Annotated in this window: 369 protein-coding genes, 4 tRNA genes, 1 rRNA gene, 2 pseudogenes and 1 riboswitch; of the genes and pseudogenes, 120 read left to right on the top strand and 256 right to left on the bottom strand. The window is 71.5% G+C overall.

Annotation, left to right across the window (positions count from 1 at the left end):
- The 6 genes from ACZ5GP_RS24580 to ACZ5GP_RS24605 form a co-directional block, all read left to right on the top strand.
- Positions 1–5,698, top strand: a 5,698-nt coding sequence (locus ACZ5GP_RS24580) for a serine hydrolase domain-containing protein (protein ID WP_468752884.1), incomplete at its 5' end; no start/stop codon positions are given.
- Positions 5,691–6,947, top strand: a complete 1,257-nt coding sequence (locus tag ACZ5GP_RS24585) for an MFS transporter (protein WP_468752885.1) — start codon at positions 5,691–5,693, stop codon at positions 6,945–6,947. The genes ACZ5GP_RS24580 and ACZ5GP_RS24585, both read left to right, overlap by 8 nt.
- 38 nt (positions 6,948–6,985) lie before the next feature.
- The gene (locus tag ACZ5GP_RS24590; protein WP_468752886.1) at positions 6,986–8,245 is read left to right on the top strand and encodes a MalY/PatB family protein; all 1,260 of its coding nucleotides are present in this window, start codon (positions 6,986–6,988) and stop codon (positions 8,243–8,245) included.
- A gap of 104 nt (positions 8,246–8,349) precedes the next feature.
- On the top strand, positions 8,350–8,568 hold the full coding sequence (locus ACZ5GP_RS24595; RefSeq protein WP_468752887.1) for an MbtH family protein: 219 nt from the start codon (positions 8,350–8,352) through the stop codon (positions 8,566–8,568).
- Between the two features lie 91 nt (positions 8,569–8,659).
- Complete coding sequence (locus ACZ5GP_RS24600; RefSeq protein ID WP_468752888.1) at positions 8,660–9,778, top strand: hypothetical protein; 1,119 nt, start codon at positions 8,660–8,662, stop codon at positions 9,776–9,778.
- Between the two features lies 1 nt (position 9,779).
- Positions 9,780–10,361 (top strand): hypothetical protein, encoded by a 582-nt coding sequence (locus ACZ5GP_RS24605; RefSeq protein WP_468752889.1) that lies wholly within the window; start codon positions 9,780–9,782, stop codon positions 10,359–10,361.
- 8 nt (positions 10,362–10,369) lie between these two features.
- Here ACZ5GP_RS24605 and ACZ5GP_RS24610 read toward each other — a convergent pair whose 3' ends face one another.
- The gene (locus ACZ5GP_RS24610; protein ID WP_468752890.1) at positions 10,370–10,864 is read right to left on the bottom strand and encodes a hypothetical protein; all 495 of its coding nucleotides are present in this window, start codon (positions 10,862–10,864) and stop codon (positions 10,370–10,372) included.
- Between the two features lie 161 nt (positions 10,865–11,025).
- On the opposite strand from ACZ5GP_RS24610, the gene ACZ5GP_RS24615 reads away from it, so the two are divergent.
- From ACZ5GP_RS24615 to ACZ5GP_RS24670, 12 genes are all read left to right on the top strand, one after another.
- Positions 11,026–12,330, top strand: a complete 1,305-nt coding sequence (locus tag ACZ5GP_RS24615) for a sensor histidine kinase (RefSeq protein WP_468752891.1) — start codon at positions 11,026–11,028, stop codon at positions 12,328–12,330.
- On the top strand, positions 12,318–13,037 hold the full coding sequence (locus ACZ5GP_RS24620; protein ID WP_468752892.1) for a LuxR C-terminal-related transcriptional regulator: 720 nt from the start codon (positions 12,318–12,320) through the stop codon (positions 13,035–13,037). The genes ACZ5GP_RS24615 and ACZ5GP_RS24620 overlap by 13 nt, the downstream gene beginning before the upstream one ends.
- The gene (locus tag ACZ5GP_RS24625) at positions 13,034–13,798 is read left to right on the top strand and encodes a DUF4097 family beta strand repeat-containing protein (RefSeq protein ID WP_468752893.1); all 765 of its coding nucleotides are present in this window, start codon (positions 13,034–13,036) and stop codon (positions 13,796–13,798) included. Before ACZ5GP_RS24620 ends, ACZ5GP_RS24625 begins: the two co-directional genes overlap by 4 nt.
- A gap of 153 nt (positions 13,799–13,951) precedes the next feature.
- On the top strand, positions 13,952–15,346 hold the full coding sequence (locus ACZ5GP_RS24630; RefSeq protein ID WP_468752894.1) for a hypothetical protein: 1,395 nt from the start codon (positions 13,952–13,954) through the stop codon (positions 15,344–15,346).
- Positions 15,343–15,777 (top strand): FixH family protein, encoded by a 435-nt coding sequence (locus ACZ5GP_RS24635; protein WP_468752895.1) that lies wholly within the window; start codon positions 15,343–15,345, stop codon positions 15,775–15,777. Before ACZ5GP_RS24630 ends, ACZ5GP_RS24635 begins: the two co-directional genes overlap by 4 nt.
- 170 nt (positions 15,778–15,947) lie before the next feature.
- Positions 15,948–16,121 carry a hypothetical protein gene (locus ACZ5GP_RS24640; protein ID WP_468752896.1) on the top strand — a complete coding sequence of 58 codons (174 nt, stop codon included), beginning with the start codon at positions 15,948–15,950 and terminating at the stop codon, positions 16,119–16,121.
- A gap of 206 nt (positions 16,122–16,327) precedes the next feature.
- Positions 16,328–17,056, top strand: a complete 729-nt coding sequence (locus ACZ5GP_RS24645) for a thioesterase II family protein (RefSeq protein ID WP_468752897.1) — start codon at positions 16,328–16,330, stop codon at positions 17,054–17,056.
- Positions 17,049–18,479, top strand: a complete 1,431-nt coding sequence (locus tag ACZ5GP_RS24650; protein WP_468752898.1) for a condensation domain-containing protein — start codon at positions 17,049–17,051, stop codon at positions 18,477–18,479. The genes ACZ5GP_RS24645 and ACZ5GP_RS24650 overlap by 8 nt, the downstream gene beginning before the upstream one ends.
- Positions 18,464–20,212, top strand: coding sequence for a fatty acyl-AMP ligase (locus ACZ5GP_RS24655; RefSeq protein WP_468752899.1), 1,749 nt, complete (start codon positions 18,464–18,466; stop codon positions 20,210–20,212). Before ACZ5GP_RS24650 ends, ACZ5GP_RS24655 begins: the two co-directional genes overlap by 16 nt.
- Complete coding sequence (locus ACZ5GP_RS24660) at positions 20,209–21,933, top strand: acyl-CoA dehydrogenase family protein (RefSeq protein WP_468752900.1); 1,725 nt, start codon at positions 20,209–20,211, stop codon at positions 21,931–21,933. Before ACZ5GP_RS24655 ends, ACZ5GP_RS24660 begins: the two co-directional genes overlap by 4 nt.
- Positions 21,930–23,660 (top strand): acyl-CoA dehydrogenase, encoded by a 1,731-nt coding sequence (locus ACZ5GP_RS24665; protein ID WP_468752901.1) that lies wholly within the window; start codon positions 21,930–21,932, stop codon positions 23,658–23,660. The genes ACZ5GP_RS24660 and ACZ5GP_RS24665 overlap by 4 nt, the downstream gene beginning before the upstream one ends.
- Before the next feature lie 36 nt (positions 23,661–23,696).
- Positions 23,697–23,975 (top strand): acyl carrier protein, encoded by a 279-nt coding sequence (locus ACZ5GP_RS24670; RefSeq protein ID WP_468752902.1) that lies wholly within the window; start codon positions 23,697–23,699, stop codon positions 23,973–23,975.
- 55 nt (positions 23,976–24,030) lie between these two features.
- Here the strand turns inward: ACZ5GP_RS24670 and ACZ5GP_RS24675 are convergent, their stop codons facing one another.
- From ACZ5GP_RS24675 to ACZ5GP_RS24690, 4 genes are all read right to left on the bottom strand, one after another.
- Positions 24,031–25,041: a LuxR C-terminal-related transcriptional regulator gene (locus ACZ5GP_RS24675; RefSeq protein ID WP_468752903.1), complete on the bottom strand. Its 1,011-nt coding sequence runs from the start codon at positions 25,039–25,041 to the stop codon at positions 24,031–24,033.
- Positions 25,042–25,187: 146 nt separating this feature from the next.
- Positions 25,188–26,033, bottom strand: coding sequence for a hypothetical protein (locus ACZ5GP_RS24680; RefSeq protein ID WP_468752904.1), 846 nt, complete (start codon positions 26,031–26,033; stop codon positions 25,188–25,190).
- Positions 26,030–26,656 (bottom strand): RNA polymerase sigma factor, encoded by a 627-nt coding sequence (locus ACZ5GP_RS24685; protein WP_468752905.1) that lies wholly within the window; start codon positions 26,654–26,656, stop codon positions 26,030–26,032. Before ACZ5GP_RS24685 ends, ACZ5GP_RS24680 begins: the two co-directional genes overlap by 4 nt.
- Positions 26,657–26,801: 145 nt before the next feature.
- A complete protein-coding gene (locus ACZ5GP_RS24690) occupies positions 26,802–27,719 on the bottom strand; it encodes a hypothetical protein (RefSeq protein ID WP_468752906.1) in 918 nt (305 codons plus the stop codon).
- A gap of 361 nt (positions 27,720–28,080) precedes the next feature.
- Here ACZ5GP_RS24690 and ACZ5GP_RS24695 point away from each other — a divergent pair, with 361 nt between their 5' ends.
- Positions 28,081–30,777 carry an FG-GAP-like repeat-containing protein gene (locus tag ACZ5GP_RS24695; protein WP_468752907.1) on the top strand — a complete coding sequence of 899 codons (2,697 nt, stop codon included), beginning with the start codon at positions 28,081–28,083 and terminating at the stop codon, positions 30,775–30,777.
- 42 nt (positions 30,778–30,819) lie between these two features.
- On the opposite strand, the gene ACZ5GP_RS24700 is transcribed toward ACZ5GP_RS24695, so the two are convergent.
- The 6 genes from ACZ5GP_RS24700 to ACZ5GP_RS24725 all read right to left on the bottom strand — a co-directional run bounded on the left by ACZ5GP_RS24700 (position 30,820) and on the right by ACZ5GP_RS24725 (position 38,707).
- Positions 30,820–32,418 (bottom strand): amino acid ABC transporter substrate-binding protein, encoded by a 1,599-nt coding sequence (locus tag ACZ5GP_RS24700; protein ID WP_468752908.1) that lies wholly within the window; start codon positions 32,416–32,418, stop codon positions 30,820–30,822.
- 33 nt (positions 32,419–32,451) lie between these two features.
- Complete coding sequence (locus ACZ5GP_RS24705; protein WP_468752909.1) at positions 32,452–34,662, bottom strand: hypothetical protein; 2,211 nt, start codon at positions 34,660–34,662, stop codon at positions 32,452–32,454.
- Between the two features lie 258 nt (positions 34,663–34,920).
- The gene (locus ACZ5GP_RS24710) at positions 34,921–35,487 is read right to left on the bottom strand and encodes a hypothetical protein (protein WP_468753158.1); all 567 of its coding nucleotides are present in this window, start codon (positions 35,485–35,487) and stop codon (positions 34,921–34,923) included.
- Positions 35,488–35,560: 73 nt separating this feature from the next.
- Entirely contained in the window at positions 35,561–36,073 is a 513-nt protein-coding gene (locus tag ACZ5GP_RS24715; protein WP_468752910.1) for a hypothetical protein, read from the bottom strand.
- 67 nt (positions 36,074–36,140) lie between these two features.
- Positions 36,141–37,016, bottom strand: a complete 876-nt coding sequence (locus ACZ5GP_RS24720; RefSeq protein ID WP_468752911.1) for a DUF4328 domain-containing protein — start codon at positions 37,014–37,016, stop codon at positions 36,141–36,143.
- 56 nt (positions 37,017–37,072) lie between these two features.
- Positions 37,073–38,707: a beta-N-acetylhexosaminidase gene (locus tag ACZ5GP_RS24725; RefSeq protein WP_468752912.1), complete on the bottom strand. Its 1,635-nt coding sequence runs from the start codon at positions 38,705–38,707 to the stop codon at positions 37,073–37,075.
- Between the two features lie 348 nt (positions 38,708–39,055).
- Between ACZ5GP_RS24725 and ACZ5GP_RS24730 the strand changes: the two genes are divergently transcribed.
- The 6 genes from ACZ5GP_RS24730 (at position 39,056) to ACZ5GP_RS24755 (ending at position 43,878) form a co-directional block, all read left to right on the top strand.
- Positions 39,056–39,703, top strand: a complete 648-nt coding sequence (locus tag ACZ5GP_RS24730; protein ID WP_468753159.1) for a 2-oxo-4-hydroxy-4-carboxy-5-ureidoimidazoline decarboxylase — start codon at positions 39,056–39,058, stop codon at positions 39,701–39,703.
- Positions 39,704–39,849: 146 nt separating this feature from the next.
- A complete protein-coding gene (gene sdhC / locus ACZ5GP_RS24735; protein WP_358588605.1) occupies positions 39,850–40,230 on the top strand; it encodes a succinate dehydrogenase, cytochrome b556 subunit in 381 nt (126 codons plus the stop codon).
- Between the two features lie 8 nt (positions 40,231–40,238).
- A complete protein-coding gene (locus ACZ5GP_RS24740; protein WP_468752913.1) occupies positions 40,239–40,733 on the top strand; it encodes a succinate dehydrogenase hydrophobic membrane anchor subunit in 495 nt (164 codons plus the stop codon).
- A gap of 16 nt (positions 40,734–40,749) precedes the next feature.
- On the top strand, positions 40,750–42,510 hold the full coding sequence (sdhA, locus tag ACZ5GP_RS24745) for a succinate dehydrogenase flavoprotein subunit (RefSeq protein WP_468752914.1): 1,761 nt from the start codon (positions 40,750–40,752) through the stop codon (positions 42,508–42,510).
- Positions 42,510–43,280, top strand: coding sequence for a succinate dehydrogenase iron-sulfur subunit (locus ACZ5GP_RS24750; protein ID WP_468752915.1), 771 nt, complete (start codon positions 42,510–42,512; stop codon positions 43,278–43,280). Before sdhA ends, ACZ5GP_RS24750 begins: the two co-directional genes overlap by 1 nt.
- Positions 43,281–43,431: 151 nt before the next feature.
- A complete protein-coding gene (locus ACZ5GP_RS24755) occupies positions 43,432–43,878 on the top strand; it encodes a VOC family protein (protein ID WP_468752916.1) in 447 nt (148 codons plus the stop codon).
- 204 nt (positions 43,879–44,082) lie between these two features.
- Here the strand turns inward: ACZ5GP_RS24755 and ACZ5GP_RS24760 are convergent, their stop codons facing one another.
- The gene (locus ACZ5GP_RS24760; RefSeq protein ID WP_468752917.1) at positions 44,083–44,631 is read right to left on the bottom strand and encodes a MarR family winged helix-turn-helix transcriptional regulator; all 549 of its coding nucleotides are present in this window, start codon (positions 44,629–44,631) and stop codon (positions 44,083–44,085) included.
- A gap of 78 nt (positions 44,632–44,709) precedes the next feature.
- Here ACZ5GP_RS24760 and ACZ5GP_RS24765 point away from each other — a divergent pair, with 78 nt between their 5' ends.
- Complete coding sequence (locus tag ACZ5GP_RS24765) at positions 44,710–45,978, top strand: MFS transporter (RefSeq protein ID WP_468752918.1); 1,269 nt, start codon at positions 44,710–44,712, stop codon at positions 45,976–45,978.
- On the opposite strand, the gene ACZ5GP_RS24770 is transcribed toward ACZ5GP_RS24765, so the two are convergent.
- Entirely contained in the window at positions 45,944–47,197 is a 1,254-nt protein-coding gene (locus tag ACZ5GP_RS24770; protein WP_468752919.1) for a metallophosphoesterase, read from the bottom strand. The genes ACZ5GP_RS24765 and ACZ5GP_RS24770 overlap by 35 nt on opposite strands.
- 138 nt (positions 47,198–47,335) lie before the next feature.
- On the opposite strand from ACZ5GP_RS24770, the gene ACZ5GP_RS24775 reads away from it, so the two are divergent.
- Entirely contained in the window at positions 47,336–47,590 is a 255-nt protein-coding gene (locus tag ACZ5GP_RS24775; protein ID WP_468752920.1) for an SCO4848 family membrane protein, read from the top strand.
- Here the strand turns inward: ACZ5GP_RS24775 and ACZ5GP_RS24780 are convergent.
- The gene (locus ACZ5GP_RS24780) at positions 47,557–49,275 is read right to left on the bottom strand and encodes a recombinase family protein (protein ID WP_468752921.1); all 1,719 of its coding nucleotides are present in this window, start codon (positions 49,273–49,275) and stop codon (positions 47,557–47,559) included. The two genes, ACZ5GP_RS24775 and ACZ5GP_RS24780, sit on opposite strands and share 34 nt — an antisense overlap.
- Positions 49,272–49,511: a hypothetical protein gene (locus ACZ5GP_RS24785; RefSeq protein ID WP_468752922.1), complete on the bottom strand. Its 240-nt coding sequence runs from the start codon at positions 49,509–49,511 to the stop codon at positions 49,272–49,274. Before ACZ5GP_RS24785 ends, ACZ5GP_RS24780 begins: the two co-directional genes overlap by 4 nt.
- Between ACZ5GP_RS24785 and ACZ5GP_RS24790 the strand changes: the two genes are divergently transcribed.
- The gene (locus ACZ5GP_RS24790) at positions 49,444–50,706 is read left to right on the top strand and encodes a D-alanyl-D-alanine carboxypeptidase family protein (RefSeq protein WP_468752923.1); all 1,263 of its coding nucleotides are present in this window, start codon (positions 49,444–49,446) and stop codon (positions 50,704–50,706) included. The two genes, ACZ5GP_RS24785 and ACZ5GP_RS24790, sit on opposite strands and share 68 nt — an antisense overlap.
- Here ACZ5GP_RS24790 and ACZ5GP_RS24795 read toward each other — a convergent pair.
- From ACZ5GP_RS24795 to ACZ5GP_RS24810, 4 genes are read right to left on the bottom strand one after another with little or no spacing between them, the layout of a single operon-like run.
- Positions 50,651–51,592: a YihY/virulence factor BrkB family protein gene (locus ACZ5GP_RS24795; RefSeq protein ID WP_468752924.1), complete on the bottom strand. Its 942-nt coding sequence runs from the start codon at positions 51,590–51,592 to the stop codon at positions 50,651–50,653. The genes ACZ5GP_RS24790 and ACZ5GP_RS24795 overlap by 56 nt on opposite strands.
- Positions 51,580–52,074, bottom strand: a complete 495-nt coding sequence (locus tag ACZ5GP_RS24800) for a GtrA family protein (protein ID WP_468752925.1) — start codon at positions 52,072–52,074, stop codon at positions 51,580–51,582. Before ACZ5GP_RS24800 ends, ACZ5GP_RS24795 begins: the two co-directional genes overlap by 13 nt.
- Entirely contained in the window at positions 52,071–53,030 is a 960-nt protein-coding gene (locus ACZ5GP_RS24805; protein ID WP_468752926.1) for a decaprenyl-phosphate phosphoribosyltransferase, read from the bottom strand. The genes ACZ5GP_RS24800 and ACZ5GP_RS24805 overlap by 4 nt, the downstream gene beginning before the upstream one ends.
- On the bottom strand, positions 53,023–53,544 hold the full coding sequence (locus ACZ5GP_RS24810) for a phosphatase PAP2 family protein (protein ID WP_468752927.1): 522 nt from the start codon (positions 53,542–53,544) through the stop codon (positions 53,023–53,025). The genes ACZ5GP_RS24805 and ACZ5GP_RS24810 overlap by 8 nt, the downstream gene beginning before the upstream one ends.
- Before the next feature lie 192 nt (positions 53,545–53,736).
- Between ACZ5GP_RS24810 and ACZ5GP_RS24815 the strand changes: the two genes are divergently transcribed.
- The gene (locus tag ACZ5GP_RS24815; RefSeq protein ID WP_468752928.1) at positions 53,737–55,116 is read left to right on the top strand and encodes an FAD-binding protein; all 1,380 of its coding nucleotides are present in this window, start codon (positions 53,737–53,739) and stop codon (positions 55,114–55,116) included.
- 13 nt (positions 55,117–55,129) lie between these two features.
- Entirely contained in the window at positions 55,130–55,885 is a 756-nt protein-coding gene (locus tag ACZ5GP_RS24820; RefSeq protein ID WP_361085704.1) for a decaprenylphospho-beta-D-erythro-pentofuranosid-2-ulose 2-reductase, read from the top strand.
- An 82-nt stretch (positions 55,886–55,967) separates the two neighbouring features.
- Here the strand turns inward: ACZ5GP_RS24820 and ACZ5GP_RS24825 are convergent, their stop codons facing one another.
- Both ACZ5GP_RS24825 and trpS read right to left on the bottom strand, forming a co-directional pair.
- Positions 55,968–56,549 carry a 2'-5' RNA ligase family protein gene (locus ACZ5GP_RS24825; RefSeq protein WP_468752929.1) on the bottom strand — a complete coding sequence of 194 codons (582 nt, stop codon included), beginning with the start codon at positions 56,547–56,549 and terminating at the stop codon, positions 55,968–55,970.
- A gap of 79 nt (positions 56,550–56,628) precedes the next feature.
- The gene (gene trpS, locus ACZ5GP_RS24830) at positions 56,629–57,642 is read right to left on the bottom strand and encodes a tryptophan--tRNA ligase (RefSeq protein ID WP_468752930.1); all 1,014 of its coding nucleotides are present in this window, start codon (positions 57,640–57,642) and stop codon (positions 56,629–56,631) included.
- 292 nt (positions 57,643–57,934) lie between these two features.
- Here trpS and rocD point away from each other — a divergent pair, with 292 nt between their 5' ends.
- Positions 57,935–59,173 (top strand): ornithine--oxo-acid transaminase, encoded by a 1,239-nt coding sequence (gene rocD, locus ACZ5GP_RS24835; protein ID WP_468752931.1) that lies wholly within the window; start codon positions 57,935–57,937, stop codon positions 59,171–59,173.
- Here rocD and ACZ5GP_RS24840 read toward each other — a convergent pair.
- Positions 59,166–62,462 carry a BTAD domain-containing putative transcriptional regulator gene (locus ACZ5GP_RS24840; protein WP_468752932.1) on the bottom strand — a complete coding sequence of 1,099 codons (3,297 nt, stop codon included), beginning with the start codon at positions 62,460–62,462 and terminating at the stop codon, positions 59,166–59,168. The genes rocD and ACZ5GP_RS24840 overlap by 8 nt on opposite strands.
- Before the next feature lie 209 nt (positions 62,463–62,671).
- On the opposite strand from ACZ5GP_RS24840, the gene ACZ5GP_RS24845 reads away from it, so the two are divergent.
- Positions 62,672–63,700 carry an NADP-dependent oxidoreductase gene (locus ACZ5GP_RS24845; RefSeq protein ID WP_468752933.1) on the top strand — a complete coding sequence of 343 codons (1,029 nt, stop codon included), beginning with the start codon at positions 62,672–62,674 and terminating at the stop codon, positions 63,698–63,700.
- A 39-nt stretch (positions 63,701–63,739) separates the two neighbouring features.
- Here ACZ5GP_RS24845 and ACZ5GP_RS24850 read toward each other — a convergent pair whose 3' ends face one another.
- Positions 63,740–64,924: a glutathionylspermidine synthase family protein gene (locus ACZ5GP_RS24850; RefSeq protein WP_468752934.1), complete on the bottom strand. Its 1,185-nt coding sequence runs from the start codon at positions 64,922–64,924 to the stop codon at positions 63,740–63,742.
- 27 nt (positions 64,925–64,951) lie between these two features.
- Positions 64,952–65,278, bottom strand: a complete 327-nt coding sequence (locus ACZ5GP_RS24855) for a hypothetical protein (RefSeq protein WP_468753160.1) — start codon at positions 65,276–65,278, stop codon at positions 64,952–64,954.
- A 316-nt stretch (positions 65,279–65,594) separates the two neighbouring features.
- Here ACZ5GP_RS24855 and ACZ5GP_RS24860 point away from each other — a divergent pair, with 316 nt between their 5' ends.
- The gene (locus ACZ5GP_RS24860) at positions 65,595–66,455 is read left to right on the top strand and encodes a DMT family protein (protein WP_468753161.1); all 861 of its coding nucleotides are present in this window, start codon (positions 65,595–65,597) and stop codon (positions 66,453–66,455) included.
- 500 nt (positions 66,456–66,955) lie between these two features.
- Here ACZ5GP_RS24860 and pdxR read toward each other — a convergent pair whose 3' ends face one another.
- Positions 66,956–68,362, bottom strand: a complete 1,407-nt coding sequence (pdxR, locus tag ACZ5GP_RS24865; RefSeq protein ID WP_468752935.1) for a MocR-like pyridoxine biosynthesis transcription factor PdxR — start codon at positions 68,360–68,362, stop codon at positions 66,956–66,958.
- 46 nt (positions 68,363–68,408) lie between these two features.
- Between pdxR and ACZ5GP_RS24870 the strand changes: the two genes are divergently transcribed.
- Genes ACZ5GP_RS24870 through ACZ5GP_RS24880 form a run of 3 tightly spaced genes read left to right on the top strand, consistent with a single transcriptional unit; the run spans position 68,409 to position 70,116 of the window.
- Positions 68,409–68,939: a carboxymuconolactone decarboxylase family protein gene (locus ACZ5GP_RS24870; RefSeq protein WP_468752936.1), complete on the top strand. Its 531-nt coding sequence runs from the start codon at positions 68,409–68,411 to the stop codon at positions 68,937–68,939.
- Entirely contained in the window at positions 68,936–69,382 is a 447-nt protein-coding gene (locus ACZ5GP_RS24875; RefSeq protein ID WP_468752937.1) for a carboxymuconolactone decarboxylase family protein, read from the top strand. The genes ACZ5GP_RS24870 and ACZ5GP_RS24875 overlap by 4 nt, the downstream gene beginning before the upstream one ends.
- On the top strand, positions 69,379–70,116 hold the full coding sequence (locus ACZ5GP_RS24880; RefSeq protein ID WP_468752938.1) for an isocitrate lyase/PEP mutase family protein: 738 nt from the start codon (positions 69,379–69,381) through the stop codon (positions 70,114–70,116). The genes ACZ5GP_RS24875 and ACZ5GP_RS24880 overlap by 4 nt, the downstream gene beginning before the upstream one ends.
- A gap of 66 nt (positions 70,117–70,182) precedes the next feature.
- Here the strand turns inward: ACZ5GP_RS24880 and ACZ5GP_RS24885 are convergent, their stop codons facing one another.
- The 8 genes from ACZ5GP_RS24885 to ACZ5GP_RS24920 form a co-directional block, all read right to left on the bottom strand.
- A complete protein-coding gene (locus ACZ5GP_RS24885) occupies positions 70,183–71,148 on the bottom strand; it encodes an ABC transporter substrate-binding protein (RefSeq protein ID WP_468752939.1) in 966 nt (321 codons plus the stop codon).
- 1 nt (position 71,149) lies between these two features.
- Positions 71,150–73,141, bottom strand: coding sequence for an ABC transporter permease subunit (locus ACZ5GP_RS24890; RefSeq protein WP_468752940.1), 1,992 nt, complete (start codon positions 73,139–73,141; stop codon positions 71,150–71,152).
- The gene (locus ACZ5GP_RS24895; RefSeq protein WP_468752941.1) at positions 73,141–74,286 is read right to left on the bottom strand and encodes a quaternary amine ABC transporter ATP-binding protein; all 1,146 of its coding nucleotides are present in this window, start codon (positions 74,284–74,286) and stop codon (positions 73,141–73,143) included. The genes ACZ5GP_RS24890 and ACZ5GP_RS24895 overlap by 1 nt, the downstream gene beginning before the upstream one ends.
- A complete protein-coding gene (locus ACZ5GP_RS24900) occupies positions 74,283–75,830 on the bottom strand; it encodes a GMC family oxidoreductase (RefSeq protein WP_468752942.1) in 1,548 nt (515 codons plus the stop codon). The genes ACZ5GP_RS24895 and ACZ5GP_RS24900 overlap by 4 nt, the downstream gene beginning before the upstream one ends.
- A 64-nt stretch (positions 75,831–75,894) precedes the next feature.
- Positions 75,895–77,397, bottom strand: a complete 1,503-nt coding sequence (locus ACZ5GP_RS24905; RefSeq protein WP_468752943.1) for an aldehyde dehydrogenase family protein — start codon at positions 77,395–77,397, stop codon at positions 75,895–75,897.
- A gap of 113 nt (positions 77,398–77,510) precedes the next feature.
- A complete protein-coding gene (locus ACZ5GP_RS24910; protein WP_468752944.1) occupies positions 77,511–78,053 on the bottom strand; it encodes a hypothetical protein in 543 nt (180 codons plus the stop codon).
- Positions 78,053–78,298, bottom strand: coding sequence for a helix-turn-helix transcriptional regulator (locus ACZ5GP_RS24915; RefSeq protein ID WP_468752945.1), 246 nt, complete (start codon positions 78,296–78,298; stop codon positions 78,053–78,055). Before ACZ5GP_RS24915 ends, ACZ5GP_RS24910 begins: the two co-directional genes overlap by 1 nt.
- Before the next feature lie 85 nt (positions 78,299–78,383).
- Positions 78,384–79,307: a LysR family transcriptional regulator gene (locus tag ACZ5GP_RS24920; protein ID WP_468752946.1), complete on the bottom strand. Its 924-nt coding sequence runs from the start codon at positions 79,305–79,307 to the stop codon at positions 78,384–78,386.
- A gap of 92 nt (positions 79,308–79,399) precedes the next feature.
- Between ACZ5GP_RS24920 and ACZ5GP_RS24925 the strand changes: the two genes are divergently transcribed.
- Entirely contained in the window at positions 79,400–80,812 is a 1,413-nt protein-coding gene (locus ACZ5GP_RS24925) for an MFS transporter (RefSeq protein WP_468752947.1), read from the top strand.
- A 273-nt stretch (positions 80,813–81,085) separates the two neighbouring features.
- Positions 81,086–82,030, top strand: coding sequence for a ribosome-inactivating family protein (locus tag ACZ5GP_RS24930; protein WP_468752948.1), 945 nt, complete (start codon positions 81,086–81,088; stop codon positions 82,028–82,030).
- A gap of 180 nt (positions 82,031–82,210) precedes the next feature.
- Here ACZ5GP_RS24930 and ACZ5GP_RS24935 read toward each other — a convergent pair whose 3' ends face one another.
- The gene (locus ACZ5GP_RS24935) at positions 82,211–83,200 is read right to left on the bottom strand and encodes a malate dehydrogenase (RefSeq protein ID WP_358587169.1); all 990 of its coding nucleotides are present in this window, start codon (positions 83,198–83,200) and stop codon (positions 82,211–82,213) included.
- A gap of 446 nt (positions 83,201–83,646) precedes the next feature.
- Complete coding sequence (locus tag ACZ5GP_RS24940; RefSeq protein ID WP_468752949.1) at positions 83,647–84,822, bottom strand: XRE family transcriptional regulator; 1,176 nt, start codon at positions 84,820–84,822, stop codon at positions 83,647–83,649.
- Between the two features lie 457 nt (positions 84,823–85,279).
- Between ACZ5GP_RS24940 and ACZ5GP_RS24945 the strand changes: the two genes are divergently transcribed.
- Positions 85,280–85,615, top strand: a complete 336-nt coding sequence (locus tag ACZ5GP_RS24945) for a hypothetical protein (RefSeq protein ID WP_468752950.1) — start codon at positions 85,280–85,282, stop codon at positions 85,613–85,615.
- A gap of 16 nt (positions 85,616–85,631) precedes the next feature.
- Here the strand turns inward: ACZ5GP_RS24945 and ACZ5GP_RS24950 are convergent, their stop codons facing one another.
- The 4 genes from ACZ5GP_RS24950 to ACZ5GP_RS24965 all read right to left on the bottom strand — a co-directional run bounded on the left by ACZ5GP_RS24950 (position 85,632) and on the right by ACZ5GP_RS24965 (position 89,177).
- A complete protein-coding gene (locus ACZ5GP_RS24950) occupies positions 85,632–86,330 on the bottom strand; it encodes a response regulator (protein WP_468752951.1) in 699 nt (232 codons plus the stop codon).
- A gap of 4 nt (positions 86,331–86,334) precedes the next feature.
- Positions 86,335–87,495 (bottom strand): sensor histidine kinase, encoded by a 1,161-nt coding sequence (locus ACZ5GP_RS24955; RefSeq protein ID WP_468752952.1) that lies wholly within the window; start codon positions 87,493–87,495, stop codon positions 86,335–86,337.
- Positions 87,496–87,728: 233 nt separating this feature from the next.
- The gene (locus tag ACZ5GP_RS24960; RefSeq protein WP_468752953.1) at positions 87,729–88,295 is read right to left on the bottom strand and encodes a DUF3017 domain-containing protein; all 567 of its coding nucleotides are present in this window, start codon (positions 88,293–88,295) and stop codon (positions 87,729–87,731) included.
- A 21-nt stretch (positions 88,296–88,316) separates the two neighbouring features.
- On the bottom strand, positions 88,317–89,177 hold the full coding sequence (locus ACZ5GP_RS24965; RefSeq protein ID WP_468752954.1) for a bifunctional methylenetetrahydrofolate dehydrogenase/methenyltetrahydrofolate cyclohydrolase: 861 nt from the start codon (positions 89,175–89,177) through the stop codon (positions 88,317–88,319).
- 219 nt (positions 89,178–89,396) lie between these two features.
- Between ACZ5GP_RS24965 and ACZ5GP_RS24970 the strand changes: the two genes are divergently transcribed.
- Entirely contained in the window at positions 89,397–90,050 is a 654-nt protein-coding gene (locus tag ACZ5GP_RS24970; RefSeq protein ID WP_468752955.1) for a hypothetical protein, read from the top strand.
- A 90-nt stretch (positions 90,051–90,140) separates the two neighbouring features.
- Here ACZ5GP_RS24970 and purH read toward each other — a convergent pair whose 3' ends face one another.
- Together purH and purN are read right to left on the bottom strand one after the other, a co-directional pair.
- Positions 90,141–91,721 (bottom strand): bifunctional phosphoribosylaminoimidazolecarboxamide formyltransferase/IMP cyclohydrolase, encoded by a 1,581-nt coding sequence (gene purH, locus ACZ5GP_RS24975; protein ID WP_468753162.1) that lies wholly within the window; start codon positions 91,719–91,721, stop codon positions 90,141–90,143.
- A gap of 11 nt (positions 91,722–91,732) precedes the next feature.
- Positions 91,733–92,371, bottom strand: a complete 639-nt coding sequence (gene purN / locus ACZ5GP_RS24980; protein WP_468752956.1) for a phosphoribosylglycinamide formyltransferase — start codon at positions 92,369–92,371, stop codon at positions 91,733–91,735.
- A 259-nt stretch (positions 92,372–92,630) separates the two neighbouring features.
- Here purN and ACZ5GP_RS24985 point away from each other — a divergent pair, with 259 nt between their 5' ends.
- Positions 92,631–93,545 (top strand): hypothetical protein, encoded by a 915-nt coding sequence (locus tag ACZ5GP_RS24985; protein ID WP_468752957.1) that lies wholly within the window; start codon positions 92,631–92,633, stop codon positions 93,543–93,545.
- Here ACZ5GP_RS24985 and ACZ5GP_RS24990 read toward each other — a convergent pair.
- On the bottom strand, positions 93,542–96,163 hold the full coding sequence (locus tag ACZ5GP_RS24990) for a cell division protein PerM (protein ID WP_468752958.1): 2,622 nt from the start codon (positions 96,161–96,163) through the stop codon (positions 93,542–93,544). The genes ACZ5GP_RS24985 and ACZ5GP_RS24990 overlap by 4 nt on opposite strands.
- A gap of 151 nt (positions 96,164–96,314) precedes the next feature.
- On the opposite strand from ACZ5GP_RS24990, the gene ACZ5GP_RS24995 reads away from it, so the two are divergent.
- Positions 96,315–98,003: a helix-turn-helix domain-containing protein gene (locus tag ACZ5GP_RS24995; RefSeq protein WP_468752959.1), complete on the top strand. Its 1,689-nt coding sequence runs from the start codon at positions 96,315–96,317 to the stop codon at positions 98,001–98,003.
- Positions 98,004–98,075: 72 nt separating this feature from the next.
- On the opposite strand, the gene sucD is transcribed toward ACZ5GP_RS24995, so the two are convergent.
- The 5 genes from sucD to ACZ5GP_RS25020 all read right to left on the bottom strand — a co-directional run bounded on the left by sucD (position 98,076) and on the right by ACZ5GP_RS25020 (position 105,274).
- Positions 98,076–98,960 (bottom strand): succinate--CoA ligase subunit alpha, encoded by an 885-nt coding sequence (gene sucD, locus ACZ5GP_RS25000; RefSeq protein ID WP_468752960.1) that lies wholly within the window; start codon positions 98,958–98,960, stop codon positions 98,076–98,078.
- A 21-nt stretch (positions 98,961–98,981) separates the two neighbouring features.
- A complete protein-coding gene (gene sucC, locus ACZ5GP_RS25005) occupies positions 98,982–100,160 on the bottom strand; it encodes an ADP-forming succinate--CoA ligase subunit beta (RefSeq protein ID WP_468752961.1) in 1,179 nt (392 codons plus the stop codon).
- Positions 100,161–100,542: 382 nt separating this feature from the next.
- Positions 100,543–101,694 carry a VWA domain-containing protein gene (locus ACZ5GP_RS25010; RefSeq protein ID WP_468752962.1) on the bottom strand — a complete coding sequence of 384 codons (1,152 nt, stop codon included), beginning with the start codon at positions 101,692–101,694 and terminating at the stop codon, positions 100,543–100,545.
- A complete protein-coding gene (locus tag ACZ5GP_RS25015) occupies positions 101,691–104,153 on the bottom strand; it encodes a DUF5682 family protein (RefSeq protein ID WP_468752963.1) in 2,463 nt (820 codons plus the stop codon). The genes ACZ5GP_RS25010 and ACZ5GP_RS25015 overlap by 4 nt, the downstream gene beginning before the upstream one ends.
- Positions 104,150–105,274, bottom strand: coding sequence for an ATP-binding protein (locus tag ACZ5GP_RS25020; protein WP_358914014.1), 1,125 nt, complete (start codon positions 105,272–105,274; stop codon positions 104,150–104,152). Before ACZ5GP_RS25020 ends, ACZ5GP_RS25015 begins: the two co-directional genes overlap by 4 nt.
- 152 nt (positions 105,275–105,426) lie before the next feature.
- Between ACZ5GP_RS25020 and ACZ5GP_RS25025 the strand changes: the two genes are divergently transcribed.
- Both ACZ5GP_RS25025 and ACZ5GP_RS25030 read left to right on the top strand, forming a co-directional pair.
- On the top strand, positions 105,427–106,797 hold the full coding sequence (locus ACZ5GP_RS25025; RefSeq protein WP_468752964.1) for an SWIM zinc finger family protein: 1,371 nt from the start codon (positions 105,427–105,429) through the stop codon (positions 106,795–106,797).
- A 100-nt stretch (positions 106,798–106,897) separates the two neighbouring features.
- Positions 106,898–108,667: a DUF5691 domain-containing protein gene (locus ACZ5GP_RS25030; protein ID WP_468752965.1), complete on the top strand. Its 1,770-nt coding sequence runs from the start codon at positions 106,898–106,900 to the stop codon at positions 108,665–108,667.
- 48 nt (positions 108,668–108,715) lie between these two features.
- Here ACZ5GP_RS25030 and ACZ5GP_RS25035 read toward each other — a convergent pair whose 3' ends face one another.
- Complete coding sequence (locus ACZ5GP_RS25035) at positions 108,716–109,132, bottom strand: cobalamin B12-binding domain-containing protein (RefSeq protein WP_358589627.1); 417 nt, start codon at positions 109,130–109,132, stop codon at positions 108,716–108,718.
- Positions 109,133–109,802: 670 nt separating this feature from the next.
- Between ACZ5GP_RS25035 and ACZ5GP_RS25040 the strand changes: the two genes are divergently transcribed.
- Both ACZ5GP_RS25040 and ACZ5GP_RS25045 read left to right on the top strand, forming a co-directional pair.
- Positions 109,803–110,699: a lipase family alpha/beta hydrolase gene (locus ACZ5GP_RS25040; RefSeq protein WP_468753163.1), complete on the top strand. Its 897-nt coding sequence runs from the start codon at positions 109,803–109,805 to the stop codon at positions 110,697–110,699.
- Positions 110,700–110,924: 225 nt separating this feature from the next.
- Positions 110,925–112,487, top strand: coding sequence for a M23 family metallopeptidase (locus ACZ5GP_RS25045; RefSeq protein WP_468752966.1), 1,563 nt, complete (start codon positions 110,925–110,927; stop codon positions 112,485–112,487).
- A gap of 81 nt (positions 112,488–112,568) precedes the next feature.
- Here ACZ5GP_RS25045 and pcrA read toward each other — a convergent pair whose 3' ends face one another.
- Positions 112,569–115,058 carry a DNA helicase PcrA gene (pcrA, locus tag ACZ5GP_RS25050; RefSeq protein WP_468752967.1) on the bottom strand — a complete coding sequence of 830 codons (2,490 nt, stop codon included), beginning with the start codon at positions 115,056–115,058 and terminating at the stop codon, positions 112,569–112,571.
- Positions 115,059–115,360: 302 nt separating this feature from the next.
- Positions 115,361–115,516: riboswitch (cyclic di-AMP (ydaO/yuaA leader) on the top strand.
- A gap of 8 nt (positions 115,517–115,524) precedes the next feature.
- Here pcrA and ACZ5GP_RS25055 point away from each other — a divergent pair.
- Complete coding sequence (locus ACZ5GP_RS25055) at positions 115,525–116,811, top strand: C40 family peptidase (RefSeq protein ID WP_468752968.1); 1,287 nt, start codon at positions 115,525–115,527, stop codon at positions 116,809–116,811.
- A 115-nt stretch (positions 116,812–116,926) separates the two neighbouring features.
- On the opposite strand, the gene ACZ5GP_RS25060 is transcribed toward ACZ5GP_RS25055, so the two are convergent.
- Positions 116,927–117,280, bottom strand: coding sequence for a hypothetical protein (locus tag ACZ5GP_RS25060; RefSeq protein ID WP_468752969.1), 354 nt, complete (start codon positions 117,278–117,280; stop codon positions 116,927–116,929).
- Positions 117,281–117,624: 344 nt separating this feature from the next.
- Here ACZ5GP_RS25060 and ACZ5GP_RS25065 point away from each other — a divergent pair, with 344 nt between their 5' ends.
- Both ACZ5GP_RS25065 and ACZ5GP_RS25070 read left to right on the top strand, forming a co-directional pair.
- Positions 117,625–118,701: a C40 family peptidase gene (locus ACZ5GP_RS25065; RefSeq protein ID WP_468752970.1), complete on the top strand. Its 1,077-nt coding sequence runs from the start codon at positions 117,625–117,627 to the stop codon at positions 118,699–118,701.
- A 33-nt stretch (positions 118,702–118,734) separates the two neighbouring features.
- Entirely contained in the window at positions 118,735–119,373 is a 639-nt protein-coding gene (locus ACZ5GP_RS25070) for a hypothetical protein (protein ID WP_468752971.1), read from the top strand.
- A gap of 489 nt (positions 119,374–119,862) precedes the next feature.
- Here the strand turns inward: ACZ5GP_RS25070 and ACZ5GP_RS25075 are convergent, their stop codons facing one another.
- Both ACZ5GP_RS25075 and ACZ5GP_RS25080 read right to left on the bottom strand, forming a co-directional pair.
- Positions 119,863–120,591, bottom strand: a complete 729-nt coding sequence (locus ACZ5GP_RS25075; RefSeq protein ID WP_468752972.1) for a LuxR C-terminal-related transcriptional regulator — start codon at positions 120,589–120,591, stop codon at positions 119,863–119,865.
- The gene (locus tag ACZ5GP_RS25080; protein ID WP_468752973.1) at positions 120,588–121,877 is read right to left on the bottom strand and encodes a PspC domain-containing protein; all 1,290 of its coding nucleotides are present in this window, start codon (positions 121,875–121,877) and stop codon (positions 120,588–120,590) included. The genes ACZ5GP_RS25075 and ACZ5GP_RS25080 overlap by 4 nt, the downstream gene beginning before the upstream one ends.
- Positions 121,878–122,060: 183 nt before the next feature.
- Between ACZ5GP_RS25080 and ACZ5GP_RS25085 the strand changes: the two genes are divergently transcribed.
- Together ACZ5GP_RS25085 and ACZ5GP_RS25090 are read left to right on the top strand one after the other, a co-directional pair.
- Entirely contained in the window at positions 122,061–123,437 is a 1,377-nt protein-coding gene (locus ACZ5GP_RS25085; protein WP_468752974.1) for a PspC domain-containing protein, read from the top strand.
- Positions 123,424–123,660: a hypothetical protein gene (locus ACZ5GP_RS25090; protein WP_468752975.1), complete on the top strand. Its 237-nt coding sequence runs from the start codon at positions 123,424–123,426 to the stop codon at positions 123,658–123,660. The genes ACZ5GP_RS25085 and ACZ5GP_RS25090 overlap by 14 nt, the downstream gene beginning before the upstream one ends.
- Before the next feature lie 178 nt (positions 123,661–123,838).
- On the opposite strand, the gene ACZ5GP_RS25095 is transcribed toward ACZ5GP_RS25090, so the two are convergent.
- Positions 123,839–124,792, bottom strand: coding sequence for a helix-turn-helix domain-containing protein (locus ACZ5GP_RS25095; RefSeq protein ID WP_468752976.1), 954 nt, complete (start codon positions 124,790–124,792; stop codon positions 123,839–123,841).
- Between the two features lie 183 nt (positions 124,793–124,975).
- Between ACZ5GP_RS25095 and ACZ5GP_RS25100 the strand changes: the two genes are divergently transcribed.
- The gene (locus ACZ5GP_RS25100; protein WP_468752977.1) at positions 124,976–125,782 is read left to right on the top strand and encodes an SDR family oxidoreductase; all 807 of its coding nucleotides are present in this window, start codon (positions 124,976–124,978) and stop codon (positions 125,780–125,782) included.
- 7 nt (positions 125,783–125,789) lie between these two features.
- On the opposite strand, the pseudogene ACZ5GP_RS25105 reads toward ACZ5GP_RS25100, so the two are convergent.
- From ACZ5GP_RS25105 to ACZ5GP_RS25115, 3 genes and pseudogenes are all read right to left on the bottom strand, one after another.
- Positions 125,790–125,888: pseudogene (locus ACZ5GP_RS25105) on the bottom strand (IS5/IS1182 family transposase); the annotation flags it as partial.
- A gap of 19 nt (positions 125,889–125,907) precedes the next feature.
- Complete coding sequence (locus tag ACZ5GP_RS25110) at positions 125,908–126,420, bottom strand: DoxX family protein (protein ID WP_468753164.1); 513 nt, start codon at positions 126,418–126,420, stop codon at positions 125,908–125,910.
- A gap of 238 nt (positions 126,421–126,658) precedes the next feature.
- Positions 126,659–127,924, bottom strand: coding sequence for a hypothetical protein (locus ACZ5GP_RS25115; RefSeq protein WP_468753165.1), 1,266 nt, complete (start codon positions 127,922–127,924; stop codon positions 126,659–126,661).
- A gap of 348 nt (positions 127,925–128,272) precedes the next feature.
- Here ACZ5GP_RS25115 and ACZ5GP_RS25120 point away from each other — a divergent pair, with 348 nt between their 5' ends.
- A complete protein-coding gene (locus tag ACZ5GP_RS25120) occupies positions 128,273–128,752 on the top strand; it encodes a pyridoxamine 5'-phosphate oxidase family protein (protein WP_468752978.1) in 480 nt (159 codons plus the stop codon).
- 137 nt (positions 128,753–128,889) lie between these two features.
- On the opposite strand, the gene guaA is transcribed toward ACZ5GP_RS25120, so the two are convergent.
- A complete protein-coding gene (guaA, locus tag ACZ5GP_RS25125) occupies positions 128,890–130,476 on the bottom strand; it encodes a glutamine-hydrolyzing GMP synthase (protein WP_468752979.1) in 1,587 nt (528 codons plus the stop codon).
- A 500-nt stretch (positions 130,477–130,976) separates the two neighbouring features.
- On the opposite strand from guaA, the gene ACZ5GP_RS25130 reads away from it, so the two are divergent.
- The gene (locus ACZ5GP_RS25130; protein WP_468752980.1) at positions 130,977–131,297 is read left to right on the top strand and encodes a chorismate mutase; all 321 of its coding nucleotides are present in this window, start codon (positions 130,977–130,979) and stop codon (positions 131,295–131,297) included.
- A gap of 340 nt (positions 131,298–131,637) precedes the next feature.
- Here the strand turns inward: ACZ5GP_RS25130 and ACZ5GP_RS25135 are convergent, their stop codons facing one another.
- The 3 genes from ACZ5GP_RS25135 to ACZ5GP_RS25145 form a co-directional block, all read right to left on the bottom strand.
- Complete coding sequence (locus ACZ5GP_RS25135; protein ID WP_468752981.1) at positions 131,638–132,450, bottom strand: hypothetical protein; 813 nt, start codon at positions 132,448–132,450, stop codon at positions 131,638–131,640.
- Positions 132,451–132,600: 150 nt separating this feature from the next.
- Entirely contained in the window at positions 132,601–133,410 is an 810-nt protein-coding gene (locus ACZ5GP_RS25140; protein WP_468752982.1) for a hypothetical protein, read from the bottom strand.
- Between the two features lie 187 nt (positions 133,411–133,597).
- Positions 133,598–133,960 carry a hypothetical protein gene (locus ACZ5GP_RS25145; protein ID WP_468752983.1) on the bottom strand — a complete coding sequence of 121 codons (363 nt, stop codon included), beginning with the start codon at positions 133,958–133,960 and terminating at the stop codon, positions 133,598–133,600.
- Between the two features lie 253 nt (positions 133,961–134,213).
- Here ACZ5GP_RS25145 and ACZ5GP_RS25150 point away from each other — a divergent pair, with 253 nt between their 5' ends.
- Positions 134,214–135,299 (top strand): LAETG motif-containing sortase-dependent surface protein, encoded by a 1,086-nt coding sequence (locus tag ACZ5GP_RS25150; protein WP_468752984.1) that lies wholly within the window; start codon positions 134,214–134,216, stop codon positions 135,297–135,299.
- A 142-nt stretch (positions 135,300–135,441) separates the two neighbouring features.
- Here the strand turns inward: ACZ5GP_RS25150 and ACZ5GP_RS25155 are convergent, their stop codons facing one another.
- The 8 genes from ACZ5GP_RS25155 to ACZ5GP_RS25190 all read right to left on the bottom strand — a co-directional run bounded on the left by ACZ5GP_RS25155 (position 135,442) and on the right by ACZ5GP_RS25190 (position 151,553).
- Complete coding sequence (locus ACZ5GP_RS25155) at positions 135,442–137,304, bottom strand: GMC oxidoreductase (protein WP_468752985.1); 1,863 nt, start codon at positions 137,302–137,304, stop codon at positions 135,442–135,444.
- Positions 137,305–137,335: 31 nt separating this feature from the next.
- On the bottom strand, positions 137,336–138,952 hold the full coding sequence (locus tag ACZ5GP_RS25160; protein ID WP_468752986.1) for a succinic semialdehyde dehydrogenase: 1,617 nt from the start codon (positions 138,950–138,952) through the stop codon (positions 137,336–137,338).
- Between the two features lie 180 nt (positions 138,953–139,132).
- Positions 139,133–140,833, bottom strand: a complete 1,701-nt coding sequence (locus ACZ5GP_RS25165) for a serine/threonine-protein kinase (protein WP_468752987.1) — start codon at positions 140,831–140,833, stop codon at positions 139,133–139,135.
- Positions 140,834–140,956: 123 nt separating this feature from the next.
- Entirely contained in the window at positions 140,957–142,528 is a 1,572-nt protein-coding gene (locus ACZ5GP_RS25170; RefSeq protein WP_468752988.1) for a serine/threonine-protein kinase, read from the bottom strand.
- A gap of 84 nt (positions 142,529–142,612) precedes the next feature.
- Positions 142,613–144,175 (bottom strand): serine/threonine-protein kinase, encoded by a 1,563-nt coding sequence (locus ACZ5GP_RS25175; protein ID WP_468753166.1) that lies wholly within the window; start codon positions 144,173–144,175, stop codon positions 142,613–142,615.
- 225 nt (positions 144,176–144,400) lie between these two features.
- Positions 144,401–147,301 carry a protein kinase gene (locus ACZ5GP_RS25180; RefSeq protein WP_468752989.1) on the bottom strand — a complete coding sequence of 967 codons (2,901 nt, stop codon included), beginning with the start codon at positions 147,299–147,301 and terminating at the stop codon, positions 144,401–144,403.
- A gap of 143 nt (positions 147,302–147,444) precedes the next feature.
- Positions 147,445–149,448, bottom strand: coding sequence for a serine/threonine-protein kinase (locus ACZ5GP_RS25185; RefSeq protein ID WP_468752990.1), 2,004 nt, complete (start codon positions 149,446–149,448; stop codon positions 147,445–147,447).
- A 395-nt stretch (positions 149,449–149,843) separates the two neighbouring features.
- The gene (locus tag ACZ5GP_RS25190; RefSeq protein ID WP_468752991.1) at positions 149,844–151,553 is read right to left on the bottom strand and encodes a glycerol-3-phosphate dehydrogenase/oxidase; all 1,710 of its coding nucleotides are present in this window, start codon (positions 151,551–151,553) and stop codon (positions 149,844–149,846) included.
- A 228-nt stretch (positions 151,554–151,781) separates the two neighbouring features.
- Between ACZ5GP_RS25190 and ACZ5GP_RS25195 the strand changes: the two genes are divergently transcribed.
- Positions 151,782–153,035 carry a nucleotide sugar dehydrogenase gene (locus ACZ5GP_RS25195; protein WP_468752992.1) on the top strand — a complete coding sequence of 418 codons (1,254 nt, stop codon included), beginning with the start codon at positions 151,782–151,784 and terminating at the stop codon, positions 153,033–153,035.
- Positions 153,036–153,109: 74 nt separating this feature from the next.
- Here the strand turns inward: ACZ5GP_RS25195 and ACZ5GP_RS25200 are convergent, their stop codons facing one another.
- The 4 genes from ACZ5GP_RS25200 to ACZ5GP_RS25215 form a co-directional block, all read right to left on the bottom strand.
- Positions 153,110–154,234: a GuaB3 family IMP dehydrogenase-related protein gene (locus tag ACZ5GP_RS25200; RefSeq protein WP_468752993.1), complete on the bottom strand. Its 1,125-nt coding sequence runs from the start codon at positions 154,232–154,234 to the stop codon at positions 153,110–153,112.
- Between the two features lie 111 nt (positions 154,235–154,345).
- Complete coding sequence (guaB, locus tag ACZ5GP_RS25205) at positions 154,346–155,863, bottom strand: IMP dehydrogenase (RefSeq protein ID WP_468752994.1); 1,518 nt, start codon at positions 155,861–155,863, stop codon at positions 154,346–154,348.
- Between the two features lie 128 nt (positions 155,864–155,991).
- A complete protein-coding gene (locus tag ACZ5GP_RS25210) occupies positions 155,992–156,567 on the bottom strand; it encodes a sigma-70 family RNA polymerase sigma factor (protein ID WP_358589992.1) in 576 nt (191 codons plus the stop codon).
- 266 nt (positions 156,568–156,833) lie between these two features.
- Positions 156,834–157,445, bottom strand: a complete 612-nt coding sequence (locus ACZ5GP_RS25215) for a response regulator transcription factor (protein ID WP_003948568.1) — start codon at positions 157,443–157,445, stop codon at positions 156,834–156,836.
- 389 nt (positions 157,446–157,834) lie between these two features.
- On the opposite strand from ACZ5GP_RS25215, the gene ACZ5GP_RS25220 reads away from it, so the two are divergent.
- Entirely contained in the window at positions 157,835–158,161 is a 327-nt protein-coding gene (locus ACZ5GP_RS25220) for a WhiB family transcriptional regulator (RefSeq protein WP_358589990.1), read from the top strand.
- Positions 158,162–158,269: 108 nt separating this feature from the next.
- Here ACZ5GP_RS25220 and ACZ5GP_RS25225 read toward each other — a convergent pair whose 3' ends face one another.
- On the bottom strand, positions 158,270–159,199 hold the full coding sequence (locus tag ACZ5GP_RS25225) for a LysR family transcriptional regulator (RefSeq protein WP_468752995.1): 930 nt from the start codon (positions 159,197–159,199) through the stop codon (positions 158,270–158,272).
- Between the two features lie 82 nt (positions 159,200–159,281).
- Here ACZ5GP_RS25225 and ACZ5GP_RS25230 point away from each other — a divergent pair, with 82 nt between their 5' ends.
- Positions 159,282–159,959 carry an MOSC domain-containing protein gene (locus ACZ5GP_RS25230; protein ID WP_468752996.1) on the top strand — a complete coding sequence of 226 codons (678 nt, stop codon included), beginning with the start codon at positions 159,282–159,284 and terminating at the stop codon, positions 159,957–159,959.
- 58 nt (positions 159,960–160,017) lie between these two features.
- Complete coding sequence (locus ACZ5GP_RS25235) at positions 160,018–160,791, top strand: SDR family NAD(P)-dependent oxidoreductase (RefSeq protein WP_468752997.1); 774 nt, start codon at positions 160,018–160,020, stop codon at positions 160,789–160,791.
- Between the two features lie 269 nt (positions 160,792–161,060).
- On the opposite strand, the gene groL is transcribed toward ACZ5GP_RS25235, so the two are convergent.
- The 3 genes from groL to ACZ5GP_RS25250 all read right to left on the bottom strand — a co-directional run bounded on the left by groL (position 161,061) and on the right by ACZ5GP_RS25250 (position 164,732).
- Positions 161,061–162,689: a chaperonin GroEL gene (gene groL / locus ACZ5GP_RS25240; RefSeq protein ID WP_358577442.1), complete on the bottom strand. Its 1,629-nt coding sequence runs from the start codon at positions 162,687–162,689 to the stop codon at positions 161,061–161,063.
- Between the two features lie 127 nt (positions 162,690–162,816).
- The gene (groES, locus tag ACZ5GP_RS25245; RefSeq protein ID WP_017239619.1) at positions 162,817–163,125 is read right to left on the bottom strand and encodes a co-chaperone GroES; all 309 of its coding nucleotides are present in this window, start codon (positions 163,123–163,125) and stop codon (positions 162,817–162,819) included.
- 680 nt (positions 163,126–163,805) lie between these two features.
- Positions 163,806–164,732 (bottom strand): polysaccharide deacetylase family protein, encoded by a 927-nt coding sequence (locus ACZ5GP_RS25250; RefSeq protein WP_468752998.1) that lies wholly within the window; start codon positions 164,730–164,732, stop codon positions 163,806–163,808.
- An 82-nt stretch (positions 164,733–164,814) separates the two neighbouring features.
- On the opposite strand from ACZ5GP_RS25250, the gene ACZ5GP_RS25255 reads away from it, so the two are divergent.
- Together ACZ5GP_RS25255 and ACZ5GP_RS25260 are read left to right on the top strand one after the other, a co-directional pair.
- Positions 164,815–166,086 carry a class I SAM-dependent methyltransferase gene (locus ACZ5GP_RS25255; protein WP_468752999.1) on the top strand — a complete coding sequence of 424 codons (1,272 nt, stop codon included), beginning with the start codon at positions 164,815–164,817 and terminating at the stop codon, positions 166,084–166,086.
- Positions 166,087–166,162: 76 nt separating this feature from the next.
- The gene (locus ACZ5GP_RS25260; protein WP_468753000.1) at positions 166,163–166,750 is read left to right on the top strand and encodes a class I SAM-dependent methyltransferase; all 588 of its coding nucleotides are present in this window, start codon (positions 166,163–166,165) and stop codon (positions 166,748–166,750) included.
- Positions 166,751–166,767: 17 nt separating this feature from the next.
- On the opposite strand, the gene ACZ5GP_RS25265 is transcribed toward ACZ5GP_RS25260, so the two are convergent.
- The 4 genes from ACZ5GP_RS25265 to tsaB are packed head-to-tail and all read right to left on the bottom strand — an operon-like array spanning position 166,768 to position 169,292.
- Positions 166,768–167,025, bottom strand: coding sequence for a hypothetical protein (locus tag ACZ5GP_RS25265; RefSeq protein ID WP_468753001.1), 258 nt, complete (start codon positions 167,023–167,025; stop codon positions 166,768–166,770).
- Complete coding sequence (gene tsaD, locus ACZ5GP_RS25270; RefSeq protein WP_358577429.1) at positions 167,022–168,128, bottom strand: tRNA (adenosine(37)-N6)-threonylcarbamoyltransferase complex transferase subunit TsaD; 1,107 nt, start codon at positions 168,126–168,128, stop codon at positions 167,022–167,024. The genes ACZ5GP_RS25265 and tsaD overlap by 4 nt, the downstream gene beginning before the upstream one ends.
- Positions 168,121–168,603, bottom strand: a complete 483-nt coding sequence (gene rimI / locus ACZ5GP_RS25275) for a ribosomal protein S18-alanine N-acetyltransferase (RefSeq protein ID WP_358577471.1) — start codon at positions 168,601–168,603, stop codon at positions 168,121–168,123. The genes tsaD and rimI overlap by 8 nt, the downstream gene beginning before the upstream one ends.
- A gap of 32 nt (positions 168,604–168,635) precedes the next feature.
- A complete protein-coding gene (tsaB, locus tag ACZ5GP_RS25280; protein WP_468753002.1) occupies positions 168,636–169,292 on the bottom strand; it encodes a tRNA (adenosine(37)-N6)-threonylcarbamoyltransferase complex dimerization subunit type 1 TsaB in 657 nt (218 codons plus the stop codon).
- 112 nt (positions 169,293–169,404) lie between these two features.
- On the opposite strand from tsaB, the gene ACZ5GP_RS25285 reads away from it, so the two are divergent.
- Positions 169,405–169,953, top strand: a complete 549-nt coding sequence (locus ACZ5GP_RS25285) for a hypothetical protein (protein WP_468753003.1) — start codon at positions 169,405–169,407, stop codon at positions 169,951–169,953.
- Here ACZ5GP_RS25285 and ACZ5GP_RS25290 read toward each other — a convergent pair.
- The 6 genes from ACZ5GP_RS25290 to ACZ5GP_RS25315 form a co-directional block, all read right to left on the bottom strand.
- On the bottom strand, positions 169,943–170,143 hold the full coding sequence (locus ACZ5GP_RS25290; protein ID WP_468753004.1) for a hypothetical protein: 201 nt from the start codon (positions 170,141–170,143) through the stop codon (positions 169,943–169,945). The two genes, ACZ5GP_RS25285 and ACZ5GP_RS25290, sit on opposite strands and share 11 nt — an antisense overlap.
- 174 nt (positions 170,144–170,317) lie before the next feature.
- Entirely contained in the window at positions 170,318–170,830 is a 513-nt protein-coding gene (gene tsaE, locus ACZ5GP_RS25295; RefSeq protein ID WP_468753005.1) for a tRNA (adenosine(37)-N6)-threonylcarbamoyltransferase complex ATPase subunit type 1 TsaE, read from the bottom strand.
- Positions 170,831–170,840: 10 nt separating this feature from the next.
- The gene (locus ACZ5GP_RS25300) at positions 170,841–172,067 is read right to left on the bottom strand and encodes an alpha/beta fold hydrolase (protein WP_468753006.1); all 1,227 of its coding nucleotides are present in this window, start codon (positions 172,065–172,067) and stop codon (positions 170,841–170,843) included.
- 9 nt (positions 172,068–172,076) lie between these two features.
- Positions 172,077–173,261, bottom strand: coding sequence for an alanine racemase (alr, locus tag ACZ5GP_RS25305; RefSeq protein WP_468753007.1), 1,185 nt, complete (start codon positions 173,259–173,261; stop codon positions 172,077–172,079).
- A gap of 792 nt (positions 173,262–174,053) precedes the next feature.
- On the bottom strand, positions 174,054–175,493 hold the full coding sequence (locus ACZ5GP_RS25310) for an NAD(P)H-hydrate dehydratase (protein WP_468753008.1): 1,440 nt from the start codon (positions 175,491–175,493) through the stop codon (positions 174,054–174,056).
- 98 nt (positions 175,494–175,591) lie between these two features.
- Complete coding sequence (locus ACZ5GP_RS25315; protein WP_468753009.1) at positions 175,592–175,960, bottom strand: holo-ACP synthase; 369 nt, start codon at positions 175,958–175,960, stop codon at positions 175,592–175,594.
- Between the two features lie 106 nt (positions 175,961–176,066).
- On the opposite strand from ACZ5GP_RS25315, the gene coaA reads away from it, so the two are divergent.
- Both coaA and ACZ5GP_RS25325 read left to right on the top strand, forming a co-directional pair.
- The gene (gene coaA, locus ACZ5GP_RS25320) at positions 176,067–177,062 is read left to right on the top strand and encodes a type I pantothenate kinase (protein WP_468753167.1); all 996 of its coding nucleotides are present in this window, start codon (positions 176,067–176,069) and stop codon (positions 177,060–177,062) included.
- 38 nt (positions 177,063–177,100) lie between these two features.
- On the top strand, positions 177,101–178,048 hold the full coding sequence (locus ACZ5GP_RS25325; RefSeq protein ID WP_468753010.1) for a DUF389 domain-containing protein: 948 nt from the start codon (positions 177,101–177,103) through the stop codon (positions 178,046–178,048).
- Here the strand turns inward: ACZ5GP_RS25325 and glmM are convergent.
- The 4 genes from glmM to ACZ5GP_RS25345 form a co-directional block, all read right to left on the bottom strand.
- Positions 178,045–179,403: a phosphoglucosamine mutase gene (gene glmM, locus ACZ5GP_RS25330; protein ID WP_361082888.1), complete on the bottom strand. Its 1,359-nt coding sequence runs from the start codon at positions 179,401–179,403 to the stop codon at positions 178,045–178,047. The two genes, ACZ5GP_RS25325 and glmM, sit on opposite strands and share 4 nt — an antisense overlap.
- Before the next feature lie 93 nt (positions 179,404–179,496).
- Entirely contained in the window at positions 179,497–180,018 is a 522-nt protein-coding gene (gene rpsI, locus ACZ5GP_RS25335) for a 30S ribosomal protein S9 (RefSeq protein ID WP_358577405.1), read from the bottom strand.
- 42 nt (positions 180,019–180,060) lie between these two features.
- Positions 180,061–180,504: a 50S ribosomal protein L13 gene (rplM, locus tag ACZ5GP_RS25340; RefSeq protein WP_468753011.1), complete on the bottom strand. Its 444-nt coding sequence runs from the start codon at positions 180,502–180,504 to the stop codon at positions 180,061–180,063.
- 244 nt (positions 180,505–180,748) lie between these two features.
- A complete protein-coding gene (locus tag ACZ5GP_RS25345; protein WP_468753012.1) occupies positions 180,749–181,954 on the bottom strand; it encodes a glycosyltransferase family 87 protein in 1,206 nt (401 codons plus the stop codon).
- Between the two features lie 74 nt (positions 181,955–182,028).
- On the opposite strand from ACZ5GP_RS25345, the gene ACZ5GP_RS25350 reads away from it, so the two are divergent.
- Complete coding sequence (locus ACZ5GP_RS25350; RefSeq protein WP_468753013.1) at positions 182,029–182,895, top strand: hypothetical protein; 867 nt, start codon at positions 182,029–182,031, stop codon at positions 182,893–182,895.
- 16 nt (positions 182,896–182,911) lie between these two features.
- Here the strand turns inward: ACZ5GP_RS25350 and truA are convergent, their stop codons facing one another.
- The 31 genes from truA to rpsJ all read right to left on the bottom strand — a co-directional run bounded on the left by truA (position 182,912) and on the right by rpsJ (position 200,117).
- Positions 182,912–183,766 carry a tRNA pseudouridine(38-40) synthase TruA gene (gene truA, locus ACZ5GP_RS25355; protein ID WP_468753014.1) on the bottom strand — a complete coding sequence of 285 codons (855 nt, stop codon included), beginning with the start codon at positions 183,764–183,766 and terminating at the stop codon, positions 182,912–182,914.
- 80 nt (positions 183,767–183,846) lie between these two features.
- Complete coding sequence (gene rplQ / locus ACZ5GP_RS25360) at positions 183,847–184,347, bottom strand: 50S ribosomal protein L17 (protein WP_468753015.1); 501 nt, start codon at positions 184,345–184,347, stop codon at positions 183,847–183,849.
- An 80-nt stretch (positions 184,348–184,427) separates the two neighbouring features.
- Positions 184,428–185,450: a DNA-directed RNA polymerase subunit alpha gene (locus ACZ5GP_RS25365; RefSeq protein WP_016645160.1), complete on the bottom strand. Its 1,023-nt coding sequence runs from the start codon at positions 185,448–185,450 to the stop codon at positions 184,428–184,430.
- Positions 185,451–185,566: 116 nt separating this feature from the next.
- Complete coding sequence (rpsK, locus tag ACZ5GP_RS25370) at positions 185,567–185,971, bottom strand: 30S ribosomal protein S11 (protein ID WP_003956432.1); 405 nt, start codon at positions 185,969–185,971, stop codon at positions 185,567–185,569.
- Positions 185,972–186,036: 65 nt separating this feature from the next.
- Complete coding sequence (rpsM, locus tag ACZ5GP_RS25375) at positions 186,037–186,417, bottom strand: 30S ribosomal protein S13 (RefSeq protein ID WP_127912744.1); 381 nt, start codon at positions 186,415–186,417, stop codon at positions 186,037–186,039.
- Between the two features lie 207 nt (positions 186,418–186,624).
- Complete coding sequence (gene rpmJ / locus ACZ5GP_RS25380) at positions 186,625–186,738, bottom strand: 50S ribosomal protein L36 (RefSeq protein WP_003974245.1); 114 nt, start codon at positions 186,736–186,738, stop codon at positions 186,625–186,627.
- Between the two features lie 58 nt (positions 186,739–186,796).
- Complete coding sequence (gene infA, locus ACZ5GP_RS25385; protein WP_003948620.1) at positions 186,797–187,018, bottom strand: translation initiation factor IF-1; 222 nt, start codon at positions 187,016–187,018, stop codon at positions 186,797–186,799.
- A 153-nt stretch (positions 187,019–187,171) separates the two neighbouring features.
- A complete protein-coding gene (gene map / locus ACZ5GP_RS25390) occupies positions 187,172–188,011 on the bottom strand; it encodes a type I methionyl aminopeptidase (protein WP_358577395.1) in 840 nt (279 codons plus the stop codon).
- A 120-nt stretch (positions 188,012–188,131) separates the two neighbouring features.
- Positions 188,132–188,785 carry an adenylate kinase gene (locus ACZ5GP_RS25395; RefSeq protein WP_468753016.1) on the bottom strand — a complete coding sequence of 218 codons (654 nt, stop codon included), beginning with the start codon at positions 188,783–188,785 and terminating at the stop codon, positions 188,132–188,134.
- Complete coding sequence (gene secY, locus ACZ5GP_RS25400; protein ID WP_468753017.1) at positions 188,785–190,098, bottom strand: preprotein translocase subunit SecY; 1,314 nt, start codon at positions 190,096–190,098, stop codon at positions 188,785–188,787. The genes ACZ5GP_RS25395 and secY overlap by 1 nt, the downstream gene beginning before the upstream one ends.
- Positions 190,099–190,325: 227 nt before the next feature.
- A complete protein-coding gene (gene rplO / locus ACZ5GP_RS25405) occupies positions 190,326–190,781 on the bottom strand; it encodes a 50S ribosomal protein L15 (RefSeq protein ID WP_468753018.1) in 456 nt (151 codons plus the stop codon).
- 1 nt (position 190,782) lies between these two features.
- On the bottom strand, positions 190,783–190,965 hold the full coding sequence (gene rpmD / locus ACZ5GP_RS25410) for a 50S ribosomal protein L30 (protein ID WP_005481207.1): 183 nt from the start codon (positions 190,963–190,965) through the stop codon (positions 190,783–190,785).
- Positions 190,965–191,573, bottom strand: coding sequence for a 30S ribosomal protein S5 (rpsE, locus tag ACZ5GP_RS25415; protein ID WP_007384078.1), 609 nt, complete (start codon positions 191,571–191,573; stop codon positions 190,965–190,967). Before rpsE ends, rpmD begins: the two co-directional genes overlap by 1 nt.
- A 41-nt stretch (positions 191,574–191,614) precedes the next feature.
- Positions 191,615–191,998 (bottom strand): 50S ribosomal protein L18, encoded by a 384-nt coding sequence (rplR, locus tag ACZ5GP_RS25420; RefSeq protein WP_127912613.1) that lies wholly within the window; start codon positions 191,996–191,998, stop codon positions 191,615–191,617.
- Between the two features lie 3 nt (positions 191,999–192,001).
- The gene (gene rplF / locus ACZ5GP_RS25425) at positions 192,002–192,541 is read right to left on the bottom strand and encodes a 50S ribosomal protein L6 (protein WP_055527119.1); all 540 of its coding nucleotides are present in this window, start codon (positions 192,539–192,541) and stop codon (positions 192,002–192,004) included.
- A gap of 21 nt (positions 192,542–192,562) precedes the next feature.
- On the bottom strand, positions 192,563–192,961 hold the full coding sequence (rpsH, locus tag ACZ5GP_RS25430) for a 30S ribosomal protein S8 (protein ID WP_018528360.1): 399 nt from the start codon (positions 192,959–192,961) through the stop codon (positions 192,563–192,565).
- Positions 192,962–193,181: 220 nt separating this feature from the next.
- On the bottom strand, positions 193,182–193,367 hold the full coding sequence (locus ACZ5GP_RS25435; protein WP_003956452.1) for a type Z 30S ribosomal protein S14: 186 nt from the start codon (positions 193,365–193,367) through the stop codon (positions 193,182–193,184).
- A gap of 5 nt (positions 193,368–193,372) precedes the next feature.
- A complete protein-coding gene (rplE, locus tag ACZ5GP_RS25440) occupies positions 193,373–193,930 on the bottom strand; it encodes a 50S ribosomal protein L5 (RefSeq protein ID WP_125514478.1) in 558 nt (185 codons plus the stop codon).
- Positions 193,930–194,253, bottom strand: a complete 324-nt coding sequence (gene rplX / locus ACZ5GP_RS25445) for a 50S ribosomal protein L24 (protein WP_358577388.1) — start codon at positions 194,251–194,253, stop codon at positions 193,930–193,932. Before rplX ends, rplE begins: the two co-directional genes overlap by 1 nt.
- Positions 194,254–194,255: 2 nt before the next feature.
- Positions 194,256–194,624 carry a 50S ribosomal protein L14 gene (gene rplN / locus ACZ5GP_RS25450; RefSeq protein ID WP_003974257.1) on the bottom strand — a complete coding sequence of 123 codons (369 nt, stop codon included), beginning with the start codon at positions 194,622–194,624 and terminating at the stop codon, positions 194,256–194,258.
- Between the two features lie 103 nt (positions 194,625–194,727).
- Entirely contained in the window at positions 194,728–195,012 is a 285-nt protein-coding gene (rpsQ, locus tag ACZ5GP_RS25455; protein WP_125514477.1) for a 30S ribosomal protein S17, read from the bottom strand.
- On the bottom strand, positions 195,012–195,236 hold the full coding sequence (gene rpmC / locus ACZ5GP_RS25460) for a 50S ribosomal protein L29 (RefSeq protein WP_005481220.1): 225 nt from the start codon (positions 195,234–195,236) through the stop codon (positions 195,012–195,014). The genes rpsQ and rpmC overlap by 1 nt, the downstream gene beginning before the upstream one ends.
- Positions 195,236–195,655, bottom strand: a complete 420-nt coding sequence (gene rplP / locus ACZ5GP_RS25465) for a 50S ribosomal protein L16 (protein WP_030782563.1) — start codon at positions 195,653–195,655, stop codon at positions 195,236–195,238. Before rplP ends, rpmC begins: the two co-directional genes overlap by 1 nt.
- 5 nt (positions 195,656–195,660) lie before the next feature.
- On the bottom strand, positions 195,661–196,500 hold the full coding sequence (gene rpsC, locus ACZ5GP_RS25470; RefSeq protein ID WP_358577385.1) for a 30S ribosomal protein S3: 840 nt from the start codon (positions 196,498–196,500) through the stop codon (positions 195,661–195,663).
- A complete protein-coding gene (rplV, locus tag ACZ5GP_RS25475) occupies positions 196,500–196,847 on the bottom strand; it encodes a 50S ribosomal protein L22 (protein WP_004571827.1) in 348 nt (115 codons plus the stop codon). The genes rpsC and rplV overlap by 1 nt, the downstream gene beginning before the upstream one ends.
- A gap of 42 nt (positions 196,848–196,889) precedes the next feature.
- Complete coding sequence (gene rpsS / locus ACZ5GP_RS25480; RefSeq protein ID WP_125514475.1) at positions 196,890–197,171, bottom strand: 30S ribosomal protein S19; 282 nt, start codon at positions 197,169–197,171, stop codon at positions 196,890–196,892.
- A 12-nt stretch (positions 197,172–197,183) separates the two neighbouring features.
- Positions 197,184–198,020 carry a 50S ribosomal protein L2 gene (rplB, locus tag ACZ5GP_RS25485; protein WP_055698225.1) on the bottom strand — a complete coding sequence of 279 codons (837 nt, stop codon included), beginning with the start codon at positions 198,018–198,020 and terminating at the stop codon, positions 197,184–197,186.
- A 39-nt stretch (positions 198,021–198,059) separates the two neighbouring features.
- Entirely contained in the window at positions 198,060–198,479 is a 420-nt protein-coding gene (gene rplW, locus ACZ5GP_RS25490; RefSeq protein ID WP_030782579.1) for a 50S ribosomal protein L23, read from the bottom strand.
- Positions 198,479–199,141, bottom strand: coding sequence for a 50S ribosomal protein L4 (gene rplD, locus ACZ5GP_RS25495; RefSeq protein ID WP_358577383.1), 663 nt, complete (start codon positions 199,139–199,141; stop codon positions 198,479–198,481). The genes rplW and rplD overlap by 1 nt, the downstream gene beginning before the upstream one ends.
- An 8-nt stretch (positions 199,142–199,149) precedes the next feature.
- A complete protein-coding gene (gene rplC / locus ACZ5GP_RS25500) occupies positions 199,150–199,794 on the bottom strand; it encodes a 50S ribosomal protein L3 (protein ID WP_030782583.1) in 645 nt (214 codons plus the stop codon).
- A gap of 14 nt (positions 199,795–199,808) precedes the next feature.
- Positions 199,809–200,117: a 30S ribosomal protein S10 gene (rpsJ, locus tag ACZ5GP_RS25505; RefSeq protein ID WP_003948644.1), complete on the bottom strand. Its 309-nt coding sequence runs from the start codon at positions 200,115–200,117 to the stop codon at positions 199,809–199,811.
- An 823-nt stretch (positions 200,118–200,940) separates the two neighbouring features.
- On the opposite strand from rpsJ, the gene ACZ5GP_RS25510 reads away from it, so the two are divergent.
- Positions 200,941–201,894, top strand: coding sequence for a helix-turn-helix domain-containing protein (locus ACZ5GP_RS25510; protein WP_468753019.1), 954 nt, complete (start codon positions 200,941–200,943; stop codon positions 201,892–201,894).
- Positions 201,895–201,943: 49 nt separating this feature from the next.
- Entirely contained in the window at positions 201,944–202,531 is a 588-nt protein-coding gene (locus ACZ5GP_RS25515; RefSeq protein ID WP_468753020.1) for a Uma2 family endonuclease, read from the top strand.
- Positions 202,532–202,656: 125 nt separating this feature from the next.
- Here ACZ5GP_RS25515 and tuf read toward each other — a convergent pair whose 3' ends face one another.
- From tuf to ACZ5GP_RS25590, 15 genes are all read right to left on the bottom strand, one after another.
- Positions 202,657–203,850: an elongation factor Tu gene (gene tuf, locus ACZ5GP_RS25520; RefSeq protein ID WP_358577467.1), complete on the bottom strand. Its 1,194-nt coding sequence runs from the start codon at positions 203,848–203,850 to the stop codon at positions 202,657–202,659.
- A gap of 143 nt (positions 203,851–203,993) precedes the next feature.
- Positions 203,994–206,120 carry an elongation factor G gene (fusA, locus tag ACZ5GP_RS25525; protein ID WP_358577379.1) on the bottom strand — a complete coding sequence of 709 codons (2,127 nt, stop codon included), beginning with the start codon at positions 206,118–206,120 and terminating at the stop codon, positions 203,994–203,996.
- Positions 206,121–206,159: 39 nt separating this feature from the next.
- Positions 206,160–206,630: a 30S ribosomal protein S7 gene (gene rpsG / locus ACZ5GP_RS25530; RefSeq protein WP_003974303.1), complete on the bottom strand. Its 471-nt coding sequence runs from the start codon at positions 206,628–206,630 to the stop codon at positions 206,160–206,162.
- Between the two features lie 2 nt (positions 206,631–206,632).
- The gene (gene rpsL, locus ACZ5GP_RS25535; protein WP_003948652.1) at positions 206,633–207,004 is read right to left on the bottom strand and encodes a 30S ribosomal protein S12; all 372 of its coding nucleotides are present in this window, start codon (positions 207,002–207,004) and stop codon (positions 206,633–206,635) included.
- A gap of 526 nt (positions 207,005–207,530) precedes the next feature.
- The gene (locus tag ACZ5GP_RS25540) at positions 207,531–211,445 is read right to left on the bottom strand and encodes a DNA-directed RNA polymerase subunit beta' (protein WP_468753021.1); all 3,915 of its coding nucleotides are present in this window, start codon (positions 211,443–211,445) and stop codon (positions 207,531–207,533) included.
- Positions 211,446–211,539: 94 nt separating this feature from the next.
- On the bottom strand, positions 211,540–215,025 hold the full coding sequence (gene rpoB, locus ACZ5GP_RS25545; protein WP_358577375.1) for a DNA-directed RNA polymerase subunit beta: 3,486 nt from the start codon (positions 215,023–215,025) through the stop codon (positions 211,540–211,542).
- Between the two features lie 575 nt (positions 215,026–215,600).
- Positions 215,601–215,984, bottom strand: a complete 384-nt coding sequence (rplL, locus tag ACZ5GP_RS25550) for a 50S ribosomal protein L7/L12 (RefSeq protein ID WP_005313624.1) — start codon at positions 215,982–215,984, stop codon at positions 215,601–215,603.
- Between the two features lie 108 nt (positions 215,985–216,092).
- Positions 216,093–216,623 (bottom strand): 50S ribosomal protein L10, encoded by a 531-nt coding sequence (gene rplJ, locus ACZ5GP_RS25555; RefSeq protein WP_030782600.1) that lies wholly within the window; start codon positions 216,621–216,623, stop codon positions 216,093–216,095.
- Between the two features lie 262 nt (positions 216,624–216,885).
- Positions 216,886–217,884 (bottom strand): SCO4651 family lipoprotein, encoded by a 999-nt coding sequence (locus ACZ5GP_RS25560; RefSeq protein WP_468753022.1) that lies wholly within the window; start codon positions 217,882–217,884, stop codon positions 216,886–216,888.
- Between the two features lie 82 nt (positions 217,885–217,966).
- A complete protein-coding gene (locus ACZ5GP_RS25565) occupies positions 217,967–218,869 on the bottom strand; it encodes an SCO4651 family lipoprotein (protein ID WP_468753023.1) in 903 nt (300 codons plus the stop codon).
- A 159-nt stretch (positions 218,870–219,028) separates the two neighbouring features.
- Positions 219,029–219,751, bottom strand: coding sequence for a 50S ribosomal protein L1 (gene rplA / locus ACZ5GP_RS25570; RefSeq protein WP_468753024.1), 723 nt, complete (start codon positions 219,749–219,751; stop codon positions 219,029–219,031).
- 88 nt (positions 219,752–219,839) lie between these two features.
- A complete protein-coding gene (rplK, locus tag ACZ5GP_RS25575; protein WP_358577367.1) occupies positions 219,840–220,274 on the bottom strand; it encodes a 50S ribosomal protein L11 in 435 nt (144 codons plus the stop codon).
- Positions 220,275–220,465: 191 nt separating this feature from the next.
- The gene (nusG, locus tag ACZ5GP_RS25580; RefSeq protein WP_468753025.1) at positions 220,466–221,407 is read right to left on the bottom strand and encodes a transcription termination/antitermination protein NusG; all 942 of its coding nucleotides are present in this window, start codon (positions 221,405–221,407) and stop codon (positions 220,466–220,468) included.
- Between the two features lie 77 nt (positions 221,408–221,484).
- Positions 221,485–221,769: a preprotein translocase subunit SecE gene (gene secE, locus ACZ5GP_RS25585; protein ID WP_358577363.1), complete on the bottom strand. Its 285-nt coding sequence runs from the start codon at positions 221,767–221,769 to the stop codon at positions 221,485–221,487.
- Positions 221,770–221,876: 107 nt separating this feature from the next.
- A tRNA-Trp gene (locus ACZ5GP_RS25590) sits at positions 221,877–221,949 on the bottom strand.
- Between the two features lie 180 nt (positions 221,950–222,129).
- Between ACZ5GP_RS25590 and ACZ5GP_RS25595 the strand changes: the two genes are divergently transcribed.
- Both ACZ5GP_RS25595 and ACZ5GP_RS25600 read left to right on the top strand, forming a co-directional pair.
- A complete protein-coding gene (locus ACZ5GP_RS25595) occupies positions 222,130–223,356 on the top strand; it encodes a pyridoxal phosphate-dependent aminotransferase (protein ID WP_358577361.1) in 1,227 nt (408 codons plus the stop codon).
- 136 nt (positions 223,357–223,492) lie between these two features.
- Positions 223,493–224,512, top strand: a complete 1,020-nt coding sequence (locus ACZ5GP_RS25600; RefSeq protein WP_468753026.1) for an adenosine deaminase — start codon at positions 223,493–223,495, stop codon at positions 224,510–224,512.
- On the opposite strand, the gene ACZ5GP_RS25605 is transcribed toward ACZ5GP_RS25600, so the two are convergent.
- Positions 224,502–225,095: a TetR/AcrR family transcriptional regulator gene (locus ACZ5GP_RS25605; RefSeq protein ID WP_468753027.1), complete on the bottom strand. Its 594-nt coding sequence runs from the start codon at positions 225,093–225,095 to the stop codon at positions 224,502–224,504. The genes ACZ5GP_RS25600 and ACZ5GP_RS25605 overlap by 11 nt on opposite strands.
- A gap of 93 nt (positions 225,096–225,188) precedes the next feature.
- Here ACZ5GP_RS25605 and ACZ5GP_RS25610 point away from each other — a divergent pair, with 93 nt between their 5' ends.
- Positions 225,189–225,821, top strand: a complete 633-nt coding sequence (locus ACZ5GP_RS25610) for an NAD(P)-dependent oxidoreductase (RefSeq protein ID WP_468753168.1) — start codon at positions 225,189–225,191, stop codon at positions 225,819–225,821.
- 100 nt (positions 225,822–225,921) lie between these two features.
- Here ACZ5GP_RS25610 and ACZ5GP_RS25615 read toward each other — a convergent pair whose 3' ends face one another.
- From ACZ5GP_RS25615 to ACZ5GP_RS25640, 6 genes are all read right to left on the bottom strand, one after another.
- On the bottom strand, positions 225,922–226,977 hold the full coding sequence (locus ACZ5GP_RS25615) for a UDP-N-acetylmuramate dehydrogenase (protein ID WP_468753028.1): 1,056 nt from the start codon (positions 226,975–226,977) through the stop codon (positions 225,922–225,924).
- Positions 226,978–227,055: 78 nt separating this feature from the next.
- The gene (locus tag ACZ5GP_RS25620; RefSeq protein WP_468753029.1) at positions 227,056–227,484 is read right to left on the bottom strand and encodes a MaoC family dehydratase; all 429 of its coding nucleotides are present in this window, start codon (positions 227,482–227,484) and stop codon (positions 227,056–227,058) included.
- 4 nt (positions 227,485–227,488) lie between these two features.
- Positions 227,489–227,953 carry a MaoC family dehydratase N-terminal domain-containing protein gene (locus ACZ5GP_RS25625; protein ID WP_358577350.1) on the bottom strand — a complete coding sequence of 155 codons (465 nt, stop codon included), beginning with the start codon at positions 227,951–227,953 and terminating at the stop codon, positions 227,489–227,491.
- 90 nt (positions 227,954–228,043) lie between these two features.
- Entirely contained in the window at positions 228,044–228,208 is a 165-nt protein-coding gene (rpmG, locus tag ACZ5GP_RS25630) for a 50S ribosomal protein L33 (protein WP_004571794.1), read from the bottom strand.
- Positions 228,209–228,296: 88 nt separating this feature from the next.
- Positions 228,297–228,369 (bottom strand) — tRNA-Met (locus ACZ5GP_RS25635).
- Between the two features lie 47 nt (positions 228,370–228,416).
- Positions 228,417–228,489 (bottom strand) — tRNA-Thr (locus ACZ5GP_RS25640).
- A 285-nt stretch (positions 228,490–228,774) separates the two neighbouring features.
- On the opposite strand from ACZ5GP_RS25640, the gene ACZ5GP_RS25645 reads away from it, so the two are divergent.
- Positions 228,775–230,061 (top strand): amidohydrolase family protein, encoded by a 1,287-nt coding sequence (locus tag ACZ5GP_RS25645; RefSeq protein ID WP_468753030.1) that lies wholly within the window; start codon positions 228,775–228,777, stop codon positions 230,059–230,061.
- Positions 230,062–230,428: 367 nt separating this feature from the next.
- On the top strand, positions 230,429–231,085 hold the full coding sequence (locus ACZ5GP_RS25650; RefSeq protein WP_468753031.1) for an SDR family oxidoreductase: 657 nt from the start codon (positions 230,429–230,431) through the stop codon (positions 231,083–231,085).
- A gap of 61 nt (positions 231,086–231,146) precedes the next feature.
- Here ACZ5GP_RS25650 and ACZ5GP_RS25655 read toward each other — a convergent pair whose 3' ends face one another.
- Positions 231,147–231,359, bottom strand: a complete 213-nt coding sequence (locus ACZ5GP_RS25655) for a hypothetical protein (RefSeq protein ID WP_468753032.1) — start codon at positions 231,357–231,359, stop codon at positions 231,147–231,149.
- A gap of 126 nt (positions 231,360–231,485) precedes the next feature.
- Positions 231,486–231,567, bottom strand: a tRNA-Tyr gene (locus ACZ5GP_RS25660).
- A gap of 196 nt (positions 231,568–231,763) precedes the next feature.
- Between ACZ5GP_RS25660 and ACZ5GP_RS25665 the strand changes: the two genes are divergently transcribed.
- On the top strand, positions 231,764–232,252 hold the full coding sequence (locus ACZ5GP_RS25665) for a YajQ family cyclic di-GMP-binding protein (protein ID WP_358577341.1): 489 nt from the start codon (positions 231,764–231,766) through the stop codon (positions 232,250–232,252).
- A gap of 163 nt (positions 232,253–232,415) precedes the next feature.
- Here ACZ5GP_RS25665 and ACZ5GP_RS25670 read toward each other — a convergent pair whose 3' ends face one another.
- Entirely contained in the window at positions 232,416–232,682 is a 267-nt protein-coding gene (locus ACZ5GP_RS25670) for a GlsB/YeaQ/YmgE family stress response membrane protein (RefSeq protein ID WP_361082853.1), read from the bottom strand.
- A gap of 103 nt (positions 232,683–232,785) precedes the next feature.
- Here ACZ5GP_RS25670 and ACZ5GP_RS25675 point away from each other — a divergent pair, with 103 nt between their 5' ends.
- Positions 232,786–234,018 carry an APC family permease gene (locus ACZ5GP_RS25675; protein ID WP_468753033.1) on the top strand — a complete coding sequence of 411 codons (1,233 nt, stop codon included), beginning with the start codon at positions 232,786–232,788 and terminating at the stop codon, positions 234,016–234,018.
- Between the two features lie 83 nt (positions 234,019–234,101).
- On the opposite strand, the gene ACZ5GP_RS25680 is transcribed toward ACZ5GP_RS25675, so the two are convergent.
- The 13 genes from ACZ5GP_RS25680 to ACZ5GP_RS25740 form a co-directional block, all read right to left on the bottom strand.
- Complete coding sequence (locus ACZ5GP_RS25680; protein ID WP_468753034.1) at positions 234,102–234,656, bottom strand: SMI1/KNR4 family protein; 555 nt, start codon at positions 234,654–234,656, stop codon at positions 234,102–234,104.
- A 44-nt stretch (positions 234,657–234,700) separates the two neighbouring features.
- Positions 234,701–235,096 carry a YccF domain-containing protein gene (locus ACZ5GP_RS25685; protein ID WP_468753035.1) on the bottom strand — a complete coding sequence of 132 codons (396 nt, stop codon included), beginning with the start codon at positions 235,094–235,096 and terminating at the stop codon, positions 234,701–234,703.
- Positions 235,093–235,956 (bottom strand): zinc metalloprotease HtpX, encoded by an 864-nt coding sequence (gene htpX / locus ACZ5GP_RS25690; RefSeq protein WP_468753036.1) that lies wholly within the window; start codon positions 235,954–235,956, stop codon positions 235,093–235,095. The genes ACZ5GP_RS25685 and htpX overlap by 4 nt, the downstream gene beginning before the upstream one ends.
- Positions 235,957–236,127: 171 nt before the next feature.
- Positions 236,128–237,678, bottom strand: a complete 1,551-nt coding sequence (locus ACZ5GP_RS25695) for an NADH-quinone oxidoreductase subunit N (RefSeq protein WP_468753037.1) — start codon at positions 237,676–237,678, stop codon at positions 236,128–236,130.
- On the bottom strand, positions 237,675–239,264 hold the full coding sequence (locus tag ACZ5GP_RS25700) for a complex I subunit 4 family protein (RefSeq protein WP_468753038.1): 1,590 nt from the start codon (positions 239,262–239,264) through the stop codon (positions 237,675–237,677). Before ACZ5GP_RS25700 ends, ACZ5GP_RS25695 begins: the two co-directional genes overlap by 4 nt.
- 6 nt (positions 239,265–239,270) lie before the next feature.
- Positions 239,271–241,265 (bottom strand): NADH-quinone oxidoreductase subunit 5 family protein, encoded by a 1,995-nt coding sequence (locus tag ACZ5GP_RS25705; RefSeq protein ID WP_468753039.1) that lies wholly within the window; start codon positions 241,263–241,265, stop codon positions 239,271–239,273.
- Positions 241,262–241,678, bottom strand: a complete 417-nt coding sequence (gene nuoK / locus ACZ5GP_RS25710) for an NADH-quinone oxidoreductase subunit NuoK (protein ID WP_468753040.1) — start codon at positions 241,676–241,678, stop codon at positions 241,262–241,264. Before nuoK (ACZ5GP_RS25710) ends, ACZ5GP_RS25705 begins: the two co-directional genes overlap by 4 nt.
- A complete protein-coding gene (locus ACZ5GP_RS25715) occupies positions 241,678–242,253 on the bottom strand; it encodes an NADH-quinone oxidoreductase subunit J family protein (RefSeq protein ID WP_468753041.1) in 576 nt (191 codons plus the stop codon). The genes nuoK (ACZ5GP_RS25710) and ACZ5GP_RS25715 overlap by 1 nt, the downstream gene beginning before the upstream one ends.
- Positions 242,250–242,900, bottom strand: coding sequence for a NuoI/complex I 23 kDa subunit family protein (locus ACZ5GP_RS25720; protein ID WP_468753042.1), 651 nt, complete (start codon positions 242,898–242,900; stop codon positions 242,250–242,252). The genes ACZ5GP_RS25715 and ACZ5GP_RS25720 overlap by 4 nt, the downstream gene beginning before the upstream one ends.
- 2 nt (positions 242,901–242,902) lie before the next feature.
- A complete protein-coding gene (locus ACZ5GP_RS25725; RefSeq protein ID WP_468753043.1) occupies positions 242,903–243,871 on the bottom strand; it encodes a complex I subunit 1/NuoH family protein in 969 nt (322 codons plus the stop codon).
- Positions 243,868–245,175, bottom strand: coding sequence for an NADH-quinone oxidoreductase subunit C (locus tag ACZ5GP_RS25730; RefSeq protein ID WP_468753044.1), 1,308 nt, complete (start codon positions 245,173–245,175; stop codon positions 243,868–243,870). The genes ACZ5GP_RS25725 and ACZ5GP_RS25730 overlap by 4 nt, the downstream gene beginning before the upstream one ends.
- On the bottom strand, positions 245,172–245,888 hold the full coding sequence (locus ACZ5GP_RS25735) for an NADH-quinone oxidoreductase subunit B (RefSeq protein WP_468753045.1): 717 nt from the start codon (positions 245,886–245,888) through the stop codon (positions 245,172–245,174). The genes ACZ5GP_RS25730 and ACZ5GP_RS25735 overlap by 4 nt, the downstream gene beginning before the upstream one ends.
- A complete protein-coding gene (locus ACZ5GP_RS25740) occupies positions 245,879–246,268 on the bottom strand; it encodes an NADH-quinone oxidoreductase subunit A (protein WP_468753046.1) in 390 nt (129 codons plus the stop codon). Before ACZ5GP_RS25740 ends, ACZ5GP_RS25735 begins: the two co-directional genes overlap by 10 nt.
- 231 nt (positions 246,269–246,499) lie before the next feature.
- Here ACZ5GP_RS25740 and ACZ5GP_RS25745 point away from each other — a divergent pair, with 231 nt between their 5' ends.
- The 5 genes from ACZ5GP_RS25745 to ACZ5GP_RS25765 all read left to right on the top strand — a co-directional run bounded on the left by ACZ5GP_RS25745 (position 246,500) and on the right by ACZ5GP_RS25765 (position 253,364).
- Positions 246,500–247,726, top strand: a complete 1,227-nt coding sequence (locus tag ACZ5GP_RS25745) for a sensor histidine kinase (protein WP_468753047.1) — start codon at positions 246,500–246,502, stop codon at positions 247,724–247,726.
- 117 nt (positions 247,727–247,843) lie between these two features.
- Entirely contained in the window at positions 247,844–249,202 is a 1,359-nt protein-coding gene (locus tag ACZ5GP_RS25750; RefSeq protein WP_468753048.1) for a sensor histidine kinase, read from the top strand.
- Positions 249,203–249,437: 235 nt separating this feature from the next.
- Positions 249,438–250,097, top strand: a complete 660-nt coding sequence (locus ACZ5GP_RS25755) for a LuxR C-terminal-related transcriptional regulator (protein ID WP_468753169.1) — start codon at positions 249,438–249,440, stop codon at positions 250,095–250,097.
- Positions 250,098–250,378: 281 nt separating this feature from the next.
- The gene (locus tag ACZ5GP_RS25760; RefSeq protein ID WP_468753049.1) at positions 250,379–252,310 is read left to right on the top strand and encodes a 2-oxoacid:acceptor oxidoreductase subunit alpha; all 1,932 of its coding nucleotides are present in this window, start codon (positions 250,379–250,381) and stop codon (positions 252,308–252,310) included.
- Complete coding sequence (locus ACZ5GP_RS25765; protein ID WP_468753050.1) at positions 252,303–253,364, top strand: 2-oxoacid:ferredoxin oxidoreductase subunit beta; 1,062 nt, start codon at positions 252,303–252,305, stop codon at positions 253,362–253,364. The genes ACZ5GP_RS25760 and ACZ5GP_RS25765 overlap by 8 nt, the downstream gene beginning before the upstream one ends.
- 78 nt (positions 253,365–253,442) lie before the next feature.
- On the opposite strand, the gene ACZ5GP_RS25770 is transcribed toward ACZ5GP_RS25765, so the two are convergent.
- Positions 253,443–253,841, bottom strand: a complete 399-nt coding sequence (locus tag ACZ5GP_RS25770) for a winged helix-turn-helix transcriptional regulator (RefSeq protein WP_468753051.1) — start codon at positions 253,839–253,841, stop codon at positions 253,443–253,445.
- A 92-nt stretch (positions 253,842–253,933) separates the two neighbouring features.
- Here ACZ5GP_RS25770 and ACZ5GP_RS25775 point away from each other — a divergent pair, with 92 nt between their 5' ends.
- Entirely contained in the window at positions 253,934–254,794 is an 861-nt protein-coding gene (locus ACZ5GP_RS25775) for an SDR family oxidoreductase (RefSeq protein ID WP_468753052.1), read from the top strand.
- Between the two features lie 208 nt (positions 254,795–255,002).
- A complete protein-coding gene (gene rarD, locus ACZ5GP_RS25780) occupies positions 255,003–255,992 on the top strand; it encodes an EamA family transporter RarD (protein WP_468753170.1) in 990 nt (329 codons plus the stop codon).
- Between the two features lie 27 nt (positions 255,993–256,019).
- Here the strand turns inward: rarD and ACZ5GP_RS25785 are convergent, their stop codons facing one another.
- Positions 256,020–256,208 carry a hypothetical protein gene (locus tag ACZ5GP_RS25785; RefSeq protein WP_468753053.1) on the bottom strand — a complete coding sequence of 63 codons (189 nt, stop codon included), beginning with the start codon at positions 256,206–256,208 and terminating at the stop codon, positions 256,020–256,022.
- A gap of 308 nt (positions 256,209–256,516) precedes the next feature.
- On the opposite strand from ACZ5GP_RS25785, the gene ACZ5GP_RS25790 reads away from it, so the two are divergent.
- Positions 256,517–257,176 carry a flavodoxin family protein gene (locus ACZ5GP_RS25790; protein WP_468753054.1) on the top strand — a complete coding sequence of 220 codons (660 nt, stop codon included), beginning with the start codon at positions 256,517–256,519 and terminating at the stop codon, positions 257,174–257,176.
- Here the strand turns inward: ACZ5GP_RS25790 and ACZ5GP_RS25795 are convergent.
- The 5 genes from ACZ5GP_RS25795 to ACZ5GP_RS25815 form a co-directional block, all read right to left on the bottom strand.
- Positions 257,166–258,131: an ABC transporter permease gene (locus tag ACZ5GP_RS25795; protein ID WP_468753055.1), complete on the bottom strand. Its 966-nt coding sequence runs from the start codon at positions 258,129–258,131 to the stop codon at positions 257,166–257,168. The two genes, ACZ5GP_RS25790 and ACZ5GP_RS25795, sit on opposite strands and share 11 nt — an antisense overlap.
- Positions 258,118–259,113 (bottom strand): ABC transporter ATP-binding protein, encoded by a 996-nt coding sequence (locus tag ACZ5GP_RS25800; protein WP_468753171.1) that lies wholly within the window; start codon positions 259,111–259,113, stop codon positions 258,118–258,120. Before ACZ5GP_RS25800 ends, ACZ5GP_RS25795 begins: the two co-directional genes overlap by 14 nt.
- Before the next feature lie 445 nt (positions 259,114–259,558).
- On the bottom strand, positions 259,559–260,887 hold the full coding sequence (locus ACZ5GP_RS25805) for a LolA family protein (protein ID WP_468753056.1): 1,329 nt from the start codon (positions 260,885–260,887) through the stop codon (positions 259,559–259,561).
- Positions 260,888–261,176: 289 nt separating this feature from the next.
- The gene (locus ACZ5GP_RS25810; RefSeq protein ID WP_468753057.1) at positions 261,177–262,187 is read right to left on the bottom strand and encodes a polyprenyl synthetase family protein; all 1,011 of its coding nucleotides are present in this window, start codon (positions 262,185–262,187) and stop codon (positions 261,177–261,179) included.
- Positions 262,184–262,441, bottom strand: a complete 258-nt coding sequence (locus tag ACZ5GP_RS25815) for a hypothetical protein (RefSeq protein ID WP_358698209.1) — start codon at positions 262,439–262,441, stop codon at positions 262,184–262,186. The genes ACZ5GP_RS25810 and ACZ5GP_RS25815 overlap by 4 nt, the downstream gene beginning before the upstream one ends.
- Positions 262,442–262,526: 85 nt before the next feature.
- Between ACZ5GP_RS25815 and ACZ5GP_RS25820 the strand changes: the two genes are divergently transcribed.
- Positions 262,527–264,542 (top strand): CocE/NonD family hydrolase, encoded by a 2,016-nt coding sequence (locus ACZ5GP_RS25820; protein WP_468753058.1) that lies wholly within the window; start codon positions 262,527–262,529, stop codon positions 264,540–264,542.
- A gap of 79 nt (positions 264,543–264,621) precedes the next feature.
- On the opposite strand, the gene ACZ5GP_RS25825 is transcribed toward ACZ5GP_RS25820, so the two are convergent.
- Positions 264,622–265,434 (bottom strand): HAD family hydrolase, encoded by an 813-nt coding sequence (locus ACZ5GP_RS25825; protein ID WP_468753059.1) that lies wholly within the window; start codon positions 265,432–265,434, stop codon positions 264,622–264,624.
- A gap of 366 nt (positions 265,435–265,800) precedes the next feature.
- Between ACZ5GP_RS25825 and fahA the strand changes: the two genes are divergently transcribed.
- Positions 265,801–267,138 (top strand): fumarylacetoacetase, encoded by a 1,338-nt coding sequence (fahA, locus tag ACZ5GP_RS25830; protein ID WP_468753060.1) that lies wholly within the window; start codon positions 265,801–265,803, stop codon positions 267,136–267,138.
- Positions 267,139–267,327: 189 nt separating this feature from the next.
- On the opposite strand, the gene recQ is transcribed toward fahA, so the two are convergent.
- From recQ to ACZ5GP_RS25905, 15 genes are all read right to left on the bottom strand, one after another.
- Positions 267,328–269,349 carry a DNA helicase RecQ gene (recQ, locus tag ACZ5GP_RS25835; RefSeq protein WP_468753172.1) on the bottom strand — a complete coding sequence of 674 codons (2,022 nt, stop codon included), beginning with the start codon at positions 269,347–269,349 and terminating at the stop codon, positions 267,328–267,330.
- A gap of 213 nt (positions 269,350–269,562) precedes the next feature.
- Positions 269,563–271,212: an NADH-quinone oxidoreductase subunit NuoN gene (gene nuoN / locus ACZ5GP_RS25840; RefSeq protein ID WP_468753061.1), complete on the bottom strand. Its 1,650-nt coding sequence runs from the start codon at positions 271,210–271,212 to the stop codon at positions 269,563–269,565.
- Positions 271,209–272,780: an NADH-quinone oxidoreductase subunit M gene (locus tag ACZ5GP_RS25845; RefSeq protein WP_468753062.1), complete on the bottom strand. Its 1,572-nt coding sequence runs from the start codon at positions 272,778–272,780 to the stop codon at positions 271,209–271,211. Before ACZ5GP_RS25845 ends, nuoN begins: the two co-directional genes overlap by 4 nt.
- 5 nt (positions 272,781–272,785) lie before the next feature.
- Positions 272,786–274,732 (bottom strand): NADH-quinone oxidoreductase subunit L, encoded by a 1,947-nt coding sequence (gene nuoL, locus ACZ5GP_RS25850; protein WP_468753063.1) that lies wholly within the window; start codon positions 274,730–274,732, stop codon positions 272,786–272,788.
- Between the two features lie 10 nt (positions 274,733–274,742).
- Positions 274,743–275,042 carry an NADH-quinone oxidoreductase subunit NuoK gene (gene nuoK / locus ACZ5GP_RS25855; protein ID WP_468753064.1) on the bottom strand — a complete coding sequence of 100 codons (300 nt, stop codon included), beginning with the start codon at positions 275,040–275,042 and terminating at the stop codon, positions 274,743–274,745.
- On the bottom strand, positions 275,039–275,878 hold the full coding sequence (locus tag ACZ5GP_RS25860; protein ID WP_468753065.1) for an NADH-quinone oxidoreductase subunit J: 840 nt from the start codon (positions 275,876–275,878) through the stop codon (positions 275,039–275,041). The genes nuoK (ACZ5GP_RS25855) and ACZ5GP_RS25860 overlap by 4 nt, the downstream gene beginning before the upstream one ends.
- Positions 275,875–276,609: an NADH-quinone oxidoreductase subunit NuoI gene (gene nuoI, locus ACZ5GP_RS25865; protein ID WP_468753066.1), complete on the bottom strand. Its 735-nt coding sequence runs from the start codon at positions 276,607–276,609 to the stop codon at positions 275,875–275,877. The genes ACZ5GP_RS25860 and nuoI overlap by 4 nt, the downstream gene beginning before the upstream one ends.
- The gene (nuoH, locus tag ACZ5GP_RS25870) at positions 276,602–277,957 is read right to left on the bottom strand and encodes an NADH-quinone oxidoreductase subunit NuoH (protein ID WP_468753173.1); all 1,356 of its coding nucleotides are present in this window, start codon (positions 277,955–277,957) and stop codon (positions 276,602–276,604) included. Before nuoH ends, nuoI begins: the two co-directional genes overlap by 8 nt.
- 38 nt (positions 277,958–277,995) lie before the next feature.
- Entirely contained in the window at positions 277,996–280,506 is a 2,511-nt protein-coding gene (locus ACZ5GP_RS25875; protein WP_468753067.1) for an NADH-quinone oxidoreductase subunit G, read from the bottom strand.
- A complete protein-coding gene (nuoF, locus tag ACZ5GP_RS25880; RefSeq protein ID WP_468753068.1) occupies positions 280,503–281,864 on the bottom strand; it encodes an NADH-quinone oxidoreductase subunit NuoF in 1,362 nt (453 codons plus the stop codon). Before nuoF ends, ACZ5GP_RS25875 begins: the two co-directional genes overlap by 4 nt.
- Positions 281,864–282,715, bottom strand: a complete 852-nt coding sequence (gene nuoE / locus ACZ5GP_RS25885; RefSeq protein ID WP_468753069.1) for an NADH-quinone oxidoreductase subunit NuoE — start codon at positions 282,713–282,715, stop codon at positions 281,864–281,866. The genes nuoF and nuoE overlap by 1 nt, the downstream gene beginning before the upstream one ends.
- Positions 282,712–284,034: an NADH-quinone oxidoreductase subunit D gene (locus ACZ5GP_RS25890; protein ID WP_468753070.1), complete on the bottom strand. Its 1,323-nt coding sequence runs from the start codon at positions 284,032–284,034 to the stop codon at positions 282,712–282,714. Before ACZ5GP_RS25890 ends, nuoE begins: the two co-directional genes overlap by 4 nt.
- A complete protein-coding gene (locus tag ACZ5GP_RS25895) occupies positions 284,034–284,732 on the bottom strand; it encodes an NADH-quinone oxidoreductase subunit C (protein WP_468753174.1) in 699 nt (232 codons plus the stop codon). Before ACZ5GP_RS25895 ends, ACZ5GP_RS25890 begins: the two co-directional genes overlap by 1 nt.
- A gap of 68 nt (positions 284,733–284,800) precedes the next feature.
- On the bottom strand, positions 284,801–285,355 hold the full coding sequence (locus ACZ5GP_RS25900) for a NuoB/complex I 20 kDa subunit family protein (protein WP_127911059.1): 555 nt from the start codon (positions 285,353–285,355) through the stop codon (positions 284,801–284,803).
- Positions 285,356–285,376: 21 nt separating this feature from the next.
- Positions 285,377–285,736: an NADH-quinone oxidoreductase subunit A gene (locus ACZ5GP_RS25905; RefSeq protein WP_358577239.1), complete on the bottom strand. Its 360-nt coding sequence runs from the start codon at positions 285,734–285,736 to the stop codon at positions 285,377–285,379.
- A gap of 828 nt (positions 285,737–286,564) precedes the next feature.
- On the opposite strand from ACZ5GP_RS25905, the gene ACZ5GP_RS25910 reads away from it, so the two are divergent.
- Positions 286,565–287,401 (top strand): C40 family peptidase, encoded by an 837-nt coding sequence (locus ACZ5GP_RS25910; RefSeq protein WP_468753071.1) that lies wholly within the window; start codon positions 286,565–286,567, stop codon positions 287,399–287,401.
- 101 nt (positions 287,402–287,502) lie between these two features.
- Here the strand turns inward: ACZ5GP_RS25910 and ACZ5GP_RS25915 are convergent, their stop codons facing one another.
- Genes ACZ5GP_RS25915 through ACZ5GP_RS25925 form a run of 3 tightly spaced genes read right to left on the bottom strand, consistent with a single transcriptional unit; the run spans position 287,503 to position 289,910 of the window.
- The gene (locus ACZ5GP_RS25915) at positions 287,503–287,832 is read right to left on the bottom strand and encodes a putative quinol monooxygenase (protein ID WP_468753072.1); all 330 of its coding nucleotides are present in this window, start codon (positions 287,830–287,832) and stop codon (positions 287,503–287,505) included.
- Positions 287,833–287,880: 48 nt separating this feature from the next.
- Positions 287,881–288,627: an IclR family transcriptional regulator gene (locus tag ACZ5GP_RS25920; protein ID WP_468753073.1), complete on the bottom strand. Its 747-nt coding sequence runs from the start codon at positions 288,625–288,627 to the stop codon at positions 287,881–287,883.
- Positions 288,624–289,910, bottom strand: a complete 1,287-nt coding sequence (locus ACZ5GP_RS25925) for a geranylgeranyl reductase family protein (protein ID WP_468753074.1) — start codon at positions 289,908–289,910, stop codon at positions 288,624–288,626. Before ACZ5GP_RS25925 ends, ACZ5GP_RS25920 begins: the two co-directional genes overlap by 4 nt.
- A 118-nt stretch (positions 289,911–290,028) precedes the next feature.
- On the opposite strand from ACZ5GP_RS25925, the gene ACZ5GP_RS25930 reads away from it, so the two are divergent.
- Positions 290,029–290,586 carry a GNAT family N-acetyltransferase gene (locus ACZ5GP_RS25930; protein WP_468753175.1) on the top strand — a complete coding sequence of 186 codons (558 nt, stop codon included), beginning with the start codon at positions 290,029–290,031 and terminating at the stop codon, positions 290,584–290,586.
- A 27-nt stretch (positions 290,587–290,613) separates the two neighbouring features.
- Here ACZ5GP_RS25930 and ACZ5GP_RS25935 read toward each other — a convergent pair whose 3' ends face one another.
- The 6 genes from ACZ5GP_RS25935 to ACZ5GP_RS25960 form a co-directional block, all read right to left on the bottom strand.
- Positions 290,614–293,475, bottom strand: coding sequence for a zinc-ribbon domain-containing protein (locus ACZ5GP_RS25935; RefSeq protein ID WP_468753075.1), 2,862 nt, complete (start codon positions 293,473–293,475; stop codon positions 290,614–290,616).
- A 142-nt stretch (positions 293,476–293,617) separates the two neighbouring features.
- Entirely contained in the window at positions 293,618–294,313 is a 696-nt protein-coding gene (locus ACZ5GP_RS25940; protein WP_358577226.1) for a demethylmenaquinone methyltransferase, read from the bottom strand.
- Between the two features lie 264 nt (positions 294,314–294,577).
- Positions 294,578–295,177, bottom strand: a complete 600-nt coding sequence (locus ACZ5GP_RS25945) for an imidazolonepropionase-like domain-containing protein (RefSeq protein WP_468753076.1) — start codon at positions 295,175–295,177, stop codon at positions 294,578–294,580.
- A gap of 7 nt (positions 295,178–295,184) precedes the next feature.
- Complete coding sequence (gene mqnC / locus ACZ5GP_RS25950) at positions 295,185–296,384, bottom strand: cyclic dehypoxanthinyl futalosine synthase (protein WP_358577221.1); 1,200 nt, start codon at positions 296,382–296,384, stop codon at positions 295,185–295,187.
- Positions 296,385–296,457: 73 nt separating this feature from the next.
- A complete protein-coding gene (locus ACZ5GP_RS25955; protein WP_468753077.1) occupies positions 296,458–297,183 on the bottom strand; it encodes a prepilin peptidase in 726 nt (241 codons plus the stop codon).
- A gap of 76 nt (positions 297,184–297,259) precedes the next feature.
- Entirely contained in the window at positions 297,260–300,343 is a 3,084-nt protein-coding gene (locus ACZ5GP_RS25960) for a BTAD domain-containing putative transcriptional regulator (RefSeq protein WP_468753078.1), read from the bottom strand.
- Positions 300,344–300,685: 342 nt separating this feature from the next.
- On the opposite strand from ACZ5GP_RS25960, the gene ACZ5GP_RS25965 reads away from it, so the two are divergent.
- Positions 300,686–301,045 (top strand): hypothetical protein, encoded by a 360-nt coding sequence (locus tag ACZ5GP_RS25965; protein WP_468753176.1) that lies wholly within the window; start codon positions 300,686–300,688, stop codon positions 301,043–301,045.
- A gap of 29 nt (positions 301,046–301,074) precedes the next feature.
- On the opposite strand, the gene ACZ5GP_RS25970 is transcribed toward ACZ5GP_RS25965, so the two are convergent.
- The 13 genes from ACZ5GP_RS25970 to ACZ5GP_RS26030 all read right to left on the bottom strand — a co-directional run bounded on the left by ACZ5GP_RS25970 (position 301,075) and on the right by ACZ5GP_RS26030 (position 311,015).
- Positions 301,075–301,749: a hypothetical protein gene (locus tag ACZ5GP_RS25970; protein WP_468753079.1), complete on the bottom strand. Its 675-nt coding sequence runs from the start codon at positions 301,747–301,749 to the stop codon at positions 301,075–301,077.
- Between the two features lie 24 nt (positions 301,750–301,773).
- The gene (locus ACZ5GP_RS25975; RefSeq protein ID WP_468753080.1) at positions 301,774–302,451 is read right to left on the bottom strand and encodes a hypothetical protein; all 678 of its coding nucleotides are present in this window, start codon (positions 302,449–302,451) and stop codon (positions 301,774–301,776) included.
- 23 nt (positions 302,452–302,474) lie between these two features.
- The gene (locus tag ACZ5GP_RS25980; RefSeq protein WP_468753081.1) at positions 302,475–303,827 is read right to left on the bottom strand and encodes a putative T7SS-secreted protein; all 1,353 of its coding nucleotides are present in this window, start codon (positions 303,825–303,827) and stop codon (positions 302,475–302,477) included.
- Complete coding sequence (locus tag ACZ5GP_RS25985; RefSeq protein ID WP_468753082.1) at positions 303,824–304,243, bottom strand: hypothetical protein; 420 nt, start codon at positions 304,241–304,243, stop codon at positions 303,824–303,826. Before ACZ5GP_RS25985 ends, ACZ5GP_RS25980 begins: the two co-directional genes overlap by 4 nt.
- A gap of 113 nt (positions 304,244–304,356) precedes the next feature.
- Complete coding sequence (locus ACZ5GP_RS25990; RefSeq protein WP_468753083.1) at positions 304,357–304,815, bottom strand: TadE/TadG family type IV pilus assembly protein; 459 nt, start codon at positions 304,813–304,815, stop codon at positions 304,357–304,359.
- A gap of 11 nt (positions 304,816–304,826) precedes the next feature.
- Positions 304,827–305,252 carry a TadE/TadG family type IV pilus assembly protein gene (locus ACZ5GP_RS25995; protein ID WP_468753084.1) on the bottom strand — a complete coding sequence of 142 codons (426 nt, stop codon included), beginning with the start codon at positions 305,250–305,252 and terminating at the stop codon, positions 304,827–304,829.
- On the bottom strand, positions 305,252–305,698 hold the full coding sequence (locus ACZ5GP_RS26000; RefSeq protein WP_468753085.1) for a TadE family protein: 447 nt from the start codon (positions 305,696–305,698) through the stop codon (positions 305,252–305,254). Before ACZ5GP_RS26000 ends, ACZ5GP_RS25995 begins: the two co-directional genes overlap by 1 nt.
- 34 nt (positions 305,699–305,732) lie before the next feature.
- Positions 305,733–306,011, bottom strand: coding sequence for a hypothetical protein (locus ACZ5GP_RS26005; RefSeq protein ID WP_468753086.1), 279 nt, complete (start codon positions 306,009–306,011; stop codon positions 305,733–305,735).
- 77 nt (positions 306,012–306,088) lie between these two features.
- On the bottom strand, positions 306,089–307,018 hold the full coding sequence (locus tag ACZ5GP_RS26010; RefSeq protein ID WP_358577195.1) for a type II secretion system F family protein: 930 nt from the start codon (positions 307,016–307,018) through the stop codon (positions 306,089–306,091).
- Complete coding sequence (locus ACZ5GP_RS26015; protein WP_468753087.1) at positions 307,015–308,115, bottom strand: type II secretion system F family protein; 1,101 nt, start codon at positions 308,113–308,115, stop codon at positions 307,015–307,017. The genes ACZ5GP_RS26010 and ACZ5GP_RS26015 overlap by 4 nt, the downstream gene beginning before the upstream one ends.
- A gap of 7 nt (positions 308,116–308,122) precedes the next feature.
- Complete coding sequence (locus ACZ5GP_RS26020; RefSeq protein WP_358577190.1) at positions 308,123–309,433, bottom strand: CpaF family protein; 1,311 nt, start codon at positions 309,431–309,433, stop codon at positions 308,123–308,125.
- On the bottom strand, positions 309,430–310,275 hold the full coding sequence (locus ACZ5GP_RS26025) for a hypothetical protein (protein ID WP_468753088.1): 846 nt from the start codon (positions 310,273–310,275) through the stop codon (positions 309,430–309,432). The genes ACZ5GP_RS26020 and ACZ5GP_RS26025 overlap by 4 nt, the downstream gene beginning before the upstream one ends.
- A 17-nt stretch (positions 310,276–310,292) precedes the next feature.
- Positions 310,293–311,015 (bottom strand): hypothetical protein, encoded by a 723-nt coding sequence (locus ACZ5GP_RS26030; RefSeq protein WP_468753089.1) that lies wholly within the window; start codon positions 311,013–311,015, stop codon positions 310,293–310,295.
- A gap of 644 nt (positions 311,016–311,659) precedes the next feature.
- On the opposite strand from ACZ5GP_RS26030, the gene ACZ5GP_RS26035 reads away from it, so the two are divergent.
- On the top strand, positions 311,660–312,544 hold the full coding sequence (locus ACZ5GP_RS26035; protein WP_468753090.1) for a S1 family peptidase: 885 nt from the start codon (positions 311,660–311,662) through the stop codon (positions 312,542–312,544).
- A gap of 133 nt (positions 312,545–312,677) precedes the next feature.
- Here the strand turns inward: ACZ5GP_RS26035 and ACZ5GP_RS26040 are convergent, their stop codons facing one another.
- Together ACZ5GP_RS26040 and ACZ5GP_RS26045 are read right to left on the bottom strand one after the other, a co-directional pair.
- The gene (locus ACZ5GP_RS26040; RefSeq protein ID WP_468753091.1) at positions 312,678–313,319 is read right to left on the bottom strand and encodes a hypothetical protein; all 642 of its coding nucleotides are present in this window, start codon (positions 313,317–313,319) and stop codon (positions 312,678–312,680) included.
- 83 nt (positions 313,320–313,402) lie between these two features.
- Positions 313,403–313,552, bottom strand: a pseudogene (locus tag ACZ5GP_RS26045) (mycothiol transferase); the annotation flags it as partial.
- 165 nt (positions 313,553–313,717) lie between these two features.
- On the opposite strand from ACZ5GP_RS26045, the gene ACZ5GP_RS26050 reads away from it, so the two are divergent.
- The 7 genes from ACZ5GP_RS26050 (at position 313,718) to ACZ5GP_RS26080 (ending at position 318,867) form a co-directional block, all read left to right on the top strand.
- Positions 313,718–314,389, top strand: coding sequence for a hypothetical protein (locus ACZ5GP_RS26050; protein ID WP_468753092.1), 672 nt, complete (start codon positions 313,718–313,720; stop codon positions 314,387–314,389).
- Positions 314,386–315,465 (top strand): hypothetical protein, encoded by a 1,080-nt coding sequence (locus ACZ5GP_RS26055; protein ID WP_468753093.1) that lies wholly within the window; start codon positions 314,386–314,388, stop codon positions 315,463–315,465. The genes ACZ5GP_RS26050 and ACZ5GP_RS26055 overlap by 4 nt, the downstream gene beginning before the upstream one ends.
- Positions 315,466–315,540: 75 nt before the next feature.
- Positions 315,541–315,831, top strand: a complete 291-nt coding sequence (locus tag ACZ5GP_RS26060; protein WP_468753094.1) for a hypothetical protein — start codon at positions 315,541–315,543, stop codon at positions 315,829–315,831.
- 78 nt (positions 315,832–315,909) lie between these two features.
- Positions 315,910–317,175: a hypothetical protein gene (locus ACZ5GP_RS26065; protein WP_468753095.1), complete on the top strand. Its 1,266-nt coding sequence runs from the start codon at positions 315,910–315,912 to the stop codon at positions 317,173–317,175.
- Between the two features lie 48 nt (positions 317,176–317,223).
- Positions 317,224–317,652, top strand: a complete 429-nt coding sequence (locus ACZ5GP_RS26070; RefSeq protein WP_468753096.1) for a hypothetical protein — start codon at positions 317,224–317,226, stop codon at positions 317,650–317,652.
- Positions 317,639–318,265 carry a hypothetical protein gene (locus ACZ5GP_RS26075; protein WP_468753097.1) on the top strand — a complete coding sequence of 209 codons (627 nt, stop codon included), beginning with the start codon at positions 317,639–317,641 and terminating at the stop codon, positions 318,263–318,265. The genes ACZ5GP_RS26070 and ACZ5GP_RS26075 overlap by 14 nt, the downstream gene beginning before the upstream one ends.
- Positions 318,262–318,867: a hypothetical protein gene (locus tag ACZ5GP_RS26080; RefSeq protein ID WP_468753098.1), complete on the top strand. Its 606-nt coding sequence runs from the start codon at positions 318,262–318,264 to the stop codon at positions 318,865–318,867. The genes ACZ5GP_RS26075 and ACZ5GP_RS26080 overlap by 4 nt, the downstream gene beginning before the upstream one ends.
- Before the next feature lie 6 nt (positions 318,868–318,873).
- On the opposite strand, the gene ACZ5GP_RS26085 is transcribed toward ACZ5GP_RS26080, so the two are convergent.
- The 5 genes from ACZ5GP_RS26085 to ACZ5GP_RS26105 form a co-directional block, all read right to left on the bottom strand.
- Entirely contained in the window at positions 318,874–319,470 is a 597-nt protein-coding gene (locus tag ACZ5GP_RS26085) for a hypothetical protein (protein ID WP_468753099.1), read from the bottom strand.
- A gap of 1 nt (position 319,471) precedes the next feature.
- Complete coding sequence (locus ACZ5GP_RS26090) at positions 319,472–320,155, bottom strand: hypothetical protein (protein ID WP_468753100.1); 684 nt, start codon at positions 320,153–320,155, stop codon at positions 319,472–319,474.
- Entirely contained in the window at positions 320,155–321,525 is a 1,371-nt protein-coding gene (locus ACZ5GP_RS26095) for a hypothetical protein (RefSeq protein ID WP_468753101.1), read from the bottom strand. Before ACZ5GP_RS26095 ends, ACZ5GP_RS26090 begins: the two co-directional genes overlap by 1 nt.
- Positions 321,525–321,833: a hypothetical protein gene (locus ACZ5GP_RS26100; protein ID WP_468753102.1), complete on the bottom strand. Its 309-nt coding sequence runs from the start codon at positions 321,831–321,833 to the stop codon at positions 321,525–321,527. The genes ACZ5GP_RS26095 and ACZ5GP_RS26100 overlap by 1 nt, the downstream gene beginning before the upstream one ends.
- 109 nt (positions 321,834–321,942) lie before the next feature.
- Positions 321,943–322,242 carry a WXG100 family type VII secretion target gene (locus tag ACZ5GP_RS26105; protein WP_358577163.1) on the bottom strand — a complete coding sequence of 100 codons (300 nt, stop codon included), beginning with the start codon at positions 322,240–322,242 and terminating at the stop codon, positions 321,943–321,945.
- 247 nt (positions 322,243–322,489) lie between these two features.
- Between ACZ5GP_RS26105 and ACZ5GP_RS26110 the strand changes: the two genes are divergently transcribed.
- Positions 322,490–327,250, top strand: a complete 4,761-nt coding sequence (locus ACZ5GP_RS26110) for an FtsK/SpoIIIE domain-containing protein (protein ID WP_468753103.1) — start codon at positions 322,490–322,492, stop codon at positions 327,248–327,250.
- 31 nt (positions 327,251–327,281) lie between these two features.
- On the opposite strand, the gene ACZ5GP_RS26115 is transcribed toward ACZ5GP_RS26110, so the two are convergent.
- A complete protein-coding gene (locus ACZ5GP_RS26115) occupies positions 327,282–328,919 on the bottom strand; it encodes a serine/threonine-protein kinase (protein ID WP_468753104.1) in 1,638 nt (545 codons plus the stop codon).
- A gap of 385 nt (positions 328,920–329,304) precedes the next feature.
- Positions 329,305–330,159 (bottom strand): menaquinone biosynthetic enzyme MqnA/MqnD family protein, encoded by an 855-nt coding sequence (locus tag ACZ5GP_RS26120; RefSeq protein ID WP_358581118.1) that lies wholly within the window; start codon positions 330,157–330,159, stop codon positions 329,305–329,307.
- Positions 330,160–330,531: 372 nt separating this feature from the next.
- Between ACZ5GP_RS26120 and ACZ5GP_RS26125 the strand changes: the two genes are divergently transcribed.
- Positions 330,532–330,735 carry a cold-shock protein gene (locus tag ACZ5GP_RS26125; protein WP_006138897.1) on the top strand — a complete coding sequence of 68 codons (204 nt, stop codon included), beginning with the start codon at positions 330,532–330,534 and terminating at the stop codon, positions 330,733–330,735.
- A 165-nt stretch (positions 330,736–330,900) separates the two neighbouring features.
- On the opposite strand, the gene ACZ5GP_RS26130 is transcribed toward ACZ5GP_RS26125, so the two are convergent.
- Positions 330,901–331,503 (bottom strand): helix-turn-helix domain-containing protein, encoded by a 603-nt coding sequence (locus ACZ5GP_RS26130; RefSeq protein WP_468753105.1) that lies wholly within the window; start codon positions 331,501–331,503, stop codon positions 330,901–330,903.
- 110 nt (positions 331,504–331,613) lie between these two features.
- On the opposite strand from ACZ5GP_RS26130, the gene ACZ5GP_RS26135 reads away from it, so the two are divergent.
- Both ACZ5GP_RS26135 and ACZ5GP_RS26140 read left to right on the top strand, forming a co-directional pair.
- Complete coding sequence (locus ACZ5GP_RS26135; RefSeq protein ID WP_468753106.1) at positions 331,614–332,396, top strand: AzlC family ABC transporter permease; 783 nt, start codon at positions 331,614–331,616, stop codon at positions 332,394–332,396.
- The gene (locus tag ACZ5GP_RS26140) at positions 332,393–332,707 is read left to right on the top strand and encodes an AzlD domain-containing protein (RefSeq protein ID WP_468753107.1); all 315 of its coding nucleotides are present in this window, start codon (positions 332,393–332,395) and stop codon (positions 332,705–332,707) included. Before ACZ5GP_RS26135 ends, ACZ5GP_RS26140 begins: the two co-directional genes overlap by 4 nt.
- Here ACZ5GP_RS26140 and ACZ5GP_RS26145 read toward each other — a convergent pair.
- Positions 332,684–334,582 (bottom strand): AMP-dependent synthetase/ligase, encoded by a 1,899-nt coding sequence (locus ACZ5GP_RS26145; protein ID WP_468753108.1) that lies wholly within the window; start codon positions 334,580–334,582, stop codon positions 332,684–332,686. The two genes, ACZ5GP_RS26140 and ACZ5GP_RS26145, sit on opposite strands and share 24 nt — an antisense overlap.
- Positions 334,583–334,676: 94 nt before the next feature.
- Between ACZ5GP_RS26145 and ACZ5GP_RS26150 the strand changes: the two genes are divergently transcribed.
- The 3 genes from ACZ5GP_RS26150 (at position 334,677) to ACZ5GP_RS26160 (ending at position 338,237) form a co-directional block, all read left to right on the top strand.
- A complete protein-coding gene (locus tag ACZ5GP_RS26150) occupies positions 334,677–335,753 on the top strand; it encodes an AraC family transcriptional regulator (RefSeq protein ID WP_468753109.1) in 1,077 nt (358 codons plus the stop codon).
- A gap of 86 nt (positions 335,754–335,839) precedes the next feature.
- Positions 335,840–336,994 carry a lipase family protein gene (locus ACZ5GP_RS26155; RefSeq protein ID WP_468753110.1) on the top strand — a complete coding sequence of 385 codons (1,155 nt, stop codon included), beginning with the start codon at positions 335,840–335,842 and terminating at the stop codon, positions 336,992–336,994.
- Between the two features lie 232 nt (positions 336,995–337,226).
- The gene (locus ACZ5GP_RS26160) at positions 337,227–338,237 is read left to right on the top strand and encodes a molybdopterin-dependent oxidoreductase (RefSeq protein ID WP_468753111.1); all 1,011 of its coding nucleotides are present in this window, start codon (positions 337,227–337,229) and stop codon (positions 338,235–338,237) included.
- Between the two features lie 42 nt (positions 338,238–338,279).
- Here ACZ5GP_RS26160 and ACZ5GP_RS26165 read toward each other — a convergent pair whose 3' ends face one another.
- A complete protein-coding gene (locus tag ACZ5GP_RS26165) occupies positions 338,280–339,683 on the bottom strand; it encodes an MFS transporter (RefSeq protein WP_468753112.1) in 1,404 nt (467 codons plus the stop codon).
- A 180-nt stretch (positions 339,684–339,863) separates the two neighbouring features.
- Between ACZ5GP_RS26165 and ACZ5GP_RS26170 the strand changes: the two genes are divergently transcribed.
- On the top strand, positions 339,864–340,751 hold the full coding sequence (locus ACZ5GP_RS26170) for a helix-turn-helix transcriptional regulator (protein WP_468753113.1): 888 nt from the start codon (positions 339,864–339,866) through the stop codon (positions 340,749–340,751).
- A 46-nt stretch (positions 340,752–340,797) separates the two neighbouring features.
- Here the strand turns inward: ACZ5GP_RS26170 and ACZ5GP_RS26175 are convergent, their stop codons facing one another.
- From ACZ5GP_RS26175 to ACZ5GP_RS26195, 5 genes are all read right to left on the bottom strand, one after another.
- Positions 340,798–342,366, bottom strand: a complete 1,569-nt coding sequence (locus ACZ5GP_RS26175) for an alpha/beta hydrolase (RefSeq protein ID WP_468753114.1) — start codon at positions 342,364–342,366, stop codon at positions 340,798–340,800.
- A gap of 161 nt (positions 342,367–342,527) precedes the next feature.
- Entirely contained in the window at positions 342,528–343,895 is a 1,368-nt protein-coding gene (locus tag ACZ5GP_RS26180; RefSeq protein ID WP_468753115.1) for a dicarboxylate/amino acid:cation symporter, read from the bottom strand.
- Positions 343,896–344,232: 337 nt separating this feature from the next.
- Entirely contained in the window at positions 344,233–344,526 is a 294-nt protein-coding gene (locus ACZ5GP_RS26185) for a DUF4229 domain-containing protein (RefSeq protein ID WP_358581083.1), read from the bottom strand.
- A gap of 87 nt (positions 344,527–344,613) precedes the next feature.
- Positions 344,614–345,777 (bottom strand): aminofutalosine synthase MqnE, encoded by a 1,164-nt coding sequence (gene mqnE / locus ACZ5GP_RS26190; RefSeq protein WP_468604263.1) that lies wholly within the window; start codon positions 345,775–345,777, stop codon positions 344,614–344,616.
- Positions 345,778–345,865: 88 nt separating this feature from the next.
- Positions 345,866–346,321, bottom strand: coding sequence for an Lrp/AsnC family transcriptional regulator (locus tag ACZ5GP_RS26195; RefSeq protein WP_030791839.1), 456 nt, complete (start codon positions 346,319–346,321; stop codon positions 345,866–345,868).
- A gap of 122 nt (positions 346,322–346,443) precedes the next feature.
- On the opposite strand from ACZ5GP_RS26195, the gene ACZ5GP_RS26200 reads away from it, so the two are divergent.
- Entirely contained in the window at positions 346,444–346,581 is a 138-nt protein-coding gene (locus ACZ5GP_RS26200) for a hypothetical protein (RefSeq protein ID WP_468753178.1), read from the top strand.
- 85 nt (positions 346,582–346,666) lie between these two features.
- Here the strand turns inward: ACZ5GP_RS26200 and ACZ5GP_RS26205 are convergent, their stop codons facing one another.
- The 3 genes from ACZ5GP_RS26205 to ACZ5GP_RS26215 are packed head-to-tail and all read right to left on the bottom strand — an operon-like array spanning position 346,667 to position 349,732.
- Entirely contained in the window at positions 346,667–347,350 is a 684-nt protein-coding gene (locus ACZ5GP_RS26205; protein ID WP_468753116.1) for a UbiX family flavin prenyltransferase, read from the bottom strand.
- 25 nt (positions 347,351–347,375) lie between these two features.
- Positions 347,376–348,281, bottom strand: a complete 906-nt coding sequence (mqnP, locus tag ACZ5GP_RS26210) for a menaquinone biosynthesis prenyltransferase MqnP (RefSeq protein ID WP_468753117.1) — start codon at positions 348,279–348,281, stop codon at positions 347,376–347,378.
- Positions 348,278–349,732, bottom strand: coding sequence for a menaquinone biosynthesis decarboxylase (locus ACZ5GP_RS26215; protein ID WP_468753118.1), 1,455 nt, complete (start codon positions 349,730–349,732; stop codon positions 348,278–348,280). The genes mqnP and ACZ5GP_RS26215 overlap by 4 nt, the downstream gene beginning before the upstream one ends.
- Positions 349,733–349,821: 89 nt before the next feature.
- On the opposite strand from ACZ5GP_RS26215, the gene ACZ5GP_RS26220 reads away from it, so the two are divergent.
- Both ACZ5GP_RS26220 and ACZ5GP_RS26225 read left to right on the top strand, forming a co-directional pair.
- Positions 349,822–350,148: a PLD nuclease N-terminal domain-containing protein gene (locus ACZ5GP_RS26220; protein WP_468753119.1), complete on the top strand. Its 327-nt coding sequence runs from the start codon at positions 349,822–349,824 to the stop codon at positions 350,146–350,148.
- 4 nt (positions 350,149–350,152) lie between these two features.
- On the top strand, positions 350,153–351,055 hold the full coding sequence (locus tag ACZ5GP_RS26225; protein WP_468753120.1) for a LysR family transcriptional regulator: 903 nt from the start codon (positions 350,153–350,155) through the stop codon (positions 351,053–351,055).
- Here ACZ5GP_RS26225 and ACZ5GP_RS26230 read toward each other — a convergent pair.
- From ACZ5GP_RS26230 to hemL, 8 genes are all read right to left on the bottom strand, one after another.
- Complete coding sequence (locus tag ACZ5GP_RS26230; RefSeq protein WP_468753121.1) at positions 350,946–351,893, bottom strand: DMT family transporter; 948 nt, start codon at positions 351,891–351,893, stop codon at positions 350,946–350,948. The two genes, ACZ5GP_RS26225 and ACZ5GP_RS26230, sit on opposite strands and share 110 nt — an antisense overlap.
- Positions 351,894–351,988: 95 nt before the next feature.
- Positions 351,989–353,080, bottom strand: coding sequence for a c-type cytochrome biogenesis protein CcsB (gene ccsB, locus ACZ5GP_RS26235; RefSeq protein WP_468753122.1), 1,092 nt, complete (start codon positions 353,078–353,080; stop codon positions 351,989–351,991).
- A complete protein-coding gene (gene resB, locus ACZ5GP_RS26240) occupies positions 353,077–354,789 on the bottom strand; it encodes a cytochrome c biogenesis protein ResB (RefSeq protein WP_468753123.1) in 1,713 nt (570 codons plus the stop codon). The genes ccsB and resB overlap by 4 nt, the downstream gene beginning before the upstream one ends.
- 3 nt (positions 354,790–354,792) lie before the next feature.
- Positions 354,793–355,557, bottom strand: coding sequence for a cytochrome c biogenesis CcdA family protein (locus tag ACZ5GP_RS26245; RefSeq protein ID WP_468753124.1), 765 nt, complete (start codon positions 355,555–355,557; stop codon positions 354,793–354,795).
- Positions 355,557–356,207: a TlpA family protein disulfide reductase gene (locus ACZ5GP_RS26250; protein WP_468753125.1), complete on the bottom strand. Its 651-nt coding sequence runs from the start codon at positions 356,205–356,207 to the stop codon at positions 355,557–355,559. Before ACZ5GP_RS26250 ends, ACZ5GP_RS26245 begins: the two co-directional genes overlap by 1 nt.
- 66 nt (positions 356,208–356,273) lie before the next feature.
- Positions 356,274–357,506 (bottom strand): polysaccharide deacetylase family protein, encoded by a 1,233-nt coding sequence (locus tag ACZ5GP_RS26255; protein WP_468753126.1) that lies wholly within the window; start codon positions 357,504–357,506, stop codon positions 356,274–356,276.
- Positions 357,507–357,710: 204 nt separating this feature from the next.
- Positions 357,711–358,358 carry a histidine phosphatase family protein gene (locus ACZ5GP_RS26260; RefSeq protein ID WP_358581114.1) on the bottom strand — a complete coding sequence of 216 codons (648 nt, stop codon included), beginning with the start codon at positions 358,356–358,358 and terminating at the stop codon, positions 357,711–357,713.
- A gap of 41 nt (positions 358,359–358,399) precedes the next feature.
- Positions 358,400–359,725: a glutamate-1-semialdehyde 2,1-aminomutase gene (gene hemL / locus ACZ5GP_RS26265; protein ID WP_468753127.1), complete on the bottom strand. Its 1,326-nt coding sequence runs from the start codon at positions 359,723–359,725 to the stop codon at positions 358,400–358,402.
- A 334-nt stretch (positions 359,726–360,059) separates the two neighbouring features.
- Here hemL and ACZ5GP_RS26270 point away from each other — a divergent pair, with 334 nt between their 5' ends.
- Positions 360,060–360,497 carry a hypothetical protein gene (locus ACZ5GP_RS26270; RefSeq protein ID WP_358581112.1) on the top strand — a complete coding sequence of 146 codons (438 nt, stop codon included), beginning with the start codon at positions 360,060–360,062 and terminating at the stop codon, positions 360,495–360,497.
- 32 nt (positions 360,498–360,529) lie between these two features.
- Here ACZ5GP_RS26270 and ACZ5GP_RS26275 read toward each other — a convergent pair whose 3' ends face one another.
- Positions 360,530–361,192 carry a CE1759 family FMN reductase gene (locus ACZ5GP_RS26275; protein ID WP_468753128.1) on the bottom strand — a complete coding sequence of 221 codons (663 nt, stop codon included), beginning with the start codon at positions 361,190–361,192 and terminating at the stop codon, positions 360,530–360,532.
- On the bottom strand, positions 361,189–362,289 hold the full coding sequence (locus ACZ5GP_RS26280; RefSeq protein ID WP_468753129.1) for an LLM class flavin-dependent oxidoreductase: 1,101 nt from the start codon (positions 362,287–362,289) through the stop codon (positions 361,189–361,191). Before ACZ5GP_RS26280 ends, ACZ5GP_RS26275 begins: the two co-directional genes overlap by 4 nt.
- 129 nt (positions 362,290–362,418) lie before the next feature.
- Between ACZ5GP_RS26280 and ACZ5GP_RS26285 the strand changes: the two genes are divergently transcribed.
- The 4 genes from ACZ5GP_RS26285 (at position 362,419) to ACZ5GP_RS26300 (ending at position 364,883) form a co-directional block, all read left to right on the top strand.
- Complete coding sequence (locus ACZ5GP_RS26285; protein WP_468753130.1) at positions 362,419–362,937, top strand: GNAT family N-acetyltransferase; 519 nt, start codon at positions 362,419–362,421, stop codon at positions 362,935–362,937.
- A gap of 536 nt (positions 362,938–363,473) precedes the next feature.
- Positions 363,474–363,809, top strand: coding sequence for a YnfA family protein (locus ACZ5GP_RS26290; RefSeq protein ID WP_468753131.1), 336 nt, complete (start codon positions 363,474–363,476; stop codon positions 363,807–363,809).
- A gap of 85 nt (positions 363,810–363,894) precedes the next feature.
- Complete coding sequence (locus ACZ5GP_RS26295; protein WP_468753132.1) at positions 363,895–364,659, top strand: SDR family NAD(P)-dependent oxidoreductase; 765 nt, start codon at positions 363,895–363,897, stop codon at positions 364,657–364,659.
- The gene (locus tag ACZ5GP_RS26300) at positions 364,659–364,883 is read left to right on the top strand and encodes a hypothetical protein (protein ID WP_468753133.1); all 225 of its coding nucleotides are present in this window, start codon (positions 364,659–364,661) and stop codon (positions 364,881–364,883) included. The genes ACZ5GP_RS26295 and ACZ5GP_RS26300 overlap by 1 nt, the downstream gene beginning before the upstream one ends.
- Before the next feature lie 71 nt (positions 364,884–364,954).
- On the opposite strand, the gene ACZ5GP_RS26305 is transcribed toward ACZ5GP_RS26300, so the two are convergent.
- On the bottom strand, positions 364,955–366,148 hold the full coding sequence (locus ACZ5GP_RS26305) for an RtcB family protein (RefSeq protein ID WP_468753134.1): 1,194 nt from the start codon (positions 366,146–366,148) through the stop codon (positions 364,955–364,957).
- A 181-nt stretch (positions 366,149–366,329) separates the two neighbouring features.
- On the opposite strand from ACZ5GP_RS26305, the gene ACZ5GP_RS26310 reads away from it, so the two are divergent.
- The 3 genes from ACZ5GP_RS26310 (at position 366,330) to ACZ5GP_RS26320 (ending at position 369,776) form a co-directional block, all read left to right on the top strand.
- Positions 366,330–367,247: a DUF3558 domain-containing protein gene (locus ACZ5GP_RS26310; protein WP_468753135.1), complete on the top strand. Its 918-nt coding sequence runs from the start codon at positions 366,330–366,332 to the stop codon at positions 367,245–367,247.
- Between the two features lie 143 nt (positions 367,248–367,390).
- Entirely contained in the window at positions 367,391–368,281 is an 891-nt protein-coding gene (locus ACZ5GP_RS26315; RefSeq protein ID WP_468753136.1) for a DUF3558 domain-containing protein, read from the top strand.
- Positions 368,282–368,426: 145 nt separating this feature from the next.
- Positions 368,427–369,776, top strand: a complete 1,350-nt coding sequence (locus ACZ5GP_RS26320) for a DUF2637 domain-containing protein (RefSeq protein WP_468753137.1) — start codon at positions 368,427–368,429, stop codon at positions 369,774–369,776.
- A gap of 12 nt (positions 369,777–369,788) precedes the next feature.
- Here the strand turns inward: ACZ5GP_RS26320 and ACZ5GP_RS26325 are convergent, their stop codons facing one another.
- On the bottom strand, positions 369,789–371,693 hold the full coding sequence (locus ACZ5GP_RS26325) for a trypsin-like serine peptidase (RefSeq protein WP_468753138.1): 1,905 nt from the start codon (positions 371,691–371,693) through the stop codon (positions 369,789–369,791).
- 125 nt (positions 371,694–371,818) lie between these two features.
- Between ACZ5GP_RS26325 and ACZ5GP_RS26330 the strand changes: the two genes are divergently transcribed.
- Positions 371,819–372,340, top strand: a complete 522-nt coding sequence (locus ACZ5GP_RS26330) for a hypothetical protein (protein WP_468753139.1) — start codon at positions 371,819–371,821, stop codon at positions 372,338–372,340.
- Here the strand turns inward: ACZ5GP_RS26330 and ACZ5GP_RS26335 are convergent.
- Positions 372,312–372,539: a hypothetical protein gene (locus ACZ5GP_RS26335; protein WP_468753140.1), complete on the bottom strand. Its 228-nt coding sequence runs from the start codon at positions 372,537–372,539 to the stop codon at positions 372,312–372,314. The genes ACZ5GP_RS26330 and ACZ5GP_RS26335 overlap by 29 nt on opposite strands.
- A 132-nt stretch (positions 372,540–372,671) precedes the next feature.
- Entirely contained in the window at positions 372,672–374,450 is a 1,779-nt protein-coding gene (gene lysS, locus ACZ5GP_RS26340) for a lysine--tRNA ligase (RefSeq protein WP_468753141.1), read from the bottom strand.
- 146 nt (positions 374,451–374,596) lie between these two features.
- Between lysS and argS the strand changes: the two genes are divergently transcribed.
- Positions 374,597–376,357, top strand: a complete 1,761-nt coding sequence (gene argS, locus ACZ5GP_RS26345) for an arginine--tRNA ligase (RefSeq protein ID WP_468753142.1) — start codon at positions 374,597–374,599, stop codon at positions 376,355–376,357.
- Between the two features lie 18 nt (positions 376,358–376,375).
- Here argS and ACZ5GP_RS26350 read toward each other — a convergent pair whose 3' ends face one another.
- Positions 376,376–377,584 carry an aminotransferase-like domain-containing protein gene (locus ACZ5GP_RS26350; protein ID WP_468753143.1) on the bottom strand — a complete coding sequence of 403 codons (1,209 nt, stop codon included), beginning with the start codon at positions 377,582–377,584 and terminating at the stop codon, positions 376,376–376,378.
- A 104-nt stretch (positions 377,585–377,688) separates the two neighbouring features.
- Positions 377,689–379,044 (bottom strand): helix-turn-helix domain-containing protein, encoded by a 1,356-nt coding sequence (locus ACZ5GP_RS26355; protein WP_468753144.1) that lies wholly within the window; start codon positions 379,042–379,044, stop codon positions 377,689–377,691.
- A 317-nt stretch (positions 379,045–379,361) separates the two neighbouring features.
- Here ACZ5GP_RS26355 and ACZ5GP_RS26360 point away from each other — a divergent pair, with 317 nt between their 5' ends.
- On the top strand, positions 379,362–380,270 hold the full coding sequence (locus ACZ5GP_RS26360) for an NAD(P)-dependent oxidoreductase (RefSeq protein WP_468753145.1): 909 nt from the start codon (positions 379,362–379,364) through the stop codon (positions 380,268–380,270).
- A gap of 215 nt (positions 380,271–380,485) precedes the next feature.
- Here the strand turns inward: ACZ5GP_RS26360 and hemB are convergent, their stop codons facing one another.
- From hemB to ACZ5GP_RS26390, 6 genes are all read right to left on the bottom strand, one after another.
- The gene (hemB, locus tag ACZ5GP_RS26365; RefSeq protein ID WP_468753146.1) at positions 380,486–381,475 is read right to left on the bottom strand and encodes a porphobilinogen synthase; all 990 of its coding nucleotides are present in this window, start codon (positions 381,473–381,475) and stop codon (positions 380,486–380,488) included.
- A 62-nt stretch (positions 381,476–381,537) separates the two neighbouring features.
- Positions 381,538–383,196: a bifunctional uroporphyrinogen-III C-methyltransferase/uroporphyrinogen-III synthase gene (locus tag ACZ5GP_RS26370; RefSeq protein WP_468753147.1), complete on the bottom strand. Its 1,659-nt coding sequence runs from the start codon at positions 383,194–383,196 to the stop codon at positions 381,538–381,540.
- Positions 383,193–384,191: a hydroxymethylbilane synthase gene (gene hemC / locus ACZ5GP_RS26375; RefSeq protein ID WP_468753148.1), complete on the bottom strand. Its 999-nt coding sequence runs from the start codon at positions 384,189–384,191 to the stop codon at positions 383,193–383,195. The genes ACZ5GP_RS26370 and hemC overlap by 4 nt, the downstream gene beginning before the upstream one ends.
- A complete protein-coding gene (locus tag ACZ5GP_RS26380) occupies positions 384,188–385,888 on the bottom strand; it encodes a glutamyl-tRNA reductase (protein WP_468753149.1) in 1,701 nt (566 codons plus the stop codon). The genes hemC and ACZ5GP_RS26380 overlap by 4 nt, the downstream gene beginning before the upstream one ends.
- Positions 385,885–386,640 carry a redox-sensing transcriptional repressor Rex gene (locus ACZ5GP_RS26385; RefSeq protein WP_358590024.1) on the bottom strand — a complete coding sequence of 252 codons (756 nt, stop codon included), beginning with the start codon at positions 386,638–386,640 and terminating at the stop codon, positions 385,885–385,887. Before ACZ5GP_RS26385 ends, ACZ5GP_RS26380 begins: the two co-directional genes overlap by 4 nt.
- A gap of 307 nt (positions 386,641–386,947) precedes the next feature.
- Positions 386,948–387,226 carry a glutaredoxin family protein gene (locus ACZ5GP_RS26390; protein ID WP_361082663.1) on the bottom strand — a complete coding sequence of 93 codons (279 nt, stop codon included), beginning with the start codon at positions 387,224–387,226 and terminating at the stop codon, positions 386,948–386,950.
- 137 nt (positions 387,227–387,363) lie between these two features.
- Here ACZ5GP_RS26390 and ACZ5GP_RS26395 point away from each other — a divergent pair, with 137 nt between their 5' ends.
- From ACZ5GP_RS26395 to ACZ5GP_RS26405, 3 genes are all read left to right on the top strand, one after another.
- The gene (locus ACZ5GP_RS26395) at positions 387,364–388,305 is read left to right on the top strand and encodes an HAD family hydrolase (RefSeq protein ID WP_468753150.1); all 942 of its coding nucleotides are present in this window, start codon (positions 387,364–387,366) and stop codon (positions 388,303–388,305) included.
- 341 nt (positions 388,306–388,646) lie between these two features.
- Positions 388,647–389,441, top strand: coding sequence for an ECF subfamily RNA polymerase sigma factor, BldN family (locus ACZ5GP_RS26400; RefSeq protein ID WP_358590018.1), 795 nt, complete (start codon positions 388,647–388,649; stop codon positions 389,439–389,441).
- Positions 389,442–389,698: 257 nt separating this feature from the next.
- Entirely contained in the window at positions 389,699–390,964 is a 1,266-nt protein-coding gene (locus ACZ5GP_RS26405) for a DUF5667 domain-containing protein (RefSeq protein WP_468753151.1), read from the top strand.
- 75 nt (positions 390,965–391,039) lie between these two features.
- Here the strand turns inward: ACZ5GP_RS26405 and ACZ5GP_RS26410 are convergent, their stop codons facing one another.
- The 10 genes from ACZ5GP_RS26410 to rrf all read right to left on the bottom strand — a co-directional run.
- Entirely contained in the window at positions 391,040–392,101 is a 1,062-nt protein-coding gene (locus tag ACZ5GP_RS26410; protein ID WP_468753152.1) for a lysophospholipid acyltransferase family protein, read from the bottom strand.
- A gap of 14 nt (positions 392,102–392,115) precedes the next feature.
- Entirely contained in the window at positions 392,116–393,165 is a 1,050-nt protein-coding gene (locus ACZ5GP_RS26415) for an NAD-dependent epimerase/dehydratase family protein (RefSeq protein ID WP_468753177.1), read from the bottom strand.
- Between the two features lie 234 nt (positions 393,166–393,399).
- Positions 393,400–393,498 (bottom strand): 30S ribosomal protein bS22, encoded by a 99-nt coding sequence (locus ACZ5GP_RS26420; protein ID WP_003948845.1) that lies wholly within the window; start codon positions 393,496–393,498, stop codon positions 393,400–393,402.
- A gap of 157 nt (positions 393,499–393,655) precedes the next feature.
- Positions 393,656–393,865 carry a helix-turn-helix domain-containing protein gene (locus tag ACZ5GP_RS26425; RefSeq protein ID WP_062770509.1) on the bottom strand — a complete coding sequence of 70 codons (210 nt, stop codon included), beginning with the start codon at positions 393,863–393,865 and terminating at the stop codon, positions 393,656–393,658.
- Positions 393,866–393,997: 132 nt separating this feature from the next.
- A complete protein-coding gene (locus ACZ5GP_RS26430) occupies positions 393,998–394,813 on the bottom strand; it encodes a phosphatase (RefSeq protein WP_468753153.1) in 816 nt (271 codons plus the stop codon).
- 107 nt (positions 394,814–394,920) lie between these two features.
- Positions 394,921–396,096 (bottom strand): acetoin utilization protein AcuC, encoded by a 1,176-nt coding sequence (locus ACZ5GP_RS26435; RefSeq protein ID WP_468753154.1) that lies wholly within the window; start codon positions 396,094–396,096, stop codon positions 394,921–394,923.
- Positions 396,047–397,267, bottom strand: coding sequence for an MFS transporter (locus tag ACZ5GP_RS26440; protein WP_468753155.1), 1,221 nt, complete (start codon positions 397,265–397,267; stop codon positions 396,047–396,049). The genes ACZ5GP_RS26435 and ACZ5GP_RS26440 overlap by 50 nt, the downstream gene beginning before the upstream one ends.
- Before the next feature lie 47 nt (positions 397,268–397,314).
- Entirely contained in the window at positions 397,315–398,055 is a 741-nt protein-coding gene (locus ACZ5GP_RS26445) for a VC0807 family protein (protein WP_468753156.1), read from the bottom strand.
- Positions 398,056–398,192: 137 nt separating this feature from the next.
- Entirely contained in the window at positions 398,193–398,837 is a 645-nt protein-coding gene (locus tag ACZ5GP_RS26450; protein WP_468753157.1) for an HAD family hydrolase, read from the bottom strand.
- A gap of 65 nt (positions 398,838–398,902) precedes the next feature.
- Positions 398,903–398,988: ribosomal RNA gene (gene rrf, locus ACZ5GP_RS26455) — 5S ribosomal RNA — on the bottom strand; the annotation flags it as partial.

A 398,988-nucleotide genomic window follows, 5' to 3' on the forward strand; every position in this document is an offset into this window, starting at 1 on the left:
CTTCGAACACCGCACCATCCACCACCTCGCCACACACACCACACCCACCACCGAAGAAACCGGCTTCACCCCCGTCACACCCTTCGCACTGATCACCGAAACCGACCGGGCCACCCTCCCCACCGACGCCGTCGACGCCTACCCGCTCTCCCAAATCCAGACCGGCATGCTCGTCGAAATGCTGGCCGACCCGGACCGGAACACGTACCACAGCGTCAACTCCTTCGGGATCCCGGACGACCGGGAGTTCGACGGTGCCGCTCTGCGCCGTGCGGTCGACGTCGTCGCCGCTCGGCACGAGACACTGCGCACCTCGATCCACCTGACCGGTTACAGCCAGCCCCTCCAGATCGTCCACGCCACCGCGGAGATCCCACTCGCCATGCACGACCTGCGCGGGCAGGACACCGAGCAGACGGCCGCGGCCGGGCTGGCGTTCGTGGAGGACGAGAGGGAGCGGCTGTTCGAGCTGGCCGAGGCGCCGTTGGTGCGGATCAACGTGCATCTCGAGGCGGCCGCCTGGCGGCTGACGTTCACGCACTGCAACGCGATCACCGAGGGGTGGAGCTACCACTCCCTCCTGATGGAGATCCTCGTCGCCTACCGCGCCCTCCGCGACGGAGAGGCGCTACCGGCCTACGAGATACCGGAGGTCCGCTACGCCGACTACATCGCCGCCGAGCTGGACTCCCTGAACGATCCCGAGGAGCAGCGGTACTGGCAGGACGTCACCGACACCCACGTCCCGATGGCCATCCCGGAGAGCTGGGGCGACCCGGACGGTCCGGTGGAGCGCTACCGGCGCCGAGTGCAATTCGGTGATCTGGAGGAGCCGCTGCGGCGGCTGGCCGGGCAGGCCGGTGCCTCGCTGAAGAGCGTGCTGCTGGCCGCGCATCTGAAGGTGATGAGCGCGCTCACCACCGAGGACGCCTTCCACGCCGGGCTGGTCTGCCACGGCCGGCTGGAGGAACCGGGTGCGGACCGGGTGCTGGGCATGCACCTCAACACGCTGCCGTTCCCGCACAGCGGTACGCCCGCGACGTGGGTGGAACTGGTCGGGCAGACCTATGCGCGGGAAACGGAGGTCTGGGCCCATCGACGCCATCCGTTGCCCGCCATCCAGAGCGCCGCGGGCGTCACCGGGCGGCTGGTCTCGGTGATGATCGAGTTCCACGACTTCCACCAGATGGACGGGGAACTGGTCGACGCCACCGCCGAACGCAACTCGGTGGCCACCGACTTCGCCTTCCATGTGATCGCCACCAAGGACTCCTTCAACATCCTCAGCGGCACGGACACGGTGAGCCACTACCACGCCGAGCGGCTGTGCGGCATGTACCGGCGGGTCCTGGAGGACATGGCGGCCGACCCGGACGGTTCGGCCCGGCGCGGGGTGCTGCCGGAGGCCGAGGAGGCTCGGGTGCTGGCGGCCGGGCACGGCGGCCAGGTGCCCGAACCCGTCACCCGGACGGTGCACGGGGCCTTCGCCGAGCGGGTGGCGCGGCACCCGGACAAGCTCGCGGTGGTCGCGGGCGCCGAGCGGCTCTCGTACCGTGAACTGAACGAGCGGGCCAACCGGATCGCCCACCATCTGCGGTCGCTCGGTGCCGGACCCGACTCGCTGGTGGGACTGTGCCTGGAGCGCGGGCCGATGCTCCTGCCCGCGCTGCTGGGCATCCTCAAGTCCGGGGCGGCGTACGTCTCGCTGGATCCGGCCAATCCCATGGGGCGGCTGACCCGGATTCTCGCCGACACCGAGGCGCCCCTGGTGGTCACCTCGTCGGCCTACGCGGACGCGCTCGCCGCCGGGCGCGACGGTGAGGGGGACGGCGGGTACGGCGGGGAACTGGTCGTGCTGGACCGGGCGTCGGACCGCGCGGCGATCGCGTCACGGCCGGTCGCGGACCCGGTGGAGCGCACCTCGCCCGACAACCTGGCGTACGTGCTGTACACCTCGGGGTCCACGGGCGTGCCGAAGGGCGTCGGGCTGACCCATGCCAACGTGTTGCGGCTGTTCCGCACCGACGAGCGGGAGTTCTCCTTCCTGGAGTCGGACGTGTGGGCGATGTTCCACTCGTACGCCTTCGACACCTCGGTGTGGGAGATGTGGGGCGCGCTGCTGCACGGTGGTCGTCTGGTGGTGGTGCCCCCGGAGACGGCCCGCTCGCCCGAGGACCTGCTGGACCTGTTGGTGGCCGAGCGGATCGGTGTGCTGTGCCAGACGCCGACCGCGTTCCGCGGGCTGGCCGCGCTGGCCGGTGACGACCGGGTGGGACGCCTGGCGCTGCGGGCCGTGGTGTTCGCCGGGGAGCGGCTGGACATGTCCGAACTTCTGCCCTGGGCCGAGCGGTTGGGCCTGGAGCGTCCCGCGCTGGTCAACATGTACGGGATCACCGAGACCAGCGTGTACTCGGTCCGGCACCAGCTGGGCGAGCAGGACCTGGGCCGGCCGACGCTGAGCGTCATCGGCACGCCGCTGGGCGACCAGCGCGTGCACGTGCTGGACCGGTACGGCAACCCGGTGCCGGTCGGCGTGCCCGGCGAGATCCATGTCGGCGGTCCGGCGGTGGCCCGCGGCTACCGGGGGCGTGCGGAGCTGACCGCCGAGCGGTTCGTACCGGACCCGTTCGGTCCGGCGGGCGCCCGGCTGTACCGGTCCGGCGACCTGGCCCGGCTACTGCCGGACGGGACACTGGAGTTCCTCGGCCGCATCGACACCCAGGTCAAGATCCGCGGCTACCGCATCGAACCGGGCGAGATCCAGGCCCGGTTGCGCCGGCAGCCGGAGGTGCGGGACGCGGTGGTGCTGGCCCGGGAGGACGTGCCCGGCGACAAGGTCCTGGTCGCCTATGTGGCGGCCGTGGACGGGGTGACTCTGGACCCGGCCCGGCTGCGCGCCGCACTGGCGGCCGAGCTCCCGGCGTACATGCTGCCCAGTGCCTTCGTGCCGATCGACGCGGTGCCGCTGACCCCCAACGGCAAGCTGGACCACCGTGCGCTTCCGGCGCCGGACCGCACCGCCCTGGCGGGTGCGCGCCGGGTCGCGCCACGGACCGACACCGAACGCCGACTGGCCGGGGTGTGGGCCGACGTGCTGCGGCTCGATCCGGGCCTGGTGGGCGCCGACGACAACTTCTTCGAGTTGGGAGGCGACTCGATCCGCGCGGTACGGCTGCTGACGGCGGCCCGCCAAGCGGGTCTGGATCTGTCGCTGTGGATGCTGTACCGGACACGGACGTTGGCCGAGCTGGCCGGCGTGGTCTCCTCCGACGCCCCGACGACCGACGGCCTGCCGCTGGCCCCGGCGCAGCTGACGGCCCTCGAAGGCACCCCGACGACCGAGTCGGTGCGGTTGCCGTTGAGCCGCCGGCCGGACACCGCTCTGTTGGAGCGGGCACTGCACGCGGTGGTCGCCCGCCATCAGGCGCTGCGGCTGCGACTGCCGCAGGACGGCGGTGTGACGGCGGCGGTCGCCGCGGCCGAGTCCGCCGTGCTGCTGCGAGTGGTGGAGTTGGACGAGGTCCCGGCAGATGACCGGTCGGCGGCGGTCGCGGCGGCCGTCGCCGCGGACGCGGCCGCGGTCGACCCGGTGCACGGGCCGGTGCTGCGGGCCTCGCTGTGCGACTTCGGCGGGGCGAGCCTGCTGAACGCCGAGTTGCTGCCGGAGCTGTGGATCAGTGTGCACGAGCTGGCCGTGGACGAGGCGTCCTGGGCCATCCTGGTGGACGACCTGAACCTGGCGTACCAGCAGCTGAGCGCCGGCGAGCCGGTGGAGTTGCCGCCCGTCGCACTCGAACTGTCGGTGTTGACCGCCGAGTTGGCCGAGATGGCCACCTCGGAGGCGCCGGCCGCGCAGGCGCAGGCCTGGCTCGGCCGGCAGCCCGGCCGACCGCTGCCGGTGGACCACGCGGACGGCGACAACACCTTCGGTTCCGCGCGTACGGCCACGCTGGCGCTGCCCGCCCGGCTCACCGAGGCGCTGCTGGACGCGGCCGAGCCGGAGGCACTGTTGCTGACCGCGCTGGGCCGGGCCCTCGCCGACTGGAGCGGTGACGACCGGATCGGCGTGGAACTCACGGCGGACCCCCGGGAGTCGGCGGACGGCTCGCAGACGATGGGACTGCTGACCGACCGGTGCCCGGTGGTTCTGTGGCTGCCGGAGAACCGGCCCGGGCCGGCCCGGCTCCGCTCGGTGGTGCGCCAGTTGAGCGCGCTGCCCGAGCCCCGGTACGGCTACGGCCTGCTGCGCCACGGCGCCGACGAGGAGCTGGCACAAGACCTCGCCTTGTTGCCGCGCCCCGAGACCGGTTTCACCTGCCGTCTCACGGAGGCGGCCGCGGACACCCGGGCGACGCCCCTCGTCTTCGTACCGCAGTTCGTGGAGCCGGTCCGGCCGGCCGCGGCCAGGCGGCCCCGGTTGTTCGACGTGGACGCCCGGGTGCACGACGGGCAGCTGTACCTCCGCTGGACGTACAGCACCGCGGTGCACGACGCAGACACTGTCGACGCTCTCGCCGCCCGGCAGCTCGCGGAACTCTCCGCGCTGCTGGAGCTGCCCGCCACCGCGTCCGGCCCGGCGCGCCCGGCCCGTGCCGCCCAGTCGGCGAAGCTGGCCGAGGAGATGTCCCGGCACGCCGTCCCGGGGGCCGCGCTGGCGTTGATCCGGGACGGTGAACTCGCCGAGGTCCACACCCACGGCACCCTCACCGCGGGCGGCACCGAGCCGGTCACCGCGGACACGCTGTTCGCGGCCGGTTCGATCAGCAAGCACGTGACCACGATCGGCGTGCTGAAGCTGGTCGAGCAGGGGGTGCTCGACCTCGACGTGGACGTGGCGCGGTACCTGACCTCCTGGCGACTGCCCGGCGAGCCCGCGCCGCGGGTCACTCTGCGGCACCTGCTGTCGCACTCCGCCGGCTTCGCGGTACAGCCGCCGTTCGCGCGGTACGCGCCGGACCAACCGGTCCCGTCCGTACTGGACATCCTGCACGGCCGCCCGCCGGCCTCCCCGGCCACCTTCGCCCACCCGCCGGGCGAGGTGTTCGCGATGACGGCGCTGAACTTCTCGGTGATCCAGCAGGTGATGTGCGACGTCACCGGAGAGGAGTTCCCGGCGCTGATGCGGCGCCTGGTGCTGGAGCCGCTGGGCATGACGGGCAGCGACTACGATCCTGCCTTCGTGCGTGGCTCGGGCCACCCATACGCCCGGGGGCACGAGGCCGGGGCCGTTCCCGTGCCGGGCGGATACCGGGTGATGCCGGAGCTCGCGGCCGGGTCCCTGTGGAGCACGGCCCCCGACCTGGCCCGGCTGACGGTGGCCGTGCGGCGCTCGTACCTGGGTCTGCCGGACGCCTTCCTGCCACGAGCGCTGGCCCGCGAGATGCTCACCCCGCGGCCGGACCGGCCCTACGGCTGGAGCGTCATCGTCGACGACTCCCGCGCCGATCTGGAGATCGGGCACGGGGGTCAGGCGACCGGCTTCCAGGCCATGTTCGGTCTGCGGGTGCACGCGGGTACGGGTGCGGTACTGCTCACCAACGCCACCGCCGGGCGCGAACTGGTCAGCAGGGTGCTGGCCCGGCTCTGGCCGGCCCCGACCCGGTTCTCGGTCCTGTGGGGCCAGGCCACCGACGCCGCCCGGTCACGGGAGCGGCAGGGCACCGCGGACCCGCGCGCCGGTGAGGTCGACGGTGAGTGAGGTCCACGCGGACCGGCCGGCCGGCCTCGACGAGGGGCCGCCCGCGGCCCCCGAGGTGCCGCTGCGCCGCAACGTCGCGTTCATCCAGCTGTGGGTGGGCGCGGGGATCTCCCGGTTCGCCGCGACCGTCGGGATGACGGCGTATCCGCTGCTGGCCCTGTGGCACACGAACTCCGCCACTCTGACCGGCCTGGTGACCTTCGCAGGGGCGCTGCCGAACTTCCTCGTGCAGCTGCCCGCGGGGGCTCTGGTCGACCGCTGGGACCGCCGCAAGCTGATGCTGTGGTGCGACATCGCGGGAGCGCTGTCCATCGCGGGGGTGGCGGTGGCCGTCCTGTGCGGCCGGGTGTGGATCCCGCAGCTGATGGCCGCCGCGTTCATCGAGGTGACCCGGGGCATCTTCTACGACCTGGCGGAACGGGCCACGGTGCGGGCCGTGGTCCCCGCCGGGCAACTGTCGACGGCGTTGGCGCACAACGAGGCGCGCGGGGCGGCGATCGGGCTGGTGGGCCAGCCCGGCAGCGGTCTGCTGTTCATGGTCGCGCGGTGGCTGCCGTTCGCGTTCACGGCGGTCGCCGACCTGGTGGCGGTGGTGTTCCTGCTGTTCCTGCGCGGCCGTTTCCGGCCGGAGCGGTCCGGGCCGCCGCAGCGCATCGGCACGGAGATCCGGGAGGGTGTCCGCTGGCTGTGGCGGCACCGGGTGGCCCGGCTGCTGGTGGGCACCTTCGCCGGCAGCAACCTGATCTTCCAGATGCTGATGCTGACCGTGATGGTGATCCTGCGCCGGCACGGGGAGTCCACGGCGACGGCCGGTCTGGTCACCGCGGTCGGTGGCACCGGCGGGCTGGTCGGGGCGCTGCTGGCGCCCCGCTGGGCCAAGCGGTTCAGTCTGCGGACCACCTTCGTGGCGGGCCTGACGGCCTGGACGCTGCTGCTGCCGTCTCTGGTGGTGATCCGCCAGCCCGTCGCCCTGGCGGCCGTGCTCGCCGCGATCGGCGTGGTCTCCGGGCTGTTCAACGTGACGGCCTGGACCTACCAAATCCAGCACACCCCCGACGAGCTCCAGGGGCGGGTGAACGGAACAGGCCGCTTCCTCGCCTCGGGCGCCAACTCGCTCGGCGCGCTGCTCGCCGGACGGCTGCTGGACTCGGTGGGCATCACCTGGACCGCGGTCGTCATCAGCGCCCTGATGCTGACGCTCACCACCGCCGTCATCACCCGCTCGGCATGGGCCGAGGCCCATGACTGACGTCGCCAACCGATGCTGCTGCCAAAGGAATTCGGGCCGTGAAACCAGGTAGACCGACCACCGTCAGCCCCCTCGACTCCGTCGCCGGCCCCGGCCCGGCCCTGGCCGCCCTGCGCCGCAGGACCAGCGAGAAGTGGCGCCGTCACGCGCCCGGCGTGCAGCCGGCCCACATCGCGGAGATGGACTTCCCGGTGGCCGAGGAGATCGGCCGGGCGATCGGTCGGCTGGCCGTCGAGGGGGACATGGGCTACGCGTTCTCGTACACCGACGACAGTCCGGCGCAGGCCGCGCTGGCCGGCTGGCTGCTGCGCCGGCACGGCTGGTGGGTGCCGCGCTCGCGGATCCTGTACTACGCCGATGTGATGCGGGTGATGGAGGCCGGCCTGGAGGCCTTCTCCGCGCCCGGTGACGCGGTGGTGGTCGACGTTCCGGCGTACCCGGCGTTCTTCGAGTCGGTGGCCGAGCGGGGGCGGGAGCTGGTGCCCAACCCGATGCTGCTGCGCGAGGGCCGGTGGCGGCTGGACCTGGCGGGCCTGGAGCGGGCGTTCCGCGACGGCGCCCGGGTCTACCTGCTGTGCAATCCGCACAACCCCACCGGAATGGTCTGCACGCCCGCCGAACTGACCGCCGTGGCGCGGCTGGCCAAGGCCCACGGGGTGACCGTGCTCTGCGACGAGGTGCACGGCCCGCTGGTGTTCCCCGGTCGCACCCATACGCCGTTCGCCTCGCTGCCGGCCGCCCAGCAGGTCCGCAGCGTGACCGGCCTGTCGGCCAGCAAGGGCTGGAACATCGCCGGCCTCAAGTGTGCCTTCGGCATTCCGACCGGCCCGGGGACGGCGCAGGCGCTGTTGGCCCAGCCGCCCCGGATGCGGGACGGGGTGGGCGTGTTCGGCGCGGCGGCCAGTGAGGCGGCGTTCACCGCCGGCGGCCGCTGGCTGGAGGAGACGCTGCGCTATTTGGACGGCAACCGCCGATTGCTGACCGAGCTGCTGCGGACCCATGGCCTCGGCGAGGTCGGCTTCCGGCTGCCCGAGGCGACGTACCTCGCCTGGCTGGACTGCCGTCGTACGGCTGACCGACTCGGCGAGGACGATCTGGCACGGCGTGTCCTGCACACCGCCGGGCTGGCCGTCAGCGACGGCCGGGACTACGGCTGTCCCGGCTTCTTGCGGCTCAATCTCGCCACCCCCCGGCTGCTGGTCGAGGAGATGGTGCGGCGGCTGGCGCTCGGCCTGGACGCGCCGGGGCCGTCGGCCGGTCGCGGCTCCGACCTGCTGATCGATATAGGGGCGGTATAGCAGTCCGTCGCACGGTGATCGTGTTCCTCTGCCCGGCCGCACCGTCCCGGCCGCTCGGCCCACCCCTTCCCCACCTTTGCCCTGACCCTTTCCGAGGAGAACAAATGTCTGACACCGCATCGCACGAGCCCGCGTACGTCGTGGTGGTCAACCACGAGGAGCAGTACTCGATCTGGTGGGCCGACCGCGACCTCCCGGACGGCTGGCGCGCCGAGGGCACCCGTGGCACCCGCGAGGAGTGCCTGGCGCACATCCGCGAGGCGTGGACCGACATGCGGCCGCTGAGCCTGCGTACCTGGATGGAGCAGAACGCCGCCGTCTGATCTCTCTCCCCCCACACGCAGGGCCGCTCCCCCCAGCGGCCCTGCGGCGGTTCACCGCCCGCCCACCCGCCAACCCCCGAGGAAGGGACACATGGCCGTGACCACCGAAGCCACCGGGAACGCGCCGCCGGCGCCCGATCGCCCCGGCCCCCCGGCGACCGGTGACACCACCGGGCCCGCCGGCGGCCGCCGTGCCGAACAGATCGGCGGCGTACTGCTGTTGATCAGCATGCTCTCCCAGGGCTTCGGCGTGGTCTGGGACGTGCAGTGGCACAACAACGTCGGCCCGGACACCTTCTTGACCCTGCCGCATCTGCTGATCTATGCCGGTCCCTCGCTCGCCGGGGTGACCAGCGCGGTGGTGGTGTTGCTGCGCACCGGGGCCGAACGCAAAGGGCGGGGCGCCGCGGAAGGCACCTCGGTACGGGTGTTCGGCACCTTCGAGGCCCCTGTCGGGTTCCTGATCGCCGGCGTCGGCGGCGCGATCGACCTGTTCTACGGCATGGCCGACCTGTGGTGGCACACCGAATACGGCTTCGACGTCACCCTCAACTCGCCGCCCCACGTGGGCCTGGCGCTCGGCGGCGTGGCGATCTGCGTCGGCACGATCGTCGCGTTCGCCGACCAGTACCGGGACCTTCCCGGCCGCTGGGGCCTGGTGGTCAGCTCGGCGCTCAGCGTGATCACCGTGGTGTTCGCGCTGTTCTGGGCCCAGCCGTTCGAGGTGTCGCTGACCTTCGTGGCCCTGCTGGTGCTGACCCTGGTCGGCTGCGTGGTCCGGCGGCCCTGGTGGGTCAGCGCGACCGGCCTGGTCTTCCTGGCCATCGTCGGCCTCCAATGGCTGTTCGTGCCGCTCGCCACCCGGTGGTACGCCGACAGCCTCGGCCTGCCGTTCCGGGAAGGGGTGTCCACGGTGCCGCAGATGCCGGCCCTCGACCCGCTGATCCTGCCGGTCATCGCCGTCCTGCTCGACCTGTTCCTGCTGCGTCACCGCCGTGCCGGCACCTCCCCCAAGCGCACCCTGCCCCTGGCGACCGGAGTGCTCGGCGTCCTGATGGCCGCCTGCTACGGCCCGCAGATCCACGACCCGCTCACCCCGAAAGTACTGATCCTGGCCGGGCTGCTGGGTGCGGGCGCGGGCTGGCTCGGCTACCGCTTCTCGTTCCCGCTCCGCAAGCCGGCCGCGGCCCCGACTCCCCCGGAGAGTTGAGATGCCCACCTCCCGCGTCCGCGGCCTCTTCCGCGCTCTCGCCGTCGTCGCCCTGGGCGCCGTGACGGTGCTGGGCACCGTACCCGCCGCGCAGGCGGCCGACTCCCCGGTCCCCGTGGTGCACTCCGAGTACGTCACCGCGGGCCCCTACCGGCTCCAGGTGTCGTTCTCCCAATGGCCGATCGCCGCCGACCGCGGCCTGGACTTCACCTTCCGGCCCACCGACGGAATCACCCGCCACTCCGCGAAACTGGTCATGACCGGCCCGGACGGCGAGGAGTTCTGGCACCGCCGCCCCGAGGACCGCTCACTGAAGACCTACATCCACCAGCGCGACCGCTGGGGCCTGGACACCTACCTCCTGCCCACGCAAGGATCCTGGCGCTTCCACTTCACCGTCGACGGGCCGCGCGGCAGGGGCAAGGGCGACCTGTCCCTCGCCGTCGGCCCGCGCCCCGGCCCGCCCCTGTCGCTGAGCTGGGCGGTCGCGCTGCTGCCGCTGATGGTGGCGGTCCCGCTGTGTGTCTTCCTGTGGTTCCGCGGCCGCCGCAAGCGGCACACCTATCAGTGGGCCTGGGACTGACGTGACGGTCACCGCACGGGCCGGGGAAAGGCCCGTACCGCCAGCACCGCGCAGGACGCCGCGAGAGGCAGTTCGGCGCACACGGCCATCAGCACCGCGGAGATGAGGTCGGCGCCCGGAGCGGCCGTCATGGTGTCGAACCAGGCGTCGACCAGCAGCAGTGTCGCGGTGGCCGCCGCGGTGAGGCCGGCGCGCGGGTCGGCGCGGCGCAGCAGCAGGCCGGTGGAGAGCAGCCCGGCCGCCTGGAGAAGGTCCAGGCCGGTCCAGGCCCAGGCCCAGCGGGCGGACTCGGCGGTGCCCGGCAGCCACGTGTGCAGGACGATCAGCCAGGGCACCATGGCGAGTCCGAGCACGATGAGGCCTGCGGCCGCCCGGTTCCGGGGGGTCGCCGGGGCGGCCGCAGCACCCGGAAGGCGGCGCGGTGTGACACGGGGCGACCCGGCCGTCGCCCGGGCGGAGCCGCATCCGGTCTGCCCGATCGCGGTCGACGGTACGCGCACCATGTCGCCGTGCTCCCTTCCGTGCCCGTCCTTCGAGCACGGAACCAGCATGTCGGGCGGGCGGGCGCGGAACAGTAACGCCCGATGCCGACTTCGGGGTGGTGCCAGCTACACCCCGGCCGTGCGGGCCGGGGCAGCCCGTGCGGCCCACTAGACTCAAGGTCATGTCCGCCACGCCGCCTGCCTCGTCGCGTGCGCGATGGCCGGCTGGCTCTCTTCCCTGGTCGGCCGGGGCCCGGCAGGACGCCGTGTTCGTCGTCGCCGGCATCCCGGTGCACGCGCTCGGTCTGATCATCACGGTGGCACCGCTCGAACTCGGTCTGGCCGCGGTGCCGCTCTCGGTGAGCCTGACGGTGATGCTGCTGCTGACCCTGGTCTTCGGGGCGTTGTGCGCCGTCTCGCTGACCGTCGTCACTCCCCTGCTGACCGGGCTCCAGCGCAGCCGCCTCGGCGCGCTGCCCGGTGTGGAGATCGCGCCGGTGCGGCTGCCGCCCGGTGCGGGCCTGCGGGCCCGGGGCCGCACGATCCGGTCCGAGGCCCTGTGGCGGCAGGTGGCGTACCACGCGCTGGCCGGTCCTGCTGTCTGCCTCGGTGCGCTGGCGGCGTTCGCGGCGTGGGTGCTGGGAGGTGCGCTGACCGTCCTGCCCGCGTTCTGCTGGGTCCTTCCCGTGACGAGTCCGCTGAGTCCCGGCGCGCACCTGGGAGCGCTCGCCACCGCCTGGCTGCTCGGCCTGGTGCTGCTGTTCGCCGCGCCACCGCTGACCCGGCTGGTCGCCCGGGCCGACACCGCCGCCGCCGCGGCGCTGCTCGGGCCCAGCCGGGCGGGGGAATTGCAGCGCCGGGTGGATCGCCTGGCGGTGAGCCGGGCCGCCCTGCTGGACGCGGCCGACGCCGAGCGTCGGCGAATCGAGCGGGATCTGCACGACGGTGTACAGCAGCGCCTGGTCTCCCTCGCGATGAAGCTCGGCCTGGCCCGGGCGACCTTGCCCGGACTCACGCCGCAGGCACAGGAGTTGCTGACCACGGTGCACGCCGAGGCCAAGGAGGCCCTGACCGAGCTGCGTGATCTGGTCCGCGGTCTGCACCCGGCGGTCCTCGACGAGGAGGGTCTGGACGCGGCGCTCTCCGGGATCGCGGCCCGGGCCCCCTTTCCGGTCCGGCTGCGGGTGTCCGCCGAGGGCCGGGCTGCGCCGCCGATCGAGGCGGTGGCGTACTTCGTCGTCTCGGAGGCCCTGACCAACATCGCCAAGCACGCCCGGGCCACCCAGGCGGAGATCCGCCTGGAGCGGGACGCCGAGCGGCTGCGGGTGACCGTGACGGACGACGGGGTGGGCGGCGCGGACCCGGCCGCCGGCACGGGCCTGGCCGGACTCACGAACCGGGTCTCCTCGGTCGACGGAACTCTTGCTGTCCGCAGCCCCTGCGGAGGGGGCACCGAAATCACCGTGGAGCTGCCGTGCGCGCTGTGATCGCCGAGGATTCCGTCCTGCTGCGGGCCGGGGTGGTGCAACTGCTGCAGGCCGCCGGGATGGAGGTGGTGGCCGAGGTGGGAGACGCGGAGAGCCTGCTCGCGTTTCTCACCGAGCAGTCCGAGCGGATCGAGCGATCGGAGCGGTCCGGCCCGTCCGAGCCGTCGGTGCGGTCCGACGCACCCGGGCAGCCGGTGGACCTGGTGATCACCGACGTCCGCATGCCGCCCTCGCACACCGACGAGGGCATGCGCGCCGCGCTGACGATCCGGCAGAAGTGGCCGCGGGTCGCGGTGTTGCTGCTGTCGCAGTACGTCGAGGAACGGCACGCGGCGAAGCTGCTGTCCGGCAACACCCGCGGCGTGGGCTACCTCCTCAAGGACCGGGTCGCGGACGTCACGGAGTTCATCGAGGCCGTCCAGCGGGTGGCGGCCGGGGGTGCCGCGCTGGATCCGGAGGTGGTCGCGCAGCTCCTCGTCCGCCGGGAGAGCGACCCGCTGGAACGGCTCACCCCGCGTGAGCGCGAGGTGCTCGCGCTGATGGCCGAGGGCCGCTCCAACGCGGGGATCGGCCAGGCGCTCGTGGTGAGCGAGAGCGCGGTCGCCAAGCACATCAACAACATCTTCGCCAAGCTCGACCTGCCGCCCGCCGATCTGAGCCACCGGCGGGTGCTCGCGGTACTGCGGTTCCTCGGGGTCCCCGGATGAGGCCCCGCACCACCTGGACCGCCCTGGCCGCCGCGACGGCCGTGGTGCTGCTGGTGCCGGGCGCCGTATACGGATGGGGCTGGCTGGGCCGGACCGGGCGCGGTGGTGAGGTACGGCTGCGACATCCGGTCACCGCCGTACGGCTCGACGCCCCCGACGCCTCGGTACGCGTCCGCCCGGGGCCGGGCGGCCAGGTCCGGCTGCGGTCGGAGCTGGCCTGGACCCTGCGGGAGCCGCGGGTGGAGAAGTCCTGGCGCGGAGAGACCCTGACGATCCGGGTCACCCGGCCGGGCCCCCGGCTGGACGGTCTGGCCCCGAGCGTCTCCCTGGACCTGGAGATCCCGGCCGGGGCCTCGGTGGACGCCCGGGTCGGATCCGGTTCGCTCGACGTCGCGCACATCGGGGGTGATCTCGACCTGGCAGGCACCTCCGGCGCACTGCGCGTGACGGACACACTCGGCGCCCTACGGCTGCGCACCACGTCCGGGGAGATCCGGGCCGACGCGCTTGCTTCCGCGCGAGTCGTGACCCGGTCCGACTCCGGCTCGACGCGCCTGGAGTTCGGCTCGGCTCCGCGCCGGGTCCGCGCGGAGACCGGCTCCGGCGCCCTGTCCGTCACCCTGCCGCCGAACAGCCGCTACCGGGTCGATCCCAGCACACCCACGCGCGGGCTGCGCACCGCGGAAGGACTGCGGGACCCCGGGGCCGACCGGGAGATCGGGATCCGGCTCGGCAGCGGGTCGGCGTCCATCGGCTACTGACGGGCCGCCGTACGACGACGCGACTCCGCCACGGCGCCGCGATCCGGCTCCGAAGCGATATCGACGGAATATAGCCGCCTCGTACAGCGTGGTGGAGTGATCCCCCCTCGCGCCGCCCGAAGACGCGCCGGTGCCCCAGCCGTTCGCCGGGCCGTGGCACTGTGGCTGGTCGCCCTGCTCGGCCTGATGAGTCTGGCCGGGGCGGGACCGGCCGCCGCGCACGGCATCAGCCAGAGCACGGACCTGGAGCTGGCCGCGACGTTCGGCGGCAACGAACTGACCTTCGCACTGCGCCAGGTGCCCGAGGTGCCCGGGCCGTTCCGGGTCGACGTGATCGCCCACGACCCGGTGCGGCCCGCCACGTTGAAGCTCTCCCTGGTCCCGTTGGAGGGCGCGCCGCCGAGCCGTCCCTCCCGGGCGGTGGTGCGGCTGACCGCCGGGCGGCCCGGTACCGTCGCCGCGACCCTGACCGCCGACCGGACCGGCCCGTGGGAACTCGACGTCTCCGACGGCACGGACACCGCGAAGCTGCCCTTCCGGGTGCTGACCCCGCGGGCGGCACCGTGGGAGAAGATCGTCTACCCGGCGTTCCTGGTGGCCGGGGTACTGCTGCTCGGCGTGCTCTCGGCCGCGGTCCTCCACCGGCGCGGGCCGGCCCTGTTGCTGTCCGGGGCAGCGGTGATCACCCTGACGGTCGCCCTGACCGCCGCGCTGCTCTCGCCGCAGTTCTCCGCGGTCCTCCCCCACGGGTCCCCCGACGAGAAGCGGCTGACCAACGTCGACGGCACCGCGGCCAACGGCCGTTCCTTCACCGAGCTGGCGCTGCACACCGTCCCGGCGAAACCGGCCGCCGGCCGCCCCTTCGCCCTGCGCCTCGGCCTCACCGACGGTTCGAACGGCGTGCCCGTCGACGATCTGGCCGTCCACCACGGCGCGCTGGCCCACACCGTGGTGACCGGCGAGGACCCGAAGTACTTCGCCCACCTGCACCCGGTGCCGGCCGGTCCCGGCGACCTGCTGCTCAGACTGTCCGTGCCGCGCCCCGGCCGTTACCTCGTCCAGACCGAGATCGAACGGGTGGACAGCGGCGGCCAGTTGCTCACCGCCACGATCGACGTCATCGCCGGCACCGGCCGTCCGGCGCGTCGAGCCGCCCCCCTGAAGATCGACACCCCCGAGGAGTCACAGGTCTCCCTCGCTCCGGCGCGCCCGACGGCGGGCGTGCCCACCCAGGTCACCTTGCACGCCGGTACCGCCGACGCCCCGGCGCGCGACCTCCAGAGCTGGCTCGGCATGGCCGGACACATGATCGTCCGCAGGTCGGGCGACGAGTTCTTCGGGCACGCCCACGAGACCGCCTCGATGGCCGCCCTTTCCGTGCCGGGCGCCGTCGTGCCGGACGAGACGGTCGGCCGGTACGGGCCACGGCTGCAGTTCGTCTTCGCCTTCCCCGAGCCCGGCCGCTACCGGGTGTGGATCCAGTACGAGCGGAACTTCCGCATCCACACCGCCGCCCTCACCGTCGATGTCACCGGAGACGCCCCATGAGCCTCCCGTCCCTCCGCTCGCGGACCGTGCTCGGCGCCGCGGGCCTCGCCCTGGTCGTCCTCGTCCTGTCCCTGGTGTGGTGGTGGCCGCGCTCGGACGACGATTCCGGCGTCACCGTGGAGGGCTCGTCCTCGACCTACACCGTGCGGGTTCGCCTGCCGCACCCGAGCCCGGGCGCCGGGACGGCCGACATCACCGTGGCCCGGCGCGACCACGGGGCCGTCGACCTGGACCAGGTCACGGTGGAGGCCGTCATGCCGAGCATGGGCCATGCGACGGCGGCGCTGACCGCGCGGCCGAAGGGGACGGGCCGGTACCGGGCGGACGGCCGCCTCTTCGCGATGGCGGGCACCTGGCAGCTGTCGGTGCGGCTCCACGGCACCGGCGGCTCCGACGTGGTGACCGTGCCGGTGACCGTCCCGGCCGCCTGACATGAGGGAAATACCCCATCCGTCCCCGACCGTCCCCTGACAATGCCCTGCAATGACAGCCCCTTGCCAGGGCGGGGCCCACACGCGGCCGAATCCCCGGTACAGAATGAGAAACACAGGTGGCCGCACCACGGACCGGCCCACGGACCCGAACACGGGAGATTTCTCAGATGCGTACGGATGCAGTTGCCAAGGGCCTGAGCGGGCGCACGGTCGGTATCGCGCTGCTCGCCGTCCTCATCCTCGGCGCCGTCCTCGTCGGCAGAGCGGACCCGGCCGTCGAGTCCCAGGACCCGCATGCCGCGACCACGAACGTCCAGCACGCGACCACGGCCTGGGAGTGAGCGGGCAGCACCCGGCCCGGCCAAGCGGAACCGCGTCGGCCGACCGACCGCCCGCCGACGATATGGCGAGAATATAGACGCTCTCCATAATCTCTTCGGCATCGCACCGGAAATGTTTCGGTGAATGGTCGATGGCGGGGAAGGAATTCATGACCGTCGCATCCGCGGATTCGTTTGTCAGGTCCGGCGTGAATCACAGTCCCGAAATGCGTCTGGTGTGTTTTCCGCACGCGGGTGGCACGCCCGGCTCCTTCCGGGGCTGGGCCCCGCGGCTCCCGGCCGGCATGGAGCTGCTGACCGCCTGCTACCCCGGGCGCCACAACCGCTTCACGGAGCCACACCTGACGCGGATGGAGCCGCTGGCCGACCAACTGGCGCAGGCCCTGCGGCCGTTCGGGGACACACCGCTGGCCCTTTTCGGCCACAGCATGGGCGCCGCCGTGGCCTACGAGGTGGCCCACCGGCTGGAGCGCCACGGCATCCGGCCGGTGCGTCTGTTCGTCTCCGGCCACCCGGCACCGCGGCTGGGCCGGTCCCCCGGGTTCGACCACACCGACACCGACGCGCTGCTCGCCCAGGTCGCCCGCCTCGGCAGCGCCCAGGCCGCGCTGCTCGACGAACCCGAGCTGCGGGAGATCGCCGCGGCCACCCTGAAGGCCGACTACGAGCTGATCGGGACCTACCGCCCCGCCGCCCCCGTCTCGCTGTCGTGCCCGGTGACGGGTTACGTCGGGGACCGGGACCCCGACTGCTCTGCGGACGACGTGCGCGCCTGGGCGGACGTGACCACGGACAGCTTCTCGTTCCGGTCCTTCCCGGGTGGCCACTTCTACCTGGAACCGCTCGAGGCCGACCTGGTCCACCAGGTGCTCGGCCGGCTGCGCCAGGAACCGCGCACCGCTCCCGGCGGCCCCCGCGGCGGCGGCCGTGTCTGACGGCCGGGCGCTCTCCCGCAACCAGAACGCCCAGTGGTTCCTGCACCAGTTGGCACCGCGGGCCGGCGCTTACCACACCGGCATAGCCGTGCGCGTCCGGTCCGCCGTCGACCCGGTGGCCCTGGAGGCCGCCGTACGCGCTCTGGCGCCGCGGCACGAGATGCTGCGCTCGGTCTTCGTCGAACGGGACGGTCATCCGGTGCGGCTGGTGCGCCCGGCCGGCCTGGTCGAGCTGGAAAAGCACCGGGTCGAGGGCGACTTCGCCGCCGCCGTCCGGCGAACCCTGCACCGGCCGTTCGACCTGGGCCGCACCGGCGCGTTCCGGTTTGCCCTGCACAGCCGTACGCCGAAGGACGCGGTCCTGCTGGTCGCCGGTCACCACATCGCGACGGACGCCACGTCGGACGCCATCCTGCTGGCCGAGCTCCTCGCCCTGTACGGACGGTCGACGGGCGAGCGGCAGACCCTGCCGGAGCCGCCCCCGGACAGCCACGACGAGTATGTGGCGAAGGAGCGCGAACTGCTCTCCGCACCGCTCGGTTCGACGCTGGAGAGCCGCTGGGCCGATGTGTGCCGGGGATCGGCGGCGGTCCGGCTGCCCACCGACCGGCCGCGCCCGGCCCGCCAGTCGTTCACCGGCGGCACCTGCCGGATCACGGTCCCGGCCGACGACGCCGACCGGATCAGGCAGACCGCCCGGCGGCTGGAGGTCTCCCCCTTCGCCTTCCTGCTCTCGGTGTTCCAGGGCGTCCTGCACCGCTACACCCGGCAGGCCGACTTCCTGGTCGGCTGCCCCGTCACCACGCGGCTGAGCCCGCGCTCCCGCCGGGCGGTCGGCGACTACATCAACACCGTCGTCTTCCGCGCCCGGTTCACCCCGTCCACCACCTTCCGGGACGCGGCGGCGGAGGCCGACCGGCAGCTCAGGCAGGGCATGGCGGGGCTGCGCTACCCGTTCGCCGAGCTGGCCCGGGTGCTCGCGGACAACCGGGAGGGCGGGCAGTCCACCGTCTACCGGACCACCTTCAACATGCTGTCGACCGCGCACGCCCCGGCCGAGCTGAGGCCCCTCCTCGACACCACACGGCCCGAGCGGGTCATCTCGTACGCGGGCCTGGAGCTGTCCGCCTTCCCGCTGCCGCAGCAGGAGGGGCAGGTGGACCTCGGGGTGGACGTGCTGGAGACCGAAGACGTGATCGCGGTGGACTTCCGCTACGACAGCGGTCTGTTCGACCGGGAGACCGTCGAGCAGTTCGCCGCGCACTTCGACCGAGCCGTCGTGCTGGCAGCCGAACGGCCGGACGGCACCGTCGCCCGGGCCCGGATCTGGGGCCCGGCGCCTCGCCCCCGCCCCGAGCCCGCCACCGGGACCATCACCCGGACCGTCGCCGAGAGGAGGACACCCGCGTGTCCGAAACCATAGTGGACCTGCTCGTACGCCACGCCGCCGAGTCGCCCGACAAGGACGCCGTGGTCTTCGCCCGGACCACGGTCGACGGGCCGACCACCGAGCACCTGACCTACGGTGAACTCGACCGGCGGGCCCGCGCCCTCGCCCAGTACCTGCGCGGCCGGTGCGCCGAGGGCGAGCGCGTGCTGCTGCTCTACCCCTCCGGGCCGGCCTTCGTCACGGCGCTGATCGGCTGCCAGTACGCGAGTCTGGTGGCGGTACCGGCCCCCGTACCGGACAGCAACAGCCGACGCGACACCCGGACCGGGAGCGTCGTGCGGGACGCGGGCGCCTCGCTCGTGCTCACCACGGCCCGGGAGGCCGGGGAGATCACCGAGTTCCTGCGGGCGGAGGACCTGTCCGAGCTGCCGGTGGTGGCGACCGACGGGCTCGATGTCGACGGACTGGAAGTGGACTGGGTCCCACCCGCCCTGGCCGCCGACACCCCGGCCATCCTCCAGTACACCTCGGGCTCGACCAGCGACCCCAAGGGCGTGACGGTCACCCACGGCTCACTGGCACACAACCTCCGCATGATCCAGCGCACGCTCGGCGTCTTCCCGGACACCCGAGTGTGCAGTTGGCTTCCGCACTACCACGACATGGGTCTGATCGGCACCACCCTGACGCCGCTGTTCACCGGCGCCATGCTGATGCTGTTGTCGCCGACCGACTTCCTGCGCCGCCCCCGTCTGTGGCTGCAACTGATCCAGCAGCACCGCCTGGACTTCACCACCGCGCCGAACTTCGCCTACGACCTGGTCACCCGCACCGTCACCGACGAGCAGCTGGCCGAACTCGACCTGTCCGGGCTGCGGGTCGCGCTCAACGGCGCGGAACCGGTCAGCGCCACCACCCTGCTTGCCTTCACCGAGCGCTTCCGGGCCGCCGGGCTCCGCCCGGACGTCCTCAAGCCCTGCTACGGGATGGCCGAGAGCACGCTGCTGATCACCGGCACCCCGCACCAGCGCGGCGCGGTGATGACCCGGTTCGACGCCACCGCGCTCGAGGCCAACCTGCTGCGGCCGGACGAGGGCGGCCGGCTGCTGGTCAGCAGCGGCCCGGCCGAGTCCGAGCTGGAGATCCTGATCGTCGACCCGGACACCCGCGAGGTGGTGCCGGCCGGCCGGATCGGCGAGATCTGGATCCGCGGCGAGAGCGTCGCCGCCGGCTACTGGCAGCGCCCGGAGGAGAACCGGCGCCTGTTCGACGCCCGCACCGCGGACGACCGTACCGGCTACCTGCGCACCGGGGACCTGGGCGCGGTACACGACGGGGAGCTCTACGTCACCGGCAGGCTCAAGGACATGCTGATCGTGCATGGCCGCAACCTCTACCCGCACGACATCGAGCGCCTGGTCGCCGGACTCCACCCGGGCTTCCAGGGGCTGCAGGGCACGGTCTGCTCGGTGCCGGTGGCACAGCAGGAGGAGATCGTGGTGCTCCAGGAGGTCCGGTTGCGCCACATCGAGCAGGCGGAGCTGCCCGAGCTGTCCCGCCGGATCCGCGCCGAGATCGCCGAACGGTTCGGCCTGCGGGTCACCAACCTGGTGTTCCTGCGTCCCGGCCAGGTCCGCCGCACCACCAGCGGCAAGGTCCGTCGCGCGGTGATGCGCGACCTGTTCACCTCCGACGGGCTGAAGACCCTGTACGAGGACCTGGACCCGCGGCTGATACGCCTGCACCGGACGGAGCCGGCGGCATGAGATACGCCCCCCAGCTCGCCGCCGCCCGGCTCGACCGGCGGCTCGGCGACCCGGAGGACGACGGCCGGCTGTTCTCGTACGCCCGCTGTGCCGCGCTGGACGAGCGGGAGGAGTTCCCGCTGGAGATCTGCCGCGAACTGGACTTCCTCGGTCTGCCCCGGCACTACGTCCCGGCCGAGTACGGCGGTGAACTGCGGGGCTACGACGAGGCGTTGCAGCTGACGCGGACCATCGCCCGGCGCGACCTGACGGTGGCGGTCGGGCACGGCAAGACCTTCCTCGGCGCGGTCTCGGTGTGGGTCGGCGGCAGCCCGGAACAGGCCCGTCGGCTCGGCGCCGCGATCGCCGACGGCGCCGTGGTCTCCTGGGCACTCACCGAGCGCGACCACGGCAGCGACCTGCTGGCCGGCGAGGTCCGGGCGCTGCCCGACCCGGCCGACGGGAACGGCGGTTACCTCCTCAGCGGTGAGAAGTGGCTCATCAACAACGCCACCCGCGGCCGCCGGCTCTGCGTCCTTGCCCGGACCGACCCGACGGGCGGGCCGCGCGGCTTCAGCGTGCTGCTGGTCGACCGCCACGCCCTGGCCCCGGGAAGTCACCGCCCCCTGCCCGCTCCCCTCCTGCACGGCATCCGGGGCGCCGACATCAGCGGCATCGCCTTCACCGACGCCACCGTGCCCTCCTCGGCTCTGGTCGGGCCGGAGGGGGGCGGCCTGGAGATCGTCCTGAAGAGCCTCCAGCTCACCCGGACCCTGTGCGCCTCGCTCTCCCTCGGCGCAGCCGACCAGGCCCTGGACCTGGCTCTGCGGTACGCCCACGAACGCCACAACTTCGGCCGGCCACTGGTCGAACTTCCGCAGACCCGGCGGCTGCTGACCGAGTCCTGTGCGGATCTGCTGCTGGCCGAGGCCGTCGGCCTGGTCGCCGCACGGTCCATCCACACCCTGCCGGGCGAGCTGTCGGTCGGTTCCGCGGTCACCAAGTACCTGGTGCCCACCGTGGTGGAGCGGATGCTGACCCGGCTGGCCCGGGTGCTGGGCTCGCGCTCGCTGCTGACCGGAGCGACCTACCGTCACGGGCGCTTCCAGAAGGTGCGGCGCGACCACCGGATCGTCGGGATCTTCGACGGCTCCACCGTGGTCAACCTGCACGCGCTGGTGAACCAGTTCCCCTCGCTGGCGCGCGCCCACCGGCGCGGCCGGACCGACCTGGACGGGGTGTACGGCGCCGCCGGCCTGGAGCAGCCGCTGCCCGCCTTCACGCCCGAACGGCTTGAACTGGTCTCGGCGCGGGGCTCCAGCCTGGTCCAGTCGCTCCCGGACGCCCTCGCCCAGGTCCCGCTCGGCGCTCTGGGCGACCGGCTGCGGACAGCCGTGGAACAGGTCGTCGAGGAGACGGCGGAGCACCGGCCGACGGCACTCGACGTGCCCGCGTCGGCCTTCGCGCTCGCCGAACGCTATGCCGCCTGCTTCGCCGCGGCGGCCGCCGTCCAACTGTGGCTGCACAACCACAAGAGCCTGCGGGGCACCGAGGCCGCGGAGCTGTGGGAGTCCGGCCTGTGGCTGGAGGCCGCCCTGACCCGTCTTCTGCCCCTGATCGACCCGACGGCACGGCCCGACGGCGAGGTCTTCGACCGGCTGGCCGGGCCGCTGCTCACCGAGTACGCGGCGGGACGGCCCCTCTCCCTGCTGCCCCCGCCGCCCGAGGACGACCGCCCATGACCACCACGCCGACATCCGCCCCGAACCGCCTGCCCGACGGCGGCAAGGACACCGCACACCCTCTGGAACTCCGGTTCGGCGACCCGGACGACCCGGACAACCCGGTCGGTTTCGCGGCCTTCCTGCGCGCGGACGAGCGGGGCGAACTGCTGCCGGCCGGACGGAGCCTGCTGGACGCCCATGGGCTGGGCGCCGAGTTCGTGCCCCCCGAGCACGGCGGCCGGCTCCACCGCGCGGACGAACTGGCCCGGACGCTGCGGACGGTGTTCCGGCGCGACGCGGCGCTCGGACTCGGCCACGGTGCCATCAACCTGATCGCCTCCACGACCGTCTGGTCGGCCGGCCCGGCGGAGCAACGGCAGTGGCTGGCCGACGTGCTGCTGGGCGGCGGCCAGAGTGCGGGCGCCTACACCGAACTGGCCTCCGGTCACGACCTGCCCAGGTCCGCGGTCCGGGCCGTGCGCGAGGGCCGGCGGTTCCTGCTCGGCGGACGCAAGGAGGTCATCAGCAACGTCCACCGGGCCGACGCCGTCACCGTGCTCGCCCGCACCGGCTCCGGGTCCGGCAGCCGGGACCACTCCCTGCTGCTGCTCGACATGCGCCGCGTCGACCGGGACCGGCTGCGCTTCCTGCCCCGCTTCGGCACCTCCGGACTGCGGGCCGCCCACCTGGCCGGGGTGGACTTCCTCGACTGCCCGGTGCCCGACTCGACCGTGGTCGGGGAGGAGGGCGGCGCGCTGGAGACCGTGCTCCGCGCCTTCCAGGTCACGAAGGCAGTGCTGTCCGGCGCCACGGTCGGCTGCTTCGACACCCAGCTGCGCGTCACCACCCGGTTCGCCCTGGAACGTCGGCTCTACGGGCGCCGGGTCGCCGACCTGCCCCACGCGCGGGCCGTATTGGCGGGCGCCTTCGCGGACCTGCTGATCGCCGACTGCCTCAGCACCGTGGTGTGCCGGGCCCTGCACCTGCTGCCGGGGCAGACCGCGGTGCTGGCCCCCGCCGCCAAGTACCTGGTACCCCTGCTGCTCGAGGAGGGGGCGGACGCGCTCGCGGTCGTCCTGGGCGCCCGGTCCTTCCTGCGGGAGGGCCCGTACGGCATCTTCCAGAAGCATCTGCGCGACCTGCCGGTGGCCTCCCTCGCGCACTCGGGTGCCACCGTGTGCCAGGCGACCCTCGTCCCCCAGCTGCCGCGGCTGGCCCGGCGCTCCTGGCTGAGCGACGCCCCCGCACCCGCCACCCTGTTCCGTCTTCAGGACCCTCTCCCCGCGCTGGACTTCCGTGCGCTGCGGATCACCGCCGGTGCCGAGGACGGCGTGCTCGCGCAGCTTCCGGCCGCGTACGACCTGCTGGGCGAGGACCCCGAGCTGGGCGCGCTGTGCGCCGGGCTGCTGGACGAGCTGCGGCACCTCACGGCGGAGTGCGGACAACTGGCCCCGCGCAACCGCACCCCGCTCGCCGAGCCGGTCGGCTTCGAACTCGCCGAGCGGTACAGCGTTCTGCTCGCCGCCGCCGCCTGCCTGGGCGTCTGGCTGCACCAGCGGGACGGTGCCGGGCCGTTCGCCCGTGACAGTGCCTGGCTCGCCCTGGCGCTGCGCCGGCTCACCGCCCGGCTCGGGCGCCCCGTACCGCCCGGCGGCGACGGGCCCGAAGGGGTCGTCTTCCGCGAACTGATGCGCAGGGAGCGGGAGAACCGCTCCTTCGACCTCAGTGCTCGGCCGCTCGCCTGAACCGGCCGTACCGATCCTTCCGAAGGGACCGACACCATGACCACGCCCACTGTCTCCACCGACGAGCTGCGCACCTGGCTGATCGACCGGGTGGCGTTCTACCTGGAACGACCGGCCGCGGAGATCGAGGGCGGCGCCAAGCTGGCCGAGTACGGGCTGGACTCGCTGTACGCGCTCACCCTCTGCGGTGACATCGAGGACGAGTTCGGCATCCCGGTGTCGCCGACCCTGGCCTGGGACCATCCGACCGCGGACGCCATCGCCGAGGTGCTGCACCAGGAGATCACCGCGCAGCAGACCGACGGAGCGGGGTGACACGAGCCCCGCGCCGGTGGTGACGCGACGAGGGGCTCGTGTCACGGCCGGGGCGTCACACGAGCATGTCCGGGGCGATCCAGCCGTGCGCGGCGGCCATCGCGCCGGCCTGGAAACGGCTGGCCGCCGCCAGCCGCCCCATCAGGTTCGCGGTGATCCGCCGCCCGGTCCTGACCGACACGCCGAGCCGTCGGGCCACCGCCTCGTCGGCCAGCCCCTTGGCCAGCAGGGCGAGGACGGCCTGCTCCTGGCTGGTCAGGCCGTGCTCGTTCGGCTCGGGTCGGCAACCGAGCGGCGCCGCGTCGCCCCAGACCCGCTCGAACAGCGAGCACATGGCGCCCACCACGCCCGGGCTGCGCAGCAGCAGTGCCCCCGCGTCGGTCGCCTCCGGATCCACCGGCACCATGGCGATCCGGCGGTCGTAGATCGTCAGCCGGACCGGCTGGGTCGGCGCCACCCTGATCTCCGCCCCGAGGTCGGTCAGCCAGCGGGCGTACTCCAGCGTGGAGGCGTCGTTGGCGATGCTCTCCAGGAAGACGGTCCGCATCTGCACACCCCGGTCGAGCAGGTCCTGGTCGAGCGGGCCGCTGGCCCGCTGAGCGGCCGGGGACAGGGCCCCGCCGGGGACCAGGCTCAGTATCTCCGTGGAGGAGTTCGCCGCCAGCGTCTGGATCCTGAGGCGGATCGTGTCGAGGTCGGTCAGCACCTCGACAGGCGGCTCCTGCAAGGAGCGGTGGTACTGGGTGTACTCGGAGACGAGGTTCTGTATGGCCAGCCGGCCGATCTCCAGCTCGTCGTGGCGCCGGCGCAGCTCCTCCTCGCGCTGGGTGAGCAGCGCCACCAGACCGAACTCCGGCTCGACCGCGCGCAACGCGCCCGGCTCCTGCCACGACTGCCGTACCAGCCCCAGCCCGTCCAACTCGTCCAGAGCGGATCGCACTTGCTCCTCGGTACGCCTCAGCCGCCTCGCCAGCTCGCCGACCCTGGCCGTGGAGTCCTTGAGCATCTCCCGGTAGACGTCGACCGTGTCGGCCGCGAGTCCCAGGGCATCAAAATCGAGGCCCACCCGTTCCCCCTCATCGCACACTCCATCCACATCAACCGGACAGCCGATTCTCACCCCTGAGTGATCGCAATCGGAAGCGTGTTTGGCAGCATTCGGCAAAGCCTTGGCCGGGCGGTGCGGAGGCTCTCTCCGAACTGCGCAGTGGTTCACTCGGATCTGGTCAAAGGTGGCGTTGTTCCAGCCAAATGCCCTCCATGGCTCCTGGTCGGCCACCGCTCGGCGGCGTTCCGACCGTGCCCCTCGCCCCGGCTTTTTCCTTTGCTCTGGCTCTGGCCCCGGCCCTTGTCTTCACCACGGTGACCAGTGTCCGGCTTTCCGTGCGGGTTCCCGTGCGGGTTCCCGTGCGGGTTCCCGTGCGGGTTCCCGTGCGGGTTCCCGTGCGGGTTCCCGTGCTCGGCCGCCTCGGGCTTGCCCTTGCCCTTGCCCTTGCCCCCGCCCTTGTCGTTCTTGCGCTTCGGCTCCGTCGGGCCGGGGGTCGGGCCCTGCTTCGGCGTCGGAGCCTGGGTCGGGGTCGGCGGCGCGGTCGGCGACGACGTCGACTTGCGGGGCCTCTCCCGTTCCGTCGGGGACGTCGACGCGGCGTGTCCGGGCACCCCCTCCGGGGAGGACTGCGGTCCCGGGGTCGACGGTGACGTCGACGCGGGGCGCGGGTGGTTTGTCGGGGGCGGGTCGTCGGACATCGTGCCCGCGGCCGCCAGCGCCACTCCGCCCAGGAGGCCACCGGCAAGGACCATGCCCCCGGCCGCCCGCAGGGAGAGCCGCCCGCGGCGCCGCTCGCGCGGGCGCCAGTCGTCGCGGCGCCGGGTCCGCGCCCGGTGCGCGCCCGCGTCCCGTGCCGTGCGGAACGCCGCGACCGCCTCGCGCTGCGCGGCCGCGTCCACCTCCGCGCCGGCGTCGGCCCGCACGGCCTCGGTGAGCTGCGCGAGGAGGGTTTCGGGGTCGGCGGGGCGGCCGGGCCCGCCCCCGGACCCCCGGGACCTGTCTGCGTTCATGTCGACTCCCCCAGCGTGCCGGGACCGTCATCCGCCGTGCCGTCGAGCCCGAGCCGCTCGGCCAGCTTCCGCAGGCCTCGGTGCGCGGCCGTCCGTACCGCCCCGGGGCGCTTGCCGAGGACGCGCGCGGCGGCCGGGCCGTCGAGGCCGACGACCACCCGCAGCAGCACCGCTTCCGCCTGCTCGCGCGGCAGCGTCGCGACCAGGGCGAGCACCCGCTCGGTGGAGACGGCCTCCAGGGCCGCCGCCGAGGTGTTGTGCGGTCCCGGCAGGTCGAGCAGGTCCTGCTCCTGGCCGCCGGCGCGCGGGCGCACCTTCTGGCGGCGCAGGTGGTCCAGGGCCCGGTGCCGCGCGATGGTCGCGGTCCAGCCCCGGAAGCCCGCCCCGTCCCCCCGGAACCGTCCGAGGTCCCTGGCGATCTCCAACCAGGCCTCGGCGGCGACGTCCTCGGCGGCCTCGCCGTCGGTGCCCACCAGGCCGCGCAGATAACCGACGAGACCCGGCTGGACCATCCGGTACGCCACCGCGAAGGCGGCCTCGTCGCCTTTCTGGGCCGCCTCGACGGCCCTGCCGAGCTCCTCGTCGCGCGCCCGCGCGCGACGGGTCTCCCCACCCTGGCCCAACGTTCTCCCATCCGGCCGAACGCGGCACGCCCACCGTGCCCATGCCCCCACGCACACCAGCGTCGCCGGGTGCGGTTGTGTCACAGTCGGAGAGCGTACGGCCACCGGCCCCGGGGGCGCACGGGGGGCCGGGGCTCCGGTGCGCTCAGACCTCGAAGAGCCCGCCCGAGCCGCCGGGGCGGATCCGCGAGATGTCGAGCGTCTGCGCGGGGGGCGGGGCGATGGCGGCCACCGGCTCGTCGTAGTCGGACATCCGCATCGTCATGGTCCGGGCACCACCGGAGAACACGCCGCCGCCCTGGGCGGCCTCGACGCCGAGGATGTACGGCTTGCCGGACGCGGCCACGTACACCTTCGTCTTCTGGCCGTCCTTCGTCTCGACGAGCGGGGTGACCGCCTCGCCGTAGCGCCGGATCACGGGTCCCGCGGTGATGACCCCGTCCAGTTCGGGGCTGCCGATCTTGTCGGTGATCTTGTCGAGGTCGCAGCCGGCCATCGGCACGGCCGAGCCGCCCGCCCCCGTGCCCGCCGGGATCTTCAGGTACTTGCCGCGGGCCAGCGCCGTCCGCTCGCGGACCCGCTCCGCCGTCTGCGGGCCGCGCCTCACGCCCATCTCGACGATCGCGTCGAGCGCGGCGTCGGTGAAGCGTATGTACGTCGTGCCGCCCGCGACCACGATGAGGTCGCCCCGCTGCGTCGGGCCGGCGTCGAAGGCACCCGTGCAGTTGTTCCGACGGTCCATGTGCAGCGAGACCTTCTGGTGGCCCTTGGCGGTCTCCATGTCGACGCCGACGCGTACCGTGTCGGCCGTCTTGAGCAGCCTCATACCCTCCAGGGCGAGTTCCCTGCCGCGCGCCTCGTCGCGGGACGCCGGCCGGGCATCGTCCCCGGCCGTGGAACCGGAGCGGTCCACCTCTTCGAGCCTGCCGCCGGAGTACGTCACCGAGCCGTCCGAGCCGCAGGACGCCAGCGTGCCGACCGCCGCACCCATCGCCAGGGTGAGCGCGGACGCCCGTATCCACCGTCTGCGCGTCTGCGCCCGGCCGTTCACCCGACGTGCCATCTTTTCCCCCACCCGAGTCACCCGAGCCCCCGCCCGCTCCACACCACTTCGCACCCTGCGCCGTCGCGCCGGCATGCCGTCCTTACTGTCACACGGGCCTGCGCGGCCACGGGTCGCGGTGTCCCCACCACGGCGTGCGGGATAGATCACGCGTAAAAAATCATCCGTCGGCACAACCCTTTGCCCGCCACACAAGTCCTACGAACTCGCTTGCTTATCTGAAACTCGCTAAGGGGTGGGGCACTTGAGCCCGCGCAAACCGCGTGAAAAGGCGCGTACCACGCATGCGTACCGGCCGCTGAGTCTCCGGCGCAGGGCGTGGCTGACGATCGGGGCCGTCGTGCTGGGAGGCGCGGGGGCGGTGACGTACGCGATGGCCGACCCGAGCGGGGACCGTACCGGCGCCGACCCGCGTGCCGCGCGGCCGGCGAGCGTGCGCGACCTGGAGCTCAAGGGCGACGACGGCGCCGAGCGGAGGCTGCCGCGCACGTCGACCGAGCAGTTCTCGCTGCTCGGCGTCTCGTGGCGCGGGGCCGCCCAGGAGCTGACGGGCACCGCGCGGGTGCGCACGCGCGCCCTCGCCACCGGCCGGTGGAGCGACTGGCGGACCCTGCGCCCGGAGCCGGGCCCCTCGAAGGCGGCGGAAGCGGGCCCGCGCGCCGCCTCCGCGCCGCTGTGGGTGGGCCCCTCGGACGGCGTGGAGGTCCGCGTCCTCGCGACCGACGGCACGTCGGGCGCGGCGCTGCCCGACGGACTCGCCGTCGCCCTCGTGGACCCCGGCGTGCCGAACGCGGAGGCGCGCAGTGCCTCGCTCGACGGCGGCCCGAACGCCCGCCCGGGCACCACCGCCGGTACGGCGATGGCCCCCGCCGCCCACGCCGCCGACGCCGCCGACGCCGCCGACGCAGAGAAGCCGGGCGACGCGGAGACGCCCGCTGACGGTAAGAAGCCCACTGACGGCGTAAAGCCGGGCGACGACCAGAAGCCCGCCGACGGCGAGCAGCCCGGTGCCGACCGAAGGCCCGCCGACAGCCAGAAGCCCGCTGACCGCCAGGAGCCCGGCGCCCAGGCCCCCCGCGTCACCTCGGCCCGCCCGGCCCCGCCGACGTCCACGGTCACCCGGCCCCCGGTCATCGCCCGCGCCGCCTGGGGCGCCGACGAGAAGCTGGTCCAGGAACCACCGCGGTACCTCGACGAGGTCAAGGCGGCCTTCGTCCACCAGGCGATCGACACCAACGACTACAGCTGCGCCCAGTCCCCCGCCCTCGTCCGCGCCCTGATGACGTACCAGGTGAAGACGGAGGGCAGGAGCGACCTCGGCCCCAACTTCCTCGTGGACAAGTGCGGCCGCGTCTTCGAGGGCCGCGGCGGCGGTGTCGACGTGCCCGTGCGCGGCGCGCACACCACCGGCTTCGACGACGAGTCGGTGGGCATCGCCGTCCTCGGCGACTTCCGGGGCGAGGGCCGGACCGGAGCCGCGGGCAGGCCGACCCGCGCCGCCCGGGAGTCGGTGGCCCGCGTGGCGGCCTGGAAGCTCGGCCAGTACGGCGCGAGCCCGACCGGCAAGGCCACGCTGACCGCCACCGCCGACACGGGCGGGTGGAAGAAGGGCGAGCAGGCCTCGCTGGCCACGATCTCCGGCCCCCGTGACGCCGTCGCACCCGAGGCCCCCAGCGGGACCCTCGACGCCGAGCTGGGCGAGATCCGCCGCTACGCGGGCAGCCCGGGCGTGAACTCCGCCGTCCCGACCGGGGACTATAACCGCGACGGCATCGCCGACCTGGTCGCGGGCACCCCGAAGGCGTCGGGCGGCCGCGGGCGCCTCACCGTCGTGCCCGGTGGCCTCGGCGGGCCGGTGGCCGGGTCGAAGATCTCCCTGACGCAGACGAGCACCGGCGTCCCCGGCGTCTCCGAGGCCGGCGACGAATGGGCGGCCGCCACCGCGTGGGGCGACCTGAACGCCGACGGGTACGCGGACCTCGTCATCGGCGCGCCCGGCGAGGACGACGGTTCGGGCCACGCCGACCGCGGCGCGGTCACCGTGCTGTACGGCCCGTCCTTCACCTCCGGCACGGACATGCAGCTGTCGGACGACTTCAACTACGCCAAGGCCAGGTTCGGCTCGGCGGTCGCGTCCGGCGACTTCAACGCCGACGGCAAGGCGGACGTCTTCGCGGCGGCGACGGGCACGGGCGGCTCCTGGGCCGCGCGGATCGACGCGGAGCGCGCGTCGGGCGGCAGCCTCACCTCGGGCGACACCGCGATAGCGGAGCCGGACGCCGCGTCCGGCGACTTCAACCGCGACGGCTACGCGGACGTCGCGCTCACCTACCGCGACCAGGCGGGCAAGGCCAAGGTCGCCTGGTTCCGGGGCGGCCGCTCCGGGCTGAGCCGGGTCGGTGTCCTGTCCGTGCCGGGCGGCCACTCGGTCGCCGTGGGCGACGTCGACGGCAACGGCTACGACGACCTCGTCGTCGGCCAGCCCTACACCGCCGAGTCGGGCGCGCACGCGGGCGGCCAGGTGACGGTGGTGCCCGGCACCTCGACGGGCTTCACCACGACGGGCCTGCGGACGGTCCACCAGGCGACGGACGGCGTGATCGGCGCCGCCGAGGCGGGTGACGCGATGGGCTGGTCGGTCGCGGCGGGCGACTACGACGCCGACGGCTACGCGGACGTCCTGACCGGCGCCCCCGGCGAGGACATCACCCGCGAGGGCACCAGCCGCAAGGACGCGGGCACGTCCCTGCTCCTGAACGGCTCCTCGTCCGGCCTCACCGGCGCCGGGGCGAAGGCCTTCTCGCAGGACGAGCCCGACGTGCCCGGCTCCACGGAGAGCGGCGACCGCCTCGGCTCCTCGGTGACGCTCGCGGACCTGTCCGGCTCCGGCCGCGCGGACCTGGCGATCGGCGTCGACGGCGAGGACGCGGGCGACGGCACGATCCTCCAGCTGGACAGCGGCCCTTCGGGCGTGCCGGGCTCCAGCGGCGTCTACTACGGGCGTACGACGCTGGGGACCCCGGCGGGTGCCCGCCTCGGCCAGACGCTGACGCCGTAACGGCCCTGACGTGCCGCCCCCCGTGCGCCGGGGGGCGGCACGTCAGGTGTCGCTGGGCACCCGGCAGCCCGCTGGCTGGGACTTGTTCTTCGGCCAGCCGATGCCGACGAACCGCAGGCCCTTGGTGCGCGGGTCCAGTTCGACCACGGCCACCGGCTTGTCGTAGGCGTTGCCCGCGTTGGTCAGACAGATCCAGCCACTGGTGCCCCGGACCCGGTTGACCGCCTCGAGGCGCTGCCACATCGCGGAGACCCGCTTCAGGGGCGGTATCGGCCCCTCGGCCTGGGCGTTGGCGAGCAGCACGGCCTGGGCGACGGTGCGCACGCCGTCGTACACCAGCATCGCGCGGGAGTCCGTGAGGCGGACCTCCCCGATGTCCCCGGCGGTGCCCTTCCTGATCAGTTCTTTCAGCTCGTTCAGTTCCTGTTGCGGCTCGGTGAGGTGGGCCGGCCGCCCCTTGGCGCCTTTCTTGCCGCTCAGCACGCGGTCCCAGGCGTCGGGGTGGCCCGGAGCCGCGTACTGCACCGTGACGAGGGGCTCCTTCCCGCCGCCGCGCAGACTCTCCCAGTCGTCGGGCCGCATGTAGCGGTTGAGGGTGGCCGCGCCCGAACCGCTGATGACCGTGTACTTCTTCCCGCTGCACTGCGTGTCGGCCAGCTTCAGGGCGAAGAGCCGCAGATGGACGGGGCGACCCGCGAAGTAGACGTAGCGCGCGGTGGACTGGCAGATGTTCTGGGCGATGAGCGTGAAGTCGTTGCCGGTGTCCCCCGGCTCGGTGATCGAGGGGGACTCGAAGGGCTGCTCCTTGGGGCCGGGCGGCCCCTTCTCGTCGCGGCTGAAGGCCTTGGCGAGCGAGTCGTTGTAGATGTCGTGCGGCCGCTTGTCCCTGACCAGGACGGTCTGCTCGTCCGTCAGCTCACCGTGGTAGCCGGCCAGCGCGTCCGCCTGCTGGCGGTTGGTCGGGATGATGCGGGCGAGGCCCGGATAGGGGGGCGTGACGTCGCCGCCCTCGGGGTTGGCGAGTTCGTCGGCGCTGACGCGGGAGGCGAGGACGGGGATGTGCAGGTCCTTGGTGAGGCGCGCGATGGCCTTCCGCGTGGCGTCCAGGCTGAGGTTGAAGCCCGTGACGGCGCGGAGGTTGTGGTGCTTGTCCCGGGACATGGCCGCCAACTGGTCGACGACGGCGGCCTGTTGCCGGTAGGCGTCGCCGGGGTTGGCGAGGACCAGGCGCAGCAGCGGTGTGCTCTCCTCGCGGTTCGCGCGGTACTGGGCGAGGTAGGCGCCCTGGACCTCGCTGAGCAGCTGCTCGCGCTCGGCGGGCAGGTCGGGCTGGAGGGGCAGCATCAGCGCGACGGTGACGTGCGGCTTGTCGCCGACGAATTTCTCGTTCTCGCGGGCGATGGCGCGGGCGACCCGGGCGAGCTGCGGGGTGCCGAAGTCGTAGCCGCTGCCGTTGACGCCTATGCACTCGCCCTCGCTCTCGACCACACCGGCGGCGCAGTCCTTCGGCTCGGACTCCCAGGGGCGCGGCGCGAAGAGGACGACGAGCGCGAGGACGACCACGACGCCGGTCACGGTGAGCAGCGCGCGCCGCAGCGTCGCCCAGAACGTGTTGTACAGCCAGTCCACGAACCCTCTCAACGCCGCCGCCTCTCCGTGTCGCCGGTCATGGGCTCAGCCGAACCCGATGTGTTCCGTGCATCTGCACCGCTTCAGCGGCTGCCGGTCGTCCGCGCGGTCGCCCCAGTCCCGGGCCATGTGGACGAGGAGGGCGGCGCCGTCGGCCGCCCTGGCCGCGTCGGGCCCTTCGGGGCCCTGGTCGCGCACCGCCTCGTCGGCGACCCGCGCCAGCTCCTCGCTCAGCTCCCGCAGCGGGCCGCGCAGGGCGCCGGGCACCGTCTCGTCGAGCGGCCGGGTCCGCTCCTCGCTGAGCCAGGCCGCGTGCAGCAGCCGGTCCACCTTGCGGCGCCGGCTGTCACCGCGCACCTGCGTCTCGCCGAGCGCGTGGGCGAGCCGGTCGTCGGGCGCCCCGATGAGCGGCGCGTCGGCGATGGCGAGCAGTTCCTCGCACCACTCGCGGGTGGGGCGGGCCGGGAAGGTGTCGGTGAGGTAGCGCGTGACGAGGTGCGCGCCGTCGGAGGCGAGGAGGTGGTGCATGCGGTGCGCGGCGGCGGTCACGAACAGGTCGTCGGGGTGGTGGTCGCCGAGGTCGCGGTAGTGCCCTTGCAGCAGCGCGTGGTCGGTGTGCCAGGCGGCGCCCGCGGCGCGCATCCGGTGGAGCCTGCGCATCAGCAGGCGGCGCAGGCCGAGGTCCCCGATGAAGTGGCGGGGGCAGTGCGGCCAGCCGCTGTCCTCCAGGAGTTCGGCGATGCGGTAGGCGGACAGTCGCTCGTCGCGGTCGCCCTGCACCGCCCGCATCAGGGTCTGGGCGCACTCCGCGTCGTGGGCGACCGAGAGGTGGCTGAGCAGATCGAGCCAGTGGCCCCGGTGCTCGGGGGGCAGTTCCTCGGGGTACTGCCGGACGACGAGTTCTTCGAGGAGTACGTCGGCCACCGGCCGGTCGGCGACCGGGCGGCCCTCGTCGTCCTCGGCGGCGGGCACCCGGGCGTCCAGCAGCGCCCAGTCGGTGTACGCGGCCGGGTCGTCGAACGTCAACGACGCGGTGGCCTGTCCGAGCCGGGTGACGAACAGCGGGCGGCCCGCGCTCAGCCGGTGGACGCCGCTGTCGATCCGCAGCCGGGCGGTGTTGGCCACGCCCTCCTGGCGGGTGCGCAGCCGGCCGGTCTCGGCCTTCTGCTGCTCGCGGGTGAGCCGGGGCATGCGGATGAGCAGCACACCGCGCCACAGCGGCGCGTGGTCCGGCACGCCCGCCACCGGGCGGTCCCAGGCGGGCAGCCCGCCGAGGGCCGGGTCCCACACGGCCGGGGCGGCCGGGGCGGTGCCGGCGTGCCGCAGGAAGCGGCCGCCGTCCTCGCGGCGCGCGGTGGCGAAGATCATCAGCCGGTCGTGGCGCCCGAGTTCGCGGTCCTCCAGGGTCGGCTTCACCAGCTTTCTGCCGAGCGGGTTGTCCGCGTGGTCGAGCAGCAGGGCGGGCCGCCCGACGCGGGAGAGCCTGCCGTGCACCGAGCGGTAGGCGGCGTCGACGTCCTGTCGCAGGGCCCTCAGCAGAAAGCTTTCGGCGACGCGGCGTGCCTCGGCGCCCTGCTGGAAGTCGGCGGCGAGCCCGCGCAGTCCGGCGCGGGGCTGGCCGCCGGCCCCAGGGTAGTCGCCGTAGGTCTCGGCGAGCGCCGCGCGCCCCTCGGCCGAGGTCCGCGCGAACAGCGCCTCGATCAGGGCGTTGACGAAGGGCCCGACGAGCGGATCGGTGATCAGCCCGGCGAGGTGGCCCAGGTAGTTCTGCGCCGCCCCTCTGAGCACGCCGCGCCAGAAGGAGCGCGGCGGCAGGAGTTCGTCGAAGCGGCGCACCTCGTCCACCAGCGTGGCGGCACCGGCCAGGCCGTCGCTGCCGGCGGCCGCGGTGAGCCCGGCGTACAGCCGCGGCACGGGAATCGCGCCGCCGTCGCCGCCCCAGTCGCCGTACTGCAGGGCGATGGCGCGCAGCACCTCGGTCACCTCGGAGCGGCTGCCGGGCCGCTGTTCGGCCAGTTCGCGGCATTCGGTGCGGGCGCAGTCGACGTACGCGGTGGGCACGCGCGGCCCGAAGTGCCGCCGTACGCAGCGCAGGAACCGCCCCTTGCCCATGCCGGGCCCGCCGACGAGCAGGACCACCGGCAGATCGGGGCCGAAAAGCGCTTCTCTTCTGCGCCCGGCCGCGGTCTTCCCGAGCAGCCGGGCGACCGGACCGCCGTCGGCCAGCAGCTCGTCGAATCCGAGTTCATCAGGCACGGGCCTCTCCATGACCGGGAAGATCAGGCCGTCGTTCGGCGGCTCGTCAGGTTAGCCAAGAGCGCCCGAACTCCGGGAGGGTTTTCGAATGCCGGTGCAATTCGGCCGGATCACGCCGTCGCGGCCCCGCGGGGCGCCGAGCCCAAGGCGTGGGGGTCCAAGGCGTGGGGGCCAGGGCGGGGACGCTCGACCGGACGTGCCGGCAGACGCGGGAGCGTGTGGCCGGGACCGTGCCGCGGGCGGGTGAGCGGCGGGCCGTCAGCCCTTGCCGCGCGCCTTGCGCGAGACGACCGCCCGCAGCACCCTGCGCCCCTCCTGTGACACGTCCAGGGCCTGGCGCAGCCCGCCGGGGCCCGGGTCCTTGGTGGAGAGCAGCTCCAGGATGCGGATCTGGCGGCGGAGTTCGGCGGCGACCAGGGGGGACATGCCGTCCGTGCGGCCCTCGCGGCGTGCGGACACCGGGCGCGAGCCGCCCCACGGCGCGGCGTCCAGGAGGCGGTGCACCTGGAGGGCCGCGACGGAGCAGCCGTCGGCCCACTCCCGCACCGCCGCTCCGGTGGGCGCCGCCGGGGCGGCGTCGAGCATGCGCCGGGCGAGCGCGGCGGCCTCACCGGACGCCCCCGGGGTGTCCTTGGCGGCGGCGAGCGCCGCGCGTGCCTCGGCCAGCGGCCCCTGCCAGTCCTCGCCCTCCGCGAGCCGCGCCCACAGGGGCCGCAGCAGGTCGTCCCCGCCGCCGAGCACCGGCACGCAGCGGTCGAGGCAGGCGAGCCCGCTCGCCGCGAGGCCCCGCTCGTCGGCCTGCGCGATCAGCTCCACCAGGCTCATGCTGTACGTCTCCCGTTCCAGGACCCTGCGCTTCACCCTTACTGCGTGCGCTGCCCCGGGAACGTCACTGCCGTCACTGCGGCACGACACCGAGCCGGTCGAGGAAACGGAAGAAGAGCTGCTCGGCCGAGGGTTCGGCGTCGGCGTTCAGCACGTCGAGCAGGGGTGCCTCCCGCGCCGTCCGGCCCGACTCCGCGGCCCAGGCGACCGCGCGCCCGGCGGCGTCGCGCGGCTCCAGGAAGTAGTCCTCGACGGTCAGCCCGCTGTCGCCGAGGTAGGCGGCCATCGCGCGCCGCGCCAGGCAGGTCGTCCACGCCCCGCTCTCGGGCGCCGCCGCCTCGACGATCACGCAGTCGCTGTCCAGCACGTATCCGAAGAGGGCGGGCGCGCCCGTCTCCAGGGCCAGCGTGTTCATGTTCCCGATGTCGCGCGCGTCGTCACCGCCCTTGCCCGGCACCTCCCACACCTGCCAGCCGTCGGCCCGCCGGTCGAGGAGGGCGAGGTCGTGGCGTACGCCCGCGAGCGCCGCGCACGAAGCGAGCGGCCGCTCGCTCCTGCCCACGACGTAATACCCCCAGTAGCCCATGAAGCGTCCCCCCGCTGTGCTCCGTACCCGTGTGCCAGGCGTTCTGCCCGCTCGAAAGGCGGCGAAATCACGGTGCGACGGGGGGCTCCGGCGCCGGCCCGGGCAGGGTCGGACCCGGCTCGGCCGGGGGCGGGCCCAGCGCGGCCTTGCGGTCCTGCATGCCCGTCAGGCGCAGGACGAAGACGATGGCGAGCACGGCGGCCGCGAGGTCCAGGGTGTCGGCGACCATCATCTTGCCGACGGCCGACTTGATCTCCGTGGCCTCCTCGGCGTCCTCGTACGAGCGGGACGCCCACCGTCCGACGAGCAGGCTCGCGACCCACAGCGTCCACCAGGCGTTGACGACCGGGTGCGGGCCGCGCTCGGCGGACGGGTCGAGGGTGAGCGTGCGGTCGAGCGCCACGGAGCGGGGGCGGCTCGCGTCCCAGATGTCGACGGCGATGCGCCGCGGGAACCAGAGGCTGACGACCGGCACGAACCAGCCCCACACCGTCCAGCCGCGCGTCTTGCGGTGGATGTGCGGCGCGAACACCTCGGCGTTCACCCGGACCCGGTGGAACCAGACGAGGAAGACCACGCAGGTCGCGACCATCAGGGCGACCTGCGCCAGGCCCGCGTCGCCGTACAGCGTGTCGGCGTGGTCCGCCTCCCGCTGGATGTCCGCGCCCCAGTCCCCGGTGACCAGGTCGTCCAGCACGTCGAGCATGACCGTGCCCGTCCACAGCGCGTACAGGTCGGCGGCGGCGACCAGGCCGAGCAGCGCGGCGACCGCCCGGCCGAGCCCGACCGGCGAGCGCAGCCAGGCGGAGTGCTTGCCCGGGGCGGCGGGAGGCGGCGGCGCGCCCGCGGCGGCCGCCTGGACGCAGATCTCGCACAGGCCCTGCGAGTTCTGTGCGGTACGGAGTTGACATGACGTGCACAGCATCGCTGGGCGACCCCCCACGGGTTCCTGGTCGTACGAGGAGCCGCCCGCGTCCCTCCCCAGGGCGCGACCGGCGGCTACCGGACGGTATCAGCGAGCCTGACGAAGTCCCGCCACGGGAGCGAAGGCTTCCGCGGGTCCCACAGCTTCTGGACGGTCGCCCGCAGGGGCAGGCGGATGCCCTCGGCGACCTGCTCCTGGGTCTGCGACCGGGCGAGGTCGCACCAGACCGCGAACGAGGCGCCGAGGATCTGGTCGTCGTACCGCGCACCCACCGGCCGGGTGCCGCGGAGCACCAGCGGGGTCCAGCTCTCGTAGATCCGCTGCCCGGTGGGGTAGCGGAAGTCGTTGGGCTGGCCGAGGACGTAGTAGAGGTACTCGTCGTTGTAGTTGACGAGCCTGCGGCCGGCCTTCAGGTACTCCAGCGGCTCGCGGGCGCCGATCTCCTTGCCCGTCCAGTAGGCGACCTCCAGGTCGTCGGCGGTCCGTGCCCGCCCGCCGGAGAAGAACCCGTCGTTCCACGCCATGAGCTTCTTCTCGTACGCGCGTACGGTCTCGGCGCGGTCGTTGAGCCAGTCCGTCGCCAGGTCCCGCACCCGGCCGCTCGGCCCGTACCGCTCGCGGGCGGCCGCGGCGAGGCGGGGGTAGGACGCCTCGGGGTCCTTGACCGTGAGGGCGAGGTACTCGTCCGCGCCGAGGTGCCAGTGGCCGCCGGGGAAGAGCTGCGCGAACTCCTTCAGGAGGTCGTCGACGATCTTCGCCGCCCCCGGCTCGGAGATGTCGACGGCGCCGCGCGTGGCCTTGCCCCGGGCGTCACGGAGCTGGAGCGAGGGGTGCTCGGCGATGACCGCGCCGAGGTGGCCCGGGGAGTCGATCTCCGGCACGACGGTGATGTGGCGGCTCGCGGCCAGCTTCAGGATGCGGCGCACCTGCGCCTTGGTGAGGTGGTCGGGCGAGACGATCTCGGGGTGCGAGTCCGACTCGACGCGAAAGGCCTGGTCGTCGGAGAAGTGCAGACCCAGCTCGTTGTACTTCAGGTCGCCCAGCTCGCGGATCCTGTCCTCTATCCACGAGGCGTCGAAGTGCTTGCGGGCGATGTCCAGCATGAAGCCGCGGCGCGGTTTGGCGGGCCGGTCCCTTATGACGCCTTCGGGGGCGGCCCTGTCCCCCTTCACCTCCTGCTTGAGGGTGCGGGTGCCGTAGAAGACACCGGCCTCGGCGGGGGCGGTGATGCGGACCCGGCGGTCCCGCACGGAGAGGGTGTACGACTCCGGGCCCCCGGCCTTGTCCGCGTCCGTGTCCGTGTCCGTGCTCTTGTCCTCGTCCCCGTCCGGGGTGAGCGCCAGTTCCACGTCCCCCTTGCGGGGGCGGTCCCGACCGGCGTACTTCAGTCGCAGCTCGCCCGCGAGCAGGCGCCCCTCGTCGGCGAGGTCCTCGTCGCGGACGACCACCCGGCCCGTCCGCGTGTCCGGCCGCCAGCCGGGACCGGACGCGGCGGTGTGCTCCCGCACGGCGGGGATGGTGGCGGGGGGCTTCGACAGGAGGTGGCTCTCGCTGGGCCGCGGCGCCCGCGAGGACGCGGAAGGCTTCCTGGCGGCCTCGGACGGATACGCGGGGGCGGGCCCGTCACCGCCGGGCCACAGCGCCACGGTCAGCGCGACGGCCCCGGCGGCGACCGCTCCGCCCGCCGCGACGAATCGCCCGCGCGTCATCGGAACCCCCCGGCTCCGCAGCCGCCCCTGCCGCCGCGCGGCGGTATCTCCAGGGCGGCCCGCGGGCCGGTGGCGCGGGGCCGTCGGGGAGCGGGGCGACGGACCTGCGCGGGGCCTCGTCGGCACACGGCAGCAGTCACAGCCATGGCGCCACGCTACGACGCGTTCCCGAGAGCCACCTGTCCAGATCCTGGAGCGAAACTCTCCCGTTCGGGTGATATTCGCTCATGCATCGGACACTTCGTCCTACTTCTCGCTAGCGTTACGAGTCCCCCACACCCGCATGACCTGCACCTCTGCACCACCTGCACGATCCGTACCGCGCGCACCACCCGCACGGTGCGCAACATCTGCGACCTGCCTGTCCCCCCTGTCCCCAGGCCCCCTGCCCAGGAGTGTCCGCTGTCCCCGCACCGTTCCCCCGGACCCCCCGGTGGCGCCGCGCCCACCGCCGCCCCCGACGCCACGCCGGAACAGCTGAACTCCGCCCCGCCCCGCGAGGCCGAGGCCGCCCTGCTCACCTGCTGCGGCAGCCTCCGCTGGGCCCGCCGCGTGGCCGCCCACCGGCCCTACCCCGACCTGGACGCGCTGCTCGCCGCCTCGGACGAAGCCGCCTACGACCTCTCCCCCGGCGACCTCGCCGAGGCCCTGGCCCGCGAGCCCCTGGACCAGGCCGTCCCCCACCAGGGGACACCCGGCGCCACGTACACCGCCGCCCACACCGCCCTGCGCGCCGCCCACGCCGCGTACGAGAGCCGCTTCGGGCACAGCTTCGTGGTCTGCCTCGACCACGTCCCCGCCGACGAGGCCCTCGACCATCTGCTGTGCGCCCTGCGGTCACGCCTTGGCAACGATCCCGAGGAGGAGCGCGCCCTCGCCGCCGAGGAGCTGCGCCGCCTGGCCCGGGGCCGCCTCGCCCGCCTCGCCGCACGTCACGCCACCGCCGGCACCGCGCGTCCGGCAGCGCGCCCCGATAGCCCGTACGTGCCTGTTTGACTGCCTGTTTGATCACACCTGCGGACCCGGGGCGAAGACACCGACAACACGTCGATACGATGACGAGCGGCCGGTGGACCGTACCCGGCCGGGCTCGTCCGACAAGAAGCCGGCCGGCCCCAATCCCCGCTCCCGGAGGGTCTTCCGTGCCGGCTGGAACGCTGTACCGCGGCCGGGAAGGAATGTGGTCCTGGGTGGCTCATCGAGTCACCGGCGTCCTCATCTTCTTCTTCCTGTTCGTGCATGTGCTGGACACCGCTCTCGTCCGCGTCTCCCCGGAGGCGTACGACGATGTCGTCAGCACCTACAAGACGCCCCTCGTCGCACTCCTCGAGTACGGCCTGGTCGCCGCCATCCTCTTCCACGCACTCAACGGCCTGCGCGTCATCGCCGTCGACTTCTGGTCGAAGGGCCCCCGCTACCAGAAGCAGATGCTCTGGACCGTCGTCGGCATCTGGCTCGTCCTGATGGTCGGTGCGCTCTACCCGGTCCTCGGCCACGCCGTCCGCGAACTCTTCGGGAGCTGACGCCAGACATGTCTGCTGACACCACGCTCGACAAGTCCGCAACGTCCGGGGTGGGCCCCGTCGAAGGCGCCTCGCTCTACGACGTGGACAACCCGGCCCCGTTCATCGAGGCCCCCCGCAAGCGCACCTCCAAGACCCCGCGCTCGACCCGCGGCAACTTCGAGATGGCCGCATGGCTCTTCATGCGCCTGTCCGGTGTCGTCCTGGTCGTCCTCGTCCTCGGCCACCTGCTGATCCAGCTGGTGCTCGACGGCGGCGTCTCGAAGATCGGCTTCGCGTTCGTCGCCGGCCGCTGGGCCTCGCCGTTCTGGCAGGTCTGGGACCTGCTGATGCTGTGGCTCGCGATGCTGCACGGCGCCAACGGTCTGCGGACGGTCATCAACGACTACGCCGAGCGCCCGAACACGCGTCTGTGGCTCAAGGGCCTGCTGTACACCGCCACGGTGTTCACCATCCTTCTGGGCACGCTGGTGATCTTCACCTTCGACCCGAACATCCGCTAAAGCCGAGGCGACCCCAGTGAAGATTCACAAGTACGACACCGTCATCGTCGGCGCGGGCGGCGCCGGCATGCGCGCCGCCATCGAGGCGACGAAGCGCAGCCGCACCGCCGTGCTCACCAAGCTCTACCCCACCCGCTCCCACACGGGCGCCGCGCAGGGCGGCATGGCCGCCGCGCTCGCCAACGTGGAGGAGGACAACTGGGAGTGGCACACCTTCGACACGATCAAGGGCGGCGACTACCTGGTCGACCAGGACGCCGCCGAGATCCTCGCGAAGGAGGCCATCGACGCGGTCCTCGACCTGGAGAAGATGGGCCTGCCGTTCAACCGCACCCCGGACGGCACCATCGACCAGCGTCGCTTCGGCGGTCACACCCGCAACCACGGCGAGGCCGCCGTGCGCCGCTCCTGCTACGCCGCGGACCGCACCGGCCACATGATCCTCCAGACCCTCTACCAGAACTGCGTCAAGGAGGGTGTGGAGTTCTTCAACGAGTTCTACGTCCTCGACCAGCTCATCGTCGAGGACCCCGTGACCGGGGTGAAGAAGAGCGCGGGCGTCGTCGCGTACGAGCTGGCGACCGGCGAGATCCACGTCTTCCAGGCGAAGTCCGTGATCTACGCGTCCGGCGGCACCGGCAAGTTCTTCAAGGTGACCTCCAACGCGCACACGCTCACCGGTGACGGCCAGGCGGCCTGCTACCGGCGCGGGATCCCGCTGGAGGACATGGAGTTCTTCCAGTTCCACCCGACCGGCATCTGGCGCATGGGCATCCTGCTCACCGAGGGCGCCCGCGGTGAGGGCGGCATCCTGCGCAACAAGGACGGCGAGCGCTTCATGGAGAAGTACGCGCCGGTCATGAAGGACCTCGCGTCCCGTGACGTCGTCTCGCGCTCCATCTACACGGAGATCCGTGAGGGCCGCGGCTGCGGCCCCGAGGGCGACCACGTCTACCTCGACCTCACGCACCTGCCGCCGGAGCAGCTGGACGCCAAGCTCCCGGACATCACGGAGTTCGCGCGCACCTACCTCGGCATCGAGCCCTACACGGACCCGATCCCGATCCAGCCCACCGCGCACTACGCCATGGGCGGCATCCCGACGAACGTCGAGGGTGAGGTCCTGGCGGACAACACCACCGTCGTCCCGGGCCTGTACGCGGCCGGCGAGGTGGCCTGCGTGTCCGTGCACGGCGCCAACCGCCTCGGCACCAACTCGCTCCTCGACATCAACGTCTTCGGCAAGCGCGCGGGCATCGCCGCCGCCGAGTACGCGGCGAAGAACGACTTCGTCGAGCTGCCGGAGAACCCGGAGGAGCTGGTCGTCTCCCAGGTCGAGCGCCTGCGCGACGCCACCGGCACCGAGCGGGTCGCCGAGCTGCGCAAGGAGCTGCAGGAGACCATGGACGCCAACGTCATGGTCTTCCGCACCGAGCAGACGATCAAGACGGCGGTCGAGAAGATCGCGGAGCTGCGCGAGCGCTACCTCAACGTCTCGATCCAGGACAAGGGCAAGCGGTTCAACACCGACCTCCTGGAGGCCATCGAGCTGGGCAACCTGCTCGACCTGGCCGAGGTCATGGCGCAGTCCGCGCTCGCCCGCAAGGAGTCGCGCGGCGGTCACTACCGCGAGGACTACCCGAACCGCGACGACGTCAACTTCATGCGCCACACCATGGCGTACCGCGAGGTCGGCGACGACGGCACGGAGACGATCCGTCTCGACTACAAGCCGGTCGTCCAGACCCGCTACCAGCCGATGGAGCGTAAGTACTGATGGCAACCCCGACCCTCGACAAGGAAGCCGCCAAGCCCGAGGCGGGCTTCGCCGACTCCCCGTACATCACGATCACCCTGCGCGTGCGCCGCTTCAACCCCGAGGTCTCGGCGGACGCCACGTGGCAGGACTTCGAGCTGGAGATCGACCCCAAGGAGCGTGTCCTCGACGCCCTCCACAAGGTCAAGTGGGACATGGACGGCACGCTGACGTTCCGCCGCTCCTGCGCGCACGGCATCTGCGGCTCGGACGCCATGCGGATCAACGGCAAGAACCGCCTCGCCTGCAAGACCCTGATCAAGGACATCAACCCGGGCAAGCCGATCACGGTCGAGCCCATCAAGGGTCTGACGGTCCTGAAGGACCTGGTCGTCGACATGGACCCGTTCTTCCAGGCGTACCGCGACGTAATGCCCTTCCTCGTCACGAAGGGCAACGAGCCGACCCGTGAGCGGCTGCAGTCCGCCGAGGACCGCGAGCGCTTCGACGACACGACGAAGTGCATCCTGTGCGCCGCGTGCACGTCCTCGTGCCCGGTGTTCTGGAACGACGGCCAGTACTTCGGCCCGGCCGCGATCGTCAACGCGCACCGCTTCATCTTCGACTCGCGTGACGAGGCGGGCGAGCAGCGCCTGGAGATCCTCAACGACAAGGACGGCGTGTGGCGTTGCCGCACGACGTTCAACTGCACGGACGCGTGCCCGCGTGGCATCGAGGTCACCAAGGCGATCCAGGAGGTCAAGCGCGCGCTGATCACGCGGCGCTTCTGATCCGCCCTTCGCCCGTACGTCACCGTGGGCCCCGCTCCTTTCGAGGAGCGGGGCCCACGGTGCGTCCCGGGTGCGGGCCAGATGGGGGCGGTCGCGGCGTCGTTCTCGCGCGTCTGCGTCCCTACCGCGGGCACCGTCCTACGCTGACGGAATGTCAGACAACCAGTCGGTCGGCCTGTCCGTTGACCAGTTCACCGACCCCGCCGCGGAGCTGCTCGGCTTCGACAACGTCCTGCTGCCCGTCGGCGACCTCGGGGAGGCCGTCGGGTTCTACGAGCGCGCCGGGTTCCCGGTCTCCTTCCGGCTCGACGAGATCGGGCTCGCCATCCTGAAGGTGGGCAAGGAGACGCCGGGTGTGCTGCTGCGGGTGGAGGACGGCATCGTGCCGCGCACGCCCGCGTGGCCCTCGCCCCGCGTGTGGCTGGAGGTGCCGGACGCGCGCGCCAAGGGGCGGGCCCTCGCGGAGGCGGGGGTGGTGCTGCTCGCCGAGCCGTTCTCCGTCGCCACCGGGTGGACCGTGGAGATCGCCGACCCGTGGGGCAACGTCATCGGTTTCACGGACTACCTCAAGCGCCCGGAGCTGGCCCGCAGCTCCTGACGGACCCGGCCCGGGGCGGGCGCGTCCGCAGCTCCCGCACACGTCGCGGGGCGCGCGGCCGCAGTTCCTGGACGCACCCGACGCGGGACGGGTGCGTCCGCGGCTCGTGCCCGACCCGGGGCGCGCCGCAGTAACTGGACGCACCCGGCGCGGGGCGGGCGCGGCCGCGGCTCTTGGCGCACCCGGCCCGGCACGGGCGCGCGGTCAGCACCAGTCGGGGCCGCCGTCCGCCTCCGCCACGACCATGACGCGGCGCAGCATGTCCGACAACCGCGCCCGCTCCGCCGCCGACAGCACGCCGAGGAGCCGCTCCTCCTCGTGGCCGAGGACGGCCATCGCCTCGTGCCAGCGCGCCCGGCCGGCCTCCGTCAGCTCCACGTCGACCCGGCGGCGGTCCTGCCGGGACGGCGTGCGCCGGATGAGGCCGCGGCGCTCCAGGCCGTCCAGCCGGCCCGTGACGGACGCCGGGGCGAGATCGAGGTCCGCCGCGAGCCGGGAGGGGCTCGCCGAACCGCCGCGGCCCGCCAGTTTGTGCAGGGTGTCGAACTCCGGGCGGTCCAGCTCGGCGTCGGCCAGGGACCGCTCGCGGACGCGGCGCAGATGGACGGTCAGCTTGCTCATGCGGGTGACCGCGCCCTCGATGTCCGGGTCGAGTCGGGGCAGCACGGGAAGCCACCGCTCCACGTGCCCGTCGGTCCAGTCCCGTGCCCGGCCGCCCGTCTGACCGGCCGTCCGGTCGTTCTCCTCCGTCATGCCCCGGACCCTACCCCCGACGCTTCGGCGCCAGATATTTCGTTGACGAATAGTTCGGCACCGAAATATCGTCCGGCCATGCCGCTGCCTCGTCTCCGTGCGCATCCGCTGCTGCGCAACCGCCCCTTCCGGCTGCTCTTCCTCGGCCGGACCCTGTCCCTCGCCGGTGACGCCGTCGTCCCCGCGGCCCTGACCCTCGCCGTGCTCCGCGCCACCGGTTCCACCTCCGCGCTCGCCCTGGTGCTCGGCTGCGCGATGGGGCCCCGGCTGCTCCTGCTGCCGCTCGGCGGGGTCGTCGCCGACCGCTTCGACGCCCGTACCGTCGCCCTGCTCACCGACCTGGTGCGCGCCGCCACCCAGCTCTTCGTGGGCGTCGAACTGCTCGGCGGCGAACCCCGCCTGTGGCACATCGCGGCGGCCGAGGCCATCGGCGGCGCCGCCTCCGCCTTCGCCATGCCGACCCTGCCGCGGCTGCTCACCGGAACCGTCGCCGAGAAGGACCGCCACGGCGCCAACTCCCTGATCGGCGTGGTCAGGAGCGGCACCGCCCTCGCGGGGCCCGCCCTCGCCGGCCTGCTCATCGCCACGGCCGGCCCCGGCTGGGCCTTCGTCGTCGACGCCGCCTCCTTCACCGTCAGCGCCTGCCTCCTCGCGGCCGTCCGCGTCACCTGCGCGACCCCGGTGGGCCCGCGCCACTCCCTCGCCAAGGACCTGGTCGAGGGCTGGCAGGAGGTACGGCGCCGCGACTGGTACTGGACGAGCCTGGTCGCCCACGCCGCCTGGAACGGCGCCGCCGCCGTGCTGATGACCCTCGGCCCGGCCCTCGCCGTCGCCGAACTGGGCGGCGAGGAGGTCTGGATCGGCATCCTCCAGGCGGGCGCGGTCGGACTGCTGCTCGGCTCGCTGCTCGCGGGGCGGGCCCGGCCCCGGCGGCCGATCCTGACGGCCAACCTCGGCCTCGCGACCTACGCCCTGCCGCTCGCCCTGCTCGCCGCCGAGGCGCCCGCGCCCGCCGTCATCGCCGCCTACGGCCTGGCGCTGGCCGGACTCGGCTTCCTCAGCCCTGTGTGGGACACCTCGGTGCAGGCGGTGATACCGGCCGCGGTGCTGGCCCGCGTCACCTCGTACGACTGGCTGCTCTCGATGGCCGCGATGCCGCTCGGTTATGTCCTCGCGCCGCTCATGGCGGGCGCCTGGGGCACCGGGCCCCCGCTGTGGACCGCGGCGGCGGTCGTGGCGGTGGCCTGCGCGGGGACGGCGGCGGTGCCGGGCGTGCGCCGGTTCGCCCTGCCCACCGTGCCGCCCCACCCCCTCACGCGTGGCGCGACGCCAGTTCCACCACCGTGATGTCGGACGGCGCCCCGACCCGCACCGGCGGCCCCCACGCGCCGGCGCCCCGCGACACGTACAGCTGGGTGTCGCCGTAGCGCTCCAGGCCCGCGAGCGTCGGATTGGCCAGGTCCGCCACGAGGTTGCCGGGCCAGAGCTGGCCGCCGTGGGTGTGGCCGGAGAGCTGGAGGTCCACGCCGTGCTCGACGGCGTCGTGGATGACGACCGGCTGGTGGGCCAGGAGCACCGAGGCCCGTGCACGGTCCCGGTCACCGAGCGCCCGGGCGAAGTCGGGCCCCTCGCCCTCGCTCTCCCCGGCCACGTCGTCGACGCCGGCGAGGTCGAACCACGGCAGTTCCGTACGGGCGTTGCGCAGCGGGCGCAGGCCCAACTCGCGGAAGTGGTCGACCCACTGGTCGGCGCCGGAGAAGTACTCGTGGTTGCCGGTGACGAAGTACGTGCCGTGCCGCGCCCGCAGCCCGGCGAGCGGCGCGGCGGCCGGGCCGAGGTCCTGGACGCTGCCGTCCACCAGGTCGCCGACCACGGCGATCAGGTCGGGCTGGGTGGCGTTGACGGTGTCGACCACACGGCGGGTGAAGTCGCGCCCGAGGATCGGTCCCAGGTGGACGTCGCTGACCACGGCGATCCGGAACCCGTGCGCCGCGCGCGGCAGTTTGGCCAGCGGCACGGTGACCCGCTGCACGCCGGGCCCGCGCAGCACGCCGTACGTCCCGTGGCCGACGGTCCCCACGGCGGCGGCCGCGACGGCGCCCCCGACGACACGGGAGACGAAGAGACGGCGGGAGGCCGCCTGTTCGGAGCGGCCCGGTCCGTCCCTGTCGGAGCGCTCCGGAACGTCTTTCTCGCTGAGGTCTCGTACGCCTTCCCCGGAGAGGCCGCGTACGGCTTCCGGACGCGGGCGTTCCACCCACCGCCGCGCCAGGGGGCGCAGCAACTCGGCCGCGAGCAGGGCGAGCAGCAGGTAGAGGGAGAGCGCCAGCCACAGGTAGCCGGGCCAGGCCAGCACCCGCTGGAGCGGGAAGGGCGCCCCGGCCCGCCCGCTGACGAGCGCGGCGAACATCAGCAGCGGGCCGGCGACGAAGACGACCGTGCCCGCGCGGCGGGCGGGGCCGGGCCCGGCCGTCGTGTCCCGCACCAGGCGGCGCCACGCGTACCGGTGGAAGCCGGCGACGGCCGCGAGGACGGCGAGACCGATGAGCACCCCCACCACGGCCACGGCTATGAGGCGCGGCGCAGAGCGCGGACGCCACGCAACCCGATGGTCCCCACCACCGGCACCCCCGATGCCAGGGCGCCGAGCCGCGAGTAGGACACTTGCGGGGCACGGCTCCCCCGCACCAGAGGACACCACTCCATGAAGCTCAGCCGTCCCGTCTCTTGGTTCCTGCTCGCCTTCGGCGTGTGGTCTTGGGTGGTCTGGACGACCTTCGTGAAGAACTTGGCCAAGGATGCGAGCGGGCTCGCCTTCGACAACGGCAGTCCCACGGCCTACTTCTGGGTCCACCTCGCCTTGGCCATCACGTCGTTCATCCTAGGCACGGGCGTTGGTGTGATCGGCTTTCGGGGTCTTCGCGCTCACGCGAGGGCATCCCGCTCCGGTTCGAGCTGACGCCAGTGCACCGTGATCCGTTCCTCGATCGGGATGAGCTTCCTCGTCTCCGGGTCGCGCCCCCGCCCGATCCGGACGCCTGACAGGAAGCAGCCGAGAAACTCTCGTCGCTCGAATACGTCCCATGAGCCCCATGGCGATTTGGGCCCCACCGGGTCTTCCCCGGGTTCGAACCATGCAGCGGGTACCTCGATCGCAGCTTGGATCTTGCCGTCAAGTTCAGCGATCTTGGTCGTGCACTCGCCCTCGTAGGCCCGGTATTGCTCCATGGTGGCCCGCCACGTGGCCAATTCGTCCCGCCCTCGGTAGAACCCGCCTTTGCGGTCCGCCTGCAACTCCGCGATGGACCGCTGCACATGGTGCAAACGAGCCACCACTTCGCGGCGTTCCTCCCGTACTCCGGCCAATTCTTTCTGCCCCGCGTGGCGCAGTGCGGCCGCAGCGACCCAACCGCGGTCAGTTTCATCTTCCATGTCGGCAGCGATCAACCGTGCCCAGACCTTGTCGGCAACGTAATTGTCCGCCTCTTCGCGCTTGACGGACAGTCCGCCGTGCCCCTTGGGATTCGCGCACATGTAATAGTCCTGCCCACCGTTGTTTTTGGCCTGCCCAATGGACCCGGTACAGATACCGCATGTCGAGAAACGCCACCCGGAAAGCAGTCGTGGCGTGGTTTCCTCGTTCCCTGGTTTCCGGTTGGCGTTGCGTTTCTTGCGGCGCTCTTGCAGCTCAAGCCACTTCGCGCCTGTAACGATCCCCCTGTGCGGCGCCAGGGGCTTGCCGGCAGCATCCTGAGCGACGACGTTTTCGTACGCCTTCCCCCGCTTCACCCGCTCGCTTGCGAAGCCACCAATGGCCGGGTGATTGATGATCCATCGCACAGTCTGGGCACGCCACCGGACAGGGCTGTCCTCATCCGACACGCGGCGCTTCTTGATGGACGCGATTCGCTTCTCAGTGGCGCGCCGCTCGGCGTTCCCGGGTGCGGGAATCTCTTCGTCCTCAAACGTGGTCGCAATCTTGTTGTCCGCGATCCCGTTCCAGCTCATCTCAAGCATGCGCTCGACGATGGCGACATGTTCCGGGTTGTCCTCGTCGGGCTCAAGCACGGAGACGACGAGGTTGCCGATCTTCTCGCGGACGGCGCGCATGCCATAGGGAGGAGAGCTCGAGTGCCGCCCGCCAACGGCCTTGATCTCGTCCTTCGCACCCTTGAGCCGCTCGGCCTTGATGTCGCTGTCCTGTTTGGCGAGTGCCGCGATCAGGGTGAAGATCGCGACGCCGATCGCGTTGGACGTGTCGAGGAACGGCTCAAGCACGGACACGAAGCGCACCCCGTGTTTCTTGAACTCACTGTCGATCTCCAACGCGTCATGCGCGCCCTTGCGGGTCAGCCGACTCAACTCGTTGACGACCACCGCGTCGACCTCCCCCGCGCGGACAGCGACCATGAGTTCTTCGAACCCCGGGCGTACGGCGTTGGAGTCCCATCCGGAGCGACCGACGTCCTTGAACCGATGGACGACCTGCCAACCACGACCATCCGCCAGTGCCGCTCCGGCGGCAAGCTGCGCTTCGGGGGATGCCTCGGACGAGTCGGGACGGGCTTTGGACTGTCGGGCGTAGACCGCAACCCTCACGGTGTCCAAACGCTCTTCTGAAGGGAGGGCGACGAATGGCGTCATGCGCTGTGACCTGTGCCTTCTCCGGGCTCCGGTGTCCTGATGGTTAGTTGCTTGTGAAAGGTAGTCCAGATGAACCAGCTCCACGCCCCGAATGCGAGCAGGAACCAAGCGAGCAGGAACCAGGAGTCGGCGGTGGGGCCCGTGAACCCGCCCTGTACGTTCTCGTCCGTGCCCGTGTCGAAAAAAGCCGCCCTGTTGCTCGCCTCCGCGACCCTGTTGACGATGTCCGCGACCACCCCCGCCCTCGCGGACGAGGAGCCCGGCGACAAGGATCAGCCGAAGCCGCCCGCGGCGATGTCGAGCGTCGGCGGCGCCTTGCTCGGCAAGCCCGGCACCCAGGTGAAGCTCAAGGCGGGCGCCCCGGTGCTGCCCAAGGAGCTGTCGGCGCGCTCCTGGATCGTCTCCGACGCGGAGTCGGGCGAGGTCCTCGCCGCGCACAACGCGCACTGGCGGCTGCCCCCCGCGAGCACCCTGAAGATGCTGTTCGCGGACACGGTGCTGCCGAAGTTCCCCAAGTCGCAGCAGCACAAGGTGACCCTCGCCGACCTGGAGGGCATCGGCGAGGGCAGCAGCATGGTGGGCATCAAGGAGAACGAGACGTACTCCGTCCACGACCTGTGGCTCGGCGTCTTCCTGCGGTCGGGCAACGACGCGGTGCACGTCCTGTCGGCGATGAACGACGGCGTCGCCAAGACCGTCCAGGACATGCAGAAGCACGCCGAGGACCTCCAGGCACTCGACACCCACGTGGTCTCGCCCGACGGGTACGACGCCAAGGGGCAGGTCTCCTCGGCGTACGACCTGTCGCTGTTCGCCCGCTCCGGGCTGCAGAAGAAGGACTTCAGGGAGTACTGCTCGACGGCCACCGCCCAGTTCCCCGGTGAGACCAAGAAGATCACCAAGGGCAAGGACAAGGGGAAGACGAAGCGCGAGTCCTTCGGCATCCAGAACACCAACCGGCTGCTCACCGGGGCCATCGGCATCAGCCCCTACAAGGGCATCGCCGGCGTGAAGAACGGCAGCACCACCAACGCGGGCAACACCTTCACCGGTGTCGCCGAGCGCGACGGCAAGGTGCTGCTCGTCACCGTCATGAACCCCTCCTCCGGAGAGGCCCACGCCGTCTACAAGGAGACCGCGCGGCTCTTCGACTGGGGCTTCGCGGCCGCGGGCAAGGTCGACCCGGTGGGCGAGCTGGTCGCCCCCAAGGGTGCCGCGGGGTCCGGCAACGGCGCTCCGGGCAGCGGCGGCGACGGCAAGAACGGCGCCGCCGCGAACATGGCGCACGGCTCCGACGGTGGGTCGAGCGGCATGGGCGTCGCCCTGGGGGTGGCGGGCGGTCTGGTCGTGGTGCTGGGCGCGGGCGTCTTCCTCGTCAGGCGCCGGATGCCGCTTCCGGGCCAGGCCGGGCGTCCCCCGCGCCGGAACTGACGGCGGAGGTCTCCTCGTCCGTCGCGGCACCCGTCCGCGCCGCTCTCCGCGTCGCCGTCCAGGCGGCGCAGAACAGCAGCAGCTTCGCGGTGAAGTTGATCCACAGGAGCAGCGCGACGGGCACGCCGAAGGCGCCGTACATGCTCTTGGCGGCGACGCCCTTCATGTAGCCGCCGAGGAGCAGTTTGAGCAGCTCGAAACCGGCGGCGCCGATCAGTCCCGCGATGACGAGGTCGCGCCGGTGCGGCTGGACGCCGGGCAGCAGCGTCAGGACGTAGAGCAGCAGCAGGAAGTCGGCGAGGACGGCGATCGCGAAGGCGACGGCCTGGAGCAGGACCGTGCCCCAGCCCGTCTCGTCCACGCCAAGGAGGTCGGCGGTCCAGCCGACGGCGGTCGAGGCGAGCGCGGAGGCGGCGAAGGAGGCGAGGCCCGCGCCGCCGAGCCCGATGAGCACCCCGGCGTCCTTGACCTTGCGCAGGACGGGGTTCTCCTCCTCGTCCTCCAGTTCCCAGACGGCCCGCAGGCACTCCCTCATCGAGCCGACCCAGCCGATGCCGGTGAAGAGCAGCAGGGCGCCGGCGACGAGGCCGACGGTGCCGGCGTTGGCGACCAGGCCGTCGAGGTCCAGTTGGTCGGAGATGCCGGGGACCTGCTCGGTGAGCTTGTTCTCCAGGGTGTGCTGCTGCTTGGTGGTGAGGGTGGCCGCGGCGATCGCGGCGGCCACGGTGAGCAGCGGGAAGAGCGCCAGGAAGCTGATGAACGTCATGGCGGCCGCGAGGCGGCTCCAGTGGACCGTGTCGAGCCGTTCGTACGAGCGCCACGCGTGCGTGCGCATGCCCTTCTCGGCGATCGGCCCGATGCCGGGCAGTTTCTTCAGCCAGTCCATGTCGCCTCCGTGCCTGCTGTCCTGTCCGAAGTCGTGCCCGAAGTCCCGCCCGCCACGCGGAACACGAGGGTCCGGGTTCCCCAGAACCGCAGCACGGTGGCGAGGGCCATGCCGATCCCGGCGCCCGAGACGGTGTCGGCCCGCTGCGAGGTGAGGCCGAGCCCGTAGTGGGAGACGGCGATGCACAGCAGCTGGACGAGGGCGCCGGCGATGTTGACGGCGAAGAACACCGCGTACTGGCGCAGCCGCGGCACCCCGGCGGCCCTGCGCCGGTAGGTGCCCAGCGCGTTGCCCGCGTACGCCACCGAGCAGCCCGCCACGAAGGAGAGCGCCTTGGCGCTCAGCGGGTCGAGGCCCGCGGGCCCGCGCAGCCAGACGAACAGGGCGAGGTCGGCCGCGTACGCGCAGATCCCGGCGGCGGCGAAGCCCAGCAGTTCGGGTCCGAGCGCCCGCAGCCGCCCGCGCGGGGAGTGCGCGTTCACCAGTCCGCGACCGCGAGCCCGTACATCGCCAGCCACACCAGGCCGATCACGGCGAGTGCCCTGTCGCGCAGGACGACGTCCTCGGGCTCGCCGGCGGTGCCCCGGTCGGCGAAGACGGCGTAGCGCAGGATCGCGAGGATGAAGGCGGTCACGGACAGCTGCCGCCAGGGCAGCAGGCTGCCGCCGGTGGTGCTGCCGCCCTCCTCCATGGCCCACAGGCAGTACGCGAGGACGGCGACCCCGGCGGCGAGCTGCCACACGAAGCGCAGGTAGCCGGTGGTGTATTCGGTGAGCAGCGCGCGTGTGGCGCCCGGTCTCCCGGTGGTGGCGGCCATCTGGACGGCCTCGGAGTAGCGCTTGGCGGAGACCATGAAGAGGGCCCCGAAGCCGGTGGTGATCAGGAACCAGCGCGAGAGCGGGATGTCGAGGGCGAGGCCGCCGATCATGGCCCGCATCAGGAAGCCGGTCGTGACGATGGTGAGGTCGACGACGAGGACGTGCTTGAGGCTGACGCAGTAGGCGAGTTGCATGCCGACGTAGGCGGCGAGGAGCGCGGCGGTCAGCGGGGTGCACAGCAGGGCGGCGGTCACGGGTGCGAGGACCGCGAGGCACCCGCCGACGGCGTAGGCGACGGGCACCGGCACCTGCCCGGCGGCGACCGGCCTGCGGCACTTGGTGGGGTGGGCGCGGTCGGCGTCGGCGTCCCGTGCGTCGTTGATGAGGTAGACGGCGGACGCGGCGGCCGTGAACAGCACGAAGACGAGGGAGAGCCGGGTCAGGGATTGGCGCGAGAAGAGTTCGCCCGCCGCGGCGGGGGCCGCGACGACCAGGATGTTCTTGACCCACTGGCGGGGCCGTGCGGTCTTCAGGAGGCCGAGGGGCAGGGCGAGGGGGCCCGGGCGCGCGGGCCGGTGTGGGCGAGGGTGCTCCAGGACGGTGGAGATACGTTCAGGCATCGCGGCGGCCCCCGTTCATCCAGCCGGTCCCGGCGCGGGCGGTGAGCGCGCCGAGCACGGCGCCCGCGGCCACGTCCGAGGGGTAGTGGACGCCGACGACCATGCGGGAGACGCACATCGCGGCGGCCAGCGGGGGCACGAGGCGGGCTCCGGCGGGGCGCAGCGCGCCGTAGGCGACGGTGGCCGCGGCCGCCGAGGTGGCGTGCGAGCTGGGGAAGGAGTGCCGGCCCGCGGTGCGCACCAGGGGTTCGGTGCCGGGCCGCCCCGCAGGGCGCGGGCGGCGCACGATCCGCTTGAGGCCCATGCTGGCCAGGTGGGCGGCGGCGGTCAGGGCCGCGCCGCGCAGCCAGGCGGCGCGCCGCTCACGGTCCACGGCGGCGCCCGCGAGCCCGGCGGCGATCCAGAGCGCGCCGTGCTCGCCGCTCCAGGAGAGGGCGCGCGCGGCGGTGGCCACGCGCGGGTCGGTGCCGCAGTCGCGCAGGGCCGACAGCAGCCTGTGGTCCATGTCGTGCATGTGGCCTCTTTCGAAGACATCCGAAGAGATGCGGGGGCCGGGCGGGTTCGGGGGCCGGGCGTCTCGACTCTTGTAGCCAACCTTCAAATAATTCCGGCAATGTTGTGATGACACTCCCTCAATCACCCATTTCGGTGAGAGAGCGGATGATTTATGCCGAACTATCCTCAATCGGACGCTACGGTCGGTGCCATGGCTGCCGACTCCCCCGCCCTGACGCCCTTCGAGGCCGTGTCCGTCTCCGGCTGGGGCCGCACAGCCCCGACCACCGCCCGGCTGGTCAGGCCCCGCACCCCCGAGGAGGCCGCGGCCGCCGTGCGCGACTGCGGCGAGCGCGGCGGCATCGCCAGGGGCCTGGGCCGGGCGTACGGCGACGCGGCACAGAACGCGGGCGGCGACGTCTTCGACATGACGGGCCTGGACCGGGTGCGCGCCATCGACGCCGACGCGGGCACGGTCGTGTGCGACGCGGGGGTCTCGCTGCACCGCCTGATGGAGGTGCTGCTGCCCCTCGGCTGGTTCGTGCCGGTCACCCCGGGGACCCGCTATGTGACGGTCGGCGGGGCCATCGGCGCCGACATCCACGGCAAGAACCACCACGTCTCGGGCTCGTTCTCGCGCCACGTCCTGTCGATGGACCTGCTCACCGCGGACGGCACGGTCCACACCCTCGCGCCCGGCACCCCCCTGTTCGACGCCACCGCGGGCGGCATGGGCCTGACCGGCGTGATCCTGTCGGCGACGGTCCGGCTCCAGCCCGTCGAGACGTCCCTGATGAGCGTGGACACCGAACGCGCCACCGACCTCGACGACCTGATGGCCCGCCTCACCGCCGGCGACCACCGCTACCGCTACTCGGTGGCGTGGATCGACCTCCTCGCGCGCGGCAGCGCCATGGGCCGCTCGGTGCTGACCCGCGGCGACCACGCCCCGCTGGCCGCCCTGCCCGCCCGGGCCCGCGCGCGCAGGGCCCCGCTGGCCTTCCGCCCGGGGCAGCTGCCCGCCGCCCCCTCCTTCCTGCCGGAGGGGCTGCTGGGCAAGGCCTCGGTGGGCCTGTTCAACGAACTCTGGTACCGCAGGGCGCCCCGCTCCCGCATCGGCGAGCTGCAGAAGATCTCCACCTTCTTCCACCCGCTGGACGGCGTCCCGCACTGGAACCGCGTCTACGGCCGCAGCGGCTTCGTGCAGTACCAGTTCGTCGTCGGATACGGCAAGGAGGAGGCCCTGTGCCGCGTCGTGCGGCGCATCTCGGAGCGCGGCTGCCCCTCCTTCCTCGCCGTGCTGAAGCGCTTCGGCGAGGGCGATCCGGGCTGGCTGTCCTTCCCGATGCCCGGCTGGACGCTCGCGCTGGACATCCCCGCGGGCCTGCCCGGCCTCGGCGCCTTCCTCGACGAGCTGGACGAGGAGGTGGCCGCCGCCGACGGGCGCGTCTACCTCGCCAAGGACGCGCGACTGCGGCCCGAGATGCTCGCCGCGATGTACCCCCGGCTCGACGACTTCCGCGCCCTGCGGGCCGGTCTCGACCCGCGCGGCGTGTTCCGCTCGGACCTCTCGCGCCGCCTCGACCTCTAGGAGATCGGTACTCATGAAAGACGCCTTCGGCACCCCCCAGTCCCTGCTCGTCCTCGGCGGCACCTCCGAGATCGGCCTGGCCACCGCCCGGCGTCTGATCGCGCGCCGCACCCGCACGGTATGGCTGGCCGGCCGTCCCTCACCGGCCCTGGAGCAGGCCGCCGCCGGGCTGCGCGACCTGGGCGCGGACGTGCGGACCGTCGCCTTCGACGCACTCGACCCCGAGTCCCACGAGGAGCACCTCGGCAAGGTCTTCACCGAGGGCGACATCGACATGGTGCTGCTCGCCTTCGGTGTCCTCGGCGACCAGGCCCGCGACGAGGACGACCCGCTCTCCGCGGTGCGGGTCGCGCGGACCAACTACACCGGGGCGGTCTCCGCGGGCCTGGTGTGCGCGCGGGCCCTGCAGTCCCAGGGGCACGGCTCCCTGGTGGTGCTCTCCTCGGTCGCGGGCGAGCGGGCCCGCCGCTCGAACTTCATCTACGGCTCCAGCAAGGCGGGTCTGGACGCCTTCACCCAGGGCCTCGGCGACGCGCTGCACGGCACGGGGGTGCATGTGATGGTCGTCCGGCCCGGCTTCGTGCGCTCGAAGATGACGCGGGGCCTGGAGGAGGCTCCCATGGCGACCACTCCGGAGGCGGTGGCGCTGGCCATCGAGACCGGTCTGCGGCGGCGTTCGGAGACGGTGTGGGTGCCCGGGGCCCTGCGGGTGGTCATGTCGGCGCTGCGGCACCTGCCGAGGCCGATCTTCCGACGGCTGCCGCTCTGAGCGGACGGGCCGGCACGGCCGCGCGGGGCGCGGCCGCCCGGAATGCGACTGCTCGGCGCGCGTACGCCCGGCGCGCGTCCGCTCAGCGTGCGGGCAGTGAGCCGCGGGCGGCCGGGTAGGGCGACTGGGGCGGCACCACGGGACCGCCGAAGGCGAACTCGCGCAGCTTGCGCCAGATGCCGTCGGAGCCCTGCTCGTACAGCGCGAACCCGGTGCACGGCCACGCGGCCTCGTACTCCGAGAGCTCCGCGTACGCCCGGTCCATGGCCTCTTCGGCGATGCCGTGCGCCACTGTGACATGCGGGTGATAGGGGAACTGCAGTTCGCGCGCCATCGGGCCCGACGCGTCCCGCACCCGCTCCTGGAGCCAGGAGCAGGCCGCGCCACCCTCCACCACCTGGACGTAGACGACAGGGGACAGCGGACGGAAGGTGCCCGTACCGCAGAGGCGCATCGGGAAGGGGCGGCCCGCCGCGGCGACCGACATGAGGTGCGCCTCGACCGCGGGCAGCGCGGAGGCCTCCACCTCGGTCGGCGGCAGCAGGGTCACGTGCGTGGGGATGCCGTGCGCCGCGGGGTCCCCGAAGCCCGCGCGCCGCTCCTGGAGCAGGCTGCCGTGTGGCTCCGGGACCGCGATCGAGACGCCGATCGTTACGGTCCCCACGTCGTACTCCTGTCGTCCTGTCGTCGTGTTCGTCGTGTTCGTCGTGTTCGTCGTGTTCGTCGTGTCGGCGGGGCGGGGCTCAGTGCTTGGCGGGCAGGAAGCCCACCTTGTCGTACGCCTGCGCGAGGGTCTCGGCGGCGACGGCACGGGCCTTCTCCGCGCCCTTGGCCAGGATCGAGTCGAGTGTCTCCGGGTCGTCCAGGTACTGCTGGGTGCGGTCCCGGAACGGGGTGACGAACTCGACCATGACCTCGGCGAGGTCGGTCTTCAGCGCACCGTAGCCCTTGCCGGTGTACTTCTGCTCCAGTTCCGCGATACCGGTTCCGGTGAGCGTGGAGTAGATGCTCAGGAGGTTGCTGACGCCCGGCTTCTCCGCCACGTCGTAGCGGATCACGGTGTCGGTGTCCGTCACGGCGCTCTTGACCTTCTTGGCGGTGACCTTGGGCTCGTCGAGGAGGTTGATCAGGCCCTTGGGGGTGGACGCCGACTTGCTCATCTTGATCGACGGGTCCTGGAGGTCGTAGATCTTCGCCGTCTCCTTGAGGATGTACGCCGACGGCACGGTGAACGTCTGCCCGAAGCGGCCGTTGAACCGCTCGGCGAGGTCCCGGGTCAGCTCGATGTGCTGGCGCTGGTCCTCGCCGACCGGGACCTGGTGGGCCTGGTACAGCAGGATGTCCGCGACCTGGAGGACCGGGTAGGTGAACAGGCCGACCGAGGCGCGCTCGGCGCCCTGCTTGGCGGACTTGTCCTTGAACTGCGTCATGCGGGAGGCCTCGCCGAAGCCGGTGAGGCAGTTCATCACCCACGCCAGCTGGGCGTGCTCGGGGACGTGGCTCTGGACGAAGAGCGTGCAGCGCTCGGGGTCGAGGCCGGCGGCGAGCAGCTGGGCGGCGGCGAGGCGGGTGTTGGCGCGCAGCTCGGCGGGGTCCTGCGGCACGGTGATCGCGTGCAGGTCCACCACCATGTAGAAGGCGTCGTGGGACTCCTGCAGCGCCACCCACTGGCGCACCGCGCCGAGGTAGTTGCCGAGGTGGAACGAGCCGGCGGTGGGCTGGATCCCGGAGAGCACACGAGGACGTTCAGAGGCCATGCGGCCCATTCTCTCAGGTGACCCTCATTGCTCGGAAACAGGTTGGGGCGGAAGTCCGCGCGCCGGGGTGGCGGCGGGTGGCGGGGCGGCGACGGCCCGCCTCTGATCTTCCCCCGCGGAAGATCGGCTTAGGGGTCGCTTCCCCGTGCGCCAGTCACCGTGCTGTCCGGGCCGCCCCGGCCGGCGCACCGATCCGGCAGGTTTCCCCCTCCGCGATGCGAGCGACGATAGAACGGGAACCACCCGGCAGAACGCGAACCATCCGGCCGCCATCATCGGCCCACGCCGCAGGATGAACGGAGACCCCGTGTCGAGTACGCCCTCTCCCCGCACGACCAGCGAGCGGTTCATCGCCTCGGCCGAGGCGCACAGCGCGCACAACTACCATCCGCTGCCCATCGTGGTCGCCTCCGCCGAGGGCGCGTGGATGACCGACGTCGAGGGGCGCCGCTACCTCGACATGCTCGCCGGGTACTCCGCGCTCAACTTCGGGCACGGCAACCGTCGGCTGATCGACGCGGCCAAGGCCCAGCTGGACCGTGTGACGCTGACCTCGCGGGCCTTCCACCACGACCGGTTCGCCGAGTTCTGCACGCGCCTGGCCGCGCTGTGCGGCAAGGAGATGGTGCTGCCCATGAACACCGGCGCGGAGGCCGTGGAGACGGCCGTCAAGACCGCGCGGAAGTGGGGGTACAAGGTCAAGGGCGTGCCGGACGGCCGGGCGAGGATCGTCGTGGCCGCCGACAACTTCCACGGCCGGACCACGACCATCGTCAGCTTCTCCACGGACGCCGAGGCGCGGGCGGACTACGGGCCGTACACGCCGGGGTTCGACATCGTGCCGTACGGGGACCTGGCGGCGCTGCGGGCCGCGGTGACCGAGGACACCGTGGCGGTGCTGCTGGAGCCGATCCAGGGCGAGGCCGGAGTCCTCGTGCCGCCCGCCGGATATCTGGCGGGGGTCAGGGAGCTGACCCGGGAGCGCGGGGTGCTCTTCATGGCCGACGAGATCCAGTCGGGGCTCGGCCGGACGGGACGTACGTTCGCGTGCGAGCACGAGGGCGTGGTGCCGGACGTGTACGTGCTGGGCAAGGCGCTCGGGGGCGGAGTCGTGCCGGTCTCCGCGGTGGTCGCCGACGCCGACGTGCTCGGGGTGTTCAGGCCGGGCGAACACGGGTCGACGTTCGGCGGCAACCCCCTCGCCTGCGCCGTGGGCCTGGAGGTGCTCGCCATGCTGGAGACGGGCGAGTACCAGGCGCGCGCCACGGAGCTGGGCGAGCATCTGCACGCCGAGCTGGGGCTGTTGACCGGCACCGGCAAGGTGAGCGAGGTGCGCGGGCGCGGGCTGTGGGCGGGCGTCGACATCGCCCCGGCGTACGGCACGGGCCGCGCGGTCTCCGAGAAGCTGATGGACCGCGGGGTGCTGGTGAAGGACACCCACGGCGCGACGATCCGCATCGCTCCCCCGCTGGTGATCAGCAAGGAGGATCTCGACTGGGGGCTGGACCAGCTGCGGGCCGTGCTCAGCTAGCGGTTTCCTGGGCGGGGGTGGCCCGGTCGTACGCCGCCCAGTCGTGCGCGTCCCGGTCGTACGCGGCCCGGAAGGCGGGGTCGCCCAGGGCGGTGCGGGTGCGGTGGGTGGTGCGGGTGACGTCGGTGCGTTCCGCGGGTGGCAGGGGCGCGCCCTGTGCCGCGCGGATGCGGGCGGCCGTGCCGAGGAGGGCGGCGGCCCGGGTGTGGTCGCCGGCCAGGGAGCGGGCTCCCGCGAGGCCCTCCAGGGCGAGGGCCACGGCGCGCTCGTCCCCCGTCGCGCGGGCCGCGGCCAGCCCCTCCCGGTGCAGCTCCTCGGCGCGCTGCGCGTCCCCGCGCTGTTCGGCCACGTAGCCGAGCTGGGCCAGGATCAGGGCCGTACCGGAGGCGACGGCGAAGCGGCGGTTGAAGTCCAGCCAGGGCAGCAGGAGTTCCTCGGCGGCGTCCAGGTCGCCCCGGTGTCGGGCGCCGAGGGCGAGGCCGGTCTCGGCGAACTGCTGGGCGGGGCGGTGCGACTGCTGGGCCGCGAGGCGGGCGGCACGCTCGTGGTGGGCGGTGGCGGCGGAATCGTCCCCGGTCAGAAGGGCGAGCCGGCCGAGGCGGGAGAGGCGGAAGGAGAGGTCGGTCCACAGCTCCAGTTCCTCGGCGCCGCGTGCGCCCTCGCGCTGGAGCAGGGCCGCCTCGTCGTAGTCGGCGGCGATCTCGGCGAGCACGCCGAGTTGTTCGGAGGAGCGCAACTGGCCCCACCGGTCGCCGAGTTCGCCGAAGAGGCCGGCGGCTCGGGTGGCGTCGCGGCGTACGGCGGCCAGGTCGCCCCGGTACAGGGCGCGGGTGGCCCGGGTGGAGAGGGCGGCGGCCTCGCCCCAGCGGTCGCCCGCCGCCCGGAACTCCGCGAGCAGCGCGTCGACCCGGGCGGTCTCGCGGGGCGTGTCGTCGAACCCGCACCGCGCGAAGGCGAGCAGCCAGCGGGAGCGGGCGTCCGCGGGCGTGGCGGTCCCGGGTCCGTACGTGCCCTCGTCCGGGCGGGCGGTCTCGCCGGTCAGCAGGGCGAAGGCGGCGTGCGCGCAGGCGGCGGCGGTGCGGGCCGGGCCGAGGTCCGCGGGCTCCTCGTCCGGGTGGTTTGCCCCGGGCAGGTTCAGGGCCTGGTCCAGGGAGCGGAGGGCTTCGCGGAGGCGGCCGCGGAGGAACCAGTACCAGGTCAGGGAGTTGACGAGACGCAGGGCGGTCGGGGCGTCCGAGGCCGTGATCGCCCAGCTCAGCGCGGTACGGAGGTTGGCCGTCTCGTGGTCGAGGCGGCGAAGCCACGCCCGCTGGTCGGGGCCGTGCAGGGCGGCGGCGCGTTCGGCGAACGCGGCGAAGTGGGTGGCGTGGCGGCGGCGGGTCGCCGTCGTCTCGGCCGCGTCGTCGAGGCGTTCGAGGCTGTACGCGGTGACGGATTCGAGCATGCGGTAGCGCGGTTCGAGGGCGTCGGGCGCCGGCGGGGCGAGCAGGGAGCGGTCCACCAGGCGGGTCACCAGCTCCAGCACGTCGTCCACCGGAACCGTCCCCGTCGGGTCCGCTGCCTCCCGCGCTCCTCCCAGTACGGACTCCGCGCCGGTCAGGGTGAATCCGCCGCTGAACACGGCGAGGCGGCGCAGGGCCCGGCGCTCGGGCGCCGTCAGGAGTTCCCAGCTCCAGTCGATCATCGCGCGCAGCGTGCGCTGGCGGGCCGGGGCGTCGCGGCGCACCTGGTTCAGGAGGCGGAAGCGGTCGTGCAGGCGGTCGGCGAGTGCGTGCACGCCGAGGGTCCGTACGCGGGTGGCGGCGAGTTCCACGGCGAGCGGGATGCCGTCCAGGCGGCGGCAGATGAGGGAGGCGGCCTCGCGGTTGCCGTCGTCCAGGGCGAAGCCGGGTGCGGTGGCCGCGGCGCGGGCGGCGAACAGCCGCAGCGCGTCCTGCTCGCCGAGCGGGGCGACGGCCTCCAGGGTCTCGCCGGTCAGGGCGAGGGGTTCCTGGCTGGTGGCGAGGACGTGCAGGCGCGGGGCACGGCGCAGGAGGTGGGCGGTCAGGTCGGCGACGGGGCCGAGGACGTGTTCGCAGTTGTCGAGGACGAGCAGCAGCCGGCGTCCGCCGATCGCGCGCCCGATCCGCTCGACCGCCGCCGTCCCGGCTTCGCCCCGGCGAACGACGCCCTCCGTCACCGGCTGCCCGGGCGTCCGTTCGTCCGGGGCGTCGTCGCGGATGCCGAGGGCCGCCGCCACCGTGGCCGTGACCTCGGCGGGGCCGGCCTCGCCGCCGGCTCCGGCGAGCTCGGCCAGGTGGATGCCGTCGGGGAAGGACCGCGTGAGGCCTGCCGCCGCCGCCAGGGCCAGGCGGGTCTTGCCCACGCCGCCCGGGCCGGTGAGGGTGACCAGGCGGGCGGCGCCGAGGAGGTCACGTATGCGGGCGACGGCCCGGTCGCGGCCTATGAGGTCGGTGACCTGCGCGGGCAGGTGGGTGGGCGGCCGCCCGGGGGCCGGTGCCGCCGTCGCGGTCGCGCCGACCGGTCCCCGCGTGCCGCCCGGTTCCGGCTCTTGGCGCAGCATCGCCTCGTGCAGCGCGACCAGTTCGGGGCCCGGGTCGATGCCGAGTTCCTCGCTGAGACGCAGCCGCAGGTCGCGGTAGGAGTCCAGGGCCTCGGCCACGCGGCCGGAGCCGTACAGGGCGCGCAGGTGGGCGGCCCGCAGGCGTTCGCGGAGCGGCTCGCGGGCGACCAGGGGGGCGAGATCGTCGGCCAGCAGCGCGTGCTCGCCGCGCGCCAGGCGCAGTTCGGCCAGCGTCTCCCGGGCGGTGAGGCGCTGCTCCTCCAGGTGGGAGACCGCCGCACGCGCGAAGTGGGCGTCGCGGAAGTCGGCGTACGCGGGGCCGCGCCACAGCGCCAGCGCGTCGGTGAGGAGGGCCGCCTGCGCCGCCGGGTCCGTGTCCGCCGCGTAGGCGCGGGCGGCCAGCGTCTCGAACCGGGCGGCGTCCACGTCCTCGGGCGGCACGCGCAGCTCGTACCCGGCGGGCCCGTACGCGACGAGCCCGCGGCCGCCCGGCTCGGCCGCCTCCAGCGCGCGGCGCAGCTGGGAGACCTTCGTCTGGAGGGAGTTGAGGGGCGAGGCCGGCGGCCGCTCGCCCCACAGGTCGTCGACCAGGGTGTCCGCCGGAACCGGACGCCCCGCCCGCACGAGCAACGCGGCGAGCAGCGCACGCACCTTGGGCTCCGGCGCGGGCACCACCGCCCCGCCCCGCGTCCGCACCGTCAGCGGGCCAAGCACCTCGAATCGCATGCGGTCACGTTAAACGGCGTGTCGAGCAGGGAGCGCGCCGCGCAGGAAACGGGCCTCGTACGGCGCTGACGGGTCGCCGTGCGTGGGTCGTCGGTGGTTCGTGCGTGGGGTCCGGCACCTTGGTGTCCGTGAACGCGGCCCGCGATCACGGAGCACGGAGAGCTCAGGCCGGGGCGGTACGCCCGGTCCCTGTCACCCCAGGAGCCACCATGAACGTCACCACGACCTCCTCCCGCGAGATCCGGCTCGCCGCCCGGCCGGTGGGCGAGCCCGTCGCCGCGGACTTCGAGCTCGCCACCGTCGAGGTTCCCGAGCGGCTCGACGCGGGGCGGATACTCGTCCGCAACACCTGGATGTCGGTCGACCCGTACATGCGGGGCCGCATGGACGACGCGCCCTCCTACATCGAGCCGTTCCGGATCGGGGCCCCGCTGGAGGGCAGCGCGGTCGGCGAGGTCGTCGCGTCGAACGCCCCCGGGATCCCGGTCGGCGCCACCGTCACGCACTTCCTGGGCTGGCGGGAGTACTCCGTGCTCGACGCGGCGGCCGTCACCGTCATCGACACCGCACTCGCCCCGGCCTCCGCCCACCTCGGGCCGCTCGGCACGACGGGCCTGACGGCGTACGCCGCGCTGACCCGTACCGCCCCGGTGCGCGAGGGCGACGTCGTGTTCGTGTCCGCCGCGGCCGGGGCGGTCGGCAGCGTCGCCGGGCAGATCGCCCGTGAGCTGGGCGCCTCCCGGGTGATCGGGTCGGCCGGCGGTCCGGCGAAGACGAAGAAACTCCTCGACGTCTTCGGGTACGACGCCGCCATCGACTACCGCGAGGGCGCCCTGGCCGAGCAGCTCGCGCAGGCCGCTCCCGACGGCGTGGACGTCTACCTCGACTCGGTCGGCGGCGACCACCTCCAGGCCGCGATCGGCGCGATCCGCCCGGGTGGCCGCATCGCCCTGGTCGGCGCCATCAGCACGTACAACGCCACCACACCGCCGCCCGGCCCGGACAACCTCTTCCGTGCCGCCCGGCAGGAGGCGAGCCTGCGGGGCATGCTCGTCACCAGCCACTTCGACCTGTTCCCCGAGTGGATCGGCCGGGCGGCGCCGCTGCTCGCCGACGGCACCCTGCGCACCGAGCAGACCGTCGTCGACGGCATCGAGCGGGCGCCCGAGGCGTTCCTCGGGGTGCTGCGCGGGGCGAACACCGGGAAGATGCTGGTCCGGTTGGGCGCCGACGCCTGAGCGAGGTGCGCCGGCCACGGGGCGGGCGGGGGCAGGCGGTCAGAGGATCACGTGCGGGATGAATCGGGCGTACTCGTCCGTGACCAGACCGGACGACTCCCTGATGCCGAGCCCCGCCGCCTCGTCCCGCACGACCCACGCGCCGAGGACGACGCGGTTGCCGTCGAAGTTCGGCAGTGGCGCCAACTCCTGGTAGCAGCAAGGATCCTCGCGCAGGGCGGCGGTCGTGCCCGGCTCGTGCACCGTGACGCCGGCGCCCTCCCGGCCCAGCAGCGGCTTGGCGACGTAGCCGCGGTCCCGGGCCAGTTCGCGCGGGCCGTCCAGGTAGGCGGGGAGCAGGTTCGGGTGGCCCGGGTACAGCTCCCACAGGACGGCCAGGAGCGCCTTGTTGGACAGGAGCATCTTCCAGGCCGGCTCGATCCACAGGGTGGAGCCGGTGCCGCCACCGTTGTCGAGGGTCTCCAGGACGTGCGGCGCGAAGCGGTCCGTGGTCAGCCACTCCCACGGGTAGAGCTTGAAGCAGGACCGCAGGAAACGGAGCCTCTTGTCCACGAAGCGGCGCGAGAGGCGGTCCCAGCCGATGTCCTCCATGGCGATGGAGTCCGTGGCGAGGCCCGCCTGTTCCGCCGTCTCCCGCAGATAGGCGACCGTCATCAGGTCCTCGCCCAGCTCGTCGGCGGCGGAGTGCGCGAAGTAGAGCGGGCCGCCGGGCGGCAACAGCGCGGCCTGCTGGCGCCAGGCGTCCACGAGGCGCTCGTGGAGGGAGTTCCACTGGTCGGCGCCGGGGAAGCGCTCCTCCATCCAGAACCACTGCGGGCTCGCGGCCTCCACCAGGGAAGTGGGGGTGTCGGCGTTGTACTCCAGCATCTTCGCCGGGCCCGTGCCGTCGTACCGCAGGTCGAAACGGCCGTAGAGGGACGGGAGTTCGGCCCGGCGGTGCCAGGCCTCGGTGACGGCGGCGGCCACCCGTGGGTCCGTGATGCCGAGGTCGGCGAGGCGGTCGTGCGCCACGAGGTGCGCGGCGGCGGCCAGGCACATCGCGTGCAGTTCCTCGACCACCTCCTCCAGCGCCTCGACCTCGGGCAGCGAGAAGACGTAGTAGGCGCTCTCGTCCCAGTAGGGGCGCAGGGTGTCGTCGGGGTAGCGGGTCAGGGGGTAGATCAGTCCCTGGTCCTCGACGGTCCGCTGCCAGTCGGGGCGGGGGGTGATCGTGCGGCGTTCCATGGCGTACGTGTCTCGTCCCGGCCGCGGTCAGCCGCCGCCGCTGCCGCCGCCCGAGCAGCCGAAGCCGTCGCGGTCCACGGCCTCGCTGCGGCTGAACGTGCCGTCGTCGGCGTAACGGCCGTCGACGTCGGCGTCGTAGTACCAGGCGGCGTCCGTGCGGCCCGACGTCCTGCCGCCGTGCGAGCCCGCGTCCGCCTTGCGGCCCTTGCCCGCGGAGGAGCCCTGGGAGCCGGACCTGCAGTTCTTGTCGGCGAGGATCCGGTAGCCCCGGAAGCCGTCGTAGCTGTCCCGGTCCACGCAGCGCCGGTCCGGGTCCGAGCCGCAGGACGTGAGGGTCGCCGCGAGGACGCCCATGCCGCCGAGCACGACGGTGCTGGAGCGGAGGCGCCGGGGCTTTTTGCGGGCCTCCTGGGCCTTGGGGCGGTCCTGGGCGGGAGTCTCGGCCTGGGCTTGGGCGGCGGCCTGGGCGGGGGCCTGGGCTTGGGTCTGGGCCTCGGTTCGGGCCTGGGCTTCGGGTGACGTTTTCGTCGGCTGCTGTATTCGCGCCATCCGTGCAGCGCCTCCCCCGTCGGTGCGTGTGATAGGCGGTCAGCCTAGTGGCCCGCCCGGCCGTCGCCCCTCGGGTCTCCCTCGACTTGCCGTCGTCTACAGTCACTTCGTGTCTCTTGGGATGTTTTGCGCACTCGGCTCAGCGGTCTGCTTCGGTACGGCCTCGGTTCTCCAGGCGGTCGCCACCCGCGCCACCGCGCCCGGCACCGGCTCCGGCGTCGACCCGGCGCTGCTGATGCGCGCCCTGCGCCAGTGGCGCTACCTCGCGGGCCTCGCGCTCGACGGACTCGGCTTCCTGCTGCAGATCGTGGCCCTGCGGTCCATCCCCATCTACGCGGTGGGCGCGGCGCTCGCCGCGAGCCTCGCCGTCACCGCGGTGGTCGCCGCCCGGCTGCTGCGGGTGCGGCTCAGCGGCGCCGAGTGGGGTGCCGTCGCCGTGGTCTGCGCGGGGCTCGCGATGCTCGGGCTCGCCTCCGGCGACGAGGGGGAGCACGGGGGTTCCACCACCCTGCGGTACGTGATGCTCGGCGTCGCGGTGGCCGTGCCCGCGCTCGGAGCGCTGGCCGGGCGGCTGCCCGACCGGGGACGGGCCCTGGCGCTGGGGCTCGGCGCGGGGTGCGGTTTCGGGGTGGTCGAGGTGACCGTACGGCTCGTGGACTCCGTCCGGCCCGGGGCGCTGCTGGCCAACCCCGCGGCGTACGCCCTGCTGGTGGGGGGCGGGGCGGCCTTCTTGCTGCTGACGTCGGCGTTGCAGCGGGGGTCGGTGACGGCCGCCACCGCCGGGCTGGTGATCGGGGAGACGATCGGGCCCGCGCTGGTGGGCGTGGTGTGGCTGGGTGACCGCACCAGGGAAGGGCTGGGGTGGCTGGCGGTCCTGGGGTTCGCGGTGGCGGTCGCGGGGGCGTTGGCGCTGGCGCGGTTCGGCGAGGCGGAGGTTGCGGCGGGCGCGGGGGTTGCGGCGGGCGCGGGGGCGGGGCAGTGACTGGCGGGGGCGCCTCGCCGTTCCCGTGCCGGGGGCTTGGCTGTTGGTGGGGGTGACTTGTCTGAGTGCGGTGGTCTTTCTGCGGGAGCGTTGTGGTTGCTCGCGCCGTTCCCCGCGCCCCTTTCTCGGGGTTTCGCCGGGGGGCCGTCGTGTTTCCTGGGTCCCTTGGCGCGGGGCGCCCGGGCCGGGGGTGGTCTTTCTGCGGGAGCGTTGTGGTTGCTCGCGCCGTTCCTCGCGCCCCTTTCTCGGGGTTTCGCCGGGGGGCCGTCGTGTTTCCTGGGTCCCTTGGCGCGGGGCGCCCGGGCCGGGGGTGGTCTTTCTGCGGGAGCGTTGTGGTTGCTCGCGCCGTTCCCCGCGCCCCTTTCCCCGGGTTTCGCCGGGGGGCCGTCGTGTTCCTCGGCCCCTTGCGTGGGGCGCCCGGACCGGGGGGTTTCCTGCTGCGGGAGCGTTGTCGTTGCTCGCGCCGTTCCCCGCGCCCCTTTCCCGGGGGTTCGCGGGGGTCAGGGGAGGGTTCGGCATAGGGAGGTCAGGGCTGCCGGCCAGGCGTGGTCCGGTGGGGTTCCGTAGCCCACCACCAGGGCGTCCCGGGGGTGCGCCGTCGCGAGGGGGTGGCGGAAGCGGGAGAGGCCCTGGACCGCCAGGCGCTCCCAGTTGGCGGCCTGGACGACGGACTGTTCCGTGCCCGGGGGGAGTTCGAGGACCGCGTGGAGGCCCGCCGCGATGCCCGTGGCGCGGGTCTCCGGCGCGTGTTCGGCGAGGGCGGCCACCAGGCGGTCCCGGCGGCGCCGGTAGCGCAGCCGCGCGCCCCGCACATGACGGTCGTACGCCCCGGAGGTCAGGAACTCCGCGAGCGTCAGCTGGTCGAGCGTGCCGCAGGACCACCCGGCGGCGTCCTTCTCGCCGAGGACCTCGTCGCGCAGCCCGGACGGCAGCACCATCCAGCCGAGGCGCAGCCCGGGCGCCAGGGACTTGCTGGCCGTGCCGAGGTAGACCACGTGCTCGGGGTCGAGGCCCTGGAGCGCGCCGACGGACTGGCGGTCGTAGCGGAACTCCCCGTCGTAGTCGTCCTCCAGGATCAGCCCGCCCTCGCGCCGCGCCCACTCGACGGCCGCCGCCCGCCGGTCGGGGTGCAGCGGTACGCCCATCGGGAACTGGTGCGCGGGCGTGAGCAGCACCGCCTTCGCGGCGCCCGCGCCGAGCCCGGCCGTGTCCGTGCCGAGGCCGTCGAAGCCGAGCGGCGCGGTCCGCAGGCCCGCGCGGTGCAGCAGGTGCCAGTGGATGTCCAGGCCGTACGACTCCACGGTGACCTCCCGCAGCCCGCGCCGGCGCAGCACCCGGCCGAGGATCGACAGGCCGTGCACGAACCCGGCGGTGATGACGACGCGGTCGGGGTCGGCGCGCACGCCGCGCGCCCGCGCGAGGTAGCCGGCCAGGGCCTCGCGCAGTTCGACGCGGCCGCGCGGATCGCCGTACCCGAACGCCTCGTTGGGCGCCGCCACCAGCGCGCGCCGGGCCGCCTTGAGCCACTCGGCGCGCGGGAAGGAGGCGAGGTCGGGGGTGCCGGGGCTGAGGTCGTACGTCGGCGCGCCCGCGGGCCTGCGGGCCGGGGTGGGCCGCACCGGCGGCGCGACCGGGCGTTCGGCGACCCGCGTCCCCGACCCCTGGCGGGCGGTGAGCCAGCCCTCGGCGACGAGGTCCCCGTACGCGTCGGCGACCGTGTTGCGCGCGACGCCGAGGTCGACGGCGAGGGACCGGGACGAGGGCAGCCGGGTGCCGGGGGCGAGCCGGCCGCCGCGCACGGCCTCGCGCAGGGCGTCGGTCAGGCCCTTGCGGACGCCGTGGCGCGTGGCGTCGCCGCCCGTCTCCAGGTGCAGGTCGACGCCGAGAGTGGCCCACGATTCTCCCATGGAAATGGACCATACCGGTGGGCTACCGCGACCGTAGGGTCGAGGCATGACGACGAACGAGGACACCGCTCGGAACACCGCGGAGAACACCGCCGCCAAGGAGTACGGCCACGAGCACAGCCCCCGCCTCGCCTGGGCCCAGCACGCCCCCGAGGTCTTCAAGGCCATGATCAAGCTCGACGCGGCGGCCCGTAAGGGCCTCGACCCGGTGATCTTCGAGCTGGTCAAGATCCGCGCCTCGCAGATCAACCGCTGCGCGCTCTGCCTGGACATGCACACCAAGGACGCGCTCGCGGCCGGCGAGAGCGTCGAGCGGATCGTCCAGCTCAGCGCCTGGGAGGAGTCGCGGCACTTCTACACGGCCAAGGAGGTCGCCGCGATCGAGCTGACCGAGGCGATCACCGTGCTCACCGACGGCTTCGTGCCCGACGAGGTGTACGAGAGGGCCGCGGCGCACTTCGACGAGGCGGAGCTGACGCAGCTCATCGCCGCGATCACGGTGATCAACGCGTGGAACCGCTTCGGTGTCTCCACCCGCCAGGTGCCGGGCCACTACAAGGCCGGGGACCACAAGTGACGCCTCGTACCGACCACTTGGACAAGCGGGTCGCCGGCGCCCTGAGCGAGCTGAGCGCCGCCGCCAAGCGCGGCCTCGGCGACCCGGTGCTCGCGGAGCTGGTGATGGTGCGGGCCTCGCAGATCAACGCGTGCGCGTTCTGCCTGGACATGCACGTGGAGATCGCCCTGAAGAACGGTGAGACGCCGAAGCGCCTCGCTCTGCTGAACGCCTGGGAGGAGGCTGGGGAGCTGTTCGGCGAGCGCGAACGCGCGGCCCTCGCCCTGACCGAGGCCGTCACCCTCCTCACCGACCGGTTCGTGCCGGACGAGGTCTACGAGCGGGCCGCGGCGCACTTCGACGAGTCCGCGCTGGCCCATCTCATCGGCCTGATCACCGCCATCAACAGCTGGAACCGGCTGATGGTGAGCCGCCGTATCGAGCCCGGCGGGTACGCCCCGTGAGCGCCCCGAGCCCCGTCGACACGCTGCGCGCGCTGCACCACGGGCGGGCGCCCGGCGACCCGCTGGTCCTGCCGGGCCCCTGGGACGCGGTGAGCGCCCGGACGCTGGCGGAGGCGGGCAGTCCGGCGCTGGCCACGCCCAGCGCGGGGATCGCGCTGTCGCTCGGGTACGAGGACGGGCAGGTGCCGCCCGGGGAGATGTTCGCGGCGATCGCCCGTATCACCCGGTCCGTCTCCGTGCCCGTGAGCGCGGACGTGGAGGGCGGCTACGGCCTCGCGCCGAAGGAGCTGGTCGAACGGCTCCTGGCGGCCGGGGCGGTCGGCTGCAATCTGGAGGACTCCGTGGGCGGCGCGGGTGCGGGCTCGGCGAGTCCTCTCAGGGACCCCGCCGCGCAGGCCGACTTCCTCGCGGAGGTACGGGCGGCGGCGGGTGACCGCCTGTTCGTCAACGCGCGCGTGGACACGTTCCTCAGGGGCGAGCCGGACCCCGGGGCCGCGATCGCGCGGGCCCGCCTGTACGTGGCGGCGGGCGCGGACTGCGTGTACCCGATCCTGGCGCCGCCAGAGACGATTCCCGCGCTGCGGGCGGGCATCGAGGGCCCGCTCAACGTCCTCGCCCGCCCGGACGGCCCGTCCCCGCGCGAGCTGGGGCACCTGGGCGCGACGCGCGTCACGTTCGGACCGGGCCTGCTGCACAAGGCGATGCGGGCACTGGCGGAGCCGATCGGACAGTAACGGGTGAGTGGGTGGGAGACATCCGCCGTGAAGCGGCGGCCCAGTCCCCCGCCCACCCCCGGAGGGTCACTTCGGCAGCCACCCCCGCCACTTGCCCTCGTGCTCGTCGACCCACGCCTTCGCCGCGTCCTCGGGCGACATCTTCTTGTCGGCGATCATCAGGGAGACCTCGTTCTGGTCCTCCTCCGACCACCTGAAGTTCTTCAGGAACTCCGCCGCGTCGCCGCCGTTCTTCGCGAAGTCCGCGTTGAGGTACTTCTGCAGCGGCGTATGCGGATAGGCGCACTTGATCTTCGCCGGGTCGGCGTCGCAGCCCTCCTTGTACGCGGGCAGCTTCACCTCCGTCATCGGCACCTTCTCGAACAGCCACTGCGGCTTGTACCAGTAGGTGAGGAACGGCTTCTTCTGCTTGGCGAACTGCTCGATCTGGGTGATCTGCGCCGCCTCGGAGCCCGCGAAGACGACCTGGTAGTCCAGGTCCAGGTTCTCCACGAGCGCCTTGTCGTTCGTCACGTACGACGGGGAGCCGTCCATGAGCTGGCCCTTGTTGCCGCTCTCGGACGTGCGGAGCCGGTCGGCGTACTTGTCGAGGTTCTTCCAGTGCGTGACGTCCGGGTGCTGCTTGGCGAAGTACGTCGGGACGTACCAGCCGATGTGCCCGGTCACGCCGACCTCGCCGCCGGGGACGATCGTCTTCTTGTCCTTGACGTATCGCTGTTCCTGCTCGGGGTGGCCCCAGTCCTCCATGATCGCGTCGACGCGGCCCTGACTGAGGGCGTCCCAGGCGGGGACCTCGTCGATCTGGACCTTGTCGACGCGGTAGCCCAGCTTGTTCTTGAGCAGGTACTCGGCGACGGCGACGTCCGCCTGCGCGCCGACCCAGGACTGGACCGAGAGGGTCACGGTCCTGGCCCCGGCGGCGTTGGCGTAGGGCGAGGACTGCTGGGTCATGTCGGCGGCGCCGCAGCCGGTCAGGGCGAGCAGCGCCGCACCGGCGGTCGCCGCGCTCAGTGCACGCGTACGTACGCGCATGTCAGGCTCCCTTCTTGGCGCTGTGTTCCCGGCGGGCCGTCGGCTGTGTGACACGGTCGAGCATCAGGCCGAGGCAGACGATGGCCACACCGGCCACCAGGCCCGTCGCCAGGTCGCCCTGGGCGATGCCGAACACCACGTCGTAGCCGAGCGAGCCACCGCCGACCAGGCCGCCGATGACGACGACGGCGAGGACCAGGACGACGCCCTGGTTGAGGGCGAGCAGCAGCGCCGGGCGGGCCAGCGGCAGCTGGACCTGGAGCAGTTGCTGGCGGCCGGTGGCGCCGAGCGAGCGGGAGGACTCCATGGCGGCGGCGTCGACCTGGCGCAGGCCCTGGGTGGTGATGCGCACGACGGCGGGCAGCGCGTAGACGACGGCCGCGGCGACGGCGGGGGCGCGGCCGACGCCGAAGAGCGCGACGACCGGGATCAGATAGACGAACTGCGGCATGGTCTGGAAGATGTCGAGCACCGGGCGGAGCAGGCGTTCCAGGCGCTCGCTGCGGGAGGCCGCGACGCCGATCGCGAAGCCGAGGACCAGGGTCACGGCGACACCGGCGAGGACCTGCGAGAGCGTGTCGAGGGACTTGTTCCACACGCCGAGCACCCCGATCGCGCCCATGGCGGCGACGGCGGTGAGCGCGGTCTGCCAGGTGCCGATCACCCAGGCGAGGGCAGCGACGATCAGCAGCACCGACCACCAGGGCAGGCCCTGGAGGCCGTCGCGGACCGGGTCGAGGATCCAGGTGGTGAAGTGCCCGGCCCAGTCGGCGGTGCCGCCGACGACGGGAACGTCGGTGTAGAGGTGGTCGACCATCCAGTCCTTGGCGGTGTTGACCGTCGGGGCGATGTTGACGACCCAGCTCGTCGGCCAGTCGACGCGGTCCGCGAAGCGGGCGGCGAGCGCGGCGAGGACGGTCACGGCGCCCGCGAGGGCCCAGCCGCGCCCGCCGCGCAGCGCGGAGGTGTCCTCGCCGTGGGCGCCCAGCCGCTCGCCGGCCGCGCCCGTGACGCGGTCCAGGACGACGGCGAGCAGCACGATCGGGATGCCGGCGGCGAGCGCCTGGCCGACGTCGACGGAGGACAGCGCCTGGTAGACGCGGTCGCCGAGGCCGCCCGCGCCGATCACGGAGGCGATGACGGCCATGGAGAGCGCCATCATGATCGTCTGGTTGACGCCGAGCAGGAGTTCCTTGCGGGCCAGTGGCAGCCGCGCGGAGATCAGGCGCTGGCGGCCGGTCGCGCCGAGCGAGGTCACCGCCTCCATCACGCCGCCGTCGGCGCCGCGCAGGCCGAGCGCGGTGAGGCGGGCCATGGGCGGGGCCGCGTAGACGACGGTGGCGATGACGGCCGCCGGGACGCCCATGCCGAAGACGAGGGCGAACGGCAGCAGGTAGGCGAAGGCGGGCAGCACCTGCATGGTGTCGAGCACGGGCCGCAGGATGCGGAAGACGCGGTCGCTGAGGCCGCCCGCGAGGCCGAGCAGCAGGCCGAGGACGACCGAGGCGAGGACCGCCACGACCATCAGGGCGAGCGTCTGCATGGTCGGCACCCACATGCCGAGCAGCCCGCACAGGGCGAACGCGGCGGAGGCCGTGACGGCGAGCCGGACGCCCGCCACGCGCCAGGCGACGAGCCCGGCGGCGGCGGTCACGCCGGCCCAGCCGGCGGCGAGCAGGACGAGGTAGACGCCGCGCACGGACAGCACGATGGCGTTGCTGACGTGCCCGAAGAAGTAGAGGAACAGCGGGTGGCTGTCGCGGTTGTCGATGATCCAGTCACTGGTCTTGCCCAGTGGCTCGGTCAGGTCGACGGTGAGGGCGTTCGGCCAGGCGCCGGAGGCCCACTCGGCGTCGAGGACGGAACCGTAGAAGACGAGTGCCGCCGCGGCGACGGCGAGCAGCAGGAGCTTGCCGACGGCGCGGTGGCGCAGGAGCGCGCCGATTCCGGTGTCCCTGTCGCGCGGGGGACTCGAGGCGGTGGCGGTGGCCATCAGGCGACCACCTCGCCCGTGCCGGGGGCGGTTGGCGCGGGGGCCGTGCCGGCGATGGCCGGTGTGGCGGCCGGCGCGGGGGGCGCGACGCCCGCGACGACGCCGAGCAGGCCCGCGTGGTCGACCACGCCGAGGCACCGCTTGCCGTCCATCACGCGCACGGGGAAGCCGGTGCGGGCGACGGCCTCGATGGCCTCGGAGATCTTGGCCTCGGGGGCGAGGGCGGCGCCGCGGCTCTCGTCCTCGCCGGTGGCGGGCCGCATGGCGCTGCGCACGCTCATCACGTCGGCGCGCGCCACGTCGCGGACGAAGTCGCGGACGTAGTCGTCGGCCGGGGAGCCGACGATCTCCTCGGGGGTGCCGCACTGCACGACGCGGCCGTCGCGCATGAGGGCGATGCGGTCGCCCAGCTTGAGGGCCTCGCTGAGGTCGTGGGTGATGAAGACCATCGTGCGGCCCTCTTCGCGGTGCAGGCGCACGACCTCTTCCTGCATGTCACGGCGGATCAGCGGGTCGAGGGCGCTGAACGGCTCGTCGAACAGCAGGACCTCGGGGTCGACGGCGAGGGCGCGGGCCAGGCCCACGCGCTGCTGCTGACCGCCGGAGAGCTGGCCGGGCTTGCGCTGCTCAAGACCCTCCAGGCCGACCTTCTCGACGACTTCGAGGGCCTTGGCGCGGCGCTCGGCCTTGCTGACGCCCTGGACCTCCAGGCCGTAGGCGACGTTGTCGAGGACCGAGCGGTGCGGCAGCAGGCCGAAGTGCTGGAAGACCATGGCGGCGCGGTGGCGGCGCAGTTCGCGCAGCCGGGCCCGGTCCATGGCCAGGACGTCCTCGCCGTCGATGGAGATGGCACCGGAGGTCGGCTCGATGAGCCGGGTCAGACAGCGTACGAGGGTGGACTTGCCGGAGCCCGACAGGCCCATGACGACGAAGACCTCGCCCTTGTTGACCTCGAAGGACACATCCCGCACGGCGGCCGTGCAGCCGGTCTGCTCCCGCAGTTCGGCGGGGCTCAGGCCGTGCAGGGAGGTGTCTTCCGGTATGCGCTCGGCGCGCGGGCCGAAGACCTTCCAGAGGTTCTTGACGGCGAACACGGGCCCGTCGGCCGTGGTCTCGGTCTCGTGCGTCACGGTGGCTTCGCTCATCGGCCGTCACCACCCAGCATCTCGGCACATTTCTCCCCGACCATGAGCACTCCGATCATCGGGTTCACGGCGGGCATCGTCGGGAAGACGGATGCGTCCGCGATACGGATTCCTGCCATGCCCCGGATCTTCAGTTCCGGGTCGACCACGGCGAGTTCATCACCGGAAGCGCCCATTCGGCAGGTGCCGGCCGGGTGGTACACGGTGTGGGCCGCCTTGCGCACCAGTTCGCCGATCTCGGCGTCGTCGGTGACCTCGGGGCCGGGGAAGACCTCGCGCTTGAGCCACTTCTTGAACGGCTCGGCCTGCGCCACCTCGCGCGCCAGCTTGATGCCGTCGACGAGGGTCTGCCCGTCGTAGTCGTCCTCGTCCTCGAAGTACCTGAAGTCGAGCGCGGGCTTGACCTCGGGGTCGGCGGAGGTGAGGTAGAGGCGGCCGCGGGCACGGGACTTGGGGATGTTCGGCGTCATCGACACGCCGTGCTCGGGACGCTCGTAGCCCAGGCGCTCGGGGTTGTCCGTGAAGGGGATCTGGTAGAAGTGGAACATCAGGTCCGGGCCCTTGTGGTCCGGGTCCCGCTTCACGAACAGACCGGCGTCGGAGTCCATCGCGGAGTTGCCGGGGATCGGCCCTTCGGTCTCCCACACGATGACCGACTCGGGGTGGTCGATGAGGTTCTCGCCGACGCCCGGCAGGTCGTGGACGACCGGGATGCCGAGCGCTTCGAGGTCCTTCCTCGGGCCGATGCCCGAGTGCATGAGCAGCCGGGGCGTGTCGATGGCGCCGGCGCAGACCAGCACCTCGCGGCGGGCGGTGAGCAGCGACTCCCCGCCGTCCTTGGCGCGGATGTGGACGCCGCGCGCCCGCTTGCCGTCCAGGTCCAGCCTGGTGGCCCAGGTCTCCAGGAACAGGTGGAGGTTCGGGCGGTCGCCGGCCTCCATGTGGGGGTGGAGGTAGGCGACCGAGGCGGAGGAGCGCTTGTTGTTCTCCGGGTGGTAGGCGAGGTCGAAGAAGCCGACGCCCTCGTCGAAGGGCTTGTCGTTGAAGCCGACGACCTCGGGGACGCCGAGCGCGGTCTGCACGGCCTCCACCCAGTCGGTGGCGATCTGGTTCTGGTCCTTCTTGGCGACGCGCACGATGTTGTTGCGCAGCTTGCCGAAGTAGGGGTCCATGGCCTTGGCGTTCCAGCCGGCGGCCCCGGCCTCCTCCCACTCGTCCCAGTCGGACGGCAGCGGCTTGAAGGAGATCAGGGTGTTGTGCGACGAGCAGCCGCCGAGGACCTTGGCGCGGCTGTGCAGGATGTGGGAGTTGCCGCGGGGCTGCTCCGTGGTCGTGTAGCCGTAGTCGAGGTCGCCGCCGAGCAGTCCGAGCCAGCGGCGGAGCGTCAGGACGTCCTCGCGGTCGATGTCGCTGGGGCCGCCCTCGATGACGGCGACGGTGACGTCCGGGTTCTCGGTGAGCCGGGAGGCGATCACCGATCCTGCGGTGCCGCCGCCGACGATGACGTAGTCGAACTCGGTTGCGGACGGGGGGTTTTCGGCCATGGGGTGGCTGCTCCTCTTCCTGCGAGGCCGTGCAAGGTGCTCGCGCGTAATGGGGTGCGGGTGCTCAGCCCGCGAACCAGCGGACGGGGCGCGGTGCCAGGTTCTGGTAGACGTGCTTGGACTCGCGGTACTCGGCGAGGCCCGCGGGGCCGAGTTCGCGCCCGACGCCGCTCTTGCCGAAGCCGCCCCACTCCGCCTGCGGCAGGTAGGGGTGGAAGTCGTTGATCCAGATGGTGCCGTGGCGCATCCGGCGGGCCATGCGGCGGCCGCGGCCCGGGTCGCTGGTCCACACGCCGCCCGCGAGGCCGTACTCGGTGTCGTTGGCGAGTGCGACGGCCTCGTCCTCGGTGGTGAAGGTCTCGACGGTCAGGACGGGCCCGAAGACCTCTTCCCGTACGACCTTCATCTCGCGGTGGCACTGGTCGAGCACGGTCGGCTCGTAGAAGTAGCCGGTGGCGGGCCTGATGTCGCTCGGCTCGGGGCGCTTGCCGCCGCAGCGGAGCACCGCGCCCTCCTCCAGGGCCGAGGCGACGTACATCTCGGTCTTCTCGCGCTGCTCCCGCGAGACGAGGGGGCCGCACTCGACGCCGTCCTCGGTGCCGCGGCCGAGCCTGATCCGCTCGGCGCGGCGGACCAGCTCGGTCACGAAGCGCTCGCGGACGGACTCCTCGATGATCAGGCGGCCGCCGGCGGAGCAGACCTGCCCGCTGTGGATGAAGGCGGCGTTGAGCGCCTGGTCGACGGCGGTGTCGAAGCCCTCTTCGGTGGCGCAGGCGTCGGCGAAGACGACGTTCGGGTTCTTGCCGCCGAGTTCCAGGGCGACCTTCTTCACGCCGAGCGCGGCGGCCTGGGCGACCTTGGTGCCGGACACGAGTCCGCCGGTGAAGGAGACCAGGTCGACGTCGGGGTGGTCGGCGAGGCGGGCGCCGACGGTGTGGCCGGGGCCGGTCACGATGTTGGCGACACCGGCGGGCAGCCCGGCCTCGACCAGCAGCTCGATGAGCACGACGGTCGTCAGCGGGGTGATCTCGCTGGGCTTGACGACGAAGGTGTTGCCCGCCGCGAGGGCCGGGGCGATCTTCCAACTGGCCTGGAGCAGCGGGTAGTTCCAGGGCGTGATCATCGAACAGACGCCGACGGGCTCGTGCACGACGACGCTGTGGACGTCGTCGCTGCCCGCGTCCACGACACGTCCGGGGCCTTCGCCGATGACCAGATCGGCGAAGTAGCGGAAGGCGTCGGCGACGCAGTCCACGTCGACGCGGCCCTCTTCGAGGGTCTTGCCGGCGTCGCGGCTCTCCAGGAGGCCGATCTTCTCGCGGTCGCGTACGAGCAGGTCGGCGACGCGGCGCAGCAGCGCGGCGCGCTCGGCGACGGGCGTGCCGGGCCAGGGCCCCTCGTCGAAGGCCTTGCGGGCGGCGGCGATGGCGGCGTCCGCGTCCCGCGCGGAACCCTCGGCGATCACGGCGAACGGCTTGGCGTCCGCCGGGTCGAGGATCTCGCGGGTGGCGCCGGAGGCGGCGCTCAGCCACTCCCCGCCCACATGAATGGTCTGTTGTGCGGACACGTCCCGTTCGCCTTCCGTTCCCGTCAAATGCACCGCTCGTCACTCGCGGTAGCCAGGCGCACCTGCCCCACTGCGGGGAAAGCATGCCTACGGATGGCTGAAAGTGCGCCGTGTCACTGTGCGGCGGTCTCGACCGGGTCGTCCGCCAAGTCCGGCTCGTCCTGCGCGGTGAGCCCGGCGACCCACAGCGGCATCAGCCAGTGCACGACGAAGACGGCGAACAGGACGGGGAAGAGCAGCCCCTTCTCCGCCACGCCGGCCAGGCCGGCGGCGCCCGAACCGGCCACCGCCGCGAGCAGCATCCACAGCGTCGTGCGGTGGGCGAGGGCCAGCACCCTGTTCCGCTCGGCGCGCTGGCGTTCGTCCAGCGCGCGCACGCGCAGTTCGAGCAGGCCGCGTGTGGAGCTGTTGATGACTCCGGTCGCCACGCACCAGGGCAGCAGGAGGACGAGCATGGCCACGGCCGCCCAGCGCCGCTCGCCCACGACGGAGCCGAGCCAGGCCAGGACGCCCGCGCCGGTCAGGGCGATGTGGGCGAGGACCACGGCCCGCCTGCGCGCGGCGGTGGCGTGGAACGGCGCCGCCCCGGGGCGGTTCATCAGCCGGTACATCCGCCGGTCGTAGGTGGTCATGGGGCGCTGTTCGCCGGTGGTCATCACTGGTTCCTCCCGTAAACCTGGTCCGTGAGCGGGCGAAACGGTTCGAGGGAGAACACGGCCTCGACCGGCAGACCGAAGAACTTGGCGATCTTCAGCGCGAGGTCGAGGCTCGGGTTGTACTGCCCCCGTTCGATGTAGCCGATGGTCTGGTAGTGGACACCCACTGCCTCGGCCAGGCTCTGACGCGACACCTTCCGCTCGGCGCGCACCATCGCCAATCTGTTGTGCACTTGCTCGCTCATGTATAAGAAGTACTACATTCATGAGTACGTGAGCAATGGGCTGGGCATCGGAAAACACGCACGACGGATCGGCTCGTCGCCGCTCTCAGGCGAGCAGCTCCCGCGCGCACTCCCGCAGCCACGCGTGCGCCGGGTCGGCGTCGTGCCGGGGGTGCCAGGCCATGCCGAGCGGCAGCGGCGGCAGGTCCAGGGGGATCTCGAAGGTGACCAGGCCCAGCGTGTCCGTCAGGGGGCGGGCCCAGGAGGTGACGAGGCCGACCAGATCCGTGCGCAGCAGCATGAAGGCGGATGCGGCGAACGTTCCCACGCTGCCCACTACCCTTCTGCTCAGGCCCAGTTCGGCGAGCGCGGCGTCCAGCGGCCCGCTCAGGCGGCCCCGCCGCGAGACGATCAGATGGTCGGCCGCCGCGAAGCGGCGCACCGTCAATTTGCCGTCCAGCAAAGGGTGTTCGGGGCGTACGAGGCCGAGCATCCGGTCGTCGCGGAAGTGCTCCACCCGCACCTCGGGCGCGGTCGCGCCGATCACGCCCAGCTCCAGGTCGGCGGTACCCTGGCGCAGCAGGGGCGCGTCCTCGTGGCTCTCGCCGAGGAAGCGGAGCCGGACGCCCGGTGCCTCCTGCGCGGCGCGGGCGAAGAGCGCGGGGCCGTAGGCGCCGGCGAGCGCGTCGTTGGCGAGGATCGTCAAGGTGCGGGAGATTGTGCGCAGATCGACGGCGCCGGGCCCGGCGAAGAGCGCGCGGGCCCGCTCCACCACGGCACCGACCTCGGCCTGGACGGCCAGCGCGTGCGGCGTCGGCACCATCCGGCGCCCGGCGCGCACGAGCACGGGGTCACCGAGCGCCTTGCGGATGCGCCCCAGCGTGCGGCTCATCGCGGGCTCGGACAGATGCAGCCGGCGGGCGGCGCCGGACACGCTCTGCTCGTCGAGCAGGACGTCGAGGGCGAGCAGCAGATTCAGGTCGAGGCCCGCCCCGCCGCCGGTTCCGCCGCTGGATTGCGTCACACGCATACACCCCTTGCGAAAGTTGCACTGGAAAGCAAGTCGGGGCCGAGCCTACGGTGGCAGCACATCCCACCCCACGACGCTCCCCGGGAGGAGCCTTGCTCTCGCCTGCCCGCACCCCGACCCGACCCCCCGCCCAGGACGCGCCGCCGCACCTGAGACGCTCGACCCTGCTGGCCCTGTGCGCCTGCGTGCTCGTCGCCCAGGGCATGGTCGCCGCCATCAACCTCCTTGTCCCCCAACTGACTTCCTCCTCGCTGCACCTGTCGACCAGCGGACTGCTGTGGACGGTCGACGCGTACGTCCTCGTCTTCGCGGGGCTCCTCATCCCGGCCGGCGCGCTCGGTGACCGGTACGGCCGCAAGGGCGCGCTGCTCTGCGGGCTCGGGCTGTTCGCCGCCGGGGCCTTGGTCAGCGCGCTCGCCGCCGCGCCGGCCGTGCTGATCGCCGGGCGTGGGGTGTCCGGGGCGGGCGCCGCGCTGATCATGCCCGCGACCATGTCGATCCTGATGCGGATCGCGCCGCCCGAGGACCGGCCGCGCGCCCTCGCGTCCTGGACCCTCGCGGCGGGCCTCGGCGGGCTCACCGGCAACCTCGGCGGCGGGCTGATCGGCCAGTACCTGTCCTGGCGCGCGCTGTTCTGGGCGGTGGTACCGCTCACCGCGCTGCTCGCCCTGGCCGTCGCCCGCGTGACGCCGCGCACGGACAAGGCGGCCGAGGCGCCCGCCCTCGACCCGCTGGGCACCCTCCTGCTGACCGGTGGCCTGTTCGCCCTGCTCTTCGGCATCATCGAGAGCCCGCTGTACGGCTGGACGGCAGCCCGCATCCTGGCCGCCTTCGCGGCCGGCACCGTTCTCATCGTCCTGTTCGCCGCGCACGCCCTGCGCTCGCGCGCCCCGCTCTTCGACCCCCGGGTCTTCGCCTCGCGGCGGCTGCGCGCGGCGGCGCTCGGCACGGCCGCGAGCTTCTTCGGGCTCTTCTCGCTCTTCTACGTCAACTCCCAGTACCTGCAGTACGAGAAGGGGTACGGCGCCGCCCGCGCCGGCCTCGCCATCATCCCGCTCACCCTCGGCATGACGCTGGTCCCCCGGCTCGCCGCACGCTGGTCGGGCCGGCCGCGGCCGGTGGCGGGCGGCGGGCTGCTCCTGATCGGTCTGGGCCTGCTCGGCACGTCCACCGCGGGGGCGTCGACCCCGTACGCGGTGTACGCCTGCTGGCTGCTGGTCATCTCGACGGGCACCGGCCTGTGCATGCCGGTCCTGACGCTCGGCGTCGTCGCCTCGCTCCCGCCGCGTCAGGCGGGCCTCGGATCGGGGCTCAGCACCTCGGCGCGCGAGGTGGGCGCCGCACTCGGCGTGGCCGTCACCGGCACCACGCTGGCCTCGCACGCCTCGGCGGGCTTCGCGGTGGGCATGGCGACGGCGCTGCGCGTGGTGGCCCTGGTGGTGGTCGCCGCGGCGGCGGCCGTCACGTACGGGTACGGCAAGGAGCGGACCGCCCGTGCCCGCTGACCGATCCCGCGCAGAGCCGCGAACTCCGCCGCTCACCAGCCCGCCTGCCGGGACCAGAACCGGACTACGCGCATCGGGGTACTCATGAACGCCTGCTGAAAATCGGGCAGTTGGCCTCACCGGGCCGCGCTTCCCGAGCGTCAGCCGAATGTGAGTCAGACGTGAGCCCGACGTAAGTGGCGCCCAGCAGAGTGCTGGTTCCCGGGGAGAAGCGGGGGGTGGCGTACCGCTTCCCGCCACCTCCTCACTTCTCACTCCGAAAAGGGCACGTTCATGGGCGAAAAGGAACTGTCCCGCAGGTCGTTCGCGAGGATCGGAGCGTCGGTGTTGGCGCTTCCCGCCTTGGGAGCGATGCAGGGGCTGGCCGCGGCGCCGGCCCACGCGGACACCACCCGGCGCTGGACCGTCATCGACTTCAACATGTCGAACTACAACCGGCACTTCCCCGAGCCGAACGGAGAGACCCGGGCCAACGCCCGCCGTTACACGGAGATGGTGGAGGCACTCCGAGGGCTCGGAAGCCACCCGCTCGCCTACGCGGGCAACGAGATGTTCCAGTCCCCGCAAGCGCGGAACACCAACATCATCGAGATGCGGATCTGGCAGAACTTCCAGTCCGATGTCGCGCTGTACTTCAGCGGGCAGGACCTCTATCTCCTGGGATTCGCCGTCAACGGGGTCCGCTGGCGGTTCAGCGACACCGGCGCGTTCCTCGCGGACGAGATGCAGCGCCACTACGGAGGGCCGCTCCCGCTCATCCAGAGCCTCGGCTACAGCGGTCACTACCGCTACCTGGACCCGGCCCAGAGCCGCGGCAACTTCCGGTACACGGCAGAACGCTTCAGCGCCGCCGTGCAGGGCCTGCGGAACATTCGCGACGGGCACACGTCGGAGTACCGTTCCGACCTCGCCGCGATCATCGGCGCCACCTCGGAAGCGGCCCGCTTCGGATGGATCCAGCGACGCATCCAGGCCGCCATCCAGTACGGATACGACGACAGCGACCCCAACCGCCCGGCGCATCTCGGCAACTTCGGCGTCAGCCTGGAGAACGAGTGGTCGGCCCTGTCCAGAGTCACCCACCGGAGCCTGCGGGGCGAAAGTACCCGTCCGGTGAACGTGGACGGCCGGATCTACGACCACTATCAGCAGATCAGCATCGGCGGGAGCGCGGGGCCCCGCATCGCCCCCTTCATCTCGCTGTACTCCCAGCAGTGACCCGGTGACGTCCTGACGGGGCGCCGTCGGCCCTTCACCCCACCACTCCCGCGCAGAGCCGCGCGGTCATCCGCCGATGGTCGGTCAAAGGCGTGCCCCTCCGCACGAAACCGCCCCCGGCGGCCGCTCGTCGCGGCTGCCGGGGGCGGAGGAGGCCCTGTCCGGGGAGGGGGAAGCGGCTCAGATGAGGCCGAGACCGCGCACGGCCTCGCGCTCCTCTTCCAGCTCCTTGACGGAGGCGTCGATGCGGGCGCGGGAGAACTCGTTGATCTCCAGGCCCTGGACGATCTCGTACGCGCCGTCCTTGGTGGTGACGGGGAAGGAGGAGATGAGCCCCTCCGGAACGCCGTACGAACCGTCCGACGGGATGCCCATCGAGGTCCAGTCGCCGGCGGCCGTGCCGTTGACCCAGGTGTGGACGTGGTCGATGGCGGCGTTGGCGGCGGAGGCGGCCGAGGACGCGCCGCGGGCCTCGATGATCGCGGCGCCGCGCTTGGCGACGGTCGGGATGAACTCGTCCGCGAGCCAGGACTGGTCGCCCACGACGTCGGCGGCGTTCTTGCCGGCGATCTCCGCGTGGAAGATGTCCGGGTACTGGGTGGCCGAGTGGTTGCCCCAGATGGTGAGCCGCTTGATGTCGGAGACCGACGAGCCGGTCTTCTTCGCCAGCTGCGACAGCGCGCGGTTGTGGTCCAGGCGGGTCATCGCGGTGAAGCGCTCCGCCGGTACGTCCGGGGCGGCGGCCTGCGCGATGAGCGCGTTGGTGTTGGCCGGGTTGCCGACGACGAGCACCTTGATGTCGTCGGCGGCGTGGTCGTTGATGGCCTTGCCCTGCGGCTTGAAGATGCCGCCGTTGGCCTCCAGGAGGTCACCGCGCTCCATGCCCTTGGTGCGGGGGCGGGCGCCGACGAGGAGGGCGACGTTGGCGCCGTCGAAGGCGACGTTCGGGTCGTCGCTGATCTCGATGGAGTTCAGCAGCGGGAAGGCGCAGTCGTCGAGCTCCATGGCGGTGCCCTCGGCGGCCTTCAGCGCCGGCGTGATCTCAAGAAGGCGCAGGTTGACCGGCACGTCAGCGCCGAGCAGGTGGCCGGAGGCGATGCGGAAGAGCAGCGCGTAGCCGATCTGGCCGGCCGCGCCGGTGACGGTGACATTCACGGGAGTGCGGGTCATGGCGATCTCCGTAAGACAGCTGGCGGTGGGGGTCCCTGATCCTCGTACTGATGTACCGGATCCCCGATTTCCTGGATCCCCGCCGACGCCACGCCGAGTCTTCGATCGCCTCTCGATGATCGATCTCTTGGCATCAAGAGAGATCCGCCCGTCAGGCTATCGCGCCCCGGACCGGCCCGGCCCCCGGGTCCGTGTGGCCCCGCCCACAGCTTGCGCCGACCGGGGGGAAAGGGGGCGGGTCGCCGGCTGGGGGAAGGGGGGCGGCCGCCATCCGGGGGGGGGGAGGACGGCGGCCGCCGTGGGGGTGTTGGCCACTCCCGTGGGGGTACGGTCCGCTTGCCCCGCCTCCCCGGTCTCATGCACTTCTTCTCTCAACTTTCTTCGGCCCCGCGTGTTCCTCGCGGTTCCGGCGCTGCGCCGGCCGTCCACGCGGCCGCTCGCGGCACCTACTCCGTGCAGCCCTGCTGCCCCGACACCAGCACCGCGCACGCCTTCGCGGCGCCCTGCGTCCTGACCGCCACCATCGGCGTATACGCGTCGAAGTCCTCGTTCACCGTGCCCGTCCGCTCGGCCGCCGCGCCCCCGCCCGGTCCCTTGACGGTGACCTTGTCCCCCGGCGCCGCCTGGGTGATCCGCGCCCACGCCGCCCGGCACGTCCTGCTGTAGCGCACCTCGATCAGCGTGCCGCCGACCGTCGCCCGCGAGGCCGTCCTCGCCCGCTCACCGCCACACCCCATGGCCTCGGGGTCCTTGCCCGCGCAGTCCGCGCCACGGCACTCGACCCCCGCGGGGAGCTTCCCGTCACTCGTGCTCGGCGCCGCGGACGGCTTCTTCTCCCCGCTGTCGCCGCCCTTGCCACCGAAGCCGAAGTCGGTGAGGAAGGCCGCGGCGGCGATGACGAGGAGCGCGCCGAGGACTCCCGCGAGGAACATGACCAGCTTGCGTCGACGCCGCTGCCGGTCGGGCGAGGTGCCGCCTTCGGGCGCCGCCGCAGGCGCGGGCGCGGGCGCGGGTGCCGCGCCGTAGAGGGGCACGGACGCGGCGCCGTACGAGGGCGAGGGCACGTAGGAGGGCGAGGGCCAGGTCGGCGGCGGCACCGTGGGCGAGACACCCGCCGGCCCCGCCACCCCCGTCACACCGCCCGCGCCGCGTGAGCCGCCCCGCGCCGTGCCAGCGTCCCCGCGCGACGCGGCGCCCTTGGCCCGCGCATCGGCGGCGGACGGCGAATCCACCGGCGCGGGGGACATGGTTGCGGGCGACGGACCGGCCGCCCCCTGCTCCCCCAACTCGCCCAACGCCGCCCGTGCCTGCGAGATCCGTATCGCCTGCATGGTCATGTCGTGCCGCATCTCGGAGCGGCTCCAGGCGCGCTCCGCCAGCTCCCACAGGGTGAGGAGATGCACCGGCTGTGCGCCCGTCACCTCGGCCAGCGCGACGACCGCGCCCTTGGGGGCGAGCAGCCGCCCGTTCAGGTAGCGCTCCCAGGACGTCTTGCTGTAGCCGGTCCGGTCCGCGACCGCCGCGATGCTCAGGCCGCTGTGGTCCACGAGCCCGCGCAGCCGGTCGGCGAACTCCGTTACCTCCGGGTCGAGCTCGTCCGGCAGCGCCTTCCAACGAGGCATCGCTCCCCCTCTTCCCGTACGTACCTGTCCTGCCCCCGTACCACTGACCAGAGGGATGCGCGGAGCCAGGATGTCAGTTCCCGGGGCGGGCGCACACCGGAGCGGGACCGGCCACCGGCGTGCGTGGTGGAGCCCGAACGGGGGCCGGACTCGTTGCAGGCTCCGCACACCGTTGCGGAATGGTCACCTCCGTGCCACAGGGATCAGGCACCCCTTGAACCCGGTTGGCGCGTCCATGACCCTGGAGGCGAGCGGAACGCACCGCTTACATCGGGAGTTTCCAGCAGGAAACCCCCGTCGTGAACGGCGGCGCCCGTCCTCCCACGGGGGAGAGGACGGGCGTCGTCCCTTTGCCCCGAAAGGGTGTACTTCGGCCCTGTCGGGGGCTTCGGGCGGAAAAGCTCGGCACAGTGTGAGGTAACGGCACCCGCACCCGACCAAGGGAGAACCCGCGCCCATGAAGCCGAGCACGACCCTCCGCACGAGCCACACCCTCTTCGTCGCCGCCGCCCTCCTGGGCGCCGCCCTCGTCACCTCGCCCGCCGCGTCGGCGGCCCCCGCGAGCCACCCGGCCGCCTCCGCCGCGATCCAGGGCACCGCCCCGGACTGCGTCAAGCGGGACGTCATCAAGCACCGGAAGTACGTGAAGGTGACCAACCTCTGCGGCCGCGCCATGCATTTGAAGGTCGTCATCGACTGGGGCAACGACTCGCCGTGCCTCACCTACCAGCACAACGAGCAGTGGGAGTGGAACTGGGGCCGCGGCTCCTACGGCAAGGTCGTCACCTGCTGAGCCGCGCCCGGGCGCCTCAGGTCCCCGCGCCCGTCCCGACCCCGGGCGTCACAAGACCCGTCTCGTAGGCCACCACCACCGCCTGCGCCCGGCTGTCCAGGCCGAGTTTGCTCATCGTGCGGTTCAGGTGCGTCTTGACGGTGGCCTCGCTGATGTAGAGGCGCTCGGCGATGTCCGCGTTGGTCAGGCCGCGCGCGATCAGCTTCAGGACCTCGACCTCGCGCAGGGTCAGCGCCGCGAGGTCGGGCGGTGGCTCCTCGCCGCCGCCCGGCCTCACGTCCTGCCGCGCGAACGCCTCCACGAGGCGCCGCGTCACGCTGGGCGCGAAGAGCGCGTCCCCGCAGCCGACCGCCGCCACCGCGGCCAGCAGCCGTTCGGGCCCGGAGTCCTTGAGCAGGAATCCGCAGGCGCCGGCGCGCAGCGCCCCGTACACGTACTCGTCGAGGTCGAAGGTGGTCAGGACCAGCACGCGCGGGGCGGGCTCGGCGGCCTGGGCGAGGATCCTCGCGGTGGCCGTGATGCCGTCCGTGCCCGGCATCCGGATGTCCATGAGGATGACGTCCGGCCGGGTGCGCGCGGCCAGTTCGACGGCCTCGTCGCCGTCGCCGGCCTCGCCGACGACCTCGATGCCGGGCGCGGCGCGCAGCAGCCCGACCAGTCCCGCGCGGATGAGGTACTGGTCGTCGACGACAAGTACCCTGATGGAGCCGGTCATCCGGTCATTCCGCCCCGTCGTCCCCCTGAGCCGCGGCCCGCGCCGAGGTCGGCAGGGTGAGACGCACGGCGAATCCCCCCTCGCTCAGCGGGCCGATGCAGATCGTCCCGCCGTAGAGCTTGGCCCGCTCGCGCATCCCGATCAAGCCGTGTCCGCCGCCGGTCCACACTCTGTCCTGAATCGCCCCCTCCCCGTCGTCGATGACCGAAACCTCGATGTGCCGTCGGCGGTAGCCGAGTTCGACGGCCGTGCCGGCTCCCGGGGCGTGCTTCAGCACGTTGGTCAGCGCCTCCTGCACCACGCGGTAGGCGCAGAGTTCGATGCCGGGGGCGAGCGGCCGCGGCTCTCCCGTGACCCGCAGGTCGACGGCGACGCCCCCGGCGCGCACGCGCTCGACCATCTCCGCCAGCCGGGCCAGGCCCGGCATCGGCGCCTCCGGGGCGCCGTCGCCGTCCTCGTCCCCGGCGCGCAGCACCCGCAGCATGCGGCGCAGTTCCTCGAGTGCCTCGCCGCTGGTCCCGGAGATGGTGCCGAGCGCGGCACGCGCCGTGGCGGGGTCCGAGCCGAAGACGAACGTGGCGAGGCCCGCCTGCACGGATATCACCGACATGTGGTGGGCGACCACGTCGTGCAGCTCGCGGGCGATGCGGCCCCGCTCCTCGGCGACCTCGCGCCGGGCGCGCTCGTCCTGCTCCACCTTCAGCTGCCGGGCCAGCTCGGCCGTGCGGCGGGCGGCGTGCCCGAAGCGCCAGATCACCAGCGGGAACCCGATGGCCTGCGCGACGACGGCGGCCATCGTCGCGCCCTCCGTGATCAGACCCGCGTAGATCCACGCGGCGCCCATCAGCGCCGCGCAGGGCAGCGAGACGCGGGCGGGCCGCAGCGAGGCGACCGTGTAGACGGCGAGCATGGGCGCGAAGGTGTTCAGGACGGGCCAGTAGCCGGCCGTGACGTAACCGAACCAGACCGCGTGGACGAAGAGGAAGACGGCGAGCGGCGCCTTGCCGCGCAGCGCCGCGGGGAGATTGGCCAGCGCCACCAACGCGTAACCGGTGGCGTCGAGTTCGGGCCAGCCCTGCCGTGCGGACTCCTCGCCGAGCAGCACGGCCACCGCGGTGAGGGCGAGCGCGATGAGCGCGTCGACGGCGAGGGGGCGGATCCGCATCGCCGCAGCGTAACCCGGGTGCGGGCGGCGCAACGTCAACCATGCGCCGTACAGCGGAAGTTGCAGGAACCGGGCGGCTACGGCGCGCGGTGCGGCGGGGAACCGAACCAGGGGCTGACGACTGCCCCGGCCGTCCCCCGTAGCGTCTTGCGCCTGGCGGTGGCCCGTCCCCACGGGGGAGGACGGGCCACCGCGCGACGGGTGAGCGCCTGGCCGGCAGGTGCCGGTGGCCGCTAACTGTCGATGGTGAAGTGGAGGGTGTCGTCCAGGAAGGGGATCTCCAGCCACGGCTGCGGCTGCGCCATCATCGCGAGGAGCACGATGGCGACACCCAGCGCCCCGTACGTGACCATGTCCGTGAAGCGCGAGCGCACCGCCAGCATCCCGACGTCCGGCAGCGCCCACCGCAGCGCGGCGCCGCCGACGAGCGCGAGGCCCACCAGCATCGTGCCGACGCGGAACACGTCGAACGCGGTGAGCAGCAGCCCGAGCCCGACCACGGACGCCACGCTCAGCAGCGGCCACTGCCGGGCGGGTGCGGGGGCGTCGCCCGGGGCCGCGCGGCCACCGCCCTCGGGCCGCGCGGTGTCCCGGGTGAACAGCGGGAAGCGGCGGGAGACCTTGCGCGGCCGCCCGTCCGGTCCCGGCGCGCTGACCGCGCCCTTGGCCTGCACGGTCTCCGGGGTCTGCGGAGGCTCAGCGCTCTCCGGGGCCTTCGGGGTCTCCGGGACCTCTGACGCCCCCGACGGCTCCGTGTCCCCGGGGACCGGCCGGGCCTTCGGCTCGGGTTGTGCGTTCATGCGCTCGCCCCTTTCCCCGGGTCAGCTCGCGGCGGCGCTTCGCTCGGCGGCCTCGACGACGTTGACCAGGAGCTGGGCGCGGGTCATCGGGCCGACACCGCCCGGGTTCGGGGAGATCCAGCCGGCGACCTCGGCGACACCGGGGTGCACGTCGCCGACGATCTTGCCGCTCTCGTCGCGCGAGACGCCGACGTCCAGCACCGCGGCGCCCGGCTTCACGTCCTCGGGCTTGATGAGGTGCGGGACGCCCGCGGCGGCCACGATGATGTCCGCCCGCTTCAAATGGGCGGCGAGGTCACGGGTGCCGGTGTGGCACTGCGTGACGGTGGCGTTCTCGGACTTGCGGGTGAGCAGGAGCGGCATGGGCCGGCCGATGGTCACGCCGCGGCCCACGACGACGACCTCGGCGCCCTTGATCTCCACGTCGTGCCGCCGCAGCAGCCGGATGATGCCGTACGGGGTGCAGGGCAGCGGCGCCGGCTCGTTCAGGACGAGCCGGCCGAGGTTCATGGGGTGCAGGCCGTCGGCGTCCTTGTCCGGGTCCATCAGCTCCAGGACGCGGTTCTCGTCGATGCCCTTGGGCAGCGGCAGCTGGACGATGTAACCGGTGCAGGCGGGGTCGTCGTTGAGCTCGCGGACGACGGCCTCGATCTCCTCCTGGGTGGCGGTGGCGGGCAGTTCGCGCTGGATGGAGGCGATGCCGACCTGCGCGCAGTCGCGGTGCTTGCCCGCGACGTACTTCTGGCTGCCCGGGTCGTCGCCGACCAGGACGGTACCGAGTCCGGGCGTGACGCCCTTCTCCTTCAGGGCCGCCACGCGGGCGGTCAGTTCGGACTTGATCGCGGCTGCGGTGGCCTTGCCATCGAGAATCTGGGCGGTCATGCCCCCATCTTCCCGGATGAGGGCCGCCCGGTACCAATCAGGGCTCCCCGGTGTCCCACACGCTGATCAGCGAGGTTGCACTTGCACAACACATACGGAATGCGGCTGGACAAATAAGCCGAGCCTAAAGAACGATGAGCGCACAGTGCCGCGGGCAGTGTCGGGGGGACGGACCGCATCTGTAGATCATTCCTCCGTGATGTGCCGCGTCGTCCCCGCATGACCCGACGGAGGAAGACCGCCATGAGTTACGGCGACCCGAACAACCCCTACGGGCAGCCGCCCCAGCAGCCGCCGGCCGCTCCCGGCTACGGCTACCCCCAGCAGCCCCCGCCCGGCGTCCCGCCGCAGCAGGGCTACGGCTACCCGCAGCAGCAGCCGGGCTACCCCGGCTACCCGGGCGGCAACATGATGCAGCAGACGATGCCGGGCCTGCTGGTCACCGCGCGCGTCTTCCTGTTCCTCATCTCGGCGGTGCAGATCCTGTTCGCCATCATCTACCTCTACGTCGCCGCGATCGCGAACGACGTCTCCGACAGCGCCGACGACTTCGGCCTCGGCGGGGTGAGCGACGGCGGTGACGCCCTGACCGGCATCGCCGTGATCGGGGCGCTGATCGCGGCCGCGTTCGCGGCGCTGTCGATCACGCTCGGCGTCAAGTTCAGCCGCGGTGGTCAGGGCGTGCGGATCACCACCGTGATCTACGGCGCGCTCGGCGGGATCGTCGGCCTCATCGCCCTCTTCGTCGGCCTCGACTCCGGCCTCGCGAGCGCGATCATCGGCCCGCTCATCTGGGTCGTCTTCGCCGTGATCATCACGATGGCCCCGGTCGTCCCCAGCGGCACGGCATGGTTCAACCGCCCGCGCTACTGAGCGACTCGGGCCCCGCACGGGGCACCGAGAGTGGCCGCGCCCTTCCCGGAGGAAGGACGCGGCCACTGTCGTACGTACGTCAGGTGCGGCTCAGTGGAAGAAGTGCCGCGTCCCCGTGAAGTACATCGTGACGCCCGCCTTCTTCGCCGCCTCCACGACCAGCTCGTCGCGGACCGAACCGCCCGGCTGGACCACGGCCTTGACGCCCGCGGCGGTCAGGATCTCCAGCCCGTCGGGGAAGGGGAAGAACGCGTCGGAGGCGGCGTACGAGCCGCGCGCCCGCTCCTCGCCCGCCCGCTCGACGGCGAGCTTCGCGGAGTCGACGCGGTTGACCTGCCCCATGCCGACGCCGACCGAGGCACCGTCCTTGGCGAGCAGGATCGCGTTGGACTTGACCGCGCGGGACGCCTTCCAGGCGAACGCCAGCTCGGCCAGCTCCCGCTCGTCGAGCGCGTCGCCCGTGGCGAGCGTCCAGTGGGCGGGGTCGTCGCCGTCGGCCTGGAGACGGTCGGTGACCTGGAGCAGCGCGCCGCCGTCGATCTGCTTGACCTCGACCGGGTTCGCCGGCGCCCCGTGGGCGCGCAGCACGCGGATGTTCTTCTTCTTGGTGAGGACCTCGAGGGCGCCGTCCTCGTACGCCGGCGCGACGATGACCTCGGTGAAGATCTCGGCGACCTGCTCCGCCAGCTCCTTGCTCACCGGGCGGTTGACCGCGATGACGCCGCCGAACGCGGAGAGCGGGTCGCAGGCGTGCGCCTTGCGGTGCGCCTCGGCGACGTCCGCGCCGATCGCGATGCCGCACGGGTTGGCGTGCTTGATGATCGCGACACAGGGCTCGTCGTGGTCGTACGCGGCCCGGCGCGCGGCGTCGGTGTCCGTGAAGTTGTTGTACGACATCTCCTTGCCGTGCAGCTGCTCGGCCTCGGCGAGACCGCCCTTGCCGTCGACGTAGAGGGCCGCGCCCTGGTGCGGGTTCTCGCCGTAGCGCAGGACGTTCTTGCGCTCGTAGGTGGCACCGAGGAATCCGGGGAAGCCGGAGTCGTCCGCCGCCGCGTAGCCGTCCGCGAACCAGCTCGCCACCGCCACGTCGTAGGCGGCCGTGTGCCGGAACGCCTCTCCCGCGAGCCGCTTGCGCTCGTTCAGGTCGAAGCCGCCCGCCTCGACCGCCGCGAGGACGTCGGCGTAGCGCTCGGGGTCGGTGACGACCGCGACCGAGGGGTGGTTCTTGGCGGCGGCGCGGACCATCGAGGGGCCGCCGATGTCGATCTGCTCCACGCACTCGTCGGGCGTCGCACCCGAGGCGACGGTCTCCTTGAAGGGGTAGAGGTTCACGACGACGAGCTGGAACGGCTCGACGCCCAGCTCCGCGAGCTGGTCGCGGTGGTCCGCCAGCCGCAGGTCGGCGAGGATGCCCGCGTGGACCTTGGGGTGCAGGGTCTTGACCCGGCCGTCCAGGCACTCGGGGAAGCCGGTCAGCTCCTCGACCTTGGTGACGGGCACCCCGGCGGCGGCGATCCGCCCGGCGGTGGAGCCGGTGGAGACGAGCTCGACGCCCGCCTCGTGCAGCCCGCGCGCCAGCTCTTCCAGGCCGGTCTTGTCGTAGACGCTGACCAGGGCGCGCTTGATGGGGCGCCGCGTGCCGTCGGTGCCTGGGGCGTTCGCGGTGTTCATAGCTTCGGCGGTCACGGGATAAGAACCTTTCGTCCCTCAATGCGGTAGCCGTGCCGGGCCAGACGCCCCACGACATCGACGAGCAGCGTGCGCTCGACTTCCTTGATGCGCTCGTGCAGAGCGCTCTCGTCGTCCTCGTCCCGGACCTCGACCACGCCCTGGGCGATGATCGGGCCGGTGTCGACGCCGTCGTCGACGAAGTGGACGGTGCAGCCGGTGACCTTCACGCCGTACGCGAGTGCGTCGCGCGCGCCGTGGGCCCCCGGAAAACTGGGCAGCAGCGCGGGGTGGGTGTTCACGAACCGCCCGCCGAAGCGGGCGAGGAACTCCTTGCCCACGATCTTCATGAACCCGGCGGAGACCACCAGGTCCGGCCCGTACGCGGCCGTCGCGCCGGCCAGGGCCGCGTCCCACTCCTCGCGGGTCGCGTGGTCCCTCACCCGGCACACGAAGGTCGGGATCCCGGCGCGCTCGGCGCGCTCCAGGCCCGCGATGCCGTCGCGGTCGGCGCCGACCGCGACGATCTCGGCCCCGTAGGCCGAGGCTCCCTCGGCGTGGATGGTGTCGATCAGGGCCTGCAGGTTCGTGCCCGACCCGGAGACCAGCACGACGACTCGCTTGGGGCGCGCGTCCACGGCGCTCTCGGCCACAGCGGGGCCCTTTCTCGGGAGGTGCGTCTTTGTATGGTCGTACGAAGGCTTCGGGCCCCGCGATACGGGGAACCCTACGAAGCGGCCGACCGCCAGCAACGATACCGGCACCCGGAACCGCCCCTCACGGGACGGGGGCGCGGGCGGAAGGTAGCGTCTGTGGGAAAGGCGCCGCATACCGACGAACGCCGGGTGGCCGAGCCGCACGCGGGCTCCAGCACGGTCACCACGGCTCTACCAAGGGGAAGACGCACACCTGATGCCGGACCGTAGCCGCCCTTCGTCTCCACCGCAGGACCCCGACTCCCAGGGACCGGGGTCCCGGGGCGCGGGCTCCCAGGGCGCGGGCAAGGACGACGACAACCCCTTCGCGCCGCCGCCGGAGGGGACACCGGACCGCCCGTGGCAGCCGCGCCGCCCCTCGGACGGCTCCGCGCCGGACGACTCGGGCGAGGGCCGGGGTCCCTCCTGGGGCAGCCAGTGGAGCGACCGCCAGCCCGGTCGCTCGGCGGGCGGCTTCGGCGAGCGACCGCGCCAGCAGGGCGGCCCCGGGCAGGACGGCCCCTCGGGCCCGGGCGGCGGCGGACTGCGCTGGGACCCGACGGACCCGGCCCAGCGCCGCGCGCGCTACGCCCTGCTCTCGGGCATGTGGGCCTTCTTCTTCGCGCTGTTCGGCTGGCGGTACGTGGCGCTGCTGCTCGGCGCGCTCGCGCTGAACTGGGCCATCCAGTCGCTGCGCGCCAAGCCGCGTACGCCGGATCCGACGGCGGCGGGGATCGCGGGGGCGGCCGGAGCGGGTGGCACGGGCGGTGCGGCCGGCACGGGCGGTGCGGCCGGCACGGGCGGTGCGGCCGGCACGGGTCATGCCGGTGGTACCGGCGGTGCGGGTGGCGCCGGGGGTGTCGGTGGCGCGGGTGCTGCCGGGGGCGTCGGTGGCGTCGGTGGCGTCGGGCAGAAGGTGCCGTCGGGTACGCGGCCCCAGACGACGGCCGCGATCAGCGGCCTGGTGACGGGGGCGCTGGCGCTGCTCATGGTGGCGGGGACGTTCACGGCCCAGCTGGTCTACCGCGACTACTACACGTGCGTGGACGACGCGCTCACCAACACGGCCCAGCAGTCCTGCGAGGACCTCCTGCCGAAGCAGCTGCGCCCCCTCCTGGGCGACCAGGACTAACCTAGCCCCCTCTCCTCCGGGCCCGTCCCACTCCCCCACCACGGGGGACGGGGCGGGCCTTCCGCGTCGGACGGGGCGGGGGATTCCCCTGCCGGGGGCTTGGCGGGGGCGGGCCCCGGCGGGTGCGGGCCCGCCACTGCGTGGCGCTCGGGGGAGGGTGCCGCGTCCGGTGCCGGGGTGCCCTCCGGGGTCCACCAGGCGTCGGGGGGCAGGGGGACCTTTTCGGGCGGGGGCATCTCCTCAGGTGGCGGGGCCTTTTCGGGCGGGAGTGCCTCCTCGGGTCGCGTGGCGTCCGGCGCGGTGAGGCGCTCCGGAGCCGGTTCGGCGGGCGGTGGGATGCGGCTCTCCCGGGTCGGTTCGGGGGAAGGTGACGGTGCCGGGGAGTCCTCCCGCCGGGGCGGCTCGGAGTCCGGTGCCGGGAGGCTCTTCGGTGGCGTATCGGCGGACTCGGGGAGGGTCTGGGGCGGCCGGGAGGCCGTGGGGGCGGCAGTCGCGGGGGGCCGCGGGGACGGTTCGACCCCGGGGCGCCACGGGAGTCTCACGCGAGGTACGTGCAGGTGGGGGCTCTTCTCCCGAGAAGGTTCCGGGCGCGGTGGACGGGTCCGGCGCCGGGACAGCGCCGTGACGCACCACCGCCAGACACGACGGGCGGCACCCGGCGACTCCTTGGCGCCGCGCGACCCGGTCGCGCCCGGCGTCTCCTCGGCGCCGCGCGACCCGGTCGTGCCCGGCGACTCCTTGGCGCCCGGTGTCTCCTCGGTGCCGCGCGACTTCTTGCCGCCCCACCAGTCCCTGGCACCCGGCGACTCCTTGGCGCCGCGCGACTCCTTGGCACCCGGTGTCTCCTCGGTGCCGCGCGTCTTCTCGGCGCCTCGCCAGTCCCTGGCACCCGGCGTCTCCTTGGTGCCGCGTGACTCCTCGGTGCCGCGCGACTTCTTGCCGCCCCACCAGTCCCTGGCACCCGACGCCTCCTTGGCGCCGCGCGACTCCTTCGTGCCCGGTGTCTCCTCGGTGCCGCGTGCCTTCTTGCCGCCTCGCCAGTCCCTGGCACCCGGCGTTCCCTCGGTGCCATGTGACTCCGTGGCACCCGGCGTCTCCCTGGCACCCCGTCGGCCCTTGGCCGGCAACTCCTTGGCGCCCGGCGACTCCGTGGCCGCCGACGGCTTCCCCGCGCCCGGCGCTTTCCCGGCACCGGCAAACCGCCCGGTGCCCGCCGATCCCCCGGTGGCCGGAACCCTCGTACCCGTACCCGGGGACTTCCTGTCAGGCGCCTCGCCCGCGGCGGAGCGCTCCGTGCCGGGTCCGCTCGGGCGTGAGCGCAGGCGCCACGCCCGTAGGCCCAGTGCCGTCGGGACGCCGACGAGTGCCGTCCAGGCCAGTGCCGCCGCCCCGGTCTGCCACCAGACGGGACCGAAGTCGCTGAGGACCGCCACGCCCAGGGGGCCGCCCGAGAGCGCCGCGAGCCCCGCCATGTACACCCCGCACAGCACCGCCGCCACCGCGGCGCCCGCGGCCGTCCGCCCCGCCGTCCAGGCCTCCTCGCGCTCCCCGAAGGCCGGCGCCGCCAGGTGGGCCGTGCTCCACGCCACCGCGAGCCCCGCCGCCACCGGCACCGCCCCGGCCGCCCAGGTCAGCGGTGACCCGGGTCCCGGCGTCGGCACCGCCGCGAGCAGCGGGAACGGCGGCAGCACCGGGCCCGCGTCCATGGCGAGCGGGGCCACGACGTTCCCGGTGCCGAGCGCGAACCCGGGCCCGAGCCCGTACGCCGCGCCCCACACCGCCGCGTTCGGCATGAGCGCGAGAGCCAGGATCAGCACCGCGAACCGCCCGGACCACACGTTCGTGACCTGCGCGAACGACTCCCGTACCGGCCCCGCGTGCAACCCGAGCGACACCGCGACCAGCAGCGCCCCGCCGCCGACGAGGACCGCCGCCCCGACGGCACCGACCCGCGCCACCTCCAGCGTTCTGCCGCGCACGAAGGAACCCCGTACGCAGTGGGCCCGCACCCCGCGGGGCAGCCGTGCGACGGCGGGCCGCACCGGCTCCGGGAGCGGCCCGCGCGGATGGCCGTGCGCCGTCCACACCCCGAGCGCCGCCGCGCAGGCGACGAGCAGCGGCAGCCGGACCGTCGCGCTGAGCGCGTCGGGCCGCAGCTCACCGCCCGACGCGTACAGCGTCGCGACCGCGCCGACCAACAGATAGCCCGCCATGACGCCGCACCACGCCGTGCGCGCCGCATGGCCCCCGCCGTCGGGGGCCGCCGCGTCCCGCGCCGCCCGGTGCACGAGCCAGCCCGGCAGGACGACGAGGAGCAGCGGTGTCACGCCGACCGGGGCCGCCGCCCCGGAGAGCGTGTCCGTCCTGATCAGCTCCACGCCGTGCGCGAGCAGCCACAGCCCCGCCGCGACGTGCAGCGCCCCGTCGGGGCCACTGTCCGGAAACGGCGAGGTGATCCACAGCATGATGACGAGCACCGCGAGCGCGCCGAGGCCGAGGCTCGCCGCGACGGCCCCGTTCACCGCGCAGGTGACGAGGCCCTGGGAGCGGGCGCGGTCGCGGTCGAGCAGTTCCTGGACGGACGGTGACGAGGCGGTGCGATCGGTCGTCTGGCTCACCCGGCCATGCTCCCAACGACACGCGCTTTCTTCGCGTAACAGGCGAATATCGGATGTGTCGCCCAAGATACGTTTATGTACTTATTCGTACTGCGGCTCGGCTGCGCCCGGCCGTCCGCCGTACGTCGGCCCACGGTGCGGAGAGTCCGACATGCCCCAGAGCCCTGCCACGTCGCTGCCTTCCCCCAAGGAACGCCGCAGGCTGCGCGAGGCGAAGTCGCTGAGCCACGCCGACCTCGCCGCGAAGCTCGGCGTCACCCGCGAGACGGTCCGCTCCTGGGAAAAGGGCCGTACGAACCCACGGGGCCGTTCCCATGAGGCGTACGCGAAGCTGCTGAACACGCTCGCCGAGGAGTGCGCCGCCGCCGAGGCCACGGCCGACGGGTCCGATCCCGGCGCGGGCAGGCACGCCGTGCGGCGGCCCGGTTGGGCCCAGCCGGGCGACGGCGCCAGATCGACGACCAGACCCGAGCGGCCGGTCAAGCGCGCCGCGAAACCGCACGGCCCCACGGGGGTGGCGGGCGCCCCGCCCGCGGTGAGCGGCCGCTCCCACCTCCGGCCGACCCCCACCTCGGTGCCCGAAGCCGCGCCCACGTCCGAGACCGCCTCTACGTCCACGTCCGGTGCCGGGGCGGGGGGTGAGACCTCCGAGGCCGGGGCCGAGGCCGATGCCAAGGGGGAGCCCACGTCCGGGGCCACGGCTGAGTCTGAGGCCGAACCCAGGGCCCTGGACGCACCCACGGCCCTGGACGGACCCGATCCCGCGCCCCCACCCGGGCCCGCAACCGAATCCACACCCGAATCCGCACCCGGGACCACCCACGCCGCCCCCGCGCCTCCGCCCGCCACCTCCACCCCGGCGCAGGCTTCGGGGGCAGGGAAGCCGGACCCGGCTTCCGGAGCCGTGCCCGCGGCGGCGGCCGCACCCGAGCAGCCCGCCTCAGGGCAGCCCACGTCCGGGCAGCCCACGTCCGGGCAGCCCGCGTCCGAGCGCCCCGTCGCCACGCTGACGCCCGCCACCGCGCTCCCCGTACGGCGGCGCGACGTCTCGGCCGCCGAGGCGTTCGACGCCCTGTGCGCGCACGCCGCTCCCGCCCTGGTCCGGCAGGCCTATCTGCTCACGGGGCGCCGGTCGCTGGCCCAGGAAGCCGTCGAGCGTGCCTTTCAGCACGCGTGGCTGCGCTGGCCGGAGGTGGCCCTGGACCGCGACCCGCCGGGCTGGGTCCGCGCCGTCACGCACGAGTACGCCATGTCGCCCTGGCACCGCTTCCGTCCCGGCCTGCGCCGCTCGGACGCCCCGCCCGCCGAACCGGCCGACCGCGCCTTCCTCGGCGTACTCCTGCGCCTGCCGCCCGCCCAGCGCCGCACCCTGCTGCTCTACGACGGCGTCGGCCTCGACCTGCCCGAGACCGCCGCGGAGACGGAGGCGAGCACGCCCGCCACCGCGAACCGCCTGCTGCACGCGCGCGCGGCGATCGCCGAGCGGATCCCCGACCTGGCGGAGCCCGGGACCCTGCACCGGCGCCTCGTCGCCCTGGGCGGCGCGGAGAAGCTGCGGCCGCCGAAGCCGCAGCGCGTGCGCGTGACCAGCGAGCGCCGGGCCCGCCTGTGGACCCGCGCGGCCATCGCCTTCACGACGCTGATCGTCGGGGCCACGGCCCTCACCCTGCGCACGGCCCCGACCCACTACGAACCCCCGCAGGCCCCGGGCCGCGCCATCAGCGGCGTACCGCCCCTCATGGGCCCGGGCCCCCTCTCGTACGAGGACGAGGAACTCCGCGACAAACTCCGCGGCGAAGTACCGAGCGGCCCCCACCGGCTGGTCCCCCAGGCGAAGTGACGGACCCGCCCCCGGGAACGGGAGCGGGCCCGTACCTCGGCAGAGGTACGGGCCCGCGTCACGACGGCCGGGTCAGCCCGCCAGGATGGCCCTGGCCAGCTTCGCCGTCTCGGTCGGCGTCTTGCCGACCTTGACGCCGGCGGCCTCGAGGGCCTCCTTCTTGGCCTGTGCGGTGCCGGAGGAGCCGGAGACGATGGCGCCGGCGTGGCCCATGGTCTTGCCCTCGGGCGCCGTGAAGCCCGCGACGTAGCCGACGACCGGCTTGGTCACGTGGGCCTTGATGTAGTCCGCCGCACGCTCCTCGGCGTCACCGCCGATCTCACCGATCATGACGATCAGGTCGGTGTCGGGGTCGGCCTCGAACGCCTCGAGGGCGTCGATGTGCGTCGTGCCGATGACCGGGTCGCCACCGATGCCGACGGCCGACGAGAAGCCGATGTCGCGCAGCTCGTACATCATCTGGTACGTCAGCGTGCCGGACTTCGAGACCAGGCCGATGCGGCCCGGCTTCGTGATGTCGCCCGGGATGATGCCGGCGTTCGACTGGCCCGGGGTGATCAGACCGGGGCAGTTCGGGCCGATGATGCGGGTCTTGTTGCCCTTGGACTTCGCGTACGCCCAGAAGGCGGCGGAGTCGTGGACGGCGATGCCCTCGGTGATGACGACGGCGAGGGGGATCTCGGCGTCGATCGCCTCGACGACGGCGGCCTTGGAGAAGGCCGGCGGCACGAAGAGGACGGAGACGTTGGCGCCCGTCTTCTCCATGGCCTCCTTGACCGTGCCGAAGACCGGCACTTCGGTGCCGTCGAAGTCGACCTTGGTGCCCGCCTTGCGCGGGTTCACGCCGCCGACGATGTTGGTGCCGTCACCCAGCATGAGCTTGGTGTGCTTCATGCCCGTGGCACCGGTCATGCCCTGGACGATGACCTTGCTGTCCTTGTTGAGGAAGATAGCCATGGCTGTTCTGTCCCTCGTCCCTTACTTCGCGGCCGCGAGCTCGGCGGCCTTGTCGGCCGCGCCGTCCATGGTGTCCACACGCTGCACGAGCGGGTGGTTGGCGTCGCTCAGGATCTTGCGACCCAGCTCCGCGTTGTTGCCGTCGAGGCGCACGACCAGCGGCTTCTCGACCTTCTCGCCCTTGGAGGCGAGCAGTTCCAGGGCCTGCACGATGCCGTTGGCGACCTCGTCGCACGCGGTGATGCCACCGAAGACGTTGACGAAGACGGACTTGACGTCCGGGTCGCCGAGGATGATCTCCAGGCCGTTGGCCATGACCTCGGCGGAGGCGCCGCCACCGATGTCGAGGAAGTTGGCGGGCTTCACGCCGCCGTGCGCCTCACCGGCGTACGCGACGACGTCCAGGGTGCTCATGACGAGACCCGCGCCGTTGCCGATGATGCCGACCTCGCCGTCGAGCTTCACGTAGTTGAGGTTCTTGGCCTTGGCCGCAGCCTCGAGCGGGTTGGCTGCGTCCTTGTCCTCGAGCGCGTCGTGCTCGGGCTGACGGAAGTCGGCGTTGGCGTCCAGGGAGACCTTGCCGTCCAGGGCCAGGATCCGGCCGTCCTTGGTCTTCACCAGCGGGTTGACCTCGACGAGGAGCGCGTCCTCGGCGACGAAGGTGTCCCACAGGGTCACCATGGCCTCGGCGACCTTCTCGGCCACCTCGGCCGGGAACTTCGCCTGCGCCACGATCTCGCGCGCCTTCTCGATGGTCACGCCCTCGACGGCGTTGACCGGGACCTTCGCGAGGGCCTCGGGGGTCTTCTCCGCGACCTCCTCGATGTCCATGCCGCCCTGCACCGAGGCCATGGCCAGGAAGGTGCGGTTGGTGCGGTCGAGGAGGTACGAGACGTAGTACTCCGCCTCGATCTCCGGGGACAGCTCGGCGATCATCACCTTGTGGACCGTGTGGCCCTTGATGTCCATGCCGAGGATGTCCGTCGCGCGAGCGACGGCCTCGTCCGGGGTCGCCGCCAGCTTCACGCCGCCGGCCTTGCCGCGGCCACCGACCTTCACCTGCGCCTTGACGACCGACTTGCCGCCAAGCCGCTCGGTGGCCTCGCGCGCCGCCTCAGGCGTGTCGATGACTTCACCGGCCAGCACCGGTACACCGTGCTTGGCGAAGAGGTCCCTCGCCTGGTACTCGAACAGGTCCACGCGCGTCCGTCCCTAATCCGTGATCTCGCTGCGATCTCGCTGCTTTGGTGTCAGCTGTCTGCGTGGGCGTGCCGCGGAGGGCAACGTGACTGCGCTGTCACAAGGGAGGCGTAGGACGGAGTCCCGTACGCGGCATGTCCGTCTCGCAGGTTATCGCCGTAGGCCGTGGGTCCCTAAATCGCAGATCACATTTGGGCGGTGATGACGGTCACAGCCCGGCCGCCGGCACGACGGTCACCTGCCGGCCGTGGGCATGACCGTCGCCACGGCAAACGGACCACTCCCGTTTCCTCCGGCGCGGCCGCTCGGCTCGGGTTGCGCCGATTGCTGATGCGATCCGGTGCTGATGCGATCCGGCGGGCGGGCGGCGCGGCGCCGGGCGTCACGCGTCGGGTATCGGCAGCGGCCGCCCTTCGATCGCCGCCGCCATCACCTCCGGGAAGAGGTCCGGCGTGCAGGCGAAGGCCGGCGCGTCCAGCGCGGCGAGCGCCGCCGCGTGCTCACGGTCGTACGCGGGCGCCCCTTCGTCGGAGAGCGCGAGCAGCGTCACGAACCCCACTCCGGACGCCTTCATCGCCGCGACCCGTTTCACCATCTCGTCGCGTATGCCGCCTTCGTAGAGGTCGCTGATGAGGACGACGACCGTGTCCGCGGGCCGGGAGATCCGCGCCTGGCAGTACGCGAGCGCGCGGTTGATGTCGGTGCCGCCGCCCAGCTGGGTGCCGAAGAGGACATCCACCGGGTCGTCGAGCCGCTCGGTCAGGTCCACCACGTTGGTGTCGAAGACGACGAGCCGCGTGTCGAGCGAGCGCATGGAGGCGAGCACCGCGCCGAACACCGACGCGTAGACGACGGACGCCGCCATCGAGCCGGACTGGTCGACGCAGAGGATGACCTCCTTCTTCACCGACCGCGAAGCCCGCCCGTACCCGATGAGGCGCTCGGGGACGACCGTGCGGTACTCCGGCAGGTAGTTCTTGAGGTTGACCGCGATCGTGCGGTTCCAGTCGATGTCGTGATGACGGGGCCTGCTGACGCGCGCGCCGCGGTCCAGGGCGCCGGTGAGCGCGGAGCGCGTCCTGGTCGCGAGCCGCTTCTCCAGCTCCTCGACCACCTTGCGCACGACGGCGCGCGCCGTCTCCTTGGTGGTCTCCGGCATGGCCTTGTTGAGGGAGAGCAACGTGCCCACCAGGTGCACGTCCGCCTCGACGGCTTCCAGCATCTCCGGCTCCAGGAGCAGCGCGGAGAGCCCGAGCCGGTCGATGGCGTCACGCTGCATGACGTGGACGACGGACGAGGGGAAGTACGTCCGGATGTCACCGAGCCAGCGCGCCACGGACGGCGCGGAGCCACCGAGGCCCGCCGAACGGCCCCGGCCCCCGTCCTCCTGCCCGCCCCCCGCCCCGTACAGCGCGCCGAGCGCGCCGTCCATCGCCGCGTCCCTTCCGGCGAGGGCGCGCCCCGTCCCGTCCGCGCCGTCCCCGCCGAGCACGAGGCGCCACCGCCGCAGCCGCTCGTCCGTCCCGCCGGTCATCCCGCCACCCCCACCAGGTCGTCGCTCTGTGTCCGTGCCGTGCCGAGCAGCAGCCGCAGCGTCGGCAGGACGGCGTCCGCGCGCGCGGCGTCGATCTTCTCGGCGAACCCGGGCACCCCGCCCCCGGCGACCGCGCCACCGGCCCCGCCCGGCCCGCGCCGCACCAGCTCTCCCAAAGTGCGCCGCACCCCCGGCTCGTACGCCGAGAACGTGCGCCGCAGCAACGGCAGTACGTCGATGAAGGCGTCGTCCGAGACACCGCTCAGCCAGTCGTCCACCAGGCCCAGCAGCCGCTCGTCGTGCACGAGGAGCATCCCGCCCCCGGAGCCGCCCCCGACGAACCCCTCGATCCACGCGGCGCCCTCGGCCGGCTCGCTCCCCCGGGACAGCGCCAGGCCCATGAGCCGGCCCGCCTCCCCGTCCGCCAGCTCCCCGGCGTCCAGCAGCAGCCGCGCGCAGCGCCCCCGCACGACCCCCGCGACGGTCTCCCGCCGCGCCAGCACGCGCAGCACGGCGCTCCACCGGGCCCGGATCTCTGCGGGGCCCGTGCTCTGCGGCGCGGCGGCCTCGTCATCGGGACGCGGAAGAGGGGAGACATGCCGTGCCGCAGCCCCCGCATCCCCGGCGGACCCGCCGGCGCCCTCACTTGCGGCAGGTGCCGACCGGAGCTCCGCCAGCAGCCCCACCGCCCGGTGCACCGCGTCGACATGCCCCCGCATCTCCTGGGCCGCGTCCGCGTCGAGCCCGGCGCAGGCCGCCGGGAGGCCGACGAAGATCCGCTCCGCGAGGCCGTGGGCGACCTCGGCGAGCGCCGCCATGTCCGTCCCCCGCACGTCCCCGTACCGCAGGGACCGCACGAGTGCGGGCAGGGCCTGCGCCAGGTGTCCGACGTCCGCGTCCAGCGCCGCCCGGTCGGCGAGCACCCGCATCACCACGGGCAGCGCGTCCGGCAGCCGGGCCAGCAGGCACCGCTCGGCGAGCGCGGTGACCTCGGCGAGGCCCACCGCCGCGACGGCGTCGGAGGATGCCCGGCCCGTGGCCGCGCCCAGCACCGTGGTCCCCCAGACCCCCGCCTCGGCGACCCGCACGGACAGCTCCGGCTGCCACCGCAGGCGCCAGGTCTCCCGGAACGTCCCCGTGCTCCCCCGGGAGCCCGTCGGCTCGCCCCAGCCGATGCCGAGGAGCCGCAGGCGGTGCAGCAGTGTGCTGCGGGCCGCGTCCGTCTCCTTGCGCAGGTCCAGCTCCAGCTCCCGCTCCTGTGCCTCGGGCTTGATCCGCAGCTTGCGCTGGAGCATGGTGAGGTCGCGCTGGAGCGGCACCGCGGGCGCCGACTCCGGGACCTCGCCCAGCACGTCCCCCACGACGAGCCGGTCGTGCACCAGGGCGAGCGGCACGTCCGAGCCCTCGCACATCACCGCCCGCACGGCGTCGGTCGTCTCGGTGAGCCCCGCCAACGGCCGCCCGCGCATAGCGGCGAGCGTCTCAGCGAGCCGGACCGCCTCGATCACGTGCGCGGACGAGACGAGCCTGCCCTCGGCGCGCAGCAGCCCCGCTACCTTCGTCATCCAGCGCTCGACGGGCCGGTCGGGCGCGCCGAACAGATGGCCGTACCAGCCGGGGGACGCGATGCCCGCGCCGTACCCGCCGGCGCGGGAGAGCCGGCGGTGCGTCCAGGGCACCCACGTCATCTCGGCCTTCACCTTGGGCAGGCCCTTGAGCAGCGCCCGGTCGGCGGCCACGGAGACCTTGCGGCGCAGCGCGGGCACGTGCCAGGCGCCGCACACCACCGCCACCCGGTCGGGCCCGAACTCCTTCTGCGCGGCCCTTGTCCGGAGCCGCATGTGGGCCTCGCGCACCAGGTCGCGGTCGTGTCCGCCGTCGCCGTAGGCCTCGCGCAACGCGCCCATGGCGTCGCTCAGCGCCTCGAACGGCGCGAACGGGTCCCCGCCCGCCTCCCGGTGCTCCACGACGTCCTCCCACCAGCGCTCGGGGTCGTCGTATCCGGCGGTCCCGGCGAGGACGGCCAGCGGGTCGATCCGTACGGCATCACCCACGGCCTCCGTCTCCGGGGTGGCCCCGGGCCCGTCCCCGGCCCCCTCCTCGGCCCACGCCAGCGAATGCGCCGCCGGTAGGTCGATGAAGCGGACGGGCACGCCCCGTGCGACGGCCCACCGGATGGCCACCCACTCCGGGGAGAACTCGGCCAGCGGCCAGAACGCCGAGCGGCCCGGCTCGTCGGCCACGTGCGTGAGCAGCGCGACCGGCGGCCGCATCCCCTCGTCGGCCGCGAGGCCCACCAGGGGGTCGGCCTCCGGCGGTCCCTCGATCAGCACGGCCTCGGGCCGCGCCTCGTCCAGCGCCGCCCGCACCGCGCGGGCCGATCCGGGCCCGTGGTGCCGCACCCCGAGCAGCAGCGTCCCCCCGGCCCCGGCCGCCCCCCGCGCCGTGGCCCCGGTCATGCGCTCACCTCACGGCACGCGCGGTAGAAGTCCTTCCAGCCGTCACGCTCCCGCACGACCGTCTCCAGGTACTCCTGCCAGATCACGCGGTCCGCCGCCGGGTCGCGCACGACGGCGCCGAGGATGCCGGCGGCGACGTCGCCGGGGCGCAGGACGCCGTCGCCGAAGTGGGCCGCGAGAGCCAGGCCGTTCGTGACGACGGAGATCGCCTCGGCCGTCGACAGGGTGCCGCTGGGCGACTTCACCTTCGTGCGCCCGTCGGCCGTGACGCCGTCGCGCAGCTCGCGGAAGACGGTGACGACACGGCGTATCTCGTCGATGCCCTCGGGCCCGGCGGGCAGGTCGAGCGAGCGGCCGATCTGGTCGACGCGGCGCGAGACGATGTCGACCTCCGCGTCGGCGCTCTCCGGCAGGGGCAGGACGACGGTGTTGAAGCGGCGGCGCAGGGCGCTGGAGAGGTCGTTGACCCCGCGGTCGCGGTCGTTGGCGGTGGCGATGAGGTTGAAGCCCCGTACGGCCTGCACCTCCTGGCCCAACTCGGGGATGGGCAGGGTCTTCTCGGAGAGGATCGTGATGAGCGTGTCCTGCACGTCGGCCGGGATGCGGGTCAGCTCCTCGACGCGCGCCGTCATGCCCTCGGCCATGGCCCGCATGACAGGGCTGGGCACGAGCGCGTCGCGGCTCGGGCCGTGCGCGAGGAGCCGGGCGTAGTTCCACCCGTAGCGGATGGCCTCCTCCGGTGTGCCCGCCGTGCCCTGCACGAGCAGCGTCGAATCCCCGCTGACCGCGGCGGCGAGGTGCTCCGACACCCAGGTCTTCGCGGTGCCCGGCACGCCGAGCAGCAGCAGGGCGCGGTCGGTGGCGAGGGTGGTGACGGCGACCTCCACGATGCGGCGCGGCCCCACGTACTTGGGCGTGATCACCGTGCCGTCGGGCAGTGTGCCGCCGAGCAGATAGGTCGCGACGGCCCATGGCGAGAGCTTCCACCGCTGCGGCCTCGGCCGGTCGTCCTGGGCGGCGAGCGCGGCCAGTTCGGCGGCGAAGGCGTGCTCGGCGTGGGGCCGCAGCACGCCGGACGGACGCGCGGTCGCGGACGTCGTCGAGTCGACGGAAACGGTCATGAGCGATCCCCCTCCTGCTCGTCCGGGCACGTGTGGCCCGGATGTGTTCCCACCGTGCACCACGCCACTGACAATCGACCGGAGCCCGCCTGTGACCTGCGCGGATACCGGCGCCGGGGTCGATTGTCAGTGGCGGGGCCTACCTTCGGGACATGACTCAGCAGGGGGTGCGCTGGACGGCGGATCAGGTGCTGGCACTGGCGCCTGACGCCCCGTCGCGCAAGACGGGAAGCAGACTCGGCGTCGCCGGCCCATGGTCGGAGGCGGGCAGTTCCGGCGAGGGGGCGGTGTGGGGGCTGTGCAAGGGCAGCGGCAGCAAGCCGTATCAGACGATCGTGGATATCTCGGCCCCGGCGGGTCCGGCGTACAAGTGCAGTTGTCCGAGCCGGAAGTTCCCGTGCAAGCACGCGCTGGGGCTGCTGCTGGTCTGGGCCGCCGGCGACAGCACCGTGCCGGACGGCGCCCCGCCCGCGTGGGCCGAGGACTGGCTGGCCTCCCGCCGCAACACCACCGCGAGCGGCGGGAGTTCGGCCACCTCACCCGTCGCCGCCCCGGCGGATCCCGAGGCGGCCCGCAAGAGGGCGGAGAGACGGGCCGAGCGGATCACCGCGGGGGCGACGGAACTGGAACAGCGCCTGTGCGACCTGCTGCGCTCCGGCACCGCCTCCGCCGAACAGACGGGGTACGGCCTGTGGGAGGAGACGGCGGCCCGCATGGTCGACGCGCAGGCCCCCGGTCTTGCCGCACGAGTACGGGAGTTGGGGGCCATACCGTCCTCGGGACCCGGCTGGCCGGTGCGCCTGCTGGAGGAGTGCGCCCTGCTGCACCTGCTCGACCAGGGCTGGCTCCGCCGCGACGAGCTGCCGCCCGAACTGGCCGCCACCGTCCGCTCCCGCGTCGGCCTGCCCGGCCGGCCCGAGGCGCCGCCCCTGCGGGACCACTGGCTGGTCCTCGCGCAGTACGACACCGGGGACAGCAAGCTGACCACGCGCCGCGCCTGGCTGCACGGCACGCAATCAGGCCGCACGGCGCTGCTCCTCTCCTACGGTGCGGCGGGCCGCCCCCCGTCACTCGCCCTGCCGGTGGGCCTCGCCCTCGACGCGGAGCTGACCGCCTATCCGGGGGCGCGGCAGCTCCGGGCGGAGCTGGGCGAGCAGTTCACGGCCCCGGCGCCCACGACACGGCGCCCGCCGGGCGTACGGACGGAGGAGGCCGCCGCCCTGTACGGCGAGGCGCTGCGTGACGACCCCTGGCTGGACGCCTGGCCCGTGACGCTCCGCGACGTCATACCGACCCCCGTCGAGCAGGGGCGACAACCGGCCGGACAGCCATGGCAACTGGCCGACGCCGACGGGAAGCTGGCGCTGCCCATGACGTCCGCCACTCCCGCTCCGGGCCTCTGGCGGCTGGTCGCCCTGTCCGCGGGCGCACCGCTGACGGTCTTCGGCGAGTGCGGCCACCGGGGCTTCACCCCCTTGGCCGCGTGGGCCCGGGACACGGGAGAGACGGTGCCGCTGTGCTGACCCACGAACACCAGGAGGGCCGGCCCCGTCAGGAGGGTCGGGCCCACGCAAGGAGCAGCCGACCCGCGCAAGAAGCAGCAGGCCCGCTCAGGAGGAGCAGATGACCGCCTCACCCGCAGCGGCGCGGCGGCCCGCGCCCGCCACTCCCGCCGACGTTCCCACTGGTAGTGCCGCTGGAGCGGCTGCAGGGCCACCTCCTAGTCCCACCGGCACTCCTCCCGCCGCCGGACGCGCTTCCTGGGAGGAACTGATCACGGCGGCCCTGCTCGGCACCGACCGACGCGCACTGCCCGCCGACCGCACCGCGCCCGGCAAGACGGCGCCGGCCGCCCTCCTGGACGAGGCGGCGGTACAGACGGTCCGCCGCAGAGCGGGACTGCGCCCGGCGCCGGCCGCCACCCCGCCCGAACCCGCGGCCCGGGATCCGAGGCCTGCGGTGCCCCCCGCCGCCCGGCGCAGGCTCGCCACGCTGCTCACCGGCCGGCCCGGCACCGGCGGCGGTGGCAGGCGCGGTGTGACACCCGACCTGATGGAGCTGCTCCCCCAGTGGCTGGCCCTGGCCAACGCCCGGGGGTACGGCGCGCCGCCGGAGCTGCTGCCCGCCCTGCTCGACGCGGCGCGTGGCCGCACGGACCTGCGCCCCCAGGCGCTGACCTTCGGGGGCCCCAGGGCCCTGTGGCTCGCCCGGCTCAACCCCGACTGGAGGTTCGCGCTCCGTGCCACCCCGGGGGGCGGTGTGGCGCTGCCCTCGGCGGACGACACGGCCGACGTCCGCCGGCTGTGGGAAGAGGGCCTCTTCGCGGAGCGGGTCGCGCTGCTCGCCGCGCTCCGCGCGCACGACACCGCGGCCGCCCGGGAGTTGCTCGCCTCGACGTGGGCGACGGAGCGGGCGGAGGACCGCCTGATGTTCCTCGATTCCCTCCGCACCGGCCTGTCCGCCGCGGACGAACCGTTCCTGGAGCGGGCCCTCACCGACCGCAGCCGCAACGTCCGCTCCACCGCCGCCGAGCTGCTCTCCTCGCTTCCCGGCTCGGCGCTCGCCGGGAGGATGGCGGCCCGGGCGGCGTCCTGCGTGGCCGTGGACCACGTGTCGAGCCGGCCGACCCTCATGGTCGAGGCCCCGCACGAGTGCGACGCGGGCATGGAGCGGGACGGCGTCTCCCCCAAGCCGCCGACCGGCCGGGGCGAGCGCTCCTGGTGGCTCGGCCAGCTGGTGGAGGCGGCACCGCTCGCCATCTGGCGGACCCGGCTCGGCCGGCGTACCCCGGCGGAGATAGTGGCGCTTCCGGTCGCCGACGACTGGCGCGGCGAGCTGCACGCCGCGTGGTGCCGTGCGGCCGTACGCCAGAAGGACGCGACCTGGTCCAGGGCCCTGCTCGGCACCCCCACGTCCCCGGACGCGGCGGGCCCCGGAGCCGTGTCGCTCGCCGAACGCGCCAAGCTCCTCGCCTCGCTGCCCGCGGCGGAGCGGGCCGAGTGGGTCGCCGGCTTCATCGCCTCGCACGGCCTGTCCGAGGCGTTCCAGCTGCTCGGCGTGTGTGCCGTCCCCTGGGCCGAGCCGCTGGGCCGCGCGGTGGTCGACGCCCTGAACATCGCGCGGGACGCGGGCAGTTACCCCTGGAGCTTCAGCGGCGTCATGGGTCTGGCCGAACGCTGCCTCGACCCCGAGGAAGCGGTCCGCCTGGAGTCGCTCACCGCGGTCCCGGACGAACCGGACGACGCCTCACCCGGAGCGGGCGGCTACTGGTCGGAGGCGTTCCAGCGCCTGGTCACCACCCTGCGGCTGCGCGCGGCGATACGTGACGAACTGTCGCCACCGGTCACCGCTCCTCGGCCCCCGGGCACCGGAGTGGAGCCGCGGGCGCGCTGATGCCGGGGGTGGGGCCGGCCCTGAGCCAGGACCCGGGGCACCCGGAGGTCAGGCCCCGGCGGGCTGCCGCACGTTGGCCCGGACCCACTCGACGATCGAGGTCGTGGTGGCCCCGGGGGTGAAGATCTCCGCGACGCCCTTCTCCTTGAGCGGCGCGATGTCCGCCTCCGGGATGATGCCGCCGCCGAACACCAGGATGTCCTGCGCGTCCCGCTCCTTCAGGAGCTCGATCACCCGCGCGAAGAGCGTGTTGTGCGCCCCGGACAGGATGGACAGGCCGATCGCGTCGGCGTCCTCCTGGATCGCGGTGTCCACCACCTGCTCGGGCGTCTGGTGCAGCCCGGTGTAGATGACCTCCATACCGGCGTCACGCAACGCCCGCGCGATCACCTTGGCTCCACGGTCGTGCCCGTCCAGCCCCGGCTTGGCGACCACCACGCGGATCGGCCCGGCTGCCACACCCATCACTGCCTCCATGTACCGATATCCGTACCGACATCCATCTGTCCGAGCATGCCCGAGCACGGACACCCCGCGCCGCGACGACGGGGGAAGTGAACGAACGTTATCTCCAGCATCGCGCAAGCGGCAGTTTCGCGGCGGAGAGGGAGGGGGAAATCACACGTGGGACACATTCGCTGCGCGCCGTCCACCGAGCGGGGGTTCACGCCCCGCTCGCGGACCAGGCGCGAGGGGAGCCGCATCGAGATCGCCGGACCACCACGCCGACAGCCGCCCGGCGTGGTGGTGCGGTGCATCGGCGACGCGACGGGGGCAGGGTGCCGTTCGTACGCCGGCATCCGCGGCCCCGTCGCGCGACCGACTCTCCTTGCCCACGACTCCCCCTAGGGCACACGGGGGACGGCGCCGTCCTCCCGTGCTGCCGGTCGGGAGGTCGACGATGCCGGTCACCGGGGCCCGCCCCTTTCGCGCCCGCGGTTTTCCGCTGCCCAGACCGCCCGGGACCGGGCTCTCGGCACTGCTGCCGCTGCCCGCGCTGTCGACGCTGCGGACCCTGCCTTTCCTGCCCTTGGTACGGGGGAGGCCGCGACCCAGCTGGGCTTCGCTGCCCTCCCTACCGTCCCTGCCTTCGCCGCTTTCGGTTTCCGCCCTGCCCGGCCTGTCCGGACTGCCGATGCTCTCCGCCCTGCCCGGCCTGTCCGCACTGCCGATGCTGCCCGCGCTGCCCGCACTGCCCGTGCTGGGGGCCCTGCCCGCGTTGCCCGGCAGAATCGCGGGCCGGTTCTCGGGAGCGCTCCTGAAGGCCACCGCCCTGGAAGTGGCGATCCTCGCGGGCCACCTCGTCCTCTATCCCTCGGGCATCGCCCAGGAGCGCAGGGCGATGCCCGTCCAGCCGCCACCCGACGCGCCCCGCCTACCCCCTGACGGGCGCCCCCCGGTTCTCCTCCTGCACGGCTTCGCCGACAACCGCTCCGTGTTCGTCCTGCTCCGCCGCGCACTGACCCAGCACGGCGGGCGCCGGGTGGAGTCGCTCAACTACTCACCGCTGACCTGCGACATCCCCACGGCCGCCGAGCTACTCGGCCGGCGCGTCGAGGAGCTGTGCGAGCGCACCGGCCACGCCCGGGTGGACATCGTCGGCCACAGCCTCGGCGGCCTGATCGCCCGCTATTACGCCCAGCGCCTCGGCGGGGACGTACGCGTCCGCACGCTGGTCACGCTCGGCACCCCGCACACGGGCACCCGCGTCGCACCGCTCGCGGACGCTCACCCGATCGTGCGGCAGATGCGTCCGGGGTCCGCCGTGATCGAGGAGCTGAAGGAACCCGCGCCCGACTGCCGTACGCAGTTCGTGAGCTTCTGGAGCGATCTCGACCAGGTCATGGACCCGCCGGAGACCGCCTGTGTCGACCATCCCGACCTGCTCGCGCAGAACATCCAGGTGACCGGAATCGGCCATCTCGCGCTGCCGGTCCATCCGGCGGTCGCGAACGGCGTGCGCGAAGCGCTCGATCTGGCCGAACCGGGGGCGGATGCCAAGGGGGCACCGGGCGGACTCACGGTCGCCTGACCTCTTGGCCGATGACGGCTGCTCACGCATTCACAGCCGCACATCCCGTCCCGGCTCGAACAAGGGTCGAACGCAGTACCAAGCCGATGCCCATAGTCCCCCGAAAGAAGGCTGAATGCCCGTTTACTGCAACCATGAAACCTGCCGAAGATTGTCGCGCCCGCATACCGCCGGGTACAGTCGCCGCACTGCTCTGCCCCTGCTGCCGAGGCGAAAGAGAAGTTGGTGAACGACCGTCACCCGTCGGGGAGCTCGACTCCCCCGCCCTCGGCACCCGGCGCCGATTACCCCCACTACGCGACGTACGACCAGCAAAGCGCCCCGCACGGCGGCTACGGCTATGACGCCTACTCCACCGGCAGTTGCGACACCGGGGTCTTCGACACCGGCACCTTCGCGACCGACCCGCTCTTCGGCGAGATGAGCGGCGCCGAGTACGACACCGGCCAGTGGGCGACCGCCCCGGACACCCGTCAGCAGGCGGACGACGCCTCTCGGCAGCCGGCCGCCTACGACACGTACGCCGGGCAACAGCACGGCGCCCACGACACCGGCAGTCACGACACCTCCGGCTGGTCGACCGGCGCCTATCAGCACCTCGTCGGCATTCCCTCCCAGCAGGGCCCCGACAGCACGGGCCAGTGGGACACCACCGACTGGAGCCAGGCGCCCACGACCGGCCAGTGGGAGACCCAGGCCTTCGACACGGGCGCCTACGACGCCACCGCGTGGAACTCCGCCGGTGAGTCGCGGGAGTCGCACGAGACACATGCGACGCACTCGTCACACGGGACGCCCTCGACGCACGAGTCCGCGGAATCTGAGCCTCCGCAGCCGTACGAGGCCGGTGAGGCGTACGAGAGCATCGAGCGGTACGAACTGACCGAGCAGTACGAGATCTCCGCCGAGGCCGCATCCGCGGACGCGGACGCCTACGAAGGCGGGGACGAGGACCCGTACGAGGACGCGGAGCACGAGCCCGCCGCGCACGTCCCGGTCCCCGCGCCCCGCGCCGCCCGCGGCAAGAGCGGCGGATCTGGAGCGGGCCGGTCGAGGACCCGCCGCCGCACTCCCGCCAAGCGTTCCGCTCTGCTGACCGTCGCCGTGCCCTCGGCCTGCGTGATGGGCGTCGCCGGAGTGGCCGCCGCCTCCGTGGGCAGCTTCGGCGGGGACGACCACAAGGAGACGGCGGCCTCGGTCCCGGACGCCGCGTCCGTGCAGCCTTCCACCGCCAACAACAAGCTGGACACCCAGTTGGCGAACCTCTCCGCGGACGCGGGTGACTTCGCTGACCGGGCGAGCCGCACGCAGGAGCGCATCGACCTCAAGGCCCAGAAGGTGGCCGCGCAGAAGAAGGCGGCGGCGGAGGCGGCGCGCAAGGAACGCATGCGCCCCAAGTTCGTCCTGCCGGTCAAGCAGCACGGGCTGAGCGCGCAGTACGGACAGGCGGGCGTCAACTGGATGTCGGCGCACTCCGGCATCGACTTCCCGGTCTCGTACGGCACAGAGGTCTTCGCCGCGACCGACGGCACCGTGACCACGAAGTGGAACAGCGCCTACGGCAACATGGCGATCGTGACCGCCAAGGACGGCACGGAGACGTGGTACTGCCACCTCTCCCAGCACAAGATCTCCAGCGGTCCGGTGAAGGCGGGCGAGACCATCGCCTTCTCCGGGAACTCCGGCAACTCCACGGGCCCGCACCTGCACTTCGAGGTGCGCCCCAGCCACGGCTCGGCGATCGACCCGCTGCCGTGGCTGCGCAGCCACGGCCTCGACCCGACGTAGCCGAGGCCGCCCCGCCGGGCGCGGCTCGCCGATGGGCCGCCGCCGGCGAAGGCGCGGCCCATCGGGCTCCCGCCCTCGGCGTTACAGCTTCTCGACCGGCGCGTACCGCAGCAGGAGCCGCTTCGGCTTGGGCTCACCGAAGTCCACCGTCGCCTCGGCGTTCGCCCCCGTGCCCTTCACCCCGACCACGGTCCCCAGGCCGAATTGGTCGTGCGTCACCCGGTCCCCGACCGCCAGCGAGACCACCGGCTTCTCCGAGGCGCGGCGGGTCGCGAAGCCCTGCGCGCCACCGGTGCGCGAGCGCGAGGAGGACAGCGACGAGGCGATGCCACCGGCGGGACCGGAGGACGCGAGGGGGCCGACGGAGCCCTTCCGCTTCCAGTCCAGATGCGTATCCGGAATCTCTTCGAGGAAGCGGGACGGCGGGTTGTACGAGGGCTGGCCCCAGGCGCTGCGCATCGAGGACCGGGTCAGGTAGAGCCGCTCCCGCGCACGCGTGATGCCCACGTAGGCGAGGCGACGCTCTTCCTCCAACTCCTTGACCTGCCCGAGGGAGCGCATGTGCGGGAAGACGCCGTCCTCCATACCGGTCAGGAACACCACGGGGAATTCCAGGCCCTTGGCGGTGTGCAGCGTCATGAGCGTGATGACTCCGGAGCCGTCGTCCTCCTCATCCGGAATCTGGTCGGAGTCGGCCACGAGCGCGACGCGCTCCAGGAAGTCGGAGAGCGTGCCCGCCGGAGCGGCGGCCCCCTCCTCGCCTTCCGCCCGCTCGTTGCCCTGCGCGTTCTCCTGCTCGAATTCGAGTGCGACGGCGGCGAGTTCCTGGAGGTTCTCGATGCGGGTCTCGTCCTGCGGGTCGGTCGACGCCTGCAGTTCGGCGAGGTAGCCGGTCCGTTCGAGCACGGCCTCCAGGACGACGGCCGGGCCCGCGCCGGACTCGACGATGGTCCGCAGGTCCTCCATGAGCGCGTTGAACCGCTTGACGGCGTTGGTGGAGCGGGCCGCCATTCCGTACGCCTCGTCGACGCGACGCAGTGCCTGCGGGAAGGAGATCTTCTCGCGCTGCGAGAGGGCGTCGATCATCGCCTCGGCGCGGTCGCCAATGCCCCTCTTGGGGACGTTGAGGATGCGCCGCAGCGGGACCGCGTCCTCGGGGTTCGCGAGAACGCGCAGGTAGGCCAGCACATCGCGGACCTCCTTGCGCTCGTAGAAGCGGACGCCGCCGACGACCTTGTAGGGCAGGCCGACACGGATGAAGATCTCTTCGAAGACACGGGACTGGGCGTTCGTCCGGTAGAAGATCGCGACGTCGCCGGCCTTCGCGTCACCCGCGTCCGTGAGCCGGTCGATCTCGTCGGCGACGAACTGCGCCTCGTCGTGCTCGGTGTCGGCGACATAGCCGGTGATGCGGGCGCCCGCGCCCTGGTTGGTCCACAGGTTCTTCGGGCGCCGGCTCTCGTTCCGCTCGATGACGGCGTTGGCGGCGGTCAGGATCGTCTGCGTGGAGCGGTAGTTCTGCTCCAAGAGGATCGTCGTCGCGTCGGCGTAGTCCTCCTCGAACTGGAGGATGTTGCGGATGGTGGCACCGCGGAAGGCGTAGATCGACTGGTCCGCGTCACCCACCACGCACAGCTCCGCGGGGTCGTCGCCCTCGCCTCCGGAGGGGCCGACCAGCTCGCGCACCAGTGCGTACTGCGCGTGGTTCGTGTCCTGGTACTCGTCGACCATGACGTGCCGGAAGCGGCGGCGGTAGTGCTCGGCGACGTCCGGGAAGGCACGCAGGAGGTGGACCGTCGTCATGATCAGGTCGTCGAAGTCCAGCGCGTTCGCCTCGCGCAGGCGTGACTGGTACATGGCGTAGGCCTGGGCGAGGGTCTTCTCGAAGCCGTCGGCCGCCTGCGCCGCGAAGTCCTCCTCGTCGATCAGCTCGTTCTTCAGGTTCGAGATCTTGGCGCTGAAGGACTTCGGCGGGAACTTCTTGGGGTCCAGGTCGAGATCGCGGCAGACCAGGGCCATCAGGCGCTTGGAGTCCGCGGCGTCGTAGATCGAGAAGGAGGACGTGAAGCCCAGCTTCTTGTACTCGCGGCGCAGGATGCGGACGCAGGCGCTGTGGAAGGTCGACACCCACATCGCGTTGGCCCGGGGGCCCACGAGCTGCTCGACGCGCTCCTTCATCTCGCCCGCGGCCTTGTTCGTGAAGGTGATCGCGAGGATCTGGCCGGGGTGCACACCGCGCTCGGCGAGGAGGTACGCGATGCGGTGGGTCAGCACGCGGGTCTTGCCGGAGCCGGCGCCGGCGACGATGAGCAGCGGGGCGCCCGCGTGCACGACGGCCGCGCGCTGGTTCTCGTTCAGCCCCTCCAGGAGCGTCGCCGGGTCGATGACCGGGCGCGGGGCACCGTCGCGGTAGTGCGTGTCCCGGGTCATGGGCACGTCGAACTTCCCGCTGAACAAGTCGTCCGGAACGGGTTCCGGAGCGCTGTCCTCGGGCGGCGGCGGGGGCTCTTCGTCCGCGGCCCGGGAAGGCTGCAGGTCCGCCAGGAAGCTGTCATCAAAGAGGCTGCTCATCGCCTCCCGAGTCTAGGCGGCCCCACTGACAAACCGCCCCGGGTTCCGACCACCTCACATCCGCCGGTGACTCACATCCGGTGACCGGCTCACCTTCCTCTACGCCCCGCCCACGAACGCTCACGCTCCGCAGCGGCCCCCGGGCTTCCCGCGTCATGCTCACCTCACGCCCGCATCAAGGCCCTCGTAAAGTCACGGAAATGTATCGGGCATATCGAACATCAACCTTCACACCCGCCTCACGAGTTGGCTAGCGTGCTGCGCGGGCCGCTCGTCCCCCGCCGGCGAACCTCGCCGGGAGCGGGTGGCCTCCGCCGAGTCCGACGCGTTCGGAGCCGGGGACCCACCGAAAACCTGGGGTGAATCGGTCCCGTACGCAGTACGGGACCGTAGGGCAACCTTCCGGAGCACCCGCCCGAACCCGACAGCTAACCCGGTAGGCGGTCTACGGAAGGAGTCGCCTCCCTTGGCGTCGCACCGCAAGCCACGGACCCGGCCGACCGCACCCCGGACCCGCACCACCCCGGCCGTCGGCATCACGACGGCGGCCCTGACCTCCGTGGCCCTCCTGTCGCAGAGCGCGCAGGCAGCCCCCTCCGAGCCGACGAGGCCCCGCCTCGAAGAGCCCGGCCCCGAAGGACCCAGCCTCGAAGAGGTGCGGAAGAAGGTCGACGACCTCTACCACCAGGCGGGCGTGGCCACCCAGAAGTACAACTCGGCCAAGGAAAAGACCGACAAGCAGCGCAGGAGGACCGACCGCCTGCTCGACGACGTGGCCCAGCGCGCGGACAAGCTGAACGAGGCACGTCAAAAGCTCGGCTCCTACGCCGCCGCGCAGTACCGCACCGGCGCCGCCTCCCATACGGCCGCGATGATGCTGGCCGACGACCCTCAGGGTTACTTCGACCAGAACCACCTGGCGGGCCGGCTGACCGCGCGGCAGAAAAAGGCCGTGGACGACTACCAGGCGCAGCAGGCGTCGGCGACGAAACAGCGCGCGAGGGCGGCGCAGAGCCTCGAGACGCTGAGCGACTCCCGCGACGGCCTCAGGACGAGCAAGCGGACCGTCCAGAAGAAGCTGGGCGAGGCGCGTGAGCTGCTCTCGGAGCTGACCGCCGAGGAGAAGGCACGGCTCGCGGCGGCCGAACGGAAGCGGGAGCGGGAGGCCGAGCGCAAGGCCGAGGGACTGGCGCGCGAACAGGCCGCCGAGGCGGAGCGCAAGCACAAGGCCGAAGAGGCGGCGCGGAAGGAGACGGATCGGGGCCAGGGGCAGGGGCACGGGGGCGGGCAGGCCGAGGGTGCGGGAGAGGGCCAGGACGGCGGCTCAGGGACCGGAGCCGGGTCGGGTCCCGGGTCGATCCCCGGGTCGATTCCCGGGTCGGGGAGCACGGACAGCGGGTACTCCACCAAGGCCGCGAAGGTCGTCGATTTCGCACGGGCCCAGCTCGGCAAGCCGTACGTCTGGGGCGCCACCGGTCCGGATTCCTACGACTGCTCCGGGCTCACCCAGGACGCGTGGAAGGCCGTCGGGATCTCCCTGCCGCGCACCACATGGGATCAGGCGAAGGCGGGCACAACCGTGAGAACCGCCGATGCCGAGCCGGGTGACCTGGTGTTCTTCTACGACGACCTCAGTCATGTGGGGATCTACATCGGCGACGGCACGATGATCCACGCCCCGAGGCCGGGCGCGAACGTCCGTGTCGAGGCGATCTCCTACCTGCCCATCCACAGTGTGGTGCGCCCGGCATAACCCTGGTGAGCGCCCTCTACGCGCGCGTGGCCCGCACTCTTCGCGGAGTGCGGGCCACGCGCGCGTAGAGGGTCGCTAACGGAGGGCCGTTACCGGAGGGCCGTCATTGGGGGGATCAGGTCCACAGCACGGCGATGAAGATGTTGGCCGTCGTCAGCAGCCCCACCGCGCCGAACACGCCCTTGTCGATCTTCTCCTCGTCCCGCTTCACGTAGACCAGCGCGAGGATCACGATCAGCACGGCCATCTTGATGCCGATCTTGAGGTTGTTGACCGGGTTGTCGTCGGCCTGGTTCAGGCCCACCAGGACGGCACCGGTCACGAGCATGGTCAACGCGCCGTGCAGCATCGCGGGGCTGAAGCGGGCGGTGCCCTGGCCCATCTGCTTCATCTGGGTCAGGAAGCCGCCCAGGAGCGAGGCGATGCCGATGATGTGCAGGCCGACGAAGAGATGGATGAGTACGTCCATGAGGCCGGAGCCTAGCCCGGCCCCACGTCGCCCACCTCGGGCGGCCCCTTATCACCCCGCGACGGACAGCTGGGGCACAGCCACCACAATGGCCACACTCATGACAAGTAGGTCATCGAATCCGCATCCGGAACGGGCATACATGGTCGCCGTTCCGCCCACTTCCGTCAGTTGCACGCAAGCCCTCACCGGGCCGTTACGTCCGGGTTTAGCGTCCTTCACCAGGTGACCGGATCCCCACCGCCGCCCGTCCAGGGCGGCAGTCGGTCATCACCGCCGAGAAACCCGGCGGCGGCCCGCTCCCCCTGTGCGGGCCGTCGCCGGTCAGGTAAGGAGCCCCCTTCGTGGCAGCGCACCGCAAACCCCGACAGCGCTTGCTCACCGGCCGTGCGGCCCGCACCGCCGCCACCCTCGCCCTGGCGGGAGCCGCTTCGGTGACCGCCCTCGACGGCACCGGGCACGCGGACCCCCGGCTCAGCCCCGCCGAGGTGAAGTCCAAGGTCGACGCGCTCCACCGGGAGGCGGAGATCGCCACCGAGAAGTACAACGGGGTGAAGGAGAAGGCCGAGAAGGCCGAGACCTCCCTCGGCGAGCTGCGCGACGAGGCGGCCCGCAAGACGGCCGAACTCAACTCCGCCCGCGAAAGCCTCGGTTCATACGCGGCCGCCCAGTACCGCGCGGGCGGCATCGACCCCTCCGTGCAGCTCGCGCTCTCCTCCGACCCCGAACAGTTCCTGGACCGCGCCTCGTTCGCCGACCGGGCCGGCAACCGCCGGGCCGCCGCCATCAGGGACGTGCGCAAGAAGCTCCGTCAGATCGACCAGCTGCACGCCGAGGCCGACGGTCACCTCTCCACCCTCCGCTCGCGCCAGGCGGAACTGCGGAAACACAAGAACACGATCACCGGCAAACTCGGTGAGGCCAAGCGGCTGCTGTCCCGGCTCACCGCCGAACAGCGCACACAGCTCGCGGACGCCGAGCAGCGCACACAGCTCGCGGACGACAACACCGACCGGGTCACCCGTTCGCACACCCGGACCCCGCAGCCGCACGCACCGTCCAAGGCTCCCAACGCCCGCGCCGCGGCCGCCGTCTCCTACGCCTACAAGGCGATCGGCAGCCCCTACGTATGGGGCGCGACGGGCCCCAACGCCTTCGACTGCTCGGGGCTGGTCCAGGCCGCCTACCGGGCGGCGGGCGTCTCGCTGCCCCGCACCACCTACGCCCAGATCGCCGCCGGGGAGCGCGTCGCACGCTCCGCACTCCGCACCGGTGACCTGGTGTTCTTCTACTCGGGCATCAGCCACGTCGGCATCTACGTGGGCAACGGCCAGATGATCCACGCCCCGAACCCGAGCGCCCCGGTGCGGCTCGCACCGATCGACCACATGCCGTTCGCGGGCGCCACCCGGGTGGTGTGAACCGGCCCGACGGCCCCCAGTACTGTCGGGTCCATGCCCAGCCGTACGTTGCCGCCGCCTCCCCCTCCCGCGCAGCTGCGCACCTGGCCGGACCGTCGGGCGCTGCTCACCGACCGGGGCATGGCCCTCCACGAACTCCGCCGACGCCACCTCGGGGTGCACCGGCTCCTGTTCCTGTGGCTGTGCGGTCTCGGCGCCGTGATCGGCTGGGCACTGCTGATGCAGCCGATCAAACTCATCGAGGAGAAGGACGCCACGGGGCTCATCCTCGGCCCGGTCCTCGCGGTCCTCGGCCTCGCGGCGCTGGCGCCCTCGGTGGTCGGCGTCGTCCTCAGCCTCCGCCGCGACCGGCGGATACGAGAACTCACCGACGCCTGGATCGCCCTGGACCGAGACCCGGCGTCCGACGCCCGTCTGCGCTCCCCCGGCCTCAGCCTCTTGTGGCTCCTGTCCTCCCTCGCCGTGTGCGCGCTCGGCCTGTGGGCGTCCTTCGAGTCGGCCGCGTACGCCGAACCCGGCCACGAGACGTACGCCGACGTCGCCCTCGGCATGGGCACGGGCCTCCTCCTGTGGCTGACGGGCCTGCTGGGCGCCGCCAAGGCCCTCACCCACTACCGCTGGGCCCTGCGGGTACTGGCGCCGCTCCCGGCCCCCGGCGGCACGCACCCCTAGCGCGACTCCACCGAGCCCCCTTCCCGAAGTCCGTCTACGAATACTCAGCGCTGGTCACGCCGGCCCCGAGTACTCGCCCGTGTGCGGTGCGGAAGCCGCGCTCCTCCCGCGAGGTGCGGGTTCGATGGGCCGGCGACAGCCACTACCGACCCCCGCTGGACGGCACCCTCTGCCGACCAAGCTGACCGCGCACCGCGCGAGGGCGGCCCAGGCGGCGGCACTACCCGGGACGACCCTGGCGGCCCCGCTGCCCAGGTCGTCCCCCGAGGCGCCCACCACTCAGGGCGACCCGGCGCACCCGACGCCTAGGGACGGCACCCGACGCCAGAGGCAGAACCCGGCGCCAGGGGCGGCACCCGACGCTCGAGGCAGCACCCGGCACCCAGCCAACCTGGCCGCGCCCCGTGCCTCGCACCCCGAACCTCGCGCAGTCAGCCCCCGTACCGGCCGGCCGCTGCGCGACCGGCTCCGCAGCAGCCCCTCAGCACCTCAGACCAGCCGCCGCGCCGTCGCCCACCGCGTCAACTCATGGCGGTTGGAGAGCTGAAGCTTCCTCAGGACCGCCGAGACATGCGACTCGACCGTCTTCACGGAGATGTAGAGCTGCTTGGCGATCTCCTTGTACGCGTACCCCCGCGCGATCAACCTCAGGACCTCCCTCTCCCGCTGCGTCAATCGGTCCAGGTCCTCATCGATCGGGGGCGCGTCCGTGGAGGCGAAGGCGTCGAGGACGAAGCCGGCCAGGCGTGGCGAGAACACCGCGTCGCCGTCCTGCACCCGGAAAATGGAGTCCACCAGGTCCGTACCGGTGATGGTCTTGGTGACATAGCCCCGGGCACCGCCCCGGATGACGCCGATGACATCCTCGGCGGCATCGGAGACCGACAGCGCCAGGAAACGCACCGGACTCTCCGCGTCGGCCATCAACGGTGCGCAGCGGCGCAGCACTTCCACGCCTCCGCCACCCGGAAGGTGCACGTCCAGCAGGACGACCTCGGGGCGTGCGGCCCTGATGACCGTGACCGCCTGGTCGACGTCGGCGGCCTCGCCGACCACCTCGACGCCGGTGATGTCGGTCCGGCCGATCTCCGCCCGCACCCCGGTACGGAACATCCGGTGGTCGTCGACCAGGACGACCCGCACACGACGCCCACCCGCACCGCCCTCGTCCGAACCGGTCGGCTCCGCGGGTTCGCCCGCCTCGGTCGCGTCGCTCATGTCGTCGCCGTCCTCTCCATCTCCAGCTCGACTTCCGTGCCGCCGCCCGGCACCGCGCGCAATCGCGCCGTGCCGCCATTGCGCTGCATGCGGCCGATGATCGATTCTCGTACGCCCATGCGGTCGTCGGGAACGGAATCCAGGTCGAAGCCGGGTCCGCGGTCCCGGACGGACACGAACACCGTCTGCCCCTCGACTTCGGCGAAGACCTGCACCGCACCGCCCTCGCCACCGTACTTGGCGGCGTTCACCATGGCTTCCCTCGCGGCCTGCATCTGGGCGGTCAGCCGCTCGTCGAGCGGGCAGTCCCCGACCACGACGACCTCTATGGGCACCCCGTGCTTGTCCTCGATCTCCGCCGCACTGCGGCGGACCGCCTCGGCGAGGGTGTCGGGCTCCTCGTCCTCATCCTTGCCCGTCCCCTCGGGGTTGTAGAGCCAGGCCCGCAAGTCGCGCTCCTGCGCGCGGGCGAGGCGGCGCACCTCGCCCGCGCTCTCCGCGTTGCGCTGGATCAGGGTCAGGGTGTGCAGCACGGAGTCGTGCACATGAGCGGCGACCTCGGCTCTCTCCTGGGCGCGGATGCGCATCAGCCGCTCCTCGGAGAGGTCTTGCATCATGCGGACGAGGTAGGGGCCGGCGAGAAGGGCGACGCCGACGAGCACGGCCAGCGCGGCCTGCAGCACGGCCCCCAGGTGTGCGGCGGACCCTTGGAGCACGAAGATGCCGGTGACCCCGGCGCCGACCAGGAGCACTCCGGCCGCCGATCGGGCGAGCGTGATGGTGCGCCGGCGGCGGCCGACGGCCATCCAGCGGGCCCGGCGGGCATTGTCGGCCTGGCGCCAGACCAGGGCGACACCGGCGGCGACGAGCAGGGTCGGCACCACATACGCCTTGGTCGAGCCGTCCAGTTCCACATTGCCGACGAAGACCATGCAGACGACGACCATCGCGAGGAGCGCGACTATCTGGCCCTTGTCCGGCTTGCGCGCCACGAGTCTGCGGCGGCCGTCCGGCGATGTCTCGGTCGTGACGGCCGCGGGTGGCCGCTCGGCGTCCACGCCGCCGATGCCCAGCGGGACGAAGAACCAGAACGCCGCGTACAGCAGAGCACCGAGGCCGTCCGCCGTGAACAGACCGACGAAGACGAGCCGGACCCAGACCACGGGCAGTCCGAGATGCCCCGCGAGGCCGCGTGCGACACCGCCGAGCCAACGCCCGTCACCGCTGCGGTACAGCTTGCGCAGCGGTCGGGCGTCGTCGATGGGCGGTGCGGCGGCTTCCGGCATGCCTCGATATTCACACGCGGGCGCGCACGCGGGCATCAGGGTCGGTCCCCGAGACTTCCCTGATCTCGGCCCCCGCCCCGTCCCTGTCAGGGGTGTGGCCCGAGTCGTCTCAGGGGTGATATCAGGGTCGGGCCAGGGTCGTCCCGACTGCCGCGGCGGGCTCGCGGCAGTCACCATGGACACATGACAGATCAGCAGCCCGCCGAGACGGAGACCGAGGCCGCCATCCATGTCGCCCTGCGCGACGCGTACGGCGAGCCGGGTGGTCCCGCGGGCAGTCGCGAGGAAGCCGGCCTGCCCGTGGGGGAGCTGAAGTTCCGCCGCGACCGCCGGCACAAGAAGCTCGGCGGGGTGTGCGCCGGTCTCGGGCGGCACTGTGACATGGACCCGGTGATCTTCCGCATCGGTCTCGTGGTCCTGTCGATCACGAGCGGCCTCGGCCTGGTGTTCTACGGCTTCGCCTGGCTCTTCGTGCCGTACGAGGGCGAGGAGGAGAACGAGGCGCGCAGGCTGCTCTCCGGCCGGGTGGACGGCCAGGCGTTGACGGCCGTGCTCTTCGCACTTGTCGGTTGCGGAGTCTTCCTCACTCTGTTGAACAACGGCGGGGCGCTGACGTTCGCCGCTGTCCTCACCCTTCTCCTCGCGGGCGCGGGGTACTGGTCTCAGCAGCGCGGGGCCCTCGACCCCGACCCGGTCACCGCGCACGCCGCGGCTGACGCGCCACCGGAGGCCAAGGCGCCGCCCGTCGCCGGCGGGCCTTCCTGGTGGCGGGATCCCATGGCCAAGGACGGCGCGCACGAGCGGTCCCCCTCCTATTTCTGGGGCCCCGCCAGTCTCGACATCGCCTACCAGCCGACGGGCGGCCACCAGGGCGTGCCGCGCGCCAAGACAGCGGCCGCCCCGCCGCCCGCGCCTCCCCGACCACGCGGCCCGCGCAGGATCGGCGGCCGGGTTTTCCTGCTCGCCCTGCTCGCCGGGGGCCTCGGCACCGGCCTGACCTGGGAGAGCCACCCGCTCGGCACGACGTTGCAGACCGGCCTGGCATGCGCGCTCGCGGTCTTCGGTCTCGGCATCGCGGTCAGCGCCTTCCTGGGACGGACCGGGGCGGGTTCGATCGTGCTCGCGGTGCTCACGGCCGGCCTCCTGGCGGGCGCGGCGGCCCTGCCGGAGAACATCACCACCGACTACGTCCGCACGGACTGGATACCCCAGTCGGCAGCGGACGTCCGCCCCCAGTACGAGGTGGGCCTGGGCACCGGCAAGCTCGACCTGAGCCGGATCGACGTCGGCAAGGGACGGACGCTGGAGACCAGCGCCGAGGTCGGCATGGGTGACCTGCGGGTGATCGTGCCGAAGAACGCCACCGTGCGGCTGCACGCGGAAGTGGGCCTCGGCGCCATCGGATTGCCGAACGACAAGAACAAGGACCTGGACGTCGCTCCGGACCGCGAGAAAGACGTGACGCTGAAACCGCCCTCGGGCAGTAAGGACGGCGGCACGATCGATCTGCGGCTCGAAGTGGGCGTCGGACAAGCGAAGGTGACCCGTGCTGCGTCATGAATTCCACCCCGGCAAGCTGGTGGCGGGCCTCTCCCTGCTGGCAGTCGCCGTCGTCTACGCGGGCGACGTGGGCGGCGCCTGGAAAGCGCCGTGGTTCGTCGCCGCCCCGCTCGTGCTGGCCGGCCTGCTGCTCGCGGGCGTGACGGCGACGCTCCACGGAATAAGACCGCGCGGCACCGCCCAAGCGCACGGCCAATCCAGAGGCAGGGACCGGCAGGGCTGAGAGGCAGGGCTGAGAGGCCTGCGACAGGGTCAGCGAGGAGGCCGGCGGCGCGAGGTTCGAGGCTGGGCGTCAAGGGTCAGGGCCGGGGCATCGGCCGGGGGCACGTCTGCGAACGGGGCCCGTGGTGTCACCTTCCAGGGCGTGCCTGGCGGGTCGGTGCGGGACATCGTTCGACTTGCTATGACGTGCACACCCACCAGGTACGGCACGCGTCGTCGGAGGGGATCGACGGCACGGCTGTCGGGTGGCCAGGACGGTCAGTTCCGGGACAGCGGCCCGTGCCCGCCTGGTCCGCCGCGACCAGACCGCGATCTGCCAGTGCGCCGAGCACCGTCTGGGCCTGCGACCCCGGCTCCGCCACGAAGGTGACCAGGGCCTGGTCCGGCTCGTCGGGCAGGCGGAGTGTCTCGCGGAGCAGGGGCAGCTCGCCGGTCGCGGGGTGGCGTATGCGCTGGATGCCGTGGGAGTTCTCCCGTACATGGTGTTCGGCCCACAGGCGGTTGAAGTCGTCGCTGCGGACGGAGAGTTCGCCCAGGAGGCCACACAGCCGGTCGTCACAGGGATAGCGGCCCAGGTCCATGCGCAGCGCGGCCACGGTGTCGCGGGCCGTCTGCTCCCAGTCCGGGTACCGCTCTCGGGCCCCCGGGTCGAGGAAGTGCAGCCAGGCCACGTTGCGCCGCTCGGCGGGCAGGGCGTCGAAGTCGCCGAACAGCACCCGGGCCAGACGGTTGGAGGCCAGGATGTCGAGGCGCCGGCCGAGGACGTAGGCGGGCACCTCGTCGAGCGCCCCCAGCAGCACCTGGATGCCGGCGCGGACCGGCTGCGGAGCGATCTCCTGTGCGGGCGAGTCGCGCAGGGCACGTGTCAGGTGGCCCAGGTGCGCGCGCTCGGCGGCATCGAGCCTCAACACCTTGGCGACCGCGTCGAGGACGCTGTCGGAGACGTTCTGGGACCGGCCCTGCTCCAGCCGTACGTAGTAATCGACGCTGACTCCCGCCAGCTGCGCCAGCTCTTCCCGGCGCAGACCGGGCACGCGCCGCCGTCCGCCGAACGGACGTACACCGACGTCCTCCGGGCTCAGGCGGGCGCGCCGGGACCGGAGGAACGTGGCGAGTTCGGTGCGGAAGTCCATGGCTCAAGTGTCGGCCAAGCCTGGTTCTGCCAGACCCAGGGTCGAACAGAACCCTGGGCAGGCGTGCGCGCTCCGAGCAGAGTCGAGATCGCCAACCGGCACCGCACGCCTACACAGACGCACGCGCGCACACGCACACACGCACACACGCACACGTACACATACGCACACCCGGAGAACACCATGACCACGACGACCACGACCACGACGGCGCCGCAGACCACCTCGTCCGCCCGGCCCCTTGCCGGCAGGGTGGCGGTCGTGACCGGAGCCTCCAGCGGCATCGGCGAGGCCACCGCGGATCTGCTGGCCGTGCAGGGAGCCCACGTCGCCCTGCTGGCCCGGCGCGGTGATCGCCTGGCCGAGCACGTGGCACGCATCGAAGCGGCCGGTGGCACCGCGCTCGCCGTGCCGGCGGATGTGACCGATCCCGCCTCGATCGCGGACGCCGCCACTCGCGTCCGGGAGCGCTTCGGCCGTGTCGACCTCGTCGTCAACAACGCGGGCCTCGCGCTGCCCGACCTCCTCGGCCAGGCCGCCGGTACCAACTGGCGGCGCATGATCGAGGTGAACGTCACCGGTGCCTGGGCCGTCGTGGAGGCCTTCGTGCCGGACCTGCTCGCCGCGGCGGCCGACCGGGGCCACGCGGACCTGGTGACCATCTCGTCCGTGGCCGCGCAGACCGTCCTGCCCGGCTTCGGCGGCTACGCCGCGAGCAAGGCCGCCCTCAGTCACCTCTCCCGCAACCTGCGCGCCGAACTCGCCCCCGGCGACGTGCGGGTGACCAACATCGAGCCGGGCGCCGTCGACACCGAACTGCGCGACCACATCGGCGACCCCGCCATCAGCGCCGCCGTCCAGGAAGCCATGGACTCCATCGAGAAGATACCCAGCGGGGCCGAGGTCGCCGAGGTGATCGCCTTCGCCGTCAGCCGCCCTCGCCACGTCAATCTGGCGCAGATCTCCGTCCTGCCGTCACGCGAGGTCTGAGGGCTGGGCGACGCCGTAGGTACCGGCGGTTCCGGCGGGACGAGTACGGTTTGTCGCCGCCCGGGTGATCGGGGGCGTGTGCCCGCGCCGGCCGCCCCCTCACCGGCCCTATGCCTCACCCCGGTTCAGGGAGCGTCCCAGAAGTCCCGGCGGCGGGCGGTGCGCATGGCGTCGAGGGAGAAGACGGGCGCCCCGGCGAGCACCAGGGGCAGCCAGGCCATCAGGTACGCCAGGTCGTTGCCGTAGTAGTAGGGCTCGGTGGACCAGCTGACGGTCAGCCAGAGGCTGAGCGAGATCAGCGCGCCGCCGAGTGCGGCGGCCCGGGTGAACAGTCCGGCCAGGGTGCCGATACCGACGGCCAGTTCCCCGAGGGCGAGGGTGTAGCCGACTCCGACGGGGCTCTTGAGGGAGAGGTCGACGAGGGCGGGGATCGCGGATATGTCGCGGATGTCCCGCATCAGCGCCCCGATCGAGCCCAGCCCGTCCGCCCGCATGAAGGAGCTGTCCGTGAACTTGTCCAGACCGGCGTAGAGGAAGGTGATGCCGAGGAAGATCCGCAGGGGGAGCAGGGCGTACCGGGGGGCGGGCCCCCGCCAGTCGTCCCGCCCGGCGTGGTTGGTGTGCCGGTCTGTCCGCATGCCGTCAGCCATGGCTGTTCGCCGCCTCTCCCATCGACCCCGTCACCTGACCAGTCACCCGACCAGTCGCCTGTCCGTACGCATGACCCGACCAGTCGCCTGTCCGTACGTATGAGAAGAGGCCGCTGTTCACGGCGTGCGGCGGAATCTGGTGGCATCGACCAAAAGGCCCGGGGAGGCTCTGATGCGTCAGCCGAGACGTTCCCTTGGCGCGGCAAGGACCAGGGCGGTCGCCGGTTCAGTCCGTGACGTCGATCGTGACGCGGTTGGTCTCCAGGCCGGCGGCAGTGACCACTTGGACGTCGACCCGGCCGGGCTCCACGTCGACCGGGACGGGCACGGTGAGCGTCGTGTCGGCCGGATTGCTGAAGCCGCCCGGAACGGGCACGAGCGGCACGTGGACGTGCACGGCTCCGATGCGCACGACCATGCGGGCGAGCCGGTCCGCGCCACCCGCGCCGGGCGGGACGAAGCCCGTGCCGCGGATCTCGATGTCGTCGCCCGTGCGGATCGGCGCGTCCAGGTCGCCGACCTCCCGCGCGCGGACGACGGAGAGGATCACGGGGCGGCCGCCTTCGGAGTACTTCCCCGCGAGGTAGGTCGCGGCCGACACCAGGACCAGCACGGCCAGGCCCCACGGCAGATCGGGCAGCTGCTCGGGCCGCCGCGCGAGGCGTACGGCGGCGAAGAGCACGGCGACGGCGGTGACCAGGACGTACTGGATGTCGGTGAAGCTTCCGCGGCCCGCGTCGTCGGTGAGCGCGTCGGCGGCCCGCGGCCGGTCGGCGGGCACCTTCTGCAACCGCTGGCCCAGGACCCGCAGGCCGACGACCCTGCGCACGAGGACGGCGACCGCGCACACCACGGCGAGGACCGTCACCACACCGGCGGCGCGGCCGAGTTCGAGCCCGGCGATCAGCTCGTCCCGCTGCCCGTGCCGCGAGGCCACCGCCAGTCGGCCCGCGAGGACCAGCACCGAGAAGACGACGAGAAGCACCCAGCAGGCGGCCACGACCCGCGAGGTGGAGAGCCGGTTGTCCTCGCCGATCAGGGGCGCGAGGACGCCGCCACGCTCCCGGTGGAGGTACGCCGCGCCGGTCAGCAGGCCGCCCACGACCAGGGCAGCGAGGAGTCCTGCCGTACGGGCGGCCGTCCAGCCGCCGCCGATCGCGGTGAGCGCCTGGGCCAGGAGCAGCATGCCGCAGGCGCCCCAGACGACGCCCAGGGTGCGCGTCCACAGGCGTCGCCGCCAGGCCTCCCCCTCGGACCTCCCGCGCTCGGCGACGTCCCGCGCGGACTGGGCCAGCTCGTCCGACACCCACTGGCGCGACGCGCCCGCCGAGTGCGCGACTGCTGCGGGCAGGCCGTGTCCGGCCGCCAGTTCGTCGCGCCGGGCGAGGAACGCGGCCACGGCGCGCCGGTGCCCTTCACGCGCTCCGTGCGGGCAGCCGCCGCACGTGCATCCGCCCCCGTGCGCGCCCTCTCTCGCCACCTGCACCGCCACCGCGTACGCCGCCTTCCCCACCCTCGAAGCCCCTGGGGGCCTGCCATGAACTTCCTTGCAGCGAAAGGGAATTGTGCCGCACTCACGGGCGAACGGACCCCCGTGGGTCAGGTCAGCGGGAGTGAACGGGCCCGTGGCGCGTTGACGAGTGGAGCGCGGGTGTCGGCCGACACCGCAAGTCAGCAGGTCCGAGCCGCTGCGGCTGATGTCCTGCCACCACGAGACAGCGGCATGGCGCTGTCACGGCACGGCATGGCGCGGCATGGCGCGGCACGGCATGGCACGGCACAGCCGACGGAGTGGTGAAAGGCGACAGAAGGTGTCTGGTATCCAGGGAAGACTTGGCGCATGTCGTTCAACTGGGAAGCCTTCGTGGCTGCGGAACCGGACTTCGCCGCCACCGTCGAGAAGCGCTTCGGCGCTTTCACTCACCACATCCTCGCCACTCTCCGCAAGGACGGTTCGCCGCGCACCACTGGGCTGGAAGTGCGTTTCCTGCACGGGGAGCTGTGGTTGGGGATGATGCCGGGCTCCCGCAAGGCGCTCGACCTGCGTCGCGATCCGCGTTTCGCGCTCCAGGCCAACCCTGGCCCGGGCGCGGAGATGGCGGGGGGCGACGTACGGATCGCGGGGCGTGCCGTCGAGGTGCGGGATGCGGCCGTCGTCGCGCGCTACGCGGACGCGGTGAACCCGCCGGACCCGGACGCGTTCCATCTCTTCCGCGCCGAGCTGACGGAGGTGGTCCGCACCTACGTCGAGGACGAGCGGTATCTGGCGGTGCAGATGTGGAAGCCGGGTGCTCCGGTGCGTACGACCCGGCGGACGTGAGAACGCCGGTGCCGCCCCTTCTTGTCCGTGAAGGGGCGGCACCGGCGCTCAGCAGGCCTCGGGGAAGGTCTTGGGCACGACGGGCAAGGCGTCGGGCACGGCCTCGGACCCGACCCGGGCAAGGCCTGACGGTCAGGTCACTCCCACTCGATGGTCCCCGGCGGCTTCGACGTCACGTCGAGCACCACGCGGTTCACATCGGCGACCTCGTTGGTGATGCGCGTCGAGATCTTCGCCAGGACGTCGTACGGCATGCGGGTCCAGTCGGCCGTCATGGCGTCCTCGGAGGAGACGGGGCGCAGCACGATCGGGTGACCGTAGGTGCGGCCGTCGCCCTGGACGCCGACACTGCGGACGTCCGCGAGCAGCACGACGGGGCACTGCCAGATGTCGCGGTCGAGGCCGGCCGCCGTCAGTTCCTCACGGGCGATGGCGTCGGCCTCGCGCAGCAGGTCGAGGCGGTCCTTGGTGACCTCGCCGACGATGCGGATACCGAGACCGGGGCCCGGGAACGGCTGGCGCTGGACGATCTCGTCCGGCAGGCCGAGCTCGGCGCCGACCATCCGGACCTCGTCCTTGAACAGCTTGCGCAGCGGCTCGATGAGCTTGAACTCGAGGTCCTCGGGGAGGCCGCCCACGTTGTGGTGGGACTTGATGTTCGCGGTGCCGGTGCCGCCGCCGGACTCGACGACGTCGGGGTAGAGCGTGCCCTGCACCAGGAACTCGACCGGCTGGTCGCCCGGGGCCTCGGCCACGATCTCCGCCTGGGCCTGCTCGAAGACCCGGATGAACTCGCGGCCGATGATCTTCCGCTTCTCCTCGGGGTCCGAGACCCCGGCGAGCGCGTTCAGGAAGCGCTCCTGGGCGTCGACGACCTTCAGCTGGACGCCGGTCGCGGCGACGAAGTCCTTCTCGACCTGCTCCGTCTCGCCCTTGCGCATCAGGCCGTGGTCGACGTACACGCAGGTCAGCTGCGAGCCGATGGCCTTCTGCACGAGAGCGGCGGCGACGGCGGAGTCCACGCCGCCGGACAGACCGCAGATGGCGCGCCGGGTGCCGACCTGCTCACGGATCGCGGCGACCTGCTCGTCGATGACGTTGCCGGTCGTCCAGTCCGGCTTGAGGCCGGCGCCGCGGTAGAGGAAGTGCTCCAGGACCTGCTGGCCGTGCGTGGAGTGCATCACCTCGGGGTGGTACTGCACGCCGTACAGCTTCTTCTCGTCGTCCTCGAAGGCGGCGACCGGTACGACGTCCGTGGACGCGGTGACGGTGAAGCCCTCGGGCGCCGCGCTGCACGCGTCGCCGTGCGACATCCACACCGACTGCTCGGTGGGGGTGCCCTCGAAGAGGGTGGAACCGGCCTTGGAGACGGCCAGCGGCGTACGCCCGTACTCGCGGGCACCGGTGTTGTCGACGGTGCCGCCGAGGGTCGTCGCCATCAGCTGGAAGCCGTAGCACATGCCGAAGACGGGGACGCCGGCCTCGAAGAGGCTGCGGTCGACGGTGGGCGCGTGGTCCGCGTACACCGAGGAGGGGCCACCGGAGAGGATGATCGCCGCGGGCTTCTTGGCGAGCATGTCCGAGACGGGCATCGTGCTCGGCACGATCTCGCTGTAGACCCGGGCCTCACGGACGCGACGGGCGATGAGCTGGGCGTACTGCGCTCCGAAATCGACGACCAGAACGGTGTCGGGAGCGGCGGCAGCGTGGGGCGCTGATGGCACGGCGGCGGCCTTCCGGCGTTGAGCGATGAGCGAGAGGCTCAGTGCGTGTGCAGGGGGTCTGTTTTGTCGATTCTACCGGGCTCGGCGGGACCCTCCTTCGTCACATCCGACGGACGTGACGACGCCGCCCGCGACGGGCCCCCACAGCCCCGCCCGCCCACCGGGCCGAGGCCTCTCCCGTCCACCGGGCCGTGGCCTCTCCCAGACACGAGGCGGGACCGGGCGACTGTCTCAGTATCCGGGCCGCCCGCCCGCCTCGATTGACCCGGCGGGCACGCGTGGGGGCATACTGAGGCCGTGACCAAGCACCTCGCCTTCCTCTTTACCTATGGCAACCGGCCCGCCGGCTGCCATGGTCGAGCTGCTTGATCCACTGACAAGCGACTTTCCAGGCGCCCCGGGCCGACAAGGCCCGGGGCGCTCTGTCATTCCGTGGCCTTGTGGCTCCGGGGCATCCGCACCTTCCCCACCCGAGCACCACAGGAATCAAGGAGCCCCTCATGCCCGCCACCGCCACCGCTGCCGCCACCACCACCGTCGCCGCCACCGCCGAGAAGACCGGCGCGCGCACGCCCGAGGCCGCCGGCCTGATCGAGAACGCGCGTGAGCGGATCGACGCGCTCGACGCCCACATCATCGGTCTCGTCCAGGAACGGATGGCCGTATCGGCCGTGATCCAGGAAGCCCGCATCGCGTCGGGCGGGCGCCGCGTGAACCTCTCCCGCGAGATGGAGGTCCTCGGCCACTACAGGGACGCGCTGGGCAAGCCCGGCACGGCGCTCGCGATGACGCTCCTGGAGCTGTGCCGGGGCCGCGTCTGACCCGCCCCTGGCCCCTGGAACCCTGCCGGTCGGAGATCGGATGGACCTGAGTTCGGATCCGTTCTCACCCGTACGGCGCGTGACCGGTGGACGGCGGGCTTCGTTGGTCCCGATGTCCGCGTCAGCCAGGTGCGGGCCCGCATGATCCACGCGTGGCTGCGCTGGAGCGATGAGGCGTACGGATGATGTCGTGCGCCGTGGGACCTCGCTCCGGCGATGTGACCGGACGGCAGGGGACAGCAGCCCGGTCACCCAAGAGAACGGTCGGCTCCGGGGACGCCCGGGGCCGACCGGCCTCCGTCCCGACCTCCGAGCCCCTTGCCCCCTCGCCCCTCCCCCGCTACTTGTGCGGCTTCTCCAGCTTGTTCTCCAGCTTGGCGACCTGCGCGTCGACGACCTTGGCCGGCACGCCGAACTCCTTCGGCTTGAGCAGGTTGATCGAGTAGAACGCCGCGAGCGTCGAGCCGCTGCGCACGACCGTGAAGCTCATCGGCGTCTTCTGGCCCTCGATGAGACCCACGACCTTGTACGAGACCGCCTCGTCGCCCTTTTTCGGAGCGCCCAGAGCCGCGACCTCGCGGTACTCGGAACCGGCGTGCTCGTATGCCTCGCACTTCCGCGTGGCCGTGCGCAGGCCGGCCATGACCTTCTCGGCGTCGGCCCGCTCGTGGGCGAGGAGGGCGAGCGTGATGACCGTGGCGTCGAGTTCGTCGGGGCCCGTCATGCTCCGGCCGGTACGCGCCTTCGACGCCGGGTCGGTGGCGAACATGAACATGTCCGCGAGCGGCTGGCACTCGGTCCGGTCGGCGGGCACGGTCTGCGCGGGCATGTCCGCGGGGGACAACTTCTTGATCTGGTAGCCCTTGAGATCGCCCTTGGCGAGCACCGCCTTCTCCAGGTCGGCGGAGGACAGCGCGGTCGACTTCCCGCCGCCCTCGGCAGCCGGTCCCGAGTCCGACTCCGCCTCCGCCGAGCCCTTCGCGTCCTCGGGGCCCTTCGAACCCCCGGGGTCCTTCGCGTTCCCGGTACTCTGCGCCGACTTGGCCGGCTCCGACGGCTTCTCGGCGTCGTCGTCGCTGCCACACGCCGCGGTCAGCCCCAGCGCGACCGCGACGGATGCCGCCACGAGGGCCCGGGACACAGATGACTTCACGTTTCCTGCCTTCAGTTCGTACGGCGAGGGCGACAGGCCCCCACCGAGACGAAATGAAAGCGGCAAACTCGCCGCCTTTGCCAGCGGTTCGCATAACGATCAGGAACCGTCGAGAAGGTTGTACGCGACGCGTGGGAAAGGCGCGGGACGTCAGAGCTTGCGGAGCTGCGCGTCCACGAGCACGGGCGCCACCTTCGGATCGTCGTCCGCCTTGGGCGTCCCGCTGCCCTGCATGCCCTCCCGTTCGGCTTCCCTGTCGTCCTGGACGCCTTGGGGGTCGTACATGTTCGACGCGTCGAAGACGATGAGCGTGCCGCCCTCGCGCACGACCGTGAGCTGTTCCCGCGCCATGTACTCGCTCTTGCGGTGGGCGAGTTCGTACGAGACCGCCTCGTCGCCCTTGTCCGGCGCGGGCAGGGACGTCACGCCGACGTAGCGGTGGTCGCCGACCCGGAAAGCGGCGCACTTCTTCGACTTCAGCGCCGCGTCCAGGTCGGCCATGACCTGTTCGGCCCGGGTGCCGGCACCGTCGTAGGCGTAGAGGTCGACGTCCGTCGTCGTCAGGTCTTTGCCGTCGGAGGCCGTCAGCACGCGACTGACCCGCTGCTCCGGTTCCGGCTTCAGCTTCGGCACGGCGCCGGGGCCCGCACCAGGGCCCGTGCCGAGCAGCGCGGCGAGCGGGGCGCACACCATCGGGGACGCCGTCCCGGCGGCCGAGGCCGCGGAGTCGGGGGCGCCCAGGTCCTTCGGGTCCTCGGCCCGGTAACCCTTGACGTCACCCGTGGTGAGCGCCGCCTTCTCCAGCCGGGCGGCCCCGCCGGAACCACCCTTCGCGGGGCCCGCGCCCGACGACTTGGCCGGTTTCTTGCCGTCGTCAGCGCTTCCGCCACACGCCGCGATCGCGCCGAGAGCCGCCACGATCGACACGGCCACCACGGCCCGCGACACCGCCGACTTCACGTTCCCTGCCCCCACTGTTCCCCGTTCCCGTTCCGCGGCGGTCCCGACCGACCACGGCTCCCGGTCCCGCTCACCTGTACGTCCCGTAGTGCGGAGTCACTCGCACCACTGCTACGACGGAAGAAGATCGCTCCCGGTTCCACCGCAGTGACCTCGGGGTTCTCTCAGGAACCGACCCCGGAGGCGCTCAGCCCCACAGGTAGAAGCGGAACGGACTGAGCACCGCGATCGCCAGCGCCATGCAGCCGACCACGATCACCACGCTCCGCGCCCGGCGACGGCGCTCGGAGCGTTCGTCACGGTGCGGACCCAGCGGCGCCGCGCGCCAGTCGTCCGGCCGCCAGCGCACCGACTCGGCATCGCGCCGTGCGCGCCTGCGGCGCAACCGCCCCGCCCGCCGCACCTGTTCGCGCGCCGCTTCCTCGTCGAGGCGCCGCAGCCTTTCGGCCACCATGCGGGCCCGCGCGGACGGCTCCTTCGGCGCGGACGAGCGGATGTTCCGCTCGCTGTCCTTCTCGAACTTCTCCCACACCTCATCGGGTATGGCCAACGCTCTCCCCTCCCGTGATCCCCGTGATCCCCCGGGCGCGCCTCGCGCCCCCTGCCGTATCGGCTCCATCGGCCTGCGGGCGGGGGCAGTTCTACGGCACCCCGTCGCGACGACACAAGCAATGTGACCCACACCACACAAGGATTCCGGTGGAGCGAGGACAACCATTCACCGGGATCGCAGGTCATGCATGCAGTAACACAGGTCACGCATGCGGTAACGACCGTCACACAAGCCGAGCTTGGGGTTCTTCATGAAGCTTCGCCGTGCCATGGCAGCAGCGGCCGCTACGGCTGCCCTGGCGCCGCTGGCGCTCCTCGCGGCCCCGAGCGCGTCCGCGGCCGGAGACACCGCTCCGTCGGCCGCGTCGACCAGCGGTCCGGCCACGCCGGCGGTGACCCCCGAGCCCACCGACTCGGCCACCGAGACGTCGGAGCCCGCCCCGAAGGCCCCGCGGACCCCGGCCGACCCGACGTACAAGCCGGGCCCCGCCCCCGCCGTCCCGAAGCCGCCGAAGCCGAAGGAGCCCGAGGCGCCGGCCGGTGACGCGGGGGACGCCGAGGACGCCGCCCGGGACGCGGACGGCGCGGACGGGGACGACGAGAAGAAGCCGGCCGACTGCCCGGTCGACGAGGACGGCGTGGACCGCGACTCCGAGCTGGAGCTGGAGCTCTCCGGCCTGCCCGGCAAGATCACCGCGGGCAGCGGATGGCACCCGTTCGAGCTGAGCGTCACGAACCCCACCGACGAGCCGCTCGGCGAGGTCAAGTGGATCACGTCCGTGGACAATGAGACGGACGGCGACTCCGAGAAGGACTGGCTGAGCGAGTACACCGACCTCCAGTTCTTCGACGCGGAGACCAAGACCTGGGACTCGATCGACGGCGACAAGAACGGCGGCCTCGCCTTCGACGTGGTCGAACTGGGCGCCGAGGAGACGGTCGACATCAAGCTGCGCGTCGACATCAGCGCCAAGGCCCCGGCCGGCAAGGCCTACACGATCGGTGTCGGCGAGTACGTCGACGCCGAACTCGACTGCACCCACACCTCGTTCTCGGAAGAGCCGCTGACGATCGGCAGGCCGGGCGGCGACCAGGGCAACAGGCCGGGCACCCCGGGGCCGAGCCTGACGCCGACCGTGACCCCGACCGTGAAGCCCACCTCCAGCATGGAGCTGCCGCAGGGTTCCGCGACCGACGCTCCGGTGGGCGGCAGCCTCGCCGAGACCGGTTCCAGCTCGGCGCTGCCGACCATCGCCCTCGTGGGCGGCGCGGCCGTGGTCGTCGGCGCGGGCGCGGTCTTCGTCGTACGCCGCCGGAAGTCCGACACCGCCGCGTGAGCCGTCGCGGCCGACACCGCCGCACACGGCACAGCGGCACCTGAACACGCGGAAGGACCTGCGCTCGGAGGGGGGCGCAGGTCCTTACGTGTATCACTCACCGCCGGCATGGAGGCGAGGCCGCCGCGTCCCGGCGGGACGGTCACTTCCTCGGCGGCACCGCCGGCATCCCCAGGAACGGCAGCCGCAGCGCGCCGAAGGCGTCCGCCGGGACCGCCGGGGTCTTCGGCTCCACCGGCGCGATCCGTACGTACGGCCGGCCCTGCGCCGGACGCGGGTCCGCGTCGCCCTTGTTGGGCCAGAACGACATGGCCCGCTCGGCCTGCGCGGTGATCGTCAGGGACGGGTTCACGCCGAGGTTCGCGGAGATCGCGGCGCCGTCGACCACGGAGATGCCCGGATGGCCGTAGAGCCGGTGGTAGGGGTCGATGACGCCGGTGTCGCGCGAGTCGCCGATGGGGCAGCCGCCGAGGAAGTGGGCGGTCAGCGGGGTGCCCATGAGTTCACCGATGTTCGAACCCGCGAAGCCGTTTATCTCCTTGGACAGGAGGGTCGCGGCGCGCGTCGCCTCGGGGATCTGGTCGGGGTTGGGGGCACCGTGGCCCTGCCGCGCGGTGAGCAGGCCCTTGCCGAGGCCCTTCTCCTTGCGGTAGGTGGTCAGGGAGTTGTCGAGCGACTGCATGACCAGGCCGATGATGGTCCGCTCCGACCAGCGCCGGTTGGAGAGCGAGCGGACCAGGAGCGAGGGATGGCGGGCGACGTTGCCGAGCCAGCCGGCGACCCGCGCCTTGCCGCCCCGCGCGCTGAACGGGACCTGGAGCACCGTCAGGGTGCCCATGGCGTTGGACTTCCTGCCGTACCGGACGGGCTCGATGTGCGTGTTCGCGTTCGGGTGGATGGACGAGGTGATCGCGACGCCCCGGGTGAAGTCCGCTTTCCGCGCGCCGTGCCGCTTGCGGTAGCGGCGGTCGGTGGTCTGGGCGCCCACCAGCGCCTCGGAGTTGGTGCGGGTCAGCGTGCCGAGGCGCGGCGAGAGGTGCGGGAGCAGCCGGTTGTCCCTCATGCGGTGGAGCAGGGTCTGCGTGCCGTACGTACCCGCCGCGATGACGACCTTGCGGGCCTTGAACACCCGCCCCTTGCCCTTGCGCCTGTCGTCCGTGGGCAGGGTGGCGACGGCGAAGCCGCCCCGCGAGTCCTCGGTGACGGCGACGACCGACGTCATGGGGTGGATGACCGCCCCGGCCTTCTCCGCCAGGTGGAGATAGTTCTCGTTGAGGGTGTTCTTCGCGCCGTGCCGGCAGCCGGTCATACATTCGCCGCACTCGACGCACGCCCGCCGGGAGGGGCCCGCGCCGCCGAAGTAGGGGTCGGGGACCTGGGCGCCGGGCCGCGCCGTCGACGTGCCGTCCGCGTCGTCCTTGTCGCCGAAGAAGACCCCGACGGGCGCCATGTGGAAACTGTCCCCGACGCCCATCTCCTGGGCGGTGGCCTTCAGATGGACGTCCGAGGGCGTCGTCGTCGGGTTGAGCCGTACGCCGAGCATGCGCTTGGCCTGCTCGTAGTAGGGGCTCAGTTCGTCCTGCCAGTCCGTGATGTCCTTCCACTGCGGGTCCTCGAAGAACGGCGCGGGCGGTACGTAGAGCGTGTTCGCGTAGTTCAGTGAGCCGCCGCCGACCCCGGCTCCGGCCAGGACCATCACGTTGCCGAGCAGATGGATGCGCTGGATGCCGAACAGGCCGAGGGCGGGGGCCCAGAGGTAGTTCTTCAGGTCCCAGGAGTTCTTGGGCAGCGTCGCCCGCGTGAAGCGGCGGCCGGCTTCGAGCACGCCGACGCGGTAGCCCTTCTCCGTCAGCCGCAGCGCGGACACTGCGCCGCCGAAGCCGCTGCCCACGACGATGACGTCATAGTCGTACTCGTAGTCACTGTGCTGGTCGTCACTGTGCTGGTCGCGGTCGTACGAAGTGTCGTCGCCCGCCTGGGTTCGGGCAGAGCTCTCCTGTGGCATTGACTCTCCTCGTTCAGAACTGGGCGCGGACCTAGCGCAGGCGGAGCGCCTTCATGACCTTCAGGCTCGTGCTCATGAACGCCGCGTACTTCTCGTCGTCCATGCCGAAGGACGGCGCCAGCGGAATGAGCCGCTGCTGGGCGACGGTCTGCGCCTCGGTGAACTTGAGGATGCCCTCGGAGCCGTGCCGGCGGCCGAGACCGGAGTCCTTCATGCCGCCCATCGGGGACTGGACGCTGCCGTAGGCGGGCGCGTAGCCCTCGTTGACGTTGACGGTGCCGGTGCGCAGGCGGGCGGCGATCTCGCGGCCGCGGCGGCCGTCCTTCGTCCAGACCGAGGAGTTCAGGCCGTACGGCGTGCCGTTGGCCAGCTCGATCGCCTCGTTCTCGTCCGTGAAGCGGTAGATCGAGACGACCGGGCCGAAGGTCTCCTCGGTGCAGACCGCCATCGGCGCCTCCACGCCGTCCAGGATGGTGGGCTCGAAGAAGTAGGGGCCGATGTCAGGGCGCGCGACACCGCCCGCGACCAGCGTGGCGCCCTTGGCGACGGCCTCCTCGACGTGCCGGGTCACGGTCTGCAACTGCCGCTCGCCGACGAGCGAGCCCATGTCGGCGCCGTACGCGAGGGACGTGCCGAGCCGCATCGCCCGCGTCCGCTCGGCGAAGCGCTCCACGAAGCGGTCGGCGATCGACTCGTGGACGTAGAGCCGCTCGATGGAGATGCACAGCTGGCCCGCGGAGGAGAAGCAGGCACGCACCGCGCCGGCGGCGGCCTTGTCGACGTCGGCGTCGTGCAGGACCAGCATCGCGTTCTTGCCGCCGAGTTCCAGCGAGACGCCGACGAGGCGGGCGGCGGCGCCCCGCGCGACCTCGCGGCCGGTGCGCGTGGAGCCGGTGAAGGAGACGTAGTCGGCGTGCTTGACGATCTCGGGGCCGACGACCGGGCCCTCGCCGAGGACGACCTGGAAGACCTCCGACGGCAGACCCGCCTCGATGATCAGGTCGCGGGCCCACAGGGCGGTGAGGCAGGTCTCCGTGTCGGGCTTCATCACGAGCGCGTTGCCCGCGACGAGGGCGGGCAGCGCGTCGCCGATGGACAGCTCGAAGGGGTAGTTCCAGGGGGCGATCTGTCCGACGACACCGCGCGGCTGGCGGTTCTCGGTGACCTTGGTGAGGGTCGGGACGACGCCGGTGTGCCGCTTGGGGCTCAGGTACGAGGGGGCCTTGCGGCCGTAGTGCCGGGCGGCGACCACGACGGCCTGGATCTCCTCGTGGGCGTGCAGGCGGGCCTTGCCGGTCTCCAGCTGGATCAGGTCGAGCACCTCGGCCTGGCGCTGGAGCACCAGGTCGTGGAAGCGCAGCAGGACGGCGGCGCGCTGCTTGACCGGCGTCCTGGCCCAGGCGATCTGGGCGGTGCGGGCCCGCTGGAAGGCGGTGGTCACGTCCTCGGGGGTGGACTCGGGCAGGTCGGCCAGCTTCTCGCCGGTGAGCGGCGTGTGGTTGACCGTGCGCCCACTGCCCATGACGTCGCGCGTGAGCTGGGCCACCAGCTCTGGCGTGACCACGTCGGCGGCGGTGCGCGCGCCTGCCGGGGCCGGGGCGGTCGGGTTGGTTCCGAGGGGCGCTGCGGTGGCCTGCGAGTCCGTCATGTCCGTGAGAGTAGGCCCACGTCAGGGATTTGGGTACCCATCGGTAATGGGCTTCACGGGTCACCCATACGCCGCCAGTGATTGCTGGCGACAAAGCCGCTGATCAGCGCGTCGACACGCGCCGCGCCCCTCAAGAGACCTTTCTCAGAGCTTGCCTCGGAGGTTGCATGGAAGCTCGCCTCAGAGCTTGTCGAGCTCCAGGTCGGCGAACGCGGTCTCGGCGACCTCGCGGCCGCGCGCGGTGAAGTCGCCCTTGCCCGGATAGCTCACGACCAGCTTGTACAGGTCGCCGCCCTTCGTCTTGTAGTACAAGGCCTTCAGTTCGCGCGGACGGGGGTGCTGGCTGTCCGTGGAGGAGTACACGACGGTGTTCCGCGCGGCCTTCTCGCCCCGGAACTCCGTCTCGTCCGGCGAGGTCCTGGGAGCGGGGTCGGAGGCCATGCCCTGGTCGTAGCTGCCGGACTCCTTGAACTGGGCGTCCTCGTCATACATCTGCGCGGCGGCGGTCCCGGCGATCGCGCTCTCGTCGTCGGCCTTCTTCAGGAGGCTCAGGGTGATCGATATGGCGCCGCTCGGGTCGGTGTAGTTGACCCAGTGCGCCTTCTCGTCCGAGTTGTCGTCCTCGAATTTCTCGTACCCCTGGGGCGCGGGAACGCTCGCCGCCAGTTCCTTCGACTCGTGCTTCTCCCACCCCCCGTCCGCGTCCGAACCCCCGAAGGGGTTCAGGGCCACCAGCACGCCCGCCGCCACCGCCGCGACGACCACACCGGCGACGACCGCGAGGGCCTTGCGGCTCAGGAAGACGCCCTTGCCCCGAGGGGCGTTGCCGTCGCCCGCGACCGTGACGACCTGCGTCGGGGCCGGCAGCGGGGGCTTCGCCGCCTCGTCCAGGAGGGCGCGCACCCGCGCGGCGTTCGGGCGCTGCGCCGGGTCCTTGGCCAGCAGTCCGTTGATCGCCTCGGCGAGCGGGCCGGAGGCCGAGGCCGGCGCGGCGGGCGTCGCGTTGAGGACGGACTGGAGCGTCGCCGGGGTGTTGCTGCGGCGGAACGGCGAGACGCCCTCCGTCGCCGCGTACAGCACGACGCCCAGCGACCACAGGTCGGACGCCGGTCCCGGCCGCTGCCCCAACACCCGCTCGGGGGCGATGAACTCGGGCGAGCCGACAAAGCCGCCGGTGTCGGTCAGGTTGGTCTCGCCCTCGATCTGGGCGATGCCGAAGTCGGTGAGGACGACGCGGTCGTGGCGGCCGAGCATGACGTTGTCCGGCTTCACGTCACGGTGCAGGATGCCCGCCTGATGCGCGGCGTCCAAAGCGTTCAGGACCTCCAGGCCGATCTGTGCGGCGTCCCGGGCGCCCAGCGTGCCCTCCTGGAGCGCGGCGCCCAGCGAGCGGCCCTGGACCAGCTCCATGACGATCCACGGCTGCCCGTCCTCGACCGCCACGTCATGGACGTTGACCACCGCGGGGTGGTCGAGGCGGGCCGCGGCGCGCGCTTCACGGCGCATCCGCTCGAAGGCGTTGGCGCGTTCGCGCTCGGGCAGGTGGTCGGGCAGACGCGGCTCCTTGACCGCGACCTCGCGGTCCACCGTCTCGTCCTTGGCGCGCCACACCGTGCCCATGCCACCGTGGCCGAGCTTGGCCAGCAGCCGGTAGCGGCCCGCGACCAGCCGGCCCGCGCCGGGCTCGGGCGCCGCCGACCGGTCCGGTACGGCCTGGTGCGGCGCGGGCTGGTGGGGCACGGCCGGGGCGGACCGCGCGGGCTGGGCGTACGGATTGCCGGGGTGCGCGGCGCCACCGTTCGGACCGGGCCGCTGCGGCGGCTGGAGGCCGAAACTGGTGGGCTCGTAAGGGCCGTAGGAGGGTCCCCCGTCGTTACTCATGCCCCCATGAGTACCTTGCCGGACACCCCGGTTTCCAGCCAGGGCGCCCAGTTGTGACCGGGGCGATGCACGCCGTGCGCCGGGGGTCCCGGCACACCGTCGCGCGGTCGGCCGCGCGGGACCTCACCCGCGTACGAACGTGTCGACGGCCGTGTCGAAGTACTTCCGCGTCTGCGCCGCCTCCTCGGCCGGCCCCGACACCTGTACGTCGTACCTCCTGCCGCCCTCATCCCAGCAGAGGTCGTACGTGTGCCGCTCGCCCCGCAGCCTGTCGGTGCCGTCCCAGGTGAACTCCCACAGGGCGGCCGGGCGGCCGTTGCGGGTGGTCTCGGTGACCCCGCCGTTGCGGTAGCCGGGGTTGCGCCGCGGCCCCTCGGCGGCGGCGCGGCGCTGCGCGGCGAGCGGGCCGCCCGGCCGCGGGACGTCCTCCTCGATGCCGATGCGGTAGGTGGCGCCCGGGGAGACGTAGGAGATCCGCGGCCCGTCGACCTGGCGGGCGAAGCCCTTCGGCACGGCGATCGTGAAGCCCTCGGGGTCCTTCGCCAGGCGGTATCCCTCGGGCGGTTGGGGCGTGGACGGCCGGGGCGCGGACGGCGCCGGTGTCCGCGTGCCCCGAGTGACCGTCACGGTGGGCGTGGGGCCGCCGACGGTGGTGGTGGGGGACGCGGAGTTGCCCGGCGTCCCGCCGTCCGCGTCCCGGCCCCACAGCAGCGCGGCGGCCGAGACCCCGGCCCCGGCCACGGCCGCCGCCAGCGCCGCCGCGATCAGCATCACCCTGCCGTGGCGCTCGCGCGGCTCGACGGCGCCATGGCTCGTCCTGCCGTGCTCCGGCCGCCAGAGGGGCATGCGCCCCGTGTCGACGTACGCCTGGAGCAGCCGCTGCGCCGCCACCCCGTCGAGGCGCAGCCGCGGGTCGCGCTCCAGGAGGCCGAGGACGGCCGGCAGGAGCGGCGCCGCGCTCTCCGGCGGGCGGATCTCCTCGTAGACGACGGCGTGCAGGACACCGCCGATGGAATCCCTGCGGAAGGGTGACTCGCCGGCCAGCGCGGTGACGAGCAGCGCGCCGAGCGACCACAGGTCGGACTCGGGGCCGGTGTGTTCCCCCGCGATGCGTTCGGGCGCGGTGTACTCGGGCGAGCCGACGAACGACCCCACTTCGGTGAGCGTCGTCGCCCCGGTGACCTGCGCGATCCCGAAGTCGGTGAGGACGGCGCGGCCGGTGGCGGCCTCCAGGAGCACGTTGGCGGGCTTCAGGTCGCGGTGCAGGATGCCCGCCTCGTGGGCGGTGCTCAGCGCGCCGAGCAGGTCGATGCCCATGCGGGCGACGGTGTCCGCGTCGATCGGGCCGTGCCGCGCCAGGTGCCCCGCGAGCGAGCCGCCCTCGATCAGCTCCATGACGATGTACGGCTGCTCGTTCTCCACGACGACGTCGTGGACGACGACGATGTGCGGATGCCGCAGCTGCGCCACGGCCCGCGCCTCGCGCAGGGTCCGCTCGCGCGCCTGCGAGGCCTCGGTGTCGGAGAGCGTCTCGTCCCGCTCCAGCTCCTTGACGGCGACCCCGCGCCCCAGGAGCAGATCGGTGGCGCGCCACACGACACCCATGCCGCCCCGGCCGAGCCGCGCCTCCAAACGGTAACGCCCCGCGATCACACGGGCGTTGCCGCCCCCTGGGTGGTCTCCCGGGCTCCCCATGCGGCCATCATGCCCCACACGTGTGCGAACGGAATGGCTCTCACCGCGCGGCGGGCTGGTTCCGGCCGTCGCCGCCGGGCGCGCTCAGCCCTCCCGCCATCCCCTCAGCATCGCGTCGAACCGCTCCCGGGTGACGTCCCAGCCGGCGGCGGGCGCCGACATGTAGAGGACGTACTCGGTGCCGTCACGGCCGATATACGTCTGTGAGATCGCGCGGCGCGGGCCCGCCGTGGTGTCGTTCGAGCCCGCCGTCCAGCTGAACTCCCACAGGGCGCCCGGCCGGTCGCGGAACGTGTTGGAGTTCAGGTGCAGCCGCCGGTACCGGGGCAGCTTCGTCCGCAGGGGCTTCTCCAGGGCGAGCTGATGCAGGTACGGGGTCTCGTACTGCGGATTCCCGTCGACGGCGATGCGCAGGAAGCGGCGTCCGCCGTCGGGCGTGTAGTCGGTCTGGTTGCCGTCCACCTTGCGCTTCCAGCCCTTGGGCAGCCGCAGGCTGAAGCCGTTCGGGTCGTGCACGCGCGGCCAGTCCTGCGGGATGCCGCCCACGGTCCGGCCGACGCCGTCGTCGATCCCGGCGGCCTGCGCCCGGTCGTCGCCGCCCCCGCCCTCGCCCGTCAGCCGCAGGAAGCCGAACACGCCACCGCCGCCGAGCAGCGCTGCCACGACGGTGAGAGCGGCGACGGCGGCCAGGCGCCGGCCCCGCCCGGGGGCGGACCGGTCCGACGCCGACGGGGCGCCGCCGGGCACCTGCCCGCCGTGGGCCACCGTGGGGGAACTGCCGCCGACGGCCCCGCCGACGCCCTCCACGACGGTGCGCGAATCGGAGCCCTGCGCGGGCTGCCGCCTCTTGGGGTGCGTCTGCGTGGACACGTACGCCTGCGCGGCGCTCGGTCTGCGTCCCTCCGCCGCCTCGGCGAGCATGTGCTCGGCCTCCTCGGCGCTGGGCCTGGCCGCCGGGTCCTTGCGCAGGAGGGCGCTGATGACGGGCGCGAGGGCCCCGGCGTGCTCGGGCGGGGCGGGCTCCTCGGTGACCACGGCCTGCATGGTGCCGATCGGCGAGGTGCGCCGGAACGGGGAGTTGCCCTCGACCGCCGTGTACAGCGTCGCGCCGAGCGCCCACAGGTCGGAGGCCGGGCCGGGGTTGGAGCCGCTGACCCGCTCGGGCGCCAGATAGTCGACGGACCCGACCACTTCCCCGGTCCGGGTGATCGTGGCGTCCCCCTCGATCGCCGCGATGCCGAAGTCGGTGAGCAGGATCCGCCGGTCCCGCGCCAGCAGGACGTTGCCCGGCTTGACGTCGCGGTGCAGTACGCCGGCGGTGTGCGCGGCGCGCAGGGCCTTGAGGGTCCACAGGCCGATGCGGGCGGCCTCGACCGACTCGACGCGGCCCTGCTCCTTGACGGCGTCCGCGAGCGAGCGGCCCTCGACCAGCTCCATCACGATCCAGGGCCGGTCGTCGTACTCCAGTACGTCATGGACGGTGACGACGGCGGGATGGTTGATCCGGGCGGCGGCCCGCGCCTCCGTCTGCGTCCGCGTGAAGAGGACCCCGCGATCGGCCTCCTGCACGAACTGCACGGCCGTCAGTTCCTTGACGGCGACGGCACGGTGCAGCACCTCGTCCTGGGCGCGCCACACCCGCCCCATGCCACCGCGGCCGATGGACTCCCCGAGTCGGTAGCGGCCCGCGAGGAGCAGGCCCTGGCTCTGTTTCACGTTCCCCCGCAATGGTCTTGACATGAGCCAGGTTAGGGAGGGGAGGGCGCGCAGGGAACCACAGGGGTCCAAGGAGACCCCTATGTGACACCGATCGGCGCTCCTGTGACACCGATCGGCACTCTTGTGCCGCCGGCCTGCGTGCCGCCCGTGATGCTAGCCGGTGCCGCGGCCGGTGCTCTGATAGGTCCTCGCGGCCTGCTCGTACAGCCGCGTGACCTCGTCCCTCTCCGCCTCGGGGCCCCGCACCTGCACCACGTGGTACTTCCCGCCCACGACCAGCACGAGGTTGCGCACGTAGACCTCGCGACCCTGCGCGTCCTGCCAGGTGAACTGGCCCTCGGCCATGGCCCGTCCGCCGACGTCGATGCGCCGCATGCCGCTGGAGGTCGCCCAGGAGGAGTCCCGGAACGGCTGGAGCTCGCGCTCGTGCTCGCGCTGGTACTTCATGGGGTCGCTGCCGTAGCCGTCGGTGGTGTCGCGGCCCGGGACCACCAGCAGCTCGAAGCCGCCGTGGGTGTAACGGACCTGGCCCCGGCCGTTCTTGCCCTGCCGGTCCCAGCCGCTCGCCACGGCCACCCGGAACCCCTCGGTGTCCTTGCGCAGGGTGAAGCCGCGCGGCAGCTCGGGGCCCCCGGTCTGCGCCTCCTGCGAACTGGGGCTGTTGCCGGACTTGCCCTTGCCCGTGCCGTCCTCGCCCGAACCGTCCCGTCCGGGGTCGCCCTTGCCGGGCTCGTCGTCCGCGTCGCCGGGGTTCTCGTCGTGGCTGGGGCCCGGGCTCACCTCGCCCGCGCTCCTCGCGCGCTCGCCCCGCGCCCTGTCGTCGCCCTTCGGCAGGAACAGCATGGCGTACGCGATCGCCGCGACGAGGCCGACGAGGATCGCCAGGAGCAGCAGCCGCCCGAGCGAACGGGGCCGTGCCGGGCCCTGCCCCTGCGGCCCTCGACTCGACCGGGTCTCGCGGAGCGGTCCCTCCTCACGGAGCGGGCGGGCCTCGTGTGCCGTGGGGGTCTCGCGGAGTCCGCGCGGCTCATGTGGGGCGTGTGGCTCGCGGGGGGCGCGCGCCGGCCTCGCGGACCGTACGTCCTTGCCCCGTCCCCGCTTGTGCCTGCCGTGCCCCTGGCCGCCCGGGGTGGCGGGCGCGGCCGCGCGGCGCCTGCGCACGATCTCGCCCCTGCGGCGTACGACGGGCAGCCGTCCGGCGTCGTACGGCGGCACCGGCACGACGTGCGCCCCGGCCTCCGGCTCCGGCGCGGAACGCACCAGGGAGCGCAGCCAGCCGCCGGCCTCCTCGAAGTCCAGGCGCTCGGTGGGGTCCTGACGCAGCAGGGACTCCACCACGGGCCGCAGCGGTCCGCACTCCTCGGCGAACGCCGGCGGTTCGGCGCACACCAGTTGTACGAGTTCGGCGGTGCTGTCCTCGGGGTAGGGCGCGTGGCCCTGCACCGCGCGGAAGAGCAGGGCGCCCAGGGCCCACAGGTCGGTGGCGGGGCCGATCGGTGCGGCGAGCTGCCAGTTCTCGTGCACGGGCCCGGCCTGTTCGGGCGCCCACCGCTCGGTGACGGCCCCGACGACCACCATGCGCGCGTGCCGGGCCCGCTCGGCGTCCAGCGCGGTGGCGGGCCCCCGCCGCCCTCCCGGCTCCCCATCGGGCGCGCCCCAGTCACCGTGCGCCCCGTACGGGTCGGATGCGGATTCGGCTGCTGGGCCCGCCTGGCCCGTAGGGGTGGCCGAGCCGCTCTGGGCAGGGGGGCTCATCTCGGCGTCGGGGCCCGTGTCGCCGGCCGGGCCGTCACCGCTGGGCCGAGGCCCGTACGGACCCGCGCCCCCGCCCCGCGGCACCGCCCCGTGCCAGGGCTTCGTCTCGCCGACGCCGTAGGGATCCGAGATCCGCCCGGCCGCCCCCGACCCCCCGGCCCCACTCGCGCCAAAGCCACGGTCCAGCCCTACGCCGGTACCGACCCCGCCGTCACTTTCCCCGCCCCGCCGGGGCCTTGACCCCCCGGCCCCACTCGCGCCAAAGCCACGGTCCAGCCCTACGCCGGTACCCGCCCCGCCGTCACTTTCCTCGCCCGACCGGGGCCCCGGCACCCCGGAGGTGTCCTCGTCCACCCGGGCGGCCGCCCGCGCGGCCCCCGCGCGGTAGGCCGCGATGGACGCCCCTCGCGCGGCCCGCGCCGCGTTGCGGGCCGAACCCGCGGTCTCGGCCGCCTCCGTCGCCCACACGGCCCGCCGCACCACGGCAGCCGGGTCCGGGCCGGACGGCTCCGGAGTGGGCCGGACCGCCACATCCCCCGCGTCACGCCCGGCGTCGCGCCCGGCCTCGTACGCGTCCCCGTACCCGGCGTCGTACGCGTCCTCGCCCCAGGACGGCCCCCCGTAGGCCGCCACATTTCCGACCGATCCCGCCGAACCGGCCGCCTCCCCCGCCTCCACGGGCCGGGGGTCGTACCCGCACAGCGCCTCCTCGGCCGCCCCGGCCGCGAGCCCCGTCAGCATCACGCGGCCGTCGTCGCAGATCAGCACCGTGCGCGCGGTGATGTTCCGGTGCACCCAGCCATGGGCGTGCAGGACGCGCAGCGCCGCGAGGACGTCCGCCGCGACCTCGGCCGCGCGGTAGGGGCTGAGCGGCCCGTCCGCGAGGAGCGCCGCCAGCGGCCGCGCCGCCACCAACTCACTGACGATCCACAGCGAGCCGCCCTCCGCGAACACGTCGAAGACCTGGTCGAGCCGGGGATGGTCCGGTATCTGCGCGGCGGTCTGCGCCGCCTCCATCGCGCGCCGCACCGCCGGGTCGGTGGGACTGCGCGTGGTCCGCGCCGCGGCCCGCGGCACCCCGGCGCCGCCCGCGCCCGCCCGGGGCACGAACCCCTCGGGCAGGTCGTCCTCCTCCAGGACCTCCGCCTCGACGATCTCGGGCAACGGGACCTGCCGGACCAGGACTTCCTGCCCGCTGTAGGTGTCGAAGGCGCGCGATTCGGCGAGTTCGTACTCGTCCGAGGGCGGCAGTGGCAGGCGGTAGCGGTCGGCGAGCACTCGTCCCGCGTAGTCGTCCACGATGCCTCCCCCGTCCGCCCGGTGGTCAATTCCGTTCGTCTTGTGGCTCGTTGCGGCCGCTCACGGTGCGCCGACATTCACGATACGTGCCGTGGGCGAGCCACAATGAGGGGATACGAGATCTCACGACCCGAAATCCCGGCTCACGACTTCGGCTGGAACGTCCTCGTGAACGTCCGCCACGTGTCCCGCCGCTGATCGCTCTTCCAGTCATCCGCCCTGGCCGTGTACATCATTCCGTAGCCGAGGCCGCCGTTGACGACGAAGCCGCGGTCGACGGACCGGTACGTGGTCCCGGCCTCCACGTAGGTGAATTCCCAGTCGGCGGTGTTCCACCCACGGAAGTCCACCTTTTCTATCCTTATCCGGTCGTACTGCGACCGGATCATGTGGACTTCCTGGCTCTTCCAGTCCGCCACCGGGTTGTCCTTGGGCGTGGTCGTCCAGCCGATCAGCAGCTTCTGGCCGTCGGGCCCGGTGAACCGCGCGCCCGCCCTGCCGGTGGTCTGGAACTTCCACCCCTTCGGCAGCCCGATCTTGAAGCCCTGGGCATGCTCGTACGTCGACGCGGCGCCGTCCTGCGGCTTCTTGCCGTCGTCCTGGCTCGGGTCGTGCCCCTCGCCCTCGTCCGAGTCGGAGCCCGAACCCTTGCCCGGGTCCGTGCCCTGCCCCTGGCCCTGCTCCTTGTCGTCCCCGGAGCCCGACCCCTTGCCCGTGTCCTTGCCGGCGTCCTTACCGGTGTCCTTGCCGTCCTTGTCCTGGCCGCCACCGGTGCTCGCACCACTGGACGCGGCCTTGTCACCGCCCTTGCTGTCCCCGCCGGAGCCGCTGTCGTCCCCGCCCGTGAGCGCGAAGGCCAGCACCGTGCCGAGCACCGCGAGCACGGCCACCACGCTCACTATCACCAGCGTCCGGCGCGGCACCACATCGGTGAGCGACGCCTTGGGCGGCACCCGCGGCGAGACACCGGGCGGCGCGCTCGGCGCCGGCGGCACGGCCGCGCCGCTTCCGGAGGCAGTGGCAGATCCCGAGGACCCCGAGGACCCCATGGCGCCCGTGGCCGCCTCGCGGACCGACCGCAGCGCGCCCTTCAGCCGGTCGGCGGTGTCCTCGCCCTTGCGCCCGGCGGCCGCGGCGGACGCGGTGGAGGCACCGGCGGCGCCGAGCCCGGCGGCCGCGGCGGACTTCTTCGTCAGCCGGGCGGGCATGCCCGCCCCGACACCCTTGGCCTGTTTCGGCGCCGGCGGCACCGGCGGCAGGGGCACGACCTTCGTCGCCTCGACCGGCTCCACCTCCGGCGCGTGGATCACGTCCATCAGCAGCGCCCGCGCCCCGGCGTCGTCGAGCCGCTGCTGGGGGTCCTTGGCGAGCAGGCCGTAGATGACCTTCTCCAACGGCCCGGCGTTCACGGGCTTGTCGACGTCCTCGGTCATCACCGCCGTCAGGGTCGCGATGGCCGACCCCTTGTCGTACGGAGGCACGCCCTCGACGGCCGCGTACAGCAGTCCGCCCAGCGACCACAGGTCCGCCGCGGGGCCCGGCTTGTGCCCGCGGGCCCGCTCCGGCGAGATGTACGAGGGCGCGCCGACGAGCATGCCCGTCGAGGTGATCGACGGGTCGCCCTCGACCTGCGCGATGCCGAAGTCCGTGAGCACGACCCGGCCGTCCTCGGCGATCAGCACGTTCGACGGCTTCACGTCGCGGTGCAGGATTCCCTCGCGGTGCGCCGAGCGCAGCACGTCGAGGATGGCGAGGCCGACCTCGGCCGCCCGCCTCGGGGTGAGCACCCCGTCCTCACGGATCGCCTCCGCGAGGGACTTGCCCTCGACCAGCTCCATCACGATCCAGGGCCGGTCGTCCTCGTCGACGACGTCGTAGACCGTCACCGCGCTGGTGTTGCGGATGCGCGCGATCGCCTTGGCCTCGCGCAGCGTCCGCGTGATGAGCCGCCGCTTCTCCTCCTCGTCGATGCTCGAGGGGAACCGCAGCTCCTTCACCGCGACCGTACGGCCCAGCGTCTCGTCCTTGGCGCGCCACACGGTGCCCATGCCGCCGCGGCCGAGCACCTCTCCCAGCCGGTACCGGCCGGCGAGGAGACGTTCGCTCTTGTCCCGACGGGCCTCACCCGTCTGCTCCGCGTCCGACATGCGTCCCCTCTGCTGTACCGCTGCTACCCGCGCAACCCGCCCTGACAGAGCCTTCATTGTCCCTTACCCGGGGACCGGCCGGCGCCCAGGGTCCACCGTCCCGCATGCTGGACCGCGCGCAGCGAGGGCCCGTCGTGCCGACACCCCGCTCCCTGGCGGCCGTTGCCCTCCCGGTCGCCCCTTTCTCGCGCCGCCCGAGGGACCGCCGCGACCCATGACGTCGGCCACGGACGCCACTCTTCCCCTGCTCAGCGGCCGAGGCAAGGCCCCGGCCGCGCCCCTCCTGCCCCGCGTGCGGTCCGCGGCCCTCCCGCGCACCTTGCGTCAACTTCCGTCACTGGCCCCCAAATCGGCACAACAGCCTCATCCGGCAGGGCCCGCGCGCCCGGCCCCGATCAGCCGAGCGGAACGATGTCCGGCGCCCCCAGCCGCGCCGCGTCCGCCGTCAGGTCGTCCGGCTGGCGCTGCGACTCCCGCTCGGCCTCCACCCGCTTCTCGTAGTGCTGCACCTCCCGCTCGATCTGGTCCTTGTCCCAGCCGAGGACCGGAGCCATCAGCTCGGCACACTGCCGGGCGCTGCGCGTCCCCCGGTCGAACGTCTCGATGGAGATGCGCGTACGCCGCGTCAGCACGTCGTCCAGGTGGCGGGCGCCCTCGTGGGAGGCGGCGTAGACGATCTCGGCCCGCAGGTAGTCGTCGGCCGCCTGGAGCGGCTCGCCGAGTGTTGGATCGGCGGTGATGAGTTCGAGCACTTCCTCGGCCAGCGAGCCGTACCGGTTCAACAGGTGTTCCACGCGCACGACATGAAGACCCGTCCGGGCGGCGATCCTCGCGCGGGCGTTCCACAGCGCCTTGTAGCCCTCGGCGCCGACCAGCGGGATGTCCTCGGTGACGCAGTCGGCGACGCGCTGGTCGAGGGCGTGGACGGCCTCGTCGACGGCGTCCTTGGCCATCACGCGGTACGTCGTGTACTTGCCGCCCGCGATGACGACCAGGCCGGGTGCCGGGTGCGCGACCGTGTGCTCCCTGGAGAGCTTGCTCGTGGCGTCCGACTCGCCGGCGAGCAGTGGTCGCAGGCCCGCGTAGACCCCTTGGACGTCATCGCGTGAAAGGGGCACCGCGAGCACCGAGTTCACGTGCTCCAGCAGGTAGTCGATGTCGGCGCTGGAGGCCGCCGGGTGCGCCTTGTCGAGGTCCCAGTCCGTGTCGGTGGTGCCCACGATCCAGTGCCGCCCCCAGGGGATGACGAACAGGACGCTCTTCTCGGTCCGCAGGATCAGCCCCGTCGAGGAGTTGATCCGGTCCTTGGGCACCACCAGGTGGATGCCCTTGGACGCCCTGACGTGGAACTGCCCGCGCTCGCCGACCATCGCCTGGGTGTCGTCCGTCCACACGCCCGTGGCGTTCACCACCTGTTTGGCGCGGACCTCGTACTCCCCGCCGCCCTCGACGTCCTGCACACGGGCGCCGACCACGCGCTCGCCCTCGCGCAGGAAGCCGGTGACCCGCGCGCGGTTGGCGACCTTCGCGCCGTACGCCGCCGCGGTGCGCACCAAGGTGGCCACATAGCGGGCGTCGTCCATCTGCGCGTCGTAGTACTGCATCGCGCCGACCAGCGCGTCCTTCTTCAGGCACGGGGCGACGCGCAGGGCGTGCCGGCGGGTCAGGTGGCGGTGCATGGGCAGGCCCCGGCCGTGCCCGCGCGACATCGACATGGCGTCGTAGAGCGCGACGCCCGATCCGGCGTACAGCCGCTCCCACCCCTTGTGCTGCAAGGGGTACAGGAACGGCACCGGCTTCACGAGGTGCGGGGCGAGCCGCTCCAGGAGCAGGCCGCGCTCCTTGAGCGCCTCCCGCACGAGCGCGAAGTCGAGCATCTCCAGATAGCGCAGTCCGCCGTGGATCAGCTTGCTCGACCGGCTAGAGGTGCCCGAGGCCCAGTCCCGCGCCTCGACCAGGCCGGTGGACAGGCCCCGGGTGACCGCGTCGAGGGCCGTCCCGGCGCCGACCACCCCCGCGCCGACGACCAGGATGTCCAGCTCCCGGTCGGCCATTCCCGCAAGTGACTCGGCACGCTCGGCCGGCCCCAGTGTCGCTGCCCTCACCGCTGCCTCCCGCTGTGATCGGGTGTGGTCGGACTCACATCATGCCCAGATTTCCCTCGCGCTCGCCGATCTCGTCCGCAGCCTGTGGACAACACTCCGAACCGGCACGGCAGTGCAATGCCACAAAACGGTCATATTTACTCCTAGTCTGACATTGCGCTGGTCCGCATTGTCCACAGGGCTTGCGCGCACGTCCCGCTCCGGCTATTGGGAGGACGGCCCACCGCCATGCCCGCAGATCTCGCAGTCATCGGTCTCGGCCACCTCGGCCTGCCCCTCGCGCAGGCCGCCGTCGCCCGCGGCATCGCCACCACCGGATACGATCCCGCCCGCGCCACCGACCTGGCGGGCGGCCGCCTGCCCTGCGACGGCGCCGAGGGGACCCTCACCGCGGCCGACGTCCGCCGGATGCTCTCGGGGGGCTTCCGGCCGACCACCGACCCGGCCGAACTGGGCCGCGTGCGCACCGCCGTCATCTGCGCCCCCACACCGCCCGCCGCCGACCGCTCGCTGGACCTGAGCCAGGTGGCGGAGGCCGCCCGCGCCCTGGCCGCCCGGCTGCGGCCGCACACCACCGTGATCCTGGAGTCCCCCGCGTACCCGGGGAGCACCGAGGACTTCCTGCGCCCGATCCTCGAATCGGGCTCGGGGCTGCGCGCGGGCCGCGACTTCCACCTCGCCTACTCCCCGGGCCGCCTGGACCCGGGCAACCGCTCGCACGGCTACGCCGGCACCCCCAAGGTCATCGGCGGCCTCACCCCCGCCTGCACCGAGTCGGCGGCCACCTTCTACGGCCGGCTCACCGACAAGGTCGTCCGCGCCCGGGGCCCCCGCGAGGCCGAGACCGTGCACCTCTTGGAGACCAACTACCGGCACGTCAACATGGCCCTGGTCAACGAGATGGCGGTGCTCTGCCACGACCTCGGCATCGACCTGTGGGACGTCATCCGCTGCGCCGAGACCAAGCCCTTCGGCTTCCAGGCCTTCCGCCCCGGGCCCGGCGTCGGCGGCCACGGCGTCCCCCTGGACATCCCGAACCCCTCGCGCGGCGCCCGCCCCCTGCGCATGGTGGAGCTGGCCGCGCAGGTCAACGACCGCATGCCCCAGTACGTCATCCAGCGCTCGGCGACCCTGCTCAACGAACACGGCAAGTCCGCGCGCGGCGCCCGCGTCCTGCTCCTCGGCGTCACCTACAAGCCCGACCTCGCCGACCAGCAGGGCGCCCCCGCCCAGGAGGTGGCGACCCGCCTGATGGAGCTGGGCGCCTCCGTCAGTTACCACGACCCCTACGTGCCCAACTGGAGCATCCTCGGCCGCCCGGTCCCGCGCGCGGACTCGCTCTACGAGGCGGCCGCCGAGGCCGACCTCACGATCCTGCTCCAGCACCACCGCACGTACGACCTGCAAGGGCTGGCCGTGAAGGCGCAGCTGCTCCTCGACACGCGCGGCGCGACCCCGGCGGGCGCCGCCCACCGCCTGTAGGCACGCGCGCGTGAAAGGGCCCGGACGCATCCGCGTCCGGGCCCTTTCACGACGTCACACGACCGGCGCGAGCGTCACCGCTTGTGCTGCGCGTCCGCGACCGTCACCTCGACGCGCTGGAACTCCTTGAGCTCGCTGTAGCCCGTCGTCGCCATGGCACGGCGCAGGGCACCGAAGAAGTTCATCGAGCCGTCGGGGATGTGCGAGGGACCCGTGAGGATCTCCTCGGTCGTACCGACCGTGCCCAGGTGGACCTTCTTGCCGCGCGGCACGTCCTCGTGGACGGCCTCCATGCCCCAGTGGTGGCCCTTGCCGGGCGCGTCCGTGGCGCGGGCCAGCGGGGATCCCACCATGACGGCGTCGGCGCCGCAGGCGATGGCCTTGGGCAGGTCGCCGGACCAGCCCACGGCGCCGTCGGCGATGACGTGCACGTACCGGCCGCCGGACTCGTCCATGTAGTCGCGGCGGGCGGCCGCGACGTCGGCGACGGCGGTGGCCATCGGCACCTGGATGCCGAGGACGTTGCGCGTGGTGTGCGCGGCGCCGCCGCCGAAGCCGACCAGGACGCCCGCGGCGCCGGTGCGCATCAGGTGCAGGGCGGCGGTGTAGGTGGCGCAGCCGCCCACGATGACCGGCACGTCGAGTTCGTAGATGAACTGCTTCAGGTTCAGCGGCTCGGCGGCGCCGGAGACGTGCTCGGCGGAGACGGTGGTGCCGCGGATCACGAAGATGTCCACGCCGGCGTCCACGACGGCCTTGGAGAACTCGGCGGTGCGCTGCGGCGAGAGCGCGGCGGCGGTGACCACACCGGAGTCGCGCACCTCCTTGATGCGCTGTCCGATGAGGTCGGCCTGGATCGGGGCGGCGTAGATCTCCTGGAGGCGCCGCGTGGCGGTCTCCGGGTCCAGCTCGGCGATCTCGTCCAGCAGCGGCTGCGGGTCCTCGTACCGCGTCCAGAGGCCTTCGAGGTTCAGGACGCCCAGGCCGCCCATCTCACCGATGCGGATGGCGGTCCGCGGCGAGACCACGGAGTCCATGGGGGCCGCCAGGAAGGGCAGCTCGAAGCGGTAGGCGTCGATCTGCCACGCGATCGAGACCTCCTTCGGGTCGCGGGTGCGCCGGCTCGGTACGACGGCGATGTCGTCGAAGGCGTACGCGCGGCGGCCGCGCTTGCCGCGCCCGATCTCGATCTCAGTCACGTTGTGGGGCCTTTCCCTCTTGGTCTGCCTGTCCAGTATCCCCGACACACACGCAAGGGGCGGCCCCGGTGAGCCGGGACCGCCCCTTCACGCGCGCGTGGAGCCGGAAGACTACTTGTGACGGCTGTAGTTCGGCGCCTCGACCGTCATCTGGATGTCGTGCGGGTGGCTCTCCTTGAGGCCCGCGGACGTGATGCGCACGAAGCGGCCGTTGGCCTGGAGCTCGGGGACGGTCCGTCCGCCGACGTAGAACATCGACTGGCGCAGGCCGCCGACCAACTGGTGGACGACCGCGGAGAGCGGGCCGCGGTAGGGCACCTGGCCCTCGATGCCCTCGGGCACCAGCTTCTCGTCGGAGGCGACGCCCTCCTGGAAGTAGCGGTCCTTGGAGAAGGAGCGCTGGTCACCGCGCGACTGCATGGCGCCGAGCGAGCCCATGCCGCGGTAGGACTTGAACTGCTTGCCGTTGATGAACATCAGCTCACCCGGCGACTCCTCGCAGCCGGCGAGCAGCGAGCCCAGCATGACCGTGTCCGCGCCGGCGACGAGCGCCTTGGCGATGTCTCCGGAGTACTGCAGGCCGCCGTCGCCGATGACCGGGACACCGGCCTCCTTGGCGGCGAGCGAGGCTTCGTAGATGGCCGTCACCTGGGGGACGCCGATACCGGCGACGACACGCGTCGTACAGATGGAGCCGGGGCCGACGCCGACCTTGATGCCGTCGACACCGGCGTCGATGAGCGCCTGGGCGCCCTCGCGGGTGGCGATGTTGCCGCCGATGACGTCGACGCCCGGGGCGTCGGACTTGATCTTGGCGACCATGTCACCGACGAGGCGGGAGTGGCCGTGCGCCGTGTCGACGACGATGAAGTCGACGCCCGCGGCGACCAGCGCCTGGGCACGCTCGAAGGCGTCGCCCGCGACGCCGACGGCGGCGCCGACCAGGAGTCGGCCCTCGCCGTCCTTGGCGGCGTTCGGGTACTTCTCGGCCTTCACGAAGTCCTTGACCGTGATGAGGCCCTTGAGCACGCCCGCGTCGTCGACCAGCGGAAGCTTCTCGATCTTGTGGCGGCGCAGCAGCTCCATGGCGTCCACACCGGAGATGCCGACCTTGCCGGTGACCAGCGGCATCGGCGTCATGACCTCGCGCACCTGACGGCTGCGGTCGTTCTCGAAGGCCATGTCGCGGTTGGTGACGATGCCCAGCAGCCGGTCGGCCGCGTCGGTCACCGGGACGCCGCTGATGCGGAACTTGGCGCAGATCGCGTCGGCCTCGGCGAGCGTCGCGTCCGGGTGCACCGTGATCGGGTCGGTGACCATGCCGGACTCGGAGCGCTTGACCAGGTCGACCTGGTTGGCCTGGTCGGCGATGGAGAGGTTGCGGTGCAGCACGCCGACGCCGCCCTGGCGCGCCATGGCGATCGCCATCCGGGCTTCGGTGACCTTGTCCATCGCGGCCGACAGCAGCGGGACGTTCACCCGCACGTTCTTCGAGATGTACGAGGAGGTGTCGATCTGGTCGGGCGCCATGTCCGACGCGCCCGGCAGCAGCAGCACGTCGTCATAGGTCAGCCCTAGTGTCGCGAATTTCTCGGGCACCCCAGTCGAAGAACCGCCGTTTGCAGTCATGACACCTTCCCCAAATGGCCTTGATCGGTGCGGATGTCCATGCTAACGGGAACGAGGGGTGTCTCATTCCACGATCAAGATCATCGGCATTCTTTGGACGTTCGTACGGCACTGGCCCGTACGACGACTCACTGCTCGGCCAGGGCCCGCAGCCGGCTCAGCGCCCGGTGCTGGGCCACGCGCACCGCTCCCGGGGACATGCCCAGCATCTGGCCGGTCTCCTCGGCCGTGAGGCCGACGGCGATCCTGAGCAGCAGCAGCTCGCGCTGGTTCTCCGGGAGGTTGGCGAGGAGCTTCTTGGCCCACTCCGCGTCACTGCTGAGCAGGGCGCGCTCCTCGGGGCCGAGCGAGTCGTCCGGCCGCTCGGGCATCTCGTCGGAGGGCACGGCGGTCGAGCCGGGACGGCGCATGGCCGCCCGCTGGAGGTCGGCCACCTTGTGCGCGGCGATCGCGAAGACGAACGCCTCGAAGGGGCGTCCCGTGTCCTTGTAGCGCGGCAGGGCGAGGAGTACGGCGACACAGACCTCCTGCGCCAGATCCTCCACGAAGTGCCGCGCGTCACCCGGCAGCCGGGACAGCCGGGCGCGGCAGTAGCGCAGCGCGAGCGGGTGCACGTGTGCGAGAAGGTCGTGCGTGGCCTGCTCGTCGCCCTCGACGGCGCGAAGGACGAGGGCACCGATCACCGTCGTCTTGTCATCGCGCATCGGTCCATGGTGCCTTGACGGCGGCTGATCCGCGGCACCGCGTCCGTAGTTGTGCACTGAAGCGTTATGAGCAGGTGCGCCGGAACTCATCTCCTGCGCCCTCCCCTCCCGCTCGATCGACTCGTCCCCGAGGAACTCCACACCTCAAGGATGCGGCATCGGCCGCGAAGCGACACCAACCGCTCCCGAGGAGGGGTGCGGCGGGCGTCCGCCGCCCCGCCCACCGTGTGGCGGGCGGGAGGCGTCGCGCCCCCGCTGCGGCACACTCAGCGGACCAGGCCCCAGCGGAAGCCGAGCGCCACCGCGTGCGCCCGGTCCGAGGCGCCGAGCTTCTTGAAGAGCCGCCTGGCGTGCGTCTTCACCGTGTCCTCGGAGAGGAACAGCTCACGCCCGATCTCCGCGTTCGACCGGCCGTGGCTCATGCCCTCCAGGACCTGGATCTCCCGCGCGGTGAGCGTGGGCGCGGCGCCCATCTCGGCCGAGCGCAGTCTGCGCGGGGCGAGCCGCCACGTGGGGTCGGCGAGCGCCTGCGTGACCGTCGCGCGCAGTTCGGCGCGCGAGGCGTCCTTGTGCAGATAGCCGCGGGCGCCGGCGGCCACCGCGAGCGCGACCCCGTCGAGGTCCTCGGCGACGGTGAGCATGATGATGCGCGCACCGGGGTCGGCGGACAGCAGCCGCCGGACGGTCTCCACGCCGCCCAGACCGGGCATGCGTACGTCCATCAGAATCAGGTCCGAGCGGTCGGCGCCCCAGCGGCGGAGGACTTCCTCGCCGTTGGCCGCCGTCGTCACACGCTCGACGCCGGGCACGGTCGCGACCGCTCGACGGAGCGCCTCTCGGGCAAGCGGGGAGTCGTCGCAGACGAGGACGGATGTCATGACTGTCCTCCGCGGCTCTCACAGCTGCTGCGCGTCACCTTGAGCCTCCAGGCTGGTACATATTCGTCACCTGTGCGGTTGACGCTCTCGGACACCTGCCCGAGCGCTTCTTCTTTCAACCGCCTCGCACTCTCAACGACGGTCACCCGAAAGAGTTACGGGGCAGTCAGCCATCTTCGGCACTCTACGTGAGGGCGCGGACACAGAGCAGAGCGTGCGGCACACCCTCAAGGTTTCATCACAACCTATGCCCCATTTAGCTCTTTTTCTTCCCTTTTATCGGTGTCTGTGGCTAGATTCGCAATGAGTCATATTTTCATCTCCTTAGACAGTAGATGTACGGTCATGGGCACCGTACCCGCGTCAGAACGGCTTCAAGGGGAACAGCAATGGCAGATTTCTCCCGCCTTCCCGGACCGAACGCAGATCTCTGGGACTGGCAGCTCCTCGCCGCCTGCCGCGGGGTCGACAGCTCGCTCTTCTTCCACCCGGAAGGCGAGCGGGGTGCCGCGCGCAGCGCACGAGAGAACTCCGCCAAGGAGGTCTGCATGCGGTGCCCGGTGCGTGCGGAGTGCGCCGCTCACGCGCTCGCGGTGCGCGAGCCGTACGGCGTGTGGGGTGGGCTGACCGAGGACGAGCGCGAGGAGCTGATGGGGCGGGCGCGCCATCGCCTCGTCACGGCGTCCGCGCCCGGCGGAGCGGTCTCACCGCACTGAGCGAGACCGTCTCACCGCTCTGAAGGAACGTTTCTGCACAGGGGCCGTGGGCCCGTTCCGCACAGCACCCGTGGCCGTTCCGCACAGCGCCCGTGCCGGTCGCGCGGGTCAGCGGGCCGCCGCGCGCGCCAGGTGGTCCAGCGTGGCGGCGACGGCCGGCACCTGCGCCAGGTCCGACAGCGTGAGCGCGACGATCTCCCGCCGCACGGCCGGCTCGACCGTCACCGTCCGGGCGCCCATGGGGCGCACCGACTCGATCGCCAGCTCGGGCAGCACCGCCACCCCGAGGCCGGCGCCGACCAGGCCGATCACCGCCGGGTAGTCGTCGGTGGCGAAGTCGATCCGGGGCACGAAGCCGGCCCCCTCACAGACCTCCACCAGCTGCCGGCGGCAGCGCGGGCAGCCCGCGATCCACGGCTCGTCGGCGAACTCCCCGATGGTGACGGCGTCCGCCCCGGCGAGCCGGTGCCCCTCGGGCACGAGGCCGACGAGCCGGTCCGCGAGCAGCGGGCGCACGACGAGGTCGTCCCAGTCCTCGGCGGCGGACGCGCCGTCCGCCTTGCCCTGAGGGGTCTCGCGCCGCGCCGCGTACCGGAAGGCCAGCGCCACGTCGCAGTCGCCCTCGCGCAGCATCTCCACCGAGCGCGGCGGTTCGGCCTCCACCAGGGAGACGCGTGTCCCGGGATGCGCCGCGCGCAGCGCCGCGAGGGCGCCGGGCACCAGCGTCGAACTGCCGCTCGGGAAGGAGACGAGCCGGACCCGGCCGGCGCGCAGGCCCGCGATGGCGGCCACCTCCTCCTCCGCGGCGGTGAGGCCCGCGAGGATGCCCGCGGCATGCCGGACCAGGGCCTCGCCCGCCTGCGTCAGGCGCATCTCGCGGCCGGTGCGGATCAGCAGCGGCGTACCGGTGGACGCTTCGAGGGCCTTCATCTGCTGGCTCACGGCGGGCTGGGTGCAGCCGAGCTCGCGGGCCGCGGCGGAGAAGGAGCCGGTGGCGGCCACGGCGCGCAGGACACGGAGGTGACGGGCCTCGATCATGCTTCGAGCATAAGCGTCGCTTGGGCCTGGCGTGAAATATCGCCTCGCACCTTTGGGTGGTGCTCGCCTAATCTGCCCGGTCATGAAGATTCTCTCTGTCAACGTGGGCCGCTTCCGTGCCGTCGACTACACCGACGCCCCCTCCGGTGGCACCGCCATCGACAAGCGCCCCGTGCCCGGACCGGTCAGGGTGGCGGCGCCGGGCGCCAAGGGTGTCGGCGGCAGCGGACTCGCCGGCGACGAGGTCTGCGACACGCGGCACCACGGCGGGAACGACCAGGCGGTGTACGCCTTCGCCCGCGAGGACCTCGACGCCTGGGAACGCAGGCTCGGGCGGGCCCTGCCGGACGGCTCGTTCGGCGAGAACCTCACGACGTCCGGGCTCGACGTGAACGGCGCGAAGATAGGCGAGCGCTGGCGGATCGGCCCCGACCTGGTGCTGGAGGTGACCAGCGGGCGCATCCCCTGCCGTACGTTCCAGGGTCACCTCGGCGAGAAGGGCTGGGTGAAGGCGTTCACGCGGGAGGCGGCCCCGGGCGCCTATCTGCGGGTGGTCGAGCCCGGCGAGATCCGGACCGGGGACGCCGTCGAGATCGTGCACCGGCCCGGGCACGAGATCACCGTCGGCCTCCAGTTCCGGGCCGTCACCACCGAGCAGGAGCTGTTGCCCCGGCTGCTCGACGCCGGGGACGCGCTGCATCCCGAAGCGGCGGAGCGGGCGCGCAGGTACGTGGCGCGGTACGGCGCGCGGGTCTCGTGACCCGGGGTCGTGGCGTGCGCCCGGCCCGGCCGTGGCCGAATCTCACTAGCCTTGGTCCATGACTACGGCTCTGATTACGGGATCGACCGCCGGCATCGGCGCCGCCTTCGCGCGCCGCCTCGCCGGTGACGGCCACAACCTCGTCCTGGTGGCGCGTGACACCAAGCGGCTGCGCGAACAGGCGACCGAGCTGCACGACCGGCACGGCATCGAGGCGGAGGTGCTCACCGCGGACCTGTCGACGGACAGCGGCATCGAAGCCGTCGAGAAGCGGCTCTCCCACCGCAGGGACGCCGTCGACCTGCTGATCAACAACGCCGGGTTCGGCAACAAGGGCCGGTACCTGGAGGTCGCGATGGCCGACGAGCTGACCATGCTCAAGGTGCACTGCGAGGCGGTGCTCCGGCTGACGTCGGCGGCCGCGGAGTCGATGCGGGAGCGGGGCCGGGGCGGGGTGGTGAACGTCGCCTCGGTGGCGGCGTTCGTGCCGCGCGGGACGTACGGCGCCTCGAAGGCGTGGGTCGTGCAGTTCACCCAGGGCGCGGCGAAGGACCTCGCGGGCAGCGGGGTGCGGCTGATGGCGCTGTGCCCCGGCTTCGTCCGTACGGAGTTCCACGAGCGGGCCGGGATGGGGACGTCCAACATCCCCGAATGGATGTGGCTCGACGCGGACAAGCTGGTGGCGGCGGGGCTCGCCGACTTGGCGCGGGGCCGGACCGTCTCCGTCCCCGATCCGCGCTACAAGGCCCTGATGGGCCTGGTGAAGGTGGTGCCGAGGTCCCTTCTGGGCGGCGTCACGTCCCGCACGGGCCGCAAGTACGGGCCTCAATAGGGTCTTGTTCCTGGGACCCTCGCGTCTGCCGGGCTGGTGTGTTCACCGGCCGCGGGCCGTGGTCCGTCCTCGCGCAGTTCCCCGCGCCCCTTCCAGGGGCGCTACGCCAGACGCCGTTCAGGGGCGCGGGGAACTGCGCGACCGGCCAGGAACAGGCCCGCACCCGGCGAAGACAGCGCAACCCGGCGGACGCGGCCCCGAAAAGGCTGAGGCCCGGCTTCCCCCACAAGCGAGGGAAGCCGGGCCTCAGCGCTCAGCGAGAGCGCACGTCAGTGCGAGTGACCGTGGCCGTGGCCGTGGCCCGCGTCGCCCTCGTCCTCGGCCGGCTTCTCGACGACGAGCGTCTCGGTCGTCAGCAGCAGCGAGGCGATGGACGCGGCGTTCTCCAGCGCGGAGCGCGTGACCTTGACCGGGTCGATGACGCCGGCCTTGACCAGGTCGCCGTACTCGCCGGTCGCGGCGTTGAAGCCGAAGCCCTTGTCCAGCTCGGCGACCTTGGAGGTGATGACGTAACCCTCCAGGCCGGCGTTCTCGGCGATCCAGCGCAGCGGCTCGACGGCGGCGCGGCGGACGACGGCGACACCGGTGGCCTCGTCGCCCTCCTTGCCGAGGTTGCCCTCGAGGACCTTCACGGCGTGGACGAGCGCGGAGCCACCACCGGAGACGATGCCCTCCTCGACCGCGGCGCGGGTCGCGGAGATGGCGTCCTCCAGACGGTGCTTCTTCTCCTTCAGCTCCACCTCGGTGGCGGCGCCGACCTTGATGACGCACACGCCGCCGGCCAGCTTCGCGAGGCGCTCCTGGAGCTTCTCGCGGTCCCAGTCGGAGTCCGTGGCCTCGATCTCGGCCTTGATCTGGTTGACGCGGCCCTCGACGTCGGCCTTGTTGCCGCCGCCGTCGACGATCGTGGTGTCGTCCTTGGTGATGGTGACGCGGCGGGCGGTGCCGAGCACGTCCAGGCCGACCTGGTCGAGCTTGAGGCCGACCTCTTCGGCGATGACGGTGGCACCGGTGAGGGTGGCCATGTCGCCGAGCATCGCCTTGCGGCGGTCGCCGAAGCCGGGGGCCTTCACCGCGACGGCGTTGAAGGTGCCGCGGATCTTGTTCACGACCAGGGTCGACAGGGCCTCGCCCTCGACGTCCTCGGCGATGATCAGGAGCGGCTTCGAGGAGTTGGCCTGGATGACCTTCTCCAGCAGCGGCAGCATGTCCTGGATGGAGGAGATCTTGCCCTGGTGGATCAGGATGTACGGGTCGTCGAGGACGGCCTCCATACGCTCCTGGTCGGACACCATGTACGGGGACAGGTAGCCCTTGTCGAAGGCCATGCCCTCGGTGAAGTCGAGCTCCAGGCCGAAGGTGTTGGACTCCTCGACGGTGATGACACCGTCCTTGCCGACCTTGTCCATCGCCTCGGCGATCAGCTCGCCGACCTGCGGGTCCTGGGCGGACAGACCGGCGACGGCCGCGATGTCGGCCTTGTCGTCGATCGGACGGGCGGTGGCGAGGAGCTCCTCGGAGACGGCCTTGACGGCGGCGTCGATGCCCTTCTTCAGGGCGGCCGGGGAGGCGCCGGCGGCGACGTTGCGCAGGCCTTCCTTGACCAGGGCCTGGGCGAGCACGGTGGCGGTGGTGGTGCCGTCACCAGCGATGTCGTTGGTCTTGGTCGCCACCTCCTTCACCAGCTGGGCGCCGAGGTTCTCGTACGGGTCCTCGACCTCGACCTCACGGGCGATGGTGACGCCGTCGTTGGTGATGGTCGGGGCGCCGAACTTCTTGTCGATGACGACGTTGCGGCCGCGGGGGCCGATCGTCACCTTGACCGTGTCGGCAAGCTTGTTGACGCCGCGCTCAAGGGCGCGACGGGCGTCCTCGTCGAACTTCAGGATCTTCGCCATGGGAGCGATTCAGCCCTCTCGAAAACTCGGGTTAACGAACCGCGCCCCTCGCCGCCCGGCAATCAGCGGGGTGACCAGGGGCGCAGCTCAAAAGCAAATCTGCTGGTGAAGCAGGTGAAGCGGTGAACTACTTCTCGACGATCGCGAGCACGTCGCGGGCCGAGAGGACGAGGTACTCCTCGCCGTTGTACTTCACCTCGGTGCCGCCGTACTTGCTGTACAGCACGATGTCGCCGGTCTTCACGTCGAGCGGCAGGCGCTCGCCGTTCTCGAAGCGGCCCGGGCCCACGGCCAGGACGACGCCCTCCTGGGGCTTCTCCTTGGCGGTGTCCGGAATGACCAGGCCGGAGGCCGTGGTCTGCTCGGCGTCGAGCGGCTGGACCACAATGCGGTCCTCGAGCGGCTTGATGGCAACCTTGGAGCTGGTGGTCGTCACGTTCCGGTCTCCCCCTTCGGAGATCTCACGGGGTTAACAGTCTGAGGTGTGGCGACCAGGTGGATCCGTCGTCGCGGGTGCCGGACCTGCCCGTCGCTGTTGGCACTCTCCAACGGGGAGTGCCAGAAGCGAGACTAGGACGGCGATTAGCACTCGGTCAAGCGGAGTGCCAATCCACTGCGCGGCGCTTTACGGGGACGGGGCGCCTCCCGGTCCCGAGGGCAGGGGTGTGGCCCTGTCCGGACAACGAGATGTGCGGCCCCGAAGTTCCTCCGACGGCTCGGCACGTCGATGGGGCAGGTCCGTGCGCCCGGCGCGGGGCGGCTCCGGATCGCTGGGGCGGGGCGGCTCCGGATCGCCGGGCCGAGGCGTCCCCGTGCGCCCGGCGGGGGGCGGCACCCGATCGCCGGCCCGGGGTGGCACCGGACCGCCGGGGCGGGGTGGCACCGGATCGCCGGGGCGGGGTGGCACCGGACCGCCGGGGCGGGGCCGCCCGCAGCGGTCGGCGCCCGGGTCGCCCGTGCTCCCCCGTCCCCGCGGAGGCATCTTCTCCGCGGCTTTCCTGCCCAGGCGCTCGATCGGGTCCACCGATTCCGCGCAGGACACCAGCGTCGCGGGCGCGAGTACTCCGCACAGCAGGGCCCCCACGAGGAGGCGGCGGCACACCCGCGCCCGCCGGATCACAGGTAGTCCTCCAGCCTGGCCACCGCGTAGCCCTTGGCGGTGACCGTCCGCATGGCCCGGCGGACCATGTCGGGCATGGTGCCCTTCCAGTCCTCGTGGCCCCTGAAGTGGGTGAGGATGATGTCGCCGGGGTGCAGGTCGCGGTCCCACTCGCGGTAGTCCATGCGGTCGGCGAAGACCTCCGCGTTCCACAGCGGCACCGCCTTGATGCCGCAGGACTTGGCGGCGCGCAGCGTGTCCCGGTTGTAGTTGCCGTACGGCGGCCGGAAGAGCTCCGGCCGCTTGCCGTAGCGCTTCTCGATGACGTCCTGCATGCCGCAGATCTCGCGGCGCTGGCGTCGGTAGGACAGTCCTGGCATGTAGCGGTGGTTGAGGGTGTGGTTGTTCAGGGAGACGCCGCGGTCGCGCATCTTCGTGAAGTAGCCGTAGTCCTCCTTGACCAGGTAGTCGCTGAGGAAGGCGGTGTACGGGATCCGCAGGTCGCTCATCATCCGCAGGAACGCCGGGTCCTTCTCGGCGCCGTCGTCGATGGTCAGGAAGACGACCCTCTTCTTGGTCGGGATCGTCGTGAAGACCGGCGGCAGCTTCGACTGGCCCTTGACCTCGAAGCCCCGGCGGGTCTTGAGCCGCGGTTTGGTCATGGGCGGGGCGGGCGCGGTCAGCGGGGTCCTCGCGAGGCCCCAGCGCTTGGCCGCCGTGACCCGGGCGGCATGGGCGGCGCCGAGTTGCTGGGCGTAGGAGTGCAAGGCGCGGGCGGGCGGCGCCTGGAGCGGCTGCTGGCCGTGGGCGGGCCGTACGGCGTCGGATCCGCCCCCGGAGGCGCAGCCGGAGGCGATCGCCGTGACGGTCAGCGCCGCGACAGCGACACGCGAACGATTCTTCCGCCTTACGGCGCATTCTTCGTTTTGTCGTACGAGTTGCATGGCGCCGGATCCTCGCAGCCCGGGGCCCTGTTCCCGGCCCGACACCGCCGCCCGCCGCGCACCATCCACCGACTGGCCCACAATGGGGCGGGTGAACGACCCGAACACGCCGCCCGGACCTGACGCCGCCGCTGCCCCCGCCACTGGCGACACCGCCCCCGGCGACCCGATCGCCGCCTTCGCCGCCCTGCGCACCGAGGCGGGCCGGGCCCTGCTCGCCGAGGTACGGGACGTCGAGCCCGCGCAGGAGCTGGCCGCCGCCACCCGGCTGCGCCGCGAGTACCCGGCGCCGCTGGTCTCCGCCGCCCTCGCCCAGGCCCGCCTGCGCCACCGGGCGGCGGCGAAGTTCGGCGCCGAGGACGCGGCCCGGATGTTCTTCACGCCGAACGGCGTCGAGCAGTCCACCCGCGCCTCCGTCGCCGCGCACCGCGCCGCGCGCTTCAAGGCGCTGGGCGTGCGCTCCCTGGCCGACCTCTGCTGCGGCATCGGCGGTGACGCCATCGCCCTGGCGCGGGCCGGCATCTCCGTCCTCGCCGTCGACCGTGACCCGCTGACCTGCGCCGTCGCCCGCGCCAACGCGGAGGCGCTGGGGCTCGCCGACCTCATCGAGGTGCGCGAGGCCGATGTCACGAACGTGGACACATCGGCGTACGACGCGGTGTTCGTGGACCCGGCACGCCGCTCCTCCAAGCGCGGCCGCATCTTCGACCCGGAGTCCTACTCCCCGCCGCTGTCCTGGGCCGTCCGGACGGCGCTCGGGGCCCCGCGCGCCGCCCTGAAGATCGCTCCCGGCATCCCGCACGAGGCGATTCCCGCCGAGGCGGCGGCCGAATGGATCTCGGACGGCGGTGACGTCAAGGAGGCGGTGCTGTGGTTCGGCACGGACGCGCCCGCCTCGCACCGCGCGACGCTCCTGCCACGGAACGTCTCCCTGGGGAGCCCGCTGGCCACGATGCTGCCCGACCCCGAGGTTCGGCCCGTGGGGCGGTACCTGTACGAGCCGGACGGCGCCGTCATCCGCGCGCACCTCGTCGCCGAGGTCGCGGCCCGGGTCGAGGGCGGACTGATCGACGCGACCATCGCGTACGTCACGTCCGACGCGCTGCACGCGACCCCCTACGCGGCGGCGTACGAGATCACCGATCAGCTCCCGTTCGGCGTGAAGAAGCTGAAGGCCCTGCTGCGGGAGCGGGAGGTCGGCGTCCTGACGGTGAAGAAGCGGGGCTCGGCGGTGGAGCCGGAGGAACTGCGCCGCAAGGTGAAGCCGCAGGGCAAGAACGCGGCGACGGTCTTCCTCACGAGGGTGGCGGGCGCCCCGGCCATGCTGATCGGCCACCCGGTGCCCACGGGCTGAACGGCGCCGGCCGAGGGCCGACCGCGGCGCGCGCGGTCCCCCGCGCCTCTTCGGCCCCCTCTGGCAGGCTCACGCCATGCCCTTCGACCACAACGACCACTACCACCGGATGCTCCTGCGCGAGCTGCCGCCGGCCGGCCGCACCGCCCTCGACGTCGGCTGCGGCACCGGCCGCTTCGCCCGGCGCCTCGCCGCACGCGGCTACACGGTCGACGCGCTCGATCCGTCCGCCGAGGTCATCGCCGAGGCCCGGGCGCTTGGCGGCGGGCCCCGGTTCCAGCGGGCGGACGTGACCGAACGGGACCTGCCCGAGGGGCACTACGACGTCGTCACCTGCCTGGCGAGCCTGCACCACATGCCGTTCGCCACCGTCACCCGGCTGCGCGACGCCCTCGCGCCGGGCGGCACCCTGCTCGTCCTCGGCTGCTACGCCGGGAGGACGTGGTGGGACCTCGCGGCGTCGCCCGCCAACGCCGTGGCACGGCTGGCGGTCTACACGGGCGAACGCCTGCGCGGCACGTACTCGCCCCCGCTCAGGGCCCCGGTACGGCAGCCCGACATGACGCCCCCCGAGATCCGGGCCGAGGCGGCCCGCCTCCTGCCCGGCGCCGGCGTGCGGCAGCTGCTGTTCTGGCGGTACCTGCTGACGTACCGCAAGGCGTGAGCGTCAGGCGTCGGGCATCAGTCTGTGTCCGCCGGCTCGAACCGCCAGCGGTGCACCGCGCGGGCCACCAGCTCCGGCGCCGGGTCCGGCAGCTCCGGGAGGTCGGCGTCGTACGCGGCGTCCCACCAGGTGATGACGAGGACCCGGTCCTGCGGGGCGCGGAAGTGCTCCCGCCGCAGCGGCACGGCCTCGAACCGCTGTGCCCGCGCCCACGTCAGCAGCTCCGCACCCCGCCCCTCGGCGGCCCGGGCCTCCCACATCAGCGCGACGGTCACGAGTAGAGGTTCTCCTTGCTGACCTCGTGCACGTGGTCGTGGGAGTGCGTGTGCCCCGGCACGTGCGGCTCCGTCACCGGCAGCGAGGAGTCGGCCGACAGGTCCCACGAGGAGGCCGCGCGGTTGCGGGCCACCATCTCGGCGCCGAGGGCCGCGACCATCGCGCCGTTGTCCGTGCACAGCTTGGGGCGCGGCACGCGCAGCCGGATCCCGGCCTTCTCGCACCGCTCCTGGGCGAGCGCCCGCAGCCGCGAGTTGGCGGCCACGCCACCGCCGATCATGAGGTGGTCGACGCCCTCGTCCTTGCAGGCCCGCACGGCCTTGCGGGTCAGCACGTCGACGACGGCCTCCTGGAAGGACGCCGACACATCCCGCACCGGCACGTCCTCGCCCGCGGCCCGCTTGGCCTCGATCCAGCGGGCGACGGACGTCTTGAGCCCGGAGAAGGAGAAGTCGTACGCGGGGTCGCGCGGCCCGGTGAGCCCGCGCGGGAAGGCGATGGCGTTCGGGTCGCCCTCGCGCGCGTACCGGTCGATGACGGGACCGCCGGGGAAGCCGAGGTTCAGCACCCGCGCGATCTTGTCGAAGGCCTCGCCCGCCGCGTCGTCGATGGTCGAGCCGAGCGGCCGCACGTCGGAGGTGATGTCGGCGGAGAGCAGCAGCGAGGAGTGGCCGCCGGAGACCAGGAGCGCCATGGTCGGCTCGGGCAGCGGCCCGTGCTCCAGCTGGTCCACACAGATGTGCGAGGCGAGGTGGTTGACGCCGTACAGCGGCTTGCCGAGAGCGTACGCGTACGCCTTGGCCGCCGAGACGCCGACGAGCAGCGCGCCCGCGAGCCCGGGACCGGCGGTCACCGCGATGCCGTCGAGGTCCTTCGCGCTCACCCCCGCTTCCTTCAGGGCGCGCTCGATGGTCGGCACCATCGCCTCCAGATGCGCGCGGGAGGCGACCTCGGGCACGACACCGCCGAAGCGGGCGTGCTCGTCGACGCTGGAGGCGACGGCGTCGGCGAGCAGGGTGGTGCCGCGGACGATGCCGACACCGGTCTCGTCGCAGGAGGTCTCGATGCCGAGGACGAGGGGTTCGTCGCGCGAGTCAGCCATGAATCTCGGTTCCTTGTACGCCGGATACGGGGGTGGAGGGATCGGTGCGGCGCATGACCAGGGCGTCCACGTTGCCGGGCTGGTAGTAGCCGCGCCGGAAGCCGATGGGCTCGAAGCCGAAGCGCTCGTAGAGCTTCTGCGCCCGGGTGTTGTCGACCCGCACCTCCAGCATGACCTCGGCGCACTCGAAGGCGGTCGCGGCCTGGAGCAGGTCGGTGAGCAGCCGGGCGCCGAGCCCGGTGCCCCAGTGGTCGCGGGCGACGGCGATGGTCTGGACGTCGGCGAGGTCCCCTTGGGCGGCGAGCCCCGCGTACCCGACGAGGCGCTCGCCGGCCATGGCGACCACGTAGCGGCGGGTGGCCCGCGGCCCGCGCGCGTGGGCCAGCTCGGACCAGAACATGCCGCGCGACCAGGCGTCGTCCGGGAACAGCTCCTTCTCCAGGGCGAACACCGCGTCGATGTCCCACCAGCGCATCTCGCGCAGCGCGACGGCCGCGTTGACGTCGCTCACTTGGGGGTGACCACCTTGTAGTTCTTCGGCACCTGCGCGTCGGGCCGGCGCAGGTACAGCGGCCGGGGCTCCAGGAGCGCCTCGCCGGCGGCGAGCTTCTCGGCGGCCAGGGACGCGAGCGCCGCGGCCGAGACGTGCTCGGGGGCGCGGGCGTCCGGGAAGACGTCGGGGTAGAGCAGCGCGCCCGCGCCGACGGCGGGCAGGCCCTCGACGTCGGCGGCGAGCTGCGCGGGCCGGTCGACGGCGGGCTCGCCCACCCTGGTGCGCGCGTTGTCGTAACGCGCCCAGTAGACCTCCTTGCGCCGGGCGTCGGTGGCCACCACGAAGGGGCCGTCCTCGATGCCGGAGGCGTACGCGAGGCCGTCCAGCGTGCACACGCCGTACACGGGGACGCCGAGGGCGAGGCCGAAGGTGTCGGCGGTCATGAGGCCGACGCGCAGTCCGGTGTAGGGGCCGGGGCCCACGCCCACGACGATGCCGGTGACGGCGTCGAGTCTCAGCCCGGCGTCGGCGAGCACGCGGTCGACGGCCGGGAGCAGCAGCTCCCCGTGCCGGCGGGCGTCCACCTGGCTCGACTGGGCCACGACGGAGGAGCCGTCGTGCAAGGCGACGGTGACGGCGGGCGTTGCGGTATCAAGAGCGAGCAAGAGCACGCGAACAGCCTACGGCTCCGGCGCCTGCCGCACGGCCGCCCCGGGTTGGGCTACGCCTGCTGCTACCGTCACTGCGTAGCCGTATGCCGTACGACGAGGTGGGTGGCGAAAGGTGTCAAGGAGCAGCTCGGGGTTCGTGGCCGCGCTCACCGCCGCCGCGGTCGCCGCGGTCGGCTTCCTCGCCTATCAGGCGTCGGCCCATGTGCCGGACAGCCTGGCCAAGCGGCCCCAGAAGTCCGCTTCCGCCACCCCGCGCTCCCCCAAGGACAAGGCGAACCCGGCGGCCGTGCCCGCGGAGTCCGGCAAGGGCGAGCGGGTCGTGTACTCCGTGGGCGAGGACCGGGTGTGGCTGGTGGAGGCCTCCGGGAAGCTGCGCGTCACGTTCCCGGTGACGCCCGGCTCGGTCGACCCGCCGCCGGGCACCTACGCCGTCACCTCGCGCTCGGGGACCGTCACCGGAACGGATGGCGTGCCGATCGAGCACGTCGTGCGGTTCACGAGCGTCGAGGGCATCACGATCGGCTTCAGCGCGGCCGTCGACGGCTCGACGCCGAAGCCGGACCCGGCGAAGAGGACGGGCGGCATCCGCGAGTCGCGCGCGCACGGCGACGCGATGTGGGAGTTCGCGACGATCAGCAAGAAGGTCGTCGTCATTCCGTAGGCGCGCCGGGCACGCCCGCGGCGGCCCCGGCGGGCGCCGGGTCGCGGGGCGGCGTGGAGACCGCGCTCGCGGCGGCGCACGACGCGAGCAGGTCCCTCATCGACAGCTGCGCGGGACCCGGGGCGGCCGCGGGTCCCGGCAGCCCGGGCGCGTGCGGCCGCGGCGGTGCGTCACGTTCTGAAGCCGACATGGATGCCTCCTGGGCTCCCGGGGGCAGACGTGGTTAGGTAGACCTAACCAGGACCGGTACCCATGTGACCACGCCCGGCGCACGCGACGCAACATTTTGCCGACGACATGTCGGAACCTTCGGGTGAACGTACCGACGACCCTTGCGGAGCCCGGCCGATCGCCCCCGCGGGGGTCAGGCGGCCAGAGCGGCCAGGTCCTCGTCCGCCCACCGCGCGCCGAGGCCGGTCAGCGTCACCTCGCGCACCTCGTCCGTCGTGTCGCCGACGGCCCGGTCGATGACGACGTGCAGCCGGTCGTCCGACAGCTCCTCGACCTTGCCGTCGCCCCACTCCACGACGATCACCGAATCGGGCAGCGAGACGTCGAGGTCCAGGTCCTCCATCTCGTCGAGCCCGCCGCCCAGCCGGTACGCGTCGACGTGCACGAGCGCGGGCCCCTGGCCGAGCGGCGGGTGGACGCGGGCGATGACGAAGGTCGGGGAGGTGACGGCGCCGCGCACGCCGAGGCCCTCGCCGAGGCCGCGGGTCAGTGTGGTCTTGCCGGCGCCCAGCTCGCCGGTGAGCATGACGAGGTCGCCGGGGCGCAGGACCTTGGCCAGGCGGCGGCCCAACTCGCCCATCCGTTCGGGGGAGTTCACGGTGGTCGTGAGTACGTTCGCGGGGACCTGGTGGTGCGGTGCTTCCATGCCGTCCACGTTAGCCGCTGGAGGAGCCCGCGTCGGCTGCCGCCCGCCCGGCGCCCGTCCGCGCGAGCAGCTCCGCGAGGTGCTCCGTGACCACCTCGGGGTGCTCCAGCATGACCAGGTGTCCGGCGTCGGGGACCAGGACCAGGCGGGCGTCCGGCAGCAGGGACGCGATCGCCTCGCTGTGCTCGCTCGGCGTGACCAGGTCCTGCTCCCCGGCCAGCACCAGCACCGGCAGCCCCACGAAGCGTTCGAGCGCCGCCGCCTTGTCGTGCTCGGCGAACGCCGGGTAGAACTCCGCGACCACGTCGATGGGCGTCGCCTCGATCATCCGCTCCGCGAACCGCGCGATCGCCGGGTCGACGTCCTTGCGCGAGAACGAGTAGCGCTTGATGACCCCGGCGAAGAGGTCCGCGGTGGCCCGCCGCCCCCGCTCCACCAGTTCGGCCTGCGAGCCGAGCGTGCGCAGCACTCCGGGCAGCACCCGGCGCACCGCGTTCATCCCCGCCACCGGCAGCCCGAAATTCACCTGACCGAGCTGCCCCGACGACGTACCGACCAGGGCGACGCCCACGACGCGCTCGCGGATCAGCTCCGGGAACTGGTCGGCGAGGGCCATGGTCGTCATGCCGCCCATGGAGTGCCCGACGAGGACGAGCGGCCCCTTCGGCGCGGCCGTGTCGATGACCGCCTTCAGATCGCGGCCCAACTGGTCGATGGAGACCGGCACACCGCGCTCGGCCTGGTCGACGCCCCGCCCCGAGCGGGCATGGCTGCGCTGGTCCCAGTAGACCGCGCGGACCGCACCGCGCAGGGCGGCCCGCTGGAAGTGCCAGGAGTCCTGGCTCAGGCAGTAGCCGTGGCTGAAGACGACGGTGAGCGCGTCGCCCGCGGCGCCCCCGCCCTCCTTGCTCCCCTCGACCTCTTCGACCTCGTAGGACAGTTCCGTGCCGTCGTCCGCGTACGCCGTGCCGGGCATGCCGCGCAGCGAGCCGTACGGGCCCGCCGCGTCCAGCGCGAGCCGTGCCTTCTTGCGGATGCCGCGGCCGACGGTGAGCCGCTCGATGGCGACGCCCGCGGCCGCGCCGGCGGCGATCACGCCGAGCGCGGCGCCCGCCACGGTGGCCCTGCGCCAGCTCCCGGCCGCGGCGGCGGCGACCTCCGTCACCTCCGTCACGACGTCCGCCACGACGTCCGTCACCGCTTCCGCCGCGGCAGCCCCCGTGCTGCTCTCGCTCACGTGCCGCTCCTAGTCAGTGGTCGGGCCGGTCGTTCCCGTCTCTCCCGCGCCGGGCCGCTCATTCACATGGACGCGCGGCACCCGCGATCCGATGCGCGTGACGATCTCGTACGCGATGGTGTCCGCGGCCCGCGCCCAGTCCTCGGCGGTCGGCTCCCCCCGGTCGCCGGGGCCGAACAGGAGGGCCTCGGTGCCCACTTCGGGTTCGTCCCCGCCGAGGTCGACCACGAACTGGTCCATCGCCACGCGTCCCGCGGCCGTCCGCCACTTGCCGCCGACCAGGACCGGGGCCGTGCCCGAGGCGTGGCGCGGGATGCCGTCGCCGTACCCGGCGGGGATGAGGCCGAGGGTCGTGGCGCCCGAGGTGACGTAGTGGTGTCCGTAGCTCACGCCGTGGCCGGCCGGGGCGTGCTTCACATGGGCGAGCGAGGCGCTGAGCGTCATGACGGGCCGCAGCCCGAGGTCGCCGGACGTGCCCACCTCGGGGCTCGGCGAGATGCCGTACATCGCGATGCCGGGCCGTACGAGGTCGAAGTGCGCCTCCGGGAGGGTGAGCGTGCCCGGGGAGTTGGCGATGTGCCGGACCTCGGGGCGTACGCCCTGGCCCTCGGCGTACGCCACCATCTCGCGGAAGACCGTGAGCTGGGCGGCGATCGAGGGGTGCCCCGGCTCATCGGCGCACGCGAAGTGCGACCAGAGGCCGGTGACCGTGACCAGGCCCTCGGCCTCGGCGCGCAGGGCCTCGGCGATCAGTTCCGGCCAGTCGGCCGGCATGCAGCCGTTGCGCCCCAGTCCCGTGTCGGCCTTGAGCTGGACGCGGGCGGTGCGCCCCGCCGCTCGGGCGGCCGCCGTCACCTCGCGCAGCGCCCACAGCGCGCTCACCGACATGTCCAGGTCGGCCTCGACGCCCTCGCACCAGGGGCCGCCCGGTGTCCACAGCCAGCACATGATCCGCCCCGGCAGGCCCGCGGCGCGCAGGGCCAGCGCCTCCTCCGGCGTCGCGGCACCGATCCAGGTGGCGCCCGCCTGGACGGCGGCCCTGGCGCAGGGCACCATTCCGTGGCCGTACGCGTCGGCCTTGACCACGGCCATGAACGCGGCGTGCGGCGCGCGGGCGCGCAGCGTGCGCACGTTGGCGCGGAGGGCGGCGAGGTCGATCTCGGCGCGGACGCGGAAGGCGGCTGTCTCGTTCATCGCGCACAAGTGTCTCAGAGGGCCCCGCCGCGCCTGCCTCCGTGCCCAGCGACCCCCACCGCCCGCCCACCTCCGTGCCCAGCGACCCCCACCGCCCGACCGCTCCCCCACCGCCCGAGCCCACCCCACCTGCCGCGTCCCGAGCCGATCACCCGCCCGTCACCGCTCCCCCCGGTCAGCCGCCTGCCGCCACTGGTCCGGTCGCCGCACCCCACCACGGTCCGGCCCGGTCACCCACCCGCCACCGCTCGCCCCGGTCACCCGACAGCCAGCGCTCAGCCAGTCACGCGCCTGCCGCCCCGGGGCCGGTCGCCGCACCCACCACAGCCCGGCCCGGCACCCACCCGTCGCCACTCCACCCAGTCGCCCCGCCCGCCACCGCTCGCCCAAGTCACCCGGCAGCTGCCGCCCGAGCCGGCGGCCCGAAAACTGCGGCCCGCCCGTCACCACCCGCCACCGCCCAAGCCAGTTGCCCCACCCGCCGCCGCCCGGCCCAGTCACCCCACCCGCCGCCGCCCGGCCCAGTCACCCCGCAGCCGCCGCCCGGCCCAGTCACCCCGCAGCCGCCGCCCGGCCCAGTCACCCCGCAGCCGCCGCCCGGCCCAGTCACCCCGCAGCCGCCGCCCGAGCCAGCGGCCCGAAAGCTGCGGCCCGCCCGTCACCACCCGCCACCGCCCAAGCCAGTTGCCCCACCCGCCGCCGCCCGGCCCAGTCACCCCGCAGCCGCCGCCCGAGCCAGCGGCCCGAAAGCTGCGGCCCGCCCGTCACCACCCGCCACGTCGCCGCCCCGTATCAGTCCCCCCGGCACACGTCCCGCCAGGCCGTCGGGATCGCGTCGGCCACGTCCTGGGCGGCCACGGGTGCGCCGTCCGCGACGTGGCGGGCCGCGAGGCCGTGCAGGTACGCGCCCACCGAACCCGCGTCCCGGGCGTCGAGCCCCGCCGCGAGCAGGGAGCCGGCGAGCCCGGACAGCACGTCGCCGCTGCCCGCCGTGGCGAGCCACGGGGTGCCCGTGGGATTGACGCGTACGGCGCCCTCGGCCGAGGCGACCAACGTGGTGGACCCCTTCAGCAGCACGGTCGCCCCGAAGCGCCCCGCCAGTTCCCGCACGGCGTCGAGCCGCGCCGCCTCCACCTCCTCGCGGCGGACGCCGAGCAGGGCGGCGGCCTCCCCGGCGTGCGGCGTGAGCAGCGTGGGCGCGCGCCGGGCCCGGACCTCCCGCTCCTCGGCCAGCCGCAGGCCATCGGCGTCGATCAGGAGGGGCACGTCCGCGCCGATCACGTCCCGCAGCCGTTCCCCGTCGTCCCCGAGCCCGGGTCCCACGGCCCAGGCCTGCACCCGCCCGGCCTTCGACGGCGGCCCCGCGGACACCAGCGTCTCGGGGTAGCGGGCGAGCACGGCGTCCGCGGCGGGCCCCACGTACCGCACGGCGCCCGCGCCGCCGCGCAGCGCACCGGCCACGCAGAGCACGGCGGCGCCCGGGTACCGCCCGGAACCGGCCACGACGCCGACGACACCGCGCCGGTACTTGTCGCTCTCCCCGCCCGGCCTCGGCAGCAGCCCCGCCACGTCGACGTACTGCAGGGCCTCCGCCGCCCGCTCCTCCGCCGGCAGCTCCAGACCGATGTCGACGAGCCGCACCGCACCGGCGTACTCACGCCCCGGGTCGATCAGCAGCCCCGGCTTGTGCGTACCGAACGTCACCGTCACATCGGAGCGCACCGCCTCTCCGCGCACCTCGCCCGTGTCGGCGTCGACGCCGCTCGGCAGGTCCACGGCGACGACCACGGCGTCCCGCGCGACGGCTCCCGCGAGGCGGGCGGCACGCTCCCGGAGCCCGCCGCGCCCGCCGATCCCGACGATGCCGTCCACCACGAGCCGGGCCCCCGCGACGACGCCCTCGGCCCTGTCCTCGTCCGCGCCCACGACCGCCCCGCCGGCCGCGCGCAGGGCGGCGAGCCCACCGGAGTGGGTCCGCTCCGGGGCGAGCAGCACCGCGCTGACCCCCGCGCCGCGCCGGGCCAGCCGGGCCCCCGCGTAGAGGGCGTCACCGCCGTTGTCCCCACTGCCCACGAGCAGCGTCACCCGGGCCCCGTACACCTTGCCGAGGAGCCGGGCGCACTCGGCGGCCAGCCCGGCCGCCGCCCGCTGCATCAGCGCCCCTTCGGGCCCCCGCCCCATGGCCGCACGCTCGGCAGCCCGGACACTCTCCACGCCATAAGCACTACGCATCCCCCCAGTCTGCCCCTGCCCCGCCGGGCCATCGCGGCGAGAGGGAGGGGCGGGAGAAACACCTCCGCCGAAACGTCAAGCGGCGGTGCGCCCCGAGGTCATCCCTCCGCCACCACCACCGCCGAGGCCACCCCCGCGTCGTGGCTCAACGACACGTGCCAGGACCGCACCCCCAGCTCGGCGGCGCGCGCCGCGACCGTCCCCCGCACCCGCACCCGCGGCTGCCCGCTCCCCTCGACGTACACCTCGGCGTCGGTCCACCGAAGCCCCCCCGGCGCCCCCAGCGCCTTGGCCAGCGCCTCCTTCGCCGCGAAACGGGCCGCGAGCGAGGCCACCCCGCGCCGCTCCCCGCTCGGCAGCAGCAACTCGCTGTCCAGGAACAGCCGTTCGGCCATGCCCGGCGTCCGGGCCATCGCCGCCCCGAACCGCTCGATCTCGGCCACGTCGATGCCGACCCCGATAATCACAGGCTCACTCACCCCAGAAATCGCCCGGAAAACAACGGCTCAGCGTGACACACCCCACCACTCGGCCACCCCACGGCCGTTCAAACAGCCGTAACAATGGACTGTGATCTCTTCGGTCTCCGCGCCAGACAAGGCGCAGCGGAGCGCCCACCGGCACAAGCCGGAGGCGACTCCCTACCTCGACCTGACCCGCGCCGAGTGGAGCGCTCTGCGGGAGAAGACGCCCCTGCCCCTGACGGCGGAGGAGGTGGAGAAGCTGCGCGGCCTCGGAGACGTCATCGACCTGGACGAGGTACGCGACATCTACCTCCCGCTCTCCCGCCTGCTGAACCTCTACGTCGGCGCGACGGACGGCCTGCGCGGGGCCCTCAACACCTTCCTCGGCGAGAAGCGCTCCCAGTCCGGCACCCCCTTCGTGATAGGGGTCGCCGGCTCCGTGGCCGTCGGCAAGTCGACCGTCGCCCGCCTCCTGCAGGCCCTGCTCTCGCGCTGGCCGGAACACCCCCGCGTCGAACTCGTCACGACCGACGGCTTCCTGCTGCCCACCAAGGAGCTTCAGGCCCGCGGCCTGATGTCCCGCAAGGGCTTCCCCGAGTCGTACGACCGCCGCGCCCTCACCCGCTTCGTGGCGGACATCAAGGCGGGCAAGGAGGAAGTCACCGCCCCCGTCTACTCCCACCTGATCTACGACATCGTCCCGGGCAGGCGCCTCGCGGTCCACCGCCCCGACATCCTCATCGTGGAGGGCCTGAACGTCCTGCAGCCCGCCCTGCCCGGCAAGGACGGCCGCACCCGCGTGGGTCTCGCGGACTACTTCGACTTCAGCGTGTACGTCGACGCCCGCACCGAGGACATCGAGCGCTGGTATCTGAACCGCTTCAAGAAGCTGCGCGACACGGCCTTCCAGGACCCCTCCTCCTACTTCCGCAAGTACACGCAGGTGTCGGAGGAGGAGGCCCTGGACTACGCCCGCACCACCTGGCGCACGATCAACAAGCCGAACCTCCTGGAGAACGTGGCGCCCACCCGCGGCCGGGCCGCCCTGGTGCTCCGCAAGGGCCCCGACCACAAGGTCCAGCGCCTGAGCCTGCGCAAACTCTGAAGGACCCGGCCGCTCGAACGGCCGACTACCCTGCTCGGATGCTGCACCTGCGCCTGATCTCCCCCGAGGACAAGACCGACGACGTGCTGCGCCTGATCGAGGCGACGACCGGCACCACGCACCTCGCCGTGGTCCCGGGGGCGGCCCGCGACCCGAAGGGCGACGTCATCATGTGCGACGTCGCCCGGGAGGCGGGCGACGAGCTGATCGCCGGCCTGCGCGCGCTGGACCTCGACAAGTGCGGCTCGATCGCGGTCGAGACCATCGACCTCTCGCTCTCCGAGCGCGCCACCAGGGCCGAGGACGACGCGCCGGGCGAGGGGGCGGACGCGGTGCTGTGGGAGCAGCTGTCCGACGCGACCCACGAGGAGTCCACGCTCTCGGTCACCTACGTCGCGTTCATCACGCTCGCCACGATGATCGCGGCCTGCGGTGTCGTGCTGGACAACGCGATCCTGATCGTGGGCGCGATGGCCGTCGGCCCGGAGTTCGGACCCCTCGCCGGTTTCTGCACGGCGCTGGTGCGGCGGGCCCCGAAGCTGGCGCTGCGCTCACTGATCGCGCTGCTCGTGGGCTTCCTGGTGGCGATGCTGGTGACGGTCGGGTTCAGCTACTTCATGGACGCCGTGAACCTGTTCAGCGACGAGGCCCTGAAGTCGGAGCGCCCGAACACGAACTTCATCTACCGCCCGGACTGGTTCTCGTTCGTCGTGGCGGTCCTCGCGGGCGCGGCGGGCACGCTCTCGCTCACCTCGGCCAAGTCGGGCGCCCTGGTGGGAGTGGCGATCTCCGTGACGACGGTCCCCGCGGGGGCGAACGCCGCGGTCGCCTTCAGCTACAGCGAGTACAAGCAGGCGTGGGGCTCCACCGAGCAGCTCCTGCTCAACCTCGTCGGCATCGTCCTCGCCGGTACGCTCACGCTGCTGGCCCAGAAGGCCCTCTGGGCCGGCCAGCGCGAACGTACCGCGAAGACACGGCGCCTCTAGCCCAGCGCCGACTTCACCGCGTCGGCGAGCCGCTCGGCCACGGACCGGGCCTGCTCGATGTCGGCGGCCTCGACCATGACCCGCACCAGCGGCTCGGTCCCCGAGGGGCGCAGCAGCACCCGTCCCGTGGAGCCCAGCTCCCGCTCGGCGTCGGTGACGGCGCCGGCCAGTTCCGCCGAGGTCTTCACGCGGGACCTGTCGACGTCCGGCACATTGATGAGGACCTGCGGCAGGCGCTCCATGACACCGGCGAGGTCGGCCAGCGTACGGCCGGTCTCGGCGACCCGCGCCGCGAGCAGCAGGCCGGTCAGGGTGCCGTCGCCGGTGGTGGCGTGGTCCAGGACGATCACGTGCCCGGACTGCTCGCCGCCGAGGGCGAAGCCGTGCTCCTTCATCGCCTCCAGGACGTACCGGTCGCCGACGCCGGTCTGCACCAGGGACAGGCCCTGGGCCTCCATGGCCAGCTTGAAGCCGAGGTTCGACATCACGGTGGCGACAACGGTGTCGTGACGCAGCGTGCCGTGCTCGCGCATGGCGAGGGCCAGCACGGCGAGGATCTGGTCGCCGTCGACCTCCGCGCCGGTGTGGTCCACGGCGAGGCAGCGGTCCGCGTCCCCGTCGTGCGCGATGCCGAAGTCGGCCTTGTGCTCGACGACGGCGGCCTTCAGCAGGCCCAGGTGGGTCGAGCCGCAGCCGTCGTTGATGTTCAGGCCGTCGGGCTGCGCGCCGATGGTGATGATCTCGGCACCGGCGCGCGTGAACGCCTCCGGGGAGACCCGGGCGGCGGCGCCGTGCGCCTCGTCCAGGACGATCTTCAGTCCGTCGAGGCGGTTGGGCAGGACACCGAGCAGGTGCGCGATGTACTGGTCGAGGCCCTGGTCGTAGGAGGTCACGCGGCCGACACCGGAGCCGGTCGGGCGCTGCCAGGGCGCGCCGGTGCGGTGCTCCTCATACACGGACTCGATGCGGTCCTCCAGCTCGTCGGCGAGCTTGTGGCCGCCGCGGGCGAAGAACTTGATGCCGTTGTCCGGCATGGCGTTGTGGCTGGCGGAGAGCATCACGCCGAGGTCGGCGCCCAGCGCACCGGTGAGATGCGCCACCGCCGGGGTGGGCAGCACACCGACGCGCAGGACGTCCACGCCCGCGCTCGCGAGGCCCGCGACCACCGCGGCCTCCAGGAACTCCCCGGACGCGCGCGGATCCCGCCCGACCACCGCGACCGGGCGATGGCCTTCAAAGGTGCCCGCCTCGGCCAGTACGTGTGCCGCCGCCACGGAGAGTCCGAGCGCGAGCTCGGCCGTCAGATCCGCGTTGGCGACACCACGCACGCCGTCCGTGCCGAAGAGTCGTCCCACTGCTGTCCTCCGAACGTTCGTTCCTGATAGACGAACGCCCCGGCAGCACGGTGAGTGCCGCCGGGGCGAACGAGAAGTACGAGCAGGCAGCGATTAGCGCTTGCTGTACTGCGGGGCCTTACGGGCCTTCTTGAGACCGGCCTTCTTGCGCTCGACCGCACGGTCGTCACGCTTGAGGTAACCGGCCTTCTTGAGGGCGGCGCGGTTGTTGTCGACGTCGGCCTCGTTCAGCGCGCGGGCGACACCGAGACGGAGCGCACCGGCCTGACCGGAGACGCCGCCACCCGAGATGCGGGCGATGACGTCGTAGCGGTTGTCGAGCTCGAGCACCTTGAAGGGCTCGTTGACTTCCTGCTGGTGGACCTTGTTCGGGAAGTAGTCCTCGAGCGTGCGCCCGTTGACCTTCCACTTGCCGGTGCCCGGGACGATCCGGACGCGGGCGATGGCGTTCTTGCGACGGCCCAGGCCGGCGGCCGGCTGCGGGTCGCCGAAGCGCGCCGGGTTCGACTCCGAGGTGTACTCGCCCTCAAGCGGCGCCTCGGACTCGGTGGTGTACTGCTCGACGTCAGCGATCTCGGTCTCTTCGACCGGCTGCTCAACGGTGGTCTCGGCCACGATGCTCCTCAGATTCTTTTTCGTCTTTGGGGGTGGCCGGAACTACTGCGCGACCTGGGTGATCTCGAACGGGACCGGCTGCTGAGCGCCGTGCGGGTGCTGGTCGCCCGCGTAGACCTTCAGCTTCGAGAGCATCTGACGGCCCAGGGTGTTCTTGGGGAGCATGCCCTTGACGGCCTTTTCGACGGCCTTCTCGGGGCTCTTCGCAAGCAGCTCGTCGTAGCGGACGGAACGCAGACCACCCGGGTAACCGGAGTGGCGGTACGCCATCTTCTGGGTCTTCTTGTTGCCGGACAGGTGCACCTTGTCCGCGTTGACGATGATGACGAAGTCACCGGTGTCGACGTGGGGGGCATAGATCGGCTTGTGCTTGCCACGCAGGAGGGTGGCAGCGGTGGTCGCCAGACGACCGAGGACGATGTCCCGGGCGTCGATGACGTGCCACTGGCGGGTGACATCGCCGGGCTTAGGGCTGTACGTACGCACTTAGTAGCCTTCGCTTCTTCAGTGGATGGGGTCCAGACACACGGCACCCAGGAAGCGATCATGCAGCTGGGGCCCACAATGCCGGGGACGCTGCCCGTATGCGAGCCACTGGTAACTGCTCCAGGGAACCTACGCAAGGGCCCTTTCGCGTGAGATCGAGGACACCAATACGTATCAATCCCCGAGAGTACCCGCGCCGCCCCGTACCGGTCAAAACGCGGCCCTGAAGACCGGAACCGACGACTCACACACCACGGACAGGTCTGCACTCATCAGAGTAACGGCCCGCCCGCTCCACCCCGCACCGACCGCTCAACGCCCCCGCCGCACCCGCCCACCCGACCGTGACCGCGAGCAGACAGAGCGTCGCCGCGTCCTTGAAGGCGCGCCGCGTCATGGGTTCGAGCCACGGCCAGGCGAACCCCGGCACCTGCGGCACCAGCGCCACCCAGAACCACGGACTGCGCGCCGCCGCCCCCGCCCGCAACGCGCCCGCGAGCAGCAGCGGCACCACGACGAGCAGGTAGTGGTCGTAGGAGGGCCGGGAGACGAGAAAGGCGGAAAGCATCAGCATCGTGGCGCACTCCACCACCCGCGAAGGCCCCGCGTCGCCCCTCCCCCAGCGCCGCCACGCACACCACACCCCGGCCGCGGCCGCACACCCCGCGAGCAGCGTCGCCGCCGCCTGCGGTACTCCGACCCGCGCGAGCACCGCCGAGGGCGATGCCTCGTAGAGCCGTACGAAGGCGTCGTCACCGCGCAGCAGGAAGGGCAGGGTCCGGGTGAAGAACCCGGCGGGGTCCGGCAGCACGAGCGCGGCCGCGAGCGACACCCCCGCGGGCACGCCGAGCGCGACCCCGAGCGCCCGCCGGCGCCCGGCGAAGACGAAGAGGAGCACGACGGGCACCAGCAGCGGCTTCACCGCGACGGCGGCGCCGATGACGAGCCCGGCCGCCGTCCACCGCCCCCGGCACACGCACAGCAGGGCGAGCGGCAGCGCGGCCGCGGATGCCACCGTCCAGTTCCCGAGCTGGACGAGGTGCCCGAACGGCGCGAAGCCGAGGGCGAGCCCCAGCAGGCCGTACACCGCGAACCGGCTGCGCCAGGACACCCCGTACACCCGCAGGGCGCACGCCCAGCCGGTGACGAGCCCGGCGGTGACGCCGGCAGGCACCAGGAAGCGGACCACGGCGGTGGGCAGCAGGGCCTGGGGCACGGCGGCGAGCACGGCGCCCGGCAGATAGAGGAAGTGCCGGTCGGCGTAGGGCGAACGGCCGTGGATCCACGCCTCGGCGGCCCGCACCACGATGGCGTTGTCCATCCCGCCGTCCGGCGCCCGCAGCCCCACCCGGACGACCCCGGCGAGCAGCACGAGGCCGAGCACGGCCCGGGCATGCCGCCCGGCGGGCCGCGACAACCATCCGACAACAGCCGTTTCGCCCGTATTCATACGCCTCAGGCTAGGGCGGGAACCCCGCGCGACCCCCGCTCAACATCCCGGGCCGCCCGTCTAAGATGCGCCCCATGAGCTTTGGGCAAGGGGGGCCTCAGTGGGGCCAGGGCGGCACGGGCGGCTTCGGCGGGGGACCCACGCCCGACTGGGCGGCACTCGCCGAGGCCTCCGAGGCACGCGCCCGGCGCCGCAGATGGCTGATGATCGGCGGTGGCGCGCTCGCCACGATCGCGGTCGCGGCCGCCGTGGCGATCACCGTCGTCTCGGCGAACAGCGACGACGCCACCGCCTCGAACAAGCCCGCGAGTGAGCTGCCGGCAACGGCGGAGATCCCCGGCGCGAGCGACGACCCCGGTCCGACGTTCAAAGAGACCACGCCGCCGCCCCCGCCGGACCCCAAGGACTTCATCGCCAGCGCGAAGAAGGACAAGGCGCCGCTCACCCCCGAGGGCCTCTTCCCCGGCAGGACGTACACCTCGGGCGAGAACGTCTACAAGAAGGGCCGGACCGACAGCACGAACAAGTGCGCGTCCGTCACGCAGCCCGCCCTCGGCGCCATTCTCACCGCCAACGACTGCACCCGGCTGATCCGCGTCAGCTACGTCAAGGGCGGCATCGCCGTCACCATCGGCGTCGCCGTCTTCGACACCTCCGCCGAGGCCACGAAGGTGATGAAGCAGGTGAAGAACGGCCTGGTCACGGCGCTGCCCGGCAAGGGTGTGCCGAGCTTCTGCCAGACGGGCGTGTGCCGCGGGACGTACCACTCCTACGGCCGCTACGCCTACTTCACCACCACGGGCTACCCCAGCGGCAAGAGCGTCACGACCGCCGACCGCAAGGCGTACGCCGTCGGCGACACCATGGCCCGTTTCGCCTTCCGCCAGATCGACCAGCGAGGCCGGGCCCAGGCGTCCGCCGCGGCGGCGGCCCCCGAGTAGCGCGGCCGCTGCCGGCTCAGCAGCAGCCGGCGCCGGGCAGCGTCCGCTTGTTGCGGGCCTCCTTGTTGCGCGCGGCCAGCAGCTCGTCGGCCGGGTAGCCGACCTCTTCGAGGGTCAGCCCGTGCGGCCGCACCACGTGCACGGCGGAGTCCCGCACCCCCGCTTCGAGCACCTTGCCGGGCCACTCCACGGGCCGGTGCCCGTCCCCCACGAACAGCATGGCGCCGACCAGCGAGCGCACCATGTTGTGGCAGAACGCGTCGGCCCGCACGGTGGCCTCCAGGATGCCGTCGGGCCGCCGCTCCCAGCGCAGCTCCTGAAGCGTGCGGATGGTCGTGGCGCCCTCGCGGCGCTTGCAGTACGCGGCGAAGTCGTGCTCGCCGATCAGCCGTTCGGCGGCGGCGTTCATGGCATCCAGGTCCAGCTCCCAGTCGTGCCACAGCACATGGCCACGCAACAGCGGGTCGACGCCGCCGGGGTGGTCGGTCACGCGGTAGGCGTACCGCCGCCAGACGGCGGAGAACCGCGCGTTGAACCCCGCGGGCGCCTCGGCCACCTTCCACACCCGCACGTCGTGCGGCAGCCGTCCCGCGAGCCGCCGCAGCAGCTTGTCGCGGTGCTCGTCCCACACGGCCTCGGGCAGGTCGACGTGGGCGACCTGGCCCCGCGCGTGCACCCCGCTGTCGGTCCGCCCGGCCACGGTCAGCTCGTACGTCTGCTCGGAGCGCGTCACGGTCCGCAGCGCGGCCTCGATCTCCCCCTGCACGGTCCGCTGCCCCTGGCGCTGCTTGGCCCAGCCGGAGAAGTCCCGGCCGTCGTAGGACAGGTCCAACCGCACCCGTACGAACCCGGGCTCTGCTTCGTCACTCACTCGTGGATCCTCTCAGGCAACAAAAAAGCGGGCCCGCCCCGGCAGGGGGCGGGCCCGCGACGCCCTGAAGGGCAGAACGCTTACGCGTCCTTCGACTCCTCGGCCGGAGCCTCGGCAGCCTCGTCGGCCTTCGCCGTGTCGGCCTTGGCGTCGGCGGCCTCGGCGTCCTTGGCGGAGCGCTTCGTGGCGGCCTCGGCCTCACCGGTGGCCTGCTGGGCCACGGTCAGGGCCTCCACCAGCTCGATGATCGCCATGGGCGCGTTGTCGCCACGACGGTTACCGATCTTGGTGATACGGGTGTAGCCACCCGGGCGGTTCTCGTAGCGCGGGCCGATCTCCGTGAAGAGCGTGTGCACGAGGCTCTTGTCGGTGATGACGGACAGCACCTGGCGGCGGTTGTGAAGGTCACCCTTCTTCGCCTTGGTGACCAGACGCTCCGCGTACGGACGCAGGCGGCGGGCCTTCGCCTCGGTGGTGGTGATGCGGCCGTACTCGAAGAGCTGCTTGGCGAGGTTCGCCAGCAGAAGCTTCTCGTGCGCGGCGCTGCCGCCCAGACGGGCACCCTTGGCAGGCTTCGGCATGGTGTTTCTCCTAGTGATCTGCCCCGGCCGTATCAGGTACCGGGGTCAGGGCCCCGCGGGCGGACGCCCGCGGGCAGTCATCAGTACTGCTCGGTCTCCACGAAACCGGCGTCCGCGTCGTCGTCGGCGCCGAAGGCGTCGGCGGCAGCGGTCGGGTCGAACCCGGGAGGCGAGTCCTTGAGGGCCAGGCCCATACCGTTCAGCTTCATCTTGACCTCGTCGATCGACTTCGCACCGAAGTTGCGAATGTCGAGCAGGTCCGCCTCGGAGCGGGCCACCAGCTCGCCCACCGAGTGGATGCCCTCACGCTTGAGGCAGTTGTACGACCGAACGGTGAGCTCCAGCTCCTCGATCGGCAGCGCCAGATCGGCGGCCAGGGCGGCGTCCGTCGGGGACGGGCCCATGTCGATGCCCTCGGCGTCGATGTTGAGCTCGCGCGCCAGACCGAACAGCTCGACCAGGGTCTTGCCGGCGGAAGCCATGGCGTCGCGCGGGCGCATGGCCTGCTTGGTCTCGACGTCGACGATCAGCTTGTCGAAGTCGGTGCGCTGCTCGACACGGGTCGCCTCGACCTTGTACGTGACCTTGAGGACCGGCGAGTAGATCGAGTCGACCGGGATGCGCCCGATCTCCTGACCGACCTGCTTGTTCTGCACGGCGGAGACGTAGCCGCGACCGCGCTCGACGGTCAGCTCCATCTCCAGCTTGCCCTTGCCGTTGAGCGTGGCGAGGACGAGGTCGGGGTTGTGCACCTCGACACCGGCCGGGGGCGCGATGTCGGCGGCGGTGACCAGACCCGGGCCCTGCTTGCGCAGGTACATCACGACCGGCTCGTCGTGCTCCGAGGAGACGACCAGCTGCTTGATGTTCAGGATGAGGTCGGTGACGTCCTCCTTGACGCCCGGCACGGTGGTGAACTCGTGCAGGACACCGTCGATGCGGATGGACGTGACGGCCGCACCCGGGATCGAGGAGAGGAGCGTACGGCGCAGGGAGTTGCCGAGGGTGTAGCCGAAGCCCGGCTCCAGCGGCTCGATCACGAACCGGGAGCGGAATTCGTCGACGACCTCTTCGGTCAACGAGGGGCGCTGAGCAATCAGCATGTTGCGTTCCTTCAGTCAGGGGCACCCACTATTTGATGCCCTGAATTCACTACAAGGGTACGGGCGGCACGGCTCCGAAGAGCCGTACCGCCCGGAACCTCAAGAACTGCCGTGCGTCAGACGCGGCGGCGCTTGGGCGGACGGCAGCCGTTGTGCGGCGTGGGCGTCACGTCCTGGATCGAGCCGACCTCAAGACCGGTCGCCTGGAGCGAACGGATGGCGGTCTCGCGACCGGAACCCGGGCCCTTGACGAAGACGTCGACCTTGCGCATGCCGTGCTCCTGCGCGCGACGGGCAGCCGACTCGGCGGCCATCTGCGCGGCGAACGGCGTGGACTTGCGCGAGCCCTTGAAGCCGACGTGGCCGGCGGAGGCCCACGAGATCACGTTGCCGCTCGGGTCCGTGATGGACACGATCGTGTTGTTGAACGTGCTCTTGATGTGAGCGTGCCCGTGGGCAACGTTCTTCTTTTCCTTGCGGCGCACCTTCTTGGCAGCGCCCTGACGACCCTTGGGGGGCATCTATAACTCCTACGGGAGGTGGTCGGTCCTGCAGCGACAGCTGTCGATAGACCGCTGAGCGAGGACTACTTCTTGCCCGGCTTCTTCTTACCGGCGATGGCGCGACGCGGGCCCTTGCGGGTGCGGGCGTTCGTGCTGGTGCGCTGACCGCGGACGGGCAGGCCACGACGGTGGCGCAGACCCTGGTAGCAGCCGATCTCGACCTTGCGACGGATGTCGGCCTGGATCTCGCGACGGAGGTCACCCTCGGTCTTGATGTTGGCGTCCACGTACTCGCGGATCTTGACGAGGTCTTCCTCGGTCAGGTCGCGGACGCGGGTGTTGCGGTCCACCTCGGTGGCGTCCAGCGTCTGCTGGGCCAGCGTGCGGCCGATGCCGAACACGTAGGTGAGGGCGACCTCGATGCGCTTGTCGCGCGGGAGGTCAACGCCTTCAACGCGTGCCATTCATGGCTCCTGTTGATTCTTCGGAGGTCTTCAGCAGAACCACTCCCAACGGCCGTCCCCTTTTCGCTGGAAAAGGGTTGGTACCTGCTGGGTCCCCGGCCTCCGACCGGGGGTGTCGCCCTCCATTACCAAAGGAACTGAAGAGGGACGGGTCCTGCATATGTGCTTACTTGCGTCGCGCGAAAATCTGCGAACTGCAGTCGTGCGTCAGCCCTGGCGCTGCTTGTGGCGCGGGTTGTCGCAGATGACCATGACCCGGCCGTGACGGCGGATCACCCTGCACTTGTCGCAGATCTTCTTGACGCTCGGCTTGACCTTCATTGGGTGAGGTTCTCCGGGTCAGTGCCACCACCCCGCGCGAGCGGGATGCGGGCAAGATCTACTTGTACCGGTAGACGATCCGGCCACGCGTCAGGTCGTACGGAGACAGCTCCACCACGACCCGGTCGTCAGGGAGGATGCGGATGTAGTGCATACGCATCTTGCCGCTGATGTGTGCCAGGACCTGGTGGCCGTTCTGGAGCTCCACCTTGAACATGGCGTTCGGAAGAGACTCGACGACAGTGCCTTCGATCTCGATGGCACCTTGCTTCTTGGCCACGCTTCGCCCTTCGAATCGACTACCTTGATCGACTACGCGCTCCGTATGCAGACACACGGATGCACGAGAGCCGACGCGTCAGTCTACGTCAGGGCTCTCGGAAAGACGAATCGAGAGAGTCTGCCCCATCGCGTAGATCGTTAAGCAGCGGGGTCAGGACGCCAGCGGGTCCGGCGCCACGGTGACCCCGTACTCCGCCAGCTTCGCCTTGCCGCAGTCGGGGGCCGTCAGCACCAGCGGGCCCTCCTCCGTCAGCGCGACGGAGTGCTCCCAGTGCGAGGACCAGGTGCCGTCCGTGGTGATGACGGTCCAGTCGTCCTCCAGGACCTCCGTGCGCGGGGTGCCGAGGGAGACCATCGGCTCGATCGCGAGGCAGAGGCCGGGCACCAGCTTGGGGCCCTTGCCGCGGCGGCGCTCGACGTAGTTCAGGAGGTGCGGGTCCATGTGCATCTCGGTGCCGATGCCGTGGCCGCCGTAGTCCTCGACGATGCCGTACTTGCCGCCGCCCGGCTTGGGCTGGCGGCGGATGTACGTCTCGATGGCCCGGGAGATGTCCACCAGGCGGTTGCCCTGCTTCATGGCCGCGATCCCGGCCCACATCGACTCCTCGGTCACCCGGGAGAGCTCGACCAGCTCCGGGGCGTGACCGGTGCCGACGAAGGCGGTGTAGGCCGCGTCGCCGTGCCAGCCGTCGATGATCGCGCCGGCGTCGATGGAGATGATGTCGCCGTCCTTGAGGACGGTCTTGTCGTCCGGGATGCCGTGCACGACGACCTCGTTCACAGAGGTGCAGATCGTCGCGGGGAAGCCGCCGTAACCGAGGAAGTTGGACTTCGCGCCGTGCTCGGCGATCACCTTGCGGGCGACCTCGTCCAGGTCCTTCGTGGTGGCCCCGGGCACCGCGGCCTCGCGGGTCGCCGCGTGCACGGCGGCGACGACAAGGCCCGCCTCACGCATCTTCGCGATCTGCTCGGGGGTCTTGATCTGCACCATGGGGCTTCCGCTCTCCGTCATCCGTCGACAAACCGGCTACGCACACACGAACCGGGTACGTAGACAACAGTACGGCCGCGGTCCCCAGACAGGGCACCGCGGCCGAAACAGCGTACTGAACTACTTGTCGCCCTTGAGGGCGTCCATCGCGCGCTTGGTGACCTCGTCCACCTTGCCGAGCGCCGAGATCGTCACGACCAGGCCCTGGCCCTTGTAGTGGTCGATGATCGGCTCGGTCTCGCGGTGGTACACGTCGAGACGCTTGCGCACGGTCTCTTCCTTGTCGTCGCCGCGCTGGTACAGCTCGCCGCCGCAGACGTCGCAGACGCCTTCTCGCTCCGGCTTGCTGTACGTCACGTGGAAGACATGGCTGGAGTCGTTGCGGCAGATGCGACGGCCCGCGATGCGCTTGACGACCTCGTCCTCGGGGACCTCCAGGTCCAGGACGGCGTCGAGCTTCTGGCCGTCGGCCTTCAGCGCCTCGTCGAGCGCCTCGGCCTGCGACACGTTCCGCGGGAAGCCGTCGAGCAGGAAGCCGCCGGCGGCGTCCGACTGCGCCATGCGGTCCTTCGCCATGCCGATCGTCACCTCGTCGGGCACGAGGTTGCCGGCGTCCATGTACGCCTTCGCCTGCTTGCCCAGCTCCGTGCCCTGGCTGATGTTGGCACGGAAGAGGTCGCCCGTGGAGATGTGCGGGATCGACAGGTTCTTGGCGAGGAACGCGGCCTGCGTTCCCTTGCCCGCACCGGGCGGCCCGACGAGGACGATTCGCATCAGCGGAGGAACCCTTCGTAATTGCGCTGCTGGAGCTGGCTCTCGATCTGCTTCACGGTTTCCAGACCCACACCCACGATGATCAGGATGCTCGTCCCGCCGAACGGGAAGTTCTGGTTTGCCTGGAAGCCAACCAACGCCATCGTCGGCACGAGAGCGATCAGTCCCAGATACAGCGAACCCGGCCAGGTGATCCGGTTGAGTACGTAACTCAGGTACTCAGCGGTCGGACGGCCAGCCCGGATGCCCGGGATGAAGCCACCATACTTCTTCATGTTGTCGGCGACTTCCTCGGGGTTGAAGGAGATCGCGACGTAGAAGAAGGCGAAGAAGACGATCAGGATGAAGTACGTGGCGATGTAGATCGGGTGGTCACCCTTGGTCAGGTTTGCCTCGATCCACGTCTTCCATCCCGAGGTGCCGCCCGCGAACTGGGCGACCAGCGCCGGAATGTAGAGCAACGACGAGGCGAAGATCACAGGGATGATGCCCGCCTGATTGACCTTCAGCGGAATGTACGTCGACGTACCGCCGTAGGACCTGCGGCCGATCATGCGCTTCGCGTACTGGACGGGAATGCGCCGCTGCGCCTGCTCGACGAAGACCACCAGACCGACCATGACGAGACCGACCGCGATGACCGTGCCGAACTCGATCCAGCCGTCGGCCAGGTCGCCCTGCTCCTTGATGGCCCACAGGGCGCTCGGGAAGGTCGCGGCGATCGAGATGAACATCAGGATCGACATGCCGTTGCCGATGCCGCGGTCGGTGATCAGCTCACCGAGCCACATCACGCAGGCGGTGCCGGCGGTCATGGTGATGACCATCGTGATGGTGACGAAGATCGACTGGTCCGGGACGATCTCGCTGGCGACGGGGCAGCCCTGGAAGAGGGAGCCGGTGCGGGCGGTGGCCACCAGACCCGTGCCCTGCAGGATCGCGAGCGCGATGGTCAGATAGCGCGTGTACTGCGTGATCTTCGCCGTGCCGGCCTGGCCCTCCTTCTTGAGGGCCTCCAGTCGCGGGATCACCACGGTCAGCAGCTGCAAAATGATGCTCGCCGTGATGTACGGCATGATGCCGAGCGCGAAGATCGTGATCTGCAGCAGCGCGCCGCCGCTCATCATGTTGACGAGACCGAACAGGCCCTGGTTCTGACCGGCGTTGTCGACACAGGCCTGGACGTTCTTGTAGTCGACCCCGGGGATGGGCATGTGCGTGCCCAGCCGGTAGATCACGATGATGCCGAGCGTGAAGAGCAGCTTCTTGCGCAGGTCGGGCGTCTTGAACGCCCGGGCGAACGCGGTGAGCACGGTGCCTCCTGCGACCCCCGCGCGCGTGCGTCAGAGGTGGTGGTCTTGAGGTTCGACGAATACGTATCAGTCAACAAAACCGTGCGGGCAGACCGCACGGAGCTTAGACAGTGCACGCCACCTTACCGGCGACCGTGCCCCCCTTGGAACGACCAACCGGGGATGCCCCTTTTGTGGGGCATCCCCGGCTGGGAATCGCTCATGTCATCGACACGTCTGAGGGAAGATCAGACGAGCTCGGTGACGGTACCGCCCGCGGCGGTGATCTTCTCCTTGGCGGAGCCGGAGACGGCGTCGACCGTCACCTGCAGCGCCACGGTGAGCTCACCCTGGCCGAGCACCTTGACGAGGCTGTTCTTGCGAACGGCACCCTTGGCGACGAGACCCTCGACGGTGACCTCGCCACCCTCGGGGTACAGCGCGCTCAGCTTGTCGAGGTTCACGACCTGGAACTCGGTCTTGAACGGGTTCTTGAAGCCCTTGAGCTTCGGAAGACGCATGTGGAGGGGCATCTGGCCACCCTCGAAGCGCTCCGGAACCTGGTAACGGGCCTTGGTGCCCTTGGTACCACGACCAGCGGTCTTACCCTTGGACGCCTCACCACGACCCACACGGGTCTTGGCGGTCTTGGCGCCCGGGGCGGGGCGGAGGTTGTGGATCTTCAGCGGGTTCTGCTCCGCCATGTCAGTCGACCTCCTCGACCGTCACGAGGTGGCGGACGGTGTGCACCATTCCGCGGAACTCGGGGCGGTCCTCCTTGACGACCTGCGTGTTGATGCCCTTGAGACCAAGGGAACGCAGGGTGTCGCGGTGGTTCTGCTTGCTGCCGATGTACGACTTCGTCTGCGTGATCTTGAGCTGTGCCATTACGCAGCACCAGCCCCGGCACGCGCCCGCAGCAGAGCCGCGGGAGCGACGTCCTCGAGGGGCAGACCACGGCGAGCCGCGATCTCCTCGGGACGCTGCAGACCCTTGAGGGCCGCCACGGTCGCGTGCACGATGTTGATCGCGTTCGACGAACCGAGCGACTTGGACAGGATGTCGTGAACGCCGGCGCACTCGAGCACGGCGCGCACCGGGCCACCGGCGATAACACCGGTACCGGGGGAAGCAGGCTTCAGCAGGACGACGCCCGCAGCCTTCTCGCCCGTGATCGGGTGCGGGATGGTGCCCTGGATACGGGGGACCTTGAAGAAGTGCTTCTTGGCCTCCTCAACACCCTTGGCGATGGCGGCCGGCACCTCCTTGGCCTTGCCGTAACCGACACCCACGGTGCCGTCACCATCGCCCACCACGACCAGCGCGGTGAAGCTGAAGCGACGACCACCCTTCACAACCTTGGCGACGCGGTTGATCGCGACAACGCGCTCAACGTACGCGGTCTTCTCGGCGGCAGCAGCGCCACCGTCGCGACCCTTCCGGTCCCGCCGCTCGCCGCCACCGGCACCGCCACCGCGGCGCTGGGGTCCAGCCATTGGAATTACCTCTCTCTGTTTCCGCTAGCTACGGAACCGACTCAGAACTTGAGTCCGGCTTCGCGGGCGGCGTCCGCCAGGGCGGCGATGCGCCCGGCGTACTGGTTACCACCACGGTCGAACACGACAGTCTCGACACCGGCGGCCTTGGCGCGCTCGGCGACCAGGGCGCCGACCGACTTGGCGGCCGCGGACTTGTCGCCCTCGGCGCCGCGGATCGTGCTGTCCAGGGTCGACGCCGACGCAAGGGTGTGACCCTTGATGTCGTCGATGACCTGGGCCACGATGTGGCGGTTGGAGCGCGTCACGACCAGGCGCGGACGCTCAGCCGTACCCGAGATGTGCTTACGGATGCGGATGTGACGACGCTTGATGGCAGCACGCTTGTAAGCGTCGCCCTTAGCAATCTTGACACCGTATGCCATGGCTTACTTACCCGCCTTTCCGACCTTGCGGCGGATGACTTCGCCTTCGTACTTGACGCCCTTGGCCTTGTACGGGTCGGGCTTGCGCAGCTTGCGGATGTTGGCCGCAACCTCGCCGACCTTCTGCTTGTCGATGCCCTCGACCGAGAACTTGGTCGCCGATTCGACCTTGAAGGAGATGCCCTCGGGCGCCTCGATCAGGATCGGGTGGCTGTAGCCGAGCGAGAACTCCAGGTTGGAGCCCTTCGCCAGGACGCGGTAACCGACACCGCTGATTTCGAGCTTCTTCACGTAACCCTGGGTCACGCCGGTGATCATGTTCGCCACCAGCGTGCGGGACAGGCCGTGCAGGGCCTTGTTCTGACGCTCGTCGTTCGGGCGGGTGACGTTCAGAACGCCGTCCTCACCCTTAGCGATCTCGATAGGCGCGACGATGGTGTGGCTCAGGGTCCCCTTGGGGCCCTTGACCGCGACCGTCTGGCCGTCGATGGTGACGTCCACGCCGGCGGGAACCGTGATGGGGAGCTTGCCAATACGCGACATTAGCTATTCCTCCGTTCCCGACTACCAGACGTAGGCGAGGACTTCCCCACCTACGCCCTTCTTGCCTGCCTGCTGTCCGGTCAGGAGACCGTGCGACGTGGAGATGATCGCCACGCCCAGGCCGCCGAGGACCTTCGGCAGGTTGGTGGACTTCGCGTAAACCCGGAGACCGGGCTTGGAGATCCGCTTGATGCCCGCGATGGAGCGCTCACGGTTCGGGCCGAACTTCAGCTCGAGAACGAGGTTCTTGCCAACCTCGGCGTCCTCGACCTTCCAGCCCGTGATGAAGCCCTCCTGCTGGAGGATCTCCGCGATGTGAGACTTGATCTTGCTGTGCGGCATCGCCACGGTGTCGTGGTACGCCGAGTTCGCGTTACGCAGACGAGTCAGCATGTCCGCGATCGGATCAGTCATGGTCATGAATTGGCCTTCGGCCTCTCTCGCCGGGGTTTCCTATCTGCGCCATCCCTCTCCCCACTCAGAGGCGGGACGGGTGCGGCGCGGGGACCTACGGCGTAGTAAGTCGGTCAGGGCGGCAGACGCCCAACCCTCCTAGCCTAAGCCATGGAGGGGTGGGCCTCTGCCGACCCTTTACTTACCGAGAGATCCAGGAGTCCCTAAAACCCTTGAAAAGGGGGGACTACCAGGAGCTCTTGGTCACGCCCGGCAGCTCGCCACGGTGAGCCATCTCACGAAGGCACACGCGGCACAGGCCGAACTTGCGGTAGACGGAGTGCGGACGGCCGCAGCGCTGGCAGCGGGTGTACGCACGCACACCGAACTTGGGCTTACGAGCAGCCTTGGCAATCAGAGCCTTCTTCGCCATCTCGCTTACGCCTCCTTGAACGGGAAGCCGAGGTGACGAAGGAGGGCGCGGCCCTCGTCGTCGTTGGTCGCCGTGGTGACCACGGTGATGTCCATACCCCGGACGCGGTCGATCTTGTCCTGGTCGATCTCGTGGAACATGACCTGCTCCGTGAGACCGAAGGTGTAGTTGCCACGGCCGTCGAACTGCTTGGGGGACAGACCGCGGAAGTCGCGGATGCGCGGCAGCGCGAGCGACAGGGTGCGGTCCAGGAACTCCCACATGCGGTCGCCACGGAGCGTGACGTGGCAGCCGATCGGCTGACCCTCGCGCAGCTTGAACTGCGCGATGGACTTCCGGGCCTTCGTCACGGCCGGCTTCTGGCCGGTGATCGTGGTGAGGTCGCGGATGGCGCCGTCGATCAGCTTCGAGTCACGGGCGGCGTCGCCGACACCCATGTTGACCACGATCTTGACGAGACCGGGGATCTGCATGACGTTCTCGTAGGAGAACTCCTCACGCAGCTTGCCCGCGATCTCCTCGCGGTACTTCGTCTTGAGACGCGGAGTGGTGGTGGTCGTCATCAGATGTCCTCACCCGTCCGCTTGGCAACGCGGATCTTGTTGCCCTCGTCGTCGAAGCGGTAACCGACGCGCGTGACGACCTTGTTGCCGTCCTTCTCCACGACCAGCTGGACGTTGGAGACGTGGACGGGGGCCTCGGTGGTCACGATGCCGCCGGCCTGCGAGCCGCTGGCCGTCGGGGCGGCCTTCGTGTGCTTCTTGACCCGGTTGACACCCTCGACCAGGACGCGCTCCTCGCGCGGGTAAGCGGCAATGACCTTGCCCTGCTTGCCCTTGTCCTTACCGGTGATGACCTGAACCAGGTCGCCCTTCTTGATCTTCATGCTTACAGCACCTCCGGCGCGAGCGAGATGATCTTCATGAACTTCTTCTCGCGCAGCTCACGGCCGACGGGGCCGAAGATACGGGTGCCGCGAGGGTCGCCGTCGTTCTTCAGAATGACGGCGGCGTTCTCGTCGAAGCGGATGTACGAGCCGTCCGGACGGCGGCGCTCCTTGACGGTGCGAACGATGACCGCCTTGACGACGTCACCCTTCTTCACGTTGCCACCGGGGATCGCGTCCTTGACGGTGGCGACGATGACGTCACCGATGCCCGCGTAGCGGCGACCCGAGCCACCGAGAACACGGATGGTGAGAATTTCCTTCGCACCCGTGTTGTCGGCGACGCGCAGTCGCGACTCCTGCTGGATCACGTCTATCTCCTGTTTGTCTGCCGGTTCCCGGCAGGGGCTCGACTCTTACGAGCGGGCCCCTGCCGAGCCTGGCGGAACGAACTCTGAGGGATGCCTCAGAGAATTACTTGGCCTTCTCGAGGATCTCGACGATGCGCCAGCGCTTGGTCGCCGACAGCGGACGCGTCTCCATCAGGAGGACGCGGTCGCCGACGCCGGCAGCGTTCTGCTCGTCGTGCGCCTTGAGCTTGTTCGTACGGCGGATGACCTTGCCGTACAGGGCGTGCTTGACGCGGTCCTCGACGGCGACGACGACGGTCTTGTCCATCTTGTCGCTGACGACCAGACCCTCGCGGGTCTTGCGGAATCCGCGGGTCTCGGTGTTCTCAGTCACGTTGCTCTCGCTCATCAGGCGCTCTCCACCGTCTCGATGCCCAGCTCGCGCTCACGCATCAGGGTGTAGATCCGCGCGATGTCCTTACGGACGGCCTTGAGCCGACCGTGGTTCTCGAGCTGACCCGTCGCCGCCTGGAAGCGGAGGTTGAACAGCTCTTCCTTGGCTTCGCGGAGCTTGTTGAGAAGCTCCTCGTCGCCCAGCTCGCGCAGCTCGGAAGCCTTGGTACCGGCCGACATCACGACTCACCTGCCTCGCGCCGGACGATGCGGCACTTCATCGGAAGCTTGTGAGCAGCGCGGGTGAGCGCCTCACGAGCAATCTTCTCGTTCGGGTAGGACAGCTCGAACATCACCCGGCCCGGGTGAACGTTCGCGACCCACCACTCGGGCGAACCCTTACCGGAACCCATGCGGGTCTCGGCAGGCTTCTTGGTCAGCGGGCGGTCCGGGTAGATGTTGATCCAGACCTTGCCGCCACGCTTGATGTGGCGGGTCATCGCGATACGAGCCGCCTCGATCTGGCGGTTGGTCACGTACGCCGGCGTGAGGGCCTGAATGCCGTACTCGCCGAACGCAACCGTCGTACCGCCCTTGGCCTGACCACGGCGCTTCGGGTGGTGCTGCTTGCGGTGCTTGACCCTACGGGGGATCAGCATTTCGGTCAGGCCTCCGTTCCGGTGCTCTCAGCAGCCGGAGCAGCGGCGGCGGGAGCGTCGGCCTTGGGGGCCTCGGCAGCCGGCGCGGACTGCTGCGGCTTGCGGCCGCGGCCGCCACGCTCGCCACCACGGCCACCACGGGCCGGGCGGTCGTTGCCGCCGCCACGGGCCGGGCGGTTACCCGCACGGGCAGCGGCGTTCTCGGCGCGGACCTCGGCGATGTTCTTGACGTCGCCCTTGTAGATCCAGACCTTCACGCCGATACGGCCGAAGGTCGTCTTGGCCTCGAAGAAGCCGTAGTCCACGTTCGCGCGCAGCGTGTGCAGCGGCACACGGCCCTCGCGGTAGAACTCGGACCGGGACATCTCGGCGCCGCCGAGACGGCCACCACACTGGATCTTGATGCCCTTGGCGCCGGCCTTCATCGCCGACTGCATGCTCTTGCGCATGGCACGGCGGAAGGAGACGCGGGAGGACAGCTGCTCCGCCACGGCCTGGGCCACGAGCTGAGCGTCGACCTCGGGGTTCTTGACCTCGAGGATGTTCAGCTGGACCTGCTTGCCCGTGAGCTTCTCGAGGTCACCGCGGATGCGGTCGGCCTCGGCGCCACGGCGGCCGATGACGATGCCGGGACGAGCGGTGTGGATGTCCACACGCACACGGTCACGGGTGCGCTCGATCTCCACCTTCGAGATGCCGGCGCGCTCCATGCCGGACGTCATCATCCGACGGATGGCGACGTCTTCCTTGACGTAGTCCTTGTACAGCTTGTCGGCGTACCAACGCGACTTGAAGTCGGTCGTGACACCGAGCCGGAACCCGTGCGGGTTTACCTTCTGGCCCATTACCGGGTTCCTTCCTTGCTGCTGACGACCACGGTGATGTGGCTGGTCCGCTTACGGATCCGGTAGGCACGGCCCTGAGCACGCGGACGGAACCGCTTCAGGGTCGGGCCCTCATCCACGTACGCCTCGCTGATGACCAGCGAAGAGGCGTCGGTGTGGTCGTAGTTGTGCGCGGCGTTGGCAATGGCGCTGTCCAGCACCTTGCCGACCGGCACGCTCGCGGCCTGCGGGGCGAAACGCAGGACCGCCTGAGCCTCCGTGGCATCCATGCCACGGATGAGGTCCACCACGCGGCGGGCCTTCATGGGCGTGACGCGGATGTACCGCGCCTGGGCCCTGGCTTCCATGGTTGTCCCTTCGGTGTTAGTCATAGTCGATTCCACCCCGCCTTAGCGGCGCTTCGACTTCCGGTCGTCCTTGACGTGACCCCGGAAGGTGCGCGTCGGCGAGAACTCGCCGAGCTTGTGGCCGACCATCGACTCGGTGACGAACACCGGGATGTGGGTCTTGCCGTTGTGCACCGCGATCGTGTGACCCAGCATGCTGGGGATGATCATCGAGCGACGGGACCAGGTCTTGATGACGTTCTTGGTGCCGGCTTCGTTCTGGACGTCCACCTTCTTTACGAGGTGGTCGTCGACGAAGGGCCCCTTCTTGAGACTGCGCGGCATCTAAACCCGCTCCTAGCGCTTCTTGTTCGACTTGCGGCGGCGGACGATGTACTTGTTGCTCGCCTTGTTGCGATCACGAGTACGACCCTCCTTCTTGCCCCACGGCGAGACCGGGTGACGACCACCGGAGGTCTTGCCTTCACCACCACCGTGCGGGTGGTCGACCGGGTTCATCACGACACCACGCACGGTCGGGCGGACGCCCTTCCAGCGCATACGGCCGGCCTTGCCCCAGTTGATGTTCGACTGCTCGGCGTTGCCGACCTCGCCGATGGTGGCGCGGCAGCGGACGTCGACCAGGCGGATCTCACCGGACGGCATGCGAAGGTGCGCCATGGCGCCTTCCTTCGCGAGCAGCTGCACGGAGGCACCCGCGGAGCGGGCGAACTTCGCGCCGCCGCCGGGCCGCAGCTCGATGGCGTGGATGGTCGTACCGACCGGGATGTTGCGCAGCGCCATGTTGTTGCCGGGCTTGATGTCGGCGCCAGGGCCGCTCTCAATCCGGTCACCCTGCTGCGTGCCGCGCGGGGCGAGGATGTAGCGCTTCTCGCCGTCCGCGTAGTGCAGCAGCGCGATGCGCGCGGTGCGGTTGGGGTCGTACTCGATGTGCGCGACCTTGGCCGGCACGCCGTCCTTGTCGTGACGACGGAAGTCGATCACACGGTAGGCGCGCTTGTGTCCGCCACCCTGGTGACGAACGGTGATCCGACCGGCGTTGTTACGGCCGCCCTTGCTGTGCAGCGGGCGAACCAGCGACTTCTCCGGCGTGGACCGCGTTACCTCGACGAAGTCGGCGACGCTGGAGCCACGACGGCCCGGCGTAGTCGGCTTGTACTTGCGGATTCCCATTTCTCAGTCCTCGTCCGATATTCGGACCAGGGCGCTCCGTTAGGAGGCCTGGCCGAAGATGTCGATACGGTCGCCCTCAGCAAGGGTCACAATCGCGCGCTTGGTGTCGGCACGCTTGCCGAAACCAGACTTGGTGCGCTTGCGCTTGCCCTGACGGTTGATCGTGTTGACTCCGGTGACCTTGACCGAGAAGACCGTCTCGACGGCCTGCTTGATCTGGGTCTTGTTGGAGCCGGGGGCCACGATGAACGTGTACTTGCCCTCGTCGAGCAGCGCGTACGACTTCTCGGAGACGACCGGCTTGACGAGGACGTCGCGCGGGTCCGAGAAGGACTTGCTCAGCGGGGTGGGCTCAACAGCGATCTTGCCCTCGGTCGCGATGCGCTTCGCCTTGGCGACACGCGCGGCCTTCGCCGCCTTCGCAGCCTTGGACGCGATGCTCTGGTGACGGATGGCCATCAGGCTTCGCTCCCTTCGGTCTCGTCGTTCCGGCCGGACGGGGCGCCGGACACGAAGGACTCGAAGGCGGCCTTGGTGAAGACCACGTCGTCCGAGACGAGCACGTCGTACGTGTTCAGCTGGCCCGGCTCCAGGATGTGCACCTGGGGCAGGTTGCGGGCGGAGAGCAGCGAAAGCTCGTCCGAGCGCTCGATGACCAGGAGCACGTTCTTGCGCTCACTGACCTTGCCGAGCAGGCTCTTCGCGGCCTTCGTCGAGATCTCGCCCTCGACCACGCCGGAGACGACGTGGATGCGGGAGTTGCGCGCCCGGTCGGTGAGGGCGTGACGCAGAGCGGCAGCCTTCATCTTCTTGGGAGTGCGCTGGGAGTAGTCACGCGGCACGGGGCCGTGGACGACGCCACCGCCGGCGAACTGCGGCGCACGGGTCGAACCCTGGCGCGCGCGGCCGGTGCCCTTCTGGCGGTAAGGCTTCTTGCCACCACCACGGACTTCACCGCGGGTCTTGGTCTTGTGCGTGCCCTGACGGGCCGCGGCCAGCTGCGCGACGACGACCTGGTGGATCAGCGGGATGCTGATCTTCTCGACGTCGAAGATCTCCGCGGGGAGCTCGACCGTCCCGGTCTTGTCGCCTGCCGGCGAAAGGATGTCAATGGTGCTCATGGGTTACCTCAGGCCCCCTTGGCCGCGGTACGGACCAGGACGAGGCCGCCGTTCGGACCGGGGACCGCGCCCTTGATGAGCAGCAGACCCTTCTCCGCGTCAACGGCGTGGACGGTCAGGTTCTGGGTGGTGACCCGCTCGTTGCCCATGCGACCCGCCATGCGCATGCCCTTGAAGACACGGCCGGGGGTGGCACAGCCACCGATGGAACCGGGCTTGCGGTGCACGCGGTGGGCACCGTGGGAGGCCTTGCCGCCGTGGAAGTTGTGACGCTTCATCACACCGGCGAAGCCCTTGCCCTTGCTCTTGCCGGTGACGTCGACCTTGATACCGGCCTCGAACGTCTCGGCGGTCAGCTCCTGGCCGAGGGTGTACTCGCTGGCACCAGCGGTACGGATCTCGACGAGGTGGCGACGGGGGGTCACGTCGGCCTTGGCGAAGTGGCCCTTGAGGGGCTTGTTCACCTTGCGCGGGTCGATCTCGCCGAAGGCGATCTGGACCGACTCGTAGCCGTCGCTGTCATTCGTACGGACCTGGGTAACGACGCAGGGTCCGGCCTTGACCACGGTCACCGGGACGACACGGTTGTTCTCGTCCCAGACCTGGGTCATGCCGAGCTTCTCGCCCAGGATGCCCTTGATCTGCTTGGTCATCTGTCGCTCGCCCTTCAGAGCTTGATCTCGATGTCAACGCCGGCCGGAAGGTCCAGGCGCATCAGCGAGTCAACGGTCTTGGGGGTGGGGTCGAGGATGTCGATCAGGCGCTTGTGCGTGCGCATCTCGAAGTGCTCGCGCGAGTCCTTGTACTTGTGCGGCGACTTGATGACGCAGTACACGTTCTTCTCAGTGGGCAGCGGCACCGGGCCCGCGACCGACGCACCAGTGCGCGTCACCGTCTCGACGATCTTCTTCGCCGAGGAGTCGATGACCTCGTGGTCGTAGGCCTTGAGCCGGATGCGGATCTTCTGTCCCGCCATGGCTACTGTGTAGTCCTTTGTCTCGAAGGCTCTGGCTCCCGGGAGGCCCTTTTTTCTACTTCCTCCGACCCACGCGGTCGGGCGTGTCGCAGTCCCGTCCACGAGGATCTCCCGAAGGATTTCCCTGCTAGGGGCTGCGGCCCTGACGACCGCGGGTCCGGGGGAAGAAACCCACCGGGTGCCTGGTTCAGCCACCGCGCTGCACTTCCCGAAAGATTCCCGTACTTCCGCCACAGCGCTGCCTGCGGGCCCTTTGCGGGGCCCCTCGGCAGTTGGGGCGACGAGTACTGTGGGACTCGCTTCCGGTCCTCCCGGCGGGAGGCGCACAGCATCGGCACTCAACCGAGCAACCCCGACAGTCTGCCATACGAGGCATGCCGGGGGCCAATCGAGCGCAAAAGCGTACCCGGCGGGTGACGGAGGTCAAACCCGGGGTCACGCGGAGCCGCTGTCGGCGAGGCCCTCGCGCCCTACGTCCTGCGCCCACCGGGACCCGGCCCCGCGCGCTCCGGTACGGCGCGTTCCTGTGCGGAGTGTTCCTGCACGGTGGGTTCCGGTGCGTCGGGTGATCCCCCCAAGGAACGTGAGGGAGAAAGAACCCCCACCGAGCCCCACCCCACCGCCCCGTCGCGACCTCACGTCAGCCCGGCACCCCCACTCACTCACGCGGGTGAACATCCCGGGCTCAGCTGGATTTCCGGCCCCCCAGCTCCCCTACTCTCGGCCCCAGCAGGCAAAACAACCGCAGACATGCGACGGCCCCCGCCGGGACGGCAATCCCAATGGCGAGGGCCTGACCACCGAGGAAGAAGGACGCTTCCCGATGGACACCCAAAACCCTAGCGTGCCCCCGCACGCCCGGTCCGCCTCCGGGCGCAGTCAATCCCACGCACGAGCGACCTCGCGCCCCCGCAGCCGCCCGGACACGCACCGCCCGGACCCGCGTCGGAGCCCCTCGGCGGCCCACCCCTCCGGCGTCCGGCACGAGAACACCCGCCACACCACCCGCTTCACGGTGATCGGCAACCACCTCACCCAGCACCCGGAGCTCTCCCTCCTGGCGATCGGGCTCGCCTGCCACATCCAGTCGCTGCCCGCAGGGGCCCGCGCCGACATCAAGACGCTCGCCGCCCGCTTCCCGGAGGGCGCGACCCGTATCGCCGCCGCCCTGCGCGAGCTGGAGGCCCACGGCTACCTGCGCCGGGAGCGCGAACGCACCCCCGCCGGCCGCATCGTCACCCGCACGATCTCCTGCAACCAGCCGGGCACCGCCCGACAGCACCCGCGCTCCCCCGCCCCCGTGCGAAGCCGTCCGCCCGAGAGCAGCGAGCACCCGGCACCGCCCACACCGCCGCGCAAGCACCCCCACCCCCTCGCCGCCGTTCCGCACCCCGCGTACCCGGCCCCCGCGCTCCTCCAGCAGGCCACCGACCTCCTCGCGGACCTGCGCCTGCACGACCCCCGCCTCCTGCTCTCCACCCGCGACACCGCCCACCTCGCCCCCGGTGTCGCCGCCTGGCTGGAACGCGACGTCGCCCCCGAGGCCGTACGCCACGCCCTGACCGGCGACCTACCGCCCGGGGGCCCCCGCCGACCGGCCGCCCTCCTGGCCCACCGCCTCACCGCCCTGCTGCCACCCCCACCCCCCTTGGGCACCCCCACCGCGCCCCCCGTACGCCACCCCCTGCACAACTGCGACTCCTGCGACCGCGCCTTCCGCGCTCCAGCCCCGGGCCACTGCCGCGACTGCCGATCCGATCTGCAGGGGGCCACCTAGCATGAACGTGACGACCCCTGCCCCTGGGCACAGACGAGGAGCGCACGCCATGACCCTCACCCCGCACAGTGCACGACAGGGCAGCTCCCATTACCACGCGATGCGCGACGCCGTCGTGCAGATGGCGGACACCCTTCCCGGCAAGTTCGAGATCACCCAGGAAGGGATCGTCCACGACATGATGTCGCCCATCGGACCCCACGAATTGACCGCGCTGCGCGTCCGGAAGCGCCTGGAGAAGGTGATGCCGGAAGAGCTCGTGGCTCATACGGGAACGCCCGACGTCGAGGATGAGCCCGGTGGGATCATGCGGCACCCGGACATCATGGTGATCGCCGAGGCGGACATGGAGGTCCAGGATTCCTTCGACCCCCGCACCCTCATCGCCGCGATCGAGATCGTCTCGCGCTCCAACCCGGACAACGACTGGGTGAGCAAGATGCGGGACTACCCTCAGCTCGGCATCCCGGTCTACGCGATCTTCGATCCCCGGACCGGTACGGGCGCCGTCCTCACCGACATCCACGCCACCCCCGAGGGCCCCCGCTATGCCACGCGCAAGGACTTCGTCTACGGCGAGGACGTCACGATCGCCAAGTGGACGATCTCGACCGCGGACCTGCCCCGCTACCAGTGAGCGCGCCGCGCACGCGAAAGGGCCCGTACGACCGAAGTCGTACGGGCCCTTCCGTTACCGCGTGTACTGCGATGCGCTCAGTTCAGAGCGACCGGGTCTCCCCGATCTTCAAGCAAGCGGGAAGCTTACTTGTTGATCTTGGTGACCTGGCCGGCGCCGACGGTCCGGCCACCCTCACGGATGGCGAACTTCAGGCCCTCTTCCATCGCGACGGGCTGGATGAGCTCAACGGTCATCTCAGTGTTGTCGCCCGGCATGACCATCTCGGTGCCCTCGGGGAGGGTCACGACGCCGGTCACGTCCGTGGTGCGGAAGTAGAACTGCGGACGGTAGTTGTTGAAGAAGGGGGTGTGACGGCCACCCTCGTCCTTCGACAGGATGTAGGCCTGGGCCTCGAACTCGGTGTGCGGCGTGACCGAACCGGGCTTGATGATGACCTGGCCGCGCTCGACGTCCTCGCGCTTGATGCCACGGAGGAGCAGACCGACGTTCTCACCGGCCTGGCCCTCGTCGAGCAGCTTGCGGAACATCTCGATGCCGGTGACCGTGGTGGTGGTCTTCTCGGTCTTGATGCCGATGATGTCGACGGTCTCGTTGACCTTGAGGACACCACGCTCGATACGACCGGTGACGACGGTGCCACGACCGGTGATCGTGAAGACGTCCTCGATCGGCATCAGGAACGGCTTGTCGACGTCGCGCTCGGGCTCCGGGATCGACTCGTCGACAGCCTTCATCAGGTTGAGGACGGACTCACCCCACTCCTTGTCGCCCTCGAGCGCCTTGAGCGCCGAGACACGCACGACCGGGAGGTCGTCGCCCGGGAACTCGTACTCGGAGAGGAGCTCACGGACCTCGAGCTCGACGAGCTCCATGATCTCCTCGTCGTCCACCATGTCGGCCTTGTTCAGGGCGACGACGATGTACGGAACGCCGACCTGGCGGGCCAGGAGCACGTGCTCCTTGGTCTGCGGCATCGGGCCGTCGGTGGCGGCGACCACGAGGATGGCGCCGTCCATCTGCGCCGCACCCGTGATCATGTTCTTGATGTAGTCCGCGTGACCGGGGCAGTCGACGTGGGCGTAGTGACGGGTCTCCGTCTGGTACTCGACGTGCGCGATCGAGATCGTGATACCGCGCTGGCGCTCCTCGGGAGCCTTGTCGATCTGGTCGAAGGCCGAGGCCTCGTTCAGGTCGGGGTACGCGTCGTGCAGCACCTTGGTAATGGCGGCCGTGAGGGTCGTCTTACCGTGGTCAATGTGACCGATGGTGCCGATGTTGACGTGCGGCTTAGTCCGCTCGAACTTCGCCTTCGCCACTGGGTCCTCCTGGGAGTGGTTCTGTACGCCTTGCTTCATCGGCGCCAGGTGATCTTTGCTGGGAAGCCAGCCGCCGGGGTTCTTGCCCTGCGGGGTCGAACCCCGGCGGATGGTGTCAAGCCTAAAGCGTTAACTGGGGTGAGTTACTCGCCCTTGGCCTTCGCGATGATCTCCTCGGCGACGTTCCGCGGAACCTCGGCGTAGGAGTCGAACTGCATTGAGTAGCTTGCGCGACCCGACGTCTTGCTGCGGAGGTCTCCGACGTAGCCGAACATCTCCGAGAGGGGCACGAGGCCCTTCACGACGCGAGCGCCGCTGCGCTCCTCCATGGCCTGGATCTGGCCACGGCGGGAGTTGATGTCACCGATGACATCGCCCATGTAGTCCTCGGGCGTGGTGACCTCGACGGCCATCATCGGCTCGAGCAGCACGGGGCTGGCCTTGCGCGCGGCCTCCTTGAAGGCCTGCGAACCGGCGATCTTGAAGGCGAGCTCGGAGGAGTCGACCTCGTGGTAGGCGCCGTCGATGAGCGTGACGCGGACGCCCGTCATCTCGTAGCCCGCCAGGATGCCGAACTGCATGGCCTCCTGAGCACCCGCGTCCACCGAAGGGATGTACTCCTTGGGGATGCGGCCACCGGTGACCTTGTTCACGAACTCGTACGACGCGTCGCCGCCCTCGATGGGCTCGATCGCGATCTGCACCTTCGCGAACTGACCGGTACCACCGGTCTGCTTCTTGTGGGTGAAGTCGACACGCTCGACGGCCTTGCGGATCGTCTCGCGGTACGCCACCTGCGGCTTGCCGACGTTCGCCTCGACGCGGAACTCGCGCTTCATGCGGTCGACGAGCACCTCGAGGTGAAGCTCGCCCATACCACCGATGATGGTCTGGCCGGTCTCCTCGTCCGAGTGCACGCGGAAGGAGGGGTCCTCCTCCGAGAGACGCTGGATGGCGACACCCAGCTTCTCCTGGTCGCCCTTGGACTTGGGCTCGATGGCGACCTCGATGACCGGCGCCGGGAAGTCCATGGACTCCAGGATCACCGGGTTCTTGTCGTCGCTCAGCGTCTCACCGGTGGTGGTCTGCTTCAGACCCATGACGGCGACGATGTCGCCGGCGCCCACCGAGTCGATCTCCTCACGCTTGTTCGCGTGCATGCGGTAGATCTTGCCGATGCGCTCCTTCTTGCCCTTGACGGAGTTCAGCACCGCGGTGCCGGCGTCCAGGCGACCGGAGTAGATCCGGACGAAGGTGAGCTTGCCCAGGTGCGGGTCGCTCGCGATCTTGAAGGCGAGGGCCGACAGCGGCTCGTCGTCCGACGGCTTGCGCTTGACGACCAGCTCCGGGTCCTTGACGTCGTGGCCCTCGATGGCCTCGACGTCCAGGGGGGAGGGCAGGTAGCGCACGACCGCGTCGAGCAGGGGCTGGACGCCCTTGTTCTTGAACGCGGTACCGCAGAAGACGGGGGTGACGGTGGTGTCGCCGCCCTTGCCGGAGGCGATGGTGATGCGACGGATCGCCGCGTACAGCTGGTCCACCGAGGGCTCCTGGCCCTCGAGGTACAGCTCCATCATCTCTTCGTCGTTCTCCGCGACGGCCTCGAGCAGCTTGCCGCGGTACTCCTCGGCAGCCTCGGTGTGCGTGTCGGGGATGTCGACGATGTCGTAGGCCTCGCCCATCTTGGTCTCGGCGGACCAGACGAAGGCCTTCATGGTGACGAGGTCGACGACGCCCTTGAAGTCAGCCTCTGCGCCGATGGGCAGCTGCATGACGAGGGGGGTCGCACCGAGGCGGTCGACGATCATGTCGACGCAGCGGTGGAACTCGGCACCCGTGCGGTCGAGCTTGTTGACGAAGCAGATGCGCGGGACGCCGTAGCGGTCCGCCTGACGCCACACGGTCTCGGACTGGGGCTCAACGCCGGCGACACCGTCGAACACCGTCACGGCACCGTCGAGCACGCGGAGCGAACGCTCCACCTCGACGGTGAAGTCGACGTGGCCAGGGGTGTCGATGATGTTGATGGTGTGGTCGACGTCGTTCAGCGGCCAGTGACAGGTGGTGGCAGCAGAGGTGATCGTGATGCCACGCTCCTGCTCCTGCTCCATCCAGTCCATCGTGGCGGCGCCGTCGTGGACCTCACCGATCTTGTACGAGACACCGGTGTAGAACAGGATCCGCTCGGTGGTCGTCGTCTTGCCCGCGTCGATGTGAGCCATGATGCCGATGTTGCGCACCTTGGCCAGGTCAAGTGAAGTGGTAGCCATGTCGGCTCAGTCTTCTCTCGGTCTCGATGTGGGGAGCGACTACCAGCGGTAGTGCGCGAAGGCCTTGTTGGACTCGGCCATCTTGTGGGTGTCCTCGCGCTTCTTCACAGCGGCACCGAGGCCGTTGGAGGCGTCGAGGAGCTCGTTGAGCAGACGCTCGGTCATGGTCTTCTCGCGACGGGCGCGGGAGTAACCGACCAGCCAGCGCAGGGCGAGCGTGTTCGCACGGCCCGGCTTGACCTCGATCGGGACCTGGTAGGTCGCGCCACCGACACGGCGGGACTTGACCTCGAGGGTCGGCTTGATGTTCTCGAGCGCGCGCTTCAGCGTGATGACCGGGTCGTTGCCGGTCTTCTCGCGCAGGCCCTCCATGGCGCCGTACACGATGCGCTCGGCGGTGGAGCGCTTGCCGTTCAGCAGCACCTTGTTGATGAGGGAGGTCACCAGAGGAGAACCGTAGACCGGGTCGATGATGACCGGGCGCTTCGGGGCGGGGCCCTTACGAGGCATTCTTACTTCTCCTTCTTGGCGCCGTAGCGGCTGCGGGCCTGCTTGCGGTTCTTGACACCCTGGGTGTCGAGGGAACCGCGGATGATCTTGTAACGAACACCAGGCAGGTCCTTCACACGGCCACCACGCACGAGCACGATGGAGTGCTCCTGCAGGTTGTGTCCCTCACCCGGAATGTAGGCCGTGACCTCGATCCCGGAGGTCAGACGCACACGCGCGACCTTACGGAGGGCCGAGTTCGGCTTCTTCGGGGTGGTCGTGAACACACGCGTGCAGACGCCACGGCGCTGGGGCGAACCCTCGAGTGCGGGCGTCTTGTTCTTCTCGACCTTGTCCTGCCGGCCCTTACGGACCAGCTGCTGGATCGTAGGCACTACTTCTCCGGTTTCTGTGTGCCGAATAGTAAAGCTAACCTGGAACGTCCCCGACCCACGCGGTCGGGTGTGTCGAATGCTGCGGACTCCCGCCGCCAAGCGGAGAGGGGCGCAGATTGCGGTGGCCTTGTTGACGGACTCGCGATGCGGTTGAAGACACGCGCACGAGCCCAGGCACACCCCAGGCACAAGGTCTGAGCGTACCTACCTCATCGAGTCTGGTCAAAACAAATGCGATGGAGCCCGACACGCCGGGCATCCGACGGATCAGGAGCGGCGCAGAAAGCCCTTGATCAATTCCGCAGCCTTCCGCCGGGCGCTTCCACAGGACGAGGCCCAGGGACAGCAGAGCGGCCACGCGGAGCGCGATACGCGGCCTGCCCTCGCCGCGGGTGCGGGGCAAGCGCGTAGGCCCCGTGGAGGGCCGTGAAGAGAACCATCTGCCAGGGTCGCGGCCGGGCCGGCAACGCCAAAGGGCGCCCGCCCCGCGAAACGCGGGGCGGGCGCCCTTCAACAGACTCTGTTCCTACTGGTTGTACGGACCGTAGTCGTAGTCCTCCAGCGGGACGGCCTGGCCGGAGCCCGTGCCGAACGGGGAGTAGTCGATGTCGTCGTAGCCGACGGCCGAGTACATCGCCGCCTTGGCCTCCTCGGTCGGCTCCACCCGGATGTTGCGGTAACGGGACAGACCCGTACCGGCCGGGATGAGCTTACCGATGATGACGTTCTCCTTGAGGCCGATGAGGCTGTCGGACTTGGCGTTGATCGCCGCGTCCGTCAGAACTCGGGTCGTCTCCTGGAAGGAGGCGGCCGACAGCCAGGATTCCGTCGCCAGCGAGGCCTTGGTGATACCCATCAGCTGCGGACGGCCGGAGGCGGGGTGACCGCCCTCGGTGACCACACGACGGTTCTCGGTCTCGAACTTCGAACGCTCGACCAGCTCGCCCGGCAGCAGCTCCGCGTCGCCGGACTCGATGATCGTCACGCGGCGCAGCATCTGCCGGATGATGATCTCGATGTGCTTGTCGTGGATCGACACACCCTGGCTGTTGTAGACCTTCTGGACTTCGCCGACCAGGTGGACCTGGACCGCGCGCTGACCGAGGATCCGCAGCACGTCGTGCGGGTTGGTGGCACCGAAGGTGAGCTTCTGGCCCACCTCGACGTGGTCACCCTCACGCACCAGGACCTTGGCACGCTTCGAGATCGGGAACGCCGTCTCGTCGCTGCCGTCGTCCGGGGTGACGACGATCTTCTTGGTCTTCTCGGTCTCCTCGATGCGGATACGGCCCGCGGCCTCGGAGATCGGGGCGACACCCTTCGGCGTACGGGCCTCGAAGAGCTCGACGACACGGGGCAGACCCTGGGTGATGTCGTCACCGGCCACACCACCGGTGTGGAAGGTACGCATCGTCAGCTGGGTACCGGGCTCACCGATGGACTGGGCGGCGATGATGCCGACCGCCTCACCGATGTCGACCAGCTTGCCGGTGGCGAGCGAGCGGCCGTAGCAGAAGGCACAGGTGCCGACCGCGGACTCACAGGTCAGGACCGAGCGGGTCTTGACCTCCTCGACGCCGTTGGCGACCAGGGCGTCGATGAGCACGTCACCGAGGTCGACGTTGGCCGGCGCGATGACCTTGCCGTCGATGACGACGTCCTCGGCCAGCATGCGGGCGTAGACCGAGGTCTCGACGTTCTCCGTCTTGCGGAGCACACCGTCCTCGCCCTTGACCGCGATCTTCAGCTTCAGGCCGCGCTCGGTGCCGCAGTCCTCCTCGCGAATGATGACGTCCTGGGAGACGTCGACCAGACGACGGGTGAGGTAACCGGAGTCGGCGGTACGCAGGGCCGTGTCCGCCAGACCCTTACGGGCACCGTGGGTGGAGATGAAGTACTCGAGAACGGTCAGGCCCTCACGGAACGAGGCCTTGATCGGACGCGGGATGGTCTCGTTCTTCGCGTTCGACACCAGACCACGCATACCGGCGATCTGCCGCATCTGCATCATGTTTCCTCGGGCACCCGAGTCAACCATCATGAAGATGGGGTTCGTCTTGGGGAAGTTCGCGTTCATCGCCTCGGCGACCTCGTTGGTCGCCTTGGTCCAGATCGCGATGAGCTCCTGCGTGCGCTCGTCCTTGGTGATCAGACCGCGCTCGTACTGCTTCTGGACCTTCTCGTCCTGCTCCTCGTAGCCCTTGACGATGGCCTTCTTGGCCTCGGGCACGACGACGTCGGAGATGGCCACGGTGACACCGGAACGGGTCGCCCAGTAGAAGCCCGCCGCCTTCAGGTTGTCGAGCGTCGCCGCCACGATGACCTTGGGGTAGCGCTCGGCGAGGTCGTTGACGATCTCGGAGAGCTGCTTCTTGCCGACCGAGTAGTCGACGAAGGGGTAGTCCTCGGGCAGCAGCTCGTTGAAGAGCGCGCGGCCCAGCGACGTACGCAGCCGGAAGCTGTCGCCCGGCTGGTAGGCGCGCTCGTCACCGAAGTCCTCGCCCTCGGCGCTGACCGGCGGGGTCCAGCCACGCGGCGGGATGGTGCCCACCGGGAAGCGGATGTCGACGGTCGACTGGAGCGCGAGCTCGCCGGCGTCGAACGCCATCATCGCCTCGGCGGTGGAACCGAACGCGCGGCCCTCGCCCTTGGTGTCCCGCAGCTCGCCGTCGGTGGTGAGGAAGAACAGACCGAGGACCATGTCCTGGGTCGGCATCGTCACCGGACGGCCGTCGGCGGGCTTCAGGATGTTGTTCGAGGACAGCATCAGGATGCGGGCCTCGGCCTGCGCCTCCGCGGAGAGCGGCAGGTGGACGGCCATCTGGTCACCGTCGAAGTCCGCGTTGAACGCGGTGCAGACGAGCGGGTGGATCTGGATGGCCTTGCCCTCGACCAGCTGCGGCTCGAAGGCCTGGATGCCGAGGCGGTGCAGCGTGGGCGCACGGTTCAGCAGCACCGGGTGCTCGGCGATGACCTCTTCGAGGACGTCATAGACGACCGTGCGGCCGCGCTCGACCATCCGCTTGGCGCTCTTGATGTTCTGCGCGTGGTTCAGGTCGACCAGGCGCTTCATCACGAACGGCTTGAAGAGCTCCAGCGCCATGGCCTTCGGCAGACCGCACTGGTGCAGCTTCAGCTGCGGACCGACGACGATCACGGAACGGGCGGAGTAGTCCACACGCTTGCCGAGAAGGTTCTGACGGAATCGACCCTGCTTGCCCTTGAGCATGTCGCTCAGGGACTTCAACGGACGGTTGCCGGGGCCCGTGACCGGGCGACCGCGACGGCCGTTGTCGAAGAGGGCGTCGACCGCCTCCTGGAGCATGCGCTTCTCGTTGTTCACGATGATCTCGGGCGCACCGAGGTCGAGAAGGCGCTTCAGGCGGTTGTTGCGGTTGATCACGCGGCGGTACAGGTCGTTCAGGTCGGAGGTCGCGAAGCGGCCACCGTCCAGCTGCACCATCGGACGCAGGTCCGGCGGGATGACCGGCACGCAGTCGAGCACCATGCCCTTGGGGCTGTTGGACGTCTGCAGGAACGCGGAGACGACCTTGAGGCGCTTGAGCGCACGGGTCTTCTTCTGACCCTTGCCGGTGCGGATGATCTCGCGGAGGCGCTCGGCCTCCTCGTCGAGGTCGAAGGACTCCAGGCGCTTCTGCAGAGCAGCGGCACCCATGGAGCCGTCGAAGTACGTGCCGAAGCGGTCACGCAGCTCGCGGTAGAGCAGCTCGTCGCCCTCCAGGTCCTGGACCTTGAGGTTCTTGAAGCGGTTCCACACCTCGTCGAGACGGTCGATCTCGCGCTGCGCACGGTCGCGCAGCTGCTTCATCTCACGCTCGGCGCCCTCGCGCACCTTGCGGCGCACGTCGGCCTTGGCGCCCTCGGCCTCGAGCTCGGCCAGGTCGGTCTCGAGCTTCTTGGCGCGGGCCTCCAGGTCGGAGTCGCGACGGTTCTCGATCTGCTGACGCTCTACGGAGACGTGCGCCTCCAGGGACGGCAGGTCGCGGGTACGACGCTCCTCGTCCACGAACGTGATCATGTACGCCGCGAAGTAGATGACCTTCTCGAGGTCCTTCGGGGCGAGGTCGAGGAGGTAACCGAGGCGCGACGGGACGCCCTTGAAGTACCAGATGTGGGTGACCGGGGCGGCCAGTTCGATGTGGCCCATCCGCTCACGGCGCACCTTGGCGCGCGTGACCTCTACGCCACAGCGCTCACAGATGATGCCCTTGAAGCGGACACGCTTGTACTTGCCGCAGTAGCACTCCCAGTCCCGGGTCGGACCGAAGATCTTCTCGCAGAAGAGTCCGTCCTTTTCGGGCTTGAGCGTGCGGTAGTTGATGGTCTCGGGCTTCTTGACCTCGCCGTGGCTCCACTGACGGATGTCGTCAGCGGTCGCCAGACCGATCCGGAGCTCATCGAAGAAGTTGACGTCGAGCACTATGCGTCAATCCCTCTCAGGGTTGTAAGTCATGGGGTCTGATACGGGGGTCCTGGGGCCGGCCGGGCTCATGACGAGCCCGGCCGGACTCCCGTCAGACCTCTTCGACGCTGCTCGGCTCGCGCCGGGACAGGTCGATACCGAGCTCCTCCGCCGCGCGGAAGACGTCCTCGTCGGTGTCGCGCATCTCGATGGACATGCCGTCCGAGGACAGCACCTCCACGTTGAGGCAGAGCGACTGCATTTCCTTGATGAGCACCTTGAAGGACTCGGGGATGCCGGGCTCGGGGATGTTCTCGCCCTTGACGATGGCCTCGTAGACCTTCACGCGGCCGGTCACGTCGTCGGACTTGATCGTCAGGAGCTCCTGAAGGGCGTACGCGGCGCCATAAGCCTCAAGCGCCCACACCTCCATCTCGCCGAAGCGCTGACCACCGAACTGCGCCTTACCACCCAGCGGCTGCTGGGTGATCATCGAGTACGGACCGGTCGAACGGGCGTGCAGCTTGTCGTCGACCAGGTGGTGCAGCTTGAGGATGTACATGTACCCGACCGAGATCGGGTCCGGGAACGGCTCGCCGGAGCGGCCGTCGAACAGGCGCGCCTTGCCGGTCGGGAGCACCATGCGCTCGCCGTCGCGGTTCGGGATGGTGTGCTGGAGCAGACCGGCCAGCTCGTCCTCACGCGCACCGTCGAAGACGGGGGTGGCGACGTTCGTGCCCGGGTCGACCTTGTCGGCGCCGATGGCCTGCAGGCGCTGCGCCCACTCGTCCGCGAGGCCGGAGACGTCCCAGCCGCGGCTGGCGAGCCAGCCGAGGTGGATCTCCAGGACCTGTCCCGGGTTCATTCGGGACGGGACACCCAGCGGGTTGAGGATGATGTCGACCGGGGTGCCGTCCTCCAGGAACGGCATGTCCTCGATCGGCAGGATCTTGGAGATGACGCCCTTGTTGCCGTGCCGGCCGGCGAGCTTGTCACCGTCGGTGATCTTGCGCTTCTGCGCCACGTAGACACGGACCAGCTGGTTCACGCCCGGCGGCAGCTCGTCGCCCTCTTCGCGGTCGAAGACGCGGACGCCGATGACCTTGCCGATCTCGCCGTGCGGCACCTTCAGCGAGGTGTCGCGCACCTCGCGCGCCTTCTCGCCGAAAATCGCGCGGAGCAGGCGCTCCTCGGGCGTCAGCTCGGTCTCACCCTTGGGCGTGACCTTGCCGACGAGGATGTCGCCGGCGACGACCTCGGCACCGATGCGGATGATGCCGCGCTCGTCGAGGTCGGCGAGGACCTCCTCGGAGACGTTCGGGATGTCCCGGGTGATCTCCTCCGGGCCGAGCTTGGTGTCACGGGCGTCGACCTCGTGCTCCTCGATGTGGATCGAGGAGAGGACGTCGTCCTGCACGAGGCGCTGCGACAGGATGATCGCGTCCTCGTAGTTGTGACCCTCCCACGGCATGAACGCCACGAGCAGGTTCTTGCCGAGGGCCATCTCGCCCTCTTCGGTCGCGGGACCGTCGGCCAGGACCTGGCCCTCGACCACGCGGGCGCCCTCGTCGACGACAACCTTCTGGTTGACGGAGGTGCCCTGGTTCGACCGGGAGAACTTGGCGATGCGGTACGTGGTGTACGTGCCGTCGTCGTTGGTGACGGTGACGTAGTCCGCGGAGACCTCCTGGACCACACCCGCCTTCTCGGCCTTGATCACGTCACCGGCGTCGACCGCGCAGCGGTACTCCATGCCGGTGCCGACGAGGGGGGCCTCGGCGGTGATCAGCGGCACGGCCTGACGCATCATGTTCGCGCCCATGAGGGCACGGTTGGCGTCGTCGTGCTCCAGGAAGGGGATCATCGCGGTCGCGACGGACACCATCTGGCGCGGCGAGACGTCCATGTAGTCGACGTCCGTGCCGGGCACGTAGTCGATCTCTCCGCCACGGCGGCGGATCAGGACGCGGGCCTCGGCGAAGTGGAGGTCGTCCGTCAGCGGCGCGTTGGCCTGCGCGATGACGAAGCGGTCCTCCTCGTCGGCCGTCAGGTAGTCGACGTCGTCGGTGACCTGGCCCTCGACGACCTTGCGGTACGGCGTCTCGACGAAGCCGAACGCGTTGACGCGGCCGTAGGAGGCGAGCGAACCGATCAGACCGATGTTCGGGCCTTCGGGCGTCTCGATCGGGCACATGCGGCCGTAGTGGGACGGGTGCACGTCACGGACCTCGAAGCCGGCCCGCTCACGGGAGAGACCACCCGGGCCGAGCGCCGACAGACGGCGCTTGTGGGTGAGACCCGAGAGCGGGTTGTTCTGGTCCATGAACTGCGACAGCTGGCTGGTGCCGAAGAACTCCTTGATGGAGGCGACGACCGGCCGGATGTTGATCAGGGTCTGCGGCGTGATGGCCTCGACGTCCTGGGTCGTCATGCGCTCGCGGACGACGCGCTCCATACGAGCCAGACCCGTGCGGACCTGGTTCTGGATGAGCTCGCCGACGTTGCGCAGACGGCGGTTGCCGAAGTGGTCGATGTCGTCGGTCTCGACGACGATCGACGTGCCGCTGTCGCCAACGGTCTCGGTCTCACCGGCGTGCAGCTTCACCAGGTACTTGATCGAGGCGATGATGTCCTCGACCGTGAGGATGCCCGCGTCGAGCGGAGCGTCCGCACCCAGCTTCTTGTTGACCTTGTAGCGGCCGACCTTCGCGAGGTCGTAGCGCTTGGGGTTGAAGTAGAGGTTCTCGAGCAGCGTCTGAGCGGCCTCACGGGTCGGCGGCTCGCCCGGACGGAGCTTGCGGTAGATGTCGAGCAGCGCGTCGTCCTGGCCCTGGGTGTGGTCCTTCTCCAGGGTGGCGCGCATGGACTCGTACTCGCCGAACTCCTCCAGGATCTGCTCGGTCGTCCAACCGAGAGCCTTGAGCAGAACGGTGACCGACTGCTTGCGCTTGCGGTCGATGCGGACACCGACCATGTCGCGCTTGTCGATCTCCATCTCCAGCCAGGCACCCCGGGACGGGATGATCTTGGCGGAGAAGATGTCCTTGTCGGACGTCTTGTCGATCGAGGAATCGAAGTAGACACCCGGCGAGCGGACCAGCTGCGACACGACGACACGCTCGGTGCCGTTGATGACGAAGGTGCCCTTGTTGGTCATGAGCGGGAAGTCGCCCATGAAGACCGTCTGGGACTTGATCTCGCCGGTCTCGTTGTTGGTGAACTCGGCGGTGACGAAGAGCGGGGCGGCGAACGTGAAGTCGCGCTCCTTGCACTCGTCGATCGAGTTCTTCGGAGGCTCGAAACGGTGGTCGCGGAACGTCAGGGACATCGACCCGGAGAAGTCCTCGATCGGGGAGATCTCCTCGAAGATCTCCTCCAGACCGGACTTGGTGGGGACGTCCTGTCCGCTTTCAAGAGCCGCCTCGACACGAGCCTTCCACGCGTCGTTGCCGAGCAGCCAGTCAAAGCTCTCGGTCTGCAGCGCAAGAAGGTTCGGAACCTCGAGGGGCTCCTTGATCTTTGCAAAGGAAATGCGCAGCGGGGCGGTGCTGGCGCCGTTGTTCGTATTCGCGGTCGAGGCAGTGCGCGAGGCGGCCAAGAGGGGGTCCTTCCGAGGGCTCGGACTCACTACGCGCGTACCGGTCCCAGGCGGGACACAGGGACAGACATCCCAGGTCAGGGAAGTTTCGATCCACTGTGCTCAAGCATGGTCATGCCCCTGGTGACGGGCAGGAGGCAGCTAACAGGCAGCGCAAAGGGTCAGTGTAGCCAGTTGGCCCACTGATGTCCAGTGCGGGTTCTGGGAGACCCTCGTTGTTCTCAACCCCTGCTGCAAGCCACGCCCTCGATGCACATCGATACTGCCCTCTTCGCCGCCGATCCATGCCTCGGATGCGGATCGTTGTGACGACGCGTCCTGAGAATTGCGCGCTGCGTGCGGTTCGTCAAGGCCCCCCTGCCGAGACGTCGCCCTGGGACACTCACCGTCACGGGCTGTCCCGAGGCACAACGAAGATCACCATACTCGCCGGGACCGACATCGCAAGGCAGGCCTCGCGCACGTCCCGGGAACGCCGAAAGGCGACCACCCACATGGGTGATCGCCCTTGGCGTCCCGCGCGTTACAGCGTTTCCGCCGTACGTGCGGTGAAGAGAGTCAGACGACTCGTGAGGTCACTTGACCTCGACGGAGGCGCCGGCAGCCTTGAGGGACTCGGCAGCCTTCTCCGCGGCGTCCTTGGCGACCTTCTCGAGGACCGGCTTCGGGGTGCCGTCGACGAGGTCCTTGGCCTCCTTCAGGCCCAGCGAGGTCAGCTCACGCACGACCTTGATGACCTGGATCTTCTTCTCGCCGGCGCCCGTGAGGATGACGTCGAACTCGTCCTGCTCGGCCTCGGCCTCGGCCGGGGCGGCAGCGGCGCCACCGGCGGCAACGGCGACCGGGGCGGCGGCGGTGACGTCGAACTTCTCCTCGAAGGCCTTCACGAACTCGGAGAGCTCGATGAGGGTCATCTCTTCGAACTGCGCGAGCAGGTCGTCCTGGGACAGCTTCGCCATGATGGCGTCCTTCCACTAATTCGGCGGGTGCCGGGTGTATATGGAGGCGGGCGTACGTTTGGCCCGCGGTGACCGTCGCCTCAGGCGGCGGTCAGTGTGCGAGCCGAATTACTCGGCACCGCCCTGCTCGGCCTTCTTGGCACGAAGCGCCTCCGCGGTGCGGACGAACTTCGAGGGAAGCGCCTGGAAGAGCGCGGCAGCCTGGGACTGCTTGCCCTTCATGGCGCCCGCCAGCTTGGCGAGCAGAACCTCGCGGGACTCGAGGTCCGCAAGCTTCTTGATCTCGTCGGCGGACAGCGCCTTGCCGTCAAGGACACCGCCCTTGATGACGAGGTTCGGGTTCTCCTTGGCGAAGTCACGAAGACCCTTCGCCGACTCCACCGGGTCACCGGTGACGAAGGCGACCGCCGTCGGACCCGTGAACAGGTCGTCCAGCGTGTTGATCCCGGCCTCGTTGGCCGCGATCTTGGTCAGCGTGTTCTTCACCACGGCGTACTCGGAGTTCGCACCGAGGGAACGGCGCAGCTGCTTGAGCTGGGCCACGGTGAGACCCCGGTACTCGGTCAGCACGGCGGCGTTCGAGCTGCGGAACTTGTCCGTGAGCTCGGCTACCGCGGCAGCCTTGTCGGGCGTCGGCATGAGCGTCGGCCTCCTTCCGGGTGATGAGGACCGCTCAGAAGGGGCTGGGAAAAACGAGACGCCCCGGCGCAGGCGCACGGGGCGTGAGCTCCACCGAACGAGAATCCCGTCCGGGAGCACTTCCACGGTCACCTACGCGGGTCGTCCGCAGTTTCAGCGGATCCTTCGGCCACTGCACACTCGGGAGAGAACACAGCAACGACCAGCGGTCTTTGGCTTCTTCGGAAGCGTACGCGAACGGGTCCTCGTCAAGCAAATCCGGTCAGAAGCCGCTCTCGGCCGCGGTCCCGGCCTCGGCGCCGCCGCCACCGCCGACGCCACTCTTGCCGAGCTCCTTGAACATCTCCATCAGGTCGAACGTCTGCCCGGCCGGCGGCGGCGTGACCTTCGCGGCCGCCCCGTAGTCGGAGTAGGTCTGCGAGGTCTTGACCGTGCCCTCGGGGGTCTTGATGTCGATGTCCATGCGGACCGGGTAGTCGTCCTCGTTGACCCAGACCTCGGTGTCGTAGCCCTTGATGCCCGACTTCTCGACGTTCTTGAAGAGCTGCTCGCGCTCCTTCTCGCCGAGGACCTTCTTGAGTTCCTTGTTGGTCTCCATCATCTCCTTGACGGTGAGCCGGCCCTTGTAGCGCTGGGTCTGCACGCCGTCGACCTTCGCGGGGCCCAGGTGCTTGAGGTTCGGCGAGTCCAGGAGCATCGCGAGCTGCTGCGCGGGGTCCTGGCTCATGCTGTCCAGGCCGCCGGTCATCTGCTGGGCGAGCTTCTCGTCGCCGGCCTGCTCGGCGATGGAGTTGAGGTCCATCTTCATCCAGCGCTTGCCGTCCATGTCCTTGGCCGCGGCGGCGCCCATGTCCATGTACATCACGTTGTCGCGCCAGAGCATCCGGACCTGCTTGGGGGCGTCCGGGTCACCCTCCGTGAGTGCGGAGCCCTTCATCGTCACGTCCATGACGGTCGGGTCCCAGCCCATGACACCGGACATCTTCATCTCGCCGGCGCCGCCCATCGCCTTGGCCGTCTTGCCGGGCGGGGTGGACATCGTCATCTCGACCTTGGCCGACTTGGCGGCGGCGGTCTTCTTGTACGCGGCCGTGATGACGTCGGTCACCTGCGAGCGGGTCTGCGTCTCGCCCGGGCCCGCCTTGTCCGACTTCCCGTCCCCGCCCGAACAGGCCACCGCCCCGGTACAGAGCAGCACGGTGGCGAAGACGCCGCCCACCACGCGCCGTCCCCGGCCTCCACCCATCACACCAGCAGTCATGACCCCACCCCTAGGAACATATGATCGATATCTTTTTCCGGTAGCTGAGAGTACCGGAGAGGCCGGACCCGGGGCCCGTGGGTTATCCGGCGGGCTGCTTGTTCATCAGGTCCTTGAAGCTCACGGTGTCGGAGGCCGGCGGCTTCTCCACGGACAGGGGCGTGCCGTAGTCGCTGTAGTAGGCGGTCTGGGAGAAGGCCCCGGTCTTCATGTCCGCCTTCTCGACCTTCTTCACGAGCAGGTTGTCGCCGTCGACCCAGAGGTCGATCGTCTCGGTGTTCATCCCGGCCTGCCGGAACTGCTGCTTCAGCTCCGTCATCCGCCGCTCGTCCAGGTCGGCGTTCTTGCCGGTGAAGTCGGCGATGTCGACGGTCCCCCGGTAGTGGGTCGTCTCGGTCCCCCTGACCTTCTCCTTGCCGACGCGCCGCACGTCGCCGGAGGCCAGCAGCATCTTCACCGACTGGTTCGGCGTGGTCTTCTGCGCCTGGTCCTTCAGGGCCGTCCCCGCGGCGCCGGACATCTCCTCCAGCGTCTCGTAGTCGTACTCGATCCAGTGCTTGCCCCCGCCCGCCTGGGCCGCGAACTTGTCGCCCATGTTCGCGTAGAAGCCGTTCTTCAGGTAGCGGTAGTCGATCCTGGTCTGCCCGAGCTGCTTCATCTGCGCGGCCTGCGTACCGCCGGTGATGGTCGCCCGGACATCGCCGGTGAGGCCGTCGGACCAGCCCATGACGCCCTTCATGTCGGTCGATATCTGCGAGCCCATGACGGTGCTCACCTCGACCCGAGCGGTGTCCGCCTCGTCCGTGCTGGAGTCGACGCTGCGCAGCGCGGCGATCGGACTGACCTTGATGCCGCCCTTGTCCTTCGTCCCCCCGGCCTTGTCGGCGGAGCTTCCGTCATCGCCCGATCCGCAGGCCGCGAGGCCCGTCAGCGCGGCCGCCACCGCGATCGACAGGCCCGTACGCCGCATGGTCCCACTGTCCATCTCGTCCCACCCCTTGGTCTCATGGAAGGCCCGCGCACCGACGCGGGCCCGTTGACAGACGTATCCGAAACGCTTGTACACAAACAGGACGGGCCCCGCACCTCGAAAGGTTGCGGGGCCCGTCCACAGAACGCGTGCGCGACGCGGCTGCCGTCAGTTTCAGACGGCGGCCGGGTCCTCCTCGACGAGGAGGTTGCGGGTGCGGTTCGAGTCCAGCGGGATGCCGGGGCCCATCGTGGTGGCGATGGCGGCCTTCTTGATGTAGCGACCCTTGGCGGCCGACGGCTTCAGACGGAGGATCTCCTCCAGGGCCGCGGCGTAGTTCTCCACCAGCTTGGTGTCGTCGAAGGACACCTTGCCGATGATGAAGTGCAGGTTCGAGTGCTTGTCGACGCGGAACTCGATCTTGCCGCCCTTGATGTCGTTGACAGCCTTCACGACGTCGGGGGTCACGGTGCCGGTCTTCGGGTTCGGCATCAGACCACGCGGACCGAGCACGCGGCCGAGGCGGCCGACCTTGCCCATGAGGTCCGGGGTGGCGACGACGGCGTCGAAGTCCAGGCGGCCCTTCGCGACCTCGTCGATCAGCTCGTCGGCGCCGACGATGTCGGCTCCAGCGGCTTCCGCGGCCGCAGCACGGTCACCGGTCGCGAAGACCAGGACCCGGGCGGTCTTGCCGGTGCCGTGCGGGAGGTTCACGGTGCCACGGACCATCTGGTCGGCCTTGCGCGGGTCGACGCCCAGACGCATGGCGACCTCGACGGTGCCGTCGAACTTGGTCGCGGAGGTCTCCTTGGCGAGACGGACGGCCTCGAGCGGGGCGTACAGCTTCTCCCGGTCGATCTTGGCGTCCGCAGCGCGGAGAGTCTTGCTGCGCTTCACTTCTGCTCCTGGTGTGTTCAGGTACGGAGTTGTGGTGCGGGCCAGCGCTTGGCCCTACCACGGAGAAAGGTCAGACGGGGGAGGAAGCTCAGCCCTCGACCGTGATGCCCATGGAACGGGCGGTGCCGGCGATGATCTTCGACGCGGCGTCCAGGTCGTTGGCGTTGAGGTCTTCCATCTTGGTCTGCGCGATCTCGCGGATCTGCGCCTCGGTGACCTTGGCGACCTTGGTCTTGTGGGGCTCGCCGGAGCCCTTGTCGACACCAGCGGCCTTGAGGATCATCTTGGCGGCCGGCGGCGTCTTGGTGATGAAGGTGAAGGAACGGTCTTCGTAGACCGTGATCTCCACCGGGATCACCCAGCCACGCTGCGACTCGGTCGCGGCGTTGTAGGCCTTGCAGAACTCCATGATGTTGACGCCGTGCTGGCCCAGCGCGGGGCCGACCGGCGGGGCCGGGTTGGCGGCACCAGCCTGGATCTGGAGCTTGATCAGCCCCGTGACCTTCTTCTTCTTGGGAGGCATAGCTCTCTCCGGGTCCTAGTGAGAGTTTCAGCCAACCATCCGGTCATCCGGATGGAGGCATACCGCACAACGATAACGGGTATAGTCGTGCGGCTAAAAACCGAGCAGGTCAGACCGGCTTTGGCAGCCCGTCTGACCTGTTCGGAGGCATGTGTTCCAGAGGAGACCGGGGCGGCCGCGAGGGCCGCCGGCTAGTTCTTCTGGATCTGGTCGAAGCTGAGCTCGACCGGGGTCTCGCGGCCGAAGATCTCGACGAGGCCCTTGACCTTCTTCGAGTCGGCGTTGATCTCGTTGATCGTCGCCTGCAGCGTCGCGAACGGGCCGTCGGTGACGGTGACCGAGTCGCCCACCTCGAAGTCCAGGACCTGGACCTCGACCTTGCGGGCCGGAGCCGGCTTGCCCTCGGCCTCGGCGGCCTCGCGGGCGGCCTTCTCCTCGGCCTCGGGGGCGAGCATCTTGACGATCTCGTCCAGGGTCAGCGGGTACGGGTCGTAGGCGTTGCCCACGAAGCCGGTGACGCCCGGGGTGTTGCGGACGACGCCCCACGACTCGTTCGTCAGGTCCATGCGCACCAGCACGTAGCCGGGGAGCTTGTTCTGCCGGATGGTCTTGCGCTCGCCGTTCTTGATCTGGGCGACCTCTTCCTGCGGCACCTCGGCCTGGAAGATGAAGTCCTCGACGTTCAGCGAGACGGCGCGCTGCTCCAGGTTGGTCTTCACGCGGTTCTCGTAACCGGCGTAGGTGTGGATGACGTACCACTCGCCGGGCAGGGTGCGGAGCTCCTCGCGCAGGGCGACGATCGGGTCGACCGGCTCGGACTCCTCCTCGACGGGCTCCTCCTCGGCGGCTTCGGCGTCGTCGGACGCCTCGTCCTCGGCGGGCTCCTCGTCGGCGTCGGCCTCGGCGGCGTCGATCTCGGCGGCCTCGTCCTCTTCGGACTCGGCGACGGCCTCGGCGTCACCCTCCAGGTGGACGGCAGCCTCCTCGGCGGGCACGCCCGCGGCGGCGTCGGCGGCCTCGGCCTGATCCGGCTCCTCGGCGTCCGCCGCCTCGACGATGTCGAGCTGGTCCTCCACGGACTCCGCGTCCTCTCCGCGAGGCTCGACGGCGTCGTTCAGGTTCGGGTCAGACACGGTGGCTGCTTCTTCCTGGATACAGAGGGGTGGAACGCGCGAAAGGGGCGCCAGGAACGGCGCCCTTCGCTCTCGGCTCAGCCGAAGATGTACTTGACAGCGTGGCTGAAGCCATAGTCAATCACGGTCACAAGACCGATCATGATGACGACAAAGACGATCACCACGGAGGTGTAGGTCGCGAGCTGACTGCGAGTCGGCCAGACGACCTTGCGGAGCTCCGCGATGATCTGGCGGTAGAAGAGCGCGAGACGGCCGAAGGGGCCCTTCTTGCCGCGCTTGCCGCCCTTGCGGGCCTTCTTGGACTCCGGCGCCTCGTCCTGGGCATCAGGCTTGTCGATGGAGCCCACGGCGTCCGTCACTCGTCCTCACCTGATTCCGGGTCGTGGCCGTGCCGCGCCCGGTTGAGCCGCACGGCGGTGCAATGCAGTACGTACATGCGCACACATCCTGGCGAAGGAGTGTGTAGCAGGGCCGGAGGGACTTGAACCCCCAACCGCTGGTTTTGGAGACCAGTGCTCTACCAATTGAGCTACGACCCTTTGATTTCCCCAACCTACCGCATCCGCCCAAGTGCACGGAGTGCGTCGAGAGGGAGCGGCCGGTGAGGGCCAACGAGCAGTGAGTGTACGTGGTCCACGGCCCTCCGTCGAACAGATAGGGCCGTGACGCTCTTGGAAACCACCGCACCGGGCGCCTGTCAGGTCTGGAACGATGGGGCCATGAGCGCTGCAACTTCTCCGACCGAGCGCCGGGTGTCCGCGCGCATCGGCGCGATCTCCGAGTCCGCGACCCTCGCCGTCGACGCCAAGGCCAAGGCCCTCAAGGCCGCCGGGCGGCCGGTGATCGGCTTCGGCGCGGGTGAGCCCGACTTCCCCACTCCGGACTACATCGTCGAGGCGGCCGTCGAGGCCTGCAAGAACCCGAAGTTCCACCGCTACACCCCGGCCGGCGGCCTCCCCGAGCTCAAGGCGGCCATCGCCACGAAGACGTTGCGCGACTCCGGGTACGAGGTGGACGCCTCGCAGATCCTGGTGACCAACGGCGGCAAGCAGGCCATCTACCAGGCGTTCGCCGCGATCCTCGACCCGGGCGACGAGGTCATCGTCCCCGCCCCCTACTGGACGACGTACCCGGAGTCGATCCGTCTCGCCGGCGGTGTCCCGGTCCCGGTCGTCGCCGACGAGACCACCGGCTACCGCGTCTCCGTCGAGCAGCTGGAGGCCGCCCGCACGGAGCGCACGAAGGTCGTGCTCTTCGTCTCGCCCTCCAACCCCACGGGGGCCGTCTACAGCGAGGCCGACGCCGAGGCGATCGGCCGCTGGGCCGTCGAGCACGGCCTGTGGGTCATGACGGACGAGATCTACGAACACCTCGTCTACGGAGACGCGCGGTTCACCTCGCTCCCCGCGATCCTTCCCGAGCTGCGCGACAAGTGCATCGTGGTCAACGGCGTCGCCAAGACGTACGCGATGACCGGCTGGCGGGTCGGCTGGATCATCGGCCCGCGGGACGTCGTGAAGGCCGCGACGAACCTCCAGTCGCACGCCACGTCGAACGTCTCCAACGTCGCGCAGGCCGCCGCGCTCGCGGCCGTCTCCGGCGACCTGGTCGCCGTGGAGGAGATGCGGGAGGCCTTCGACCGGCGCCGCAAGACCGTCGTGCGGATGCTCAACGACATCCAGGGCGTCGTCTGCCCCGAGCCCGAGGGCGCCTTCTACGCCTACCCCTCGGTGAAGGGCCTGCTCGGCAAGGAGATCCGCGGCAAGCGCCCGCAGGACTCCGTGGAGCTGGCCGCGCTGATCCTGGAGGAGGCCGAGGTCGCGGTGGTCCCGGGTGAGGCCTTCGGGACGCCCGGTTATCTGCGGCTCTCCTACGCGCTCGGTGACGCGGACCTCGTCGAGGGCGTCTCGCGGCTGCAGAAGCTGCTGGCGGAGGCCCGCGACTGACCTCGTCCGGCAGCGCTCCACGCGCGCGTGCGGGCCGTCTCTCTTTTGAAGAGGCGGCCCGTTTCTTCGTTCGGAGGAGGCCACGAAGGGGGGATGGCGCTACCGGCACACCTGGTGCGTACGGCAAGATCCTCCAATGGAGCGCGTACGAGACATACGAGAGCTGCCCAAGGCCCATCTGCACCTGCACTTCACCGGGTCCATGCGGCCCGCCACGCTGCTCGAACTCGCCGACAAGTACGGGGTACGGCTCCCGGACGCGCTGACCGGCGCCGAGCCGCCGAAGCTGCGCGCCACCGACGAGCGCGGGTGGTTCCGCTTCCAGCGGCTCTACGACGCCGCGCGCTCCTGTCTGCGGGAGCCCGAGGACATCCGGCGCCTGGTGCGGGAGGCCGCGGAGGAGGACGTGCGGGACGGCTCGGGCTGGCTGGAGATCCAGGTCGACCCGACCTCGTACGCACCGCGGCTCGGCGGTCTGATCCCCGCCCTGGAGATCATCCTGGACGCGGTCGAGGTCGCCTCGCGGGAGACCGGCCTCGGGATGCGTGTGCTGGTCGCCGCGAACCGCATGAAGCACCCGTTGGACGCCCGCACGCTGGCCCGCCTCGCGGTGCGCTACGCGGACCGGGGCATCGTCGGCTTCGGGCTCTCCAACGACGAGCGGCGCGGCATGGCCAGGGACTTCGACCGCGCCTTCGCGATCGCGCGGGACGGCGGGCTCCTCGCGGCGCCGCACGGCGGCGAGCTGACCGGGCCCGCGTCGGTGCGGGACTGCCTGGACGACCTGCACGCGGCCCGGATCGGGCACGGGGTGCGGGCCGCCGAGGACCCGCGGCTGCTGAAGCGGCTAGCGGACCGCGGGGTGACGTGCGAGGTGTGCCCGGCCTCCAACGTCGCCCTCGGGGTCTACGAGAAACCCGAGGACGTGCCGTTGCGCACGCTCTTCGACGCGGGGGTGCCGATGGCGCTCGGCGCCGACGACCCGCTGCTCTTCGGCTCGCGCCTCGCGGCCCAGTACGAGATCGCGCGCGAGCACCACGCCTTCGACGACACCGAACTGGCCGAGCTGGCGCGGCAGTCGATCCGCGGCTCGGCCGCCCCCGTGGACGTACGGGAAAAGCTGCTGTCCGGGGTGGACGCCTGGCTCAGCGGCTGATGCCGGCGAGGAGCGTGCGGGCGAGGGCGGCCGCGAACTCCTCGACGGGCTGCGGTTTGTCGGCCACGGCGTCGTAGGCGAAGGCCCGCTGCGCGCAGGCGCCCAGGAGCAGCGAGGCGGCCGCGAAGGTGTCGGCGTCCGCGGCGATGCGCCCGGCGGCGCGTTCGGCGCGGAGGTAGGCGTCCAGGGCCTCGATGGGCATGTGGGGGCCGGTGCCCATCTCCCGGAGCGCGTCCTCGTGGCGCCGCTTGAGCTTGGGCTCGGCGTACAGGGATGCGGCGATCGGGAAACTCTCGGCGTAGAAGCCGCTGGCGAGCCGGGCGATCTCGGTGAGGTTCTCCTCCACGCCCCGCTCCCCCGGGTCCTCGGCGAGGCGGTGCAGCAGCGGGCCGAGCTTGGGCAGCCTCTCCTGGAGGACGCTCACGAACAGCTCCTCCTTGCCGGCGAAATGCTTGTAGAGCGCCGCTTCGGAGCAGCCGGCCGACTTGGCGATCTCCTTGGTGGTGGCGCGGGCGAGGCCGATGGTGAGCATGAGTTCGTGCGCCGCGTCGAGGATGCGGGCCCGGGTGGGCTTCTGCTGCATGTGCCGTCCAAAGAGGCTTGACGTGAGGTGAGCGTGTACTCACTCTAGAGGTGAGTGAATACTTACCCACCTGGAGGGCGCGTGGTGAACACTTTGAGGCTGACGGTCTTCGGGGCGACCGGGGGCATCGGTAGCGAGATCGTCCGGCAGGCCCTCGCGGCGGGCCACGAGGTCACGGCCGTGGTGCGTGACCCCGCGCGGCTGAGCGCCTCGGGAGAAGGCCTGGAGGTGTTCCGGGCCGATCTGGGGGACGTCGCGTCACTGCGGGCTGCGGTGGCCGGCCGGGACGCGGTCCTTTCCGGGCTCGGGGCGCGCAAGCGGGCGGACGCGGGGATCGCGGCCCGCCTCACGCGGTCCGTGGTGGGCGCGATGGAGGCCGAGGGGACGCGCAGGCTCCTGGTGGTGAGCGCGGCCCCGGTCGGTCCCCCGGCCGAGCGGCAGCCGTTGCCCGACCGGGCCCTGGGCGCGGTGGTCAGCGCGGTCCTGAAGGAGGTGTACGACGATCTGCGGGCCATGGAGGCCGACTTGGCGCGCAGCGCCACGGACTGGACGTCCGTACGCCCGCCGAAGCTGCGGGACAAGCCGGTGACGGGCGTCTACCGCAGGGTCGTGGGCGGTACTCCGCGCAGCGGGCGGTCCATCGGGCGCGCCGATGTGGCACACGCGATGCTGGCGATGGTCGGCGATCCCTCGACGGTGAGGCAGGGGGTGGGGGTGGCGTACTAGCCACCCTCGTGGCGGGCCACCCCGGTGGCGGGTTCGCGTCCGGCTCGGTTCGGCGGGCCTGGGGCCTGGCCTGGTGGGCGGCCTCGGGCCCGATCGCCGGCTACAGGCTGACGCCCACCATCACCGGTTCGTTGACCAGCGTGACCCCGAAGGCGTCCCGCACGCCGGCGACCACCTCGCGGGCGAGGGCCAGGAGGTCCTCGGTGCTGGCTGAGCCGCGGTTGGTGAGGGCCAGGGTGTGCTTGGTGGAGATGCGGGCCGGGCCCTCTCCGTAGCCCTTCGTGAAGCCCGCCTTGTCGATGAGCCATGCCGCGGACGTTTTCACGCGGCCGTCCCCGGCCGGGAAGGCGGGCGGGGCGATGTCCGGGCCGAGCCGGTCCGCCACGCGCGCGTGGAAGGCCGCGAACTCCGCCTCGCCGAGGATCGGGTTGGTGAAGAAGGACCCGGCCGACCAGCTGTCGTGGTCCTCGGGGTCGAGCACCATCCCCTTCCCCGCGCGCAGCTTCAGGACGGTCTCCCGGGCGACGGCGGCCGGTACCCGGTCGCCCGCCTCGACGCCGAGCGTGCGCGCCGTCTCCGGGTACTTGATGGGGGCGCTCATCCCTTGGGCGTCCTCCAGCTCGAAGCGGACCCGCAGGACCACGAAGCGCTCCGGTTCGGCCTTGAAGCGGCTGTGGCGGTAGGAGAACGCGCACTCGGCGTTCACGATCACCACCGTCTCGCGCGTCTTCCGGTCGTACGCGATCACTTCGGTGATCGTCGACGAGACCTCCTGGCCGTACGCCCCCACGTTCTGGATCGGCGTCGCGCCCGCGGAGCCCGGGATCCCGGCGAGGCACTCGATGCCCGCGAGGCCCGCCTCGACGGTGCGGGCGACCGCGTCCGTCCAGACCTCGCCGGCCGCCAGCTCCAGCTTCGTGCCGTCGAGTGCGAAGCCCCGGGTGGCGATGCGCAGGGCGGTGCCGTCGAACCCCTTGTCGCCGATGACCAGGTTCGAACCGCCGCCGATGAGCAGCAGTGGGGTCCCGGAGTCGTCGGCCTCACGGACGGCGACGATCACCTCGGCGTCGGTCGTCGCGGTGATCAGGCGGGTCGCGGGGCCACCGAGACGGAAGGTGGTCAGCGGGGCGAGGGGGGCGTCGTGGAGTTCCTGCACGTGCTCAAGAGTACGAGAACGGCCCCGCCGGTCCTGGCGGGGCCGTTTCCACGGGCGCGGAGCCCGATCCGGTGGCCGTCAGGCCAGTCGCACGACCGCTCGCGACATGCCGAGGACCTTCTGGCCCCCGCTCTTGGCGAGGAGGTCGACGCGGACGCGGTTGCCGTCCAGCTTGGCGGCGACCTTGGCGCTGACCTCGATGGTGGCGCCCTTGTCGTCGTTGGGGACGACGACGGGCCTGGTGAAGCGCACGCCGTACTCGACGACCGCCGCCGGGTCGGCCACCCAGTCGGTCACCACTCGGATCGCCTCGGCCATGGTGAACATGCCGTGCGCGATGACGTCGGGGAGGCCGACCTCCACCGCGAACTTCTCGTTCCAGTGAATGGGGTTGAAGTCCCCGGAGGCGCCCGCGTACTGGACGAGTGTGGCGCGTGTCACCGGAAACGTCTGGGCCGGCAGTTCGGTGCCGACCTCGACGTCGTCGTAGGAAATCTTCGCCGTCATCGTGTCAGGCCCCCTCTGTCGCGGTCTCCGCCGCGCGCGCGACGAGCTTGGTCCAGGCGGTCACGACGTGCTCGCCGGCCTCGTCGTGGACCTCGCCGCGGACGTCCAGGACGTCGTTGCCCGCGAGCGACTTGATGTCGTCGATGGTCGAGGTGACCGTGAGGCGGTCACCCGCGCGCACCGGACGCGTGTAGGCGAACTTCTGGTCGCCGTGCACGACGCGGCTGTAGTCCAGCCCCAGCTGCGGGTCCTGAATCACCTGGCCCGCGGCCTTGAAAGTGATCGCGAACACAAAAGTCGGCGGAGCGATCACGTCGGGGTGACCGAGGGCCTTGGCGGCTTCCGCGTCGGTGTACGCGGGATTGGTGTCCCCTACCGCCTCGGCGAACTCGCGGATCTTCTCCCGGCCGACCTCATAAGGATCAGTGGGCGGATAGGACCGCCCCACGAAGGACTGGTCGAGCGCCATGGACTCGGTACCTCCTGTGGTTGGTTTTCGTAAAAACGACACGAGGCCGCCCCCAGCAATCGGGGACGGCCTCGTGTACGAGCCTGAGTATCAGCGCGTTTCGCGGTGCGCAGTGTGCGCGTTGCAGCGCGGACAGTGCTTCTTCATCTCAAGACGGTCCGGGTCGTTACGCCGGTTCTTCTTGGTGATGTAGTTCCGCTCCTTGCACTCCACGCAGGCCAGCGTGATCTTCGGGCGGACGTCGGTGGCAGCCACGTGAGTGCTCCTTGGACGGACGATGGACGGATGAACGCATAAAAGAGTAGCCGATCGAAGGACCGACCCCACAATCGGCTACCAGGAGTAGCGGTGACCGGACTTGAACCGGTGACACAGCGATTATGAGCCGCTTGCTCTACCGACTGAGCTACACCGCTGCGATGCCGGATCCCCCCGCCCGAAGGCGAGGATCACTCGACATCAGAGCCCCAATGCGGAATCGAACCGCAGACCTTCTCCTTACCATGGAGACGCTCTACCGACTGAGCTATTGGGGCGAGCGATGAAGACATTACACGGTTGGTCGCCGATCGCCCAAATCCGTTTCGCCAGGGCCGTGCGGGGGGATCTGGACGACCGCCTCAGGCGTCCGCGGAGGCCCCATCCGAACCGTCGGCAACCGGTGGCACCGCTCCGGTACGACTAACCCGTGGCACCACACCGGTACGACTATTGCGCTCCTCCTCGAAGGGCGCCTGTCGCCGTCCTAGGCTCGGCACACGCTGCGTGATCTTGACGCCCCTCCTCGACGACAGCAGCCGCCCCCGAACCCCAGGAACGCGATGCCCGACAGCCAGCCGCAGCAGCCCCACTCCTCCGGCTCCTCCGGTCCCGATCCGGCGGCCGAGTCCGGGTCGCTGCTGCTCTGCGGAGCCCGGCTCACCGACGGCAGGACGGTGGACGTCCGGCTCGGCGGCGGGCGCATCGAGGCGGTCGGGACGGCCGGCAGCCTGGCCGCGCACGGGTCGCGCGTGGACCTCGGCGGCTATCTGCTGCTGCCGGCGGCCGCGGAGCCGCACACGCACGGTGACACGGCCCTGACGGCAGACGTGGCGGGCCCTGTCTCGTACGAGGTGCCCGACGTACAGCGCAGGGCCACCGAGGCGGCTTTGCTCCAGCTCGGGCACGGCGCCACCGCGCTGCGGGCGCACGTGCGGATCGGTGACGTCCAGGGGCTCGGCCCGATGGAGGCGGTGCTCCAGGCGCGGCGTTCGCTGCGCGGCCTGGTCGACCTGGCGGCGGTCGCGGTACCGCGGCTGCTGACCGGCGTCGCGGGCGCCGACGGGCTCGCGATGCTGCGGGACGCGGTGAAAATGGGCGCCTCCGTAGTGGGCGGGTGCCCTGATCTCGACCCCGACCCGACGGGGTACACGGAGGCGGTCCTGGAACTCGCCGCCGAGCACGGCTGCCCCGTCGACCTGCATACGGACGGTGACGATCCGGCGCGCCTCGGGCGGCTCGCGGCGATGGCCGCCGGGCTGCGGGCCGGGGTGACGGTGGGCCCGTGCGGCGGCCTCGGACGCCTGCCGGGGGAGGTGGCCTCGCGCGCCGCCGAGCAGTTGGCGGCGTCCGGGGTGACGGTGGTCTGCCTTCCGCAGGGCGGGTGCGGGAGCGCGGAGCGGCGCGGGGTGGCGCCGGTGCGGCTGCTGCGGTCGGCCGGGGTGCGGGTGGCGGCGGGCAGCGGCGCCCTGCGGGACGTCTCGAACCCTGTGGGGCGTGGGGATCCGCTGGAGGCCGCGTACCTGCTGGCCTCGCGGTGCGGGCTGCGGCCCGAGGACGCCTACGACACGGTGAGCGGGGCGGCGCGGGCGGCCATGGGGCTGCCCGAGGTGCGGGTGGAGGCCGGTTTCCCGGCCGAGTTGCTCGCGGTGCGCGGCGACCGGCTCGCGGGGGCACTGTCGCTCGCGTACAGCCGGATCGTGGTGCACCGGGGGCGCGTGGTGGCGCGGACCAGCGCGGTGCGCGAGTACTGCGACTCGGCGGCCGCGGTGGCCCTGGATCTGCCCCGGCAGGGTCGGGCCAAGGGGAACGACCCGGGGTGGCCGAGGGGCGGCGAGACGTCCTCGTAGCATGAGTTGAGACGCCGTCATGGAGCGTGCTGGGGTGCCGCCTTCAAGGGTGTTGCTCGGCACGGCCCTGAAGGGGCTGCGGCGCCGCCAGGAAGGGGATGGGGCACCGTCAGGAAGGGTGTTGGGCGCCATCGCGATCGGGTGCCGAGGGCGCTGAGGGTGCTCCCTGGGCAGCCCGTGGCGCCGTTGCCGAGCGGGGCGCATCCCGGGCAGCAGCCGGGGCGCCACGCGCGCGTGGGGCACGAGATGGCCGTCCGCGCCGCTGCCGCGCGCGTCGGCGGCTGTCAACGCCCGCATAAGCGTGATCCCCGGGAGCCGCGTGCTCCGCGTGCGGCGGACGGGTCCGCACTGTCGTACGGTCGAAGACATGCGCATTGTCATCGCTGGAGGTCATGGTCAGATCGCGTTGCGGCTGGAGCGTTTGCTCGCCGCGCGCGGTGACGAGGTCGCAGGGCTGATCCGCAACGCCGGACAGGAAGCCGATCTGCGAGAGGCCGGCGCCGAACCGGTGCTGTGCGACCTGGAGTCGGCGTCGGTCGACCAGGTCGCCGAGCATCTGCGCGGCGCCGACGCCGTCGTGTTCGCGGCGGGCGCGGGACCGGGCAGCGACGCCGCCCGCAAGAACACCGTCGACCGGGGGGCCGCCGTGCTCTTCGCGGACGCGGCGGAGCGGGCCGGGGTGCGGCGCTACGTCGTGGTGTCGTCGATGGGCGCGGACCCCTCGCACGAGGGCGACGAGGTCTTCGACGCGTACCTGCGGGCCAAGGGCGAGGCGGACGCGGAGGTACGCGCGCGTGCCGCCCTGGACTGGACGATCCTGCGCCCCGGGATGCTGACGGACGACGCCGGCACCGGGCTGGTACGCCTGGAGGCGTCGACGGGTCGCGGGCCGGTGCCGCGTGACGACGTCGCCGCGGTGCTCGCGGAACTCGTGGAGACCCCGGCGACGGCCGGGCTGACGCTGGAGCTGATCAGCGGTTCCGTGCCGGTGTCGGTGGCGGTCAAGTCGGTCGCCGGGAACTGAGCTTCCCCGCCGGCTTCTGAGGAACGGGGCAGGCCCGCGCCTACGAGCGGGGGCGGCCCGGTCAGAAGAGCGGGAGCTGCCCCGGCAGGTCCGGGACCGCGTAGCCGTCCAGGGCGGGCTGTGCGGCGCCCAGCGGGGCCTGCCGGCGGGATCCCGGGCAGGAGACCAGCTCGCCGCTGGTGCGCGCGCCGGGCGGGTCGTGGCGGGCGAACCGTCCGCCGACGACGGCGATCTCGCGGCGGCACTCCGGGCAGTTTCTACGGCGGGACGACATCCCCCCATTTTGCGCCCCGCCCCGCGCGCGGAGTGCATGAAAACTCCTCGTGCAGGCGAGGACCGCACGCACGAAAAGACCCTCCCCGTCCTGCGTTTCCGCAAGTCGGGGAGGGTCTCCTTCGTGTGGCGGCGCCAGGATTCGAACCTGGGAAGGCTGAGCCGGCAGATTTACAGTCTGCTCCCTTTGGCCGCTCGGGCACACCGCCTGGGTTGCTGCCTCGCCCCGCTTTCGCGGCGCTCCGTGGCAACGACGTAAACGATACCTGATGCACAGGGGTGCTTCGCCACCCGATTGATCGCCACCCGGCGTGGCGGCGGTGGCTAGGCTTTGCGGATGCGGCCAGCGTCAGGCGGCCGTGTATCCGCTGAGTACGCACACCCCGATACAAGGAGCCACAGGACATGGCCGACTCCAGTTTCGACATCGTCTCGAAGGTCGAGCGGCAAGAGGTCGACAACGCCCTCAACCAGGCCGCCAAGGAGATCTCGCAGCGCTACGACTTCAAGGGCACCGGTGCCTCGATCTCGTGGTCCGGCGAGAAGATCCTGATGGAGGCGAGCGGCGAGGAGCGGGTCAAGGCGATCCTCGATGTCTTCCAGTCCAAGCTGGTCAAGCGCGGCATCTCGCTGAAGTCGCTGGACGCGGGCGAGCCGCAGCTGTCCGGCAAGGAGTACAAGATCTTCGCCTCGATCGAGGAGGGCATCTCCCAGGAGAACGCGAAGAAGGTCGCCAAGATCATCCGTGATGAGGGTCCGAAGGGCGTCAAGGCGCAGGTCCAGGGCGACGAGCTGCGGGTCAGCTCGAAGAGCCGCGACGACCTCCAGGCCGTGCAGGCACTTTTGAAGGGCCAGGACTTCGACTTCGCGCTGCAGTTCGTGAACTACCGGTAGCCAACCGGCCCGACCTGCGCGGACGTTGCCAGGCAGAGTCCACAGGACGCGATGGGGGCGCACCGCCGAGGACAGCTCGGCGATGCGCCCCCATCGCGTCTCTTGGCGCCCGGCCAGTGCCCCGACCTGGCTTCCTCGCGCCCCGAGTGGGAGCAGCGGCCACTCAGCGCCGCGAGTGGCCGAAGAGGATGCGGTAGGCGACGAGCAGCACGAGCGAGCCGCCGATGGCCGCCGCCCAGGTGGCGCCGTCGTAGAAGTGGTTGTCGATCGGCCGGTCGAGATAGCGGGCGGATATCCAGCCGCCGGTGAAGGCGCCCGCGATGCCGATGACGGTCGTGCCGATGAAGCCGCCCGGGTCACGGCCGGGCAGCAGCAGTTTGGCGGCGGCCCCGGCGAGCAGCCCCAGAACGATCCAGCTGATGACGCCCATGTGAGGACCTGGCCTTTCTCGCGCGGAGAGCTTTTGTGTGCTGTTGTCCGGGAGGACGTCTCTACGGAGTGGCACGGTTGCGGTGATCCGTAAGGTGCGGCGCATGACACAGCAGCCAGAGCTCCGGCGCACCCTCGGGGTTTTCGACGCGGTGATGATCGGCCTCGGGTCGATGGTGGGGGCGGGGATCTTCGCGGCGCTCGGGCCCGCGTCGGACGCGGCGGGGTCGGGACTGCTGGTCGGGCTCGCGCTCGCCGCCGTGGTCGCGTACTGCAACGCGACGGCGTCCGCGCGCCTCGCCGCCCGCTACCCCGCGTCCGGCGGCACCTACGTCTATGGACGGGAGCGGCTCGGGGAGTTCTGGGGGTATCTGGCGGGCTGGGCGTTCGTCGTCGGGAAGACGGCTTCCTGTGCGGCGATGGCGCTGACGGTGGGGACGTACGTGTGGCCGGGACAGGCGCACGCGGTGGCGGTCGCGGCCGTGGTGCTGCTCACCGCCGTGAATTACCTGGGTGTCCAGAAGTCGGCCTGGCTGACGCGCGGGATCGTGGCGGTGGTGCTCGCCGTGCTGGCGGCGGTCGTCGTCGCCTGTCTCGGCTCGGGGGCGTCCGGGGCCGGCCGGCTCGACGTGGGGCTCTCGGGCGGGATCGGCGGCGTGCTCCAGGCCGCCGGGCTGCTGTTCTTCGCCTTCGCGGGCTACGCGCGGATCGCGACGCTCGGCGAGGAGGTGCGCGACCCGGCGCGCACCATTCCGCGGGCGATCCCGCTGGCGTTGGGCATCACCCTGTGCGTGTACGCGGCCGTGGCGGTCGCCGTGCTCTCCGTCCTCGGGTCCGCGGGGCTCGCCGACGCGACCGCGCCGCTGGCCGACGCCGTACGGGCGGCGGGTGCGGCGGGGTTGGTCCCCGTCGTGCGGGTGGGCGCCGCCGTGGCGGCGCTCGGCTCGCTGCTCGCGCTGATCCTGGGCGTCTCGCGGACGACGCTGGCCATGGCGCGTGACAGCCATCTGCCGGGGGCGCTCGCGGCCGTGCATCCCCGCTTCCGGGTGCCGCACCGTGCGGAGTCGGCCGTCGGGGCGGTGGTCGCGGTGGCCGCGGCGACGGTGGACGTGCGCGGGGCGATCGGCTTCTCCTCCTTCGGGGTGCTCGTGTACTACGCGATCGCCAACGCCTCGGCGTGGACGCTCTCTTCGTCGCCCGCCGCGCGTGCCGTGCCCGCGGTGGGCGGCCTCGGCTGCGTGGTGCTGGCGTGCGCGCTGCCGGTGTCCTCCGTGCTGACCGGTGGGGCGGTGCTGGCGGTGGGGGTCGTGGCCTACGGAGTACGACGGTGGCGCTGACGGCGGTGAGGGCGGGCGGCACGCTTCCGGGGCGGGTGGTGCCTGGAGCGGAGGCCCCGTGCCGCGGCACGCGCGCGTAGGCCTCACGTCTGTGTTCGGGCCACGCACCCAGCGGCGTCTCGCCACGCCGGCAGTTCGACGCCGTCGTTGGCGTCCTCGTACCAGCCGGTGCCGTCGAGCCAGGCGGTGAGCCAGGACGCGAGGCTCGGGGAGTCGATAAACCAGGCGTGCTCGGGGTCGCCGCCGTTGGGCTCGAAGAGGAGCACCTGGCACTCGTCCGTACGGCAGTCCACGCACGCGTACATCGCGCAGCCCCAGTGGGATATCGGCAGCACGCCCTCGGGCCAGTGCCAGTCGTCGCGGTGGCGCATCCCGAGGTACTTCTCGACGGCGGGCGGCTCTCCCCCGGACGACTTCTCTTCGAGCAGGGGCAACAGGCCGTACTCCGGGCCGAATCCGCCGTCGCCTACGCGGGTGTACAGCGAGGCGAGCAGCGGCGGCAGGCGAAAGCCCAGGGCGGCCTCCGCCCGGGCCAGAGTGTCCGCGTCCACGGGCGCGGGCAGGGTGTCCCAGCCCCAGGGGCGGGTGGCGTGCGCCGCGGCGGCGGCACGGGCCAGCAACTGCTCGGTGTCCGTCATGAGTTCATGGTGGACCACGCCACTGACAATGCGGCCCGCCGGCGTCAGTAGCGCCCGGCGAACGGCTGGTCCGTGCGGACGATCTCACGGCCGAGCGGCAGGAGCGAGACCGGGATCAGCTTGAAGTTGGCGATGCCCAGGGGGATGCCGATGATCGTGACGCACAGGAGGAAGCCGGTCACGAGGTGGCCGATGGCGAGCCACCAGCCGGCGAGGACCAGCCACAGGACGTTGCCCACGCACGAGGGCGCTCCCGCCGCACGGCGCTCGACCGTGGTGTAGCCGAAGGGCCACAGGGCATAGCGGCCGATGCGGAAGCTGGCCAGGCCGAACGGGATGCCGATGATCGTGACGCAGAGCAGTACGCCCGCCAGCAGGTATCCGAGGAACATCCAGAAGCCGCAGAGGAGGAGCCATATGACGTTGAGGATTGCCTTCACTGGTGGCGACCTGCCATCTGCTCGAGCCGGGCGATGCGCTCCGCCATCGGCGGATGCGTGGAGAACATCTTGGACATGCCCTGCCCCGGGCGGAAGGGGTTGGCGATCATCATGTGACTCGCCGTCTCCAGGCGGGGTTCGGGCGGTAGCGGCAACTGCTTGGTGCCCACTTCCAGTTTGCGCAGGGCGCTCGCGAGGGCGAGCGGGTCGCCGGTCAGCTGGGCGCCGGAGGCGTCGGCCTCGTACTCCCTGGAACGGCTGATGGCCAGCTGGATGACGGAGGCCGCCAGCGGGCCGAGCAGTCCGATCAGGAGTGCTCCGAAGAGGCCCGGGCCCTCGTTGTCGTTCGACCGGCCGACGGGGATGAGCCAGGCGAAGTGGGCCAGGAACATGATCACGGAGGCCAGGGCGCCCGCGACGGAGGAGATCAGGATGTCGCGGTTGTAGACGTGGCTCAGCTCGTGGCCGATGACGCCGCGCAGCTCACGCTCGTCCAGAAGGCGCAGGATGCCGTCGGTGCAGCACACCGCCGCGTTGCGCGGGTTGCGGCCCGTCGCGAAGGCGTTCGGGGCCTCTGTGGGCGAGATGTACAGGCGGGGCATGGGCTGGCGGGCCTGCGTGGAGAGCTCGCGGACCATGCGGTACAGCGCGGGGGCCTCGAATTCGCTCACCGGGCGGGCCCGCATGGCGCGCAGGGCCAGCTTGTCGCTGTTCCAGTACGCGTACGCGTTGGTGCCGAGCGCCACCAGGAGCCCGACGCCCAGCCCCGTGCGCCCGAAGAAACTGCCGACGACAAGGATGAGCGCGGACAGCCCCCCGAGGAGTACGGCGGTCTTCAACCCGTTGTGCCGGCGGTGCACGGTACGCCCTCCTGGTGGTGCGTGGGGGAACCCTCTGTCGACTGGTGCTTCCACTGTTCAGTGGACCCTCCCGTACTGGTCAACGCCAGGCGGGGAGCACTAGTTCCCTTGTGCGCTCAGGAGCGGGTGTAGGCCGCGCGGGTGACGCCCCGGGGGCGCCCGGGGGCGGTGTCAGAAGAGGCCGGTGTCGGAGAACCTCAGGACGAGCTGGGGCGCTCCGGAGAGCGCGATGCCGAGGACGGCGGTCAGCGCGATAGCCGCCGTGAGCGGCACCGGTGCCCGGTGCTCGACCGGCTCGCCCTCAGGGGCGCGGAACAGGAGCGCGGTCCACTGGAGGTAGTAGTAGAGCGCGATCACGACGTTCGCGGCCATCACCACGGCGAGCCAGCCGAGGCCCGCGTCGACCGCGGCCGAGAAGACCGTGACCTTGGCGAAGAGGCCGATGATGCCGGGCGGCAGACCCGCGAGGCAGAGCAGGAAGAAGGCCAGTACGAGGGCGGCCAGGGGGCTGCGCGCGTACAGGCCGCGGTAGTCGCTGACGCGGTTCAGGCGCTGGGTGCGGCCGACGAGCGCGGCCACGGCGAAGGCCCCCAGGTTCACGGCGGCGTACATCAGGGCGTACGCGACGGTGGAGCCGACGGCCTTCTCGGCGCCCGCCTCGTTGTCGGCGTATCCGGCGGCGGCGATCGGCACCAGGAGGTAGCCGGCCTGGCCCACCGAGGACCAGGCGAGGAGGCGGACCGCGCTGTACGCGCGCGTGGACTGCTGCCGCAGCGCGGCGACGTTGCCCGCCGTCATGGTGAGCGCCGCGAGGACGGCGAGCACCGGGCCCCACACGTCCGCGTACGAGGGGAAGGCGACGACCGTCACGAGGATGAGCCCCGTGAAGCCGACGGCCTTTCCGACGACCGACAGGTACGCGGCGACGGGCAGGGGCGCGCCTACGTAGGTGTCCGGTACCCAGAAGTGGAAGGGGACGGCCGCCACCTTGAAGGCGAAGCCGACGAGGGTCAGGGCGACGCCGGTCTGGGCGAGCGTGTGCAGCTGCCCGCCGGTGACCTCGGGGTCCTGGAGCTTCGTCGCGATCTCGGTGAGGTGCATGGTGCCCGTCGCCGCGTACACGAAGCTGACGCCCAGGAGGGTCACGGCGGTCGCGGTGACCGAGGAGAGGAAGAACTTCAGGGCGGCTTCGGAGGAGCGCTTGTCGCCGTACTTGAGGCCCACCAAGGCGAAGGCGGGCAGGGAGGCCACCTCCAGGGCGACGACGAGCGTCGCAAGGTCGCGTGAGGCGGGCAGCAGGGCGGCGCCCGCGGCCGAGGACAGCAGCAGGAACCAGTACTCCCCCGCCGGGAGTTCGCCCTCGGCGTTCCCGGCGTCCTTCAGGGTGCTCATCGAGAGCAGAGCGGCCAACAGGGCGCCGCCGAGGACGAGGAGCTGGATGACCAGGGTGAAGCGGTCCGCGGTGTAGCTGCACGCGTGCGTGCCGCCGCCGGTCAGGCAGAAGGTCGAGCGGTCGTCGTCCAGGAGGGGCAGCAGGGCGAGGGCCGCCGCGGCAAGGCCCGCCACGGAGATCCAGCCGAGGAGCGTCTTCTTGCCGTCACCCACGAAGAGGTCGGCCACGAGCACGACGAGGCCGACGACCGCCGCGATGGTCGGCGGCGCGATCGCGAGCCAGTCGACGGACTGGACGAGGCTTGCGGCGCTTTCGGCGGCCACGGTCACGACTTGCCTCCAGTGAGGAGCTTCTGCACGGCCGGGTCGGTCAGGCCGAGGAGAGCCGCGGGCCAGAGTCCGGCGAGGACGGTGAGGGCGACGAGCGGCGTCCAGGCGGCGAACTCATGGCCGTGGACGTCGGCGATCGCCGTGGGTGCGGGCTCGGCGGTGGTGTGCGGCATCGGGCCCATGCAGACACGGCGTACGACGATGAGCATGTACGCGGCGGTGAGCAGGGTGCCGAAGGCGGCGATCGCCATGAAGGTGAGGAAGGCGGGGCGGCTCAGGTCGTCGGCGGGCTCGAACGCGCCGAACAGCGCGAGCATCTCGCCCCAGAACCCGGCCAGGCCCGGCAGTCCGAGGGAGGCGACGGCGCCGAAGGCGAGCAGGCCGCCGAGCCGGGGGGCCTTGCCGTAGAGCGCGGCGCCGGACTCCTGGGCGAGGGAGTCGAGGTCGGTGGTGCCGGTGCGGTCCTTGAGGGCGCCGACGAGGAAGAAGAGCAGGCCCGTGATGAGGCCGTGCGCGACGTTGGCGAACAGGGCGCCGTTCACACCGGTCGGGCTCATCGTCGCGATGCCGAGCAGGACGAAGCCCATGTGACCGACGGACGAGTACGCGATGAGGCGCTTGAGGTCGCCCTTCGCGCCGCGCTTGGCGAGGGCGAGGCAGGCCAGCGATCCATAGATGATCCCGACGACCGCGAAGGCGGCGAGGTACGGCGCGAACTCCCGCATCCCGTCGGGGGCGATGGGCAGCAGAATGCGGACGAACCCGTACGTACCCATCTTCAGCAGCACACCGGCCAGCAGCACGGAGCCGACGGTCGGCGCGGCGGTGTGGGCGTCCGGCAGCCAGCTGTGCAACGGCCACATCGGCGTCTTGACCGCGAGCCCGATCCCGATCGCCAAAACGGCCGTGACCTGCACCGATGTGGTCAGCCCAAGCCGATTGTCAGTGGCGAGTGCCACCATGTCGAAGGTGCCGGACTTGAGCCCGATCAGGAGCAGGCCCAGCAGCATCACGACGGAGCCGAGCAGCGTGTAGAGGATGAACTTCCAGGCGGCCCGGGTCCGTTGCTCGCCGCCCCAGCGGGCGATGAGGAAGTACATCGGGATGAGCACCATCTCGAACGCCAGGAAGAACAGCAGCAGATCGAGCACGGCGAAGGTCGCGAGGGTGCCGGACTCGAGGACGAGGACCAGTGCGACGAATGCCTTGGGGGACGGGCCCGCGGGCATCTTGAAGTAGCTGTGGAGCGCGCAGAGGAAGGTCAGCAGCGCGGTCAGGACCAGAAGGGGGAGCGAGATGCCGTCGATGCCGAGATGGATGCGCACGTCGAGTGCGGGGATCCAGCTGATATCGGTCGTGGCCTGCATCTTCGACGGCTGGTCGTGGTCGAAGCCGAGCGCGAGGGTGAGCGCCGCGATCAGGACGACGCCGGTCACCAGTACACCGTGGCGGAGCACGGCCTGGTCGGGTGACTTTCCCTTCAGCCCGGGCGGCGCCGGCAGAAGGGCGGCCACGGCGCCGATGAGCGGCCCGACGACGATCAACGCCAGAAGAAACTGCATCACGGACTCACTGATACCGATCACGGCTGCTCACGCTCCGGCGGTGGCGACAAGGACGGCGGCGACGGCCAGGACGACCGTGCCTGCGAGCAGCGCGCTCAGATAGGTCTGGATGTTGCCGGTCTGCGCGCGCCGGACGGCCGCGCCGAGCCAGCGGGGCACGGTGCCCGCGCCGCGCACGTACGTCTCGACGACCTCGCGGTCGAGGAAGCGGACGAGGCGTGCGGCGGCCTGGACCGGGCGGACGAACAGGGCGGCGTAGGCGGCGTCGAGGCGGAAACCGGCGGCCGCGTGGCGGTGCACGGGCCCGAGCAGCAGGCGGCCCGGGTCCGCCGGGTCGTCGGCCGAGGCGACGTCTCCGTACGCGGGGGCGTGCGAGGCGATGGCCTCTGCCTCGACCTGCCCGCCGTCACCTTCCGGGCTCGCCGCGACGGCGCCCAGCGGGACGCGCGCGGCGCGCGCGGTGGTGTGCCGCCACGCGCCGTACATGACGAGGGCGCCGGCGAGCGCCAGACCCGTGCCGAGGACGGAGGTCGTGAGCGTCGGGGAGAGCGAGTGGCCGTCGAACCAGTCCGGCAGGACACCGACGGCGGTACCGAAGGCGAGGGAGGGCACCGCGAGCACCCACAGCACGGCCGTCATGGCGAGCGGCTGCTTCCCGTGGTCAGGGACCTCGGCGCCCCTGCCGTGGAAGGCGAGCAGCCACAGGCGCGTCGCGTACGCGGCGGTGAGGAGGGCGGTGAGCAGACCGGCGACGAGGACGATCCAGCCGGCGGCGGCGGGCACGGGGCCGGCATGGCCGGTGGCCGTGTGCTCGGCGGCGCCGAGGACGGCCTCCTTGGAGAAGAAGCCGCTGAACGGCGGGATCGCGGCGAGCGCGAGGAGCGCCACGGTCATCGTCCAGTAGGCGTCCGGGACGCGGTCGCGCAGGCCCGTCATGCGGGACATGGCGGCCAGCGAGTTGGTGCCGGCGGCGTGGATCAGCACGCCCGCGGTGAGGAACAGCAGCGCCTTGAAGGCGCCGTGGGACAGGAGGTGGAAGACGGCGGCACCGCGGTCGCCGACGGCGAGGGCGCCGGTCATGTAGCCGAGCTGGCCGATCGTCGAGTACGCGAGGACGCGCTTGATGTCGTCCTGGGCGAGCGCGGCGAGGGCCGAACCGGCCATCGTGACGGCGGCCATGACGGCGAGGACGACCAGGGCCGCCCCGGAGGCGGCGAAGACGGGGAGGAGCCGGGCCACGAAGTAGACACCGGCGGCGACCATCGTCGCGGCGTGGATCAGCGCGGAGACGGGCGTGGGGCCCGCCATCGCGTCGGGCAGCCAGGTGTGCAGCGGGAACTGCGCGGACTTGCCCGCGACGCCCGCGAGGAGCAGCAGGGCGATGAGGGTGGGGTGGTCCAGACCGCCGTCCGCGACGCGCGCGGTGATCGTCGTGATGCGGAACGAGCCCGTGTCCGCGGCGAGGGCGAACAGGCCGATCAGGAAGGGGACGTCGCCGAGCTTGGTGACCAGGAAGGCCTTCAGGGAGGCCGCGCGCGCCTCGGGCGTCTCCCAGTAGTGGCCCACGAGGAAGTACGAGCAGATGCCCATGACCTCCCAGCCGACCAGGAGCACCATCAGGTCGCCGGAGTAGACGACGAGCAGCATCGCGGAGGTGAAGAGGGAGACGAGAGCGGCGTAGGAGGGGTAGCGCGGGTCCTCGCGGAGGTAGCCCGTCGAGTAGATCTGCACGCAGGAGGCGACGACGCCGACCAGGACGGCGACGAGGGCGGCGAAGCCGTCGATGTGCAGGGCGAGTTCGACGGGGACCGAACCGGTCGGGGTCAGCTCGGTCGCCGCGTCGACCGAGCGGCCGCCGCCCTGGCGGACGGCCACGAGCACGGCGAGCAGCAGCGCCGTCAGGGTGGGCAGGACCGCGAGGGGGCGTACGAGCCCGGGAGCCCGGCGGCCCAGGAGCAGGCCGGCGGCCGCGCCCAGGAACGGCAGAAGGGGGACGAGGACGGCGAGGGTGGTCGTGGTCACGCGGTGGCCTCGGCCTTCTGCGACTGCGGTGACTGCTGTGACTGCTGGGGGTCCTGCGACTCGTCCGGCTCCTGCGATTCCTCGGCCGCGTCGGGTGCGGAGGGCTCGGCGGTGTCGCGGAGGGCGTCGACGGCGGAGGTGCCGCGGTTGCGGTAGACCGCGAGGACGATGGCGAGGCCGATGCCGATCTCGGCGGCGGCGATGGCGATGGTGAACAGGGTCAGCGCCTGACCGGCGTGGAGGGAGTCGCGGAGCCAGACGTCGAAGGCGACGAGGTTGAGGTTGACGGCGTTGAGCATCAGCTCGACGGACATCAGGACCAGGATCGCGTTGCGCCGGGCGAGTACGCCGTAGAGGCCGACGCAGAAGAGGAGGACGGCGAGGACGGCCGGATAGGCGAGGTGGAGGTGCATCAGCGGTTCTCCTCGCGGTCCGTGGCCCGGGCATCCGCCGCGGCGTTCCTGCGGGACAGGGCGATCGCGCCGATCAGGGCGGCGAGCAGCAGGACGGAGAGCGCCTCGAAGGGGAGCACCCAGTGCCGGAAGAGGATCGATCCGCTCACGCGGGTGGAGCCTTGGGCGGCGCCGTCCAGGTCGATCACCGTGGTGCGGAAGGCGTCCACGACGACCCAGACCAGGGCGGACGCGGCGACGAGGGCCACCGCGAGCGCGACCGGGCGGTTGCCCGAATCGGCGTCCGGGGAACGGCCGATGGGTGCCCTCGTGAGCATCAGACCGAAGAGGAGCAGGACCACGACGGAGCCGACGTAGATGAGGACCTGCACCCAGGCGATGAACTCCGCGGTCAGCAGGAGGTACTCGACGGCGAGGCCGCCCAATGCCACGACCAGCCACAGGGCGGCGTGCACGAGCTGCCTGGTCGTGACGGTGATGACCGCCGCGCCGAGTGTGAGGAGACCGACGAGGAGGAAGGCGATCTCGACGCCGGTCGGGGAGAGGAAGCCGTGCGTTTCGGCGGCGATGTTCACGACTCCCCGCCCTTCGTCTCGGGGCCGGTGGCCGGCGGCTCGGGCGTGGCGGCCGTCGGCTCGGAGGGGGTGCCCGGCGACTGGGAGGCAGCGGCTTCGGCGGCTTCGGCGGCTTCGGCGGCTTCGGCGGCTGCCAGCTTTTCGGCGGTCTTGCGGGCGGCAGCGAGTTCCTTCGGGTCCTCGGCGCCGGGGTCCAGGGCGGGCGGGGCCGGGACCGTCCACATCCACTCGCGGAGCTTGTCGCGCTCGTGGGTGAGTTCGTGGATGTCGGTCTCGGCGTACTCGAACTCCGGTGACCAGAACAGGGCGTCGAAGGGGCAGACCTCGATGCAGATGCCGCAGTACATGCAGAGGGAGAAGTCGATGGCGAAGCGGTCGAGGACGTTGCGGCTGCGCTCACGGCCGCCGGGGGCGGCGGGCGGGACGGTCTCCTTGTGGGAGTCGATGTAGATGCACCAGTCGGGGCACTCACGGGCGCAGAGCATGCAGACCGTGCAGTTCTCCTCGAACAGGCCGATGACGCCCCGGGTGCGGGGCGGCAGTTCGGGCTGGTGCTCCGGGTACTGCTCGGTGACGGTCTTCTTCGTCATCGTGCGGAGGGTGACGGCGAGGCCCTTGGCGAGGCCGGATCCGGGGACGGGGGACATGGTTAGGAGATCGCCACCTTCACGATTCCGGTGAGCGCGATCTGCGCGAGGGCGAGGGGCACGAGCGTGGTCCAGGCGAGCTTTTGCAGCTGGTCCTCACGCAGACGGGGGTAGGAGACGCGCAGCCAGATCACGACGAAGGCGAGGACGGCCGTCTTCAGCAGGGTCCAGACCCAGCCGAGCCCGTCGGCGCCCCCCGGGCCGTGCCAGCCGCCCAGGAAGAGGACGGTGGTCAGGCCGCACAGGACGACGATCCCGGCGTACTCGGCGAGGAGGAACAGGGCGAAGCGCAGACCGGTGTACTCGGTGTAGGCGCCGAAGATGATCTCGGAGTCGGCGACGGGCATGTCGAAGGGCGGCCGCTGGAGTTCGGCGAGGCCCGCGACGAAGAAGACCAGGGCGCCGACGATCTGCCAGGGCAGCCACCACCACTCGAACGCGTCCACGATGGCGGGCAGCGAGACGGTGCCCGCCGCCATCGCGACCGAGGCGGCGGCGAGCAGCATCGGCAGCTCGTAGGCGAGGAGCTGGGCGGCGGTGCGCAGGCCGCCGAGGAGGGAGAACTTGTTGGCGCTGGCCCAGCCCGCCATGAGGGAACCGAGGACACCGATGCCCATGACCGCGAGGACGAAGAAGATGCCGGCGTCGACGACCTCGCCGACCGCGCCTTCGCCGGGGCCGATCGGGATCGCGACCAGGACGAGGAGGTAGGGGAGGAGGGCGATCGCGGGGGCCAGCTGGAAGACCCGGCGGTCGGCGTCGGCCGGGACGATGTCCTCCTTCTGGGCGAACTTGACGCCGTCGGCGACGAGTTGTGCCCAGCCGTGGAAACCGCCGGCGTACATAGGGCCGAGGCGGCCCTGCATGTGGGCCATCACCTTGTGCTCGGTCTGGCCGACCACGAGGGGCAGGACCAGGAACGCCGCGAAGACGATGACGAGGCGCAGGGCGACGTCGAGGGCGTCGTTCACTCGGTGCCTCCTCGGCGTTCGCCGGTCTCCGGGTTCTGGTCGGGGCCGGGTTCCGTGGACTCTGCGTCCTCGGTGGCCTCCGTTGCCTCGGTGGACCCGGTGGACCCCGTGGACTCGGCGGACTCGGTGGGGGTGGGCTGCTCGGGCCCTGAGGGCTCGGCGTCGCCGAACGTCGGGCGGGCGTGGTGCCACGGGGCGTCGGAGCTGCGCGGGGCTGGGCGCCGCTTGGGCTCGGGCTCCGCGGTGGGTGCGGGGGCAGGCGTTGCCTCGGTCGCCGGGGACGCCTCGGAGGCGGGACTTGCCTCGGAAGCGGGGCTCGCCCCGGTCGCCGGGGCCGCCTTGGACGCGGGAGCCGGTTCCGGCATCGGCGGTGTCGCTGACGCCGCGTCTGTGGGCGGGGTTTCCGTCTCCGTGGGCGGGGTTCCCGCGTCCGTGGGCGGGGTCCCCGTCTCCGACGAAGGGGAAGCTTCCGCCCGCTGGGACGCCGAACCCTGGCTGACGCTGCGCGAGCGCCTCGGGGGGCGGGGCGGGGTCGCCGCCGACCGGGCCTCGGCGGGCTCAGCGGCTGCCTGGTCCGCAGGCGAGGTTCCTCCGGTACCGGAAGCGCCGACCGCCGGCGGAGTCGTCGCCTGGCTTGCCGAGCCCTCGCTCACCGAGCGGGCCCGCCGCACCGGGCGCTCACCGGCCGCCGCACGGCCGGGCGCGCCCGCCGCACGAGCGGTTCGGGCCGGGGCCGGGGGGAGTTGGCCCTTCAGGGGGCCCCATTCGTTGGGGTCGGGAACACCGGGCGGCAGCATCTGGCGCCGCTTGGGGCCGCCGTGCTCGGACTCGCCCGGCTCCTTGGCGCCCGGCCAGGCCTTCGCGACGCGCGCCGCGAGGACGAAGTCCTTGCGCAAAGGGTGGCCCTCAAAGGTCTCGGGCAGCAGCAGCGGGGTCAGCCCGGGGTGGCCCTCGAACGTCACGCCGAACATCTCGTGCGTCTCGCGCTCGTGCCAGGCGGCGCCCGCGTAGACGTCCACGGCCGAGGCGAGCACCGGCGCGTCGTGCGCGACCGTCGTCCGCAGGAGGAGGCGTCGTACCGGGGAGAGCGCGACGACGTGGGCGGCGACGCGAAAGCCCGTGCCGGGCTCGTCGACGGCGCTCAGCCAGTCGAAGTAGGTGCAGCCCAGCGTGGCGCGGGCGGTTTCCAGGGCGGTGGTCCACTGGGCCGAGGGGACGTCGACGGTCAGTACGTCGTACGACTCCTCGGCCGTCGCCTCCGCGCCGAAGAGCTCCTCGACGGGGCTCGGCAGCCAGCCGGTCACCGGTCACCTTCCTGGGCCTCGGCGGTCGACTGCGTCTCTGGGCTCGTCTGCGTCTCTGGGGTCGTCTGCGTCTCGGGCGCGGCAGCCGGCCCCTGCACGAGACCGCTGCGCAGCGCCGCCGCGGAGGGCCGCGTGCCCTTGCCGTCCGTGTCCTTGCCGTCCGTGCCGTTGCCGTACCGCTCCCCCAGCGACTCGGCGGCGATCTTCTCCTGGAGCTTGAGGATGCCCTGGAGCAGTGCTTCTGGCCGCGGCGGGCAGCCGGGCACGTACACGTCGACCGGGATGATCTGGTCGACGCCCTTGGTGACGGAGTACGAGTCCCAGTAGGGGCCGCCGCAGTTGGAGCAGGCGCCGAAGGAGATGACGTACTTCGGTTCGGGCATCTGCTCGTACAGGCGCTTGACGGCGGGGGCCATCTTGTCGGTGACCGTGCCGGAGACGACCATCAGGTCGGCCTGGCGCGGCCCCGGCGCGAACGGGATGACGCCGAGCCGGATGAAGTCGTGGCGTGCCATGGAGGCGGCGATGAACTCGATGGCGCAGCAGGCGAGGCCGAAGTTGAAGACCCACAGGGAGTACCGGCGGCCCCAGTTGAGGACCACCTTCATCGGCTCGGGGGCCAGGCGGGAGAGCACGCCAAGCCGCTTCGGCTCCGGAAGATCCACGGGAGCGGGGGTCTCCACGGGAGCGGGGGTCACGGCACTCACGTCCATGCGAGGACGCCCTTCTTGTATGCGTACAGCAGGCCCACGGCGAGGAAGCCGAGGAAGATGAACATCTCCACGAGCGTCGCCGCGCCGTAGCCGGGCGCGGCGAAGACCGTCGCCCAGGGGAAGAGGAAGATCGAGTCGACGGCGAAGATCACGTAGAGGAAGGCGTAGACGTAGTAGCGGACCTGGGTGTGGGCCCAGCCCTCGCCGACGGGGTCGACACCGCATTCGTACGTCAGGAGCTTCTCGGGGGTGGGCACCACCGGGCGCAACAGGCGCCCCGCGCCGAACGCGACGGCGACGAACAGCACGCCCACGACGGCGAGCAGCCCGACGACGGAGTACGACTGGTAGTAGCTCGCCGCGACGTTCGTCACGTGCACGTCAGCCCCTCACTCACGTCAGTCCTCACTCCCTGAGCGCCCTTGATCCCTGGCCGGCCGCCCGTGATCCCGAGCCTGTTCGACGATCTGTACGCACGGGAGTCTAGGGCCTGCTAAAGACGGAGTAAGCAGAGTGTCACGCTTCGGGCAGGGCGGGGTGGGGTTATCCCCCCGGTGACCCGGGAGAGGACCTCATGGCGTTACGGCGGCGCGCCGGGCACTCTGGCGCATATGACCGCACGCGCCATGCCCCTGCCCGACGACCCGATGTCGCCCGGGCCCTCGTACGACGACCGACCGCCGCCCGCGCGATTCGCGTACGACCGGCACACCTGGAAGGAGATCGCTCACCTCCTGGTGAACCTGCCGCTCGGCATCGCCGGCTTCGTCTACGCGGTGGTCGTGCTGGCCGTGGGTGTCCCGCTGACGGTCACGGCCGTCGGGTTGCCGCTGCTCGCGGCGGGGTTGTCGGGGGCCCGTTGGCTGGGCAGGGCCGAGCGGGCGCGGGCCAGGAAGCTGCTCGGGGTGCGGGTCGAGGAGCCGAGTCCGATGTTGGTGCTCGGCGGTGGCGGCATCTTCGGCTGGCTCTGGTCGAGCCTGAAGGACCCGGTGGGGTGGCGCACCATGCTGTACGCGTTCATCCGGCTGCCGTGGGGGGTGCTCACCTTCGCCGTGACGATCACGGGGCTGTTCGTGCTCTGGCCGGTGCTGCCCTTCATCGTCCGGGGCCTCACCAACGCCGACCGGGCGATGGTGCGCGGGCTGCTCTGTCCCTCGGACGAGCTGGAGCGGCGCATCGCCGAGCTGGAGTCCGACCGGGGGGTGGTCGTGGACACCGCCGCCGCCGATCTGCGCCGCATCGAGCGCGATCTGCACGACGGCGCGCAGGCCCGCCTGGTCGCCCTCGCCATGGGTCTCGGCCTCGCCAAGGAGAAGCTCCTGGAGGACCCCGAGGTCGCGGCCTCGATGGTCGACGAGGCCCACGGCGAGGTGAAACTGGCCCTTCAGGAGCTGCGTGACCTGGCTCGCGGCATCCATCCGGCGGTCCTCACCGACCGCGGGCTGAACGCGGCGCTGTCCTCCGTGGCGTCGCGCTGCACGGTGCCCGTGAAGGTGACCGCCGACCTGCCGGAGCGGCCGGCGGCGGCCATCGAGGGCATCGCCTACTTCACGGTCTCCGAGCTGCTCCAGAACATCAGCAAGCACAGCGGGGCGAGGAGCGCGAGCGTAGAGGTGTGGCGGGCGGACGACCGGTTGCTCATACAGGTGTGGGACGACGGTCGGGGCGGGGCCGGGCTCGACGGCGGCAGCGGCCTGGCGGGGCTCTCGGACCGGCTCGGGTCGGTCGACGGCCTCTTGGCGATCGTCTCGCCGCAGGGCGGACCGACGACGATCACCGCGGAGCTGCCGTGGCGCGACCGGGCGCAGGACCACGTGTCCGGCGCGCGCGGAAGGTAGGGAAAACCCCCGCCCGAAGACGCCGACCTGCTCCATGGTCCCCGGCCCCCGCGGCGGCGAGGCTGGAAGCAGGAGAACACGGGAACCAGGCAGCTTCAGCAGAAACGGACGGCAGCGATGGCCACAGAGTACGGACAGGGGTACGCGCACAGGGACCGGCCGGACCTGCGCGGAACGGGTGGAGCGGACAGGCGCCGCCGTCTCCCGGCGGGGCTGCGCGCCCCGATCGAGGCGCGGACCTGGAAGGAGTTCGGCTACACCCTGCTGAGCCTGCCCATAGGCGTCATGTCCTTCGTCTTCGCCGTCACGATGCTCTCCCTCGGCATGGGCCTGCTGATCACCTTCATCGGCATACCGGTACTGGCCGGGGCCCTCGCCGGCTGTCGCGGCATCGGCGCCCTGGAGCGGACGCGCGCCCGGGGCCTGCTCGACCTGGACGTGGCAGCCCCGGAGCCGCTGCGGCCCAAGGGCGGCGGCGCCATGGCGGTCATCGGGGCCGTCCTCAAGTCCGGCGCGTCCTGGCGGCACCTGCTCTATTCGGTGCTGAAGCTGCCCTGGTCGCTGTTCTCGTTCGTCGTGACGGTGGTCTTCTGGTCGTACGGCTGGATGATGCTCACGTACCCGCTGTGGTTCTGGCTCTTCCCGGTCTACGGCGGCCAGGGCGGCATCCAGCTCTACGGCGACGACGGCCACCGCATCTACCTCGACAACCCCTTCGAGATCGGCGTCACGGCGGCGACCGGCCTGCTGATAACGCTGGCCACGCCGTGGATCCTGCGGGCCCTGACGACGGTGGACCGCGTGATGGTGCAGGGGCTGCTGGGCCCCTCGCGGCTCGCGACCCGCGTCGTCGAGCTGGAGTCGGACCGGGGCGTGGTCGTGGACACCGCCGCCGCCGATCTGCGCCGCATCGAGCGCGATCTGCACGACGGCGCGCAGGCCCGCCTGGTCGCCCTCGCCATGGATCTGGGGCTGGCCAAGGAGAAGCTGGCCGAGGACCCCGCGGCCGCGGCCCGCATGGTGGACGAGGCGCACGGCGAGGTGAAGGTCGCCCTTCAGGAGCTACGTGACCTGGCCCGCGGCATCCATCCGGCCGTCCTCACCGACCGCGGTCTCGACGCGGCGCTCTCCGCGCTGGCCGCGCGCTGCACCGTGCCGGTCCAGGTGGAGGTGGACCTGCCGAGCCGGCCGGCGGCCGCCATCGAGGGCATCGCCTACTTCACGGTCTCCGAGCTGCTCCAGAACATCAGCAAGCACAGCCGGGCGACCCAGGGCGCGGTCGACGTATGGCGTTCCGAGGACCGTCTGATGCTCCAGGTCACGGACAACGGCACGGGCGGCGCCGACGTCATGGCGGGCTCGGGTCTCACCGGCCTCGCGGAGCGGCTGGACGCGGTCGACGGAATCCTGGTGGTCGACTCGCCGCGGGGCGGCCCGACGACGATAACGGCGGAACTTCCGTGGCGGCACGCCTGACCCGGCCCGTCTGACCCCGGCCGTCTAACCCCGACCGTCCGACCCCGACCGTCTGACCCCGACCGTCCGACCCCGACCGTCCGACCCCGCGCGGCGGGCGGGGCAGTTATCCACAGGCCCAAGTGGCCGGCCGTGGATCGCGCGATACTGAGGTGCCGGACGGTCGGCCGACGCGACGGACGTCGGACCCGGGCCGCCGGACGAGCGCGGGGGGACAAGAACAGTGGAGGACAAAGTGCGGGTGGCCATCGCCGAGGATTCGGTGCTGCTCAGGGAGGGCCTGACCCGGTTGCTGACCGACCGCGGGCATGACGTGGTCGCGGGGGTGGGGGACGCCGACGCGCTGATCGAGACGATCACGGATCTCGCGGCCCGGGACGCCCTGCCGGACGTGGTCGTCGCCGATGTGCGGATGCCGCCGACACACACCGACGAGGGGGTACGGGCGGCGGTGCTGCTGCGCCACCGCCACCCGGGGCTCGGGGTGCTGGTCCTTTCGCAGTACGTCGAGGAGCAGTACGCCACCGAACTGCTCGCCGCATCCAGCCGGGGCGTGGGCTATCTGCTGAAGGACCGGGTCGCCGATGTGCGCGATTTCGTGGACGCGGTGGTGCGGGTGGCCGAGGGCGGCACGGCGCTCGACCCGGAGGTCGTCGCGCAGCTGCTGGGCCGCAGCCGCAAGCAGGACGTCCTCGCGGGGCTCACTCCGCGGGAGCGGGAGGTGCTCGGGCTGATGGCGGAGGGCCGGACGAACTCCGCGATCGCCCGCCAGCTCGTGGTGAGCGACGGCGCCGTCGAGAAGCACGTGAGCAACATCTTCCTGAAGCTCGGCCTGTCCCCGAGCGACGGGGACCACCGCCGGGTGCTCGCGGTCTTGACCTACCTCAACTCCTGACCGACCGGGGACACGCGAACGGGGGACGTCAGGTCCGGGTCAGGCAGCGGTCAGGGGCAGGCCGTAGAGAGTCCTACAACCAAAGGATGAGCGGGAGCGTCAGCTACGAGGGGCCGGGGGGTCGGGCACATCATGGCAAAACGGGACAGAAAACCGTCTCAAAAGGACATTCAAAATACGAGCCACCCGGGGCAGGCACCCCTTACAGACGTAGGGTGGGCCTTGGGAACGCCGGGCGTCCCGGCGTTTACCCTCAGCCGCCTTGAGGGAGGTCCAGTTCAGTGACCAGCCAGGTCAGTAGCGAAGCCGAGCAGGCCGACGAGGCAATCGTCGGAGAGCAACGCAGGCCCGCGGGTGGAAAAGACGTACAGCGCCTCGACCGGGTGATCATCCGCTTCGCGGGTGACTCGGGTGATGGCATGCAGCTGACGGGTGACCGTTTCACGTCGGAGACCGCGTCGTTCGGCAACGACCTGTCGACGTTGCCGAACTTCCCGGCGGAGATCCGGGCGCCGGCGGGGACGTTGCCGGGTGTGTCCTCTTTCCAGGTGCATTTCGCCGATCACGACATCCTTACTCCAGGGGATGCGCCGAATGTGCTGGTGGCGATGAATCCGGCGGCGCTGAAGGCGAACATCGGGGACGTGCCGCGGGGCGCGGAGATCATCGTGAACACGGATGAGTTCTCCACGAGGGCGATGCAGAAGGTCGGGTACGACACCTCGCCGCTGGAGGACGGTTCGCTGGACGCCTACCGGGTGCACCAGGTGCCGTTGACGGCGTTGACGGTGGAGGCGTTGAAGGACTTCGACCTCTCGCGCAAGGACGCGGGGCGTTGCAAGAACATGTTCGCGCTGGGCTTGTTGTCGTGGATGTATCACCGGCCGACGGAGGGCACGGAGCGGTTCCTGCGGTCGAAGTTCGCGAAGAAGCCCGAGATCGCGGAGGCGAATGTCGCGGCGTTCCGCGCGGGGTGGAACTTCGGGGAGACGACCGAGGACTTCGCGGTCTCGTACGAGGTGGCGCCGGCGGCGGCCGCGTTCCCCGCGGGCACCTACCGCAATATCTCCGGCAACCTGGCGCTGTCGTACGGATTGATCGCGGCGGCGCGTCAGGCGGATCTGCCGCTGTACTTGGGTTCGTATCCGATCACGCCGGCCTCGGACATCCTGCATGAGCTGTCCCGGCACAAGAACTTCGGGGTGCGCACGTTCCAGGCGGAGGACGAGATCGCCGGGATCGGGGCGGCGCTGGGGGCGGCGTTCGGCGGGTCGCTGGCGGTGACGACGACCTCCGGGCCCGGCGTGGCGCTGAAGTCGGAGACGATCGGTCTGGCGGTCTCCCTGGAACTGCCGCTGCTGATCGTGGACATCCAGCGCGGCGGCCCTTCCACTGGGCTGCCGACCAAGACCGAGCAGGCGGACCTGCTGCAGGCGATGTACGGGCGCAACGGCGAGGCGCCGGTGCCGGTGGTGGCCCCCAGGACCGCGGCGGACTGCTTCGACGCTGCGCTGGAGGCGGCGCGGATCGCGCTGACCTACCGCACCCCCGTCTTCCTGCTCAGCGACGGCTATCTGGCCAACGGCAGCGAGCCGTGGCGTATCCCGCAACCGGAGGAACTGCCCGATCTGCGCGTGCAGTTCGCCACCGGCCCCAATCACACCCAGGCCGACGGCAGCGAGGTGTTCTGGCCCTACAAACGGGATCCGCGCACGCTGGCACGGCCGTGGGCGATTCCGGGAACGCCGGGGCTGGAACACCGGATCGGCGGCATCGAGAAACAGGACGGCACGGGCAACATCTCCTACGACCCGGCCAACCACGACTTCATGGTCCGCACCCGGCAGGCCAAGATCGATGGCATCGAGGTGCCCGACCTCGACGTCGAGGACCCCAGCGGGGAAGCGGACACGCTGGTCCTGGGCTGGGGCTCCACCTACGGACCCATCACCGCGGCCGTGCGCCGGCTGCGCGCGGCCGGCGTCCCCATCGCCCAGGCCCATCTGCGCCACCTCAACCCCTTCCCCCGCAACCTGGGCGACATCCTGGGCCGCTACTCCAAGGTGGTGATCCCGGAGATGAACCTCGGCCAGCTCGCCACCCTCGTCCGGGCGAAGTACCTGGTGGACGCGGTCTCGTACAACCAGGTCAACGGCATGCCGTTCAAGGCCGAGCAGCTGGCCACGGCTCTCAAGGAGGCCATCGATGACTGACTCCGGCAACGCACTGCTGCACCTGGTCCCCAAGACCGAGGCCAAACAGTCCATGAAGGACTTCAAGACCGACCAGGAAGTGCGCTGGTGCCCGGGCTGCGGCGACTACGCCGTCCTGGCCGCCGTCCAGGGCTTCATGCCCGAGTTGGGCCTGGCCAAAGAGAACATCGTCTTCGTCTCCGGCATCGGCTGCTCCTCCCGCTTCCCGTACTACATGAACACCTACGGGATGCACTCCATCCACGGCCGCGCCCCCGCCATCGCCACCGGCCTGGCCTCTTCCCGCCGCGACCTGAGCGTGTGGGTGGTCACCGGCGACGGCGACGCCCTGTCCATCGGCGGCAACCACCTGATCCACGCCCTGCGCCGCAACGTCAACCTGAAGATCCTGCTCTTCAACAACCGCATCTACGGCCTGACCAAGGGCCAGTACAGCCCCACCTCGGAGCTCGGCAAGATCACCAAATCCACGCCGATGGGCTCCCTGGATGCCCCGTTCAACCCCGTCTCCCTGGCCATCGGCGCGGAGGCCTCCTTCGTGGCACGGACGGTGGACTCCGACCGCAAACACCTCACGTCGGTGCTGCGCGCGGCCGCCGAGCACCCGGGCACGGCGCTGGTGGAGATCTACCAGAACTGCAACATCTTCAACGACGGCGCCTTCGAGGTCCTCAAGGACAAACAGCAGGCCGAGGAAGCCGTCATCCGCCTGGAACACGGACAGCCGATCCGCTTCGGCACCGACCAGTCGAAGGGCGTCGTGCGCGACCCGGCCACCGGCGACCTCGAAGTCGTCGCCGTCACCCCGGCCAACGAGGCCGACATCCTCACCCACGACGCCCACGCCACCTCCCCCACCACAGCGTTCGCGCTCTCCCGCCTCGCGGACCCCGACACGCTGCACCACACCCCGATCGGCGTCTTCCGCGACATCCGACGCCCGGTCTACGACACCCTCATGGCCGACCAGCTCGACACCGCCATCGAACAGAACGGCAAGGGCGACCTCGCCGCACTGCTCACCGGCACCGACACCTGGACCGTCACCGGCTGACCGGGAACCGCCCCGGCCGAGGACCGCCCTCGCCGGCGGACGCCTTCGCACCGAGCCCGGCTCTGCGCCTTCAAGGTCTCAGGGCCGGGCTTCGTCGTACGCCTGGCGCGCCTTCTGGTCGTACTCCTGGCGCGCCTTCTGCACGTCGGCCATGCGCCGTTCCGTCCAGGCCGCGAGGGTTCTGACCTGCTCGGCGGCCTCGCGGCCGAGGTCCGTCAGGGAGTAGTCCACGCGGGGCGGGATGACCGGCTTGGCGTCGCGGTGCACCAGGCCGTCGCGCTCCAGGGTCTGCAGGGTCTGGGTCAGCATCTTCTCGCTGACGCGACCGATCTCGCGGCGCAGCTCGCTGAAGCGGTACGAGCGTTCTTCGAGCGCGATCAGGATCAGGACACCCCAGCGGCTGGTGACGTGCTCCAGGACCAGGCGGTAGGGGCACATCTCTTCGTTGACGCCACGGGTTCCAGGGCTTACGGACATACCAGTACCTTACTTCAAAGTGGGTACTTACGCATAGTTAGTGCCGGGCTTAGAGTGAGTGGCAGACCGCATCGGAAGTGGAGATTTCAGACATGAGCATCGTTGTCACCGGAGCCACCGGGAACCTGGGCCGTCTCGTCATCGAGGGACTGCTCGCCGCCGAGGTCCCCGCGGGGGAGATCGCAGCCGTCGTGCGCGACAAGGGCAAGGCCGCCGAGCTCGCGGAGCGCGGCGTCGAGCTGCGCACGGCCGACTACAACGACCCCGCGACCCTGCGCGGCGTCTTCCACGCGGGTGACCGCGTGCTGTTGATCTCCGGCAGCGAGGTCGGGCGGCGCGTGGAGCAGCACCGCGCGGTGATCGACGCCGCGCGCGAGGCGGGCGTGGCGCTGCTCGCCTACACGGGCATCCTCGGCGGCCCGGAGGCCGACTTCGACCTGGCGGCCGAGCACAAGGCCACCGAGCGGCTGATCCTCGACTCCGGCCTGCCGTTCACCTTCCTGCGCAACGGCTGGTACCACGAGAACTACACCGAGCACCTCGCCCCGGTGCTGGAGCACGGCGTGGTCATCGGCTCCGCGGGCGAGGGCCGTATCGCCTCGGCCTCGCGCGCCGACTACGCCGCGGCCGCCGTCGCCGTACTCACCGGCGAGGGCCACGAGGGCAAGACCTACGAGCTGAGCGGCGACGTCGCGTGGAGCCTGGCCGAGTATGCCGCCGAGGTCGCCCGGCAGAGCGGCAAGGACATCAGCCATGCGAACGTGCCGGCCGAGGAGCACCTCGCCGTGCTGACCGGCGCGGGAGTGCCCGAGCCGATGGCGGCGATCCTCGTCGACGTGGACGCGGCCATCGGGCGGGGGCGCCTTGCGGGCACCAGCGGGGACCTGGCCCGTCTGATCGGCCGCCCGACCACGCCGCTCGCCGACGCGGTGGCCGCGGGGCTCCGCCGCTGAGGCAGCCCTTGGCCGGGCCGCGCCCGGCTCCTCGGCGTCATGAGTGTCCGGGCCATACGGACATGACAGGTGCGGCCTCTCGACGCTACCTTCGAGAAGGCAGCGTCGGACTGCCGTGCGCCGAGGAGGGGCCGTGGACAGCGGAGCAGCCGGACAGTCGAAGGGCGAGCAGCGCATAGGGCTGCTGAACGGCTTCGCCGCGTACGGGATGTGGGGCCTCGTGCCTCTCTTCTGGCCGCTGCTCAAGCCCTCCGGGGCCGGCGAGATCCTCGCGCACCGCATGGCGTGGTCCCTCGTGGTGGTGGGCCTCGCGATGCTCTTCGTACGGCGTTGGGGATGGGCCCGCGAGCTCGTCCGCCGACCGCGCAGGCTGGGACTGGTGGTGAGCGCCGCGGCGGTCATCACGCTCAACTGGGGCGTCTACATCTGGGCGGTGAACGCCGGCCACGTCGTCGAGGCCTCGCTCGGCTACTTCATCAACCCGCTGGTCACCATCGCGATGGGTGTCCTGCTGCTCGGCGAGCGGCTGCGGCCCGTGCAGTGGGCCGCTGTCGCCGTCGGGCTCGCGGCGGTTCTCGTACTGGCCTTCGGCTACGGGCAGCCGCCCTGGATCTCGCTCTGCCTCGCCTTCTCCTTCGCGACGTACGGCCTGGTGAAAAAGAAGGTCAACCTGAGCGGCCTGGAGTCGCTCGCCGCCGAGACCGCCGTGCAGTTCCTGCCCGCCGTCGGCTACCTGGTGTGGCTCGGCTCGCGGGGCGACATGACGTTCGGCACGGCGGGCGCGGGGCACGCGGCGCTGCTGGCGGCGACCGGGGTGGTGACCGCCGTTCCCCTGGTCTGCTTCGGGGCGGCGGCGATCCGCGTGCCGCTGTCCACGCTGGGGCTGCTCCAGTACCTCGCGCCCGTCTTCCAGTTCCTGATCGGCATCCTGTACTTCCACGAGGCGATGCCGCCCGAGCGGTGGGCGGGCTTCGCTCTGGTGTGGCTGGCGCTCTCGCTGCTGACGTGGGACGCGCTGCGGACGGCCCGCCGGAACGCGGTCCGTCTGGGCGCCGCCCGGCGGGCCACGCCGGCCACCGAGACGCCCGCGGCCATCACCGCGGAGGCCGACGCCGCGGAGGCCATCACCGCCGGGACCGTCGCTGCGGACATGGAGCGGAAGCCCGCCGTCCGGGACGAGCCGGAGCCGGTGGCCTGACCGTCCGGGTCCCGTTGCCCCCAGGCCTCAGCCCGCCCGGTAACCCGGTTCCCGCCGCCCGTCCACGCCCTGCTCGCGCCCGTCGCCACGCTCGGCCTGCCCCACCCTCACCTGGTGGGGGCGGGCGGCCATGCCGCGGTCGACCGGGGCGGTGTGGCAATGCTCGCGCTCGTGCTCGGGGGGAATCTCGCCGTCCAGGTACTCACTCCTCGTCACGCCAACACGATCCTCCAGGCGGGCGCCCATGGTGACGGACACCGGATCGCCGCGGCGCCCACACCGCCGACTGCGCCCCCGGCAGCGGCCCGCGCGCTCCGCGTCGACCCACCGCCCTCGTCCCGCGTCGGGCGGCACCTGCGCCTCCGGGTGGGTCATCCACGTACGCCCCGACCACGGCGAGGTCCGGCAGTCGACGAGTACGAGCCGAGTTCCACCCCTGGACGCCCTTACTTGCGCATGCATATAGTGCACACGCAAGTAAGTCGCCGCTCGGCCGCTCCCCGGCCACTTCCAGGAGGATTCCCATGACCCGCTCGTTCCTCTTCGTCCTCGGCAGCGGCCGCACCGGCGGCAACACCGAGATCCTGGCCCGCAAGGCCGCCGAGCAGCTGCCCTCGGACGTCGAGCAGCGCTGGATACATCTCTCCGATCACCCGCTGCCCGACTTCGAGGACCTGCGGCACGACGACTCGTTGCCCCGCGCCCGGCCGCGCCCCGAGGGCACGGAGGCCCTGCTCCTGGACGCCACGCTGCACGCCACGGACATCGTGATCGCGTCGCCGCTGTACTGGTACTCGCTCTCGGCCACCGCCAAGCGCTACCTCGACTACTGGGACGCCTGGCTGGAGACGCCGGAGCTCGACTTCAAGGAGTCGCTGCGGGGCCGCACCCTGTGGGGCGTGACGGCGCTCGCGCACTCCCAGGAGGAGGTGGCCGGGCCGCTGATCGACACGCTGAACCACACCGCCGCCTTCTTCCCCATGCGCTTCGGCGGCGTCCTGCTCGGCAACGGCAGCCGACCCGGCAACGTCCTGGCGGACGAGCAGGCACTGCTGCGCGCCAAGACGTTCTTCGCGCGGGAGGCGCCCGTGGCCCGCTACCCGTACGAGGAGACGGCCGGCGGGACAGCCAGCGAGACGGCGGGCGACACGGACAAGGCGGGCGACGCGGTCCTCACGCCATGATGTCCTTCGCGCCGAACCTCGCCCACGCCGCCGAGCCGAAAACAGCCGCGTAGAGCCCCTGGACGCGGAGGTTCTTGATGAGGTCGTCCCAGTAGACGGGCTCCCGCATCAGGTCGGCGAAGGACAGCCAGTAGTGCGAGAAGAAGTACGGGTGCAGGGCGTCCAGCTGCGGGATCTGGTCGAGGATCTGCACCGTGATCAGCAGGCCGACGGTCGTCGCCATCGCGGCGACGCCACTGCTGGTGAGCGTCGAGACGAACAGGCCGAGCGCCGCGAGACCGGTCAGTGACGCGGCGACGACGAGCGCGACGAGCAGGGCCCGCCAGAGCCCCTCGCCGAAGCCCAGCCGGGTGCCGGAGATGGTGGTGACCTCGCCCAGCGGGAAGAGCAGCGCGCCCGTCGCGAGCGCGGACGCGGCCACGACCAGGGTCGCGACCAGGCAGAACGTCAGCGTGGTCGCGTACTTGACGAGCAGCAGGCGGGTGCGGCCCGCGGGCGCGACCAGCAGATAGCGCAGCGTGCCCGCGTTCGCCTCGCCCGCCACGGCGTCGCCCGCGACCACGCCGATCGCCATCGGCAGGAAGAACGGCAGTGTCGCCGCGAGCGCGGTGAAGACCAGGAACAGGCCGTTGTTGGTGATCTGCGCGATGAACGCGGGGCCGCCGCCCTCGCCGCCCCCGCCGACGGTCGAACCGTCGCTCGTCTCGATCTTGACGGCGATGCCGACGACGATCGGCACGGCGGCGAGCACGCCGAGCAGCGCGAGGGTCCGCCAGCGGCGGAAGGTGATCGTCAGCTCGCTGCGGAACAGCCCGAGCGTCCAGCTCGGCCGGGGCTCCGGCACGGGCCCCGTTCCGCCTGCATCTGGAGCGCCCGCCTCCCTTCCGCCTGCCCCGGGGGCGCCCGCCCCCGACCCGCCCGGCTCCGGTACGGCCCCCGTCTCAGCCCGCGACATCGAAGCCCTCCCCCGTCAGCGCCACGAACGCGTCCTCCAGCGAGGCCCGTTCGAGGCCGAAGCCCCGGACGCGGACGCCCGCCGCCACCAGCGCGGCATTCACCTCGGCCAGTTCCACGTCCCGGCCGGCCGCGTCCTGCACCGGCGGCTCGCCCGTCACGCGGTTCTGCGTCACGACGAGATCCGCCACGCCCCGCTCCTTCAGGACCCGGGCCGCCTCGCCCGGGTCCGGTGTCGTCACGACCAGCCTGCCGCGCGCGCCCGCCGCCAGCTCGGCGACCGGGCCCTGGGTGAGCAGGCGGCCCCGGTTCATCACGGCAGCGTGCGTGCAGATCTGCTCGATCTCGTCCAGCAGGTGCGAGGACAGGAAGACGGTCGTGCCCTCCGCCGCCAGTTCCCGCACCAGGGCGCGGATCTCCCGCATGCCCTGCGGGTCGAGGCCGTTCGTCGGCTCGTCCAGGACGAGGAGTCCGCGCGGCCGGAGCAGCGCGGCGGCGAGACCGAGGCGCTGCTTCATGCCCAGCGAGTACGCCTTCGCCTTCTTGCCGGCGGCCGCGGCCAGGCCCACCCGGTCGAGGGCGGCCTCGGCGCGCACCCGGCGGGTGCGGGGGTCGGCCGTCGGGTCGGCGGAGTCGTAGCGCAGGAGGTTGTCGCGGCCCGACAGGAAGCCGTAGAGGGCGGGGCCCTCGATCAGCGCGCCGACGTGCGGGAGCACGGCGCGGGCGGCGCGCGGCATGGGCCTGCCGAGGACCCGGGCGGTGCCCGAGGTCGGCTCGATGAGGCCCATCAGCATGCGGATGGTGGTCGTCTTGCCCGAGCCGTTCGGCCCCAGGAACCCGAAGACGCTGCCCTGCGGGACGGCGAGGTCCAGCCGGTCGACGGCGAGGTGTCCGCCGTACCGCTTGGTGAGCCCCCGCGTCTCGATGACGTGGGGCGATGGTCCGCCGACGAGAGACGGCGTCCCCCCGATCGTGCCCGACACCGCTTCCTCCCGTCGGCCGGCTGTCCCGTCCGGCACGCTTCCGGTCCTGTCCTGGCTGCCCCGTCGGGCACGCTCCTGGCTGTCCCGTCCGGCACGCTTCCGGTCCTGTCCTGGCTGTGCCATCGGGCACGCTTCTGGCAACCCCGTCCGGCACGCTCCCGGCTGCCCCGTCGGCACGTTCCCGGCTGCCCCGTCGGGCACGCGCCTGGCTGTCCCGTCCGGCACACGCCTGGCTGTCCCGTCCGGCACGCGCCTGGCTGTCCCGTCCGGCACGCGCGCGGCAGCGCCCTCGGGCTCGCACGCGGCACGCGGGCCGGGCCGTGCCGGACGTTCCCGCTCGTGCTCATGCTCATGCGGCCCGCTCGTCCGCGTCGCGGTGGTGCGCGGTGCCGGCCCGCGGCGCCGCCGTGCACCACCGCGCCCCACCTCCCGTGGGCCCTGCGCGCTAGTGCGCCGCGTTCGCCGCCTTCACCAGCGCGTCCTTCGTGACCGCGCCCGCGTAGACCGTGCCGTCGTCGGTGACGAGGGCGTTGACCAGGCGGGTCGAGAAGACCGTGCCGGAGCCGAACTCGCCGCTGACCTTGTCGCCCAGCGAGTCCAGCAGCTTCTGCGCGTCCGGCGGGACATCGTCCGAACCGGCCGTCGGCAGCCCCTGGCCGCCGGGCAGCTTCAGCTCGGCGATGAAGCCCCAGCCCTCGCCGATGACCCGCAGATCGTTCAGGTCCTCTTCCTTGAATTCCTTGCCCTTGCCCTTGCCCTCGCCCTTGCCCTTGCCCTCGCCCTTGCCCTCGCCCTTGCCCTTGCCCTTGAAGTCACCGTCCTTGGGCGTGAAGTCACCGCCGCGCGCCCCGCGTTCGTCGGCCTCGGTGACCTTCGCGCCCTTGGGCGGCGTGAAGTCGAACGTGGCCGCGGACGGCTTGCCGAAGTCGACCTTCGTGAAGCCCGCGTCGATCACGGCCGCGCCCCCGGAGGCCGGGGTCAGCGTGAACTTCAGCGGCGTACCCGTCTCCGCGTCCACGGCGACCGTGATCTGCCCGACCGTCGAATCGGACTGCTTCGGCTTGACGACCAGGCGGTACGCGTCGCGGCCCGCGACCTGCGCGGTCCCGTCGACCGTGACGGACGTCGTGCCGTCCACGGCCTTCAGGGCCTGTTCGGCGAGGTCCTTGGGCGTGGCGGGCAACCCCTTCGCCGCGCCCTTCCCGAACTCGGCGCCCTTCCCGGGGCCCTTCCCGGAGCCCGTCTCGCCGCCCTTGGCGTGGTACGCCTCGTTCGAGGCGCTGTCGTAGCCCCACACCTCGTCGCCGTTGTGGATCAGGCTGTACTCGGAGGCGTTCCCGAGGACGGACACCTTCTGCTTGTCGGGGCCATCGGCCGCGACCCGCAGGGTGTGCGTGCCGGACGCCAGCTCCATCAGCTTGCTCCCGGGCTCCGCGGCGGAACCCTCGCCGCCCTCACCGCGGCCCGCGCCGCCGCCTCCGCCCGCGACGCCACCCGCCAGGCCGCCCACCGAGGGCAGCCCCAGATCCGTGCTGATCTTGACGTGGCCGGAAAGCCGCTGGGTGTCCGACGCGGCGATCTTCTCGATGAGTTCCTGAGCGGTGATCTTCGGCAGATCCGGGTCGCCCGAGGTGGCGAGCGCCGGGACGAGCCCGATGGTTGCCGCCGCCACCCCCGCCACCGCGACCGGGACCGCGTAACGGCTCGCCTTGCGGCGCCTCGCGCGCGGTTCCCCGGCTTCTGTGGTGTCCTGTTCCGGTCCGTACGGTGCCATTGTGTGCCCTACCTCCGTGGTCGGCGGCGGCCCTGCCTGTACGTGCGGTACGTGCCGCATGTGCCGGTACGTCCATACATGCGTACGTGCCCTTGTCCACCCCGCGCCGCCATTCTCACCCGAATTGGTCAGGAGTGGTGGTTCTTGCCGAGGTCCATCCGACCAAATCGGCCGCGCAGAAGCGTCAGCCCCCGGGCGCAACTCGTCGTACTGCCACGGGATGACACAGAGCGGCGGCGCCTCCCCCGTCCCGTAGGGGGTGACGCCGCCGGCCGTCGGCAGTGGACCCTCAGCCCGCCCGGTGCACCACGAGGTCGCAGAGCTCGACCAGGGAGATCTTCGCGTCGCACTCCGGCAACGGCGCCAGCGCGGCCCGCGCCTCTTCCGCGTACCGCACGGTGTCCCGGCGGGCCTGTTCCAGGGCCGGGTGGGCGCGCAGCCCCGCGAGCGCCTCGGCGTGCCGGGCGTCGTCGGTGAGGTCGGAGGCGAGCAGTTCGCTCAGGGCGATGTCCTCGGGCAGGCCGAGCCGCGCCACGCGCTCGCGCAGCCGCAGGACCGGCAGCGTGGGGATGCCCTCGCGCAGGTCCGTGCCCGGCGTCTTGCCGGACTCGTGGGAGTCGGAGGCGATGTCGAGCACGTCGTCGGCGAGCTGGAAGGCCACGCCGAGCCGCTCGCCGTACTGGGTGAGGACGTCCACGACGGTCTCGTGCGCGCCGGACATCATCGCGCCGAACCGGCAGGCGACGGCGACCAGCGAACCGGTCTTGCCGCCGAGCACGTCGAGGTAGTGGTCGACCGGGTCGCGGCCCTCGCTGGGGCCGGCCGTCTCCAGGATCTGTCCGGTGACCAGGCGTTCGAAGGCCTCCGCCTGGATGCGGACGGCCTCCGGGCCGAGGTCGGCGAGGATGTAGGAGGCGCGGGCGAAGAGGAAGTCGCCGGTCAGGACGGCCACGGAGTTGCCCCAGCGCTGATTCGCGCTGGCGACCCCGCGGCGCACGTCCGCCTCGTCCATCACGTCGTCGTGGTAGAGCGTCGCGAGGTGCGTGAGCTCGACGACCACGGCGGAGGGCACGATGCCGGGCGCGTCCGGGTCGCCGAACTGGGAGGCGAGCATCACGAGCAGCGGGCGGAAACGCTTTCCGCCGGCCCGGACGAGGTGCTGGGCGGCCTCCGTGATGAAGGGGACCGCGCTCTTGGTGGCCTCCAGGAGGCCCTCCTCGACAGCCGCCAACCCTGCCTGGACATCGGCTTCGAGAGCCTGGTCCCGCACGCTCAGCCCGAAAGGCCCGACGACGGTCACGAGAGGTTCTCCTGTCTGCTGACGATCACATGGCGAACTCGGTCGATCATTGGATCTCGGTCGATGACACGGTTTGTCGATGTGTCGCTGCCATCACTCAAGTCAGCGTATCCGGTCGCCTTTCGATCACAGCGAGCACCTGCCCGCACAAAGCCGACCGGGCGCCCGCCGATCACCACCGGTATGTTCTTGATCAGCCCATACGGCCGAGAAAGCTGTTCTGTGCCGGTTGTCGCATGGGTGAACGGAAACATCCTGTTCCTCCCGTACTACCGCTGAGTACCACCGCTGAGTACGAGTCGTCACCGGCCCGGCATCCCGTCCACCGAGGTTCCCCAGATGACGCACCCGAAGATGACGCGCCCGAAGATCCGGACAGCTTTCCCGTACGAGACGACGCACGAGGACATCCGCGTACCCCTCGCCGACGGGACCAAGCTGTACGCGCGTGTGTGGCGCCCCGTCACCGAGGAGCCCGTGCCGGTGCTCCTCGAATACCTCCCCCACCGCCTCACCGACTGGACGGCGGCGCGCGACGCGCAGCGCCACCCCTGGTACGCGGGCCACGGCTACGCCTCCGTACGCGTCGACGCCCGCGGCCACGGCAACAGCGAGGGCCTGCCCGCGGACGCGTACGCGGGGCGGGATGCGGCCGACGGCGTGGAGGTGGTGAACTGGCTGGCCGCGCGGCCCTGGTCGACCGGCCGTGTCGGCATGTTCGGCATCTCCCGGGACGGCGGTGACTGCCTCCGGGTCGCGGCCCTCGCGCCCGAGCCGCTCAAGGCGGTCGTCACGGTCTGCTCGACGGACGACCGCCATGACAACGGCGTCCACTACATGGGTGGTTCCGTCCTCGCGGTGGGCACGCACGCGTGGTCCGCGACGACGCTCGCCCGCGCCTGCCGTCCGCCGGACCCGCGCTTCGTGGGCGACGCGTGGCGCGCGATGTGGCTGACGCGCCTGGAGGCCGTCGAGCCCCCCGTCCACACCTGGCTGGACCACCAGACCCGCGACGCCTACTGGCGGCACGGCAGCGTCCGCGAGGACTGCTCCTCGATCGGCGCCGCGGTCCTCGCGGTGGGCGGTTGGCACGACCCGTACCGGGACACGGTCCTGCGCCTCGTCGAACACCTGCCCGACGACCAGGTTCGGGGCCTGATCGGCCCGTGGTCGCACCAGTACCCCGACCAGGGCCTGGCGCCGGGTCCGGCGATCGGCTTCCTCCAGGAGACGCTGCGCTGGTGGGACCACCACCTCAAGGGCGTCGACACCGGCGTCATGGCCGAGCCGAAGCTCCGGTCCTGGATCAGCGACTCGCACCCCCCGGCGACGGTCCTCGCCGAACTGCGCGGCGGCTGGGCCGGCGATCCGGCCTGGCCCTCCCCGAACGTCACCCCCGTCTCCTACGCCCTCCGGGGCGCCCCGGTGCTGGTCGCTTCCCCGCAGCACACCGGAGTGGACGCGGGCCGGCACGTCCCGTGCGGCGGCGCCGCCGACCTGCCGCCCGACCAGCGGGACGAGGACGCGAGGTCGGCGTGCTTCGAGTTCGAGGCCCCCTCGGAGGTACGCGTCCTCGGGCGCCCCCGGGTGACGCTGCGGCTGCGGATGGCCGTGCCCTTCGGCCAGGCCGTCGCCCGCCTGTGCGACATCGCGCCCGACGGCTCGTCCACGCTGGTGACGCGTGGCGTGCTGAACCTCTCGGCCCGGCATGGGCGGGACCGCGCGGATGCCTGGCCGCTCGGCGCCACCGAGGACGTAACCTTCGAGCTGACCGGCATCGGCCACGCCTTCCGGGCCGGACATCGCATCCGGCTCGCGGTCTCCTCCGCGTACTGGCCGTGGATCTGGCCGCAGGCCGACACGGCGGGCTTCACGCTGGAGCCGGCCGGCAGCTTCCTGGAGCTCCCGGTGCGCGCGGGCGGCCCGGACCCGACGATCACCTTCGAACCCCCGGAACAGGCGGAGCCGCTCGGCGTGACGCACCCCGCGACACTCGACGAGGAGCGTCCCGAACGCCTGGTCGTACGCGATGTCGCCAAGGGCGAATGGCGCCTGGAGGTCGTCCCGGGCGCCGGCGGCACGCGGGTCCACCCCGACGGCCTGGAGTTCACCGAGGACGCCGTGGAGACGTACACCATCCACGAGAGCGACCCGCTGAGCGCCCGCGCCCGCTCCGACCGGACGATCCGGCTGCACCGCCCCGAACTGGCCTGGGACACCAGGATCGAGACGCACTCGGAGATCACCTGCGACGCCGCGGACTTCCGCACCACGGACGAGGTGATCTGCCGGGACGGCGACGAGGTCGTCTTCCACCGCACCTGGGAGCGGCGGATCCGGCGGACCGCGGGCTGAACCGGCGAACTCCGAGACGCCCGGCCGGACCGCGGGCTGAACCGGCGAACTCCGAGACGCCCGGTCGGACCGCGGTCGATCAGGCCGCGGCCGCCATCCGTTCGAGGACGACGGCGATCCCGTCGGCCTCGTTGGTCAGGGTCAACTCGTCGGCGACCGACTTCAGTTCCGCGTGGGCGTTGGCCATGGCCACGCCGTGCGCCGCCCACAGGAACATGGGGATGTCGTTCGGCATGTCCCCGAAGGCGATGGTGTCGGCGGCCGTCAGTCCCAGCCGTCCGGCGGCCAGCGCGAGCCCCGTCGCCTTGGTCACCCCGCACGGCTGGAGCTCCACGGTCCCCGGACCGGACATCGTCACGGTCGCGAGCGAGCCCACCACGCCGCGCGCCACCGCCGCCAACTCGTCGTCCGCCAGCGTCGGATGGCGCAGCAGCACCTTGCTGATCGGCACCTCCCACAGCACGTCCCGCCCGGTCACCCGCACCGCGGGGAGCGTCGGGTGCGGCATCTCGTACCCCGGCTCGATGAGCGTGAGGCCGTCCACACCGTCCTGGTCGACGGCGGCGAAGACCTGCCCGACCTCCGCCTCGATCTTCCCCAGCGCGACCTCGGCCAACTCGCGGTCGAGCGTCACCGACCAGACCATGCGGTGCGCCCCGGCGTCGTAGAGCTGCGCGCCCTGCCCGCAGACGGCCAGGCCCTCGTACCCGAGGTCGGCGAGGAGCGGCCGTACCCGCGGCGCCGGACGCCCCGTCACCACGAGGTGCCGCGCGCCCCTCTCGTCCGCGGCGGCCAGCGCCCGCCGCGACCGGTCCGAGACCGTGTCGTCGCCGCGCAGCAGCGTCCCGTCCAGGTCGGTGGCGATGAGTGCGTACGCGAGGGGAGCGGCCATGATCCAGAGAATACGGATCCTGAGCCACGCCGGGAGCGCCTTGGCGGGCCCGGAGCGCGAGGGGAGCGGCGGGGACCGGCACGGTTCACCAGAAAATGGAATTTGCTATTCCGCTTCCTACCCGGCCGAGTGTCCGGCCGCTCAGCCGTACGAACGCGCCACGTGCTCCGCCGGCCGCGGCGAGACGAGCCGCGTGCCGCACCCGAAGCGCGCTACCACCCCGCCCGCGCCCCGAAGGGCGCGAAGCCGGAATCGGACACTCCGGCAAGCCCTTTCCGGGCAATACGAACTCTTTGGACACTGCCGCAACCAAGGCCTCCACACGTAACGTGTGGCACACCCTTATGGAAAGCGAGGCAGGTACGCATGTCCGAGCAGACCCCGCTCGACCCGGCCGCCGGTGACTCCACCGGCATCCCCGAGAGCGACTCCTTCGGCCTCCCCGAGAGCGACTCCTTCGGCCTCCCCGGGGGCGACCCCTTCGGCCTGCCCGAGGGCGACCCCTTCGGGCCGCACAACCTTCCCTACGGCGTGTTCTCCCTGGCCGGAGAGCGGGACGACCAGCGCAGGGTCGGCGTGCGGCTCGGCTCACACGTCCTGGACGCGGGCGCCGCGGCCGCCGCGCTCGGCTCGCCCTACGTCTCGCTCCTGGCCCGACCCACGCTGAACCCGCTGCTCGCCGCGGGCCGCACCGCCTGGTCCGACGTGCGCCGCGCCCTGACGGCGTGGGTGACCGTGCCCTCCTACCGGGACTCCGTACGCCCCCTGCTGCACCCCCTCTCCGAGGTGACCCTGCACCTGCCCTTCGAGGTCGCGGACTACGTCGACTTCTACGCGTCCGAGCACCACGCGACGCACCTGGGCAAGATGTTCCGCCCGGACTCGCCGACGCCCCTGACGCCCAACTGGAAGCACCTGCCCATCGGTTACCACGGCCGCTCCGGCACCGTCGTGGTCTCCGGGACGGACGTCGTGCGCCCCTCCGGTCAGCGCAAGGCGCCCGCCGACCCGGCCCCCGCCTTCGGCCCTTCGGTCCGCCTCGACATCGAGGCGGAGGTCGGCTTCGTGGTCGGCGCGCCCTCGGAGCACGGAACGCCCGTGCCCCTCGCCGACTTCCGCGAGCACGTCTTCGGCCTCACCCTCCTCAACGACTGGTCGGCGCGGGACATCCAGGCCTGGGAGTACGTCCCCCTCGGGCCGTTCCTCGGCAAGTCCTTCGCCACCTCGGTCTCGGCCTGGATCACGCCCCTCGACGCGCTGGACGCGGCCCGGGTCGCGCCCCCCGAGCGCACGCACCAGCTCCTGCCCTACCTGGACGACTCCGCCGAGTCGGCGGCCGACGAGCCGGGCGGCTACGACCTGCGCATGACGGTCACGCTCAACGGCCAGGTCATCTCCGAGCCGCCGTTCTCCACCGTGTACTGGACGGCCGCGCAGCAGCTGGCGCACATGACGGTCAACGGCGCCTCGCTGCGCACCGGCGACCTGTACGGCTCGGGCACGGTCAGCGGCCCCTCCGCCGGCCAGTACGGCTCCCTGATCGAGATCACCTGGAACGGCCGCGACCCCATCGAACTCCCCGACGGCAAGCGGACGTTCCTGGAGGACGGCGACGAGGTCACCCTGTCGGCGTGGGCCCCGGGCCCGGACGGCACCAAGGTCGGCCTCGGCGAGGTGACGGGCCGGATCGTGGCGGCCCGCTGAGCCGGCCCGCTGAGCCGGTTCGCTGCATCGGTTCGCTGAGCCGGTTCGCTGAGCGGCAGCGGGCGGGCCGGCCGGCCTGAACGTCTGAGCGGCGCGCGGCGCCGTATACCTCCTCGGGCCCGGTGTCGTGCCGGGCCCGAGGCATGTCCCGCTCCCGGGTGCCGCGCGGTCCGCCTTCGGCCGTCCTCGTCAGGACGCCCAGTCCGGCTCCTCCTCGTCCCCCCAGCCCAGCTCGTCCTCACCGGACCCCGACGGAACGCCACCGTCGGACGCGGCGGTGGCCTGCGCGCCCCCGCCCGGCGCCCCGCCGGAAGCCGCCTCGCCGGAACCCGCCCCGCCGGTGAACTCCGCGACGACCCCGACCACGCCCTCGCCGTACGTCGCCCGCTTCTTCTCGCCCACTCCGCTGATGCCCTCGAGGTCCGCCACGGACGTGGGGCGCAGCGTGGCGATCTCCCGCAGCGTGGCGTCGTGGAAGATCACATACGCGGGGACGCCCTGCTCCTTGGCCTGAGCACCGCGCCAGGCGCGCAGCGCCTCGAAGACCGGCACCGCCTCCTGGGGCAGCTCGGCGACCGCCGCCGCGCCCTTCGCCTTGCGCTCGCCCTTGGCGGCCCGCGCCGCCGGGAGACGCTTCGGCTCCTTGCGCAGCCGCACCTCCCGCTCGCGGGCGAGGACGGAGCCGCTCGTCTCGGTGAGCACCAGCGTGCCGTACTCCCCCTCGACCGCGAGCAGGCCCTGCGCCAGCAACTGCCGCACCACTCCGCGCCATTCGGCCTCCGCCAACTCCTCGCCGATGCCGAAGACGGAGAGCTGGTCGTGGTCGAACTGGATGACCTTCGCGGTCTTCTTGCCGAGCAGGATGTCGATGATCTGACCCGCGCCGAACTTCTGGCCGCGCTCACGCTGGAGGCGCACCACCGCGGAGAGCACCTTCTGCGCCGCGACCGTGCCGTCCCAGGTCTCGGGCGGGGTGAGGCAGGTGTCGCAGTTCCCGCACGACTGCGCCGCCGGTTCCTGGCCGAAGTAGGTGAGGAGCTGGGCGCGCCGGCACTGGGCGGTCTCGCAGAGCGCCAGCATCGAGTCGAGGTGGGAGGCGGCCCGGCGCCGGAACGCCTCGTCGCCCTCGCTGCCCTGGATCATCTTGCGCTGCTGGACGACGTCCTGGAGGCCGTACGCCATCCAGGCCGTCGAGGGCAGGCCGTCGCGGCCCGCGCGACCCGTCTCCTGGTAGTACCCCTCGACCGACTTGGGCAGGTCGAGGTGGGCGACGAAGCGGACGTCCGGCTTGTCGATGCCCATGCCGAAGGCGATGGTGGCGCAGACCACGAGGCCTTCCTCGCGCAGGAAGCGGGACTGGTGCGCCGCGCGGGTGCCGCCGTCGAGGCCCGCGTGGTACGGGACCGCCTCGATGCCGTTCCGGCACAGGAACTCGGCGGTCTTCTCGACCGAGTTCCGCGAGAGGCAGTAGACGATGCCCGCGTCGCCCGCGTGCTCCTCCTTCAGGAAGGACAGGAGCTGCTTCTTCGGCTCGGCCTTGGGCACGATGCGGTACTGGATGTTGGGCCGGTCGAAGCTCGCCACGAAGTGCTTGGCGTCCGGCATGCCGAGCCGCTCGGTGATCTCCCGGTGCGTGGCGTGCGTGGCCGTCGCCGTGAGGGCGATGCGCGGCACGTCCGGCCAGCGCTGCCCGAGCACGGAGAGCGCCAGATAGTCGGGGCGGAAGTCGTGCCCCCACTGGGCGACGCAGTGCGCCTCGTCGATGGCGAAGACCGAGATCTTGCCGCGGGACAGCAGGTCCAGCGTGGCGTCCAGGCGCAGCCGCTCCGGGGCGAGATAGAGCACGTCCAGCTCCCCCGCGAGGAACTCGGCCTCCCGCACGCGCCGCTCGTCGAAGTCCTGCGTGGAGTTGATGAACCCGGCCCGCACACCGGCCGCCCGCAGGGCGTCCACCTGGTCCTGCATGAGCGCGATGAGCGGCGAGACCACCACACCTGTACCCGGCCTGACCAGGGCGGGGATCTGATAACAGAGGGACTTTCCGCCGCCGGTGGGCATGAGGACGACGGCGTCACCACCGGCCACGACATGGTCGATGATCGCTTCCTGCTCGCCGCGGAAGGCGTCATAGCCGAAGACGCGCTGGAGCATGCGCAGGGCATCGCTCTGCGCCACCGCGCCCGCCGTGCCGGTCACCGTGTCGGTCGCCATACCCGGCGTCGATGCCGACGCCGTCACCTCGCTCATGCCGCTGGTCCCATCCATCGCCCTGTCCCCCGCCGTACGTCCTGCCTCGTCCACTGCCTCGACCACTGCCTCCACGATAGGGCCCCGCACCCACAGGCCGAAAAGTTATCCACAGGCCGCCGCCCGGCATCCCCAGGTCGGGACGCCGGGCGGCGACATGTGTGCGAACAGGAGCGGCTACCGGACGAAGACCCCCGCCTGGCCCGCGAGGTCCAGGAAGTACTGCGGGGCCACGCCGAGGACCAGCGTCACCGCGACGCCGACAGCGATCGCCGTCATCGTCAGCGGGGAGGGCACGGCGACCGTGGGGCCGTCCGCCTTCGGCTCGCTGAAGAACATGAGCACGATCACACGGATGTAGAAGAACGCGGCGATCGCCGACGACAGCACGCCGACCACGACCAGCGCGCCCGCGCCGCCCTCCGCCGCCGCCTTGAACACCGCGAACTTCCCCGTGAACCCGGAGGTCAGCGGAATGCCGGCGAAGGCGAGCAGGAACACCGCGAAGACCGCCGCGACCAGCGGTGACCTGCGCCCGAGCCCCGCCCACTTGGACAGGTGCGTGGCCTCGCCCCCGGCGTCGCGCACCAGCGTGACCACGGCGAAGGCGCCGATCGTCACGAAGGAGTAGGCCGCCAGATAGAAGAGGACCGAGGAGACACCCTCCGGGGTGGTGGCGATGACACCGGCGAGGATGAAGCCGGCGTGCGCGATGGACGAGTACGCCAGCAGCCGCTTGATGTCGGTCTGGGTGATCGCCACGATCGCGCCGCCCAGCATCGTGATGACCGCGATGCCCATCATGACCGGCCGCCAGTCCCAGCGCAGGCCGGGCAGGACCACGTACAGCAGCCGCAGGAGCGCGCCGAACGCGGCCACCTTCGTCGCCGCCGCCATGAAGCCGGTGACCGGCGTAGGGGCGCCCTGGTACACGTCGGGGGTCCACATGTGGAACGGCACGGCGCCGACCTTGAAGAGCAGCCCCATCACCACCATCGCGACGCCGATCAGCAGCAGCGCGTCATTGCCCATGGTCTCGGCGAGCGCCGGGTCCAGGGTCTTCACGTTGCCCTCGACGACGTCGGCGACCGTCGCGTACGACACGGAGCCCGCGTACCCGTACAGCAGCGCGATGCCGAAGAGGGTGAACGCGGAGGCGAAGGCGCCGAGCAGGAAGTACTTGACGGCGGCCTCCTGCGACATGAGGCGCTTGCGGCGGGCGAGCGCGCACAGCAGGTACAGCGGCAGGGAGAAGACCTCCAGCGCGATGAAGAGCGTCAGGAGGTCGTTGGCCGCCGGGAAGACCAGCATGCCGCCGATGGCGAACAGCGCCAACGGGAACACCTCGGTGGTGGTGAAACCGGCCTTGGTGGCGGCCTGTTCGCCCTCACTGCCCGGCACGGCTCCGGCCTGCGCGGCGAAGGAGTCGACGCGGTTGCCGTGGGCCACCGGGTCGAGCCGCCGCTCGGCGAAGGTGAAGACGGCGACGAGCCCGGCGAGCAGGATCGTGCCCTGGAGGAAGAGCGCGGGCCCGTCGACCGCGATCGCGCCCATGGCCGCGATCTGTGCCTTCGTCGTGCCGAAGCCGCGGGCCGCGAGGCCGACCACCGCGGCGAAGGCGGCGGTGAGCGCGACGACGGAGACGAACAGCTGGGCGTAGTAGCGGGCCTTGCGCGGGACGAAGGCTTCGATGAGCACTCCGAGGACGGCCGCGCCGATGACGATCAACGTCGGCGACAGTTGTCCATACTCGATCTTCGGCGCGTCGATCTTGTCGATCGGATCGGCGGCCATTGTCCACAGGCTGTGGACGGCTGATGCGCTCACTTGGCCGCCTCCACCTCGGGCTCGGGGTCCTTCTTCTGGACGTCGGACATGGTGTGCTCGACCGCCGGGTTCACCAGGTCGGTGAGCGGCTTCGGATAGACGCCGAGGCCGATCAGGAGCGCGATCAGCGGCGCGACGACGACCAGTTCACGCACCCGCAGGTCGGGCATGGCCGAGACCTCGGGCTTCACGGGTCCTGTCATCGTCCGCTGGTAGAGGACGAGGGTGTATAGCGCCGCGAGCACGATGCCGAGGGTCGCGACGACCCCGGCCACCGGATAGCGCGCGAACGCCCCGACGAGCACCAGGAACTCACTGACGAACGGCGCGAGCCCCGGCAGCGAGAGCGTGGCCAGACCGCCGACCAGGAAGGTGCCCGCGAGCACCGGGGCGACTTTCTGCACCCCTCCGTAGTCGGCGATCAGGCGCGAGCCGCGCCGCGAGATGAGGAAGCCGGCCACCAGCATCAGCGCGGCGGTCGAGATGCCGTGGTTGACCATGTACAGCGTCGCGCCGGACTGCCCCTGCGAGGTCATCGCGAAGATGCCGAGGATGATGAACCCGAAGTGCGAGATCGACGCGTATGCCACCAGGCGCTTGATGTCGCGCTGGCCGACCGCGAGCAGCGCGCCGTAGATGATGCTGATCAGGGCCAGTACGAGGATGACCGGCGTCGCCCACTTGCTCGCCTCGGGGAAGAGGCCGAGGCAGAACCGCAGCATCGCGAACGTGCCGACCTTGTCGACCACGGCGGTGATCAGTACCGCGACCGGGGCCGTGGCCTCCCCCATCGCGTTCGGCAGCCAGGTGTGCAGCGGCCACAGCGGCGCCTTCACCGCGAAGGCGAAGAAGAAGCCGAGGAAGAGCCACCGTTCGGTGTTGGTCGCCATGTCCAGCGTGCCGTTGGCGCGGGCCTCGGCGATCTCCTGGAGCGAGAAGTTCCCGGCGACCACGTAGAGCCCGATGACGGCGGCCAGCATGATGAGGCCGCCGACGAGGTTGTAGAGCAGGAACTTCACGGCCGCGTAGCTGCGCTGCGCCGAGGCGTTCTCGTCGCTGCCCGCGTGGGCGCGGTCTCCGAAGCCGCCGATGAGGAAGTACATCGGGATGAGCATGGCTTCGAAGAAGATGTAGAAGAGGAAGACGTCGGTGGCCTCGAAGGAGATGATCACCATCGCCTCGACGGCCAGGATCAGGGCGAAGAAGCCCTGCGTCGGCCGCCACCGGGAGGAGGCGGTCTCCAGGGGATCGGCGTCGTGCCAGCCCGCCAGGACGATGAACGGGATCAGCAGCGCGGTGAGCCCGATGAGCGCGACGCCGATGCCGTCGACCCCCAGCTCGTACCGCACCCCGAAGTCCGCGATCCAGGAGCGGGACTCGGTGAGTTGATAGCGGTCGCCGTCCGGGTCGAACCGCACCAGGACGGTCACCGCCAGCGCCAGCGTGGCGAGTGAGACGAGCAGCGCGAGCCACTTGGCGGCGGTCCGCCGGGCGGCCGGGACGGCCGCCGTGACGATCGCGCCGACCGCGGGCAGGGCCGCCGTCGCTGTCAGCAGGGGAAAAGACATCGGTATCAGACCGCCCTCATCAGCAGGGTCGCGGCGATGAGCACCGCAGCGCCGCCGAACATCGAGACCGCGTAGGAGCGGGCGTAGCCGTTCTGCAGGGTGCGCAGCCGCCCGGAGAGGCCGCCCATGGAGGCCGCCGTGCCGTTGACGACGCCGTCGACCAGGCTGTGGTCGACGTAGACCAGGGACCGCGTGAGGTGCTCGCCGCCGCGCACCAGGACGACGTGGTTGAAGTCGTCCTGGAGGAGGTCGCGGCGGGCGGCCCGGGTGAGCAGCGAGCCGCGCGGGGCGGTGACCGGGACCGGCCGGCGCCCGTACTGGACGTAGGCCATGGCGACGCCGATGACGAGGACCACCATGGTGGCGCCCGTGACCGTGGCGGCGCTCAGCGGCGAGTCGCCGTGGTCGTGGTGGGTGACCGGCTCCAGCCAGTGCAGGAAGCGGTCCCCGATGCTGAAGAAGCCGCCCGCGAACACCGATCCGAAGGCGAGCACGACCATCGGGATCGTCATGGACTTCGGAGATTCGTGGGGGTGCGGCTCCTCGTGCGCCCCGCGGTGCTCCGCGGCGGGCTCCACGTCCGGCTGGTCCGGGGAGGCGGTGGGGCGGTCGCGCCAGCGCTCCGCTCCGAAGAACGTCATGATCATCACGCGCGTCATGTAGTACGCGGTGATGGCCGCGCCCAGGAGGGCCACCGAGCCGAGGATCCAGCCCTGCGTGCCGCCCTTGGCGAACGCCGCCTCGATGATCTTGTCCTTGGAGAAGAAGCCGGACAGACCGGGGAAGCCGATGATCGCCAGATAGCCGAGTCCGAAGGTGACGAAGGTGACCGGCATGTACTTCCTGAGGCCGCCGTACTTGCGCATGTCGACCTCGTCGTTCATGCCGTGCATGACCGAGCCGGCCCCGAGGAAGAGCCCGGCCTTGAAGAAGCCGTGCGTCACCAGGTGCATGATCGCGAAGACGTAGCCGACGGGGCCGAGGCCGGCGGCCAGGATCATGTAGCCGATCTGGGACATCGTCGAACCGGCGAGGGCCTTCTTGATGTCGTCCTTCGCGCAACCGACGATCGCACCGAACAGGAGCGTGACCGCTCCGACGACCGTGACGGCCAGCTGGGCGTCCGGCGCGGCGTTGAAGATCTCCCCGGAGCGGACGATCAGGTAGACACCGGCGGTCACCATGGTCGCGGCGTGGATCAGGGCCGAGACCGGGGTCGGGCCCTCCATCGCGTCGCCCAGCCAGGACTGCAACGGCACCTGGGCCGACTTGCCGCACGCGGCGAGCAGCAGCATCAGGCCGATGGCGGTGAGCTTGCCCTCGCCGGTCTCACCGGTGGCCTCCAGGACGGGCCCGAAGGCGAACGTCCCGAAGGTGGTGAACATCAGCATGATCGCGATCGACAGGCCCATGTCGCCGACCCGGTTGACCAGGAAGGCCTTCTTCGCGGCGGTGGCCGCGCTGGGCTTGTGCTGCCAGAACCCGATCAGGAGGTACGAGGCGAGGCCGACGCCCTCCCAGCCGACGTACAGGAGAAGGTAGTTGTCGGCGAGGACGAGCAGGAGCATCGCCGCGAGGAAGAGGTTCAGGTAGCCGAAGAAGCGGCGGCGCCGCTCGTCGTGCTCCATGTACCCGATGGAGTAGACGTGGATCAGGGTGCCGACTCCGGAGATCAGCAGGACGAACGTCATCGACAGCTGGTCCAGCTGGAAGGCGACGTCCGCCTGGAAGCCCTCGACGGGGATCCAGCTGAACAGGTGCTGCGACAGGGCGCGCTCCTCGGCGCCCTTGCCCAGCATGTCCGTGAAGAGCACGGCGGCGACGGCGAAGGAGGCGGCGGCCAGCAGCGTGCCGAGCCAGTGGCCCACACGGTCCAACGCCCGTCCGCCGCACAGCAGTACGGCCGCTCCGAGCAGCGGCGCCGCGACGAGCAGCGCGATCAGGTTCTCCACTTTCAGCCCCTCACAGCTTCATCAGGCTGGCGTCGTCGACCGAGGCCGAGTGGCGGGAACGGAACAGCGACACGATGATCGCGAGCCCGACGACGACCTCCGCGGCGGCGACGACCATCGTGAAGAACGCGATGATCTGGCCGTCGAGGTTGCCGTGCATCCGGGAGAAGGCCACGAACGCGAGGTTGCAGGCGTTGAGCATCAGCTCGACGCACATGAACACCACGATCGCGTTGCGCCTGATGAGCACGCCGGTCGCGCCGATCGAGAACAACAGCGCGGCCAGATAGAGGTAGTTGACCGGGTTCACTTCGACGCCTCCTCGGTCCGCCCGATGTCGGTGCCACGCAGGTCGGGCCGCTCCAGACGGTCCGCGGAGCGCTGCTCCAGCGCCCGCAGGTCCTCCAGTGCCTTGCTCGACACGTCACGGATCTGGCCGCGCTCGCGCAGCGTCCTGTTGACCGTCAGCTCCGACGGGGTGCCGTCGGGCAGCAGGCCCGCGATGTCCACGGCGTTGTGCCGCGCGTACACACCGGGGGCGGGCAGCGGCGGCAGGTGCTTGCCCGCGCGCACCCGCTCCTCGGCCCGCTCGCGCTGGGTCTTGGCACGCTCCGTGCGCTCGCGGTGGGTCAGCACCATCGCGCCGACCGTGGCGGTGATGAGCAGGGCGCCGGTGATCTCGAAGGCGAAGACGTACTTGGTGAAGATGAGCCTCGCGAGGCCCTCCACGTTGCCGCCGGAGTTCGCCTTGCCGAGGCCGTTGAACTCGCTCACCGAGGCGTTCCCGATGCCCGCGAAGAGCAGCACCGCGAAGCCGAGGCCACAGAGCAGGGCCAGCCAGCGCTGGCCTTTGATGGTCTCCTTCAGGGAGTCGGCGGCGGTGACGCCGACCAGCATGACCACGAAGAGGAAGAGCATCATGATCGCGCCGGTGTAGACGACGATCTGGACGATGCCGAGGAAGTACGCGCCGTTGGCGAGGTAGAACACCGCAAGGATGATCATGGTCCCGGCGAGGCAGAGCGCGCTGTGCACGGCCTTCCTCATCAGGATCGTGCACAGGGCGCCGATGACGGCGACCGTGCCGAGGACCCAGAACTGGAAGGCCTCGCCGGTGGAGGTCGAGTAGGCGGCGAGCTGCGTCATCGGCCGGCCACCTTCCCGGACGCCGGTCCGCCGGCCGACTTCCCGGAGACGGGTCCGCCGGCCACCTTCTCCGAGGCCGGTTCGCCGGCCCCGAAGTCGGAGGCCGCCTCCTGGGGCGCCTCGCCCTTGGAGAACGCCACTTGGGGCACCGTCCCCGGGGCGGCCTCGGTGACCAGGCCTCGGTAGTAGTCCTGCTCGTCCATGCCGGGGAAGATCGAGTGCGGGCTCTCGACCATGCCCTCCTCCAGCCCGGCGAGCAGCTGCTCCTTGGTGTAGATGAGGCTTTCGCGGCTGCTGTCGGCCAGCTCGAACTCGTTCGTCATCGTCAGCGCGCGCGTGGGGCAGGCTTCGATGCACAGGCCGCACAGGATGCAGCGGGCGTAGTTGATCTGGTAGACGCGGCCGTACCGCTCACCCGGGGAGTACCGCTCCTCCTCGGTGTTGTCCGCGCCCTCCACATAGATGGCGTCCGCGGGACAGGCCCAGGCGCAGAGCTCACAGCCGACGCACTTCTCCAGGCCGTCCGGATGGCGGTTCAGCTGGTGCCTGCCGTGGAAGCGGGGAGCGGTGGTCTTCTGCTGCTCCGGATACTGCTCGGTCAGCCGCTTCTTGAACATGGCCTTGAAGGTCACGCCGAAGCCCGCCACAGGGTTCTGGAACCCCTGCTTCGATTGGTTCGACTCATGGGGTGACTCCGGCGATGCCGGCGATTCGTTGTGCGACTCAGCCATCGGACGCCTCCTTTCCGTCACTTCGGGTTCCGCCACTGGCGTCACCGCGGGTGTCACTGTGAGTATCCGGCCCGCCACTGACAATCAGCTCCCGCTCCTGGCGCGAGCGGCGGCGCGGGACGGGCGGGAGGGTCTGCCCGGGCAGCGGCGGCACGGGGAATCCGCCCGCCATCGGGTCGAAGGCGACCGGTTCCTCCTCGACCTCCGCCGCCTTCTCCCGCTTGTCACGGAAGATGTCGACGACCACGGAGAGCAACAGGAGCGCGATGACCCCGCCCCCCACGTACAGCGCGATCGAGGTGAAGTCGTAGTTCTCGTTCCGCAGCGCCCTGACCGTGGCGACGAGCATCAGCCACAGGACCGAGACCGGGATGAGGACCTTCCAGCCGAGCTTCATCAGCTGGTCGTAGCGCACGCGGGGCAGCGTGCCGCGCAGCCAGATGAAGAAGAACAGCAGCAGCTGGACCTTGACGACGAACCAGAGCATCGGCCACCAGCCGTGGTTCGCGCCCTCCCAGAAGGTGCTGATCGGATACGGGGCCCGCCAGCCGCCCAGGAAGAGCGTGACCGAGACCGCCGAGACGGTGACCATGTTGACGTACTCGGCGAGCATGAAGAGCGCGAACTTGATGGAGGAGTACTCGGTGTTGAAGCCACCCACGAGGTCGCCCTCGGACTCCGGCATGTCGAACGGCGCGCGGTTGGTCTCACCGATCATCGTCACGATGTAGATGAGGAACGACACCGGCAGCAGCAGGACGTACCAGCGGTCGGTCTGCGCCTCCACGATCGCCGAGGTCGACATCGACCCGGAGTAGAGGAAGACGGAGGCGAACGCGGCACCCATCGCGATCTCGTACGAGATCATCTGCGCGCAGGAGCGCAGGCCGCCGAGGAGCGGATAGGTGGAGCCGGAACTCCACCCCGCGAGCACGATGCCGTAGATGCCGACGGAGGCGACCGCGAGGATGTAGAGCATCGCGATCGGCAGGTCGGTGAGCTGCATGGTGGTGCGCTGACCGAAGATCGAGACCTCGTTGCCGGCGGGGCCGAACGGGATCACGGCGATCGCCATGAAGGCCGGGATCGCCGCGACGACCGGGGCGAGGACGTAGACCACCTTGTCCGCCCGCTTGACGATCACGTCTTCCTTCAGCATCAGCTTGATGCCGTCGGCGAGGGACTGGAGCATGCCCCACGGGCCGTGCCGGTTGGGGCCGATGCGCAGCTGCATCCACGCGACGACCTTGCGCTCCCACACGATGGAGAAGAGGACCGTCACCATCAGGAACGCGAAGCAGAAGACCGCCTTCAGGGCGATCAGCCACCAAGGGTCGCGGCCGAACATGGACAGGTCTTCCGCCGCAAGCGGCACCACGGTGTGCGTCACGACGTCACCTCCGGGGCCTCGGTGGGCTCCGGCAGGACCGCCGGGCCGATGCGGACGAGTTCGCCGGGGCGCGCGCCGGTGTCCGAAGTGACGCCTCCGCCCGTCGAGTTCAGCGGCAGCCAGACCACCCGGTCGGGCATCTCGGTGATCTGGAGCGGCAGCGCGGTCGACCCGGCCGGGCCGGTGACCGCGAGGAGGTCGCCGTCCGTCACGCCCGCCTCGGCCGCCGTGGCGGCGGACACGCGCGCGTGGGCGGCGTGCCGGGTGCCGGCCAGCGCCTCGTCGCCGTCCTGGAGGCGGCCCTGGTCGAGCAGCAGCCGGTGACCGGCGAGCACGGCCTCTCCGGATGCGGGCCGCGGCGGCTGGGCCCCCGTCTCGCGGGGCTGATCCGCGTACGGTCCGCCCCAGCCGCCGAGCCGGTCCAGCTCGCGGCGGAGCGTCACCAGGTCGGGCAGCCCGAGGTGGACGTCACCGGCGTCGGCCAGCATGTGCAGCACGCGCGCGTCGGTGGGTGCCAGCCTGCGCGTCATGTGGTCCGGCTTCAGTGCGGCGTCGAACATCCGCGCCCGGCCCTCCCAGTTGAGGAAGGTGCCCGGCTTCTCCGCGACCGCGGCCACCGGCAGGACGACGTCGGCCCGCTCCGTCACCTCGCTGGGCCGCAGCTCCAGCGAGACCAGGAAGCCGACCTCGCGGAGCGCCTCACGCGCGCGTGCCGGGTCGGGCAGGTCGGCCACCTCCACGCCCGCGACGAGCAGCGCGCCGAGTTCGCCGGTCGCGGCGGCCTCGACGATCTGCCCGGTGTCGCGGCCGTAGCGGTGCGGGAGTTCGGCGACGCCCCAGGCGGCCGCGACCTCTTCCCGCGCGCGCGGGTCGGTGGCCGGGCGGCCGCCGGGCAGCAGCGACGGCAGCGCGCCCACCTCGACGGCGGCCCGCTCCCCCGCCCTGCGCGGGATCCACACCAGCTGGGCGCCGGTCGCCAGGGAGGCCCGCACGGCCGCGGTGAGCCCGCCGGGCACGGCCGCGAGCCGCTCACCGACGACGATGACGGCCCCGGGCGTACGCAGCGCCTCGGCGGCCCCGGCTCCGTCGTCCGCGAGTCCCACCCCGGCGGCGAGGGCGTCCAGCCACTCCGTCTCGGTGCCGGGAGCCGCGGGCAGCAGCGTGCCGCCCGCCTTCTCCAGGCCCCGCGTGACGTGCGTGGCGAGGGAGAAGGTGCGCTGGCCGTGCTTGCGCCAGGCCTTGCGCAGCCGCAGGAAGACGCCGGGCGCCTCCTCCTCCGACTCGAGACCGGCGAGCAGGACGGCGGGCGCCTTCTCCAGCGCCGTGTACGTGACGCCGGTCCCGTCCAGGTCCAGGCCCCGTCCGGCGACCCGGGCCGCGAGGAAGTCGGCCTCCTCGCTGCTGTGCACGCGCGCGCGGAAGTCGATGTCGTTCGTGTCGAGCGCCACGCGCGCGTACTTGCTGTACGCGTAGGCGTCCTCCACGGTGAGCCGGCCGCCGGTCAGCACGCCCGCCCGGCCGCGCGCGGCGGCCAGGCCGCGGGCCGCGACCGCCAGGGCCTCGGGCCAGCTCGCGGGCTCCAGCTCACCCGAGGCGTTGCGCACCAGGGGGGTGGTGAGCCGGTCGGGCCGCTGCGCGTAACGGAAGGCGAAGCGCCCCTTGTCGCACATCCACTCCTCGTTGACCTCGGGGTCCTCCTGCGCGAGGCGGCGCATGACCTTGCCGCGCCGGTGGTCCGTGCGGCTCGCGCAGCCGCCCGCGCAGTGCTCGCACACCGACGGCGACGACACCAGGTCGAAGGGGCGGGAGCGGAAGCGGTACGCCGCCGAGGTCAACGCGCCGACCGGGCAGATCTGGATGGTGTTCCCGGAGAAGTACGACTCGAAGGGGTCTCCCTCGCCGGTGCCGACCTGCTGGAGGGCGCCGCGCTCGATCAGCTCGATCATCGGGTCGCCGGCGATCTGGTTGCTGAACCGGGTGCAGCGCGCGCACAGCACGCACCGCTCGCGGTCGAGCAGCACCTGGGTGGAGATCGGCACCGGCTTCTCGTACGTCCGCTTCTTGCCCTCGAAGCGGGTATCGGAGTCGCCGACCTGCATCGCCTGGTTCTGCAGGGGGCATTCGCCGCCCTTGTCGCACACCGGGCAGTCCAGCGGGTGGTTGATGAGCAGCAGCTCCATCACACCGCGCTGGGCCTTCTCGGCGACCGGCGAGGTCAGCTGCGACTTCACGACCATGCCGTCGGTGCAGGTGATGGTGCAGGACGCCATCGGCTTGCGCTGGCCCTCCACCTCCACGATGCACTGGCGGCAGGCGCCCGCGGGGTCGAGCAGCGGGTGGTCGCAGAACCGGGGGATCTCGATGCCGAGGAGTTCGGCGGCGCGGATCACCAGTGTTCCCTTGGGGACGCTGATCTCGATGCCGTCGATGGTCAGCGACACGAGGTCCTCGGGCGGTACGGCCGCCGCGCCGCCCCCGGAGGGAGCGCTGTTCGTGGTCACTGTCATGCGTTCACCTCCGTGTGCTGGTCGGCGCGGTCGCTCCACAGGGTCGACTTGGCCGGGTCGAAGGGGCAGCCCTTGCCGGTGATGTGCTGCTCGTACTCCTCGCGGAAGTACTTCAGCGAGGAGAAGATCGGCGAGGCGGCGCCGTCGCCGAGGGCGCAGAAGGACTTGCCGTTGATGTTGTCGGCGATGTCGTTGAGCTTGTCGAGGTCGGCCATGACGCCCTTGCCGGCCTCGATGTCGCGGAGCAACTGCACGAGCCAGTACGTCCCTTCGCGGCAGGGCGTGCACTTTCCGCAGGACTCATGGGCGTAGAACTCGGTCCAGCGGGTCACGGCCCGCACCACGCACGTCGTCTCGTCGAAGCACTGGAGCGCCTTGGTGCCGAGCATCGAACCGGCGGCGCCCACGCCCTCGTAGTCGAGGGGGACGTCGAGGTGCTCGTCGGTGAACATCGGCGTCGAAGAGCCGCCGGGCGTCCAGAACTTCAGCCGGTGTCCGGCGCGCATGCCGCCGCTCATGTCGAGCAGCTGGCGCAGTGTGATGCCGAGCGGGGCCTCGTACTGGCCGGGGTTGGTGACGTGGCCGCTCAGCGAGTAGAGCGTGAAGCCCGGGGACTTCTCGCTCCCCATCGACTTGAACCAGTCTTTTCCGCGGTGGAGGATCGCGGGAACCGACGCGATGGACTCGACGTTGTTCACGACAGTGGGGCATGCGTAGAGGCCCGCGACGGCCGGGAAGGGGGGACGCAGTCGCGGTTGGCCGCGACGGCCTTCGAGCGAGTCGAGCAGCGCGGTCTCCTCACCGCAGATGTACGCGCCCGCGCCCGCGTGCACGGTGAGTTCGAGATCGAGTCCGCTGCCCAGGATGTCCTTGCCGAGGTAGCCCGCCGCGTAGGCCTCGCGGACGGCTTCGTGCAGCCTGCGCAGCACGGGGACGACCTCGCCCCGCAGATAGATGAAGGCATGCGACGAACGGATCGCGTAGCAGGCGATCACGATCCCCTCGATGAGGGAATGCGGGTTCGCGAAGAGGAGCGGGATGTCCTTGCAGGTCCCCGGCTCCGACTCGTCGGCGTTGACGACCAGGTAGTGCGGTTTGCCGTCCCCCTGCGGGATGAACTGCCACTTCATCCCGGTGGGGAAGCCCGCGCCGCCGCGGCCGCGCAGGCCCGCGTCCTTCACGTACGCGATGAGGTCGTCGGGGGCCATGGCGAGCGCCTTGCGCAGGCCCTCGTAGCCGTCGTGGCGCCGGTAGGTCTCCAGCGTCCAGGGCTTGTCCTCGTCCCAGAAGGCCGTGAGGACGGGGGCGAGCAGCTTCTCCGGGCCGGTCTCGTTGTTGATCTCGGCGGCCAAGGTCATCACTCCCCCTCCTCGGCGGTCGGTCCGGCCGGGTTGGCCGGGTCGGATGCCGAGGTCTGCTGCGGTGCGTCGTGCGAGCTGAGGTGCTCGGCGGGGGCCTCGTCCTGCGGGCCCGCGGTGCGCGGATGGACGACGCGTCGTTGGGGCGCCTCGCCCTTGGCCAGGCGCAGTCCGATCAGTGAGGCGGGGCCCGCGCCGCCGCTCGCCTCGACGGCGCCGGGCCGCTCGTCGGGGAAGCCGGCCAGGATGCGGGCGGTCTCCTTGTACGTGCACAAGGGTGCCCCGCGGGTGGGCCGTACGGTCTTGCCGTCGCGCAGGTCGTCCACGAGCCGCTTGGCGGACTCGGGGGTCTGGTTGTCGAAGAACTCCCAGTTGACCATCACCACGGGGGCGAAGTCGCAGGCGGCGTTGCACTCGATGTGCTCAAGGGTGATCTTGCCGTCCTCGGTCGTCTCGTCGTTGCCGACGCCGAGGTGGGCCTTGAGTTCGTCGAAGATGACGTCGCCGCCCATGACCGCGCAGAGCGTGTTGGTGCAGACGCCGACCTGGTAGTCGCCGGAGGGCTTGCGCCGGTACATGGTGTAGAAGGTCGCGACGGCCGTGACCTCGGCGGTGGTCAGGCCGAGGACGTCGGCGCAGAACCGCATGCCGGTGCGGGTGACGTGCCCCTCCTCGGACTGCACCAGGTGCAGCAGGGGCAGCAGCGCGGACCGCGAGTCGGGGTAGCGGGCGATGATCTCCCGCGCGTCCGCCTCAAGGCGGGCCCGGACGTCGTCCGGGTAGGCGGGGGCGGGGAGTTGGGGCATGCCCAGGCTGACGCCCGCGGCCTTCTCGGAAGGAGTGGTGGTCACCGGTCGACGCCTCCCATCACGGGGTCGATGGACGCGACGGCGACGATGACGTCGGCGACCTGGCCGCCCTCGCACATCGCCGCCATGGCCTGGAGATTGGTGAAGGACGGGTCGCGGAAGTGGACCCGGTAGGGGCGGGTGCCGCCGTCGGAAACGACGTGCACGCCCAGTTCGCCCTTGGGGGACTCGACCGCGGTGTACGCCTGGCCGGCCGGGACCCGGAAGCCCTCGGTCACCAGCTTGAAGTGGTGGATCAGGGCCTCCATGGAGGTGCCCATGATCTTCTTGATGTGGTCGAGGGAGTTGCCGAGGCCGTCGGGGCCGAGCGCCAGCTGCGCGGGCCAGGCGATCTTCTTGTCGGCGACCATGACCGGGCCCGGCGCGAGCCGGTCCAGGCACTGCTCGACGATGCGCAGCGACTGGCGCATCTCTTCGAGGCGGATCAGGAAGCGGCCGTAGGAGTCGCAGGTGTCCGCGGTCGGGATGTCGAAGTCGTAGTTCTCGTAGCCGCAGTAGGGCTGGGACTTGCGCAGGTCGTGCGGCAGGCCGGCCGAGCGCAGGACCGGGCCGGTGGCGCCGAGCGCCATGCAGCCGGCGAGGTCGAGATAGCCGACGTCCTGCATGCGGGCCTTGAAGATGGGGTTCCCGGTGGCGAGCTTGTCGTACTCGGGAAGGTTCTTGTTCATCTTTTTCACGAACTCGCGGATCTGGTCCACCGCGCCGGGCGGCAGGTCCTGGGCGAGTCCGCCGGGCCGGATGTACGCGTGGTTCATCCGCAGGCCGGTGATCAGTTCGTAGATGTCGAGAATGAGTTCACGATCCCGGAAGCCGTAGATCATGATCGTCGTCGCGCCCAGTTCCATGCCGCCGGTGGCGATGCACACCAGGTGCGAGGAGAGGCGGTTCAGCTCCATGAGGAGCACGCGGATGACCGAGGCGCGGTCCGGGATCTGGTCCTCGATGCCGAGGAGTTTCTCGACCCCGAGGCAGTACGCCGTCTCGTTGAAGAACGGCGTCAGGTAGTCCATGCGCGTGACGAACGTCGTGCCCTGCGTCCAGGTGCGGTATTCAAGGTTCTTCTCGATGCCCGTGTGCAGATAGCCGATGCCGCAGCGCGCCTCGGAGACGGTCTCGCCCTCGATCTCCAGGATCAGGCGGAGCACACCGTGCGTGGAGGGGTGCTGGGGCCCCATGTTGACGATGATGCGCTCGTCGTCGGCCTTGGCGGCCGACTGGACGACTTCGTCCCAGTCGCCGCCGGTGACCGTGTAGACGGTCCCCTCGGTGGTCTCCCGGGCAGATGCGTGGGAAGTGCTCATCAGCTGTACGACCTCCGCTGGTCCGGAGCCGGGATCTGGGCGCCCTTGTACTCGACGGGGATGCCGCCGAGGGGATAGTCCTTGCGCTGCGGGAAGCCCTGCCAGTCGTCCGGCATCATGATCCGCGTCAGGGCCGGGTGACCGTCGAAGATCAGCCCGAAGAAGTCGTACGTCTCGCGCTCGTGCCAGTCGTTCGTCGGATAGACGGAGACGAGGGAGGGGACGTGCGGATCGGCGTCGGGGGCGCTGACCTCCAGCCGGATCAGCCGGTTGTGGGTCAGGGAGCGCAGGTGGTAGACGGCGTGCAGTTCGCGGCCCTTGTCCTCCAGGAAGTGCACTCCGGAGACGCCGGTGCACAGTTCGAAGCGCAGGGCCGGGTCGTCGCGCAGGGTCTGGGCGACGCGCACGAGGTGCTCGCGGGCGATGTGGAAGGTCAGCTCGCCGCGGTCGACGACCGTCTTCTCGATCGCGTTCTCGGGGAGCAGGCCCTGTTCCTCCAGGGCGCCCTCCAGTTCGTCCGCGACCTCGTCGAACCAGCCGCCGTAGGGGCGCGGGGTGGCGCCGGGCAGGGTGATGGTCCGCACCAGGCCGCCGTACCCGGAGGTGTCGCCGCCGTTCTCGGCGCCGAACATGCCCTTGCGTACGCGGATGACGTCGCCGGCCGCGTCGCGCGGGGCGGGGACGCCGTTGCCGTTCAGGTGCTCGCCGGTGGCGTCCGGGGTCTTGTCGTCGCCCTTGCCGTTCGGGCGCTTGTCGTGCGCGTCGCTCACCGCAGCAGCCCCTTCATCTCGATGGTGGGGAGGGCCTTGAGGGCCGCCTCCTCCGCCTCGCGGGCCGCCTCTTCCGCGTTCACGCCGAGCTTGCCGCCCTGGATCTTCTGGTGGAGCTTGAGGATCGCGTCCATCAGCATCTCGGGCCGAGGCGGACAACCGGGCAAATAGATGTCGACGGGGACAACATGGTCCACACCCTGCACAATCGCGTAATTGTTGAACATCCCGCCCGACGAGGCGCATACCCCCATCGAGATCACCCACTTGGGGTTGGGCATCTGGTCGTAGACCTGCCGCAGGACCGGCGCCATCTTCTGGCTCACCCGGCCCGCCACGATCATCAGATCCGCCTGGCGCGGCGAACCGCGGAATACCTCCATGCCGAAGCGCGCCAGGTCGTACCGCCCCGCGCCGGTCGTCATCATCTCGATGGCGCAGCAGGCGAGGCCGAACGTGGCGGGGAAGACGGACGACTTGCGCACCCAGCCCGCCGCTTGTTCGACGGTGGTCAGCAGAAAACCGCTCGGCAGTTTCTCTTCGAGTCCCATGCTCTTTGGCCCCTCAGACCTTTAGTCCCATTCCAGGCCGCCGCGCCGCCATACGTACGCGTACGCGACGAAGACGGTGAGCACGAAGAGCAGCATCTCCACGAGCCCGAAAATCCCCAGCGCGTCGAAGGTGACGGCCCAGGGGTAGAGGAAGACGATCTCGATGTCGAAGACGATGAAGAGCATCGCCGTCAGGTAGTACTTGATGGGGAATCGCCCACCCCCGGCCGGCGTCGGCGTCGGCTCGATACCGCACTCATAGGCCTCTAGCTTCGCGCGGTTGTACCGCTTTGGACCGATAAGCGCGGCCATGACCACGGAGAAGATCGCAAAGCCTGCCCCGAGGGCTCCCAGCACGAGGATGGGCGCATAGGCGTTCACGCTCCTCGCTCCTCTCAGTCGGCACTGACTGTTGGCGGTTGCGTCGGACCGAGCCCGGGCCCCACGAAGATCGCTCTCATGTGAAGCAGGTCACAAGCCCAACTGCCCCGCATCTTATGCCCGGCGGTCTGTGATCTGCGACACGGGGTGCGCCAACGGCTTTGTGATCTCCACCACCTGACGAAGGATCATGAAGTCGGATGAGCGGTGATCTTCGTACGCGAAGCACCTGAGTGATCACCAGAGGTGACATCTCGGCGCGTTACCGCTGGTGGAGGAGGTGTCGCTCTATCAAGCCCTGGCCACCGCAGGCAAATTGGCGCTGGGCGCGATCACTTGATAAAGGCGCCGCGTTCACACTTTGGCGGCAGAGATGGGGACGGAAGTGGACACGTGCACCGATTCACGAACGGAGCGCCGACCGCGTCCGGGTTCGACGCCCGCCGCCGGTCCGTCCGCGCGGCCGCCGACGCGCCCCGGCGGGTTCGAAATCCCCGCACCGGGCAGCCGAAAAGCACGGGAGATCTCAGAGAGGTCTCGGCGAGATCTCAGGGAGATCCCCGAGGGGCTCTCCCTGTGACCTGTGCCACAACAGCCCCACGCCAAATCAAGCGGGCTTGGCCAACGGTCTCAACCGGTGGTAGACCGGGGGCAATTCGGGCGTATCTCAGAAAACCCATGATCACAGGCGTGATCGGCCGTGTCCGCATTGCCCGTTACGGCGTCAATAAGGAACGACACGCCCGGGATTCAGGCGCGCGAGCGGCAACTGTGGCGCAGCACACGTTTCTTGATGGGAACCGCAAGTCCCTGGTACCGGTTGTTCCCATGTCCCACACCGCTCACATACCCAGCCACCGGAAGCCCCGTCGCAGCGCCTCCAAGATCGCCCTGCGCGCCGGAGTTGCCGGTGGCGTCCTCAGCACCCTGGCAGTGGCCGCGGCGGCCGGTACGGCGAACGCGGCCGAGCCGGTGTCCGAGACCATCGAAATGCCCACGCTCACCACCGATCTGTCCGCGCAGATCGCGCAGTCGGCGGACGCCACCCAGCAGGCCGCCGACACCTACGAGTCGCGTGCCGAGCGGGACGCCGCCGCCGCCAAGGCCGCCAAGCAGGCCCGTGCCGACCAGGCGCAGGCCGAGCAGAAGGCCGAGGCCAAGCGCAAGGCCGACGCCGCCGCGAAGAAGAAGGCCGAGCAGGAGCGCGCCTCCCGCGCCACCGAGCGCACCACGCTCTCCACCCAGACGACCTCCGGCGGCAGTTCCGCCGCCACCTCCGCCTCCGCCTCGGACTCGGTCGCCCCGGCCAGCGGCAGCGTCGGCACGGTCATCAGCTTCCTCAAGGCGCAGCTCGGTGACGCGTACGTGATGGGCGCCTCGGGTCCGAACGCGTGGGACTGCTCCAGCCTGGTGCAGGCCGCGTTCAAGCAGGCGGGCGTGGACCTTCCGCGCGTCTCGCAGGACCAGTCGGTCGCCGGCACGCCGGTCTCGCTCTCCAACGTCCAGGTGGGCGACATCCTTTACTGGGGTGGCGCGGGCTCCGCGTACCACGTGGGCGTGTACATCGGCAACGGCCAGTACCTCGACGCCGCCAACCCCAGCAAGGGCGTCGTCATCCAGGACCTGTCGGGTTACCCGGCCTCGGGAGCCGTGCGCGTCCTCTGACGGCCCCTTGGAGCCACGTACGAAGGGCCGGAACCCCACCGGGGGGTTCCGGCCCTTCGCACGCCCTCAGACGGCCGTACAGCCGTTCCAGAAGTCTACGGCTAGCCGTTCTTCGGTGTCAGCTCCGCCATCAGCGACCAGTCGTCGCCCGGGACCTGCGTGTTCACGATGCGCGGGACCTCCGCGATGGCCTCGGCCATCGTGTCCATGCCGGCCTTGAAGTGCTCCGACTCCACGTGCGCGGTGCCGGCCTCGGGCGAGGCGAACGCCTCCAGGAGGACGAACTGGTCGGGGTCCTCGACGCCGCGCGACCACTCGAAGAACAGGTTGCCCGGCTCGGCGCGGGTGGCGCGGGTGAAGTCGGCGGTCCGCTCCAGCCAGGTGTCGGCGTGCTCCGGGCGGACGGTGAACTTGACGGCGATGAAGATCATGGGCCCAGCGTCCGTCCGCCCACCGGGCCCGGCAACCGGAGCCGCCCGCTATTCCGACACTGCCGGAAAACCGTGCCGCGCGGCCCGGGTGAGGACCCGCGCCAACTCCGCGCGCCGCCCGCGGAAGCGCGCCGTGGGCAGCGAGACCGACAGGGCCCGCGTGCCGTCCCCGAGGGGTACCGCCACGCAGGTGTACGCCGGGTCCGTCTCCCCCACCGACACCGCGACGCCCGCCGCGCGCACCCGGCGCAGCTCGGCCTCGAAGCGGTCCGGGCTCGTGATGGTGTGCTCGGTCAGCCGGGGCAGGCCGTGCTCGTCGAGGTAGCGGCGCCTGGCCGGCCGGCCCAGGGAGGCGAGCAGCACCTTGCCGTGGGCGGTGGCGTGCGCGCCCTGGTCGAGGCCGACCTCGAACGGGTCGGCGGCGTCGGCCGTGACGGCCGTGGTGCTGTCGACCACCGCGATCCGTCCGCCGCGGCGCACGCTCAGATAGGCGTGGGCGCCGACGGCCCGGCGCACGCCGAGCAACAGCCCCCGGGTGCCCGCGTCGATGCCCGCGTGCCGCTGGAACGACCGGTACAGGGCGGGCACCCGCGGCCCCAGGACGTAGCCGGCACCGGTGCGGGCGACGTGCCCGCGCGCGGTCAGCGGGGCAAGCAGGTGGTAGACCGTCGAGAGCGCGCAGCCCAGTTCGCCCGCGAGCGACTTGGCGCCGACCGGCTCCGGGGAGCGGGCGATCGCCTCCAGGAGGTCGAGCGCGCGGTCCACCGAGGCCGGGCCGCCGTGCACGTCGTTCACGCCTTCGGCGCCACCTTGCTCAGTCCGTTGATGATGCGGTCCATGGCGTCGCCGCCCGTCGGGTCCGTGAGGTTCGCCAGCATCTTCAGCGTGAACTTCATCAGGACGGGGTGCGTCAGACCGCGCTGCGCGGCGATCTTCATGACCTTCGGGTTGCCGATGAGCTTCACGAAGGCGCGGCCCAGCGTGTAGTAGCCGCCGTAGGTGTCCTTGAGGATCTGCGGGTAGTTCTGGAGGGCCAGTTCGCGCTGGGCGGGGGTGGCACGCGCGTGTGCCTGCACGATGACGTCGGCGGCCAGCTGCCCGGACTCCATGGCGTACGCGATGCCCTCGCCGTTGAACGGGTTGACGAGGCCGCCCGCGTCGCCCACCAGGAGCAGCCCCTTGGTGTAGTGCGGCTGGCGGTTGAAGGCCATCGGCAGGGCGGCGCCCCGGATCGGCATCGTCATGTTGTCCGGGGTGTACCCCCAGTCCTCGGGCATCGAGGCGCACCAGGCCTTGAGGACCTCGCGCCAGTCCAGTTCGCGGAAGGCCTTGGAGGAGTTGAGGATGCCGAGGCCGACGTTCGACGTGCCGTCGCCCATGCCGAAGATCCAGCCGTAGCCGGGCAGGAGCCGGTCCGCGCCGGGCCCGCGGCGGTCCCACAGCTCCAGCCAGGACTCCAGGTAGTCGTCGTCGTGGCGGGGCGAGGTGAAGTAGGTGCGCACGGCCACGCCCATCGGGCGGTCCTCGCGGCGGTGCAGGCCCATGGCCAGCGAGATCCGCGAGGAGTTGCCGTCGGCCGCGACGACCAGCGGCGCGTGGAAGGTGACCGGGGTCTTCTCCTCGCCGAGCTTGGCGTGCACGCCGGTGACGCGGCCGGTGCGGTCGTCGATGATCGGCTCGCCGACGTTGCACCGCTCGTGGAGCCGGGCGCCGGCCTTCTGCGCCTGCCGGGCCAGCTGCTCGTCGAAGTCGTCGCGCTTTCGTACGAGGCCGTAGTCGGGGTACGAGGCCAGCTCGGGCCAGTCCAGCTGGAGCCGCATGCCTCCGCCGATGATGCGCAGGCCCTTGTTCCGCAGCCAGCCCGCCTCTTCGGAGATGTCGATGCCCATGGACACCAGCTGCTTGGTGGCGCGCGGGGTGAGCCCGTCACCGCAGACCTTCTCGCGCGGGAACGCGGTCTTCTCCAGGAGGAGGACGTCGAGCCCGGCCTTCGCCAGGTAGTACGCCGTCGTCGAACCGGCGGGCCCGGCTCCGACGACGATGACGTCCGCTGAGTGTTCGGAGAGGGGCTCGGTCACGGCGGGTTCTCCCCAAGGCTCGAAATCTGTGTGCCGACCGGCACGGGATATGGGCAGTCTATGAGGCGGTAGCGACCAGCCAGCCGAAGGGCCACACGTGACCGAGCAGACCGACACCCTGCCGACCGGACAGCTTCCCGCCGTCCGGCCTTCCGCCGCACGCCCGCCCGCCGTGCGGCTGCGGGTCCCGACCCACGAGGACGCCTTCGCCTGGCACCGGCTCTTCCGCGACCCCGAGGTCATGGAGTTCCACGGTGGCGCGCCCGCGGAGCTGTCCGTGTACGAGGAGTTGACCGCCCGGCAGCGCAGACACGACGCCGAACTGGGGTTCTGCCTGTGGACCCTGCTGGACGAGGCCGGTGAGCCCATCGGCTTCACGGGCGCCCAGCCCTGGACCCGGCCCTGGGGGCCGGTCGGGGAGATCGAGATCGGCTGGCGGCTGGGGCGCGCGGCCTGGGGCAAGGGGTACGCGACCGCCGCCGCCATCCTCACCGTCGAACGGCTGCGCGAGCGGGGGGTGCCGAGCGTGGTGGCGATGGTCGACGCCGGCAACGAACGTTCCGTCGCGGTGACCCGGCGGCTCGGCATGGAGCTGGGCGAGACCTTCACCACGCCCCCGCCGCCCGAGGGCGAGGGGGCGCGGCGCGTGGCGTACTGCTTCCGGCTCACGCTGTAGCGCGGCGGGGCGCGGCCGGGGCGGGGGTCAGTCCCCCGTGAGCCGCCAGGTCCGCAGCGCCGTCCGGTGCGTCTGGGCGCCCTCGCCCGCGGACCAGAAGTCCTCGCGCCAGGAGAGCTGGATGGCGTACTCGGTGCCGTTGTCGGCGATGTAGCTCTGGTTGAGGGCGTGGATCGTGCGGCCCACCTCGTCGGTGTACGTGTACTCCCAGAGCGCGCCGTCCCGCCCCTGGAAGGTGTTCCGCTCCAGCTGGATCCGCCGGTAGTCCGACTTGTCCGAGGCGGACTTGGTGTGGTCCTCGATGTTCGTGAAGTTCTCGTACGAGGTGTAGGGCGCGTCCACGACGACGCCGACGAGGAACTGCTCGCGCCCGGTCGGGTCCGCGTACGTGATCTGCCCCGGCCGCTCCGGGTTCACGGTCTGCCGCGTCCAGCCCGCCGGCACCGCGAAGGAGAACCCCTCGGAGTCGGTCACCCGTTCGGAGCCCGCGGGGACCTCGCCGTCCTCGCCGCCCCCGGAGGCCTCGGTGTCCGAGCTGTCGCTCGACTCCGGGCCCGGGGGTTCCTGCGAGACGGCCGGGCCGGGCTTCTGGCTCGGCTCCCCGGAGCGACTGGCGGCGGGCTTGCCGTTCTTGCCCGCGTCGCCCGCCTTGTCGTCGGCGTTGCCCTGCCAGATCAGGATCCCGGCGGTGGCGCCTCCACCGATGACGAAGGCGGCGGCGAGCGTCCCCGCCCAGACGCCGGCGCGCCCGCGGCGCTTGGGCTCGGCCGGGGCCTGCTGCGGACCGATGTGAACGGCCTGGGGGGTGTACGCGGGGTACAGGGCAGGCGGCGGGGTGTGGGTGCCGGGGGCGGGTGTGCCGGGCCCGGGGTTGCCGGGGGCCGGTGTGCCGGGGGCCGGTGTGCCGGGGGCCGGTGTGCCGGGGGCCCGCTGGGTGACGTAGGCGGCGGCTTCGGCGGGCGTGAGTTCGCGGGGGGTGGCACCGGCGGGGGTGGATTCGGCAGGCGCGGATTCGGCGGAACCGGCTCCGGACCCTGATCCGGCACCGGTGGAACCGGCCCCGGCGGAACCGGAGGATGCGGGTTCGCCGGTCGCGGCCCCGGCGGCCTCGGACGACCCGGACTCGGCCCCGGTGGGCGTGGCGCCCATGGCCGCGACCCCTACCGGCACGTCCGCGGCAACCGCGTCCCCCGTAGGGGCGATCCCCGCCGGGGCGGCGTACGGCGGTGCCCCGGGGGCGTACGCGGGCGCGGCCACAACCGTGGTCCGGCCCGTCATCCTCAGCAGGTACGGCCCGAGCAGCGCCGCCGCGAAGACCCACAGCAGGCCGAACAGCAGCACCTCGGGGACGTCGAGTCCGACCTCCACACCGCCGTTGCCGCTGAGGCCGCCGAAGCCCGAGCCGCCGGCGGCCGCCGAGCCCGACGCCTCCACGCCGATCCCGCCGGCTGCGGCGAGCAGCAGGACGAGCCCGAAGAAGAGCGCGGCGGAGAGCAGTTGCTCACCTCGGCTCGCGCAGCGCCGCGCGGCGAGGATGCCGATCGTCAGCGCGCAGACCAGGCCGAGCGCCAACGCGCCCACGATCGCCCAGTCGTTGGTGACGTCACCCAGTTCGGAGAGGCCGAAGGACTCGCTCTCGGACCCGCCGCCGTACAGCGAGCTGCTGCCCCGCACCGACGCCCGCGCACCCGCTCCCCAGCCGATGCCGAGAGCGGCGACGGCGAGGTTCGGCAGGAGGAGCAGGGCGATCAGGAGCGGTGAGACGTCGGTGTCGTCGAGGTCGGTGGCCCTGTCCAGGTCGTCGATCTGGGCCAGGCTGACGAAGGCGACGAGCGAGCAGAGCACGAGGACGACCACCAGGGCGCGCAGCGCGGTGCCCGCGGCGCGGGCGGCCAGTCGCGCGCCGGGGTGCGCGGGGAGCCCTTGCAGCACCGGGCAGGAGACGACGAGCGTGAGCACCAGTGCGCCGAGCGCGGCGAGCGCCGGGGACGACGACAGTTCGATGCCCTCGATCTCGGGCTGCGCGAAGAGCGCGAGCGCCAGGACGCCCACGGTCACCAACAGGGTCACGCGCAGGGCCGCTTCGAGGCCCGCCGTGCCCCCGCCGTGCCGTCCGTGGCCCCGCGCGGCGAGGCGGCCCCGCAGGACGCGTACGCCGATGAACAGCGCCAGGAGCCACAGCACGGTCACGGTGAGCGGGACGAAGTGCAGGGAGGCGGTGCCTTCGAACACGGACCCGGAGGAGTCCGAGCCGAGTCCGCCCGAACCGAACCCGCCACCCGAACCGAATCCGCCGCCCGAGCCGAGACCGTCGGAGCCGAGACCGTCGGAACCGAGGTCACTGGAGCCGAGGCTGCCCGAGCCGGTGCCGTCCGACCCGCCGAAGCCGGGACGCCGCTCACTGCCCGTCAGGTCGAAGCCGCCGCCCACCGATTGGAGGAGCAGCGCCAGACCGACCCGCAGCCGGGCGATGAAACCGACGACGACCTCGTCCTCTTGGCCGTACGAGGGGATGGCGATGCCGATGGCGCCGATGAGCAGCAGCGCGAGGGGCCAGAGCGCGGCCTGCGCGGCACCGGCCCAGTCGCCGCGGAACGTACGCCCGAGGAAGGCGCCGACGGGCGAGGGTCCGGCGGACGCGTGCGCGGGCGCGAGGGCGGGAGTGAGGGCGGGCGCGGGGGTGTGGGCGGGCGGAGGCGGCGACGTCGGGGCCGCGGGAACTTCGTCTTCCGGGGCCTCGGTCGAGGCGGGCGGTTCCTTCGGTGCCGTCGACTCCGGGAGGCGTTCCTTGCCGCACTTCATGCAGAAGCGGGCCTCTTCGGGGGCAGATGCCCCACAGTGCGGGCAGTACGACGCCATCAAACGCTCCGTCACAGTCCAGGAGATCACCCGCGAACGGGAAGGACCGACCCTATAAGAACCAGATAAGTTCCGGCACGGGTCGTATCAACGGACACATCTTGCCCCGTGGCCGGTTCCCCGCCGGCCCAGATGCGTGTTCTCCACTCAAGCGTTACGGAGCGCTTGTCGTTCAGGCCTGCTTGTATCCCCGGTGCAGCGCCACGACGCCGCCCGTCAGGTTGCGCCAGGCGACCTTCGACCAGCCCGCGTCGCGCAGCCGGGCGGCGAGCGCGGGCTGGTCGGGCCAGGAGCGGATCGACTCGGCGAGGTACACGTACGCGTCCGGGTTGGACGACACGGCGCGGGCGACCGGCGGCAGGGCCCGCATCAGGTACTCGGTGTAGACCGTCCTGAACGGCGCCCAGGTCGGGCTGGAGAACTCGCAGATCACGACGCGTCCACCGGGCCTCGTCACGCGGTACAGCTCGCGCAGGGCCGCGTCGGTGTCCTGGATGTTGCGCAGCCCGAAGGAGATGGTGACGGCGTCGAAGGTGTCGTCCTTGAACGGCAGCCTCGTCCCGTCGCCGGCCGTGAAGGGCATCCACGGGTGGCGTGCCTTGCCCACCCGGAGCATGCCGAGGGAGAAGTCGCAGGGCACGACGTACGCGCCGGCGCGGGCGAAGGGCTGCGAGGAGGTGGCGGTACCGGCGGCGAGGTCCAGGACCTTCTGCGCGGGGCGCGCGTCGACGGCCTTGGCGACCTCCTTGCGCCAGAGGCGGGCCTGGCCGAGGGAGAGCACGTCGTTGGTGAGGTCGTATCGCTCCGCGACGTCATCGAACATCGTGGCGACTTCGTGCGGCTGCTTGTCCAGGGTGGCTCGGGTCACCCGGCCCATTGTGTCAGGCCGGTCTTCTTTCTCCGGCGGGGGCGCCGTGGGGAGCCGAGGGGGGCTCTTGGCGGTGCGGGCGCGTTGGGGTTGCCCGCGTTTCTTGCGGGGCGCCTGTCCGTTCCCGGGTGCGGGTGCGTTGTGGTTGCTCGCGCCGTTCCTCGCGCCCCTTGGGAGGGGGTGGCTGTGCGTTCTCAGGTGCGGGACCTTTGTGGTTGCTCGCGCCGTTCCTCGCGCCCCTTGGGGCGCTGGGGGCGGGGTGGGTCAGCTGGTTCTGTGGACCAGGCGGCCGGCGAGGATCGTCGCCGCGCAGGTTGCCGCGCCTTGTTCCACCAGGGCTTGGCGGTCGGGGACGTCGAAGACGGCGAAGCGGGCGGGGGCGCCCGGCTGCAAGGGGGGCAGCAGGATGAGCGGGGTCGGAGAGAGGGCGGGTGGACCCGCGAGCTGCGGCGGGCGGGCGGCCATCGCCAGGCCCGCCCTGCGGACCGCGTCCAGGACGGGGCGGGCCCGCAGTTCGCCCGCGAGGGCCACCGTGCCGTGCGCGAGGAGCCGCTGCACCCCGCGCCGCGCGCTCGCGCCGAGCCGGGCCGGGTCCTTGCGGAACAGCGCCTTCGCCCGCTCGCCGCCGATCGGCTCGGTGCCCAGCCACCCGGCCTCGCGCGGATCGGGGTGGTAGGTGGCCTCCAGCAGCTCGGGCCCGTACGGGTTGAGCAGGCCCGGCGTGAGGATGCCGGGCCAGCGGCGGACCCGGGCCGACGGGTGCGCGGCGGCCAGCTCCTCGTACGGCCCGACGGCGGCGACGCTCGCCCCCTCGACCAGGACCGCCGACTCCGGAGTCCCCTCGGCGACGTGAAGTGTCAGCAAGACGGCCTCAGTTGGTGGCGAGGAGCTTCAGCTCGGGATGCGCCGTGCCGCCCTCGATCGCGGTGGACGAGATGTGCGAGGCGACGCGGTCGTCGACCGGGTCGTTCGCCGGGTCGTCGTGGACGACGAGGTGCTCGTAGGTGGTGGCACGCTGGGCCGGCACCCGGTCCGCCGTGCGGATCATGTCGATCATCTCGCGCAGGTTCGAGCGGTGCTTGGCCCCGGCCGAGGAGACGACGTTCTCCTCCAGCATCACCGAGCCGAGGTCGTCCGCGCCGTAGTGCAGCGTCAGCTGGCCGGCCTCCTTGCCGGTGGTCAGCCAGGAGCCCTGGATGTGCGCGACGTTGTCGAGGAAGATCCGCGCGATGGCGATCATGCGGATGTACTCGAAGATCGTCGCCTGCGTACGGCCCTTGAGGTGGTTGTTCTCGGGCTGGTACGTGTACGGGATGAAGGCCCGGAAGCCCCCGGTCCGGTCCTGTACGTCGCGGATCATCCGCAGGTGCTCGATGCGCTCGGCGTTGGTCTCGCCCGTGCCCATGAGCATCGTGGAGGTGGACTCCACGCCGAGGTTGTGGGCGATCTCCATGATCTCCAGCCAGCGCTCGCCGCTCTCCTTGAGCGGGGCGATGGCCTTGCGCGGCCGCTCCGGCAGCAGCTCGGCGCCGGCGCCCGCGAAGGAGTCGAGACCGGCGGCGTTGATCCGCTGGATGGCCTCCTCGACGGGGACCTTCGAGATGCGGGCCATGTGCTCGACCTCGGACGCGCCGAGGGAGTGGATGACCAGCTGCGGGAAGTTCTCCTTGATCGCCGCGAAGTGCTTCTCGTAGTACTCGACGCCGTAGTCGGGGTGGTGTCCGCCCTGGAACATCACCTGCGTGCCGCCCAGCTCGACGGTCTCCGCGCAGCGGCGCAGGATGTCGTCGAGGTCGCGGCTCCAGCCCTTCTTGGTGTCCTTCGGGGCGGCGTAGAAGGCGCAGAACTTGCAGGCCGTCACGCAGACGTTCGTGTAGTTGATGTTCCGCTCGATGATGTACGTCGCGATGTGCTCCGTACCGGCGTAACGGCGGCGGCGCACGGCGTCGGCGGCGGCGCCGAGCGCGTGCAGCGGGGCGTCCCGGTAGAGGGCGAGCGCCTCCTCGGGGGTGATCCGGCCACCTGCGGCGGCACGGTCGAGGACGGACTGAAGGTCGGCCTTCTCGGTCACCGGGGCGTCCCTTTCGTAAGGGTTGTGGACGGACTGCCAGCCAGCGTACGCCAGCCCCCGAGAGCCCCCGACGTCAGGCGGAGTACGCCCCGAGCAGCACTCCCACGAAGGCGCCGCCGATCAGGAAGGGGCCGAAGGGGATCGCGGTCCTGCGCCCGGCGCGGCGGGCGGCGATGAGCCCGATGCCGTACAGCGAGGCGAGGACGAACCCGGCGAAGGTCCCGAGCAGCAGCACCCCCCACCCGTACCAGCCGAGCACCGCGCCCAGCGCGAGGGCGAGCTTCACGTCGCCGAAGCCCATGCCGCCGGGGTTGACGAGGAAGAGCACGAAGTACGCGCCGGCCAGCGCGAGCGCCCCGTAGAGCGCGCCGGTCCACTCCCCCGCGTGCTCGGGCAGCAGCGCCGCGCCCCCCAGCAGCGCGAGCGCCGCCCCGGCGAGCGGCAGGGTCAGTACGTCGGGCAGCCGGTGCACCCGGAAGTCGACCACGGCGAGCAGCACGCCGATGGGCGCCAGCAGCAGCCACGCGCCCAGTTCGGGGCGGGCGCCGGTGGCGGCGGCGAGGGCCGCGCAGACGATCGCGGTGACGGCGGCGAGGGTGCTGGTGCGGGGCCCGTACCACTCCCCGTCCGCCCCGCACCTGGCGAGCCCCAGCCACCCCCCTAGGGGGTGCCCCGAGGGGCACGCACGGCGCCGGCTCTCCTCGGGCGGGACGGAGAGCCGGTAGGCGGCGCGGGGGACGAGGGCGCCGGCGAGAACGCCCCAGAGCGCGCCGCCGAGGACGGCGAGGAGAGCGGTCACGACGTTCACCTGTTCGACGCGGGGTAACGGGCGGGTGGGTGGGAGACATCCGCCGCGAAGCGGCGGTTCCATGCCCTCACCCGGCCGCGGACGCCTCACTGCGCCAGGCGGGCAACAGCTCGTCCAGCAAGGCCTCGGTGCGGGGCGGCAGCCCGCGCGCGCCGCTGCGGGCGATCAGGTCGGCCGCCACCTGCCGCAAGCGAGTGGGGTCCTCCGTCGCGGCCGTCGCCCGCAGCAGCTCGTTCCAGAGCCGCTCATCGCCCGGCGCGGAGCCGAGCGCGGCGTTCAGCGCCTCGATCGCCTTCTCCGCGCGCCCCTTCTCCAGGTGGAACTCGGACAGGGCGAGCCCGATGTCGGCGACGAGCAACGGCAGCTGCGCGTCGATGATCTCGTGCGTGAGCCACGCGTACCGCCCGCGTGGCCGGTCGGCGAGCAGTTGCCCTCGTACGAGCACCAGCGCGTCGGTGAGCATCCGCCCGCGCACGGCACGGTTGCCCGCGCCCCGGCCCTGCGTGGCCTCGTAGTACAGGGACCGCAGCACGTCCAGGTCGGAGACGACGGACTTGGCGAGCGTGAGCCGGCCGTTCCGGTCGGTCCGCAGCCGGGGCGAGCCGTCGGGGTCGGTGCCGAGCCACTCGCGCAGCCGCTCGACGAGCGCGTCGCGCACGTCCTCGGTGACGCCGCGCGGCCACAGCGCGGAGGAGAGCACCCGGGGGTGCACTCCCTCGCGGTGCAGGAGGAGCAGCGCGAGGGCCTCGTGCATCAGCGCGCTGCGGTCCCCGTCCGGGGTGTCGAGGCCGATGATCTCGTACGTACCGACGAGGCGGGCGTAGACCGCGGGCCGCCCCTGCTCGGTGACGTCGACGAGGAACGGCGGCGCGGCGCCCGCGGGACCGTCGTCGGGGCCGGTGGGGCCCCGGTCGTCGGCGCTGTCGGGGTCGGCCTCGGTGAAGAGCCGCACGACGGCACGCTGCTGGTCCTCGGGGAGCGTCTGGGCCGCCAGTTCGAGGCCGAGCAGCGGTGCCAGCAGCTTGCCCTCGCGCGTGATCTCCATCTCCCAGGCGGCGCCGGGCAGGTCACCGGAGTCCGTGCCGACGAGGTAGCCGATGCCGAGGCGGGCGGCGTCGGCGGCGAGTTCGGCGAGCTTGAGCGCGTCCTCGCCGGTCGGCTCGGCGGCGAGCAGGACGAGGTGCGGGGCCCAGCGGGTGTGCCGGGCGGGACCGGTGCGGCCGGTGAGCACGGAGTCGTGTCCGGCGGCGCCGAGCGCGCCGCGCCGCTGCCGCGTCTCGGCCTCCATGGTCTCCAGGAGGGCTTCCACGTCCTCCAGGTGCCGCAGCCGGTTGGGGGCGAGCGTCGAGAGGTCCTGGCCGAAGCCGACGAGGGTGATGGTCATGCGGTCCGACCAGCCGTTGGTGGCGAGTTCGGCGGCGACCGAGGCGAAGACGGCGGCGCGGTCGCTCGCGGCGCCGCTCAGCGAGACGATGCCGGGCACGGACTCCAGGTTCAGGAGCAGCCGCGAGTCGTCGAGGGTGCCGAGGCTGACGAGGCCGGGGTAGGGCGCGGCGGTGTCCACGTCCTCGTACCGCTCGGCGTCGGCGCGGGCCAGCACCCAGAACGTCTGGTCCTGCCCCAGCTGCCACGGCGCGGGCGGCCGGCCCGCCGGCTGGGCGAGCTGGAGGTGCAGGTCGCCGTTGGTCAGCCAGGCCGCGTAGACGGTCGGCAGCGGGCGGTTCTCCTCGGCGAGCGAGGCGGCGAGGCCACGCAGCGACAGGTCGAGCAGGCGTACGCCCTCGGGGTCGGCGCCCACGAGCAGCGCGTCCTGCACATCGGCGGCGGCGCCGGTCGGCGTCGCCGGCTGCATGCCGCGGTGCCCGCCGACGGCTCCCAGGGCCGACTGCCACAGGGCGTGGCGGCGCCGGCGGCCGAGGGCGCCGAGGAGGCCGGCGGCGAGGAGGGGGGCGCCGAGGAGGGCTTCGGGCAGGCCGAAACCGTCGAGGTGGCCGCCGTCGGGCGCGTCCGCCGCGGGTGTCTGCGGGGTGGCCGGGGTCTGCGGCGTGGCGGGCTCGGCGGGGGCGGCGGGGCGCTGTTCGGGGAGGACGATGTGCGCGGTGTCCTGGTCGACGGAGCCGCTGCCGCCTTCCCGGGCGCCGTGGCCGCTGCCCTGGCGGCCGTTGCCGCCTTGCTGGCCGCCGCTGCCCTGTTGGTCGCCACTGCCCTGGCGGCCGCCGCCCTGTCGCTGGTCGCCGGTCCGGGAGTAGTCGGAGATCTGCTCCTTGACGTCCTTGGAGATCTTCGGAGCCTCGTCGGGCATCTCGACCAGCTCGCCGCCGTGCGCGTCCGCGGGCATCTCCATGATCCAGCCGGGCCGGATGAGGCTGGCCTCGGAGAGCTTGGACCCGTCGGGCTGCTCGCGGTCCTTGTTGAGCTGGTAGATCTCCTTGTACCGGCGGCCGTCGCCGAGGTGCCGCTCGGCGATCTCCCACAGGGAGTCGTGGTGGCGTCCCTCGGGCGGCTGGATCCGGTAGAACTTCGTGTCGCCGTCCTTGGCGCCGACGCCGGCGTCCGCGTGGGCGGCCTGCTCGGCCTGCGCGGCGAGCGCGTGGGCGGCGGAAGCGGCGGTCCGCTGCTCCTGCCCGAAGAGCCCCGGCGTCTGCTGCGCGGCGGCGGACGCGGGCTTCTGGTTGCCCTCCAACGACTGCCCGAACTGCGAGAGCCCCGGCGCGAAGCTGGCGGCGGTGGCGCCCACCAGGAGCAGGGCGGCGACGAGCTGACGCGCGAGCAGCTGGCTGCCGCCGGCGCCCGGCACACGGCTCGGAATCCCCACACCGGAGAGCGCGGCCTTTATCTCCACGAGTACGCAGGCGGTGAACTGCGCCCAGGCGAACCAGACGACGACGGTCAGCACGTTGATGAACGTGCTGACGGTGATCTCCTGCTGCAACCAGCTCAGCGAGGGCGCCCCGCTCGGCAGCGGCCACCCCACGAACACCACCAGCGCGCCGGGCACGCCGACCAGGAGCACCGCCAGTGCGACGAAGGCGAGGAAGGCCTTGACGAAGTCCCCGACGGAACGCCGGCGCCCCGGCAGTGGCTGCGGCGTCCGGTTCCGCGGCGACCGCGGATCAGGCGGGCTCGTCGAGCGTGAGGTGGTGCGCGCCATGGCGGAAGTCCTGGTGTCCTGTGGAGAGGAGTGGATGGTGGTGGCAAGAGCCTACTGAGCTACTGAGGCGATGGTACGGAAGGTGCCGATGGGCAGACAGGCGTGCGGGCGGGGGCTCCGCCCGATTACCAACTCTGCGCACCAAAGGCCCGATTCGCCGGGCCGAGGCGGTGGGCCCCGCCCCTGATCACCGACGCGGTGGGGGCGGAGCCGGTTCCCCCCCCCGGCCGGCGCCGACGAAGGGGAGGCATGCACAAGGCGCACGGCCGGCCGGCCCGGTAGCGTCGGCACCGTCGCTCCCTGTCGGCGGGGAGCGGTGAGGCACCCGAGGGGGACATGACTATGGGCAAGGGCAAGAGCGACCTCGCGGTCCCGATCACCGACCTGGAGGACTACGGCCGCCGGCTGCGCTCCATCAAGGACCGCATGAACCGCACCAAGAAGATCTTCGAGTCCTACCGCGACGACATCGGCGACGGCGGCGTCTACGACTCCCTGGACGACTTCGAGTCCAACTGGGAGGACGGCCGCGAGGACATCGGCCAGCAACTGGACCAGCTCGCGTCCCTGTCCGACGCGGTCGTCCGCGAGTTCAAGAAGCTCGACGACGACTTGGCGAAGGAGGTCAACGACGCGGTGAAGGTGAACGGGAACGGAAGTGGGAAGGGCGGCGGCAAGGGGGACAAGGGCGGGACCAAGTAGCGGGGGCGGGGCAGCCGAACCGGGCCGGTTCAGGCCTCACCTGGGATCAGCGGATCCTCAAAGCTGACCATTCCCACGAGTCGGCGGAGCATCCGGCGATACGCCTCGCGCCGGCTCACGGCCGTGGTGCTCAACGTGAAGACCGCCAGCCGCTTGCCGTCCGGATGCGGAAGATGGGCGTGCACTTGCAACAGCGCCTGTCGAACGAGTCCGTTCCCCGCTGCCGGGGCACGGAGGGTCTCGCTGAGGGTGACGGGTCCGCAGGGCAGGTCTTCCAGGTACTCGATGCGGGTGTGCGGCGGCGCCTGGGATGTGACGGCGCGGGCAGCGGTGACGGCGGGCGGCGCGGTGGCGATGGCTCGCCAGGAGAGAACGAGCAGAGAAAGCAGCGTCTGCCCGTCACTGCCCTCCTCCACGTCATCTCGGTGCAGGCCCAGGGAGCAGTGGACGGTTCCGACCTCCCGCAGGACCTCCAATAAACGGTGCCCTTCGGAGAGTTGCCCGAGGAGTAGCTGGCGGCACATGTCATCGGGCGCGGAGTCGAGAAGCACCGCCAGCTCGGCACGGTCGCCGGGAGGCGGGGAGCCTTCTGGGGGCGACAGTGCATCCAGCGGCAGACCGATGAACCCGGGCGGTTCTGCGAACCAGATGTCGGCGTGCGGGTTCTTGGCGGAGTCGTGGAGGACGAAGGTGTGGGCGTTCACGGGTCCTGTCCGGTAGGGAGTCGTTTACGTGCGCATCTCGGAGGCGGTGTCAGAGATCCGGGCTCCAGCCCTTCGGGCGCGTTCGAGATCAGCCGAACCGGCACTCCACCTCTGTTGGGGCATGGCCTTACCCAGAGCCGGAGGTTGGTAGAGGAAGTGCAGCCGCCGCGGACCGTTTCCCGCACGTCGAGAGACTGCGGCAACCCCCAAGAACCGGGGGTCCCCGGCAAACCAGAGAGGTTCCAGTCGAGCCTTCAGTTCGGGCGCGGTGCGCGGCCCTCCGATATGCCTCAACCACCAGTGCGAACGTAGATGACTGATAAATACGAGCGGCACCGGTTCAGCGTGATCGGCCGGGTTGGGAAGTTCCACCCAGGGCCCGTCGTCCTGTGCCTCTGGATGGTTGCCCGCGCCGCGGGGCACATCGGTGAGCATCTGCCATGGGTAAGTACGCAAAATACGCAGCATACAAAAGGCAGCCGAGAAATAACGCAGCTGAACGGTGGCCCGGTAGAAGCCATAGAGGAAGTACGGCATGAAGACCACTGCCACCCAGTTGGGCTGGTAAGTCGCAACACCGAGGAGTGCTAGCCAGCCGCCGGCCCAGCCGAGCAAACCGACCACATTCATGGCCATGTGGCAGCGCCAGGCGCGGCGTGTCGGGGGATGCTCCCAGGCAGTTTCATACTCTGAGGCGTTCACGAAGGCCCTTCTGTCAGAGGTGGTCAGGAGAGGACGTGGCGGGCAACATTCAGGAGTCCGCCCCCATCAAGGCCCAGCCGCGCACCGTCGATACCAGCGACAGCACCGTCCTTGATCCCGTCGTCGTCGGCATCCGTAAGGCTGTTCGCCAATCCGAACCCTCCTGTGCCCACGCCGACGGAGCTTGACGTCGTAGATACCGTCCTGCTCGCTCTCGCCGGGTCACTCGCGCCGCGCACGACGTAATTGATCACTGGATTTTCCAGGGTCGAGACGGTTCGAGCCTCATCCATCACTGTCGTGCCAACAGTTCTCATCCTCTGGCCGAGGCTGAGGGCCTCAGCTCCTTGTGTGAGGGCTCGAGCACCCGCGTAACCGCCCCTACTGACAGCCCCGATTCCCGGCAGCACTCCAGCCGCATCGGCCCCTACCGAGACCGCGTTGCTCCAGAAATCGGAATCGAATTCTCCCTTACTGAGGCCATCCCACAAGGAGGCGCGTACCCCGGGGTCCGAGATCCGTGACGCCAGCGCTCCCGCCCCCAGCGCCGAGGAAGCCAACAACAGGGCCGCCACCACCCCCGCCCCCAGCGGTCCCGCGAGGATGATCGCCGCCAGGCCGATGACGCCGGCCACCGCCGCCAGGATGTCCGGCAGGTTCTCCTCGATCCATTCCATGGCTTTGTCGAAACAGCCTGGTTCATGCGGCGCCAAATGCTTCGTCGCCGCACGAATCCTGCCCGCCCTGAGACCGGCCTTCTCCTCGTGCTCGTAAGCGAGGCCCCTTGCCCTGCGCAAGATCCGGTCCAGTTCGTCCTGCGCTGCGCTCACCCGCGCCTCGGCCCGCGAAAGAGCCCTCTTGGCGTCGTCCAGCCGACCGCCCTCACCTTTCAGGTCCGGGTCATGTCCGGCGCTATCGGCTCTGCCCTTTTCCTTCTCCAACGCCTCCCTCGCGGCTTTGGCGTCGTCGTTCAGGCGCTTCGCACGGGACCGGAAATCGTCCAGTTCATCGTGCCAGCGGTGCAACTGCCGGGCGGCCTTGGCGAGGGAATGGGCAGCGTTTCGCAGGTCCTTCGGCAACCGGCCGCCTTCCAGCTGCTCCCGGAAGGCGACGGCCGCGTCGCCCTCCCAGTAACTGCCGTCCATCAGCTTCGTGACCACCTCGTGGGTGTCATCGAGGGTCTTGGCACAGGTGGCCAGCTTCTTGTGGAGGGCCTTTACGGTGTCCGGGCTGCCGGGGGCCGGGTTGAACCCGAGATCGGGGAAGTCGGGGTTCGGGATGTCCGGTGAGGATTTGAGGCCTTGCGGCAGGGGGCCGTTACGGCGGGCGGGGGAATCGGGGAACGGGTCGGTTCCGGCACCGGGGGCGTACGTCACTTCGCTCCGCCGCCGCCCGCGCTCTTCGTCGCTTTCGCCTTCGCCTTGTTCATCGCCGCCTCCAGGGCGTCGTCGACCTCGCGGTAGCTCTCCTTGCTCTTTGCGACGATCTTCGCCAGGTCCTCGGTCTGTTTGCCGAGCTGTTCCGCACCGAATTTCCAGTCGTCCTGGAATTCCTCGCAGGCACGGTCGAGGTCATCGGTGCCGAGGCCGGTGGTGGTGGCGTCGCTCAGGGCCTTGCGAAGTCCCTTCAAGGATTCGTTCGACCTGTCGAGCAACTTCATGAAGCGCGTGAGCTCATCGTCATCGACCTTCAGTTGCCGAGCCATTGGCACCCCCGATGTCTTCTGCACCACCTGCCCGATCCGGGACCGGTAGCGGCGGTCAGCAGCCTTCGGCCAGAGCGAGGCGAACAACGGATAAACCGCTTCGCGTCCCCGGAGGTCACCACCGGTTGCCGGTGCTGTGGGGTGAATATCGGACGGCCTGTGCTGACGCGCCGCAGGTGAGGGGTGAGGCGGGCCCCGCCTCAGCCCACCTCGTTCTCCGCCACCGCGCTCCCCTTCACCGTGACATCGCCCCCGTAGAACATGCCGGTGAAGACGGGGCTGTAGGTCATCTGGACCTGGACCTCGACGCGTTGGGCGTTCGCGGTCACGCAGTGGGTCGCCGAGACGTCCGCGCCGGACAGGCCCGCTTCCCGGACGAAGGCCTGGACGCGGGCGCCGCAGTTCTCGTAGTTGATGGGGGCGCCCTCGGCCCCCTCGTACAGGCCCTCGGTGTCGAGGTCCTGCGCCGCGTAGCGCGCGGCCTGTTCCGCGATGTCCGCGGCGCGTTCCCGCTTGGAGATGGACAGTCCGCCGTCGATGACGAACGCGGACAGCGTGAGGAAGACGATCGCGAAGATGATGACGGCGCCCGCCCCCGAGCCCCGGTCGTCCAGCGCCTCCCGGCGGGCGGCAACCCGTCCTCGTACGGCGTCGGTCATGGCTCTCCTCGTCACGCCGCCCTCCGGTAGGGGTCCAGCGGCGAGCTGAAGCTGGCCTTCAGGGTCGTCGGGACGTCGACGCCGATCATCGCCAGGCCCCGTACCTGGCAGCTCACCTCGACGGTGAAGAAGGGGTCGACGTCGGGGTCGAAGCCGGCGCTCTTCTGCACGACGCTGACCGGGCCCGAGCAGACGTCCGCGAGGTCCGCCCGCGCGGCCGCGCGTGCCTGTGCCATCGCCGTGCCGTGCTCCTTCTGGATCGAGCCGGCGCGCGCCGCGTCCCGCGCCGCGCCGTCGATGGCGCCCCGGCCGTCCACGAGCTGCCCGAAGGCCACCAGGACGAGGATGAACAGGATCATCACGGGGGCGAGGATCACCACCTCGATGGTGGAGAGCCCCCGGTCGTCACGCCGCCACCGCGGCAGCCGAAAGCGCATCAGCCGTCGTCCTCCACGAACCGCTCCACCGGTCCCGAGGACCGCGCGTGCACGGTGAAGTCGAGCCCGGGGAAGACCATCGGCACCTTCGCCGTGATCTCCACGCCGACGGTGCCCGGCTCCGGCTGGATCGTGCGCACGTCCGGGTCGAGCACCAACTGCGGGCCGAGCTGGCGGATGTAGGCGTCGACCACGTCGCGGGCCTCGCCGCGCCAGCCGCCCGCGTTCTCGTCCGCCGTGGCGCGGGCCTTGCGCGCGCCCGCCTGGGCCGCCGCCTGGGCGACGTGGTCCGCGAAGAAGTACAGGCCGAACTGCACCGTCGCGAAGATCATGAAGAACAGTACGGGGGTGAGCAGCACGAACTCGATCGCGGTCATGCCGGATTCGCCGCGGGTGGAGGCGGCCTCCACCCTGCGGCGTACCCATCGTCTCGCACGCTCGCGCACGCGTCCCCGCTCCCTGTCCCCGTTCACCACCGGATCAGCAGGTCTTGCCCGCGTCCGCGCCCTCGATGCACTCGCCGACCTTCGTGGCGCCCTTGTCCAGAGCCGCGTTGATGATGGCCGCCACCGCGCCCACGATCGCCACGACGACCGCCGAGATGATGACCCACTCGACCGCGGACGCGCCCCGGTCCAGCTCGCCCGAGCGGACGCGCTGCACGCGGCCCTGCAGGAAGGTGATCACGAGGTCGAGGCCGGGGTTGCCGGTACGGAAGTCCCGCTCGTCCAGGCCGTTCAGGCCGCTCGGTCCGTTCATGATGTGTTGTCCTCTCAGGAGTGGTGGGGGAGGTGGTGCCGGGCCCCGTTGTCGCCCGGCACCGTCGTGACGGGCCGCTACACCTGGAACACGCGCATCGCCGCCGGGAAGATGAGGAAGACCAGGAAGCCCGCGCACAGCAGCAGCTGCGCGACCAGCATCGACTGGGACTTCTCGCCCGCGCTGCCCTCGATCTCGGCCAGCTCGCGGTGCCGCATCGTCTCCGCGCGGGAGGCGAGGGACTCGCGCACCTTCGCGCCGTCGTCCGCCACCAGCGCCAGGGACGCCGACAGGTCCTTCAGTTCCTCGACGCCCAACTCCTCGCCGAGCGAGCCGAGGGCCTGCCACTGGCTGACGCCGGTGATGCGGGCGTCGGCCAGCGCGCTGCGGATGCGTTGCGTCGCCCAGCCGTCGGAGACCTCCGCCGCCGCCATGAGGGCCTCGGGCAGACCGCGGCCGCCCGCGAGGCTCATCGACACCAGGTCCAGATAGGCGCCGATGACGCGGCGCAGATCGCGCCGCTTGTCCGCCGCGTCCCTGCGTACCTCCAGGTCGGGCAGGAAGAAGAAGAGCGCGCCGAACATCAGCGCGAGCCACACCGGGATGATCGGACTGCGGCTGAAGCCGAGGACCATGACGACGGTGAAGAGGAACGGGCCGAAGAAGACGCCGACCGCGCCCAGCAGCACCTTCGTCGCCAGGAACTTCTCCCAGCTGCGGTCCAGGACCGCGAGGTCGGCCCGCAGCGAGCGCTGCTCCCAGCCCTGCTGGAGGTAGAGGTCCGCGACGCGCGCGCCGACGCGGGTCCGCAGCGATCCGATGCGGCCCGGCTTCTCCACGTCTCCCGTGGCCCGCTGCGAGGCGTACGCGGCGCCGCGGGCCCGCAGCGCGTCGATGCGGGCCACCGTGGCGACCGCGCTCTGCTTGGGCGGCAGCAGGGCGCGTACGAGGGCGAAGACGCCGAGGCCGAGCACCGCGCCGATCACGATCGGCATCGTCAGGCTCATCGACGTATCCCCTCGGAGGAGTTGGACTGACCCGGCAGGCCGTGCTGAACCGGCAGGCCCTGCTGACCGCTCTGTCCCACGCCCGGCTGCCCCACGCCCGGCTGCCCCAGGCCCGGCCGCCCGGCGCCCGGCCGGCCCTGCCCGGCGCCGTCCGCCGCGCCCCGGGGCCGCACGAACTGCACGCCCGGCTCGTCCTTGACCAGGAAGCGGTCCGGCGTCTCGACCGTCGACAGCTTCCGCAGCCACCAGAAGCCCAGCGCGAACAGCGCGCAGACCAGGGCCAGCACGAGCTGCCCGACCGGTGTGCCGTAGGGCTCGACGAACTTGCGGTTGAAGATGGACAGGCCGAGGACGAAGGCGACCGAGACCGCCACCACGATCTGCACGGAGCGGCGGGTCGAGGCGCGCTGCGCCATGACGCGCTGGCGCATGTCGACCTCTTCGCGCGCCGACTTGGCGAGCGCGCCGAGGACTTGGCGCAGGCCCGGGCCGCGCAGCTTGGCGTTGAGGATGAGCGCCGCGACGATGATGTCCGCCGAGGCGTCGTCGATCTCGTCGGCGAGGATCTGCAGGCCCTCGGGGAGCGGGGTGCGGGCGCGCAGGCGGTCCACCAGGGCGTCCAGGTGGGGCCGGAGCACGGGTGCCGCCGCGCGGGCGGAGGCGGGGATGGCCTGTTCCAGGCCGACCGCGCCCGCGATCGTGTCGCGCAGCGACTCCGTCCAGGCGGCGAGGGCCTCCACGCGCTTCATCTGGGCACGCTCTTCGGCGGCGCCGCCGAAGAGCTTGTCCCAGAAGAAGACGAGGATGCCGGCCGCGATGCCGGCCACGGCCCAGCGGGTGAGGAGGAGGACGACCAGGCCGACACCGGCGGCGAGGGAGCCGCGGCGGCCCGCGAAGCGGATCAGTTCGCTCCAGCGTTCGCTCGCCTTGTGCTTCTCGTGCTCGGGCTTCGGGGGCAGGCCCCGCAGCGCGAGCACGAGAAGCGCGATGCCGCCGCCCGCGGCGACGCCGCAGAGCAGGGCGTACAGGACCGGCAGCGAGAAGAGGCCGCCCATCGAGCCGAGGGAATCCGCTGCCAGTGGGTGGGATGCGTTCATGTCGTGCTCACCCCCATTGCCCGGCGGGGCGGTAGCCGAACGCGGCCAGGTCGTCCATGCAGGCGATCGGCGCGTGCGCGACGACCTGCCCGTCGGGGGCCTCGGCGAAGACCTCGCTGGACAGGACGCGGCCGTCGACGCCGTTGACCTCGCGGACCGAGGTCACCACGCGCTGGAGCTTGCCGCCGGACTGGTAGTTGTTGCGCCGCTGGATGAAGACGACGAAGTTGACCGCGCCCGCCACCAGCATCTGGCTCGCCTCGATGGGGAGCCGCTCGGCGGCCTGGAGCGCGTAGGTGGAGATGCGGTTGAAGACCTCGCTGGAGCTGTTGGCGTGGATCGTGGAGAGCGAGCCGTCGTTGCCCTGGGACATCGCGTTCAGCATCGTGACGATCTCGTCGCCGAGCACCTCGCCGACGATGACACGGGAGGGGTTCATACGGAGCGAGCGGCGCACCAGCTCGGCCATCGAGATCTCGCCCTGGCCCTCGGAGTTGGGCAGCCGCTCCTCGAACGCGACGACGTTCGGGTGCAGGTCGGCGAATTGGTCGAGGCCCAGTTCCAGGGCGCGTTCGACGGTCACCAGGCGCTCGTGCGGCGGGATCTCGTTGGCGAGGGCGCGCAGCAGCGTCGTCTTGCCCGCGTTGGTCGCGCCCGCGATCATGATGTTCTTGCGGGCCCGGACCGCGCAGGCCAGGAAGTGGCCGATCTCCGGGGTCAGCGTGCCGTTGCCGACCAGGTCCGACATGAAGACCTTGCCCATGCGGGCGCGGCGAATGGACAGGGCGGGGCGGCGGGTGACGTCCATGACCGCCGACAGGCGCGAGCCGTCGGGCAGCCGCAGGTCGAGCTGGGGGTTCGCGGAGTCGAAGGGGCGGGACGAGAGACCCGAGTACGCGCCGAGGACCTGGATCAGCTCGACGAGTTCCTCGTCCGTCTCGGCGACGGGGTCGGCCTTGGTCTCGCGGCCGTCGGCGTATCCGACGAAGACCTGGTCGCAGCCGTTGATGTCGATGTTCTCGACCTCGGGGTCGTCGAGCAGCGGCTGGAGCCGGCCGACGCCGAAGAGAGCGGCGTGCACGGCGGCCGCGTACTGCTCCTCGGTCTCCGCGTCGAGCGGGGTGCGCCCGGCGTTGATCTCCGCGCGGGCGTACTCCTCCAGGATCTGCGCGATGACGGCGCGGGCGTAGTGCCGCTCGTCCTCGCCCGACATCGGGGTGACGCCGGAGATCTGGTCGAGGCGGCGCTGCTCGGCGATGCGGTCGCCGGCCTCCTGCCGGAACCGCTTCACCAGCTGGTGGTCGACGGGCGTGCTCATCGGCCCGCTCCGTGCTGCTGCCGCCGCGGCGCGGCCGGGCCGCTCCAGGCGGCGCCGTACTGCTGGTACAGGTCGACGGTCACCTTGCGGGCGGAGCGGATGAGCAGCGACTTGTCGAGCCGTCCGCGCTTGCGTCCGGCCAGCTGGTCGGCGCCCGTCGGGTCGTCGGCGAGGGTGCCGACGACGCGGGCGCCGGTCTGCGCGGCCATCAGCATGTCGTCGACCTGGTGGACGAGCTTGGCCGACGCCGACGGGTCCGCGATGAGCAGGACGCCGATCAGCGGGGTCGCGAGCGAGGCGGCGCCCCGCGATCCGCCGTGCAGCTTGGCGGCGAGGGCCGCGGCGCGGTCGCGGACGCGGGCGAGCGCCTCGGGCTCGGTGCGCGAGACGAGCAGGACGAGGGCGGCCTGCGGGAACAGTTCGACGGCCGGGGTGTCGCCGCTGACGCGCCCGCAGTCGGCGATGACGTCGGCGGGCGCGTGCGGCGAGTCGGCGAGCTGCGCGAAGGCGCGCCCGAGGGTCGGCCACACCCCGGCGAGCCCGGCGGCCTGCTCGGCGTTGCCGAGTCCGACGAGGACTTCGAGACCGCCGCTCAACGGCTGCGTGTGGTCCCACAGTTGGTCGGGCACGAGGCCGCGGCGGGCCGTGGCCGCGATGGACAGCATGCCCGTGTTGGGGTTGAGCGGTCCGCCGTGCGCGGCCGCGCTTCGGTAGACGAGGTCGCCGCCCGCGGGGTCGGTCTCCGCGACCAGCACGCGGCGCGGCCAGACGGCGGCCAGCGCGACGGCAGCGGTGGTGACGCCGGGCGACCCCTTGTCGGCGGCGAGTGCGATGAGCGCCATGTCTCTTCCGCTCGCCTCTAGTTGCTGTCGGGGGTGACGCGTACGACGACGACCTTGCCCTCGGACGCGGCGCTCGCCAGAGCCGCGACCTCGTCCCGCGGGACCAGGAGGGTGAGGTTCTGGTTGCCGGTGCTGACGGTGGCGTCGTTGTTGGAGCTGATGGTGCTCACCTTGGCGGCGGCGACCAGCGGCGTACCGCCGCTCGACCCGCCGCTGCCGGTGGAGCCCTTGCCGGTCGAGGTGCCGGACACCACCGGGTAGGCGGCGACGGTGTCGCCGGGCTTCAGGTCGGCGGGGTACTGGCCCTCCTTGAGGGAGAGGCCGACGGAGGCCTTTCCGGCGGGCAGGCCGGGCTTGGCGCCGAACATCTCGCCGACGGCGACGGTGCCGGCGGGGATGGTGCTCTTGGCCTTGAGCTTGGCGAGGGCGCCGACCTTGACCCACGGGACGTAGTGGATCGAGTCGTCCTCGGCGACCATCACGCTGGTGATGTTCCTGCCCTCGACGGGCGCCTCGCCCGCCGGGATCTCCTTCGTCACCTTGACGACCTCGATGCGGTCGCCGGCGCGCAGCACGAGCACGGTGGCGCCGAGCGCGCCGACGAGGATGAGGAGGACGGCCAGGGCGGCGAGCGCGGGTTTGCGCTCGCGAGGCGGCGCGGGAAGTCGCTCACCCATCGCCGGCTGGGCCGGCGCGGCGGAACGGTTGTTGCCCGCCCCCAAACGCTCCTGGATCTTCACGCAACTGCTCCCCGCACGCCCAAGAAGAATCGGTCAATTTCGATCATTTGTGACACTCGCGACTCTCTCGCCCCACCTAGGGCGGGCTGTTCAGCCCAGGCCCCGTGTCAAGTCATCGCACCGTATCAGCAGCATATAAGCCCCTCAAGGCACGTTAAAGATCGCGAACCTCACAGGCCTCATCGTTATCCACGCGCAATCCGAGCTCGCCGGTTCCGATGCCGTTGCCGTTGCCGTTGCCGGATCACAAAGGCGTGGCGGGTGTGTGCGTACGCGAATTGACCCGCTGTGCGCAACTGGGCGCGGCGGGACGGGCGATGAGGCCCACGCGGGCCCCCGAGAGGGACGTCACCGGGGGTGCGGTCGGTTCCCGCCCACCGCCCTGTGCGGCCGCACGCGCGAAGGGAGGCACGCTCCGCCGTGGGCGCGGCCACCGAACCGCCCGCGGTTCTCCCCACAACCCACGCAAGTGGTGGAGTGAACCGGTGTCACGGATTCCCCCTCTCTCCTTCCGCACGAAAGGTTTCACGAGGAATGACCACATGGTTGAACGTATGACCAAATGTGGTGCCGGCCCCGCCTGTTGCCCGGCGGCTCGCCGGAATTCAGGTACCACGCACGACACGAAAGAGAAACAACCCCCCATGAGTCGCAAGACCCCCCTGCGGACCCCCACCCGCCGGACCTCCCTCGCCGCCGGCCTCGCCGCGAGCGGCGCCGCCCTCGCGATGGTCGCCACCTCGGCCCCCGCCGCGCACGCCATCATCGGCGGCACCGAAGTCCCCAACGACGCCTACCCGTTCATGACGGCCGTGCTGGAGAAGGGCCCGGGCGGCGCGCGTGAGCGTCAGTTCTGCGGGGCGAGCCTGGTCACCGCCGACACAGTCGTGACGGCGGCGCACTGCCTGGTCGACGAGGCGGGCAAGCCGGTCACGCCGAAGACGCTCCAGGTCGCGGTGGGCCGCACGGTCCTCTCCAGGAAGCAGGGCCGGATACGGGACATCGCCAAGGGCGGCGTCGTCGTGCACCCGCGCTACCTCCAGGGCAAGGAGGCCTACGACGTGGCCTTCCTCCAACTGGAGAAGCCGGTGCGGGGCATCTCCCCCGTGGCGCTCCCCACGCAGGGCACCGACGCGCTGATCCGCCCCGGCCAGAAGGCGACGGTCGCGGGCTGGGGCAACACGGACACGGAGCTGGACCACACCCCTGACCGCCTGCGCGAGGTGAAGGTCCCGATCCTCTCCCACGCGGAGTGCCGCACGAGCTACAAGGAGTACGACGCGAAGGTCAACTTCTGCGCGGGCGTGGAGGCGAAGGACTCCTGCCAGGGTGACAGCGGCGGCCCCATCTTCCGCAAGGTCCCCGGCCGCGAGGCCCCGATCCTGATCGGCGTCGTCTCCTACGGCGACGGCTGCGGCACGCAGGGCGCCCCCGGCGTCTACACGTCGCTCAGCTCGTCGAAGCTGTGGAAGACGCTGGACGAGTCGCGCTCGGGCAAGCGGATCAAGCGGGTGCTGAACCGGCGTTGAGGGCGAGCGGGGCCCGTACGCATCCTCGTGACGCGTACGGGCCCCGCCGTCAGCGGGGGTGTCCTCGGAGCTGGACTTCTTCGGACCTGATGGGCCGGACCGGCCGCCCCTACTCCGCTACTCCACCACTCCGCTACTCCGCGAAACGGAACGTGGACGTCACCGCGTCGAAGATGTCGAAGAACGAGTCGGCCAGTTCGAGGAGCTGGCTGCTGCCCGAGACCAGGGCGACCTTGCCCTCCTGGCCCGGTACGGGGATGAACGTCTGCATCAGGACGACGCGGAGGGTGCGGTCGTCGCCCTCCACGGAGATGTCCTCGACGCCGTGGGTCCGGGCCGCGAGGCCCACCCCCGGGATGTCGACCGTCGTGACCTTGCGCCACGCGTCGCCCTCCCGCTTGGCCTCGCGCACGCCGAGCTGGGCGACGATGCGCTCCGGGTCGGTCGGGAGGATGTCGCCGCCGGGCGTGCGCGCGCCGACCAGAGAGACCGTGACCGAGCCGGTGACCGGCGTATCGCCGCCGAAGGTCTCCGCCATGCAGCCGCAGTACAGGGCACCGGACTGCCAGGCGTCCTTCGCGGCCTTGCGCAGGAAGCCCTCGAAGGTGTCGCGGTGAGGGGCCAGCTCGGGGCGGGCCCGCACGCGGTCGTTGATCATCTGGCGGATGGCGGCGTCGCGGGACTCGGGGCGTACGTCGAACTCCCACCACGACTCCGGCACCTTGATGCTGAATCCGCCGCGCGCGATGGTCTGCGGTGCTGTGTAGCGGGCCATGGCTGTTCTCGTCCCCTTCGTCGGCGTGTGCCGGGCGGGCCGGCCGACTGCTCGCCGGTCCGGCCCGGGCCAGCCTACGAGGCTCAGGCGCACCCGGGTGCGCCCGCCCGCTGCTCGCCCGTGCCGCCGTCGATCCGCTCCCTCAGCAGGTCGGCGGGGCGGTTGTGGCGGGCGTACTCCTCGATGATGTGCGTGAGGACGCAACGCAGGGAGTACGTCTCTCCGTTCTCCGTCGGGTTCGCCGGTGGCGTCCAGGGAGTCCGCCCCGAGTGCGTCACGACACGATGACAGTCCGCCGGGATGGCACACCTTGCCCCACTATCGACCCTGGCGGAACCACCAACCCCGTGGATAACGTCGGGCTGTTGGAGACATCCTCGCCCCACCGGGAGCCGACCGTGAACCGCCGCACCTTGCCCGTCACCGCCGCGCTCGCCGCGACCGCTGCCCTGCTCCTGACGGGTTGCGGCAGTGGGGGTGACGACAGTTCCCCGGACAAGAACAAGATCACGGGCGCCGATCAGGGCACGACGAAGCCGAAGAAGTCGCCGGAGCCGGCGGCATCCACGGACGACAATCCGGACGGCGTCGACCTGTCCCTGCCGAAGGACATGAAGCTGGTCTTCGACTGGGACAAGCCGAACAACAAGAACGAAGCGGCGGCCATGGACGACGCCGCGAACTTCTTCCGTGCCATCTACCGAGGCGTCGACAAGCGCACCCCCAAGGACGCGGCCGTGTCCGCCTACGCGACCGGTGGTGGCCTTCGCTACGCGCAGGTGCAGATCAACGAGTGGATCAAGGGTGGCTGGACCGCCACCGGCACGCTGCGCCACTACCGGGCCGCCACACGCTCCGCTGCCAACGGCAACTCGGTGGAGGTCGCCTTCTGCGCGGACTCGAGCAAATACTTCGGCAAGGAGATCAAGACCGGGAAGGTGCTGAGGACCAAGCCCAGCATCAAGGACTTCGATCACTACAAGCTGATCATGACCAAGATGCCCACCGGCAAGGACTTGTGGCAGGCATCCAAGGTATTCGTGGAGACGGAGGCGGCACAGTGCCGGTGAACAGAGCACGTCGTACGACCCTCGGTACCGCAGCCCTGACGCTCGCCCTCGGCGCCCTCGTCCTCACGGCACCCGCCCACGCGGCCAAGCCGGTGAACTCCGGCAAGGGCCGCGAGGCAGAAGCAAAGGGCGGCAGCGACGGAACCGGCATCTACGCCGCCGCCCAGATCCACTACACCGGCGCCGTCGCTCAGGGGAAGAGCAGGGGAAACGTCACCTCCTCCGACGTCACCTGGGCCCCTCCCCCCTGCTGGTATGCGCCCTACCTCGGTGCCAAGGACTTCAAGAAGAAGATGTCCAAGGAGCTCAAGGACTCCATGAGCGCCCCCGGCATGGGCGGACACGCGGGCGCGGCGCTCTCCGAGTTGCAGCGGCACTACGAGGACGACTACGGCTGGACCGACACCCCCGGCTACAAGGACTACAACGTCGACAAGGACGGCAAGGGGATGTTCTGGGCCGCCGTCGAGAACCCCGACGAGCCGGACGTCCTCAAGCGTTCCTCCTGCGACGACATCCCGTTCTGGGTCGATGAGGGCGAGACCCCGCCGCCCCAGTACGAGCAGGCCATCACGTCGAAGATGCTGGCCGACCTCGCCTACCAGCGGATGCAGCTGCCGAGGACCAAGGTCTCCCTCGCCCCTGAGGGCACCACGAAGGTGAACCTGCCCACCTGGGCCTGGCTCGACAAGGCCGTCTTCGACGATGTCCGCGCGACGGCGGCCATCGATGTGCCCGGCTTCCACCTGGAGGCGACGACGACCGCCCGGCCCAAGTCCCTCACGATCAACCCGGGCAGCGACGACGCCACGATGATCCCCGCAAGCGGCGAATGCCCCATCGTCGACGGCAAGATCGGCGCGCCGTACGCGAAGGGCAAGTCCAAGGAGACCCCGCCCTGCGGCATCGTCTACAACCGCTCGTCCAAGGGCGCCACCTTCCCCCTCAAGGCCTCCCTCACCTGGGAGATCAGCTGGACGGGCACGGGCCAGGACGGACCGGTCGGCATGCCCGACGGCACGATCGAGGTCGTACAGGACATCGCGGTCGAGGAAGTGCAGTCCGTCAACCGGTGATCTCCCGCCCCGGAGACCCGCAGCCGCGCTGGACGACGCCCTCCCCTTGGACGAAGAAGACGCGAGGAGAAGCACATGACCGACCTCGGGGTCGACTACGAGTACCTCTACACGATCAAGAAGGATCTCGGAACGGTCCGGAAGGAGTTCAAGGGGTGCTCCGGGCACCAGGAGGACATGCGGAACGAGTACGGGTCCTCGTATGTCGCCGGCGCCATGGACGAGTTCACCACGAACTGGGATGACCACCGCAAGGAACTGCTCGGGAACATCGAGAAGGTCGGGAAACTGGTCGAGCAGTCGATCGAGAACTTCGAGAAGCTCGACAAGGAACTGGCCGAGGCCAACAAACGCAAGAAGAAGTAGCAAGGACGCAGCGAACAGGCCGCGCGTACGCAGCGGCAAAGCACCAGAGCACAGAGCACAGAGCAAGGGAGAACTCACGTGGCCGGCCGTCCCGTCGACTGGTCCCCTCTCGCCGAATCCGACCCGACCCCGGGCGACCCGGTCGCGGTCCGTGCGGAGGCGAAGCGACTCTCGGACATCGCGGAGACTCTGTCCCGGCAGGTGAAGAAACTTCGCCGGCTCGGTGACGACGACAACATCAAGGGCGAGTACGCGAAAAGCTTGAAGGAGGAGGCCGACGAACTCGCCGGACGCTTCGACAAGACAAAGGGCCGGTACGAGAAGGTGTCGGGCCACCTGAACACTTGGGCCAGAGAACTGGAACACGCACAGGAACTCGCGGCGAAGGCACGTGACAAGGCGCAGGCTGACGAAAAGGACGAAGACGCGGTCAAAGAGGCGAAGAAGCAGCTCGAAAAGGCCACCTCCCACTTCCACGACCACGCGTTGACGGCTCGCAGAAACATTCGTGAGGCCATCGACGACGCGGTGGAGGACAGCGCCTGGGACGATCTGGTGGGTTGGGCCAAAGAGCATGCCGAGGGGTTCAAGCTGTTTCTCGACATCCTCAGCTGGATCGGAACAGCTCTGGCCATTGCCGCGATCTTCATACCGGGTCTCAATCTCATCGTCATCGGCATCGGTGTCGCGGTCGTCCTCGGCCGCATGCTGTTGGTGGCGGCGGGCAAGGCCACCTGGATGGACGTCGCGTTCGACGCCTTCGGGTTGCTCACCATGGGGATCGGTCGTGGTGCCATGGCCGGGCTCAAGGCCGCGAGCAAGACGACACGCGCGGCATCCACCGTGCAGAGGGTCACCAAGCTCAAGCAGGGTCTCGCGGGCACCAAATCCCTGCGCAACCAGTTGGCCAATCGTCTGGCGGGCGCAACCGACGACGCGACGAAGGCGGCCATCCGGCAGGAGATGACCGCGCTGCGCAAGGGAATCGCCGGACGCGCGGGCCGGGTGGCCGACGAGATGCCGCCTCCCGGCAAGTGGTCGCAGGCAGTACACCTCGGAGACAGCGAACTCGCTGCCCTGCGTAAGGGGATCAGTCAGAACAAGCGGCTCTTCGGTGAGGGAATATCGCCCGGTGCCAAGGTGGGCGGAAACATCGCCTATGGCACCGCCATGGGATCGACGTACGCCGGTACGGCGGTCGACTGGGGCGACAAACTGCTCGGTGACAATGACTCCCTGAACGCCGTGAGTGACGGGCTCGGCGTTCCGCACAAGCCCAGTTGGGATGCCTACAACGATTTCAAGGGCAACAACGGCGTGACGCAGGCCCACTCCGCCTGGTGAGGCAGCCGTCCGAGCAGGACACGACGTACAGACGCAGGAGCCAGGTACATGGTGCACAACGGACCGGCCGGGGCGACCGGCGATCTTCCGCCCGAGGACCGGAAGGTGATCAGAAACGCGCGGATCGCCGTCGTGACTCCGCTCGCATTTCTCATCGTCGCCATCATCGGTGGCGTACTCATCAACTCCGATGCCCTTCCAAAGGCGTTCAGCGCCGTCTTTCGCGTACCGGCCCAGACCCTGCCGTTGCTGGCGGTCGCAGCCCTGTCCGTCGGAGTCGTCACGCTGCACAAACGCGGCGACTGGCGCAGTGAATTCGTCCTCTATTTCGCTGGCGGTGGGCTCGCTCAGCTTGCCCCGTTGTTTCTCTTGATGCACCACTATCCCGTCGTACTCGTCACCCCTCTCCTGCCCGGTGCCCTCACGCTCGTGTACGGAGTGCTCAACCGAAGGAACCGCCGCGATGCCGTCGGCTGACACCAAGAACGCAGTCGGATACGCCCTCGTCATACCGCCGGGGTGGACGCGGGTCCCCCTGAGAGAAGGAACCCAGGAGGCGGTCAAGAGGATCGTCGATGACGCCGCCGAGCGAGTGGCCCCGGAGCTGCCCAAGGACAAGGTGGCCGAGGCGCGCATGGAGCTGTACCGGCGGCTGAACTCCTCGGTGAAGGAAGCGCGGCACCGCGACGGCGTGGACCTCTACCTGCCGACGGAACCCATGCACGGCTATCTCGTCGCCGCTTCCATCGTCGTGGCCAAGGTCGACACCGCCCTGGGCGGGGGGATCGGCAAGCAGGATGTACTGAAACAACTGCTCACCGGCTCGGCGGACTCGGAGCCGGCGGAGCTGGACGGATCTGCGGGGATGCGCAAGGAGCGCACAATGCCCGCCGACCCCGCGAAGGGCGCCGAGGCGCCGTCCCGGCACGTCGACTACGTCGTGCAGGTGCCGTCGCCCGGCGCGGACGCGGGGTGGCTGGTCGTCAGCTTCAGCACGGTCGGGGACGGCGATCCCGACAGTGATTTCACCGAGATCCTCGTCGAACTCTTCGACGCCGTCATGACCACGTTCCGCTGGAGGACCGAGTGACCGTCACCTTCTCTCTCGACACGGACAGCGACGCCACCGTCTGGCCCGCCATGCCCCTTCTGGGGGAGGGACGGGGCGCCGCGCGCGAGCGCAAGAAGTGGGCGCGGCGCACCTCGGAGCTGCTCTGGGAACTGGTGGACGACGAGCCGGTCGACAAGAAGCAGGTCAAGACGCTGGCCTTCGAGCTCGAATCCGCGGCCGAGCTGATTCCCCGGACGGTGCCGGTGCACCAGATCTTCCTCTACGTCCCCGACCCGCGACGGGAATTTCTCACCTTCCTCGTCCACGCGGGCCCGAGTGAGGGCGACGTCGACAGGACGTTGGACGAACTGGTCCAAAGGCACGAGCCGGGTGCCGCGCAGGACCCCGAGGTCATCGACTTCGACACGGAGCGCCTGGGGCGCGGCAAGCGCTCGATCCGCTACTTCGTCGCCGCCAAGGCCGAAGCGATGTGCGTCTCGGTCAACTACGCCTGGCGCATCGAGTCCCTGGGCATCGACGTGATCGTGAGAACCCTCGGCGAGGACATCGGCTGGATCACTTCGAACATCGACGAGTTCGACGACTTCGCGCGGAGTCTGTTCGTCAACCTCGACACCTGATCCGTCCTACTCCCAGTGCAGCGTTCCCGCCACCGTGTCGAAGAGTTCGACCATCCGCGGCGCCAGGCCCTCCAGGGGCGTGGAGAAGGTGAGGGTCAGCCACTGCTCACTCGCGGGAATGGGCACGTGGTACGTCACCGTCGTCGTCGCCAGCGTGTTGCCCATCTGGTTCTCCGGGTCAGCGGCTTCGGTCTTCTCCATCCGCACGGCGTCACCCGCGGCGTCCAGCCTTCTCACTTGAGCCGGGTGCCCCGTGTCCACGAGTCTGCGGGCCAGGTCGTATGCCGTGATGCAGCCAGGCCAGCCGTCGGCGAGCAGACTCACGAGCAGTGACGACGCCAGCGGCAGGCCCTCGACGGTCAGCAGCGAGATGTACAGCTCGACGCCGCCCTCGCGATAGGCCGCCTTGGCCTGCTTCTGCAGGTCCCGCATCAGCCGTTCTTTGAGGACGGGCGCGTTGTCGATGCCCGCGAACTGCCGGGTGGCCAAGGCGGCGATACCGCGGTCCCGCTCATCGGGTCCGAGGTGCAGTTGGAACCAACCGTCGGGAACGAAGATCGTGTAGTCACTGGGAGGCGTCTCCCATGCGGTCCGGATGGGCATGTCAGCTCTCGGCGGAGGGTTCGATGGCGGTGCCCGTGGCGGGTTCGGCGGCGACCGTCAGGAGGCGCATGGTCGGCATGAGGCGGTCCACGAGGTCGGTCAATTCGTCCGTCCGCTCAAAATTCAGCCACCTTGCCTCCACGACGAAGATCTCCTCCTGCCCATCCGGCCAGACCGCGTACCGGAGGACCTCACTGAGTTTCTTGCCCCACCCGAAGCGGCGCTTCTCGGCCAGCACTGCCTGGATGCGGATCGCCGGGCCGAGCGGCAGCTCGACGTCGGAAACCTGTGCTTCGCCCTTGATCTCGGCGTACGACCACTTCATCAGGTGAGGCAGATACTTCTCTGGCGAGGGCCGCCGGACGTCGTCCTCTCCGTGTACGAAGACCGACAGCTCGGCGAGCAGGATGCCGCCCTCTGTGTACGCCACGGTCGTCAGGACCGGGCCCGACTCGAACGCGCTCAGGGCGAGCTGCTCCAGCTCCTCCTGCAGCGCGGACCTGCTGACATCGAGCTGGAGTGGATTGAACTGTTCCACCAGGTCCGAGGCCATCCGTCGGGCCTCTGTCCGGGTGCCTTCATGGAGTGTGAGGGGGAGCCATCCGTCGTCGAAATCGAAATCGACGATGTGGTCCTCTTCCAGGTCGGGTGAGTTCTCCGCCGGATCGGTCTCTTCTTCGTTCATCAGCTCACCTCATCAATGAGAAGGCCGCCAGCGGTTATTCCGCTGCCGGCAACGTTCAGCGCTGTCGCTCGGCTCGACAGTTTGTTGACCGCGTACCCGTCACCCATGTTCTTGCCCAGGTACTTCAGTTCCTTGAGATCGGATGCCACGGCGGCATCCGACAAGGACACGGATTTGAGACCGCCCTTGATCAGGCTCCCGTTTCCGCGGTCCCGCAGCACCTGTGCCGACTCACGGTAACCGCCCCTGAACGCGTCCTTCCAGGTCGATCCCTTGAAGAGCTCGGTGACCGGCTCGCGGACCGACTTCGAGATGTCGCCCTTCTGCAAGCCCTTGATGTGCCCGGCCTCACGGTTGAACTTGTGGCGGTTCCGCTTGTTCTGCCTGGGTGTTTGCTTACCGCCCTTGGCGGTCCGCAGGCGCCCCAGCAGCCCTTTGGCATACCGGCCGCTCACCTTGGACATCGCCTTGCCCGCCCCCATCATCAGCAGCCCCACGGCCGCCGTGGCCAGCGCTGTCCACGACTCGTCCCCCATGCCGACCTGGATCGCCGTGCAGGCGATGTTGACGAGTGTGGCGACCATGGAGATGGCGCCCAGCAGACCTGCGAGGCCTTGGCCGACCACGGGAATCCAGCCGACCGCGAGAGCCGCGATACCGGCCCACTTGGAGATTTTCTCGGTCCAGTCCGCCACGAACTTCACCACATCGGCGAAGTCGTCCCAGAAGCCGTCCTTGAGAGCGTCGTGAGAGATGACTTCGTCTATGGCCTCGCGTGCCTTGCGGGCCGCCTCGTCGCGAATGCTCTGCGCTTTCCGGAGCTTCTCCCGGGCCGCCTCCAAGGACTTCCCGGCAGCTTCCGCCCGGTCCTCCAATTTCTCCTTCTGGGTCTTGCCGTCCTCCTTGGCGCCATCGCCCTTCCCGGATTTCCCGGACAGGCCGTCAAGGCCTTTTTGCGCGGCGCTCTTGTCGGCCTCGGCCTCCTGCGCCTCGCGCCGAGCGATCTCCGCCATCCGCTGGGCGCGATGGAGTTCCGTGGCGTAGCTACCGGGCGGGGCGGCGGCGTTCGCCTCGTAGCCGGGACCGTGGTCCACGATCCGGTCGCCGACCGCGTCGGCCACCGTTTCGTAGCGCTTGTGTGCGGCTTCCAGGCGGCCACGGCACTTCTTGGCCTTCTCGCGAAAGCTCTTCCCGGCGTCACTGTCCCAGGACTCAACCTCGGACGCCGCCTTGAGGTGGCGGACCTGCCGTTCCAACTCGTCGGCGGTCTTGCGCAGCTTACGGCCCAGTTGTTCCAGACGATCGGGATCGCCCGGCACCGGGTCCTGGTGTGCCAGCGGCTGCCAGTCCGTGGGGCGCGCGGCGCCCATCAGGACTTCTTCCTCTTGTCGGCTTCGCGAAGAGCCTTGGCCAGTGCGCTGTCGATCTTCTCGTACGTCTTCGCGGCGCCCTTCGCGATCTCGGCCAGGCTCTTGATCTCCTCGCCCAGTTCCTCGCGGTGACTCTCCCAGTTCTCCACGAAGTCCCCGAACTGCCACGCGAGATCATGCTCGCCGAAGTCTTCCCCGTACTGGCCCTTCAGCTTCCCCAGGCCGTCGAAAGCGTCCTTGATCCGTCCGAGGCCGAGGCCCATCTCACGGATGACGTCCAGATCGTCGATCCTCGTGTACTCACCCATCGGGTGCCCCCTTCGTCCATCGCGCTGCCCACGCCATCGGGAGCAACGAAAACGGGGGGACGGTCGGCACTGCCCGTCCCCCCGTTTCCGAAGCGCTCACGCCGCGCCGCTACTTCCGCGCCGCCTTGCCCAGCTCGTCGTCGATCTGCTCGTACTTGTCGGCCGCGTTGGTCAGGTAGTCGCCCATGCCGTCCAGGCCCTCGAGGGTCTTCTTCGCGCCCTCGACGAACTCGTCGAAGTTCTCGTCGAACGCCTTCGAGGCGCTCTTGGTGACGAAGCCCGTCTCGACGAGGTGCTTGATGTACTTCTTCAGGCCGTCCAGCTTCTCGGTGAGCTTGTCCTTCTCCTTGACCACGTGCTTGGCCGCGTCACGCATGTCCTGATATGTGACATCAAGGTCCTTGGCCATGTGGCTCTCTCCTCATCAACTCGCCCCAGGGCCAGCCCCCGTGGCTCCCGTTGAGCGGATGGTGTGATCGTCCGCTCTTGCGCCAGCAGCTTACGGGTGGGGCGGAGGGGATCCCAGTCCGGTCGAGTCACAGGTCTGCCATGAGAACGCGTGCCGTTCCGCGGTTGCCCCGTACCCGGGCCGTTGCCCGTGGGAACGGTGGAGCGGATATCGTCGGGCCCGTTGTCCAGCTCCGGGGAGGACCGTCGTGCGCCTGACTCTGACCGTCGTCGATCCGTTCGGCGGGGACACCGCCGACGTGGTCCTCGACGCCGATCCCGAGTCCACCGTGCGGGACATCGCGGTGGAACTGGGCCGGCAGGTCGGCCGCGGCGGCGCCCAGATCATCCCGATCGGACAGGGCCCGCACTCCCCCGCCGGCAACGCCCCGATGATCTACGTGGACGGGTACGCCGTCGATCCCGGCGCCACCGTCGTGACCTCGCCGCTGCGCGAGGGCGCCGTCGTCAGCCTCCACGACCCCGCCGGCTGCCTGCCCGGCGAGCCCGGCGGACTCGTCGAGCTGCGCGTGGCCGGCGGCCCCTCGGCCGGCTCCGTGCACCGGCTCGGCATAGGGCGCTACGACATCGGCAGCGGCCCCGCCTCCTTTCTCCGGATCGACGACCCGGAGCTGCCCGCCCGCGCCCTGACGTTGTCAGTTGCAACCGACGGCACCTGCCAGGTCACCCTGCACGGCGGGGAGAAGGACAAGGAGGGCGTCACCCTCGACGGCGCCCCCTTCGGCGAGGAGAAGGAGGAGCCGGAACCCGACCCGGACGACGCCCTCGACCCCTCCTTGACCGAGCGGGAGAAGGACAAGCGGCACAAGCGGCGGGAGAAGGCGCGGCGCAAGCAGGCAAAGGCTCGCGCCCGGCAGGAGAAAGGGAGAGCGAAGGGGGGCGGGGGTGGTCGGGCGGACACCGTGCGGTGGCCCCTCGGCGCCCAGCTCGCCCTCGGCAACACCCTGCTGGAACTCACCCGGTACTCCCCTCCCGACGCCGCCCTCAAGTGGTCCGAGGACGGCGCGGGCCTCGACTACAACCGGCCTCCGCGGCTGCGCCCGCCCGAGCGGCAGACCACCTTCCGGCTGCCGAGCCCGCCCCGGGAGTTCGAGGCACGGCCGCTGCCCTGGCTGATGGCGCTGTTCCCGCTGGTCGGTGCCGTCATCGCCGCGATGATCTTCAATCGCTGGTACTACCTGATCATGGCGGGGCTCAGCCCGATCATGCTCTTCGGCAACTACTTCATGGACAAGAAGCACGGGCGCAAGTCCCATGCGAAGCAGGTCAGGGAGTACAAGGAGACCAAGGCCCGGATCGAGAAGGACGCGCAGGACGCCCTGGTCGCCGAGCGGATGGACCGGCGCCACGCCATCCCCGACCCGGCGGCCGTCCTCGCGCTCGGCACCGGCCCCCGCACCCGGCTGTGGGAACGGCGGCGGACCGACGCCGACCATCTGCTGATCCGCGTCGGCACCGGCCGGCTGCCCTCCGAAGTCGTCCTCGACGACCCCGAACAGGACGAGCACCGCCGCCAGGTGACCTGGCACATAGAGGACGCGCCCGTCGCGCTCCCCCTGAAGGGCCTCGGCGTCATCGGCATCGCCGGACCAGGCGACAGCGCGACCGCGCTCGGCCGCTGGGCCGTCGCGCAGGCCGCGACGCTGCACAGCCCGATGGACGTGCAGTTCTACGTCCTGACCGAGAACTCCGCCCGGGAGAGCTGGGACTGGGTGCGCTGGCTGCCGCACGCGCGGCCCACGGGCGGCCAGGACGTCAACGTACTCATCGGCACGGACGCCGAGACCGTCGGCGCCCGCATCGGTGAGCTGACCCAGATCCTCGACGCGCGGACCAAGGCCGTGGAGGACAACAAGAGCCAGGGCGCCGCCTTCTCCGACCCGGACATCGTGGTGGTCTGGGACGGCTCACGGCGCCTGCGCTCCCTCCCCGGTGTCGTGCGCCTGCTGCGCGAGGGCCCGGCCGTGCACATGTACGCGCTCTGCCTCGACACCGAGGAACGTTTTCTGCCCGGCGAGTGCCAGGCCTTCGTCGTCGCCGAGCCGAAGCCCCGCGAACTGGACGAGCCCCCGCGCCGGCCGGCCGGACCGCAGCCGGGCGGGCTGCCCCGACCGCCCGTCGCGGGCGGCTTCCCCTCGTTCCAGGCCTGGCACCGGACCGAGCCCGACCCCGTCGGCGGCGACGGGCCGCGGGAGCTGCGGCTGCGCGTGGAGATGACCGGCGCCGAGCGCCTGAAGGACGTACGCCCCGACTTCGTCCCCCCCTCCTGGTGTCTGCGCCTGGCGCGGGCCGTCTCGCCGCTGCGGGACATCAGCGGCGAGAGCGAGGACTCCGCGCTGCCGGCGTCGAGCCGGCTCCTGGACGTGCTCCAGTTGGAACCGCCGACGCCCGGTGCGATCATGGCCCGCTGGCAGGCGGGCGGGCAGTCGACGATGGCCGTCATCGGCGAGTCGTACGACGGTCCGTTCGGCATCGACATGCGCAAGGACGGGCCGCACGGCCTGATCGCCGGAACCACTGGTTCCGGCAAGTCGGAGCTGCTCCAGACGATCGTCGCCGCCCTGGCCGTGGCCAATACGCCCGAGAACATGACCTTCGTCCTGGTGGACTACAAGGGCGGCTCCGCGTTCAAGGACTGCGTGAAGCTGCCGCACACCGTCGGCATGGTCACCGACCTCGACGCGCACCTCGTGGAGCGCGCCCTGGAGTCGCTGGGCGCCGAGCTGAAGCGGCGCGAGCACATCCTCGCCGACGCCGACGCCAAGGACATCGAGGACTACCAGGACCTCGTGCGGCGCGACCCCTCGCACGCGCCCGTGCCCCGACTCCTCATCGTCATCGACGAGTTCGCCTCCATGGTGCGCGACCTGCCCGACTTCGTCACCGGGCTCGTGAACATCGCCCAGCGGGGCCGCTCGCTCGGCATCCACCTACTGCTCGCCACGCAGCGGCCCTCCGGTGTCGTCTCCCCGGAGATCCGCGCCAACACCAACCTGCGCATCGCGCTGCGCGTGACCGACGGCGGCGAGTCCAGCGACGTCATCGACTCCCCCGAGGCCGGGCACATCTCCAAGAACACCCCCGGGCGGGCCTACGTGCGTCTCGGGCACGCCTCGCTCGTGCCCTTCCAGTCCGGGCGCGTCGGTGGCCGCCGCCCCGGCGCCGCCGACCCGACGGTGCTCGCGCCCTGGGTCGACGCGCTGGACTGGTCGGCGCTCGGCCGTGCCTCGCTGGTGAAGCCGAAGGCCGAGGCGCGCGAGGAGGAGGAGATCACGGACCTGAAGGTCCTGGTCGACACGGTCATCGAGGCCAACCGGACCCTCGGCATCCCCGCCCAGCACAGCCCCTGGCTGCCCGCGCTCGCCGACAAGCTGCTCCTGGACGAGATCCCGGTGCCCGCGCCCCGCACGGCCCCCGGCGCCCTGGCGCCCGCCGCGTACGGCATCGAGGACCTGCCCGCCGACCAGGCGCGCCGCGCGGTCGTCGTGGACTTCGCGACCTTCGGCCACCTGATGATCGGCGGCGCCCCGCGCTCGGGCCGCTCGCAGGTGCTGCGGACGATCGCGGGCTCCCTGGCGCGCACGCACTCCAGCGCCGACGTCCATCTGTACGGCATCGACTGCGGCAACGGCGCGCTCAACGCCCTGACGCGGCTGCCGCACTGCGGTGCCGTCGTCGGCCGCAACCAGACCGAGCGGGTCGTGCGCCTCGTCGGTCGGCTCAAGGGCGAACTGTCCCGCCGTCAGGACCTGTTGGCCGACAAGGGCTACGCCGACATCGGCGAGCAGCGCGCCGACGCCGCCGTGGTCGAGCGCCTGCCGCACCTCGTCGTGCTCCTGGACCGCTGGGAGGGCTGGCTGCCCACCCTCGGCGAGATCGACCACGGGTCGCTCACGGACGAGATCACCACGATCATGCGGGAGGGCGCGAGCGTCGGCATCCACATGGTGATGACGGGCGACCGGCAGATCCTGGTGGGCCGCATCTCCTCGCTCACCGAGGACAAGTACGGCCTGCGTCTCGCGGACCGCTCCGACTTCTCGATGCTCGGCATCCCCGCGCGCAAGGTGCCCGAGGAGATCGCGCCGGGCCGTGCCTTCCGCAACGAGTCGGGTACGGAGACGCAGTTCGCGCTGCTCAGCGACGACGTCACCGGTCAGGGTCAGGCCGCCGCGCTCGCCGCGATCGGGGAGCGGGCCGCGGCGCGCGACGCCGACGTGCCGCGCCACCGCAGGCCGTTCCGGGTGGACACGCTGCCGAGCCGCATCTCCTTCGAGGAGGCGTGGGAGCTGCGCGACCCGCAGGCCTCGCGCTCCAAGCTGTGGGCGCTGGTGGGCATCGGCGGCGACGAGGTCATGGGCCACGGCCCCGACCTGGCGCAGGGCGTGCCCGCGTTCGTCATCGCGGGTCCCGCCAAGTCGGGCCGCTCCACGGTGCTGCTCAACATGGCGCGTTCGTTCCGCGCCCAGGGCGCCCGGCTGGTGATCGCCGCCCCGCGCCAGTCGCCGCTGCGTCAACTGGAGGGCCAGGAAGGCGTCCTGAAGGTGTTCACCGGGGACGACATAGACGAGGACGAGTTCGAGGAGCTGATCGACGCGGCGGACGCGTCCCCGGAGGAGCCCGTCGCGGTCCTGGTGGACGACGCCGAGATCCTGGAGGACGCGGACGCCGCGAGCCAGTTCAAGCGGATCATCCAGCGCGGCACCGACCTGGGGCTCGCGCTGGTCCTCGCCGGTGACGAGGAGGACGTGTGCAGCGGCTTCTCGGGCTGGCAGGTCGACGCGAAGAAGGGCCGCCGGGGCATCCTGCTCTCCCCGCAGGACAGTTCCAGCGGCGACCTCATCGGCCTGCGGATCTCCCGCAGCGTGGTCGGCGGCCCGGTGGCGCCGGGCAAGGGGATGCTGCACCTGGGCAACGGCGAACTGGCCACCCTGACCACGCCGTTGTAGGGGCGGGCGCCGAGCGGTACCGGCGCCCGCGTCACCGCACCGGGGACAGCCGGGCCTTCGGGTCGCCCGCCGCCGGATCGTCCGACGTGTACACGAGGTCCTTGCCGTCAGGGCGCAGATAGACGGTGTGGCTCGTCCGGGCGCACTGGCCGCCGTTGCTCTCGACGCCCTTGCCCGTCGCCACGAGCTTCTCGGGCGTGGCCCGTCTGAGGGTGAGTACGTCGGTGCAGGTGTTGCCGATCGGGTCGCGCTGCACGACCTTGCCGACCCGCTGCCCCCGCTCCGCCCGGCGCAGGGTGACCTCGAAGGTGCCGAGGGGGATGGCGCCGCCGCTCGCGGCCGCCTTGCCGCGCCACGTGCCGACATAGGCCGCGGGGACCTGGCCCGCGCCGTCCGTTGCCGTGGGGTGGGGCGCGCCGGTCGCCGCCGGGGGCTGGTCGCTGCCCTCCCCCGCGCTCGTCGAGTCGTCGTCCTTCGGCAGCAGCCCGAAGACGAACGCCGAGCCCACCGTGACGGCGGCCATCGCCCCGGCCACGGCGAGGGCCACCGTGCAGCTCACCCTGCGGCCGCTGCCGCCCGGGCCCTCGGGGACGGAGGTGGCGGCCACCGACACGGACAGCTTGCCGGGCGCTCGGGTGCCGGTGCCGGGCGGGGCGACGGCGCCCGCGTCCGCGTACGAGGGGTCGGGCGGCCCGAACGTGCCGTCGACCGAAGGGGCGTCGAACGCCACCGGCCCTGAGGGGGCGTCCACCGGCGCCGCCCCCGCGCCCGCCCCCGTGTCCAGGTCCAGCAGCCGCACCGCGCTGCGGCTCACCCGCTCCACCACGGGCCCCGGCAGCCATCCGGCCGCCACCAGCCGTGCCGTGCCCTCGGGGGCGAGGCGGCGGGCCAGCTCCGCCGGGGCGGGCCGCGCCGCCGGGTCCTTGGCGAGGCAGGCCGCCGCGAGGTCGCGCAGACCGCCGCTCAGCGCGCCCAGTTCCGGCTCCTCGTGGACGACCTTGTAGAGCAGCGCGGCCGACGAGTCGCCGGGGAAGAGCGACTCCCCCGTGGCCGCGTAGACCAGCACGGCCCCCAGCGAGAAGACGTCCGCCGCGCCCGTGACGCCCCGGCCGAGGATCTGCTCGGGCGCCATGTAGCCGGGCGAGCCGATGGAGGCGCCGGTGGAGGTGAGCGAGGCGGTGCCGTCCGTGGCGCGGGCGATGCCGAAGTCGATCAGGCGCGGTCCGTCGAGGGTGAGCAGCACGTTCGACGGCTTCACGTCGCGGTGCACGAGCCCGAGGGCGTGGACGTGGGCCAGCGCCTCGGCGAGGCCGGCGCCGAGGACGCGTACGCAGTGCGCGGGCAGCGGCGCGCCCTCCCTGACCGCCTCGGTGAGCGAGGGCCCCGCCGCGTACCCGGTGGCGACCCAGGGCACGGCCGCGTCGGGGTCCGCGTCCAGAACGGGCGCGGTCCATTCGCCGCCGACCCGCCGTGCGGCCGCGACCTCGCGGCGGAACCGGGCGCGGAACTCCTCGTCCAGCGCGAGGTGCGGGTGCACGATCTTGACGGCGACCGTGCGGCCGCCCTCGCTGCGGCCGAGGTAGACCCTCCCCATGCCGCCCGAGCCGAGCCGGCCGAGCAGCCGGTAGGGCCCGATCACGGCGGGTTCGTCGGCGTCGAGCGGTTGCATGAGCGTGGCCTCCCCCGGGCGCGCCCCGGACAGACCGCGCGCCTCAGCACTGCGGATCAGCGTAGTCCCGAAGCGGCGGGGCAGCGGCTCCTGGCGCATTCCCCTCCGGGCCGGCGCGCATTGCCCGGTGGGACGGGGCGCATTGCCCGGCGGGACGGGCGCTATTGCCGCCCGACCGGTGCTCCATTGCCTCCCGAACGGTCCCGCTTGCCCTCCCCCGGGCGGCAATGACCGGATTGGGCCTTTACGTCCGTACGCAATGCGGGCGCCCGGCGCCATTCGGAACCGGGCCGTCGATGGAGATATCCCAGGGGCGGCCGGAAAGGGGGTACGAGTGCGGCGGACAGCCTGCCCGATAACGTATGGCCGATTCCTTTCGGTGTTCCTACGGCTTCAGCAGCTCCACCCGTACGTCCGCCGGGAATCCCGTCGTCGGGCCGACCCGGCGGGCGAACTCGGTGACGCCCTCCAGCTGGGCCTCGCCGAAGCGGAAGTCGAGCGTCGTGAAGTACCGCTCCAGGACCTCGGCGTCGAAGGCCTCCCAGCGGGCGGCCTGCTCGGCGACCTTCGTGACCTCGTCCAGGGAGAGGTCGCGGGAGGCGAGGAAGGCCTGGTGCACCGCGCGCACGACCTCCGGCTCGCGCTCGGCGTACTCGCGCCGCGCGGCCCAGACGGCGAAGACGAACGGCAGGCCCGTCCACTCCTTCCACATCGCGCCGAGGTCGTACACGTCGAGGCCGAGCCGCGGCCCGTCGATCAGGTTGGCGCGCAGCGCCGCGTCGCCGATGAGGACGGCGGCGTCCGCCTCCCGCATCATCAGGCCGAGGTCGGGCGGGCACGTGTAGTACTCGGGCCGTACGCCGTACCGCTCGGCGAGCAGCAGTTGGGCGAGCCGCACGGAGGTGCGCGAGGTCGAACCGAGGGCCACGCGCGCCCCGTCGAGCCGGTCGAGCGGCACCTGCGAGACGATCACGCAGGACATGACGGGACCGTCGCAGCCGACCGCGAGGTCGGGGAAGGCGACGAGGTCGTCGGCGTTCTTCAGGAACTCGACGAGGGTGACCGGCGCGATGTCCAGCTCGCCGCGCACCAGCTGTTCACTGAGCCGCTCGGGGGTGTCCTTCGTCAGCTCGAAGTCGAGGAGCGTCCCGGTCCGCGCGAGCCCCCAGTACAGGGGTACGCAGTTCAGGAACTGGATGTGGCCGACGCGCGGCCGAGGGGTGCGACGGGAGTCGGGCAGCTGTTCGGCGCCTGCCCCCGCGAAGGCGTCCAGGGGAGAATTGTCCACATCGGGGAGGCTAGCCCCCCATGCGGTACGGTGCGGGCGCCGGGTCCCCCGGGGGCCCTGCCGACCACTCGACGGTCCCCCTGACAGCCCCTTCGTCAACCCTGTCGGGGGCCCCTTCAAACCTCCGGGTGACGTGATCTTGCCCCCTATTGCATTCCCCTGCCTGCGTGCTAAGCTCGCCGCAAGTTGCAGTTTGGTTTCCCTTGCAGTACAGAGCCTGCGGAGCATGTAACTCCGTAGGCTCTCGTCGTTTTCAGACTTACGCAGTTGTTTTAACAATCGCTGGTTCTGGAGCAGGGCAACCCTTTGGCCCAAGGAGGGCTTATGGCTACCGGAACCGTGAAGTGGTTCAACGCTGAAAAGGGCTTTGGCTTCATTGCCCAGGAAGGCGGCGGCCCGGACGTCTTCGTCCACTACTCCGCGATCAACGCGAACGGCTTCCGCTCCCTTGAGGAGAACCAGGCCGTTTCCTTCGACGTGACGCAGGGCCCGAAGGGTCCGCAGGCGGAGAACGTCACCCCGATGTGATCAACACGCCCCGCGCGAGTGGGGCGTGTGATTCCTCCGGTGACTTGATCCGGACATGGATGCAGTACCCAAGGAGCCCTGCTCCTTCGCGCGAGCGGAGGAAGCGGGGCTCCTGCCTTTCCCCGCGACCGGGGCGTCGCGCTTGCCCGGGGTCGTCGCGGCCGCCTAGGTGTGCTGCATGATCAGGACGAACGTGGTGCCCGGGGCCAGCGCCCGGTAGAGGTGCGGGACATCGCCGCGGTACGACATGTAGTCCCCGGCGGACAGCTCCGCCGTCGCGTCGCGCGGGCCCGCGAGGAGGCGCCCCGTGCTGACGACGAGGTGCTCCACGGAGCCCGGGATGTGCGGCTCGGACTCACGCGCCGCGCCGGGCTCCATCGCCCCGTGGTAGATGTCGCGCCGCACACCGTTCGGGCCCGGGGAGAGCAGGGTGCCCACGTACGGCGCGTTCTCGGCCCGCATGGAGGGCCCCTCCCCCGCACGGATCACCGTCACCGCCGGTACGGGCGACTCCACGAGCACGCTGAACGGCACCCCGAGCGCCACGGCCAGCGCCCAGATCGTCTCGATGCCGGGGTTGCCGGTGGCCGCCTCCAGCTGGGACAGCGTGGACTTCGCGATGCCGGCGCGCTTGGCCAGTTCGGAGAGGGAGATGCCGGCCCTCGCGCGCTCGCGGCGCAGCGCCGCCGCCACCCACTCGCGGGGCATGCGGGGCGGGGCCTCACCCCGCTCGCCGGCCCCGTCCGCCTCACCGGTCCGCTCAGTCATTGCTCGCCTCTCCACCTTCCCGGGCCGACCCACCGCCGCGCGATCGTTCGCCGTGGCGGACCAATCGTTCGCCTTGACGAACGTACGTCTCTCCGTTCATCCTACGACGCATGCGTTCGCCACACCGAACAGACGACCCTGCCGGGCGAACGGAGGACGGCCCGTCGGCCGCCTCCGGCCTCGTACGGCTCTCCGACCTCCCGCCCGGCGTGCTGCGCGACTGCGCGCTCGTCTGGCTCGCCGACGCCGTCGTCGGCGTCTCCTTCGGGGCGATCGCCGTCGCGGGCGGCCTCCCGCTGTGGGTGCCGGTGGTCATGTCGGTGCTCGTCTACGCGGGCTCCGCCCAGTTCAGCGCCGTCGGCATCCTCACCGCGGGCGGCGGACCCGTGGCCGCGGCGGCGACCGGGCTGCTCCTCAACACCCGCAACGCGGCGTTCAGCCTCGCCATCGCCGAGGACCTCGGCCGCTCCTGGCCGGCGCGGCTGATCGGCGCCCACCTCATCACCGACGAGTCGGCCGCCTTCGTCCTCGCCCAGCGGGGGGCCCGGCAGCGCAGGGCCGCGTTCTGGATATTCGGCGTCGGCCTGTTCGTGGCGTGGAACCTCAGTGTGCTCGCGGGCGGCATCGCGGGGGCGGCGCTCGGCGACACCGAGCGGTTCGGCCTCGACGCGGCGTTCCCCGCCGTCCTGCTCGCACTGGTGCTGCCCGCGCTGCGCGCCGACGGTCCGGTGCGGCGGGCCGCGGCGGCCGGCGCGGTCGTCGCCGTCGTCGCGGCGCCGCTGCTGCCCGCCGGGGTGCCGGTGCTGCTCGCCCTGCTCGGCCTGCTCGCCGCGCGCCGCGGACCCCGCCGCCGCCCACGCGTCACTACCACCGCCCCCGGGAGCGACTCGTGAACGCCACGCTCGCCTGTGTCCTCACCCTCGCCGCCGGGACGTACGTCCTGCGCCTGGCCGGGCCCGTCCTGCACGGGCGCGTCGAAATGCCGGCCCGGGTGCAGGAGTTGCTGGCCATGGGCGCCACGGTCCTGCTCGTCGCGCTGCTCGCCACCGGGGCGCTCATGGACGGCGGGGACTTCGCGGGCTGGGCCAGGCCCGCCGGCGTACTGACCGCCGGGCTCCTCGCCTGGCGCAGGGCGCCGTTCGCCCTCGTCGTGGTGGGCGCGGCGGCGGCGACGGCGCTGCTACGCCTCGCCGGGGTCTCCTGACCCGTACAGCTCCTCCAGCACGTCCGCGTACCGCTCCGTGACCGCCTGTCTGCGCACCTTCAGGCTCGGGGTCAGCAGGCCGCTCTCCACCGTGAAGTCCTCGTCCAGCACGGCGAAGTCCCGGATGCGGGCGGGGCGCGAGACCGTGGCGTTGGCGGCGTCGACGGCTTCCTGGACCAGGGCGCGGACGCGCGGGTCGCGGGAGAGGGGCGTGGCCGGCTCCACGCCCTCGCGGGCGGCCCAGCCGGTGACCTCCTGGGCGTCCAGGGTGATCAGGGCGACCGGGTGGGGGCGGCGGTCGCCGACCATGACGGCCCGGGAGACGAACGGCGAGGTCTGGAGCGCCAGTTCGCTGAGGGAGGGGGTGAGGTTCTTGCCCCCGGAGGTGATGATGAGGTCCTTCTTGCGGCCGGTGATCGTGAGGTAGCCGTCCTCGTCCAGTGCCCCCAAGTCCCCTGTGCGCAGCCACCCCTCGTCGTCCAGGGTCTCGCGCGTCGCCCGCGGGTCGTTGTGGTAGCCGGCGAAGACCATGGCGCCCCGGGCCAGGATCTCCCCGTCCGGCGCGATGCGCAGTTCGACGCCGTCGACCGGGCGGCCGACCGTGCCGTACCGCACGGCGCCGGGGTGGTTGAGGGTGAGGACCCCGGCCGACTCCGTCATCCCGTACCCCTCGTGGACCGCGATGCCGCAGGCCCGCAGGAAGTCGACGGTGTCCGGGGCGATGGGCGCGCCGCCGGTGAGCGCCCACCGGAGGCGGCCGCCGAGGGCCTGCCTGACCAGGCCGTACAGCTCCTTGTCGGCCGCCTCGTACGCGCCTTGGAGCTCGGGCGGCAGCGTGCCGTCGGCGGCCATGACCCCGATGCGGACGGCCTCCTCGAACCGCTCCCGGCCGCCTTCCCGCGCCTGCGCGAGGGACAGCACCAGGGACCGCACCTTCTCGAAGAGCCGGGGCACGGACGGCAGGTGGGTGGGGCGCGCCTCCTGGAGTTCGGCGACGACGTCCTCGACGCGGCCGCCGAAGAACGTGAGGGTGCCGCCCTGAACCAGCGTCGTGAACTCGATGAGCTGGGCGAGGAGATGGGCGAGCGGCAGATAGAGGTACGTCGAGTCCCCGGGCCCCGCGTCGACGAGCGGCACGGTGGCCCGCTGCACGGCCAGCAGATTGCCGTGCGTCAGCAGGCACCCCTTGGGGAGTCCGGTGGTGCCGGACGTGTAGATGACGGTGGCCAGATCCTCCGGGGTGCGGCCCACGGCCCGGGAGAGGAGCGCGTCGAGGGACGCGAGCGGGAGGTCGTGGAGACGGGCGGGGCGTACCGGCATGGGGCACACGGGCACAGGCCCGGCGCCGTCCTGGGGCTCGGTGGCCCTGGCGGCTCCGGCCTCCTCCCCGGGCGCGGGGGTGGGCGCCGGTCGCGGGTCCTCCGTCAGGAGGATGACGTCCCGGACCCCCGGCAGCCGCCCCTCCGCCCGCAGGCGGTCGATCTTCGCCGCCTGGGCGGGGTTCTCGCAGAGCACCGTCCTCGTGCCCGAGTCGCGCACGACCCACGCGGTCTCCTCGTCGCCCGCCGTCGGGTAGACGGGGACGACGACCGCGCCCGTCGCGAGCGCGCCGAAGTGGGCGTAGGTCCATTCGGGGCGCGTCTCGGCCAGGATCGCCACGCGGTCGTCGGGGCGGACGCCGAGGGCGAGCAGGGCGCGGCCCGTCCGGCGGACGCGCTCCCGCAGCTCCGCGTAGGAGAGGTCGGTCCACGCCCCGCCGCGCCGGAAGCGCAGGGCGGGCCCCTCGCCGTGCCGGTCGGCCGCCCACTCGGTCAACAGGGCCAGCGTCGCCGGGAGTTCCGCCGCCGCCACAGGTTCCTTCCGCGTCTGCCGCATGCGTACGACGCTAGGCGGCCCGCGCGGCGGACGGGATGACGCGAAACGTCAACGGCGCTGGCCCACGCGCTCAACGCGGCGCTACCGTCATGGCATGGCGAGGCGGACGATCACCGTGCACCATGTGCGGGCCGTGCTGCGCGGCGCCGAACGGCACGGCGTCGACACCGTGCCGCTGCTGCGCGTCGCGCAGATCCCGCCGCTGCTCCTCGGCGACGACCGGGCCCGCGTCACGGCCCCGCAGTTCGCGCGGCTCTTCCACGAGCTGTACCGCGTCACGCAGGACGAGTTCCTCGGCCTCGGCTCCGCCGTCAGCAGGCCCGGCACCTTCGCCATGATGTGCCGGGCCTCGCTGGGGTGCCGCGATCTCGGCGCCGCCGTGGAGCGGGGCGTCACCTTCTACGGGCTGTTCCCCGGCGGCCCCGACCTCGTCCTGGAACACCGGGGCGCGGAGGCGGTGTTCGGCGTCCGCAGCGACCTCGACCAGGACTACTTCCTCGCCGAGTGCCTGCTCATCATCTGGCACCGCCTGTGCAGCTGGCTGATCGGCCGCCGCATCCCGCTGCGCCGCGCCGAGTTCGGGCACCCGCCGCCCCCGCACCGGGACGAGTACGGGGTGCTCTTCGGCTGCCCCGTGCGGTTCGGCGCCGAGCGCACCGGCGCCCGCTTCGACCCGCACTGGTTGGACGCGCCGCTGGTCAGGGACGAGGACGCGCTGGAGGAGATGCTGCGCCGCGCGCCCTTCGAGCTGCTCAGCCGCCGCGAGTACGGCACGACGGTCGCCGAGCAGGTGCGGCGCGCCCTCGCGCGGTCCCTGCGCTCCGCACCGCGCCTCCCCTCGCTCGGCGAGGTCGCGGCCCGGCTGGCGGTGAGCCCGGCGACGCTGCGCCGCCGCCTGGCCGAGGAGGCCACCTCGTACCAGCGGTTGAAGGACGCCGTGCGGCGGGACGCGGCGATCGCGGGCCTCGCGGAGGGCCACGAGCCGATCGCCGACCTCGCGGCACGCCTCGGCTTCTCCGAGGACACGGCCTTCCACCGGGCGTTCCGCCGCTGGACGGGCACGACGCCGGGCGCCTACCGCACGGGCACGGCGTCGATCGCGCCCCGCACGGGCACGGCACGGCCCACCGCGTCCGCCGCCGCTCCCGCACCGCGCGGTCAACGAAGCTGAGCGTCCCGGTCAGCCCCCGGCCTCCCCACCGGTCACTACCGTCGACGGCGAAGTCCCCAGCCCCTGTGCACCGTTGGGAGAGCCGCATGCACATACGCACCGGATGGCGGGCGTGGGCCGTGGTGGCCGCGCTCGGACTGTCGGCCGTCACCCCTCTCGGGGCGGCGCACGCAGCGGAAGACGCGTCCCCCGGCGACATCGTCAGCGCCGAACCGAGCGCCTTCCACCCCCTGCCGGGCCAGCCGACCGGCACCAGGGCCTGGAAGGTCCACTACCGCTCGACCACGGCCCAGGGGGCGCCCACCACCGTGTCCGGCACCGTCATCGTGCCGCAGGACGGCAGGACGGGCCCGCGCCCTCTGATCACGTACGCCGTGGGGACGGTCGGTGTCGCCGACCGCTGCGCGCCCAGCGCGAACTTCCCCAAGGGCACCGGCCTGGAGGCCAACCTCATCCAGCAGCTGACCCTGCGCGGCTGGGCGGTGGCCGTCACCGACTACGAGGGCCTCGGCACCCCGGGCGACCACACCTACACCGTCGGCCGCTCCGCCGGCCAGGCCATGCTCGACGCGGCCCGCGCCGCGATCCGGCTGCCCGAGGCGGGCCTCGGCGAGGACACCCCGATCGGCATCATGGGCTACTCGCAGGGTGGCCAGGCCTCCTCGTGGGCGGCCGAACTGCACGGTTCGTACGCCCCCGAACTCGACGTCAGGGGCACGGCGACCGGCGGTGTCCCGGGCGACCTGATGAAGGTGGCGGACTTCAACGACGGCTCGTACGGCGCGGGCCTGATCTTCATGGCGGCGATCGGCCAGGACGCGGCCTTCCCCGAACTGCGGCTCGACAGCTATCTGAACCCGCTGGGCAGGACGCTCGTCGGCGCGCTGCGGAACTCCTGCGTGGCGGACGGCGCCGTGCTCGGCTCGTTCAAGACGATCGACTCGATGACGACGCGCGATCCGCTCGACCAGCCCGACTGGCAGCAGCGCCTGCGTGCCTCGCGGGTCGGCACGGTGAAGCCGGACGCCCCGGTCTACCTGTACCACGCGCTCGCCGACGAGCTGATCCCGTACGGCGTGGGCAAGCAGGTCCGCGCCGACTGGTGCGCACGGGGCGCGGACGTGGAGTGGCACACCATCCCGCTCGGTGAACACGTCAGCGGTGTCATCACGCAGTCGCCGCTCGCGACACAGTGGCTGGCGGACCGCTTCCAGGGGAAGCCGACGCGCGGCAACTGCTAGGCGTACGCGGCGTGTTGCGGCGGACCTCGCTTCCTGGGGGCCGCCGCTTACGCACGCGGGAGAACGCACCTTGCACGCGCGGGAAAAGGAGTGGGCGGCTCCGCCCCGCCCCTCGTAGGCTCTTGAGGTTCGTCCGACAGGACCTGGAGAAACGGGGGAATCTCATCGTGCCGACAGCCGACGGCCCCGGCGGCCACACCCGACAGGGCCTCCCGGCGGAGGGGGCCGCCCGATGACCGCGTCGCCGACGCCCCCGCCCGAGGACCCCTCGCACGCCGACCCCGCGCCCGGCCCCGACTTCGTGACGCCGGTCGACAACCTCTTCGTACGCAAACACCTGGGCATCCCGGAGATCGACGCCGGCGCCTGGACGCTGACCGTCGAGGGCCTGGTCGAGCGGCCCCTGCGGCTGGGCCTGCCCGCGCTCCTGGCCCTGCCCGCCCGGCAGCTCACGGCCGTCCACGAGTGCTTCGGCAGTCCGCTGCGCCCCGACGTGCCGACACGCGCGGTGGCGAACATCGAGTGGACGGGCTTCCCCCTCGCCGTGCTCCTGGACCGCGCGGCCCCGCTGCCCGCCGCCCGGCACGTGGTCCTCGAGGGCGCGGACACGGGCTCCTTCCACGGCGTGGACGGCCTGTCGTACCTCAAGGACCTCCCGCTGGAGACCGCGCGTCGCCAGGTGTTCCTCGCCCACCGCATGAACGGCGAACCCCTGCGCGCCCGGCACGGCTTCCCCTTGCGCGCCGTGGTGCCCCGCATGTTCGGCACCAACTCCGTGAAGTGGCTGACGCGGATCGTCCTGACGGACGAGCGCCCGGAGCACATGTTCACGACGACGTTCTACACACGGAAGCTGCCGGGCGCCGACACCGCGCAGCCGGTGCGCGAGGTGGACGTCAACAGCAAGCTGCTGGCCCCGGCACCCGACGCGCGCCTGCCGCGTGGCACGGTCGGCTTCCGGGGCCGGGCCTGGAGCACCACGGAGGTCGTCCGCGTCGACGTCTCCGTGGACGGCGGCCCCTGGGAGCCCGCCGCCCTCGACGCCCTGGGCGCCGACCCGACGTGGCAGGGCTTCTCCCTGCGCCGCACCCTCGCACCGGGCCCGCACACGGTCCGCTCCCGGGCCACGGACGCCGCGGGCCGCGTGCAGCCACCGCCGGGGGCGCGGAACTCCGTGCACGAGGTGACCTTCACGGTCGAGGGCCGGGCGGTGCCCTCCTTCCGGCAGGGTGGCCGTTCGTGACGGAACTCGCCGTCCCCCGCCCGGCGCCGAGGCCACCTGGGGTCAGTCCCTCGGCAGCAGCCACGCGGCGAGGGCGGTGGTGGCGCACAGGGTGAGCCCGGCCACCAGGAGCCCCACGCGCATGCCCGGCAGGGAGAAGGTGTCACCGGCGCCCGCCAGGAGGGCGCCGAAGAGGGCGACGGACAGGGCGCCGCCGGTCTGGCGCAGGGAGTTGAGCAACCCTGAGGCGGTGCCCGCCCGCTCGCCGGGGACGCTGTCGATCAGCTGGGCGGTGAGCGCGGGGACGGCGACCGCGCCCCCGATGCCGGTCGGGACCAGCAGCACCAGCGCGAGCCACAGCGGGGTGTCGGCGCCCAGCGGCAGCAGCACGAACATGGCGAGGGCGAGGACGGCCTGGCCGAGGACGACGACCCGGCGGCGGCCGACGCGTTCCGCGAGGCGCGGCGAGAGAAGGTTCGTGCCGGTGATGATCGCGGCGAGCGGCACGAACATCAGGCCCGCCTCGACGCCCGACATGCCCCGCAGCTGCTGGTAGTAGAGGCCGAGGAGGAACGTCACCCCGTAGAACCCGGCGTTCACCGCGAACCCGACCGCGAGGGCCACGGCGACCGGCCGCTGCCGCAGCAGCCCGAGCGGGACCATGGGCGCGCGGTGGCGCTTCTCGGCGGCGTGGAAGAGGGCGCCGGAGCCGACGGCCACGGTGGCCGCGGCCAGGACGGGCGTGCTCGTCCACCCCAGGTGGCCGCCCTCGATGACGGCGAACGCGAGCCCGCCGAGCGCCAGTACGGCGCTCACCTGGCCGACGAGGTCGAGCGGGGCGGGACGGCGCGGGGAGCGGGCGGTCCGGGCGAGGAGGGCGAGGATCACCGCGCCCACGGGCAGGTTGAGCAGGAAGACGGCACGCCATCCGGCGCCCTCCGTGAGGATGCCGCCGAGCACGGGCCCGACCGCGACGGCCACCGAGCCCCCGACCGTCCACAGCGCGATGGCGCGGGCGCGGCGGCGCGGATCGTCGTACGCCTGGCGGATCAGCGCGAGCGAGGCGGGCATCACGATGGCGGCGGCCCCGCCCTGCGCGACGCGGGCGGCGATCAGCGCGCCGATGCCGGGCGCGAGGGCGCACGCCAGCGACGCGGCGGTGAAGAGCCCCACGCCCCAGGCGTACGCCCGCCGGGCCCCCGCCCGGTCGGCGAGCGCCCCGGCGGAGAGCATCAGCGCGGCGAACATCAGCGTGTACGCGTCGACGATCCACTGGAGGCCCGCCATGCCGCCGTGGAGGTCGGCGCGGATGTCGGGCAGCGCGATGTTCACGGCGGTGACATCGATGGTGATGACGGTGAAACCGAGCAGCGCGGCGACGAGCGGGACGGGGCTCCCGGCCCGGGGGGCCGGCGAGGGCGGGGCGGTGCCCGGGCGGACGCGTGCGGAGGCGAGGGTGACGGCCATGACGGGCGGCTCCTGGAGCGGGCGATTTTTGCGGGGGCGTTCCAAGGGGGGAACGGGGCGGTCGCCGGGGCGGCCGTGGGACCCCGACGATGCCCGCGACCGGCGGGTCCGGCCAGACCGCCCTGTTCCTGGCCCTGACAGGGCCCCCCACGCGGGCGCCCGACCGGGAAGAATGGCGGGATGACCACGACCGGCACAGCAGACGCCGCCCCGCGCGGAGCGGGCGTACCCCCGGCGGGGACGGAACTCGGCAGATACCTCCGCGCCCGCCGGGCCCGTGTCACCCCCGCCGACGCGGGCCTCCCCGCCGGCACCGGCCTGCGCCGCACCCCGGGCCTGCGGCGCGAGGAACTCGCGGCCCTCGCCGGGGTGAGCGTCGACTACTACACGCGCCTGGAGCGGGGGCGCGAGACGAACCCCTCCCCCGCCGTCATCGACGCCCTGGCCCGCGTCCTGCACCTGACGGGCGACGCCCACGAGCGCCTGCACGAACTCGCGGAGCTGGCCTCGGGCCGGCTCACGGAACCGCACCCCACGGCCGACGAGACGGTCCGCGAGTCGACCCGGCGCATGCTGGAGGCCCTGACGCCGCTGCCCGCCTACGTCGTGAGCAGGCACAGCCACATGCTGGCCGCCAACGCCCCCGGCAAAGCGCTGCTCCCCGGCCTGTGGGACTGGCCCGCCGAGCGGCGCAACGTCACCCGCTACCTGTTCCTGCACCCCGTGGGACGCGAGCTGTACCAGCCGTGGGAGGAGACGGTCACCACGTCGGTGGCGCATCTGCGCGCCGTCGGCGGCACCGACACGGACTCGCCCCGCCTGACGAACCTCGTCGGTGAACTGCTGCTCAAATCACCGGACTTCGCCCGCATCTGGGAGCGCTACGACGTCCGGGAGCGCGGCGGCGGCACCAAGTCCTTCGCGCATCCGAAGGTCGGTGCGATGACCCTCACGTACGAGGTGATGAAACTGGCGCGGACGGGCGGCCAGCGCATGGTGGTCTACCAGGCCGCCCCGGGCACACCGGACGAGACGGCGATGCTGCGGCTGGCGCCCGACCGGGAGTGACGACCGGGACGTCCCGCCCGGGAACGACACCCCGCACGCCCCGACGTCACTGCGCCGAGTCCGCCTCCGCCGCGCAGGACGTGCCGCTCTTCGGTGTCTCGCCGTACAGCAGGAAGCCGTCCACCTTGTCCCGCACGCAAGTAGAGGCCAGGTAACCGGTGTGCCCGTCCCCCTTGTTGTCCAGGACGACGGCCTGCGGGCCGAGGCGGCGCGCGGTCTCCTCCGTCCAGCGGTAGGGCGTCGCGGGATCGCCGCGCGTGCCGACGAGCAGCAGCTTCGGCGTCTTCACGTCCCGGACGTCGTCGCGGATGTACCGGGTCCCGGGGGGACGCCCGAAGCAGAGCAGCACCGGCATCAGCATCGACCTGCCGAAGACGGGGGACGCCTCCTCGAACTCCTTCTTGAGCCTGCCCACTTCCTTCGCCACGCGCGCGGCGTCCGGCCGGTCGGGATCGTCGGCGCAGGTCACGCCCATGAGGGCGGCGGACATGTTGTCCATGGGCACCTCGTCGCCCACGAGCTGGGTACTGCCCACACCGCCCGCGAGCCCGCCGCTCATCCGGATCAGCGCGCGCGGGTCGCCGTCCGCGAGCAGCGCGCCCAGCGCCTGCGACAGCGCGGGCCACGCCTGCCTGCTGTACAGGGCCTGACCGAGGACGCCGACGACGTCCTGCCCCGTGAACTCCTCGCCCTCCATGGACCGCAGCGGCATGGCGTCCATGTCCCGGACGAGCTGGACCATGGACTGCCGGGCGGCGCGCGCGTCGGTGCCGAAGACACATCCGGCGTTGCCGGTGCACCAGGTGAGGAAGTTGTCGAGGGCGGTCTGGCGTCCCTCGGCGAGCACCAGGGACTGTTCGGCGACGGGCTCGGTCAGCGTGTCGACGCCGTCGAGCACCATCCGGCCGACCTTCTTCGGGAACTGGGCGGCGTAGACGGCGCCGATCCGCGTGCCGTAGGAGAAGCCGAGGTAGTTGAGCTTCTTGTCGCCGAGGGCGGCCCGCATGACGTCCAGGTCGCGTGAGACGTTCATGGTCCCCATGTACGGCAGGACGGGACCGGAGTGGGCCTCGCACTCCTTGGCGGCCTTGCGCAGTTCGGCGAGCACGGCGGCGGGATCGTCCTTCTCCCCCACTTCGGGCTCGGTGTCGCCGTCGGCGTCGCCGCAGCTGACGGGGTCGCTCAGGCCGACGCCGCGCGGGTCGAAGGAGACGACGTCGTACCCCTTGCTGAGGAAGCCGAACTCCTTCTGCGACCCGGCGAGCGCGGAGACGCCGGGGCCGCCGGGACCGCCGAAGTTCAGCAGCAGGGAGCCGCGCGGCTCGCGCGCGCTCGACCTCATGCGGATCATCGCGAGGTCCACCGTGCCGGCCGCCGGTCTGGCGTAGTCGAGCGGGACGCTCACCTTGCCGCACCGGACGTCCTCCATGTGCCCGGAGGCCTCCGCCATGGCCTTGGTGCCGCCCTTGCAGGCGGCCCATTCGATCTTCTGCGTGTAGTACCGCGAGAGATCGGGCCGGTTCCCGTCGTCGGCCGCCGCCGCGGCGACGCCCGGCACGCCCGCTCCCACCACGGCCAGTACGGTCAGACCGGCGACTGCGCAAGCTCCACGCACGGCAACCTCCCAGGGGTCTCCCCCCGCCCCACCCTAAGCGCCCCCGTCCCCCCGCGCCCCCTCACTCTCCGTGCACGCCCGCGGCCCCCCGGCAGGCGAGAGCCCCGCCCCGGAGCGACTCCGGGACGGGGCAGGACACTCGTGCGGGGCACTCGCGAGGGTTACGCGGCCGCGGGCACCGCCCGCGGCGCGTCCTCGAAGTCGTCCGCGTCGTCGAGCGGCGACGCCGAGGCGCTCTCGTACGCCTCCCGGTCGAGGATCCTCTCGCGGGCGGCGACGATCACGGGGACCAGCGCCTGGCCGGCCACGTTCGTGGCGGTGCGCATCATGTCGAGGACCGGGTCGATGGCGAGGAGCAGGCCCACGCCCTCCATCGGCAGGCCGAGCGTCGACAGGGTCAGCGTCAGCATCACCGTGGCGCCGGTCAGGCCCGCCGTCGCGGCCGAGCCGACGACCGACACGAACGCGATGAGCAAGTACTCCTTGATGCCCAGGTTCACGTCGAAGATCTGCGCGACGAAGATCGCGGCGATCGACGGGTAGATCGCGGCGCACCCGTCCATCTTCGTGGTGGCGCCGAAGGGCACCGCGAAGGAGGTGTACTCCTTCGGGACGCCGAGCCGCTCGGTGACCTTCTGGGTGATCGGCATGGTGCCGACCGAGGAGCGCGAGACGAAGGCCAGCTGGATCGCGGGCCAGGCGCCCTTGAAGAACTGGAGCGGGTTGACCTTGGCGACGAACGCGAGGAGCAGCGGGTAGACGCCGAACATCACCAGGGCGCAGCCGACGTAGATGTCCGCGGTGAACGTCGCGTACTTGCTGATGAGGTTCCAGCCGTAGTCCGCGATGGCGAAGCCGATGAGGCCGATGGTGCCGATCGGGGAGAGCTTGATGACCCACCACAGGGCCTTCTGGAGCAGCGCGAGGACGGACTCGGACAGCTCCAGGATCGGCTGGGCCTTGTCACCGATCTTCAGTACGGCGACACCGGCGACGGCGGCCATGAAGACGATCTGCAGGACGTTCAGCTCGGTGAAGGGCGTGATGACGTCCGTCGGGATGATGCCGGTCAGGAAGTCGATCCAGGAGCCCGCGTGGTCGGGGGCCTTGCCGTCCTTGGGGGTGAGGCCGGTGCCGGAGCCGGGGTTGGTCAGCAGGCCGATGGCGAGGCCGATGGCCACCGCGATCAGCGATGTGATCATGAACCACAGCAGGGTGCGGGTGGCCAGGCGCGCGGCGTTGTTGACCTTCCGCAGGTTGGTGATCGACACCAGGATCGCGAAGAAGACGAGCGGGGCGACCGCCAGCTTCAGCAGCCCGATGAAGGTGTCGCCGACCTTGGAGAGGGTGGTGACGAGCCAGGAGATGTCCTGGCTGCGGGCGAGCCAGCCGAGCAGGACGCCGAGCACCAGACCGCCGAGGATCTGCGCCCAGAAGGGAATCTTGAGGAAGTTGGGTATCCGGAAGCCGGACTGGGGCTTTCGGGTGTCGCCCGCCTGGTCGGCGGGCGTCGCGGAGTTCGCGGACACGGACACACTCCGGTGAGGTAAGTCAAGGGGTGGGGGACGTACGGGAGCGGCGACCGCGAAGGGTCAGCGGGGCCGCTGCGTCGGGGGACACGCTCAGGCGTGACAGGCCGCGGACATGCAGCGGCAGAGATCGACATGCAGGCGCGCCACGAGCGGGACGCTCATGGCGTTGCGGTGCGCTGCTGCTGTCTTCATGACAAACACGTTAACACTCGTACTTTGAGAACATCAAAGGCCTTGTTTGAGGCGCGGGGCCGGGCCGGGACCCCGGAACGCACGGAACCCCGGTCCGGAGCGGGATGCTCCGGACCGGGGTCCGGGGAGAGTGTGACGGAGGTTACGAGCGCTGGGCGCGGGCCAGGTCGTCCACGCCGTCCTCCTGCGTGCGGTTGGCGTCCAGCGAGGCCTTGGCGCGGTCCACGCGGGCGACGACGTCCGCCGAGGCGCGGTCGCGCTCCTTGCGCAGCACGACGAAGCTGATGGGCGCCGAGACGACGAGCGCGAGCAGCGCGACCCACAGCATGTTGGAGTCGCCGAGGCCGCGCGGCAGCATCCCGGAGTAGACGAGGCCCCAGACGACCAGGAAGCAGCCCGCGAAGATCCCGAGGCGCATCAGCGTGTAGCGGAGCATGTCAATCCACTCTTCCGTTCCGAAAGGGCTCTTGGCTGGACGAGCCTCTCCAGTGAAGCATGGCGGAGCCCGCCCCCGGCAAGGGGGTCAGACCCGCATCGCCTGCGGGGTCTCGCGCAGCAGCGGGTCCGGGCCCTCGTACTCGCGGATCGCCTCGTAGCGCGTGTTGCGCTCGACCGGGCGGAAGCCGGCCTCGCGGATCAGGTCGAGCAGGTCCTCGCGGGTCAGCTTGTTCGGCGTGCCGAAGTTGTCGGCGTCGTGCGTGATCTTGTACTCGACGACCGAGCCGTCCATGTCGTCGGCGCCGTGCTGGAGGGCGAGCTGCGTGGTCTGCAGACCGTGCATGACCCAGAAGACCTTGACGTGCGGGACGTTGTCGAAGAGCAGGCGCGAGACCGCGAACGTCTTCAGGGCCTCGGCGCCGGACGCCATGGTCGTGCGCGCCTGGAGGCGGTTCCTGACCTTGCCGTCCTTCATGTCCACGAAGTCGTGCTGGTAGCGCAGCGGGATGAAGACCTGGAAGCCGTTCGTCTCGTCCTGCAGCTCACGCAGCCGAAGGACGTGGTCCACGCGGTGGCGCGGCTCCTCGATGTGGCCGTACAGCATCGTGCACGGGGTCTTGAGACCCTTCTCGTGCGCGAGGCGGTGGATGCGCGACCAGTCCTCCCAGTGGGTGCGGTGGTCCACGATGTGCTGGCGCACCTCCCAGTCGAAGATCTCCGCGCCGCCGCCGGTCAGCGACTCCAGGCCCGCCTCGATCAGCTCGTCCAGGATGTCGGAGGCCGACATGCCGGAGATCGTCTCGAAGTGGTGGATCTCGGTGGCGGTGAAGGCCTTCAGGGAGACGTTCGGGAGCGCCTTCTTCAGCTCGCTCAACGAGCGCGGGTAGTAGCGCCACGGCAGGTTGGGGTGCAGGCCGTTGACGATGTGCAGCTCGGTGAGGTTCTCGCCCTCCATCGCCTTGGCGAGGCGGACGGCCTCCTCGATGCGCATCGTGTACGCGTCTTTCTCGCCCGGCTTGCGTTGGAAGGAGCAGTAGGCGCAGGACGCGGTGCACACGTTCGTCATGTTGAGGTGGCGGTTGACGTTGAAGTGCACGACGTCGCCGTTCTTGCGCGTGCGCACCTCGTGGGCGAGGCCGCCGAGCCAGGCCAGGTCGTCCGACTCGTAGAGCGCGATGCCGTCCTCGCGGGACAGCCGCTCGCCGTCCCGGACCTTCTGCTCCAGCTCGCGCTTGAGACCTGCGTCCATGCCCTCGCCCTTACCTCTCCAGCGACCTACGACCTACGACAAAGCGACCTGCGACAAACTCCCGCCAACCGTACGCCCCCGCCCCCGCTCACTCCTCTTCGGGCAGCTCCCCGACGCGGTTCTCCCACTTGGTGGAGAGCACGATCGTCGTCCGCGTGCGCGAGACGCCCCGCGTGCCGCTGAGCCGGCGGATGGTCTTCTCCAGGCCGTCCACGTCGCTCGCCCTGACCTTGAGCATGTACGAGTCGTCGCCGGCGATGAACCAGCAGTCCTCGATCTCGTGCAGGTCCTTCAGGCGGCGGGCCACGTCCTCGTGGTCGGCGGCGTCGGAGAGCGAGATGCCGATGAGGGCGATGACGCCGAGGCCCAGCGAGGCCGAGTCGACGGTCGCGCGGTAGCCCGTGATGACACCGGCCGCTTCGAGACGGTTGATCCGGTCCGTGACGCTCGGTCCGGAGAGGCCCACGAGCCGCCCCAGTTCGGCGTACGAGGCGCGGCCGTTCTCCCGCAGGGCCTGGATGAGCTGCCTGTCCACGGCGTCCATAGGTGCGATGCCTTTCATTATTCAGCGATACCGCGAGTCTATGTGTAGAATCTAAGGCGCAACAGGGTCTGCACCCTGTGAATCTTTCTCAATCTCAGCAGATCAACGACGATCCTTCAGGAGTGAGTCACCCCGTGTACTCGATCGAGATGGCCTACGCCCGTATGCGCGAGCTCCAGGACCTGGCCAACCGCTCGCGTGCGGAGTCCGCGGCGCCGCGGAAGGCCACCCGGAAGCTGCGGGGCGCCAAGAAGCGGTAGTCCCGCCGTGGGGGTGGGGATCGGCGCCGATCGCGGCTTCGTCGCGGTCACTCGCGCAGTTCCCCCCGCCCCTTCGGGGGCGCGCTCAGTCGGCACGGGAAGCGCCCCCCAGCTCCCCCTTCCAGCGGCGGTACAGGCTGTGCGGCACCCTCGCCGCGTCCAGCACCCGCCCGGCGACGAAGTCCACCAGATCCTGGATGTGCGTCGCCCCCGCGTAGAACGCCGGTGAGGCGGGCAGCACGATCGCGCCCGCCTCGTCCAGGCTCACCAGGTGCTTCAGCGTCTGTCCGTTCAGCGGCGTCTCGCGGACACAGACCACGAGCCGCCTGCCCTCCTTGAGCGTCACGCTCGCCGCGCGCTGCAACAGGTCCTTCGAGAGCCCGAGCGCCACCCCGGCCACGCCGGCCGTGGACGCCGGCACGATCAGCATCCCCTTGGCCGGGTACGAGCCCGACGACGGGCCCGCGGCCAGATCCCCTGCCGCCCAGTACCGCACGTCCGCCAGCGACTCCTCGCGCACGTCGAACGTGTCCGGCTTCCCGTCCGCGCCCCGCGCCAGCCACTGCCGCAGGTCCTCGCGCCAGTGCGCGTCCCGGAAGGAGATGCCGGTCTCGTCGAGCAGCGTCAGCCGCGAGGCCCGCGACACGACGAGGTCCACGCTCTCCCCCGCGCCGAGCAGCGCGCGCAGGACGGCAGCGGCATAAGGCGTACCGGACGCACCGGACACCCCCACGATCCAAGGCCTACGCTGCGTATCTCCTGGGTTCACGCTGTGAAGCCTACCGAGTGGGATGTCAGACGGTGAGGCCGCGTACCAGCAGGTCCAGCAGCGCGCACGCGAACAGGGCGATCCCGATGAAACCGTTCACCTGGAAGAAGGCCCGGTTCAGGCGGGACAGGTCGTGCGGCTTCACGATGGAGTGCTCGTACAGGAAGGCGCCCGCGACGATCACGAGGCCCAGCCAGAAGAAGAGACCGGCGCCCGTGTCGAGCGCGTACCAGGCGAAGAGCGCCGTGGTCACCAGGTGGCAGCCGCGCGCGCCCCGGATGGCGGCCGGGATGCCGAACCGCGCGGGCACCGACTTCACGCCGACCTCGCGGTCCGTCTCCACGTCCTGGCAGGCGTAGATCAGGTCGAAGCCGCCGATCCACACGCCGACCGCGAGGCCGAGGATCACCGCCTGCCACGACCACTCGCCGGTGACCGCGATCCAGGCGCCGACCGGCCCCATCGCCTGGGCGAGGCCGAGGATCGCCTGCGGGAAGTTCGTGAACCGCTTGCCGTAGGGGTAGACGACCATCGGGATCACCGCGACGGGCGCGAGCGCCAGGCACAGCGGGTTGAGCAGGGCGGCCGCGCCGAGGAACACGGCGAGGGCGATCAGCGCGCCCGTCCACGCCGACTTCACGGACACCGCGCCGGTGACCAGCTCGCGGTGGGCGGTCCTCGGGTTGCGGGCGTCGATCTCCCGGTCGATGATCCGGTTCGCGGCCATGGCGAACGTCCGCAGGCCCACCATGCAGACGGTGACCAGGAGCAGCCGCACCCAGTGGATGTTCTCGTCGAGCCGGAACATCGCGGTCAGCGCGGCGATGTAGGCGAAGGGCAGCGCGAACACCGAGTGCTCGATCATGACGAGCCGCAGGAAGGCCTTGGTCCTGCCCGGCTGCTGCGGGAGCGCGGCGGATGCCGAGGTCATGAGAGTCCGTACTCCTTCCAGCGACGGTCCACCTTCGAGGCGATCTGCGGGTCGGACACGACCATCTCCGGCCAGCCCCCGTCGCGCGTGTACCCCTCCTCGGGCAGTTTGCGCGTCGCGTCGATGCCCGCCTTGCCGCCCCAGAATTGCTGGTAGGAGGCGTGGTCGAGGTGGTCGACCGGGCCTTCGACGACGGTCAGGTCCCGGGCGTAGTCCGTATTGCCGAGCGCCCGCCAGGACACCTCGTGCAGATCGTGCACGTCGCAGTCCTTGTCCACGACGACGATCAGCTTCGTCAGGGACATCATGTGGGCGCCCCAGATGGCGTGCATGACCTTCTGCGCGTGCTTGGGGTACTTCTTGTCGATCGAGACGATCGCGCAGTTGTGGAAGCCGCCCGACTCCGGCAGGTGGTAGTCCACGATGTCCGGGACGATCACCTTGAGCAGCGGCAGGAAGAAGCGCTCCGTGGCGCGGCCGAGCGGCCCGTCCTCCGTCGGCGGGCGGCCGACGACGATCGACTGGAGCAGCGGGCGCGCCCGCATCGTCACGCAGTCGATCTTCAGTGCGGGGAACGGTTCCTGCGGCGTGTAGAAGCCGGTGTGGTCGCCGAAGGGCCCCTCGGGCAGCATCTCGCCGGGCTCCAGCCAGCCCTCGATGACGACCTCGGCGTGCGCGGGCACCTGGAGCGGGACCGTCTTGCAGTCGACCATCTCCACGCGCTTGCCCTGGATGAATCCGGCCAGCATGTACTCGTCCATGTCACCCGGCAGCGGCGCCGTGGAGGCGTACGTGACGGCGGGCGGGCAGCCGAAGGCGATCGCAACCGGCAGCCGCTCGCCCCTGCGGGCGGCCACCTGGTAGTGGTTGCGGCTGTCCTTGTGGATCTGCCAGTGCATGCCGATGGTGCGCTTGTCGTGGCGCTGGAGGCGGTACAGGCCGAGGTTGCGCACCCCGGTGTCGGGGTCCTTGGTGTGGGTCAGGCCGAGGTTGAAGAAGGAGCCGCCGTCCTCGGGCCAGGTGAAGAGCGCGGGCAGCCGCTCCAGGTCGACGTCGTCGCCGGTGAGGACGACCTCCTGGACGGGCGCCTCCTTGACCTTCTTCGGCGGTACGTGCGTCATCGCGCCGAGCTTGCCGAACGCCTCGCGCACCCCGACGAAGCCGTGCGGCAGCTCCGGCTTGAGCAGGCCGCCGATCTTCTCGCTGATCTCGCCGTACGACTTCAGGCCGAGCGCCTTCAGCAGGCGGCGGTCCGTCCCGTACACGTTCATCGCCAGGGGCATCGCGGAGCCCTTGACGTTCTCGAAGAGGAGCGCGGGGCCGCCGGCCTTCTGTACCCGGTCGACGATCTCACCGACCTCCAGATACGGGTCGACCTCGGCCTTGATGCGCTTGAGATCGCCCTCGCGCTCCAGTGCACGGAGCAGGGAGCGAAGATCGTCGTAAGCCATGCGTTCCAGTATCCGGCACCGGCTACCCTGGCCCCGTCACCGGGGGGCCGCACGCCTCTCGCCGTCGCCACTTGGGGGATCGCTCCACCATGCTCAGGTATCTGCCGTTCCTGCTGGTCCTGGCGGTGTGGATCTACGCCTTCATCGATGTCCTGAACACTCCGGAGCAGGAGGTCAGGCATCTGCCCAAGGTGGTGTGGGTCATCATCGTGCTGCTCTTCGGCGAGGTGCTGCTGGGGCCCGTCGCGTGGTTCGTGACGGGCAAGGTCCGGCACGCGCCGGGCGCCGGCCCCGCTCGCGGCCGCACGCGCTGGGTCGCGCCGGACGACAATCCGGAGTTCCTGAAGTCCCTCAAGGACGAGGGCCGCGACGAGGACCCCGACGAGAAGAAGCGGGACAAGGGCACCGAGGGCTGAGCCGATGGAACTGCGTCTGTTGGTCACCTTCGAGAAGGTCGCCACCGTCCTCAGCTTCACCCGGGCCGCCACCGAGCTGGCCTACGCGCAGTCCAGCGTGACCAGCCAGATCCGCTCCCTGGAGTCCTCGCTGGGCACGGAGCTCTTCGACCGGCTCGGCAGCCGCATCCGCCTGACCGAGGCGGGCGCCCGCCTGCTGCCCTACGCCCGGCAGATCATCGAGCTGACCGAGGAGGCGCGGGCCGCGGTCACCGGCGCCGAGGAGCCGGCCGGGGCGATCGCGGTGGGCACCATGGAGTCGCTCACCTCCTACCGGCTGCCGCCGCTGCTCGAACTCTTCCACCACCGCTACCCGAAGGTGCGGCTCTCGCTGCGCCCCACCCTGGGCGACGAGACGCGGCGGGCGCTGCGGCAGGGCACGTACGACGTCGGGTTCCTGATGGAGCCGGACACCGCGCACCAGGGTCTGGAGAGCGTGGTCCTCGCCGCGGAGCCGCTGGTCCTGGTCTGCGCCCCGGGCCATCCGCTGGCCGCGCGCGGCGCGGACCCGCTCGGCACCGGGGACCTGGCGGCGGTGCAGCTCGTGGGCACCGAGCCGGGCTGCCCGTACCGGGACCTCTTCGAGGCGGAGCTGCTGACCCGGACAGGGGCGCCGCCGCCGTTCATGGAGTTCGGCACCATCGAGGCGACGAAGCAGGGCGTGGCGGGCGGGCTCGGCGTGGCGCTGCTGCCGGCCGTGGCGGTGGCGCGGGAGCTGACGGCGGGCACCCTGGTGCGGCTCGCGTGGGAGCCGCCGTTCACGCTGTGGACGCAGCTCGCGTGGCGGTCGGGGAAGCGGCTTCCGGCGCATGTCCGGCTGTTCGTGGAGCAGGCCGTGCGGCTCGTCGGGGAGCAAGTGTCACCTTGAGGCTCGCCAGGACGATCAGCGGGACGCCGAGGGCCTGGACGAGTCCGATGTGGTGGCCGTAGACCGCCCAGTCGGCGACCATCGCGACCGCCGGGTAGGTGAAGGCGAGCACGGCGATCTTGGGCGTGGGGAGCTTCGCGTACGCCGCGTACATCAAGACGTACATCAGGCCGGTGTGGATCACGCCGAGTCCGGCGAGCCAGGCCCAGCCGGCGCCCGTGCCGCGCATCGCGCCGAAGTCGGTGAAGGGCAGCAGCAGCGGGATGCCGACTAGGACCTGGACGAGGGCGATCAGGTGCGGGCGTACGCCCGTGACCCGCTTGGTGACGAGGGTGGACAGGGCGTAGAGGACGGCAGCGAGCAGCGCGAGCCCGATGCCGGCCAGGGAGCCGGTGTCGCCCGGGCGCACCCCGGAGACCAGCACGAGGCCGGCGAACGCGGCGGCCAGCCAGCCCAGTTGGGAGCGGCTCGGGCGCTCGCGCAGCACCAGGGCGCTGAGCAGCAGCAGGAAGAACGGCTGCGTGTGGTAGACGACGGTGGCCAGGGAGATCGAGGTGGCCTCGTACGCCTTGAAGAGGAACACCCAGTTGAAGACGATGAACAGCCCGCCGAGCGCGGCGAGCGCCAGCTTCCTGGGGGTGAGCCCGTGGTCCCGGAAGTAGCCGCGGGCGGCGGCGTACGCGCCGAGCGCCAGGGCGCCGAACAGGACACGGAAGAAGACGACGTTGAAAGCGGAGGCGCCGGACTCCACCACGAAGACGCCGAGGGTGCCGGAGAGCACCATGGCGGCGGTGAGCTGGGCCGTGCCCTTGTTCTCGGAAGCGTTCCTTGAGGTCATGGCAGGAACGTACGAGCGGACGTACGCGCTGGTCCACGGCCCAGTGGGGCGTCCTGCCGATGGGCCGATCGACGCCGTCGATGAGGCCTGGTCGGTCACACCCCCGCGTACGAGTGCTTGCCGGTGACGAAGATGTTCACGCCGTAGTAGTTGAACAGCCAGCAGCCGAAGGCGATCAGGGCCAGGTAGGCGGCCTTGCGGCCCTTCCAGCCCGCCGTGGCGCGGGCGTGCAGGTAGCAGGCGTAGGCGACCCAGGTGATGAAGGACCAGACCTCCTTGGGGTCCCAGCCCCAGTAGCGGCCCCAGGCGTCGCCCGCCCAGATCGCGCCCGCGATGATCGTGAACGTCCACAGCGGGAAGATCGCCGCGTTCAGGCGGTAGGAGAACTTGTCCAGCGAGGCCGCGGCGGGCAGCCGCTCCAGCACGGAGGTCGCGAACCTGCCGGGCCGGCCCCCGCTCTGCAGCTTCGTCTCGTAGCTGTCCCGGAAGAGGTAGAGCATCGTCGCGACGAAGCCGACGTAGAAGACCGCGCCGCAGAAGATCGCCGTGGAGACGTGGATCCACAGCCAGTACGAGTGCAGGGCCGGGACCAGCTGGTCGCTGGAGGTGTACAGGACGGTGACGGCGAGGCCGAGGTCGAGCAGGATCGTGGTGACCAGCGGCAGGCCGAGCCAGGCGATGTTCTTCTTCAGCGCCATCAGCACCAGGTACACGCCGACGGCGACGGTGGAGAAGGTGATGCTGAACTCGTACATGTTGCCCCACGGCGCCCGCCGCACCGACAGGGCGCGGGTGAGCACCCCGCCGAACTCCAGCAGGAACGCGAGCACGGTGAGGGAGACCGCGATACGGCCGTACAGGTCGCCCTTCTCGTCCCCGGCCGCCGCGCCGGGCCCGTCCGGCACGTCCCGGGCGCCGGTGACGGAGCGCGTGACGACCTTCGGCCGCTCCAGGGTGGCGGTGCCGCCCTTGGCCTGGACGGTCACCGCGGGCGCCTGGGCCGCGGTCCTGCCCGGGGTGAGCGCGGCGGCGGTGCGGGCGACCTTGCTGCGGCTGCCGAAGAGCCACTCCGCCATGTGCGCGAAGAAGGCCAGGAGGTAGACGGCCATCGCGGAGTAGATCAGCACGTTGCTGATGTGCGCGAGGTTCTCGTTGGGTTCGGCGGCCAGGGTGGTGGCGAGATTCACTTCTCAGCCCCTTCGGCAGGTACTACATCGGGGTCGGGGTCGGAGGCTGCGGGGGCGTCCGGGTCGGGGTCGGGCGCGCTCGGCGCCTTCTCGTACAGGTGGGCGGCGAGGTCGGACAGTTCCTCGGGGAGCTTCGCGGACTCGCTGCGGCCGAGGCCCGCCATCTCCACGACCGTGACGCCGTCGGCGCCCCGCACCGCCCGCACCCACACGCGGCGGCGCTGGATGAACAGCGACCCGGCGAGGCCGGCGATCGCGGCGAGCGCGCCGGCCAGCGCCCACACGGAGCCGGGCTCCTGCGAGATCTGGAAGGTCGCCCACTCCTTGAGGTCCTTCTCGAAGGTGATGGACCCGGCGCCGTTCGGCAGCTTCATGGTCTCGCCGGGCAGCAGCCGCTCCTTGAACAGCTCGCCCTTGGCGTCCTCGAACTTCGTCATCTTGCGGGTGTCGAGCTGGTACACGTTCTGCGGGACACCGGAGTCGACACCGAGGCTCCCGTGGTACGCGGACAGCGCGAGCACCGGGAAGTCGGGCGCGGGGAACTGCGAGAACATCTGGCCCTTGCCCTCGCCCGCGAAGGTCGGCACGAAGAAGGCGTTGAAACCGAGCTGCTCCTTGGCGCCGCTCTTGTTCCGGTAGCCGTCCAGGACCTTGATGGCGCCGGTCGCGGTGCCGTTCTGGTCGATGGGCAGCAGCGGCACGGAGGCCCGGTAGACGACCTTGCCCCTGGGGTCGCGGACGGTGACCTGGGGGGCGTAGCCGTGGCCGATGAGGTAGACCTTGGAGCCGTCGACCTCCAGCGGCTCGTTGACCTCGATCGACTTCTTCTTCTCGGGGCCGTCGGCGCCCTCGCTGTAGGTGACGTCCGCCCGGTAGGTGCGGGGCGTGCCGCGATTGGGGCCGCTCTTCTCGTACGTGCCCTTGAAGTCGTCGAGCACGAAGTGGAACGGCGCCAGGTCCTCGGTGTCGAAGAGGCTGCCGGACTTGAAGTCGTCGTACTGGGAGAGCGTGTTGGAGAAGCCGTCGCCCTCCATCACCAGCTTGCCGCCCTCGGACTTCAGGAGCTGGCCGGCGGCGAAGGCGATCAGCATCACGATCAGCGCGATGTGGAAGACGAGGTTCCCGGCCTCGCGCAGATAGCCCTTCTCGGCGGCGACCGCGTCCCCGGTGAGGTCCGCCCGGAAGCGGCGCCCCTTGAGGAGCGTGAGCGCGGCCTCGCGCACCTGCTCGGGCTCGGCCCGCGTGCGCCACGTCGTGTACGCGGGCAGCCGGGTCAGCTTCTTGGGGGCGCCCGGCGGGCGGCCGCGCAGCTGGCCGACGAACTGCCAGGTGCGGGGCACGATGCAGCCGATGAGGGAGACGAACAGCAGGATGTAGATCGCGGAGAACCACACCGAGCTGTAGACGTCGAAGAGCTGGAGCTTGTCGTACAGGGGCCCGAGCGTGGTGTGCCGGTCCATGAAGTCCTGGACCTTGAGCTCGTCGACGTTGCGCTGCGGGATCAGCGAGCCCGGGATGGCGCCGAGCGAGAGCAGCAGGAGCAGGATCAGCGCGACCCGCATCGAGGTCAGCTGCCGCCAGAACCAGCGCAGCCAGCCGATCACCCCGAGAGAGGGCAGGTTCGGCGACTCCTCCTGGGGAGCGGTCGACAGGTGCTCGCCCGCGGCGCCCAGGTCGTCCCGCTGCTCGGGGGCTTCGGTCTTGCTCATGGATCAGATCCCCACGGTGTAACTGCTCGTCCAGACCTGCATCTGCTGCACCATGCTGTCCCACACTCCGGTGACGAGCAGCAGGCCGGTCGCGATCATCATGATTCCGCCGACGCGCATCACCCAGACGTAGTGCCGCTTCACCCAGCCGAAGGCGCCGAGCGCCTTGCGGAAGGCGACGGCGGCGAGGATGAAGGGGATGCCGAGTCCGAGGCTGTACGCGACGCCCAGGAGCGCGCCGCGCTGCGCGTTGCCGCTGTCGGCGGAGAGCGCGAGGACCGAGGCGAGCGTCGGGCCGACGCACGGCGTCCAGCCGACGGCGAAGAGGGCGCCGACGACGGGCGCGCCGGCGAGTCCGACCGCCGGGCGCCGGTGGAAGCGGAACTCGCGCTGGGTGAGCCAGGGCATGAGCCCCATGAAGAAGAGCCCGAGCGCGATCATCACCACGCCGAGCACCGTGTTGATGGTGCTCTGGTGTTCCTTGAGGGTGTGTCCCAGCGCCCCGAAGAAGACGGTGACGCCGACGAAGACCACGGTGAAACCGGCCACGAACAGCGCGGCGCCGGCGGCCATCCGGCCCCGCCGTGCCTCGCCGAGGTCCTGGCCGCTGACCCCGGTGACGTACGACAGATAGCCCGGCACGAGCGGCAGGACGCACGGCGAGAAGAAGGAGACGAGCCCGCCGAGCACGGCGAGCGGGATCGCGAGAAGCAGCGCCCCGCTCATGACCGTCTGGTTCGGTCCGCTGATGGCGGCGAGGGTGGACATCACTTCTCCGCAAGCACGGGGTCGATCATCTTGCGCAGCTTGGCCTCGTTGAGGGGCTGCTGCGAGCGCGCGGCGATCTTGCCGTCCCGGTCGACGACGAGCGTCGAGGGGATGAAGTTGGGGTTCATCGTGCCCTGGGGGAAGCGCAGCATCAGCTTGCCCGTCGGGTCGTACACGCTCGGGTAGGGCACGTCGTGCGCTTCCTCGAAGGCGGTCGCCGGGCCGCGCTCGGGGTCGCGGGTGTTGATGCCGACGAACTCGACGCCCTTGGCCTTCTTCTCCTTGGCGACCTTGACGAAGTTCGGCGCCTCGGCCCGGCAGGGGGCGCACCAGGAGCCCCAGACGTTGATGACGAGGACCTTGCCCTTGTACGCCTCGGTGATGTTCAGGGGCTTGCCGTCGAGGGTCTTGCCGTCGAGTTCGGGCAGGGGCTTGCGGTCCGCCTTGGCGGCGGTGGCGATGCCGTCGGACCCGGCGACGAAGTTGGTGTTGCCGGAGCCGCCCGAGGTGCCGCCGAAGTCGCAGGCCGACAGGGTCAGCGCGGCGACCGCGGCCCCGGTGGCCAGCAGGGCGGCCCGGCCGCGGCGGCCGCCGAGGCGACGGCTACGACGGTGGTGCGTGCTCTGGGGGGCGCGGCTGGCGGCACTCATGTGAAAAGTTTCGCATGTCTGTTTCGGGGATCTTCCGCACCCCCCGCGGTTGCGGAAAGTCCCATTTCAGGCGGCCTTCGCGAGCCCCTTCCAACCACCCGCCGGCTGCTGTCCGACGTCGAGGCCCTGGAGCTTGGCGAGGACCTTCGGGTCCTGCACGTCGAGCCAGTCGACGAACTGCCGGAAGGAGACGAGGCGTACGTCCTTCTTCCCCGCGATGTGCTTCAGGGCCTCTTCGACGGCGTCCATGTAGATGCCGCCGTTCCACTCCTCGAAGTGGTTGCCGATGAAGAACGGGGCGCGGTTGCTCTCGTAGGCGCGCTTGAACCCGGATATGTAGGCGTCGGTGGCCTGCTTGCGCCAGCCCGGGTAGTTGTGGGCCGGTGCCTTCGTGGAGTTCTGCGACTGGTTGGCGAGGATGTTGTAGTCCATCGACAGGACCTCGAAGGAGTGGCCGGGGAAGGGCACCGCCTGGAGGGGCAGGTCCCAGACGCCCATCTTCTTCTGGGGCCAGCGCTGGCGGCCGCCGGGCGAGGACGCGTCGTAGCGCCAGCCGAGCTTCTTCGCGGTCGGCAGCAGGTTGTCCTGTCCGAGCAGGCAGGGCGTGCGGCCGCCGACGAGTTCCTTGTCGTAGTCGAAGGGCAGCGGCGGCAGATCGCTCCAGCCGGTGTTCGTGCGCCACTTCTGCACAAAGGACTTGGCCTGGTCGATCTCGTCCTGCCATTGCGCGGGGGTCCACTTGGCGACCGTTCCGTTGCCCGTGCAGAAGTGCCCGTTGAAGTGCGTGCCTATTTCATGGCCTTCGAGCCAGGCCTGCCGCACGTACTTCAGCGTGGCCTTGATGTGACCGTCGGTGAGATAACCGATGTCCGAGGCGCCGACGGCGTTGTTCGGCGGACGGTACAGGCGCTTCTTCGATTCCGGCAGCAGATAAAGCCCGGAGAGGAAGAACGTCATGTGCGCGTTGTGCTCCTCGGCGAGCTTCAAGAAGCGCGGGAAGAGGCCGTTGCCGACCTCGCCGGCGCCGTCCCAGGAGAAGACCACGAACTGCGGGGGCGTCTCGCCGGGCTCCAGCGGGACCGGCTTGGCGGGCTGCCCGGGCTGCTTGCCGGTGTACGCGGTCGAACCGTCACCGATCAGCTTGGCCGGGCGCTTGGCCGGGCCGCCCTTCCCGTTCCCGGCGTTGTCCGCGGGCCCCGCGGAATCCCCGCCGCCTCCGGAGCCGCACGCCGCGAGCCCGAGAGCGGCCGCGGTGCCGGCCCCGAGTCCGAGCATTCCCCTGCGGCTGATGTCGCGCATTCCATCCCCTTCGTCGCGCCCTTTGCGTCCGTCCGTCCTGCCCTGTCCGGCGGGCAAGAGGAACGACCTGTTAGAGGGCGCGACGAAGAGTGCGGTTCCTGCGTATCGCGGTTATTTGCCGCACTTTCCCCAAAAGGGACGTACAGTCGCGGCGCGATTACGCGACGTAAATGAACGGCAGGCGCGGTGTTCCGGAAATGGCAGCTACGCCCCGAACGCCTTGCTCTTGCCCTTCACCGGCTTGGCGCCCGCGAGGAGATGGGCGGGGACGAGGTCCCGGGCCGGTTCGGAGTAGCCCACGGAAACGATTTTGTCACCGCGGTAGGTGAACGTCGTCAGCGAGGCGAGCGTGCACTGCCGCTTGCGCGGGTCGTGCCACAGCCGCCGCTTCTCCACGAAGCTGCGCACGATCCAGATGGGCAGCTGGTGGCTGACGCAGACCGCCTCGTGGCCGCGGGCCGCGTCCTTCGCCGCGTCCAGCGCGCCCATCATCCGTACGACCTGCTCGACGTACGGCTCGCCCCAGGACGGCTTGAAGGGGTTGACCAGGTGCCGCCAGTTCTCGGGGTTCTTCAGGGCGCCGTCGCCGACGCCGAAGGTCTTGCCCTCGAAGACGTTCTCCGCCTCGATGAGCCGGGCGTCGGTGGCCAGTTCCAGGCCGTGCACCTTGGCGATCGGCGCGGCCGTCTCCTGGGCGCGGTCGAGCGGCGAGGCGACGACGTGGGTCACGTCGCGCCGGGCGAGGTGCTCGGCGACCCGGTCGGCCATCCGGCGGCCCAACTCCGAGAGGTGGTAGTCGGGCAGTCGCCCGTACAGGATCCCGTCGGGGTTGTGCACCTCGCCGTGGCGCATCACATGGACGACGGTCAGCTCGTCGCCCGCGGCGGTGGCGCTCACGCGGTGGCCTCCGTCGCTTCCGCGGCGGCGCGCGCGGCACCCGGCAGGGCGGCGGCGATCCGCTCGATCGCCCGCTCGTCGTGGGCGGCGGACACGAACCAGGACTCGAAGGCGGAGGGCGGCAGATAGACGCCCTGCGACAGCATCGAGTGGAAGAACGCGGTGAAGCGGAAGGACTCCTGCTTCTTGGCGTCCTCGTAATTGCGCACCGGCTGGTCGGTGAAGAAGACGGAGAACATGTTGGAGGCGTTCTGCACGGTGTGCGCGACGCCCTCCTTGCCCAGCGCCTCGCTCACCAGAGAGCGCAGCCGCGCGGAGACGGAGTTCACCGTCTCGTACGCCGCGTCGTCCAGGAGCCGCAGCTGCGCGAGGCCCGCGGCCGTCGCGACGGGGTTCCCGGAGAGGGTGCCCGCCTGGTAGACGGGCCCGGCGGGGGCGAGGTGCGCCATGACGTCGGCGCGCCCGCCGAAGGCCGCGGCGGGGAAGCCGCCGCCCATGACCTTGCCGAAGGTCAGCAGGTCGGGGCGGACGCCGTCGACGCCGTACCAGCCGGCCTTGGACGTGCGGAAGCCGGTCATCACCTCGTCGGAGATGTACAGCGCGCCGTTCGCCCGGCACAGGTCGGCGAGGCCCTGGTTGAAGCCCTCGCCCGGCGGCACGACGCCCATGTTGCCCGGCGAGGCCTCGGTGATGACGCAGGCGATCTGGCCCTCGTGCGCGGCGAACGCGGCGCGCACGGCGTCCAGGTCGTTGTACGGGACGACGATGGTGTCGCCGGCCTGCGCGCCGGTGACGCCCGGGGTGTCGGGGAGGCCGAGGGTCGCCACGCCCGAACCGGCGGCGGCCAGCAGGGCGTCGACGTGCCCGTGGTAGCACCCGGCGAACTTGACGACCTTGGCGCGGCCGGTGAAGCCGCGGGCGAGGCGGATGGCGGACATGGTCGCCTCGGTGCCGCTGGAGACCAGCCGCACCTGCTCGACGGGCTCGACGCGGGCCACGATCTCCTCGGCCAGGGCGACCTCGCCCTCGCCGGGCGTACCGAAGGAGGTGCCGCGCGCGACGGCCTCCTGGACGGCGGCGGTCACCTCGGGGTGCGCGTGGCCGAGGATCATCGGACCCCACGAGCACACGAGGTCGACGTACTCGCGGCCGTCGGCGTCGGTCAGGTACGGACCGGTACCGGACACCATGAAACGGGGCGTACCACCCACAGCGCGGAACGCGCGCACGGGAGAGTTCACACCGCCGGGCGTCACGGCCGCCGCACGGTCGAAAAGAGTCTGCGAAACTGGGGCGCTATACGGGAAGCTCACACGAGCCATGGTGTCAGAGGGTGCGGACATCCTGCGGACAGGTGTTTCACTCCACGTTTTAGCGGGTGAACGTGGGGGAGGTCACTGACACGATGATCGGGTTGCGTGGCGGGGGCCGCGAGGCCTAGAAAAGACAGGGCCGTGCCGCCCTGGAAAGCAGTCGGGTGGAGATATGCATCGCGGTGGCGGACTGGGCGAGGGGACCGACGGCCTGGGTCCGCGGCGTGCCCGGCGGGGCAAGCACCGACGCGAGGCGGGGGCGCAGCCCGCGCAGGCGCCCGAGCAGGCGCGGGGCGAGTCCATCGAGTCCCGGCCGGACCGGGTGAGCAGCAGGAGTGGCGGGGTGGGGGTGACGTACAAGTACTTCGGCGCCCCGGACGGCGCGACCGCCGCCCGCGTGCCGATCTCGATGCGGCCCGAGGAACTGGGCGGCGACGAACTGGGCATGGGCGGCATGTTCACGAAGATCAAGCCGGAGACGATGGCGGCGATGGTCCTCACGGGCATCGAGGGCATACCCCTGCACAAGGTCCCCCCGCTCGAACTGGTCGTCCTGCACCCCGACTACGCCGTGGTGAAGCTCCCCATGACCGTGGTGGACCCGCTGCGCGGCGTCGGCGAGGAGTCGGTGGGCGCGGCCGCGTTCATATGGTCCACGGTCCCCGACCGCGGCGGCCCCCGCGACGCCTTCAACGTCTACCGCCTCCTCCACGAATGGCAGGACTTCAGCCACCGCCTCCATGACGCGGGCCATCAGGCCTACTGCCTGGTGTGGCCCTGAGGGACGCCCGGGGGCGGTGACCGCCCCTCGCCTCACCCCGTGCGCAGGGCGGCCAGCCGCTGTTCGAAGGGGACGACCTCGAAGCCGGCCGTCGGGTCCACGGAGGTGATCGCGCCGGTGAGTGAGCGGGGGGCGATCGCCGCGGTCGTGTCGGTGTCCGGGGTCCGAGGCCTCTCGGCTCCCTCAATGGGGGCCATGAAGCGGGCCAGTTCCTCGCCGGCGCGGGTGATCCGGGTCGCGAGGCCGTCCTCGCCCCAGTCCTCCGACGCCGCGTAGACGGCGGTCGGCACGACCAGGGCCCGCAGGTAGGTGAAGAGCGGGCGCAGGGCGTGTTCGGTGACCAGGGAGTGCCGCGCGGTGCCGCCGGTCGCGCCGGCCAGCACCGGCTTCCCGGTCAGGGCGTCCTTGTCGATGAGGTCGAAGAACGACTTGAACAGGCCGCTGTACGAGGCCGAGAACACCGGGGTCACCGCGATCAGGCCGTCCGCGCCGGCCACCGCGTCGAGTGCCGCGGCCAGTCGGGCCGGCGGGAAGCCGGTGACCAGGTGCTGGGCGATCTCCGTGGCCAGGTCCCGCAGTTCGATCACCTCGACGTCGGCGGCGGCCCGCCGCACGGTGGCGGCGGTCAGCCGGTCGGCGAGCAGCCGGGTGGACGAGGGCAGGCTCAGCCCCGCGGACACGACGACGAGCTTCATGCGGTCACCTCTTCCTGGGGGTTGTGGTGGGCGGCGGTCACCCGGGCGGCGTGCGTGGGCGCCTCCGGGACCGAGTCGGGGCGGTTCTTGGCGAACTCCTCGCGCAGGACCGGCACGACCTCCTCGCCGAGGAGGTCGAGCTGCTCCAGGACGGTCTTCAGCGGCAGCCCCGCGTGGTCCATCAGGAAGAGCTGGCGCTGGTAGTCGCCGACCGTCTCGCGGAAGGACAGGGTCCGTTCGATCACCTGCTGCGGCGAGCCGACCGTCAACGGGGTCTGCTCGGTGAACTCCTCCAGCGAGGGCCCGTGTCCGTACACCGGGGCGTTGTCGAAGTAGGGCCGGAACTCCCGTACGGCGTCCTGGGAGTTCTTGCGCATGAACACCTGGCCGCCGAGGCCGACGATCGCCTGCTCCTCGGTGCCGTGCCCGTAGTGGGCGTAGCGGCGCCGGTAGAGCTCGACCATCTGTTGGGTGTGCGAGGCGGGCCAGAAGATGTTGTTGTGGAAGAAGCCGTCACCGTAGTACGCGGCCTGCTCGGCGATCTCCGGGGAGCGGATCGAGCCGTGCCACACGAAGGGCGCGACGCCGTCCAGCGGGCGGGGCGTCGAGGTGAACGACTGGAGCGGCGTACGGAACTTGCCCTTCCAGGTGACGACGTCCTCGTCCCACAGGCGGCGCAGCAGCGCGTAGTTCTCGACGGCGAGGTCGATGCCGTCGCGGATGTCCTTGCCGAACCACGGATAGACGGGGCCGGTGTTGCCGCGCCCCATCATCAGGTCGACGCGCCCGTCCGCGAGGTGCTGGAGCATCGCGAAGTCCTCGGCGATCTTCACCGGGTCGTTGGTGGTGATGAGGGTCGTGGAGGTGGACAGGACGAGCCGCTCGGTGCGGGCGGCGATGTAGCCGAGCATGGTCGTCGGGGACGAGGGGACGAACGGCGGGTTGTGGTGCTCGCCGGTCGCGAAGACGTCGAGGCCCACCTCCTCGGCCTTTAGGGCGATCGCCACCATGGCCTTGATCCGCTCGGCCTCGCTGGGCGCGCGCCCGGTGGTCGGGTCGACCGTGACGTCACCGACGCTGAAGATTCCGAACTGCATGGCTGGCTCACCCTTCGCAGGTTGTTGATGCTTCAACTATACCCACAGAACGAGGGTGCGGGCCCTCCTATTCCCTCCCCCGGCGCCGACGCCGGGGCCGCTGTCAGACCCCGCCCCTACCGTGAGGCCATGGAGAGATCACAGCGGTCGGACCTGCGCCTCGAACCCTGGTCGGAGGAGGGCGGCCCCGCGCTGCTCGTCCGGTTCAACACCCCCGAGATGACGGCGCACCTGGGCGGTCCCGAGACCCCGGAGAAGCTGGCGGAGCGGCACCTCCGCTATCTCCGCCTCGACGACAAGGGCCGGATGTTCCGCATCACGCTGGACGGCGAGACGGCCGGCTCGATCGGGTACTGGGAGACGACCTGGCGGGGCGAGACGGTCTGGGAGACCGGCTGGGGCGTCCTGCCGGAGTTCCAGGGCAGGGGCGTCGCGGCGGACGCGGCCCAGCTGATCATCCGCGAGGTGCGGGCGGCGGACCGCCACGCCTTTCTGCACGCGTTCCCCGCGACGGACAACGGCGCGTCCAACGGGGTCTGCCGCAAGGCGGGCTTCACCCTGCGGGGCGAGGCGATGGTCGAGTACCCGAAGGGTCGGTGGCACCCCTGCAATGACTGGCGGTACGCCTTGAGCGGCGGGGCGCGGTAGCCCGCCCCGGGGGCTGACTGGCGGCACGCCTTGGTGTCCGGGGGCGCGGTGGCCGCCCCAGGCGACCGGCGGCACGCCTTGATGTCCGGAGGCACGATGGCCAGCCCCAGGCGACCGGCGGCACGCCTTGGTGCCCGGAGGCACGATGGCCGACCCCGGGCGACCGGCGGCACGCCTTGGTGCCCGGAGGCGCGATGGCCAGCCCCAGGCGACCGGCGGCACGCCTTGATGCCGGGGGCGCGATGGCCGGCCCGGCGACCGGCGGGATGCCTTGGCCCTGGGGGCGACCGGCCGGCCCAGGTGACTGGCCACACGCCTGGATACCGGGGTGCGGCAGCCACCCCAGACCACTGGCCGCGCGCCTTGGCGCGGGGACGCGGCAGCCGCCCCAGGTAACCGGCGGCACGCCTTTGCGCGAAGGGGCTCGGCAACCGTCCCAGGTAACCGGCGGCACGCCTTGACGCGAGGGGCGCGGTGGCCGCCCCGGGGCGCGAGGGGCGCGGTGGCCGTCCCGCGCCCGTGGCACGCTGGCGGTCATGCTGAACGCCCGCTCCGCCCTCCTCTTCGTGCTCGCCGCCCTCTTCGAGATCGGCGGGGCCTGGCTCGTCTGGCAGGGGGTGCGCGAGCACCGCGGCTGGGCGTGGGTCGGCGCGGGCGTCCTCGCGCTCGGCGTCTACGGCTTCGTGGCCACGCTCCAGCCCGACGCCGAGTTCGGCCGCGTCCTCGCCGCGTACGGCGGGGTCTTCGTCGCGGGATCGATCGCCTGGGGCATGGCGGCGGACGGCTACCGGCCCGACCGGTGGGACGTCACCGGCGCGCTGATCTGCCTCGCCGGCATGGCCGTGATCATGTACGCGCCGCGTGGCCGCTGAGGCGCCGACCTATCCTGGCTCACGACACGGGCCAACCCCACGGCCACCGGCCCCCTTTGACCTCCCCCAGCCCAAGGAGCGCACCATGACCGCCGCAGCCAAGCGCATCGCGATCGTCACCGGCGCCAGCAGCGGCATCGGCGCCGCCACCGCCCGCGGCCTGGCCGCCGCCGGCTACCGCGTCGTCCTGACCGCGCGCCGCAAGGACCGCATCGAGGCGCTCGCCGCCGAGCTGACCGACGCCGGGCACGACGCGATGGCGTACGCGCTCGACATCACCGACCGCGCGGCGGTGGACACGTTCGCGACCGCCTTCAAGAAGGTCGCGGTCCTGGTGAACAACGCGGGCGGCGCGCTCGGCGCGGACACCATCGCCGCGGGCGACCCGGCCGACTGGCGCCGCATGTACGAGACGAACGTCATCGGCACGCTGAACGTCACGCAGGCCCTGCTGCCCGCGCTCACCGACAGCGGCGACGGCACGGTCGTCGTCCTGTCCTCCACGGCGGGCCACGGCACGTACGAGGGCGGCGGCGGCTATGTGGCCGCCAAGCACGCCGAGCACGTCCTGGCCGAGACCCTCCGCCTGGAGATCGTCGGCACCCCGGTCCGCGTCATCGAGGTCGCGCCCGGCATGGTCAAGACGGACGAGTTCGCGCTGACCCGCTTCGGCGGCGACGCCGAGCGGGCCGAGAAGGTCTACGCGGGCGTCGCCGAGCCGCTCACGGCCGCGGACGTGGCCGACACGATCACCTGGGCGGTCACCCGCCCGCCGCACGTCAACATCGACCTCCTGGTGGTCCGCCCCCGAGCCCAGGCCTCCAACACGAAGATCCACCGGGAGCTGTGATGCCGGACGCGTCCGACGCCCACACCGCTGCCGCACGCCGGGCCACCGAGGCCTTGCAGGCGTACGCCCTCTCCGAGGAGGGCTGGCGCGACAGTCCTCGCGAGACGCTGCAGCGCGTCCTCGCGGACCTGCTGCACTGGTGTGACGACACCCAGCGCGACTTCGACACGGCACTGGCCGCGGCCCGCGAGCGCCACGCGGCCGAACGCGCCGACCGCCCCTGACGGCCGCCGGCCGTCCCTGACGGCCCCGGCACCCGGGCGCAGGTGCGCCGGCCCACCTGCGCCCGGGGTCGTCAGCCCTTCACGCAGACGACCTGCTTCAGCTTCGCCACCACCTCGACGAGGTCCCGCTGCTGGTCGATGACCTGCTCGATCGGCTTGTACGCGGCCGGGATCTCGTCCACGACGCCCGAGTCCTTGCGGCACTCGACGCCCCGCGTCTGCTCCTCCAGGTCCCGCGTGGAGAAGCGCCGCTTGGCCGCGTTCCGGCTCATGCGGCGGCCGGCGCCGTGCGAGGCGGAGTTGAAGGACGCCTCGTTGCCGAGGCCCTTCACGATGTACGAGCCCGTGCCCATGGAGCCGGGGATGATCCCGAAGTCGCCGCTGCCCGCGCGGATCGCGCCCTTGCGGGTGACGAGCAGGTCCATCCCGTCGTACCGCTCCTCGCTGACGTAGTTGTGGTGGCAGGAGATCTCCTGCCCGAACACCGGCTTCGCCTTCTTGAACTCCTTGCGGATCACGTCCTTGAAGAGCGCCATCATGATCGCGCGGTTGTACTTCGCGTACTCCTGCGCCCAGTAGAGGTCGTTCCGGTAGGCGGCCATCTGCGGGGTGTCCGCGACGAAGACCGCCAGGTCGCGGTCGATGATCCCCTGGTTGTGCGGCAGCCCCTGGGCCACGCCGATGTGGTGGTCGGCCAGCTCCTTGCCGATGTTGCGCGAACCGGAGTGCAGCATGAGCCAGACCGCGCCGTCCTCGTCGATGTTCACTTCCGCGAAGTGATTGCCCGAGCCGAGCGTGCCCATCTGCTTGGTGGCGCGCTCCTCGCGGAACCGCACCGCCTGCGCGACCCCGGCGAACCGCGCCCAGAAGTCGTCCCAGCCGGCGGTCGCCATGCCGTGGAAGCGCCCCGGGTCCACGGGGTCGTCGTGCATCGCGCGACCCACCGGGATCGCCTGCTCGATCCTCGACCGCAGCCGCGACAGATCGCCCGGCAGGTCGTTGACCGTCAGCGACGTCCTGACCGCCGACATGCCGCAGCCGATGTCGACGCCGACCGCCGCCGGGCACACCGCGCCCCGCATCGCGATCACCGAACCGACCGTCGCGCCCTTGCCGAAGTGGACGTCCGGCATGACGGCCAGGCCCTTGATCCACGGCAGCGTCGCCACGTTCTGGAGCTGCCGCATCGCGGACTCCTCGACCGACGCGGGGTCGGCCCACATCCGGATCGGCACCTTCGCCCCGGACACCTCTACGTAAGACATTTCGCCCTCTTTCCCCCGTAATCCACTACAAGCCCTGAAGTGCGTGAAGCGCAAATACCGGAGCCAAGGTCGACGAAAGGGGGGACGGACCGGCATCCACGGCAGCGCGTGCGATAGACATTGTGTCCACCGGTCGCCCGTCAGCGGCAACCGAATATCCCCTATGAGAGGAGCCATCACGGTGCAGCGGAAGGTCCACGCACCCGGTGTCGCCGCGCTCCTCGCGGCGCTGCTCGTCGGCTGCACCTCCGGCTCCGGTGGCGACGGCGCCTCCGACGACTCCAAGCCCGGCGACACCGGCAGCTCCGCCGCCCCCGCCGAGCCCGGCAAGTACCGCACGCTCCCGGAGCCCTGCGGTGAGGTCGACCCCGGCACCCTCGACGCGATGCTGCCCGGCATCAAGGAGCTGAACGACACCGAGCAGCGCGAGAAGGCGTACGAGGGCACGCCCATGGTCACGTACGACACCGACCGGCGGGTGGGCTGCCGCTGGAAGGTCGAGTCCTCCGGCGCCTCGCACCACCTCCTCGTCGACTTCGAGCGGGTCGTCTCCTTCGACGGCGCGGTCAGCGACGACGACCGCGCCGCGGAGGTCTACGCGACCAAGCTGCGCGAGGCGGGCCTGTCGGCGCCCCCCAGCTCCGGGACCCAGGACGACGGCGACGGCGGGAGTCCCGACGCCACGCCCTCGAAGGAGTCCGGCGACGCCGAGAAGGCGGCGGGCGACAAGGCCCAGGGCGGGAAGAGCGACAAGAGCACGGGCCCGGGCGACGACGACAAGGGCAAGCCGGACGGTAACGGCGAGAAGGACGAGGGCACGGACGACGCCTCCACCCGGCCCACCACCCCGCCCGCCGGCCTCGAACCCCGCACCCTGGACGACCTCGGCGACGAGGCCTTCCTGGACGACGCCCTCACCACCGCCGCCTCGGCCACCCGTCACCGCACCGTGACTGTGGTGTTCCGCACGTCGAACGTCATCGTGACCATCGAGTACGACGAGCAGCCCGGCCGGCGCACCGACGTCCCGGACAGCAAGGAAATGCAGGACAAGGCGCGGGAACTGGCCGACGGGCTCGCCGACGCGTTCGACGAGTAGCGGGCGGACCCGGCGGGCGGGGGCGGGGGCCGGGCCCCCGGGAAGCGAGCCGCCCGTCGCCCCGTACGCGTACCGTGGCCCCTCGGACCCGACGACGTCACGAGACGAACCGGACGTCACGAGACGAACTGAGTGAAGGAACCATGCACCGACCTGCACAGCGACAGCGCCAGCGTCTGAGCCGCATCCTCGTCAGCGCGGCCGCCGTACCGGTGATCCTCGTCGCCTCCGGCTGCTCCTCCGATTCCGACTCCGGCTCCGACGGGGCCAAGAAGGACACGGGCGCCAAGGCCTCGGCCTCCCACAAGAGCGTGGACAAGCCCCCGGCCGTGGAGAAGGCCGCGTACGCCAAGCTCCCCGAGCCCTGCGACGTCCTGTCGAAGAAGACCTTGCAGGAGCTGGTCCCGCAGGCCAAGGACAAGGGCAAGGCGGGCACGTCCACGGACACGGCGCTGCGCGGCAGCTGCTCCTGGGACAGCCTCGACAACAACGGCGTGGACGGTTCCCAGTTCCGCTGGCTGCGCGTGTCGCTGATGCGCTTCGAGTCGGACCCCTCCCTGGGCAGCGGCGCCAAGCGCGCGCAGGACAACTTCGCCAAGCAGGTCGCCGACGCGCAGGCGACCAAGGACGCGAAGGGCGTCAAGGCGGAGCCGGTGCAGGGCGTCGGCGACCAGGCGACGCTGGTGCGCTACGACCTGAAGAAGGACAAGGACACCTTCAAGCAGCAGACGTTCGTGACGCGCGTGGAGAACGCGGTCGTCACGGTCGACTACAACGGCGCGGGTCTCGCGGGCGACAAGTCCCCCGACGCCGGTGACCTGTCGAAGGCCGCGCAGAAGGCGGCGAAGGAGGCCGCGGCGGCGGTCGTCTCCGCCAACGAGGGCGGCGGCAAGGCGCCCGCCGACTCCGACGAGAAGCCGAAGAAGGACGACGACCCGAAGAAGGACGACCCGAAGAAGGACGACGCCAAGCAGGACTCCGCGAAGTCCGACGACGGCAAGTCCGGCGCCACCAAGGCCAAGTCGAAGTCCTGAACACGCCCGTCAGGCGCAGCAGTTGAAGGAGCCCGGCCCGAAACGGCCGGGCTCCCGGCGTACCGGCCGACCGACCCTCCGTACACGTGTGCCAGGCTATCGATCGCAACAAGCCGACACAGGCCGAACAGGGAGGGGTTCGCGGGTGGCCGCGATGCAGCTGACACGCACGCACCGGATACTCATCGGGGTGGTCGTCGCCGGTGCGGTCGTCATCGCCGGGATCGGCTTCGCGGGGTCGTACGCGGCGGTGCGCGAACTCGCCGAGAAGAAGGGCTTCGGCGACTTCTCGGCGGTCTTCCCGATCGGCATCGACGCGGGCATCTGCGTGCTGCTCGCCCTGGATCTCCTGCTGACGTGGATCCGCATCCCCTTCCCGCTGCTGCGCCAGACCGCGTGGCTGCTCACGGCGGCGACGATCGCCTTCAACGGCGCGGCGGCCTGGCCCGACCCGCTCGGCACCGGCATGCACGCCGTGATCCCGGTGCTCTTCGTGGTCGCGGTCGAGGCGGCCCGGCACGCGGTCGGCCGCATCGCCGACATCACCGCCGACAAGCACATGGAGGGCGTGCGGATCACGCGGTGGCTGCTCTCGCCGCTGCCGACGTTCCTGCTGTGGCGCCGGATGAAGCTGTGGGAGCTGCGCTCCTACGACCAGGTGATCAAGCTGGAGCAGGAACGTCTCGTCTACCAGGCCCGGTTGCGCTCCCGCTTCGGCCGTGCCTGGCGCCGCAAGGCACCGGTGGAGTCCCTGATGCCGCTGCGCCTGGCCCGCTACGGCGTCCCGCTGGCGGAGACCGCCCCCGCGGGACTGGCCGCCGCCGGCATCGAACCCGCCCTGCTGCCCCCGGTCCCCGCGGCGTCCCCGCAGCAGCCGGAACTCCCCCGGGCCCGAGACCCCCACCACGACTCCGGGCCTCAGGACGAACAGCCGCAGCCGCAGCACGCCCCGCGGCCCCACCCGGAGGCCGGACCCGAGACCGAGCCCGAGCCCGAGCCCGAAATCCTGCCCCACGAGAGCCCGTGGTTCGCCCGGCACCCCGCGTCGTACGCCCCCGAGGAGCCGTACGACCAGTGGTACGAGGAGCAGGCGCCCTACGACGACGGCCAGCACGCCGACCAGCGCGTCGCGGAGCCGGGGCAGGGGCGGGAGCCGGGGCCGGAAATGGAGCAGGAGCGCGCGCCCGAACCGCAATCCCAGCCGCAGACCCAGCCCCCACCACAGCAGCCCGAGTCCGAGCCCGCCCCCGAGATCCCCGGCCTGCCCGAGGACGTGACCCGCGAGGAGGCGTACTTCGCGGCGTTCCGCAAGTACGTCAGCGAGCACGGGGAGTACCCCAACGCCCGCCAGTTCGGCCTGTATCTGATGGACCTGTACGGGGTGACGGGCCAGGCGGGCGGACCGCTCACGGAGAGCACCCTCCGCCCGTACCTGCACGACTTCCGTGGCCGCTACCAGCAGGACCTGGACGCGGAGGCGGAGTACATCGCGTGACCCCGGGGCGGGTCAGGGCACCTTCGGCGGGACCAGGCCGACCTCGCGGCCGAGCTTCGTCGTCGTATCGGCGTAGAGGCTGACCTCGCCGTCGCTCCAGCGCACGATCAGGTCGTCGGGACGGCCACCCCCGGTGTAGGCGCCCGCCGTCATCACCTTGGCGTTCTTCCACAGGGCGCCGGGCGCTCCCATGCGGGTCCTGGTGCCGGTGCCGGCCGTGCTGACGTCCTTGTGGACGGTGCGTTCGCCGTCGCTCCAGCGCACGAGGAGGTCCCACAGACCGGTGCCGGTGAAGTCGCCGCCGGTCAGCAGGCCGGTGCGCTGCCAGGTGGCGTCGGGCTTCTGGAGCCGCGTCTTCTTCCTGAAGCCGCGCACGTCCACGTCGCTGTAGAGGCTGACCTCGCCGTCGGACCAGCGCACCACGACGTCGTCGCTCTTCTTGCCGGCGTCGAAGCGGCCCGCGGTGAGCTGGGCGGCCTTCTTCCACGCCGATCCGGCGGCGGCCAGCCGGGTCTCCTTGCCGAGCCCCGCGGCGGACACGTCCTGGTACAGCGTGACCTCGCCGTCGGACCAGCGCACCAGCAGGTCGGAGAGGGCCGTCCCCGCGAAGTCGCCGCCCGTGACGTCGGTGGCGTGCTTCCAGGTGGCGTTGGGCTTGACCAGGCGCCGCTCGGCGGTGAAACCGCCCTTCCCGTCGCCGGGGTGGAGGGTGACCTCGCCGTCGGCCCACACCACGAGCAGGTCGGCCCCGCCGCCCCCGGTGTACTCGCCGGTGGCCAGCCGCTTGGCGTACTGCCAGGTCTCGCCGGTGCCGAGGGTGGGCGGGAGCGGGGGCCGCTCGACCACGGCGACGTCCCCCACGGCGTCGTCGTAGAGCTTGAAGACCTCGTCGTCGTAGTACGGCGCGTAGGAGACGGCGTCGGTGGCCCCGCCGCCGCCGACCCCGCCGAGGTTGCCGACGACCTGGCCGGTCCCGGTCCGCTCGTCGTAGTTCATCAGCCAGGGGCTGCCGGAGGTGCCGCCGTAGAACCCGCCGCACGCCATGCGCAGTTGCTTGTAGCCCGGCAGCCGGGTCGTCTTCACCCGGCACTTGATCGCCTGGTCCTTGGGGGCGTTCCTCGCCGAGGGGTAGCCGATGACGGTGACCGGCACCTGGTAACCGGGCGTCCTGGTCAGCGTGTTGGCGCCGGTGACCTCCTCGACCTGCCGGCCGCGCCGGTCGGCCTTGACGGTCGCGAACGCGAAGTCGAGGTCCGAGCCGGGGCCCCGGTCGGTGTGCCGCGGGTCCCGGAAGACCCGGTCGACGGCCCATATGCCGTTCGGCTGCCGGGCCGGGGACTTGCCGGTGCGGTACTGGGGCACGAAGGCGTACTTGTTGCCGTTGCCGCAGTGCGCGGCGGTGAGGATGAGGTTGCCCTTGGGGCTGTGCACCACACTGGCCGTGCAGTTGTGCGTGGCCATGTCCTTGTCCACGAAGTAGAGCACGCCGATGGTCTTGGCGCCCTCGGGGTCCGTCTCGGCGCGCAGCGCCCCGTGCGCGACGGCACCGCGCCGCACGGAGGCCTCCCGCCCGGCCGGCCCCGCGGCCGTCTTCCGCCCCGTCGCCCCCTCGGCCTTCGGGGTCGTACGCCCCGTGGCCTCCTCGGGCGGGGTCGCGGATTCCATGCGCTCGGCGGTCCAGAACCGCTCCGCGGCCGGTGCCCCCCATTGCGCGCCACTCTTTTTCGGAACGGCCTTCTTCCGGCCCGGAACGTCTTCGTTCTCGTCGCCCTTTGTCGGGCTCGGCGCGGGCGTGTCCTCGTACGTCGATTCCGGCGCGGCGGGCGCCGCGGCGAAAGCGGTGGCCGTCACCGAGGTGGCGAGCAATCCGCCGCCTATCCCCATGGCGAGGGCCCGGGCCCAACGGGAAATGCCCACAACTGCCTTTCTGCCGGCGCACCCGAGGTCGGCGGGTGGCCGGACTCCCCCTGGTTAAGATCGCAAAGAACGGACCCAGCGAACCGGAAAAGAACTCCGGCGGCCGAACCCGAGGACTGCACCTTATGCCACGTAAACCCGCCGTGATCGCTGGAGTGTTCGCCCTCGCCCTTTCACTGACGGCAATTCCCGGCGCCGCGGCTCAGTCGGGCGGAACGGGTGAACTCCACGTCGCGCCCGGCTCGGTGGCCCCCGGCCAGAGCGTCACACTGTCCGTCCTGAACCCGGAGCTGATGGACCAGATGGACGACGCGCACCGCGTGACCGTCCACTCCGACGCCTTCGCCGGGCCGGTGCGGCTCGCCCCTTCGGGCAAGGTCTCCTGGCAGGGCCGGGCCACCGTCCGCTGCGGCGCGAAACCGGGCGCGTACACCCTGCGCTTCGACCAGCCGGTCCCCCCGGACGAGGCGAGGACGAACGGCAGGGTGAAGGTCGTGGCGGACGCCGGGTCGGACCCCCGCCCCGAGTGCGCCGCCGAGTCCGAGGGCGGCGACTGGTCCCCGGTGACCGTCACCATCAGCGCGGCCGCCCTCGCGGCCCTGGCCACGCTCGCCTTCGTCACCTTGCGCCGGCGGCCCCGCTCCTAGAACGCGCCCGGATCTTGCCCAGCTCCCCGTAGACGGCGAGAGCGGCGCCGACGGCGAAGAGCGCCACGTACAGGGGGGTGGGGATGTCCCACCACTTGTGCAGCAGCCCCCAGGGGCCGTCCCCGAAGAGGCGGCCCGCGGCGCCGAGGCCGCCCTGGATTCCCACGACCCATCCCACGATGGCGATGATTTCCTTCATGCGTCCACGATCTCGGGCGGAGCACCCGTGGACGTCCTGCCTGGGGTGGAACCGGCGGTCACCCGAAAGATGCAGACGCACGACGGGGCGGGCGGGACCTGGAGTCCCCGCCCGCCCCGCCGACGCCGAGCGCTACGCGCCGAGCAGCTTGCGCACCCGGTCCGCGCCCACGGCGAGCAGCAGCGTGGGCAGCCGCGGCCCGGTCTCCCGGGTCACGAGGAGCCGGTACAGCAGCGCGAAGAACGTCCGCTGCGCCACCTTGATCTCCGGCGGCAGCTCCTTGGCCGTCGCGTCCGCCGAGAACCCGGCCCGCACCTTCGGCACGCCGTACACCAGGTGCGTGAGGCCGTCCAGGGACCAGTGCGAGTCCAGGCCCTCAAGGAGCAGCCGCAGCGACTCGCGGCCCTCGTCGTCCAGGGACGACAGCAGCTCGGTGTCGGGCTCGGAGCGCACGACCGTGCGGGCGTCGGCCGGGACCTGCGTGGTGATCCAGTTCTCGGCGCGGTCCAGACGCGGCCGGACCTCGTCCAGGGAGGTCAGCGGCGTCGAGGGGTCGAGGTCGCTCAGGATGCGCAGCGTCTGGTCCTCGGCGCCGGCGGTGATGTCGGCGACGGAGGCCAGCGTGCGGTACGGCAGCGGCCGCGGGGTGCGCGGCAGCTCGCCCGCGGCGGTGCGCACCGCGCGGGAGTGCGCGGCGGCGTCGGCGGGCAGCGCGGAGCCGTCGGCGACCTTGGCCTCCAGCTTGTCCCACTCGTCGTAGAGCCGCTGGATCTCCTGGTCGAAGGCGATCTTGAAGGACTGGTTGGGCCTGCGGCGGGCGTAGAGCCAGCGCAGCAGCGGCGCCTCCATGATCTTCAGCGCGTCGGCCGGGGTCGGCACGCCGCCCTTGGAGGAGGACATCTTCGCCATGCCGCTGATGCCCACGAAGGCGTACATGGGGCCGATCGGCTGCACGCCGTCGAAGATCTGCCGCACGATCTGCCCGCCGACGACGAACGACGACCCGGGCGAGGAGTGGTCCACGCCGCTCGGCTCGAAGACGACGCCCTCGTACGCCCAGCGCATGGGCCAGTCGACCTTCCAGACCAGCTTGCCGCGGTTGAACTCGCCGAGCAGGACGCTCTCGCCGAAGCCGCACGCCGTGCAGGTGTAGACCAGCTCGGTGGACTCGTCGTCGTAGGAGACGACGGTCGTCAGGTCCTTCTCGCACTTCCCGCAGTAGGGCTTGTACGGGTAGTACCCGCCGGTGCCGCCGCTGCCGTCGTCCTCGGAGGCGGCGCCGGACCCCTCGGCGGCCTCCAGCTCGGCCTCGTCCACGGGCTTCTGCTGCTTGCCCTTGCCGGCCTTGGCGGGGTCCTTCTTGGTGCGGTACTGGTCGAGGATCGCGTCGATGTCGCCGCGGTGCCGCATGGCGTGCAGGATCTGCTCGCGGTAGGCGCCCGAGGTGTACTGCTCGGTCTGGCTGATCCCGTCGTACTCGACGCCCAGCTCGGTGAGCGCCTCGGCCATGGCGGCCTTGAAGTGCTCGGCCCAGTTCGGGTACGCGGACCCGGCGGGGGCGGGCACCGACGTCAGGGGCTTGCCGATGTGCTCGGCCCAGGACTCGTCGACGCCGGGGACGCCGGCCGGCACCTTGCGGTAGCGGTCGTAGTCGTCCCAGGAGATCAGGTGGCGGACCTGGTACCCACGCCGGCGGATCTCGTCGGCGACCAGGTGCGGGGTCATGACCTCGCGGAGGTTGCCGAGGTGGATCGGGCCGGAGGGGGAGAGACCGGAGGCGACGACGACCACCGGCGCGGCGGCGCCATCGTCTTTCGCGCCCGGGGCACGACGCTCCGACTCGGCGATGACCTCGTCCGCGTAGCGGGAGACCCAGTCGGTGGAATCAGTGCTCTGAGCCACGATCGGCACGCCTTTCTTCTTCTACGTGAGTACCGCTTGACGCAGCCATTCTCCCAGGTCGTTCCCGGACCGCGAAAACCGCTTTTCACCGCGTGGGATACTCGGCTCGCACAGCTTGAGCACACCAAGACACCCGAGCAGAACGGCACCCATTCATGGCCTCGGTCACGTCCCTCACCGCCTCCGTCCACCAGCGCCTCGCGGACGCCCTGACGGCAGCCCTGCCGGAAGCGGGCGCCGCGGATCCGCTGCTGCGACGCAGCGACAGGGCGGACTTCCAGGCCAACGGCATCCTGGCGCTCGCCAAGAAGCTCAAGGGCAATCCGCGGGAGCTGGCCACGCGGGTCGTCGCCGGGATCGACAGCGGCGAGCTGCTCGCCGACATCGAGGTCTCGGGCCCCGGCTTCCTGAACGTGACGGTCACCGACAAGGCGATCGTGGACACCCTCGCGGCCCGGGCCGCCGACGGCGAGCGGCTCGGCGTGCCGCTGAACCCGCACGCGGGCACCACCGTGATCGACTACGCCCAGCCGAACGTGGCCAAGGAGATGCACGTCGGCCACCTGCGGTCCGCCGTCATCGGTGACGCGCTGCGCCACATGCTGGACTTCACGGGCGAGAAGACGATCGGCCGCCACCACATCGGCGACTGGGGCACCCAGTTCGGCATGCTCATCCAGTACCTGGTCGAGAACCCCGACCGGCTCGCCCCGGCCGCCGACGTCGACGGCGAGCAGGCGATGAGCAACCTCAACCGGGTCTACAAGGCCTCGCGCGCCGTCTTCGACGCGGACGAGGACTTCAAGGACCGGGCCCGCAAGCGGGTCGTCGCCCTCCAGTCGGGCGACAAGGAGACGCTGGAGATGTGGCAGCGCTTCGTGGACGAGTCGAAGGTCTACTTCTACTCGGTCTTCGAGAAGCTGGACATGGAGGTCCGCGACGAGGAGATCGTCGGCGAGTCGGCGTACAACGACATGATGGCCGAGACGGCGCGGCTCCTGGAGGAGGCGGGCGTCGCGGTGCGCTCCGAGGGCGCGCTCGTCGTGTTCTTCGACGACATCAAGGGCAAGGACGACAAGCCGGTCCCGCTGATCGTGCAGAAGGCGGACGGCGGCTTCGGGTACGCGGCCTCCGACCTCTCGGCGATCCGCGACCGCGTCGTCGGCCTGCACGCCACCACCCTGCTGTACGTGGTGGACGTGCGGCAGTCGCTGCACTTCAAGATGGTCTTCGAGGCGGCCCGCCGCATGGGCTGGCTGAACGACGAGGTCACGGCCCACAACATGGGCTACGGCACGGTGCTCGGCGCGGACGGCAAGCCGTTCAAGACGCGTGAGGGCGAGACCGTACGGCTGCAGGACCTGCTGGACGAGGCGGTGCAGCGCGCGGCGGAAGTCGTGCGCGAGAAGGCGCGCGACCTCACCGAGGAGGAGATCCAGGAGCGGGCGTTCCAGGTCGGCATCGGCGCGGTGAAGTACGCGGACCTGTCGACGTCGGCGAACCGCGACTACAAGTTCGACCTCGACCAGATGGTGTCCCTGCACGGCGACACGTCCGTCTACCTCCAGTACGCGTACGCCCGTATCCAGTCGATCCTGCGCAAGGCGGGCGCGGAGACGGGCCCGGCGGCCCACCCCGAGCTGGCACTGGACCCGGCGGAGCGGGCGCTGGGCCTCCACCTGGACGCGTTCGGCGACACGCTCGCGGAGGCCGCCGCCGAGTACGCCCCGCACAAGCTGGCCGCCTACCTGTACCAGCTGGCGTCGCTGTACACCTCGTTCTACGACAAGTGCCCGGTCCTCAAGGCGGACAGCCCGGCGCAGGTGGAGAACCGCCTGTTCCTGTGCGACATCACGGCCCGCACCCTGCACCAGGGCATGGCCCTGCTGGGCATCAGGACCCCCGAGCGCCTCTGACCTCTTACGGGGCGCGGATCACCCCCGGAGCGCACCGCGCAGCCGACGCAGGCCCTCGACGATCTCGTCGGGGGCCTGCGTCACAAAGCACAGCCGCATCGTGGAGGCGTCCGGCGCCCCCGCGAAGAAGGGCGCCCCCGGCACGTACGCCACGTCATGCGCGACGACATCCCGCAGCAGCGCCCCCGTGTCGTACCCCTCGGGCAGCTTCGCCCAGACGAACATCCCGCCCTCGGGCCGGAGCCAGCCGGACCCCTCGGGCAGCGCGTCCGCGAGGCCCGAAAGCATCGCGTCCCGCCGCTCCCGGTAGACCCCCGCGACCCGGGCCACGTGCGCGTCCAGATCCGAGTCCGCCAAGTACCGTGCCGCGGCGAGCTGGTTGACGGTCGGCGTGTGCAGGTCCGCCGCCTGCTTGACCACCGCGCAGGCCCGCAGGAGCGCCCGCGGGGCCCGGAGCCACCCGAGCCGCAGGCCGGGGGCCATGACCTTGGAGAAGCTGCCGAGCAGGACGGTGCGGCCCTCGGCCCCCGGGTACGTGGCGATCCACGGCACCCGCTCGCCCTCGAACCGCAGCTCCCCGTACGGGTCGTCCTCCACGATCCAGAGCCCGCGCCGCTCGGCGACCTCGGCCACCGCGGCGCGCCGCGCGGCGGGCAGGGTGCGTCCGGTCGGGTTCTGGAAGGTGGGCACGGTGTAGAGCAGCTTCGGCCGGTGCAGGGCGACGAGTCCGTCCAGGGCCGCGGGGTCCATGCCCAGCTCGTCGCCGGGCACCGGCACCACGCGCGCGCCCGCGAAGGCGAAGGCCTGGAGCGCCGCCAGATAGCAGGGGTTCTCGACCAGGATCGTGTCGCCCGGCTCGATCAGCGCGGTCGCGAGGAGGGAGAGCGCCTGCTGCGAGCCGGTGGTGACCAGCACGTCGTCGGCGTCGGTCGCGAGGCCGCGCGCCGCGGTGCGCGCGGCGATGGCGGCCCGCAGCGTGGGCTCGCCCTCGGTCGTGGAGTACTGCAGCGCGCGCTCGGGCAGCTCCGCGAGGACCGCGCGGAAGGCGGCCGCGATGCCCTCGGCGTCGAAGAGGCCGGGGGCGGGCAGGCCGCCCGCGAAGTTGATGACCTCGGGCCGCGCGGTGACGGCGAGGATGTCGCGTACCGGCGAGCCCCCGACCGCGGCGGCGCGCGCGGCGAGCGGCGGCATGGGGGCGGCGGCGGGGGCTTGCTCGGTGACGGTCACGGCGGTGACTCCTTCGGATCGGACGGCTCTGCCCGCACCCTAAGCACGTCCGTGCTGCCTACACACGCCATTCCGGGATACGGACGGCACCTCTCCGCAAGGGCTCAACTGTCCGGCTGCCAGGCCCACTTCGTGCTGCCGAGCGGCCAGCCGTACGTGGCGCGCCCCTCCCGGCCGCTGGTGCGGAACGGCCGGCCCTGGTCATCGACGCGGAGCGTGCCGTGCCGCTTGCCGCTCGACCACCGCAGCTCCAGGTACCACCGCACGTCGTGCGCCTTGGTGGCGGCCTTGATGTAGAAGACCTCGGGGTCGTTCTCACTGACCTTGTACGGGAAGTCGCGCTGGCCCGCCCGGGGCTCGGTGCGCGGCGCCGCGTCATCGAGGTCGACGCCGAAGGACTTGGTGGAGACGTTGCCGCCGCAGCCGGTCTCCATCGCGTAGTCGTTCCAGGCCAGCGGCGCGCTGGTGCTCTGCACGCGCACGTCCATGTCCTGGAGTACGACGGTCTCCTCGCCGACGCCCTGGACGGTGACCTCGATGAACTGCTCGCCCGAGGAGACGGCGCCGAGGTCGGCGACCCAGGCGGGCGCGTCCTGTTCGGGGGGCGGCTGCGGCACCTCCCCGGGCTTGCGGTCGACCAGGAAGTGCTGGGTGCAGGCGTCCTCGTAGACGTACGGCTTGGTGCGTGCCGTCAGGGGTTCGACGAGGTCGGTGTTCTGCGTGCCGCCGGCGGACGAGGTGTGGTCGCGGCCGGCCCCGCCCTTCCGTGAGGCGTCCGGCTTCGGGCCGCCCCGGCCTTCCTTGCGCGAGGGCGGCGCGGAGGGCTTGTCCTTGTCCTCCTCGGCCTCGCCCCGGTCCTCGCGCTCCTCGCCCTGGGCCTCCCCTGCCCGGGGCGAGGCGCTCGGAGGGGCGGCGGCTCCCTCGGTGCGCCGGCGGGCGCCGTCGTCGTCGCCGTTCAGGGCGAGGGCGACGGAGCCGATCCCCACGACGGCGGCGACGGCGGCGGCCATGGCGGCCATGCGCCGCCTCCCCGCGCCGACGGGACCGTCCGGAACGCCGGGCTCGGCATCGGGCGCGGACTCGGGCGTCCCGGGTCCAGCGGCGGGGCGGGCCTCGGACGCCGAATCGGGCTCGGATTCCGACCGGGGGGCGGGGACAGGGGCGGTGCCGGACTCACTCTGCGCCGCGGACGCGGCCACCGCACCCCCTCGCGGCCCCGCCTTCTGACCGCGCGAGGCATCCGCCAGGATCCACCGCCGGTGCACCTCCACCAGTTCCTCGGGCGAGGCCTTGCAGAGCCGGGCGAACCGCTCCACCGGGGCGTAGTCCACCGGCACCGCGTCGCCGTTGCAGTACCGGTGCAGGGTCGACGTACTCATGTGGAGCCGCTTGGCCAACACCCCGTAGCTGAACCCCGACCGCTCCTTGAGCTCCCGCAGCAGCTCCGCGAGCGCATCCATCCCCGTCCTCCCCATTCCAGTACCGCGTTCCGGGGTTGCGCCTCTGGCGAGCGGGACGCACCACCGCACAAGCTGTGGCCATCCAAGCACGCCGCCCGCGACAGCCGCCGCGGCGCCCGCTCTCCCGCCCGGACAGTGCCGAGGATCAGCCATGTCCCGTGCCGCACGGACCCGTTGCCCCTCGGCCGCCCGCACCGGTACCGCCACCTGTTCACTGACCTTTTGGTGAGTACCACACCAATTAGTCGGTACTTGTCCGTTCCGCAGGGTCCCACCAGGATCGGAGACAGACCCGGACCACCTCTGAAGGAGCCCCCGTGCCCAGCAGCACCGCACGTCCCGCGCCCGTGACCGTCCTCGGCCTCGGCCTGATGGGCAGCGCGCTCGCCTCCGCCCTGCTCACGGCGGGCCACCGCACGACCGTCTGGAACCGCACCACCGCCAAGACGGAACCCCTGGCCGCCCAGGGTGCCCTCCCGGCCCACACGGCGGCCGAGGCCGTCCGCGCCGCCCCTCTCGTCCTCGTCTGCCTCACGACCAACACCGCCGTACGCGGCCTGCTGGAGGACACCGCAGAGGCCCTCGCCGGGCGGACCGTCGTCAACCTCACCAACGGAACCCCGGCCCAGGCCCGGGAGTTGGCCGACTGGTCCGCCGAGCACGGCATCACCTACCTGGACGGCGGCATCATGGCCGTCCCCCAGATGATCGCCACGCCCGGCGCGTACATCCTCTACAGCGGCACCGACGAGGAGGCGTACGAGACGCACCGCCCCACGCTGGCGGCGCTCGCCGGGACCAGATGGGTCGGCAAGGACCCCGGCGGCGCCGCGCTGTACGACCTGTCGCTGCTCACCGGCATGTACGGCATGGTGCTGGGCGTCGTGCAGGCCTACGCCCTGATCGGCAGCGCGGGCGTGCCGGCCCGCGAGTTCGCGCCGCTGCTCAGGGACTGGGTCGCCGCGATGACGGACGGCCTGGTGCCCGGCATGGCCGAGGCGCTGGACTCCGGGCGGCACCGCACGGACGTGTCGTCGCTCGCGGTCAACCAGGCGGCGCTCCCCAACTTCCTGGCGACCTTCGAACAACAGGGCCTGCGCGGCGACCTGTTCGCGCCGCTCCAGACCCTCCTCGACCGCGCCATCGACGAGGGGCACGCGGCCGACGGCCTCTCCCGCCTCGTCACTCTGATCAGAAAGGACCAGATCCCGGCAGCGAAGGACTGACAAGCACGGCACTTCCCGCTCGTCTCGCACCGCTACGAACGGGGCTCGCTGATCGTCACCGGCAACCGGCCGCTGGGACGAGGCGTTCGGCGCCGGCGCGACCTCCGCGACGGTGGACCGCCTGGCCCACCATGCGGACGTCATCACCCTGGAGGCCGACCACCACCGCACACGCCACCTGGAAGGCTCCCGGGCCGCGCGTGGCGGGGGCCGCGCTACAGCTGCCGCGCCACCTCGGTGGCCCAGTACGTGAGGATCATGTCCGCGCCCGCGCGCTTGATCCCCGTCAGGGACTCCATGATCGCCTTGTCGCGGTCGATCCAGCCCCGCTCGGCGGCGGCCTCGATCATCGCGTACTCGCCGCTGATCTGGTACGCCGCCACCGGCACGTCCGCCGATTCGGCGACCTTCGCGAGGATGTCGAGGTAGGGACCGGCCGGCTTGACCATCACCATGTCGGCGCCCTCCTCCAGGTCCAGCGCCAACTCCCGCAGCGACTCCCGGGTGTTGGCCGTGTCCTGCTGGTACGTCTTGCGGTCGCCCTTCAGGGACGAGCCCACCGCCTCGCGGAAGGGCCCGAAGAACGCCGAGGAGTACTTGACGGTGTACGCGAGGATCGACACGTCCTCGTGCCCGGCCTGGTCCAACGCGTCGCGGATGACGCCGACCTGACCGTCCATCATGCCGCTCGGGCCCACCACATGGGCGCCCGCGTCGGCCTGGACCTGCGCCATCTCGGCGTACCGCTCCAGGGTCGCGTCGTTGTCGACCCGGCCCTCGGCGTCGAGGACCCCGCAGTGCCCGTGGTCGGTGAACTCGTCCAGGCACAGGTCGGACATGACGATCAGCTCGTCACCGACCTCGGAGCGCACGTCCCGCAGCGCGAGCTGGAGGATGCCGTCGGGGTCGGTGCCCACCGTTCCGGCGGCGTCCTTCTTGGACTCCTCCGGGACCCCGAAGAGCATGATCCCGGAGACGCCGGCCTCCAGCGCCTCGACGGCGGCCTTCTTCAGGGTGTCGCGGGTGTGCTGGTAGACGCCGGGCATGGAGCCGATCGCCACCGGTTCGTCGATCCCCTCGCGCACGAACGCGGGCAGGATCAGATCGGCCGGGTGCAGCCGCGTCTCGGCGACCATGCGCCGCATGGCCGGCGTCGTCCGCAGCCGCCGCGGCCGCGTTCCGGGGAAAGATCCGTACTTCGTCACTGACGTCACCTGGATTCGTGCTGCTGCTGTGGGTGGGCGGGCACGGTGGCCCGCCCACGAACCTACGGCGCGGTGCGTCGCCGGCGCGAACCGGGCCGTCGCTCACTCGGCCGCGTCACCGGGTCCCCGGCGTCCAGCGCCGCCGCCCGCCGCTGCGAGCCGAAGTCGGCCAGCGCCTGCGCGAGCTTGTGGACCGACGGCTCGGGAGCCATCACGTCCACCCGCAGCCCGTGCTCCTCCGCGGTCTTCGCGGTGGCGGGGCCGATACAGGCGATGACGGTCACGTTGTGCGGCTTGCCGGCGATGCCGACGAGGTTGCGCACGGTGGAGGAGGACGTGAAGAGCACGGCGTCGAAACCGCCGCCCTTGATGGCCTCCCGCGTCTCGGCCGGCGGCGGCGAGGCGCGCACGGTCCGGTAGGCCGTGACGTCGTCCACCTCCCAGCCCAGGTCGATCAGCCCGGCGACCAGCGTCTCCGTGGCGATGTCGGCCCGCGGCAGGAAGACGCGGTCGATCGGGTCGAAGACCGGGTCGTAGGGCGGCCAGTCCTCCAGGAGCCCAGCAGCCGACTGCTCACCGCTCGGCACCAGGTCGGGCTTGACGCCGAAGGCGATCAGCGCGGCGGCGGTCTGCTCGCCGACGGCCGCCACCTTGATCCCGGCGAAGGCGCGCGCGTCGAGCCCGTACTCCTCGAACTTCTCCCGCACCGCCTTGACGGCGTTGACGGACGTGAAGGCGATCCACTCGTACCGCCCCGTGACCAGGCCCTTGACCGCGCGCTCCATCTGCTGGGGCGTGCGCGGCGGCTCCACCGCGATGGTCGGCACCTCGTGCGGCACCGCGCCGTAGGAGCGCAGCTGCTCGGAGAGCGACGCCGCCTGCTCCTTCGTCCGCGGCACCAGCACGCGCCAGCCGAACAGCGGCTTCGACTCGAACCACGACAGCTGCTCGCGCTGGGCGGCGGCCGAGCGCTCGCCGACGACGGCTATGACGGACCGGCCCCCGTCGGGCGAGGGCAGCACCTTCGCCTGCTTGAGGACCTGCGCGATGGTGCCGAGCGTCGCGTTCCAGGTGCGCTGGCGCGTCGTCGTACCGCCGATGGTCACCGTCATCGGGGTGTCCGGCTTGCGGCCCGCGGCCACCAGCTCGCCCGCGGTGGCCGCGACGGAGTCGAGCGACGTGGAGACCACCACGGTCCCGTCGGACGCGCCGACCTCGCTCCAGCAGCGCTCGGAGGCCGTACGGGCGTCGACGAAGCGGACGTCCGTGCCCTGCGCGTCCCGCAGCGGCACACCGGCGTACGCGGGCACACCGACGGCGGCCGCGATGCCCGGCACGACCTCGAAGGAGATGCCCTCGGCGGCGCAGGCGAGCATCTCCTCGGCCGCGTACGTGTCGAGGCCTGGGTCGCCGCTGACCGCGCGCACGACCCGCTTGCCACCCCTCGCGGCCTCCATGACAAGATTGGCGGCGACTCGGATCGTCGCCGTGTCCGCGGTCGCTGACGTGTCGTCAGTCGCCGGCGGCAGGGGCGTGTCCACACCTCCCTTGGCATGCACACGGACGACGTCGAGCACATCCGGCTCGGCGATCAGCACATCCGCTCGGGCCAGCGCCTCGACGGCGCGCAGGGTCAGCAGTCCCGGATCTCCGGGTCCGGCACCGAGGAAGGTGACGTGCCCGTGGGCGGGAATGCCGGGAAGGTTCGAGGTGGGGCTCAAAGTGCTCGCTCCCCCATCAGACCGGCCGCGCCCTTGGCGAGCATCTCGACCGCGAGTTCACGGCCCAGCGCCATGGCTCGGGCCTCCGTCTCGGGCACGGGACCGGTGGTGGACAGCTGCACCAGCGTCGAGCCGTCGGTCGTACCGACGACACCGCGCAGGCGCATTTCCTTGACAATCTGCCCGTCGGCCGTTGGGGTCTCCCCTGCTCGAGCGAAGTCGAGAGCTTGGGGAAGGTCGGCCAACGCACCCACAGGTGCGCTGCAACCGGCTTCCAGGGCGGCGAGCAGGGACCGCTCGGCCGTGACGGCGACCCGGGTGTGCGGGTCGTCGAGCTCGGCGAGCGCGGCGGCGAGTGACGCGTTGTCCGCGGCACACTCGATCGCCAGTGCCCCCTGGCCGGGGGCGGGCAGAACGGTGTCGACCGACAGGAAGTCGGTCACCTCGTCGGTCCGGCCGATGCGGCTCAGTCCGGCGGCGGCGAGCACGACGGCGTCGAGCTCCCCCTTGTGCACGTATCCGATGCGGGTGTCGATGTTCCCGCGGATCGGCACGGTCTGGACGGTCATCCCGTGGCTGCGCGCGTAGGCGTTCAGCTGCGCCATGCGGCGCGGCGAACCGGTGCCCACGCGGGCCCCCTCGGGCAGCTCGGCGAAGGTCAGCCCGTCGCGCGCGATCAGCACGTCCCGGCAGTCCTCGCGCTCCGGGACCGCGGCCAGCACCAGCCCCTCGGGCTGCGCGGTCGGCAGGTCCTTGAGCGAGTGCACGGCGAAGTCGACCTCGCCGCGCACCAGCGCCTCGCGCAGGGCGGCGACGAACACGCCGGTGCCGCCGATCTGCGCCAGGTGCTCGCGCGAGATGTCGCCGTACGTCGTGATCTCCACGAGCTCGACGGGACGGCCGGTCAACTGCCGCACCTTCTCGGCCACTTGGCCCGACTGGGCCATGGCCAGCTTGCTGCGCCTGGTCCCGAGCCTCAGAGCCCTCTCGGTCATGCCCGGCCTCTATTCGGGTCGTCGTTCTCGTTGTTCAAGTGGTCGGCCCTGCTGACCGCTGCGACCGTCTGCGGGTCGAGGTCGAAGAGCGTGCGCAGCGCGTCCGCGTACCCGGCGCCGCCGGGCTCGCCGGCCAGCTGCTTGACCCGCACCGTCGGCGCGTGCAGCAGCTTGTCCACGACGCGGCGCACGGTCTGCGTGATCTCCGCGCGTTGCTTGTCCGCCAGGCCGGGCAGCCGTCCGTCGAGCCGCGCGATCTCGCTCGCCACCACCTCGGCGGCCATGGCGCGCAAGGCGACCACGGTCGGCGTGATGTGCGCGGCACGCTGCGCGGCGCCGAAGGCGGCGACCTCGTCGGAGACGATGCCGCGCACCTGCTCGACGTCGGCGGCCATCGGCGCGTCGGCGGAGGCCTCCGCCAGCGACTCGATGTCGACAAGCCGTACGCCGGGGATGCGGTGCACGGCGGCGTCGATGTCCCGGGGCATGGCGAGGTCGAGCAGGGCGAGCACCGCCGGGCGGGCCGCGCCCGCCGACGACACGGGCCTGCGCCGCTCGGGCAGCCGCCCGAGGACGCTCGCCGCCGCGACCAGCGCGGCGATCGCCTCGGCCTCGGCGCGCGGGTCGGTCTTCTCCTCGCGCCGCTCGGCCGGGGCGTTGTCCACCCAGGCGGCGTGCTGTTCCAGGGACGCGGCGTCCATCCCGGCGACGGCGGCCTCACCGGCGACGGAGAAACCGCGCGGCACGGACAGGTCGACGGGGCAGCCCTCGTCGGCGACGGTCGGCTGCGCCAGGTGCCCGGCCGATCCGTGCCGCGCCTGCGCCGGTACGTCACCGGGCCGGCTGCCCGCGGGGACGCGCCCCTCGACGGCCGAGGCGACGGCGTCCGCCGTCAGGACGAGGCCGGTGGCGCCGGTGCAGGAGACCGCCACATCGGCACGTGTCAGTTCGTGGGCCACCTGGTCCCAGGGCACGGCGCGGGCGCGCACGCCCGTGCCGCCCTGCTCCGCCAGGATGGCGGCGAGCCGCTCGGCCCGCTCCAGGGTGCGGTTGGCGACGACGATCTCCTCGACCCCGGCCCGCGCGAGCGTCGCCGCGGCCAGCGAGGACATGGAGCCCGCGCCGATCACCAGGGCCCGCTTGCCCTTGGCCCAGGTCTCGACGGACGTGCGCACGGCGAGCTGTTCGAGGCCGAAGGTGACGAGGGACTGCCCGGCCCGGTCGATGCCGGTCTCGGAGTGGGCGCGCTTGCCGACCCGGAGGGCCTGCTGGAAGAGGTCGTTGAGGAGGCGGCCCGCGGTGTGCAGCTCCTGCGCCCGCGCGAGGGCGTCCTTGATCTGCCCGAGGATCTGCCCCTCGCCGACGACCATCGAGTCGAGGCCGCAGGCCACCGAGAAGAGGTGGTGGACGGCCCGGTCCTCGTAGTGGACGTACAGATAGGGGGTCAGCTCGTCCAGGCCCACGCCGCTGTGCTGCGCGAGCAGCGTCGACAGCTCGGCGACGCCCGCGTGGAACTTGTCGACGTCCGCGTACAGCTCGATGCGGTTGCACGTGGCGAGCACGGCGGCCTCGGCGGCGGGCTCGGCGGCCACCGAGTCGTGCAGCAGCTTGGCCTGCGCGTCGGCGGGCAGCGCGGCCCGCTCCAGGACGCTCACCGGGGCGCTGCGATGGCTCAGCCCTACGACCAGGAGACTCATGCCGGCATCACGGCGGGGACGTCCCCGTCGGGTCCCTTGCGGTGCGGCTTGGCGGCGACGGGCGGCACGACGCCGTCCGCGGCGGCCTCCTCGCCGGCCTTGCGCTGCTCGTGGAAGGCGAGGATCTGCAGCTCGATGGAGAGGTCGACCTTGCGCACGTCGACACCGTCCGGCACGGAGAGCACGGTCGGCGCGAAGTTCAGGATGGAGGTCACGCCGGCGGCGACGAGCCGCTCGCAGACCTGCTGGGCGGCGCCGGCCGGGGTGGCGATGACGCCGATCGAGACACCGTTGTCCTCGATGATCTTCTCGAGGTCGTCGGTGTGCTGCACGGGCATCCCGGCGACGGGCTTTCCGGCCATTGCCGGATCGGCGTCTATCAGGGCCGCGACGCGGAAACCGCGCGAGGCGAACCCGCCGTAGTTGGCCAGGGCGGCGCCGAGGTTGCCGATGCCGACGATGACAACCGGCCAATCCTGCGTCAGACCCAGCTCGCGGGAGATCTGGTACACGAGATACTCGACGTCGTACCCGACACCCCGCGTCCCGTAGGAACCGAGGTAGGAGAAGTCCTTGCGCAGCTTCGCGGAGTTGACTCCCGCGGCGGCCGCGAGCTCCTCGGAGGAGACCGTGGGCACCGAGCGCTCCGACAGCGCCGTGAGGGCTCGGAGGTACAGCGGAAGCCTGGCGACGGTGGCCTCGGGAATCCCTCGGCTGCGGGTCGCCGGTCGGTGAGTTCGGCCAGTTGCCACGGTGCTCCTGCGGGTAGAGCGGGGCTGCAGGCGGTCACACGTCCCCAGACCGCCCCGTCGAATGCAGGCTATGTCTTTGTGAACGCGTGCACAAAGATTGTGTCCGATTTGCCCGGCCAACGTGACCGGGGTCACGCGCCCCCGGCGCACCACCGTGGAACCGAAGCGCGGGCGACATCGTTGCTCACTGGATGGGGGCAAAACCGCACACTCTCCCTCACGATTATCGCCCCCGAGACCAAAACCGCCCCAAAGCGTAAACGACTTCGTAGTCAGTTTGGACTACCCGGTCAGTAACTTCGGACCGTCAGCCCGCCAGCTCGCGCCGCAGCCGGGCCTCGTCCACCCGCCAGAAGGTGTGCTGCTCCCCGTCCACCAGGACGACCGGGATCTGCTCCCAGTAGGCCCGGTGCAGCTCCTCGTCCCGCGTGATGTCCTTCTTCTCCCACGAGGCGCCCAGCTCCCGGCAGACCTTCTCGATCACCAGCTGTGCGTCATCACACAGGTGACAGCCCGGCTTCCCGATCAGGGTGACCGTGCGCTCCGCGGGCTTCTTCTTCTCCGTACGACGAAAAATCGGGCTCATGCCCCTCATTCTCGCCCCGCCGACGCGCCCGGCGTCCGCACCCACCGCGCGCCCTTTCACGGCCCGGCCCCGAAGAGTTCACGGGCCCGCATCCCACCGGCTCCGGCAGCACCCGGAGAACTGGCTATGCTCACGGCATGGCCGCTCTCGGATGGCTCACCCCCCGTAGGCGCTCCGCCACGGCGCGGAGCGTGTTGGCCGGCGAGGCCTCGGCCGAGGCCGCCCGCAAGTCCTCCCAGGAGCTGGAGGAGCTCGCCGGGCGGAAACTGCCCGAGGGGCCGGGCGAACCGGACTTCCCCGTCGTCGGCGACGTCGAGGCGGCCGCCTTCTTCGACCTCGACAACACCGTGATGCAGGGCGCCGCGATCTTCCACTTCGGCCGCGGCCTGTACAAGCGGAAGTTCTTCGAGCGCCAGGAGCTGTTCCGCTTCGCCTGGCAGCAGGCGTGGTTCAGGCTCGCGGGCGTCGAGGACCCCGAGCACATGCAGGACGCCCGCGACAGCGCCCTGTCCATCGTCAAGGGCCACCGCGTCGCCGAGCTGATGACCATCGGCGAGGAGATCTACGACGAGTACATGGCCGAGCGCATCTGGCCCGGCACCCGCGCCCTCGCCCAGGCCCACCTCGACGCCGGCCAGAAGGTCTGGCTGGTCACCGCGGCGCCGGTGGAGATCGCCACGGTCATCGCCCGCCGCCTCGGCCTGACCGGCGCCCTCGGCACCGTCGCCGAGTCCGTCGAGGGCGTCTACACCGGCAAGCTCGTCGGCGAACCCCTGCACGGACCCGCCAAGGCCGAGGCCGTCCGCGCCCTGGCCACCGCCGAGGGCCTGGACCTGGCCCGCTGCGCCGCGTACAGCGACTCGCACAACGACATCCCGATGCTCTCGCTCGTCGGGCACCCCTACGCGATCAACCCCGACGCCAAGCTGCGCAAGCACGCCCGCGAGCGGGACTGGCGGCTGCGCGACTACCGCACCGGCCGCAAGGCCGCGAAGGTCGGCATCCCCGCCGCGGCCGGGGTCGGCGCGCTCGCGGGCGGCACGGCCGCGGCGATCGCCCTGCACCGCCGCCGGCACTGACCGAGCGGCCCCCGCCCACCGGCAACAGCGCCGGTCAGCAGCCATTCCCCGGTCCTACCCCGCCCCGCGCGCGGCCAGTCCCGGCGGCGGAACTCGGCCACAACACGCCCCGCGTCGTGACGGAATGTGAACCCTTTCGATCAACAAACGCTCACTCTGCGGTACTTGAACCGACTCCATTCCGTCACAGAAGCGACGTAATCGGTGATTTGAGCAACTGGGTGTAGCGCTGCCTGTACGAAGCGTTATTCTCCTCAAACGCACAACGGACCCCTCGCGTCGCTACGACGGGTGAAAGGTTCCGTACTGCACGTGATGGAAGCTCTGCCTCTGGGAGTCCCGTGTACCCACACGTCGGGGTTGACGCCTCGGGCCTGGCTACGCTGCGCGCAACGGTCATCGACCGCTTGCGCGGCTTCGTCCCCACCGCGTACGCCGTCCCCGCCGTCCCCGCCCTCGCCGTCCCCGCACCCGCCGGGCCGTGCTATGCCCTGGCGGACGGCGGTGCGGCTGTCAACAGACGGGCCCGTTCCGGCGCCGCTGCCGCCACTTCGACCCCCACCCCCCGCCGTCCCGCCGCGGACAGCGACAGCGCGCGCATGATGGACCTCGTCGAGCGCGCCCAGGCCGGCGAGGCCGACGCCTTCGGCCGCCTCTACGACCAGTACAGCGACACGGTCTACCGCTACATCTACTACCGCGTAGGCGGCAAGGCGACCGCCGAGGACCTCACCAGTGAGACCTTTCTGCGCGCCCTGCGCCGCATCGGCACCTTCACCTGGCAGGGCCGCGACTTCGGCGCCTGGCTGGTCACGATCGCCCGCAATCTGGTCGCCGACCACTTCAAGTCGAGCCGTTTCCGTCTCGAAGTGACCACCGGCGAAATGCTCGACGCCAACGAGGTCGAGCGCAGCCCCGAGGACTCCGTCCTGGAGTCCCTCTCGAACGCGGCCCTGCTCGAAGCCGTGCGCCGCCTCAACCCCCAGCAGCAGGAGTGCGTGACCCTGCGGTTCCTCCAGGGCCTCTCCGTGGCCGAGACCGCACGCGTCATGGGCAAGAACGAGGGCGCGATCAAAACCCTGCAGTACCGCGCCGTCCGCACCCTCGCCCGCCTGCTCCCGGACGACGCGCGCTGACCTCGGCACGTGGTGTCACGCCCAACTCACCCTCCGTGGCGGCCAGATGGCCGCCACGGCCCTTCGTCGATTCTTCGCGGTCCGATCATCCTGACGTCCGTAACCCAAGTGCCGCGACGCTCGTTGTGCGGGATGCAGGCTCCCTGTGGTCGCCACCTGAACCGACACGATCACTCGATCGTGTGGAAGCGTTCAGGCCAAGCAACCCTCAGGACCCCCTGGGGAGTCGACCGTCATGACGAGAGGAGGTGCCGCCAGTGATCGCGAACGTATCGGCCCACCGGCGGGCGAACGCCTTCGCCCAGGCCCTGGAGGAGCATTCCGACCAGGACCCGGCGGCCGAGCAGTCCGAGGACTCCGCGTCCGCAGCCGCGCCCGCGACCGCATTCGCCAAGTCCCCCGAAACCACCGCGGCCCGCGCCGATCCCACCGAGCAGGGCCGCATGCTGGCCCTGACCGAGGGGCTCGACGCGCTGCCCAAACCCGCCCTCGACCCCGAGGTCAAGGTCGTCCAGCGTGCCCAGCTCGTGGCCGCGATGGAGGCCATGCTCCTCGAGGGCACCGCCAGTGCCGCGGTGCCCGAACAGCGCTCCCGCAAGGGCGCCCACCGGGCGGGGCCGCTGCACAAGCTGCGGCCGCGCTCACGCCTGTCGAAGGGCCTCGCGGCGGGCGGCCTGACCGTCGGTGTCGCGGCGGGCGCCTTCGGCGGGGTCGCCGCCGCCAGCTCGGACGCCCTCCCGGGCGACTCGCTCTACGGTCTCAAGCGTGGGATGGAAGATCTCAAGCTGGGCATGGCCGACGGCGACACCGACCGCGGCGAGCTCTACCTCGACCAGGCATCCACCCGGTTGAACGAAGCGCGAAGACTCATGGAGCGCGGCCGCTCCGGCACCCTCGACCACGAGTCGCTCGGAGAGATCAGGCGTGCTCTCTCCGGCATGCGGCACGACGCGTCCGAGGGTCACCGGCTGCTCCTGGAGGCGTACGAACGCGACGGCTCGCTCGGTCCTCTCCAGGCGCTCTCCGCGTTCTCCAGCTCTCACCGCGAGAGCTGGAGCGACCTCCAGAACCGGCTGCCGGTCCAGCTGGGGGACGTGGGCGCGCAGGTGGACTCCGTTTTCGACGCCATGGACGAGGAGGTCGAGCCGTTGCGGGGCCTGCTGCCCCGCAAGCCCGAGGAGGGCGGTGCGACCGACCGGGCCCCGCAGAGCCCCCGTGGCTCCGACGGCACGGACGGGCGCTCCTCCACTCCCTCGGGCAGCGACAGCGAGCGGAAGAACGGCGACACGGGCGGCGAGCGCAAGCCCGGGCCCGCCACCCCGCACAGCCCGGGGGACGACGTCCTCGGCGGCAGTGTGGGCGGTCTGCTCGACCCGCCCGCCGACAAGACGACACCGGCCCCGTCGGAGGGCAGGAGCAAGCCCGGCAAGGACCGCCCCTCGGCCAAGCCGGACATCACCCTGCCCCCGCTCCTGCCCGGCCTGCTCCCGGAGCTGGGCATCGAGGGGGAGGACGCCAAGTAGCCCTCCGCGGTACGCGTTCGGGGGCGCCCTCCACAGCGGGGAGCGCCCCCGAAGGCGTACGCGCGCGCCCGGCGGTCAGAAGAAGACGGACCGCCGCTGCACCAGCAGCTTGTACAGGGAGTGCTGGATCTGTTCGCGGACCTGGTCCGTGAGGTTGAACATCAGCATGGGGTCCTCCGCCGCCTCCGGCGGATGGCCGTCCGTCGCGATCGGCTCCCCGAACTGGATCGTCCACTTCGTCGGCAACGGCACCGCCCCCAACGGCCCCAGCCATGGGAACGTCGGCGTGATCGGGAAGTACGGCAGGCCGAGGACCCGCGCCAGCGTCTTGGCGTTGCCGATCATCGGGTAGATCTCCTCCGCCCCGACGATCGAGCACGGCACGATCGGGGAGCCCGTCCGCAGCGCCGTCGAGACGAAACCGCCGCGGCCGAACCGCTGGAGCTTGTAGCGCTCGCCGAACGGCTTTCCGATGCCCTTGAAGCCCTCCGGCATCACCCCGACCAGCTCACCCCGCTCCAGGAGGCGCTCGGCGTCCTCCGCGCACGCCAGGGTGTGACCGGCCTTGCGGGCCAGTTCGTTGACGACCGGCAGCATGAAGACCAGGTCGGCGGCGAGCAGCCGCAGATGCCGGCCCCGGGGGTGGTTGTCGTGCACCGCCACCTGCATCATCAGGCCGTCCAGCGGCAGCGTCCCGGAGTGGTTGGCGACGATCAGCGCCCCGCCCTCGGCGGGGATGTTCTCGACGCCCTTCACCTCCACCCGGAAGTACTTCTCGTACAGGGGGCGCAGCAGCGACATGAGGACCTGGTCGGTCAGCTCCTCGTCGTAGCCGAAGTCGTCGACCTCGTACTCCCCGGTGAGGCGCCGCCGCAGGAAGGCCAGGCCCCCGGCGATCCGGCGGTCCCAGTCGCCTCCCGCGCGGGGCGCCCGCTCCCCGGGTCCCGAGTCCCCGGCACCGGGCTCCTCGGCCGGCCGGGCGGCCGGGTGGCCCGCCTGCTGGCCCGGGAGCGCCTTGACCTCGCCCACGGTCGCGGGCTCACCGGCGCGCCGGGGCGCGGGCCTGCGGCGCGGCGCGCGCTGCGCACCGGCGCGCGAGCGGTCGTCGTCGAACGGAATGACCTTGGCGTCCGCCATCGTTGACGCTCTCCTCAGTTGGCGCGGTGGGGGCCGCCCGCGAAGGGCAGCGCGGCGATCCGGTCCACTGCCCCCGCGAGGGCACTCGGCGGCAGCAGTCCGGGGCCCCGGCTGCGCACGAAGTCCGCGAAGGCCTCCGCGGTCGTGTACTTCGGTCTGAAGCCCAGTGTCTCGCGCATCTGCCGGGTGGCCACGACCCTGCCATGGGTGAGCAGCCGGATCTGCTCCGGCGAGAAGTCGGTCATGCCGACCGTGCGCAGCGCGGTGCCGACCCAGGTGACGGCCGGCAGGAACACCGGCACGGTGGGCCGGCCGAGCCGCCGGGAGCACTGCGAGAGCAGCAGCTGGCCGTCGCCCGCGATGTTGAACGTGCCGCTGTTGAGCGTTCCGCGCCGCGGTTCGTGCGAGGCGAGGCGCAGCACCTCGACCGCGTCGTCCTCGTGCACGAACTGCAGGCGCGGGTCGTAGCCGAACACGGTCGGCAGGACGGGCAGCGAGAAGTACTCGGCGAGCGGGGAGTCGGCAGCGGGACCCAGGATGTTCGCGAAGCGCAGCACGCACACCGCCACATCGGGGCGCCGCCGGGCGAAGCCCCGCACGTAGCCCTCGACCTCGACGGTGTCCTTGGCGAAGCCGCCGCTGGGCAGGGCCTTGGGGGGCGTCGTCTCGGTGAAGACGGCCGGGTCCTTGGGCGCGGAGCCGTACACGCTCGTACTGGACTTCACCACGAGCCGCTTGACCGTGGGCGACTTCTGGCAGGCACCGAGGAGCTGCATGGTGCCGATGACGTTGGTCTCCTTGACCGAGCCCCGGCCGCCCCGGCCGAGCGCGGTGGCGGTGACGTCCATGTGGACGACCGTGTCCACGTCGTACTCGGCGAGCACCTTGGCGATCGCGGGCTGCCTGATGTCGGCCCGGACGAAGTCGGCGCCGCCCAGATGGTGCTCGGGCTCCAGCGCGTCGACGGCGATCACCCGGTCGACCTCGGGATCGCGCTGGACGCGCCGGACGAACCGTCCGCCCAGCTGCCGGGCCACTCCGGTCACGAGCACGACCTTGCCCAAGATCAGCGCCTGCCTTTCCCCACCCTCGCCGCACACCGTCGACATGTGTCCCGGCCCACGCTAGCGGGTCGATGTTTCGCTGTGACGACCGCGCGCCGCGGTAAGTGACGACGGACACACGGCTACGTACGGACCAAGTCCCCGCGCCTCAATCACCGCGCCGACGGGCCCCGGACATGCCGAAGCCCCCCCGCCGGTGGCGGGAGGGCTTCGAAACCGCGGTACAGCGATCGCCTACTTCTTGTTGCGACGCTGAACGCGAGTGCGCTTCAGCAGCTTGCGGTGCTTCTTCTTGGCCATCCGCTTACGCCGCTTCTTGATAACAGAGCCCACGACTACCCTCGCTCACTTCTCTTCACTCGGTGCGGGGCAGCAGACTGGGCCCACACGACCTACGTCGGCCTAGCCTACCCGTCCCGGCGTGAGGGACGTAATCGAGGGCCAATGGATCCTCGCGGACCGGGTGGCGGGGGCCCGCGGGCCCCCGCGCTCAGCCTGCCTCGACCCCCACATACGACTCGCGGAGGTACTCGTGAACCGCCTGTTCCGGAACCCGGAAGGACCTTCCGACCCGGATGGCGGGCAGATGACCGCTGTGCACCAGGCGGTACACGGTCATCTTGGACACTCGCATCACCGAGGCGACTTCCGCCACGGTCAGAAACTGAACCTCGTTCAGCGGCCTCTGGTTCTCAGCCATGACACCCCACCTGAACCTTCCGCACATGACGGGCACCGGCTTCCCCTTCCGGTGACTCTTCGTCGCTGCGCGCTCACTCCCCAGACTAGGGGCGGATGATGCGAGTGGGGAAGAGGAGCAGCCATCGGCCGCCTACTGTGACAGACACGCTCGATTGAGTACATAGCGAGTAAGCGGTCGGTAGTAATCAGACCGCACAGCGTCATCAAGCGGAACGACGACGGACACCAGCCCCTCGGCCTGCCCGACGAACGGGGCGGGGTCATCCGTATCGGCGAGACCGATCGTCTCGAACCCCAGCTGACCTGCCCCGCAGACCCACCCGTGGTCTCCGACGACCAGCTCGGGGAAGGGCCCGCCGGCCTGGGCGGCGGCCTCCAGGGCGGCCCGAACCGGGAGTGGTGAGTGGGTGTGTGCGCCGGTCGCACTCCCGGTGGGACGCGCGCCGGGTTCGCGCACCAGCGCGACGCCTTGTACGTAGTCAAGGTTGTACGTACGTAGCCCGAACCGGGTCGTTATGTCGACACTGTGACCCTGCGCGGGGGTGAGGACAGTGCATCCCGCCGCCGACAGGGCCTCGGCCAACGTGGCGTAGAAGCCCAGCAGCCGCTGCGGGTGCCCGGTTCCGAACAGTACGGGAAGCCGCCTTCGCGCCGCGTCCGAGAGGCGTTCGGCGAACGCGTCGAGTGCCCTCAGTGTCCGCTCCGGGTCGATGACGTCCGCTCCCGTGGTGTGCCGCGGGTCGGCGGACACCCCGCACCTGTCGGCCATCAGGCGCAGCAGGTCGCCGAGGCCCCAGCTCCGCTCGGGGTCGAGCCCGAGCAGCACCCGGGGGTCCCTCGCCGCGAAGAGCCGATAGCTGCGCAGGCTCTCCTCCCGGGAGGTGGCCACGGGCCCGGCCAGCCGAGCCGCCAACAGGTGCGCGCGCAGGGCGCCGGTGGTCAACACGCGTCGATGCTGTCGCATCGGTCGCCCGGGGTCCCCAAAACCCCGGAAAACCCCCACAGTTGGGCTAACAGCGGCACAATGCGGGCGCGACCCGCTGGGCGGGGGGCCTAGGCCAGCAGCCCCCGCAGCGGAAACGCCGCCCGCCGGGCCGCCAGGACGGCCTGGTCGAGGCGGTCGGCCGGGTCGTACCCCGCCTCCCACTCCTGCCACCGCACGGGCCACCGCCCGTCCGTCATCCGCCCCGGCGCCAACTGCCGTGTGCGGGCGAACACTTCCTGCCGCCAGCTCTCCGGGATCACCGCCGCCGGCTCGACGGGCCGTCCCGCGGCGATGCCGACGAGGTGCGTCCAGGAGCGCGGCACCACGTCCACCACCGCGTATCCCCCGCCGCCCAGGGCGACCCACCGCCCCTGCGCGTACTCGTGCGCCAGCTCGTGGCAGGCCACCTGCACCGCCCGCTGTGCGTCCAGGGAAACGGCCAGGTGCGCCAGGGGGTCCTCGAAGTGGGTGTCCGCCCCGTGCTGGGTCACGAGCACCTGCGGCCGGAACTGGGCGAGCAGCTCGGGCACCACGGCGTGGAAGGCCCGCACCCATCCCGCGTCGCCGGTGCCGGCCGGCAGCGCCACGTTCACCGAGGAGCCCTCGGCCGCGCCCGCCGCGCCCGTCTCCTGCGGCCAGCCGGTCTGCGGGAAGAGGGTGCTGGGATGCTCGTGCAGCGAGATCGTCAGGACGCGCGGGTCCTCCCAGAACGCGGCCTGCACCCCGTCGCCGTGATGGACGTCGACGTCCACGTACGCGACCCGCTCGGCGCCCAGCTCCAGGAGCCGCGCGATGGCCAGCGCCGGGTCGTTGTAGACGCAGAATCCCGAGGCGCCCCCGGGCATGGCGTGGTGCAGCCCGCCGGAGAAGTTCACCGCGTGCAGGGCCTCGCCGCGCCACACCGCCTCGGCCGCTCCGACGGACAACCCGGCGATCAGCGCCGACGCCTCGTGCATCCCCGCGAAGGCCGGGTCGTCCTCCGTGCCGAGGCCGTACTCCCCGCGGGCGGACGCGGGGTCCGCCGAGGCCGCCTTGACCGCCGCCACGTAGTCCTCGCGGTGCACGAGCCGCAGCGTGGAGTCGCCGGCGCGCTTGGCCGTGACCACGTCCATTTCCCGGTCGAGCCCGAAGGCGCCGACCAGACTTCGGGTCAGGCCGAGCCGGACCGGGTCCATGGGGTGACCCGGTCCGAAGTCATAGCCCGTTACTGCCTCGTCCCACATCAGCTGTGCGCGGCCGCTCATGCCCGTCACCGTATCGGTCCGCTCCGGGGGCGAAGGAACGGGCGTACCCCGAGGTCATGAGCACCAACACCATCGGAACGAGCATCGCTCCACGGTAGTTCCACGCGTCCCCGAGCCCGCCCACCAACGGCGAACCGATCAAAAAGCCCACATAGTTGAAGACATTCAGCCGCGCGACGGCCGCGTCCGAGGCCCCGGGCCCATGGCTCTCGAAGGCGCGCCGGCCCGCCGCCGCGAAGGTCTGCGGCACGATCACGGACAGTCCCAGACCCAGCACCGTGAATCCGGCGATCCCCGCCCACGCCCCGGGCGCCGCCGCCACGACCGCGAAGCCCAGCGCGGCCACCACGGACCCGCCGCGCACCACGGCCACCGCCCCGAACCGCCGCACCCCCAGGTCCCCGAGCCCCCGCCCCAGCAGCGTCATGACCATGTAGGCGTTGTACGGGACCGTCGAGACCTCCTCCGAGCCCCCCAGCACGTCCTGCGCGTACTTGGCGCTCCAGTTGGAGACCGTCGAGTCCCCGATGTACGCGAAGGTCATCACCAGGCAGAGCGGAAGCAGCAGCTTGAACCCGACGGCCCCGCCCTTCCCGCCGCCACTGCTCGGAGCCCCCGCGTCGACGTACCACCGGCTCCCCACCAGAGCCGCCGGCAACAGCACCGCGGCGACCGGCAGATACGACACGAACAGCGCCAGCTCCCAGTGCGCCCCCGCCCACGCGAGCGAGGCCCCCACGATCCCGCCCAGGCTGTACGCGGCGTGGAAACCCAGCATGATGCTGCGTCCGTAGGCCTGTTGCAGGCTGACGCCCAGCATGTTCATCGACGCGTCGAGCGCCCCCACCGAGAGCCCGAACACCCCGAGCGCCACCGCCGCCTGCCACACCGCCTCACCGGCGCCGACACCGAGCAGCGACAGCAGCACCACCGGCTGGGACCACCTCAGCACCCGGCTCGGCGGCACCCTCTTGATCAGTCGCTCGGTGCCCACGCTGCCGGCACCGGCCAGGATCGGCACCGCCGCGAGGAAGACCGGCAACAGTCCGTCGGATATCCCGTACCGGTCCTGGATCGCCGGGATCCGCGTCACCAGCAGGGCGAAGGCCACTCCCTGCACCAGGAAGGCGAACGCCAGCGAGGCCCTGCCGCGCCGCAGCACATCAGTCATGGCTGGAGAGCGTAGGGCCCCGCACTACCCGGCGGTAGATGGATCACTCAGCTGATTCGAGCGCTCCCCGACGCGCTGTTCCGCTCCTGGGCGCGCTCGGTGACCAGCTGCTCCATGGGGCCGACGACGAGGGCGCCGGTGACCATGACGGTCAGCGTGATCGTCACCGCCGCGATCACCCCGCCCACCCACACCATGGTGTCGACGGGGAGCGTGTAGGCCCCGGCGACCCGCAGTGCGGCCTCTGCGAAGAGGGCCACGCCCCACATCACCGAGAACCTCCGCTCCAGCCGCGCGAACCGCCCCCGCCCGGCGCCCAGGTCGTCCCAGGCCGCGATCCGCGCCGCGTGCCCCTTGGTCACCCAGGGCCGCAGGGCGGCCGTCATCAGCGGCCTGCCCGCCCACACCGACACCAGGACGGCGAGCCCCACGGTGGCGGTGATGCCGCTGTCCTTGGCCAGCATGAGCCGCGCGTCGCCGGCGACGAGGGCGAGCAGCAGCCCGACGATGTTGGCGGTCAGGATCAGCGCGGCGAGCCCGTTCAGCCGCCGCTCCTTGACGAGCCCCCACGCGGTGCGCCCGGCCGGCAGCACACTGCTCCAGGCCAGCGCCGCCAGGGTGCTCGTCCCGAATCCCTTGCTGATGAGGTAGTACGCGGCGGTCGGCAGCAGCGCGTCGAGCACGAGGGGCTTCAGCGACTCGATGCGGGCCTTGCGTGCGTCGTCCGCGACGGCGGGGACCGGGGTGGCCGTAGCGCGGGCGGGGGCCTCTGCGGCGAGCTGGCTCATGGTCGGGTTCCTCCGTCGTGGCTGTGTGCGTCGCGTTTCTCCGTGACACCCACAGCTTCGCCGCCGGCCCCTGTCGCCCGACAGAAACGATCGTCCGGACCTGGGCGTGACAAATGTCAGTCCCGGGTCTGCTGACGTCAGGCCAGCAGCCGGGGCAAGTCCCGGAGGTCCGCGAGGAGTTCGGTGGCCCCCTCCAGCCGCTCGCCCGGTGTCATGGCGGTGAACCCGTACACGTCCATGCCCGCGGCCAGCGCGGCCCGCACCCCGAGGGGGCTGTCCTCCACGACGGCACACTTCGCGGGCGCCACGCCCATCCGTTCGGCCGCGTGCAGGAACAGATCGGGGGCCGGCTTCCCCCGGCCGACGTCCTGCGCGCTGAAGATCCGCTCTTCGTCGAACCAGGCGTCGAGCCCGGTCTTGCGGTGCCCGACCCGAATCCGCTCATGGCTTCCGGAGGACGCCAGACAGTAGGCCACCCCGTCTGCGGCCAGCTCCCGCAGCACGTCGACGGCCCCGTCCATCGGCTTCAGTTCCCGCTCGAACGCGGCGAAGACCCGCGCGTGGAACTCGTCGTCGAATGCTGCGGGAAGCCGCTGCCCACTCCGCTCGAGCACCAGATCGTGTACGCGGTGGACGGCGGCCCCCATGTAGTCGCGCAGGGAGTCCTCGTAGGAGGTGGGATGCCCCAGCTCGGTCAGGTAGCCGGCGAGGATCGTGTTGGAGATCGGCTCACTGTCCACGAGGACGCCGTCATTGTCGAAGATGACCAGGTCGTATCGCATACCTCGACCGTAAACGCAGAAAACCCCCGCACCATAATGGTGCGGGGGTTTCCCGTTCAAAATTAGTTCGGCGGCGTCCTACTCTCCCACAGGGTCCCCCCTGCAGTACCATCGGCGCTGTGAGGCTTAGCTTCCGGGTTCGGAATGTAAC

The sequence above is a fragment of the Streptomyces sp. NPDC031466 genome, from assembly GCF_055581265.1.

Excerpts from the sequence above, each read along its gene's own strand:
- ACZ5GP_RS25120 (WP_468752978.1), top strand. The coding sequence starts at position 128,273 with ATGTCGTTCAACTGGGAAGCCTTCGTGGCTGCGGAACCGGACTTCGCC.
- ACZ5GP_RS26165 (WP_468753112.1), bottom strand. The coding sequence starts at position 339,683 with ATGGCCGTCACCCTCGCCTCCGCACGCGTCCGCCCGGGCACCGCCCCG.
- ACZ5GP_RS26095 (WP_468753101.1), bottom strand. The coding sequence starts at position 321,525 with ATGGGCGCCGCGCGCCCCACGGACTGGCAGCCGCTGGCACACCAGGAC.
- rpsK (WP_003956432.1), bottom strand. The coding sequence starts at position 185,971 with ATGCCCCCCAAGGGTCGTCAGGGCGCTGCCAAGAAGGTGCGCCGCAAG.
- rplW (WP_030782579.1), bottom strand. The coding sequence starts at position 198,479 with ATGGCCATCCGTCACCAGAGCATCGCGTCCAAGGCTGCGAAGGCGGCG.
- ACZ5GP_RS25650 (WP_468753031.1), top strand. The coding sequence starts at position 230,429 with ATGCGCATTGTCATCGCTGGAGGTCATGGTCAGATCGCGTTGCGGCTG.
- ACZ5GP_RS26260 (WP_358581114.1), bottom strand. The coding sequence starts at position 358,358 with ATGCGCCACGGCGAGGTGCACAACCCCGACGGGATCCTGTACGGGCGA.
- ACZ5GP_RS24665 (WP_468752901.1), top strand. The coding sequence starts at position 21,930 with ATGACCACCACGCCGACATCCGCCCCGAACCGCCTGCCCGACGGCGGC.
- purH (WP_468753162.1), bottom strand. The coding sequence starts at position 91,721 with ATGAACACCGCGAACGCCCCAGGCACCGACGGCACGCGGCGCCCCATC.
- rplX (WP_358577388.1), bottom strand. The coding sequence starts at position 194,253 with ATGAAGATCAAGAAGGGCGACCTGGTTCAGGTCATCACCGGTAAGGAC.
- rpsH (WP_018528360.1), bottom strand. The coding sequence starts at position 192,961 with ATGACCATGACTGATCCGATCGCGGACATGCTGACTCGTCTGCGTAAC.
- ACZ5GP_RS25645 (WP_468753030.1), top strand. The coding sequence starts at position 228,775 with ATGCCCGACAGCCAGCCGCAGCAGCCCCACTCCTCCGGCTCCTCCGGT.
- ACZ5GP_RS25185 (WP_468752990.1), bottom strand. The coding sequence starts at position 149,448 with ATGTCGGACGCGGAGCAGACGGGTGAGGCCCGTCGGGACAAGAGCGAA.
- rpmC (WP_005481220.1), bottom strand. The coding sequence starts at position 195,236 with ATGTCGGCCGGTACCAAGGCTTCCGAGCTGCGCGAGCTGGGCGACGAG.
- ACZ5GP_RS25995 (WP_468753084.1), bottom strand. The coding sequence starts at position 305,252 with ATGCGCTTTCGGCTGCCGCGGTGGCGGCGTGACGACCGGGGGCTCTCC.
- ACZ5GP_RS25260 (WP_468753000.1), top strand. The coding sequence starts at position 166,163 with ATGCCCTTCGACCACAACGACCACTACCACCGGATGCTCCTGCGCGAG.
- ACZ5GP_RS24870 (WP_468752936.1), top strand. The coding sequence starts at position 68,409 with ATGACGACGAACGAGGACACCGCTCGGAACACCGCGGAGAACACCGCC.
- ACZ5GP_RS25150 (WP_468752984.1), top strand. The coding sequence starts at position 134,214 with ATGAAGCTTCGCCGTGCCATGGCAGCAGCGGCCGCTACGGCTGCCCTG.
- rplD (WP_358577383.1), bottom strand. The coding sequence starts at position 199,141 with ATGAGCACCATTGACATCCTTTCGCCGGCAGGCGACAAGACCGGGACG.
- ACZ5GP_RS26285 (WP_468753130.1), top strand. The coding sequence starts at position 362,419 with ATGGAGAGATCACAGCGGTCGGACCTGCGCCTCGAACCCTGGTCGGAG.
- ACZ5GP_RS25790 (WP_468753054.1), top strand. The coding sequence starts at position 256,517 with ATGACCCGCTCGTTCCTCTTCGTCCTCGGCAGCGGCCGCACCGGCGGC.
- ACZ5GP_RS25290 (WP_468753004.1), bottom strand. The coding sequence starts at position 170,143 with ATGTCGGCTTCAGAACGTGACGCACCGCCGCGGCCGCACGCGCCCGGG.
- ACZ5GP_RS25170 (WP_468752988.1), bottom strand. The coding sequence starts at position 142,528 with ATGGGGAGCCCGGGAGACCACCCAGGGGGCGGCAACGCCCGTGTGATC.
- ACZ5GP_RS25595 (WP_358577361.1), top strand. The coding sequence starts at position 222,130 with ATGAGCGCTGCAACTTCTCCGACCGAGCGCCGGGTGTCCGCGCGCATC.
- ACZ5GP_RS24930 (WP_468752948.1), top strand. The coding sequence starts at position 81,086 with ATGGGCGAAAAGGAACTGTCCCGCAGGTCGTTCGCGAGGATCGGAGCG.
- nuoI (WP_468753066.1), bottom strand. The coding sequence starts at position 276,609 with ATGGCTGAGTCGCACAACGAATCGCCGGCATCGCCGGAGTCACCCCAT.
- guaB (WP_468752994.1), bottom strand. The coding sequence starts at position 155,863 with ATGACTGCAAACGGCGGTTCTTCGACTGGGGTGCCCGAGAAATTCGCG.
- ACZ5GP_RS25875 (WP_468753067.1), bottom strand. The coding sequence starts at position 280,506 with ATGACAGTGACCACGAACAGCGCTCCCTCCGGGGGCGGCGCGGCGGCC.
- ACZ5GP_RS24895 (WP_468752941.1), bottom strand. The coding sequence starts at position 74,286 with ATGAGCGAAGCCACCGTGACGCACGAGACCGAGACCACGGCCGACGGG.
- ACZ5GP_RS26020 (WP_358577190.1), bottom strand. The coding sequence starts at position 309,433 with ATGAGCACGCCCGTCGACCACCAGCTGGTGAAGCGGTTCCGGCAGGAG.
- argS (WP_468753142.1), top strand. The coding sequence starts at position 374,597 with ATGGCCTCGGTCACGTCCCTCACCGCCTCCGTCCACCAGCGCCTCGCG.
- ACZ5GP_RS24815 (WP_468752928.1), top strand. The coding sequence starts at position 53,737 with ATGGCTGCCGACTCCCCCGCCCTGACGCCCTTCGAGGCCGTGTCCGTC.
- ACZ5GP_RS25675 (WP_468753033.1), top strand. The coding sequence starts at position 232,786 with ATGACACAGCAGCCAGAGCTCCGGCGCACCCTCGGGGTTTTCGACGCG.
- map (WP_358577395.1), bottom strand. The coding sequence starts at position 188,011 with ATGGTGCAGATCAAGACCCCCGAGCAGATCGCGAAGATGCGTGAGGCG.
- ACZ5GP_RS25230 (WP_468752996.1), top strand. The coding sequence starts at position 159,282 with ATGAAGATTCTCTCTGTCAACGTGGGCCGCTTCCGTGCCGTCGACTAC.
- rplO (WP_468753018.1), bottom strand. The coding sequence starts at position 190,781 with ATGGCGGAGCAGAACCCGCTGAAGATCCACAACCTCCGCCCCGCCCCG.
- tsaE (WP_468753005.1), bottom strand. The coding sequence starts at position 170,830 with ATGGAAGCACCGCACCACCAGGTCCCCGCGAACGTACTCACGACCACC.
- ACZ5GP_RS25060 (WP_468752969.1), bottom strand. The coding sequence starts at position 117,280 with ATGGACGTACTCATCCATCTCTTCGTCGGCCTGCACATCATCGGCATC.
- ACZ5GP_RS25720 (WP_468753042.1), bottom strand. The coding sequence starts at position 242,900 with ATGTCCCCCGTCCCCGGATCCGGCCTCGCCAAGGGCCTCGCCGTCACC.
- ACZ5GP_RS24725 (WP_468752912.1), bottom strand. The coding sequence starts at position 38,707 with ATGACGCGCGGGCGATTCGTCGCGGCGGGCGGAGCGGTCGCCGCCGGG.
- ACZ5GP_RS24950 (WP_468752951.1), bottom strand. The coding sequence starts at position 86,330 with ATGACCGGCTCCATCAGGGTACTTGTCGTCGACGACCAGTACCTCATC.
- ACZ5GP_RS25070 (WP_468752971.1), top strand. The coding sequence starts at position 118,735 with ATGCCCAGCCGTACGTTGCCGCCGCCTCCCCCTCCCGCGCAGCTGCGC.
- nuoF (WP_468753068.1), bottom strand. The coding sequence starts at position 281,864 with ATGACCTTGGCCGCCGAGATCAACAACGAGACCGGCCCGGAGAAGCTG.
- ACZ5GP_RS24610 (WP_468752890.1), bottom strand. The coding sequence starts at position 10,864 with ATGGTGCGCGTACCGTCGACCGCGATCGGGCAGACCGGATGCGGCTCC.
- ACZ5GP_RS24885 (WP_468752939.1), bottom strand. The coding sequence starts at position 71,148 with ATGCGCGTACGTACGCGTGCACTGAGCGCGGCGACCGCCGGTGCGGCG.
- ACZ5GP_RS24810 (WP_468752927.1), bottom strand. The coding sequence starts at position 53,544 with ATGCACGACATGGACCACAGGCTGCTGTCGGCCCTGCGCGACTGCGGC.
- ACZ5GP_RS26440 (WP_468753155.1), bottom strand. The coding sequence starts at position 397,267 with ATGACTGATGTGCTGCGGCGCGGCAGGGCCTCGCTGGCGTTCGCCTTC.
- ACZ5GP_RS26410 (WP_468753152.1), bottom strand. The coding sequence starts at position 392,101 with ATGGCGGACGCCAAGGTCATTCCGTTCGACGACGACCGCTCGCGCGCC.
- ACZ5GP_RS24955 (WP_468752952.1), bottom strand. The coding sequence starts at position 87,495 with ATGCGGATCCGCCCCCTCGCCGTCGACGCGCTCATCGCGCTCGCCCTC.
- ACZ5GP_RS26280 (WP_468753129.1), bottom strand. The coding sequence starts at position 362,289 with ATGCAGTTCGGAATCTTCAGCGTCGGTGACGTCACGGTCGACCCGACC.
- ACZ5GP_RS26015 (WP_468753087.1), bottom strand. The coding sequence starts at position 308,115 with ATGAACGCATCCCACCCACTGGCAGCGGATTCCCTCGGCTCGATGGGC.
- mqnP (WP_468753117.1), bottom strand. The coding sequence starts at position 348,281 with ATGACCTCGGCATCCGCCGCGCTCCCGCAGCAGCCGGGCAGGACCAAG.
- ACZ5GP_RS26300 (WP_468753133.1), top strand. The coding sequence starts at position 364,659 with ATGCCGGACGCGTCCGACGCCCACACCGCTGCCGCACGCCGGGCCACC.
- groL (WP_358577442.1), bottom strand. The coding sequence starts at position 162,689 with ATGGCGAAGATCCTGAAGTTCGACGAGGACGCCCGTCGCGCCCTTGAG.
- ACZ5GP_RS25565 (WP_468753023.1), bottom strand. The coding sequence starts at position 218,869 with ATGGACAGTGGGACCATGCGGCGTACGGGCCTGTCGATCGCGGTGGCG.
- ACZ5GP_RS26115 (WP_468753104.1), bottom strand. The coding sequence starts at position 328,919 with ATGCAACCGCTCGACGCCGACGAACCCGCCGTGATCGGGCCCTACCGG.
- ACZ5GP_RS24970 (WP_468752955.1), top strand. The coding sequence starts at position 89,397 with ATGACCCGACGGAGGAAGACCGCCATGAGTTACGGCGACCCGAACAAC.
- ACZ5GP_RS25795 (WP_468753055.1), bottom strand. The coding sequence starts at position 258,131 with ATGTCGCGGGCTGAGACGGGGGCCGTACCGGAGCCGGGCGGGTCGGGG.
- ACZ5GP_RS25160 (WP_468752986.1), bottom strand. The coding sequence starts at position 138,952 with ATGACGGACTCGCAGGCCACCGCAGCGCCCCTCGGAACCAACCCGACC.
- hemC (WP_468753148.1), bottom strand. The coding sequence starts at position 384,191 with ATGACCGAGAGGGCTCTGAGGCTCGGGACCAGGCGCAGCAAGCTGGCC.
- rimI (WP_358577471.1), bottom strand. The coding sequence starts at position 168,603 with ATGCGCTGGTGGGACATCGACGCGGTGTTCGCCCTGGAGAAGGAGCTG.
- ACZ5GP_RS25350 (WP_468753013.1), top strand. The coding sequence starts at position 182,029 with ATGAGCTTTGGGCAAGGGGGGCCTCAGTGGGGCCAGGGCGGCACGGGC.
- ACZ5GP_RS26170 (WP_468753113.1), top strand. The coding sequence starts at position 339,864 with ATGACCACGACCGGCACAGCAGACGCCGCCCCGCGCGGAGCGGGCGTA.
- ACZ5GP_RS25915 (WP_468753072.1), bottom strand. The coding sequence starts at position 287,832 with ATGATCTTCATCGCCGTCAAGTTCACCGTCCGCCCGGAGCACGCCGAC.
- ACZ5GP_RS26185 (WP_358581083.1), bottom strand. The coding sequence starts at position 344,526 with ATGCTCCGCTACACGCTGATGCGCCTCGGGATCTTCGCGGGCTGCTTC.
- ACZ5GP_RS24715 (WP_468752910.1), bottom strand. The coding sequence starts at position 36,073 with ATGGGCTACTGGGGGTATTACGTCGTGGGCAGGAGCGAGCGGCCGCTC.
- ACZ5GP_RS24750 (WP_468752915.1), top strand. The coding sequence starts at position 42,510 with ATGGCAACCCCGACCCTCGACAAGGAAGCCGCCAAGCCCGAGGCGGGC.
- ACZ5GP_RS24605 (WP_468752889.1), top strand. The coding sequence starts at position 9,780 with ATGCCCACCTCCCGCGTCCGCGGCCTCTTCCGCGCTCTCGCCGTCGTC.
- ACZ5GP_RS25325 (WP_468753010.1), top strand. The coding sequence starts at position 177,101 with ATGCTGCACCTGCGCCTGATCTCCCCCGAGGACAAGACCGACGACGTG.
- rplB (WP_055698225.1), bottom strand. The coding sequence starts at position 198,020 with ATGGGAATCCGCAAGTACAAGCCGACTACGCCGGGCCGTCGTGGCTCC.
- ACZ5GP_RS24855 (WP_468753160.1), bottom strand. The coding sequence starts at position 65,278 with ATGGGCGTCCTCGCGGCGACCCTCACGTCCTGCGGCTCGGACCCGGAC.
- ACZ5GP_RS25085 (WP_468752974.1), top strand. The coding sequence starts at position 122,061 with ATGACAGATCAGCAGCCCGCCGAGACGGAGACCGAGGCCGCCATCCAT.
- ACZ5GP_RS24625 (WP_468752893.1), top strand. The coding sequence starts at position 13,034 with ATGAGGCCCCGCACCACCTGGACCGCCCTGGCCGCCGCGACGGCCGTG.
- rpsC (WP_358577385.1), bottom strand. The coding sequence starts at position 196,500 with ATGGGCCAGAAGGTAAACCCGCACGGGTTCCGGCTCGGTGTCACGACC.
- rpsS (WP_125514475.1), bottom strand. The coding sequence starts at position 197,171 with ATGCCGCGCAGTCTCAAGAAGGGGCCCTTCGTCGACGACCACCTCGTA.
- ACZ5GP_RS26255 (WP_468753126.1), bottom strand. The coding sequence starts at position 357,506 with ATGCGCGACATCAGCCGCAGGGGAATGCTCGGACTCGGGGCCGGCACC.
- ACZ5GP_RS26250 (WP_468753125.1), bottom strand. The coding sequence starts at position 356,207 with ATGAGTGCCGCCAGCCGCGCCCCCCAGAGCACGCACCACCGTCGTAGC.
- rpsJ (WP_003948644.1), bottom strand. The coding sequence starts at position 200,117 with ATGGCGGGACAGAAGATCCGCATCCGGCTCAAGGCCTACGACCACGAG.
- ACZ5GP_RS25165 (WP_468752987.1), bottom strand. The coding sequence starts at position 140,833 with ATGAGTAACGACGGGGGACCCTCCTACGGCCCTTACGAGCCCACCAGT.
- ACZ5GP_RS25805 (WP_468753056.1), bottom strand. The coding sequence starts at position 260,887 with ATGGCACCGTACGGACCGGAACAGGACACCACAGAAGCCGGGGAACCG.
- recQ (WP_468753172.1), bottom strand. The coding sequence starts at position 269,349 with ATGGCGACCGACACGGTGACCGGCACGGCGGGCGCGGTGGCGCAGAGC.
- rpsG (WP_003974303.1), bottom strand. The coding sequence starts at position 206,630 with ATGCCTCGTAAGGGCCCCGCCCCGAAGCGCCCGGTCATCATCGACCCG.
- ACZ5GP_RS25670 (WP_361082853.1), bottom strand. The coding sequence starts at position 232,682 with ATGGGCGTCATCAGCTGGATCGTTCTGGGGCTGCTCGCCGGGGCCGCC.
- ACZ5GP_RS26275 (WP_468753128.1), bottom strand. The coding sequence starts at position 361,192 with ATGAAGCTCGTCGTCGTGTCCGCGGGGCTGAGCCTGCCCTCGTCCACC.
- rplF (WP_055527119.1), bottom strand. The coding sequence starts at position 192,541 with ATGTCGCGTATTGGCAAGCTCCCCATCACGGTTCCCGCCGGCGTGGAC.
- ACZ5GP_RS26035 (WP_468753090.1), top strand. The coding sequence starts at position 311,660 with ATGAGTCGCAAGACCCCCCTGCGGACCCCCACCCGCCGGACCTCCCTC.
- ACZ5GP_RS26155 (WP_468753110.1), top strand. The coding sequence starts at position 335,840 with ATGCACATACGCACCGGATGGCGGGCGTGGGCCGTGGTGGCCGCGCTC.
- ACZ5GP_RS25600 (WP_468753026.1), top strand. The coding sequence starts at position 223,493 with ATGGAGCGCGTACGAGACATACGAGAGCTGCCCAAGGCCCATCTGCAC.
- ACZ5GP_RS24985 (WP_468752957.1), top strand. The coding sequence starts at position 92,631 with ATGCCGGACCGTAGCCGCCCTTCGTCTCCACCGCAGGACCCCGACTCC.
- ACZ5GP_RS24995 (WP_468752959.1), top strand. The coding sequence starts at position 96,315 with ATGCCCCAGAGCCCTGCCACGTCGCTGCCTTCCCCCAAGGAACGCCGC.
- ACZ5GP_RS26060 (WP_468753094.1), top strand. The coding sequence starts at position 315,541 with ATGACCGACCTCGGGGTCGACTACGAGTACCTCTACACGATCAAGAAG.
- ACZ5GP_RS25110 (WP_468753164.1), bottom strand. The coding sequence starts at position 126,420 with ATGCGGACAGACCGGCACACCAACCACGCCGGGCGGGACGACTGGCGG.
- ACZ5GP_RS26085 (WP_468753099.1), bottom strand. The coding sequence starts at position 319,470 with ATGCCCATCCGGACCGCATGGGAGACGCCTCCCAGTGACTACACGATC.
- ACZ5GP_RS24945 (WP_468752950.1), top strand. The coding sequence starts at position 85,280 with ATGAAGCCGAGCACGACCCTCCGCACGAGCCACACCCTCTTCGTCGCC.
- ACZ5GP_RS25860 (WP_468753065.1), bottom strand. The coding sequence starts at position 275,878 with ATGACGCAGCTCGCCGCCTACTCGACCTCCACCGGCGAGGCCTTCCAG.
- ACZ5GP_RS26215 (WP_468753118.1), bottom strand. The coding sequence starts at position 349,732 with ATGGCTTACGACGATCTTCGCTCCCTGCTCCGTGCACTGGAGCGCGAG.
- ACZ5GP_RS26335 (WP_468753140.1), bottom strand. The coding sequence starts at position 372,539 with ATGAAGGAAATCATCGCCATCGTGGGATGGGTCGTGGGAATCCAGGGC.
- ACZ5GP_RS25015 (WP_468752963.1), bottom strand. The coding sequence starts at position 104,153 with ATGACCGGGGCCACGGCGCGGGGGGCGGCCGGGGCCGGGGGGACGCTG.
- ACZ5GP_RS26070 (WP_468753096.1), top strand. The coding sequence starts at position 317,224 with ATGGTGCACAACGGACCGGCCGGGGCGACCGGCGATCTTCCGCCCGAG.
- rarD (WP_468753170.1), top strand. The coding sequence starts at position 255,003 with ATGTGGGGCCTCGTGCCTCTCTTCTGGCCGCTGCTCAAGCCCTCCGGG.
- ACZ5GP_RS26075 (WP_468753097.1), top strand. The coding sequence starts at position 317,639 with ATGCCGTCGGCTGACACCAAGAACGCAGTCGGATACGCCCTCGTCATA.
- ACZ5GP_RS24755 (WP_468752916.1), top strand. The coding sequence starts at position 43,432 with ATGTCAGACAACCAGTCGGTCGGCCTGTCCGTTGACCAGTTCACCGAC.
- ACZ5GP_RS25175 (WP_468753166.1), bottom strand. The coding sequence starts at position 144,175 with ATGGGGCGGGTGTGGCGCGCCCAGGACGAGGTGCTGCACCGTGCCGTC.
- ACZ5GP_RS25960 (WP_468753078.1), bottom strand. The coding sequence starts at position 300,343 with ATGGCGCGCACCACCTCACGCTCGACGAGCCCGCCTGATCCGCGGTCG.
- ACZ5GP_RS24860 (WP_468753161.1), top strand. The coding sequence starts at position 65,595 with ATGTTTTGCGCACTCGGCTCAGCGGTCTGCTTCGGTACGGCCTCGGTT.
- ACZ5GP_RS26195 (WP_030791839.1), bottom strand. The coding sequence starts at position 346,321 with ATGGACGCCGTGGACAGGCAGCTCATCCAGGCCCTGCGGGAGAACGGC.
- ACZ5GP_RS25250 (WP_468752998.1), bottom strand. The coding sequence starts at position 164,732 with ATGCAACTCGTACGACAAAACGAAGAATGCGCCGTAAGGCGGAAGAAT.
- ACZ5GP_RS26390 (WP_361082663.1), bottom strand. The coding sequence starts at position 387,226 with ATGAGCCCGATTTTTCGTCGTACGGAGAAGAAGAAGCCCGCGGAGCGC.
- ACZ5GP_RS25745 (WP_468753047.1), top strand. The coding sequence starts at position 246,500 with ATGACCGCACGCGCCATGCCCCTGCCCGACGACCCGATGTCGCCCGGG.
- ACZ5GP_RS24850 (WP_468752934.1), bottom strand. The coding sequence starts at position 64,924 with ATGGAACGCCGCACGATCACCCCCCGCCCCGACTGGCAGCGGACCGTC.
- ACZ5GP_RS25095 (WP_468752976.1), bottom strand. The coding sequence starts at position 124,792 with ATGGACTTCCGCACCGAACTCGCCACGTTCCTCCGGTCCCGGCGCGCC.
- ACZ5GP_RS25845 (WP_468753062.1), bottom strand. The coding sequence starts at position 272,780 with ATGTCTTTTCCCCTGCTGACAGCGACGGCGGCCCTGCCCGCGGTCGGC.
- ACZ5GP_RS25820 (WP_468753058.1), top strand. The coding sequence starts at position 262,527 with ATGACGCACCCGAAGATGACGCGCCCGAAGATCCGGACAGCTTTCCCG.
- alr (WP_468753007.1), bottom strand. The coding sequence starts at position 173,261 with ATGAACGAGACAGCCGCCTTCCGCGTCCGCGCCGAGATCGACCTCGCC.
- ACZ5GP_RS24795 (WP_468752924.1), bottom strand. The coding sequence starts at position 51,592 with ATGGACTGGCTGAAGAAACTGCCCGGCATCGGGCCGATCGCCGAGAAG.
- ACZ5GP_RS24840 (WP_468752932.1), bottom strand. The coding sequence starts at position 62,462 with ATGCGATTCGAGGTGCTTGGCCCGCTGACGGTGCGGACGCGGGGCGGG.
- fahA (WP_468753060.1), top strand. The coding sequence starts at position 265,801 with ATGTCCGAGCAGACCCCGCTCGACCCGGCCGCCGGTGACTCCACCGGC.
- ACZ5GP_RS26125 (WP_006138897.1), top strand. The coding sequence starts at position 330,532 with ATGGCTACCGGAACCGTGAAGTGGTTCAACGCTGAAAAGGGCTTTGGC.
- ACZ5GP_RS25750 (WP_468753048.1), top strand. The coding sequence starts at position 247,844 with ATGGCCACAGAGTACGGACAGGGGTACGCGCACAGGGACCGGCCGGAC.
- rplQ (WP_468753015.1), bottom strand. The coding sequence starts at position 184,347 with ATGCCGAAGCCTGCCAAGGGTGCCCGTCTGGGCGGCAGCGCCGCGCAC.
- ACZ5GP_RS25310 (WP_468753008.1), bottom strand. The coding sequence starts at position 175,493 with ATGCGTAGTGCTTATGGCGTGGAGAGTGTCCGGGCTGCCGAGCGTGCG.
- ACZ5GP_RS24960 (WP_468752953.1), bottom strand. The coding sequence starts at position 88,295 with ATGAACGCACAACCCGAGCCGAAGGCCCGGCCGGTCCCCGGGGACACG.
- nuoK (WP_468753040.1), bottom strand. The coding sequence starts at position 241,678 with ATGCACCTCCACCTCGCCTATCCGGCCGTCCTCGCCGTCCTCCTCTTC.
- ACZ5GP_RS26425 (WP_062770509.1), bottom strand. The coding sequence starts at position 393,865 with ATGGCTGAGAACCAGAGGCCGCTGAACGAGGTTCAGTTTCTGACCGTG.
- ACZ5GP_RS25025 (WP_468752964.1), top strand. The coding sequence starts at position 105,427 with ATGACTCAGCAGGGGGTGCGCTGGACGGCGGATCAGGTGCTGGCACTG.
- ACZ5GP_RS25255 (WP_468752999.1), top strand. The coding sequence starts at position 164,815 with ATGGGGCGGGTGAACGACCCGAACACGCCGCCCGGACCTGACGCCGCC.
- rplV (WP_004571827.1), bottom strand. The coding sequence starts at position 196,847 with ATGGAAGCCAGGGCCCAGGCGCGGTACATCCGCGTCACGCCCATGAAG.
- ACZ5GP_RS25220 (WP_358589990.1), top strand. The coding sequence starts at position 157,835 with ATGGCAGATTTCTCCCGCCTTCCCGGACCGAACGCAGATCTCTGGGAC.
- ACZ5GP_RS24635 (WP_468752895.1), top strand. The coding sequence starts at position 15,343 with ATGAGCCTCCCGTCCCTCCGCTCGCGGACCGTGCTCGGCGCCGCGGGC.
- ACZ5GP_RS24740 (WP_468752913.1), top strand. The coding sequence starts at position 40,239 with ATGTCTGCTGACACCACGCTCGACAAGTCCGCAACGTCCGGGGTGGGC.
- ACZ5GP_RS26435 (WP_468753154.1), bottom strand. The coding sequence starts at position 396,096 with ATGAGCGGCCGCGCACAGCTGATGTGGGACGAGGCAGTAACGGGCTAT.
- ACZ5GP_RS25040 (WP_468753163.1), top strand. The coding sequence starts at position 109,803 with ATGCTCTCCGCCCTGCCCGGCCTGTCCGCACTGCCGATGCTGCCCGCG.
- ACZ5GP_RS26295 (WP_468753132.1), top strand. The coding sequence starts at position 363,895 with ATGACCGCCGCAGCCAAGCGCATCGCGATCGTCACCGGCGCCAGCAGC.
- ACZ5GP_RS26330 (WP_468753139.1), top strand. The coding sequence starts at position 371,819 with ATGCCACGTAAACCCGCCGTGATCGCTGGAGTGTTCGCCCTCGCCCTT.
- ACZ5GP_RS24900 (WP_468752942.1), bottom strand. The coding sequence starts at position 75,830 with ATGGCCGAAAACCCCCCGTCCGCAACCGAGTTCGACTACGTCATCGTC.
- ACZ5GP_RS24670 (WP_468752902.1), top strand. The coding sequence starts at position 23,697 with ATGACCACGCCCACTGTCTCCACCGACGAGCTGCGCACCTGGCTGATC.
- ACZ5GP_RS26380 (WP_468753149.1), bottom strand. The coding sequence starts at position 385,888 with ATGAGTCTCCTGGTCGTAGGGCTGAGCCATCGCAGCGCCCCGGTGAGC.
- ACZ5GP_RS26090 (WP_468753100.1), bottom strand. The coding sequence starts at position 320,155 with ATGAACGAAGAAGAGACCGATCCGGCGGAGAACTCACCCGACCTGGAA.
- ACZ5GP_RS25075 (WP_468752972.1), bottom strand. The coding sequence starts at position 120,591 with ATGAGCGACGCGACCGAGGCGGGCGAACCCGCGGAGCCGACCGGTTCG.
- rpsQ (WP_125514477.1), bottom strand. The coding sequence starts at position 195,012 with ATGAGCGAGAGCAACGTGACTGAGAACACCGAGACCCGCGGATTCCGC.
- rplK (WP_358577367.1), bottom strand. The coding sequence starts at position 220,274 with ATGCCTCCCAAGAAGAAGAAGGTCACGGGGCTGATCAAGCTCCAGATC.
- ACZ5GP_RS26230 (WP_468753121.1), bottom strand. The coding sequence starts at position 351,893 with ATGACCTCAAGGAACGCTTCCGAGAACAAGGGCACGGCCCAGCTCACC.
- ACZ5GP_RS25770 (WP_468753051.1), bottom strand. The coding sequence starts at position 253,841 with ATGTCCGTAAGCCCTGGAACCCGTGGCGTCAACGAAGAGATGTGCCCC.
- mqnE (WP_468604263.1), bottom strand. The coding sequence starts at position 345,777 with ATGGACGCAGGTCTCAAGCGCGAGCTGGAGCAGAAGGTCCGGGACGGC.
- ACZ5GP_RS25235 (WP_468752997.1), top strand. The coding sequence starts at position 160,018 with ATGACTACGGCTCTGATTACGGGATCGACCGCCGGCATCGGCGCCGCC.
- ACZ5GP_RS25825 (WP_468753059.1), bottom strand. The coding sequence starts at position 265,434 with ATGGCCGCTCCCCTCGCGTACGCACTCATCGCCACCGACCTGGACGGG.
- ACZ5GP_RS26355 (WP_468753144.1), bottom strand. The coding sequence starts at position 379,044 with ATGGATGCGCTCGCGGAGCTGCTGCGGGAGCTCAAGGAGCGGTCGGGG.
- ACZ5GP_RS24915 (WP_468752945.1), bottom strand. The coding sequence starts at position 78,298 with ATGAGCGAGCAAGTGCACAACAGATTGGCGATGGTGCGCGCCGAGCGG.
- ACZ5GP_RS24935 (WP_358587169.1), bottom strand. The coding sequence starts at position 83,200 with ATGACCCGCACTCCCGTGAATGTCACCGTCACCGGCGCGGCCGGCCAG.
- ACZ5GP_RS25620 (WP_468753029.1), bottom strand. The coding sequence starts at position 227,484 with ATGACGGCGAAGATTTCCTACGACGACGTCGAGGTCGGCACCGAACTG.
- ACZ5GP_RS25035 (WP_358589627.1), bottom strand. The coding sequence starts at position 109,132 with ATGGGTGTGGCAGCCGGGCCGATCCGCGTGGTGGTCGCCAAGCCGGGG.
- ACZ5GP_RS25100 (WP_468752977.1), top strand. The coding sequence starts at position 124,976 with ATGACCACGACGACCACGACCACGACGGCGCCGCAGACCACCTCGTCC.
- ACZ5GP_RS24805 (WP_468752926.1), bottom strand. The coding sequence starts at position 53,030 with ATGCCTGAACGTATCTCCACCGTCCTGGAGCACCCTCGCCCACACCGG.
- ACZ5GP_RS26245 (WP_468753124.1), bottom strand. The coding sequence starts at position 355,557 with ATGTCCACCCTCGCCGCCATCAGCGGACCGAACCAGACGGTCATGAGC.
- ACZ5GP_RS24615 (WP_468752891.1), top strand. The coding sequence starts at position 11,026 with ATGTCCGCCACGCCGCCTGCCTCGTCGCGTGCGCGATGGCCGGCTGGC.
- rplR (WP_127912613.1), bottom strand. The coding sequence starts at position 191,998 with ATGGCATACGGTGTCAAGATTGCTAAGGGCGACGCTTACAAGCGTGCT.
- ACZ5GP_RS26010 (WP_358577195.1), bottom strand. The coding sequence starts at position 307,018 with ATGAGCCTGACGATGCCGATCGTGATCGGCGCGGTGCTCGGCCTCGGC.
- ACZ5GP_RS25435 (WP_003956452.1), bottom strand. The coding sequence starts at position 193,367 with ATGGCGAAGAAGGCTCTGATTGCCAAGGCTGCTCGTAAGCCCAAGTTC.
- rocD (WP_468752931.1), top strand. The coding sequence starts at position 57,935 with ATGAACGGAGACCCCGTGTCGAGTACGCCCTCTCCCCGCACGACCAGC.
- ACZ5GP_RS26150 (WP_468753109.1), top strand. The coding sequence starts at position 334,677 with ATGGCGAGGCGGACGATCACCGTGCACCATGTGCGGGCCGTGCTGCGC.
- ACZ5GP_RS24595 (WP_468752887.1), top strand. The coding sequence starts at position 8,350 with ATGTCTGACACCGCATCGCACGAGCCCGCGTACGTCGTGGTGGTCAAC.
- resB (WP_468753123.1), bottom strand. The coding sequence starts at position 354,789 with ATGAGCAAGACCGAAGCCCCCGAGCAGCGGGACGACCTGGGCGCCGCG.
- ACZ5GP_RS24920 (WP_468752946.1), bottom strand. The coding sequence starts at position 79,307 with ATGCGTGTGACGCAATCCAGCGGCGGAACCGGCGGCGGGGCGGGCCTC.
- ACZ5GP_RS25345 (WP_468753012.1), bottom strand. The coding sequence starts at position 181,954 with ATGAATACGGGCGAAACGGCTGTTGTCGGATGGTTGTCGCGGCCCGCC.
- ACZ5GP_RS25665 (WP_358577341.1), top strand. The coding sequence starts at position 231,764 with ATGGCCGACTCCAGTTTCGACATCGTCTCGAAGGTCGAGCGGCAAGAG.
- ACZ5GP_RS25965 (WP_468753176.1), top strand. The coding sequence starts at position 300,686 with ATGGGCAAGGGCAAGAGCGACCTCGCGGTCCCGATCACCGACCTGGAG.
- ACZ5GP_RS24710 (WP_468753158.1), bottom strand. The coding sequence starts at position 35,487 with ATGAGCCTGGTGGAGCTGATCGCGCAGGCCGACGAGCGGGGCCTCGCG.
- ACZ5GP_RS24940 (WP_468752949.1), bottom strand. The coding sequence starts at position 84,822 with ATGCCTCGTTGGAAGGCGCTGCCGGACGAGCTCGACCCGGAGGTAACG.
- ACZ5GP_RS25605 (WP_468753027.1), bottom strand. The coding sequence starts at position 225,095 with ATGCAGCAGAAGCCCACCCGGGCCCGCATCCTCGACGCGGCGCACGAA.
- ACZ5GP_RS25020 (WP_358914014.1), bottom strand. The coding sequence starts at position 105,274 with ATGACCGTTTCCGTCGACTCGACGACGTCCGCGACCGCGCGTCCGTCC.
- ACZ5GP_RS25225 (WP_468752995.1), bottom strand. The coding sequence starts at position 159,199 with ATGATCGAGGCCCGTCACCTCCGTGTCCTGCGCGCCGTGGCCGCCACC.
- rplL (WP_005313624.1), bottom strand. The coding sequence starts at position 215,984 with ATGGCGAAGCTGTCCCAGGACGACCTGCTCGCGCAGTTCGAAGAGATG.
- ACZ5GP_RS25910 (WP_468753071.1), top strand. The coding sequence starts at position 286,565 with ATGTCCCACACCGCTCACATACCCAGCCACCGGAAGCCCCGTCGCAGC.
- ACZ5GP_RS25990 (WP_468753083.1), bottom strand. The coding sequence starts at position 304,815 with ATGACCGACGCCGTACGAGGACGGGTTGCCGCCCGCCGGGAGGCGCTG.
- trpS (WP_468752930.1), bottom strand. The coding sequence starts at position 57,642 with ATGGCCTCTGAACGTCCTCGTGTGCTCTCCGGGATCCAGCCCACCGCC.
- ACZ5GP_RS24910 (WP_468752944.1), bottom strand. The coding sequence starts at position 78,053 with ATGACCACCGGCGAACAGCGCCCCATGACCACCTACGACCGGCGGATG.
- pdxR (WP_468752935.1), bottom strand. The coding sequence starts at position 68,362 with ATGGGAGAATCGTGGGCCACTCTCGGCGTCGACCTGCACCTGGAGACG.
- ACZ5GP_RS26145 (WP_468753108.1), bottom strand. The coding sequence starts at position 334,582 with ATGCGGCAGACGCGGAAGGAACCTGTGGCGGCGGCGGAACTCCCGGCG.
- ACZ5GP_RS25030 (WP_468752965.1), top strand. The coding sequence starts at position 106,898 with ATGACCGCCTCACCCGCAGCGGCGCGGCGGCCCGCGCCCGCCACTCCC.
- ACZ5GP_RS26315 (WP_468753136.1), top strand. The coding sequence starts at position 367,391 with ATGCACCGACCTGCACAGCGACAGCGCCAGCGTCTGAGCCGCATCCTC.
- ACZ5GP_RS25680 (WP_468753034.1), bottom strand. The coding sequence starts at position 234,656 with ATGACGGACACCGAGCAGTTGCTGGCCCGTGCCGCCGCCGCGGCGCAC.
- ACZ5GP_RS26130 (WP_468753105.1), bottom strand. The coding sequence starts at position 331,503 with ATGACTGAGCGGACCGGTGAGGCGGACGGGGCCGGCGAGCGGGGTGAG.
- ACZ5GP_RS26100 (WP_468753102.1), bottom strand. The coding sequence starts at position 321,833 with ATGGGTGAGTACACGAGGATCGACGATCTGGACGTCATCCGTGAGATG.
- ACZ5GP_RS26305 (WP_468753134.1), bottom strand. The coding sequence starts at position 366,148 with ATGTCTTACGTAGAGGTGTCCGGGGCGAAGGTGCCGATCCGGATGTGG.
- ACZ5GP_RS25210 (WP_358589992.1), bottom strand. The coding sequence starts at position 156,567 with ATGCGCGATGACAAGACGACGGTGATCGGTGCCCTCGTCCTTCGCGCC.
- ACZ5GP_RS26025 (WP_468753088.1), bottom strand. The coding sequence starts at position 310,275 with ATGGCGCTCATCGCACTCGCCGCCGACAAGGGGTCGCCCGGCGTCACC.
- ACZ5GP_RS24820 (WP_361085704.1), top strand. The coding sequence starts at position 55,130 with ATGAAAGACGCCTTCGGCACCCCCCAGTCCCTGCTCGTCCTCGGCGGC.
- ACZ5GP_RS25155 (WP_468752985.1), bottom strand. The coding sequence starts at position 137,304 with ATGCCACAGGAGAGCTCTGCCCGAACCCAGGCGGGCGACGACACTTCG.
- ACZ5GP_RS25130 (WP_468752980.1), top strand. The coding sequence starts at position 130,977 with ATGCCCGCCACCGCCACCGCTGCCGCCACCACCACCGTCGCCGCCACC.
- rpmD (WP_005481207.1), bottom strand. The coding sequence starts at position 190,965 with ATGGCACAGCTCAAGATCACGCAGACGAAGTCGTACATCGGCAGCAAG.
- rpsM (WP_127912744.1), bottom strand. The coding sequence starts at position 186,417 with ATGGCACGCGTTGAAGGCGTTGACCTCCCGCGCGACAAGCGCATCGAG.
- tsaD (WP_358577429.1), bottom strand. The coding sequence starts at position 168,128 with ATGGCTGACTCGCGCGACGAACCCCTCGTCCTCGGCATCGAGACCTCC.
- ACZ5GP_RS25195 (WP_468752992.1), top strand. The coding sequence starts at position 151,782 with ATGCCCGCAGATCTCGCAGTCATCGGTCTCGGCCACCTCGGCCTGCCC.
- ACZ5GP_RS26040 (WP_468753091.1), bottom strand. The coding sequence starts at position 313,319 with ATGGCCCGCTACACAGCACCGCAGACCATCGCGCGCGGCGGATTCAGC.
- ACZ5GP_RS25510 (WP_468753019.1), top strand. The coding sequence starts at position 200,941 with ATGGACACCCAAAACCCTAGCGTGCCCCCGCACGCCCGGTCCGCCTCC.
- ACZ5GP_RS25765 (WP_468753050.1), top strand. The coding sequence starts at position 252,303 with ATGACTGACTCCGGCAACGCACTGCTGCACCTGGTCCCCAAGACCGAG.
- pcrA (WP_468752967.1), bottom strand. The coding sequence starts at position 115,058 with ATGAGCAGCCTCTTTGATGACAGCTTCCTGGCGGACCTGCAGCCTTCC.
- ACZ5GP_RS24780 (WP_468752921.1), bottom strand. The coding sequence starts at position 49,275 with ATGACGCCATTCGTCGCCCTCCCTTCAGAAGAGCGTTTGGACACCGTG.
- ACZ5GP_RS26445 (WP_468753156.1), bottom strand. The coding sequence starts at position 398,055 with ATGAGCCAGCTCGCCGCAGAGGCCCCCGCCCGCGCTACGGCCACCCCG.
- hemL (WP_468753127.1), bottom strand. The coding sequence starts at position 359,725 with ATGGCTCGTGTGAGCTTCCCGTATAGCGCCCCAGTTTCGCAGACTCTT.
- ACZ5GP_RS25215 (WP_003948568.1), bottom strand. The coding sequence starts at position 157,445 with ATGACATCCGTCCTCGTCTGCGACGACTCCCCGCTTGCCCGAGAGGCG.
- ACZ5GP_RS25625 (WP_358577350.1), bottom strand. The coding sequence starts at position 227,953 with ATGGCGCTCGACCAGTCCTTCGTGGGGCGGTCCTATCCGCCCACTGAT.
- ACZ5GP_RS26005 (WP_468753086.1), bottom strand. The coding sequence starts at position 306,011 with ATGAACGGACCGAGCGGCCTGAACGGCCTGGACGAGCGGGACTTCCGT.
- ACZ5GP_RS25080 (WP_468752973.1), bottom strand. The coding sequence starts at position 121,877 with ATGCCGGAAGCCGCCGCACCGCCCATCGACGACGCCCGACCGCTGCGC.
- rplC (WP_030782583.1), bottom strand. The coding sequence starts at position 199,794 with ATGACCAAGCAGATCAAGGGCATCCTGGGCGAGAAGCTCGGCATGACC.
- ACZ5GP_RS25515 (WP_468753020.1), top strand. The coding sequence starts at position 201,944 with ATGACCCTCACCCCGCACAGTGCACGACAGGGCAGCTCCCATTACCAC.
- ACZ5GP_RS24760 (WP_468752917.1), bottom strand. The coding sequence starts at position 44,631 with ATGACGGAGGAGAACGACCGGACGGCCGGTCAGACGGGCGGCCGGGCA.
- ACZ5GP_RS26105 (WP_358577163.1), bottom strand. The coding sequence starts at position 322,242 with ATGGCCAAGGACCTTGATGTCACATATCAGGACATGCGTGACGCGGCC.
- fusA (WP_358577379.1), bottom strand. The coding sequence starts at position 206,120 with ATGGCTACCACTTCACTTGACCTGGCCAAGGTGCGCAACATCGGCATC.
- ACZ5GP_RS24845 (WP_468752933.1), top strand. The coding sequence starts at position 62,672 with ATGAACGTCACCACGACCTCCTCCCGCGAGATCCGGCTCGCCGCCCGG.
- ACZ5GP_RS24660 (WP_468752900.1), top strand. The coding sequence starts at position 20,209 with ATGAGATACGCCCCCCAGCTCGCCGCCGCCCGGCTCGACCGGCGGCTC.
- ACZ5GP_RS26450 (WP_468753157.1), bottom strand. The coding sequence starts at position 398,837 with ATGCGATACGACCTGGTCATCTTCGACAATGACGGCGTCCTCGTGGAC.
- ACZ5GP_RS24680 (WP_468752904.1), bottom strand. The coding sequence starts at position 26,033 with ATGAACGCAGACAGGTCCCGGGGGTCCGGGGGCGGGCCCGGCCGCCCC.
- rpsE (WP_007384078.1), bottom strand. The coding sequence starts at position 191,573 with ATGGCTGGACCCCAGCGCCGCGGTGGCGGTGCCGGTGGCGGCGAGCGG.
- ACZ5GP_RS24600 (WP_468752888.1), top strand. The coding sequence starts at position 8,660 with ATGGCCGTGACCACCGAAGCCACCGGGAACGCGCCGCCGGCGCCCGAT.
- ACZ5GP_RS25365 (WP_016645160.1), bottom strand. The coding sequence starts at position 185,450 with ATGCTGATTGCTCAGCGCCCCTCGTTGACCGAAGAGGTCGTCGACGAA.
- sucD (WP_468752960.1), bottom strand. The coding sequence starts at position 98,960 with ATGGCTATCTTCCTCAACAAGGACAGCAAGGTCATCGTCCAGGGCATG.
- rpmJ (WP_003974245.1), bottom strand. The coding sequence starts at position 186,738 with ATGAAGGTCAAGCCGAGCGTCAAGAAGATCTGCGACAAGTGCAGGGTG.
- ACZ5GP_RS24690 (WP_468752906.1), bottom strand. The coding sequence starts at position 27,719 with ATGGCACGTCGGGTGAACGGCCGGGCGCAGACGCGCAGACGGTGGATA.
- ACZ5GP_RS25775 (WP_468753052.1), top strand. The coding sequence starts at position 253,934 with ATGAGCATCGTTGTCACCGGAGCCACCGGGAACCTGGGCCGTCTCGTC.
- rplE (WP_125514478.1), bottom strand. The coding sequence starts at position 193,930 with ATGACGACCACCACCACTCCGCGTCTCAAGACGAAGTACCGCGAGGAG.
- ACZ5GP_RS25815 (WP_358698209.1), bottom strand. The coding sequence starts at position 262,441 with ATGTTTCCGTTCACCCATGCGACAACCGGCACAGAACAGCTTTCTCGG.
- ACZ5GP_RS25735 (WP_468753045.1), bottom strand. The coding sequence starts at position 245,888 with ATGGACGTGAGTGCCGTGACCCCCGCTCCCGTGGAGACCCCCGCTCCC.
- ACZ5GP_RS24890 (WP_468752940.1), bottom strand. The coding sequence starts at position 73,141 with ATGGCCACCGCCACCGCCTCGAGTCCCCCGCGCGACAGGGACACCGGA.
- rplP (WP_030782563.1), bottom strand. The coding sequence starts at position 195,655 with ATGCTGATCCCCCGTAGGGTCAAGCACCGCAAGCAGCACCACCCGAAG.
- nuoH (WP_468753173.1), bottom strand. The coding sequence starts at position 277,957 with ATGTTCGGCCGCGACCCTTGGTGGCTGATCGCCCTGAAGGCGGTCTTC.
- ACZ5GP_RS26225 (WP_468753120.1), top strand. The coding sequence starts at position 350,153 with ATGGAACTGCGTCTGTTGGTCACCTTCGAGAAGGTCGCCACCGTCCTC.
- ACZ5GP_RS24640 (WP_468752896.1), top strand. The coding sequence starts at position 15,948 with ATGCGTACGGATGCAGTTGCCAAGGGCCTGAGCGGGCGCACGGTCGGT.
- ACZ5GP_RS24775 (WP_468752920.1), top strand. The coding sequence starts at position 47,336 with ATGAAGCTCAGCCGTCCCGTCTCTTGGTTCCTGCTCGCCTTCGGCGTG.
- ACZ5GP_RS25900 (WP_127911059.1), bottom strand. The coding sequence starts at position 285,355 with ATGGGACTCGAAGAGAAACTGCCGAGCGGTTTTCTGCTGACCACCGTC.
- rplJ (WP_030782600.1), bottom strand. The coding sequence starts at position 216,623 with ATGCCGACGCCCGACAAGGCTGCCGCGGTAGCCGAGCTCACGGACAAG.
- ACZ5GP_RS26395 (WP_468753150.1), top strand. The coding sequence starts at position 387,364 with ATGGCCGCTCTCGGATGGCTCACCCCCCGTAGGCGCTCCGCCACGGCG.
- ACZ5GP_RS26160 (WP_468753111.1), top strand. The coding sequence starts at position 337,227 with ATGACCGCGTCGCCGACGCCCCCGCCCGAGGACCCCTCGCACGCCGAC.
- ACZ5GP_RS26290 (WP_468753131.1), top strand. The coding sequence starts at position 363,474 with ATGCTGAACGCCCGCTCCGCCCTCCTCTTCGTGCTCGCCGCCCTCTTC.
- ACZ5GP_RS26135 (WP_468753106.1), top strand. The coding sequence starts at position 331,614 with ATGCGTTCGCCACACCGAACAGACGACCCTGCCGGGCGAACGGAGGAC.
- ACZ5GP_RS24765 (WP_468752918.1), top strand. The coding sequence starts at position 44,710 with ATGCCGCTGCCTCGTCTCCGTGCGCATCCGCTGCTGCGCAACCGCCCC.
- ACZ5GP_RS25890 (WP_468753070.1), bottom strand. The coding sequence starts at position 284,034 with ATGAGCACTTCCCACGCATCTGCCCGGGAGACCACCGAGGGGACCGTC.
- ACZ5GP_RS25010 (WP_468752962.1), bottom strand. The coding sequence starts at position 101,694 with ATGACCGGCGGGACGGACGAGCGGCTGCGGCGGTGGCGCCTCGTGCTC.
- ACZ5GP_RS26220 (WP_468753119.1), top strand. The coding sequence starts at position 349,822 with ATGCTCAGGTATCTGCCGTTCCTGCTGGTCCTGGCGGTGTGGATCTAC.
- ACZ5GP_RS24645 (WP_468752897.1), top strand. The coding sequence starts at position 16,328 with ATGCGTCTGGTGTGTTTTCCGCACGCGGGTGGCACGCCCGGCTCCTTC.
- ACZ5GP_RS24965 (WP_468752954.1), bottom strand. The coding sequence starts at position 89,177 with ATGACCGCCCAGATTCTCGATGGCAAGGCCACCGCAGCCGCGATCAAG.
- ACZ5GP_RS25655 (WP_468753032.1), bottom strand. The coding sequence starts at position 231,359 with ATGTCGTCCCGCCGTAGAAACTGCCCGGAGTGCCGCCGCGAGATCGCC.
- ACZ5GP_RS25395 (WP_468753016.1), bottom strand. The coding sequence starts at position 188,785 with ATGCGAATCGTCCTCGTCGGGCCGCCCGGTGCGGGCAAGGGAACGCAG.
- ACZ5GP_RS25560 (WP_468753022.1), bottom strand. The coding sequence starts at position 217,884 with ATGACTGCTGGTGTGATGGGTGGAGGCCGGGGACGGCGCGTGGTGGGC.